Below are 461,373 nucleotides of genomic sequence, written 5' to 3'. Positions count from 1 at the left end.
TGGCTGTCCCTGAGAATGCCGGCAAGACACAGCTGATATTTTTGCCGTATTTTCCGTACCAGAACCGCAAAGCCGCTGGCCTGCAGCTTGTTCAGCTGTGCTTCCGGGATTGGTGCAATGCTGTGAACGATGGCCGGGGCAAAAAAATCAATATCAGACAGCGCCCGCTGCCCGCGTAATTGGCGCATTTCATTGAGCAGGTGCTTCAGCAGGCTGGGAGTATCCCTGCCAGATCTGGAGGTATGGACAAGATAGCCTGGCAGCTGAAGCATCGCCTGAATCAGTACCACCAGCCGTTGCTGACGGTTATTCGCCGGAGTCTCATTCAGGCTATCTAATAACAGCAGAATTTCCCGGGTCAGTAACCGGGCTCCCTTCTGTTTCAATATTTTCAGCGTGCTGTGAATTTGCTGGATTTTGGTACGACAATTCTCCAGAAACACAGCCTCATCTGTGGAATCAGCATACTGTTCAAGGTCCTGACGGGCTTCAGTGAGGGTGCCTTCAATCTCTCCGATAACCCAGTCCAGACCTATGTATTCACGCTGTTCGACCATGCCTGGCTCCCGTTTCCAGCTACCATTCCCGCTGTCGTATGCGCTCTGTTTAACGCTCTGTTTAACAAGAGCGCCCGAGCGGCGGGCATTATGCTTGTTGTCATACTCTCGTCTCTTGCCAAGTCAGTGTCAGGACTCTGAGGTTTCAGGCAGTTTGAAACCCGTAACCGACTGACGCATCTCCATGGCCATACCGGCCAGATCACCGATGGATTGAGCGGTTGCCTTGGTACCTGAGGAGGTTTGAATGGAAATATCCCGGATGGCCACCATGCGGCTGGAGATCTGTGAGGCTGACTGTGCCTGGACTTTTGCGGTTTCAGAAATGTTCCGGATCAGGCCTGACAGGTTGTTGGACACCTGCTCGATCTCTTCCAGTGCCACACCGGCATCCTGGGCCAGACGGGCTCCGTGTACCACTTCAGAGGTGGTTTGTTCCATGGAAATGACCGCTTCGTTGGTGTCAGTCTGGATGGTCGATACCAGCGCTTCGACCTGTTTGGTGGCTGCTGATACCCGTTCTGCCAGACGTTGCACCTCGTCGGCAACCACGGCAAAGCCCCGGCCTGCTTCGCCGGCCATGGACGCCTGGATAGCGGCGTTCAGGGACAGAATGTTGGTCTGGTCGGCGATCTCGTTGATCAGCGAGATAATGTCACCGATTTCCTGAGAGGACTCACCCAGTCGTTTAATACGCTTGGAGGTATCCTGAATCTGTTCACGGATAGTGGTCATGCCATCGATGGTGTTTCGTACCACCAACCCACCGTTAGCCGCGATCTGTACCGAGCGCTCGGCCACATCTGCGGAGTCGGAGGCTCCGCTGGAGACCTTATCAATGGACTCGGCCATCTGGTTCACGGACTGGGTTGTAGCCCCGATTTCCTGAGCCTGGTGGTCGGAAGCTTCGGCCAGCAGTCGGGCGGTTGCCTGTGTTTCCTGGGCAGCTGCGTCAACCTTGACGGCCGTCTGGTTGATGGTGTTAACCAGGGCGCGCAGTTGTTCAATGGAGAAGTTAATGGAATCGGCAATGGCCCCGGTAAAGTCTCGGTAACACTGGCCTTAACCGTCAAGTCACCGTCTGCCAGGTCTGCCATTTCATCCAGAAGTCGCAGAATGGCCTTCTGGTTAGCGGCGTTCTGGGCTCTGGTCGCCTCGCTCTGGGTTTTGGTTTCTTCCAGGCGACGGCGGGTATCCATAATGATGGACATGGCGGTGAGCAGGATAAACAGGAGGGAAAGGCCTCCGGAAGCCATGGTGGCCAGCTGCAGTACCTTCTGTTCCATAGTGGACGTGGACAGGGTATCTGCCAGCACCGATGTTTGCTGCAGCAGCTGTTGTGAATCGGTGAAGATGGTGTCGGAGGCGGCGCGTACCTGGAACAGTTCGGGAGAGGTTTCCAGAATCTCATCAACACTGCCATCGACGAATTCAAACAGGTCGGAGATCTCCATAAGACGGTCAACGGCCTCATCATCAGTCACCTGACTGATGCGCATGGCAAGGTTACCTTCCAGCATGCCCAGCAGTACCCGCCCGAAGAGCTTGGCATCACGGCCAAAGCTGTCAGCCGCCATGATGGAGTCTTCGCCACCTTCCAGAACCTTGGCAACACTCCGGATAATACGCTCTGCCAGCCAGGGCTGGCGCTGAGCCATGGCAATCTGGTCGGAGGGTGCATTGTTATCCAGAAGGATTTCTACCACCTCGTCGTATTCAATTTGCAGTTGGGGAATGGTTTCACTCAGTGTGGTAGCAACTTCGTGCAGAGACAGTACGGTGTCTTGTGCCGCGAGAATACTGTCGGCTTCTACCTTCATTTCAGACCATGAAGAATCCAGGGCTTCAATTTGCTGGGCGGTAGCGCTATCGGATGTGTCAATAAAGGGGATAACAGAAAGGCTGGCACGGTTCAGCTCATCAATATGTTGGCCAAACATCGCTGTTGCTTCTTTCAGCAGCGGAAAGGCTTCTTCTTTACCAGAGGCCGCTTCTGAGGCGTTTTTGGCAATCTGCTGGGAAAGGACCCGAAGCTCACTGGCATTGGTTTCATGGGTGTGCAGCAGCTGGGACTGCTGGTCATTATAGATAAATGCACCTGTCATCACTGACAGGGACAGCACCAGCATGGTGATCGAAGCGATCGTGGCTCTGTTAGCCTTGCTTCCCTGTCCCGTATTCGCTTGATTGCCTTTCATGGTTTATTCCCCGATTTCTGATGTGAAATCAAATCCTGTTTATTCACTGGCGGCCTTTAGAAAACGCTCGTTGGTAACGAGTCCCTCAACACTGAATACGACATAGTGTTGATCTTTGACATAGGAGCCCTGGGTAAATGGATGAATATTTTCCGGAATGGTCGCCGGTATTTCATCTGTGTGGCTGCCGACGGTAAACTGCTGCATACCTTTTACTTCATCAACGATAAGGCCAACGGAAATGTCTTTCTTCTCGATAACAAGTATCCGGTTGTTGTGATTGGGTTGACTGGAAACATAACTGGCCTGGTGACTTTTCAGAAAGTCGCCCAGGCTGACGACGGGTATCAGACGTCCCCGGACATTCGCTAATCCCCTGACCCATCGTTGCACACCGGGCAATGGCGTTGTCTGGGGAACGGGAAGAATCTCAGATATTGAACCAACCTGAACCATATAATGCTGGCCATCCAGCACAAAGCTGACACCCTGCCAATAGCTCAGATCAGTTTGCTCGACCGGGATTTGAGCACTGTACAGGGAAGCACTTTGCTCAAGTGTCTCCAGATAGTCGAACGGATGACTGGAGTTGCTCATAGTACTCCTTTCCTTCATTGTTCCCTTGACAATTGACCGTGACGAATGCGGGATAGCCCTCGTGTCCGAAAGGGTTTTTCGGAGTAGCCAGGCCTGATTCAGGCCGCAGCATCACTCAGGACTTCGTTCAGCGTTTCCAGAAGCAGGGTTTCCTTAATGGGCTTGGTCAGATAGTTTCTGGCTCCCTGGCGCATGCCCCAGACGCGATCCGTTTCCTGATCTTTGGTGGTGACAATAATGACCGGAATGTGTCCAGTGCTGCCATCTTTGGAGAGCTGTCGGGTGGCTTGAAAGCCGTTCAGGCCGGGCATGACGATATCCATTAATACCGCATCAGGCTGCTCTGCCCGGCAGAGGGCGACACCATCGGCACCGTTGTCAGCCGTCATTACGGTATGACCATGTTTCTCGAGCATTGCGCTCAGCTGGTACAGTTCGGTTGGTGAGTCGTCAACAATTAATACCTTAGCCATAAATCCCCCGGTGTTTTGGCCTGAATAAGGGCCGCACCAAACTTGGTTACTTGCTGTTATTTATTTTCTGAACCCTTCCGGGTCTCATTGGCAGAGACGTCGTCAGGGGCTTCCCATTTACGTACGGTTAAACGGCCAGAGCATAGTCAGGGCAGTGTTCCCGAATCGTTGTGAACAGCTCATCACGGCTGAATGGCTTGGTCAGGTAGTAATCTGAACCGGCAATTCGTCCTCTGGCACGGTCGAAGAGACCGTCCTTACTGGAGAGCATGATGACGGGAATCTGTTTAAATGCGTTGTTATTTTTAATCAGCGCACAGGTTTGATAGCCGTCCAGACGAGGCATCATGATATCGACAAAGATGATGTCCGGTTCGGACTCGGCGATTTTTGCCAAGGCGTCAAAGCCATCGGTGGCAGTAACCACCTGGCAACCCGCCTTGGTCAGAAGTGTTTCAGCTGTACGACGAATCGTTTTGCTATCATCGATGATCATGACCTTGAGGTCTGTTCCGCTACCTTGCATGTTTTACCCCTGACAATCCGCAGAAGAAGCGACAATGGTTCGCTGCCATTCTTTTCTTGTTGGTCCGTTCCCAATGGCTTAATTCTGTTTTAACCGGATATCTGGACCGTTTATTATCCTTTTTTATCATAAGTTGGTCATTGCTGACCAGAAACGTAAGGGTTACAAGTCACGATTTTTCCAACCAGCCGTAAAGTCCCGACGGTTCATGGCGATGTATCTAGATAATAAATCTCCGTAGGAAAGAGACAGGGACCTCCATGAACCGTTTTCAATTTCTGCTGATCAGCGTGTTTTCTGGCCTGCTTGGATGGAATGCTGACGTCTCAGCTGAATCTCTGGAAGAAGCACTGGGTCTGGCTCTGCGTTCAAACCCTCAGGCAAAAGTCGCTCTCAGTCGTCTGAAGGCTGAGAGAAAAATATCGATGCAGTCGCTGCCGATTTCTGGCCAACGATTGATCTTGCGGCCGGTATCGGCAAACAGCAAAAGGATACCAGTCCAGATACTGATGGGGACAAGCTCACCCGCAAGGAAGCTTCATTTTCCCTGAAACAGAACCTCTTTGCCGGTTTTAATACCTGGTACAACGTGAAGGGGGCCCGTAAAGGTGCTGAGGCGGAGCACTGGCGACTCTACTCCACACTGGAAGATCTGGCGCTGCAGGTGATCAATGTCTATCTCAAAGTGCTTGAGCGTCGTGACCTGGTGGAACTGGCAGAAGAAAACCTGGACATTCATCACGAAATTTTTGATCAGATTGAGCGTCGTGCCCGTCAGGGGGTGGCCCGAAGCTCTGATTTGATTCAGGTAGAGGGGCGGCGGGCAAGAGCAAATGCCAATCTCATCAGTGCCAGAAATAATCTGATGGATGCTGAAAGTGAGTACCGTGCCCTGGTCGGGCACAGTCCCGGTGATTTGGAGTTTCCCGGCTTTGCACATCTTGATTTGCCAGAAGATTTGCAAAATGCCATCAAAAACAGCAGGCAGGATCACCCCAATGTCAAAGCGGCTGAAATGGATGTTGAATCATCGGAACACGCATACTCTTCCCGTAAGAGCAGTTATCTGCCATCACTGGATGCTGAGTTAGACCAAAGCTGGAGGCGCAATGCCGATGGCCAGCTGGGTGATTATGGTGATACGGTCGCCATGGTGCGGCTTCGTTACAACTTATTCCGGGGCGGCGCTGATCAGGCTCGCTTGCTGGAAAGCGCCCATCAGGCAGAAGAGCGACGCTCCGAGAAAGCCAGGGTCATGAGAAATGTCGAAGAAACAATGCGTATCAGCTGGGCGGCTCTGCAGTTTATTGGCGCACAACGTGAGTATTTATTGCTTCATGAAGATGCCAGCCGGGATACGGTTGCGGCATACCGGGAGCAATTTAACATTGGTAAGCGGACACTGCTGGACTTGCTGGACAGCGAAAATGAATTATTTCAGTCCAGCAACAGTTTAACATCTGCCATCTATCAGGAAACCTATGCCCGTTATCGTGTTCTGGCGGCGGTGGGCAGGCTACTGGAGAATGTGGAATTTTCTATCCCGAAAAGCTGGCATCTGGATGGTTAGAAAACGTCGTATTTTCAAACCAGCCTCTCGGAGGAGGGCCATCCTGAGTGTCAGCAACTATAGCTGTTGGACTGGATCAGCTGCCCATGCTTCCGCTATGGTCTGAAAGTGTGAAATGGGGTGATGTAGACACTGTTTTATGAACACCTGACCTTTCTGATATGTCCTTTCCCCGGTCAATCTGACACCCTTCGATTATACCCAAACAATGATTTAGAAAGAGAAGCTATAAACAGGGCGAAGTGTTTTTGTCTGAATCGTAATATAATACGCTGCTTCCAATTTTATGTGTTTTAGTAAATCAGTGGCTTGCCTGTACTTGGTCGGTAGTTAAGTAGTTGGTTAACATCTTATTATGCTGTCGTCAGTTTTCTGATAAGCCCGAAACGGAATGTTGCTCATGAGCAGAACTGATAACGCAGTACAACGCTTTATCTTTGAAAATACCGATATTCGCGGTGAAATTGTTTCCCTTAACCACAGTTATGTTGATGCCCTGGCTGCCCATAATTATCCCGAGATGGTCAGACGCCTGCTGGGGGAGTTGGTGGCCTCTGCCCTTCTGTTGAGCACAACACTGAAATTTGAGGGGCTGCTTACCCTTCAGGCCAGGGGTGACGGGCCATTAACTTTGCTTATGGTGGAATGTACCGACCAGCGGTCATTCAGAGCGGTGGCGCAATTCAAGGATGATCTTTCTGAGGGAACGCTTCAGGAGCTTCTGGGCAAGGCAAGCCTGTTGATTACCGTGGACCCGGTCAAAGGTAAGCGTTACCAGGGCATTGTTCCCCTGGAAAAGGAAACGCTGTCAGCCAGTCTTGAAGACTATTTTACGCAATCTGTACAGTTGCAGACCCGCCTGTGGCTGGCCTGTGATGGCCAAACCTGTGGCGGTTTTCTGTTGCAGGCTCTGCCTGCCAGTGTCGAGCTTTCCGAGGACATTTCGCGCTGAATCCTGGAAGCGCATGACGGCTCTTGCTGAAACCACGCAAGATGCTGAGCTGCTGGAGCTGGATCATGAAACACTGCTGGTCAGACTGTTTCATGAAGAAACTGTCCGTATTTTTGACAAGGAGCCTGTTCGTTTCGTCTGCACCTGTTCCCAGGAAAGAAGTGCAAAAATCATCAGCACTCTGGATCGCAAAGAAATTGAGTCAATTATTGAAGAAGAAGGTCAGGTGGCGATGGACTGCCAGTTCTGCAATCACCAATATGTCTTTGGTAAAGATGACATCGATTCAATCTTTAACGAAAAACCACAACTTCACTGAAGCTTTCTGATTACTCTCCTTCCGATCCGGTCAGGAATTCCATTGAATTTCTGACCAGTCAGAAAAAATACGACATTGCTCGTCTATATTTTCTTCCAGTCACTGATGATAAATTTGACCCGGGGCAATACTGCTTAGCCGACAAAGGTTTAACGTTTTTACCAGACTCAATTAACCAAGAGGCGTGATGAGGGAGTCTATAACCTGTAATTCCAGAGTTATATTTCAATAATAGATCCAATACCCTATCATAGCACGCCACAAGAATTACCATAATCTAACAACACAAAACGTTAAGTTGAGCATATTGCCTCAGGAGAACTTTGCATGGCCCATGTAAACGTAAAGGAAGCTCTGGCTGCTGTCGGAATCAAGGATGTCCTTGATGTGGTTTACAACCCCTCTTATGAAACGCTGTTTGAAGAGGAGACCCGTCCGGAGCTGGAAGGCTATGAACAGGGGGTGGTTACTGAAATGGGGGCAGTGTCGGTGGATACCGGTATCTTCACTGGCCGTTCTCCGAAGGACAAATACATCGTCAAAGACGATACAACCCGGGATACCATCTGGTGGTCAGACCAGGGTAAAAATGATAACAAGGCAATTACTGAAGAAGTCTGGGCAGATCTTAAATCACTGGTAACCAATCAACTGTCCGGCAAACGTCTGTTCATTATTGACGGTTTCTGTGGCGCGAATCCTGAAACACGCCTGAGCGTGCGCTTTGTGACCGAAGTGGCATGGCAGGCACACTTCGTCAAGAACATGTTTATCCGACCCGGCGAAGATGAGCTGAAGGACTTTGAACCGGACTTTATTGTCATGAACGGTGCCAAATGCACCAACCCGAAATGGCAGGAGCACGGTCTCAACTCGGAAAACTTTGTGGCATTCAACCTGACGGAGCGGATTCAGGTGATTGGTGGTACCTGGTATGGCGGTGAAATGAAGAAAGGGATGTTCTCCATTATGAACTACCTTCTGCCGCTCAGGGGTATAGCGTCCATGCACTGTTCTGCCAATGTGGGTGAGCAGGGTGATACTGCCATTTTCTTTGGCCTGTCCGGAACCGGGAAAACCACTCTCTCTGCCGATCCCAAGCGTGCCTTGATCGGTGATGATGAGCACGGCTGGGATGATGATGGCGTGTTCAACTTTGAAGGTGGCTGTTATGCCAAGACCATTAACCTGAGAGAAGAAAATGAGCCTGAGATTTTCCACGCCATTCGTCGTGATGCGTTGCTGGAAAACGTGAGCGTTGATGCCCAGGGTAACATTGACTTTGATGATGGCTCGAAAACCGAGAATACCCGGGTTTCCTATCCGCTGTATCATATCGATAACATTGTTAAGCCGGTTTCCAAGGCTGGACACGCCAAAAAAGTGATCTTCCTGACTGCCGATGCTTTTGGTGTTTTACCGCCGGTCTCCCGTCTGACCCCTGAGCAGACCAAGTACCACTTCCTCTCCGGTTTTACCGCGAAACTGGCGGGCACTGAGCGTGGTATCACGGAACCAACACCGACGTTCTCCTCTTGCTTCGGTGCTGCCTTCTTGTCACTGCACCCAACCAGGTATGCCGAAGAGCTGGTTAAGAAGATGGAAGCTCACGGCGCGACTGCTTACCTGGTAAATACGGGATGGAATGGTACTGGTAAACGCATCTCCATCAAGGCAACCCGGGCGATCATTGACGCCATTCTGGATGGCTCTATCGATAAGGCCGAAACCAAAACGCTGCCTTTCTTCGGATTGCATGTACCGCAAAGTGTTGCTGGCGTTGATGGCAGTATTCTGAACCCTCAGGACACCTATGAGGACCCGGCAGAATGGGAGCGTAAGGCACACGACCTGGCGGATCGCTTTATCACTAACTTTGTTAAGTTTACCGATAACGAAGAAGGTAAGGCGCTGTTGGCTGCCGGTCCATCACTGGGCTGATTCGTTTCCAGGATGTAATCGGAAAACAGTTCTGTGGGGAGGACGGGGCTGGGAGTCTATTCTCGGATAGCCTCCCGGTCTCCCCGGCTGATATACCCAGTGATATTTTCATCTTCAGGGCTGTTTAAGATTGTCTCTCTCTGGCAGGAATCTTCCAGAGCAGCGCAGTGGATCCTTTCGGTATGAGACACGTTAGATCATTGGCGCAGTGAATTATTAAATAATCACCATCGGGGCTAAATTTGGCCCCTCTAACGCGATGATCCAGGATTATCAGTTCTTCATCTATCCATTCACCATCATCACCCTTGCACCAGAGTTGCACAAAACCCGGCTTGTGATGATCCTGCTGAATGTCTTTGCTGCCATAGGTCAGAAAGCGGTTATCTGTCCCATTAAATTCGGCACCTCTGAGGCCATAGCCATCAGGGATGGTTACAGCATGTTTGATCCACTTGCCATCGTCATTGCGCCAAAGGATGTAGGATTCAGAGCCTGTGGTAAAGTGAAGGGCACAGGCCATACGCCCTGAGAGTGAAAACCGGCTGTCATCGACTCTGCCTTTAAGTTGAACCACCAGCTGTTCCTGCCATTGGCCCTGGCTGTCGAGGCTCTGGATTTTCACCGTGTTATCATTAAGGCTGCTGGTCAGTACACTGTCCTCCTGATGGTTGAAGGCAGCGTTGTCGATGGCTCCCTGATGACGTATCCATGCTTTGTTAATCAGGTTACCTTCCCCGTCATCACCCCAAATGCAAACGTCACTGGTTTGCTTGCCGTAGCTCAGGAGAAAATTCTCGAAGGGGCTGAAGATGGCTTTGTCACTGCCGATGTGCCTGAAGAACTGGCCTTTATCCAAAGTGTCATCATTACGGTTGCAGTTACAGAGTATAAAAGCACCACGATTGAGATAGGCCAGTAATTTACATCCGGAGGGGCTGAAGTCGACATAATTGCAACCCGGAATCGTTTTTTTATCTACCCAGTCACCGTTATTGTCATAACCGGAGATTATAACGTTTTTGGCTATGTCTCTGGTCAGTGCATGCTGCTCATCACTGCTCAGGAGGGCAGCTTTGAGTTTCACGTGGCTATGCATGACCGTTTTCACCTTAAGACAGTTGTTCTCATCGTTAAAGCCCCAGATGGTCGCTGATCTGTTGTTATTGAGGGTCAGTAAATAATTGTTCGTGATCTTGAAGGGCGGTTTATTAAGCTCAGTTTGCATGGCGCAAATGATCTCTAATGGCTGGCGTTGTCGGGTCCACCGGCCGTTACTGTCCAGACGCAGTACGTTGATCTTGAGATTCCTTGGGTCGAAGGTCACAATTTTATCATGCAACGGGCTGAAACTTGCAGTCACTGGCGGATGGTTTTTTTCAAGTGGGTTGTGTGCAAGTGCCGCTACCTCCTCCCAACAGCCATCATTATTCAGCGTGCTCACTTTGACATCGCCATCGTCACAGAGGCTCAGAAGCGTATCTTATGACGGGTTTAGCTGACCAAAAATCTTTTGGGAACCCTCGATCTTCCCGTTCTTCGACCAGTTGCCATCCGGATCTTGTCGCCAGGTTCTCAGACTGTAATCTCTTAAGCTGTCGCAACCAGTGATTAACAGATTCTTACCCGTTGGGCTGATACTGACCTCCTGAATATAACAACCAAAGCTGGCCTTCAGTTTGAATTCAAGGCGATTTGTCCGGCATTGAAAAATGTCACTCTTCCGGGGGGTAACAGAGCCAGGCTCAATACGACTATCGCCCGGTATCATCCCGGTATGGGGCTGTTCATGGGGTTGCGATGCATCGGCCACACTGGCGTCTGGCGAAACATAACTGGTGGAAAAAATCAGCCTGACAATGTTCGGTTTACGATCACCAATATCTGTATCTGTGATGGCTACCCATCCGGGTGGTAAATCCAGTTTCAACCGTTTGAGCGATTGAGTCTGTTTGGATGCAGGGACTTCGGAAATACTTTTGTTAAATTTAGCCACTAACCTGGATACTGGCTCCAGACCGTTAATTAACGCCTGTTGGTCTTCTGCCAAATTCCTTGTGGTGGCGTTACCAGGCGAACCGCTGAAGTGACTCTGTGCTGATGGTTCCATAATAACTCCGGTATATTGCCGCAAAGTGAATTTACAGGACCATTGATCAGTAGCATCCAATGGATATTTGACTCGGGAATATGACTCGTCATGCTGCTGCCTGTCTGAGTCATCAGTATTTGAGCTGTAGATCAGTAAACAGGGAAAAAGTTCCTGCCATAGCCATTTTCCGGTACTGTGAATGTTTGTTTGCATACAAATGGTTCAGTTTCGTTATAATTCCGGGTTTTCTCTGGTCATTAGCGTGTCTTTATGGCTTGAATTTTTCAGGTAAAGATAGACATTGATTACCGGCTGGATGCTGAAATGGTGCTGTTTCTGAGCATTTTCTGGAAACTGTCCTATTGTTTTGATTCCCATGATGAGTGTGTTTTATGCAGAGTATCTCCCAGCGTATAGCTGAAGAGTTGGGTGCCAGACCTGAACAGGTCACCAGTGCTGTACAGCTGCTTGATGATGGCTCTACGGTGCCTTTCATTGCCCGTTATCGAAAAGAGGTCACCGGAGGTCTGGACGATACTCAGCTGAGAACGCTGGAAGAACGTCTTCGTTATCTGCGAGAGCTGGAAGAGCGCCGTGAAGCCATTCTGAAGAGCATTACCGAACAGGATAAGCTGACGCCTGAACTGGAAAAAGATATCCGCTCTGCAGAGACCAAAACCCGTCTTGAAGACCTTTACCTTCCCTACAAGCCCAAACGCCGTACCAAGGCTCAGATTGCCCGTGAGGCGGGTCTGGAGCCTCTGGCCGATCTGCTGTTCGATACCCCGGAAAAAGAGCCTGAGGTGGAAGCAGCGGCGTTTGTTGACGCAGATAAGGGCGTAGAGGATATCAAGGCGGCTCTGGAAGGTGCCCGTTATATCCTGATGGAACGTTTCAGCGAGGATGCCGAGCTGCTGGGGTCAGTTGCGTGAGCTGCTCTGGAATGAAGGTATCCTGAGCAGTCGTGGCGTTGAGGGTAAAGAAGAGGAAGGTGCCAAGTTCCGGGATTACTTTGAACACGATGAGCCACTGAAAACTGCTCCGTCCCATCGGGCGCTGGCCATCTTCCGTGGACGAAATGAAGGGGTATTGCAGGCTAACATCCGCCTCGCCAAAGAGCCGGAAGACCGACGTGAAACCCATCCCTGTGAAAAGCTGGTGGCTGACTTCTGGAAAGTTGAGCATAAAGGTCGGGCGGCGGATGACTGGTTGAAGGATGTGGTGCGCTGGACCTGGCGGGTTAAGCTGCTGTCTCAGTTGGAAACCGAGTTAATGACTCGCATCCGCGAAAACTCTGAAGATGAAGCCATCAAGGTTTTTGCCAAGAACTTGAAAGACTTGCTGCTGGCAGCGCCTGCTGGCCTCAGGCCAACCCTGGGTCTGGATCCCGGTTTGAGAACCGGTGTGAAGGTTGCCGTGGTGGATGGTACGGGTAAATTGGTCGAGCATACGACTATTTATCCCCATGCTCCCCAGAAGAAATGGAAGGAAGCTCTTGGCACTCTGGCCACCCTCTGTCTGACTCATCAGGTTGAGCTGGTCAGTATCGGTAATGGCACGGCATCCCGTGAAACGGACCGCCTGGCTGCTGAACTGATGCGCAGCTATCCAAAACTGGGCCTGACCAAAATTGTGGTCAGCGAAGCCGGTGCGTCCGTGTACTCTGCATCTGAACTGGCCGCCCGTGAATTCCCGGACCTGGATGTTTCTATCCGTGGTGCCGTATCCATCGCCCGTCGTTTACAGGACCCTCTGGCCGAACTGGTGAAGATTGAGCCGAAATCCATCGGGGTGGGCCAGTACCAGCACGATGTCAGCCAGATCAATCTGTCCCGCTCTCTGGAAGCGGTGGTTGAGGACTGTGTAAACGCAGTAGGTGTTGATCTTAATACCGCTTCCAGCGCCCTGCTGGCACGCGTATCGGGCCTTAATCGCACTCTGGCTGACAACATCGTTGCCTATCGCAATGAAAATGGTGCCTTCAGAAGTCGTAAGGATCTGCAAAAGGTGGCCCGTTTTGGTGCTAAAACCTTCGAGCAGGCCGCAGGCTTCCTGAGAGTAATGAATGGTGATAACCCTCTGGACAGTTCTGCCGTTCACCCCGAGGCGTATCCGGTGGTAGAGAAGATTGCCAACCAGTCAAGCCGGGATGTGCGAGCCCTGATCGGGGACTCGGCTTTCTTAAAGGGCCTGAATGCGGCGGACTTTACCGACGAAACCTTTGGTCTGCCCACCGTTACCGACATCATCAGTGAGCTGGATAAGCCCGGTCGTGACCCGCGTCCGGATTTCAAAGCCGCCGAATTCAAGGATGGCATTGAAGATATCCGCGATCTGAAGCTGAATATGGAACTGGAAGGCGTGGTCACCAACGTGACAAACTTTGGTGCGTTTGTGGATGTTGGCGTCCATCAGGATGGTCTGGTGCATATCTCCGCATTGTCTGAAAACTTCGTTAAAGATCCCCGCGAAGTGGTAAAAGCCGGCGATATCGTTAAGGTCAAAGTCATGGAAGTGGACGTTGCACGTAAGCGTATCGGGCTTTCCTTGCGGATGTCGGATAAGGCCGAAGAGCGTGCTGAAGCTCGCCAGCAACCACGGCAAGCCAGAACCGAAAAGCCTGCAGCTCGCAGCAAGCCACAGAAAGCCGGTCAGTCCGGAAATCGTGGTAAAAAGCAGGATTCAGGTGGTACTTTTGCCGACTTGTTTGCCAATGCGAAACAACTTCGCAAGTAAACAAACTCAGAGAAAAAGCCGGTTTTGACAGTGTCTGCAAAGACACTGTTAACGGCGATGTTTGCCTGCCAACGAAAAAAGCCAGACAAGCCTTTGTCTGGTTTTTTTTTAGGGGATTTAGACAATTCAGGCTGGTATTATATGGACGACAGGACGAGGCTGTCGCACAAGCACAGGCTCCTGGACCAAAACGTAATATGCCAGGAATGATTAACCTTCGTTGTTCCGGAAATGCCGTTGATCTGTCTTTTGCGACAACCTCAGGCGGTGGTCAGCTGCTAAGCTGATTACTATTTTATCAGGCTCATTCAGGTTGTCTTGCCCGGTTTGAAGCTGAGTACTTATGAGAGTTCGTTCATGGTGTCGTGGTCGCGGGTACCCGTGTTGCCAATAGGAATCATCTCTCTGAACGAATGTTATAGATAATTATTATTGGATCTGTACCTTGGCTACTGAGTATCAGGATCGTCTGGAGCTTTTCCAGTCCAGTGCTAACCATTCGGTTCTTCATGGCATCTGCCATGGTATTGAGCGTGAAAGTCTCAGGGTTACCTCAGATGCTCGTCTTTCCCGGAAAAATCATCCTGAGAAACTGGGGCGTGCATTAACCCACCCTTATATCACCACTGACTATTCTGAAGCACTGCTTGAGTTCATAACGCCGGTGCACAGCCGCATCAGCGATACGCTCTCCTTTCTTGAGCAGCTGCACCAGTATACCTGCCAGAGTATGGCAGCAGAGTTCCTTTGGGCCGGCAGTATGCCGCCGCTGCTGGAAGGGGATGGCAGTATTCCTATCGCGCAGTATGGGAGTTCCAATATCGGGGTAATGAAAAGTATTTATCGTGAAGGGCTCTGGCATCGCTATGGCAAGCCAATGCAAACCATTGCCGGTATTCACTATAACTTCTCTATGCCAGAAGAGTTCTGGGCCCTGTTACAGCAGTCCTCCGGACAAGAGGAGATCAGCGCTCAGGACTTCAGGTCAGCGGGTTATTTTTCCCTGATCCGGAATTTTCTGCGTTACTCGTGGCTGCTAATGTACCTGTTTGGGGCCTCTCCGGCTGTTAGCCGAAGTTTTTTTGCCGATGGCGGGGTTCAATCAGGCTGCAGGCGCTGGATAAAGACTCGCTTTTTCTTCCTTATGCGACGTCGTTACGTATGAGCGATATGGGGTACAGCAATCACGCCCAGTCTTCCCTGAATATTTGTTACAACACACTGGAAGAGTATGTGGACAGCCTTTCCAGCGCCATTCGCACACCATACCCTCCCTATGAAGCCATTGGTCTGAAGCAAGACGGCAAATACCTGCAACTGAATACCAACCTGTTGCAGATAGAGAATGAGTATTACAGCACCATTCGCCCAAAGCGGATTGCCCGTTCCGGTGAAAAACCAGTGACCGCCCTGCGCAACGAAGGCGTTGAATATGTTGAGGTTCGTTGCCTTGATATCAACCCCTTTGAACCAATGGGACTGAGTGAGCAGGATGCCCATTTTCTGGATGTTTTCCTGGTCTACTGTTCGTTGCAGAACAGCAATCCTATTCATGCCGATGAGTGTGATGAGGTCAGCAATAATTTCAAAACAGCGGTTACAGAAGGCCGCCGCCCGGGTGTCGAGTTAAGACAGCAAGGGCAGCCTGTTCTGCTCCAGAGCTGGGGGCTACAGCTGCTGGATGACATGTCTCCCATTGCTGAGATTCTTGACCAGGCAAACGAATCATCAACGTTTGTTGAGAGCCTGTGTGCGCAAAGAGAAAAACTGAAAGATGCCGCTTTAACCCCTTCTGCGCAGGTGCTTAATGCCCTTGAAGCTGGAGATTCCGGTTATCTTGAGTTGATGATGTCTTTATCGGAAAAGCACTCCAAACGCTTCTCTGAGCATGATCTGAGCGATGAACGAATAGCCTACTTTGAACAGCTAGCCCAGCGCTCTGTTGCTGATCAGCTGGCAACAGAAAACAATGATAGCCGTGACTTTGATACATTCCTGCAGGAATATCAGGCGGCAGAATAGTTCCTGAACCATTGCCTTTAGTCAGTCGCCGGTAGAAAGGACTCTCTGGCGAATGTCTGAGATGAGAGCGTGGCAGTGAGGGTGGTAGAAATTAATAGACAGTACCCGGCTCCATCTTTAAATCAGACTTTGGAAAGTTGCTTTTATCTGGATGAAATCAGGATGCGGCCAGCAGTATCTGAACTAGTATCAGAATCTGGTAATTAAAATAATTTTTTTTAATTAAATGGTTTTTTTTTAGTTGAAAAAGTTGTTGGACTACCATGAAAACTCCCTGAAACCATTGTATTCATAACGTTCCTGCAAAACTTGCAATTTAAATTGTGTTGTGTTTTGAAAAATAAACGCTTGCCGCAAAAAATTCACTGTCATAACCTAGCATCTGAGCTGCCTGACAAAGGCGCTTACGAGGTCCCCATTCACGCAGAAGAGATCTAATTGTTAAAGAGGAACTGTCTATCATGCTGGAGGGTTGCCAAACGGCTAAAGAACGTTGGGGAGGTGTATCAGAAATTATTGATCGCTGGCTCAACGAGCGTCAGGAGCTGATCGTCCTTTACTGCTCCATCAATGGAATGGATCAATTTGATGATGACAAGCGTCCGGTAGTCAGTAAATTAAAGGAACTGTGCCAGATTCTGGTGGATTATGCGTCAGCTGGTCACTTTGAGGTTTACGAGCAGTTGATTCAGGAAGCCCGGGAATTTAATGATGGGGGCGTTGAGCTGGCTCATACGGTGCTGCCAAAGCTTGAAGAGAATACCTCAAGATGTTTGAAATTTAATGACAGTTGTGAATCAATCAGCTCGCTGCAGAAACTCCAGGGCGCTGTATCGGAATTAGGTGAAACGCTGGCAGAACGTTTCAGTCTTGAAGATAAAATGATAGAAACTCTGCATGAATCCCACCGGGAAAGGCTCACGGGATCATGATGTTCAGATCAGATGAGGACAAACTGTATTTAGACCATACAGTCGTTTTGTCCTCATTTCATTGTTAACTGCTTTTGTTCACATCCCTGAGTTCTACCTTGAAAATAATTGCCTCATTAGGTCCGATGATTCCGGGAATACCGCTGGAGCCGTAGGCCAGAGTCGAGGGAATAAAAAGCTCCCAGGTAGAACCTTCAGGCATTTTCTGTATTCCTTCTGTCCAGCCCGCGATAACCCGGTTTAACTGGAAAGTGGCAGGTTGGTTTCGAGTGTATGAGCTTTCGAAAAGGGTTCCGTCTATCCGGCGGCCTTCATAGTGAACGGTGACCTGATCAGTAAGGGATGGCTTGATGCCAGTACCTTTTGTGAGTACCCGGTACTGCAAACCACTGTCCAGCACAACAATGCCTGGTTTTTTGCTGTTTTCTGTCATAAAAAGCTGGCTTTTTTCCAGGCTCTCTTGCGCTGCTGCCTGGTACTGAACCTGTTCAAGGTTGTTCTTTTGCACCTGCGCTAAATCTATAAAGTAGGTGACTTCATCCTGTGACAGCTGTAAAATCTGGTTGCCAAGATTATCCTCTACCCCCTGGATAACGGCGTTAACATTGATCCCATCAAATTGTTTCAGTTGCTCTGCCATAGACACTCCGAGGCTATAGCTTAATTTGTCACTGTCTGTTTCCAGAGCGGCAAATGAACACAGTGAGTAAGAGAACAGGGTAACGCTGGCAAGTGCTTTGAAGATCATATTTACACTCTTTCTGATAAATTTGTATCCTGCGTTTTGGCACAGTCTTTTCAGTACAGGTAACTCTGAGCCCTATCATTTAGTAAATTGGTTTTTTGGCAACCCCGGACGAGGGTTGTGTAATGAAAAAGTGCCTTATTTAAAGTGTTTTTCGAGATAATGAATATGAAAAATAAACGTCCTCTTCTATCTATCTGTTTTAGGAAAATGGAATTTAATTAGAAAAAAACAGAGAGAAAGCTAAAAAAAAATTTGCAGATGACGAATAAGCACTCTATGTTGGAATTAAAACTGGGTATAAATTATTCAGTTTTTATTACGATGTACTAACTACTAGTAGATTGGTTAAATTAAAACGAGGGACGACCCAATGCCTGCAACAAGGAAGACTGCAGCTAAAAAAAGCACTGTCAGGAAGGCTGCTGCTAAAAAAGCTCCTGCTAAAAAAACCACTGCCAGCAAGACCGTTAAAAAGGTCGACATGGTGAAAAAGTGGGAAAAAGAAATCGACGCACTGAAGAAAAAGCTGGAAAAAGCCAAAGAAGCCTTGAAAAAGGCCAAGGCCAGTGCCAAGAAAGCCACTGCTAAAAAAAGCACTGCTAAAAAAGCCACTGCCAAGAAAAAGGTAGCGGTAAAGAAGAAAACTACTGAGAAGAACGCCACCGTCAAAAAGGCGGCAGCCAAGAAAAAGACAGTAACCAAGAAAAAAGTGGCTGTTAAGAAGAAACCAGCGGCCAAGAAGAAAGTAGTAACAAAGAAGAAACCTGCCACTAAAAAGAAAGTAGCTGCCAAGAAAAAGCCAGCAGCCAAAAAGGCAGTTGTGGCTAAGAAGAAGCCTGTAGCTAAAAAGAAAGTGGCCGCTAAGAAAAAGCCAGCAGCCAAAAAAGTAGCTGCCAAGCGGAAGGCTCCAGCCAGAAAAGCAGCTGCAAAAAAGTCCCCCGCTAAGAAAAAGTAATATAGTTGGTAACTCGAAGCTCTAAAGGGGGAATTCTATTCCCCCTTATTATTTTTGTATATTCACTCTTTTCTCCTCTTTAGCCCGGATATTCGATTCCTCTGAGTTACCTGTCCGCATTGAAAGACAGTTGTCATTTAATCTTTCTCAAACCCGATACCTCAGTGAAAGCAGTTACCAGGAACCAACGCAAAACTGTGGCTGGGACAAAGACTCATGATGAAAGTACCTGGGCTGATAGGTTTTGGATCTTTGCCCTGATTTAAAATGAGTCTGATCGATAGCTGTTACGGTAATAGCATTCATACACGCTATTTTCTTGAAATAATTATCGGGAACTAAAATCTGCAAATACAGTCTGAACAGAATAAAACAAAAGGGTATTAACATGATTGATGGAATCAACCCTTTCACGATCCAGACAAGCAGCTCGGAAGCAGAAAAATGTTCTGTCTGCCTTATGGCCTTCGGCAGAGATGTGGCTACTCTCATCACTGGCGTGTGTAAACACACCTTTCACACTGATTGCCTTAAAAATTCTCTCATTGCACAAAAACAATTCGCAAATAGGACTACCTGTCCACTGTGCAGAACGGATTTATCGAGTTTGGCAAAAGCATTAGTCAATTCAGCTACCACGGGCCAAGGGGAGCATGGGCAGGGCAGGCCTGACTCAGTGCCCCGGCGGGATATCAACCAGAATGCTCTTGCTTATGCAGATCACGTAAGGGAGCAACAAAGGGAACGCGCAAGGGAGCGCTACCAAAATGACCCTGCTTATGCACAGTTCCAGAGGAGGCAACAAAGTACATACCAGGCGGCGCGCCGCCAAAGTGATCCTGTTTACGGCGAGCGTGAAAGGGCACGCAAAAGGGAGCTGCAAAGGGCACGTTATCGGAATGATGCCGCTTACGCAGAGCGCGAAAGGGAACGTCAAAGGGAGTATAGGCAGCGTCAAAGGGAGCGTTACCAGAATGACCCTGCTTACGCAGAGCGCCAAAGGGAACGTGAAAGGGAGTATAGGCGGCACCTAAGGGAGCGTCACCAGAATGACCCTGCTTATGTCGAGCACCAAAGGCAACGCCAAAGGGAGCGTGAAAGGGAGTATAGGCAGCGCCAACGGGAGCGCCAACAGAATGACCCTGCTTATGCCGAGCACCAAAGGCAACGCCGCAGGGAGCGTAATAGGGCTCGCATGGAGAGAAACCAGAGAGTCAATCAATTGCAATCGGTTGCAACGGTAAACCCTGTAGCAACAAGGATGCTGGGCATGAATCAAACGAACGAAAGCACTAATTAATCCTTTCCTTGGGAGTTACTATAGATAAATTGAACTGAGATTTGGCTTTTTGTTCAAAGAATTTTTTGCCTTCTCTGAGCTGGCGGTTTATACCGTCACCCAGTCCTTGCTGCTTCGATGATATTCTCTTGCAGGTAGCAGTATGTTTTTTCCGGCGTCACGATAGGCCTCTCCTTTATTATTGGTCTGATCGGTCGTCCATAATTAGACCATGTCAATGATCACATTGAATTCCATCAGCCTTTTAAGGTCTGGCAAGCTCCTTCTGGAGAATGCATCAACAATTATCCATTCCGGTCAGCACGTTGGCCTTGTGGGTGCTAATGGGTGTGGCAAATCAAGCCTGCTTGCGTTGCTTACCGGAGATTTGCAACCAGATAAAGGTGAACTCGCGTTTGATAAGGGCCGTGGACTGGCGCATATGGCTCAGGAAATTGATGTCCTGGACCGAAATGCCGTGGATTATGTATTGGATGGTGATATTGAGCTGCGCCGGATAGAGCAGGCGATTACTGAGGCAGAAGCCGCAGGAAAGCACGAAAAACTGGCCGATCTCCATGAGCAACTGCTAAGTGCCGATGGTTACACAGCCCGTTCCCGGGCAGAACAGTTGTTGCACGGATTGGGCTTTAATCACCAGGTACTGAAAAAAAATGTCCGCGACTTTTCCGGTGGATGGCGGATGCGTCTGAATCTGGCCAAGACCTTGATGTGCCCGTCAGACATTATGTTACTGGATGAACCCACCAACCATTTGGATCTTGATGCCATTGTCTGGCTGGAAAACTTTCTCAAGCGATACCCGGGAACGTTGCTGGTTATTTCCCATGACCGGGATTTCCTCGATGCCATTACGGATCACACACTCCATATAGAACATCAGACACTGTTCCAGTACCGTGGCAACTATTCAGCTTTTGAGCATCTGCGTGCACAGCGACTGCAACAGCAGCAGGCTGCCTTTGAGAAGCAGCAGAAACTGCGGGCTCATATGGAAAAATTTGTTGAACGTTTCAGGGCCAAGGCGACCAAGGCCAAGCAGGCTCAAAGTCGCCTGAAGGCGCTGGCAAGGCTGGAAGATATTTCAGCGGCCCATGTGGATTCACCGTTCTCTTTTGCCTTTCCGGAAGCCGATAAGATGTCTGCACCGTTACTGGTACTGGATACGGCTGAACTCGGTTATGGTGATAAGCCGTTATTAAAACTCAGCATCAATATTCAACCTGGCAGCCGTATCGGGCTACTTGGTGCGAATGGCGCTGGTAAGTCCACCCTGATCAGAACGCTTGCCAGGGAATTGCCACTGATTTCCGGCAAGGTCCATCTGGGAGAGCACTTAAGCATTGGCTACTTCGCCCAGCACCAGCTGGAGAGTCTGGATTTCAATGCCAGCCCTCTGCTTCATCTGCAAAGGCTTTCGCCGGAGGCCAAAGAGCAGACGTTGAGAAACTTTCTTGGCGGGTTTGGTTTTCATGGGGATAAGGCACTGGAGTCGATTCAGGGGTTTTCCGGTGGTGAGAAAGCGAGACTGGCCCTGGCGATCATTGGCTGGCAGAAGCCAAACCTGTTGCTGCTTGATGAGCCAACCAACCATCTTGATCTTGATATGCGTCTGGCCCTGACCATGGCCTTACAGTCATTTGAGGGGGCGGTGATTCTGGTTTCCCATGACCGAAACCTGATTCGCAGCACCACGGACGAGCTTTATCTGGTTCATGATGGCCGCATGGAAGAGTATTCAGGTGATCTGGATGACTACAGCCAATGGCTGGTTCACCTTCGCTCTAAGGAACGTAATGAATCGCGAAGCACCAGAAGCGAAGAGAATGGTGGGGAACTGGTTGGCTCTTCACAACAAAACGCACAACAGAAGAAAGACATACGACGGCAGGAGGCTGAAAGGCGAAAAGCACTAAGGCCGTTGAAGCAAAAAGCGGAGCAACTGGAAAGTCAGCTGGAAGACCTGCAAGCGTCTCTTGAGCAGGTTGAAGAACGGCTCTCTGACCCTTTGATCTACGAAGAAACCGGCAAAGAAAAATTGAAAGAGCTGCTAACCCGGCAAACAGCACTTAAACAGCAGGCCTTGGAAACAGAAGAAGCATGGATGGAAGCCCTGGAGGCCATCGAAAACGCCGAAACCAACGGATAAAATTGTGGGGCAGGAATGCCCCATAATTTTATGCGACAGCTTCCTGCTCGCTGGCTTCTTCCTCTGTTACGATATCCAGCTTACCCAAAAGAGCACTCACACGGTCACCCCATGCGCTGAGTTCCTGCTTAAGCTGGATATTTTCTTCTTCAAGGCGGGTATTAGCAGACCTGAGGTCTTCTACTTCCATTCTTGACAGTTCCAGTTTGTCAATCAGGTTCTGGAGTCTTGATTCAAGCTGGCCTAGGGATTCAATAGACATAACGACATTTGCACCGAGAGGTCTGTGAAAAGTATTTAATAGTTTGCACTATTGCGGAAAGTTACGATAGCACGTTTTTATCGGTTTTGATCACGGTTTTGATCACAAGAGTTCACCGCTATTAAGAATACTTCAGTAAAGCCTGACTATACTAGGTTTAATTCAAGATAATCGTTGAATTTACCGGTAGTTGAATTTATCGGTATCAGAACCATGCATTTTAAAGCAGAGCAATCTGTTGCCTTGTGGGCCCATTCCGAATGAAGTTTCATTGCAGGATAGTCCTTCATAGGAAGACAAGTACCCAGAAGCCTGTCGCTTCGGGAGTTCCAAATGAGCAAGACTTCTCAGCCCTGTGCCAGAATTATTTCAGCCTTGAATGTTGAAGATGAGGCGATTCGGGCTTTCTATATTTCCCTGATCAACAACCAAAGTGTTGATGAATACATTAATGAACGACACCTGCACTTTTGCTCACGACAGGTTGAAGGTTACTTTTTGAGCCATGTCCTGGCGTTGACCGAACTGGCTTTGGAGTTACCTGTCGTCAGGACCTGATGGCCCACCGCCAGGCGCTGGTCAGACATCAATCCCGGATAAGCTGACAAAAAAAAGTGAAGACGATAAACTGCCTGCAATTTCTGCTGCTCTCGTCGTGTGAGAGCGCTCTTTAATGAATAATAAGCCTGAAGCGCCATAGTGAACCACCTTAAGTAAAGTTAAGCGGATTGGGAATTTGCTATGGCCAGGAAAGGGATACAGGAAGTTTATGCCTGAATTGATTCCTGCCGATTCGGTTGGTCTCGTAGCGCCCATTGCGATACCGTTTGATCAGCCCCTGTCGTTGAACTGTGGCGAACAGCTGGACAAGTTTCAGCTAATGGTCGAAACCTATGGTGAGCTGAATCAGTCCCGCTCCAATGGGGTACTGATCTGCCATGCCCTCAGTGGTCACCATCATGCGGCAGGCTATCACAGCATGGCAGATCGCAAGCCCGGCTGGTGGGATAACTTTATTGGCCCGGGAAAACCAATCGATACCCGCCGGTTCTTTGTTGTCGCCCTCAATAATCTGGGGGGATGCCATGGCAGTACGGGGCCGACCAGCATCAATCCCGAAACCGGCAAACCTTATGGGCCAGACTTTCCGGTGGTCACTGTCGCAGACTGGGTTAACAGCCAGGTCATGCTGGCTGACCATCTGGGTATTTCCCAATGGGCTGCGGTGATCGGTGGAAGTCTGGGCGGGATGCAGGCACTGCAATGGAGCATTGCCTATCCCGAAAGACTTCGCCATGCCGTTATCATTGCTTCTGCGGCCAGGCTGTCGGCCCAGAATATTGCCTTTAATGAAGTGGCCCGGCAGGCCATCATGTCCGATGATCAGTTTGCCGGTGGTCGTTACCTGGAAGCGAACAACATTCCCCGCAAGGGTTTGGGGCTTGCCCGCATGGTGGGGCATATCACTTATCTGTCTGATGATGCCATGGGGGCCAGGTTTGGTCGTGAGCTGAAAAATGACGGCTTCAGTTACGATTACAATGTTGAGTTCCAAATAGAAAGTTATCTTCGTTACCAGGGGGAGAGTTTTTCCGGCAGCTTTGATGCCAACACCTATCTGTTAATGACCCGGGCACTGGATTACTTTGATCCGGCCAGTGACTATGACAACAGCCTGCCAGATGCCCTCAGCAGGGCAACCGCCAGATTTTTTCTTGCTTCATTCTCAACCGACTGGCGTTTCTCCCCCGAGCGTTCAAGAGAGATGGTCGATGCACTGATGAAAGTGGATAAGGATGTGACGTATCTTGAAGTGGATGCTCCCCAGGGGCACGATGCTTTTCTGATGGATATTCCCCGCTATGTGCGAGGTTTGTCGGCCTATTTGCATCGGGTAGCGGAGGAGTGCTTATGAGCCGGGGGGATTTTGAGATTATCAGGAACTGGGTTGCCCCGGGCAGCCGGATTCTCGACCTGGCCTGTGGTGATGGACAGCTGTTGCACGAGCTTCAACGAGAGAAGCAGGTCAGTGGCTATGGTCTGGAAATTAATGCCCAGGATATCGAAGCCTGCATTGAGCGGGGGGTAAACGTTATTGAACAGAACCTGGATCGCGGGCTGGGCAACTTCAGGGATGGTAGCTTCGATACCGTGATTATGACCCAGGCACTTCAGGTGATGCACTTCCCACACCTGGTGCTGGAGGAGATGCTCAGGGTTGGACGGGAATGCATTGTCACTTTTCCTAACTTCGGCCACTGGCGCTGTCGCCTCTATCTTGCCGCCTATGGTCGCATGCCGGTCTCAAAGTTTATGCCTTATACCTGGTATGACACCCCCAATATTCACTTTTGTACCTTCAGGGACTTTGAAGCGCTGTGCCGGGAGAAAAATTACCGGGTGTTGGACCGAATGGTGGTGGATCAATCGTATAAAAGCGACCTTGCGGGGCGTGTCTGGCCAAACCTGATGGGTGAAGTGGCCATTTATCACTTGGGAACGATCCTGAAATAGTTTCACATTTTTACAGACGCTCCCCGCTCCCCGCTGCCCGCTACCCGAAAAGCCGAAATTACTTGTGCTTTTGCGGGCAGTGGGTGGCGGGAAGCGGGCAGCGACCCTCTCCAGGACTGTGTAAAATGATGAAGTTATTCTGGAACAAATCAAAAAACCGGAGAATTGCATAATGGCGATGCTGCGCAGTATTACGTCAATGACTCAGCGTTGGATGGCATGTCTGGCCCTGCTGGTGTTGGGCGTTGTCGGGATGGTTAATCCGGTGGCGGCTGACAGCCAGATTCCGGAAGCCCGGGTGATGAATCAGGAACCCATTGAAATGGGCAACTACCGGATCTATTTCAGTGCCTTCAACAGTACATTTGTGCCGCCTGGTATTGCCGAGCAATATAGTCTCCGTCGAGGAAGCCGGTACGGTATTGTCAACATTGCCATTCGTGATGTTTCATCCGATGAACTGGGTACCGCAGTCACCGGCAGGGTCAGTGGCCACACCATGAACCTGCTGACTCAGAAAAGCAGCCTGAAGTTTTCTGAGGTCAAAGAAGGCAGTGCGATTTACTATCTGGCCGATTTTAAGTTTTCAGATGAAGAGCTGCTAAAATTTGCCATAGATGTTAAACCTCAGGGCAGCTCGCGAAGCGAGACACTTCGCTTTGAACAGATTTTTTACCATTAAAATGTCGTCTGTTAGTTCTGTTTGTATGGCAGTTCAGACATTTTAATCAGGGGTCATGTGCAAAATTGTGGGAAACAGTATGAATGAGGGGATTCGCAAGGTGGTGCTTGCCAGTGGTAATCAGGGCAAGCTGGCGGAGTTTCAAAAGATGTTCGAGCCTCTGGGGATTCTGATGCAACCCCAGAGTGAGTTTGGTATCGGTTCAACCTGGCCGGAAGCGGAAGAGACGGGCCTGACCTTTATTGAAAATGCCATTATCAAGGCCCGCTATGCTGCCGGAATATCAGGCCTTCCGGTTATTGCTGATGATTCGGGCCTTGAGGTTGATTATCTCAATGGCGAGCCGGGCATCTACTCTGCCCGTTACGCAGGGCCCGATGCTTCCGCTGCTGATAATAACCAGAAGCTGTTGCATCGATTACAGGGGCTTAAGTCAGCCGAGCGAACCGCACGATTTCACTGTGTGCTGGTTTACCTGCGCCATGAACATGACCCCACGCCGGTTATTGCCCATGGCCAGTGGGAAGGGTATATCATTGAAGAAGCCCTGGGAGAACACGGGTTTGGCTATGACCCCCTGTTTCTGGTGCCCGCAGAGCACTGTACGGCGGCGGAACTGCCTTCAGAGTTAAAGAATCAACTGAGCCATCGAGCCCGGGCATTGCAGCAGTTGGTTGCCCGCCTCAAGGAGAGAAAACACTGAAGCCTGCTTCAGTGCTGTTAACATGCTTAAGCTTCCTCCCCTTAGTCTTTATATTCATGTGCCATGGTGCGTGAAAAAGTGTCCTTATTGTGATTTCAACTCGCACAGGATCACCGGCGATATTCCTGAAGATGCCTACATCAAAGCGTTGCTGCATGATATCGACAACGAATTGGACAGCGTCCAGGGACGCCCGATCCATTCCATTTTTATTGGCGGTGGCACTCCCAGCCTGCTGACGGCAAACGCTTATCAGCAGCTGTTTATCGGCCTTCAGGCACGGGTAGGGTTCTCGGATGATATTGAGATCACCATGGAAGCTAATCCCGGTACCTATGAGCACGATCGCTTTCAGGCGTATCTGGAGGCGGGTGTGAACCGGCTCTCATTAGGTGTGCAAAGCTTTCAGGATGAGAAGCTGGCCGCCCTCGGGCGTATTCATTGTGCCGATGAAGCGCGACAGGCCATTGCCGCAATCACCAGCCATGGCTTCAGCAATATCAATATCGATCTGATGCATGGTTTACCGGAGCAATCTCCGGAGGATGCGCTTTACGATCTGAAGCAGGCCATTGACCTTAAGCCAGCGCATATCTCCTGGTATCAGCTGACCATTGAGCCCAATACGGTTTTCTACACCAAAACACCGGCATTGCCGCCGGATGATACGCTCTGGGATATTCAGGAAGCCGGGCAGGCCCTGTTGGCATCAGCGGGGTTTCAACAGTATGAGATTTCTGCCTACAGTCAGCCCGGGCGTCACTCAAAACATAACCTGAACTACTGGCAGTTTGGTGACTATATCGGTATCGGTGCCGGTGCCCATGGCAAGTTAACCCATGCGTCTACCGGGCTGATTTACCGTAACTGGAAAACCCGCATGCCGGCAGATTACCTGGCTGCCGACAGCTATATTTCCCATGCCTTTGAGGCAGGGCGACGGGAGCTGGAAGCCGATGAGCTGCCCATCGAATTTATGATGAATGTACTGCGACTGCATGAAGGCGTTGATGCACAGCTTTATGGTGAGCGAACGGGACAGACATTAAGCGGTATCCACCAGCAACTGAAACTTGCCCGGCAAAAAGCGTTGCTGGAACCTTTAGCGTCGAGGCTCAAGCCTACTCCTACCGGTCGGCTTTTTCTGAATGATTTGCTGGAATTGTTTGCGTGAGTGATTCGCTGTCAGGTATTGCCGGTTCTGTCGGGCTCGTCTGCTGAAGACATGGAGATATTGATTACTAAGGTGACAAGCTTTTTGCGATCCGATTTTATCTCTTTTGTTGCCTCTATAAACTTATGAACACACTTTTGTACATCATCCCTGAATTTACCAATATCCGCAGGGGGCAGGCTGCCAATATTTTTTGCCTGGTATTGACCGGCCAACATATCCAGGCTGCCTTGACTGCTATTAAAGGCAATAGCTGCGTTCCATGTTGATGTTGCTTTCCAGGAGAGTTGTTTGTACACATCCAGTAAAGCCTTGCGAAGAGATTGAAGACTTTTGCCAACGTTGATTGTCGCGCACTTAATATGTTCCTCCACGACTAATTCTATGGTTGGTGCAATATTTTCAGGTGTGTGCAGAACCTTACAGGTTGAGTGAATAGTTATTCCCGGGGCGTTCGGGCAGTTCGCAGGGAGTTGCCTTTCACAGCTGAGCACAGGCGGTTGAGTCAACGTTGTAGCGGAGGATCTCTGCCAAAAAGGCGCGAGATTTTTTTTAAATGGCTGGCCAATGCCTACCACAAATTCTTTATTGATAGCTCCTTCTTTTACCTTAAATTCAGCTTTTTTTTGGCATATCCTTTGCTCCATCTCCTGCAACTTATTCTCAAAACCACCGGGCTCCGAAGGCTTGGGTCGGGTCGGTAGCTCGCAGTCGCTTATGCTTGCTTTTTGGGAAATGGTTCTGGCGGGGTTTGTTTGGCCTGATGCGGCCAGTAACGTGCGGTTACTGGTATTCAAAAGATTTGGCCGGATCCGTGCCATTTGCGATGACGGTCTGGCCGATTGCTGGTCATACATTGTTTTGCCACGGCCTTTGAAATGGTCGGAGTGAGCCGTGGTTTTTTCCGTCGTTATACTATGTGCCGTTAACTCTCTCGGATTTTTCGTCACGGACTCGTGGTGCCGGGGAGCTGTTGGTAGTTGTTTATCTGACGGAACCTCACTGCACTTTGGCGGTTGATTTGGATGTCGCTGCCCTGGCATTTCCGTGGCAGAAAAATTCGGGATGGGTTGAAACGGGTTTGGACGAAGCGGATCTGCCATTTTATACACCCATTAAGTGAATTTAATGGGTGTATAGATGTCTATTCTATAAGATAGTTTTAGATCGAGTGGCACCTTCTCCTCTACCTGAAATTGAGAACGGCTATAATTTGTCTGCAGGGTTATATATTGCCATCGACGTTTATCTGTTAACGTTACAGGGCAATATGGGGCGGGCCATCTACCGGATGCGCTTGAACAGCAGGTCCCAAACCCCGTGCCCTAATCGATGACCACGCTTTTCAAACTTGGTGAGCGGACGAAAATCCGGTCTTGGCGAATAACCGTTTTCGGCGGCCATGTTCTCAAAGCCTTCTGCTGAGTTCATCACTTCCAGCATCTGTTCGGCATAATTTTCCCAGTCAGTGGCCAGGTGAATAATGCCACCGATGTCCAGCTTGGGACGAATAGACTCAATAAAAGCGGGTTGAATCAGGCGGCGTTTGTGGTGGCGTTTCTTGTGCCATGGGTCTGGGAAGTAAATCTGTACCCGTGACAGGCTACCATCGGGTACACACTGCTTCAGCACTTCAACCGCATCGTCGCAATAGGTTCTCAGGTTGTTGATGCCTGCCAGACGGGCTTCATTAAGCAGGCTGCCGACACCCGGGCGGTGTACTTCAATACCAATGAATTGCTTATCGCTCTCCTGTGTCGCCATGGTGACCAGGGAGTGCCCCATGCCATAGCCAATTTCCAGAACCCGGGGTGCTGCATCCGTAAAGGCATTCAGGAAACCCTCTGTGCCTTGCTCCAGAGTCAGTCCCCAGTCCTGCCAGCACTCATCCCAGCCCCTTTGCTGGCCCGTGGTCATCCTGCCAGCACGGAGCACAAAACTCTTGATTTGACGCTTGTGGAGCGTTTCCTGTTGTGGCTCATCAGCCTCATCGGCCGGTTTTACAGTATCGTTCATGGAGATTTGAGTTGGTAGAAAATGATCGGCGTAAGATACTGCTCGGGGCGTAAAATGCAAATTTTAGCGGCTGTCTATTCTCAGCAGCCTCTCAGATGCGGGAATAATCTCTGGCAGCAAAAAAGGCCAGTATCAACCAGCCAATGATGAATGAAACACCTCCAAGCGGGGTAATTATCCCCAGCCAGCGGATGCCGCTCAAACTCAAGAGATAGAGGCTTCCTGAAAACAGAACAATGCCCACAGCAAAGAGGCCAGCGCTCCACTTCAACTTTGTTGAGTTCGGGTAATTTGTTCCCAGTAAGGCCACAAACACCAGTGCCAGGCTATGGTAGAACTGATAGTCTGCGGCGGTCTGAAAAGTGTCCATTGCCCGCTCAGAGAGAACGCCCTCCAGCGCATGAGCGCCAAAGGCGCTCAGTGCCACGGCAGTCATACCGCTGATGGCTCCAATAAACAGGGCATTCATGACTTATGCAGCCCCGGCAGATGGGTTGCACTGTCAGCCGCTAACAACAGGCCTTCCTGGAAATAGCGTGAGCTGGTTTCAAACTCATCAAGGTGTGCCAGCAGATGGCCCAGTTCGTTATACACATCAACACTTTTCCGGAGCCTGAGGCTGGCTTCAAGATACTCCCGGGCTTTACCCCAGAGTTCATTGCGCAGTGCCAGGCGACCAAGGGCCAGTAACAGTTCAGGGTCATTGGTCCGCTGGTTAAGCAGCGATTCTGCAAACAGCAGTTGCTTTTTCAGGTCTTTACCCGGCGTTTTGCCGTAAAGGCGGATCAATGGCTCGCTGTAGCAGTGATGAAGATTTTCCCGCAGCAGCAGTTCGGTTTTTTCCCCGGCACCCAGTCGTACCAGACAGTCACAGTAGCGATAGAGGATAGCCGGATCCTTCCTCTGACTGTGGCTCAGGTCGGACCAGATATCATCCGCCGGTTTGGTTTTCTCTTCACTGGAGACACGGTTTCGGCCGTAGTTATAAGCCTGCTCGAACAGCGCTTTGAATGCCTGTTGTTCCAGCTGGTGATATTCGTCGTCCTTAATCACTTTTTGCTTGCGCAGCCTGGGCAGCAGTTTTTCCAGTGATTGCCAGTCATTCAGACGGATATAGACCTGCTTGAGCATTTTCAGAATGTAGCCATGACGTGGATACTTCTTGTGCAGATGGGTCAATGTGGCCAGCGCCTGTTCCAGGTGGTTACTGGCCAGTTGCAGTTGTGCCTGGGTGATACCTATCGCCATTTCTGCGCCCGGTGCCTTGCTGTCCGCCTGTCTTAGCCAGTTGGCGCTGGCTTCATGATTTCCTGCTTCATGGGCCGCCCTGGCGGCGGCCAGATAGTTGATTAACGGTGATTCACTGTTTTTCGCCGCCTGCCCAAGGAGTCGCTCCGCCTTTCGCCAGTGCCCTTTGGTAAACTCAGCCAGACCCCGATCAAACAGCTTTCTGGCCCTGGCTTTGCGGGCACCCGTTGACAGTGGGTAGATAACACTGAATGTGCCCAGCAGTAATCGACCCATAATCACCGCCAGCCAGACCAGGCCAAGGGAAATGACAACCAGCAGCAGCAAACCCCAGAGACTGCTTTCAAAGGTCATCTCATCGTAAGCAATCAGCACATAACCATGGTCGTTGACCATGATATTGGCCAGTAAGAAACAGGCAGAAACAATGGTCAGGAACAGTGCAAACCCTTTCATGAAAGTTGCACTCCCTGTTCATCAGGCTGATCCGGCTCTATCAATGGCGAACTGCTTTTCCCATCATCGCCACCGGGTGATGCGGGTGTTGTCTGGTTTTCTTCCGGCTCGGTGGTTGAATCATCGTCTGCTGGTGTGAGAGTTGAGCTGGACTGGTGCTCTTTCAAAGCCTCCAGAGAACGATGAATAGTGGGCATATCGGGGGTTATGGAGAGCCCTTCCAGTTCAGCAAGCTCTGTAGCCAGCTGATTGCTGACATCACCACCGAGCATAAAATAGCGACTCAGCCAGTCGCTGGTTTGTTTGAGACTGTTTTGATAAATCGTCTGTTGTCCGGTAATCAGCGCGAGTTTACTCTGTTCGATCAACATCAGCATCTTCTGACGGATTAACTGCTCCTGTTCCGGTGTCAGCAATACTTCAATGGGTTGCTCTCGCTGGGTATTAATACGGAACAGTCTGGTGAAACGGTGCCAGGTGTCCAGCACTATGGCCTTGATGGTTTCCTGCCAGGTTCTGTCCGCTGGTGGTTTAGTTTCATCAGTGACCATTGATCCGGGGTCCGCGGCACTGGCCACATCGGCAATATGGCCATCATCCAGGATCACAAGACCGGGGATCAAATCCGCAATGGCTTGCAGTCGCAGCCAGATAGCTTCCTGATCCAGCAGGGTGGTCGCTTTCAGAACCGCTATATCTTCTGCCAGGGCCTCTCTGACCGGAAAGAGAGTGTAGTCATCCAGTTGCCCCAGTATCTGCCCGGCACTGGTCATCAGTTCAAGGGCACCGGTAACATCATTGACCGTCAGCAGTCGCTGATTGGCCAGGCGCAGCAGGTATTCGACTTCGGCAATACGCCATTGGTTGCGTGTGGAACCTTCAAGTTCCCGGACTTTGCTGGACAGGGTATCAACCCGGGATAACAGTCTGGCTTCCCGCTGTTGCAGGGCTTGCAACTGTTCTTCGTGTCTTTCTATATCGGTGGCGGTGTTTTGTGCCACCGTGGTCAGCCTGGCCTGTTGTCGTGCAATCTGTGTCTGCAGCTGGTCCATGCCCTCAAGCAGAACCGGCTGGTTCTGTTCCAGTGGCATGGCCCGCCAGCCGATGTAGCCACTGAGGCCAAGGGCGCAGGCGGACAGTAACAGGGCCAAGCCTGCCAGACCTTTACCTGACCCTTTGCTTTGGTGTTTTTTGCTGGCTTGCTGTTCTGAATGGGACTCTTTCGCTGAATGGATGTCGGTTTTCTGCTGAACACCTTCAGGGGTATTATCTGGTAAACGGTCTGTGTTCTGGTCTGTATCGCTCACGCTTGGGCCTTCCGATTGTTCGAGAGGATAGTCTCCCTTGTTTTTCTATCTCTTGCCCGGGCACTTCTTTCAAGGTTCCCGCTCATTGTTCACAAGAGGCAGATTTGGGCCAATGCTTGCAACATCATCTCGTTGCTGGCGCCACCGGTATTGGTTACCTGTTGGAAACCCAGGCTATGGGCCTCCCTGGCAACCCGTTCACTGGGAACAAGCAGCCGGTAGCCAGCTCGATGGGGCATGGGTAAATAGTACCCAAGGTTTGTCAGGGTTTCGCCGCTACCGCAGAGAATGACATTGATTGAATGGCTTTCCAACTTTTTTACCACTGCATTGCGTTCGTAGGTGGGGCAGGAACGCTGGTAAACGTCCAGTGTGTGGACCGTGGCACCGGCATGAGTGAGCTGCTCTTTCAGCACCTCCCGTCCCCCCACTCCCTTGATAATCAGGACCTTCTTGTTCTGAACGTGGTGAAATGCATCCAGGGTAAGAAGGGCCTCACTGTCTACGCCGGTTTCTGAATAGTCAGCCCTGATCGCAAACTGCTCAAGTTCCGTCGCTGTGCTGCTGCCAATGGCAAACCACTGGCAGTGAATTGGTAGCTGTGGCCAGTACCGTTCGATCAGCTCTACGCCCAGGCGGGCGGCCGGACGACTGGTGACAATAATATGGTCAAACTGGTCGAGCATCAGCAGGCAGTCTGTCATTGCCTGTGTTTCTGCCAGCGCATCAATAGCAAGCATGGGCACGGGCCAGGCCTGGCCACCAGTTTTCTTGATGGCATCTGCCAAAGCCTGTGCCTGAGGCTCAGGGCGGGTTACCAATGCGCGAATATGAGACAGTTTCATTATGCAGTTGAACTAATTCTTTATCCAATAAGTCAGAGTTGGTGCTACTCAGACGTCAAGTGCAATCAACCAGACAGAGAATATTATTCATGGAAACAAATGTGCAAGTAACGAATGCAAACACTCGAGTCGAATCGAATTTTACACCAACATCCATCACTGAAATAGTTTTATTAAACGGGCATAGGCTGAGTCACACGGATACAGTTAAAAGTCGAATGTCTGATAATTGTCCAATCTGTCAAGAGGCACTATTCTCGGAAGAAAAAGGCATTATAGAAAGACCTTGCCATCATTTTGAACACCAGGAATGTCTTATCAGGAAAATGACCGCCGACAATCAAGCTACAGCTATAACAATATGTGCTACCTGCAGAAGTGAAAAGCCGCACGATAAAGAAAATATCTTTTATAACAGCGGTACTGAATGGTTGAAGAAAGCTGAGCAAAAATGCGAGAGAAAAGATTGCTTATATGTCCACAAAGGAAATGACAAAGCAGTGGTGCCTGATTGTCCATATCCATATTCAATGTTTCCGGACCATGGAAGTGCGAATGGCTTCCTTCATCAATACGGCAAATTAGTAGACGAACTTATTGTAACGCAACTGGGCTATTCCGGTATTAAAGCCTCTGGATTGCGTGTGGAGAATATAACTGAGGAACAAAAGAATGAAATGGAAAGAAAGTATGGCAAAGAAAATGATTTGAAGAACCTGGTTGAGCAATTTGATGAAAACCACTGGAGAGCAGAAGAGTGTATAACCACCCTGGAACGAACATTTAATCAGGGTTATGAGCATACCATTGACAATACAAAGTCTGTCAGACGTAAAATAAGCTCAGAAAATATGACGGATGAAAGTGAAAATACTATTAGAGATAGAATCCAGGACGCCAAACAAGCCTTATCAAATACGGCGGTCAGTAAATCCCTTATTGATTTGCGCGCTGCGCTTGAGAATGACAGAGAGCAGTCCGGGGGGTGGGGGGTACCTGAAATCACATCAATGATTTCACTGTCAAATCCAAATCCTCATGAGCTGATTCCCGGTTTGGCAGAGTCAACGGATATGGATTTCTCCCTGGTCAGAAACTTTTTTATAGATGGGGTGAATCATCCATTCGAAGTTCGATTGGATTCAAAGATCCTGAATGAATCCAAATCAGTGAATGAGGCTGTTTCAAATATTATTAACTGTGTTCGGTGTGAGCTTGTGATGAGTAAACTCATGAAGAACTATCCGGCCTATTTTGATGATAAAACCAAAGTGTATTTAAAAACGCCATTTGATTACTGGGGTGATAAAATTGAGATTGTTTGCAGGTATAGTAAAGAACAGGCTTATGCCATCAAGTTGAGTGAAGTATTTGATTTTGAAAAAAAGGTATTTAACTTCACAGTATTCCTGGATGCCGTGGATAAATTCAGGAGTTATGGTATTAATCGCCATGATCTCAGAAATGGTCCAAAGCTTCCGGCAAGCCATAGGCCAATGGGTCGGTGCGGTATGGAACGCTCAAACATACCCCGTCAGAGTGGAATTTTTGGTGGCGATTCTGGAGGTTTGGCATCTGAAAGCCCGTCAGTATCCAGGAGCTTCTTTGATGCACCCAGTAGGTTTAGTTTTGGATCTGCGGCACAACAATCAGTACCCCCGTCAAGACCAATGGGCTTATTTGGTACACTCAGTGGGTTGACGTTTGGTCCACCCGGCGGGTCGAAAAATGCAGGGTTTGGATCAGAGCCCTCGTCAGGATCCACGAGCTTGTTTGGTCCACCCGGCGGGTCGAAAAATGCAGGGTTTGGATCAGAGCCCTCGTCAGGATCCACGAGCTTGTTTGGTCCACCTGGCGGGTCGAAAAATGCAGGGTTTGGATCAGAGCCCTCGTCAGGATCCACGAGCTTGTCTGGTCCACCTGGCGGGTCGAAAAATGCAGGGTTTGGATCAGAGCCCTCGTCAGGATCCACGAGCTTGTTTGCTTCACCCGGAGGGTCGAAAAAGGTTGGGTTTGGATCAGAACCCTCGTCAGGATCCACGAGCTTGTTTGGTCCACCCAGCGGGTCGAAAAAGGTTGGGTTTGGATCAGAGCCCTCGTCAGGATCCACGAGCTTGTTTGTTCCACTCGGCGGGTCGAAAAAGGTTGGGTTTGGATCAGAGCCCTCGTCAGGATCCACGAGCTTGTTTGGTCCACCCGGCGGGTCAAAAAATGTTGGGTTTGGATCAGTGCCCTCGTCAGGATCCACGAGCTTGTTTGGCACACCCGGTGGGTCGAAAAATGTTGGATCTGCGGCACAACAATCAGAGCCCCCATCAGGATTCACGGGCTTATTTGGCGCACCCGGCAGGTCAGAAAATGTTGGATCTGCGTCACAATCAATGCCCCCGTCAGGATCCACGGGCTTATTTGGTGCACTCAGTGGGGTGGGAAATTTTGGATGGATGGAGGCACCACAAGTGCCATCCAGTACCGGATTTGTACCAATACCCGCTGGCGTTGAGCCCGGATTTACTGGCTCGGATCCCGCAACAGCATTGACATTTCTTTCTTCTCAGGAAGAAGAGTTTATTGATTTTGACGATATTCTTTAGGTTTTAATCAAGAGTAGTTTTCAACACCAACGCCGTCGGAAGGCGGCTTTAACTGCCCTCCGCAGAGCTCAATCCAGCAAGGATTTTATCCGCCCCCTGTTTCAGCAGTGATTCAGCCACCTGAATACCCGCAGATTCATACTCTTCAGCGGTACAGGTCACTTCACTGCGATAAATGGTCTGGCCATCAGGGCTGCCGACCAGGCCTCTGAGAAATAGACGGTCTCCGTCCAGTTCTGCAAATCCGCCAATCGGGACCTGACAACCACCGTTCAGTCGTCTGTTCATGGCCCGTTCAGCACCCACCCGGATGGCCGTGTGCTCGTCGTGCAAAGGGGCAATCAGTTGTCTGGTTTGCTCGTCATCCTGGCGTAACTCAATACCGACGGCACCCTGTCCGGCCGCTGGCAGGCTCACCGTGGTATCCAGGTAACTGCGAATGCGGTCAGCCATCGCCAGTCGAATCAATCCTGCGGCTGCCAGGATGATAGCGTCATATTGACCGTCATCCAGTTTGGCCAGACGGGTATTCACATTACCCCGCAGAAACTGAATGGTCAGATCAGGACGGGCAGCCAGTATCTGACACTGCCGGCGCAGGCTTGATGTGCCAACAACGGCACCCGGTGGGAGTTCGTCCAGAGAAGCATAGTGATTGGAGACAAAGGCATCCCGTGGGTCTTCCCGCGGGCAGATAACCCCAAGACCAAGCCCTTCGGGAAACTCCATGGGGACATCCTTCATGGAATGCACCGCAATATCGGCACGACCTTCCAGCAGCGCATTTTCCAGCTCTTTGACAAACAGCCCCTTGCCACCAATTTTCGCCAGTGGCGCGTCCAGAATGCGGTCGCCCTGGCTGGTCATTTTGACCAGTTCGACCCGGATATCCGGATGATGGTGTTCCAGCTGCTGTTTGACATATTCCGCCTGCCACAGGGCAAGGGCGCTTTTACGGGTGGCGATACGAACGGTTTTCACAGGATTGATGGCTTCTATTGTTCAAACAGTTGTGAGAGATAATACGACAGACCGGCTTTAAGAGACAGAGGCAGGCTCTGTTGGCCAAGCAGAGCCCGGAAGGGAGGTCAGACGTTACAGGGATTGCATGATTTTTTTGATCAACGGCACATGACGTCGGCTGATGGACAGTGGCTGTGGCACCTCCCTGAGATGGATAAAACAGTGCCCCTTATCATCCCGGGACAGACTTTCAATGGCATCACGGCGCACCAGCGCATTTCGGTGAATTCTGACAAAGTGCTGGCTGTGGTCTTCTTCCAGGGTTTTGAGCGAATCATCAATCAGCACTTCACCCTGGCGATGATGGACCGTCACATATTTATTATCCGCCATAAAGTAGAGCACATCATTCAGGGGAACCAACTCGATACCGCGCAGGGTTTTGGCGGCGATATGGCCCTGCGCCTGATGCTCTGGCAGATGGTCGTTCAGCCAGGCCAGTTGCAGACGATTCACTTTGCTGGCACGTTGTAATGCCTGATGCAAATGGTCCTGACGAATCGGTTTCAGCAGGTAACCCACGGCCTGGGCATCAAACGCTTCCAGGGCATGATTGTCATAGGCGGTGCAGAAAACCACGGCCGGTGGCTGGTCCATGGCGCTGATATACCTGGCAGCCTCCAGCCCGCCCATTACGGGCATACGAATGTCCATCAATACGATATCGGGGTGGTACTGGCTGCACAGATCGATGGCATCCCGTCCATTGCTGGCCTCATGTTCAAGCACCATAAAGTTATCAATCCGGCCAATCAGGTGTCTCAGCCGTTCCCGGGCCAGTGGCTCATCATCAACAATCAGGACATTCATTGTTCAGTGATCGGTTCCCGTCAGTAATTTATCAATGTTCTTATCAAATTTGTAAATCAACAGCGTTGTCCCATTGGCAGGGATAGCGCACCTGCGCCGTGTACCATTTGACCCCGGAATGCTCCCGGATATCCGTAGTCAGGCTGGCTTTGCTGCCATAGAGCATCGCCAGGCGGGAACGGATATTGTTCAGGGCAATCTGATTGCCCTTGGAAATGGTCTCAGTATATGGCATCGGATTTTCTACAGAAATCTGAACCATTTGCTGATCAATGTTGATGCTGATGGTAATGAAGCCACCGGCCTCCAGCGGCTGAATGCCATGGTAAATGGCGTTCTCCACCAAAGGCTGCAAGGTAAAGGGAGGAATAGACAGCCTGTGCGGAAGTTCACCAACCAGCCACTTGACCTCAAGGCGCTCACCCAGCCTTTGCTGCTCGATTCTCAGGTAACTTTCGCTGATCTGTATCTCTTTCTGGATGGGGACGACCGCACTCTTGTTCTGACCGGGATTTTGCAGGCTGGCCCTGAACAGGTCTGACAGGTCTTCCACCGCCTGCTCTGCTTTTTCAGGGTTGACCTGAATCAGGCTGGCAATAATGTTCATGGAATTAAACAGGAAATGCGGGCGCATCGTCGCCTGCAATGAGTCGAGGCGGGCATTGTGGATAACCTGTTGCTGCAAACTGACTTCATACTGAATGTAAAAATAGCGCAGCAGCATGGCCGAGATAATCAGTGCCGCCAGCAGATTGCGGTTGACCTGCTGCCAGTCCGGTGCAAAGTGAACAGGCGACAGCAAGGTCTGAGAGAGCAACGTAAGCAGCAGCGTAATGATCTGTACGCCCAACAGAGAAATCATAACCGACTGCCAGATGGGAAGCCCCTTCAGGAAAGGCCTGGCCAGATAGAGAAAGGCGCTGCTGGAGAGCACAATCCACTGAACAAACAGTGACAGCATGGCCAGTCGTGTCCAGCTGAAGTCGACCTCGCCAGGCAGGGCAAGCACCTGAACCAGGACAAACAACTCAGAAATCAGCACCAGCATAAACACCGACTGACCTGACCCAAGGTCGGGGAGAAAAAGTCATCTTTGTTGTGCCGGGGCTGGATCATCATAGGGCGGCTCTTGTTCTCAATGCTAAGTACTTATTTGAGAACCCGTTTTTATCAGGGGCTGTTTATCTCAGGCGGCCTCTCAGGTAAAAGGCAGTTCATTATTGTTATCGGAAGTCTGTCTATTCTCTTGCCCGGAAGGAGGCTGTGGGCGATGCAATCAAGCCATGACACCGATATAATGCCTCCGCTCACAACGCGCCAATGCCGGAGCGGTATTGATTGTACGTTCGTCTTTAAAAAATGAGAACCGGGTGGGGAAGAGATTAATGTCGGCAAGCCATTCAGCAGATCAGGGTGAAAAGCACAGTAACCACAGCTCTAATCAACAATGGGGTGGGCGTTTCAGCGAAGGTGTCGATGCCTTTGTTGCCCGTTTTACCGCTTCTATTGATTTTGACCGACGCCTTTATCGCCACGATATTCAGGGGTCAATGGCCCATGCCCGGATGCTGCACCGGGCGGGTATTCTGAGCGAAGATGAACTCAATGCCATTATCTCTGGCCTTGAAGGTATTCTTGAGGATATTGAGCAGGACCGTATCGACTGGTCCATTGAGCTTGAAGACATCCACATGAATATCGAGGCTCGCCTGACGGATCGCATTGGCGCTGCCGGCAAAAAACTGCACACCGGGCGCTCCAGAAATGACCAGGTCGCTACCGACATTCGTTTATGGCTGCGTGATGAGATTGACGCCATATCAGCAGAACTCAAGCGCCTGCAGCACGGCCTGCTGGTGGTTGCCGAGCGTGAAGCCGACACCATCATGCCAGGCTTTACCCATCTGCAAACAGCGCAGCCTGTGACCTTCGGTCATCACCTTATGGCCTGGTATGAGATGCTGGTGCGTGACGATGAGCGCCTGCAGGACTGCCGCAAGCGTGTTAATATCAGCCCTCTGGGTGCTGCTGCACTGGCAGGCACCACCTACCCTGTTGATCGGGAATATACGGCTTCTGCCCTTGGTTTTGAGCGCCCTTCCCGCAACTCTCTGGACTCCGTCAGTGACCGGGACTTTGCCATTGAGTTCTGTGCCGCCGGGGCCCTGATCATGACGCATTTGTCACGCATGTCTGAAGAACTGGTGCTGTGGACTTCAGCGCAGTTTAACTTTATTGACCTGCCAGATCGCTTCTGTACCGGCTCTTCCATTATGCCGCAGAAGAAAAACCCCGATGTGCCGGAACTGGTCAGAGGCAAAACCGGCCGGGTCAATGGCCATCTGGTGTCATTGCTGACCTTGATGAAATCACAACCGCTGGCTTACAACAAAGACAATCAGGAAGATAAGGAACCGCTGTTTGATACGGTGGATACCCTCAGGGATTGTCTGCGGGCGTTTGCTGATATGGTGCCGCATATTCAGGCCCGCAAAGAGAACATGCTGGAAGCCGCTCGCCGGGGTTTCAGTACCGCTACCGATCTGGCGGATTACCTGGTGCGCCGTGGCATGCCCTTCAGGAATGCCCATGAAGTGGTGGGTAAGGCCGTGGCCTTTGGTATTCAGGAAGGCCGGGACCTGTCTGAGATGACGCTGGCGGAGCTTCAGGTTTTCTCCGATACGATCGGGCAGGATGTATTTGATGTCCTGACGCTGGAAGGCTCGGTAAGCGCCCGTAATCATCTCGGTGGTACAGCGCCAGAGCAGGTCCGGCAGGCTGTGCTGAATGCCCGTAAAACACTTTAAAGTGTGGCGGTGGCCTTCTATTCCCATGAAAACCCATGGGAATAGATCAACCGCCATGGTTGATATACTTTTGAGCCGTTGTTAAACCCATGAGCTTGTTGTTACACCAGATTGTTCTGCGCCAGGCAGAACGTTCGCCTTCCTCGAAAGCCCTGGGCTGCAAAGACCAGTGGTTTGATTACCAGACCGTTTCCCGACAGATTCGTTCGGTGGCCGCCGGGCTGCAAAAGCTGGGTCTGATGCAACATGAACGGGTGGCAATCTACCTGCCTAAAACGCCGGAAGCGGTCTTCAGCTACTTTGGTGCAACGGCCGCCGGTGGCGTTATGGTGCCCGTCAATCCGGTGCTGAAAGCGCCCCAGGTCTTTCATATTCTCAAAGACTGCAATGTTCGTGTGCTGATGACGAACAAAGCCCGCTATCAGCAGCTGGAAGCTGAAATTCACCAGTGCCATGACCTTATGCAAGTGATTCTGGTTGATGGTGACCTTGCTGATGAGGACCTGGTCAATAATCCCTTGTCTGATAGCGCTTTCGGTCATCGACAATCCGCCAACCCAATGAACTGGGCAAATTTCCTCAAGCCCTGTGCCTGGTGGGAACCGGTGTCGTCCATTGATGCGGATATGGCGGCAATTCTTTATACCTCCGGCAGCACAGGAAAGCCCAAAGGCGTTGTGTTGTCACACCGTAATATGGTCACGGGGGCCAGCAGTGTTGCCCAGTATCTGGGCAATACACCGGAAGACCGCCTGCTCTGTGTTTTGCCCTTCAGTTTTGATTACGGTTTCAGCCAGCTGACAACGGCATTTCTGGTGGGTGCCAGCTGTTATCTACTGGAATACCTTCTCCCCAGGGATGTCATTAAAACGGTGGAGAAACAGCAGATCACCGGGCTAGGCCTGGTTCCGCCACTCTGGGTTCAGATAGCCGATCTGCCCTGGCCACAAGGGGCTGGTGACAGTCTGCGCTACTTTACCAATACCGGTGGTGCCATGCCGACGGCCACCCTGGCCTTACTGCGACAGCGTTTTCGCCATGCCAAACCTTACTTGATGTATGGTTTGACCGAGGCATTTCGCTCCTGCTTTCTTCCTCCTGAACAGATTGATTTACGACCCGGGTCTATGGGGAAAGCCATTCCCAATGCGGATGTGATGGTGATCAATGAGCTGGGTGAGATCTGTGGACCCCATGAACCCGGCGAGCTGGTGCACCGTGGTGCCCTGGTCAGCATGGGCTACTGGAATGATCCGGAGCGAACCGCTGAACGCTTCCGGCCTGCACCCTGTGCCATACCGGGAATTCCGGGCAAAGAGCTGGCCGTCTGGTCCGGTGATATTGTTCGTAAAGACGACAATGGATATATTTATTTTGTCGGTCGTCGTGACGATATGATCAAAACATCCGGTTATCGGGTCAGCCCAACGGAAGTGGAAGAGGTGGTTTATTCATCCGGGCTGGTGGCAGAAGTGGCGGCTATTGGTGTCCCGCACTTCCGTTTGGGGCAGGCCATCGTTCTGGTCGTAGTGAGCAGCAGTGAAATCGATGAACCCTCATTGATCCGCCACTGCCAGCAATGCCTGCCCGCTTATATGGTTCCCATCCGTGTTATCCAGCAAACGACACTTGCCAGAAATCCCAATGGTAAAATTGATCGCAAGCCGCTACTGGAAGCCTACCGGAGGCTGTTTCAGGACGAGGAGGCACCTGTTTCGTGAATGATCTTGGGCAAAAGAAAATGACTAAAGGACATCACCGGCTGGCCAGTCTTCAGTCCAGGGATAATCAGTTACTGATTGCCGGGTATACCGCTGCTGATCTGGTGACGATTGCCGGCTCTTCACCCTGCTACATCTACGACCGGCAGGCCCTGACCCAGAGAGTCGCCCAGTTTCGTCAGCAGATGCCCGCAGAGCTGAAGCTTCACTACGCCATAAAAGCCAACCCGATGCCCGCCGTCGTGGGCCATATGGCACAGTGTGTGGATGGGCTGGATGTTGCTTCCCACCGGGAAATGCTGGTTGCCCTGGGGACCGGTATGGCGGCGGCCAATATCAGTTTTGCCGGGCCGGCCAAGGGAGAACATGAACTGAGAGCCGCCGTTGCGGCGGGTATTACCATCAATATCGAGTCCCCCCTGGAGTTGCAGCGGCTGTACCTCTGTCACCAGCAGCTGGGTATTCGCCCCCGTATCGCATTTCGGGTGAATCCGGACTTTGAGTTAAAGACCTCCGGCATGAAAATGGCCGGCGGCCCCAAACAGTTTGGTATAGATGCTGAACAAATGCCGTCTATTCTGGCGGGGCTTGATTTGGATAAACTGGACTTTCAGGGTTTCCATATTTTTTCTGGCTCGCAGAATCTCAAGGCAGAGTCTCTGATTGAGTGCCATCAGCAAACCTTTGAGCTGGCCGCCAGGCTGGCCGACCTGGTTCGAGCCCCGGTCAGGCATATCAATATCGGTGGCGGCCTGGGCATTCCTTACTTCCCTGGAGAACAGACGCTGACAATGGCAGGTATGGCCGAAAACCTGCAGTACCTTCTGGATCATCGTCCGGATTCGCTCAAGTCATCAGAGGTGGTGATGGAGCTTGGGCGCTGGCTGGTGGGGGAGGCGGGGTATTATATTTGTCAGGTGACGGATAAAAAAGAATCCCGTGGACAGGCCTTCCTGATGACCAATGGCGGACTGCACCATCACCTGTCCAACTCCGGCAACTTTGGTCAGGTCATCCGAAAAAATTACCCGGTAGTTCTGGCCCATTGCCTTGACAGTGGCGAACAGGAAGTGGTCGAGATTGTCGGACCGCTCTGTACGCCTCTGGATGTTGTCGGGGCAAAACTGGCATTGCCAAAAGCGGAGGTGGGAGACTTTATCGTGGTTCTGCAATCGGGTGCTTATGGCGCAACCGCCAGCCCACAGAAGTTTCTCGGGCATCCCGAAGTGGTGGAGTTGTTATTGTGAGCAGAGCCAGGCCGGAATTAATCTGGCCTGGAAATAACCATCAGGCAATTGCCCCAGCTGCATTCACATAGGAAAGAACAGAGCCTACGGTTTCGAACAGTTCCGCGTCCAGATCATCGTCATTGACGGCAATGCCAAAGGTTTCCTCAATTGCGGTAATCAATCCAACCACGGCCATGGAGTCGAACTCCGGAAGGGCTCCCAGCAGTTCAGTCTGTTCATTGAACTCACTGGTATCCAGCTTGAGAAGATCTGCCAAAATGGCGTTCATTTGTTCCAGCTTGGTCATTTATCATCCCGAGGGGTAAAAATCGGCCACTTTAGGCATTTTCCGTCTATGGCGCAACTGTGGTCGTCTGCATGGAATAAACGGAAACTTCTATGTTGTGATAAGGATTAACGTTCGATCTGTGACTCAAGTGCCCGCCAGACAACATCCGGTGTCATCGGTGCAAAAATTCCGGGATTGGTGGCAGGAAACTCGCCGGTTGGACAGTGTTCAAGGGTCAGGTGTTTCTGTCCCGTGCCATAAGCACCGACTTTTACCGGGCTGGTGGGCCCATAGAGCGAGACCGCCGGTGTTTCCAGTGCTGCCGTTAAATGTCCCAGGCCGGTATCAACCGCAACGGCTGCCCGGGCTGCACAAATCACGCCAGCAACCTCAGCCAGTGACAGCTTCGGCAGCACGGTGGCCTGGCCGCTGGCATTGGCAATGCGCTCTGCCCTGGCCTTTTCATGGTCATTACCCCAGGGCAATACGACCTGAAGACCGGCCTGATTCACTTTCTGCGCCAACTCACACCAGTAGTTTTCAGGCCAGTGTTTGGTCGGCCAGGTGGTTCCGTGAACAAACACCACATACGGCTTGTCCTTAATCAGCCCTTTGGGGAATTGGTCTCTGTTCAGCAGAAACTGACCCGGTGTTTTCGGTAATACATAGGCCAGCGATTTGGCAAAGAGCTGGCGAACACGCTCAACGGCATGCTGTTCCAATGGAACCGATTGTGGGAACTGGTAAAAACGGCTGGCAATCGGCTCACGGGCAGACTGTTTATCCAGCCCAAAGCGAGGACCTTTGGCTTTTCTGGCAATGAAAGCGCTTTTTAACAGCCCCTGGGCGTCAATCACGGCATCGTAGTTACTGGCACCCAGGGTTTTTTTGAACTGCTGCCACTCCCCGGATTTCCAGGTTTGCAGCAACGACTTGCGCCAGCGGCGCACAGCGACAGGAATCACCCGGTCAACCGCGGGATGCCAGGCTGGAATCTCGGCAAAACTCTCTTCCACCACCCAGTCAAAACGAAGGCCGGGTATGGCTGATGCTGCATCGGTCAGTGCCGGAAGGGTGTGGATGATATCCCCCATAGAGGAAGTTTTTACCACCAGAACGTGCCTTGGTTCAGTCAACGGGCGTTACCTCCTTCTTCGACCAGCGTTATTTCTGGATGCTGTTCATGGTGACCGTCCTGGTCGGTCGTCAGATGAGCGATGGCAGCCAGAACCTTGTCTGGAGACAGTTGCTTCATGCAGTTCATATGTCCGAGCGGGCACTCCCTTTTGAAACAGGGGCTGCAATCCAGCTTCATAGACAGTGTTTCACTGTTTTTGTTCAGTGGCGGTGTATGATCGGGCGACGTTGATCCGTAAACCGCCACCAGGGGCCGATTCAGGGCTGCCGCTATATGCATCAGGCCAGAGTCATTACTGACCACAGCGCTGGCAAAGGAGAGCAGGTCGATGGCATCCGCCAGCGATGTTTCACCGGCCATGTTATGGCAGTGCTGCTGCAATGCATCAGGCAGGCAGCTTTTTATTTCAGCGGTGACCGCTTGATCTTTGGCTGAGCCAAACAGCCAAACTTGCCATCCCTGTTCAGCAAGGGAGCGTGCCACTTCGGCGTAGTAACCGGTTGGCCACTGCTTGGAGGGGCCAAACTCAGCACCCGGGCACAGTGCCAGAATGGGCCTGTCGGTGTGCAGGTGGTAGCGGCCAGGGACTTTGCTGGCGGTATTACTGTTTACCTGAAGTGCAGGAATCGGCAGAGGCTCCGGTAGTGAAGTACCCTCCGGATAGGCCAGGGCGACAAACCGTTCCACCATCAGTGGGTATTGACTTTTATCCAGCCTGCGAATGTCGTTCAGTAGCCCGTAGCGCATTTCACCGCGCCAGCCAATACGGTGCCTGATGTTGGCCCAGAGGGGCACCAGTGCTGATTTGAACGAGTTGGGTAAGGCGATGGCGTGTGTGTAGCCTTCCGCTCTCAGACTTTTGCCCAGCTGGTAGCGGGCTTTAAGCCCCAGTTTGCCATGACCCAGGGGCATATCAATCCCCCTGCGAACTTCAGGCATACGCTCAATGATCGGCAGGCTCCAGGCGGGAGCGAGTACATCGATGATGGCATCAGGGTGTTGTTGTTTCAGGGCAATAAACAGCGTTTGTGCCATTACCATGTCCCCTACCCATGAGGGACCGACGATCAGATATTTCATCCCGTCTGGACTTCCTTATAGTGAATGGGAGGGAATTATAAGCGCTGTTTACGCAGGTAAAAAGTGACCGGTTAATGAGTAAGGCTCTCCGGGGGTGGAGAGCCTGGATGGGCTGAACTGGTCAACAGTTTGAAAGGGGTGTCTTTACAGCTGTTGCAGCCAGCCGATGGGAGCAAGAAAGCACGCCTTACTGAAAATACTTGTGCAGAGCATCGTCAGTGAAGTCAGTTTTTTGCATTAAGAAAAAAACATCATCCGGGAACTTTTCCATCACTGGATGGATCAATGACGCCAAGTATTTTTTGTACACATTTCCAATGTACTTTTATGCAACATCATCGAGGCCTGTTTATGATTCAGCAACCTATTCAGCAGCCCATTCAACAACCAATTTGTGACAGCGCTTCCCAATGTTCAGGGAATGGCGTCGAATATTCCTGGCTCGGCCATGGCGTTGCGGTTGCTAAAGCATTTGCGAAATCATTGATTCCGATGGAAGATCCTCACTTCAGTATTAATCCCGATAAAGCACTGGAAGGTATTGGGCGACTGGCCACGGCAACTATCGTGCCGTTGAGTCCCATCCTTTTCATAGCGAAAGATATTGCCGATGCCTGGTTCGCCAGCTGTGTGCCCGGGCCTGATGCCAAACCGGAATTACCACAGACATCAAAAGCAACCGGGGAAGAGGCGCAGGAAAAAGAACCCGGCTCGAAAGACGCACCCCTTCAACAGCCATCCGCAGCCCGCTATCAAGGGAGTCAGGGAACCAGAGGACTGCTTGCACTTGGCACGCTGGCCAGCTCTTTTCACTATGCCAATTCGGATGCTATTGCCGATTGTCCACAACCCATAAAGATGCCCATAAAGATTAATGATACGAAAACCCTGGACAAGATTGGTCGAGATCCCTGCTATCCACTGGACGGTACATACCAACAGACTGAGGATATTGTTGTCACTCAAGACTTTCAATCCATTGGCAATAAGACCGATCCATTCACCGGGCAGTACGATGGGCAGTGCCGTACCATCAGCGACCTGCCTGACTGTCTGGTTGACACTCTGAAAGGCCGCATCAGTGAGCTTCAATTGACTGGTGCCAATATAATAAATTCCACGAAGGTGACTGGGGTAGCAGCCTGTGTTGTTGATATTAATGGCACAGTCAGTGGTGTCCGGGCTGAAAATGCTCGTGTTTCCACTTGGGGTTACAGAGCTTACGCGGGCATTGGGGGAGGGGAGGTTAAAGGAACGGTTGCCAACACCACGGCGGTGGACAGCACGGTTGAAACCTCGGGTGAACGTGCATACGCCGGCATCGGGGGGGGGGCTGGTTCACGATGGAGGAATGGTTGCCAACACCACGGCGGTGGACAGCATGGTCAAAACCAACAAGGGTAAATTTGCACATGCCGGCATTGGAGGGGGGTGGGTTTCCGGAATGGTTGCCTACACCACGGCGGTGAACACCACGGTCAAAACCGACAAGGGTCAAACTGCACACGCGGGCATCGGGGGGGGGGGGGGATGGTTGAAGTTGGAGGATCGGTTGCCAACACCACGGCGGTGAACAGCACGGTCGAAACCTTGGGTGAAGGTGCATGCGCAAGCATCGGGGGTGGGGCGGTTTTCGAGCAAGGAACGGTTGCCTGCACCTCGGCGGTGGACAGCACAGTCGAAACCTCGGGTAATTATGCACACGCCGGCATTGGGGTAGGGCAGGTTACCGATGGAGGAAAGGTTGCCAACACCACGGCGGTGAACAGCACGATCGAAACCTCGGGTGAACATGCATTCGCAGGCATCGGAGGGGGGGCGGTTTACGATCAAGGAACGGTTGCCTGCACCACGACGGAGGACAGCACGGTCGAAACCTCGGGTAAAAATGCATACGCCGGCATTGGGGTAGGGTTGGTTACCAATGGAGGAACGGTTGCCAACACCACGGCGGTGGACAGCAAGGTCGAAACCTTTGGTGAACGTGGATACGCTGGCATCGGGGGAGGGCTGGTTTCCAATGGAGGAACGGTTGCCAACACCACGGCGGTGAACAGCACGGTCGAAACCTCGGGTAAATATGCATACGCCGACATCAGAGGAGGGAAGGTTCATGATGGAGTAACGGTTACCGGCACCACGGCGGTGAATAGCTATGTCATCATGAAAAAGGATTTTGGACCTGAACCCAATGAGCAGCTTCTTTGCCAAAAAGCTGACCCACGTGTGTTAACAGCCAATTGCGCTTCGGGAACTGAATTTCCGGATGCGTTGGATTTTTCGTACGGTGATGTTTGCCCGGTAAATGACGCTACAGCGTCAACAACCGCTTCGGCGTCAACGGCCACTACAGAGTCAACAGCGGCGGCGTTAGCAGCCGCCACAGTGTCAGCAGACGCTACAGCATCAACAGCCGCTACGGCGATCATTACCACAGGTACCCTTGTGGCAGCGGTCGGATTGGGGATTGTCGGCTATTCAACCTATGAGTGGATTACCGGTTACCGGCACGGGTTGCGTGGTAAGGAGCTGGCGAAGAAACCCCTGACTCGTGGTAAAGAACTGGCTAGCGCTGCGGTCAACTCGGTATCACAGCGTATTCAGGGAACCAGGGAACGAATGAACAGGCAGAGAGTTCCTACACATAAACCAGACCATGAAATGAGCCAGGTAGTGACTGACAGAGTAACTGAGCTGGACAAACGTTTGTAACTTATTTATTCAGACAGTCCCCTGTATTGGAGCCTTTAAAAAAGGCAACCGTCACTGAACAGTCACCTTTTCCTGGCACCAGAATGTCAGAACGATCAGGCTGTTGCTGACTCTTCCTGTTTTCCCTCTACAGGGTTCATCAATCTGATCAGCTCAGGAGCCTGTCACAAACATATTGCAACCATCGCATTACGCTTCCGGAACCGCTTTCAAAGTAGCCACCAGCAGATCCCAGAACCTGGCAACGCTTTTGATATTTACTTTTTCATCCGGAGAGTGCGGGAAGCGGATGGTAGGGCCAAAGGAGATCATATCCCACTCTGGATACTTGCTGCCCAGCAGGCCACATTCCAGACCGGCATGAACCACTTGTACGCCGGGTTCCTGACCATAAAGCTCCGCATAAACCTGTTTCATAATAGCCAGAATCTGAGAGTCAGCATCTGGTTTCCAACCCGGGTAGCTGTCGGAGAAGATGACTTCGGCACCCAGCATTCGGAACAGACCGGCGACAGCATCACTCAGGGCATCATTACAGCTGCCCACCAGACTTCTTGGCAGGATATGGGCTTTGATCTGGCCTTCATTGATGGTCAGAACCCCCAGGTTTAAAGAGGTTTCTACCACGCCTGCAATGGCGTCACTCATTCTCTGGGCACCATTTGGACAGGCATTCACCGCAGCTACCCAGCGGTTCTGATCCTGCAGAGACATCAGCTCGGCAGCGGGCGCAGCCTCACTCAGAGTCAGTGTCAGGTTGGGCTCCACCACCGCCAATTCGGCAGTCAGCTCATTGCTGCACTGGTCAATAATTTGCTCACATGTCTCCAGTGATGACTCAGGAATGGCAATGACCGCAGACGCTTCACGGGGAATGGCATTGGCCAGGGAACCACCGGTCAGGCTGGCAATACGCACACCTTCTGCCTCCAGACGGTGCAGGACACGGACCAGCAATTTGATGGCATTGCCCCTGCCCAGATGAATATCACACCCGGAATGGCCACCTTTGAGTCCGGCAATGGCCAGGGTTTTGCAGGTCAATCCCTCCTGAACGGCTTCAGTCGTGTAATCCCCGTTAATCTCGATACGGGTACCACCGGCGCAGCCAATGTAGAGTTCGCCCTCATCTTCAGTATCCAGGTTGAGCAGGATCTTGCCGGTCAGAACACCCTGCTGCAGCCCCTGAGCGCCGATCATTCCGGTCTCTTCAGTCGCGGTGAACAGCGCTTCAACAGGGCCATGCTGCAAGTCTTTGGCAGCTAATACGGCCAGTGTTGCCGCCATACCGATGCCGTTATCGGCACCGAGGGTGGTGCCTTCGGCAGTCACCCAGTCACCATCGATATAGGCTTTAATCGGGTCAGTGGGGAAGTCATGAACGGTATCGTTATTTTTCTGAGGCACCATATCCATGTGGCCCTGAAGAATAACACCGGCACGGTTTTCCATACCGGGTGTTGCCTTTTTGCGAATAATGACATTGCCTGCCGCATCGGACTGCCACTCAAGATTGTGCTCTTGGGCAAAGCCAATCAAATGCTCACGAATCTGTTCTTCATGGAACGAAGGGTGAGGTATGTCACATATAGCGGAAAAGTGTTGCCATAGCGCGTTGGGCTGCAGTTCGTGGATAGCGCTCATTTAAGACTCCAGGGCTAATAATAATGACTGCTGTGTCGGAATATTTATTTGCAGTCGTCGTATAGTGAGGGTGCCGGGGGTAAACATCAATGAGGGTTTTCTACCTTTATATCGTGCAAAACAGTGGTCAATGGTGGCAACAGGCAAGCCTACGGGTGAGTCCGCCATTTTGCAGGGAACGATGCTGGAATACAGCTGTCTGAAAAGTGCAACAAACGTTATTGACTGGATATTATTTTGGACGCAATCTCCAGGCCCCAATCGGGTGCTCAACTTGACAGCAACATGAGTGTTGATGATGTAACAGAGCTTCTGGGGGAGGTTTCATTCAATCATCGTGAAACCAGGGTTACGACTGGATTAGTACCTGAGACAACCTCACAAACGGATGTTGCCATGGTTTTGGACTCCTCCCCCCGTGCTGTTCCGGTAGTTGACCGAGCAGTCTCTATGCCGTCTGATGGGGGTTTTGCTTATTCACCGGCCGATACGGGCTTGCGGTTGGAGTATTTGCACAAGCATCCTATTGCAGAAGGGTTAAATAGGGATCCTGACCATTCAGCCCTCATTAAGCAGCTGTGCGATGCCACATCAGATCGTGAAAAATTATCTTTATTTGAACAATTACAAGTATCGGTTGAATGCAAACATGGTTCCAATAAATTGATTGTAATGTGTCTTCTTCGGCATTTATCAAAGTACACTGACCTGGCAAAGGAAGCATTTCGTCTGATCAATAATTGTGATCAGTTTTCAAGCATTAACGGTAATATTGATGAGCGTAGCCTGCTATTTAATGTTGGTATTCTGGACGCTCTCTATAGCCAGTTAACGGACTTGTCAAAGCTATTAAAGGGAGAGCTGTGTACGGAATCGGTTTCACTAATTCATTATACCAATATGATTTTTCCTGAGCCCATGTTTGCTCTTGATGTCATGAACCCTCGTCAACTCTCCGGTTATGGGGAAGATCCGTCTCATCACAAGGAGCAAATAGTTCTAAGGCGTAAATGGGGTCCTGCTGATACTCGTTTAATCAAATTGATAACGATGATTTCTCGTTACCGTGAAACTGAACTCTGTATTTATGCCAGCATTTCTCAAGCCTCAGCAAACTATCTTAACGATTATCTAAGAGTGAATAATATTGACCGATTGTTTCTTCCTATGGCGGGATCCGGTTATTTTTCTAAAAGTATGATGGAAGCAGGCATGCCCTCAACCTGCTTTGATATCAATCCACCGGAAAGAACCTATACCAGGGTAAATAAAGCGGATGTGTTTGTCAGCGTCGACAAGTTTGCCAAAATACTGGCTTCGACTGGTGGTAACATGGACTCATCAGCATTGGTACTTGATGCGCCGCAGCCCGTTTTCATGGATAACGGGCGCTGGGTGGACGCGGCTGAATTTCTTCCCAGGGTCATTAAGTCCTGGTTTGATCGGGGAGGTAAGAATTTGCTGGTCATTTCTGAGGCCAGTGATCAGGAGTTGCTGTTCTCTTCCAAAGCATTAACCAAAATGGGAATAGCCATGATACCGGTGATACCGGGCTTTCCTCCTGAGATATTTCAAAGCCTGGGGGAGCATGTTGGTGTTTGTGGTCTTTATCGGATTGATAAAAGATAAGTGGTTGATAGCCTGCTGCTGTGCTCTCATTGTTTGACGTCCAATAGAGACCGCAAAACTCTGGCGAGACCGACTTTTTCTCCTATTATTCCAGTTGGAATATAAGTCACTGTCAGGGTGTCTCGGTAATGAAACTCTACGACGTTTATGTGCAGAAGTTAGTCAGATGGTCTTCCGCTGTCTTGCTGGCATTCACGGTGTTTGTGGCTGAAGGGGCTTATATCGGCCCCGGATCAGGGGTTAGTTCCATACCTGACTCCGGTGATGGTACGACAACCGTCGCCGCTATCCTGAAGAATCCTCAGGACGACAGGCGGGTCGTCCTCAGGGGTAATCTGGTCCGAAAAGTTAAACATGAGACTTACCTGTTTAACGATGGTACCGGTGAAATCATCGCGGATATTGATGATAACGACTTTCCACCGCAACCGATAACTGCCAATACCACAGTAGAGATTATTGGTGAGGTGGATGTTGATCGGGTATCCGCCGTTGAAATAGATGTAAAGTCTCTGCGAATTATCAGCAAGTAGGGTAGCAATGGTTCAACCACTCAGGGTTCTCTTTGCGTTTGCCACGGACCTGATCAAAATACATGGACTGAAGCTTTTCAGTAACGGGGCCGCGCTTGCCGCAGCCAATCTTGCGCCCATCGTGTTCACAAATAGGCATTACCTCTGCAGCCGTGCCGGTAAAGAATGCTTCACGGGCAATATATACTTCATCACGGGTAATGCGTTTTTCCCGGACTTCCAGCCCAAGCTCCCGGGCAAACCGGATGATGGTGTCCCGGGTAATGCCTTCCAGGCAGGAAGTCAGTTCCGGGGTATAGAGAATGCCATCTTCTTTCACAATAAAGACGTTCTCACCACTGCCTTCCGCCACATAACCCTCGTTATCCAGCAGCAGGGCTTCTTCACAGCCACTGTCCAGTGCTTCCCGCAGCGCCAGCATGGAATTCATGTAATTCCCGTTGGCTTTGGCCTTGCACATGGTGATATTTACATGGTGTCGTGTATAGGAAGAGGTACGAATTTTGATGCCACGCTCAAGCGCTTCCGGCGACATGTAAGAAGGCCAGTTCCAGGCAGCAACCATGGTGTGAACCTGAAGGCCCTCGGCTCTTAACCCCATACCCTCAGAGCCCAGGAAGCACATTGGCCGCAGGTAGGCTTCGTCCAGCCCATTCTCACGAACGACAAGCTTCTGTGCTTCGTTCAGTTCTTCTTTGCTGAAGGGGATTTCCATTCTCAGGATGTGGGCGCTGCGAAACAGGCGGTCGGTGTGTTCCTTCAGACGGAAAATGGCAGGTCCTTCTGGCGTGTTATAGGCTCTGACACCTTCAAAAACCCCCATCCCGTAATGAAGGGTGTGGGTCAGCACATGGGTTTTGGCTTCACGCCAGGGAACTAACTTCCCATCTAACCAGATAACGCCATCACGATCGGCGAAAGACATCGGGAAACTCCAGATCTAAATTATTTTGTTGGTGAAAGAGTCTGAAGTGACTATTGGATCACAACTTTTCTCTGATGCCAAAGAGTGATTGTCCACGGCAGGGGATTGCAAAATTCTCAAGCGTTATCATTTTACCGGAACCAGCTGCACAGGTTTCAGATCTTTTCAGAATATTCTAACGATTAAGCCATTTCTAATTGAACCGATCGAGTAATTTGTGGTCAGAAGTACTTTGCTAGTTCATCAAAAAATTTAAACAGGAGCTATTGCTAATGAACCTGGATAATTCTTTCGGTTACTTACCGGGCGTAGGTGATCCTTCTCGATATGGGGAGGTTGATCATCAGGAACCGGTACTGATTTATGATCGGGATCGGCAGCAAGACCTGTCCGGTAAAGTATTCAGAACAACCAGCGGAGCATTGTTTCGATGTAAACCTGAGAATTTGAAGGAAATTGAGAGCAGAATGTACTGTGGCGAATGTTCGAAGGGTAATAAACATATCATGGAAGGCAGGCCTTTGCATCACAGGGAGATCGTTAACAACGCCATCATTGATGTGCGACCCAAAGACGCATCAATACTCCCATCACTGGAGGGATATACTTTAGCATCTGACCTGCAGTGTTTTATAAAGGCAGATCCTATTAATTACCAGAAGTATGATGAGCATGAAGAACTGACCGCTCTTTCCCGGCGCCTCATAGTATATTGTGCGAAGGACCATAATGGTGATGAATGTCGTCAGGCCGTGGAGTTAAGCTATTTGCCTGACCATTATCATGGCGAACATCATGGATGCTTTCCTCCCCCGGTAGTTGCACCGCAGGGACTCTATCCAACAGAGGATTTGATGACATTTGACAGCCTCCCAGAGAGGGCAGCTGGATCCGAGGATGAACAAAGTATGGTTCAGATGCAGTTAATGTCGGGCATGAAAATACTTGAACATCTGCAAAAGACAAACGAGCAGCTGGTTGAAAAAATCAGTCAACAGAATAAAACGATAGAACAACTTCAAAGAAATGTAGGAAACCTCTCGGTAACCTGCGCTGATAGTAAAATTCAAATAGAGGAATTGCAGGAACAGCGCACGGATGGAACGTTTTTATGGAGAATAGACAACTTCAGAGAAGCCATAGACAAGGCAAGTATCGACATAGAAACATCGTTTGACAGTCCGGTTTTCTATTCGGCACCGGAAGGATACAGGATGAAGGCAACAATATTTCCAAATGGCGATGGTAAGGGAAAAGGCACCCACATCAGTCTGTTTATATCAATTATGAAAGGCATGTATGACGACATTCTGACGTGGCCGTTCGATCAAACTTTATCCTTTGAAATAGTTGGGGAAGGAAAAGAAGTTTTGGGAGTAAATAGAACGGAACCCGACCGGACGATCCCAAGCTTCCAAAAACCGGAGAGCATGAATAGAGCTGTTGGTTGCGATAAATTTATGGCAATCAATGATCTTACACACATGCTTCCGGGTGGCAGTCTATTTATCAGGATCAACGTCGGTGAGAAGGCCAGTGGCAGTTAGCAAAATTGGCTAAAATCCTCACCACCACCATCTTTGGCTTACGCAGGTGCGCACAAAGTCAGGAGCACGTAAAGTGCTCCACGGGGTGGCCATCCACGGGGTGGCCATCCACGGGGTGGCCATCCACATGGCGGCCACCCCGAGAGTTTGCAAATAATCAATTAACCGTTGGTTGATTCCCGCTCATTTCATACAGTCTGCCCAGATAGCCATAACAGCCTGACGCAAATAGTTGTCAGTGGTATCGTCTACTTCAGGCACCTCGTTCTGTAATGCTTTTTGATGAATACAGAACCGGAAGGTTTTATAAGCCTCCCGAAGCTGGTGGGCGTCGTCATGTTTCAACAGGCCAGCAAGCTCCAGTTCTTCAGAGATCCGCACGTTGTCGGTCCACTTCAACAGCGACGGGTACTGGCTGGAGTAGCGCAGAACGGCAAACTGCATCAGAAACTCAATATCAACGATGCCGCCCGGGTCATGTTTTAAATGGAAGACTTCACCGCTATTGACTGAAGAGGATGTTGTCCTCAGGTGTTCCCGCATTTTCTGGCGCATATCCACAACATCATCACGGAGTTTGTTAACATCCCGTTGCTGGCTGAGAATCGCTGATCTGAGGTCTGCAAACTGCTGTGCAAGTGTTGGGTCACCGGCAATCACACGGGCACGAACCAGGGCCTGGTGTTCCCAGGTCCATGCTTCCTCTTTTTGGTATTTCTCAAAGTAAGTGAAGGAGTTGACCAGCAATCCTTTCGAGCCGGATGGGCGCAGTCTCATGTCTGCATCATAAAGAATACCCGAGGGTGTCTGCGTGGTCAGAATATGGATGATTCGCTGGCCCAGGCGGGTATAGAACGTGGTGCTGTCAATGGCCCTGGGGCCATTGGTCTCTTTATTGGTACCGCCACTATGGATGAAGACCAGGTCAAGATCAGAGCCGGGGCCTAACTCAATACCACCCAGCTTGCCGTAACCAACAATAATGAAGCCGGGATCACACAGGTTGCCGTCAGCATCCCGGGGCATGCCATATTTTTCGACCAGGTTGCGCCAGGCAATGGCCAGAACGGCATCAAGAATCACTTCAGCAATCCAGGTCAGGTAGTCACTCTCTTTCATCAACGGCAGGGTGCCGGATACCTGGGCAGCCGTCACCCGTAAGACATGGGCCATTTTGAAGTGGCGCAGAACTTCCATCTGGTTCTCAAGATCATCTTCCGGAATATGGGCGAGCTGTTGGCGCAGCTCGTCGGCCAATGCTTCTTTTTCCGGTGGATTATAGAGGTCGCCAAGATTGAGGAACTCATCGAGAAGTGCTGGGAATCGGGCAATCTGTTCAGCAATCCATGGGCTGGCAATACAGAGTTTGCCAAGGTGCTCCAGGGCGGCAGGGTTCTCGATCAGCAGAACCAGATAAGCGGTTCGACGCAGCACTGCCTCAATCAGCGGAAGAATTCGCAGTAAAAAAGTATCAGGTTCAGTGGCGTTGGCGGCCACTCCCAGCAACAGTGGGATGAACTTATCCAGACGGTCACGGCTCTGCCTTCTGACCCGGGTAATGGCTTTGCCATCTCGCAGGGAAATCAGTCGCTGCCATGAGGCATCGACATTGTTAAAGCCCTCCCGGGCCATCAGCTGCTGTTCTTCTTCCTCGCTCAGTTGGCCAAGCCAGAGAGCTTGCCACTGGTCACTATGAGTATCTTTGGTATTGGTGGTTTCAGGGTCAGCAATAACCGCATCAAAGTGAATGGTGACCCGGTGACGGTGGTCTTCCAGCGTGTCCAGTAATCCAGACCAGTCTTTTTGACCCATGCTGAAGGCGACCCGTACCTGAGCTTCCGGGTTTTTTGGCAGATCCTGAGTCTGCCGGTCGGCAATGGCCTGAATGGCATGTTCAAGGTTACGAAGGAAGGTATAAGCGGCTTTCAGCTCATTGGCCTCGTCAGGCGAAAAATAGTGTTTGCTCTGTAGTATTGATAGAACCGTCAGCAGGTTGCGCTCCTGAAGACTGCGGTCACGCCCGCCATGTATTAACTGGAAAGACTGAATGATGAACTCAATTTCACGAATGCCACCCGGCCCCAGCTTGATATTGCTCTCCATGCCTTTGCGTTTCACTTCCCGGCGGATCAGCTGCTTCATTTCCCGCAGGGCGCTGATGGAGCCAAAATCAATGTAGCGACGATAAACAAAAGGACGCAGCTGGCTGAGCAGCAGCTCGCCTTCGGGCATGTTGCCGGCAACCACCCGGGCCTTGAGCATGGCGTAACGTTCCCAGTCCCGCCCCTGATCCTGATAATACTGCTCCATCGCTGCAAAGCTCATGGCCAGTGCGCCGCTGGAACCATAAGGCCGCAGTCGCATATCTACCCGGAACACAAAACCATCGGCACTCTGACAATCCAGCACCTTGATCAGTCGCTGGCCAAGGCGGATAAAAAACTCCTGATTGGTAATGACCTTTTTGCTGCCACGGGTTTCTCCCTGGCAGGGGTAGGTGAAGATCAGGTCGATGTCTGAAGAGAGGTTAAGGTCTCTGGCTCCCAGTTTGCCCATACCCAGTACTACCATGTTCTGGGGAACCGGCTCTTCCCCCGGGATGTTGCTGCCATAGGGCGTTCCCATGCTCTGGCAGCTGTCCTGGTAAAGCCAGTTGAGTGCGCTGTCAATGCAGGCATCCGCCAGGGCCGACATATCCGCTGTGGTTTCCGGCATGCTGACCCGACGATTCAGGTCGAGCCAGATAATCCGGAGCATTTCCCGGTTGCGGTAAAATCTGAGAGCCTTGATCAGGTCCTGCTCATTGTCAACCGTTGCCAGTGCTGTTTGTAAACGCTCCGGGTGGGTTCGGGCTAAGTCAGGGAGTTTGTCATGGTTTTCCAGGATGCTGGCAAGCCACTCGGGGTGATGAATGCACTGCTGCACGGCAAAGTCACTGCCTGCCCAGCAATGGATCAGCTGATCCATCAGCCCGGGACCCAGTTGATCGTTCTGGTCAGGAAAAAGGCTACCAGGAAAACTAAATGACGGGTTGTTATCCACAAACTGTTGCCAGTGAGCAGTGACCACGTTCCTGATTTCTTCAGGAAGAATTTCCGTAGTAGTGTCAGGTGACCTGCAGGCAGTTAATTGTTGACTGAGTTGTGCCCTGAGTGACTCCATAAACCCGCTCTCTTCTGGTTGCTGGTGCCATTTTATGAGAATGGGATGACTATAGCCATATACCCGTTTTCAACGCTGCCCGGATCAGGCCCTCAAACGTTTTTGGCAGTAGCCTGGGTAAATCTTAAACCGTGCAGGGGGCGTTTTTTGCTGGCCAGGCAACATAGCTGGTAAAAGCCGATTGTATCTCAAAGTCTTCAAGCTTCTTGATTTCCTGCTGATAAACAGGTGCGTAGCCAACCAGTCGATAAAGTGGACTGTCGAAATGCGTTGTGACGGAAACAACTTTATCGCCCCGTTTGAATGCTTTTTTGGCGGCAAATACCGACAGTTCATGGGATTGCCCGAACGCTGTGAATTGTCCCAGTGTCCACCCGCTGGTTAGTTCCAGAATCTCCAGGGGAACCAGTCCAACGGTTGGCATGTTAAAATACTGTTTGATTTCAAATATGTCGTTATGGTGCTCCAGGGCAATAACGTGCTCCAGCAGTTGGATATTTTGAGCCATCGTCAACAGCCTTTCAGGAGTAACCTGTTCCTGAAAAGCGGTGGTGAGCATGGCCTGTTCACCAGCTGAGAGTCCGGCAATTAACGTTGCCATCTGCCGCAGGGTAGAAGAAGCCTGGCCAGTGCCAAGCATTTCCTGAAATGCGAAAGGGCTGGATGGCACGGTGAATGGATTTCTATCATGAATCAGGTATTCATGATCCCCCAATTGCTGAATATCTATTTTTGCGTATGGGCTTTGGTCTAACAGATCGTCCCAAAGGCCATGGGCCACCACGGCTTTCAGTGTTGTTACCGTCAGACCGGCTTCTCTGCTGAGAAATGCCAGTGCCAGTAAATGAGAGTATCTACCATGCAGGAAGTTGCCTGACCAGGTGCTGTCGGTGAAACCTGATTTTTCAATGAGAGAATTGGCGATCTCTGCAGGAACATAGCCAATAAACTCCGGGGCATCTTGCAATTGCAGACCTCCCCGGGCCAGTTCTCCCAGAACATTAGATAATGCGCCCCGGATTTTAGGGGCTGTGGCTTTGACAAAAATTTCCCCTTTCATGCCATCGGGATGAGAATAACGATATTTCTGTGCGTTGCAGACGGTCTCAGCATCCTCTACGGCACTGACTTTGACTTGCTTTTCAATGTTTGCTTTTTGCTCTGTGGTCAGTTCAAGATTAATAAAACCTTCCTTTACCACCAGATAGTCCTGAAGCTGTTTTGCGTCCAGCTCTGCAACCAGCTCTTCAGACAGCAAATGCCTGAGTTTACTGCCGACCAGATCGAAAAAAACACATTGAGCAGGGTAATCGAACAGTTTAAGTTTGCAGAACTTGTATTGATCTTGTTGACAGCTATTGAGTGCTTCTATGTTCTTCTCTTTCATGGTTGTGCCGTGAGAAAGAATCTCGGCAATATGCCGGGCAAGTTGCAAACCGACAATATGTTTTGACTGGTCGGTGAAAAAGGTTCCCGGAAGGAGCAACGATTTAAGGTCAATACGTGATAAGTCCCAAAATACATTGTTATTGCACTTGACAAGAATGGGGCCCGGATCACTGATCGATCGTTCGCCCAGGGGGATCTCTTCCACTGACCTGTAACCGGCACGATGGGCAGAGGTATGACGAACTCCACCAATAGAAATTTCTTTATTATTATGACGTACCGGTTGAGTTACTTTTTTATTAGACTCTAATGCGGATTTAAACATCGGTGTTTCTAACAGTGAAACACTATCCATACTTACACGTTTTATAATCTCATTAATTTAATAGATAGGGCACCTTTGATTATATTTAATTTGAAAAGTTCATAATATTCAGGTTTATTATTTTTAGTGGTCATTTTTGTTTCAGAGGGACGAGCCCGTTTTGTTGTTTGCCAAGTTGATTTCCCGACTTCCTTTTAAGGTGATCTATTTTATTTCCTATTTTTTTTATTTGTTCGCCTTTTATCTCTCCAAATATCGAACAGGAACTGTGCACAAGAATTTGCGACAGGCTTTTCCGGAAAAAAGGGAGGCGTATATTGCTGATGTGGCCAGACAGTTCTACCGGCATCTGTCGGACCTTGCCTTTGAAGTGATCAAGGCCCACAGCATGAGCGCAGAAGCGTTTAAAGAACGCTGTTCAATTGTTGGCGCTGATGCCCTGGAGGCGGCATCCCGGGAAAGGTCCAGGCCAATCATTGTGTTAACCATCCATCAGGGTAATTGGGAGTGGATGCTCCATAGCGTGTCGCAACACCTTGGTGTGCCTATTGATCCGGTTTACAAGCCTTTGCACCACAAAGGCTGGAATCAGTTTATCCATGAGATTCGCAGCCGCTTTCATTCCCGCCCCATTCCGATGAAACAGGCCGGGCGGGACATTCTTAAGGGCAAAAATGGTTTCCGGCTGTTTGTGATGCTGGCCGATCAAACTCCGGCAGAAGGCGAGCGCAGTTACTGGGTCCCTTATCTCAATAAAGAAGCACCTTTTTACCTTGGAGCCGAAAAAATTGCCTTACTGACCCAATACCCGGTCTTTTTTGCCCAGTGTCGACGACTAAAGCGCGGCTATTATGAACTTGAATTTAAAGCGCTGGCTCTGCCCCCTTATGAAAATACCAAAGACGAAAATCACCATCCGATTATTGATGCTTATGTCAGCGCTGCACAGGCCGCTATCTATGAACAGCCGGAAACGTTTCTCTGGAGCCATCGTCGCTGGAAACGAAGCCGGAAAAGTGATGATTAGTACACAGTCCTGCCAGGCTTAGCCCGGATATTTCATAAACTGCCCCGAATCTCGCGCAGGACTTTGTCGCTCTAAGGGATTTTGTGAAGGAGCGCCGTACCGGGGAGTACGGTCGACTGAACAAAACTCCCTTAGAGCGACAAAGGACAAGCGAGAGCGGGAGCACGTTTATGAAATATCCGGGTTAGGTTGTTCTGATTTAAAAGCCCTGTTTGCAGGTCATTATGTGTCTGATGACATCAGTTATTAAACGATACCCAAATTTCTGTTGGCAGACCCTGAGACAGTTCGGGTTTTAGCCAATAAAATCCTGGGTTGATAGATTGTGAGTAAAAGTGTTTGTTTTTGTTGTCTCTGTTGCGAAGTTTTTCTATAAAAATCAATACTTTTTGCAATAAAAATACATGTAAGTACTGGTACTCATTGCGGGAATTGCTTATCTTGTAGTTATATTGCATTTGATCAGTATCAATTTTTTTTTAAAGCTTTGGCTGTTAGACGAAACTTGTTCGTATGCTTGATGTTGCAAGTAATCAACCATTAACAATAACGATCACAAAGTTTGTTTTAGCAGTATCGATCCCGGAGCCGATTTGTATGCATGATATCGACCCAATAGAAACCAGGGAATGGCTGGAAGCACTGGATTCCGTCCTGGAGCAGGAAGGTGAAGACCGTGCTCATTTTCTGCTGACCCGGCTTTCCCAGCATGCTCGTGCCAAAGGTACGCAGCTGCCCTACGCGATTACCACGCCGTATCGCAATACGATACCACCGGAAAAAGAAGCCCGTATGCCCGGCGACCTGTTTATGGAGCGTCGTATTCGCTCCCTGGTCCGCTGGAATGCGCTGGCTATGGTGATGCGCGCCAACAGGAAGGACAGCAGCCTGGGTGGACATATCTCTTCCTTCGCCTCCAGTGCCACTCTGTACGACATCGGGTATAACTACTTTTTCCACGGCCAGGGCAGTGACCGCGAAGGCGATCTGATTTATTACCAGGGGCACGTTGCGCCCGGTATTTACTCCCGGGCTTTTCTGGAAGGTCGTCTGGACGAGGGCCAGCTGGATAATTTCCGTCAGGAAGTGGATGGCAATGGTCTTTCCTCCTACCCTCACCCCAAGTTGATGCCTGAGTTCTGGCAGTTCCCGACCGTATCCATGGGCCTCGGCCCTCTGCAGGCGATCTATCAGGCCCACTTCATGAAGTACCTGATTAACCGTGGCATGTCCCAGGATCAAAACCGTAAGGTCTGGGCATTCCTCGGGGATGGTGAGATGGATGAGCCGGAATCTCTCGGTGCCATCTCCCTGGCCGGTCGTGAGAAGCTGGATAACCTGATTTTCGTGGTCAACTGTAACCTGCAACGTCTGGATGGTCCGGTCCGTGGTAACGGCAAGATCATTCAGGAGCTGGAAGGTATCTTCCGGGGGGCTGGCTGGAACGTTATCAAGGTCGTCTGGGGCCGTCATTGGGATCCGCTGCTGGCCCAGGACAAGCATGGCAAGCTGCAGGAAGTGATGGACAAGGCCGTTGACGGTGATTACCAGAACTGTAAGGCAAAAGGCGGAGCCTGGACCCGTGAGCACTTCTTTGGCCGTGACCCGGAAGCGCTGAAGCTGGTTGAACACCTGTCGGATGATGATATCTGGCGTCTGAACCGTGGTGGCCATGACCCCTACAAAGTCTTCGCTGCCTACCACGAGGCGGTTAACCATAACGGCCAGCCTACCGTCATTCTTGCCAAGACGGTTAAGGGCTACGGTACCGGTACCACCGGTGAAGCGGCCAACGTCAGCCACAACGTCAAGAAGCTGCCGGTTGATGACCTGAAGCACTTCCGTGACCGCTTTGACCTGCCGATCAAAGACGAAGACATTGAGACCCTGCCGTACTTCAAACCCGACGCTGACAGCCCGGAAATGAAGTACATGCGCAAGCGTCGTGAAAAGCTGGGCGGCTTTATTCCCCAACGCCGCGTAGAAACCGACGTTAAGCTGGAAATTCCGGGCCTTGAGGACTTTGCAGCGGTGACCAAAGGCAGTGGCGAACGGGAAATCTCCACCACCATGGCTTACGTCCGCATTCTGGGTGCGCTGGCCAAAGACAAGAGTCTGGGCAAGCACATTGTACCGATCATTCCGGATGAAGCCCGTACCTTTGGCATGGAAGGTATGTTCCGCCAGCTGGGTATTTACTCTGCGGAAGGCCAGAACTATGAGCCGGTAGATTCCGACCAGGTGATGTTCTACAAAGAATCCAGACAGGGGCAGATTCTCGAAGCGGGCATTAACGAAGCGGGTGCCCACGCCGCCTGGATTGCTGCGGCGACCTCCTATAGCAGCAACAACGTGCCGATGATTCCGTTCTACGCGTTCTACTCCATGTTTGGTTTCCAGCGCACTGGCGATCTGGCCTGGGCAGCGGGTGATATCCAGGCCCGTGGCTTCCTGATTGGTGCTACTGCGGGTCGTACCACGCTGAACGGTGAAGGTCTGCAACATCAGGACGGCCACAGCCATATTCTGGCATCCACCGTACCGAACTGCATCAGCTATGACCCAACCTATGGCTATGAGATGGCGGTGATTATCCAGAACGGTCTGCAACGTATGTATGGCGATGGTGACAATGTCTGGTACTACATCACCGCCATGAATGAAAACTACCGTCAGCCAGCGCTGCCGGAAGGCCCTGAAGTAATCGAAGGCATCATCAAGGGGCTTTACAACCTGGAAGAAAATTCCCGTAACCAGGGGCTTAAGGTCCAGCTGATGGGTTGTGGCACGATCCTTGAGGAAGTCCGCGCAGCTGCCGGTATTCTGCGTGATGAGTTCAACGTGGAATCGGATATCTGGAGCGCAACCAGCTTTAACGAGCTGGCCCGGGATGGTCAGAACGCCAGACGTTACAACATGCTGAACCCTGAAGCTGATAAGCAAGTCAGCTGGGTTGAACAGCAGCTGTCTGGCCGTAAAGGTCCGGTTATCGCCGCAACTGACTATATGAGCCAGTACGCCAACCAGATCCGTGAGTTTGTGCCGGCACCCTTTGTTTCGCTGGGTACCGATGGATTTGGTCGCTCTGACACCCGTGAACAGCTGCGTCGTTTCTTCGAGGTAGACCGTTACTTCATCGTGGTGGCTGCCCTGTATGCACTGGTTCAGGATGGTGAGCTGGAAGCGTCCGTGGTCAGCGAGGCCATCAGGAAGTTTGATATTGACCCGTCCAGAGCTAACCCTCTGTATTGCTAAGTCCGGAACTGAAGAGAAGGTATGAGGAATGAGTGACGAAATCATCAAAGTTCCGGATATCGGCAGTGGTGAGGCAGAAGTCATCGAAATCTGCGTCCAGCCCGGTGATACGGTCTCGGCCGAAGACTCCCTGATTGTTCTGGAGTCTGACAAGGCCACCATGGAAGTCCCGGCACCACGGGATGGTGTGGTGACAGAAGTGCTGCTGACTATGGGTGACAATGTCAGCGAAGGTGCTCCGATGATTAAGATGGCTGCAGCAGCATCTGAGGTTGTCGAGCCCATAGCGGACAGTGGGCAGCCGGCAGAAGCCCCCGTGGCGGCAGCCCCGGTGATTGAAGCGGCCGCCGGTGGCTCCCGGACTGAGTCGGTGCATGTACCCGATATCGGTGCTGAAAATGTGCCGGTCATTGAGGTGAGTGTGAAGGTTGGGGACACCGTTGCCCTGGAAGACTCATTGATTGTTCTGGAGTCCGACAAAGCGACCATGGAAGTGCCTTCCCCGGTAGCAGGGGTGGTGACTGCGATTCACGTCAAGGAAGGTGATGCCCTGAGTCAGGGTGATCTGGTGATTGACGTTGAAGTGTCTGGTGGCGCAGCAGCACCGGCTGTCAGCCAGCCAGCGCCTGCAGCCGCTGCACCTGCCACTGTGCCACCGCAGCAGGAGGCTCCATCCCGCGCACCATCAGCACCACCCCCACATGCACAAGCGCACCCTGTGGAACTTGAGCGTACCAATCGCAAATTCCATGCAGGTCCCGCGGTGCGCAAACTGGCCCGTGAGTTCGGTGTTGATCTTGCTGAAGTGACCGGCAGTGGTCCACGTCGTCGCATTGTGAAAGAAGACGTACAGAAGTACGTGAAGATGCGCCTCAGTGAAAAGGCACTTTCAGGTCAAGGTGCTTCTACTGGTTTGGGTATTCCAGCCATGCCAGAGATCGACTTCAGCAAGTGGGGGGACATCGAGAAGGTGGCCCTGAATCGCCTGCGCAAAGTGGCGGCTCAGAACTTCCAGCGTTCCTGGCTGAATGTGCCGCACGTTACCCAGTTTGATGAGTGTGACATTACTGAACTGGAAGCGTTCCGCAAGGCTCAGAAAGCCATGGCCGAGGCCCGTGGTACCAAACTGACACCACTGCCGTTTATTCTGAAAGCCGTTGCTTACGTGTTGAAAGAGCTGCCACAGTTCTGTGCTTCCCTGAGCCCGGATGGTGAAACGCTGATCTACAAGAAGTACATCAACATTGGAGTCGCGGTTGATACCCCAGACGGTTTGCTGGTGCCGGTGATCAGAAACGTCGATCAGAAGAGCCTGTGGGAACTGTCGGTTGAATGTATCGAGCTGGCCGGTAAGGCCCGTGACAAGAAGCTGAAGCCTGATGAAATGCAGGGTGGCTGCTTTACCATCTCCAGCCTGGGTTCTATCGGTGGCACGGCGTTTACTCCGATCGTCAATGCGCCGGAAGTCGCCATTCTTGGTCTGTCCAGGGCCGCCATGAAGCCCGTGTGGAACGGCAGAGACTTTCGATCCAAAGCTGATGTTACCGTTGTCACTGTCTTATGATCACAGAGCCATCAATGGTGCGGATGCAGCACGTTTCACGACAATGCTGGGTGAATTGTTGACCGATATTCGCAAGCTGCTTCTTTGAGACTTTGGTTAATAAAAATCCGGAGGTGATTAATCTCCGGATTCAACATTGTATTTCTTTGAAGTTATGAAGAAGATAAAGAATTTTGGAGTGCTTTCCAGGCATCAAACATAACATCTACGTGTACAGGATCAAAATTTTCCCAAATCTTAACATTACGACTATGTTCTTCTCCAATTGATTCTAATATTCTTTCTCGAATCTTAATGGCGTTTTTTTCATGTTTAACCTTGATTGTTAACGAGGATCTACCTGCCTCAGCGCTTTTAATGTTGAAATCCTCATTCGGTTTAAAATTATTTTTTATTAAAGTACTCACATCAAAAATTTTCAAAGGGTTAGCAGATAAAAGCTCTGAAAACTCATCTATTGTAGAGGGTGTGTGGCCAGTAGATAAATACTTTGAAGAGTTATCTATTGCAGAGGCTGGTAACTTCTCATTTTCTGCTGGTGAAGGCGTTTTCACAGGACTTTGTTCCCGGGAAACACCAGGCTGCTGCGAGGCTGGTTCTGCTTTTTCCAGTACCTTTTGAGAAGCTACAGAGGCTGTAGGGGATTCCATACTGGTTTTCAGGTCTTTTTGTAACTGCCTATTGTCTTGTGGTAACAATCTGGTGTCATAGTCTTTGGTATCTGATAATTCGATGTTATTACCAAGCAGAGGTAAAACTGTATCATATGACGGCACAACTTGAGTGGCTAATCCTTGGTATTCGGACCATTTATTATCAGCTTGGTATTCGGAGCATTTATTATCAGGTGTATTATCTTCGTCATCAGATCCATAAGAATCTTCGTCATCAGATAAGTCATCTATTTTAAAAAATGTCCGATTATAAGAGTTACAGTTTTCAGCGTCTGTGATCATGGGTGGACCATCATGGACCAAAAATTGGCCATCTTTAATGACCAGCTCAAGCAACCGATTACCTTCCCTGTCCACAATGGCAATGTAGCCAGGACAGTTAAAATCAAAGCAAATTGGGTCTGTAAATAATGACCTACCTATATCTACTGCTGCAGTGGCAATGGAACCACGGGCACCCTTTTCATTAATGGATGCCTTGATCTTCTGAACTATGTGCAGTTGATCATCCGACTGTGTACCTAACTTTGATAAATCCTGTGCTTTGGCTATGTTGTGCTTAAAGGTTGAAGATAATATGGTACCAATTAGCTGTTGGTTCTGGTCATTAAAAACAACACTATTAGGCTGTTAAGAGTCTAAAATGCTCATTTTCATGCCCTTCTTGCACTCCAGTAAGCTATTTAATTCATACGATTATCCCAATAAATCGCTTTCAACCCTTAAGCACAACATAGCCCTGTGCTTTTATGGAGGTTCCTAATACCTGATTAATTTTATCCAGTAACTCAGTATTACAACTGTTCGTTATGTCAATTTTGGGTAGTTTTAGCTCAATCTCCATTTCAACATCTTTTAGCTTGTCAATCAGATGATTAATCGTTTCAGAATTCAGGTTGTTAATTGCTGTCGCACTGCTTTTGCGTGGTTTTATCGCCACTAATTTAAGATCTTCTCCATTTGCAGATCGGAATTCTTTGGCAATGGCCGCAAAGTTTCCATCAGTAGCCACGTTAAGAACTTCAGTTTTACACATCATAAGGACGTTATTAATAAAAGTTCCATCTGCACACTGAAATTGACCCTTTTTCGTGTCATCTTCAGAAAATCTTTCATCCCAGTCAATCTGGAAATTCATCACACTGCCTAAAGCCGCTTTAACTTTGTGCCGCTGAGATTCAGTAAGATGACCAAAAACCGTGTCAATTTCTCCTTCGGTCTTATCATGAACAAAAGAATCTATGGTGTCTGCAAGGTTCTTGCCATTGTTATTATTGTCCAGCTTTTTGGTTTTATAATGTTTAGACAGTGACTGTTCATACTGCTCATTATCACAGCAATAGCTAGACCCAATAAAGTTAGTGATACGCATTGACTGATCAGACTCAGGATCGGCACATTTACCGAGTTCTGTATGAATCTTATCTTTCAGATCTTTAGTTAAGGAATCCGGGGAGATGCCAAGAGCCGATGCCACGATGGTGTCGTCTGTCATACTCAACAGAGCCATGCCCAGAGGCTGACGCAGGCTGACACGAGAGAATGCCTTACTTTTATTGCCTTTAATGTCCAGGAGTTCAAGGGATAATTTATCCAACATTGTTTTAACAATATCAGAGGCCGATAAAGTGGCCGGGGACGCTGTGTCTGGCAGATTTGTTCTCTGGAATAACTCTGGTATCTCTGGGCCAGAACGTGTGGCATCCATAGTATTCTCTCCAATGCTTGATAAAAATTATTTAGCGATCACAAACTCGCTGCCTCCATGCTTTTTGGCAAGGGATTGTCTTGTTAATCAGCTGCAAGTGACGGAAAACTGTAATGATTTACAGTATTGATCTGATAAATGGATATTCAGCATTGCCGACCTGGATATTATTAAGACATTTTATGCGGATAATAGTTCCCTGGGCGGTCACAATCTTTGGTCTATTCTCAATCAGACTGCTGTAGCCTGTGGCAGCAACACATACACAGGTGCACCCGGTAGAAGTTGAGCATACCAATCGCAAATTGCATGCAGGGTAAATTGTTGACCGATATCTGCAAGCGGATTCTGTGAGGCTTTGTTAAAAAAAACCGGAGATAATTAATCTCCGGATTGTGCATTGAAATTAAATTCAGAAGTTAAGTTCTCAAACAGTGTTTTACAAGCGATGGATGAAACCACGACTTTAACAGGCTTTTCATCCTGCCAGATTTTAACAGATTCTTCATGTTTTTCTCCAATGGATTGTAATATTTCTTGTTTAATCTTAATGGCATCGTTCAAAGAATTAACCACGATACCCAGGGCTATTTCCCTGGCGGCCATGGCACCTTTAATATCAAGCTTCCCGGTCGGGTTAAATACATGTTGTATTAAAGTACTGACATCAATAGCTTTATGAGGGGCAGCAGATAATTCCTCTAATGTAGAGGCAATAGTGGCTTCAATACTGCTTTTTCCGTCTTTTTGTAACTGCTCATTTTTGGCTGGTGAAAATTCAGATTTAGGAAAATCTTTATTGATTTTACTGGCTTGTGGATGTGTCTCGGTAGAATTCACCCTAACATTTTGAACAAGTTCGTCTTTCCTGAATGTTGACCGGTTATTGAAATACTCTTCATCATCCGAAAAAACATCATCATCCGACAGATAACTATCTTCCTGATCCTGGGGGGGGCATGATCACAGGCGAACCATCAGGCACCAAAAAGCTGTCATCCTTAATGACCATCTCAAGCAACCGATTACCTTTGCTGCCTACAATGGCTATATAGCTGGGGCAGTCAATATTAAAGGTGTTTTCGTCCCCCCTTGAAGCCGCTGTTGCAGCAGTGGCAATTGTGCTGTCAGCACCCTCTTCGTCAACGGATACTTTGATTTTCTGCACCATCCGCAGATTATAAGTGGGTGATGGGTTTAACCTGGACAAATCCGGAGCTGTTATGGATGTTCCCAGGGCATCTGTAATTTTTTCCAGTAGTTCAGTATCACCACCTTGCTTTACTTCTATAACTGGAAGATCCAGCGTAATCTCCGCTTTACTTTCATCCAATTTGCCAATCAGATGGTTAATGGTTTCAGAATCAAGTTTGTTAATCGCTGTCGCACTGGTCTTGTTCGGTGTTATCGCGACCAATTTAAGATCTTCCCCATTTTCCGATCGGAAATCTTTGGCAATCGCAGTAAACACTTTATTGCCAGCATAGTGTAAATCTTCTTTTATACGCATCTTCCTGACGCTTTTCATAGTTCCATCTGCGCACAGAAAAAGGCTCGAAGCCTTACTATTCAGGGGAAAAGCTTCCCTCCAGACACCCCGGATTTCCATCACATTACCTAATACCAATGAAATCTGGCTCCGCTCATATTCAGTAAGATCATCAAACAACTGTTGAATTTTTCCTTTGGTTTTCTCTTTAACAAAAGTATCTGCGGCGTCCGCTACGTTCTCTTTATCAATTTCCAACGTTTGGGTTTGATAACATTCAGACAGTATCCGGTCAAGATACTGATCCGTGGTAATAGAGGCTGTACCAACAAAGTTAGCGGCAGAGATGATCTTGCCAGTTTCATCATAAGGGCGGTCTTTGCTGAATTCACCAAGCTTTTGATGGATTTCCATCTCAAGCTCTTCAGTTAACGAGCCCGGGGGGATTTTCAGGAGCAATTCCTTCTTGGCGTTATCTTTCATACAGGCCAGAACCATGCCCAGAACCGGTGCCAGGCTGGCAGAAGACACTACCCTGCTTTTTTTGTCGGTAATACTCAGGATCGCAAACGATACGGTATCCATCAGTTTTTCAACAATATCAGAGGCCGATAAATCGCTCCGGGAGGATGTGTCCGGGGGAGTTAATGGCTCCAATGGCACTGATCGTGTTGGGCCTGACGATATCGGTCCCATAATATTCTCTCCATTTGATAATTATTAATGAGTGAGAAAACTCGCTGCTTCCATGCTTTTTATCTACTGATGATTGACAGTATCCGGTCACGTATTGCCATCCGCTGTGCCTCTGTTATTAATGCCGCCCGTTCCCATTGTGGCGGTATCTCTGCCCGAAGTTCCGCCAGAAGCTGTTGGGCTTCCGTTTGTTTGTGGGATATACCCTCAAGCCATTGTAACCAACGCAGATCAAGGGTCGCTTCATGCAAATCAAGAAAACGGCGATGAATGTCCAGAACTTCCGGACACCGGCTGGCAGATGGGTAGATATACATAACATCCCCCTCCCGACCATCGATGGGATCAAATGGGTCGGCAGTCGGCATACGGCCATGCCATTGTAAATAGCCCTCAGCACCGGAGCGCCAGAGGTACAGGCCAGCTGCTAACCGAGGGTTGGGCATGTTGTATAGCCAGACCGTGCTGTTTTCCTGCCAATCGTCAATATTTTCTTCGGTCACTTCGGTGCCGTGGTTGATCAGGAGTAGATCCGTTACTTCGGCAAGTTCAGCCTGATGGTCATGGTTCGAATGGCCAGCCGTTTTCAATGGCTGGGCGTTATCGTTTAGCACTCTGGCGGTGTTCTTTATTTGCGAAAAGTGATCTTTGGCTGGCTCGTCAAAAATTGACCAGTAAATGTCAGGGAGATTCTGGTCCTTTGATAACTGTTGCAGCTGTTTTAAGTCCGCTATTGCCTCTGTTTCGCCCTTCTGACTTAACAGGCGTTTCAACGGTGCGTAAGCCAGAATCTTGCCGTCGAAGCCAAAGCGCATTAATTGTTGCAGTTGCTGAATAAACGTCTGTCGTCCGGTCTCGGTGCCGGGTGTTGCCAATGCCGGGGCAACCGTGCTGAAACCGTGGGAAGCCAGCAGGGAAAGATCGCAGGAGGTGGCATTGGCACTCTGTCCTACCAGTGCCTTGAACCACTGATAGTAAGGTGGTGGTTCCAGGTAGAGGCCTACAGGGGTTTCCAGTTCTGGCAGTACGGTCGGAAGTACCCGTACTTTGTAATGCAGCAAGCGCAGTTCACCACCGCTGAACAGCTGAATCATACCAGCGTAGTCGCCAGCACGTGCTTCAGCGGGAACTTCCACCTGAACATAGAGACGTCTGGGCCTTTTGCTGGAGAGGCGAAGGCTTGCCATATCGGCACGGAGATAACTGTCATCCAGTATCAGTGACGTGGCATTGGGCGTTGGTCTTTCATAGCGCCAGTGCCCATAGCGGGTGATGACCGTTAAGGGTTCTCCATCCGGCGATTTGGGCGGGGTAACCACAACGGCGGGTGCAACATCATCCATCGGGCTGGCTATTTCAAAGGTCAGGTTCAGCAGGCTGTTTCTGGCGGCCAGATAAAAAGCGTCATCATCTTTTACCTGCTGGCTGATATCTGCCAGTGACAGTGAGTCTGGCGGGGTGTATGGCTCAGTCGCTACAGGCCATTGATTTAGCAGTCGTTCCTGTCGTTTTTTCTGGGTGGCCTGAGCAAAGGTACCTTTAATAGGTTCCAGAACCAGAGCCGCCAGGTATCTGGCGTCATAGTCACCGGTCAGATCGATAGTCAACATCCCGTTGATGACACCAATGTTTTTGCTAATAAAGTGACTTCGGCGTTCACCAACCAACGCCCACAAGTCCCCATCGATACCGCCTTCTTTTTTCCTGCCAGCCAGATAAACGTCATTGATCCACTGTTCCTGGGTAAACTTCTCATCAACGATGGTGGTGCCATTGGCGATGATTTGCCGGTTAAGAAAATGAGGCAGGTACTCCCACTCTCCCTGGTCCTGTGTCCACAGGCTGAGTTTCCATAATCCATCCGACCAGGGGATCTGCAGGCTGGTAGCCCCGGCAATACCATCCCGAATCAGTGCATCACCGGAAGTACGAACCCGTTCGGTGATTTTGCCTTTCAGGTATGAGCTGTTTTTGCTAATGGATTCAAAGCCGGGGAAAGCCGCGCTGTCGCCTGAGCCAAAATCCAGCGCCAGGGTGTTGTCGGGCAGACTGGCGGCGGAGCTGATATGGATTTTTTCCAGCTCGATGCCCGCCCACATATCGGCACTGAACACAAACAGTTTGGTGTATGGCTGTGTAAAGGGTTGTCCGCCGGATGTTTTCAGCCCTGAGAGGGGCATTACCACGGCAAACGGACCGGGTGAGAGTGTGAACTCCTGGTTGACCCTGGATCGGTAATCTGCGGAGCTTTCATTATCAATCCGCACAATCAGGATTTGTTGGTTGTCTGAGCCATTATTACCGCTGATGATCAGCTCAGACCCATTCTTAAAGTCGGACTGCTGGAAGGTGTGGATAAAGGGGGGGGGGATTCCGCTTCACTCAGCAGTAGTTTTTCATCACTAGCCGAAGAGAAAGGACTGCTGAGGCTTAAAATACAGGCAGCTGATGCAAACCATTGTCTGGTTGTTTTGCCAGTTAACCTTGCTTTCGGCCATATAAACTTTCGAAGCATGTACTCAATGGCCTGTTCCATGATCCTTTCAGCTGCCTCACAGTTGTTTGGGGGTAGCCTTAATATCGACGGAAAGAAGACAGTTTAAAGAATCTGAAATGGAGGGTGAGACACTGACGCTGATGCAGAAGCGCCAGTGGTCAGATTGGCAGAGTCAGGCCAGGGCACCCAGAAAATTCTTCAGGGTAATAATAATGATCACCAGAACCATCAGGGAAAAATCCAGCCCGCCAAGGGGTGGGATCACTTTGCGTATACGGCTGGTGAGTGGCTCGGTAATCTGGAACAGCAGCATCAGTCCCGGGTTATAGCTGTTCGGCGCTACCCAGCTGGCAATGGCGATAATGATCAGACTGAACATATAAATATTCAGAAACTCGATGCCCAGTTTAATCAGGCTGCTGATCAGGACACTGGGGAAAGGAATGGTTGCCGGAGAGAAACCGCCTATCAACAGCAGTACGTAGAGCAGTGCGATCTGAAGTATCAGCGCCAGAACCAGAGAGGCCATGTCCACACCGCCATAACCGGGAATTATCTTGCGGATGGGGTTGAGCAGTGGCGATGTGGCTTTCACGATAGCTTGAGAAATCGGGTTATAAAAGTCGGCTCGAACCAGCTGAAGCAGGAAGCGAATCAACACAGCCATGATATACAAACCGCCCAGGGTCTGGATCAGGAAGCTGAGACTCGAAGAAAGTGCAGACATAGAGTGTATTGGTTACCCTTTGGTCAAAATAATTTAATAATCTTTGCGCATATTACCGCTTTCCATCGCCCTTCAACAGAATCAGTCTTGCAGTGTGTCTGCCAGTTCTATCGACCGGTTGACGGCAGCATTCATCGCCTGTGCCACCAGCTCAGGCAACCCCCTGTTCCTGAAACGTCTTTATGGCCTGTTCCGTGGTTCCGTTGGGAGAGGTAATGCGACGACGAAGCTCGGCGACATCAACATCACTTTCCGTTGCCATCCTGGCAGCCCCCAGGGCCGTTTGCAGGGTCAGCTGTCTTGAGGTTTCTGCATCAAGGCCAAGGCGAACACCGACCTGTTCCATAATTTCCATCAGCAGGAAATAGTAGGCCGGGCCACTGCCGGAAACGGCAATGACCGCATCAATTAACGACTCATGGTCGACCCACCTGGCAATACCAATGGCATTAAAAATATCATCGGTCAGCGCTTTTTGGGCAGTACTGACGTTTGTGTTAGCAAACAAACCGCTGGCACCGCATTGCAGCGCAGAAGGTGTGTTTGGCATGCTGCGCACGATCGAAAGGTGCTCGCCGCCCCAGTTCTGCAGACTTTCCATGGTAATGCCGGCAGCGACGGAGATAACCAGGGCATCCGGTTTTATGGATGGGCTTAAATCGGTCAGAACCGCTTTCATCACCTGTGGCTTCACACAAAGCATAATGATGTCCGCCTGGCTGACGGCCTGGTGGTTATCCACGGTGGTGGCAATATTAAATTTTTCGCGGATATCGGACAATGTTTCTGCCGTTCTGGCGGAAGCAATCAACTGGTAGGTTGGCCAGCCATTATTGATCAGGCCACCGATAATACTGCTGGCCATATTGCCAGCACCGATAAAAGCAATGGTTGATTCATTCATGCGTTGCTGTCCCTTTCAGGCGCTTGATGGGCAGAGGTTCTGGAGCCAAACAGTGCAGTACCAATACGAACCATGGTTGAACCTTCCTGAATTGCTGCCTCAAGATCATCCGTCATGCCCATGGACAGGGTATCCATCGTCAGTGAGAACTCGGTATTCAGGAAATGTAACGCATTGGTCAGTGCCCGGAAAGGCTCGCGCTGTCGGTCAGGGTCGGTTTCCGGGGCGGGAATAGCCATCAGGCCACGCAGCTTCAGGTGGGGTAAACGGGCAATGGAGGGTGCCAGCGCTGGCAGCTCATTCAGGCTGATCCCGGCTTTTGACGCTTCGTCGCTGATGTTCACTTGCAGACAGATATTTAACGGGGGGAGCTCCCGGGGACGTTGATCATTCAGCCTTTGCGCGATTTTCAGCCGGTCAACACTGTGAACCCAGTCAAAGTGACTACTGATATCCCGGGTTTTGTTGGACTGGATGGGACCGATGAAATGCCAGTGGATATCCGCAAGGTCACTGAGCTCATCCATTTTGCCCAGGGCTTCCTGAAGGTAGTTTTCGCCAAAATGCTTTTGACCCAGATGCCATGCTTCACGCACCATAGAGGCAGGTTTGGTTTTGCTGACTGCCAGCAGTTGCACTTGCTCGTTGCGATTGCAGGCTTGCTCAGCTTGATGAATTCGGTCATAAACCCGTTGAAATCGGTTTTGTAATAAGGTCATCAGGTTGTACATTACCGGGTAAATAATAAATTGGCAGGAAAGTTGTCCGGGAAGAGCGCTATTCCCTGACAATCTCATAGTTTACCTGCTTCCTGGTGTAAGGGGGATAATAAATGGATATTACTGAGCTATTGGCGTTCAGCTATAAACAGGGGGCTTCGGATCTGCATCTGTCGGCAGGACTTCCGCCAATTATTCGAATCGACGGTGATGTACGCCGTATCAATCTGCCGCCCATGGAGCAGCAAGAAGTTCATGGTTTGATCTATGACATCATGAACGACAAACAGCGTAAAGATCTGGAAGAGCACCTGGAAGCGGACTTCTCGTTTGAAGTACCGGGCGTTGCCCGTTTCCGCGTCAATGCTTTCAATCAAAACCGGGGAGCGGGGGCGGTGTTCCGGGCTATCCCCAGTAAAGTACTGACCATGGATGATCTGGGCATGGGACAGGTATTTAAAACCATTGCGGATAAACCCCGGGGGTTAGTGCTGGTGACTGGCCCTACCGGCTCTGGCAAGAGCACCACGCTGGCGGCCATGATGGATTACATTAATGACACCAAATATCAGCATATCCTGACCATCGAAGACCCCATTGAATTTATCCACACCCCGAAAAAGTGTCTGGTTAACCAGCGGGAAGTGCATCGGGATACCCATAGCTTCAGCAATGCCCTGCGCTCTGCGTTGCGTGAAGATCCCGATATTATTCTGGTCGGTGAGATGCGTGACCTGGAAACCATCCGACTGGCGATGACCGCTGCGGAAACCGGTCATTTGGTGTTCGGTACGTTGCACACCACCTCGGCGGCAAAAACCATTGACCGTATCGTCGATGTATTTCCGGCGGAAGAGAAGTCCATGGTGCGTTCAATGCTCTCGGAATCACTCCAGGCTGTGATCTCGCAAACACTTTTGAAGAAAAACGGTGGAGGCCGGGTAGCTGCCCATGAGATTATGCTTGGCACGGCAGGTATTCGAAACCTGATTCGCGAAGATAAGGTTGCCCAGATGTACTCGGCCATTCAGACCGGCGGTGGGCTTGGCATGCAAACACTGGATCAGTGCCTGACGAACCTGATGAAAAAGGGACTGATCTCTCGTGATGTGGCCCGTGAAAAGGCCAAGGACCGTGACGCATTCTAATTTCAGATCACCGTTTACCGGGAGTGAACGCCAGGCTGTCTTTTAACGTCAATGTGATAATAAATGGATATTGAAAAATTATTAAAACTGGTTGCCGTAAAAAAAGCATCGGATCTGTTTATCACTGCCGGCTATCCCCCCAGTGTCAAGCTTGACGGACGTTTGATACCTGTCAACAAGACACCGTTGACGGCCACAGAAGCAAATGATTTGGTGCTTGGGGTCATGGATGAGAAGCAGCGCCTGGAGTTTGAGCTGAAGCATGAGTGTAATTTTGCCATTGCCAAAATGGGGATTGGCCGGTTCCGGGTCAGTGCTTTTCAGCAGAGAAACCAGTCAGGGATGGTTTTGCGCCGAATTGAAGAGAAAATACCCGGTTTTGAACAGTTGAAACTTCCGCCTATCCTGAAAGACCTGACCATGGTCAAACGAGGGCTGGTTATCCTGGTGGGCGCTACCGGCACGGGGAAGTCAACAACCCTGGCGGCGATGCTTGGCTATCGTAATGAAAACGACACAGGTCATATCATCAGCATTGAAGACCCCATTGAATTTATCCATCAGCACAAAAGGTGTATTGTAACCCAGCGGGAAGTGGGGATTGATACCAAATCTTATGAAGTGGCACTGAAAAACACCCTGCGTCAGGCTCCTGATGTCATTATGATTGGTGAAATTCGCAGTCAGGATACCATGCAATATGCCCTGAACTTCGCGGAAACCGGCCATCTGTGCCTGGCAACGCTGCATGCCAATAATGCCAACCAGGCATTGGATCGCATTCTTCACTTTTTCCCCCGGAACACCATCACCAGGTCTGGATGGATCTTTCGCTGAATCTGAAGGGCATTGTCGCCCAGCAGCTGGTTCCTTCTCTGGATGGCACAGGGCGGCTTCCGGCCATAGAAGTGTTACTGAATACTCCCCTGGCCCAGGATATGATTCGCAAAGGGGATGTTCATGCACTGAAAGAGTTAATGAAAAAATCCCGGGAGCTGGGCATGCAGACGTTCGATCAGGCATTATTTGATCTCTACAACCTTGGCGAGGTCAGCTATGAAGACGCCATCCGGCATGCTGATTCTGCAAACGACTTGCGTCTGATGATTAAGCTGGGTTCAGAGGTGGATGAGAGTTATCTTACCCAGCGTTCTGGTAAATTGACCTTGCAGATGGAAGAAGCCTAGGAGGCTGACCGAGAATAGACTGCCCTACTGCGGTGGCAGCAAATTGGTCTAAAAATTCCGTTTTGTTCGGCAAATAGCCCCGCTATTCACCTCACAAAACGAAATTTTTATCCTCAATTTTCTGCCATCCTCGCTACGGGCGCTATTCTCGGACAGCCTCCTGAGAAACGCCGACTCTTGATCCCAAGAACCTTGCCCATGCCTTCTTTACACAGGGCAAGTTCCAGGGAGCTGCGAATCACCTGCGCATTGTCGTGCTTCATTAAATCGGACAATATCATTTTCGCACGATCCATACCGATGCGTCTTAACACCCATTTGACTTTTAACAGATTCACGGCACTCATCGACAGCATATCGAAGCCCATGGCCATTAACAGTACCGCTGCAGCAGGGTCACCCGCCATTTCACCGCAGATGCTGACGGTCTTTCCTTCCTGATGGGCATCGTCCGCAACCTTCTGCAAGGCATGCAGTACGGCGGGGTGAAAGGAGTGATAAAGGTCAGATACCCGGGGGTTGTTGCGGTCTACGGCCAGCAGGTATTGAATAAGGTCATTTGATCCGATGGAAAGAAAGTCGACACGTTGTGCCAGGTCCTTGACCATATAAACGGCAGCGGGCACTTCCACCATCACACCCACCGGTGGCATGGAGACTGGCAGGCCTTCAGCAAGCACTTCTGCATGGGCCCGGTGAATCAGGTGTTGCGCTTCCTCGACTTCAAAAATACTGGATACCATCGGCAACATAATCCGGAGATTATCCAGGCCCACGCTGGCTTTCAACATGGCCCGGACCTGCACCAGAAAGATTTCCGGATGATCCAGTGTTACCCGAATCCCCCGCCAGCCAAGGAAAGGATTATCTTCCTTGATGGGGAAATAACTCAGCGACTTATCCCCGCCAATATCCAGGGTTCTCATGGTCACGGGGCGTGGTGCAAAAGCTTCAAGCTGGTGTCGGTAAATCTTTTCCTGTTCGGATTCACTGGGGAAGCGGTCCCGAACCATAAAAGGGACTTCAGTCCGATAAAGACCAACGCCTTCAGCCCCTCTGTCCAGTGAGCGGATGGTATCGGTCATCAGTCCGGTGTTGACCCAGAGCGGAATACGGTAATTATCCGGGGTCTCACAGGGCAGATCTCTGATGGCTTCCAGCCCCTTACTGAACTGATTTTCCTCTTCCAGCACTTCGGTGTAATAATCCAGCAGCTCCTGGGCCGGAGAAGAATAAATCAGGCCAAGATTACCATCCACAATCAGCTTTTTGCCGGACAGCTTATGGAAAGGCAGATCAACCACCCCCATGACGGTAGGCACGCCTAAAGCGCGGGCAAGAATAGCCACATGGGAGTTACTGGAACCTTGCTTGGAAACCAGACCCGCCAGTGACTCCTGTGGCACCTCGCCCAGCATAACCGGAGAAAGCTCCTCACTGATCAGAATAGTATTCGCCGGGTATTCAACCCTCGCATGCTCTCCCTGCTGGAGATGAGAAAGTACTCTGCGCCCCAGGTCCCTGACGTCGGCAGCCCGTTCACGGAGATAATGATCGTCCATCATTTCGAAATTGCGGATATGCTCTTCAATCACCTGTCTCAAGGCACCCTGTGCCCAGGATCCGCCCCGAATCCGCTCTCTTATCTCCTGCCCGAGGGCCCGGTCATCCAGCATTCTCAGATACACATCAAAGAGTGCATGTTCCTCGGCAGGTAAACGGTCAGACAGTCGTTCAGCGGTGTCTTTCATCTCTTTTCGCACCGCAGCCAGCGCATCGTCCAGCAAGGCGAGTTCCAGATCTATATCCTTGCAGGTACGCTCAGGTACTGCACCAAGATCGGCCGGAGGCGTAATCACCACCGCCTCACCAATGGCTACCCCTGTAGCACCGGCACTCCCCTGAAAGCGGGCAATTCGTTTTTTGCGGGTGGGCGTGGAGACATTATTGATCGAGCCGGTTGCCTGGGCATGGGCAATAACCCCTGCCAATTGGGCTGACATGGTGACCAGAAACGCTTCTTCGTGTTCATCAAAACGTCGCTGCTCAACCTGCTGAACCACCAGCACACCCAGCGTATTACGGTGATGGATAATGGGGACACCGAGAAAAGAGGTGAATCGCTCTTCTCCGGTTTCACGGATATAGTGAAATTTCGGGTGAGAAGCGGCATCTTCGAGGTTTATGGGCTCTTCCCGCAGCCCCACCTGCCCAACAAGACCTTCAGAATGAAAGAGAGTCACCTGTCCGACCGCGGAAGGGTTCAAACCCTCTGAAGCCATCAGCGTATAAGAGGTGCTCTCCGAATCGTATAGATAAACCGAGCACACCTCAGTGTTCATGGCACCACGAACCCGCTGCACAATAATCTGCAGTGCCACCTGTAGATCAGAGGCAGAACTGACTTCCTGTACGATATTGCGCAGGGTGTTTAGCATGTCTATCACGTACCCGGTCTGATAATACTTGCTGCAACTACTTTAACAGTACAATAGCAATCCATGGCAAATTATATTGCCTGTTAACACCTTTCCTGTTACTGCAGCCAACAGGTTTAAAGAAATATCCATTGGGTCCGGGAGGCTGAACGGACGCTTGAGTCCGACAGGCTCCTGGCAACCTGTTACCCCCCTCTGGACTGTAACTTCCCAATTCTGGGTACCAACTCTTTCAGTGCCCGCCTGTAGACTTCCCTTTTAAAAGAAACCACCTGACCAAGAGGGTACCAGTAACTCACCCAGCGCCAGCCATCAAATTCCGGAGACCTCGTGTGGTCAACCCGGATACGGTCATCATTGCTCAGCAGCTGCAGCAAAAACCATTTCTGCTTCTGCCCGATGCACAGCGGTTGCTGATCCCGGCGGACGAGTCGTCTCGGTAGACGATAACGTAACCACCCCCGGGTGCAGCCAAGGATTTCAACATCTTCAGGATGAAGACCTATCTCCTCAAACAGCTCTCTGTACATGGCATCTTCCGGCGTCTCCCCATCATTGATACCACCCTGGGGAAATTGCCAGGCATCCTGCCTGATCCGCCGAGCCCACAATAACTGACCGTGATGATTCGCCAGGATAATGCCTACATTTGGCCTGAATCCATCGATGTCAATCACGTTTATGGCTACCTTAGAGCCACCATCCTATGGTACGAATATCCCCCCCACTTCCGGGAACATAATCATAACTCCACACTAAAACGAGGCATGAAGCTGACTGTTCAAAGAACAACAGGATTTAGACGCAATCACTTGTCGGTGGCCACTTAAACTATTACTTATCACGCATTGTTTCACAAACGGATACAACACAGCAAACCTTCAGGGTGAATGGCGATTGGAACTATCAAACTCATTGACATGACGTACCAGGAGGCTGTTCGAAAATATCCGGGATAGACTGCACTACTACACGGATGCAGAATCCAGAGGTAACAAGGGGGCCTTTGTTACAGAGGTCCGTTTCTTCCCGAACAGCCGTTTGTCTTCCATTGATTGTGAGTAAAGCCGGTTATACCAGTCATTTGCTGAACGACTGAATTCAGGGTCCACGTCGTCCTGGAAAGCGCGCATGGCGATGGTTATATACTGGTAGGTCTTGTCGGCTAAAGCTCTTGAGCCATCAAAGCAATTCATATAGTAATGAATAGAGTCCAGATACTCACCTTTTCTGAAAAAGATAAACCCCAGTTGCTTATTTATGGCCATCAAGTACGTGTGGTCACTTGCATATTCAGGCACATACAACTGCTGGAACAGAGTGTCGATGGCCAGATCCAGCTGATTCAACCGGGTTAATGCTATCGCTACATTGAGGTTGAAATGATAATTCAGCTTTTTACACTCCAACGCAAAATTCAAGGCACAAGTCCAGGACGTAAACCAATTAGGATCTCCTGGCTTCAGGCTCGCAGCCAGGGATTCCAGATCTTTCCATCGGGTAATGGCCCATTTCATCTGATCTGGCGGCAGATACTCCGTGTAAGTCGGTGCAGTTCCCAGGAAAGACATGGACGAATAATAGAGTGGAAAGATAAAATTCGAGATCTCTACTTTATTTTTTCTTGTCTTGGGCTGCAGATAATTGAACCAGCAAACAGCATTGGTTACAAATTGCTTGTCATCACACATTCTAATAGTTTGCTTCATTGCGGAATGTATAAATGAGTAGGTATCATTAGGGACATCCATCGTGCCTACAAAACCACGCATAAAATATTTTATGGAAGTGATGTAGCTCTGTTCTTTATAAAATAAGAATCCTAACTGTTTGTTAACACCCAAAAGATATCTCTGATCATTAGACGTAGCCAGCTGATCAAGCAAAATCTCTTTTGCCCGGTTCATATGCTTGAGTCTTGTTAAAGCTTTCGCCACATTCAAATTGTAGTGATAGTCCTCCTCAGAGCACTGCAAGGCAAAATCAAGGGCGTTCTGCCACGCTTTAGCCCATTGTTTGGTCCCGCCTTGATGGGACTTTGCATAATTTGCCAATAAGTCCCAATGGGAAATCAGAATTTTTTTTCTTAAAAAAGCCGGAAGTTGTTGAGAACTGTGTACATCCGCCGCTGATGACTCCAAATCTGCAGCGGTAATTACTCCTTCATTATGATTGGTCGAAGAGACAGGTTTACTTGCATGAGGTGTCTGGGGCGGTGCAAAATCCTGTGTTTGTACAGGGTCAGCACTTGCTTCTGCTGCCGGTGGCCAAAAGTTCGGAATACTGACTGCTCCAGACAGCTCACCGATACTCAGGTTTTCCATCAAATTAACTGGAGCTGATACCACATGATCTCCCGATGGGGTGGGTTTGCTTAAATAACCATCCACCGTTTCAGACCCTGTGTTGGATACCTGCCTTTGCTGCCATAAATGGCTAAAGCTATTATCCACTGGTTGAGCATAAGGCTCTGCAAACGGCTGTGGTATGATGCAGTTAGTTGGCGGAAACACAGAAGAGAGGTTCTCTCTTTGCTGATCCGCCAGACAAGTTTCAACAGGCGTAGATGGGGATAACTCAGTCATCGACGACACATGAGTACGATGGCCTTGCAGGACATTTAAATGACTCGTAGAAGTAGAATAACTGGTTGTTTTCGGAGCTAAACCTCGTCCACTCTCATCAAGCAGGTTATACAGATCTTTCTCAATCCAGTTTGGATCATTACTACTCGCATCAGCCAGATAATTTGTTCCTGCTTCAGGGCGGCAATTTGATACTTGACGTTGGCCAAAAACTGCTGAATCAGTCTGACCAGTGTTAGGGTAATCATAACCATTCATCAGGCCAAATGGCGTACCTGGTAATACACCACTATTTCTTTCCATAACAAAACTCAATTGAAGAAAAACTCTTAGACAGTCTTGGTAATAAAAAATTCAAAAAACTTAATATTCGGAATTGGGTAATTGCTTTTGGGTTGAAAAAGAACCTGTATAATCCCGAAACACTCGGCCTGAATAATAAACCGGAGTAACAATGACCCTGGCAATCTTTGATCTGGACAATACTCTCATTGCTGGCGACAGTGATGCCCTGTGGGGAGAGTTTATGGCCACCAATGGCCTGGTGGATAGTGAACGCTTCAGGGAAGGTAACCACCGTTTTTATAAACAGTATCAACAGGGGGTTATGGACATCCGGGAGTATCTGGATTTTTGCCTTGAACCATTAACACAATACTCCCTGGAAGCGCTTGCAACCTGGCATGGTCAGTTTATGGCACAGGTTATCAGCCCCATCCTGTTGGATAAAGCACTGGCCAGGATAGAACACCACCGCCAGCGTGGTGATTATATTATGATCATCACCGCGACCAATCGCTTTGTGACCAAACCCATTGCTGACCAGTTCAAGGTAGATGCCCTGCTGGCCATTGACCTGGAGATCAGCGACAACCGCTATACTGGCAACGTTACCGGAATCCCCACCTATCAGCAGGGGAAAGTACTCCGCCTGCAGGAATGGCTGAACCAGCACCCTGAGCACTCAATGGCAGGCAGCTACTTCTACAGCGACTCTCAAAATGACCTGCCGCTGTTGAAGAAGGTCGACAACCCTGTCGCTGTCGACCCCGACCCGGAACTCAAAAGCTTTGCAGAAGCCCATGGCTGGCCAGTTATCAGTTTCCGTTAGTGTCTCTTAAAGGCCATTTATTGAACAGTCAACCGGGCAAAAATCGCTTTGATATAGTCCGTCTCCAAAATGCATGGGTGCACAGGATGATCCGGTCCCTGGTGCCCCTGGTCCAGAATCTGCAGGTACGGTCAATATGGCGACTGCCAGCCCGTAGCAAATCGATCATATTATCTCGGTGCAAATGCATACTGAAAACATCCAGCACCCGTTTACCTTTTACATAATGCCGCAGGCGGTCCCGATTGAATCGGTGATCATAAAACCACCCGGTTTTCTGGCCTTCCATCACTGGAACCTGAAAGCTCACGCCATTCTCTTCCAGTACCACCACTTCCGGAACCGCTCCGGAAGCCACCTCAACATATTGCGGCAGGTCTTCCAGCTTGCGGGCATTGCCACGGTTCTTGAACAAAATACCTTTAGGTTTCAGAACCTGGTTTAACGCTGCAACAACATCATCCCGAACCTGCTCCATACCCGCCGTGGATATCTGTGCCACCAGTACCTCATCAAACCGGTCAACCACCAGCCCGGGCAATCCGTCACTATCACCATAAACTAACCGGTAATGATCATTATGACACTGGCAAATATACGGATACCAACACCTTTAATGGAACTTTAGTCTCTACCAAAACCGTCACAGGAGCTGTAGAGATGTCTCATAACCATTCCCATAACAACGAAGAATCATTGAAGACCCTGCTCCAATCATTGATGGACAGCGTCGATAAACGCTCAACGATGGACCTTCTCGAGTCAGCCCACAAAGGTTTTACCCGGGGGGCCAATGACTACGTTGAAGGGGCAACAGGAAAAATATCCCCAGCCGATATTAAAAACCATCTTCGGATTTATCCCCTGGCACAAATGCTGATCAGCATTGTCAAATACCATGAGCTGAACAAGAACACGGATATTATCCGCCAAACAGTTATGGCCTTGCTGGATAGCCTTGATGACAGCTTGCCTTCAGAGTTTGATGGGGCTCAGACACTGGAGTCAACGCTGCACTGAAATCGTTCCGCAATAAGCCAATAAATAAGGGACCTGAGTAATGATTGATCAAAGCGAACTGCAGGAAAAAGGTTACATCATCGTTCCTGACCTGGTGCCCGGGCCGTTACTCCAGCCCGTTATCAGAGCCATTACCGACTTTCTGGAGGTTAATCTGGATGATCCCACAACCTGGTACCGGAAAGACCTGGGCAGTAATGGTATTGTTCCCATTCATCATCATCAGGCATTCTGGGATGTCCGCCAGTATGAGCCTGTCTACCGATTGTATGCTGACCTGTTAAAGACAGACGATCTCTGGGTAAGACTGGATCGAGCCTCCTTCAAACCGCCCTGGCGTTGGGAGCACCCCGATAAGAAAGATGACAGTCAGATCCACCTGGACAGCCATCCGGAAAAAGTGTTCCTGCCAAGATACCAGGGGATCTCTACCTGACAGATACGGCGGAAAATCAGGGGGCATTCTGTTGTGTTCCCAGCCTTTACACCGGGAAACAAACGACACTGGATCGTAATTCTCTACTCTTTACCGATGAAGAGCTGAAAGGCCATGATATTGTCCACCTGGCGGGCAAGGCCGGAACCTTCATTCTCTGGGACTCACGCCTGCCCCATGCCAGCAGCCTGAACCACCATTCAAAGCCACGCCTGACCCAATATATCTCCATGTTCCCGGCGGGTACCGAAGATAACCGGGAAGAGCGTATTCAGCTGTGGCGTGACAAAAGAGCGCCTGAGCGCTGGCGTAACTTTCCGTATCAACAGGACCCGGAACCCGGAGAGCCCGCTAAACTGACGCCCGTTGGAGAGCAGCTTCTGGGTCTTGGATCGACATAGGCATTGTCCCGGAATAACCTCATCATTTTATTCAGCCTGCGAAAAGGTCGCCGCCCGCTTCCCGCCACCCGTTGCCCGCAAAAGCACAAGCGAGAGCGGGAGCACGTTTATGAAATATCCGGGTTAGCCTCTGCAATAAGACGAATGGTCGTTTCTGTCAGCAAACTGACCGAACGCCAGAACTGACTTTTTTCTGCTTGCGATTCAGGCTCACTCTTTTGCAGTTGCAGTAAACTCTCTTGCAGTGCTTTCGGGCATAGCGCAGGACGGCAGGGGGCCTCCAGCCCCGGGTAGTTCTCCCGGTAAAAACGGGGCCAGTCAAACAGTACGCCGGGGTCAGCTTTGCCACGAAAGCCGGCAATATGCTCATGACCAAGCACCCTCTCAGGGTCGCGCAAATCAGGATAGTGTTCCTTGAACCTGGCCATCACCTGCTGCAACGACCGGTACTGTGCTTCGGTAAACGGGAATACATTACCGTTATAATTCACCAGCTCGATGCCAATAGAGCAGTCATTGAACCCCTGAACGCCTTCCCACTCACTAACCCCCGCATGCCAACCGCGATAGACATGGCCATCCAGACAGTCAACCAGTTCATAAATCTCACCATCCGTATCGATCACCAGATGTGCAGACGCACAGGACTCAGGGTTCATAAAAATGTCCAGCGTATCTTTCAGGTCTACCGCTGTATAATGAATTACCAGATAATCCACAGGAATTAACCAGTCATCCCTGTTCACAGTTTTTACCCTGTTCACATTCAGAGTCATAAGCTCGCAGCCAGCCAGATATCAATCAACTTATCATTGTCTGATTATCCAGAGACTGCAAGCGGTCACGATGTAACGATAAAGAAATTTTTGGAGGATAAACCATGGCCAAAGGGCTACTAAAGCATCAGGAGCGACAGAGTGCCCTGAGTATGCTGGGAAAGGACCTGGCACGGCGGGCAAAATCGAAATGTGAACTGTGTGAAGCGTCCGGCGTTCCACTGTCCATTTATGAGGTAGAGCCTGTACCCGGTGAGCCAGATTACGACCACTGTCTGATGCTTTGTGAAACCTGTAAAACGCAACTGGAGCAGCCAAAACGTCTGGAACCCAACCACTGGCGATGCCTGACTAAAAGTATCTGGAGCCAGATACCCGCCGTTCAGGTGGTTTCTCTTCGACTGCTGAGAAAATTATCGGAAAGACAGGACTGGGCTATCGAAGCGCTGGAGCATGCTTACCTTGAGCCTGACATTGAGCAGTGGGCAGACGCCGCAAAAATCTGAAAAGGGAGCAAAAAAAAGAGCCATTTATTAAATGGCTCAGCGTTCTTTAATCTTTTCGCTTTAACATCACCAAAGCTATCTGGCTATCAAGCACTTTTAGCTTTCTTTCGGCTTCTCTGAAGTGTCTATGAATGTCATTGACCTTTTGATCAGCAATTTGTAGCGCGGCTTCTGTATTCTGATCCGGCATCGTAACCACCACAGGAATCGTAACATTGCCTTCACTATCGCCCATGGAGTCGGAATAGTGAAGCAGCCCGTTTTTACGATCTCTTAGCCAGGCTAAAAAGTGGCTTTCAGCAATCGCAACCATGGCATCGGCTCCATAAGTGACTTTTTTGTCACCTTGTAACGTGGGCAGGCTAACATCCTTTTGCCAGTCTAATTTACACCTTTTGTGTTTACCCTCATTAGGTATGACCATGAATATGACTTCCGGACAATCATCTTTTCCCTCCGGTAAAAGTGCCTTTAAAGCACCGTTACTGTATTTACCTTTCAAGCCATCAATAAAGATATCGATCATATCTTGAAAGTTATCCGCTCTCTTTATTTTCGTTGTTACTACATTTCCTGAATGTGGAGTGTTTTGTGAATATCCAGTCAGCACTTCTTCAACTTTGATTCTTTCTCCGTTTTCAACTTTTTCTGATTCCCTGGAACGAACGAAAGAAGTATCAAGCAGACAGTGTTTATCCATTCCAAGAATGATTTTCTCGGACAGATTCCCGTCCTTATCAAAGTACTCAAAATTCTTGCGGATTACACCCTTATGTGCATGATGGTGCTCTTTCGTCAGCTTTAAACTCAGGATGTCATTTTCATTATGATAATATTCAATAGTCTGTCCGATAGTATTCCTGTTGTACTCGTGAGGTTTGGTTTCCCTTTTTATGAGTTTTAAATTTCCAGGAACTTCTTCCTCCTTTATGGCTGTCTTAAAATTTAGTGCTTTTCTGGTAGTTTTTTCTAATTCTTTACGATCATGAGACATCTCAATCAAGGTGACTTTTTGTTTGAGTGACATGGGTACACGCTCTAATTGCGATATACTTTGTAACGGCTCGGCTTCAGTATTCAAATACCCATAGATTTCACTGAGCATCTTGTTAATAAGCTCATTATGTTCCAGTTGTTCTCCAAAGGGTACAAATTTCAAATCCTTAAGATCAGCTTTAGTTATCTGTTGACCTGCAACCAGAGGAGTGCCTTTGAGAACCATACAACCTGTAGATGAATCAGGAAGAGAGATAACCGTAGCGTATAATGAACCATGTTTTGGAACTGCTGATATTGCTAATGAAATTGCCGCTTTTTTATTGTCATTTATTAATTGTGTGCCATCGATAAATTCCGATTCAACCACAAGCCTTACAGGCCCCCCTTTATTGAAAGCAAAATCGATAGCTTCACTCTTCAATTCGATTGCTCCCAGGCTAAAGTGTGATCTGATCTTATCAAGTTCATTATTTGGAATATATTTATCAGTATTGCCACCAGTATTGAATTTCTTCAGTAGTCTAACTAGACTTTCCAGGGATCTGGCATCATCAGATTTCCCTGAATGTTGAAGTGTTTCAATTCTACGCTGGGCATCACTAATCAAGGTGTCCAGCACGCCATCATGTGAAAGACACATAAAGAAGGATGCAAGGCTACAGTTATTGTTTCTTGCTTGAATGCCTGCTGGTCTTACCGTTGCTTCACTTGGATGAGTGTTACGTCCGTCGGTATGAGAGACTGCTTGTTGTGGTAATGGTGGCCTCTCAAGACATTTTGCCAGAACAATACAAAGTGAATCTCTACCACCATAAACGGCTGCATCAATCTCCTTGGTAGTCATTTGGATAGTACCAATATTGCGCCATATCGTTTCCTCGGTAGCGGCATCCATAGAACATACCGCTTTAAGTTGTTGCATTATTTTCGGGATTTGCGCCTCAGTGATTCTGGTATTCTCGGATTGATCAGGCAGCGCTGACGGATCAATCTTTTGATTATTTAAATCAAATACCAGAGAGGGCGTCGGGTCATTCATGCCCAGGGCGACCCAAGGCTCCGCTGCCTGTCTTTGCGGATGGTCCGGCCAATGGGTAGCTTGAGATTCGGCGCGGATAAAATATTCAGTACCACCATGCTCATCTGGTTTAGTGTCTACGAAATGCCATGAATCTGGACTAGATGTACCTGAGCTGTGACCAGATGAAAGAAGACCTACCTCTTCATTCATTGCCTCCCAAATAGCCTCACTTAAGTCGTAACCGCCTTCATCTTTCTCAGAGCACCTGGAGTCAGGGGCAATGGTGTGACGACCTCCAACAGCTTCTATGACTTGATCTCTGGTTGCACGCCCCAAATGTTTAGAGTCAGCTTCCGGTGAGTTCTGAGTAAACCGCTGAGCAGGGCTGTGTGGAACTTCTTTCAGGGCAGCATCTGACCCTGCCGTGGTTACCGGTGCTGTAGACCAGTTGCCCACTCTCGGTATTGGATGCTTTCGCCTTGCTCCACCGGGATCTGGGGCTTTCGGCAAATTCAGGCCTCCTGTCAAAGCGGAAGTGGCAGCAACATTTGCTTCAGCCTGATTGGCCGGAAGTGAGAGCTCGGTGGAAAAAGCTGGGTTTCCTGCTTTTTCTGTGCCGATGGGGGCAAAAGGAAAGCGGAGGAGCCTGAAGCATCAGCCGTTAGCGGAGTCGATGCATGAGCCCCTGGTAAATCAGTCTGGATAAACGGTGGCGTAACGTTCTGCACAGCAGCATGTTGTGAACGGATCTTTGGAGTCGTTTCTTCAGGCTGTCTGGCATGCTTTATCGAATTAGCAGCCGCCCGGCCAATCCTGATGTCAAACAAGAGAGAATTAGTCAGAGCATCATCACTCAGACCCAGGAAAGCATCATCAGATGGATCTGCAACCGGTGTCAGTGGCCGCTCTTGCTCATTTATAGTCGGTGGAATGGGCACACGCTGCCGAGCTTGTGGTTTAAACCGATCTGACCGGGCATCCTGCATTTCTCTTTTAGTTCCCATACCCGATGATTGCCTGGATCGGGTAAGTTCCGGGCGTTTAATTTTTACTTTCGGTGGTTGAGGAGCGTTTGTTACCTCTGATTGTCCCGGTCTATTGGCAGCGGTTTGAGCTTGCAGGTCGTATCTGGGTGAATATTTTTGCCAATTCCCCTCAACTGTTGACTCAGGCTTCTTTGCTCTTGAACCCGTTTCAGAATTGGTCGTCCCGGCAACTGGCATAGTCAGGTATGCTGTGGCCACCTCTTCGAGGGCCCGTTTGTGTTCGATATCTAATTTCGTATCAGGTTTCAACGCCTTTAAATGCTGCATGACTGTTACTGCGTTTTGCAGTGTCGACACAGCCTTAAGAACATCCTGTTCAACTACATCATTCATAAATTGGAGTCTTGGGTAAATTTCTTTATGGAAGATTTCACAACATACCCTGGCAATATCACTCAAAGACTTTGCAGAGGAGTCAGTGGCAGAACTTCGGTTGTGGGGTGGAGATAACTGGGTAACTGCAGCCAGTTGGCTTATTGAATAAGCAGAGGTTTTTGGTGCAAGTCGAGGTCCTGAAATATCGCCGATTACAGAACCGGGCCCCGTGCTGCCTGAAACTCCGTAAGGCCGCGCCAGCAAAGTTGCACAGGGACGACCTGCGAATTGCCGCGAGGGAGCAGGTTGTTCTGTACCATCATTTTTAGCGTGATGTTTATATCTTTCATGAGTACCCGTTTCATGCCTGCGCCTTGCAGATTCAGAGGGACCGACACCAGGAGAAGAACTTGTTGTTCCATAACCTTTATTCCCAACCTTATTATCCATTTTTTACTCCTTAAATACTCTGGAAAGATTTTTTAACCGTATGGGTTTTTAATCAGCTTATGGACTTCCTGTATTCCACCGGGACTTAATGTTTTGCTTACTTCAAGCAGCAGTCATTGCATTCGTTAAGAAATCACATCTTAAGCAGATTAAGTTCGAATGATTTTCTAGTTACTTCTCTTAGATCAATATTGAGGACAATAGTTCATTAAAGAGATAAAAATACCAGGGTAGAAAATTCCCCGATACTATTAAGTTAATGATATTTAATGACTATTTTGGTGTCGGGAGTCAATTGATTCCCGTCTGGACAATTCATTTTAAATCACTGATTTAATAAGATGAGCCAATGAGCTGCAGGGGATTTCACCATTGCGCAGAATATAAACCAAATCAGAAGCTTGCACTCTGAGCCGGGAGAGCTTTATAGTCATTAGCATGAGACAATTATGCAAATATTGCGCTTTCCTGTTATTTCTGCCCGCCAGCTTGATGGCTGAGACAGCAGAGCCTGCCAATCCGGTCAGTGAACTGGATCTGTTTCAGGTTGTCATGCCCATGCTGATGGTGGTCAGCCTGATTTTTGCGTTGGCCTGGCTGGTCAAGCGGCTTAACCCCAAACTGCCGGCCATGGGCAAGGATATTGAGTTATTATCCAGTGCGCCTCTAACGAACCAGTCACGCCTGACTCTGGTTCGGGTGAGTGGCAAAGATCTTCTTATTGGCATCACACCTAACCAAATCACGCTGCTGAAAGATTTTGATGCCCCGGTCGTCGAAAGAAGTCAGACCAAAGGGCAGACGGATCTGGCAGAGCAGTTTAAAAAACTCCTGGGCTCCAAAACGGATGGTGATAAATCCTCTGAGAAAGCGGATGGTTCAGGGGGCCACGATTAACCGCCCCGTTAATCCACTTGTTTTGATCTTCTGGGTTCTCCTGCCTTACTGTTGTGTTCGGTTTGTCCACACCTGCTTATACACAAATAAACTTATTCATAACTGGCAACAGGAGTTATACAGGTAGCGCACAGGTTATCCACATAAACCTGTGCGCAACCTGTCAATGCCTCCTAGCGTTCCATCATTTGTGATATCAACATCATCATCTTCATTTCGGTCAGACAGATCTGCTGTAAGGATTGCCGGTTATCTTCACTGAGATACCCCAGGCATTCATTTTGCTCATCCCGATCGTGCCATTTGCCAGCGGCCATATTATCCGGGTAGTAATGCAGCAGCTTCTCCTGCAAACCCTGGTGTTTTTCCTGCATGACCATCAGCATGCCGATCAGCACGGCAGGCGTGTCTCTCGATATTTCCTGACGCAACTTGATGTAATTAAAGTAGAGCATGATGATCCGCTCAGTACTGTCCCGCAGGCATAACAGGCAGAGGTAGGATTCATCCTCAATGGGCAGCGAATCGGCAGAGGCCACCGCCACTCCTTCCATACTGTCTTCCCGTGCAGACGGTCCACTGAGCCCTTTGACATCGCCATCCATTACCCACGCCATCGTAACCTCCTTCCCTGAGGTAGTGTTTTCTTCAGGTTAATCCAGATAGTGAACAGATTTCCACAGTTTCCCTGATCAACTCCCTGAATGAGCTGTGGATAAATCCTTTTATCCCTTACGGTTACTGGGTAAAACAATGTCTGTTCATTTTTTGTGCAGGTGCAATTTGGTTCACACCTCCTGCAAAATATTTGCAGGAGATTGGCTGATGACCCGGCGAATCCCCAACCATCCGGCAATACCCAGAACAGCGGCACCAAACAGGGGTAACGCACACCAGATAAACCAGGCAGGTTCCCAGCGCAACTGGAAAACCCGGGTATTGAGCAAATAGCTGGCAAGCTCGGTACCGCAGGCCGCCAGTAAACCTGCCAGAATACCGAACAGAACAAACTCGCCGATCTGCATGATCAAGAGCTGACGACGGGTTCCTCCCAGTGAGCGAATCAATGCGCCTTCGTGCAGACGTTCATCAATGCTGGATTCAATCACGGACATCATCACCAGCAACCCTGCCAATAGCAGTGCCGCCAGCATCGCTTCCACAGCAATGGTTGATTGCGCCAGCATCTTCTTTACCTGACTAATCACAGCATCCAGGTCCAGCAAGGTCATGGTGGGAAACTGAGTGACCAAACCATTGAGCAGCAGTTTATCCTCAGCATCCAGATAGAAGCTGTTCAACCAGGTAGCCGGCAGATCCTGTAAAACGGCCTCAGGAAAAATCATGTAAAAATTAGGCCGGAAAGACTCCCACTGGACCGAACGAATACTGCTCACGGTTTCGGTAAACTCATTGCCTGACACCATAAACGTCAGTCGGTCACCCAGATCAATACCCAGGTTTTCAGCAATTTCTGCCTCAATGGAAAGCCCCTCATTGCTGCCGGGTTCCCACCATTCGCCCTGTTCAATCCGGTTACTTTCCGGCAACGTTTCTGACCAGGTCATGTTCAATTCACGGTTCAGGGCGTTATGGTTCTCCTGCTCTTTGGTTACTGCCTCCCTGACGGGCACATCATTAATGCGAACCAGACGACCACGGATAATCGGATAGAGCTGACTGGTATCCACATCATTAATGGTCAGAAACTCGGAGTATGCGTCAACTTCAGACGGTTGGATATTCATGGCAAAGTAGTTTGGCGTCTCGTCCGGCAACTCATTCTGCCAGCGATCAAGCAGATCGGTGCGCAGTAGCAGCACTACCGCCATGGCCATAAAGGTCAGGGTAAATGCCAGAAGCTGGGCCGAGGTCTTGCCTTTACCCTGGATAATCCTGCTGACCCCGGGACGCCAGAACACCGGCAGGGCAGCAAGCCTCTGACGATTGCCCAGGTGAGTCAGCAGCAATTGCACGCCCAGGGAGATCATCATCAGCACTGCCCCCGAAGCCACGGCCAGAATCAGCGCCATCACCACCTCGCCGGTGTGATACCAGAGCAGCAGAAACACCGCCATTAACGACAAGCCATAGACCAGCCAGGAAGCGGCCGGTGCAGGCGACAGTTCACGTCTTAAGACCCTCAGTGGCGAAACGTCCTGTAGCCGTAACAGTGGCGCAAGCCCAAAGCCGGCCAGGGTAATCACCCCGGTGAGCCCACCAATCACCATCGGCATGATACCCGCTGCGGGCAGCCAGGCGGGCAATACCCCCCTGAGCAACTGGACAATCCCTTCCTGAAGCAACCAGCCAATCAAGACGCCGGGAAGCGCCACCAGCACCGCCACAAAAGCCAGCTCCCCAAGCAACAGTCTCAGCACCTGCTGGCGACTGGCTCCCAGGCAACGCATCACCGCACAACTATCAAAACGGCGTTCTGCAAACCGCTGGCTGGCCATGGCCACCGCAACGCCAGCCAGCAGCATCGCGGCCATACTGGCCAGGCCAAGAAACTGCTTCAGCCGCACTACCGAGTTGCGCAGATCACGTCGACTGTCGTCGGCCATCAGCAACTGTTCACTGGTATTCAGACGACTTTTGGACCATGCCTTGAATTGTTCCAGTGAGGAAAGCTCTCCTGCCATCAGCGTTTTCCAGCTGACCCGGCTGCCCGGCTGGATAATGCCGGTGCTTTCCAGGTCTGCCATATTGAACATCAGCCTGGGCGAAAAACTGTAAAAATCGCCTCCCCGGTCCGTTTCCAGGGTGATTGCCCGGGTAATGGTCAGCCAGGTATTCCCCAGCATCACCTGATCGCCGATAGCCACGCCCAGTAAAGGAAAAAGCCTGGGCTCAAGCCAGGCTTCACCCGGGCTGGGTGTATCATTGACGATCTGGTCCGGGGCAAAGGGCTGATCTGACGTACGAATATGTCCGCGCAGTGGATAATTGTTTTCCACAGCCTTGGCAGAGACCATCTGCATTTCATCCCCGGCCATCACCACCGAGGGAAATTCAAGCACTGTGGATAACTTTAAATCCTGCTTTCTGGCTGCTTCGAGAATCTCTGGCTGCACCGGCCCCGGGCTGCGAATCAACATATCCGCACCCAGTACTTCTGCCACCTGTCGTCCAAGAGCCAGTTGCAGACGATCACTGAACAGGGCAATGGCGGTACTGACCGCCACCGCCATCAACAGTGCCGCCACCAGCAGCCAGAGTTCGCCGGAGCGCCAATCCCTGAGCAGGAAGCGCCAGGCGAGTCCGACGGTACTTTTCGGCTTGTGGATAACCTTATTGTGCTTAAGACTTGTGGAGGAACTGTTCACCGTCATACCACCGCCTCCAGACGACCGCCGTGTAATTTCAGTATTCTCTGACACCGTCTGGCGAGGTCCATATCATGGGTAACCAGGATAATGGTGGTACCGCTGGCCTGATTTACTTCAAACAGGAGCTCAATAATGCTTTCACCGGTTTTCTCATCCAGATTGCCGGTGGGCTCATCGGCAAAGAGAATATCCGGTTCCCCGGCAAATGCCCTGGCAATGGCGACCCGCTGCTGCTCACCACCGGACAGTTGTTTCGGGTAATGCTCCAGCCGGTGCTCCAGACCGACACGGGTTAACAGTTTCCTGGCCCGCTCACCGGGGTTATCCACACCCGCCAGCTCAAGGGGCAACATGACGTTTTCCAGTGCCGTCAGGTTGGCAAGTAACTGGAATGACTGAAAAACAAACCCGGTATGCTGCCCGCGCACCGTTGCCCGCTGATCTTCATCCAGATGATCAATGCGTTTTCCGGCCAGGCTGACACTGCCTGCCGTGGGCAAATCCAGCCCTGCCAGAATACCCAGCAGCGTTGACTTGCCTGAGCCGGAGGTCCCTACAATTGCAACGGATTCACCAGACTTGATCTGAAGGTCAAGTCCGGACAAGATGGTGAGTCGGTTATCACGGGCAACCACGGTCTTTTCCAGACCTGAGGCAGTCACCGCCAGTGAATCAGATTCTATCGATGGAGTGGTTTCAGCGGCGGTCTCAGAGGTGAGAGTGTTGCGGGAACCGGAGAGCGCATCATTCATGAGAAAATCCTTATTTCGTCGTCTTTTCACCAGCTCAAGGCTTTCTATTGGCTCAAGGCTTTCTATTAGCTCAAGGCTGTTTACTCTTGTTTTAATGTCCCTTCCGGCCATCAATCTGTCAGCTTCAGAAAAAACACTATTAGTGTATGGCGACAGTCTTAGTGCTGCCTACGGTCTTACGGATATCAATCGGGGTTGGGTGCAATTACTTCAGGAAAAAATCGACAGCCATCAGTACCCCTGGAAAATTGCCAATATCAGTATCAGTGGCGAAACCACCGCTGGAGGCCTGAGCCGATTTCGCAAAACGCTGGCACAGACCGACCCGGACCTGGTGTTACTGCAGCTGGGTGCCAACGATGGTCTGCAGGGAAAGCCGCTGAAAACCATCAAATCCAACCTTGATCAGATGATCGCCCTGACCCGGGAATACAATTCTGACATTATTCTCTTTGAAATGAAGATCCCGCCCAACTATGGACCGGTCTATACCCGACGTTTTACAGAAACTTTTCATGGGCTGGGTAAAAAGTGGGACGTACCTGTGATTCCCTTCTTCCTGGATGGCGTTGCAGGTAATGATTCACTCAATCAACCGGACGGAATTCACCCGACGGAAGCCGCTCAGCCAATCCTGTTAAACAATGTATGGCCTGAGCTGCAACCCAGGTTGCAGCAGTGAATCCTGCAGGTGGTTAAACTAGGAGACTGACCGAGAATAGACTGCCCTACTGCGGTGACAGTAAATTGGTCTAAAAATCCGCTTTTGTTCGGCAAATAGCCCCGCTATTCACCTCACAAAACCGAATTTTTATCCTCAATTTTCTGCCATCCTCGCTACGGGGTCGCCTAGACGGGCGCTATTCTCGGTCAGCCTCCTAGAGGCTTAACCACCTGTCGTACTTTATCGCCCGCAACCATTTCCAGAAATTCATCCCCCAGCCGCTTGCTCTCATTAACCACCCGCTGCCAGTAACGCACCCGTTCGTCATAGGTAAATCGGGCAAAATCATTACGATCGGGTATTTTTCCATAGGGAAGCCGGTCAACAAATGCCTGTGATGGCGACACCAGTACCATATTGTCGGTATTCTGCGGCAACGGCCTGCGATGCTTTAAGGCCTTATCAAACCAGCCGGGAATCATCCTTGAATAAAAGTGTGGATAAAGCACCAGACCATCACCCTGATGAAAGCGCATATCGAAGTGGTAATCGGTAAGCCCGCCATCCCGATAGCAGCCTGCGGGCGCACCAGAGATATTCTTTACACCCTGCATCACCGCAGGAATGGAGCCAGAGGCCATAATGGCATCCACCAGATTAGTTGCCGTTAGTCGTACATGCTCAGTTGGAAGATCATCGGCATGGTAAAAAGCAGGCTTTTCTGAAGTGTCATAGGCTGGATGATAGAAAAGAGTACGGGTAAAAAATGACGACAAATATTTTCTATTAATCAAGTTTCCCGTAGCGGCAAGCCCCAGGCCGGCCAGTTGTAGCGGTTTACGCTCAGAAGCGGTCAGTCCATGGCTTCTCACGGCAATCAGATTAAAACGAAAAACGGGATTATCAAGAATCTGTCCGACACTATCGGAGGAAACGATGGTTTCTACCAACTCTCTGGCTTTACGACTTATTTCAGCAGCATCTGGCTTGCTGGAATAACTGGTGTAAATATAGCCCTGTTCAAAACGCTCATGAGCAGCCAGAGGATCATTCTGGCTGTAACAGCTGAAACGCCAGCTACCGGCAGAGGTGCCAATCAGATCCAGCGGTGATGTTCTGTCGCGGAAGTATTCGCCCAGCAGGGCTTTATCCAGGCCACTGAGCACAAACCACTTGGGACCACCAGAAGCGCCTACCATGACCTTGACACTCTCCTGGGGCAAACCATTGGCACGAATACTGTCTAACGCCTTTGCCCCGGCCTGAATATCGATCAGACTGTCCATACACCGCTCTCCCTGAAAATTATCAACCAGTGTTATCGATTATAAGGATGATGAGTATGCCAGTGTTGGGCAATCTGTTCCCGTGTACATAGCCATACCTGCTCCCTGGATTGTACATAGTCCAGGAAACGGGTCAGGGCTGCCGCTCTCCCCGGTCGTCCAGCCAAACGACAATGAAGGCCTACTGAGAGCATTTTGGGAGCCGTGGCACCTTCTTCATAAAGTACATCAAAAGCGTCTTTCAGATAACTGAAGAACTGATCGCCACTGTTAAAACCCTGGGCGGTGGCAAAGCGCATATCGTTGCAGTCCAGCGTATAGGGAACCACCAGCTGGGGTTTACCAAACCGGGTATCCCAGTAGGGGAGGTCATCGGCATAGCTATCGGCGTGATATAAAAACCCTCCCTCTGCCACCACCAGCTGCTCGGTATTTGGACTGCAACGCCCGGTATACCACCCGGTTGGGCGCTTACCGGTCACTTCGGTGTGCAGACGAATCGCTTCCTGCATATGCCGACGCTCTTCATCAACGTCCATAAACTGATAGTTAATCCAGCGATAACCATGGCTGGCAATCTCCCAACCGGACTCCATCATGGCTCTGACAGCTTGCGGATTACGCGCCATGGCCATGGCGACACCGTACACAGTGACCGGTATCTGCCTCTGTGAGAACAGCCGGTGAAGTCGCCAGAACCCGGCCCTTGAGCCGTACTCATAGATCGACTCCATACTGATATGACGCATGCCCTTATGAGCCGGAGCACCAATGATTTCCGAGAGAAATGCCTCTGATGCCTCATCACCGTGAAGAATACAGTTCTCGCCGCCTTCTTCGTAATTGATAACAAACTGAACTGCTATTCTGCTATTACCCGGCCACTGGGGATCAGGCGTCGTTCTGCCATAACCAACCAGGTCTCTTGGGTAGTCATCTGTCGTTAAAAGAGGGTCGAACGTCATTGGGCTCTCCATTTTTTTATTGCCTGCCTGATGGGTTCTATGGCATAAATGCTCAAAAAATTGACTAAATGGTCAAATAATAAAACCTATTCTATCAGGATAAAGTGCCACAAAGCTCACACAAGTTGGCACTGTCTTTAGACCGTAAAAATAATAACAGCAGGTTCAACACATTAATGAATAACTCTTCTGATGATCTCGCCGCACAGTGGCAGCAGACAAGAATTGATCTGGCAGCCCGTGCGCTGGGTGGGGATGTTCTCGACTGCAGCGATGATTTCTTTGCCGAAAAAGATAACCTGCTATTGGCTAAAGACCCGGTATTTCTACCAGAAAAATATACGGCCTACGGCAAATGGATGGATGGCTGGGAGTCACGCCGCCGTCGCGATGCACCGGGTTTTGATGGCTGTGACTGGGTTATTGTGCGCCTGGCTGCTGTGGGTGAAATCGAAGCGCTGGATATTGATACACGTCACTTTAAAGGTAATGCCCCCGGCGCAGTGCAGCTGGACTACCTGCTTGATAACGCCGATCCCAACGAACAGAGCAACTGGCTGCCGCTGACGGATCGGGTGGACGTACAGCCCGATTGCCGAAACCTGATTACTCTGGATCAGTCTCCGAGAGTAGCCAGCCATATTCGTTTGAGAATTTACCCCGATGGCGGTGTCGCCCGTCTCCGGGTTTATGGCAAGGTGCATCTTGATCAGCGCCATCGCTTACCGGGTGAGCCCCTGGATCTGGCGGCACTGATGAACGGTGGCCGCTCCGTAGCCTGCAGTGACTCATTCTTTGGCCCTATGCAAAACCTGTTACTGCCAGGGCGTGGTGTCGATATGCATAATGGCTGGGAAACCAGACGTCGGCGGCAGGGGGGCAATGACTGGATGATGGTCAAGCTGGCTCTGCCCGGCACTATTCATCGCGTAGAAGTGGATACCTTGCACTTCAAGGGTAACTACCCTGACCGTTGCAGCCTGGAGGCCTGTACCTTTGCCGGGGATAACCCTGAAGATGCAACGGATCCTGTGCAATGGCATACCATTCTTCCGGAACAGAAACTGCATGCTCATCGCAACCATCGGTTCTTGAATGAGTTGCAGAGCACGGAACAACCATACACCCATGTGCGTCTGAATATATTTCCTGATGGGGGGGTATCAAGGCTTCGCGTTCTTGGTTTTGAGAGCGGTTATGAGAGCGGTTTTGAAAGTGGCGTTGAGGGGAGTAGTTCATGACACTGGATGAACTGAACAGTCTCGATATTGATGGTGCCAGACATTTTTTCCGCCAATGCTGTACCAGTGACTACTGGCTGGAATTCATGGCGAACAACCGGCCATACTCCAGTCAAGATGAGCTTTTATCCACAGCGGACACCAGTTGGTCCGCCTGTGGAGAAAAAGACTATCTACAGGCTTTTGCAGGCCACCCGAAGATTGGCGACGTAAACAGCCTGAAAGCAAAATACGCCAATACCCGTGATATGGCCGGTCATGAGCAATCAGGCGCAGCCACTGCCAGTGACGAAACACTCAAGGCATTAGCAGACGGTAACACCGCTTACGAAACCCGTTTTGGCTATATCTTCATTGTCTGCGCCACCGGGAAGTCAGCGGATCAGATGCTGTCTCTGCTGAATGACCGGCTGAATAACCAGCCGGAACATGAACTGGCGATTGCCGCTGCCGAGCAACATAAGATAACCCAGCTACGTCTGAACAAACTGATTGAATGGAGGCAAATGGCATGACCGGTATCAGCACCCATATTCTGGATACCGGTAGTGGCTTACCGGCAGAAGGAGTCCCTGTCTCCCTGTCAAAACAGGCAGGTGATGGCTGGCAGCCAGTGGGCAGTGGCGTCACCAACAATGATGGCCGCATACAGAACCTGGCGACAGATGACCTGAATCTTCCCAAAGGGGTGTATCAGCTGCATTTCGCCATTAAGGATTATTTCCAGAAGCATAAAGTCCAGTGCTTTTACCCGGAAGTTGTGGTGACGTTTGAAGTCAGTGATGACCGTCATCACCATGTTCCACTGCTGTTATCACCCTATGGTTACTCTACCTATCGGGGCAGTTAACACCAGCAGTTGATTCGAATAATAAAAACGAGAACAAGGCTTATGGATAAAGAAATACCAGCCCAGACGCTGAAGGTGGAAATACTGACCCGTGAAGCCTTTGAACCTTTTGGTGATGTCCTCGAAACCCGGGATACACCGTTGGTGATCAATCAGGGGCGCTGTCAGAAATACAGCGACCTGACATCCGTCACCACGGATGATCAAGGTTACACGACAATACATATCTATAAAACAGCCCCGATTAACCACGCTTATCAACTGGATCTGCTGGAACGACACCCACTGGGTAGCCAGACATTTATGCCCCTGGCAGGCCAGCGCTTTCTGGTGGTGGTGGCCCCTGGCTCCAGTGTTGGTGCGACGCCCGATTTGTCATCCATTCGCTGCTTTCTGACCAACGGTAAACAGGGCGTTACCTACCACCCCGGTGTCTGGCATCACCCTTTACTGTCCGTTGATGGCGGAGAAGAGTATCTGGTGATTGATCGTAAGGGACCCGGCGATAACTGTGATGAGGTCCTGATGCCTGGGCAGTTTATTGTGGAGGTGCCACGATGAGTCAATCGGTAGTTTGGCGAGCCTCTGTCCTGCACTTTCTGGAGGATCCAGTGAAACAACAGGGTTCGGAGGACGCGTGGGAGTTTTTCGAAGACGGTGCCCTTCTGGTTGAAGATGGTCTGATAACCCGATGCGGTCCTTCCGATCAGGTCTTTAAGAATCTGCCCGCCGGAACAGAAATCAAAGACCTCATTGGTCGTCTTCTGGTTCCGGGTTTTATCGATACCCACGTACATTATCCACAGCTTGAAGTACTGGCAGGCTGCGGTGTCCAGTTACTGGACTGGCTCAACCAGTACACATTTCCGGCAGAGCAGAAGTTTGCTGATGAGCAGTATGCCAGTGAGATTGCACAGTTCTTTCTGGATCAGTGCCTCAGCCATGGAACCACCACAGCCCTGGTGTTTGGTACCGTGGCACCTCAGTCCGTTGATGCCTTTTTTCAACAAGCCCATCAACGAAATCTGCGTATGATCGCAGGCAAGGTGATGATGGATCGTAATGCCCCTGACTATCTGCTTGATACTCCTCAAAGCAGCTACGAAGACAGTAAAGCATTGATCAACCGGTGGCATAACAAAGGGCGATTGGCGTATGCAGTAACCCCCCGTTTTGCCCCTACCTCATCATCGGAACAGTTGCACATGGCTGGCCGGTTATTGCGGGAACACGATGGTCTTTATCTGCACACCCACCTCTCGGAAAACCCGAAAGAGATTGACTGGGTTCAGGAACTGTTCCCGGACAGCAAACACTATGTGGATGTGTACGATCAGCATGGCTTGCTGGGCCCCCGGTCCGTGTTTGCCCACTCAGTCCACCTGTGTGACCACAGTTGGCAGCGAATGGGCAGTTCCGGCTCGTCCATTGCCTTTTGCCCGGGCTCCAACCTGTTTCTCGGTAGCGGGCTGTTTAATCTGAACCGGGCAAAGGCCCATGGTATCCCCACCGGTCTTGGCACCGATGTGGGTGGGGGAACCAGTCTCTGCCTGCTCAATACCATGAAAGACGCTTATCAGGTATCTCAGTTGCGGGAGGAAACCATCTCGCCGCTTCAAGCTTTTTACCTGGCCACATTGGGAGGTGCCAGGGCACTTCATCTTGACGACAAGATCGGTAGCTTCCGCACAGGCAATGAAGCGGATTTTCTGGTGCTCAATCCGGCGGCTACCCCAATGCTTCAATTCAGAACGGAAAAGACCAAAACACTGGAAGAGTTGCTTGGCGTGTTGATGGTGATGGGTGATGACCGGGTCATTGAAAAAACCATCATCATGGGTCAGGAAGCCTGAAAGCCGGAAGTGCTGACGACACCATTACGTCTATAACAACCGTCGCTCAGCATTTTCAATAATAAAATGAGTATTGAACCATGGAATCCTATCTACAAGAGTGGTTAAACCTGCTGTTTCGCTGGCTGCATGTGACGGCCGGTGTCGCCTGGATTGGCGCATCCTTTTATTTCAACTGGCTGGAAGGACGGTTGGAAGCTGCGCCAGCAAACAAGCAGAAAAAAGGCATCAAAGGTGAGTTGTGGGCGCTGCACGGCGGCGGTATTTATGAAGTAAATAAATATCATCTTGCCCCGGAAAAACTGCCAACAACGTTGCATTGGTTTAAATGGGAGGCTTATGTCACCTGGCTCAGCGGCATGGGTTTACTGGCCATTATTTATTACTGGGGGGCAGAGAGTTATTTACTGGCACCGCAGTCTGCACTGACGCCAGTTCAGGCCATTGCCATCAGTATCGTCAGCCTGCTGACCGCCTGGCTGGTCTATGACCTGTTGTGCAAATCCCCGCTGTTCAAACAGGAAACGCTGTTCAGCCTGGTGCTGTTCTCGCTGGTGGTGTTTGCTGCCTGGGGCTACGCACAACTGTTCAGTGGCCGTGCCGCCTATATTCACGTCGGTGCGCTGATTGGCACCCTGATGGTGGGAAATGTGTTCAGGGTGATTATCCCTTCCCAGAGAAATCTGGTTGCTGCCGCTGAACAGGGGGATAGCAGTTTTGATCCTTCTGGTCTTGGAAAGAGTGCCAGGCATGCCTTGCTGCGCTCTCGCCACAACAACTACTTTACACTGCCGTTGTTGTTTATCATGATCAGTGGCCACTATGCCATGACCTTTGGCAGCCAGTGGAACTGGGCAATTCTGGCGGTTCTGGCTGCGGCTTCAGTGCTGGTTCGTCATTTCTTTAACCGACGCAATCAGGGTGCCATTTTAACCTGGCTATGGCCTGCAGCAGCGGTGTTGATGTTGACTCTGGCCTTTATTATCCGGCCACAAATGGCTGCACAGCAGGCACCGATGGCAGAGCAACCGGCTGTGGAGCAGGGCGATATTGTGGCGCTGGTTACTGCCCGCTGCAGCACCTGTCACTCGGCAACACCGACCGATCCTCTCTTTCAGTCACCGCCCGGTGGTCTGGTTTTCCACGACTATGATTCCATCGCCAACAAGGCTGATAAGATTTATAGCCAGACCGTACAGACTCAGATTATGCCATTGGCCAATCGCACGGGCATGACCGATGAAGAGCGCAATTTACTTGGCCTGTGGTATCAACAAGTGAAGTCTGAGCAGAGTGTTCAGTAACGTGCAGGTTGGTATAAAAGCTAAAAATTTTTGATAAAGTGCTGGCGATAAAACCGAAGTTCATCAATAGACTCACGGATATCTTCCAGCGCAAGGTGAACACCCTTCTTGGAAAACTGCTCCAGTAACTCCGGCTGCCAGCGACGCGCCAGCTCTTTCAGGGTGCTGACATCAATATTCCGATAGTGAAAGTAGTCGTGCAGCTCTGGCATATATTGCCAGAGGAAACGGCGGTCCTGACCGATGCTATTACCGCACATTGGCGAAATGCCCTGGTCAACGTGTTGGCGGAGAAAATCCAGCGTCATCTGCTCAGCCTGCTTTTCACTGATGGTGCTGGCTTTGACCCGGTCAGTCAGGCCTGTGGCTCCATGGGTGTTAACACACCATTCATTCATGGCACCCAGAACGTCGTCACTCTGGTGAACCGCGAGAACCGGACCTTCCTCCAGAATGTTTAACTGGCCATCGGTCACAATTGTTGCGATCTCAAGAATCCGGTCATTGACTGGATCCAGGCCTGTCATTTCCAGGTCGATCCATACGAGATTATCCGATTTAGCCATCCAACACCCGGTCGTCAAAGTTTAGAAAGTCTGAACGGTTTGATAATTACCTGCAAGTCAGGAAAAAACCAACTGATTCAATAGATTATAGAGAGCTTTAGTTCCCTGTCATGTCGCTGAAAAAAGATGGATCAATTTACGGGCAGATAACGAATCAGCTGACATAATAAGTCTACTTCATTCATAATTGCAGCGAAATCAGCTCAATACAAATTTATGATACTTTCCAACCTTACAATTCAGACTCTCTCCCGCACATCATGAGTAAGCGCAAACTAACGCGCAGACAAAGCTGGCGCATTGAGAAAATTCAGGAAGAACGCAAAGCCCGCGCCCAAAAGCGTGAGGATAAAATTACCCTGGAACTTCAGGATGACTCCCTGGGGCCAGAGCAACCAGGGCTGATTATTGCCCACTATGGCGCACAGCTGGATATTGAACCCATTGGCAAACCCGGTGAGACCTATCGCTGCCACCTGAGGGCCAACCTGCCACCACTGGTTACCGGTGACCGTATTGTCTGGAGAGCTTCCAGCAAAGGCGGCATGGGGGTGGTAGTGGCACTTGAGGACCGTGACAGCCTGTTATCCAGACCGGATATGCGAGGACAGCTAAAGCCGGTAGCTGCCAATATTGACTACATTGTTCTGGTCATCGCCCCGGTGCCTGTTCCCCATGCAAACCTGATTGACCGTTATCTGGTGGCTGCGGAAACCGTGGGTATTGAGCCGGTCATCCTGCTCAATAAAACCGATTTGCTGGCAGGTGGAGCGAGTCGTCCATCTGCCAGTAAAGAGCTGGACGATATGCTGATTAACTATGAGCGTATTGGCTATCGCGTACTTAAAGCCTCCACCCGGACGGAAGACGGGCTCAATGAACTCAAGAGCCTGCTGAATGAACACACCAGTGTTTTCGTCGGCCAAAGCGGTGTCGGAAAGTCTTCCCTGGTCAATACACTGCTGCCCGGCGTTGATACCAAGGTCGGCCCGCTGTCCGAAAGCACCGGCAAAGGCACCCATACCACCACGGCAGCCAGGCTATTCCACTTCCTGGCCGGTGGTATGCTGATTGACTCCCCGGGGATTCGTGAATTCGGACTTTGGCACATGGAACCGGAAGACGTGTTGCACGGCTTTAAGGAGTTTCGTCCCTTTATCGGGCACTGCAAGTTCAGGGATTGCAGTCATGAACAGGAGCCGGGTTGCGCTATTCGCCAGGCCCTCCTGAATGGCGATATTCTTCAGGAAAGAATGGACAGCTACCAGAATATTCTGAATTCTCTGGAAAAAGCCTGATACCAGTACATCCCGTTCATCCTGAAGCGTGTCGAAGGAGGGTGCCACCGTACTTCGACAGCTTCAGCGCGAACGGCAGCCGTCGTCAGAAAATAGTGGGCGCAGGTTGGGTGGGCAAATAATAAGCCGTTAAAAAATAAGCTGGGGCAGGTCTTTCTTTTTGAGCACACTCAAGACACGGGTCTGCCCACAAGGTCCTCGCCATGTGGCACAATAGCTTTCCAAAGTTGTGCACAGCCAATCTGCTTCGATGCAAAAACACACTGGAAAAATGGTTCTTTCCTCAAGCTGTCAATTACGTTACCCGTGCCTCTGTACTGTGAATGCCAATTGTCCTGGCGATAGTAAAATTGCACCAGGCTCGCGTTGAGGTTCACGGCCTGCTTGATGATAGAACGCCTTACGGTTTCTGTTTTGGGTTTATCATAAGGGTCTTTCATGACCGTATGCCCCAGAGTAATCACCCGCCCTTGGCGATTAAGAAATAAATAAGCCAGCAAACCATCGGTATCTGTTGTCCCAAAATGTCTTTCTACGTACGCTTTGGCTGATTGATTGCTGGGAATACAAGCCGGCGTAAAGGCCAGATACTGTTTCAATTGCAGAGGCAGAGGCAATGCCGCATATTCGCGTGACACAATTCTTTTTTGGGAGAGTTGCTGTTGAATGGCCCGCCTGCACAGATGTTTCAGGGAGCCAACCGTCAGATGTTCATCTTCGTGCAGGCCATAAAGCTCAGCCACGGTACCTTGCCACGGACAGCCAGTAAATGGACACCTGAGGTAAAATTTGCTGATTTTACGTCCCGTGAAATTATCAACGTTAATCAAATTACAATAACTGATATTTTCTGGCGTATCCGGCTTATTCTCAGCTGAGCAATGGTGACATAATCGATCTGTTGGTAGTGCCAGGGTTCTGTAATGGCTACAGTCCTTGCATAGCAAATGGCCACACATTGTCTGAACTACCTTTCGTGGTATTCCGCCACAATCAACGCAAACGCGATCCTCTGGAAACCGAATGCGCTCGCTGTTTTCCGGCAGCCACTGAGCATTGCTGACAGCGTATCCGCCCCACAACACTCTGTTACTGTCGCTATCTACAACGCCGCCATGGGCACTGCCCATCAGTGGCAGTATCGGGCGGCTGACTACTACATTCGTGTTCATAGGTGCTCCAAACCCTGGCTTCGCCAGTCATGAGAATTGGTCATCTGGCTTCCCGGTTGCCCTGCACAAATACGACACTCTCAAACTACAGGGCGGGCTGGTAGGTGCCTGACGCAGAGGCTTTCCCTGGAAAAGCTACCGCGGAGCATCAATTGCTTCACGAAAACTTTCCAAAGTGTCACACCATCAATATGCGCCAAATCGTCACAAGCGTCCCAATGCACACAATTCCATCGCAAGGATTCAGCTACGGTGTCATTACCTTCACAAGCGGGATCCCATTTTTTCGGGTGGTAGTAAAACTGTATATAGACCGCCTTGCGGTCCAATGCCTGCTCGCGGATAAAGCGCTTTACAGCTCTTTTTTGTCGGCATCAGAGGGATCCTCCACGACCGTAGACCACGTAGCCATCACCCGGTCCTTATTATTGAGCAACAGGCAAACCAGCAAACCAGGGGATGTCACAAAGTACTTTTCTACATAGGCTTTGGCTGAGCGGTTGCTGGGCGTGTAACCCGGTGGCGCATTAGCCAGATACTGCTGTAACCCCTGAGGTAAGCGCAAGACAGCGCAGCATTCGCTTAACAGAATAGTATTATGACCAAAGCGGCGTTGAATGTCCGACCTGCACAGATGTTTAAGTGAAGAGACAGGGGAAGCATTCATCAGATGTTCACTTTCGTGAATGCCGAAAAGTTCAGCCACCGTACCTTGCCACTGACAATTGGTGAATGGACACTTGAGGTAAAATTTATCGATCGCACGTCTTTTGAATGGAAAAGCTTCGATCACGTTGCAAGCATCTATGTGTTCTTGCGTGGCAGGTTTTCCATTAGCTGTGCATATATGACATAAACGACCTGGCGGGGTTGTCAGGGTTCGGTATTCGCTGCAGTCTTCACACAGAAGGGAGACGCAAGCTGTTTGTACTGCGTTGCGCGCCAATCCCTGACAATCAAAGCAAATACTCCTCGGTAATGAATAGAGATACTCTTTATTTTCTTCCGGAAAAGCCTCCACATTGCAAATGTGGTATCCGCCCCACAACACTTTGTTGCTGTAAATATCCGTAACTGGACCACAGGCACTGCCCATCAGCGGCAGTTTTTGGGCGCTGGCTACTGCGTTCATGTTTCCCGATCATCCAAAATCAATGTTGTAATGCAAATGGCCCCGGACAAGTCATGGAAATCACAGGTTCGGAGAGTGATGCTCAAGATCAGCGTCCAGTATAGCCAGCATCTGCTCTGCCTGCCGAAGGGGGGCACAGGTAGGGAGTTGGGGGGGGGCAGGTCTTTCTTTTTGAACACCTTCGAGACTCAAGGCCTGACACCGGTTTTTTCTCTGGAAAAGGCGTAGAAGACAGTCGTACAGTCTTTTTTGATAAGTGTCATTGCGGTTCAAGGATTACCTATACTCAACAGTATCAGATAACACCGCCTGCCGATCATGATCAACTATCAGACCACCGGCCAGCACCCAAGGCTTGGCTTTGAAGTGTGTCAGGGTTTAAACCTGAAAACGTTAACCAGCAGCCAGAGGCTTGGTCTGAAACATGCGCTTTGGCAGCATGGAGTGGTCTTCGCCAGAAAGCAATATATGACCGCCAGTGAGATGGAACAATTTGCACTGGATACTTTCGGCCCCATGATGATAGGTGACAATCGCCAACGTAAGGATTGCCCACCTTTACCTCCTGAGCTGGTCAGCAATCATGTGGCCGTACTTGGCAACCCCCTGGGCCCTGTTGATCGCCCACTGGAGTCAGCGGCATGGCAATGGCATCACGACAAGGATGCGCTTCCCCGACTGGAGGGACTGGCAATGAATGCGCTCTATATCGTGATGCTTCATATACACAAGGTGCCCGGGACCGGGTGCGATGGACAACCTCACACAACGCACTTCCTCGACCAGCTTGAAGCCTGGCGCGCGCTCAGTCCTGAGCGGCAGGCAGAGTTGAGAACAGTAAAACTGATCCACTCGCCACCTTTTCTGACGCCTGATTCATGGACAGCGGAAACACCGTTAAAAACCCACCCCCTGGTTTCTGAACATGAACTGATTGCCAGGGAAGGGCTTTACATGGGATCGAATACGGCAGTACCGGTTGGGCTTGAAAAGGACCCTGAAGCGGCCAGAACATTCTGGCAAGCACTGTTGGATGAAATCCTTGCCAGCTGTGTCATTTACGCTCACCGGTGGCAGGAAGGCGATATTGTTTTCTGGGATAACTCTCAAGTCATGCACCGTGGACAACCCTATGACTCAAGCCATCATCAGCGAGTTGGTCTCAGGTTAGGGGTTGTAGCCCGGGAAGAAACCACTCTGCGACATCGCTAGCGAATTATTGAGGTGGGGAACCTTGCAGCTATAAATCTGTCGAATCCATTAAATGATTAGCTACCGGTAATGAAAAAGTGAATTCAGCATATTTTTCTTTTGCCACTACTGCTGCTGCAAAAATCAACTCCATGGTTTACAGCTCAAAGGCTATGGGTGGAAAACAGCAAACATCAAGGACATTGTGCAAAACGGTAACAACTGCGGAAGAGCCGGTAGAGCCGCGAATAAATAAGCGCAAAGCAATGGATGAAAGGCCCATCATTGCGGATCTCGGCAAGAAAAGTTGTAAAATAACCACTCCTGATCACCATATTGCTGTCAGGCAGAGTCCACAGCTCTCAGAATCAGGGCAAGCAAGTATCTCCAAGAAACCTTCTGATCCCGCTGTCTTACCAGGTCAAAATATACAGAGGGCCTTGGATCAGCCCGTTGAAATAAATGGAAGACAATATACTCGTCAGGAAATTGCCGGGCTGACCGTACCAGAACTTAATCAGATTCTCAAGAAAGAAGAAAATAAAGACGTTTGCAAATTTGTAAGATATTTGCGAAGAACTGAGAAGAATAAAGGTTACTCTGAAAAAAGCAGAGGATTGAAAGTTAGTAAAATGAAATACATTGATAAGCAAATAAAAGTGATGCAAGCAGAAAAGGATAGATTGAAATTAGAGAATAAAAATCTATCCTTGGAAATAAAGGCCATTAATAAAAAATGTAAAGATGTTGGGCGGTTAATTGGCATTAATAAGAATCAAATAATAGGCAGAAAGTAAACAGAGGTCTTTCTTTTTGAGCATGGTAAAGATTTAAGACCTGCTGTTTTTTTTCTAGCTACTTTCAAACAGCCTTTTATTGTTACTACAGAACTACCAAAAAGTTCTAATCATAAAAAACCACCGCCGCCACCGAAGCTACAGTCACCGCCGCCGAAGCTGCAGTCACCGCCACCGAAGCTATAGTCACCGCCGCCACCAGAGTAACAGTCATCGTGACTACTATAAGTATAAGCACTACGGCTGTGATTACTGCTGCTGGTGAGTAAAGCACCTGCAACCAATCCTGTACTCAAGGTGTTTCCCATGGAACGGGAAGCTCCGGAGTAGCCAGTACTTTTGCCTCTGGAGATGGAAGATGTGCTCGGGGGGTGAGCTTTGACATGCGCTCTAATGGTTTGTCTTCGAACCTGAGAGAATTTTTCCGCCGGAGTATTTGGCACATTTGTCGTTGAATTCCGTGTGTAGGGTTCACTTTTTGGTTGGTCAACAGAGGTACAGCTAAAGCAACTCCACAGACCTTTTCTCCTGGTCTTGGGCGCTTGTTTCTCCGGACCTGCACTTACACAATCGGAGCGCACAGGGGCCCCTGAAATGGATTCCATGGAAATCTCCAGTGTTTCAAAGTTAAATAGGTAATGTTTATTTATACGTCCGCGTTATTGCATGATTCCTGATGACAGGGACAACATTTGGCGGAACACCTTGGAGCCTAGTCATGATTCCGGATATGGCAAATTTTCTACTTTATTTTCTTAACCGGGCAGCAGTGATACTGCCCACATTATCATTATCAACATCTTCATCAGCAACACGTTGCGATTCGACAAAATCAGCCCACACAGCAACGTCGTGTTTATTGTACAAACAAACAGGAATTTGCCAGCAGTATTTTTTCAGACTATCAGGCAATGGCAACTGGTCCAGAACTATATACTGATCAGTGGCTGCATATCGTTTGATGATCGACCGGCACAAATGCTTTAATGAGTAAGGGCTATCCACAATATTCTCAATGGACAAAATCTCATTAAAGTTCCTGTCGATAATGCGCAGTGGACTTTCTGCAAAAAACTTTCCTGTCAGTGAGGTTGCCTTGGCAATGCATTGAAACGCACTGGTTTTATCAGGTAATTGTTGAAACAGAATTCTGAGTATTTCATCCTCACCATTGAGGGCGGCGAGGTAAAATAGACGGGAGTCATAACCCATGACTGCCTTGTGCCACCCCCTGTTCAGGATGAACTCTACCTCACTGGAAAGACCACCTGCGATGACCGTCAGCAGCGGAAACCAATGATTGTGATCAAGTGTGAAGACATCCACCTTTTGCCGGATAAGGAACCGGAGAAGATCTGTGTCTCTGGACTCATTGGCATAGTAACAGGCGAGCTGGAAGACAGAGGTGAAGGTTTTGCAGTTTCTTGCATTAATATCCGCACCATATTGTACAAGTCGTTCCGCCACCTGTTTATTCCCTTTGCGGCAGGCGGACATCAGCGGAGTCGAACCATAGGTGTTGACCGCTTCAACATCTGCTCCGGCCACCAACAGTATCTGGGTAACCTCTTCGTTGCCTACTTCAGCAGCCGCATGCAAGGGGCCGAACATCATCGAATCTGTCTTCTCAATATCTGCGCCCGCCGCCAAAAGCATCCCGGTGACCTCTGTGCAGTTCTGGTCGGCAGCCGCTATCAGGGGGGTCCAACTGGCACTGTCGGGCTGGTTCACATCAGCTCTTGCACGAATCAGCTTTCTGACATGCTCGGGCTGATTAAAATAGGCGGCTCTGGTCATTAGTGTAAATCCCTCATCATCCACTGTGTTCAAGTCACCTGACGACAGAGCTTCATCAATTGAACAACATTGGTCTAATATACTGGGCAGAGTATCCGCTCCGTTCAGTTGCCCGTTCAGTTCAGGGGTGAGCGTTTCAGCAGGTTTCACTTTACGCTTGTCCAGTCTGGGCATCGTGCCCACTTCAGGCTGGTTGTCAGCGGTAGGCAATTGACGGTTAGTAATCTGATCTTCTGGATATTGGTCGCTGGACAGACGGTTAGGGGCAACCGGAAGCGAACTCGATAATCTTTCTGCTGGACCCACACTACCTCCCGGGAAATCAGGACAATATGACAGCATCTCTGTTAGAGAGATAAACGTCATGAAAGTTCCTGATCGGGCAGCTAATCGTAATAGCTCATGACGTTTTCGTCATGATGAAAAACTGTTCTTGCAATGTGGGGCGGAAAATATACGACACTGTTTTATTTAATTGGTGTCATTAGATCCTTCATAAGCAACTATATTAAATGCCTTGAAGCGCAGATTGTCGGCCAGTTTGCCTTGGGCTGGATCGGGGTAACTTTTCTGAAGACGCTCCAGAACATGCATAAGGACAATGCGTGATTCGGCATCGAGCTTTGGCTCTATATATTCAAGGACTGCCAGGACATTAATGCGCGTCATTGCTATCAGTGCGCGGGCAGGACCAGCAGCCTGACCGATTGCCAGGTTGAGTTCATCGATCATAATGCTGGTAAGTGACCTGGCGTGGGTCGAGTCACCTGAAGCCAGCACAGGGGAATCGTAATTTAGCAGTGTTGACGGGCCAGAGTCCATCGGGGTGATCAAGTCAACCACATAAATCCAGTATTTCCTTGTTTGCGTTCCTTTTAAACGGAGAATGAGGTTGCAGAAGCAACAGTTTATGCCGTAGAAAACCTCATTGAAGTCGTTGGTTTTAATCGGCTCATACTGATCCGGCAAGAAGCCGCCCTCCTTGGCAGCTTCCTCCAGCCAGTCATAGAGTTGATCTTTGATGCTACTGAAATCCTTTCTGTTAAGCACCAAAAGATCGGTATCCCTTGGCGTGACTGAGCGTTGAATAACAATTGGGGATATTTCGGCTGGTAACAGGTCGCTGCTGGTTGCCAGCTCAAATGCCTCGCTCCCCCAGAGTGACTGAACCTGTAGCTGGTAAGCACGGCTTCCCAAATATGCCACAGACTTATTATCATGATTCAACGCCTGTACCCCCCAGGCTATTTGCTCATGAAAATAATCTCTTGTCGTGAGGGTCTGCGGAGTATCTAACCTGACAGATTGGTTGTTGTTTGCAATAAAGTTTGCCAGAGAGTCAAGGTTTTTTCTGGTTTGTTGTTTAGAGCGGCCATTATTAGTCGGGACTGGATTCGGTTTATGACTGACAGTGGCTTTGGCTAATGATAACTCTTTAGAGATAGTCAGGTCTTTTAAGCCGCCTGCTATGAAAGTAATATTTTTTTGCAATCTTTTCCTATAACCAGCTGAAGCCTGTTCAAATTTGGCAATCGTTGGAAACTCATTTTTGAGAATGTCGACCCGTTTACTGCTAACGGTAACCAGATCATCATTCAAATGCTTAATTTGTTGCAAACTGTGGTATAAAGTAGCGTGAATTGACTCGAACAGAACAATTTTCAGGCACTTATCTTCATTGATGACGTGTTCTCTGATTTTGTTTAAATGACTGAAAGCATCTTTGAAACTGGATTTGATGCTTTGGTTGAGCCTATGAAATTGATCAGTTTTCTCTTTAATCCTGTCAGCATTTGCTTTGATTTTTTCATTCCCTTTCTCTTTGGTCACCTTAAGTGCGGGTGATAAATCACTGGTATGAATGCTGGTAAGGCAGGCTTCCAGATCACTGAATATTGAAGCGCATGCACAAATTTGCTCAATGAGCACTACGCAGAAATAACTGCACCGGGAGAACATTCGCAATAACTCAGTGTGCGGTGATTGTGCACTGTTTGCAAAAATATTGGTTAGCCATTCACAGGATGTTCGGTCCAGTTCTGAGATGTTGGTGCCTGGATTGCAGGCATCGCACTCTTTATTAATGAGCTTTAAAATATCATGATTCTGGAGCAGAGTTCGTGCCAGGAAGGGTTTCAGGTACTCAGAAAGCGATTGTGGATTGTCATTTGTGATTCCATCCCCGGCAGTATATTGCATGATGATTTTTTTGGTCTCATCACAGCTATTCCTGATGGTCATCTCGTGATTATTGGTCAGAGTCTGTATTCTTTGCCTGGCCAGTGATAAGCGATGGTGGAGATTACAGCCTTTTATTGCGTCATCGGGCAATAAGTCAAGATCATGCAACTGGTCTACCCATCGGTTCAGAGTATCCAGTATTTTTTGCAAATACTCGGTTTTCTCTATCGGTATTAACGGTGAATGGTTCTCAGTTTCACCCTCCTTGTGATCAAGAAGGCGATTCAGGTAAATAGAAGCAGCTCTAAGCCCTATGATGAAATAATAGCTAAGGGCATAGCATCTGGATTGTGTATACTCATCAAGTTGACTATGCCAGCTTTCGATGTTAATTCCTGCGGTATTGTTATTTTTAAGTGCTTGAATAACCGGCTCCAGTGAATACTGGCTGTGGAAAACTATTCGAGTGGTTGCTTCACAAGCCTGTTTGGTTTCCTCCCATCGGCCTGATATTGAAGCTGCATGTATTAAATCTGCACAGAATAGATGCTGCCCAATCGTCCGATTGTCAACGCAGACGGGTTGAAATTTGTGATCACCTGATTCTTCCCTGTATCGAACAAATGATTTGAAAAGTTGGTCAGAGGCGGTATGCACGATAGGCTTTTTCCTGTTCAAGTCTTCCCATGCACCTGTAGCAATGGCAGTGAGCATATCGCTGATCCCTTCATTTAGCATGTGAAATTTTTTCTTCGGATCAAAGCCAGGGTGTTCCCAGGATGGCACATGCTTAATTGAGTGGAACTTCCTGATGTCCGGTTTTACTGGTGCCCGAAGGGCGATACCTTTTCTGACATCATCGTTTCTTAGCAATGTCTCCACAACACAACGAACAAAGGATAAATGGCAGACAAGAGATTCACTCAGAAAGCTGATTGATTCCTGGCCCGGAGAATCATCCTTGGGGTACCATTGGCATAGCATTTTGATGAGAACACGATACTGCATGGCCAGGTGCAGCGTTATTTCACTCATATCATCGCTCAGAAACAGCAGTTTGGATAATTTGATATATTGACTTTTGTCAGCGAACTTTTTTGTGTTGTACCAATCAACAAGTCGGTATGCATTGTCTCTGAATACCAGATATTTATCGGCGAGACACCTGAGCGAAATCAGACTATCGTAGATTAAGCTATGGAACTGGTGACGATCGGTATCAAGAAACGTTCTTTCGAGGAATTCCTGATCAAGTTCCGCGCTAAGTTTGGATAATACCTCCTTGAAGTTTCGGACACTTCCTATCGTAATTGTCTGAGGGGACGACGTTATTCTGAAAAGGGGAAGAGTACACACAATGCTGTCATCATCAGGCAGAGGCTTCATGAACACGTCGGAGACAGGGCCGGAGGCTGATGACGGTTGCGGAAGGCTCTGGTCAGAAGCGGAGGTCAATTCAGGTGTATGGTACGTTTGATCTATTGTTCTGGTCGCAGTTTGCCTTTCCGTCAGTGACAAATTACTGGGCTCGGAGTATTCCGGGCCATTGATGTTATCACTACTCACGAAATGAAGTTCTGGTTTGATTACAGAAGCCCCGGCTGTCATTGGGTCTGCGTCCGGGCGGTGCTCAGTGGTGTATCCGTCAGGGGCTGGACGGGGGAAGGGCGGCGGAGTAAATGTCTTTTCGATATTTTGCATAATTATTTTTAAAGAACAGCATATAATAACTGGATATGTTTATTATTCAGACATAATTACTCTGATTTGGTTCCATAGATTTAATTACACTCAAGGAGTTGACTGCTCCAGCCCTATCTATTTTGGTACTAAAGTGCATAAAAGTGGCTTGGGAACTGTCCTCACTAAGACACTGATTTTTTAATTGGCTTCATTAGATCCTTCATAAGCAACCCTATTAAATGCCCTGGAGCGCAGATGGCTGGCCAGTTTGCCTTGGGCTTCATCGGGGTAGCGGTTCTGCAGACGCTCCAGAACATGCATAAGCACAATGCGTGATACGGGGTCGAGCTTTGGCTCTAAATATTCAAGGACTGCCAGGACATTAATGCGCGTTATTGCCATCAGTGAACGGAAAGGGCTGACGCTAGCAGCCTGATTGATTGCCAGATTGAGTTCATCCATCATAATGCTGGTAAGTGGCCTTGCGTGCGTCGAGTCACCTGAAGGCAGCACGGGGGAATCGTAAGTGAGCAGTGGTGACGGGCCTGAGTCCATCGGGGAGATCAAGTCAACCACATAAGCCCAGTCTTTCTGGAAATAACTTCCACTTAAAGAAACAATAAGATTGCAGCAGCAACAGTTTTTGCCGTAGTAAAACTTGTTGTCATCGTCAGGAACAAACAGTTGATATTCCCCTGGCACGTTGTCGTCTATGCCGGCAGCTTTCTTCAGACGGATACAGATTTGCTTTTTGATTTTACTGAATTCCTCCTGGTCAAGCACTAAAAGATCGGTATCCCTTGGCGTGACTGAGCGATTAATAGCATCATCAGATATTTCGGCTGGTAACAGATGGCTGCCGGTCGCCAGCGCAAATGCCTGATTGCCCCAAAGTGACTGAATCTGCGTCTGATAAGCACGGCTCCCCAGATAGACCACAGGCAAACCTTGATGTTGCATCGCCTGCACTTCGCTGGCTATTTGCTTTTGAAAATAATTTCTTTTACTGAGGGTCTCCTGAGTATCTGGCCAGATAGTTATTGCTTTGGCAAAACCTGCCAGAGTATCACTGTGATTGATGACTTGATTATTGCGTTGACCTTTTTTAATCTGGCCTGAATTCGGTTTATGCCTGCCAGTGGTGTTGGCTAATGATAGCTCTTTTGAGTCATTCAGCTCTTTTAAGGACTTTGTTATGAAAGCAATATTTTTATTCAATCTTTTCCCAAAACCAGTGATAGCCTGTTCAAGGTTGATAACAGTTGGAAACTCATTTTTGAGAATGTCGATCCGTTTACTGCTAACGCTAATCAGGGCAGAGTTCAAATGCTGAAGTTGTAATAAACTGTGGTATAAAGTAGCCTGAATTGACTCTGAAAGCACAATTTTCAGGCATTTGTCTAGCCCATTATTATTGAGTTCTCTGATTTTTTTTAAGTGGCTGAAAGCATGTTTGAAAAAGGTTTTGGAACTTTGATTTGACTGGTCAAATCTATTAATTTTCTCTTTGATTCCGGAAGCATTTGCTTTGATTTTATCTTTCCATTTCTCTTTGGCCATCTTAAGTGAACGTGATGCTTCACTTGTATGAATGCTGGTAAGGCAGGTCTCCAGCTCACTGAATATCGAAGCGCAGCCACAAATATGCTCAATGAGCATTGCACAGTTATAACAGCCGTGGAAGAACGTTAGCAATAATTCGGTGTGTGGTGTTGGTTCATCGTCTGCAAAAGTTTTAATCAGGGATTCACAGGACTCTTTGTTCAGTACTGAGATGTTAATGTCTGGATTGAATGCACCGCACTCTTTATTGATGAGCTTTAAAATATCATAATTATGGAGAAGTATTTTTGTCAGCCGGGATTCCAGATATGCAGGAAGCGGTTGCAGATTGTCATTTGTTATCCCATCCGAGGCGCTATGTGGCATGATGGATTTTTGGGCCTCATGAAAGCTCTTCTTGATGGCCATCTCGTGATTTTTGGTCAAAGTCAGCAATCTTAGCCAGGCGAGAGATAAACGGCGGTGGTATTTGCAGTCTTTCATTGCAACACTGGCCAACAAGCCAAGTTCCTGCAACTGGTCTGTCCATGTATCCAGAACATTCAGTATTTGGTTCAGCTCTTCCGTCTTCATTACCTTTATTAGTGGTGACTGGTTCTCCGTGTCATTCTCTTTGTGAGCAAGAAGGGTACTCAGGTAAGTAGAAGCAGCATCAAGCCCAAGGGTAAAATACATGCCAGGGGAGTAGGGGCGGGATTGTGTGTCTTCATTAAAATCATTATGCCAATTCTCAATGTTGATTCCTGCTGTGTTATGTTTAAGTGCCTGAATAACCGGCTCCAGTGAATACTTGCCATGGAAAACTATTCGAGTGGTTTCTTTAAAAGCCTTATCGGCTTCGTCCCATCGTCCTGCCATTAAAGCAGCATGGAATAACTCTGCACAAAATAGATGTTGCTCAATCGTCAGTTGATAAATGCAGGCTGGTTGGAAATTTTTTTGATCATTCCCTTCTTTCCTGTATCGATCAATTGATCTGAAAAGGTATTCAGAGGTGGTTTTCAGGATATCTTGAGGAGCTTCCCTGTTCACGGTTTCCAATGTCCCTGTGGCAATGGCAGTGAGCATATTGCTGATGCCTTCATTCAGGGTGCCGGTACCGTGTGGTTTTATGTCAGGGTGTTCCCGGGGGCGCGCATGTATAACTGTGTGGAAGTTAAGTGGTTCTGTTGGTGCCCGCACGGCGATGTGCTTGTTGAAATCAGCGTATCTTATCAGGCCCTCCACAAGACAACAGATATATGACAAATGGCAAACCAGAGATTCACTCAGAAAGCTGATTGATTGCTGGTGCGGGAAATCAACCCCAGAGGGCCATCGACATAACATTTTGTTGAGATCACGATAGAGCATGCCCAGCCTCAGTATTTCCTTACACATATCATCACTCAGAAACAGCTGTTTGGACAATATGCCGTAGATACTTATGTAGGCCAATTTTAACTTGTTATACCATTCAACAAGTTTGTAGGAACTGTCTCTGAACGCTTGATATTTATCGGCAAGATATTTGAGAGAAACCAGTCTATTGCAGATTAAACTATGGAACTGGTAACAATCCAGGTCCAGAAACTTGCCACCGAGAAATTCCTCATCAAGTTCCATTTTAAAGATGGATAATCTGTCCTTGAAGTTTTGGACATCCCCGGTGGTAATTTCCAGAGGTTTGGGCAGTGTCATGTCGAAATTGGGAAGAGTGCCCATAATGGTGTCATCATCATCAGTCAGAGGCTTCATGAACACGTCAGAGACAAGACAAAAGACGGATGACAGTTCCGGCTGGCTCTGCCCGGCAGCTGAGGTCAGTTCAGGTGTATGATACGTTTTATCGACAGGACTGATCTCCGTCTGTCTTTCAGTCAGTGACAAATTGCCGGGCTGAGAGTATTCCGGGTCATTGATGACACCCGGGGAATGAAGTTCTGGTTTGATTGCAGAAGCCCTGGCAGTGGTTGATGTGTCCGCCAATTCTTCTGAGCCAGTGGTGTCCCCTTCAGGGACAGGCCGGGGGCAAGATGGCGGAGTAAATGTGTTTTCGATATTGTTCATAATTATTATTGAAAGAACGTTATGTAATAATTGGATAAGTTTTATTAATCAGACATAATTAATCCAATTTGGTTCCATGGAATTAATTACGCTCAGGGAATTGGAGGCAAGTCTTTCTTTTTGAACATATTCAAGAACTGATATTGGTTTTTACGTAACACAGGGCCTGCTAATTTTGAACTTTAGTGCATGAAAGTGATCTGGGTTAAAAATAACATTTTTTGACTTAACCCGGCTATTTCATAAACGTGCTCATGATCTCGCTTATGAAATAGCCGGGTTAATGATGATTGCCTGAATACCTTTTTAATCAGATGCTTTTTGTAAAACCTCTTCGGTTGATCGAAGAGGGTCTGTTGGTGGTTGGGGAATCAGATTTTTGTTTTTGGGCATCAAAGATTCAATACCAAACATCGGTTTTCCTGACACCGGTTTTCCAAAATTTGGCACCGATTTTTTCGGATTTTTAGCTATGGCCTCTTTGAGCTCAGGTGTCATCTTCAGCTTCAGCCCGTTGTCTAACAGTTTTGCTGAAGCCCACAGCACGTTGGCGAGACTTTTTGCATCAATATTCTTGAATTCAAGCGGAGGAGAATCTGCTGATCTAACTGATTGCAAGCACTTGCTTTTATCGAAAAAATTTTTTTCCGACTGTAAATGGAGTGGGTGAAAATCAGATGGCGGTATATTGGTAGAAGGCTGTGGAACAACTTTAGCAAATAAATCATTAAACTTTGCTGTGTTATCTTTGTTTGCCTTGATACCTGTGGTTGTTTCAGGCTCTTGTTGTGCTTGCCACTCTGTTTTGGGATAAACTGATGCTGATGTGGGTGAAGTCATAAAAATTACTCATATTATAAATAATTAAATTAATCACCAGAGATTATGTTCATAGCGGTTCCAATGCTTATAAGAATTCCATGGCGCAAACTGAATCTCTTGGGATTCTGATCACTGCTCCAGATAAAAGTTCCATAATGAGGGATAATTTCAGTTTCTTGGTGGGAAAATTTTGCTGCTGTGTATTGAGCACAATGGTGGCAGGGTTGATTAGAGAATCTGTTTCTCGATTTTATGAAAAATGGATTTAAAAGATATAACCTGGGTTGACCCTTAGCACTAAAGAAATTGTCAATAACTGAACGAGATCACACTTTTCATAAAACATTAGAATACTATGATCTCGCCTATTCTGAAGCGCAAATATTATCTCCAGTTCCTTATTAAAGGCTTAACAAAGATTAGTTGCCTGATTACATTTTTAGTTCAGACTCAAATCCCAGCAAATTCCTGATGTTTTCAGCTACAGTGGTGCCTCTACAAGCCTTCTCAAATGTTTCTAATGCTTCTTTATAGGTCTCTCCGCAATAGAGGGAATGAGTGTTTTCTCCACCACTCTTGGTGGGAAATGTTTCACCACAGTACACGACATTATTGTGGGAATCGTATTCAAAAAACGTTTTACACCGGATTGGATTCAATGCCAAGAGGAAAAACGTGCCATCATCAAATTGACCAGCATACATTGAATGTGGGTCGCTTGGTTCAATATATTGATGTGGAAATCGGCGGGCATGATTCAAATCTATAACATTGAAAATATAAACACCTGTAAACTCTTTCACGGTATCTTTACATTCCGAGTACTTCTCTTCGTGCAATAATCCATCGAATGCCAGGGAGTATTTCAACATGTCCTTATAATCAAGGTCATTGTACTGGCGTTCAATTTTTATCATATTCCTGAATTCAAGCGGAGGAGGACCTGATGATGATGTAACTGATTGCATGCACCAGGTTTTCATAAGATAGTCTTTCTCCGACTGTGACTTGAATGGGTGAAAATCAGGTTGTGGTATGTTGGTAGCCTGTGGAACAACTTCTTTAGCCGATAAATTATTAAACTTTGCTGTGGTACCTGTTTTCGCCTTGGCATCCTCGGTTGTTTCAGGCTTTTGTTGTTCTTGCCACGCCATTTTTTGGTAAGTTGATGCTGATATGGGTGAAGTCATAACAAATTACTCTTATTCTAAATAATCAAGTTGATGACAAGGGGTTATGTTCAAAGCGTTTCCAGCGCTCATGAGTATTCCCTGGTGCAAGGTGGAACTCTGTCAACTTTGACCACTAATTCAAATGAAAGTTTCATGATGAGGCATAATTCCGGTTTTTTGTTGGACAAGTTTTGCTGCTGGTAGCTCTTCGCTCAAAGGTATGAGTCATGGTTTTTTTGAATCCCGGACTGCGCTCTGGTGAAATCGGGTGCCTCTGACTTTATCCATTGCTCAAAAGCCTTTAATGATTCATCTACTTTTGTGCTGTCATAATCATTGATATTCCGAAAGTATTTCTTCATTGATAAATTGCACTCATGTTCATTCTTTTTATGTTTGTCCATATTCGCTGAAAAGTCATCCAGCCAATGTTTTCCTTGTTGATTAATGATCAATAGTTTCATGAATTCCACTGTGGTAATAGGGCTAACAGCTATAATTTTTTGCTTCAGGCAGCATTTGGCTATTTCTAATCGACGCACATCTGAGCAACTCTCCCATATTTTTATAAAGTGATTTCTGTATTTTCCCAGGGTATGTCTATCACAAATGTTAGCCTTAAAACAATCTATCATGTCTTGACCTTCATGATCTAATTCAAAACACAACATTGTATTATTTTCTGTGCTCCTGAAACTTTTTTCGGATTTCTGCTCTCCCCCATCGTTTGTGTTGATGCCAAATTCTATGTATTCGTGTTCAAGAGGAAACATGACAAATTCTATAATGTTTACGATTAAAGCCAGAACCTCTTCTTTGGGTGCATGGCTACATACATCTTTTTCAGGGTCAACTAAATCTGACAAATTGCTCAGAAATAACGATGTTGCAAAGCTAAAGCACTTTTGATTTTCATCACGTACTTCTCTAAGGAAGGTGGTTCTGAAGTCAAAGTAAAAATTCCTGACATTTACAATTTTACGTTCATGGAATTTCGGGTTCTTTTTGATAAAATTCGATATAGTTTCAATATTATCCATCCTTATATGAAAAATTTCTTCAACAATAAATTGAAGTCTTTCCGGATGCTTGTTGATGACATTGTCAATCTGTTCAACGAGGATTTTTTTGGTTGTTTCATCCATGGGTGTCCTGCCAGTGACGCGACTCTTAAAAAAAGCTTCCGCCACCACGAGACGACGCAAGTAATGACTTTTTTCCATCACCTCCAGCCATAGTTCCAGATTGAACTGCCCCTGACTGTTGATACATGATTGTGATATAGCCTGGGATAGCTTGGGTATACTGTCTGTTACCGGCTGACTATTTATTAATTCAGCAGGAGTAAATGTTGCGCTTTTTAACACTGATAATGAAAAGCATTCACCTTCAAAAGAGCAACCTTTAAAATAAACCTTTTCAAGACTTGCGTCGTTTAACTGCTCCATAGTGAATTGACAGTGCATGAATTCAGTTCTTTTAAGTTGGGTATCATTCATTGAGCAGCCTCTGAAATCCAACCCTACGAGCCCTGGGCCCAATCTCTCAGCCTGTATTTTCAAACCATCCAACGACTGCAGTTTTCCTTCCAGCAGCTCTGGATTTTGTTGAAGCAGCAACTCTAAACTTTCTTCGCCACAGGCCTTGATGAGCATTTTGATGTTTCCGGGGATCCTGCTGAATAGAGCAGTTAACTCATAGTAACGGGTTGACGGGGAATACTGAAAAAGCGCTTCCAGCGGGCGTCCGTCAGGCCAGTGGCTGTAGCGTCGCTTGAGGGCATGCAACAGATTTAGCCGGTCTTCTGGAGAGCTGACATGCAGCGTATTCAGTTCATCAAACAATGACAAAGGGTAGGCAAAGAAGATCTCGTGATAGGGGGCTTGCATCAATTTCTGATAGTCATCATGCGAGCGCAGAATTATTTTAATATTACGTCGAAAGGCCTCCAAACCGGGGTGGAAACTGTGATAATCAAAATGATGTTCAATGGCACAGAGATCAAGACGGCCGAGCGCCTCAGATTTGATCAGCGCGGACAATAGCCCCCCATAAGTACTACGCCCGATTTTATGCTCGACAGGCTGGATACGGGCAAACACATCACGGGCGTCAACATTAACCTGACGCTTCATATCCTTCGTAGTGGGCTCCAGGCCAATGTCCATCCGTCGCTCAAAGGAACAAAGAGTGCCATCATTTGCCAGGCTGGACGTGAGAGTCTTATTACTGTCCGTGTTGCCAAGAAAACTGACATTGTGACCGGGACAGAACAACCGGGCAGGGTTTTCAGCAATGCCATGTGGCAGCCCCGGAAGGAAATATATCAGCCGTCCTGCACGAATACGAAGCTGCTCCTCATATTTAAGGGGCTGTGTTAGCAGCTCTTCAAGAAACGCTTTTTTTCTGGCGATTACCGAAGCATCCGCGTTAGTATCTGCTGCCACGGCACGGTTCATATCACCGAGGCAGCCATGATAGTTGGCCAGGGCATCCAGCCACCGTTCCTCCAGGTCGCTGGCATCCGGTCGCTGACAATCAATGCCCAGCCCTGCCAACTCAGTGAACAGGGCTTCAACCACTGATTTACCGTGGCCGGGCAAGGTCAGCGCCAGGCTATTTTGCATGGCCCGGGCCTTAGGCAACCACTCGGGTATAAACTCAATATGCCCCTCCTGACTGACCGGTTTCAGTTCCGCCACTCGCACAGGTGAGGCACGCAGGCCGGCATAATCAAGCTGAGTCTTGTTAAAATAACTGACGCTCTGGCCTGTTTGCCTGGCGAAACCGTGACTGAATTCAGCCAATTGTACTTTTGCTTCACTATTTTCAGCGGCCCGCGAACAGACCCGTGCAGGAAAGGTGGGTTCAGGCAGTTGGATTAGGTTCAGGGAGTTCTTGCCAACAGACGGCCTGTCTGCTTCTAAAGACTCCCGGCAGATGGCGACATTGGCTTGCAGGTCTTTTATGGCCTTGTCGATGGCGTCGTGATGAGATGGGTGCCATCGCCCTTTATCCTGGATTAACTGCTGCGCCCATTGGTCACACTCATCGGCCAGGCTAGCCAGGTCGCTGCGCCAGTCCCGGTAACTGACGCTCAGGTCGCCCTGAAGGTAATGGATCCATGTGTTCAGATGGTGCAATCCCCGTTCCAGGGCCAGGTTGTCCGCCAGTCGGTTGCTGGCATCCCGGACCAGCTGGAGAGACATCCGGGTAATCGGCTTGCCGTCCTGATCCAGCCGCTGGGTAAGGCAGATCTGTCCGCCTCGGATATCCTGGCCCTTAACCTGCAGCCAGCCCCCGCGGATACCCGCCGCCGCGATGGCCTGATATTCTGCCATGGATACCCGCTCACCGGCCTCGACGCTGTTGGCAAATCGGGTGGTGAGCCAGGCGATTCGATCATGAATCGTCTGCCGTAACCAGCTACGGTCACCGGGCAGGAAACCGCTGTGTTCGATCTGTTGGTCCAGAGCTTGCCAGTCAACTTCGCGCAGTATTGCTTTCAGGGTCTGCCCCAGCAGCTCATCGTCCAATTGTGACAGGATAGCCACGCAGGGGTTGTGGATAACGTGGGAGTTCATTGCTGGTGCCCGGGGATCCCGCAGTTTTATCAACAGCAACGGCATGGAGGAAAAATCATCCTCTTTGGAGGCGGGTTCTGGTTTATCCGGACACGGATAGCGTGTGGCCATCCCGGCGAACTCCCAGTTCAACATCACCGGCTCCCCTTGCGGGGTCAGTTCAATGTTCTCCCAGGCTTCATTGACCATGGCTTCATTGCCAACGATGGTATTGACCAGTAACAATCTGGCCCACTGATTTGCAGACAGAGATTGCAGAGGGTCTTTCCCACTTTTCAGGTTACCTGGCCAGTCAGCGGGAATTTCACTGACCACATAACTGCAACCCTGTTCCTGATGGGCAAAGGTGACCGGGGCATTAACGCCCAGCAGTCGGGCGAGATTGGCCATTAGTGCCTGATTGCGGGCGCTTTCCACAGAGACTGCCGTTTTGATGTAGTAGCACTGTTGCTGAACGGGATCATTATACAGCTGTCCAATCCTGCTCCCTCCCACGCTCTCGCTCTGCCGGTTCAGCCTGGCCAGGGAAAAGGCGGGTTCTGGCTTCGCCGGGTGACCGGTAAAAGGTGTGATCAGCTTGCTGATGAAATCGGATTGTGTGCCTATGGTAAATAACTGATACTCCAGTGGCGAAGGATGGTGTTCCCACTGCTTTTTCGTGTTAACACACCGGGTAGAGGTTTTGCTGAAAAACTGTCTGGCTGGTTTGGCGCTGTCTAGCAAGTCGATGGCAGCATAGAGATCGCCCTGGCTGGCAATCACCAGGCAGACCTCTCTGGCCAGAGAGCGCCACGCTTCACGGTCTTGGTCATCCTGGCAGTCGGCAAAACACTCCAGCCTGTCCATATAAAAACAAGATCTGACCCGCATAACCTCCAGCGTATCGGCATCATGGAGCAGACTACGCAGTGTCTGTATCTCCTTAGGCAGGTGCTGGCAGGCATCCGGTCGATCCTTGTGGCGAATTGCTTCACCGCACTGCCAGGCCAGGGACTGCTCAATGCCGCAGTTACGCAGGTGCTCTTGCAAATTGTCACCGCTGGTCTTCTCCCATTCAGTGGTGTCTTTTCCATCTCCTTCACGGCCCGAGTCATGGAACAGACAGGCCTTGACCAGTAACGGTACCAGTTGCTCAGGAAAGGACAGGGCTCGGTGATCATGTTGCTGTTTGCGTTGTTGCAGTATCGCCAGCGCCCAGATTGCACTCCGGCAGCTGTGCTGCAGGCCATGAATAGGACGCGCAATGGTCTGGGAGGGTGGTAAAAAACTGGATGGGTGATATTCCTGAAGCAGGGCAGTTTTTACCGGAATCTCAATGGATTTGATCAACGATTGGTTGATTATTGGCAGGCTGGACGTTTCCATTTTGGTGTTATGGCGGACCGATGCGCTTTCAGCAGTGGTCGGTGTCGGCTTTTCATAAGCCGTTAAGCTTATTTTCCGATGAGCGTTGCTAACCGCTAGCTTGGGTATCTTGGGATCGGGTGTGTACTGGTCACTGGAAATAAAGTTTTCGGGCTTATTCGGAAGGACCTCACCTGAGGGGATTAGATTGTCATTAACCTGGACCTTTCTGGTGAACGTCGTGCATTGTCTGTCGTTGTCGTCTGGTAGATTAACTGTATCAAGGATTTGATTATCAGAGGGGTTCAAATTTCTGGCGCTGGCCGAATTAATCATTGAGTCCACCTTTATCGTTCCCGGTCCCATTTTAAGGGGGCTGTCTGAGAATAGACCGATGTTATTCTCGGGCAGCCTCTCAGGGTTTCTGAATTACTCGGCAATAAATTTTTGTAGTTCTTAGCCCGGATATCTCATAAACGTGCTCCTGATCTCGCTTGTCCTTTGCTGCTCGGGGCGACAAAGTCCTCGGCTTTAGCATCCTGCGTCACCCTGGCTACCACATTCATGTGGTCATTCGCGAGATTCGGGACAGTTTATGAAACACCGGGTTTGACCAATCGCTCAATAATTAGTTCCCGTCCAAAAACGCACCGGGCAATCCTCCATGCTCAAATTTGAGGAGAACCCGCAAGATGTTCTGTTTGATTCCGTCAGGCCTGCTTACTTGATGGTTAGGTTAAATGCCTGAAGTTAATGTTATAACTTTTTAATTCTGAACTACGTACGAAAAAAGCCGTAAACACTAATATATTGCAACCATGTATCAGTAACGGGAGTAACTCATGCTGGCAAAAATAACTACTTTCAGAAGCATTAACATCGTCATCAAACGATGGCTGTTACTCATCCTTCTGCCCCTGGCTACCGTTGCTACAGCAACCCAGACGCCAGAAAACAACACAGCTGAAGCTGTCGACAACGAGTCGATCAGTACGTCAGCAGGTCCTGAGGATCTGGCCAGAATCAATCGGGCCGCTGGTGCCATCATGGGTGTCCTGATTGGTGACGCACTGGGGCTGGGGACGCAGTGGTATTATGATATGGACGCCCTGCACAGGGAGCACGGCACCTGGGTTGACCACTACGTTGACCCCAAACCCGACGGTGATCACCGGTTCGCCAATGTCAGCCGGTTTCGCTACGAACAGGGATTACGCGCTGGTGATCTCTCCCAGACAGGCCAGATTTACACCTTGTTGCTGGAGAGCCTGCATGAAAAAAAACAGCTTGTGGGCAATGACTTCTTCCGACGTCTGGATACCTTATACGCCACGCTCAGTGGGGAGGCCTTCTCAGGACGTTATACCGATAGTCTTCACCGGGCCTTACTGAAATATCGAGCCCGGGGTATAGAGTGGGACGACATGCATTCGTTCGTCCCGACCAATGATACATCTGACGGCGCATTGCTGCTCGTTCCCCTTGCTGCCACCATTTCCGACCCCGAGACATTTTGCCCGTGAAGCGGACCAGCTGCTGCAGGTGTTTTACCGGGATCACTTTGTCAGGGGTAACCATATTGTCTTCGGCCTGGTTATCCAGGCGTTGATCAATGGCATCACTGTTGATGAGCTGGAAGATTACCTGAGACCCATGGCTCGCCACCCTGTCATTGCCCCTATTGTTGGTGGCTACGACCGCTTCATAACCCCGGTCAATGGCAGCATCGCCCGCCGTCCGGATCTGGTCAGTATTCCAGAGCCGAAGTACGTCAGTCATCTCTTTGGTATGGACTGTCAGGTCATGCACTTGCTGCCCGCTGCTTACTACCTGATGTATCGGTTCCCGAATGATTTTGAGATGGCTACCCTCTCCGCCAGCAATGGCGGTGGCAATAATATGGCCAGGGCAGCATTGACCGGAGCCATCGCCGGAGCCATAAACGGCATCAGCAATTTACCGCAACGGCTGTTAAAAGAATTACGCAATGGTAATGAGCTGGAAAACCTGGCAAGGGAGGTAGCCAGTCAAAATCACCAGGAGGCTGTCCGAGAATAGTCCTTGAATAAATTACGCATTTCGGAGCCTTTACAAGCCAACTCAAACGTTTCTAATGCTTCTTTATAGGTATTTCCGCAATAGAGGGAATGAGTGTTTTCTCCGCCACTCTGGGCGAGATAGGATCCACCACAGTACCCGACATTATTGTGAGAATCGGCTTTAAAAAGCCTTTCACACTGGGACGGATTCAACGCCAGGAGGAAAAACGTGCCATCGTTAAATTGACCAGCATATATTGAATGTGGATCTTTTGGACCAAGATTTTTAAGGGGGTAAAGCTGGCGGCCATGATTCAAATCAATACCATTGAAAACATAAACACCTGTAAACTCTCTCACTTTATTGTTACATTTCGAGTAATTATCTTCCTGCAATGATCCATCGAGTGACAGGTTGTATTTCAACATGTCCTGATGCATAAAGGTATTTTTCTGGCGTTCAATTTTTATCATATTCCTGAATTCAAGCGGAGAAGAACCTGATGATGATGTAACTGATTGCATGCAAATGCTTTCATCAAAGCAATCTTTTTCGTACTGTGACTTGGATGGGTAAAAATCAGGTGGCGGTGTTTGGGTAGAAGCCTGTGGCACAACTTCTTCAGCCGATAAATTATCAAACATTGCTGTGGTGCCTGACTTTTCTGAGGCACCTGTGTTTGTCTTGGCACCTGTGTTTTCCTTGGCATCCTTGGTTTCTTCAGGATTTTGTTGTTCTTGCCATGCCATTTTTGGGTAAGTTGATGCTGATATGGGTGAAGTCATAAAAATTACTCATATTCTAAATTATCAAGTTGATGACAAGGGATTATGTTCAAAGCGTTTCCAACGCTCATGAACATGAGAATTCATGGTGTAAGGTGAAAGCTATTGACTTTATTTACTCTGACCACTGATTCAAATGAAAGTTTCATGATATTAGGGATATTTCCTGCTTCCAGGTGGAAAGGCCTTACTGCTGTACTTTTTATTAAAATGGCTATTTATAAACGCAGCTACAGCAGTTGAGAGTCAGGTATTTTTCTGAACAGATTCAAGAATCAAGAACTGCCACTGGTTTGCAATTTGTTTATGCTTTGGACGCAGGTTTTGAAAAATTGAACTTTAAGCATAAAAATAAGTCAAATCTATAAAATTGAATCCAACCTTTTAATAACATGATGGTTCGCTTTTCAGGCAATTTGCAATGAACTCATTAACATCAGACGGTGGATTTTACTGGTTCAAGTCCCTGGCAAGAGAGCCAGTGGAACATGACGAAAGATTCAGTATTGGCTCTGCGGTCAGCCCCCTCATGGTATCGGATGAGAGTCAACCCCGAAACACTTATGAGGCAACGCGGCTCCCCGAGCGACTCACAGTTGCTGTTTCTGAATCAATAGCTGTTCCTGAAACAGTTGCTCCTGAGCCAGTTGCTCCTGAAACAGTTGCTCCTGAGGCCATCGCTGTTCAAGAGTCAGTTGCGGTTCAAGAGTCAGTTGCTGCTCCAGACGCTGCTTCCGGTGTTGAGCTCTCTTTGCCCGAAACTTCGCCTGTTGTCAAAAAACCGATTCCCGAACAGCTGCATGATATCTGCCAGCAATGGCTTGCACTAAGCCACCGCTTCCCCAAAGACCTCGGTTTCGAGCAAACCAGCGAACTGGTTGAGGCCTTCAGAGACATATTGCTTAAGCGACTCAGGGGATTGGCATCAGAACCTGCCAAATCCACCAGGGGCTGTCAGCCATCGGGGTGGCCTTCAACGCACCACACCAAACCGGCTGCCCAGAAAAACGCACCTGATGACAGCAGCCAGAGGGATCATCAGCTGGTGGACCATTTCTGGCTAAGTTACCTGAACGCGATAAGCCGACGTATTACCCAGATACGCAGTGATGATGTGCGGGGGAATGGCCAGACTCCGAAAGATCCGGATCCTTTCACCTTTGAGCAGCTGAACCAGAAAAGCTGGGATTTATATACCAGGATCGGTGTGAGCTATCCGGACAACATCCCGCTGATTCTTAAACAGGCCTCCTATCCTCTCAGCCATGGTGGTGACACTTTCGCTATTATTCATAGTGTTGTTTTTAAGGGCGTAGAGGCCAGCAGCAACTTTGTGAGCACCCTGCTTTTTGCCCTGTGTGAATACTATCAGCAACGGCCTTCGCCTAAAGGCTCTGAGCCAGTGATTATCCGGTTATTCGAGCAGCTCGGCTACTGGCAGCAACAAAACGACAAACTGATTGTCCCGAAAGTCAAAACGGCGAGAGGGGAGATTCGCCCCATGAGTATTGTCAAAAGCATGGAGCGGATTATCCCCAAAGAACACCCATTCCAGCAGGCCCTGGCCAGGGTCCAGCTTGACAGCGGCCCAATCGGCATACTGGATAGCAGTGTTACCCGGCAGAAAAAATGCCTGAAGCAAACCATTAAGGCGCTTGCCAGTTCAAAAGCCGCCGATGATCTGGCCAAAGCAAAACAAAGACCATCGCCAGCCAAAACACAGCGAAAGCAAAAAAAAGACAAAAAGACCACCGCCCCCCTCTCCTGCAACCAACCTGCTGGGCCATCGACAGCTACGACATCAGAGGCTGGCAAAAAAAATTCCGGGGAATGTCTGAGTGCATTGGCAGACAACAGCAGCTCGCCAATAACATTTGCCAGGCAATGCAAACAGCTCATTAATGCTGACAACGTCGACCTGCTGAAAAAACTGCTGACAGAGAATCCGCAACTTTTCCACGGATTAAAACAGTCACAGAAAAATAAAATTGACAGTTTTCTGAAAGCAAAGAAACTTCCCAATTTTATGCGGGATAAACACTAAAATACGCTGGTACTGGATAGGGTTGTTCAGGCAGAATTGCCCGACATAGCTATCTATCAGGTTGACATTCGGGCCACCATAAGAGCCTCTAATGCAGAGAGCCACAAACACAGGCCCTGTTATTTAACGCCCTGGACGTAATATGACTGACAATAACAAGCTGCCACTTATCCTTGAACCAGATGTTCTGGAATCCATACTCACTGCTGAAGACCATGCGTCAGTAAAAGAGCGCCTGATTATTATTGATCTTGGTAATCCCCAGCTGTATCAACAGGCTCATGTTCCCGGGGCCATCCATGTGCAACCCCATCAGCTGGTTGCAGGAACGCAACCGGCCCGTGGCAAACTGCCAGCACTCAGTCAACTGGAATTGTTGTTCAGTGAGCTGGGCTTTACCGGCGAAGAGCACTTTATTGTTTACGATGATGAAGGCGGTGGCTGGGCGGGGCGCTTTATCTGGACGCTGGATGTTATTGGTCACCGGAAATATTCGTATCTTAATGGTGGTATCCATGCCTGGTTGAAAGAAGGCCATCCAAGAGAGTCCGCGGCCAACGTGAGAGCTTCCACCGACGTTTCCCTGACGATAGATGACCGTGTTATTGCCAGCTGCGACTTCATCCTTGAAACACTGGCGAGCCCGGAGTTCACTATCTGGGATGCACGCTCTCCAGAAGAATACTGCGGAGAAAAGGTCATGGCACAGAAGGCCGGCCATATTCCCGGAGCCATTAATTTTGAGTGGACCCGGGCCATGGACCCGGAAAAGAACTATCGAATTAAAGAAGGGCTGGTGGCGGAGCTTGATGCTCTTGGTATTAAAAGAGATCAACAAATCATCACCCACTGTCAGGCCCATCACCGTTCAGGGTTTACCTATCTTGTGGCTAAAGCGCTTGGCTTTCAATCGGTCAGAGCCTATGACGGCTCATGGTCTGAATGGGGGAACCTGCCCCATACACCAGTTGCTCAATAAGCAAACACAGCAATCACCGATATAATCACCGAAGGTGCAGGCAGTCATGCCATGAATTACAATGGCTGCCACTTTCCTGTTTTTCGAGAACCATTGTCTTGATTCATTTGAACAACCTTCAGAGCCTGGCATGATCCCTTACAAATAGACGACAGGCTCTTATCAGATACCTATTTTAACTACAGGATATTCCATCACCGTGAAAGAAAAACTGTTTGCAGCTATCCAGTATGTACTACCCCATCACCTGATCTCCAGGGCTGTGTACTATTTTGTGGAATGCCAGATTCCATGGTTCAAAAATGGCCTGATTCGCTGGGCTATCGATCACTACCACGTCAATATGAGTGAAGCGAAACGGGAAGGCGCTGAAGAGTACCGCCACTTCAACGACTTCTTTACCCGGTCATTAAAGGATGGAGCCCGTCCTTTACCAGAAGACCCGAAGATGATTGTCAGCCCGGCCGATGGTGTCATCAGTCAGATAGGCGACATCAAGAACGGCAGAATATTTCAGGCCAAAGGCCACGACTACAGTCTGGTCGAACTGCTCGGTGGTGATCTGGAGCTTGGGCAGGAGTTTATGGGGGGAAAGTTTGCCACCATTTACCTCTCCCCGAAAGACTACCACCGTGTCCATATACCCGCGGCCGGATCCCTGCATAAGATGGTCCATGTGCCCGGACGCCTTTTCTCTGTAAACCAGGGGACCGTTGAGAATATCCCCAATCTCTTTGCCCGGAACGAACGGGTAGTCAGTATTTTTGATACAGAATACGGCCCCATGGCAGTCATCATGGTTGGGGCAATCAATGTTGCCAGTATTGAGACCGTATGGGCCGGTCTGGTGACACCACAAAGGGGGCAGGTTGCTACCACCACCTATGGTGAGGCGAACCAGTCGGTTGAATTAAGCCGTGGTGATGAACTGGGCCGCTTCAAACTGGGGTCTACTGCGATAGTGCTCTTTGGCAAAGACCAGATTGAGTGGCTGGAAAACTGGCAACCAGGCCTGTCGATCAAGATGGGTGAGGCATTGGCCCAGGTCAATAGTGCGCCTGTCATCAATTAGTGCCTTCTCTATAGTGGAGATTTTTATCACATTCAGCCTGGTATTCAGAACCTCCGGGAGCGCAACGAATCCGTGTCAGAAACTCAGTTGCTGAAAGACGTTTGTTCTGCGTCTCTCCACATTCGACCGAATCATCTTCCGGGGAAGGGGCCGTTGTTTCCGGATTGATCAAATCGCTAAGGAAGGCAACTTTTTCGCTGTCAGGCATAGGGCTATGCAGGGTATGGCAAATAACGCCAAGAGTCCCGGTTAAACACTCGACCACTTTATCGGCTAAATACTTTTCATTATCCGTTGTAACACGAGTTTGTATGTCATTTGCGCCATCATCTGGAATTACCTTTATCTGAATGTATCTGGGGTCGACTAACGGTTCAGGAGTGTTATCGAAACTCATTCGGGCCTCGGCAGGCAGCCATTTTGTTCCCAATCATTGAAATATTCAAACACGTCGAACCCGGGCTTAAACACATTGGGTTTGCGCAAATCAAAATAGTCATATTTCATCAGATGAACAATTACCTTGTGATTAGCGATGAAATAAAAACGGTCAAAATGATACTCATCTGCTTCGTCGAGCCCATATTTACCGGGGGAGAGATGGAGAGCGTGTTTCACGTCGTCAGTCGAGAGGCCATCGTCATACATACGTTGTTCTGCTGACTCAGTTAAACGGGCCGCTTTACAGGGTTGGCCGACATAAATTACCGGTAAGGTCTTACATGCTTGTAACTCTTCATTGGTCTCGAGCCGGATTTGATCGGCCAACTCCTTAGGTGATAAAAATAAAGAGTGAGGGCTGGCCATTTTTCGGGGAGGGATTTCCGGCGGTTGTCCTGGCACAACGGGAGATGACATTTGGGATTGAACAGAAACTGTCGCTTGTTGTTTAACGTGTAACTGCTCATTTTTGCCTGGCAAAATCTCAGTTTCTGTCGTTATTTTAGGGGTTTTACTGAGCTGAAGAGGATCGCATGTAGAATTTGCCAGTCTTTTTTGAGCAGTTATTTTAACGTCTCTCCCTGAGAAGCATGAAGGGCTTGATATATCTTCTGAACCTTTTACCTCCGCAGGATTATTATCTGAAGTAGGGGCCTGATGACTCTCTTTCAGAGAGGATGTGCTTGCTCGAATATCCACAACAATTCCACCCAATACGTTGTTTGACTGTTAGTAAGTTCTGGACCAAAAAGCGCAACCAATTGTAAATATGTGAAATTTATCCTGACAAAAAATTAAAACACCTCTGCTTTTTGACAGCCAGAAAATATCAGGAAATGCTAAGAGCAGATGGCTTCAAATGCATCAAAAATCGTAGTGTAGTATGGAGCTCCATTACTTTCCAAATGAAATCTGGTAAGTGAAATAATTTTAAAATCCTGAATTCAGGTATGGATAGAGGCGGTGCTGGTATAAGTTGGAAACACACGATATCCGGTAATGATTATAAACAACCGGACGAGCATGTCAGTGCTTCAGGGAGTGGGCGATACAGGCATGGCACAGTCAGGCAGGCGAACGAAATCTGGGGTCAGGTTTTTCTTTTTGAAAAACAAATGTCGTTTATCATAACTACTGATGTACAAACAAAGACCCGCCCCCACACTTCTTACTTTAATGCACAAAGAAAGACCTGACACCAATTCTGCAGTCTGGTCGAACTGCTGTGGTGATCTGGAGCTTGGGCAGGAATTTATGGGGGGAAAGTTTGCCACCATTTACCTCTCCCCGAAAGACTACCATGGTGAGGCGAGCCAGTCGGTTGAATTAAGCCGTGGTGATGAACTGGGCCGCTTCAAACTGGGATCCACTGCGATTGTGCTCTTTGGCAAAGACCAGATTGAGTGGCTGGAAAACTGGCAACCCGGCCTGTCGATCAAGATGGGGGAGGCCCTGGCCCGGGTCGATGCTCCTGACATCAAATAGTGCCTTCTTTATAGTGGGGATTTTTATCACATAGAGCCTGGTATTCAGAACCTCCGGGAGCGTAACGAATCCGTGTCAGGAACTCAGTTGCTGAAAGACGTGTGTTCTGCCCCCCTCTACATTCGACCAAATCATCCTCCCGGGAAGGTGCCGTCGTTTCCGGATTGATCAAATCGCTAAGGAAGGCAACTTTTTTCGCTGTCAGGCCCAGGGCTATGCAGGGTATGCCAAATAATGCCGAGAGTTTCGGTTAAGCACTCGGCCACTTTATCGGCTAAATACTTTTCATCATCCGTTATAAGCGTATGTCCACCTGCTTCATGACTTTGAATTTCCTCCATCAGAATGTATCTTGGGTCGATTAACGGTTCAGGATAATCAATACTCCTTTCTGCCTTGGCAGGTAACCATTGTTGTTTAGGTTCATTGAAATATTCAAACACGTCGATCCCTGGCTTAAATACAGTGGGTTTAAAAATATTATCCTCGGCATATTTCATAAGATGAACGATTACCTTGTGATTAGCGATGTAATAAAGATGGTCAAAACTCAGTTGAGGTGTTTGATTGAGCGCAGATTTACCAGTGGTGAGATGGAGAGCGTTTTTCACGTCGTCAATAGAGAGGCCATCGTCATACATCCGTTGTTTTGCTGACTCAGTTAAACGGACCGCTCCATTGGGGTAGGCGACATAAAATACCGGTAAGGTTTTACATGCCTTTAACTCTTCATAGGTCTTGAGCCGGATTTGATCGGTCAACTCCTTTGGTGATAACAATAAAGAGTGAGGGCTGGCCATTTTCCGGGCAGGGATTTGTGACGGTTGTCCTGACACAACGGAAGATGACATTGGGGATTGAAAAGAAACTGTCGTATGTTGTTTAACGTGTAACGGCTCGATTTTTCCTGACAAAACGTCAGTTTCTGCCATTGTTTTAGTGATTTTAGTGAGTGTTAGAAGATCGCATGTGGAATCTCTCGGTCTTTTTTGATCAGTTACTTCAACGTCTCTCCCTGAGAAATATGAAGGACTTGATATATTGTCTGAACCTTTTACCTTCGCAGAATTATTATCTGAACCAGGGGCCTGATGATTCTCTGTCGGAGAGGGCGTGCTTGCTCGAATGTCCACAACAATTCCACCAAATGAGTTATTTGATTAATCAGTCAGCTCTGAACCAATCAGTTCCGGAGCAAAAAAGTACAACCAAATGAAAATATTAGTGACTTATCCTGATAAATAATTGAAGCACCTCTACTTTTGTGCAACCATTAAACGTCAGTGAGTGCTAAGTACAGATGGCTTCAAATGCACAAATAAAGACAGTGTAGTATGGAGATTCATTACTTTCCTCATGAAATCTGGGAATTGGAATGATTTAAAATTCTAATTTATTACTAACGTTCACCTTTAAAACAGCTCCACTCATTGCCTTTTCTGACTTAACTAATTATAATCCGCCTCAAATCTGCCGACAAGGCATCAACCAATTAATCTGCTTTTTCAAATTCCAATAAGTAGAAAATAGTATTATTCGAGATTGTATGTGTTGTTATGTCTCTACCTGTTAAGGCAAACTTTCAACTGGTTAATACTGCAACGGATGGCAGTGCTCTGCCATCAATAGAAGATACAAACGGGATTAACTCCAGAAAATATACGGAATATTTATGCCATGGTGAATCTGAAGCAGCCACCCTGGTTTCATCATTTTATCGTAACCTTGGCTTGACTATACGTGTTATTGATGTAAAGAAAATATTGGCTTAAAAAAATTACCGACTTTGCCACATTGAAAGGGAAAACAATGATTGAAAGAGAAAACAATGGAATGCCGGGATGAATCATTATTCGTGGCTTGCTCCTCAGGCCATGTCAGCCTTGATGGTTATTTACTGCATCAGCCATTATTGCAAAAGGTTGATCTGGCCAGCATCACCGGGGGCTGGCATCATCACACCGGTGTCAACCCGTTCTCACGTAAATACGGCCTGTCGGTTGATAACGATAAACGACGGTTACGGATTGAACGGGCACCCGAGCCTTATGTGTGTCTGCGCAAAAGTCTGGATGACCTGGTGCGGCTCGTTATCGCGCAAAAAGCCGGGGTTCAGCCCTGCTTTGCGGAGCATTCCAGGCACAAGGATGGTATCAGAGCACCGGATTGCTGGGACCCGGGTATCGGCTTCGCCGGTGCCTACCGAAAGCTGCACAATGAGCAGGAGCTGCGGCAAGTTCGGTTACCCACCATGACCCTGAAGGAAAAGATTATTGTCGTTGCCGAGGAACTGCCCAGCCTGGAAACAAAATGGCTATCGTCAGCTATCGGCAGGGCTTTTAAGGCAGAGATCAGGCGACTGCAACAGAAGGGCATCTTGCCTGCCATTGGCACGCCGCGACAATATGAGCTGGAACAGATACTCAAACAACCGGACTGTGTCGGCGCTAAGATACTTAAAGAGCGTGAGCTTGCGGTGGTGGCTGATGACCATGAAGGGCGAGTCTTTTACCGAATGGTGCCAAAACGACGCAAAAGGCAACGCGCCGGGCCTGATAATGACGCCGGTCGCCACAATACCGGCCCTGCTCCTAAACGACGGGGGAGTAGTTTTATACAAACGTCCGCTGTAATTATGCCTTGATATATTTCATTATTTGTCAAAAATGCCACAGACGTTACACGAGCGTGTACGTCTGTGGCATTTCCCCGGGTTCATCCTTTCACATGTTGTTATGGTAAATTGCGGCCCTGGCTTAGAATTTTGCACTGAATTGCAACGCACCGCCGTAGGTACTATCCTCGCCCACCATAACTGCCACATTCAGACCAAATAAATCCCATGGCGACAAGCCGACACCGGCTGTCAGTACATTCCCTGAATTATCTTCAAGGTCAGTCCGATAGCCAGCCGAGAGGCGTGCATGCTCCCAGAAGTCCAGAGTAATGCCCAGACTTGCATAGCGACTCTCCTGAACAGCGCCGTAGCCGTCAGTCGAGGTGAGCTGCAGGTCACCCATTACGGACGCGATACCGTAATCCACCCCCACACCAGCCGTTAACTCAGGCTTTACCTTATATTCAGAGGTTGAGTCTTTTGACTTATAGGTTTTGCCAATCAGGTTTTTCGCCGTAAGACCAAAAGACAGTATATTATTCAGTTGATAGGCGGCTCCAAGGTCGATATTGAAGTTACTGTGACTGGACTCTGTATCCAGCAGAGCATCATCATCGAATGCCGCAACGGCCTCACTGTAGTCGATCAATGTTATTTGCTGGTATTTGAGCACTCCACCAATATTCAACTTGCCAGGCAATTCGGTGCTTACTTCATTGGCGACAGCGATACCAACGTCAACAGTCATTACGGCGCTGGCTTCAACCTGAGTTTCCAGATCATCGACCGTTACAGCATTGCTATTACCGTTGGTTATGGCATCTTGTATATCATCCCTGTCGTCAGTGCTAATCTCACCAACGCCTGCCGACATTTTCAGCACACTGTTCACATACAGGCTTGCTGGCATAACACTGTTCGGAATAGCAATAAATCCATTCCCTCCAGCTTCGATGCTCAGGTATTTATTGGCCAGGTTATCTAAAGAGTCCAGAGCCAGTTGCGCCTTTGCCTGATAATTACCCGCCGTGTCACCAAGTGCATTCACGGCATCAGATGCTTTGTCGGCTGTGTCGACCAGATCATCTTTATCCTGTAAAAGCACGCCAAAACCAAGATTCACACCAAGATCATCATCCTGATCAAAGGACGCCAAATGCGCAGGGTTTAGAATATGGTGTGTGTAATCCCCGACAGCCACTCCAGCTCCACCTTGAGCTATTGTTCTGGCATCAAATGCCTGAGCAGCTCCGGAGAGAAAGACGGCTGTGGTCGCAACGGCTATTTTTTAAGTTTCATGAAATGCTCCCTGCTTTGTCAGTTTTATTATTGTCCGTAATTACCAGACTACCACGCCACAAAGAGTATTGGCAGGTTATTGATGGTTGAATGAAAGCAATGGATCCGGCATTGGTCTTTTATAAAAACGACACAGAATTAGTACTCAATCGGTAAAAATAATATTTATATTTCTTTAGTGATCTGGCTTCTGGTAATAGATTCAAAATGTAAATTATTTATTTTTGTATCGCCAATAATAAGATTTTGCAGAATGGCTAGCTCATGCGGTAAATAAGGCGCTGTCAGCCGCAGTGATTGACTGTTCAGCGTATTTTGAGCAATATGTGAACCCATCAGCGGCCAGTACCACGCGATTATTTTTCGTTGCTTGTCTGACAGTACAACTCGCCAAAAAGTTCATAGCAATAACGCTCAGCAGACACTGAAACGCAATGTCTTTATGTTCATGATGTTTGGAAATAGAGAAGTTAACCTGAATCCTGCTGGATAGTATAAAAGGTATATATTGTGAAAGCGTTGAAACTCGGCATTGTGATGGATCCTATTGCCTCCATCAATTACAAAAAAGACAGCTCCCTTGCCATGCTGCTGGCGGCCAGTCATAAAGGCTGGCAGCTGTTTTACATGGAACAGGCCGACCTTTATCAGAAAGAAGGTATTGCCATGGGCAGCGTTAAGCCGTTAACCGTCAATGTTGATCCTGAAAACTGGTTTGCCCTGGACGAGCGCCTGGAGATGCCGCTGGATGCGCTGGATGTCATCCTGATGCGCAAGGACCCACCCTTTGATATGGAATTCATTTACAGCACTTACCTGCTGGAGCAGGCTCAGGCGGCTGGCACTCTGATTGTGAATAACCCCCGCAGTATCCGTGACTGCAACGAAAAAATGTTCGCCACACTGTTTCCACAGTGCACGCCTCCGGTGATGGTTTCCCGCAGTCCAAGGCTGCTGAAAGAGTTTGCGGCCGAACATGGTGATGTGGTGCTGAAGCCGTTGGATGGCATGGGCGGCAGTTCTATTTTCCGGACCCGGCCAGATGATCCGAACTTAAGCGTGATCCTGGAAACCCTGACGGAAATGGGCCAGCGTCAGGCCATGATTCAAAAGTTTATCCCGGATATTAAATCCGGTGACAAGCGCATCCTGATGATCGATGGGGAGCCCGTTCCTTACTGCCTGGCGCGCATTCCTGCTGCCGGCGAACTCCGGGGCAACCTGGCCGCAGGCGGTACCGGTGAAGGACGCCCCCTGAGCGAGCGGGATCTGTGGATTGCCCGTCAGGTAGGGCCAGAGCTGCGCAAGAAAGGCCTGATTTTTGTCGGGCTGGATGTTATTGGCGACTACCTCACAGAAATCAATGTTACCTCACCAACCTGTATCCGTGAGCTGGACAACCAGTTTACACTCAATATCGCCGGTCAGTTGATGGATAAGATCGAGGAAAAACTCAAGGCCAGGCCCTGATCAGACGATTATTCTATAGACTGTTTTTTTCCAGCAGAATCTTGCCTATAGTCTTAAGTCGGTCAGCCTCCCGGGAGCCCTTTGATAGAAGGGCTCATATTGTAGTAATCAGGACGGCTCTGCCATTGGGCTTTACCAGGGAAAGCAGTAATCAGAAAGCTATGACTCAGCCAGCGACCATTTCATCAGCAGCAGTATCGACGGCAGACCGTCTGGGTTTTACCCTTTTTATGGCGGGGGTTCTGCACGTTCTGATCGTGCTGGGCGTAACGTTTAGCTTTAATGACAAGCCTGCCCCGCCGCCAACCCTGGAAGTGACTCTGGCCAGCTATCAAAGCAAAGAGAAACCCAAAGAAGCCGACTACCTGGCCCAGATCAATCAACAGGGCAGCGGTACTCTGGATGAAAAAGCATTGCCCTCCAGTGATCAGCAGGCACAGTTTCAGGAAGACACCATCAAGGAAGTCCAGCCACAGTCACAAACCGCGGCTCAACCAGAGCAAACCGTGACAGAACAAACCCGTATTACCACCAGGGCAAAGAGCCAGCAGCAAGTTTCGACAACCGATGACCGTGAAAAGCAAGAGCCTATTGCCGTTGAAAAAGACAAACCACGCAAGCACATTGACCTGAAAAATGAAATTGCCAGCCTTGAAGCCCAGTTCCATCAGCAGCGCCAGGAGTTTGCCAAACGCCCTCGTATCAAAAGGCTGACCGCGGCCTCAACCCTGCAGGAAGCCGGGGCATTTTACAAAGAGTCCTGGCGGCGGAAGGTTGAGAAGGTAGGCAACATCAACTACCCGGAAAAGGCACGTAAGCAGAAGCTCTATGGCGAGCTGCGCTTGATGGTTGCCATCAACCGGGATGGCACGTTGTCCAATGTTGAGATTCTGGACTCATCAGGCTATCGGGTTCTGGACGATGCTGCAGTGCGCATTGTCAGAATGGCTTCGCCCTTTGCCCCCTTTGACGACACGCTCAAGAGCTATGATATCGTCGAGATCATCCGTACCTGGCGCTTTGAGCCGGGGGATCGACTGTTCAGTCAGTAAAGGCCTGGTGTATTGCGGGAATATATAGGTATCAAGACTTGCCATAAATGCCCTTTACCCTGATACTGCCGCTATGAGCAGTGTCCCTTTCCAGAATTTCAAAAGCCACTTCCTGATTGCCATGCCCGGCATGGCCGACCCTTCTTTTGCTGAAACGCTGACCATTATCTGTGAGCACAGCCCGGAAGGTGCCCTGGGCATTGTGGTGAACCGGCCAAGCACTCTGCCGATGAGCGAGATATTCCGACAGATTGGCATTGATCACCATGAGCAGTCAGGCGTGAGTCAGCATGCGGTATACTCTGGAGGCCCGGTATCCCAGGAGAGGGGTTTTGTGCTGAATTCAGGGGAATCCAGCTGGGATGCCAGCTTGCAGATATGCCCAGGGCTGCAACTGGCGACATCAACCGATGTACTGGTGGCCATGGCAAAAGGCAAAGGCCCGAGGCAGGCACTGGTGGCTCTTGGATATGCAGGCTGGGGCGCGGGTCAGCTGGAAAAGGAAATTTCCGAGAATGTCTGGCTGACCTGTGAGGCCCATCCATCCATTGTTTTCGATACTCCTTACCACCTGAGACTGAGCGCCGCTGCCAGTACACTGGGTGTCAATATCAACCTGATTTCTGATCAGGTTGGCCATGCATAAGTTTCTTTTGAAAAAGCAATGACCGCCAAGAAATTAAGTACCGTACTGGGTTTTGACTTCGGAACCCGTAACATTGGTGTTGCGGCCGGGCAGTTGATTACCCGAACCGCCTCCGCCCTGCCATCGTTAAAAGCAAAAGATGGAATCCCGGACTGGAGCCAGGTTGAAGCCCTGATCATGGAGTGGAAACCCGATGCCATTGTCGTCGGTATTCCATTGAATATGGATGGCTCAGAATCGGATATGTCGCGCCGCGCCAGAAAGTTTGGTAACCGGATTCATGGGCGCTTCAACCTGCCATTTTATCCAGCGGATGAACGACTGACGTCTTTTGAGGCGAAAGAATGGGCCAGCAAGCTTGGCCATAAAGGGCATTACGGATCAAACCCGGTGGATGCCATGGCCGCCCAGATTATCCTGGAAGCCTGGCTGAATGATCCTCTGAATGAACATCTTATGAATCATTAAGACATTGTCTCGTAATAAGTTCCGCATTTGAATGAGGGTTGTTAAGGTCGCTTCCCGCAAAGGCGCAAGTAATCTGTCTTTTACGGGCAGCGCTTATTCCCATATCAGGTTACAGGCACACCAAGCAACTCGACAATGACCGGCTGGGTTGCCAATTGCTGCTGTTTGAATTTATAGAATACTTTGATCTTCGCCAGGGGGCTCTGCTGTGAACTGCTCAGTGGCACTGTCCTTGAGTAATCCTGTACCTCATCACCGTTTCTTTTACCTCGGATGGTTTTTTGCAGGTTGATATGAAATACCTCACCTTTAGCCAGATAGATACGAGCCTGACGCAAGATGATATCGCCATTGGATATATGGAAACGAAGCTTGCTGTAGGACTCTTCCATCTGGGGAAAAATGGTTAAGGTATTTTCACTGACCCTGGCTTTCGCTGAACCAACGGCTATCCAGTTATCGATAGCCAGGGTACTGATCGGCAGTGCCAACAAAGAGAGAAGCAGTAACGGGCAAAAGCGGTTAAGCATAGGAAATCCTTAGTTCAATCGGGCAACTTGCAAGTGATGTACTGGGAGGCTGACCGAGAATAGCGCCCGTCTAGGCGACCCCGTAGCGAGGATGGCAGAAAATTGAGGATAAAAAGTCGGAAATTTTTAGTGAATAGTGGTTCTATTTGCTAAAAATTTCCGACTTTTTAGACCAATTTGCTGCCACCGCAGTAGGGCAGTCTATTCTCTGTCAGCCTCCTAGCTTAGCTGATTCTGCTCCAGTGTGAATTTGAACTGACGCTGTTCACCGGCAGCCCCTTCCGGCAGGTACTCCTGTTCCACCCATTGCAGCTGACGGTGGCGATCAATCATCAATAGGCTGGTATTGCGGGTGCCGTACTCTTTACTGGCAATAAAGCAGCTGGAAATCAGTTTCTCTACCTCTTTGCTGACCCCGGTATCCGGTAATTGTTCCTCCGGTGGTTGATAATTATCGTGCATCAGCTCAATCAGATGTTGGCTACCGGGGGGCATGGACTCTTTGACTGCCCTGGTAAAGCCAGCACGTGCTCTCATAAGCTTTGGCCATGGTGTGTCCAGCAGGTGGTTGCTCAAACCATAGATCCCGGGGGGAAGAGGAGCAATGCTGTGGTCTTTTGCGCGGTTGCTCAAGTAATAAAGGCCGGTTGAATCCATAGTCAGGAGATTGAACCCTGACCATTTATCGCTCTGTTGCTGAACCGCCTGTAAATAGTCAGATGCCGATTGGGAACCTGTGACAAAGTTGGCCACCAGCGCCCCCCTGGAATATAAGCCAGCAGGGCTGGGAACTTCCCTGTAGTTGGTAACGGCAGCAAAGCGGCCATTTTTGTTAATGGCCAGCCAGCTGCCGCCAGCTTCCAGGTCCCGGCCTCCAAAGACATCGGGTGAATCGTTCCAGAAGTCGGTTGCCTGTGTCGGGCGTTGATAAAATTCATCTCGATTGGCCGCCAGAATCAGTGGATACTGGCTATCAGGCTGCCATGAAAAAACTATAAGGCACATGTTGTTGATGATCTTGTGGTGTTATGAAGTCACGCGAGCAATAAATTATCATCCATCCAGCGAAAAAGCACAGGCAAATAATAATGCGTAGACTCAAGGCGGCGGTGGTTCAGGTTTGCTCGGGCCGGGTTGTGGCAAAAAATCTTGCGGATATTGACAGTCAGTTAACGGCTTATCAACAACAGCAAATAGACATTATTGTGTTACCCAAATGCTTTGCCATGCTGGGAGGCCCCCAGGCTGAAGCGGCTCTGCAAGCGGATGAAATCAGGGAATGGATGGCATCAACAGCCAGAACATTGGGTAGCTGGCTGGTGGGCGGTTCAGTACCTGTGCGGGATATCAGTGACGGGCGCAACCATGCCTCATGTCTTGTGTATAGCCCGGCAGGGGATGAAGTCACCTGCTACAACAAAATGCACCTGTTTGATGTCGAGGTATCTGACAGTAAAGGGCGGTATAGAGAATCCGATGATTTTATCCCCGGAGCCGGGCCAGGGCTGGTGGATATTGGTGAGGCAAAGATTGGCCTGTCGATTTGTTATGACCTTCGCTTTCCCGAGTTATTTCGCACTCTGGTGGCGCAGGGGGCAACCATATTAACCGTACCTTCCGCCTTCACAAAAGTAACCGGTGCAGCCCATTGGGAAGTGCTGTTGAGAGCCAGGGCGATTGAAAACCAATGTTATGTGTTGGCAGCCAATCAGGCGGGTAGCCACCCTGATGGCCGACAGACCTATGGCCACAGTATGATCATTTCACCCTGGGGGGATATTCTGGCACAAGCCCCTGCAGAAGGGGCTGCGGTGATTATGGCAGAACTGGATCTGGATGAACTGGCGGGAGTTCGTCGGCGAATGCCTTGCTTAAACCACCGCAGATAGATCGTGCCAAGCACCCTTCGACTCCGCTCAGGGTGAACGTGGTGTACGGGTAATAACGCTTAGCTACACTAGCTCTGCCATTTACACAGCTCCACAAGATCTCTACTGCATAATTTACTGGCAGAACTTTGAAGGTCAATTGCCGGCGAACAGATACTGCCACCTGTAGAAGTATATCCACCGAGAGAGCTACAAGTATCTGCATCCATACTAACGCACACAGATTCATCAATATACTGTCGCCAGGTAAGCCCTTGATTGATACATGCAAAGGTGTTCTTTGCACCGTGGTAAATGATGTTTCCGGCGTGCTCAATTACGCTAATGATTCCGTGATCGACTAATTCGGCCATCTGTTCGGGCAGGGTTTTATCAGTGTAAGTGCAATAAATATCATTGTCATTGTCATTGAAGGGATGTATACCGGTAAAATAGGTGAATTGGTCGGTATTAAGGCATCCTGGAGTAATTAATCGTTCACTTAATGACGACGGTTGAACACTGCTTTGGCTGCTAGCCAAATAATACAGTGCTCCCATAGTGGCTATTGCTGAACCGACAGCCAGCGCAACAACACATGTGCGTTTGGAAAACGCTCTGGTTTTATTTTGTGAGGCGTCATTCTGATCAAACTTTTGCTCGAAGTCAGCCAGCCTTGATGGTCGACTCTGATTGACATCGGCTCGATAATTTAAGTTGTGCATTTCAGGAATCTCATAAAATATTGATATATCTCAGTCATGTAGCGCAGTGGCTTAGAGATAGAGTCAATTTTCAGGAAATAATTCCAGCAGTTCTTAAAAATTGTCAGTGATAAAAGAATATGAAGGGAAGATTGGCTATTAAAGTAGAGTTAAGTCCTGAACTAAGACCAGAGAGGGGGCAATTACATAGAACTAGTACATGGTTTCAATGAGTTTGACGGGTTGTCGTGCCTCCGCACTCTGTTCGCCTGAGCCTGTCGAAGGACCCGTAGGGCCTAAAGGCGGAAACTCCGGACTCTGATAGATCGTGCCAAGCACCCTTCGACTCCGCTCAGGGTGAACGGAGATCGTACACGTCAAACTCATTGAAACCATGTACTAGCTATCCGCAAAAGCACAAGCAGCCTGTCTTTTTCGGGCAGCGGGTGGCGGGAAGCGGGCAGCGCTTACTAAAATGCCAAAGTTATCAAATAACAGCCCCTTAATCAGTCGACGGCTTGTTAGCAATAATCGCCAACGCATCCATCAACCGTTCCTGGGCATTACGTCGGCGCTGACTCCGGACTGGCCGGTTTTTCTCATACTCACCGTCACTTTGCAGCTGCCAGCTGCGGGTGTTATCGGTGAGGTAGTAGTCCAATTCCTTTTTGATGCGTGCGGCCAGTTTCGGGTCTTCAATGGGGAAGCAGGTCTCAATACGCATGTCCAGATTTCGGATCATGGCATCCGCACTGGAACAGTAGACCAGTGCGTCATCGTCGCCATTTTCAAAGTAGTAGATACGGGTGTGCTCAAGAAACCGTCCGACAATGGAGCGTACGCGGATATTTTCTGAAAGCCCTTCGATGCAGGGCCTCAGGCAGCAGATGCCCCGAACGATCAGGTCCACCTCAACACCGGCCTGAGACGCTTTGAACAACGCCTTAATGATATGAGACTCAGTGAGTGAGTTGATTTTGATGATGATCCGGGCCTGTTTTCCCTCTTTGGCGTTACTGGTTTCCTGGTTGATCAGATCAATCAGGCTCTTCTTCAGCGTGAAAGGCGCATGGAACAACTTACGGACACGCACCGCACGCCCCATCCCGGTCAGCTGCTGGAAGATTTTATGAACGTCGTTGGTCAGTATCTTGTCACAGGTCAGCAGGCTGTAATCGGTATAGAGACGGGCATTGCCAGCGTGATAGTTACCGGTGCCAAGGTGAGCATAACGCTGAATATGCCGACCTTCACGACGAACAATCAACATCATTTTGGCATGGGTTTTATAGCCGACGACACCGTATACGACGACGGCCCCTGCTTCCTGCAGGCGACGGGCCAGGGCCAGGTTTTCCTCTTCATCAAACCGCGCACGGATCTCTACCACAACCGTCACCTCTTTACCCTGCCTGGCGGCTTCTACCAGGGCATCCACCATTTCTGAGTGAGCACCGGTGCGGTACAGCGTCTGGCGAATGGCCAGCACATCAGGGTCTTTGGCAGCCTGACGGAGCATATCCACCACCGGGGTGAATGACTCAAAGGGGTGATGGAGCAGGATGTCCTGTTTGGCCACCAGATCCAGCACGTTGTTGCTGTGCTTCCGTTTACTGTGCAGGCCTTTCGGGTAGCCGGGGGTAAACGGCGGGAAGACCAGGTCCGGTTTGTCATTGGTGTCGCAGATGGACATCATGCGAGTCAGGTTGACCGGTCCTCTGACCTGGTAAACGTCTTCATTGGTCAAGCCGAATTCATTGAGTAGAAAATCCACCAGCGGTTGTGGGCAGTTGTCGGCTACCTCCAGTCGTACCGCTTTACCGTAGCGACGGGAGAGCAGTTCGCCCTGCAGTGCCTTGGCCAGGTCTTCAACCTCATCTTCAAGATCCAGGTCACTGTTACGGGTCAGTCGGAACTGATAACAGCCTTTGATATCCATGCCGGGGAACAGGTCGCTGACATGGCGATGGATAATCGAAGAGAGAAATACATAATCATTCTCCCGGCCATCACAGATATCTTCAGGCATTTTGACAATACGCGGCAACGACCGGGGTGCCGGAATAATAGCCATACCCGTATCACGGCCAAAAGCATCTTTGCCTTCCAGGGAGACAATAAAGCAGAGCAGCTTGTTTGCCAGCCTTGGGAACGGGTGGGCAGGGTCCAGCCCGATAGGGCTGATAATGGGCATCACTTCATGGTAGAAGAAGCGCTTGATCCATGTCTGCTGCTTTTCCGTCAGCTCATTGCGGCGCAGAAAGCGAATACCCTCTTTTCTCAGAGAAGGTAACAGGCTTTCATTCAATATCTGGTATTGCAGCTCAACGTATTCTTTGGCCTTCTGGCTGATCTCTTTCAGGACCTGCTGTGGTCCCATGCCATCGAGGCCCACCTGCTCACGGGAGAAGTCGATCTGCTGCATCAGGCCCGCGACCCGGATTTCAAAATATTCATCGAGGTTGGAGCTGAAAATCAGCAGAAACCGGAAGCGCTCCAACAGCGGGTACTCTTCGTTTAACGCCTGCTGCAGCACCCGGAAATTAAACGCCAGATGGCTGAGTTCACGATTAATGTAATAGTCAGGGTTCTGGTAATCACTGACCTTGGGGGGCTTGCTGGCCATTGGCTCGGCAAGCTCAGATGATTGGGCCCGGGGTTCCTGAACATCCGACTGTTGGGGGTTATCCATACGACCTCTTTCTCAGCAAAATAGCACTGGCTTATGATGACCGGTTTCAGTGGCTTTTGTCATGGATCCTGTCAGTGACGTTTGTCAGAGATTCAACCAATGGCCCGGTGAACAGGCGACTCTCGGAGCGGAAGTATTAGGGCAGGGAGAATGTCGCATTATTCATTTTATTCTAACAGAAATAATAAAGACTACTCCCTGCATGAACGTTTACCTGTTTAAGAGTTCATTTTACGGAGCGCTCTCGCAGCATCCTTGGCAAAATAGGTTAGAATGGCATCCGCTCCGGCCCTGCGAAAACACATCAGGGATTCCAGCATCACGGCATCGCCATCAAGCCAGCCATTGTCCGCCGCCGCTTTGTGCATGGCGTATTCGCCACTGACCTGGTAGGCAAAGACCGGTACCTTGAATTCATCCTTAACCCGGCGAACAATATCCAGATAGGGCATGCCTGGTTTGACCATCACCATATCGGCGCCCTCTGCCAGGTCTGCTGCCACCTCGTGGATCGCCTCATCACTATTGGCAAAGTCCATTTGAAAGCTGAACTTATTGCTTTTACCGAGATTACCGGCTGAGTCCACCGCATCCCGGAACGGGCCGTAGTAATTGGAGGCATATTTGGCAGAGTAGGCCAGGATGCGGGTATTGATATGGCCTTCTTCTTCCAGGCGCTGGCGGATGGCACCAATCCGGCCATCCATCATGTCTGATGGGGCAACAATATCTGCGCCTGCTTCTGCATGAGACAGGGCCTGACGGACAAGGGCCTCAACCGTTTCATCATTGACCACATAACCATCTTCATTGGTCAGGCCATCAAGACCGTGGGAAGTAAAGGGATCCAGTGCCACATCGGTAATCACACCCAGCTCCGGGAACCGGCTTTTCAGCGCTCGAACCGCTTTCTGGGCAAGACCTTCCGGGTTCCAGGCTTCTTCCGCCAGCTCGGACTTCTTATCAGCGGGTGTCACTGGAAACAGGGCAATGGCCGGAATGCCCAGCTCCACCAGTTCAGCGGCTTCCTCAAGAAGTAAATCAATACTGAGGCGCTCAACACCGGGCATGGAGGCAACGGATTGGCGCTGCTGATGACCGGCCACAATAAACAGCGGATAAATAAGATTGTCCACGGAAATCTGACTTTCGCGCATCAGACGGCGGGAGAAGTCGTTGTAACGCATCCGTCTTGGGCGGGCAGCAGGAAAAGGGCGATGAATCATACTTCTTTATCCTTTTGAGGTTGTAAGTAGTTGGCCAAATGGAATCGTATATTTCTGGCTAAGTGGGCAGTTGCTATGCAAGGCGCAACGTAGGGAGCATAGCCGTAGCTATGTGACCGGAGTTGCAACGCCGCAGAGTGACTGACAACTTAGTCAGAAATATATGATTTCATTTGGTTAACTACTTAAGGGCCGACTCGCAACGAAGCGTCAACAGGCCAAACAGCCACAGTTTCTAATTTGACAATAATGGCTGGCATTATACGGGAAAAAACGTATGATTTTGCAGGGATTGTCGTATCAAACAGATGTTTGTAGCTCTGGAAGGTGTTATGAATAACAAGAAATGGCTTTTGCTGACAGTGCTGGCCGCAGCAATTGGTGCGTTTTACGCCCTGGACGGTCAGCAATACCTGACCCGTGATTTCTTCCAGGGCCTTTATCGTGATGATCCGGTACTGACGGCTGCCGCGTTCTTTATCATTTACGTGGCGGTGACCGGCCTGTCACTGCCGGGAGCGGCAGTGCTTACGGTGGTGGCGGGGGCCATTTTTGGCCTGTTTCAGGGCGTGTTGCTGGTCTCTTTTGCCAGCACCCTGGGAGCCACTCTGGCTTTTCTGTTTTCCAGAACCTTATTAAGAGACTGGGTAGCACAAAAGTTTTCCGGTTATCTGGAGACCATTAACAACGGCGTGAACAAGGACGGAGCCTTTTATCTGGCAACGCTCCGACTGATTCCGGCGGTGCCTTTCTTTGTGATCAACCTGGTGATGGGGCTGACCTCCATGCGGGTCCTGACCTTCAGCCTGGTCAGTCAGCTGGGAATGCTCCCGGGTACGGCGGTTTTCGTCAATGCCGGTGCCCAGCTTGGCCTGGTGGAGGAGTTGTCTCTTGAAGGGATTTTAACGCCACCATTGATCGCTTCATTTGTGCTTTTGGGTATTTTTCCCTGGATTGCCAGAATGGTGATGGAGTGGTTGAGACGTCGTCGTTTATACCGCAGCCACCAGCGTCCTGCACAGTTTGATAATAACCTGACCGTGATTGGTGCCGGCTCTGCCGGACTGGTCAGCAGCTATATTGCTGCGGCGGTCAAGGCCAAAGTATCACTGATTGAAAAGCATAAAATGGGGGGCGATTGCCTGAATACCGGGTGTGTGCCCAGCAAAGCCCTGATTCGTTCCGCCAAAATGGCCCATTACCTGAAGCGGGCTGATGAGTTCGGTATTGAACATGCGTCCGGGCAGGTTAATTTCTCCAAAGTGATGGAGAGGGTTCAGGGGGTTGTTGGCAAGGTTGAGCCCCACGATTCTGTTGAGCGTTATTCCGGTCTGGGGGTTAACTGTATCAGTGGCTCCGCGCAGCTGATCAGCCCTTGGGAAGTAGAAGTGGACGGTAAAAGAATCACGTCCCGAAATATTGTCATTGCCAGTGGTGGTCGTCCCTATGTGCCACCGCTGCCGGGCCTTGAGCAAATTGAATACTACACATCGGACACCATTTGGGGCTTACGCAATAAGCCCGGCCGGATGCTGGTGATTGGCGGTGGCCCTATTGGCTGTGAACTGACTCAGGCCTTCACCAGGCTGGGGGTTCAGGTTATTCAGGTGGATCACGGAGCCCGGCTGTTGCATCGTGAAGATGACGATGTTTCAAAACTGGTGATGGATCAGTTTATTCAGGATGGCGTCGACCTGAGGCTGAAACACGAAGCCCGTTCTTTCCATAAGTTGCCGGATCCGGACACCGGCGTCGAGCGTCAATTTCTGGCAGCGAAATTTGCCGGTCAGACCGTAGAAATTGACTTTGATATCGCCCTGTTTGCCACGGGCGCCAAGCCAATACGGCAAATCTTGGCCTTGAAGCGCTGGGTATCGAGTTAACTGAGCGGGGAACCATTGAGGTTAATGACTACATGCAGACCCGTTACCCCAATATCTACGCCTGTGGCGATGTCGCGGGACCTTACCAGTTTACCCATACGGCGGCACATCAGGCCTGGTATTGTGCGGTGAATGCCCTGTTTGGCCGCTTCAAAAAGTTCAAAGTGGATTACTCAGTAATTCCCTGGTGTACCTTTACCGATCCGGAAGTGGCCAGAGTGGGTTTGAATGAGCAGGAGGCCCGGGAACAGGGCATTGCCTATGAAGTGACCAGGTACGGTATTGATGATCTGGACCGAGCCATAGCGGATGAAGAAGCACGGGGCTTTGTGAAAGTGCTGACCGTGCCGGGCAAGGATAAGATTCTGGGAGTCACCATTGTTGGTTATCATGCCGGTGAGCTGATTACGGAGTATATCAGTGCCATGAAACACGGTCTGGGCCTTAATAAAATCCTGGGGACTATTCATATCTACCCGACACTGAGCGAAGCCAACAAATACGCTGCGGGTGAGTGGAAAAAAGCCCATGCACCCCAGGGGGTATTGTCGCTGGTGGAAAAATACCACGCATGGATGCGCCATTGACTATCATTAAGGGGTCATTATAAACATAAGGATGTTTAATGAGTGGCCCGGACCCGTCTGATGGTGGCCCGACAGAGGATCCCTCAAAGGATTCTGTAAATAACAGCCCAAGGTTAGCGCCGGCTGCCATCAGCGAAGATAAGAAAATCTTCCAAGAGCTGAAAAAAATCCTCAAGAACCGAAGCGTTATGCTGGCTGAGCCTTCTTCCCGAAAAAGTCTCAAAACCAATAACAAGAGCCTTCTGGCAAGAATAAAAAACTTTCTGCCTACCTCTATCTATAAGATGGTCTCCCGTCTCAAACCCATTGATGAACAGAAAAAGATTGGAACGATGATTGCGCTGGTCCAGCAGAAGAATCAAATGGCCTGGCAGCGTCTGGGAGAAGGCAAGGCTGAGGGTGCCTGTGATCAGGCGTTGCGCAAGCTACAGCTGGATTGTGAGCAGTCGCAGCTCTGGCTGGATCTGCTGGAGGGCCGTGGGCAGTCCAAGGTGACTGAAGAGCGGGCTCGGGTGGTTGACTGTCTCAAGGACTGTGTTGCCGCAAGCGCTGCCAGTGACTTCAGGCAGGCGGATGAAGCTTACGTCGAAGCCGTTCACGATCTCAAGCTATCCATCATTCATGAAAATGATCTGAAAATTGAGCTGCAGGCACCCAAAGCGTCTTCTCCCCTGGCCGGGGAGCTGAGGCAATTTGAGAAAATGCTGGTGGATGAGGCATCAGCCTTGGAAGCCTATCGGCTGTATGGGCAGAATCAACGGTCATGACGGGTTTCTGCTGTTGGTTCGATCAACTTCTTTGCCCAAACGATAAGTTACCTGTTTCCCTTCAGCATTCGTTTTAGTGGTGATTTTCAGGCATAACATGTCAGTCTCATTCCACCATAAGTGAAGATCCTCCGCATCCTTTAGGAGCTTTGTTTTTGCCTGGGCAAATGCTTCGGCAGATTCAAAGTCACCCCTATGACACTCCAGTATTTTTTCCAGGTTGCCAAAAGGAAAAACCGCAGTAGTTACGGTCTCCCTTACATGGTAAGTAGGCTGAGAGTCGGATGAAGAAACAGTGCGATCCGAAATATCCTTTTGTTGCACGTCAGAACTGTCATTTTGGTCTGATCGTTTTGACAGAAAGTTGGAAATATTGTGGGCAATGGCCACCACTCTTCCACAAAACCAACGCACAATGTTAAGCGGCAGTTTTATTGCCGCTTTAACATAATAAGTAATATTTTCAACTGCGTTGTTGATCATTATTTAAATTCCTTAAATTTCAATAAGTTGCCCTCAAATGTCGAAAGACTTTGTCAGGGGGAGATTTATTACGAGAACGCCATGTTTCATTTAGACTGTGTACGGCCAAGTAAGTTCAATATGCCCCTCTGCCAGGACAGGCTGGGAGGCATAAGTGTTCTGTGGGTAATAAAGATTAAGGCTGGGCTTCAGTCGGGTCCGGGATCATAGAATAGGCAGAAGGGCTGGCAATACCACTGGTTTTCAGCACCAGCAGTGACATAACTCCGCTAACTAAAACAAACTGCCAGGTCCAGTCTGGCATCAGATCAATCCATATCCCATTGGATACAACGATGGTTACCCCGGTAAATACAAAGCGTATGGCTTCAATAACGATCAATCCGGTGAATTTTTCCAGCAACCAGCCAATACCGATCAGGTTCAGTGCCAGAACAAATGTCCAGAGTGCATTGAAGCCGTAAGGCGTGTTGTGGCTGATGGCTAAAAATACCGTGGTTGCCAGTACAAGCATGGCAAAGTGGATCAGTGCATAGACTTTCAGGCCCATGCTGACGTCAGGGTTATAGTTCTTGTAGCCGTGAATATCCGGCATCTTCATCGGTGAGGCGATGTCCGCAGGTCGATAGCCTGTGCGTCTGAACCAGAGTGTGAGTTTGTCTTTCCAGCTTTTGGTATTACAGGCATCCCTGCACATCCCGGCATAAAGATGCAGGTTTGCCCACACCGGGTTCCAGCTTCTCAGAGGCGTTAGCGTGCCGTAGCGGATGGGCTCATAGTTTTCATCTTCTTCGATAAATGTGCCAAACAGCCGGTCCCAGATAATAAATGCTCCGCCATAATTTTTATCCAGATACTTCCGGTTTTTGGCATGGTGCACCCGATGGTTTGAGGGGGTAACAAACAGCCGTTCAAACCAGCCAAGCTTTGGAATATGGCGGGTATGCACCCAATATTGATAAAGCAGATTCATCAGGCTTACCGTCAAAAAGACATAAGGTGGGATGCCAAGAATGGCCATGGGCACGTAGAACACCCATGAGAACAGAAAGCCGGTGCTGGTCTGGCGCAGAGCCGTGGTCAGATTGTATTCCTCACTCTGGTGATGCACCGAGTGGGCGGCCCAGAGCAGGTTGACTTCATGGCCTTTGCGATGATTCCAGTAATAGAAGAAATCCTGCAAGACAAACCCAAGGACCCATACCCAGAGGGCGTTGCTATCCAGTGACAAGAGCGCTGCATGATTATAAATAAGGGTATAAATACCCAGTTTGAAAATAACACCCGTGGTGACGTTAAGCATCCCCGTACTCAGGCTGTTTATGGCATCGTTAACTCGATAGTAATCCTTCTTGCGAATGATGGTGGCGATCACTTCAATAAGGATCATCAGCAAGAAGATTGGTATGGCGTACACAATCGGATTCATGGGGCGAGCCTGATTATTGTTGTTGTAGGCCTGTTTTTAACATGAGTCCCAACGAAAAGCATGGTTTTTCATCAATTGAACACGTCTTATGCTACCTGGATTTTAGATTGGAACCAGAATTAGCCTCTTACCGGTAGTTGACCGGTTAGACAACTACAGTTGTCTGAAATTTTAAATTCCCATTTATGAACTTTTCTGTTTTTTTTGGTCAAACAGGTAACCCAAAAAACTCATGTTAGTGTGATTTATGACTCCTTTATCAAACACGTCTGCTGTAGCTACTCCGAAAAATACTTCCTGCAATTCTCAGGTTCCTGCTGCGGGCACTGCTTTTGGAAGGTATCAGGTCTCCATAGTGAATTTGGAGAAGGCGCAAGTCTTGATGGCTTTATATAATTACGCCCGCAACCCGATGGGCAGTTTTTTAGGCAGTGGTAGTTATGGGTCGCACAATCCTACGCCCTTTTATGTTCCCACATCTAACTTCAGTATAGAGAATTCGGAAAAATTGATGTCTCTTGATGAAGCGAGCTCACTGGTTTCTCAAACGCTGGATCTTGGTAATGTCCGCGGTAGAACAATTAGCACTGATATATCTGGAAATGTCATAGATACGTCTCTATACGACAGAAGTAATGGGAAGGGGTGCAATGGCTATTCAAAGCATTACAAAATAACGAGAAAGAAAAAGAGCGTCATTATGTTATATGGCGCTATTTTTCCTGTTACTCACCGTTAAAGAATGCTTTCATCCAAAATCGTCGTAAAGTATTTTTCCCTATAGAGCAGCAGCCGGTTCCTTTTCTTTTCCTGACTGCTGACTTGTCGCCTTGCGTGAGTGAATCGCTTTATTGATCAAGGCAGCAATACCCTTGTCGCCACGTTGGCCGACTACCTGAAGGGGGGTATTCGATCTCCGGCATGTTCCCAGGACGCAGCCAACCTTTGCCTGTTCCGGGTCAGCACCGTGCTCCAGCAGCATCAACACAATACGCCTGAATGGGGCCGAAGCAGCAGCGTAGAGCGGGGTCACTCCGTCTTTGTTGGCGGTATTCACCAGGGCATTGCCAAGCTCGGCTCTTTCTGAATCCGGCATTTTACTGATGACCGCTATTATGTGCTGGACAATCCTGAAAAAACTACCATGTGCAGCAATTAATAGCGGAGTAGCACCATGAGCGTCAGTGGCATTCACCACCTGCCTGGCATCCAAACTCCGTTCGTCCAAGCGGAGCCGAAGAGATCCGCACCCTGAATAAAGACTGTGCCAATCACCCTTCCCCCGCATTTTTACTGGATAAGTTTCAACAGTAACCCCTCTTCCAGAAGCGCCCTTCTTACCAGGGTAAACCCGCCATACCATGGGCTGTCATAAAGCGTTGAGTAAACGACGCTGGTTTCAAGGCTTTCATTGATGGAAACCGTCTGCGTTTTCAGACAGTGTTTGATCACCGGGTGGATAATCGTGGCAGCGGCACAGATCTCACCGGCAAGTACCACTGTGTCCGGTCGCAGCAGGTTGACACTCATGGCTATTGCCCTGCCAAGGTTACCGGCAGCTTCTTTCAGCAGATCATTTGCCAGCTGATCGCCCTCGTTCGCGGCATGACAGATTGCCAGGATATCCGCCTTTTTGGTCTGGCTCTTATTTAACAGACTGGGAACACCCGACGCCAGCAGCTTATGACAGCGCTTTTCTATGGCCGGATTACAGACCAGGGTTTCCAGGCAACCAAAGTTACCGCAGTAACACCGTTCTCCCAGCGGATCGATCTGAATATGGCCAATCTCGCCAACGGCCAGGGTGCTGCCTTCATAGAGCTTATTGTCCAGAATCATACCGGCTCCCACCCCGTTATGGACGCTGACAAAGAGGCTGTTTCTAAATCCACGGCTGACACCAAAGTGGTGCTCGGCCAGCGCCATGGACGAAATAAAGTTGTTGATAAAACAGGGAATCCCCAATGCCTCAGACACCTGCTCTGCCAAAGGGAGATTGCTGACCGAAAGGTGGGGCATGAAAGTAATAATCCCTTTGGCTGAATTGACCAGCCCGGGCGTTGTGATGCCAACACCGGCCAGACAACGAATATACTTCTTATGGGTTTTGAGGAATTTTCTCAGTGAGGCAATCAGCTGTTTGGTAAATTCAACCTGATTCAAAGGCTGAATTGGCTCTGAGTACTCAGCCAGCAGCTTGCCTGACAGGTCACACAACCCCAGGTGGAGTTTGGTTCTGCCTGCCCTTGCCGCAAGAATCTGGATCTGGCCCTGTCGGGGAGCCAGCGATGTGGCCCGACGCCCCCGTTCAGAGGTCTGCTGTTCCTGTTCAACAATCAGGTCGGCTTCCATCAGTTGTCGGGTGATACGGGTCACGCTACCGGCAGCCAGACGACATTGTCTGGCTATCTGGATTCTCGAGATGGAGCCATGCTCAACAATCGCTTGGTAAACAGCAGAAATGTTCCGCTCTTTTACAAAGTCCAGATTGGCAATTACTGTCGTCATTTTTGTAGTTTCAGCTCGCCACCGCTTACCGTGCCCTGCAAGGTAAAGGTGTCATCGAAAATGGCAAGGTTGGCAAACTGCCCAACCGCAATGCTGCCCATCTGACTTGCAACATGGATGGCTTTTGCTGCATTGACGGTAGCCATGCGAATCACCGCCTGAGGCTCAATCCCTGCCCGAATGCTATTGGCGACCGCTGCCATCATAGTGAGTGCGGAGCCGGCCAGGGTACCATCCGCATTGGAGCACTTGCCATCCTGGTGGTAGATGGTTTGTCCGGCGAAGACAAAGGTGGCCATATCCGTACCGGTCGGTGTGGTTGCATCGGTCACCAGCACCAGACGGTCCTGCATCAGACGGTGGGCGATGCGCAGGTTTTCCCAGGACAGGTGCAGACCGTCAGCAATGATACCGGCACCCATGGCATGGCTGTCAAAGATGGCACCTACCACACCAGGCTCGCGGCTGCCCAGGGGGCTCATGGCGTTATGCAGATGAGTGGCAAAGGTTGCCCCCGCCTGTTCTGCCGCTTTAGTCTGCTCACAGGTGGCATTGGTGTGGCCGATGGACACAACAATGCCCGCTTTACTCAGCGTTTCAATGGTGCCTTCAGGGCAGACTTCCGGTGCCAGTGTCACCATGGCAATGACGTCGGCATTGTCACAGAAAAAGTCGATCATTGTGCGGGAGGGCGCACGGATGAAGTCCGGATCATGAATGCCTTTACGCTGAGGATTCAGGTAAGGGCCTTCCAGATGAATGCCGGGTACACGATCCGGATGCCTGGCCATGTATTCACGGGTGACCTTAACCGATTGTCGTATATCCTCATCACTGGTGGTAATCAGCGTAGGCAGAAATGCCGTACAACCTGCGCGGAGGTTAGTCTCGTGCATGATATCCAGTGTATTGATGGCGATATCACTGTTAAAAAGAACACCACCACAGCCGTTTAATTGCAGGTCGATAAAACCAGGGCTTAACGTAAGACCGCCGAGGTCTACTTTTTTCAGGCTATCGGCACCCTGATGATCACCGGCAATATCCTCTGCCTTGCCAATGGCCGAAATTCGGCCATTCTCTATAATGATGGTATCAAACGACGACTGCTCCGGGTCACCGGTTAACGGTTTGCAATTAACCAGTGCGTAACTCTTTTCCGGGCTGATGACCAGATCCGCAGACATATCAAAAGTCCTTGATGTTTTCAGACTCAATATCCTGGAAGTAGCGCAGAGTGCGAACTTTCAGATCCAGGGTGGCAGGGTCATCACAGATCATCATCGCTTTTGGATGAAGCTGCAGGGCTGAGATTGTCCACATATGGTTTACTGACCCTTCAACCGTGGCCTGAACCGCACGGGATTTATCAGAACCAGTGGCCAGAATCATCAGCTCACGGGAGTCCAGAACCGTTCCGACACCCACGGTAAGCGCCAGTTTTGGTACCTGGCTGATGTCCTGATCAAAGAAGCGCGCGTTGGCTTCACGGGTTTTCGTGGTCAGCGTCTTCAGGCGGGTACGGGAGGACAGTGAAGAACCGGGTTCGTTAAATGCGATGTGCCCATCGTGTCCGACACCACCCATAAACAGTTCAATGCCGCCATAATTTTTAATCGCTGTTTCATAACGCAGGCATTCGGCTTCCAGATTTTCTGCGTTACCGTCCAGAAAGTTAATGTTTGCTGCCGGGATATCCACATGATCAAAGAAGTGGCGGTGCATGAACATTCGGTAACATTCCGGGTGATCGGCAGGCAGGCCAACGTATTCGTCCATGTTGAAGGTAACAACATGGGCAAAGCTGACTTCTCCTTCCCTGTGCAGGCGAACCAGTTCCTGATACGTCGGAATGGGTGTGCCGCCGGTTGGCAGGCCAAGAACAAAGGGGCGTTCAGGGGTCGGATTAAATGCCTTGATCCGGCTGACAATGTATCGAGCAGCCCAATAACCAACGGCTGGCTTGTCTTTCAGAGGTATAAAGCGCATGTCGTAAACTCCAGGCTTCGCTAATCTGCTCAGGGTGATGTTATGCATCATAGTCTATTTATTTTTTGATGGAAAATAAAGGCGGTTGGTAATGTGCTCAACAGGTCGAAAATGTCTTTAAGTGATGATCTGAGTCAATGTATTCGCTTTTTTATTTTTCTTTGAAAAATAAATCAGTAAAATTCCGCGCCACACAGAACGAGACACACTCTCACTATAAAGAATTAAATGGTTGATCAATCATGAACATTTTGGGTTACTTGCAGAAACTCGGTAAGGCGCTGATGCAGCCCTTTGCCGGTAAGGTGAAGAAAAGTGCGGCTACTGAAGATCTGAGTGCTACCCAGTCGCGTCAGACTCAGCAAGTAGCGGCGGCTGTTTCTCAGGAAGCAGTGAAAAAAGAAGTGGAAGTAAAAGATACTGCTCTGTTCGCCCGTCAGTGCCTGAAAGTGCTGGGTGGCCACCAGAACGTGACTCAGATTGATGCCTGCGTCACTCGCCTGCGTCTGACGTTGAAAGATACGGCCAGCGTCAGTGATGACCGTATTAAGGGGCTGGGGGCAGCGGCGGTGGTTCGTGTGGGTGACAAGAACCTGCAAATCGTCGTCGGTCTCCAGGCTGAAGTAATTGCTGATGAAATGAAAAAGATCCCGGTGACGGATGATCTTGCCAATGTTGAGGTTTCTGCATGACGCTCTCCCATCAAGATGTTAAAAATGAGGGCAAACCTTGCCAACTGTCTCTGGTTGCGCCTTTGTCCGGAATGCTGTTATCCATCGAGGAGTCCACTGACCCGGTATTTGCTGGTCGACTGATCGGTGACGGTATTGTGATCAACCCAACGGACTCTGTGGTACTGGCACCGTGCGCCGGTACCATCAGTCAGCTCCATGACGCCAGACATGCCGTGGCGATCAAGACAGATTCCGGTGTCGAAGTGTTGATCCATGTGGGCATCGATACGGTTGTTCTGCGTGGTGAAGGCTTTGAGACCAACGTCAAAATAGGCGACAAAGTGTCTGTTGGTCAGCAGCTGCTGTCGTTTGATCCCGAGTTTGTCGGAGCCAGGGCGGCCAGCCTGCAGACTGCGATTATGATCACCACCGGTGAAACCGGTGTGGTGGTAAATCCCCGTACCGAAGTAACAGCGGGGCAGGATAGCGTATTTGCCATCGGGGCTGAGCCTGAAAAGGAGATGTCCACCGAGAGCAAATACAGCCGTCAGGACAGCATTACCCTGACCGACGATTTTGTGCTGATGAACCCACTGGGTCTTCATGCCCGTCCTTCTGCCACTCTGATTCAGATTATCAAAGGCTTCAATTCTGATGTGCTGATTCTGAACAAAGACACTGGCAAAGAGTGCAAGGCCAACAGTCTGACCGCTCTGATGGGGCTGCAGACGGTACTGGGTTCTAACCTGCAAATCACCGTTACCGGCCCTGATGCCAAAGAAGCGATAGCAGCCATCCTGAATGGTTTCCGCAGTGGTTTGGGTGAAGCCGTTGCCGACGTACTGCCGGGCGCTGATGAAGCCATGGCAGAAGAAGCGCCACTGCTTGGACCGGTAGAAGGCTCCGATGGTCGTTTACCCGGCGTTAAAGCGGCACCGGGTATGGCCATTGGCAAGCTGCACCATCTGGTTCATGAACTGCCCAGCTACCCGGAAGAGGGGGTTGGTGTCAGCGATGAACTGGGTCAGCTTGGCTACGGTATCCAGAAAGCCCGGGAGTCCCTGCAGCAGCTGGTGACTAAAATGGCAGCGGATCATGTGGGTGGTCATGCAGAAGTATTTGTTGCCCATCAGCAGTTGCTGGACGACCCGGCGATCAGTGACCGTGCCCGTGAACTGATTGAAGCAGGCAAGAGCGCCATGTGGGCATGGCATCGAAGTTTTCTGGCCGAAGCGGATGAAATGCGCAAGCTGGATAACCCGCTGCTGGCAGCCCGGGCCATCGATGTAGAAGACGTTGGTCTTCGGGTTCTGCGCTACCTGATGGGCGTTGAAGGTGGCACCGATCAGCTGCCGGAAAACACCATCCTCTGTCTGGAAGACATTACGCCTTCGGAAGTGGTGACCCTGGATCGCCAGCGCGTGATTGGTATCGTGACCCTGCACGGCGGCGCGACTTCCCATGCGGCGATTCTGGCCGGTTCCCTGGGTATTCCTTACCTGGTCAACGTACCGGGCAGTGTTCGTCAGTATGAGAACGGTACCGATGTTATCCTGAACACCAACAAGGGTTACATGCTGGTTAATCCTACTCAGGAAGAGATCGACAGAACCGTTGCCCGCCAGGAACGTGCGGCGGCGGAACATGCAGCGGCGTTGCAAGTGGCTGACCAGCCCGCGGTGACTCTGGATGGCCATCATGTTGAGATCGCTGCCAATATCGCCAACCAGGACGATGCGGAAAAAGCGGTCAAAATGGGCGCTGAAGCGGTAGGTCTGCTGCGTTCCGAGTTCCTCTATATGGAACGTGCAACCGAACCCACCATGGATGAGCAGATAAAAGCCTACGAAGGTATTCTGGACGCTATGGGTAAAGACCGTCCGGTCATTATCCGTACTCTGGACGTCGGTGGTGACAAGCCTCTGGCTTATCTGCCCCTGCCAAGAGAGGAGAACCCGTTCCTGGGTGAACGTGGTGTGCGTATCGGTATTAACCGTCCGACCATGCTGCGCAAGCAGGTTCGTGCGATCCTGAAGGCGGCTCATGCCGGTCATGCCCGTATCATGTTCCCGATGATCAGCTCCCTGGATGAATTCCGTGCCGTGAAAAAACTGGTGCTGGAAGAGCAGGAGACGACGGGTGTCACCGTTGAAGTGGGTATTATGATTGAGGTGCCGTCCGCTGCGCTGCTGGCCGATCATTTTGCCAAAGAAGTGGACTTCTTCTCCATCGGTACCAATGACCTGACCCAGTACACCCTGGCCGTTGACCGTGGTCATCCAAAACTGGCGGCACGGGTCGATGGTCTTCACCCGGCAGTATTGCGCCTGATCGATATGACGGTGAAAGCAGCCAACAAAGAAGGCAAGTGGACGGGTATCTGTGGCAGCCTGGCCAGTGACCCGAATGCGGTGCCTATTCTGGTTGGCCTGGGTGTTCAGGAACTGTCCATCAGTGTCCCGGCAATCCCGGTGGTTAAGGCCCGTGTTCGCAGCCTGAACTATAAGCACTGCCAGAGCCTGGCCCGTGAAGCGCTGACTCTGGATTCAGTAGAAGGCGTAAGACGTTTGACTGCCTGATCACTGACGATCATCTTTCTGAAAGCCCCCTGGTTTTGGCCATGGGGCTTTTTTATTGTTGTCTGAAATATGTAGTTTCCCTGTGATGATGCGTAGTTGTACTTTAAATCACATGATCTTGATTCAGGTCATCTGTCGGTTAATTACTGTCCAATTATCATGCCCACCATTTGGTTGGCGGCACTTTTTGTTCACACCTTTATGCCTGCTGGGAAAGCAGAATCTGATAATTGTCTGAGCAGTCGGTGATCACGACCAGTATTTATGATGGGGTGGCGATATCAATGAAAGAAATTGTGGATAAAGTGCTTGCTTCCACGGTGAAGCGAAGAACGTTTATGAAGTGGGGAACCGCTGCGGGCGGTGCGGCAGTGGTTGCTGCGCACACACTGCCGGTGAAAGTTTCTGCGACAGAGGCCAAACCTGCGGTTGCAGAGATCAAGTCAGTGTGGTCTGCCTGTACGGTCAACTGTGGCTCACGCTGTGCACTGCGTCATCAGGTAAAAGACGGTGTGATCATCCATACCGAAACCGATAACACCGGTGACGATACCTATGGTGACCACCAGGTTCGGGCCTGTCTCCGTGGCCGTTCCTTCCGCAAGCGCGTCTACAACCCTGACCGTCTGAAATACCCAATGAAGCGTGTCGGTAAGCGTGGTGAAGGTCGATTTGAGCGCATCAGCTGGGATGAAGCGTTTGACACCATCGCTGATAACCTGAAGCGCATCAAAAAAGAGTATGGCAATGAAGCCATCTATCTCAACTATTGTACTGGTACGCTGGGAGGCACGGTGTCCAAATCCTGGCCGCCAGCCGCCACACCGATCGCCCGTCTGATGAACTGCTGGGGCGGTTATCTTAACCACTATGGTGATTACAGTACGGCCCAGATTGCCGTGAGTTTACCGTATTTGTATGGCGGCAGCTGGGTAGATAATAACTGCACGTCAGATGTTGTGAATACCAGGCTGGTGGTCAATTTTGGCAACAACCCGGCGGAAACCCGTATGAGTGGTGCCGGTATTGTTTATCAGCTGTCCGAAGCGCGACAACGCAGTAAGGCGCGTATGATCACCTTTGATCCGCGCATGACCGATACGGTCCTGGGTGCCAATGATGAGTGGGTTCCGCTGCGACCGGGTACCGATGCCGCACTGGTAGCCGGTATGGCGTGGGTGATGATTACCGAAGACCTGGTGGATAATGAATTCCTGGGCAAGTACACCATCGGCTACGATGAAAACTCACTGCCTGCCAGTGCACCGAAAGGCGCTTCCTGGAAATCCTATATTCTGGGCAAAGGCGATGATGGTGTTGCCAAGACCCCGCAATGGGCAGCAAAAATTACCGGTGTCCCGGCAGACACCATCATCCGTCTGGCCCGTGAAATTGCCATGACCAAACCCTGCAACATTATGCAGGGCTGGGGTCTGCAGCGCACCGCCAATGGTGAGCAGGCCAGTCGGGCGATCTGCATGCTGGCGGTGATGACCGGTAATGTGGGGATTCCCGGTGGTGGTACCGGTGCCCGTGAAGGCAGCTACTCCATGCCCTTTGCGGTCTTTCCGACACTGACCAACCCGGTATCAACGTCCATTCCCATGTTCCTCTGGACCGATGCCATTTACCGTCATGATGAAATGACCGCGCTGACCGCCGGTATTCGTGGTGCCGAAAAACTGACCCAGCCCATCAAGTTCATCTGGAACTATGCGGGTAACTGCATCATCAACCAGCATTCGGACACCAATCGCACCCATGACATCCTTCAGGATGACAGCCAGTGTGAAATGATTGTGGTGATCGACAACCACATGACGCCCAGTGCCCGCTATGCGGATATTCTGCTGCCCGATTTAACCGCGGCTGAACAACCGGATTTCGCCCCTAACGGGTTCTGCGGCAATATGGGTTACACCATTTTCTGTGATACGGCGGTTGAGCCGTTGTATGAATGTCGTTCGGTCTACGACATGTGTACAGGTATTGCCAAACGCCTCGGAGTAGAAGCGCAGTTCACCGAAGGTCGGGACCAGGAAGCCTGGTTGCGTCATATTTATGCAGAATCCCAGAGAATGAACCCGACACTGGTAGACCTGGATTTTGCAGCCTTCCGTGAGCTGGGCATTGTCAAGCAGAAGAACCCCGGTGAACCTCATGTTCAATTCCGCGAGTTCCGGGAAAACCCTGAAAAACATCCACTGGACACCCCCTCCGGTAAAATTGAGATCTATTCTGAGCGCCTGGCGAATATTGCCTCCAGCTGGACACTGGGGGAGAACGATATTATTCGGGCACTGCCTGAGTACGCTTCTTCCTGGGAAGGGCATGAGGCAGACCACGCGCAGCAGTATCCGTTGCAGATGTTTGGTTTCCACTTTAAAGCCCGTACTCACTCCACGTATGGCAACGTCGATGTGCTGCGGGAAACCAACCGCCAGGAAGTGTGGATCAACCCGGTTGATGCCCACAAGCGCAAGATAAAAGACGGTGACATGCTGAAGGTCTGGAATGATCGTGGCGAGATCCGTGTTGCTGCGAAAGTGACTGAGCGCATTATGCCCGGCGTGGTCGCCATGGGGCAGGGTAGCTGGTACGCACCAGACCGCAGTGGCGTGGACCGGGGCGCGTGTATGAATACGCTGACCACCCAGCGCCCATCGCCACTGGCCAAGGGTAATCCCCAGCACAGTAACCTGGTTAACATTGCCAGGGCATAACAGGACAGGAATTAAAGTTCAATGAAACAACTGGGATTTTATGTCGACACGGCCAAGTGTACGGGCTGCAAAACCTGTCAACTGTCGTGCAAAGATGAAAACGACCTGAAAGTCGGCGTGAACTGGCGTCGGGTCTATGAATACGGCGGTGGTAGCTGGCTTCAGAACGAAGACGGCACCTATGCCCAGGATGTGTTTGCCTATTACACCTCCATCAGCTGTAACCACTGTGCCCAGCCAGCCTGTACCAAGGCCTGCCCAACCGGTGCCATGCATAAGCGTGACCAGGACGGCCTGGTGGTGGTTAACGCCGACGTCTGTGTTGGCTGCCGTTACTGTGAAATGGCCTGCCCCTACGGCGCACCGCAGTTTGATGCCGAGAAGAAAGTCATGACCAAGTGTGATGGCTGTTTCGACCGGGTTGAGCAGGGCAAGCAGCCGATCTGTATCGAATCCTGCCCGCTGCGAGCCCTGGATTTTGGTCCGATCGAAGAGCTGCGAGCCAAATACGGCACGGAAGCGGATATCGCGCCACTGCCGGACTCTTCATTGACTGAGCCATCGCTGGTGATGAAGGCGAGCCGTCATGCCAAACCTTCCGGTGACAAGACCGGACGCATTATGAACACTCGGGAGGTATAACCATGCATGAGTTGCCACTGGTATTTTTTACGGTGCTGGCACAGGGCACCGTTGGCCTGTTCCTGGTACTGGCCAGCCTGCTGATGGCGAACAGTGATGCCCTCCGTCAGCAGCTGTTGAATAAACTGCTGCTGGTGGTTCTGGTGCTGCTGGGTATCTCCGGCGCTGCGGCCATGACCCACCTTGGTCAGCCGTTGCGTGCCATAAACGTGATCTTTGGTCTGGAGCACCTGTCGGCACTGAGTGTTGAGATCATCACTACTGCGCTGTTTGGTGGTGCTGTTTTCACTTATGTGGCCATGGTGCACTTCGGTATCCTGGCCAAGTTGCAGAAACTGGTTCTGGCGGGTGCCATGGTATTGGGCGTGCTGTTACTGCTGGCCATTGCCAATGTGTACACCCTGGCCACAGTGCCTGCCTGGAACAGCGGCTGGACCATCTTCCAGTTTGTTATGACCGCTTTTGTGGTGGGTATCCCGGCGGCGGCGCTGATGCTGAGAAGTCAGTCGGCCTCTTTGGGGGCATTCCAGAAAAACACTGATCGTGCGCTGGCCACCCTGGGCTTTATCGCGCTGGGTCTGGTGCTGGTGGGTTACCCGCTGTACCTGTTCTGGCTGGGTCAGGTTGACCTGCCTGCTAACCCGCTGGGCCTGTTTGACTACCACGGTCGTCTGATGCTGGCCCGTCTCGGTTTGTTGTTTGCCGGTCTGGGCGTTTGGGTGATGGCTGCCACTCGTGGTAATAACTCATCGACAGGTCTGGCAGGGGTGAGTACCGTCCTGGTGCTCACGGCGGAACTGTGCGGTCGTATCTTCTTCTATGACCTGCATATGTTTGCCAGTGGCATGTAAATAAGTACAAAGTTCCTCCTTCATAAATGAAAGGAGGAACTTTTCAAAAACTCCGGACGCGTGAACGCACAATAACTATTCCCAGCTTCGTCTGATCAGGCCGTGGTCATAGCTACCCAGAATAGTCAGAAGAAGACGCCCATATTTCACTGGAAGAAACAGGGGCTATTTTTGGAACTAACGTAATAAAAAACACAAAAACCACAAGGCTTTTGCAATATTTACTTTTTCGTCTTTTCTTGGTGTTTTGATTAATTTAGTACTTTCGTATTGTTTTTGTAGGGCAGGGTAGATAATTAATTTACACCTTAAGAACAGTTGTTGAAACTTTTTAGTAAAAATGAAGTCTATTAAAGTGAAATATTTCGATAAACTTTTATAGAGGTAATTTTTATGGATGTATCATGCTCAACTGCTAAAAGTTTTTTCTGTCCCCCCGGTACTGAAGAACCCTACAAATTGTCTGTCATAACATGTGCAGCGGTAGGTGCTATTGGGGGTGGGTTTGGTGCCTGTTCCAGTGTGGTAAAAACTGCCGGTTATCCTTTCGGTTATTTTTGTCTCGGCGCTTTTGGGGGCGGGGCAGCAGGAGCTGGTGCAGGCCTTGCTGTAATGGGTGGAGTCGTTACCTGTTGCCATCTAGCACAACGTGAAATCGCTCTCCAATCTTCCATTGAACCCAAGGTGATCACACAACAGCCCGGTTCGCCCTTGATTATCTCTCATGCTCCCGAAGTAACTGTCGTACCGACAGAAATTCAAGGTGAAGATGGATCAACCAATATCGAAACCGTGTTATGACCCCCACCCCCGGGAATTCCAGCACCATGCACCTTGATCTCTGAGTTTCATGGGTATGGTGGTGGTGGTGACTCGAGTCGGCTGTTATCCCCTGTGGGCGCGCATGGGAGCCGAACTTCGTGAAGTGTTGTTCAGGGGTTTCGACAATCTCATTTACCTACAGGCAGCTGTGCCGACAGATAAATAGCATGAATTATCCGCGGCCTGCTCTTTTAATTCCCCGAGTTTCCGTTGCTCTTAATCCAACAGCCTCCAGGCCACACGAGTGAATCTGATGACATACTGGCAGCCTCTTCGTGGTATTGCGATGCTTGTAGTACTAATGTACATAAAATGCGGTTGCAGCGTAGGGAATTGATTTACAGATTAAGATGATTTGCAGAAACTTTTTAGAAAAAATGAAGTCTAATCAGTGAAAAATCCTGATAAATTTCTAAAAAGGTAAAAAATATGAACTCTTTAGGCCAATGTGCTGCTATTAAGGATTCCTTATGCCACCCAGACACTCACGGTGCATACAAGTTTGGTGCTGGTGCAGGTGGAGCGTTAGGTTATTTGGGAGGTCTGTTTGTGACGAAAGAACCTTGCGGCGTAGCTGTTTTCAGCAGTTTGGGATGCGGGGCAGTAGGAGTTATTTCAGGCCTTTCATATGTGGCTACATTCGTGGCCTGTGTCAACTTAGTTTCTGATTGTACTTTTTGTCCACCTCCCATAGACTCCAGAGTGATCACTAAACAGCCCGAGATGTCCTCGATTATCACTCAGGCTCCTATACTAACTGTCGAATGGACAGAAACTCCGGATGAAAAGGAACCAGTTAATAAAATAGTCGTGTAATGCCCCCGGCAATTGCCTGCACCATGCACACCCGAACTAATCACCATGATCTGTGAGTTTTACAGAGTATGGCGGTGACGGACTCAAGTCGGCTTTTATGCCCTGTGGGTGCGCATGGGAACAGACCCCGTGCCATATCAGACCTTTTGTCCAGTCATTAACGATAAGCCGACAGGCTCCTAGGGTTTCGGTCCAGTTGATTTCCAGTCTTTTTAACTTTTCACACCAATAGATGTGCTCTTGAGATTTCGCCAGATTATCCTGTTGAAGCGAATGAGTTCCTGCCATTCGTGATTTCTCTCTATAACAACTGCCAGCTTTATCATTTGCAACTCACTATTGCATTACTGGACACTGCAATAATACCAATTCCACCTTCTAAATATGATAACGAGCAAGTCATTTTGGACCGCTGGGCAAGGCGGAATGACGAGTAATAGCAGGGCTATTGCGAGGAATTCCAACGAAGATCCAGCGGTTCAAAATGGCTGCGCAGTTCATATTTAGAAGGTGGAGTTGGTATCTGGTCTTTCAGAATTGACTTGGATTCTCAAGATTCATTGCCCGGGTTTGGGCAACAATTACTTTGTGGCCTTCTCTTGGTGTTACGGTGATTGCAGTACTTTCGTATCATAATTACGATTACAGGGTAGGGGAATTAATTTACAGATTAAAAGAAATTGCAGAAACTTTTTAATAGAAATGAAGTCTTAAAAGTGGAATGTTCTGATAAATTTCTAAAAAGGTAACAAATATGAACGCTTTAGGCCCATGTACTGCTACTAAAGATTGCTTTTGCCCCCCGGTGCCCACATTAACTACAAGCATTGTGGTGCTACAGGTGCAGCGATAGGTGGTATTTTTGGCATGCTTTTTTCATGTTGTACAAAATCTATTGAGGTAAGTACTCTCATCTCTTTGGGAAGCGCGGCAGCAGGAGGTGCTTCAGGACTTGCATTAATGGCCGCAGGCACGTGCTGTTGCCAATTGATTTGTAAGGAAGATACCGTTCGTCAACCTTCCATTGGCTCAAGAATAATCACACAACAGCCCGGGATGCCCTCGATTATCTTTCAGGCCCCTGTAATAAATGTTGAATTGACAGAAGTTTCAGGTAAAAAGGAGCCAACCATTAAAACCACCGTGTGATGCCCCCCGGGAATTGCCAGTACCATGCACCTGCAAACTAACCGCCATGCACCATGATCTCAGGATTATACAGGGTATGGCGGTGAGGGACACGAGTCGGCTTTTATGCCCTGTGGATGTACATGGAAACCGACCTTTGGGGAGTGTTGTTCAGGATTTTACGACAATCCCACTTACCCACAGGCAATTAGCGATGGTGAGAATTAACGACAAATGTATTGTGTTATCCACGGCACTTCTGCTCTTCTAATTCCCTGAACTTCTGTTGCTCATAGTCTGACAGCACAAGACCATAGGTTTTTACCACGCGAGTGAATCTGGCAACATACTGGCAGTGGAAAGACTTCGAAGGTGGTAACCACTCAAGGACACCTGATGCCCCTTTCTGGCGGTTGACACTGGCCTGAACGGCAAAAAGATTCACTTCATCATTGGCAAACTGCACCCTTTTTGCCTTCGACCACTGATCAGCCCCACGATCCCAGGCCCATCTCAGAGGCACTAAATGGTCGATATCGACCTGGCGAGCTTCATAAAACGTCTTTCCCGTGTAGACGACAAAATACATTAAAAGGACTATTGAATAAATACCACCTCTTATACGGTACTGGCTCAGGGAATCGTTGGCTTGTTCCCAGTACTGGCCTGCCTGCTCCCGCTGGGCCTGTTTGACTGATATGGTCGTCTGCTCTGGTTCGTCTACAGAGTCAAACTCGGATAAATATAATTTTTTAAGCAGGGACGGTTAAAAGCTATAATGGCGTAGCTGGAAAGAAAATAAAAGCGACGTTTGTTGTATTGCTATATGACCATTTTCTTATTATCAAACATTCGTACATTAAAATACGAGAGTTGAGTAATAAAAATATTTGATCACTATCGAATGAATAACCTACTGTTTAATCCTAATGATAAAAACTTGCATATTTAGTGAGTGTTAAATGAAGCCAATTTCATCAACTCAAGTTACAAGTTTATGCCTGCCAGGTGATGATCAGAAAGTTAAACAAAATCACATACACATTTCTACAGAAGGTTACCGATACACTGTTGGCGGTAACGGCGTTTTTGTAAACACCTTTTGTAAGGCATTTCACGAGCGTAGTTGTAGAAATATCATGGTTCTTCCTCTGCTTGAATTCGTAGAGGATACGGATGTAAAAAAATCAATCACATCTGGCTGTCAGCTTTCTTCTGGTGAATTAATATTGGTTGAAAGGTGCAGTGATATGCCTGAATGTGATGTCTATAGAGTCCAGCCAACAGGGAGGCAGAAAAGGTATTTTGAAAAGCATATTAATTCATACAATATAGAGCAAGAACACAAAGACTCTTTGGCAGAGGATCTTTACTTCAAAGAACAAGGAATTAATGATTCTGATGAAAGATTGAGATCTGGTGCTGCTATATCTCTAAAAATGTGTGTATTTAACCAGATAGCGGCAAAATTTGTCAACGAAGTGCTTTTACCAACAATGGGAAGCGAAAAAGTATATGTTCATGATCATTTTTTTGGAGGATCCCTTCAATACATTAATCACTTCGAAAACGTTAAAAAAGTCAACTGGGTGCATTGCTTAAGTCCCCATACGGGTTTTAGCGACTGTATGGCCAATAAAAAGCCTGTTTATACAACCCAGAGCTATATGAAGATGGATGAGAGCAAGTTCTGCAAGCTACCGGATTATGAAAAGCCTGCAAGAGAGAGGGCAATTAAACATGCTGATGTCATTTTAACAGTATCGAAATATGCCCAATCTTTTCTGACATTTAAACATCCTCTCATATCAAATTTCTTGAGGATTCACAAAAAGGAGATCAGCTCAATCAAAAGCTGCTCAGATTTATCAAAATTTAGCCTGAGTGCCACCGCCAAAAAATACGGGTTAGAAGGAACTCCGGAAAAAAACATCAAATCAAAACTCAGAGACCTGTTCTTTGCTGGAAAATTGCCTTTAAAGCCACCATTAAATAGCAAAGGATGTGTGAACCCAGTCACTAAAAACTTACCAATTGTTTTTTTTATGGGCAGGCCTCATTTTGAAAAAGGGACAGAGCATGTACTGAATATGGTAAAAAAACTGGATTGCCTATTTTTTATTGTTTCTAACGGAACAGAAAAAGATCCATTTATTCAAGCTATTCAGGAAACCAAAGCAGCAAGAAATAACCTCGTTTTACTTACGAAAAATCAAGAGCATAAGCAACTCTTAATGGCTGTTGCGGACTATGCCGTTATTCCTTCTCTGGCTGAGTCCTTAGGCTTGATTGCCGGTGAATGTCATTCTATGGGGCTGCATGTAATCAACTCGGATGTAGGAGGGCTACCTGAGGCGTCACCTCCTTGTGATGAATGCAGAACAGAAGTTCATTCAAATGCGGAGTATGGCCATTACTCAGAAGATACAGATAAAGCATTTCTCCGGGCAGTTAGTGAAAAGTTAAAAGCCGGAAGGCCCAGATCATCTCACATTGTGAGGCATGCCAGTTACTTCCATTCAATGGAGAAATTTACTACTTCAATAGAAAATGCTCTTTCTAATTAATCAGTGCCTGCCTTGGTTATTTTCAGGCAAGGTAACAGGATTGGCTTCGTCATCATACTCTGGTGGCAGCAGCAAAAAGTTCCTTGCAAGTGTGGACTTGGGCATCATTTGGTAAAAAATTTTCCCGTCATGTATGCTCGACTTGACAGAATAGCCGCGCTCACTGAGCAGTCGGGCACCCGGAGAGTCCGGCTGCCGGAGCATCTGCTCCAGTTCAGATTGTTCCAAGGTACCAACAGAGGGCAGGATGGCCTTCTGCTGCAGTCGTATCGTCTCAGTTTCCAGGGCATCCCGGATGTCAGCCGACATAAGTTTTTCCAGCCCGGGTTGGTTCGCCACCACGATCATCTTTTCTGCCAGGGTCATTGCTTCGGGTAACCGGACTTGTCGAAGTTCCCCTTCATTGTGCAGGCGTCGATAAGCACCACCGGACCCGGTATCCGGATCCCAGCAACCAGGCGGTTGGTGATCTGTATGCCGCCGGTGGTGTTTTGCTAAGCAAGGTGAAATACCGGCTTTCTCAGCGATAGCGAACCGGACCAGATCGTTCAGGCACTCACGCAAACACTGATAGGGGTCTGGTGCCTGCTCAATCAGTAATCGTCGTTTATGGTTATCAACCGGGAGATGGTATTGACTGGTGAACGGATTGGGCACCTGGTGATGCCATCCCCCGGTAATGCTGGCCAGATCCCGAAAGCTCAACATGACGGACTGGATCAGCAGGGTGAAGTCCGGGTTGTTGACCACGGACAGCAGTTCAATCTTTTCTGGCTGAAAATAGCCATCATAGATCATTTCACTGGTGTCAATTTCTGCTGAGTCCGGTGTCAGCCTGATCGTCGGAAAGTCCTCCCGTGGTGGTTTGACCCGCAGGATATCCACAGTATCCCCAAAGCGCAGCACCTGACGCAGCAGTAACTCTTCCTCTGTGCATTGGTGGTCAGGAGTAAACGACGGATTTTCAGCACCCATCATTGTGCAGTTTTTGTTTCTCAGGGCGCTGGCCACCAGGGTAACCAGCTGCCCGGGGTACTGTTGCAACCTGGTCATATCACGCTGAAACAGTTCTGCTGCCCGTAGCTCTTCAACATTTTTATGCTCATCTTCAGCGACAGCATCGTGGTAGAGTTCGGCAATGGGTAGTAACTCTTGCAACTCGGGATGCTTCAGCAGTAATTCCCGAAATGGCTTATGAAAGTCGGGCAAAACCTTACTATCCATGAGGAATTCGGTGGCCAGCTGTGTGCGCAGGGCGTGATCCAGTCCGTGCCATTTGCGGTAATAGGGTTTTATGCCCTTCGCCAGGATGGTTTGTGCCCTGTTGGCATGGGGAAACTGGTAATAATACCGACCGACTTTCAGGGTAATTGACTTATAGCGACCATCAGGCAGGATTTCCATGCCCTCAAAGGTTGGCGGTGATGCCAGAAAATTCACCAGCCAGTCCGGCTGCCGTTCTCCTTGTTCCTTTCGCTGGACCACAACGGCAGGCTTACAAGTGTAATATTCCCCCAGAAAAATACTCAGCCTTTGATCAATGGTTCGATTGAGCGTCGCTGTACTCTTTAAATGCTCACGTAACTGTTCATCACTGTATCGCCGGGTTGAAAATCTATTTTCCAGAAATTCTTTAACTGCATGCCCATAAACCGGTTCATTGGTAAAAAAATGATTATAAAACTCCTCGCCAAGCAGTCCAACAGCCTTCCGATGTAGCTCTGAACTGTCCAGCTGCCGGTGATTCAAATGCTCGTGCAATGCAGTCCTCAGGATCGATACTCTATTAGCTATCATATAGTGTTTAGTAACGGGGCCGTCCCCATCATTGCAAAGAAGTTCCCACAGCACCTCGTTACGAATGGTACTGGCTTCACCGTAGGTCAACAGATTCGCCCGGAGAAAATGATTGGTAGATGTTAATATTTCAAGATGATCTGCAAGCTGGGCTGATGTTTGATAACTGAGATAGATTCTTGCGCCGTAAGCGATGAGCAGGCAACACACCAGTGGATTATAGTGGACAGGTGTTGAGTCTTGTACCCTAATAAATAGGGAACAAACAAATTATTATTTAATAACTCCCGGCAGATGAACACTTGTGCGGCAAAGGTGGGTCTGGCCTGTTCGAAAATGTAATCCCAGCTGGACTCGTTATCGTGTATCTCGAAATCATAATATAGCCAGGGAAAGTGTTTATGAAACGGGGTCTGCTCAAGCAAAGCTTCCAGTAATATATTCGGTAAACCCACTTTGCTGTTGACCCCGTCCACCCGGGCTGGAAGTTTGCTTAAGAATGTTGCTGAATCACAGTTCTCGATGGCTGTCAGGATGGCTTTGATGTCAGTGCCAAGCGCCTTGACACTGGCTGATACCGTGCTGACCTGCTCCGGAATATTTTTCAGCAGCTGCAGAAATCGTTCACCACCGGACTGACTCAATAACTGGTAAAGCCTGAGTTCCTGACCAGTGAAGTTGCCGTATTGAGAGAAGGCACGAATGTTTCGCCGCAGCATTAGCGCTTGTGTACGGCTGATTTCCACCGGGGGAGACAACACCCCCTGATAACTGTTGTACAGGCACAGTTTTACTGGCTCACGGAACTCATCACCGGATGTGTTACCTTTATTTTGCTCGAGCGTCAGAATATTGCCCATGACTTCTTCAAGACGGCGGAAAGAAAACTCCCTGGTAAAGTCCAGAAGGTAGCCATAGTGCATGCGGTCAAAATTAATGTGACAGAGAATTTCCGGATATTTGCCTGCTCCTTTAATGATCCGTTCAGACGGTTGGTGCAGTAAATAGCCATTGACACCAAGGTGTCCTGAAGTTAATGGTGATTTGCTAAACAGGGAGTGCTTTCTGTGGTAACTCTCTGCTATTTTCTCTGCCAAAACATGCCAGCTGGTAATTTTCTTGGTGTATGTGAACCTGCAGCACGGTTCCCCCGAGGCATTCGAACAGACATCTTTTTTATAAGCCCAGAGCATATGGCAACCGGGCGCAGGTTTCAGAACCGTAATGACCTGGTCTGGCCTGGTTCCAAATTGATCCGGCCGCCTGGTTTCTATTGCGTATTGGGCACCGGGTGACAATAAACTCACTGGCCTGTATTGATCGCCTGAACCGGCAGCTTGTAATGCATTGACAACACGAACCATCATCCCGCCAAACTGACCGAATGCGGCAACAGGATTGTATTCCTCTTTCTTGCCGCCTGTCGGTGGTGGATGAAATCCTGACGAACCAATGCTTGCTTCCGCCTGAGGTATGGACATATCAAGGGTCTCAATGAATTTAAAATCGTATATCGGACTGCACGGGAGTAAGGCTCCGCCTGAGTGAAATGAGCACAAAATTCAGACACCGAAAATATCGAAAGGTTCCCGGTAATCTGGCAGCCCGGGCAGGTGCCATGGTAAGCACTGCGGCGGAAGTACCGCCGCAGCCATGTCACCGAAGTGGCAGCACAGTTTTGTCCTCAATAATCATGATCAATTACAGGGTGCGCCGTGCTCTGTAGCGTGCTCGAATAAGTTCCTACCCTCTTCAGTAATTGCCTCAAACCCCGCAAAAAATTGATCCAGGTCAATCGGTTGTTTGTTGACCAGCTCGTATTATCAGCACCATTTCACCAGTTCATTATTTGTACAGAGATGCATTTTGTCAGGGGTAACACGACCTGTTTGTGTGCTGGTTTCCGGTTTTAGTGATAACGGTAAAATAAATGAAGAAACTTCTCGATAGTGCGTTGTCGTCTGTCATCAAGCGAAGAACGTTTATCAAGTGGGGGACTGCTGCGGGCAGTGCCGCTGTTGTCGTGGGCAATGCGCTGCCTCTGAAAGCCATGGCAACAGATTCAACGCAGGCAAAAGCCGCTGAAGACAAGGTGACCTGGTCTGCCTGTATGGTGAACTGTGGCAGCCGCTGTCCTCTCCAGGTGCATACCAAAGATGGTGTTATCACCCATGTTGAATCGGATAACCGGGGCGATGACGTATACGGTGATCATCAGATTCGCGCCTGTCTGCGCGGTCGCTCCATCAAGCAACGGGTATACAACCCTGATCGTCTGAAATACCCCATGAAGCGGGTTGGCAAGCGTGGCGAAGGCCGATTTGAGCGCATCAGCTGGGATGAGGCGCTGGATACCATCGCCAGACAGTTGAAGTACACCATCGATACTTACGGTAACGATGCGATCTATTATCAGTATGGCTCCGGAACCCAGGGCTATAAAACCGACGGTCCTTTTGCCTCCAAGCGCCTGCTGAATATGCTCGGTGGCTTTCTGCCTTATTACGGTAACTACAGCTGGGGACAGATTCAACGTGCTCTGCCGTTTACTTATGGCGGTGGACGTCCAGCGGCGTTCGGCAGTTTCACCAGTGAAATCGCCAATGCAGAATTGCTGGTCATGTTTGGTTACAACCCGGCAGAGACCCGCATGAGTGGTGGTGGGGAAATCTACGAGCACATCAACTCGGTGAACAGCAAAAATGTGCGCACCATCATCATTGACCCGCGTTATACCGACACCATGCTGGGCAAAGAGTCTGAGTGGATTCCAATCCGCCCGGGGACCGATGCTGCCCTGGTAGAAGCCATGGCCTGGGTGCTGATCAACGAGAAGATAGTGGATGAAGCATTCCTCGAAAAGTTCTGTGTTGGCTATGATGAAAAAACGCTGCCAGCCAGTGCACCGAAGAATGGCCACTACAAAGCGCACATTCTGGGCCAGGGTGCGGATGGCATCGGGAAAACCCCGGAGTGGGCGGCAAAAATTACCGGTATTCCCGCGAAAAAAATTATTCAGCTGGCCCGGGAAATTGGCAGGGCCAAACCTGCCTACATTATTCAGGGTACCGGTATTCAGCGTCAGGCCAACGGTGAGCAGGCGAGCCGTGCCATCTGCATGCTGCCCATTCTGACCGGCAATATTGGCCTGGCCGGCACCAACACCGGCGAAATGCCAGGCAACTATGGCTTCCCGGTGAAAACCCTACCCATGGGTACCAACCCGATCAAGACGGCGATTCCATTCTTTAAATGGACGGATGCGATTCATCGTCACCATGAAATGACGGATAAGACCGATGCTCTGCAGGGCGGCACGTCACTGAAGAATCCGATCAAATTCATCTGGCAATATGCGGGCAATATCACAGTTAACCAGCACTCTGATATCAACCGGACCAAAGAGATCCTGTCTGATGAGAGCCTGTGTGAGTTTATCCTGGTGTTTGAAAACCATATGACACCTACCGCACGGTTCGCGGATATTCTGCTGCCGGATATCACCACCATTGAAAATTATGAAGTGGCCAGCAACGGCTATGCCTCGGGCAGTCTGGGTGCAGTAATTCCGCTGGTGCCTGCTATTGCCCCGATGTACGAGTGCCGCAGTGCATACGACATCTGTACAGGTATTGCCAAACGCTTTGGTCTGGAAGCGCAGTACACAGAAGGCAAGACCCATGAGCAGTGGGTAGCAGAACTGTACGAACAGATGCGTAAAGAACAGCCTCAGGTGCCAACACTGGCAGACCTGCGTCGTGACGGCCCCTACAAACAGCTGGCACCGAAACATATTCGCATCGCTCTGGAAGGTTTCCGTAAGGATCCTGTGAACAATCCCCTGGGGACCCCATCCGGGAAAATCGAAATTTACTCTGAACAACTGGCGACCATTGCCGCCGAGTGGGAGCTGCCGGAAGGGGATGTGGTGACACCGCTGCCACAGTACGTCACCACCTGGGAAAGCCATCTGGATCCTTTGACTGAGAAGTATCCGCTGCAGCTGATTGGTTTTCACACCAAGGGCCGTGTGCATTCCACATACCACAACGTCGCTTTCCTGCGTGAAGCAGTGACCGATGCCGTGTGGCTGAACCCGGCAGATGCACAGGCCCGGGGAATCAAAGATGGCGACATGCTGAAAGTCTGGAATGACCGTGGCGAGACCTGGGTTCCGGCTAAAGTCAGCCCCCGGATTATGCCGGGTGTTGCTGCCCTGGCCGAAGGTGCCTGGTACGCACCGGGTAAAGACGGTGTTGACCGTGGTGGCTCATTCAACGTGCTGACCACTCAGCGCAGTACGCCGCTGTCCAAGGGTAACCCGATGCACACCAATCTGGTTGAAATTGCCAAGGCATAACAGGATAGGAATAACGTTCGATGAAACAACCCTCAATAAAACAACTGGGATTTTACGTCGACACGGCCAAATGTACGGGCTGCAAAACCTGTCAACTGTCGTGCAAAGATGAGAATGACCTGAAAGTCGGCGTGAACTGGCGTCGGGTCTATGAATACGGCGGCGGTAGCTGGCTTCAGAACGAAGACGGAACCTACGCCCAGGACGTGTTTGCCTATTACACCTCCATCAGCTGTAACCACTGTGCCAAGCCAGCCTGTACCAAGGCCTGCCCAACCGGTGCCATGCATAAGCGTGACCAGGACGGCCTGGTGGTGGTTAACGCCGACGTCTGTGTTGGCTGCCGTTACTGTGAAATGGCCTGCCCCTACGGCGCACCGCAGTTTGATGCCGAGAAGAAAGTCATGACCAAGTGTGACGGCTGTTTCGACCGGGTTGAGCAGGGCAAGCAGCCGATCTGTATCGAATCCTGCCCGCTGCGAGCCCTGGATTTTGGTCCGATCGAAGAACTGCGTGCCAAATACGGCACAGAAGCGGATATCGCGCCACTGCCGGACTCTTCTTTGACTGAGCCATCGCTGGTGATGAAGGCGAGCCGTCATGCCAAACCTTCCGGTGACAAGACCGGACGCATTATGAACACTCGGGAGGTATAACCATGCATGAGTTGCCACTGGTATTTTTTACGGTGCTGGCACAGGGCACCGTTGGCCTGTTCCTGGTACTGGCCTGCCTGCTGATGGCGAACAGTGATGCCAATCGTCAGCAGCTGTTGAATAAACTGCTGATGGTGGTTCTGGTGCTCCTGGGTGTCTCCGGCGCTGCGGCCATGACTCACCTGGGTCAGCCGTTGCGTGCCATGAATGTTATTTTTGGTCTGGAACATCTGTCGGCACTGAGTGTTGAGATCATCACCACTTCGCTGTTTGGTGGTGCTGTTTTCACTTATGTGGCCATGGTGCACTTCGGTATCCTGGCAAAGTTGCAGAAGCTGGTGCTAACGGGAGCCATGGTATTGGGCGTGCTGTTACTGCTAGCCATTGCCAATGTGTACACCCTGGCCACGGTACCCGCCTGGAACAGCGGCTGGACCATCTTCCAGTTTGTTATGACCGCTTTTGTGGTGGGTATCCCGGCGGCGGCGCTGATGCTGAGAAGTCAGTCGGCCTCTTTGGGGGCATTCCAGAAAAACGCTGATCGTGCGCTGGCCACTCTGGGCTTTATCGCGCTGGGTCTGGTGCTGGTGGGGTACCCGCTGTACCTGTTCTGGCTGGGTCAGGTTGACCTGCCTGCCAACCCGCTGGGCCTGTTTGACTACCACGGTCGTCTGATGCTGGCCCGTCTCGGTCTGCTGTTTGCCGGTCTGGGCGTTTGGGTGATGGCTGCCACTCGTGGTAATAACGCAGCGGCAGGTTTGCCAGGGGTGAGTACCGTCCTGATGCTCACGGCTGAACTGTGTGGTCGTACCTTCTTCTATGACCTGCATCTGTCGCCTATGTGATCAATATAATTATGTAAGCGAGTAAGTGCAGTTATAAGCATAATAGCCTGAAAATCCCTATACAGGGCTTTTCAGGTTCTTCTGGTTCTTTTTACCCTCAACTGTTCACCGGTTTTCTCTCCAGAAACTTCGCTTCAGACGTTTCAGGTTGGCCGGTTCCAAACGCTGGTCTTCACCGACAAGGCATTCAGAACCGATGCACACCTTCATTTCTCCGCCCTTGGAGATCACAGAGGGCTGAGGCGCAATGGAGCGACTGTTCAGTATCATTCTTCGACCGTATGAGCCCATATTCTCCATAACGGATACATTCAAAACGCTAGTACCATCCTCAATATTCACGGCATAAAAATAATTGAGCCCGACGCCCGGATTACAGCTGCTAGAGGAAATTTGTGGGACGAAAGAACTAAACAGCAGCATGCCATTGATCAGTGAGGCCCGGCCCAGGATTTTCTCGCCGGGATCTTCCAGTCTCATAAACCAGCCAGCAGCTCCGCTCAAAGAACCCAGTGCCGCATTTTTATCCCACTGGTTACCGTGCTGAATGATGTTGGAGGTCGCATCGAACAGTGACCACTCAGTAATGACCCCACCGTTGGCATACCGGTACGAGGTGGGCTTGTTAAAGATATTGCGGTCACGAATCACATACATGCGATCCTCCACAGTCGTATTCATGGGGCTGGGGCGGGTACCGCTACCTATGGCGATATTGAGATATTCGCGATTGCTGTCAACGGCTACAGTGGGTGCCTCAAAAAACCGCCGGGAACCCTGTTCAGCCACACCAGCCAATTGAGCAATCACACCACCGTTGGCGAAATTCCAGGACCCACTGTTATCGTGATTGATATCAATACGGAACACCTGACCGCCAATATCCACCGCATATAAATAATCAGTCAGGCCATCCTGGTTAATATCAACCAGTGTCAGATCTGCCGGAATACTGTATCCCATTTCCGGGATGCTCAGGTTACCGTCTTGGCCGGCATGCCAAAGCATTTCACCGGAATAGGCATCGACCATATATATTGCCCGGCCTATGTCGTTTTCCTCAATTTCCGCTTGCTGGTCAGCATCTTCGTCATAGCCACCACCAAACAGTAATACGTACCGTTCAGACCCCAGCCACTTGACCTTCGTTAACTGCGCCTTTGACCAGGTTTGCCCCAATTCCGGAAAATCGGGATTCCTGGCTGGATCGTCAGCCATGTTATTGGAATCTAAATCCCCTTTGATAACCCATCTAAGCTTCGGGGTATTCCGGTTAGTGACGTCCAGGGAATAGATATTACTGCCCCCCCTGCGCATGGTCAGGAATAAGTAGGCATGCCCATGACCGTCCGTTATGTTGCCATCGCCGTTCCAGTCCCTGAAAAAGACGGTTATCGGTCCATCCATGCCATATACCTTGGCTCTGCCAGGGTCGGGTTCCGGCGGTGCAGGTGGCCATTCATGCCTGGGTCTGATATCACAAACAGTGTCGCCGACCAAGTGTGGAAAGTTGTAATGCCATTTACAATACTCAGGATGTGCACACCTTGATCTTGACCAATCCCAATCGCATTCATCATCGTTCGTGGGTGTCGGAGGGATAAGACGACAACTATCGCTCAGGGGGCCATCTCCCCCACTCAAACCTGTATTCACAATAACGGGCCGGCACACAGGCACCGGGTACCTGGTAATTCCACACACACTGTGAATCCGAGGATGGCGCACCGGATATCGCCGGGCGAACCGTCCCCTCCCGGTACATTCGCAGGTTGCTCAGCAAATCCCTGGGAATGAACGAGAATGTAGTGTAACCACTGGTATCCACAGCATGGAGAAAACCATCATTGGTGGTAAAAAAAATGGTTTTATCCACATCACCATGCCATCCCCAGGGGTTATAAGTAACAATGACCGGCTGAGTATGAATAGGGTCACCCATACTGAACCGTGACTCTATCAATACACCATCGCCATCGTCGTCATCAACATCATAGCCCCGTGCCCACTGCAGCAGCGACATCTTGTCAAACATACCAGCACCAACGCCCAGAGTACCGTCAGGAAAAGCAACAAAATTAGCTTCGTGGACCTTATTTGAATCGCTTGACAACTCGACATCCCTGTCGCCAGTTAAATTGGTAAACACCGGTCGCTCCGGATCCAACAGCGACGCAGCCCCACCGGCTGTAACGACTTTACCATCCGGGGCAGCGCTCCAGAAACTCTGGGCATTGTCAGAAAAAAAGCCAGTCACCGGATCAATGGCCAGATTCCCGTTGGCATCGTATATCTGATTATCATCCCCCAAACGGTAACGTTTCAGGTTGCCCGTCCAGTCTGGCCCAGAGCTAGGGGCAAAAACGGTGTAGAAAAGCTCATCGGTGGACTCAAGGGAGTTAAACGCATTGACGGGGACGGTCGGTGCAGCAAATGAGGTGGATTCCGCATTGACCCGAACCATAATATCGGCAAACGCCTGACTCAGCTGGTTAGCATCCTCGGCCCGGTAATACTTCCCGTTACCGGCTCTGACGGAATTGGCCAGTACATCTGACGACCATTTATCCATTTCACCAAAGCCAATAACGCTTAAGAAGACGTTCTGGTCCCCATCAAAATGGCTGTTAACATCGTAATTGGCCATATACCAGATAATTTCATTGAGGCATTGGTGACAATCGTGGCGCAAATGACCTGGCATGGTCTTACCTGCGATCATCCGCTCAATGTCAACATCAGCACTTTGATCATACGAAGGTGCGCCATCAGTCAGCAAGATGATATTGTTCTTTTGGCATTCTGAGACAATGGGGGAACGATAACTCCCGCCTTGTTGCCAATTGATGGCACTGAAATCTAATCCCAGGGGGTTAAACCCGAATTTGAAATCCTGCCCCGAAAAATAAAGGTAGGCTTCATACAACGTTTCAGCCATTGGTGAAAAGCCATTGGGCATCAAACGATCAACGGCATCCATAGCTCCCTGTCGGCCAGTGTCAATATCTTCAGATGCGAAAATTACGTAGCCGCCCTCATCATAGTTAAAGCCCATTACACTGATATTGATATTCTGTGCATCACTGATAAAGTCCTTGGCCACTCGCTTGGCTATATCCATGCGGGAGGGGCCAGAATACTGACATCCAAAAAGACCACATACCCCCTCCCTGGCGTGCATGCTCGCCGATGTATCCATAATCAGCATCACATTGGGCTGGGCTCCAGAGGGAAGGTCAGCAACAAACAGATCAATATCATTTGCCGCCAGTTCACAAGATAACATCAGGGAGAGCAGAAAACACGCTGATGTCCTTAACCATCGAGAGATGGTCTGCGAGTATTCTGAATATTCATATTTTGAATGATCGTTGCTAAACATTCCTGACATTTTATTCACTGTTCTGTTTGTTATGCTCACTCGTGCTCTAGTGCAGAAAAGTGTTAATACCCGTACACCCCGTTCATCCTGAGCTTGTCGAAGGATGGTGCCACCGTACTTCGACAAGCTCAGCACGAACGGTTTGGGTATCAACGCTAACCAATGCTCATATCTACGAAGGGTGATACTTTTATCAGGCAATAGCAGGATTGACAGTTCCTTACTCCGGTGCCGAACTCTGCGGAGGTGTGATCAACAGAACCTGCAAGGCTTGAGCCGTATTTTCAATCCAGATCACCAGCGCAGGCTGCTCCGGGGAGTCCCGGGACTCTTGCAAGTCCTCCAGGTCCCGCAAGTCCTGCAAGGTTGCCTTCTGACTGCCAGCGCCCAGTCTGCCCACTTGCAACCGCTGGTCAAAGACCAATCGTTTTGGCAGACAGGTTTCACAGGGGTAGGCCCAGATCAAGCCACTGGTTTCATTGCGAAATTCAACTTCTATCTTGCCGAACTCCTGGTCAACTTGCCTGCCCGATGCGTTGCCATGGACCGCCAGGCATGACAGCCATATTCCTGTCATGGCAGCCAAGAGCCAGTAGCGGCCATGACTGTCATGGTGTTTCCTCAGTAACATAAATCACCCCCATGCTCTGGCTTGACCGGGCACAACTTCATTGATGGCATTGTTCTCTATCTGGTAAATCAGACCAGCACACTGATTCCCCGAGCCCGCTTGTTCCAACTGACGGCAGCAGCCATCATGTACTGACCAATATCGGCAGCCCCACCGGAAACAACACCATTAGCCACCTGCAACCTTGCCACGCCATGCACCGGGGCAGGGGCATTATTTCCTGGCCTGGCCGAACCCTGAACAGATATAGGGTGGCCTGTTTATTCAGCCAGTTGACCCGTTGCTGGTTGTTCCTGAAGTGCAGGGGAGGGTTTATCAATGCGTTCAATACCCCATTGCTCCAGCTTTTCTTTCCATGTTTTTCGAAAATCCGATGAAGTCTTGATCTTTCCCAGTGTCAATAGAGGTTGAGGCATTTCTTTTCTCAGACACTCGCCAACCAGATTCATAAACCATGCGGAGTTTTCAGCGGCTTGTGCAAGGCTGTCAAACCCTTTAAGACTTTCACCAAGGGCGTTCAAGTGCTGAAGGTCATCGAGCATTGATTCCCGCACTTCCTGCTCCCGCGCGTACCGGGAAGCAAACAGTCGTGACTTGATCAATCCACCCGATCGACAGGTTGGCAGTGCAGGCTGATCCAGTATTTCAGTTGCTTCAGTCAGTACCTCCTTTACGGAATAATGGTCTTTAAACCGAACCATAGGGCGCTGGCGCTGATCCGATGGAACGGGAAAACTTTCCCATATTGAAGCTATGTATTCCTGTAGCTTCTGATTCTTGAACTTAAGCGAGTTCTCTTCAGCCACTAGCATTTCCAGACTGAGTTTTTCAAGGTCATCAGCGGTGCTGGCAACACAAAATTCCCGATAATCGGATAACCCCACAGGCTCTTGCCAACAGGAATCAAAACGACAAATCTCTTCAGCAACACGCTTGGTTATTGTGCATTTCTCAACTGCGAGCCCATTCTCCTGGCGCAGTTTCTGAATGTTGCCCGCCAGCTCTTTTTTTAAATTTTCTTCTTTTAGTTTTTTTTCTTCCAATGCTTTATTTCTTAACCGTTCCTCACTATCGGTGCGTTGAAATTGACTGACGCCGGGAGGGCTGTTGTTATCACAAGCCGTCTCAGGCTGCTCTGATGAATCGGCAATCCCCGGGGCTTTCATGTGCACTGACCAGGTTCTTTTGGTCATTGCCGGAGACAACGACAAACCCAAAGGCTCAAGACTTTTTATTAATTCCTTTGCTAATGTTCCACCCGCCCCGTGCCCTTCCAGTAAACTTGCTATTTCTTCTGCAAATTCTTCAAACGTTGGCCGCATGTGTGTCACTGTAACGGAAAGCTCATCCTCAGTGCTTTCCGGCAGTCTGAAGACAAAATATTCCGGGTTTCCTGCCAGATAACCCATAAGATATTGGTAATACTGGCAACCCTTCTGCACATAGGCATTCAGTGCATCTTGATAGTGTCGGGCAAATACAGGGATGTTTTTCCTGTACACACTTTCAGCCGTTTCAGAGTCGAGGTAGTTCTTACTGGCAAGTTTCCTGAGTCTTTGTTCGCCAGCCTCCCGGAGTTGTTGCAATGGCTGTTTCAGTGCTGAAGACCCTGTTATTATGTTGCCCTTGTCTTGTGCCCGCTTCCTGGCAGCTGACACTGCTTTTGCTATCTTGCCCTTAAATAGCCCTGTACCCGGTTTCGATTTCCCACCTGGAATATCCAGCATCGGTGTAGACATATTTGCACTTGATGCCGCCGGCTGACTGAGTGATAGGTTATTCATAAACTCCGGACTCGTGAATGCACAATAATTATTATCAGTTTCGCCTGATCAAACCCTGATCATCGGTAATCAAGATAGTCAGAAAGAAAGAAAACGCCCATATTTTCCCGGCAGACAAACTCTTCAATCAGGTTGATCAGGGTGCATGAAGGTAAGTAGTTAACCAAATGAAATCGTATTTTCTGACTAAGTGGACAGTTACTCCCGGCAACTGCTCCTGCGTTGCTCTAGCTCCTGCATCCATGCAGTCGTGCGGCGTTACAACTACGGTCACATAGCTACGGCTATGCTCCCTACGTTGTGCCTTGCATAGTAACTGACCACTTAGCCAGAAATATACGATTCCATTTGGTTAACTACTTAAACGTAATCATCATTTCAGGCTTAAACGAAACTAAAGAGGCAAAGATAATGAACTTCGACTATTAGAAACTGTCACAAAGTGCGTTGATACAAATTTAAAAACAACGTTAAGAACAACAGTGGAGTCATTTGTGGATTCAGTCAATGCACCAGCTACAGCGACCAAATCAAATTTTCAATGCCCTTTTTGCTTAGAAGATGATTTGGAAGCCCGGTTTAATGATTTTGTCGTGACCCATTGTTGCAAACAACCCTTTCACTTCGATTGCATGGAACAGTGGAAAGCCAATGACTTAAGCATTCAGGGCAGGGAGGCCTGTACGGTTCCCGTCAAACCATGCCAGACTTATTTGAGCTGTATGCATTGCCGACAGAATGCCCTGCCTGTCGTTAATCTGAACACCCTGGCTTATAGCAATAGCCACAGCACCGGTTACTGTTTACCGGATCTTGCTGACTTTCTGAAAAAGCGTACTAACGGTCGGCAGGCAAGCTCAGCCGAAAACGATCAGGGTGGCGCAGAGGGGAGTAATAACAGCACAACAACAATGGCAAGCGGCTCAACGAGCTTGCCAGCAAGCTCAGTTAATGATGCGCGTATCAGGGGCAGTGAAGACCATATTATCCCTGATTTACCGACCCTGGTCAGTCAGGGGTTGAAGCGCCGTCATGAAGATTTGCGTTCTGGAATTGAAGAGCTACTGGCAGTTCAGGCCTGTGTCATTGGCGATCAGGACATGCTTCAGGAGATTGCACAGCAAGCTCCGCATATTTTTAGCACCACTCAGGAAACTGTCCTTTATCAGGGGCCTGTACCTCTGGCTCTGGTGGCTGCTGAACATAATCATGAAACGTGTGTTAAGAAGATGGCCGCTAACCCGGACATGTTTCGACAGTCACTGACGCATGCCCTGGAAGACAATGATGAAAGCACATTGGCAATGCTGATCAGGAGCGATAATTCGAGGCTTGCCGATTTGCACCTGCTCCGGGCAATTGAACGAAAGGACAAGAAAAAGGCGAAATCGCTGTTGGCCGCTGGCGTTGATCCCTGCCCGGTAACCCAAAATGTCATTAAGGATGACCACAGCCCGGCAATGATAAATTTCCTGCTCAGCCTCGGACTCAGTGGTGGCAAGATTGTTCTCATGGCCGCAAAGGCAGGGAAGAGGGTGCTGCTCCGTGATTTTAAGGCATCGTCTGAGTTTCGCAACATCATCAGGGATGGCCATTACGTTGAGGCCATCATCCTTGCTGCACAACAAGAACACCGCGGCGCATTGCGGGAACTGACAGCGTTTGTGACGCTGACAGACGCGCTGTGCGTCTGTGTCCGTGCGCATAATGAACCCGCCATTGCTGCGTTGCTCAAATCAGGGGCGTGTCTGGTGGACGCCATGGTGCTGGCCGTCTCTAAAAGTCAACTGGAACTGTTTGAACAATTACTGGCCAGGAACATAGATGAGGGTGGTCACTACTTAAGGCTTGCTGCACAAAGTGGTGATGAAGGACTGGTACAGGCCCTGCTCAATGCCGGCATTGATGCCAATGGCGGGGATGGTCCGGCTGACACGCCACTGGTTATAGCCACACGCAATAGCCATGCCAGGGTGGTCAGTATGTTGCATGACGCTCTGGGGCCTGACCAACGCGTCCAGATCATTGTCCGGTCGACCAGAGAGGGGACTGAAACGGAATTGCGATCACTGCTGGCTTCCTACCCGGGGGCGGGACAAATGTTCCGTGAGATGCAGCGGGTCATTAGTTATTTGTGTAATCAACCTGGCTACGGTGAACCGGCTATCAGACGGCTGTTAGATAAAATGGATGTCGGTAAAACAGTGATCATTCTTTCTGAAGCCCTTAAGAATAATGATGACAAAATGCTGGCAACGCTACTGGCTGTCGGGGTCGATCCTAATATCACTGATTGCAATGGCTTGCCTTTGCTGCACGCTGCTGCTGACAGAGGAGACCTGCAGATGGTTCAGCTATTGCTGGAGAGGGGGGCAATAGCTGATCTGCTGAATATGGAAGGGAAAACCGCTTTTTCCATTGCTGTCCGAAAAGGCTATAAATCGATCGCTGACCAGCTGATCAAAGCGACAGGTGGCGTAGATATTGAAAGTGAAGTAACCGCAGCGGTTGGTCGGGCAGACGTTGAAATGCTCAGGCCTTTGCTGGGTATAGCGGATCTTGGTGGCACAAAGTTCCGGCAACTGTTCCGTCAGGCTGCTGTGAGCGAACAGCGTCAGGTGGTCAGTGTCTTCGCCACGCAAACAACCTTCAGCGTTGAAATTGCCTTTGCCATGGCGCTTGGCGATAACGAGTTGCAGGTGGTTGATGAATTTCTCAAGGCCGGTATGGATATAAACCGTTGCTGGTCGGCGTCGGGTTTGCTGATAGCGGCAGCACGCAAGGAGGAAGAGAAGGTTAAAATGCTCATGCACAATGGTATTGATCCCGCTAATGACATTAAACTTGCGGCACAAGCCCGGGAAACGGAAGCCCTGTCAGTACTGCTATCGTCTTTTGATGATATTGAAGCAAGAAACAGCCAGGTTAAGGCACTGATTTTCAGTGAGGTGGACAATCCGCCAGTGCTCTCATCGCTGGTGGATGTTGAGCGTGAGTCCGGAGCTGCTGGTCTCAGGACTATCCTGTTGTCGATTTTGGCCATGAGCAAGCAAGTCCGTACTGATCTGGAGAGTGTGCTGACAGTAAAGCAGATCATTTTGGCTGAGGACAGGGACGCGAACAGGGATGCAAACAGAAAGGGGAAGCCGGAAGATTCTCCCGCCCTTAACCGACAGGGAGGCTGGCAGCGGGATCGAGTTGAGGAGCCGCCGGGTCATGGCAATGTGAGGATAAAATCCTGTGATGATGCTATCAACGACCATCAGACTCATCTGGAAAGGAATGAAGCTGTTATCCGGGCATTGATTCGCGCCGGAGCCGATCTTGATATCACCGACGAGACCAGGGGCTATCTCCTCTCTCAGGCGATAGAGGGGAACTGCCATGACAGTGTCCGGTCCATTCTGGCTTTCCTGACACGTTCAGGCCCGACTGCCAACACCCCTGCTGCATCGAGCCAACACTCCGGTGGTTACATCAACAGAGATCTTTCAAGGGTATTGACCGATGCTTTGGTGTTGGCCATTGGCCTGGACCGGCAGCCAATGGTCAAGCTGCTGCTGGACGCGGTGCATGGGATGAAACATGTTGAATGGGATCTCTCCCGGCTCAATGGCAGTAGCGACCTCCTGCTTGGTGTTGCCCAAACGGGAAATACCGATCTGTTGCGAGAACTCTGGCAACTGGGTGTCCGGGTTACCCCGAGTCTGATTCAGATTGTGCAGGATGCAGACGAGAACAAGTTGCAACAGTTTGTCAGGGCCGGGATTAAACTGAACGCTGCGGATGTTGGCGGAGATGTGCATCCGTTGCTGCTGGCCGCCATTCTGTTCGCTGAAAATTGCCTTATACACGTGGTGCGTTCCATTGTCTCGATCACTGACAATGTTGACGACGTTATTTGTGACCAGCAACTAACATTACAAGAATCGGTGCGGTCAAAGCTTTGGCAAATTGTGGCTGAACAGCATGACCGCATAATGAGTGTGCTGGTTCGCGCTGCTGATGGAGGAAATCACCGACTTTTCGAGACACTCGCGGGCAACCAGAAGATGGCGGATCCGCTTGGCCGATGCCTGAGCGATGCGGCACGCCGTGGCCATCGCAAGGTGGTCAGTGAACTGATCAACATTGATGTTGATATCAACTCCGAACCGGAGGTATTTCTGTATGACGTAGCCCTTGAGCATCCCGATATTGCCAAAATGGTGGTGAACTATTGGGCAGGAAAAGCGAACAGAAATCCCCGGGTTATTGTCGAGTCGGCGCTTACTTTGGCAACAGAGAAACTGACGGAGCAGCCCAGGGCTGATCGGCAGCAGACAGAGCAACTTTGTGTCTGTTTAAAGGGCTTGCTGGGAAACACCGTGCCCTCTCAATCGACAGACTATCAAAAGCCCTCTGGCGTAAAAAGGCACTAATCCCCGTACAACCCCAGAGCCTCCCTGGCTCCGGAGGCTGTTGTTGCTGTTGTTATATAGATAGCCAAAGCGGCTTAAGGAACCTCACCCTATTTGTCTGGTTTCCGCAAACGCGTTGGTAACACTTGGGTCACTCTCAATACAGTTCCTGGTAAGCGGACTCTCTGCGAACAAGAGAAAGTTATGCTGATGCCGAGAAAGAAAGCGAAGCTTGAGGTTGAACTTAGGGTAGACATTAAGCGAAGCCCTTTATTGGTAAAGGCTGTAGGGGTGTTTCTGACCTCCCGTATAAGAATTCAGAAACGAGCTCTCTGGGCTGTATGGGTATGTGCAATGAAGTAGAATCGCAATACTTGATTACATACCTGCTCTACAGCCCTTGTTTCACAACAACTTGGCCTTAATGTCTACCCTAAGTGAGGTTGAAGATACGCCAGCTACGCGATGCAATATCTTCTGATGTCCCAATGAAACAACTATTTCCTGTACTGTTTCCGTACATTAAAGGTTTAGGATGAAATTTAGAAAATTTATTGTTTATTTCCCTGTTTATTCTTTTATGACGATTCTTTTGATGCCAAAGGTGTTTCAGCTTCACTGTTTTTTGGAGAACCGGTATCTTCCGGTTCACTCTTTTGTTTAGCTAAAAATGCCTTGAGGTTTTTGTGATATTCACTGAGCGTGGTACCTTTTCCGGCACTGCGTAAACCTTTCCTTTTAATAGACGGTACCTCCAAAGTATTTTTGTTTTTATCATGCAGGATAGAGCATGCTTTTTCAATGATTTCATCAGGGTTGCTATCGTGACCTGGTCTTGTTTCTTTAAGGTGTTGTTCCGAAAAACGTCTAACGCTGTTTCCAAGTTCCTCTATCCCGGAATGAATTTGTTTATGCATTCTTTTTTTTCTATCTTTTTCTAATTTCATGCGCTCCTGATGATTCATGTTTGTTCGTTGTCTTTTTGTTCTTGGCTTTGTAGCCCGGAGCAGTAATTCCATATCATTATCAATTAATCGAGCTGCCAGTTGGAGAATCTTTCCGACAGAACACTCATTGTTGCTAAGTGGTTTAATGCCCATGAACTTACTCACTTCGCTACTTAATTTTGTTACATTGATCTGGTTTCTCTTAACTTCAGGTTCAGAAACAGGCATCGATTCACCCGAAGTACGCATTTTTTTCAGAGGAGGGCCATTCAGGTTTTCCAGAACCTGGCTTGATGAATTTGAAGAACTGGCTTCAGTTGTTTTCTGCTGTGCCTGGTATTGAGCAAAATTTTCTTCAAATGCCTTCTTAATGTGCTTTTCAGTGGTTTCTGTCAGTATTTTATCAGTTTGTTCACAAAGTTGTTTGTTTACTTCCTCCAGCCTGGTTTCTAATAATGGCCTGATTGCTTCTGAAACCGATTTTACAAGAAGGGTTTGCATGCCTGGAATAATTGCTGTTATGGATGATGAAACAACCTGATTTATTTGTTGCTGTAAGACGGGCAGCATAGCTTTGACAGCATGGGTTACTTCACTTTTGATTTGTTCCCGCACTAGTTCCTGCATTACTTCAGGTATGGTAGCTTTGACCGTGCTGGTTATCTCCGTTTTAAGCTGAGGAATGACGGTGTTAGAAATGGCTTGTGCTACGGCTGACAATAGCCGCGGGGATTTTCTTGCAGGGTTGTGGGGATTCACCGTAGCTGCATTGTGGTTACCGATTTCCGGGGTCGGCCTGAAGGTCAAATCGGGGGTCGCTGGTACGCCTAACACTGTAGCATTGAGCTGCGAAACCAGAGGGTGGTTTGGAGGCAGGGGCAGCTTAAGCGAAACCCGGGAAACCTGTCGGGGCAGATTAGCCTCAACAGGTTTTGAGAAATGAGCCAGTCGTTGACTTGGTAAACGGGGAGCCGTTGCTTTTGGAGAGGCGTCGGGCATTAGTCGGGGACGATTGGATTTGATGGATACACCGGACGACAATAAAGGGTCCTGACTATCAGGGCGCAGGCCGGAAACTGGTGGAGATTGCAAAGATGACGCACCTTGATCCGGGCAACTGAATGGATAACCCGGGGAGCATTGTGGATTTGGATTATAGATCCCGGTTGACGTCAACATGGGGGGCGTTTCTTTACAGGGCTGGGGTTGATTTGTGAAGTGCCTGTTATCCGCAGGGGCGGAATGCATTACCGGGTTCATATAGCAGTGTGTTGTCTCTGTTGCGTTGATATTCCTTTGTTGTAATTGAGTAGTGATACTCTGCCCGGGCATCATTGACATTGGTCCAGACTGACACAAACCCGGAGTTGGCGTATTGACAACAAGGGGCTGGGTTGTATCTGTGACTAAAGTACCTTCTCCTCCGTTAAAATTCAAAAAAGAAGGAAAACCATTGCCCATTGATGAAGGAAAATTATACATGCCCTGAAAACTACCCTGAATTTGTAATAGTAACTTAATATTATGACCTTTTGATTAACTATAAGTTCAAAAATGTATTTGCTATGAAAACTGAATGATAAGCACCGCTTCCAGCTCTGGAAGCGGCAGGTTTTGAGGCTCTGAGTAGTTGGTTAACTGCTTAGATTGGTTGATGGGCAGAGCCGGTTTTCACATGGGTAAAATAGAGTGGCAAGCCAACCAGAAACAGACCGCCAAACAGGTTACCCAGTGCGGTTGGCAGTTCATTCCAGATCAGGTACTCCGACACCGTGAAATCACCGCCCATAATCATGGAGAAGGGGAACAGGAACATGTTGACAATGGAATGCTCGAAGCCCATGAAAAAGAACAGCATTATAGGCATCCACATGGCCATCATTTTACTGGTCGCTGATGTGGAGATCATGGCACCAACAACACCCATGGATACCATCCAGTTGCAGAGCATGCCCCGGATAAAAATAGTGATCCAGCCTGAAACACCATGTTCTTTATAACCGACGGTGCGTGACTCACCGATACTGCTGACCTTTTCTGCAATAGCCCCTCCGTCAATGCTATAGCCGTAAGTGAGGATAAAAGACATAAAGAAAGCAACCGTCAGTGCACCCGCAAAGTTGCCAACAAACACCATTCCCCAGTTTCTAAAAACCCGTTGCGCTGTAACACCCGGACGCTTATCCAGATAAGCCAAAGGCACCAGGGTAAATACACCCGTCAATAGATCAAACTTCATCAGGTACAACATAATGAAGCCCACCGGAAACAGCATGGCACCGACCAGCGGTGAACCGGTTTTAATGGTCACGGTGATGGCAAACATTGCCGCCAGTGCCAGGATAGCCCCTGCCATAAATGCACGGATCAGGGTGTCTTTATTGGACATGAACACTTTGGACTCTCCAGAGTCCACCATTTTGGTCACAAACTCGCTGGGTTCTAAGTAAGCCATAAATCCCTTTCCTTGAGGTCAGTTAATAGATATTCCATTGATGCTTACGCAAAGTTAGTGCCAAGGTTTTTTTCAAGGGATAATTCAATAATTTATAGAGAAAAAGTGATGCTGATAAGGCTACATTCTATGTAGGTAAGCCAGAAATTGGGGATATTTGCACTGCAACGATACACACCAGAGCAGATATTCATGCATTCCATAATACACTTATTGGTTTAAACAGGTACCAATACCGTTTGAATTATGATCAGCATTAACCAGTACCATTCTGATACTGTCGTTTTCTTAGCCTGGTCAGGTGGGAGAACACACCATGAATATTGTCGTGTACAGTGGCAATTGTCGTATCCGTTCACTAGCCTGATCGTTCAAGTTAAAAGTGCCTGTGTGCCGTGAAAATGCTGACGGTAACTTCTAATGATGTAAGACAGGAGCGAGCTGACTAATATGACTCCGGCCAATATCACGTCATCCAATCCCGTTTCCTCTCATGACGTTAGCAGCGAAGGTAAGCAGGTGGCTGCCGACGAAGCGGATCTGAAAGTCTGGCAAGAAGGCAGTTCGTCAAAAGCCCGGAAAAATAAAAAAAAGAAGAGGCGCTCAGGTGCTTCTGATAAGCCTTTTTCAGGTGCAGCCCCCTGTGCATCGCGATACCTGGATAACCCGGACTATCCTGCCGTCCAGGAGCAGCAGACCAGGCCCGACAGGGGGCTGAAGTCACGTCATTGCCAGCGCTCAACCAAGACAGCTGCATCGTCTGTTGTTACTGCCAGAGGTCGTGATTCTTCTGATTTTCAGTTAGCTGCCCGACCAGAATTGAGCAAGGCGAAATTGACACCTGCGGAGTTCAGGCCTCGATACAAGACGCCATTGGTTGATATCGGAGCCAATCTCGTCGGACACAGGTTTGGTGACTTGTCCCGGGTTATTGCCAATGCTTCCCGATCAGGCGTCGGTCGCATCATGATAACGGGTACTTCTATTGCTTTAGCAATAGAGGCGCAGAAAGCCGTGGATAAATGGCTGAAGCAATCTCCGCATGCTACCGGGGCCGCTGGAGCCTGTGCGTCTGCCGATTCCTCCCGATGCTCTTTGTATTACACAGTGGGATGCCATCCACACAAAGCCAGGAATTTTAAGCAAGATGGTGGCATACCGGAAATGAAAAAAATAATGGAACGGGGCGGCAGCCACTGTATTGCAGTGGGTGAGTGTGGATTGGACTATGTGCGTGAGTGGTCTCCCAAAAATGTCCAAAGAGATGTGTTCAGGGAGCAGTTGGAGCTTGCGGTACAACTGAAAAAGTCACTGTTTTTGCATGAGCGGGGTGCCCACAAGCAATTCATTGAAATTCTGACAGACTACATACATCAACTGTCTTCTCCAGCCATGGCCTGCGTTCATTGCTTCACCGGTAACAGTGAGCAGCTGCAGGCCTATCTTGATCTGGGCTGTTCCATCGGGATTACCGGTTGGATTGGTAACACGCGTAATAAAGATCTGGTGGGTGCGCTGCGCTCTGTCGGTTGGGAGGCTCTGCGTGACCGGCTGATGGTTGAGACCGATGCACCGTTTTTAAAACCTTATCTGGTTATGCCCCGGCAGCCAGATCAGCACAGGGGGGCTCGTGGCAAAGGACGAAGTGATAATGAACCGGCCAATCTGCCCTATGTGATCCATGCGCTGAGCCAGGTGCTGGGTGTGGATGGAGAAGAGATTGCTGCTGCAACCACAGAAAATGCCCGCCGGATATTCTCACTTGTCGACTGACGTAGCATCGGTAAATAACTGGTTAAAATGATTGAGCAATAATCAATCAATAGGTGCAGGAGTTATTTATGCTTAGTGGAATTATCATTAATAATGATATTGGCCATCAATATAATTTCCGGCCGTTAAACCCTGAAAACCCGGTTCAAGGCGTGAGAGTTACTTGTCTTTTTAATTCAAAACAAGTCGGTAAAGTAGAGCTGAGACCACAAGATATAAAAATTAGCCGACCTAATGTTATTCGTCCCGATTGTTTTTGTGCTGCCTATGGAATTTACAAAGACTTGCAAGACAGAGGCATAAAACCTGACAACATTCCCTTTTATAGAGAAAACTGTTCCTTTTTTTCTATATATGAAGGTGATTTTATTTATTATAAGATCATCAAAGAACTATATATTCCCGCATTATTTTCATCACCGGACTTCGATATAGTCACTTCTCCCGATGGGAAGTATAAGGTTGTCTGGAATAACAAAGACTCACCTTAAACTTGCCAGATGATCAATTGGCCCGATTTATTTCTACAACAGCTGACAACTGGATACGCTGTAAATGTGAGCCAAACCAGGCAAACGAACACAGGGCGAAAAGTGTCACGTATAAATACCGGTTTAATCATTCTGCAAACAGCGTATGTTGGGGCACAATTTTCAAGCCTACAGGCTTCTGATTAAGTCGTGTCCGATATACAGAGAACAGAAGACGAACAGTTGGTATCCCCGGCAAGGCGGGCTTTTTTCCGGCGTTTCGCCCCTGAACCCGAGCAGGTGATCCCCAATAGCCGCTACCCACGGCCGCCATGGGCAGTAGATAACACACTGTTTCTGGCGCTGTGTACCCAGTGTGATCAGTGTATTGAGCAATGCCCAATGCGAGTACTGGGAAAATCCGATGAGCAAGAAGAGATTCTTTCTGGTCGTCCTGTACTGGACCTTTCTTACGGTCGTTGTGACTTTTGTGGACAGTGCGTTGATGCCTGCCCATCGGGAGCCTTGAGCCGTGAACAAGGGACAAAGCGGCAGGTGATTCCCCAGCTTGCTGGCAGTTGCCAGGCAGAACTGGGGATGTACTGTAACCTCTGTGAGGAAACCTGCCCTGAACAGGCAATCAGCTTTGCTGCGGATAACAAGCCGGTGATAGACCTCAGTCTCTGCAGTGGCTGTGGCGAGTGTGCTCTGGACTGTTATAGTCGTGTATTGGTTATGGCCAAAGGCTCCTGGGAGGCTGACCGAGAATAGCGCCCGTAGCGAGGATGGCAGAAAATTGAGGATAAAAAGTCGGAAATTTTTAGTGAATAGTGGTTCTATTTGCTAAAAATTTCCGACTTTTTAGACCAATTTGCTGCCACCGCAGTAGGGCAGTCTATTCTCGGTCAGCCTCCTAGCGCCCCCTCAAAAACAACTTATCCAATTGATCCATAGTGAGCATGGTCCAGGTTGGGCGACCATGGTTGCATTGTCCACTGCGCTCTGTCTGCTCCATATCCCGAAGCAGGGCGTTCATCTCTTCAATGGACAGTTTTCTGTTGGCCCGCACCGACCCATGACAGGCCATGGTAGCCAGTATTTCATTGATATGGGCTTCAATGCGGTCGCTGGTGCCGTGTTGCATCAAGTCTGAGAGTACATCTCTCAATAGCTTCTCAACATCAGCATTCTGCAGCATCACCGGTATCTGACGCACCAGCAGCGTTTCCGGCCCCATCCGCTCCAGGGTCAGTCCCAGACGGAAAAAGTATTCGCTGTTTTCTTCTGCGCAGTCTGCCTCACGTTCACTCACCGATATGGATTTAGGTACCAGCAATGGTTGGGCACGAATCCCCTGCTCCTGATAGGACAGCTTCATGCGCTCATAGGTAATCCGTTCGTGAGCGGCATGCATATCCACCAGAATCATCCCCTGGTCATTTTCCGAGAGAATATATATTCCTTTCAGCTGGGCAATGGCATAGCCAAGAGGCGGTGCCAGAGAGTCATTTTCCGGCAACGGCTGCGCCGACACCTGAGCAGAAAATACGACGCCGGGTTCCTGTACCGCATGGTCACCCACGGCTTTCGCCTGACTGGCAGTTACAGGCTCTGCTGAGGTGGCATAGAGCTGGCTATAGGCTTCTATCTGTCGTTTAACCTGGCCGGGCGATGGTGCTTCTGATAAAGCAGGGCGACGGTCAGGATTACCACTAACGCCGGAGCTTTGATTGGCATAATGCCCGGTACTGCCGGATGCTGTCGGGGCGGTTGCAAGCTGGATGGCTTCCTGCCCCTGAAACTCACCGGCCTCAATACCCGATGCCGTGGGTTGAGGCGGATTGGTCAAAACTGTGGGTGGTAGCTGATCTTCCGGGCGAACTTCACCCAGGGCACGATTTAAAGTACTGAACAGAAAGTTATGAACCGTTCTGCCATCCCGAAACGAACTTCATGTTTGGTAGGATGCACATTGACATCCACCATGGCCGGATCCAACTCCAGGTAGAGGACAAATGTCGGATGACGCCCGCTGTAAAGTACATCACGGTAGGCCTGACGAACTGCGTGAGCCACCAGCTTATCCCGAATAACACGACCATTAACGAAGAAGTACTGCAGATCAGCGCTGGCCCTGGAGAACGTAGGCAGCCCCACCCAGCCATACAGTTTCAGGCCAGAGACGGCAACATCAATAATAACCGCATGTTCAATAAATTTGGGACTGCAAAGTGCCGCTACCCGGCGATCCTTTTCCGCCTGGGTCACTGCGGGACGAAGCTGATGGACACTGCGTTGATTGTGGCGGAGGGTAAAGCCCACATCAAAGCGGGACAGAGCCAGACGCTTAACCACCTCTTCAAGGTGAGAAAATTCGGTCTTTTCAGTACGGAGAAACTTGCGACGGGCCGGCGTATTAAAAAACAGGTCTTTGACTTCTATGGTGGTGCCCACCGGATGCGGTGCGGGCATAACCTGCGCTTCCATATCCCGTCCTTCCACTCTGGCCTGCCAGCCTGACGCCTGTTCTGCCACATTAGACGTCAGGGTGAGTCTGGAAACTGAGCTGACGGAGGCAAGCGCCTCCCCGCGAAATCCGAGGGTAGCCACACCTTCCAGGTCTTCCAGTTCAGATATCTTGCTGGTGGCGTGACGGGAGAGTGCCAGGGCTAACTCATCCCTGGGTATGCCATGACCATCATCACGGATACGGATCAATTTGACACCGCCATTTTCCACTTCAACCGTCAGACGCCTGGCACCGGCATCAATGCTGTTCTCCAGCAGTTCTTTGACGACTGAAGCCGGACGTTCCACCACCTCACCGGCAGCGATCTGGTTAGCCAGTCGGTTATCAAGAAGACGAATGGGTTTCATGGTCAATTATTGGGTCCAATAAGAGTTATCAGGCCAGCTTAATGTAACAATACCGGGAGGAAGTTTCCCCGGTTTTTACCATCGAATATCGAGTTTTTAGCAAGACTATCAGTTAAAGGGGGCTCTTTACATGGTTACTGTTCACTGTTCAGCATGATGTTGGGGGGGGGGGGGGGGGGACACAATGGGATAATGGAAAATAAATGAAAAATAAAAAAATAAAGGACACCCATGTGAACAAAATAAACAAAAAATAAAGGACATCCAAAGACAAGGATACTAAAGGACACCCATGTACTCTAGGGAGGCTAAAAAAAGGGCTCTTCAGGGATAACTGTGGGTAGAAATCAACAAATTTGAAAAAAAAAGCACCAGCGGCTGATTTCAGGTATGTTTTTATTTGCAGACAAAAACAAGAAGAAACGCCGCTGATGCTGATAAAAACTATCCTCAATAAAGTTCATAAACTCAAGTCATTTGTTTATCAGGATGTAAAACTCGGTCTCTATCAAGGCTCTGAAGTATTCAATGTCATCGTGGTCCCACGCAAGAACGGCCATGCTATTTGCTCAGGATGTCAGCAACCAGCTCCGGGCTATGACCGTCTTGCTGAACGTCGTTTCGAGTTTGTCCCTCTCTGGGGAATCAGGGTTTTTCTGCTCTACAAAATGCGTAGGGTTGAATGCAAGACATGTGGCGTAAAGGTTGAGCAGGTTCCATGGGCTGAAGGCAAGAAGGAACTCACCAAAGTTTACATGCAGTTTCTGGCAAACTGGGCTAGAAAGCTCTCCTGGAAGGAGGTCGCCCGTACTTTCAATACCTCGTGGGAGAAGGTCTTCCATGCTGTTGAGTATGTGGTTGAGTGGGGCAAGAAGCATCGTTCACTTGATAATATCAAGGCCATTGGTGTTGATGAGGTGGCGTATCAGATCGGCCATAAATACTTGACTGTTGTCTACCAGATTGATCGCGACTGTACACGGCTACTATGGGTTGGTCAGGAGCGTACCGAAGCTACGATTCGCAGCTTCTTCGCTTTCCTGGGTACACAGCGTAGCCAGCGGTTGGAGTATGTCTGTTCTGATATGTGGCAACCCTACGTAAAAGCGATTGCGGTGTTTGCCAGCCAAGCATTACATATTCTGGATCGCTTTCATATCGTTGCCATGCTGAATAAGGCCATTGATGAAGTCAGGACCACGGAACACAAACAGCTTCAGGCAGATGGTTATGAACCGGTGCTGAAAAAAACACGCTGGTGTCTGCTCAAGCGAAAAGAGAACCTGACCGAGAAAGAAGAGATCAAGCTGAACACAGTGCTTCAGTACAACCTCAAAAGTGTCAGAGCCTATCTTCTCAGAGAAGAGTTCCAAGTGTTCTGGGACTACATTTCACCACACTGGGCAGGAAAATACCTGGACCGGTGGTGTACAAGAGTGATGCGATCAAAGATAGAACCGATGAAGAAAGTTGCTAAAACTGTTCGACGACACAAGCCACTTATCCTGAACTGGTTCAAGGCGAAAAAGGCGTATTCCAGCGGTATCGTTGAGGGTCTGAACACCAAGATAAAACTCACTACGAGAAAATCATACGGTTTCAGAACCTACAGATGTGCGGAAATTGCGTTATATCATGCGCTTGGCAAGTTACCTGAACCGGAAATGACCCACAGATTTTACTGACGAGGCAAAAAAAGAATGACTTAAAGGACCCCCATAAACTACGCGAGAAATAAAGCGGGAAATAAAGGACACCCAAAATTTGACTAATCAGCCATACAGTCTAACTTTCCTCTGGAGCCTCTTAAGGACACATACCCAGTAACCAACAAAAATGACATGACGACTGCCCGAAAAAACCTCATAGATCCAGCCAGTACGCCCTACTACCACTGTATGGCACGCTGCGTTCGCCGTGCTTTCCTATGCGGCAAAGACAATTTCTCAGGCAAAAACTATGAGCATCGCAGGCAGTGGGTGGTTGATCGGTTGAAAGCGCTTTCTGGTATTTTTGCTCTGGAAGTCTGTGCTTATGCGGTTATGACGAATCATTATCATGTGGTGCTCCATATCAATAGTCAGCAAGCCAAAAAATGGGACACCAAGGAAGTCTTACAACACTGGACGCAGCTGTTTTCTGGCCCACACCTGGTTCAGCGTTATCTTGTCGGCGATCAGCTGGGCAAAGCAGAGCTGCTGCGTGTCGAAGAATATGCCCATAAGTACCGCAGTCGTTTAATGGATATCAGCTGGTTCATGCGCTGTCTCAACGAATATTTAGCCCGGCTGGCCAATAAAGAGGATGAGTGCAAAGGACGCTTTTGGGAAGGTCGTTACAAAAGTCAGGCCCTGTTAGATGATGCCGCATTGCTGACTTGCATGGCCTATGTCGACTTAAACCCTATCCGGGCAAAAATTGCTGCAACGTTGGAAACCTCAGAACATACTTCTATAAAAGAACGCATTGAGTCATACGACAGCGCAAACGGAAAAAAACAAAAGGCACACCTGAAACCGTTAAAAGCTCAGGGGCAAAACCCTGAACAGGCGATTCCATACCCACTCAGTAGCTATTTTGAACTGGTTGACTGGTCTGGCCGAATTATCCGCAAAGGCAAGCGTGGTCGTATAACTGACGATGTACCGCCTATCCTTGAGCGCTTTTCACTTTTTTAAAAAATGGGTGTCCTTTTCTTCTTTCTTTCTTCTTCTTTTCTTCTTTTCTTTCTTATCTCCTTTTCATCCCCTAACGAGGCAAAAAACTTTCTCACCGTGCAACTTTTATCATTTTTTTTGTCTAATTAGTAAAACAGGTTTTACAGATCTTTTATAGTCGTCTCCTTAAAGAATCAAAAGTTCAACCAATAAAAATCTCAACCAATAAAAAGACTACTCAAAGTGGCGAACAACAATGAATTACTTTAGTACGAAACCGAAGCAAAGCATTTTTAACAGGACTATCAATATGCACATGATGCACATGTTGAAAATTTTCACACCCGGACCTGTAAGCATGGGTTATCAGCAATTGCCCGATGAAAACGTCTGTGATGCTTCTACAGGGCCTAAAACCAGCAGTTCATCAGTTTCCCTGGCTACCTCCGCACACCATACTCACTCGTTGTCTATTAATCCATCTCAAGATCTGACCTGCCAAACCCCTGTTGGTAATCGTGCGATTGAGCCGGAAACTGAGCCTCTTTGGCCAAATAATTACATCACGAAAGCCGGGACGAAAGCTCATGGCCAAACCGGAAAAAAAACAAAAGCAGACAGTAAACAAGCTACTAAAGACCTCCACAATGCTCTCATTTTCACTAAGAATCCGGAGGATCTGACCAATGACGACATCCTCGCCCTGATTGAAAAAGGAGCAAATATCAACGCGAAAACCAAATACTATGGCAAAGAGACAGCTCTACATTTAGCCGCTTTACATGGCAGTAAAAGAATAATTGAATTGCTTGTTAACAAGGGTGCTGACGTTAACGCCAAAACTTCTTATGGCTGGACAGTCATGCAGTGTGCTCACAAGAAAGGATCCATTACGCCCCTGATCCGCTGTATGGTAAATGCCGGGCTCAAGATTGATGCGAGGTGTGATAATTGCGGTTCAACAATGCTTGCTCATGCAGCCAGGGAAGATCGCTGGGAGCTGGTGGAATTTTTATTGGGTAAAGGTGCCAGGGTTAACGCTGAGATCAATATCAGGGGAACGGCACTCCACCTTGCAGTTCGTCAGGGGCGGCAAGATGTCATTAAGATGTTGGTGAACCATGAGGCAAACATCAACGTCAGGAGTCACCATAAGGGGAAGTCGGTTCTTCACGATGCAGCTCGTCTGGGTCGGCCAGAAATCATTGACCAGTTGATGGGGTATGGGGCAGACATCAGCGCCAGGGATAATAATGGGAAAACAGTTCTTCACGATGCAGCTCGCCAGGATCAGCCAGATATCATTGACCAGTTGATGAATTATGGGGCAGACATCAACGCCAGAGATAATAAGGGGAGGACGCTTCTTCACCTTGTGGCTGCATCAGGCCAGCAGGCCATCCTGGATAAATCGCTTCAGCTTAACGTCGGCGTCAACGCCCGGGATAACAATGGCAGGACGCCACTCTACCTGCTCACTTGCACCAATGGGCAGCCGGATAACATTCAATATTTTATGAACGCCTTGACTAAAAACCAGGCTGACATCAATCATCGGGACAACGATGAGAGACACCCCTCATCTATTTAGTCAAGAGCCTTTGCGATCAGAAAGCCATTAAGCATGTCATTGATACCTTGGTTCTGCTCGGGGCTGATGTTAACGCCAGTGATTCACGCGGGCTTACGCCACTCCACTTTGCTGCTGCCCATGGCAAGCTGGACGTTTTTAACCACCTGCTTGTGAAAGGGGCCAGCATGAATGCCAGGACCAACAACGGCCTGATGGTTCTGGACGTCGCCAGGTCCAATGGCCAAAACACAGCCAAAATGCTGGAGAGCCTTCATAAGGCCAAATTTGATGTTCATGCACCCTGCACCTCTGACGGTGCAACGATGCTTGTTTGTGCCGTACAAAACAGGCAATGGAAACTGGTCGACTCATTGATATCAGATGGGGCTGACATCGATGCATGGAAACATAAAGCAACCCAGGTTACTTCCCTTCACGAAGCGGCTTTAAAGGACCGAAAAGATACTGTGAGTGAGTTGCTAAAGAGAAAGGCTAACCCCGGTTTACCAAGTATACGTGGGCGTTCAGCTATCCATTATGCTGTGATGGACAGAGGTTTTGCAGATTTGCCCACTTCGGAAAATCTGGCACATCGACAAAGCATCCTTGTCGAACTGATTGAAAGCAAAAAAGTGGACATCAATGCCCGGGATGAACGTGGAATAACAGCACTACACATCGCAGCGAGTGGAGGCTATGTAGTAATGATTCGGGAACTATTGATGCGAGGGGCTGATTTCAACATTCTGGATAAAGACAATATGACAGCTTATGACTATTGCAATAGGCAGAAAGCCTGTCTGTTAATGGCAGAACATAATGCTGATGTGCGAGGCGTCGATTTGAGGAAAGCAGAAGCAGCCGACCAGAAACACACTGCAAGCGGGTTTGTGCATAAAGTGAAAGCGTTTTTCAAGTCTGAACGAAATCGCTGAGAAGCCCTTATTTTCAGCGGTGCGGATGATATCAGAATGGTCGAAGTTTAAGCCCGAAGGGGCATTTTCCAGAATAATAACAGTGTTATTACAACTACACAGCAGATGTCGTCATGTTTAATGCAAAGTCAGATGTTATTAGCCACTCTGTTACAGACTCCTGTTCCAGCTGTTTACCTGACACCAGGGAAGCTGACATCGCCAATGATCTAATTCCGGTATCAGGCGTAATAAAAACTCACGTTTTATCTTCAAATCGAAAGTGCAAAATTTCCGGGATTGATTCCACGTTTACTTCTTCTGGCAGCACCGGCCAAAAAATCACTGAAACGTTTACACCGCCACTAAAAAACAGGCGCTTTACCGAACCGCAGCTGACCGTTGATTCCCCGGCTATGCCAAATCGGAAATGGTTAGGTGGAAAAGGGATGTTCCTGACCCTGATGAAGAACGCAGGATTAACTGTCCCGCCATTTCGCTGCATTGAGACAAGCATCGTGCAGAACCTTGAGGCGCTTCCATTCGATGCCAGCCCATTGCTGGCCATGCTGGATGATGGCCATGAGTTTCCCCATACAACGGCCAGTCTGGTGAATATAAGACAGTGGATTACCCAAATGTCTCCAGCAGGCAACCCATTGGGCAAGCCAACAACAAGACAACAGCGCTGGCTCGATGCGCTTTCTTCATTTATTGCTGGCGCGGACTTTTATCAGCAAATAAGCGCTCTACCCATTGCTGACCAAATACGCACTATTCATCAGGATTTATGCACCGACCTGGCTAAGTCCGACAGCCCGATTATCGTGCGCAGCTCCGGCGTGGCTGAGGACTCGTTTGGTAACGCCCAGGCCGGCAAGTACCAATCCCTGGTGCATGACCAGGCGGATATCGTGGCAATCTGTTTGAAAGTGCTCGCTTCTGCTTACCGTTCCGCCGTTTTTTCCCCAACAGCTCCGCAAGGGATGGCAATTATCCTGCAACAGTGCATTCAATGTTGCGTTGGCGGAGTGGGCATGAGTTATCGCCGCATTGATGACGGCACGTTATTGATCGAGTGTGGATCGGGGCAACCGAAGACGGTGGTGTCCGGTCAATACGGTATCACTCCCCATGGTTATGAGATCAAGCGCAACGGCAAGCAATGGGAGGCCACCTTTAACCCCGGTAATTTTGAGTATGGATTCATTTTGCGCGCTAATGAAAATGGGGGCTATGAGGAAGAGTGGGTCAAATTTGAACCTGCTGCTGCCACGGCTGAGTTCATTGGCAAAGATCAACTGAACTGCCTGGTTGAGGGGGGGGAAGACACTGGAAGACGCGTTGTTGTGCCCTGTGGATTTTGAATTTGCCATTGATCCGGAGGGCCATGTCCTTTTTTTGCAAGGGCGGCCGATTACCTGCCTGCCCGGCGGCAGCCATTTTTCCATGGCATCTCCTCCCCGGTCTCTGGATCAGGGCACCGTCATCAGCGACGGTTGTGGCTCAGGGTTGGCGCTGGCCATCAGCGGTCCGGTCCAAGGGAGCAGTCTGCCTGACAATGTCATTCTTTTTTGTGGCCATGGCGGTGACTGGTTACTGGCCCCTGAGGTTCTGGAAAAAACAAAGGGGATTGTCTTCAACAAATGGGCCAATAACGACCATATATCCATCGGCCTGAGGCAGGAGGGCATACCCTGTGTGGGGATTAAGCAGCCTGAATGGTGGCCCGATAATGATGCACCGGAATGGGTAACGCTGGTGTGTGGGAAGTTTCAGAAAGAGTCCGGCGGGTTTTTATTGCCGGGTGATCGGGAACAGGCGTTGTTGAATTTCAGTGGTCAATCGGCCACCCCTGATTATCAAGCCGCACAGGCTGCCCAGCAGGCATACCAGCCTGCAAAGCCGGAAAAAGAACCGTCGGTAGCACGTCTGTTCTCCTGGCTTGTGGAGCAAAACACCAGGCTCCTGGATTTTCTCGGGACTGAGCGACTGATTCATTTATGCCTGTCCAAAACCGGCGCTGTCCAACTGAGCATGCACCCCGAGCGACAAGAGATTGTCCAGGGATGTGTTCAGGAGATCGACAACTTTATGCAAGAGATTGCGGCTTTTCTCTCTGGCTACGAACGGTTTTTAATGCTTGCAGCCGCTGATCCTGATCTTAAGCAGCAATACCAGGAGGAGTTAATCCCCCTTCACGAGCGACTGGCGCTGGTGCAAACAAAGGTTAAACAAACTCTTGCCCAGGTCACAAGGCCATTTCTGCCTGGCAAGGAGTTGCCGGCCTCAGGTTCGGATTTTCAACAATGGCTGGCCCATTGCCAGTTATTAAAAGACCACTTGCAACGGCTTGAAGCAGTCCAACAGGTGCACAACATCGAGAGCGTTCATGAACTGATTCTATGGTTGCACAAATGTTTTCTCACCAGGCTCTGGCCCGTGGCCACCGCTTCAGGGCAGGGTGAAGTGAGCACAATAAGGCGGCCTATCTTTGGAAATATCGATATTGTTGACTTCTCAACGTCTCAGGAAGAACCATTATTCGACGACACTTGCCGTGAGGCACTCAGGCAATTACGGGCCGAAAGGGTGACTGCTCTCAATATGCCAGATTGTACCCGGTTGTCGATTCAGCTTGAGCATCATGCGTGTACCATCGACCTGTTGGAACAAGCCGACGGTGGCAAACAGCGGACTTTTCGGATGTGTTACTCTGAGGCGCTGGCCGATTCATTGCAAGTAACCCTGAGCGGAAAGTTCAAGCGACTGTGGTTTTTGGCGCAAACGCTGTCTCACTATTGGAAAAATAGCGGTTTCAATGCACCGGATATTCATTTTAATGAACAGACAGGCCAGGCCCTCTTTGAACTCACCCATCTGCCTGACAAAAAAGATTTGCAGCACATGTTTGTGGACATTCTGAGTGTATTGCACATTCTGGGCAATATGGATTTTTTGTTGGGGCCATTACATCTGGACGAAAGTAAGACAAACTGGAATATGGCCACAATCAGGGAAAGGCTGAATAATCCCGCTTTCGCTACAACCAATCGATCAGCCCTGGAGCATATCTACTGGTGCTCCGCTTACTCACGCACAAAATCACTGATGAGCCACTGTACCCGGGACAGGGCGATCCGTCACCTGGTTGAAACGGCGCTGATCTTTTCTCAGGCTCCCATCAACTGTATTGAAGAAGCGCTGAACGATCAACTCGATACTCACAGGCAGAAAATACTCTGGCATTGGCTACTTTCTGATCCAGCCAAAGCCAGCCCCATGGTGAACAAATACGTTAACTGGTTAGCTGACGAAACCACGGCCATGCGTCTGGTGTCGCAAAATGGCCATATCCTGAAATACCTTGCTCCTGAACTACGCAATCAGCGGGCAATGGTTTTTACCGCCATCAAAAGCCACACTGGCGCTATTGTCGATGTGCCGGAATCCTTTAAAAACGATATTGAAATTATGTCTTATGCCCTGGCAAATACAGAGGATCCGGAAACCACCATTGCTCTTATTGGGCCAGAGCTATCATCAAAACCTGAACTTCTCCGGCGCTTATTCACCACAGCCGTTGAAAACACATCACAGGCTCTTTCCTGTAATGCGGCAACTGAGTATCTGGAACAACATCCTGGATGCTATGAAGAGCTTCTTCTGTTGGCGCTGAAGTGCAGTGATAAAGATGATTCCTATCGATTATTTCACCACAATTTCAGGAAAAACCTGCTTAACAACCGTCATCTTTATCGGAAACTTGCCTTAAAAGCGCTGGCAAAACCCGGAATAGACGATAGGCTGAAATGTTTTCCGGAATTGAATAATGATCGAGAAGTAGTATTCACGGCGGTTGGCTCAGACCCCTTATCATTAAAACATGCCGGACCTGAACTTCAGGCGGATAAAGAACTGGTCAAAAAAGCGGTCGGGAACGATGGGAGAGTTCTGAAATTTGCCAGTGAAGGGCTTAAGGATGATGAAGACATCGTATTGGCCGCTGTCAAAAATTATGGGGTTGCCCTGCTATACGCCAGTGAACGGTTAAAAGCGGATCCAACAATTGTTAGAGCAGCGCTGAAAAATAACGCGTGGGCGCTACGGTATGCCGACGAACAATTAAAACATGATCCGTACTACGTTCGACTGGCTGTCAGTCATCCTTATCCTTATCTTGATATAGAGCAGTGTGGAGATAAGAAATTACTGACCATTGTCGTATCAAAAGACCCTCTGTTCTTTGGAACACTCGCCAGGCAAAAATGGAGAGACGATGAAGAGTTGGTGCAACTGGCTGTGCAAGGTCACGGTCGTACTCTCAAGTATGCCAGTTGCAGACTACGCAGGCACGAGCCAACTGTCCGGCTGGCAGTTCAACAGGATGGTATGGCACTTGAGCATGCCAGCCCGGAACTGCGAGCCAATAAAGCGCTGGTCAAACTGGCGGTGAAAAATGACGGCATGGCGCTGGAGTTTGCCAGTGACCTGCTTCAGGATTGCCCGGAGGTGGTCAAACTGGCCCTGCACCAAAATCCGTTGGCGCTTCAGTTTGCCAGTGACCATTGCCGCAATGACCCGGAGCTGGTCAACATCGCCTTGCAGTACAATGGTATTACTTTGCAGTATGTTGACCGTTTATTACCAGGCAAACCCGAGATCATTGCGGCAGCGATGAACCATGTCGGGCCTGTTGCGTTAAGGTATTATCAACATTTTCATAATGGCCCGTGTGCCTCTGGCAGTCACGACCCATCCCTCATAGAGTGTTGTCCATAAGCGAATAACTGGTAAAAGTCAGTTGTCCAATACTTCAGTTATTTAACTGACGTAAAAAATATTTTGCTCTGTGCAACTATTATCATGTTTTTTTGTCCAATGGATCAAATTGGTAACTTGCAGCCTAAATTAGCCTTGGTCAACCAATAACAGCCAATAATAATGTAGCGCTATAGCGCGGAAATGAATTAACGCATTTTCAAACAGGAATTATCAATATGAACACTTTCAACGTATTCAGTTCTGAAAGATCGACTTATCAGCAATTCGACAGTGAAACAACATGCGTTGTTTCTAATCAGCCTGCAACTGGCGGTTCAACAGTTTCCCTTGCTCCCTCTGCACAACCTGCTCACACACCGCAAATTGATTCATCTCAAAATCTACCCCGGCAAATGCTTGTTTGTAATCGTGAAGTTGAGATTAAAACCGAGTCTCTTTGCCCAAAAAAATCCGACACGAATGACGGGGTGAAACATCATGAGCGTACCGGCCGTATTACTAAAGCCGAAATAACAAAGGCGACCATAGAGCTTCACCGTGCAATCACCGACACCGAGAACCTGGAGGATCTGACCAATGACGACATCCTTGCCCTGATTGCAAAAGGGGCTGATGTCAACGCCAAAACCAAACTCAGTGGCAAGAAAACCACTCTCCATCTTGCCGCTATACATGGCAATCAGAGAATCATTGAACTGCTTGTTAACGAGGCCAGGGCTGACGTTAACCTCAAAGATGATTATGGCACGACAGTAATGGCGTGTGCATTCCAATATGGCATCAATATTACGCCCCTGATCCCCTGTATGGTAAAAGCCGGATTCGACATTCATGCCGATTGTGGTGGTAAGGGGGCAGGAACCATGCTTGCTCATGCAGCCAGGGAAAAAAACTGGGTGCTGGTGGAGTTTTTATTAACCAATGGTGCCGATCCTAACGACCGGATCAACAAAAATGAAACAGCACTCCACCTTGCGGTTCGTCTGGGTAAGCCGGAAATAATAGACATGCTGATGAAGTATAAGGCAGATATCAACGCTAAGACCAACGATGAAGGGAGGACAGCTCTTCACCTTGTGGCTCAATCTGGCCAACGGGACATCCTGGATAAGCTGCTTCAGCATCACGCAAATGCCAACGCCCTGGACAACGATGAAAGGACACCACTCTACCTGCTGACTTGTGCCGATGGTCAGCTGAAGACCTTTCAGTATTTCATGGATACCCTGATTAACCGTCAGGATGACGTCGACCATCGGGACATCGGTAGGTCAACTCCCCTCAGCATCTTAGTCAACAGCCTTGAACATCAGGATGCCCTCGAGTATGCCATTAATACCTTGGTTCAACACGGGGCCGATGTTGATGCCCAAAATGGAGGCGGCTATGCGCCTCTCCACTTTGCGGCTATAAATGGCAAGTTGGAGGCCTTTAGCCAATTGATTGAAAAGGAGGCCAACATGTACGCCAAAACTAACCGTGGCATGATGGTTCTGGACCTCGCCAGGCGCAATGGCCACCACTTCACAGCAAAAATACTGGAGATTCTGGACAATGCCAAATTTGATGTTAAAGCCCCCTGTGATTCTGCAGGTGGCAGGACAATTGCGTATGCCATACAAAACAGGAAATGGAAGATGGTTGACTCTTTAATAGTTCGTGGGGCTGACATCGATGCATGGAAAAATGAAAAAAGCCAATGCACCCCCCTTCACCACGCGGCTTTAATGGACCAGAAAGATATAGTGAGAGAGCTACTGGAGAGGAGAGCTAAGGCCAATTTACGAAATATAGAGGGGAGTACTGCTCTCCATTATGCCGTGTCGGCCCCCGACTGGGACTATCAGGAAGATTGGACAGTTCGACTGGCTATCCTTGCCGATCTGATTGAAAACGGAGAAGTGGAAATCAATGCTCAGAATAATGGCGGAGCAACAGCGCTCCACATTGCAGCGAGTCAAGGCAGTATAGAAATGATTCGAGAGCTGCTGATGCGAGGGGCTGATTTCAATATTCTGGATGAAAAAAAGATGACAGCTTTTGATTATTGCAATAGGTTTGAATATCTTTTTGGGATTCCCCTTGAAAAGGTTAGCCGGAAAGAAAAAGTGAATGCCTGTAGGTACATGATAGAACATAATGCTGATGTGCGAGGAGCCGATGTGATGAAAGCCAAAGCAGCCGAAGAGAGGGCAGCAAAAGTAGCTGCCATGAAACGCACCTTCAGCGGGTTAGTGCATAAAGTGAAAGGGTTGGCTTTCAAGCCTGAATGAAAGCACTGAGACGTCATTATTCCCAAGGGTATAGAGTATATCTGAACGGTCAGAGTTTAAGACGTAAGCACCATTTTCTTAATAATAACAGTGTTACTATAACTGACCGTCTTGTTACTGATTTATACAAAATTAACTGGTTAATTACTGAAGCTTATTTCTTCGAAGTTTTCTCTTTTTAATATCATGTTTAAAAAATAGCAAACAGCGGATGTTGCCATGTTTAAAGCACAGTCAGAGATTATTAGCCACTCGGTCACAGGCTCTGGTTCCACCTGTTTGCCTGGTGCAGGGGGAGCTGACATTGCCAATGGTGCAATTCCGGCATCAGGCGCTTTAAAAACTCACGCTTTATCTTCAAATCGAAAGTGCAAAATTTCCGGGATTGATTCCACGTTTACTTCTTCTGACAGCACCGGCCAAAAAATCACTGAAACGTTTACACCGCCACTAAAAAACAGGCGCTTTACTGAACCGCAGCTGACCGTTGATTCCCCGACTATTCCAAATCGGAAATTGTTAGGTGGAAAAGGGATGTTCCTGACCCTGATGAAGAACGCAGGATTAACTGTCCCGCCATTTCGCTGCATTGAGACAAGCATCGTGCAGAACCTTGAGGCGCTTCCATTCGATGCCAGCCCATTGCTGGCCATGCTGGATGATGGCCATGAGTTTCCCCATACAACGGCCAGTCTGGTGAATATAAGACAGTGGATTACCCAAATGGCTCCACCAGGCAATCCATCGGGCAAGCCAACAACAAGACAACAGCGCTGGCTCGATGCGCTTTCTTCATTTATTGCTGGTGCGGACTTTTATCAGCAAATAAGCGCTCTGACCATTGCCGACAACATACGGGATATTTACAAGGAGTTGCGCACCGGGCTGACTAAGCCCGATAGTCCGATTATCGTGCGCAGCTCCGGCGTGGCTGAGGACGCCTTTGGTAACGCTCAGGCCGGCAAGTACCAGTCCCTGGTGCATGACCAGGCGGATATCGTGGCAACCTGTCTTAAAGTGCTTGCTTCTGCTTACCGTTCCGCCGTTTTTTCCCCAACAGCCCCGCAAGGGATGGCAATTATCCTGCAACAGTGCATTCAATGTTGCGTTGGCGGGGTCGGCATGAGTTATCGCCGCATTGATGACGGCACGTTATTGATCGAGTGTGGATCGGGGCAGCCCAAAACGGTGGTGTCCGGTCAATACGGTATCACTCCCCATGGTTATGAGATCAAGCGCAACGGCAAGCAATGGGAGGCCACCTTTAAACCCGGCAATCCTGAGTATGGATTCATTTTACGCATCAATGAACAGGGGGGCTATGAGGAAGAGTGGGTCAAATTTGAACCTGCTGCTGCCACGGCTGAGTTCATTGGCAAAGACCAACTGAGCCTTCTGGTTGAGGGAGGGAAGATACTGGAAGACGCGTTGTTGTGCCCAGTGGATTTTGAATTTGCCATTGATTCGGAGGGCCATGTCCTTTTTTTGCAAGGGCGCCCGATTACCTGCCTGCCCGGCGGCAGCCATTTTTCCATGGCATCTCCCCCCCGGTCTCTGGATCAGGGCACCGTCATCAGCGACGGTTGTGGCTCAGGGTTGGCGCTGGCCATCAGCGGTCCGGTCCAAGGGAGCAGTCTGCCTGACAATGTCATTCTTTTTTGTGACCATGGCGGTGACTGGTTACTGGCCCCGGAGGTTCTGGAAAAAACAAAGGGGATTGTCTTCAACAAATGGGCCAATAACGACCATATATCCATCGGCCTGAGGCAGGAGGGCATACCCTGTGTGGGGATTAAGCAGCCTGAATGGTGGCCCGATAATAATGCACCGGAATGGGTAACGCTGGTGTGTGGGCAGTTTCAGAAAGAGTCCGGCGGGTTTTTATTGCCGGGTGATCGGGAACAGGCGTTGTTGAATGTCAGTGACAAATCGGTCACCCCTGATTATCAAGCCGCGCAGGCTGCCCAGCAGGCATACCAGCCTGCGGAGCCGGAAAAAGAACCGTCGGTAGTACGTCTGTTCTCCTGGCTTGTCGAGCAAAACACCAGGCTCCTGGATTTTCTCGGGACTGAGCGACTGATTCATTTATGCCTTTCCAAAACCGGCGCTGTCCAACTGAGCATGCACCCCGAGCGACAAGAGATTGTCCAGGGATGTGTTCAGGAGATCGACAACTTTATGCAAGAGATTGCGGCTTTTCTCTCTGGCTACGAACGCTTTTTAATGCTTGCAGCCGCTGATCCTGGTCTTAAGCAGCAATACCAGAAGGAGTTATTCCCGCTTCGCGAGCAACTGGCGCTGGTGCAAACAAAGGTTAAACAAACCGTTGCCCAGGTCACAAGGCCATTTCTGCCCGGCAAGGAGTTACCGGCCTCAGGTTCGGATTTTCAACAATGGCTGGCCCATTGCCAGTTATTAAAAGAGCACCTGCAACGGCTTGAAGCAGTCCAACAGGTGCACAACATCGAGAGCGTTCATGAACTGATTCTATGGTTGCACAAATGTTTTCTCACCAGGCTCTGGCCCGTGGCCACCGCTTCAGGGCAGGGTGAAGTGAGCACAATAAGGGGACCTTTGCATGACTATATCGATATTGTTGACTTTGCAACGTCTCAGGAACAGCCATTATTCGATAACACATGCCGTGACGCTCTCAGGCAATTCGTGGCCGAAAATGTGACCGTTCTCAATATGCCAGATTGTACCCGGTTGTCGATCCAGCTCGGACATCATGCGTGTACCATCGACCTGCTGGAACAAGCCGACGGTGGCAAACAACGGACCTTTCGGCTGTGTTACTCTGAGGCACTGGCCCATTCATCAAAAGAACAACGACATGGAAAGTTTCAGCGGCTGTGGTTTTTGACCCAGACACTGTCTCAATATCAGAAAAATAGCGGTTTCAATGCCCCGGACATTCATTTCAATGAACAGGCAGGCCAAGTCCTTTTTGAGTTCACCCATCTTCCTGACAAAAAAGATTTGCAGCGGATGTTTGTGGACATCCTGAGTGTATTGTCCAAGCTGGACGATATTGATTTTCTTTTGGGCACATTGAATCTGGACGAAAGTCAAACAAAATGGAATATGGCTGCCATCAGGGAAAGGCTGAATAATCCCGCTTTCTCTGCAACCAATCAATTTGCCCTGGAGCATATTTACTGGTGCTTCGCTTACCTGGAGAACATATCATTGATAAACCGCTGCACCCACGATATGGCACTCAGTCATCTGGTGGAAGCGGCACTGATATTTTCCAAAGCTGGCACCAATGAAATTGACGTCCTGATAAACGGGCAGCTGGCAACATACAAGCAGACATTGCTTTGGCATTGGTTACTTTCTGATCCCGCCAAGGCCAGGCCTCTGGTTAACAAATACGTTAACTGGTTAGCTGACGAGACAATGGCTATGCGTCTGGTGTCGCAAAATGGCCACATCCTCAAACACCTGGCGCCTGAACTACGCAATCAGCGGGCGATGGTTTTTGCCGCCATCAAAAGCCACCCCCAGGCTATTGCCGATGCGCCAGAGTCTTTTAACAACGATATTGAACTCATCGAATATGCCCTGGCAAATACCACAGAAGATCCGGGAAAAATATTTGCCTTTATAGGGGCCGAGCTATCATCAAATCCTGAGCATTTCCGGCGCTTGTTAACCACAGCGGTTGGCAACACGTCACATGCTCTTTGCTGTCATGCAACAACTGAGTATCTGGAACAAGATCCTGAATTCTATAAAGAGCTGCTTCTGCTGGCCAGGGAGCGCAATCATAACGATGATTCCTATGGATTATTTGCCAGGATTTTCAGGAAAAACCTGCTTAATGACCAGCAACTTTATCGGCAACTGGTCTTGAAGTTTTTGGCGCAAACGGATGCCGGCAACCAACTGAAAGATTTTCCGGATTTGAATAATGATCGAGAGGTAGTGTGCACGGCGCTTGGCTCTAACCCTTTAGCATTGCAATATGTCGGGCTTGAATTTCAAGCGGATAAAGCACTGGTCAAAGAAGCTGTCGGGAACATGGGAAGAGTTCTGGAATTTGCCAGTAAAGGACTTAAGGATGATGAAGACATCGTATTGGCAGCGGTCAAAAATAATGGCGATGCTCTGGAATACGCCAGTGAACGGTTAAGGGCTGACCCGACAATTGTTACCGCAGCGCTGAAAAATTCAGGTATAGCGCTATTAGCTGCCAATAAGCAATTCCGTAATGATCCGGATTACGTTTGGTTGGCTGTCAGTGATCATCACCCCTCTTTACGCCCTATTTGCCAATATCTTGATGGGGACCAGTGTAAAAATCATGAATTAATGTCGATTGCGGTGTCAAAAAACCCCGGGAACTTTCCATTCCTCGATGAGAAACTGAGAAATGATGAAGCGTTAGCGCAACTGGCCGTGCAAGGTAATGGTACAGTGCTCAGTTATGCCGGTGAAACGCTGCGTGGCCATGAGGATACTGTCCGTCTGGCCGTTCAACAAAATGGTATGGCACTTGAGTATGCCAGCCCGGAACTGCGAGCCAATAAAGAGCTGGTCAAACTGGCGGTGCAAAATGTCGGCATGGCGTTGGAGTTTGCCAGTGACGCGCTTAAGGATTGTCCGGAAGTGGTCAAACTTGCCCTGGAACAAAATCCGATGGCGCTACAGTTTGCCAGCGACCATTGCCGCAATGATCCGGAGCTGGTCAACATCGCCTTGCAGAACAATGGTAGAGCCCTTCTGTACGTTGGCCCCTCATTACAAAGCAAGCCTGAAATCATTGAGGCAGCAATTGATAATATCGGACCTTTTGTTGTGGCGTGTATTCAACAAAAAATTGATTGATGCCATATTTAGAATTGGTATAACCCGGTTTTCAGCTACATGGCAACTTGAAATAGCGTAGCAGGGACGAAAATGGCGACGGTGGCAGCGATGAGTCATGCTTTGATACAGACGATGATTCAGAATATGGATCAAAAGACTCATAAGCAACAGAAATCGCCAAAATAGAATGTGGCCCCGAATCCACTTCATTCGATGATGCGCCGAGATAGCCTCCCTCAGTCTCAACGATAACCAATTTCTTGTGGTGCGGCCCTGGTTGTTCAGTCACATTCTCTCGCCCAAGTAGCGGCTGTGTCATGACTAATGGGGAATTTTCCGACGGTTTTGGGCAGCATACCTCCGCCAGGCACGCTTTCACAGACCGTGAACACTTGTAGCACCCCTGACACGGATCAGAATTGATAACCTTTTCTGCCGAATTGCGGACGGCCGTAAAAAAATGTCCTTTTTCGGAATTCCCAGCAACGTTCATATTAACCTCTAGAATCCTGCCAGAGCGGAAATTGATATTATTATTTGCAAAGAATATTTGACCGTTAATTTCTGAAAAGATTCCATTAAATAAATTTATTTACTCTGAACTTGTTATCAATACTAATGAATCAAAGTGCAGATCCGGTCGACTCTGCAACTCCCGCTAATTTGTGGCATTTTTCCGGGGTACCTTTGAACAGACTCGGTGATATTTCTACTCATATGTTTGGCATTGATGACTGAAGCGCCAGCATCTGGACGATCATACTCTCAGAGTAATACCAGGTGAGGAAGGAACTTTTCCCGGTTTAGAGCATCAAATGTAGTGGATTGGTCGGAATTACGAACAAAAAAAACTGACTATTTATATGTTTACTATTCATCCCGGTGCTGTGGGTTTTGGGCAAAATTACCATTCGCCAGCCAGTGATCATTCTGTAGTAACTGCTCAAAAAAGGCTGGCAGATTCTACAGACAATCTTCCACAGTTCAGTGAAATACGTAATGTCACGCCCATTACGGATTGTGCCCGTTACCTGAAGCAATCGGCACCGCCGGTTGGCGACGCGTTTCATTTATTCGACTCCGGGGACAAGAAGGATAAATTGATCCGTTTCTATCGGCAAAAGACCGGCAACGGGTTTCTTTTTGTTATCCGGCATCCGGACGACCTGGATCATCACCCATTAAGAAGGCTGCACTATTACCCCGTACCCGGAAGAAAAACCGAACATCCCGGGCTTATTTATCAGTCGTTGCCCATCACTCTGATTTTTGATTGTGACAACCTCAGACCCAGACAGCTGGCCTCTTTGAATGAGCTGTTGGAGAACCCACCCCGGCTGGATGGCAGGCCCATCAGCACGACAGTCAGCCGGGTTGTTCTGGCTAAAACATATTTAATTCACCAGCCTGACGCTCCCGGTCCGGATTTCTGGCGTCGGATATTCGCCTTGAATGGACCTTCTTCAGCACCTTTCAACTCCTCTGGTCCCAACCATGAGGCCGTTGTTCGGTCCGTAAGCCATCGCACCGAGCCGCCAGAGCCCGGGAGTTTGCAGATTCACTGTGCTGGTCAGGATATCTTTGCCCGCCTGTTTGGGAACCTGACCATCAATCGTGCGGGAGAACAGTATTTCCGCAAAGGGATGATCGACAGCCAGCCAGAACCTGTCACCCTCTGTCTGGTGGACCCTCCGGATGCCGGGAGCCGATTCTGGCAGCATTTGTCTGACATTCTTGAGCAAGGCTACTTCATCGCCAATGGTGAACGGGTGAGGCTGCCAGCATCGCTGGTTTTGCAGCAATATCACACCCCGACAGCCCATATCCGGGCATTCAAACAAGCAGTCACCAGCACACCGGTGTTACCCGAAAAAAGCTGTGGGATTATCAATACCCATAATTTCGACGCGATCTTCAGTGATCTGTCCGCACAGGAAAACACGCTGCAACAGACCGATACCTTTCAGAAGATGGCCAGTGAATTTGACCAGCTGTTCATTACCGGTGAGTTGACCGATCAGCAATGGCGGGTCCTGAAACAACGGGCAGAATCACTGCCTGTTCCCCCCAGGTTGGTGACCGGCGCTTTGCCAAGGCCCTCCGGTGAGCGTGCTGTCCGGCTGTATACTGACAATGTTACCCATATTGCCAGCAACGCCCACCGCTATCACCTGGCCAAAGGGCAGCAATGGGAGGAGCTGTGGTTTACCAGCAAACTGAAACTTTGCGGTAAGTTGAGTTTCCGGCTGGGTCATTCCCCCTTATTGCTCAGGCTTCTTGCGGGTGAACCGGTGGTGCTGACCGGGCTGGAACATACCCCGGTCCTGGCAGGGCACCTGGAGTCATTGCTGGCACCTGAGCCCTATCTCTGGATTTACGGCCAGAAAATTGCTCTGCCCAATGGTCAGCTCCATATTGTCTGGCCCGGTCACCGTTTACTGGACCAGAGTTTCTGGTACCAGCGTTGGCAGCAACAGGATGCCGGGGATCGTCAGTCAACCCGCCGTGCCGAACCCGCCCAATCCATTATCGCCGGCCATCCCGGGGCTACGGAGCGATTAAGCCGTCTTCTGAAGAGCATCCGGCTCTTGCCCCTGAGCCCGAACAAAAGCTACCCGGTCATTCCGGTTCAGGCACCTTCTGAGTTCCTGGCACTGCTTGAGGCTCAGCTCCACATTGAACAGCGTCTGGATCGTGCCGAGACTCTGGACCTCTTCCACTGGCGCAAGGCCCTGAATAAGTTACTGGCCCATCCCGTGCGCGGTGATTTTGTTATTTACAGTTTTGTCAAAGCACAGATCAGCGCCCGGTTTCCGGATCACCTGGCAGGGGTTGATCGGGATGGCATTGCTGCCATCCTGGAAACCATGCCTGCCCAGCAGGGCCCACAGGGCCTGTTAGCTAATTTCTGGCCGTTAGCCCGTTATATGACCCCTGCACTGGCCGACTGCCTGCCTGCCACTTTGCAAGAACGCCCTGCCGACGGCTGTATCGTGAGGATGGCTGCCGTGATCAAAGCAATATTCACTGAAGAGGGCCTCAAGGCACATCATTTGTCGGTGCGGGATGGCAACATCCAACCCTGTCACGGCCATCGTCTGCGCCTGCTTTACGATGCCCTGCTGGCCTTTGCCAGAGACAGCCACCACCGGGGGCTCCCGGTGCATCAGCAAGCCATGGTCCTGAACCATCAACTGTCAGCCATTACCCAGTGCCATCCGTCTGAGCCAACCCCGCAGCTACAGCAGCATCTGCACCAGCAGCTGCAGCGCTACTTTCCCGAACAGCTGCTGACAACCTCGTTGTCAACACTGGCCACGGAGTGGCTACAGGCCAGCCATGGTCATAAACAGCAGCAGGCCAGGCGGCTGGAGCAGCTGATTGCCATGCTCGATAAGCATAAAATTATTGAGCTGACCGGTCCGGCGGGCACCGGTAAATCCTGTCTGGCCTTAGCCACCGGGCAGGCAATGCAGAAACTGCAACACGCATCAAAGCATTGGCTTGTGGCTGCCATTGGCGCACAGCTTGGCCAACAGGCAGTGACAACACTGACTCTGGGACCAAACACCACATGGGAGTATCTGTACGGCTCCGTGACCCTGAAGAAAAACTGGTTGGGTCACCTGGCTTCTCATTCGCTACCCGGCCAGCTAACGGATTGGGCCAAAAGTTCCGAACCGGGCCTGCTGGTTATTAATGAAGCGAATCTGGTGCCGCAAGGGCTATTGTCGCCGCTGAGTGGTCTGCTGGAATCGCCGCCCAGGCTCTGCGTCAATGGTCAGACGATCGGGCTGACAGAGAAACACCGGGTATTGCTCACCGGTAATCCAGAGAATTATCCGGGGCGGCATCTGGATCCTGAATTGAAAAGCCGGATTCTGAACCTCTATTACCGGCCACTGCCGCAGTCCATCCTGAAAGAAGCCATCATTGCACCACTTATGCCGGATGGCTGGCCCATGGCAGTGAGATCCACCGCTTCGGCCACCATTCTGTCTCTGCTCGCTGAGTATAAAAAACTGTTATCCAAAGACTACGAGCTGACACCAAGGGATCTGAACGACATCATGGCCCGGTTCAGCATGCTCACTGTTGGTGCAACCTGCCCCGCCAGCAATGAACAGATATTCGCACTGGCTACCGAAGCGTGTCGGCAAAGTCTGGGCGGACGGATCGACCAGGACCGGCGATCAGAGTGGCAAGCGCTCAGAGCTTACTGGTGCAGCGGTGGCCGGGCCGATGATCAGGTGCTTGATCGACACCAGCAGGCTTTCCAGCAGTTTTTCAGCCAATTGACAGAGGTGAATCAAAAGCGACCGAAGCCTTTGGTCATCAATACTCCGGCCACCAGAGACTACATAAAAACCTGTTGGCAATTTCTGCAACTCAGGGAGCCGGGAAGGGTTGCCATGGTGGTGGAAGGGGCTGCCGGGTGGGGTAAGGATGCCCTGTTACTGCTGACCCTGAGCACCTGGCAACAGCAAACCGGTAAAGGCTTTCAGCACCTCAATGGGACACCGGACCGGTTTAACCAGTTTGTGCAGGCTTTTAACCGTGCCTGGCGTCTGGGGGAGGTGCTGGTGGTCAGTGAACTCAATATTATTCCTTCCGGGGCATTGGAAGAGTTTCTCAATGACCGCCTGCCGCTGCCTCACAAGGATGGGTTCAAATTGATTGGTACCGTTAATCCGCCCACCTATCCCGGACGGACGGCATTCCCGCCGTCATTGACCAGTCGATTTACCGGCGTTCATATCCACCATGATACCCGGGATGACTACCGGCTCAGGCTGCAAGCCATGGGGGTATCAGAGGAACTGAGTCGGTGGCTGACCGCTTGCGCCCATGGCATCAATGACAATCTCCGGCAGCAACGCCTTACCCTTGAGCTGACGCTGCCGCAGCTGCTTCAGGTCGCCGATCGATTGACTCGCATCTCTATGGGGCAGTTGCCTAAGTATCTGCGCCGGGAGTGGCGACCCTATCTGGACAGCTGCCAGCCTAAATTTGAATGGCCCTGTATTCCCGGCCAGTCAGCAGAAAAAGAATCTTCCAAAGATTCGGCATCACCGGAGACTTTCAGCCTGGGCCGTCCCCCTGGTGTGTTTAAAGAATATTATGTAACCCGGTTTTTTCCTGGTCAGTGGAGAACTACGCTGTATCGACTAAAGCTGCACACCGTCAGTGTGACAACTGACCAGAATTTAGTGGAAAGCCCATTGCCAGAGCGTCCTGTCGATCAGAGCTTTCTGCTGCCCATGTTAGCCGGGCGCAGCGATCTGAAAAGCGGTGAAACACCCGGTCGCCTGATACTGAGACCGGGCAGCAAATGGCAGCCATTGCCATCACTGACGCCCGCCAACCTTTTAACCGGTCTGCGCACCATTCCGGCAGAGGCACCGCTGGAGCTGGCACAGGACAACCAGACTGGCCAGTACTTTGTTCGTTCCCGGTTAACCGAACCGGTGGCTGTGGATTTTATTATCAAACCCGATCCGAAGTACTTTGAGTCGTTAACGGCGGCCGATCTCATCGAAACGCAACCCCGGCGATGCCCATCCCTGATCAAAGTACATTTGGATCAGGAGGTTTTCAGCCAGCAACCAGGGCACTTTCCGGGCTATCAGAAGTTGCGGGAAATAGGGCAGATAAGGAATCTGTCCGAACGGCTGCTGGTCCTGATCGATTGGTTCAGAGCTTTTTCTTACGACCATAACTTTGTCGAAACTGGCATCAGCCTGGTCAAGCGATTGTTGCAGGAGCAGCAGGGCAGCTGTCGCCACCGTGCATTTCTGTTTCAATTACTCTGTCTTTACTGGGGTATTGAAGCCCGAATAATACAATCGGAATCACATTCGTTTGTTGAGGTCAGATCCCGCAATGGGTGGCGACTTTGCAATTTATCGGGCATCAGCAGGACTGTCAGATACTCATCAGAGCCGAAATGGGAGGATATCTATACATCAGTGCCGACGCCGCCAGTCAAGTCAACTGTCGGACAAGCTACAGGCAGTCATGCCTCCGGCTGGAACCGGCTCCTGTCGCTGGTCATCTCCCTGTGCCAGCAATGGCAATGTTCTAAATTCGCACTGCCTCAAGAGGCCAATAGCCTTGTCAAAGATGCTGTTCTGGAAGAGTTCCGGAAAAATTTCCGCCCTATCCCCATGAGCAGGCACTTATCAGCCCGAAGTTACTATACGTCGTCAGAACACAGACCTCTTATCACCGCATTTGATATTGCCTACCATCTGGCACCGGAACAGTATCTGCTGGCAGCCAGACACGCCATTGACCATTTTGGTACCCTTGCGCCTCCTGAAAGGAAAGCCATTATTGACTGGAGCCACTGTATGCTCATCTGGTCAAAAAATTATCAATCGCCAAAACAGCATGATTTCTGTCGGTGGTCGGAGTTTGCCTGGCAACTGTATCTGCAAAGCCCGAATGACTTTCCCGTCCTTCCTGTGCAAAGCATGCAGGCCGTGACCCGGTTCAATCTTGATCATGATGGTACGGCGCAAAGACTGGACCAGCGCCTGTTCCGGGTAGAGTCCATCGACAGAACCTGGCTGAAAAATGTCAGGGACAGTCCGGAGGCCGACAACTTTTCTCTGCTGTATGACTCGGAAACATTGCCTCAGATGGCTGTTACCGATGTTTATTGGAGCCATTCCTCCCGGGGCAGACCGGATCTTGCCCGACTGATCCGTGGTGAGCCCTGTTTCCCGGAGAAATCAACCAGTTATCTGGAGACCAATACCCTGATGCTGTCCAGTCAGTTTTTGATCGACAGGGCGATGGATGCCCTCAAACTGGCCACCAATCGACAGACCGGGGCACTGTTTCGTGATGAACTCCCTTACCAACCTGACACATTCTTAATTGATTACATTGATCATGCAGAACAGAACCGGCAGTTAATTCGCCTGATCAGCGATCAACGCTCTGCTGAAATATATACCCCGGTGATATGCAAAGACCTGGAAAAATTCCGGGTGTTAATCGTCGGCAACTTCTGTGACCAGGTCACTATCTTTGAAAGTCCGGCAGGGCAAAATTTTAACCTGATCGGCAGTGGGATTTTTTCTCCGGGTATTGCTCTGGATTGCCAGGAGTCACTGAGAAAAATAAAACGCTTAATCAATGAGCCTGATGCCACCACTCTTTTTAACCGCAAATAAGTAGTTAACCAAATCAGGGAGGAACTTTTCCCGTTTTACACCATCTAAGTTGGCTGATGGACCGCAATTACTATCAGAAAAGTATTATTTTCATGTTTCCTGTTCAGCCCAGTGCCTTAGTTAATGTGCACAATGACAATCCGCAACTCGCCAATGACTCTGCTCAAAAAAGTTTGGCAAATTCCGCAGACGATTCTTTACGGCCCGGTAACACCGATAAAAAAACACGAGTAACTGCAGTCTTGTTGGTCAAAAATGAGCAGCTGCATTTTGCCCAACAAGTGTCAGCGGAGAGTGTGCATACCAGCCCAATCCGAAACGTCACGCCCATCACAGATTGCATCAGTCACCTTAAGCAATCGGCATCGCCGGTTGGTGATGCGTTTCATTTTTTTGAATCCATTGATGCAAAGGATGAACTAATCCGTTTCTATCGGCAAAAGACAGACACCGGGTTTCTTTTTATGATCCGGCATCCGAACGACCTGGATCATCACCCGTTAAGAAGGCTGCACTATTATCCAACTCCCGGACAAAAAAACGAGCGTCCCGGGCTTATTTATCAGTCAGTGCCCATCACCCTGATTTTCGATTGTGACAACCTCAGGCCCAGACAGCTGGCCTCATTGAATGAGCTGTTGGAGAATCCACCCCGGCTGGATGGCATCCCCATCAGCACGACAGTCAGCCGGGTTGTTCTGGCCAAAAATGATTTAATATACCAGCCGGATGCTCCCGGACCGGATTTCTGGCGTCGGATATTTGCCCAGGACAGATCCTCTTCAGCAACCTTCAATGTAACCCCAGCCGCTGTGCCATCCTGGTCAGTAAGCCATCGCACGGAGCCGCCAGAGCCCGGGAGTTTGCTGATTCACTGTGCGGGTCAGGATGTCTTTGCCAGCCTGTTTGGCAACCTGGCCATCAACAGTCATGGAGAACAGTATTTTCGCAACGGAGTGATCAGCAGCCAGCCTGACCCTGTGACCATCTGCCTGGTGGACCCGCCGGATGCCAAGAGCCCATTCTGGCAACATTTGTCGGACATTCTTAAGCAAGGCTACTTCATTGCCAATGGTGAACGGGTGGAGCTGCCAGCGTCGCTGGTCTTGCAGCAATATCACACCCCGACCGAGAATATCACGGCATTCAAACAAGCCGTCAACAACACACCGGTGTTACCCGGTAAAACCTGCGGGGTTATCAATACCCACAATTTCGATGCGGTCTTCAGTGACCTGTCCGCACAGGAAAACACCCTGCAAAAGACCGATACCTTTCATAAGATGGCCAGCGAATTTGACCAGCTGCTGGTAAGCGGTGAGCTGACCGATGAACAATGGCTGATCCTGAAACATCGGACGGAATCACTGCCTGTCGCCCCCGGATTGGTGACAGGCACTTTGCCAGAGCCTTCCGGTAATAGCGTTGTCAGGCTGTATACCGGCAGTGTTGCCAATAATGTTGCTGCACATTGTTATCGACTGGCCTCCGGGCAGCAATGGGAGGAGCTCTGGTTTACCAGCAAGCTGAAACTGTCAGGCAAGTTGAGTTTCCAGCTGAGAGAAACCCCCTTATTGACACAACTCCTTAAGGGTAAACCGGTGGTGCTGTCCGGGCTGGAACATACCCCGACCCTGGCAGGGCATCTGGAGTCACTATTGGCACCTGAGCCCTATCTCTGGATTTACGGCCAGAAAAAAGCTCTGCCCAACTGCCAGCTGCATATAGTCTGGCCCCCTGACCGACTGCCTGACCAGGGTCCATGGTTCCAGCGCTGGCAACAGCAGCAGGATACCCGGAGTGATCGCTCAGCAGGCAGTGTAGAGGCTGATAGTGTTGAGCCTGACAGTGTTGAGCCTGAAACAGCTGAGCTCGGTAAAGCTGAGTCCATTTTGGCAGAATCCATTATGGCGGCCCCCGGTTTGATCAAACCTTTTTCGTCCCACCATCCCGATGCAATTGGGCCATTAGGGCGGCTTTTATCTCGCATTCGGACATTGCCCCAGAGCCCGGATAAAAGTTATCCGGTCATTCCGCTTCAGGCACCGGCTGAGTTTCTGAAACTGCTGGAGGCTCAGCTCCCCATTGAACAGCGGCTGGATCGCGCCGGGACTCTGGAGCCCTTTCACTGGCGTAAGGCCCTGAATAAGTTACTGGCCCATCCGGTGCGGGGTAATGTAACCATTTACAGTTTTGTTAAAGCTCAGATCAGTGGGATATTTCCGGATTCCATGGCAGAGGTTGATCGTGATGGCATTGCTGCCATCCTGAACACCCTGCCAGCCCTGGAGCACCCAAAGGATCTGACAGATCATTTCTGGCCATTGGCCCGTTATATGGCACCGGCACTGGGCGAGTATTTGCCCGCTACTTTCGGCAAACCTTCTCTGCGCTGCACCGCGAAGATGGCCGCCATTATCCACTCAATATTCCCTCAACAGGGCATTGAGGCTGATCTTTTGCCGGTACTGGACGACAATATCCATCCCTATTCCGGCCATCGCCTGCGTCTGCTGTACAATGCCCTGCGGGTCTGTGGCAGCCAGAGTATCCCGGTGCATCGGCAAGCCCGGGACTTGAACCAGCAACTGATCGCCATTAGCCAGTGCCATCCGTCTGAGCCACTGGAGCAGCTGCAACAGCCGCTTCAGCGCGCCTTTTCGGAACCGCTGCTGACAACCTCCTTGCAGACACTGGCCGCAGATTGGCTGAAGGCCAGCTGTCACCATCAGCAGCAACAGGGCAAGCGGCTTGAACAGCTCACGACCATGCTCAGGCAGCACAGGATCATTGAGCTCAATGGCCCGGCGGGTACCGGTAAATCCTGCCTGGCCGTCGCCACCGGGCAAGCGTTACAGGAACGGCGGCAGGCATCAATGAACCGGCTTGCCGCTGGCCCACAGCCTGACCAGCACACAGTGAAAACCCTGACCCTGGGACCGAACACCACCTGGGAAGACCTGTACGGTTCGGTCTCCCTGAAACGAGACCGGCAGGGCAATACGGTCTCTCATTCGGTACCCGGCCAGATAACGGATTGGGCCAGGAGAAAACGCCCGGGCCTGCTGGTTATTAATGAAGCCAACCTGGTGCAGCACGGACTATTGTCACCACTGACCGGTTTGCTGCAATCGCCTGCCCAGCTCTGCGTCAATGGCCAGACGTTCGAGTTAACAGATAACCACTGGGTTTTGTTGACCGGTAATCCGGAAAATTATCCGGGGCGGAATCTTGACCCTGAATTGCAACGCCGGATTCTGCGCCTGTATTACCGGCCGCTGCCAGAGTCCATTCTGCAACAGGCCATCATTGAGCCACTTCTGCCGGATACCTGGCCCATGGAGCTGAGGTCCACCGCTTCGGCCACCATCCTTTCACTATTGGCAGAGTACAGAAAACAGGTATCCACAGACTATGAGCTGACGCCAAGGGACCTGAAAGACATCATGGCCCGGTTCCGACTGATCACGGCGGATGCACCCTGTCCCACCAGCCAGGCCCAGATGTTGGCACTGGCTGACGAAGCGTGCGGGCAAAGTCTGGGTGGGCGGATCGATCGGGACCAACGCCCCGAATGGCAAGCGCTCAGGGATTACCGGCACAGTTCCGGTAAGGTGGACCGTTCATTACTGGAGCAGCACCAGCGGGCCTTCACACAGTTTTTCGGACAGTTGGCACAGGTGAACAAAAAGCAATCGACGCCACTGGTCATCGATACTCCGGCCACCAGAGAGTACATAAAAACCTGCTGGCAATTTCTGCAACTCAGGGAACCGGGAAGAGTTGCCATGGTGGTGGAAGGTACTGCCGGGTGGGGTAAGGATGCCCTGTTACTGCTGACCCTGACCACCTGGCAACAGCAAACCGGTAAAGGCTTTCAGCATCTCAATGGGGCACCGGACCAGTTTAACCAATTTGTGCAGGCCTTTAACCGTGCCTGGCATCTGGGTGAGGTGCTGGTGGTCAGTGAGCTCAACATCATTCCTTCCGGGGAGTTGGAAGAGTTTCTTAATGACCGCCTGCCGCTGCCTCACAAGGCCGGGTTCAAATTGATTGGTACCGTTAATCCGCCCACCTATCCCGGACGGACGGCATTCCCGCCATCATTGACCAGTCGATTTACCGGCGTTCATATCCACCATGATACCCGGGATGACTACCGGCTCAGGCTGCAAGCCATGGGGGTATCTGAGGATCTGAGTCGGTGGCTGACCGATTGCGCCAGTGCCCTTAACGATGATTTCCGACAGCAACGCATTCCCCTTGAACTGACGTTGCCGCAGCTGTTGCTGGCGGCCGATCGATTGGACAGAATCCCCATGGGTCGGTGGCATGAGGGTCTGAGCTGGGAGTGGCAACCCTATCTGAAAAACCGTACAAGCACATTCCAGTGGCCCTATATTGTTGTACAGTCATCAAAAAATGGATCTTCCAGAGGTCCGGCCACTGATTCACCGAAGATTTTCAGCCAGGGCACGCCTCATGATGTGTGTATCAACTTCCAGGTAACCCGGTTTTTTCCCCGTCAATGGTGTATCGATCGGTATCGACTGAAGCTGTTCACAGCCGATGTGACCACTGACCAGACGTTAGTTAAAAGCCCGTTACCAATTGATCCCATGGATCAGAGCAATTTTTTGCCCCTGTTAACCGGGCGAACCGATCTGAAAACCGGTGAAACCCCCGGGCGCATGACACTGAAACCGGGCAGCAATTGGCAACGATTGCCATCGCTGACCCCCAACGACCGGTTGACCGGTCTGAGATCCATTCCGAAACATACGCAGCTGGCACGGGATACGCACACCGACCAATACTTTCTTCGTTCCGGACTCACGGAACCGGTGACGGTGGATTTTATTATTAAGCCCGATCTGACTTATTTTCAGCCGTTAACGGCTGATGATCCCATCAACACACAGCCCCTGCGGTGCCCTCCGCTGATCAAAGTACATCTGGATCAGGAGGTGTTCAGCGGGGACCCTACTCACTTTCCGGGATACCGGAAGTTGCGGGAAATAGGGCAGATAGAGAATCTGTCCGAACGGCTACTGGCCCTTGTCGATTGGTTCAGAGCTTTTTCTTACGATCGTACTTTTGAAGAAACCGGCATCACCCTGGTCAAGCAATTGTTGCAGGAGCAACAGGGAACCTGCCGCCATCGTGGGTTTCTGTTTCAATTACTCTGTCTTTACTGGGGTATTGAGGCCCGAATAGTAGAATCGTTCACACACAGTTTTGTTGAGGTCAGATCCCACAATGGTTGGCGACTGTATGATTTGGGGGGTACCGACGCAACCCACAGTTACTCATCAGAGCCGGAATGGCACAATATTTTCAAGTCAGCGCCAGTGGAACCCGTCAATTCGCCTTACGCTCAGGACGGAGCCGCTGATGGCTGGAACGGGATATTGTCACTGGCCGTTTCTCTGCTCCAGCAACACAAGTGTACTCAATCTGAATTACCCCAAGAGGCGATAAAACAAATCCAGGACACCGTTCTGGAAAAGTTCCGGAAAAATTTCCGCCCTATCCCCTTGTTCAGGGGGTTACTATCAGAACGGTCTTACCAAGTATCGCCAAACCGCGAACGTTATGTCTTTGAAATGGATATTGCCTGCAATTGGGTACCGGAACAATATTTGTTGGCGGCCCGACATGCCATTGACCATTTTGCCACCCTGGCCCCCCCGGAAAAAAAAGCCATTATCGATTGGAGCCATTGTATGCTCATCAGGTCAACCGAGAGCCAGTCTCTCAACTGGCGTCTTTTCTGTGAGTGGTCGGAGTTTGCCTGGCAACTGTATTTGCAAAGCCCGAATGATTTTCCCGTCCTGCCTGTGCAAAGCCTGCAGAGCATTATCCGGTTCAATTTTGATCATAATGGCATGGCTCAACAAATAAGCCAGCGCCTGTTCCGGCTTGAGTCCATCGATAAAGTCTATCTGAAAAATGTCCACGACAGTCCGGAGGCCCACCATTTTTCCCTGCTGTACTCCCGGGAAAAATTGCCACAGGTGGCGGCTACCGAAGTTTTTTGGAGTCATGCCTCCCGGGGCAAACCGGATATTGCCCGACTGATCCGTGGTGAGCCCTGTTTCCCGCAAAAATCAACGTACTACCAGGAAACCAATACCCTGATACTGTCCGCCCGGTTTTTGATCAACAAGGCGTTGCTCACCCTCCTTAGAAGCACCAACAAACTGACTGGAGCAACGTTTCATGAGGAGTTCCCTGGGCCCCCGAGTATGGGTATCTCAGGGGATCACATCAATGATGCAGAAAATAACCGACAGTTAATTCGTCTGATCAGCGATAAACGCTCTGCGGAAATATATACCCCGGTGATATGTAACGACCTGAAAAGATTACGGGTCCTGATCGTTGGCAACTTCCGTGACCGGGTAACCATCTTTGAAAGTTCGGCAGGGCAAAATTTCGACCTGATCGGCAGCGGGATTTTTTCTCCGGGTATTGCCCTGGATTGCCGGGAGTCGCTGGGAACCATAAAACGCCTGCTCAATGAACATGATGCAACCATTTTAAGCAGGTATTGATATGAGTCTATTCTCGGTCAGCCTCCTAGGAGGCTGTCCGAGAATAGACTGCCCTACTGCGGTGGCAGCAAATTGGTCTAAAAAGTCGGAATTTTTTAGTAAATAGAACCACTATTAACTAAAAAATTCCGACTTTTTATCCTCAATTTTCTGCCATCCTCGCTACGGGCGCTATTCTCGGACAGCCTCCTAGGTACAAAGGAACTGTTGCCGGTTTACACCATCTAAATTGGCTGACTGACCGCAATTACCATCAGAAAAGTACTATTTTCATGCTTCCTATTCAGCCCGGTGCCGTGGTTAATGTGCACAATGACAATCTGCAACCCGGTGATCATCCTGTTGTAAAAGCACAAAAAAGGCCGGCAAATTCTACAGGCGATCCTCCACAGCTCAGTAAAATCCGTAAAAAAATGCTCATAACTGAGGTTTTGTCCGTCAAAAATGAGCAGGCATATTTAGTCCAACAGGCATTAGCAGATAGTGCGCATACCAGCCCAATCCGAAACGTCACGCCCATCACAGATTGCATCAGTCACCTGAAGCAATCGGCATTGCCGGTTGGTGATGCGTTTCATTTTTTTGAATCCAGTGATGCGAAGGATGAACTGATCCGTTTCTATCGGCAAACGACAGACACCGGGTTTCTTTTTATGATCCGGCATCCGAACGACCTGGATCATCACCCGTTAAGAAGGCTGTACTATTATCCAACTCCCGGACAAAAAAACGAGCGTCCCGGGCTTATTTATCAGTCAGTGCCCATCACCCTGATTTTCGATTGTGACAACCTCAGGCCCAGACAGCTGGCCTCATTGAATGAGCTGTTGGAGAATCCTCCCGGCTGGATGGCATCCCTATCAGCACGACAGTCAGTCGGGTTGTTCTGGCCAAAAACAATTTAATACATCAGCCTGATGCTCCCGGACCAGATTTCTGGCGTCGTGTATTTGCCCGGGACAGATCCTCTTCAGCAACCTTCAATGTCACCCCGGCCGCTGTACCATCCTGGTCAGTAAGCCAGCGCACGGAGCCGCCAGAGCCGGGGAGTTTGCTGATTCACTGTGCGGGTCAGGATGTCTTTGCCAGCCTGTTTGGCAACCTGGCCATCAACAATAATGGAGAACAGTATTTTCGCAACGGAGTGATCAGCAGCCAGCCTGAACCTGTGACCATCTGCCTGGTGGACCCGCCGGATGCCAAGAGCCCATTCTGGCAACATTTGTCGGACATTCTTAAGCAAGGCTACTTCATTGCCAATGGTGAACGGGTAGAGCTGCCAGCGTCGCTGGTTTTGCAGCAATATCACACCCCGACAGCAACTATCACGGCATTCAAACAAGCAATTAACAACACACCGGTGTTACCCGGTAAAACCTGCGGGGTTATCAATACCCATAATTTCAGCGCGGTCTTCAGTGACCTGTCCGCACAGGAAAACACCCTGCAAAAGACCGATACCTTTCATAAGATGGCCAGCGAATTTGACCAGCTGCTGATCAGCGGTGAGCTGACCGATGAACAATGGCTGATCCTGAAATATCGGACGGAATCTCTGCCCGTCGCCCCCGGATTGGTGACAGGCACTTTGCCAGAACCCTCCGGTGACAGTGTTGTCAGGCTGTATACCGGCAGTGTTGCCAATATCGCTGCCAATGTTGTTGCACAATCCGACTGTTATCAACTGGCCACCGGTCAGCAATGGGAGGAGCTCTGGTTTACCAGCAAGCTGAAAATGTCAGGCAAGTTGAGTTTCCAGCTGAGAGAAACCCCGTTATTGACACAACTCCTTAAGGGTAAACCAGTGGTGCTGTCCGGGCTGGAACAGACCCCGACCCTGACAGGACATCTGGAGTCACTACTGGTACCTGAGCCCTATCTATGGATTTACGGCCAGAAAAAAGCCCTGCCCCACTGCCAGCTGCATATAGTCTGGCCCACTGACCGACTGCCTGACCAGAGTCCGTGGTTTCAGCGCTGGCAACAGCAGCAGAATGCCCGGAGTGATCGCTCAGCAGGCAGTGTAGAGGCTGGCAGTGTTGGGGGTGAAAGTGTTGAGCCTGAAATAGCTGAGCTCGGTAAAGCTGAGTCCATTTTGGCAGAATCCATTATGGCCGCCCCCGGTTTGATCCAACCCTTTTCGTCCCGTCATCCCGATGCAATCCGGCCATTAGGCCGTCTTTTGTCCCGCATCCGGACATTGCCCCAGAGCCCAGATAAAAGTTATCCGGTCATTCCGCTTCAGGCACCGGCTGAGTTTCTGAAACTGCTGGAGGCTCAGCTCCCCATTGAACAGCGGCTGGATCGCGCCGGGACTCTGGAGCCCTTTCACTGGCGTAAGGCCCTGAATAAGTTACTGGCCCATCCGGTGCGGGGTAATGTAACCATTTACAGTTTTGTTAAAGCTCAGATCAGTGGGATATTTCCGGATTCCATGGCAGAGGTTGATCGTGATGGCATTGCTGCCATCCTGAACACCCTGCCAGCCCTGGAGCACCCAAAGGATCTGACAGATCATTTCTGGCCATTGGCCCGTTATATGGCACCGGCACTGGGCGAGTATTTGCCCGCTACTTTCGGCAAACCTTCTCTGCGCTGCACCGCGAAGATGGCCGCCATTATCCACTCAATATTCCCTCAACAGGGCATTGAGGCTGATCTTTTGCCGGTACTGGACGACAATATCCATCCCTATTCCGGCCATCGCCTGCGTCTGCTGTACAATGCCCTGCGGGTCTGTGGCAGCCAGAGTATCCCGGTGCATCGGCAAGCCCGGGACTTGAACCAGCAACTGATCGCCATTAGCCAGTGCCATCCGTCTGAGCCACTGGAGCAGCTGCAACAGCCGCTTCAGCGCGCCTTTTCGGAACCGCTGCTGACAACCTCCTTGCAGACACTGGCCGCAGATTGGCTGAAGGCCAGCTGTCACCATCAGCAGCAACAGGGCAAGCGGCTTGAACAGCTCACGACCATGCTCAGACAGCACAGGATCATTGAACTCAATGGCCCGGCGGGTACCGGTAAATCCTGCCTGGCCGTCGCCACCGGGCAAGCGTTACAGGAACGGCGGCAGGCATCAATGAAGCGGCTTGCCGCTGGCCCACAGCCTGACCAGCAGACGGTGAAAACCCTGACCCTGGGGCCGAACACCACCTGGGAAGACCTGTACGGTTCGGTCTCCCTGAAACGAGACCGGCAGGGCAATACGGTCTCTCATTTGGTACCCGGCCAGATAACGGATTGGGCCAGGAGAAGACGCCCGGGCCTGCTGGTTATTAATGAAGCCAACCTGGTGCAGCACGGACTATTGTCACCACTGACCGGTTTGCTGCAATCGTCTCCCCGGCTCTGCGTCAATGGCCAGACCTACGAGCTAACAGATAACCACCGGGTTTTGTTGACCGGTAATCCGGAAAATTATCCGGGGCGGAATCTTGACCCTGAATTGCAACGCCGGATTCTGCGCCTCTATTACCGGCCGCTGCCGGAGTCCATTCTGCAACAAGCCATCATTGAGCCACTTCTGCCGGATACCTGGCCCATGGAGCTGAGGTCCACCACTTCCAACACCATCCTCTCCCTGCTGGCAAAGTACAGAAAACAGGTATCCACAGACTATGAGCTGACGCCAAGGGACCTGAAAGACATCATGGCCCGGTTCCGGCTGATCACGGCGGATGCACCCTGTCCCACCAGCCAGGCCCAGGTGTTGGCACTGGCTGACGAAGCGTGCGGGCAAAGTCTGGGGGGGCGGATCGATCGGGACCAACGCCCCGAATGGCAATCGCTCAGGGATTACTGGCACAGTTCCGGTAAGGTGGAAAGTTCATTACTGGAGCAGCACCAGCGGGCCTTCACACAGTTTTTCGGACAGTTGGTACAGGTGAACAAAAAGCAATCGACGCCACTGGTCATCGATACTCCGGCCACCAGAGAGTACATAAAAACCTGCTGGCAATTTCTGCAACTCAGGGAACCGGGAAGAGTTGCCATGGTGGTGGAAGGGACTGCCGGGTGGGGTAAGGATGCCCTGTTACTGCTGACCCTGACCACCTGGCAACAGCAAACCGGTAAAGGCTTTCAGCATCTCAATGGGACACCGGACCAGTTTAACCAGTTTGTGCAGGCCTTTAACCGTGCCTGGCGTCTGGGTGAGGTATTAGTGGTCAGTGAGCTAAATATCATTCCTTCCGGGGAGTTGGAAGAGTTTCTTAATGACCGCCTGCCGCTGCCGCACAAGGCCGGGTTCAAATTGATTGGTACCGTTAATCCACCCACCTATCCCGGACGGACGGCATTCCCGCCATCATTGACCAGTCGATTTACCGGCGTTCATATCCACCATGATACCCGGGATGACTACCGGCTCAGGCTGCAAGCCATGGGGGTATCAGAGGAACTGAGTCGGTGGCTGACCGATTGCGCCAGTGCCCTTAACGATGATTTCCGACAGCAACGCATTCCCCTTGAACTGACGTTGCCGCAGCTGCTGCAGGCGGCCGATCGATTGGGCAGAATCCCCATGGGTTGGTGGCCTGATGGTCTGAGCTGGGAGTGGGAACCCTATCTGGAAAAAAGTTCAAGGGCATTTAAGTGGCCCTATATTCTTGTACAGTCATCAGAAAAGGGATCTTCCAGAGGTTCGGCCAAAAAATCACCGAAGGCTTTCAGTTTGGGCAGGCCCCCGGGTGCGTCCAGAAAATTTCAGGTTACCCGGTTTTTTCCCGTTAAATGGCATGCCAAGCTGTATCGACTAAAACTGCTCACAGCCGATGTGACCACTGATCAGAATTTAGTTATCGGCCTGTTGCCAGGACACCTCGTGGATCAGAGTAATCTTTTGTCCCTGTTAACCGGGCGAACCGATCTGAAAACCGATGAAACCCCCGGGCGCATGACACTTGAACCGGGCCGCAATTGGCAACGATTGCCATCGCTGACTCCCAACGACCGGTTGACCGGTCTGAGATCCATTCCGCAACAGACCAGGCTGGCACAGGATAGGCACACAGGCCAATACTATCTGCGTTCCGAACTCACGGAACCGGAGACGGTAGATTTTATTATTAAACCCGACCGGACTTACTTTCAGCCGTTAACGGCTGATGATCCCATCAACACTCAGCCCTGGCGATGCCCTCCCCTGATCAAAGTACATCTGGATCAGGAGGTGTTCAGCGGGGATCCTGTTCACTTTCCGGGATACCGGAAGTTGCGGGAAATAGGGCTGATAAGAAATCTGGCTGGACGTCTGCTGGCGCTGGTCGATTGGTTCAGAGCTTTTTCTTACGATCGTACTTTTGACGAAACCGGCATCAGTCTGGTCAAGCAATTGTTGCAGGAGCAGCAGGGAAGCTGCCGCCACCGTGCGTTTCTGTTTCAATTACTCTGTCTTTACTGGGGTATTGAAGCCCGAATAGTAAAATCGAAATCACATGCTTTCGTTGAGGTCAGATCCCGCAATGGGTGGCGACTTTGTGATTTATGGGGCGCTGGCAGCTCCAGTATCAGTTACTCATCAGAGCCGACATGGCACAATCTTTACCAGTCAGCCCCAGTGCAGCCAGTCAATTCATCTTGCGGACAGGACGGAGCCGCTGATGGCTGGAACAGGATATTGTCACTGGCCACTTCTCTGCTCCAGCAATGGAAGTGTGTTAGATCTGAATTACCCCAAGAGGCGATAAAACAAATCGAGGACACCGTTCTGGAAACGTTCCGGAAAAATTTCCGCCCCATCCCCATGGACAGGGGATTATTATCAGATCGAACTTACCCAATATCGCCAGATTGCGAAGGTAATATCAATGCATTCCTGATTGCCTACCATTGGGTGCCGACACAATATTTACAGGCGGCCCGACATGCCATTGACCATTTTTCCACCCTGGCTCCACCGGAAAAAAAAGCCATTATCGACTGGAGCCTCTGTATGCTCATCTGGTCAATCGACTATCAGTCTCCCAAAAAGCATCTTTTCTGTCAGTGGTCGGAGTTTGCCTGGCAACTGTATTTGCAAAGCCCGAATGATTTTCCCGTCCTGCCTGTGCAAAGCCTGCAGACCATTATCCGGTTCAATTTTGATCATAATGGCATGGCTCAACGAATCAGCCAGCGCCTGTTTCGGGTTGAGTCCATCAATAAAATTTATCTGAAAAATGTCTGCAACAGTCTGGGGGTTCGCAATTTTTCGTTGCTGCCCCCCTGGGAACAATTGCCACAGGTGGCGGCTACCGAGGTTTATTGGAGTCATGCCTCCCGGGGCAAACCGGATATTGCCCGACTGATCCGTGGTGAGCCCTGTTTCCCGGAAAAATCAACCTCCTACCAGGAAACCAATACCCTGATATTGGCCGCCCAGTTTTTGATCGACAGGGCGTGGGAGACCCTCCGGCAAAGCACCAATAAACTGACCGGTGCCGCCTTTCTTGAGGAACTCCCTGAGCCCCAGACCAACAAAATTTTAGAGGATCACATCGATGATGCAGAAATTAACCGGCAGTTAAATCGCCTGATCGGCGATCAACGCTCTGCTGAAATATATACCCCGGTGATATGTAACGACCTGCAAAGATTCCGGGTCTTGATCGTTGGCAACTTCCGTGAAAACCGGGGAGTCATCTTTGAAAGTCCGGCAGGGCAAAACTTCAACCTGATCGGCAGTGGGATTTTTTCTCCGGGTATTGCCCTGGATTGCCGGGAGTCGCTGGGAACCATAAAACGCCTGCTCAATGAACATGATGCAACTATTTTAAGCGGGAATTAGCGTATCAAGTTATTCCTATGATCAGGCGCGGCATTGCAGGGAGGAACTTTTGCCGGTTTACATCATCTAACTTGACTGACCGGCCGCAATTACTATCAGAAAAGTACTATTTTCATGCTTCCTATTCAGCCAAGTGATCATTCTGTTGTAACCGCTCAAAAAAGGTTGGCAAGTTCTACAGGCGATCCTTCACAGCCCAGTAAAATCCCTAAAAAAACGCCAGAAACCGGGGTTTTGTCCGTCAAAAATGAGCAGTCATATTTAGTCCAACAGGCATCAGCAGATAGTGCGCATTCCAGCCCAATCCGTAACGTCACGACCATCACAGATTGCATCAGCCACCTGAAGCAATCGGTATCACCGATTGGTGATAAATTTTATTTTTGCGATTCCTTTCGTGGGAATGAAATGAAGGAGGAGTTGATCCGTCTCTTTCGGGAAACGACAGGCACCGGGTTTTTTTTTATTATCCGGCATCCGAACGACCTGGATCATCACCCGTTAAGAAGGCTGCACTATTATCCCGCTCCCGGACAAAAAATCGAGCGTCCCGGGCTTATCTATCAGTCAGTGCCCATCACCCTGGTTTTCGATTGTGACAATCTCAGGCCCAGACAGCTGGCCTCATTGAATGAGCTGTTGGAGAATCCACCCCGGCTGGATGGCCCCCCCATCAGCAAGGCAGTCAGCCGGATTGTTCTGGTTAAGGACGATTTAATATACCAGCCTGACGCTCCCGGACCGGATTTCTGGCGTCGGGTATTTGCCTTGAGGAGAACCGATTTTGAAACCGTCAGAGCCACTAACCCCCGGGCCGTTGTGCCATCCCGGTCGGTAAGCCAGCTCACGGAGCCGCCAGAGCCGGGGAGTTTGCTGATTCACTGTGCGGGTCAGGATGTCTTTGCCAGCCTGTTTGGCAACCTGGCCATCAACAGTCATGGAGAACAGTATTTTCGCAACGGAGTGATCAGCAGCCAGCCAGAACCTGTGACCATCTGCCTGGTGGACCCGCCGGATGCCAAAAGCCCATTCTGGCAACATTTGTCTGATATTTTTGAGCAAGGCTACTTCATCGCTAATGGTGAACGGGTGGAGCTGCCAGCGTCGCTGGTCTTGCAGCAATATCACACCCCGACAGCAAATATTACGGCATTCAAACAAGCAATCAACAACACACCGGTGTTACCCGGTAAAACCTGCGGGGTTATCAATACCCACAATTTCGACGCGGTCTTCAGTGATCTGTCCGCACAGGAAAACACCCTGCAAAAGATCGATACCTTTCATAAGATGGCCAGCGAATTTGACCAGCTGTTGATCAGCGGTGAGCTGACCGATGAACAATGGCTGATCCTGAAACATCGGACGGAATTTCTGCCCGTCGCCCCCGGATTGGTGACAGGCACTTTGCCAGAGCCTTCAGGTAATAGCGTTGTCAGGCTGTATGCCGGCAGTGTTGCCAATAATGTTGCTGCACATTGTTATCGACTGGCCACCGGTCAGCAATGGGAGGAGCTCTGGTTTACCAGCAAGCTGAAAATGTCAGGCAAGTTGAGTTTCCAGCTGAGAGAAACCCCGTTATTGACACAACTCCTTAAGGGTAAACCAGTGGTGCTGTCCGGGCTGGAACATACCCCGACCCTGGCAGGGCATCTGGAGTCACTACTGGCACCTGAGCCCTATCTCTGGATTTACGGCCAGAAAAAAGCCCTGCCCAACTGCCAGCTGCATATAGTCTGGCCCACTGACCGACTGCCTGACCAGGGTCCATGGTTTCAGCGCTGGCAACAGCAGCAGGATGCCCGGAGTGATCGCTCAGCAGGCAGTGTAGAGGCTGACAGTGTTGGGGGTGAAAGTGTTGAGCCTGAAATAGCTGAGCTCGGTAAAGCTGAGTCCATTTTGGCAGAATCCATTATGGCCGCCCCAAAATACCTTTCGTCCCGCCATCCCGATGCAATCGGGCCATTATGCAGTCTTTGGTCGCGCATTCGGACATTGCCCCAGAGCCCGGATAAAAGTTATCCGGTCATTCCGGTTCAGGCACCGGCTGAGTTTCTGAAACTGCTGGAGGCTCAGCTCCCCATTGAACAGCGGCTGGATCGCGCCGGGACTCTGGAGCCCTTCCACTGGCGTAAGGCCCTGAATAAGATACTGGCCCATCCGGTGCGGGGTAATACAACCATTTACAGTTTTGTCAAAGCTCAGATCAGTGGGATATTTCCGGATTCCATGGAAGAGGTTGATCGTGATGGCATTGCTGCCATCCTGAACACCCTGCCTGCCCTGGAGCACCCAAAGGATCTGGCAGATCATTTCTGGCCATTGGCCCGTTATATGGCACCGGCACTGGGCGAGTATTTGCCCGCTACTTTCGGCAAACCTTCTCTGTGCTGCACCGCGAAGATGGCCGCCATTATCCACTCAATATTCCCTCAACAGGGCATTGAGGCTGATCTTTTGCCGGTACTGAACGACAATATCCATCCCTGTTCCGGCCAACGGCTGCGTCTGCTGTACGATGCCCTGCGGGTCTGTGGCAGCCAGAGTATCCCGGTGCATCGGCAAGCCCGGGACTTGAACCAGCAACTGACCGCCATTAGCCAATGCCATCCGTCTGCGCCACTGGAGCAGCTGCAACAGCCGCTTCAGCACGTCTTCCCGGAACCGCTGCTAACAACCTCCTTGCAGACACTGGCCTCAGATTGGCTGCAGGCCAGCTGTCATCATCAGCAGCAACAGGGCAAGCGGCTTGAACAGCTCACGACCATGCTCAGACAGCACAGGATCATTGAACTCAATGGCCCGGCGGGTACCGGTAAATCCTGCCTGGCCGTCGCCACCGGGCAAGCGTTACAGGAACGGCGGCAGGCATCAATGAACCGGCTTGCCGCTGGCCCACAGCCTGACCAGCACAGAGTGAAAACCCTGACCCTGGGACCGAACACCACCTGGGAAGACCTGTACGGTTCGGTCTCCCTGAAACGAGACCGGCAGGGCAATACGGTCTCTCATTTGGTACCCGGGCAGATAACGGATTGGGCCAGGAGAAAACGCCCGGGCCTGCTGGTTATTAATGAAGCCAACCTGGTGCAGCCCGGACTATTGTCACCACTGACCGGTTTGCTGCAATCGCCTCCCCGGCTATGCGTCAATGGCCAGACCTTCGAGTTAACAGATAACCACCGGGTTTTGTTGACCGGTAATCCGGAAAATTATCCGGGGCGGAATCTTGACCCTGAATTGCAACGCCGGATTCTGCGCCTGTATTACCGGCCGCTGCCGGAGTCCATTCTGCAACAAGCCATCATTGAGCCACTTCTGCCGGATACCTGGCCCATGGAGCTGAGGTCCACCACTTCGGATACCATCCTCTCCCTGTTGGCAGAGTACAGAAAACAGGTATCCACAGACTATGAGCTGACGCCAAGGGACCTGAAAGACATCATGGCCCGGTTCCGGCTGATCACGGCGGATGCACCCTGTCCCACCAGCCAGGCCCAGGTGTTGGCTCTGGCTGACGAAGCGTGCGGGCAAAGTCTGGGGGGGCGGATCGATCGGGACCAACGCCCCGAATGGCAAGCGCTCAGGGATTACCGGCACAGTTCCGGTAAGGTAGACCGTTCATTACTGGACCAGCACCAGCGGGCCTTCACACAGTTTTTCGGACAGTTGGCACAGGTGAACAAAAAGCAATCGACGCCACTGGTCATCGATACTCCGGCCACCAGAGAGTACATAAAAACCTGCTGGCAATTTCTGCAACTCAGGGAACCGGGAAGAGTTGCCATGGTGGTGGAAGGGACTGCCGGGTGGGGTAAGGATGCCCTGTTACTGCTGACCCTGACCACCTGGCAACAGCAAACCGGTAAAGGCTTTCAGCATCTCAATGGGACACCGGACCAGTTTAACCAGTTTGTGCAGGCCTTTAACCGCGCCTGGCGTCTGGGTGAGGTATTAGTGGTCAGTGAGCTCAATATCATTCCTTCCGGGCTACTGGAAGAGTTTCTCAATGACCGCCTGCCGCTGCCTCACAAGGATGGGTTCAAATTGATTGGTACCGTTAATCCGCCCACCTATCCCGGACGGACGGCATTCCCGCCATCATTGACCAGTCGATTTACCGGCGTTCATATCCACCATGATACCCGGGATGACTACCGGCTCAGGCTGCAAGCCATGGGGGTATCTGAGGATCTGAGTCGGTGGCTGACCGATTGCGCCAGTGCCCTCAATAATCATTTCCGACAGCGACGCATGCCCCTTGAACTGACGCTGCCGCAGCTGCTCCGGGCGGCTGATCGATTGGGCAAAATCGCCATAGACCAGTGGACTAAACATCTATTACTGGAGTGGTGGCCCTATATGAAGGACTGTAAATACCGCTTTCAGTGGCCTTATACTCTTGGAAAGGGATCTTCCAGAGGTCCGAACACTCATTCACCGGAGAGTTTCAGCCTGGGTTGGCCGCCCCCTGGTGTATCCAAAAACTTTCAGGTAACCCGGTGTTTTCCCGGTAAATGGAATCCCGATCTGTATCGACTGGAGCTGTGCACAGCCGATGTGACCACTGATAAGCAGTTAGTTAAAATCCTGTTGCCTATAAACCCTGTGGAGCAGCGCAATCTTTTGTCCGTGTTAACCGGGCGAACCGATCTGAAAACCGGCGAAACCCCCGGGCGCATGACACTGGAACCGGGCTGCAATTGGCAACCATTGCCATCACTGACCCCCAACGACCGGTTGACCGGTTTGAGATCCATTCCGACACAGACGCAGCTGGCACGGGATACGCACACCGACCAGTACTTTCTTCGTTCCGGACTCACGGAACCAGTGACCGTAGATTTTATTATTAAGCCCGACCTGACTTATTTTCAGCCGTTAACGGCTGATGATCCCATCAACACACAGCCCCAGCGTTGCCCGCCCCTGATCAAAGTACATCTGGATCAGGAGGTGTTCAGCGAATACCCGGCTCCGGGGTACCGGAAGTTGCGGGAAATAGGGCAGATAGAGAATCTGTCCGAACGGCTACTGGCCCTTGTCAATTGGTTCAGGGCATTTTCTTACGGTCGTCCTTTTGACGAAACCGGCATCAGCCTGGTCAAGCAATTGTTGCAGGAACAACAGGGAACCTGCCGCCATCGTGGGTTTCTGTTTCAATTACTCTGTCTTTACTGGGGTATTGAGGCCCGAATAGTACAATCGGACTCACATGCTTTCGTTGAGGTCAGATCCTGCAATGGGTGGCGACTTTGTGATTTAGGGGGCGCTGGCAGCTCCACTTACAGTTATTCATCAGAGCCGGAATGGCACAATATTTTCAAATCAGCGCCAGTGGAACCCGTCAATTCGACTTACGCTCAGGACGGAGCCGCTGATGGCTGGAGCGGAATATTGTCACTGGCCGTTTCTCTGCTCGAGCAACACAAGTGTACTCATTCTGAATTACCCCAAGAGGCTATAAAACATTTCCAGAACATCTTTCTGGAAACGTTCCGGAAAAATTTTCGCCCTATCCCCCTCTGCAGGGATTTATCATCAAGACGATCTAAGCAAGTATCGTCAGATGACGAATTGGATGACATTATCTATGCATTTGAGATTGCCCGCTATTGGGTACCGGAACAGTATTTGTTGGCGGCCCGACATGCCATTGACCATTTTTCCACCCTGGCCCCCCCGGAAAAAAAAGCCATTATCGACTGGAGCCACTATATGCTCATCTGGTCAAACCACTATAAGTCTCCCCTGAATCATCCTTTCTGTGAGTGGTCGGAGTTTGCCTGGCAACTGTATTTGCAAAGCCCGAATGACTTTCCCGTCCTGCCTGTTCAAAGCCTGCAGACCATTATCCGGTTCAATTTTGATCATAATGGCATGGCTCAACGAATAAGCCAGCGCCTGTTCCAGGTTGAGTCCATCGATAAAGTCTTTCTGAAAAATGTCCGCGACAGTCCGGACATCGGCAATTTTCCCCTGCTGTGCTCCCTGGAACAATTGCCAAAGGTGGCGGCTACCGAAGTTTATTGGAGTCATGCCTCACGGGGTAAACCGGATATTGCCCGACTGATCCGTGGTCAGCCCTGTTTCCAGGAAAAATCAACCTATTACCAGGAAACCAATACCCTGATAGTGGCCGCCCAGTATTTGATCGACAGGGCGTGGGACACTCTCCGGCAAAGCACCAATAAACTGACCGGCGCAGCCTTTATTGAGGAACTCCCTAAGCCCCAGATCATGACTTCCCTGAATGATCACACCGATGATGAAGAAAATAACCGGCAGTTAATTCGTCTGATCGGCGATAAACGCTCTGCTGACATATATACCCCGGTAATATGTGAAGACCTGAAAAGATTCCGGGTCTTGATCGTTGGCAATTTCCGCGACCGGGTAACCATCTTTGAAAGTGCGGCAGGGCAAAATTTCAACCTGATCGGCAGTGGGATTTTTACTCCGGGTATTGCCCTGGATTGTAAGGATTCGCTGGGAACCATAAAACGCTTGATCAATGAACATGATGCAACCATTTTAAGCAGATATTAATGGCAATTCAGCCTTCTACGCTTTCTACACTTTCGCCTTGAAGTACTGTCAGCGTGATTAAGAATTGATGACGATAAACTAAAGAATAAGGGAAAAGGGCATGTATAAAGTAGTGAATGCACAGTCAGGGTCACCTGCTCGACCACACTCCGAAATGTTTACCCTGAGAAAAGGAATTAAGAAATAGCACCATTATCGTTTCCTTTTTTCAGTTCACAATCTGAGCAGGAATAACTGTTTAAATAAACTTCCTTCTCTCCGGAAATTTAACGAGATTTAAAATGAATCCTTGTTTTACTAACGAGCAATCTACTAAAAGACCAACGTTGACTCATGACAGTGTAATGAGTCCAAGTACCGATAAGGCTAACTCTGAAACCTCCGCTCATTTATTGCATTTTTCCGGGATACCTTTGAACAAACTCGGTGATATCTCTACTCATCTGAGCTGTGGTGAAATTCAGGAGTTGCAAAAAGAGTGTGGGCAGATCCATCTGTCGGCAGTCACCTCCCGTGACATTAAGGAAAACTGGCCTTTTAAATATCTCTATACCAGACCTGATAAAGCTGAAACCAGGCACGATCCACTCATCACTCACCAAGCGGTATTCTCTGAGGAGATACGTCAGATGATTGAATGCCGTGAGTTTAAACTTGAGCGAAAAGGGGTTGCTCATTTTTTTGATGGTCAGAACATAAAAGCGATGTTCAGCCCCTCGGAACGCCATGTCCTGTTCCAGGACTTCCATGTAGTCCGCGGCTGGAGTTGTGATGACAATGGTGACTGGCGGGAGGACGTTGTACTGGGGGTCAAACCAGATAACACCGCCATCTTCAGCACTTCCGGGCACTATGCGATGGCAGCAGCAGAAGGGTTGTGCAAAGTCTGGAGCTTTGACGGTGGGACCAACTGGCTGGAACAGTTTGAGACCCACAATATCGGCAGGATTAAGAATGTTCAATTTTCCCCCATAGAGCGGGCACTGGCCATCACCAGCAGTGACCATAACGGCCTTGATGCATTGATGATCTGCGTTCGCCATGGCGATAGAGGCTGGATACCGGGATACATGAACAATGGGTTTGAGAATTTGTCTTTTCAATTCAGTCCTTCCGGTAATGATCTACTGATCACTTCCAAACGTGGTGCTGATATTCTGAGCATTGACTACAACGGCCAGGTCAGATGCCAATATTCATATCCGACCAGCGACATGGACGTGAATACTACCTTCAGTCCGACTGGAAATTGTGCTGTTATCCTCACCAAAACGGTGGGTTCAGATGAAAACACACTGACAATCATTGGCCCTGTAGACGACAAGTGGCAAGAGTTGGAATCCCTCAACATGACAATTTATGATGTCAAATTCAGTAACTCAGCACGGCATCTGATGATCCACACCATAGACCATAAAATCAGACTATGGAGTGTGAATGACCAGGGCCGCTGTGTTCAAAAGAAAGAAATTACTGATCAGCCGTCACTTACGGCTACGCAATTCAGTGCATCAGAAGACATCTTCCTGACTCACAATTCTGATAATGGCGTTGTCCAAATCCTGAACTACAAGCGTTCGGGCCAATGGGCAATTTCACACAAAAATACTTATTATTTTTCGCGGCAAGCCTGTTTCAGCGATGACCCGGCATCCAACTGTATTATGATCAGGGAGGGTAATGATGTTCATGTCGTGCATGTTAGCAACGAAGGCCGTTGCCAATTTAAAAAAATCCATTCAGAAGAGAAAATTGATGAGGCAAGCATCAGCCCATCAGGACGCTATGTTCTGACCACTCATGGTGGCCGTGATGGGCTCATAGCCAGGCTCTGGAGTTTTGACAGCGAGGGTAATTCGTTTGCCAAAACCAGGATTAACCGTCCTGCATCGGTCAACAACGGTTTCAAAGTCAATAAAGCCATATTCAGCGCTTCGGAGCAGTTGCTCCGGCTTTACGGCGGTGGTGGTTTTTTTTCTCTGAATACCATTATCTTTTGGGGGTGTGATAATAACGGCTCATGGACCGAGAGAGGCGTTGTGGACAACGCTGTCTGTGACCCATTGACCGATGAACCTGTCCACAGTCACACAATGCTCCAGATATTGGCTGGCGACGAGGAACAGGACGGAGACTTTAAAATCTTCGGCTACGACTGTGATGGCAATTGGAGCCAAAAGGCAAAAAGAAACCACGGTACCACATTCTCTTCAGGCAGTTTCAGCCCCTCGGGACGAATGCTGTTGACCTGTGGTGACAAAAGCGCCAGCATCTGGCAGATCAAACCGGAGAAACAAGTATAAGCAGTCAGTGCCAAAGGGCTGCGCTGGCTTTTTTGCACGCAGCTCTCTGTTTTTTTATGCCTGAAAAACATCATCGGTATTACACCACGGCTTAATCAGGAATCTGCAGCACCTGCCCCACACGAATAGTATTGGCACTGGATAGCCGGTTAGCACGCCTCAGGTCATTCATGCTGATTTCAAACCGATTGGCAATCTCTGACAGCGTATCCCCGGGTTTAATCACATACCGTGATGGCCGGGTGTTAAGGGTGCCCTCCTGTTTCCATTTGGCAACCAGTGTGTCCGGTGGTGGCTTTTTGTAGAACCAGCTTTTCGTACCATTGAAAATAGCTTTCGCCATCGCCTTCTGGTGACTGCGGCTCTTTAGTTTTCTGGCCTCTTCAGGGTTGGTGATAAACCCGGTCTCTATCAGGATGGATGGAATATCCGGAGACTTCAGCACCACAAAGCCGGCCTGTTCCACCTGTTTTTTATGCAAGCGGTTAATCCCACCCATATTGGCCAGAACTTTATTGCCCACTTCCAGGCTGGACGACAGCGTTGAGGTCATGGACAGGTCCAGCAGAACGCCGGCCAGAACATCATCCTTATCCCCCAGGGATATACCGCCTTCTCCGCCAATCTGGTCTGATGCGTTCTCTTTCTGGGCCAGCCAGCGAGCCGTTTCCGATGTGGCACCACGGCGTGAAAGGGCATAAACCGACGCCCCTTTGGCGCGACGATCCTTAAAGCCATCCGCATGGATGGAGATGAACAGATCGGCTTTGTTGTCCCGGGCAATCTGGGTACGACGGCGGAGGTCTATATAATAATCACCCGTGCGCACCAGCACCGGGCGAAACCCCTTCTCTTTACTCAGCAGGGTGGCCAGCTCTTTGGCTATCGCCAGGGTTACCTGTTTCTCATAACCACCGCCGTAGGCAATGGCCCCGGGGTCTTCACCGCCGTGGCCAGCATCTATTGCCACGATAATATCCCGATGACCCGCGGGCTTCTGCCTGACCACTGGCTGTGGTTTTCTGCTCTTATCATCAAACAGATCAACCACCAGGCGGTGGCCATAGGTCGCATTGGGTTTCAGCAGAAAACTTTCGCTGGACACCTTTTCACTGAGATCCAGAACGATACGCAGGTCATTTTTATTACGGGCACCATGGCGGATCTTTAGAATCGGCGTATCTTTCAGCTGCAGGCCACTGAATGAGCCACTGAGCCGGGCACCGTCAACATCAATAACCAGTCGGCTGGGGTTGCTCAGGTGGAATTTATTGTGCTCAACCGCATCGGAAACATCGAACACCAGTCGTGTTTTATCCGGCGACCGCCAGAGTCTGACATTTTTAATCAGCTTATAGACCGCTTCAGCTACCTGAACCTTCAGGGCTGCAAGCCCCACGGCCAGAATACCCAGCTGCCTGACAAAACGACGCCTGCCACCGGAAAATACCGGTTCAACCTCCGTGCCAGAGGTGGCTCTTTTTCGGGTAGGTGTTGCTGCGCGTTGTTTTATCAAAAGCCTGGCCAGAACCCGGCGAACAATCCCTGTTCTCTGACTCATCCGCCCCCCTGAAGTGCTCTTATGGTTTTCAGCGCACGCTTCCCTTTATCAGTCACTGCGACAATCCTTGCTTTCCTGCCGGGCAACTCACTCTGGTCAAACGAATGATAGGCAAAGGTAATGTCCAGATCAGCCTCTGGCAGCTCCCCCTGTCCACGGGTTGGCCACTCAACCAGACACAGCGCCGCTTCGCTGAAATAATCCCGACCACCAATAAATTCCAACTCCTCAGGGTCGGCAAGGCGATAAAGATCAAAGTGGTAAACCTTATGGTTATTGACCTCGTAAGGCTCCACCAGTGTATAGGTCGGGCTTTTTACTGCGCCCTGATGGCCAAGATGCCGAAGGACACCCCGGCAGAACGTGGTTTTACCCGCACCAAGATCACCATGCAGAAAAACAATGCCCCGGTCACCCAGGGCTTCTGCCAGATGCCCCCCCAGCGCCACCATAGCGTCTTCATTTTCTATCAGCAGTTCATATCTGCCTTGCATAAGCTTTTCCACACGGCCAGTTACCAATGTCTGGCTTATCAATAATAAAATTCAATCGTTGTCGAATAACCGGAATCAACTCCGTTGCCCTTAAGCCGGTTTCACCCTGACCGGCAACCACCTCATCGGCAGCAGAAGCATGCAGCCAAGCCGCCATTTGGGCCGCCCTGAAAGGTGTCAGCCCCTGGGCCAGCAGTGCGCCAATAACGCCACTGAGCACATCCCCCATACCGGCCACCGCCATGCCCGGGTTGCCCTCAGAGCACAGCGCGGTGTTCTGGCCATCAAACAGCAGCGTTCCCGCCCCTTTCAGTAGCAGGGCAATCTCTGGCTGCCGGTGCGCTGCACCCTCGCCAGTAAGAGCCGTTAATTGTCGATGACTGTCTACCAGCGCTGCAAATCGATTGTTCTGAATCGTTGGAATATCCAAACCCGATAAACGCGCCAGCTCACCAGGATGAGGGGTGAAAATAATCGGGGACTTTCGTCCATTTAGCAATTGTGGATGATCCGATAACAGGTTCAGGGCATCAGCATCCAGTACCACCGGGCACTCTGCCGCCAGGGCATCCTTGAGCAGCTGCAGCCCCCAGTCATCCCGGCCCAAACCCGGGCCAATAACCATGACACTCTTTCCTTCTGCCAGAGCACCCAGGCCGGACCCGTGCTTTACCGATACCCCCATCACCTCAGGGCAGCGAACAGCCAGCGCCGCAAGGTGTCGCTTGCGGGTAGCCACCGTCACACGGCCAGCACCGCAATAGAGGGTAGACTCAGCGGCCATCATGATCGCCCCCGGCATTCCGTGGTTACCACCGATAAGCAGCACATGCCCAAAATCACCTTTATGGGCGGCACGGCTTCTCGGTGACAGCCAACCACGAAACTGCTCCGGAGTAATTCGTCGACAGTCAGCAGGAACGGTTTGATAGACCGGTTCAGGCACGCCCAGGTCATTAAAGACCAGCTCGCCACAGTATTCTGGTCCCAGCCCTGTCATCAGCCCCTGCTTCAGGCCAATAAAAGAGACGGTAACCCTGGCCTTGACCGCCACTCCCAGCGGAACTCCGGTATCAGCGCAAAGGCCGGACGGGATATCCACAGCACACACCGGACGTTCAAGATGATTCAGGCGTTTGATGGCATCCTGATAGTCGCCCCGCACCTCACCACGAAGCCCGGTACCGAGCATGGCATCCACAACTACATCCGCGCACAGGGACTGGGTGCTGTCGTAAGGTCGAATCACCACGCCAGCATCAGTGCAGGCCTGCCAGGCGGTGAGGGCGTCGCCGTTAAGCTCCGCTGGATTTTTCACCGCCAGTACCGAAACCCTCAGCCCCTGCTCTTTGGCCAGTTTGGCGACCATATAGCCATCGCCACCGTTGTTGCCTGCCCCACACAACACCAGCAGGGTGCCGGCTTCTGGCCAGTAGTGGACAATCGTGGACAGCACGGTGCTGGCCGCCCTGGTCATCAGCTCAAAACCCGGGATGCCGTGCTGGTGGATGGCCACATGATCCAGTTGTCGAACCTGATCGGCAGTGTAGAGAGACTCTGGTAAGCTCTTATTCATAAGCGTGCCCGCGATGATACAATAGAGATTGTATTTTGCATTCAAACTGTGCCAAACAATTTATTCCAAACAATCTATGCCAAAAGAGTTAACCCAATTCAGTGCCTGAACCGTTATCTTCACCACCCACTTTAACCACATTGACGGACTCATCGCCAGCACCGGCCATGGAAAAACTCGTTGGAAAAATTCGCACTTGGGCCAGAGAGCTTGGCTTTCAGGAAATCGGTATTACCGAAGCCAAAATACCGGAAGATGATCTTAAGCATCTGGCAGCCTGGCTGGCGAAAGGGTATCACGGCGATATGGCTTATATGGCCCAGCACGGCGAGCTGAGGGCACATCCGGAGCAACTGCATCCTGGCGCATTAAGGGTGATTTCTGCCCGTATGGATTACCTGCCAGCGGATACCGAAACCGTGAAACTGCTCAACGAACCGGAAAAAGCCTATGTCTCCCGCTATGCCCTGGGCCGGGACTACCATAAGTTGATCCGTAAACGGCTCACCCAGCTGGGCAGGCAGATTGAAGCTGCCGTTGGCGATCATGGCTATCGCGCCTTTGTGGACAGTGCGCCAGTGATGGAGCGCCCATTGGCACAACAGGCCGGACTGGGCTGGGTGGGCAAGCATTCACTGATACTGAACCGTCAGGCTGGCTCCTTTTTCTTTCTTGGTGAGTTGTTCACCAACCTCCCGCTGCCTGTGGATAAGCCTTACGAAAATAATCACTGCGGACGCTGTACCTCCTGTATGGACAAGTGCCCAACCCGGGCCATTGTGGCTCCCTACAAGGTGGATGCCCGCCGCTGTATCTCTTACCTGACCATCGAAAACAAGGGTCCCATTCCTGAAGATCTGCGCCCTCTGATGGGCAATCGTATCTATGGCTGTGATGACTGCCAGCTGGCCTGCCCCTGGAACCGTTTTGCCAGGCCAACCCGGGAGCCGGACTTTCAACCTCGTCACCATCTGGATGACAGTGATCTGGTGGATCTTTTCCACTGGAGTGAAGAACAGTTTCTGGAACGAACCGCTGGCTCGCCTATCCGCAGGGCAGGTTATGAAAGCTGGTTGCGTAATATCGCTGTGGCACTGGGCAATGCTCCGGGCAGTGACGCCATTATTGCCGCTCTGAAAAGTCGTCTGGATTATCCATCAGAGCTGGTTCAGGAGCATGTCACCTGGGCTCTCAAGCAACACGATGTGCAGTGCTGATGCAGGTTGTCCACAGGTGAAGCAAGACTGCCATTGTCCGTTACTGAATCTAACGGGGTTGTTAGTGATCTGTCCCGCCAATCCACTAACCTTGGGACAGTAATCATAGCGACTTTTTTGTGATTTGAATCAGGAAAAAGTCCCTTAGAACAACAACTAACAAGGCAGATGATATCCATGAAATCGACTAAACCTGTTTTTTTTACGCTACTGTTATCCCTGATGACCAGTAATCTGACCCTGGCAGCTGACAATGACACAGTCTGGATATTTGGCTACGGCAGCCTGATGTCTACGCTGGCCCGCACCGCTACCGCAGCAGACGCCGAAGGTGCCGAGTACCTGCCGGTGAAGGTTCATGACATGGCCAGAAAGTGGAATCTCTGGATAGCAAAAGCGTCACAGAGAGCACTGAACATCGAAGTGTCCCCAGGCGATTCCGTTAATGGCTTACTCTTTGGTGTGAAAATCAAAGACCTGCCAGCGTTTGACCTGCGGGAAGGGTCTTACAATCGGGTAAAAATAGCCAAAGACAAAGTATCATTTTATCGGGAGGATCACCGGAATAAGGTTTTCGGAACCGATAATGACGCGGAGATTTATGCCTACCTTCCCAAACCCGAGTTTTACGTTGGCCCGGAAGATACGGAAAAGAAAATCGCCATGTCCTACCTGAATATTGTCCGTTCCGGCTGTGTTGAAGTGGACCAGACCAACAATCTCAATGGCCAGTTCATCATGGACTGTCACCAAACGCTGGGCCTTGAAGAGTATGACGCTTTTCAGGATGAAGACCAGCCCACCTACATAAGACACCCGAAAAAATTGCTGAACAAAGCAGAGCAAAGGGTGGATTTTCTGAAGGGGTATCTGGAAAATGACTGGCCCAATTATCTTGAAATCGTCAGGAAATATTGGGGGTTTTGATAGCTGAGGGTCGCCGCACGTTACCCGCCGCCCGCTTCCCGAAAAAGCCGTAACTGCTTACGCTTTTGCGGGAATCGGGCTGCGGGTAGCGGGTAGCGTCTGTAGGAAGTTATTTCAGGACCATTCCTACACAGGCAAACCAAATCTCGGCAGAGACAATCCCTTATACACCGCCATCAGCCTTAGAATAAGGACAACAGCAGCCGCAATAATTGACGTGTGGTTTATGTTTTGAAGCAATGGCTCCAGCAATATGAACACTGCGCCTCCCGCCATGGCTGCGGATGCATAGATCTCCTGTCTCAATACCATGGGAATCTCGCCGGCCAGCATATCCCGGATGGCACCACCACCACAGCCAGTCAATACCCCCATCATCACCGCGACCATTGGCTCCACACCAAATGACAACGACTTGGTCACGCCGATGACCACAAAGACCGCCAGCCCCAGGGCATCAGAGACCTGAAGAATCCACTTGCTGCGCTCATGCCACTGGCGAACCAGAATGGCAAACAGCGTCGTAGCCAGAATAACCAGCAGGTAGAGCGTATCCTGTATCCAGAATACGGGCGTAGAGGAGAGCAAAACGTCTCGAATAGTTCCGCCCCCAACGGCAGTAACGAAGGCGAGTACCATTGCACCAAACAGGTCCATGTCTTTACGGCAGGCCAGCCAGACACCACTGATCGCAAAAACCACAGTACCAAAAAGGTCGAGAATATAGAGCAGCATTAACGAACCTACGGAGAAAAGGTCATTGGATTATAGATTATAAATTCGTCTTCCACGGCCAGATATAGTCATATACCGGCATTCTTTCCGAATACCGTCTGGCTGCTAGTCTTCTTACTCTTGATGAGGAAACCGCCATGAATAAACCCGATATTTACCGTGGCAGGCTGCCAGCAGAAGAGTACCGCCGCAACTTTGCCGACATCAAGCCTCCCCTCAGTGATTACCAGGCTCATATTGAAGCCAGCCGATGCCTTTACTGCGAAGCGGCACCCTGTATCCCGGCCTGTCCTACCGGTATCAATATTCCCTCTTTTATCCATCGTATCGCCACTGACAATATCGACGGTGCCGCACAGGCCATTCTGGATGCCAATATTCTGGGAGGAAGCTGTGCCCGGGTCTGCCCAACCGAGGTTCTCTGCGAGCAGGCCTGCGTCAGAAATCATGAGCCAGAGTGCCTGCCGGTGAAAATCGGCCTGCTGCAGCGTTATGCCATCGATAACCGCCAGTCAGCTGACCATCCATTTACCCGCCTGCCGGAAACAGGAAAAACCATCGCCGTTGTGGGTGCCGGCCCGGCAGGACTGTCCTGTGCACATGCCTTGGCCAGACAAGGTCACACCATTACCCTGTTTGATGCCCGGGAGAAGCCCGGAGGCCTGAATGAGTTCGGCATTGCCTACTACAAACTGGTGGATAGCTATGCCCGCCAGGAAGTGGACTTCATTTTGGAAATTGGTGGTATTTGTCCGGAGTATGGCTGTCGGCTTGGTCAGAATCTCAGCCTGGATCAATTGCGAGCAGAGTTTGATGCAGTGTTTCTCGGGCTCGGGTTGGGCGGTTGCCACTTCTTAGGCCTTCCGGGTGAAGCAGCAGAAGGCGTTGAGGATGCTCTCCCGGCCATATCCTCCCTTCGTCAGTGCCATGATCTGAGCCAATTGCCTGTTGGCCGACGTATAGTGGTTATTGGCGGGGGCAACACCGCCATTGATATTGCCTGCCAATGCAAACGGCTGGGCGCAGAGGATGTCACCATTGCCTACCGTCGTGGCCCTGAACAGATGTCAGCCACCGGTCATGAACAGGCGTTTGCCCGGGATAATGGTGTTCGCATCCTCACCTGGGTACAGCCTTCAGCCCTGCAGACGGAAGATGGCTGCATCACCGCCATCCAGCTGGAAAAAACCGTGCTCGATACCAGCGGCCAATTACAGGGCACCGGTGAGCTGACTACCTTGCCGGTAGACACACTCTACAAAGCCATTGGCCAGCATTTGCTGGTGGATGCATTTGCCAATACCAGTGACAGCCCGGTGATAAAAGGCAACCGCATAGTAACGGACGACCACTTTCGTACGTCACTGATTAACGTCTGGGCCGGTGGTGACTGCATTGATAAAGGTGAAGACCTGACCGTCCATGCGGTTGAGCATGGAAAACGGGCGGCCCGGGCCATTGATCAATACCTGCAAGGGAGGAAAAGATAATGGCTGATTTAACCAGTAATTTCCTCGGTATTCGCTCCCCCAACCCGTTCTGGCTGGCTTCTGCGCCACCGACGGACAAAGCCTACAATGTCTATCGGGCATTTGAGGCTGGCTGGGGCGGTGCAGTCTGGAAAACCCTGGGTGAAGACCCGGCACCGGTCAATGTCTGTTCCCGTTATTCCTGCCACAGGAATACCCGTGGTGACGTGATCGGGTTTAACAATATCGAACTGATCACCGACCGCCCGCTGCAGGTGAATCTGGACGAGATACGCCAAACCAAAAAAGACTGGCCAGACCGGGCACTGCTGGTCTCGCTGATGGTACCCTGCAAAGAAGAAAGCTGGCAGGCCATCCTTCGCCAGGTAGAGGAGACCGGCTGTGATGGTGTTGAATTGAATTTTGGCTGTCCCCACGGCATGTCGGAACGGGGGATGGGCTCAGCGGTCGGTCAGGTGCCGGACTATATTGAAATGGTTACCCGCTGGTGCAAGCAACACAGCAACCTGCCCGTTGTCGTTAAACTCACCCCCAATATCACCAATATCGTGGTGGCTGCTGAAGCGGCTCAGGCCGGTGGTGCCGATGCCGTCTCGCTGATCAATACCATCAACTCCATTACCGGTATTGATCTGGACCGGATGGTGGGATATCACGCCGTCAACGATCAGTTCACCAGTGGTGGTTATTGTGGCGAAGCGGTGAAACCCATCGCCCTGAATATGGTCGGGCAGATTGCCCGCAGCCCGGACACCGCCGGACTGCCCATCTCAGCCATTGGCGGTATCAGTACCTGGCGGGACGCAGCCGAATTTATGGCGTTAGGGGCGGGCACCGTTCAGGTTTGTACCGCCGCCATGCTGAACGGTTTCAAAATTGTACAGGACATGATTGATGGCCTGTCCCGGTGGATGGACCGCAAACACTATCCGACCCTGGACAGCTTTCAAGGCGCTGCCGTCCCCCAATCTGACCGACTGGCAATACCTGGACCTGAATTACAAGACCATTGCCCACATTGATCAGGACAGCTGTATCCAATGCGGCCGATGCTATGCCGCCTGTGAAGATGCTGCCCACCAGGCCATCGCCATGACCCCGGTCAAACAGTCAACCCGGCACCGATATGAGGTGATTGAGGAAGCCTGCGTGGGGTGCAACCTCTGCCAGATCACCTGTCCGGTGGATAACTGTATTACCATGGTCAGACAGCAAACCGGCAAACCTTACCTGAACTGGACGGAGCATCCGAATAACCAGAGTCAGGAAGGTAACCTATCGACGGAGCAAACCTGATTTTTCAGTGCCGGAGTATGTCATGAATTCACTGGAGTATGCAGTTGTCTGTGGTGACCATGTCATGGTCAAAACCCTGCTGGACAAGGGGGCGGACCCGGATATTCCCGGAAATAACAATGAAACCCCGCTGCACCGGGCAGTTAACGCTGGTCACCATGTTATTGCCAAGACCCTGCTGACCTACGGGGCTGACCCAAACCTCAAGGACATTAGTGGAAGGACAGCCTTGCATTTTGCCGCTCTCGAAGGTCACCATGCTATGGTCGAGCCCCTGCTGGCCATTGGGGCTGACCCGAACCTAAAGGATGGGACTGGACGGAAAGCCTTGACATCTGGACTTAACAGTGATTACCCGGATGTATACAGAACCCTGTTACCTGTAACCCATCAGCCGGACTGGAACAGCCTGTTACCGAAACTTGTCTATGAAGGATGGAAAGATCAAGTTGAAGCGGCACTGGCCAACGGGGCTGACCCGAATATTCCCGATTTTTACCACAAAACCCTGCTGCACAGGGCAGCCGAGGATGGTCACTTTGATATTGTCAAGACTCTGCTGGTCAACGGGGCTGACCCGAAATTCAAAGACTGGAATGGACGGACAGCCTGTCAATGTGCAATGACAGAAGCCATAAAAGAAGCCATCCAGCATTTCATGTCTGTACCTCACTCTCTCCAATTCTACTGCCGGGCCAGCATCCGGGGTCGGCTGGTCAAGTGTCTGCCCGACAACGGACTACCAATGAAGGAGGCGGTCAGGTTTCTGCCGCTTAATCCTCCAGCAATGCAGTATGTCGATCGCCTGCTGTCACTGTAGGGCGAGTCGGAGCTGCTCCGGGAGGCTGGCCGGAAATAGACTGCCCTACACGGCAACTGCTCCTGCGTAGCTCTGGCTCCTGCATCCATGCAGTCGTGCGGTTGCAATCAATTGGTCTAAAAATTTGCTTTTGTTCAGCAAATCCTATCTAAACTGGACACAGCACCCGAATAGCAAGGGTCAGGAAGGTAACCTATCGACGGATCAAACCTGAATTTCTATTGAGGGAGTACGTCACATTATCAACATTCTGGCTGAAGCAGCTGAAGATGGTGCCCTTGCCAGGGTCGAAACCCTTCTGGCCAACGGGGCTGATCCGAACAATTACCTATATGCCTGTTACACCCCGCTGCAGCATGCCGCTAAGGAGGGTCACCATGCTATTGTCAAGATCCTGCTGGCCTACCGGGCTGACCCGAACCTCACCCGGGGTTTGATGTCAGCCTTACACTTTGCCGTTGAATATGGTCATCTTGATGTATACAAAACCCTGCTACCTGTTACCCATCAGCTGGACTGGAACAGACTGTTACAGGGCTTTTCCTTTCATGGATGGGAGGATCAAGTTGAAGTGGCATTGGCCAAAGGAGCTGACCCGAACACTCTTGTAGATGGCCACGCCCCGCTGCACGGGGCAGCTGCCGCTGGTCACCTTGCTATTGTCGTGGTCCTGCTGGCTAACGGAGCTGCCCCGAACATTCTCGGAAATGGCAATTACACCGCGCTGCACAGGGCAGCCATCGCTGGTCACTCTGCTATTGTCGAGACCCTGCTGGCCTCCGGGGCTGACCCGAACCTCAAGTGCATGAATGGGTTGACAGCCTTGCAATCTGCTGTTGACTGCGGTCATCTCGAGGTGTACAAAACCCTGTTACCTAAAGCCCATCAGCTGGACTGGAACAGCCTGTTGCAGAAATTTTCCATTCATGGATGGGCGGATCAAGTTGAAGTGGCGCTGGTCAAGGGGGCTGACCCGAACAGGCCCGGAGTTGTCAACTACACCCCGCTGCACCGGGCAGCTGATGCGGGTCACCTTGCTATTGTCGAGACCCTGCTGGCCAGCGGAGCTGACCCGAATATGCCCGGAAAGGGCGGTCATACCCCGCTGCACCAGGCAGTCAATGCCTGCCTCGTTGCTTGCAAAGATCGCAATGCGATTGTCGAGACACTTCTGGTAAACGGGGCTGATCCGAACCTCAGGGATAAGCATGGTCGGGCCGCCTGGCAACATGGAACGCCTGCAACAAAAAACATCATCCAGAATTTTATTTCTGTCCCTCGTTTGCCGTCTCTCAAATCGCGCTGCCGGAGCAGCATCCGGGGCCGATTGATCAAACACCTGGATCGCAACAAGCTGCCAATGAAGCAGGCGGTCAAGTCGCTGCCGCTGCCGTATTCGGTAACGCAGTACATCTACCTGCCGCTGTCACGGTAGAGCGAGCCGGAGCTACCCTGGCAGGCCATAGGTGTGCCATATCTCCGATTCCTGCGGTTTACCTGAACGCCTGCACAGCTAAAAGGCAGCGACAAAAATTCCAGTGCCACGATTCATATTGCTCAGTGCTACAACTCACATCTTCGTTCTCACGGGCACCGAACAGAACCAGGGCATTGGGTTGTTATCCAACCGGCAACTGCCGGACCAAGGTAATGTTGTCCGGCGACATGTCTGCCCCCCAGGCCATCACCTCCACGCCAGCAGCAACCGCCTTTTGCAGTTCTTCTGCATAAACCGGATCAATCGCCTGTGCCGCCGCCACATGGTCAATACCGGTATGCTGAACGCAGAAAAACAACACGGATCGATGGCCATCAGCAACCATCTGGGTGAGTTCTCGCAGATGTTTGGTGCCCCGGCTGGTGACGGCATCCGGGAACAGGCCAAGCCCATTCCCCATTGCCAGCGTGACACTTTTAACTTCCACATAACAGTTAGGCAGGCCCTCCTGTTGCAGCAGCAGATCAATTCTGCTCTTTTCTTCACCATAACGAACTTCACGGCGGACGCTCTGGTAGCCGGACAGCTCTGACACCTGGCCAGACCGCACAAGCTCCTCAACCAGGGCATTGGCTCGTCCGGTATTCAGCCCTGCCAGGGTGAGGCGTTCTTCGCCGTTAAACGCCACCGGAATTTCCGCCTGTTCCCAGGTACAGGGGTATTTACGCCGGGGATTTCCTGAGTCGGAATACCATACCCGATACCCCGGGTAGAGGCAGTTTTTCATGGAGCCGGTATTCGGGCAATGCAGGGTAATCTGTGAGCCATCAGCCAGCTCAACATCGGCCATGAAACGTTTGTATCTTTTTATCAGGCGGGCCTCAGATAGCCTATTATCGTATTTCATCAGGGGTGCTCATTACTTAATTTCATTAATTTACGTATTGAAATTCTAAAATAGCATCCTAAGATGCCGATTCATCATACCTGACCCTACAGGACTGACAGGCTCTCTGAATCCATTGGGTAGCAGATTCGGAGAATATTATCAGTTGACCTGAGTACAGGTTTTGGTCAATGTCAGAAAGCGGATGACATTTTTTTATGGCGTCTTGCCATGGGTTTTGGTAGTTTCTCCGCTTCTTTAAGGAAGGCAAGAGGCAAGTGCCAGGAGCTTTTGTTCTCGCCAGGCACCCGTGGTGTTGACCTTGGCTTTCAGGGAGCCGGTTTACCGGCAGTAACAGAGGGATCGCAGAGGCTGCTTTCAACAGGCAGAACGCGAGCGCCTCTAAATGGAGAGATCCAGGATTCTTGCTCATTTGAGAGATCCCCTGGCTCATGAATAGAAGGTGGTGAGGCTGTAATCATGTCAGCACAGAAAAACGCGGATACAGGCAATCTGCTCAAATCGTATACCCCCTACCAGGAAAAGGATGGGGAAGAATACATGAACGAGCAACAGATCGCTCACTTCACCAGGATCCTGCAAAACTGGAAGCAGGAGCTGATGGAAGAAGTGGATCGTACAGTGAACCATATGCAGGATGAGGCCGCGAACTTCCCTGATCCGGCGGACCGCGCCAGTCAGGAAGAAGAGTTCAGCCTTGAACTGAGAACCCGTGACCGTGAGCGTAAACTGATCAAGAAAATCAACGATACGCTGTCCCGGATCGAAGAAGACGATTACGGTTTCTGCGACAGCTGTGGCGTAGAAATCGGCATTCGTCGCCTGGAAGCCCGCCCCACTGCTACGTTGTGTATCGACTGTAAGACACTGGCCGAGATCAAGGAAAGACAGCTGGGTAACTGATGTACCCGGATGATGAATCAGACTATGGTACGTTAGTACCATAGTCTGATTCATTGTCGACCGGTTCTTTATAGTTAAGGAACTGTCCTGAAATCACTTCGACATTTCTACAGACGCTACCCGAAAAGCCGGAACCGTTTGTGCTTTTGCCGGTGGCGGCCAGCGACCTTTTCCCCGACTGAGTAAAATGATGAAGTTATTCCGGGACAAATCCTGACGGCACTCACTCAAGACCACTTGCCTGATTGATCATCACTTCCTATGGGCGACACACTGAGCACCCCCTCCTACGTTGGACGTTTTGCGCCGTCTCCTTCCGGCCCTCTGCACTTTGGCTCTCTGGTTGCGGCACTGGCCAGTTATCTGGATGCTCAGGCCCATCAGGGAAAATGGCTCGTGCGCATGGAAGACATTGACCCGCCAAGAGAACAGCCCAAAGCGGCCGACCTGATTCTCAAGGCGCTGGACGTTTATGGCCTGCATTGGGATGACAGCGTGCTGTTTCAGAGTGATCGCAGCGAAGCCTATGACCAGGCCCTGGACACTCTGCTCCGTACCGAGAGACTTTACCCCTGTACCTGCACCCGCAAGAAACTGGCCGGTTTGAACGGTGTGTACCCCGGTTACTGTCGCCATCATCGTGGCATCCCAAACCAGCCCCATAGCCTCAGGCTGTTGTGCCATGACGATATCATGCAATTTCAGGATCGTATTCAGGGCGATCAGCGGTTTGATTTAAGCGCCCTTGGTGATTTTATTCTCAAGCGCAAAGATGGGCTATACGCCTACCAACTGGCCGTTTGCGTTGATGATCACTTTCAGGGGGTTACCCATATTGTCAGGGGGGTAGACATTCTGGATTCAACCCCGAGACAGCTCTATCTGCAAAGCCAGCTACAGTATCCGCACCCGGTCTATGCCCATGTTCCGGTGATTACCCGGAACCCCGGCCATAAACTCAGCAAGCAAAACCATGCGCCCGCCATACCACTGGACAACCCCCGTCCACTGATGATCAAGGCATTGTCGGCATTTGGCCTGAAACCAGAGCCAGACCTGTTGATGAACTCTGTTGAAGAGATCCTGTCCTGGGGAATAAAAAACTGGACCATGAGCAACATGGCGGGAAAAAAAGAGATTTTGCAGAACTCTCTGGACGACCGTTGACGTTTTGCGGCAATTCCAGCGAAACGGGGAGTCTGAGCTCAGACAGTCGCCATAAACCCGAAGGACGGGCAATGAAACGTCAACAGACCCCGGGCAAGCCTACCGTTATCCTGTCGAACATGTTATATATGGTTGAATAAATCCTGTCCAGAGGCCTTCAGGCACCTGGAAATGGGCCACAACAAAAAGATGTGTTCAAGGAGCGAATATGTCGATAGTCTTTAAAACAGCTCTGGCTGCTGCTCTGTCATTTTTCGCCGTAAACCTGACGGCAAATACCCTGACTTTTTCCTCTTTGAGTGGTACTTCCAGCAGGCCTGCGGCAGAGAACCCTGACTTCTGTGATGCCGCGAGACGAACCCGGGAACAGCTTATACGTCAAGAACCGTCTATAACGATGAAGTCCCCCATTCACACACAAGGTGTATCATCCTGCTTTACACCGGACGAAAACCTGATCTTTGTTGCCACACTGGAAGCTCAAAGGGTGCTCGGACCCAATGCCCCCTGGTATACAGAACTCAGCCAGGATGTAAAAAGCCGCGTAACCGAAGCCTGCGGCATCATGGGCTTTGAGAACAGTAAAGTCAGCCGCGCCTACGACTACTGTCTGGAAACCCGACAGGAAGAGCTGTTGAGTCCCTACGTAGAAAAATTTGCCAAAGAGTCCAGTAAATATCTCCGTAAACGTCAGCAGGTGGCGGACAGCCTGGTGGTTCGTTGTGATGCCTCGTTAAGTGTAAAACGCAGCCGCCTCCCCAAAGGCATGCGTTTCCCGGTGGCATGGTACAACTCGGACAGCCAATCCGTACCCAGCTGGTTACTGGAACAAAAGCTGGATGATGACCAGTGGCTGGAACAGATAGGCAAATTAAAAATTGATAATATTATGGTCGATGTTCTGGGTAGCGATTGTCCCGGTGAAATGATTTACTGGGTCACTTACGATGCGCCTGGACTGTAAACCTGCAATAGTCTCAGACTCTGTTGGCGCAAACCTTCATACACCGGCAGACCTGAGACGTGCACTGGTGCTCAAGTAAGTTGTCAGGAGCCCGAACATTGAATACCTTCAGCGCCGTTACAACACCTCCGGAAATATACACCCCTGCCGATGCCCGCCTGCTTTTATGGCCGCAGATCATCCCCGAACCCACAGGATGTCAGTTGTACTCAGAGCTGCACTCGACACTGCCCTGGCAGCAGGAACAGATAACCATTTACGGTAAAACCCTGCCGGTGCCCAGACTCCAGGTTTGGATGGGGGATCCTGATGCACACTATCAATATTCAGGTCTGGCGCTTTCTCCACAGCCATGGAGTCAGCCCGTTATCGCTATTAAACAATGGGTCGAAACAATCTGTTGCCATCGCTTTAACTCGGTATTAATCAACCTTTATCGCAGTGGACAGGACAGCAATGGCTGGCACAGTGACGATGAGCCGGAATTAGGCGAAAACCCGGTGATTGCCTCATTCAATCTGGGCGCGACACGACGATTCCGGCTGCGCCACAAATACCGAAAAGACATCCAGCCTTACACTTTTGACCTGACCTCAGGCTCCCTGTTGTTAATGGCCGGAACTACCCAAAAATACTGGCAGCACTGCCTGACAAAAACAGCAAGACCAGTAGAGCCGAGGATCAACTTGACCTTTCGTCGTGTGATTACACGTCTCCCCGACGAACAACGGGCAAAAAACGGATAGCAAGATAATCACCGCAAAAGCAAGACATTAGCCTCAATCTTACTCCAAGGTTGAAAGTGAACTTATTTCCACTGCAATAATCAAAGAACAACAGTAAAAATATTTAATAAAAGGAATTTAATTAATTATTTCAGCTGGTTAGTTACACATTCAGTTTGCAAAAAGGTTTACCACAATGGCTAATACGTCCCAGACTTATATAACCGAAAACCCTCAGGATCCAAGTTTCTGGCTAATGCCTGTCACGGGCTCACCGGAGCACCCTGTGCCAGCAACTGGTACTTTTCACTCACGAGAGACCTTGATAAGACCATTGGAACTGCAGGAATTGAAGGTTCGGGGATTTTCACAACAGGAAATTGAGGCTGCAGAGAAAACATTGCGAGAAAGAAACACCACCCCCAGCTATAACGCCATATCCCACTTTCTGTCTTCAGAGTCTGGCACTGATGCTTCCCCTCTCTATCACCAATTCCGTGAAGCCATTAACCAGACATCAGGCGTACAGGGTAAAATCCGTCTGGCGGATGAGTTGAGAAAATATTCGGATATGTTAAAAAATCAGGCCAAAAACAATCGTGACCAACACTACGCCTCCCTGTGGCCCGATAGAGATAAAATTAAAACCATCGTTGGGGGATGGCCTCCTCCGCTCGTAAAGCAAGCTGAATATATCAAAACTCACTGGCCAGAACTGGTAGTAAAAGGCGATATGGTGTTTAACTTCGGTTCGACATCAGAAGTTTGTTTCAACGACTATGGAGGCTACAGTAAGACCCCATCACCGTTAGGGTATCTGGCCTTTTTCCGCCTGATCAAAGACATCTGGTTCGACGCCTTAATGAGTAAAAATCTATGCACCGTGAATAGAGTTAGCCATCTGCTTATTTCCTTTACCAAGGCGATATCCGACAATACCATAGAACGTAAAGGTGGTAGTCGAAAAGAACAATTTGACAATGTCATTCAACGGGAGCTGGAAAAAGGCATCTCATCGACTTACGATATTGGCGCTTTTGCTTTTCTGCTGGTAACCAATCCACCATTATGGCAGGGCCATAAGAATGAAACATTAAAATTGCTGATCAGTAGAGCTTTTAACAATAAGGAAGAACAACTGGCTCCCCTGTATTCTCAGTGGCAGGATCCGGACAAGCAGGATCAGGCTTGCAAAACTGTCGAGTCCAAGGTAATCCCCAAGATCACCATTGCTTCGCTTTATCTGGACAGCATTTATGACTACCTGATGAAATATAAATTAAAGGGTTTTCTGACTAGAGGAACACTAGAAGAAATAGCCAACGGAAGATACTTCGATAGCACCACTAATCAGTTAGCAAACCCCATTAAAATGCCTGACTGGAAGACATTACCGCCTATTCCTGGAATAAAAGAAACGCTGTCTCAATTTTATGCCAACCCCTGTCATCAAAAACTTTTTTTAGGAACAGAAGAATTCAAGGCATACCAGCAAGAACAAAGGCAACTGAAAGCCAGGCAACGGTTCACTGATGCCATTACAAATACCACCAGGCAGATTAAAAAAAAGAAGGCAGAGTTGATTAAGAAGCAATTCAAAGAGCAGGGATTTGCCGCCAGAAAGGATAGTCTGGGCAACATCAGCTACGGAGAGGCCTATTATAAAAAACGTAAAGAATACATTAATTACCTTAAGGTGCAAAAACTGGCCGTTGAACAACAAATTGGCGTTCCTGTTCCCTTTAAAGCAACTGCTGCACAACTGGACCTGGTACTTGCTGCCTTTAAAAAATTACCCACTGCCGAGCAACGGTATTGGCAAATGAGCCCTGCCTACGCACAAAGTACAGCCATTCCAGACCTATTGGGTGATTTAACACTGACTGAAGATTCAGGACCTGAAGACATGTTGGCCCATGAGCACGAAAAGCTGCTGGAACAACAAAGCAAATTTATTACTTGCCGCTGCTCAGAGTGTACCATTTGCGAAGCGACCCGTTATCTCTGCGAATGTCGGAATGGTTTGAAGCAGAGAGTTACCAAAAGAGAGAACAAAAACAGAGAATTTATGCTGAAACAAAATATTATTAAAAACATTGAGGCCTGTTATTCAAAAAACTACTCTACAGAAGGCACCCTCGTGCCTGAGAAAGATAAGCAGACAGCACTGCCTGCAACACAGACACCAAACCGAAATAAGAGAAAGCGCACACAACTCTCTGGTGATTGTAAGAAAGTCTCCCCTTCCGGTTCTTTCGCTAAAGTGTCTCGCTATGAGCACACGCTCAACGATGAAAGCCAGTGTAAGAAAGAACACCGTCCGGCTTGTATGATTGACAGGCTCCATCGCGAGCTGGTTAACGAAGTATTAAATAAAAAATTTAAAGTCCCTGAAACAGTCAAAAAACGTCAGCGACTTTCACCAAAACCTGCCGGGCAACGAAAATACGATAAAGTGTTGAGTCAACTTTATAAACATCATAAACATGATACTGACAAACCGCTATACAAGATGAGCACGACTGAAATCCTTGAGTGGTTTGCTAAAAACCCGAAACAGGCAGAGGCTGCCATTAACTATTTGCAGGGCAAGCCACAGTTGGTCAAGTCTCTGTTTACACCAGGCACTCTGAAGTTTGCAACGCCCAAGACACTGGCGGCTATTCCCTGCCAGGTGATCTACCACGATATTGAATCATTTAATAAACACCTCAATGCCCTGGCAACCAAAAAGAAGAATAATTTTATTCCTCTGGATAATAAAAAAGTGAAGGGTTTTTACCTTCATAAGACATTCTGTCTTGCCTGTCGTACAAATTTTGGCCAGAGGCGTGAGCTGCAGGCTCATTTACAAGCAACGCATCAGGCCACCATGGATAAAACGTTTGCCGATATCCGGGCAATGGGGTATAGGTCGATAGATGAACCTGACACGCTGGACTCACCTGTCGAAAATATGGAAAAAATCCCCTTCCATCAACAGTCACAGGAATTTTCAGCCCTCTTCGAGCATGAGCGTGTCTAATACATGGTTTCAATGAGTTTGACGGGTTGTCGTGCCTCCGCACTCCGTTCGTCCTGAGCTTGTCGAAGGACCCATAGGGCCTAAAGGCGGAAACTCCGGACTCTGATAGATCGTGCCAAGCACCCTTCGACTCCGCTCAGGGTGAACGGAGATCGTACACGTCAAACTCATTGAAACCATGTACTAGGAGCCTGACCGAGAATAGACTGCCAGTAATCTTTTGCGGTTTACCCATATAACCATTACCATGTCCGTCCAACGGCAAAACTGCACAGACGTAATATGTATATCTACCGCCTGGTTCTGCTTCTGGTGATCGGTATTTACCTTTTTCTCCAGCCATCATGGGCTGGTGGATTACGTTTGGTGAACAGTGGTATCAGCCCTGGATACTCTGGTTCATCCTGATTGTCGCGGGCTTTACCCTTCAGATCAGGGGTAACAGCGATGAGCTTTGAACTGAAGTATATCGTTCTGGCCAGTGTTGCCTATCTGGCGGTTCTTTTTCTCTGTGCCTGGGCGACGGATCGAGGCATCATCCCGCGCAGAGTGGTTCATCACCCGGCAACCTATGTTCTGTCCCTGGGCATCTATGCCAGTAGCTGGGCCTACTATGGCAGTATCGGGGTTGCCTACGACGATGGTTATGTTTTTCTCGGTTTTTACTTTGGCCTGAGCGGTGCATTTTTATTAGCACCTGTCCTGCTGGTGCCAATATTAAGAATAACCTCCACCTATCAACTCAGTTCTCTGGCCGATGTGCTGGCCTTCCGTTTCCGAAGCCCCGTGGCGGGTACGCTAAGTACACTGCTGCTGCTGTTTATCACCTTTCCCCTGCTGGCTCTGCAGATACAGGCCGTGGCAGACGGCGTTTATCTGCTGAGCGATGACACCTCTCCGGAAATGCTGGCCTTCGGTTTTTGTATTATGGTCACGTTACTGACCATGATGTTTGGTACCCGACACCTGGCCAGCCGCCACCAGCATGATGGTCTGGTGGTGGCAATTGCCTTTGAGTCGCTGCTGAAACTGCTGATTATGGCGCTGCTGGGCGGCGTCGTCATCGTCGAAGTGTTTGGTGGTTTTTCCGGATTAAACCACTGGCTTGAAGCCAACTCTGAGGTCATCATCGGGATGAACTCTCATCTGGAAGATGGCCCCTGGCGAACAACGCTGTTGATGTTTTTTGCCTCTGCCGTGGTTATGCCCCACATGTTTCACATGACCTTTGCCGAAAACCGCGACATAAAAATGCTATTCACTGCCAGCTGGGGCCTGCCATTCTTTTTATTACTGTTGAGTATTTCCACCCCTCTGATTCTCTGGGCGGGTCTCAAAATCGGCAGCCCTTATCCGCCTGAGTACTTTCCACTGGCTATTGGCCATGCCGTGGATAGTGAATGGTTGACCATCATCGCCTATATCGGTGGGCTTTCGGCGGCCAGTGGCCTGTTTATGGTGACCTCACTGTCACTGTCTTCCATGCTGTTGAATCACGTCATCCTGCCGCTTTATCAGACCCTTTATCAGTCCGGAGAGTCGGCCCAGGTCCAGATGAATATCTACCGCTGGCTGACCAATGTAAAACGTCTGATTATCGCCACCCTGATCCTCGCCTGTTATGGCTTTTACCGGCTGCTGCATAACGAGGTGGACATGTACAGCCTGAGCATCGTCGCCTATGTGGGAGCCCTGCAACTGTTGCCTGGTACTCTGTCTACGCTCTATTGGGGCCGGGCAAACCATAAGGGGCTGATTCTCGGTATTCTCTCTGGAACCACAGTCTGGTTCTTTACCCTGATGCTGCCTTTAACCATGGGACTTGAGATTTTCCCAATCCGCAGCGTCAACTTTGGCACCATCACTAACGATGGCTGGTATATTGCTGCCGTCTCATCACTGGTGGTGAATGTGCTGGTGTTTTACCTGGTCTCCAGCTTTACCAGGATGCCTGATGAAGAGCGCAGTGCAGCGGCCGCCTGCCTGGTTCGTGAAGTACGTCAGCAGCCCTACAAAATCCCCAAGGCCCGCTCTTCCTACGAATTTCAGGAGGTGCTCAGTGCCCCTCTGGGGCCGGTAGCGGCGCAGACGGAAATCAATAAAGCCCTGACCGATCTCAATATGAGACCGGACGACAACCGTCCGCACTCCCTGAGACGACTCAGGGAGCGTATTGAGAATAATCTGTCCGGGCTTATGGGACCCACCATTGCCCATGACATCGTCGACTCCTTTTTGCCACTGGATGTTGATAATGATTACGTCCCCAAAGATATCCATTTTATGGAATCCCGGCTGGAAGCGTATCACTCAAAACTGACCGGTTTGGCTGGTGAGCTTGATAGCCTGAGACGTTATCACCGGGACACATTGAACAGCCTGCCCATGGCCGTCTGCTCCATTGACGCTGCCATGGAGAGCACGTCGGTTGATCATCCTGAATCATCGAACAACACCGGCGAAGTGATGCTCTGGAATCAGGCCATGGCAGAATTGACCGGCATTCCTGCCGGTGCTGTTCTGGGGATGCCCCTGAAGACCATTCCTGCTCCCTGGAACCAGGTCCTCAATGATTTTATGCAACTCCCCGACAATCACCTGAACAAGCACTGTGTTGAAATGGAGGGCAGCACCCGCTATTTCAGCCTGCACAAAGCCGCAGTTCAGGCACCGGTTTCCGGTACCGGTGGTAATCAGGTCATGTTGCTGGAGGACCAGACAGAAACCCAAATGCTGGAAGAACAGCTCTTTCACAGTGAACGACTGGCGTCTATCGGGCAGCTGGCCGCCGGTGTTGCCCATGAAATTGGCAACCCGATTACCGGTATAGACTGCCTTGCCCAGGAGATGAGCGCACTATCATCGGACCGGATATACAACAGAGTTCCCGGCAAATACTGGAACAAACCCAAAGGGTCAGCCGCATTGTGCAAACACTGGTGTCTTATGCTCACTCTGGTCAGAAAGGGGGAGAGCAAAACGGGCACAACGGTGATTCTCCATCGGTAGCCGAACCCGTAGAGGTATTCAGAACCATCCAGGAAGCCATCAGTCTGTTGCAATTGAGCCATAAGAACAGCAATATCGTATTCCGTAATCTGTGCATCGATGGTCTCTGCGTCAGCGGTAACAGCCAAAAATTACAACAGGTGTTTATCAATCTGCTGAAAAATGCCGCCGATGCCTCAGAGGAAGGCACTGGCACGGTGGAGAGTGTTGTTTCCGTCAGCACCACAGCCAACCAGCACACGGTCACCCTTCGTTTTGAAGATCAGGGGCATGGCATTCCCAAAGCCATTCAGGAAAGGCTGTTTGAGCCATTTTTCACCACCAAAGAAGCGGGTAAGGGAACGGGCCTGGGTCTGGCTCTGACCTGGAATATTATCGAGGAACATTTTGGCAGTATTCAGGTGGTGAGCCCTTTGGATCCACTCACAGGGCGGGGGACCTGCTTCATCATTTCGCTTCCACGCTACGAGTCTGACTCAGTGAAGACGGTAGACACAGGGGAGCAGCCGTTGGAATTTCAGGGGGACATGGCATGAGTCAGGAGCAGATACTGATTGTCGAGGACGAAGAAATTATCAGGTCGTCGCTGCGTCGTCTGCTTGAACGACAGGGATATTGTATTACCGAGGCAGGCTCTGTTCACGAAGCGCAAGACTGCCTGACACAACAGTCTTTTTCGCTGATCATCAGCGATTTGAGGCTTCCCGGTAAGCCCGGTACTGAAATGATCAACCTGGCCAATGGCATCCCGGTACTGATTATGACCAGCTATGCCAGCCTGAACTCGGCAGTCTCAACCATGAAGCAGGGGGCCGTGGATTATATTGCCAAGCCCTTTGATCATGCAGAGATGATTCAGCGCGTGGCTGAAGCTATTGAAAAGCAGGCTGTTCAGAGTACCGACAGCGATGCGGAACAGGGCAACAATGAAGCGATATGCTCCGGCGATGGCTTTAATGACATTCTGGGACAGTGTGATGCCATGCAGCTATTGTTCCGGCAAATACAGAAGGTGGCCCCAACCGATGCCACAGTATTGATTCAGGGTGAATCAGGCACCGGTAAAGAGCTGGTTGCCAGGGCCATCCATGAAAACAGTAAACGCGCCAATGGCCCGATGATTTCTGTCAACTGTGCCGCTATTCCGGAAACACTGATTGAATCAGAACTGTTTGGCCATGAAAAAGGGGCATTTACCGGGGCTACCGCCGCCAGAACCGGTCTGATCGAAGCAGCCAATGGTGGCACACTGTTTCTTGATGAAATTGGTGAGCTGCCACTGGAAGCCCAGGCCAGGCTACTTCGAGTGCTTCAGGAAGGTGAAATTCGTCGTGTCGGTTCAGTACAGTCCCAGTCGGTTGATGTGCGACTGATTGCCGCTACTCACCGGAATCTCCGTCAGCTCTCTGCACAGAATGAGTTTCGTGAAGACCTCTACTATCGACTGAAAGTGGTGGAACTGCGCATTCCGCCACTCAGGGAGAGAGGCAGTGATATCCTGATGCTGGCGGAAAAACTGCTGGCCAAAACCTGTGGCAAAATGGGGCTGGACGTCTTCTCAATGGCTCCCGAAACCATGGCGGCCATTTCCCAGTATCAGTGGCCCGGGAATGTTCGCGAAATGGAACATGCCATCGAACGGGGTGTCATTCTTTCTGAAGACAATATCATCACTCCGGAAAACCTGGATATTGACGTTCGTGTGAAGCAGACCCTGTTTCGTCAGGATGCCGAAGAACTTCAGGATGGTCTGACTCTGGAAGACTACTTCCAGCGTTTTGTTCTTGAGCACCAGGATCAGATGACCGAAACCGATCTTGCGCAGAAACTGGGTATCAGTAGAAAAACACTCTGGGAGCGGCGCCAGCGCCTGGGTATTCCGAGAAAGAAAACAGCGGCGACATAAGTAGCTAACCATATGAAATCATACATTTCTGACTCCTTGTTCAGGTACTCTGCTTCGTTACAACTCCGGTCACATAGCTACGGCTATGCTCCCTCCGTTGTGCCTCGCATAGCACCTGCCCAAGTAGCCAGAAATATATGATTCCATATGGCCAGCTACTTAGTGCATGGTTTCAATGCAATTGATGGGTTCTTTCTATCAATGCCTCCCAAGCTCCGTTCGTCCTGAGCGGAGATTGTACACATCAAACTCATCGAAATGATGTACTGGATTAGTCATGTGTGACAAATAGATTAATTGTACTTTAGTACCGTTAACGAGGTGCTATTTTTCACCCCTTTTAACCCGAAAAAGATAAATGAATACATTTTATGGAATCTTTTCATAAATAAGAGGTCTTATATAAGTACGAATAATAATATCAATTCCTGTTTGACGGGATTCAGGAGGTTTATATGCGCTTTGATGATGGTTCCAAAATAGTAGGTTTCTTCTCGAATGTCTGGAAAGAAGCAAGTGATAATGATGCCCAACCTGATCAGTGTCAGAACTGTTTAAATTTTGGTTATAGATTGGTCAAAACGTGTGTAGTGGCGGTTTTCTGCCCAAAACCATCGGAAGATGACCCGGCAGACTTGACAACGCCGTTACTGCCTAAAGCCGATCAAGGTGTTGTGGCTAAACAACCAGATCGGAACGATATGTCAGAATCGGGTCCAGATTCGGACCTATATTTTGTGGGGAGGTATGAAGCTGAGGCCCAAGGGACTGTCCCTTTCGAGTCTTTTGGGGGTGGTGCGTCCGAACCCTGGGAAAATCACGAGTCTTTGTTGTGTGGTTCGACCGAACCCGAGGAAAATCACGAGCCTTTGCCGGGTGATTCGCCCGAACCCGGTAAAAATTACCAGTCTTTGGTGGCTGAATCGCCCAAACCCGAGGAAAATAACGAGTCTTTGGTGGCTGAATCCCCCAAACCCGAGGAAGATAACGAGTCTTTGGTGGCTGATTCGCCCAAACCCGAGGAAAAGTACGAGCCTTTGGTGGATGAATCGCCCAAACTCAAGGTAGATTACGATACTTTGGTGGTTAATTTGTCCCAACCCGATGTAAACGTCACTAACGAGCAGTTAGGGGTGAAAGAATAAAAAGGATTTACACATGGTCATTGTCTGCAGCCATTAGTCCAGTGTCAGGGCGACAAAAAGCTGATTTCAAATTGAATAAGATGTCTTTGGCTTATTAACTTGAAAAAGTTCAAACACTAAAGTCGAATCCTTGTCAGTTCAACTTCAAAGGATTTTGAAGTTGAACTGTTCCAGACATCAGGCGGGCTGTCCGCTTAAGTCTGCGTCACTTTCACTGGCTGATTTGATCTTGGATTCATCCCACATTACAAAGTAGATAAGCGCGCATATAAACAGTGCCGCAGCAGGCAAGAGGAACATTAGTGCATCGATGCCGAGCAATACTGAGGCTGGCTGTGTTTCCTGTTCTGCCTGATAGCCAATAAAAGATAACCCCGTACCCGCGATGAAACCTGCCAGTGCCTGCCCCATCTTACGGGCAAATGAATAGCTGGAATAGATGACGCCTTCCTGACGCTGACCAGATAAGTAAGAGTTGTAGTCAATACTGTCAGATACATTTGCCCAGATCAGCAAATTAGGAAGTAGCATCAGTGGAATGCCCACAAAGAGCCACAGGAACATGACATAAATTGAGTCAGGCAGTAAAAAGCAAACGGTAGCGGTAATACCGGCTGACAGAAATCCGGTAATCATAATTTTTCGGGTACCGAACTTTAAGGCGAGCTTTCCGATAAACGATGAAATGAGAAGGATAGCAAGAACACTGACCGCTGAGCTTAAGGATATGAACCATAGTTGGCCATCCAGGTTCTCAGTCAGGAAATAGTAGGTAATGGCACTCTGGGCCATAAATGCTGCCAGCATAAATGCGGAAGATATACTCACACAGAGAAATAATGAGTTTTTCCGCAGAGAGGCGACACCCTGAAAAATGTTAATGTTTTCGGTTGAAGGCTCATGTCGTATATATTCAGCTGTATACCGGTAGGACATAAGATAGGCGATCATGGCAAAAGTGCTGACGAAGACAGCAGAGTACAAATAACCTTTGGCAAAGTCATCGGCAAAAATCGACAGGAAAAGTGGTACGGCAATGTTTCCTACGACATTGCCAGCCATACTACCGACGCCTCTGGCAGCGGAAAGAGAGGCCCGCTCACCTTTATCATTGGTCATCACCGTCGCCAGTGAACCATAGGGAATATTGATAAAGGTATATGCCATGCCCCAGACAATGTAGGTGGCGTAAGCCCAAATCAGTTTTTGTGGGTCACTCAGGCCCTGTGGTGCCCAAAACACAAAAATGGCTGCCACCGCAACAGGCCAGCTGCCTTTTATCAAAAAGCCGCGAAACTTGTCCCCGGTATGCTTGCGGGTGAAGAGTTTGTCACAGAGAGCACCCATGATCGGATCATTCACCGCATCCCAGATTCTGGCAACGAGAAACAGCGTCCCCGCTGCAGCGGCAGTAATACCCAATACATCCGTATAATAAGCCAGCAAGAAAGTGGACATCATACCGAAGGTCAGTGTGTTGCCCAGGTCCCCCATGGCATAGCCAACTCGATTGAGTTTGGTAATGGTCTTCATTGTGTCGCCTTTTTTTAATTGTTTTTGTTCTATAGATTTTTTCGGCTTGCCTTAAGAGCTCGAGTTCAGAGTTTGTAATGTACGACAGTGCGCTACAATGAGCAAATAAGGGGCTCTTACCGTGGAGCTGATAAATGTCAATAAATGAATAAAGCGGCAGCATTTTCAGAAAGATTTCTGGCAGATTTTCAATTTTTTACCATCATGGAGTGTTGATTATCTGCCTTTGAGTCATGAATTAAAATATGCGATTGTCCTGTACCGTTTTCTCCCTGGTTCAGATACGGATCGGGTATTGCGTTGGTGTTTCAGCCAACCGTCAATCGCTGGATTAACTTGGACACTTTTTCTATGCAATTTCAGGTGAAAAAAATTGTGAAGAGGGTGGGGTATGGATCCTGCATTATTGGCTAGTAGATTAAACTCGTTATCTATTACGAGTACCACAGACCAAAGTAAAGTGGGTACAGAGGAACCATCAGACAACGGTAATCCAAAAATAATGGATGCCAGGGCAGTTAAAAATAAATTACCGCTGAAAGAAGAAGATATTTATTCTCAGGTATTAAATATTCAAGGTATCAGTGATCGATTAATTCAGTACCTTGGACTGGATGACCTTCGTCGATTAGGTGCTTCAATAATAAGCAGTTCAGAGTGTAAGCCTTTATTTTTCAGCGCTAGAGAGGAGGTGAGAAATATTGTGTTTACTCCGGTGGAAATTGATGGTTCGCTCTGGGAGGGTAATTATGCATGGTATTCTTTTTTAGTTGATGATGGTTCCTGGGAAACACGGGGGACGCCGCAGCCCGGTATGGTCGAATACACAACTGAGTGCAGGGAGATTGACAAAGTCTTCTCATACCAGGAGGGTGAAAATGAAGGAGAAAACTGGATCATGTTTGGCGAACTAAAGGATGGTAGTGTTTATAAGTTTGAGGGGGGGTGTGATTATACCGGATTTGGTTGTATAGGTGGCGGGGAGCTGATATTGGCACCTGGCTGGAGAAATTTGTTTGATCATGTTACTGCTTATGACATTAGCAGTTTTATCGATAATTTGAACCAGGGCTCAGTAGAATTAAAACAAGCCTTGAATGATATTTCTGATTCTAAAGACCTGAATGAAGTATTAGCGCAATTGTTTTCCGATAAAATTATCCCAGACTGTTTGCAACTAAGGTAGAATGGTCTGGCTTTTGAAAAAATGAAATATCGGGTCTCCCTGCATTGTAAAAAAAGACCTTCCCTATAGAATCACATTTTTATTATTTTCAGGTACACATTCTCCTATGTCCGCGCATGAGGAAAAGCGGCTCCCTCCCGCTGTATTTTTGATGGGTCCTACCGCTTCAGGCAAAACTGACCTTGCGGTAGCACTCAGCAAAGAGCTGCCTTTTGAGATCATCAGTGTTGACTCGGCACTTATTTATAAAGGGATGGATATTGGCACTGCCAAGCCGGAACCTGAGGTTCTGGTGGCAGCGCCTCATCACCTGATCGACATTCTTGATCCGGCGGAATCTTATTCAGCCGCCGATTTTCGACGGGATGCCCTGGCGTTGATGGCCGATATCACCGCCCGTGGGAGAATACCTCTGCTGGTTGGTGGTACGATGATGTACTTTAAGGTGCTCAGGGACGGTATGGCGACCATGCCCGCTGCCGATGCCGGGGTTCGTCAACGGCTGCTGGATAGCGCAAGGGATCGGGGTTGGGCATCTTTGCACCAGCAGCTCTCAGGCGTTGATCCGGAAGCAGCACTGAGAATAAAACCCTCGGATACCCAGCGCTTGCAGCGCGCCCTGGAGGTTTATGAGCTGACTGGTAAACCGCTGTCTCAATGGCACAGGGAGCAGAAGGAACAATGTTTACCCTATGGCATTGTCAGCCTGGCGATGGCTCCAAAAGACCGTTCTGTGCTCCATGAACGCATTGCACTGCGTTTCAGAATGATGCTCGAGAACGGTTTTCTGGAGGAAGCAACCCGGCTTTATCAGCGTGGGGACCTGAATGTTACCATGCCTTCTGTCCGTTCCGTTGGTTATCGTCAGGCCTGGTCTTACCTTGTTGGGGAACTAAGCTACGATGAGATGGTCGAAAGAGGTATTATTGCGACCCGACAACTGGCTAAAAGGCAGTTAACCTGGCTCAGAAGCTGGCCTGATATTCACTGGCTTGATACGTTTTCCAACAACCTGCCGGGTGATGCCTTGAAAGTTTTGGAGGGTGCCCTTAAATAGCATCGGTATAATTCATAGTCATGAGGTAAAGTGCATAGCCCTGAGGAATGCCAAGGGTGTAAATGTAACTTTCTTCCATAAACCATTGGCTGTTTAGACTTATTGCTTAATAAAGTAGTACCTTAGAACCTCTAATTGTTCCGGCAGGACTGGTTGGAGTAGCTAGTATTACTTATTGAGTGCGGTGTTGGGTTAGCTTAATGTGAGTCGGCATTTCATAGGCTGTACATATATTGAACAATGAGTACTGGCACAGCCGGTCCAGCGGATAGTCCTCCCCAAAGTGAAACAAGGCTATTCAAAAACCCGAGAATTAAAAGGAGTACAGAAATGTCAAAAGGGCATTCTCTACAAGACCCTTACCTGAATGTGCTGCGTAAAGAACGCGTGCCGGTTTCTATCTACCTGGTTAATGGTATTAAGCTTCAGGGGCAGATTGAGTCTTTCGATCAGTTCGTTATTCTTCTCAAGAATACGGTGAGCCAGATGGTTTACAAGCACGCCGTATCAACTGTCGTTCCCAGCCGTCCGGTTCGTTTGCCGATGCAGGGTACTGATCAGCCTGAGAATGAGTAATTCTGTTGATGCATCTTGAAGGCACCTGAGGTGCCTTCAGGTGTTTATATTTATTTTAAAAATGAGCCATGTGGCGCAGTCTTGTTTTCAGGTTGTCTGTTAGCTGGTTCTCAGCTCGTGCGGTTCGTGGCTGTTTAGGAGATCTATTTGTTTTTTGACCGCCATGAGGGTGGTGAAACCGCAGTTCTTGTTCATCTGGAATTGAACGATGAGCGTGAGCGGGAAGACCCCCAGGAATTTATGGAGCTGGTACGCTCCGCTGGCGTTGAGTCTGCCGCATTTATTACCGCAGGCTGCAAACATCCCAATCCCCGTTTCTTTGTCGGTCCCGGCAAAGTTGAAGAAATCCGTCAGCTGGTTGTCCTGCACGATGTCGATGTTGTGCTGTTTAATCATGCCCTCTCTCCGAGCCAGGAACGTAATCTGGAAAAAGAGCTGAAATGCCGGGTTATTGATCGTACCGGACTGATTCTGGATATTTTTGCCCAGCGTGCCAGAACCTTTGAAGGTAAACTTCAGGTTGAGCTGGCTCAGTTGCAACACATGAGCACACGACTGGTTCGCGGCTGGACTCACCTTGAACGGCAAAAGGGCGGTATCGGCCTGAGAGGACCGGGTGAAACCCAGCTGGAAACTGACCGTCGTCTTCTCAGGGCGCGCATCAAAAGCATTAGCCGTCGTTTGGAAAAGGTGCGCAGGCAGCGGGAGCAGGGGCGACGTTCCAGACAGCGGGCAGAGGTTCCCCAGGTATCACTGGTCGGTTATACGAACGCTGGCAAGTCGACACTGTTTAACCGCGTGACCGAGTCGGTGGTTTATGCGGCTGACCAATTGTTTGCCACCCTTGACCCAACACTGCGGCGAATTGATTTGCCAGATATCGGGCCTGTCGTTCTTGCGGATACGGTGGGTTTCATACGTCACCTGCCTCATAAGCTGGTGGAGGCATTTCGGGCAACCCTTGAGGAAACCCGTCAGGCTGATCTTCTGCTGCATGTTATTGACAGCCATGATCCGGAGCGTCTGGAAAACATGGATCAGGTTCATTCGGTACTGAAAGAGATCAATGCGGATGAAGTGCCACAGTTGGAGGTCTATAACAAAATTGACCTGTTACAGGGGGTAGAGCCGAAAATCCAGCGCAATGATGAAGGGCGTCCTGTGCGGGTCTGGGTTTCCGCAGTGACCGGAGAGGGTGCTGATCTGCTGCAGGACGCCATCAAAGAGTTGCTTTCTGATGATATGCTGCAGGGACAGTTAACCCTGAAACCTGCCCAGGGACGTATCCGTGCCCGTCTTTATCAGCTTGGTGCTATTCAATCCGAAGCCTACTCCGATAGTGGTGATGTGGTTCTGGATATTCGCCTGCCAAAGTCTGACTTTGAGCGCCTTTCCAAGCAGGAAGGTCTGAGTGAGAGTTGCTTTAATTCCATGCTGTAAGCTCTTGCGGTTTGTGCGTATTGGCTCAGGTCAATACGTACGATGTCTTTTATCTTCAATATTACCTTCTCGCTGTCTCTGCTGGCTTTGTGCCAGTAACAGTATGTACTGTTTATGCAGTCAAAAAGTGTGGTCGCAGATGATAAAAAGCGTTCCTGGCTGGACAGAATATTTCATCAGGACAGATGGATGAAATTTGGGCGAAACAGCTCTGATTTGGTGTTTGTAAAGAAAATCCGTTGCGGTCTTTACCAATTCGGCTTGCGCTATTCGCTATCCAAACTCTACAATCTGGCTCAGGAACTATCTTTACCGGGTACGTCTTATTGAGTGCCTGTAAAGGCTGGTCAGGATTCCGGACGGTACGGATACATTGCATTTTTTACGCTCCTGTGTTGCAGTGAAGGGCGAAGTGGAAGTTGATGACTGCTCTGGAAATTTATCCTGCGACGTCATGTCATACCTGGGACTCTCAAGGTCTGTAGGTAACTATGGTATGCACATCCTCTGATGGACCGGCAATGGATTTAATCGCCTGTTGTCCCCAGTAACAGGGATGCTCAAACCAAAATTCAATCTGATGCTGACTCTACGGAGACATATATGGCCTGGAACGAGCCGGGTGGAAACAACCAGGATCCATGGGGCGGTGGTAACAAAGGCGATAAGCAAGGACCACCGGACCTGGACGATGCTTTTCGCAAATTTCAGGAAAAACTGAATTCCATGTTTGGGGGTGGCCGCAAAGGCGGTGGTGGCTCCGGTGGTGGTGCTCAGGCAGGCTCCTCTTCCGGCATTTTTATTGGCATCCTGATACTCGCTGTTGCAGCCTACATCTGGAATGCGGTCTATACCGTTGATGAAAAAGAGCAGGCCGTCATCCTGCGCTTTGGTGAGTATGCAGAGACGGTTGGCCCAGGCCTGCATATGTACTTCCCTCCCATTGAAACCAAGTTTCAGGAACGGGTGACTGAACTTCGGACCTATAACCTCTTGCAGCAAATGTTGACCGAAGACGAGAACATCGTCGAGGTGGCCATGTCGGTTCAGTACAACATTGATGATATCAAGCACTATGTTCTCAACGTTGCCAAGCCGCTGGTGAGTCTGGAAGAGGCGACACAGAGTGCGTTGCGTCATGTTGTCGGTGGCTCCGAAATGTATCAGGTGTTGACCGAAGGTCGTGAGGTGATGGGTATCGAAGTGCGTGATCGCCTTCAGGCTTACCTGGACAGCTACGGTACCGGCCTTAATGTGGCCAAGGTAAACATCGAGAGCGCCCATCCTCCCAAAGAAGTGCAGGCAGCGTTTGATGACGTTATCCGCGCCCGTGAGGATGAAGAAAGGGCCAAGAACAAGGCTCAGGTGTATGCCAACAAGATCATTCCGGAAGCCCGTGGTCAGGCTCAGCGTATTATTGAGAGTGCCAACGGTTACCGTGATGAGGTAGTAGCCAAGGCAGAGGGTGAAGCGGATCGTTTCGTGAAACTGTTGGGTGAGTACCAACAGGCACCTGAAGTAACCCGCGAGCGTCTGTATATTGAGGCGATTGAAGACGTGTTCAGTAAATCCAGCAAGGTACTGGTGGATGTTGAAGGTGGCAATAACATGATGTATCTGCCGCTGGATAAACTGACACAGTCCCATGGTAGCAGCAAAGTGCCATCCAGACAGTTATCTGCCCAGGAATTAAACGAGATTACCACCCGGGTGACAGAAGAATTGAATAAACGCGTCAATAGCTCGCGAGTCAGTGGGGGGAGGGTAAGTCGATGAGTCAGAAAGCCTTCACTGGACTGATTATTTCTCTGGTTGTTGTAATACTGGCGTGGGGAAGTTTATTCGTTATCTCCGAACGGGAGAGGGCGGTGCAACTTCGTTTTGGTCAGGTAGTACGTGACAGTATTCCTCCGGGCCTGCATGTGAAAATCCCGCTGGTTGACAAGGTTAAGGTGTTTGATGGCCGTCTGCAGACTCTGGATGTGCCATCCGAGCGTTTCCTGACCCTTGAGCAGAAGGCCGTGATTGTGGATTCCTACATCAAGTGGCGCATTCACAACGTCTACGACTTCTACCGCGCAACGGCAGGCGATGTATTCCGTGCCAGTAACCTGCTTGCCCAGCGTGCTGAGTCCAGCATGCGGAACCAGTTTGGTAGCCTCACTCTGAACGAAGTGGTGTCCGGCCAGCGTGACGAGATGATGGAAGAACTGACCACAACGCTGAATGAAGTTGCCCAGGATGAGCTGGGGGTCAGTGTTATGGATGTACGTATCAAGCGGATTGACCTGCCTCCCCAGGTCAGTGACTCGGTATTTGAGCGGATGTCATCCGAGCGTGAGAAAGAGGCCCAGGACTATCGTTCCCGTGGTCAGGAGATGGCAGAAGGTATCATGGCGAATGCCGACCGTGAAAAGCAGGTGGTTCTGGCCGATGCCTACCGTCAATCTGAAATGATTCGCGGTGACGGGGATGCCAGGTCAGCTGAGATTTATGCCAAAGCGTATCAGCAGGATCGGGAATTCTATGCCTTCTATCGTAGCCTTCAGGCTTACAAAGAGAGCTTCGGAGAGTCCGGTAACGTCATGCTGATAGAACCAAAAGGTGATTTCTTCCGCTACTTTAATCACGATAAGCAAGGCAAATAATGAACTCTTGCTGCCAGCGCTAAAAAACCGTGGTAATATTATCAAAACCGGGCCTCGCCCGGTTTTTTCGTGTGTGGGCAGGTAGCGAAGAAAAAACTTCCACAGTAACAATAAGAGAGGCTGTTATGACCGTCGCTGATCGCTGGCTGCTGCCTGATGGGATTGAGGAAATTCTTCCCGGCAGAGCCCGTTGTGCTGAAAAGTTAAGGCGCGACATACTCGACCTGTTTGACCGCTGGGGTTACCAACTGGTGATTCCTCCCCATCTGGAATTTATCGAGTCACTGACGGCAGGTGTCGGTCATGACCTGGATCTGCAAACCTTCAAGGTAACCGATCAGCTGACCGGTAGAACCATGGGATTAAGGGCAGATACCACACCGGCGGTGGCCAGAATTGATGCCCATACCCTGAAAGTGGATGGGCCGGTAAGACTTTGTTATTCAGGCAGTGTCTTTCATACCCGCCCCGCTTCCCTCGGGGCTTCAAGGTCACCCATCCAGATCGGTGCAGAGCTGTATGGTCACTCTGGCGTGGCAAGTGACCTGGAAGTGATTTCCCTGATGCTGGAAACCCTGGCTCAGGTGGAAGCCGATTCAGTCAGTCTGGATCTCGGGCATGTGCAGATTTACCGTTTGCTGGCATCTCAGGCCGGACTGTCGGGTGATCAAGAGCTGGCGCTTTTTGATGCCTTGCAGCGCAAGGCGATCTCTGAAGTTGAACAGCTGGTCAATCAGTGGGATATCAGCGCAGGGTCTGCCCGAATGCTGACAAGCCTGCCCAATCTGGCCGGTGGTCCGGAAATACTGGAACGGGCCAGGGGTGAGCTGGCTGATGGTCCTGAGGGCGTTGCCACTGCTCTGGATGAACTCGGGTTGATTGCCAGAGAGATTACCAGTCTTTATCCGGGTGCTGACTTCTATTTCGACCTGGGCGAACTCAGGGGCTACAACTATCATACAGGTGTCGTTTTTGCGGCTTATCTGCCCGGTCAGGGGCAGGCAATCGCCAAAGGTGGGCGCTATGATGGGATCGGTGAAGCCTTCGGCCGATCACGCCCTGCGACCGGTTTCAGCACTGACCTCAAGACGCTTATGGAGCTTAAGGCGTTGCTGGAGCTGAAAACAGAAAGTACAGATGACTGTACCGAAGGCAAGACTATTTTTGCGCCTGTTGATGCGGATGCTGCCCTGGTGCAGTGCCTGCGTCGGCAGGGGGAACGGGTAGTTCGCCAGCTGCCCGGGCAAGCGACAGAAGCAGCGGGCATGGGTTGCAACCATCAGCTGATCTGCCGTGACGGCGAATGGTTGGTTGAACCGTTATAAATTGCATTGAAACTAAGAGACCGATTCCATGGGTAAGACTGTTGTCGTACTTGGCACCCAGTGGGGTGATGAAGGTAAAGGCAAGATTGTCGACCTGCTGACCGAGCAGGCGGAAGCTGTTGTTCGCTTCCAGGGCGGCCATAATGCCGGACACACCCTTGTTATTAATGGTGAGAAAACCGTTCTGCACCTGATTCCTTCCGGAATCCTGCGCGAAGATGTGGTTTGTTACATCGGTAACGGTGTTGTGCTGTCTCCTGAAGCGTTACTGAAAGAGATGAAGCAGTTGGAAGAAACCGGTGTTCCTGTGCGCGAGCGCCTGAAACTCAGCCCTGCCTGTCCTCTGATTCTGCCTTACCATGTGGCGCTGGATCAGGCCCGTGAGCTGGCCCGTGGCGAAGCCAAAATCGGTACGACGGGTCGTGGTATCGGTCCTGCCTACGAAGACAAGGTAGCTCGCCGGGGTTTACGTGTTGCTGATCTGCTGCACCCTGAACGTTTTGCCAGAAAGCTGAAAGAAGTGATGGACTATCACAACTTTGCCCTGCAGCACTACTACAAGACAGAAGCCGTAGATTACCAGACCGTTCTGGATGACACGCTGGCCATGGCCAGGGAACTGATTCCGATGATTGATCGGGTTTCAGACCGTCTGCATGAGCATCATGGGCGTGGTGACCACATTCTGTTTGAAGGTGCCCAGGGTTCTCTGCTGGATATCGACCACGGCACTTACCCGTTTGTCACCTCATCCAACACCACTGCAGGTGGTACCTCTACGGGGACTGGTTTTGGTCCGCTGTACCTGGATTATGTCCTGGGTATTACCAAGGCTTACACCACCCGTGTGGGTTCGGGCCCCTTCCCGACAGAGCTGGATGACGAAAATGGCCGCCATCTGGCCAAAGTCGGTAATGAGTTTGGTGCTACGACCGGTCGTCCACGCCGTTGTGGCTGGTTTGATGCCGTAGCCCTGAGACAGGCTATTCAGATCAACTCGGTCAGTGGCCTCTGTCTGACCAAACTGGATGTGCTTGACGGCCTGGAAACAATCCGCATTTGCGTGGATTACAAGAATGCTGATGGTGAGTTCATTACCACGCCTGTTGATGTTGAAGAGTACGAGTCGGTTCAGCCTGTCTATGAAGAGATGCCGGGCTGGAGTGAGTCGACATTTGGTGCGAAGAGCCTTGATGAGCTGCCTGCCAACGCGCTGGCTTATATCAAGCGTCTTGAAGAAGTCACCGGTGCACCGATTGATATTATTTCCACCGGACCGGACCGTGTAGAAACTATCGTTCTGCGTCAGCCGTTTGCCTGATCATCAGGATTGGCCTCTGTGACAAAATCGCCGGTTTATCATCGGATAAACCGGCGGGTGATATTGTCAGTAGTTATGGTTTTGACATCAATTTTTTAAGCGCTTGGTGTGCCGAGATAAATCGGCAAGATGTTAAGGGTGAAAGTCCCTGTGGGGTAAGACTGGCGGGTCGCCCCAGCCTCGAGTCATGCGCCGTATATCGTAAGGTATCCGGTGAAGCGTTGACAGGGGAGCCTGTAGGCTAAGTATTGAGCTGCGAAATCCAATAATCCGAGGTGCTGATGTTGTTAAGCGATGCAGAAAGCAATATTGCAGGTTGCACTACACCGCAAGTGACCTGTGGGCCTCGCGCAGTCGGAGACCTTGTGCATGCAGGTACGCATCTTGTGCGGAACTCGGGAGATCCTGCTGGTTTCTCCTGTTTAGCCATAGGAGACGCAGTAGGGAAGGTTAATAGCCATACGCCTATTGTCGTCGGCAGGAAGTCGGACAAGCCCATAGTACCTGAGAAGCGCCGAACAAAGCAGAGAGATCTGTGGCGGAGGTTGTGGAGGAAAGGGGTTTGACCAAGAGGAATATCCAACAGGATGTCCGTGACCCGACTCAGCGCGGGAATAGCACTATGTCCAATCTGTTGGGTATACGTCAGGCTGCGGCAAAGGATCGTCGTTTACAGTTCACGGCCTTGTTTCACCATATTACACCTTATCTGTTGAAAGACTGTTTCTTTCAATTGAAACGGAGGTCGGCAGCGGGGGTAGATGGTGTTACATGGCAAACCTATCAGCGGGATTTGGATAACCGGCTGGCATCCTTCACGAACGATTACATAAAGGAAGCTATCGCCCCCGAGCGGCCAGAAGGATAATGATTCCGAAGGCTGACGGTGGTGAGCGTCCGATCAGTGTATTCTGTCTGGAAGATAAGATAGTCCAGCAGGCAGTAGTCAAGGTATTGGAGGGGATTTACGAGAATGATTTCCGTGGTTTTTCTTACGGTTACCGACCTTTGAAAAGCCAACATGATGCATTGGATGCTCTGACGGTGGGAATCAAACGTAATCCGGTGAACTGGGTGCTGGATCTGGATATTCGGAAATTCTTCGAACAGGTCGAACATGAGTGGCTGATCATGTTTTTAGAGCATCGGGTGAGGGACAAGCGCATTATCCGCTTGATAAGACAGTGGATACAAGTAGGGCACTACGACGGGGATGGTCGTCGTGTTCGAAGCGTAAGAGGGATGCCACAGGGATCGGTGATATCGCCGCTATTATCAAATATTTATTTGCACTACGTGTTTGACCTTTGGGTTGACCAATGGCGAAAGCGGGAAGCCTCTGGACGAATGATTGTGGTTCGCTTTGCGGATGACAGTGTGCTGGGCTTTCAGCGTGAGCATGATGCAAAGGTCTTCCTGAGTGAGCTTGGTAAAAGACTTGGGCAGTTTGGTTTGTCCTTGCATGAGGATAAAACCCGATTGATACGCTTTGGTCGCTTTGCCAAAGTTGACTTGAAGAAAAGGGAGCAGGGAAAGCCGGAGACGTTTACGTTTCTTGGATTTACTCATATCTGCGGTATTAGTCGAAGCAGTGGAAACTTCAACATTGTCAGACGAACCAGCAAAGAGCGAATGCGAGCGACATTGAGCAAGATCAAAGACTATCTCCTGAAACACAGGCATGACCCCGTGCCGGAGCAGTTGAAGTGGTTGAGACGTGTACTGCAAGGTCACATGAACTACTTTTCGGTGCCTGGCAATGGACTGAGAATCAATGCCTTCAGGACAGCAGTGCAAAAGATTTGGTACAAAGCCTTGAAGCGGCGCAGCCAGAGAAGCAGACTGAACTGGAAGAAGTTTGGTGCCTTCATCAACACTGTGTTGCCCAAAGTAAAAGTTCTTCATCCATGGCCGGAGCAACGGTTTGACGTTAAATACTCGAGGTAGGAGCCGTATGCGCTAGCAGTGCAAGTACGGATCTGCGCAGGGGGTGGCGGGTGACCGCCATTCCTACTGTGACCAAAGTCACCTGCAATAACTGAGTCATAACTCGGTGGTGGACTTGGGTAAAGACAATGATAATCGGGCGGGGCTTCATAAGATGTGGTCATAAATATGTCCATAATTTTATTGTTTAGTTGATCGCAGTTAAGATGTTGAAAATCAGCAGGGGATGGGTCATGCCTGTCCTGATGCCCGATAGCAAACAGTGTGAGAAATTGCTGTTTGAACAACTCATTTTCGCTGGCCAAAAGTTGGTTGCGAAAGGTGCCAGAGTTGGCAATTTTGTCCCTCAGAGCGTTGAGTAAAATATCAAAACGCTGGTTTAATTTGCGAAAACATCCTTTGTAGTACTTGTCCATAAAAATAATCAGCAGGTTTTCAGCGGCTCCTGTGCCGATGGGTAAGCCGGGGTCCAGATTCAGAGTCTGGTCTGTAAGCAGATGCTCAGTCAGGCCGAAGTTATCAAACATCAGGGTCTGGCCAATAAAATTTACGTGGATGTAAGGACTTTGTGGATGTGGATAAAAACTCTGATTATCTACTTTGCTGGATAGAGCGAACGCACCCGTTTGGTAAAAGAGATCTCCGTGTTCACATCGACTCGGTTGTGACTGGCAAGCATTTTACAGATGACTTCCCTGTTGATATTGCCAGGGTTGCTGTTGATTAATTCCTTTGGCGTAAAACGCAGATAATGGCCCCCGGTATCTCCAAGCCTGATGGTGACTTCAGGGCGAATAAAAATATTATTAAGCAATATACTCACTATTTCCGGTGTCAGTTTTTCTGTAACATGATACTGGCGACGGCGTCCCCGCGCATCAAACATTCTTCTTGGGGGGATCAGAAATTCTCACCCGCCAACGCATAATTCGGGTAGGCCCCAAACTCAAGCAATAACTCCAATGCTTCTGCCTTGCCGTTTGCCGCCGCTTTGGCAGCCGCATCTTCCAGCCCTATCCCAACAGAGTTGCCGTTGGCTAAAGTGTGCTGGCGAACCAGGCGCCTGATCAGTGGCACATCACCGGTTGTTGCAGCCCGTAACAATGTCGATTCACGACTCTTGAATTTCAGAGAAATCAAATTGATGGCTTGATGGCAACGGAGGGTGAGCTTCTGACGAGAAGTCCGCCGGGTTGCCCGATACGGTGGTGCATCAGTGGCATTCGGCGATTGATTGCCAGTCTGGATGGGGGCAGGGCTGCTACTGTGTATCATGCTTCTGACTCTTCTGACTTCGTTGAATTTATGATGTTTCGGGATTGGCACTTGCAAACCCTGAGTTCCAGCAATCAATGAATTGGACTTACCTGCCAGTCAATAAGTTCCCGGCCTCAAGCAGTTTTTCTGTTGATCTGTCCGGGGGAAATATCATTTGCCTTCAGGGATCCGGCTGGCATTACACTGTCTCCGCCGGCTATGTTTGTTTTAAAGGTTGATAGGTCTAAACTGTCGTGATCCCCTGCAATGGGAGGCTACGTTATGAAGCCCCAACAGTTTCAAGACCTTCTTAATGCTGTGCCGTTATTAAGCAGCCAGCAGCGAAATACTCTTATCAATGCTCTATCAGAGCAAAATTCTCCTTCCGATATTGCAAAGTCTATTGAGGATAGTTTTGTACGGGCTCCAAAATGTCCTCATTGTGGATCTGAAGCCCTTCAGCGCTGGGGGAAAAGGAACAAACGCCAACGATTTCGGTGCAAGGTTTGCCGAAAAACACTGAACGCTTTTTCCAAAACACCTTTGGCCCGTTTAAGACGCCCTGAAGCATGGCCGAAATATCTTGAGGGAATGACCCACTCTTTAACGCTTCGCCCGGCTGCCAAGCAATGCGGAGTTTCGTTAAATACATCATTCCGTTGGCGGCATCGTTTTTTACAGGTCATTGAGCATGATCAGGCACCAGAACTCAGTGGTATTGCCGAACTCGATGAAACTTTTTTTCGTGAATCTTTTAAAGGTCAAAAAAAAGGCCTGCCAAGACCCGTGAGGAAACGAGGTAGTGATAAAAAGACAGACTGTCGAAAAATACCAGTCATGGTAGCTAGTTCTCGTCCAAAAACACAACCAATTGAAAACTGTAGATTTTATTCTGAAAAATTAAGTGGAGCCCTACTGCTATCTGGCGACTAAACTTCCCAAGACCAAGAAACATAAGGGATTGCCAAAAACAGAGGGCTCCAAATGCGCAAAAAACGCAATTTGCAGTGTAGTATGGAACTCCATTACGTACCTCATGAAATCTGCTCCCAGCTTTCCGGTATCTCGCAATGGCTTGATGCCCATCCACAGTTCAATGACTGGATTTATGAGGACTTAAGTTCTGGTGATAAACAGAACACTGGGCGGAACGGACTATCAGCAGAATCCGTTCTTCGTGCGGCACTTCTGAAACAGTATTTGAATTGTGATTATGACTACTTGTCGTTTGTTTTGATGGACTCCATGCTCTTTCGAGACTTTTGTCGCCTCGAACCAAACCAGCGCCCCAGTCGCTCCAGTTTGCATGGGCTCATCAGCCTTCTTACTGCATCTACATGGGAGCGGATTAATAACTGTCAGCTAATGACCGCTAAAGATCAGGGTATTGAAAAAGGGCGTACTGTGGCTATTGACAGCACAGTCACCGAATCGGATATCAAACCTCCCTGCGACAGTGATCTTTTAGCCAGTTCCGTTAAAGAAATTTGTCGTCTGCTGGAACGGGGACAAACACTGACAGCGACACCGCTTTATGAATATACCCATCACAACCGAGCCGTAAAAGATGCGGCCAGAAAATGCATCTACTCTGGTAAAGAAGAGCGGCAACAGCATTATAAAAAACTGCTGCAGTTGACCCGAAAATCCCGGAAGGTGCTTATCGAAGCCACTGTCAAGCTTGCAGACGCCCGTCAGCAGGGGCAGTGTCTCCTGGCTGATGATGCCGACAAGTGGCAGGCCGATGTGGATCACCTGTTACCCCTGGTGGATGTAATAGTCTCCCAGACAGAGCGCAGGGTCTTTAAGGGTGAAAAGGTGCCAGCCCAGGAGAAAGTGGTTAGCCTGTATGAACCCCACACGGATATCATCGTAAAAGACAGGCGACAAGTGCAGTACGGCCATAAACTGAACCTGGTTCAGGGAAAAAGTCGATTGATCCTGGACCTGGTTATTGAGGAAGGTAACCCAGCGGATTCGGACCGATTCATTCCGATGATGGAAAGACAAAAAGAAATTTATGGTCGTGTACCTCGCCAGACAAGCGGTGACGGCTATGTTGTGCTTAAAGGTTGAAGATAATATGGTACCAATTAGCTGTTGGTTCTGGTCATTAAAAACAACACTATTAGGCTGTTAAGAGTCTAAAATGCTCATTTTCATGCCCTTCTTGCACTCCAGTAAGCTATTTAATTCATACGATTATCCCAATAAATCGCTTTCAACCCTTAAGCACAACATAGCCAGCGGTGACGGTGGATACGCGTGTCGAGTAAATTTGGAAAAAGCCAAGGCTATGGGAATCAGCGATGTGGCTTTTAATAAGAAGCGCGGACTTGAAGTCGAAGAGATGACTAAAAGTCAGTATGTGTATAAAACGCTCTTTCGCTTCCGGGCAGGTATTGAAGCGGGAATTTCGTGGCTAAAGAGATGTTTTGGGCTATCACGTTGCCACTGCAAGGGTTCTGAGCGTTTTGACTCTCATTGTTGGTTATCGGTGGTCTGTTACAACCTGGTGATTCTGGCCAGGCACCCGGCACCATCCTGATAGCCACCTCCACGCTACATCAAAGTACCTTTCCAGCATGGTGGGAGGATGTTTTCTGCCTGCTTTTTGCGTTTTTCTCCAATATCCGTCCCAGATTAGAGAAAAAAAAGGAGGTTTTTTTCTGGATCGCTGGAATTTCAGGAAATATTAAAACGTACGTATAGTCCGATTATGATTGGCTGATGCGTTTTTGGACGAGAACTAGCTAGAGACCGAGGAAGTCAGACGGTTGATGGTGTATTGAAAAATGAGAGCGCTGATGAACTCTGTCGCCATTTAAATGGTCGGATAAATATTGAAACTGTCGTATGTGCCGATGCCAGTCTTGCACATGAAAAGCTTGCGAGAGCGTTAGGATTTACTTTTAAGGAGCTGGTGTCATCCTCTGGAATACGGGTGATAGAAGGTGTTTTTCACTTACAGCATGTGAATGCATACCACAGCCACCTGAAGCAGTGGATTACAGGGATTTTTCACGGAGTTGCGACAAAATATCTATCACACTATCTGGGATGGAGAAGGGCTTTAACTGGCATCAATGCTCTAACATCTGATCGACTGGCCAATAAAATTTTAGAATTTCTTCACTTCAACCCTTAAACGCAACATAGCTGTCTCCGCCGGTTGTTTCGGCATAACACTGAGATCAGCTATTCTTTTGTTATGCTCTCTTTTCACTTTCTCCCTTTGCATTAATAGTCTGATGCATGTACTAATACAGAATGGATTCAATGTTGACTTCTCCCCCCTCCATGGCCTTTGAAGAAAGATATCATGATTGTAGATTTTCATTTTCACCAGGCAGCCCCAGGCTGCCATACGCCCTAAAAGAGGTGCAATAAGCCCATGTCAAAAGGGTGGAAAAGCCAGGATAGTCAGGCATCTCTCGAAGCAGAGCGCTATGAAAACCCGATCCCCAGTCGTCTGTACATCATGGAATACCTTGAGCAACGCGGGGCTCCGGTCAGCCATCGGGCGTTATGTCGTGCACTGGGTATAAACGACGAAGAACAGCAGGAAGCGCTGATGTTCCGCCTTAAGGCGATGATCCGCGATGGTCAGCTGCTGCAAAATCGCAAGAATGCCTTTGCCCTGATCAGTAAGCTGAATCTTATTAAAGGGGTTGTTCAGGGCAATAAAGAAGGATTTGGCTTTTTAATGCCGGATGGTGGTGGTGAAGATCTCTACCTTTCCCCCCGTGAGATGCGTCAGCTGTTTGATGGTGACCGTGCGGTTGTGCGTGAATCAGGTGTCGATCATCGTGGCCGCAGGGAAGGCCAGCTGGTTGAGGTGATTGAGAGAAATACGACACAGGTTGTCGGTCGCTACTATACCGAGTCTGGTGCGGCCTTTATGGTGCCTGAAAACCCCCGTATCAGCCGGGAGATTATTGTTCAGCCGGGCCCGCTGATGCCCACGGAGGGACAATATATTCTGCTGGAAATTACCCGGCAGCCCGGCCGTCGCAACATGCCTATGGGCATAGTTAAGGAAATTCTCGGTGGCCGAGCCGATGCCGGTATGGAGGTCGAGGTTGCTGTTCGCACCCATAATATTCCCCATGACTGGCCGGAAGCGGTGGAAAAACAGTGCCAGGGTTTTACCACTGAGGTCGCAGAGTCGGACAAAAATTGCCGGGTCGATTTACGGGCAACGCCGTTTGTCACTATTGATGGGGAAGATGCCCGTGATTTTGATGATGCGGTTTATTGTGAGTCAAAAAAAGGCGGCGGCTGGCGTCTGTTTGTTGCGATTGCCGATGTTTCCCACTATGTAAAACCGGGCTCGGCCCTGGATAAGGAAGCGGTTAACCGGGGGACTTCGGTTTACTTCCCGGGGCATGTGATTCCCATGTTGCCGGAGGTGCTGTCCAATGGTTTGTGCTCCCTGAACCCCGAAGTAGATCGCCTGGCAATGGTCTGTGAAATGACCATCAGTGGCAAAGGCAAGATTTCCGGCTACAAATTCTATGAGAGCGTTATCCGCTCCCATGCGCGGCTGACGTATACCAAAGTCTGGGATATGTTGTCCCTCGGTGATGAGGGCCGGGAGCTACGGAAGCAGTACCAGCCATTAGTGCCACACCTTGAGCATCTGTACTCGCTCTACAAGACCTTGGTATCGGTACGGGCAGAACGTGGCACGATTGACTTTGATACGGTGGAGACCCAGATTATTTTTGGTCGCCACCGCAAGATTGAGCAGATTGTCCCCAGGGAGCGTAATGACGCCCACAAGTTGATTGAAGAGTGTATGCTGTGCGCCAATGTGTGTGCGGCAAAGTTCCTGGAAAAGCACAAACTCCCGGGGCTTTACCGTGTGCACGAAGGGCCGACGCTGGAGAAGAAGCTTAACCTGAACAGCTTTATTGGCAGTCTGGGGCTGGCACTTCCCTCAGGCAAAATCACCCCCCGTGATATTCAGGCATTGTTGCTTAGGGTGAAAGATCGTCCTGATTACCATGTGATTCAGACCGTGGTTCTTCGCTCAATGAGTCAGGCAGTCTACAGTGGTGATAATCAGGGGCATTTTGGCCTGGCCTTCAAGGCTTATGCACACTTTACCTCGCCCATCCGCCGTTACCCTGACCTGCTGGTACACAGGGCGATTCGTCATATTATCCGCTCAGAGAGCCCCTCCCGGCATGTGCTTCGTGTGGGGGCCAGCCCCATACCTGAAAAGCGCATCTACCCCTATAACGTCGGCGATATTCAGGCACTGGGAGAGCACTGTTCCACCACAGAGCGGCGGGCTGATCTGGCAACCCGCGATGCCATGGGCTGGCTGAAGTGCGACTATATGCAGCAGCATATTGGTCAGACCTTCAGCGGTATTGTCTCTTCAGTGACCGGATTCGGGTTGTTTGTTGAGCTGAAAGATGTCTATGTCGAGGGATTGGTTCATGTGACCAGCCTGCCGGATGACTATTATATTTACGACAATGTTCATCATTGCATGCGCGGTGAACGCACCGGTCGCCGGTTTGGTCTGGGCGATGAGTTGGAGGTGATGGTCAGTAAGGTGAATCTGGACGATAAGAAGATCGACTTTGAACTGCTGTCAGCACTTAGCAGGCCGGGAAGAAGAAAATCATCCGGTAAGTCTGGTTCGGCGAAAAAATCCCGTTCATCCGCAAGCGCGGCACTTGGCAGTCGATTCAAGTCGGCAGCGGCCAAGGAAAAACTGCTCAGAGAAGCCAGGGCTGCTGAAGAGGCGGCTAAAAAAGGGAAAGGTACTTCGTCAGCTAAGGGCACATCATCCAATAAGGGCTCTGCCGAAGACGGTAAGCCATCTGGCCGTAAGACGAAAGGCAGGAAATCCGCCAAAACAACCGGTAAAAAGGGCAAGCCAACCGCTTCCGGCAAAAAGAAGACTACCGGTAAGAAAAAAGCCAGTAGCGCCCGAAAGTCTGATTCAGCCAAAGCCTCAAAGCCAACGGGTAAACAGCCTCGTAAACGGAAGATCAGTCAATAAGGCTTCGCACCACGGGGATTATCAAGCATTGCTGCCTGGCTCCTTGGGGTACTCCGGGAGCCTGTTTGCTTTATCGATATGACTTTTAAAATCAGGCCGCTTCACAGCGGCCTTTTTGTTTTCGCGTTGATAAGAGTTTTTTATTTAACGATCACTTTTCGGGCAAGGAAAACACCTTAGCGGCAGAATTGGTTAAATATCTTAGTGTTCATAGGGAACTAAAACCAAATATAAATATCTATTAGCCGTAACAAACATAAATTAAATTTAAACGGAGGGTTTTGATATGGACCATATTGGCACTTTTAATCCAACAATGGACCTTGGTTCAATAAAAGACAAATACACCAGTTCAGAATGTAAACATTCTTCTGGTCGTTCAGGCATTCGGGAGTGCGTGGAAAGTTCTAACCAAAAAAATTATATCTCCTGCGAAAAACAATTTTCTGATAATGAGATAAAAAGTATTCCATTGCAGGATCGTTTAGTAGCTGTTTCGAAAAAAACTATTAAATTTCTTTGTCAGGCTACTTTGACGCTTACTCTCCCGGTTGCTCCCTCGGCCTTAGCCGGGTTTGCTTTCGGGGCTACCGGGTCTGCTGCTGTCGGGGTTGATGGTGCCGGGTTTGCTGCTTGTGCTGAGCTTGCTGCCGGGCCTGCCTTGATTGCCTTAGCTGGATTTGCTATTGGGGCCTTCTGGGGTTCTGTTCAGGGTGAAAGGGCTACCAGCGATGTTGGTACTGGTGTTGCCAAAGGTGTTGCGACAGGTGTTGCTACCAGTGTCTGTATGGGGTCTGTCGGGGCTGCTAGTCTTGTTACCTCGTCTGCTATCGGGTCTACTGTCGAGGCTGTTGGTAATTATTTCTTTAAAAAAGACGATTAAAATGTTTGGCCGAGCTATTTTTACGCATACTCGGCCAGCCTGCTCGGTCGAGGTTGATGCAGTATATAGCTAACTGGAAATGAGTCCGGTAGCGCATAGGTCATGCTTATTCTGGCCGTTCTCGTTAACATATCAGTGTTAAAACATCAGCAATAACTCCTGTCCTTCCAGTTTTGCTAAAATCCCCCATTTTATGGCCTGTAAAGGCTTTCATATGAGAAATCAATGAGCAATGACGTAGTATTTGGCCTGCATGCAGTGCAGAGCCTGTTTGAACGGTCGCCCGAAAGAATACTGGAGCTTCAGATTCAGAAAGGTCGTACGGATAAGCGAATCAATGCCCTGGTTGACCAGGCCAGAGAACAGGGCGTTTCCGTGCGATTTGTTGAACGCAGCCGTCTTGATGCCAAAGCGGAGGGTGTGCATCAGGGTATTATGGCCAGAGTCTCTGCCGCCCGGGTTTACCGGGAAGAAGACCTGGAGGATATTCTTGATGGGCTGAATGAACCACCATTTCTCCTGATTCTGGATGGCGTTACGGACCCTCACAATCTGGGGGCCTGCCTGCGTACTGCCGATGCGGCAGGTGTACATGCGGTGATTGTGCCCAGGGATAAGTCTGCCAGTCTCAATGCCACAGCAACCAAAGTGGCCTGTGGTGCAGCAGACAATGTACCTCTGATTCAGGTGACCAACCTGGCACGGAGTATGGAATGGCTCAAGGAGCGAGGTATCTGGATGATTGGTACCGCAGGCGAGAGTTCTGGCAATATTTATCAGTCGGATTTAACCGGTCCTCTGGCTCTGGTCATGGGCGCAGAAGGTAAAGGAATGCGTCGCCTGACCAGAGACCTGTGTGATTCGCTGATTTTTATTCCAATGGCCGGTTCTGTCAGTAGCCTCAATGTGTCGGTTGCTACCGGGGTGTGTTTATTTGAGGCGGTTCGACAGCGACGATGATTGTCACCACACTGCCTCCCCGGAGTTTCAGTGAAACTCTCTTGTGGATAAATTACCTATTCACCAGGCCAGTTCAAAAAGACTGGCTTTGGGGCAGTGGCTTATCAAATTGTCGTTCCAGGAGCCTGTCGGACTTAAGCGTCCGTAGCGAGGATTGCGAGAAATTGAGGATAAAAATTGCTGCTTCTGAGGAGAATAGCGGGGCTATTTGACGAAGAAGCAGGAATTTTTAGACCAATTTATCGCAACCGCAGTAGGACAGACTTAAGTCCGACAGGCTCCTGAGAGGCTGACCAAGAATAGACAGCCCTACGCGGCAACTGCTCCTGCGTTGCTCTATTTTTTTTCTGTCGCAATTGTAAACTGGTAGAAAAGGTCGATAGCCTGGGCAATGCCGCTAACGGCCTGAAGGTAAAGTCGCGGCATTAGTTCGTAGCGCACCTTAACTTCAGCGATAGAGTCAAAAACACCTGCGCCATATTGCACCCGCAGGCCGGGCGCAATCGTCCCGCCAATGGTGACCCGGGTGTCATCACCGCTGCCCTGGGTGTCGAGCGTGACATCCGATAGGCCAATTTTTTCACCAATGGAAGTCACTACGCCGCCAAACTGACTGACACCGAAACCGATCAGCATGGATTGCACTGCCGAACTGTCACCATCTTCGAGTCCCCGCCCTCTGAGCAGGTAAGACCACTGTTCCTGCTGTGGCATGGATGGATCCGAATAAATAGAAAACTCCGGCCGGGAGGGGCGCCGCTCACCTGCATGCCTACTGATACATCGTCTTCTATGCTGTCGGGGTTGCGAATAGCGTTCACCGACAGGTATGGGCTGGATAGCGGGCCGGAGAAAATAATATGCCCCTCTTTAATCAGCAGATCCTGACCGAATTGATGATAGCGGCCGTTGGTCAGTTGAATAGAGCCATTGGCAGTCATTGGTTTTTCGGGCTGCAGATCCAGCAGCAGTTGGCCGCCAAGGTCTGATTTCAGCCCATAGGCGTCTATCTTGATGTCTTTGCCTAAAATCACATTCACATCCATGGAGAAGGGCGGACTTGCATGCAACAGTGCTTTTCTGGTTCCCGGAGTGATAATCACCACATCGTCAGAGGGGGTGACGGCCTGTCTGGGCAGTTGTTTGATGTTCGCTCTTGCCCAGGGAATGGTGATGTTCCCGGTCAGGGTTTGCGCGGCTCCAATGGTCAGCCTTAAATCGGGGGAGGCTTTCAGCTGGAGGATACCCGGCATTCTGGCTCCCAGGTTTTGCCCTGTTATATCGATAACACCGGAAGGGGGCATCTGTTGCCAGTCAAGATGACCTGACAGCTTCATTTCACCGTCGTCTATTTTCATGCTGCCACTGACTTCACCTTTATTGCCATCCACATTCAGCTCAGTGATCAGGTGGCTTACTTTGACCATTTCCTGTTTCGCGGCCAGCTGTCCTGCACGGAGTTTCAGATTGCCAAACAGCAAGGGATCTTTCAGGGTTCCACCCATGCGTGTGTCAGCGGATAAAATACCATCAATATGACTGATATCCGGAATCAGTGGTTGCAGAAAGTACAGGCGCATATCCTGCAGTCTGGCTTGTCCACTCAGGGGCTGGTCACTGTGCATGTTGTTGATGGCCAGATGGATGTGGGCGTCCCCCAGCTGTTTTGAGTCAAAGTCAAACTCTGCCTGCAGATCATCCTCATTCAGATTAATCACGGTGGAGAGTGTTTGATAGTTCACTGATAAAGGATGATCGGAGTTGCTGGTGATTTCACCCGGCGTCGTCTGGATTTGGATATGAGCTATGGGCTGACCGCTTTCCCACTGGATATCGCCACTGCCCGAAAGTACGGCCTGCCAGTTAAGGTTGCCTGGCAGAAGTGGTTTCAGGGTTGACAGGTTAAAGTCTGATAGCCGAAACCGTGTTGTTCCACGGTTGGCTGAAAAGTGTGATGCATCAATACAGAGCCGTGCCTGTTTGGCAAACCAGCATTGATCCGTCAGTTTTACTTCTTTATTGGTGGCATTCAGCCCGATGGTAACAGGCTGCTCCAGAGACCAGGCGTCCACAGGTGTGATTACCCTGGCACTGGCTAACTGCCCCTGCCATTTGCCACGGCTGTTATCATGGTGCCAAGCTCCGTTAATCTGTAACTCTCCGGATACCGGCTCGCCCTGAGTTTTCAGGGATATTTGATGATTCCGTTCATTGCCACTGGCATTTAGCAGCACGTTTTTCAGCTGAATATTGCCACTGTTGAGAGAGTCCGCCTTAACGGTGGTTTTACCTTCCAGTAAGGTGGCTCTGGTCAATTCGCCGTTCACTTGTAACCGGTTGATACTGGTCTGTTCAACCTCTAGGGATGGGCTATCAAAGCTGAATAAAAGCTTTGGATGTTTATCGCTCCCTGATAGCTGAACGCTGCCTTGTAACGAGCCTTTCAGCTCCGGGGTGATCCTGTCCAGAGAGTTGGCATCGAGTTTGGCGCTTAGGGATAGCTGTTCTGCGATTTGTCCACTGATGTTCAGGCGGTTCTCGCCAAACGCTGCATAAAAGCTGTGAATATTCACGTTGAAGGGTAAAGCGGCCATGGGCCTGACCTGGTTGTCGGATGCCAGTTTTCCGGTCAACTCAAGAGGGGTATTCAGTAATGAGCCATTGATCGTCAGTTCCGGAATGCTGAGCTGCCATAAACTATCGGTCATCGTAAATTGAGTGGTTACTTTGCCGCTCAGCGTGCCGGGAAGTTCCCTTAGCCATACTTCTGGCTGTAGTTTTGACAGCAGAATGTGACCTTGCCAATGAATGCCATCTTGCCAGTTAACTGTTCCGGTCAGTTCCAAGGGGTTTTCGGAAAGATTGTTTTCATCAACAGGGCTAAGTGACAGTGTTTCAATATCCAGCTGCTGCAAACTGCCAGAGGCATCCAAACGCAGCTGAGTTGCTGGTTGCTCAGCAACTTTAATGGATGTGTTCAGTGAGAGCTGGTACTGATTCAGATTGCCTGTGATCCTGGCTAAGCCATTGTCGGATGAAACCCCGGATGCACTTTCTTGCAGCGGCCATTGGAATTCGTGCCATTTCAGGGCAACGCTCAGCGGGAAGTTGGGGGCAAGAGGGCCAATATTTCCTTCCAGCAATGAATTGATGGAGCCCTGTGTGGCAAGCCGCAGTTGTAGTTGACCAAGATTGCCCGAGGCTTCCAGTGCTAGCTTATCCCCTTTCATGGCTGCCAGCTCAGGAATATTGAAATTATCCAGAATAGTGGTTTTCAGGTTCAGGTTTAACGGATAGTTTTCAGCTAGCTGTATCTCGCCATTTAAATGAATATTGGCCCTGGTTTGTTCTGCCTTAAGTGTCAGATTGGTGATATGGGTCGCTTGCCAGTTGAAACTCAGCGCCAGCGCTTTAAGGGTTTCATCAATATCACCCTGCTGGTAGCGGGCATTGGTTAGTGTGAAATTTTTCAGGCTGACCGGGATTGGGAGTGATACTTCCGGCAGTGTGATGGTTGAGAGATCGATACCTGCCGACGTTGGTTTGTTGGGGGTTAAAGCCTTTGGAGTGGACGTTGTGCTGTCCTGGTCTTTTAACACAATCTGAAGGTTATCTGCCCGAACCTCAGGGATAAACAGCTGACTATTCTGTAGACGGGCATTTGCGGTAAAGGTTTCCAGGGACACCGTGGTTCCTGAAAAGGTGACTTCAAAATCCTGGATATGGATCTGACTGATCAGAATATCCAGGGGAATATCGACGGTTGCATTGGTAGAGGGCGGTGCTGAAGATACGGTTTCTTCGGCTACGGGCTGAATCTCAAGGTTGCCGCCTTTAACTTCCAACAGTTGTACCGGCAGCTGCCTGGTTAACACTTTTCCAAGCTGCCACTTCAGCGTTATATCATCAGCCTGAAACTGGATCCGGCTATCTTGCCAGCGGAGATTCTGAATATGCCAGCCCGTCATCAACTGGCCTTCTGTCAGCTCCCCATCAAGCGCCGGAAACGCATTGTTCAGTTGGTACCAGAGCAGGGTGTTGCCGGTGTGGGTAAACAGCAGCAGTGAGATCAGGGTAAGCAGGAAGACGGCTGTGACTGATAGACACCGCTTGATCAGAGATACTTTTTTCACTGGGCGTTGATCTTGCGCTGCCGGGGCAGACCCGGTCTGTTCAGAGTTATGGTTTGGGGCGCTGCTCATAAATCCGGCCCCATGGAAAAGTGGATGCGCCAGGGAGAGCCGGGCTCACTGATCGCAAAGGCAAAATCCAGTTTTAACGGACCCAAAGGCGTCACCCAGCGGATGCCCGGCCCAGCCCCGGTTTGCCATTCAACCTGACCTTTTTTGTAGGAGTTGGTTGCGGTTCCGCTGTCAACAAACAAGGCGACCCGCCAGTTTTCAGCAATTTCATAGTCATATTCAATACTGGCTACCGAAAGGTACTGGCCGCCAACCAGCTGGCCGTTGCTGTCCCTTGGGGACAGACTGTCATAGCTGTAGCCACGGACCGTCTGGTCACCACCGGTAAAGAAGCGAATGGATGGTGGGATATTCTGAATGTCGTCCACCCAGATGGCACCCTGCTCAATTCGGCTGATCAATCGGTGATGCTTGAAGAACGTGGTCAGCCATTTGGCCCGGCCCCACACTTTGATAAAGTCCGCATCAGATTGCCAGGCTTGGGCAGAGGTTTCGATTTTCAGATTGTAGAGGTGTCCGGAGCGGGGATCCGTTGGGTTGCCAACCACTTTCCGGCGGTCAAATGACATGCCGGGTATTAGCAACAGGTTACTGCTGTTCTGCTGCCCCTGGGTGTAGTTCTCATAATCTACCCGGATAAAAAAGTCCTGGTCCCAGTTACCCGGTCGCTTTTTCCACTTATTAACAGAAGCGGAAATAAGCTGACTGTCGGTATCCTGAACCGACGTTCTCTGGTAACCGCTGTCCAGGCTGTAGTATTCCAGCAGAGGGTTGCCGTAGGGGATTTTATAGCGCCCACTCAGCTCCTGCCCTGTTTTGGATACTCTGATATCGCTGGTGAAACTGTGTCCTTTTTCATCCAGCCATGGGTTATCGACACTCAGGGATACCCTCGGACCTTCGTCTGTAGAGAAACCGATACCAGTCTCCAGCTCCCAGGCTGATTTGGGTATCACGCTGACAAAAATCGGAACTTCACCATCAACCGCCTGGTCCTTGAGAGGGCGGACCTCAATGGATTTGAAGTATCCGGTGGCAGAAAAGTCCATGTTCAACTGGCTGAGCTGTTCAGAGCGATACGGTTGCCCCGGCTCAAAATTGATCATGGTGTTCAGCAACTCACGGGTAGCTTCGCTCACCAGGTCGTGATAAATAACCGGTCCGAACCGGTATCGTCTGCCAGATTCCATGGTCAGGGTAATGTCAGCCCAATGTTTGGCCGGGTAGACTTTGATCTGGTGTTCACTCAGGTCTGCATCAAAATAACCGCGGGTCAGGGCCAGTTTATTGAGCCCTGTTTTCAGCGACTCATATTCACCATCATTCAGGACATCGCCCGTTTTTAACCGGCTCTGACTGATTAACCGGGTAAATGCCCGGTCTTGCCGGGCATCACCCTCCAGATTGATTTGCAGGGACTGGACAATCACTGGCTGACCCGGATTGATAGTAATGGTGAGCTGACTGGCAGCTTTTTTGCTGTGAAAGTCAATGGTGGGCTGGTAATAGCCCAGGGCCATCAGGGATTTTTGCAGGGCCTCCCGGATTTCATGCCGGTATTCATCCAGTTGTTCGGGTTTGATGGCAGGCAGGTTATCAAGGTAGAGCATCGCATTTTGCAGTAATGCCTGGTCGAGCCCATCGATTTTATAGGTCAGAGGTTTTGTCGCCCAGGCCGATGCAGAAAAACACAGCATGAGCAGCAGCCACAGGCCGATTCGCCGTTTCGGTGTATAAATAAGTGCTGTGCTTTCGTGATCGGCCATAATTCAATGATAGTGGGTACGCATTCCCGGCAATAAAAACGGTAAATTGGAGCGGTCTCTGGAATCTATATCGACCTTTAGAACATGACGCTCATCGTTGAATGGCTTTGCCGCACAGTCATTTGAGCAGCCATCCTTTGCATAACTTATTGTTTCATATTGCCCTTTTAATGCGTTAAATCAGTGTTAGCCAAATGGGATGGGTATGTTACCAGCTTTTGCTGATTACCGTGGACTTCCTGTTTATTTACACCAAATCTGCCCGAATACCTGGCGGATTGATGGTTTAATGACAGACCTGAAGTGGTAAATCACCACGTCGATACCGGATATTACCAGCCCGGCTCTCTTGCAACCAACGCAACAAATCTCTAGAATTCCCGCTCTTTGTATGCTCCGGCCAATCTGTCCGGCGTATATTTCATTCTCAGTGGGGCTTTTCTGGTCAAGAGTCGATCAAGAGGGTTCTCCATTGTGAATGTAATAACCGGTGAGCGCCTGCGCTCACACTCTCCTTGCCTTACTGCTTTATAGAATCTTTTCGACGGTTGTCGGAGGTAAAAATTGCAGGAGGCTATTTAACCCGTAAGGAGCAAATAATGCGTCATTACGAAATCGTTTTCCTGGTCCACCCTGACCAGAGCGAGCAAGTACCTGCCATGGTTGAGCGCTACACTCGCGCGATCACCGAAAATGGTGGCAAGGTACACCGTCTTGAAGACTGGGGCCGTCGTCAGCTGGCTTACCCAATCAACAAGATCCACAAGGCTCACTACGTTCTGATGAACATTGAGTGTGGTAACGAAACTCTGGATGAGCTGACGGAAAACTTCCGCTACAACGACGCGGTTATCCGTAACATGGTCATTCGTCGTGATGAAGCCATCACTGAAGCTTCTATCATGCTGCAGTCTGAAGAAAAGCGTGATCGTCGTGACGATCGTCGTGAAGACCGCCGTGAAGAACGTGCCTCTGAAGAAGCCGTTGAAGACGAAGTAGAAGAGTCTGAAGAGTAAGACCTGACGCTCAGTCGTTCACGACTGCTAAGGTTCCTGCTTTAACCTGCTCTTTACCATACCAGCATAAATTCAAGGAGGCGTTGCCATGGCACGTTTTTTCCGTCGCAGAAAGTTCTGCCGTTTTACCGCTGAAGGCGTGAAAGAGATCGATTACAAAGATCTGAACACCCTGAAAGCTTATGTTTCTGAAACCGGCAAGATCGTTCCTAGCCGTATCACCGGTACCAAGGCTCGTTACCAGCGTCAGCTGGCAACAGCGATCAAACGCGCTCGTTACGTGGCCCTGCTGCCATACACCGATCGTCACTGATTTATTCATAGGGTATAGCTGATGCGTGGACTGGCGGAACTGGTAATGCGTGGCCCGAAACAGGCAATGATCCTGGCCACTGTGTTTGCCTGTATTCCCATGCTGTTCTGGGTGAGCGCAGCCATCATTTCACTGGTAGTGCTACGTCGTGGTACCAGTGAAGGGCTGAAAATACTCACCTGGGCGGTGCTGCCGGGTATTGCCTGGGCAGCCATGGGACAGTTCTCCACGATCATCGGTTTGACAACTACCGTGGCTTTGGCCCTGGTATTACGCCAAACGGTTTCCTGGCAAAAAACACTACTGGCGCTGCTGCCAGCCGGAGCTTTCATCGCTCTGGTCATGGCGCAGCTGGCTCCACAGCAAATCGCCCTGATCAGCGAACTGGTCATGACACTGGTGCGTGACTACGTTCAGCAGGCAGGGCAGAGTACGGACGACTTAGTAGCGAGCATTGGGCCGTTGGTAGAATACGGGGTTATCGGTGTGATTACCTGGTTTAACCTGGTGATCTGCATCCTCGGGTTGGTGCTGGCCAGATCCTGGCAGGCACAGCTTTTTAACCCGGGTGGATTCCGTGAAGAGTTTCACCAGATCCGCCTGCCGTTCCCGGTGGCCATGGGGCTTCTGGCATTTACCCTGGTGGGAGCAACCTTTGTTCCTTACCTGCTGGTGCTGGTTCCTGCAGCAACGCTGCCATTGCTGGTGGCGGGGCTTGCCATGATCCACGGCCTGGTGGGGATGCGACAACTGGGCAGCTTCTGGTTGGTAGGGTTTTACATCCTGTTGATTTTTGTCACGCAACTGGCGTACCCAGTCATTGTTTTAACTGCATGTCTGGACAGTCTTTTTGATTTTCGCGCCCGCGCGAATAACCGACTGCATCAGGGATGACAGGTACTAGATAGAGGCTAGCGAAATGGAAGTAATCCTGCTCGAAAAAATTGCCAAGCTTGGTAAGCTGGGCGACAAGGTCACCGTTAAGAACGGTTATGGCCGTAACTTTCTGATTCCTTTTGGTAAGGCTCTGCCTGCCACTGAAGCGAATCTGGCGACTTTCGAAGCTCGTCGTGCCGAGCTTGAGAGCGCAGCTAACGAACAACTGAGCAGTGCTCAGAAGCGCGCTGCAGAAATGGCTGAAATCGAACTGACCCTGACCGCCAAAGCAGGCGACGAAGGCAAACTGTTCGGTTCTATCGGTCCTCGTGACCTGGCGGAAGCCATCACTTCTGCCGGTGTTGCTGTTGCCAAGAGCGAAATCCGTCTGCCAGAAGGCCCAATCCGTGCTGTTGGTGAGTACGACGTTGGCATCCAGCTGCATTCTGATGTTGCGGCAACGATCAAGGTGTTCATCGAAGCTGAATAATCAGTTTGGTTAACAGATAGATTAAAAACCGGAACTCTAACGGGTCTCCGGTTTTTTTTAACCCGGTTTATGGCAATTCATCGGTTGTTTTTCCTTTCTACCAAGAGAAGAGCTTGACCTGAGATTAACCGTCGAGCGTTGCAATAAGTTGCTCAAAAAATTCTGGACAGTGAGTCCTTATCTCTTTCACGTCCAGTGCTGCTGATGTTAACGGATGGATGGGGTGTCTATTAACCCATTTAAACAGCAGGTCATGCTCAAAATAGACGGTCTGTGGCCCACCCTGGTTCTGCTTTTTGTCGATTGCTGCCGGCCATGAAATTAAATTTCCGCCAATGGGGCAATGATAGGCTGATGACTCGTTATCTCCCGACTCGCTCAGAAGGTCTTTTGCCAACCTCAATTGCCCGGACCACTCAACAAGTTCTTTCATCCTTTGTGGTGATGGGGATTCTCCGGCTGCCAGAAGGTAACGGATGAGGTTCCAGCCAGGATCACAGGAGACAGGAATGTGATCTGTCGTGTTATTGTGCCTCTATCAAAGAATAAAGCGCTTGCTGAAAAATTGATCTCGCTGGTCTCGAAAGAAGCTGCAAAGATTCCGGATTTTCGACCAAAAAACAACCATGCGAAAATCTCTCTGCATGATGCCGTCATGTGCGGTCTTGCTGTCATGCATCTGAAATATCCATCGTTGCTTAAGTTTGACCAGGACTGCCTGAATGATGCTGATAAGCTCCATAACCTGAAATCCCTTTATGGTGTTGAGCAAGTTCCCAGTGATTCGCGCCTTCGTGAACTGCTTGACCCCATTGAGACCCGCTATTTTCGGAAGTTTTTTACCATTTTGTAGATGCCTCAAAAAACGACTGTGAGCAAACAGCTCTCAAAAGACTTCTGGCGAACATTGCCAGAGAGCACCCGCACCTGAAACTGGTGCTCAACTTTGACGATTTATACTCCGATGGACCCACGATAAAGCTGGTTAAATCCTATAACTACAGCTTCATCATGGTTGCGAAGGACACCAGTCACCTATCACTTTATGAAGCAGTGGATGAGCTGGACATAGCGAACAAAGTTGTTCGCCATGGGTATACCGACGAAGATGGCTATCGACACTGGTTCCGGTTTGTCAATGGAGTTCCCATCAATAAGTCTCATAAAGAGATATTGGTCAACTACCTTGAGTACGTAGAAATCAGTCCCAAAGGAAAGAAATACACCAACACCTGGGTTACTGATATTTACATTACCCTTGAAAACGTGACCAAAGTCATGCGAGGAGCACGCGCCAAGTGGAAAATTGAGAACGAAACGTTTAACACACTGAAAACACAAGGGTACAACCTGGAACACAATTACGGGCACGGAGAGATGCATCTGGCGACAAACTTTGCCAGCTTGACATTTACCGCTTTTCTCATTGATCAGATAGAGCAGCTTGCCTGCCCTCTTTTCCAAAAAGCGTTGTCGGTATCGAAATCAAAAAAATCGCTCTGGCATGGGATAAGGGGGCTGTTTGACTGGTTTATTATCGACTCATGGACGGAACTGTTAACAGCAATAACTGTGGGTAAGAGTATCAGCCTGAAAACGCTTATGGTGGATACAACTGAGCCTCTCAATATTCTTGTGTTTTCAGTGTTCTGTGTGTCTACAAAGTAATCAGGAACTCTGTCTTCATACGGAGTGGGGTATTTCATCCGTAAATCTTATGCTTGAATAATACAATGTTATACGACTTAAGACATATGATTGTCGGGAATTGCTGACTATGTTGGCACAGGGAGACAGGAACAGTGCAAGACCATAGCGAACCTGACCAATGACATGAGAACGAGTTTCTGAGAGTCCTGAACTGCGACCAGAGGGTGGCAGTCTCTAAACCAAAAATTTCAGCAGACGTCTACTGCACCGATGAATTTAGCGTCAACTCACTGCATAACCGACAATTTCAACAGTCACATAACAATATTTGTCTATATTATTCCTGATGGTGTTTCTGATTGAATAGCATAGTTCTTTTTCTCCGAAATATTGCTGGAGCAAATGATGGACAAAGATTTTTATACACATGCCGTGTCTGTTTTCTTGGGGTTTTTTGCAATTATGAATCCAATAGCAAATACAGCAGCTTTTAATGGTTTGGTAGGAAACAGTGACAGTAGTGAGAGATTTAAAATTGCAGCAAAATCTCTCATAATAACTTTCGGTATAGTTTTACTTTTTTCCGTTTTAGGTAAAGGTATTTTTCATGTTTTCGGAATTACACTTCCAGCATTAAGAATTTCGGGAGGCATTCTTGTTTTTCTTGTTGGTTACCACATGCTGAATGGTAACGCTTCAAGTTTACAGTCCAGTCATAAAAGTAATCTCGAAAATATTGCAGTTTCACCTTTAGCAGTACCTTTGCTTGCAGGGCCGGGAACCATTGCAACAGCTATGAATTATTCTGCATCTGGTGAGTTAACCAGAGTTTTGATGACCATTTCCATTTTTGCTCTTTTGTGCCTGATCACTTTCTTTTGCTTTATATTCAGCTCCAGGATAATGGCACTGATTGGAAAAGGTGGGCTTGATATTGTTACGCGATTAATGGGATTAATTTTGACAGTCATTGGTGTTCAAATGTTGATAGCGGGTGTTTTGGAAATTGTAAGCCATCTGACGTAATGTCTAAATTACAGAGTTTTTGACAGTAGCTATATTGCTTAAAGGTTGAAAATAAATTACTAAACTTCGTTAGCCAGACGCATTGTAGTGCTAGAGAAGCTTAGACCCACAAAGCCGTTTAAAGAAAACACAGCACTGAGAGGGACTGACGGCTTTTTCAACGACTATCATGTCATTGGCTAGCAATAAACTCCAGCAGACACCTGTGGCACCACTGAAGTTGCATTAACTGTTTACAAAAATCTCTCGCAAATATGCAATATGCTGAGCTTCTATACGTTTCAACGGACTTTCATTATCTCTATGATTTAGAACTGCATCTTCGTATGAATCGATGCCTGTAAACAGTTTGGTTACTTCATACAAATTGAGTGAAAATGATTTTTGCCATTAAGAAATTTTGAATCTTTCCGAATTGGAGTGGTCTAATCGTACTGCCGGTAAAATCCCATAGAGTGCGAGATTGGTACTATGCAGCCGACGTATAATGATAGGAGTTGGTATTTTGATAAAAGTAACCCTATACACAAGGGAGATATTGGAAAATTAAGTAAACGCTCTTTTCGAGTGATGAAAAGAGTATCTCCTTATCCATTGAAACTTACCTACATACCTGTTTCTGATAAAGTGCGAAGACCTCTCTCCTTAAGTCTGGAAAGTGGCAAAAGTTCAACAACCAAGGCGCTTATTAAAGTACTTTCGGCCAGTCAGGTTGACTGGGGTAAAGCGTTAAAACTATTGCAAAGAGGAGGTGATCCTTTTGTCTATAGAGGAAGTGCTTTCAGGCCCAATGTGTTATTTAAGCTTATTGTTGATATTACCAATACGCCAAAAATTGAAGCAAAAAAAAATTTAAATTCAAAAGAGCGGGAAGAGTTCATTGCAGTGCTTCTGAAAAGAGAAGGAGTTGAATCTACATTGCTGGAATTTGATGCGACACCTTTTGTAAATACGCCATTTACTGCAGCAATTGCAGCCAGAGATAAAACTTTATCAAGAGCTTTATTAAATTATCTCAAAGAAAAAAGCCATGAATTATTGATTACACCAAATCAAAAAATAATGTCAGGACAGTTTGGAAAAAATACCCCCCTGGTATTAGCAATTAAAACAAACAATGAAGAGCTGGCTTTGGATTTATTACCTTTTTATACCAATGAGTTACTGCGCCAGCGCATAACATGGGCAAACAGTAATGCTCTTGAACTGGCTCATTTAGCAAGATTCAATCGTCTGCTTCCCGTCATGGTGGCAACAGCTCAGGGTCTTACAATGGATGAAGCTGCTCATTTTCAATCATTGTATGATGGATGTCCGCGTGGGAAGAATATATGGCATGATTTATATGAATCAGATATGTTCCTTAATGATGAAGGGGATTTTATTGAGGATAGAGAGAGAGTTTCAAATCCTGTCCTCTACCATACTTCACAATATATTCATAAGTCTGTTTAACATGACTGGTGAGGTAGTCATGAAAATTTTATTTTTCTATTGCATTTTTTATCGGATTATCTCAATCATTTCTCACCTTGTTTACCGCGTATAGTTGTACCAACAGAGTCTATTCAACCATGCCAACGTCTGATACAGTAGCGTCAAGTGATGCCTTGAAATATTGATCGTAAGTGTTAATTACTAGATGCTTGACTTTTGATTGTTAAATCAGATGAAAGCTCTCGATGGGGAAAAACAGGTTTTCTATAAACAGTGAGTTGGAGAAGTATTCACATGTCTCTCGATGAAATTAAGAGCAAAATGCACAGCGGTAAAATATATTTTGCAGATGATCAAGCCCTTGTTGACGAGCAAGCGCAATGTCTGGAAACTCTTTATGATTATAATCATACCCGGCCTTCTGAAAGCAAAAAGAGAGAGCAAATTCTTTTGAGTTTTTTTGCTGAAATGGGAGAGAACTGCTACATCGAGCCACCATTAAGAGCAAACTGGGGTAAGCATACTCATTTTGGAAAGCACGTTTATGCAAACTTCAATTTAACGCTTGTTGATGATACGTATATTTATATTGGTGATCATGTCATGATTGCTCCTAATGTTACCATTGCCACTGCCGGGCATCCGATTGAGCCGGGACTGCGGAAAAAAGCAGGTCAATTTAATATACCAGTAACCATCAAAAATAATGTTTGGATCGGTGCAAACTCTGTAGTCTTGCCGGGGGTTACCATTGGTGAAAACTCAGTCATCGGGGCCGGAAGCGTTGTAACCAAAGATATTCCTGCAAATGTTGTTGCGGTGGGAAATCCTTGCCGGGTATTACGAGAAATCGGTCAAAAAGATAAAGAGTTTTATTACAAAGACTTAAGGTTTGGTTCAGAAGTCGGGCAGTAAAAATCCGAAAAACTGTTTCAATAGCCTTAAGTCCGACAGTCTCCTGGTCTGCAAGCCATGGGGAAAATTGCATAACATCTGTTGTGTATCTGACGTTGTGTCCGGGATGCCTTCGGCGTCCCGTAACCCAGGTGTTATGTTTTTACCCAACTCATTAAATATTTAATTCAATAATGAAAGCCGTCATACTCACTACAATATCCCTCCTGGCTTTTGCCGGAAACTCCATTCTTTGCAGAATGGCTTTGGGTGAACAAGAAATAGATGCTGCAAGCTTTACTTCTATTCGTCTCTTGTCCGGTATCATTTCTCTGGTTGTACTCTATAAATTACTCAACCCCGGTGACAAAAAAATTGCAAAAGGCAGCTGGTATGCTTCCATCATGTTGTTTATTTATGCCGTTACCTTCTCCTATGCATACGTTATTTTAGATACCGGAATTGGCGCACTAATCCTGTTTACCTCGGTGCAAATCACTATGATTCTGGCCAATTTTATTTCAGGAGTAAAAGTTCGCTTCATTGAATGGATCGGTATCACTACCGCTTTTTCTGGCTTCATCTATTTGGTGGCACCAACCTTATCCACACCTTCCCTGAATGGTTTTATTCTGATGGCAGTCTCTGGCATTGCATGGGGGATGTATACGTTAGCGGGTAAAGAATCCACCAATCCGTTGAGTGATACAATGTGTAACTTTATTAGAACGTTGCCTTTCCTTATCGCCCTGACAGTTCTTACTATTGAATCCTCACACCTTTCCCTGAAAGGAATTATTCTTGCAGTTTTGGTCGGCGCTCTGACTTCAGGCATTGGTTATACCCTGTGGTACATGGCATTAGGCAGACTTTCAGCAGTACAAGCTGCTGTTGTGCAACTTCTGGTGCCTGTAATGGCCGCAGCAGGCGGCACATTATTTATTGATGAGGCTGTATCCATGCGATTGGTTCTATCCTCAATTATTATACTTGGTGGGATATTCACGGTGATATCCGGTAAACAATACGTTGGGAAGCCTGTGCAAACAAAAAAATAACACAAACGAGCATCTCCGGAGTCATGAGTAAAAATGATAGCACTGGGCATTCAGCAGTTCGCCCCCAAATCAGGCGTGATCTGCCAGAAAGTGAGGACCTCTTTCCCGTTGTGATATACCCTGGTTTGTAAAGAGCGGCTGCAGGAGCTGAACTCAAAATCTCTGATCTGTCCTTCTGGCCGCCATCGGTTTTTTTCCTGCCAGGTTCCGTCGCTGCTCAACCCAAGAAGCAACAGGCTGCCGTCGTCGGTTCGTGCGGCAATCAGGCAGCCTTGCCGGTTAAAGCGCGCCTCCAGGATAGACAGTTTAATAGGTTGCTTGCACCATTGGCCGCTATCTTTGTACTGATATATATCCGTACTCTCTGACTCGCTTCTGCACACCAGCGCATTGCCCCGGGGGCTGGCCTTCAGGAGGGTGCTGGAATTCAGTGCGTGTGCCCACTCCCACTGTCCTGACTCACCACGGTACCAGATACTGGCTCTTAGTTCATTGTCGTCTATGCTCAGCGACGATGCTGTCATCATAAAACACAGCAGCCGTGAGTTCATGGAAAACTTCATGTCTGGCAGGTCCCGCAGCACTTGCCCTGCTCCCTCAATATAAGCCTGATCCTCCATAACCGGCGAACAGCCGTCGTCGTCCAGGCTCCAGATGTCGAAGCCATTGATAGTGGCAACAACCAGCAGTTTGCCATCAGGGCTAAAATCAACGCTGAGCAAAAAACAGCGGTGTGGGTCACTGTGTGTTTTGGTAATGGTCACCTTGTGAGACCAGCGTTGGTTATGGTCAAGCCCGGCAACTTTGACATAAAACTCTTTTTCTTCACCCGGAATCGCCTCATCGTATATCCCGAGGTCATCAGACCATGCGGCAAAATGGCGACTATCCGGGCTGAATGCCATATCAAACTCCATATTGTCAAACAGTCGGTCATTGTCCAACGCCGCCCGACTGGCGGCAGCAGCATCGCAGCTCAGCCCAAAGTCAATTTTGTTGCTACATGACCATAAGCCATCGTCACCCCGGGTTATGAAAGAGACCTCAGCTCCGTCGAACAGGGCAAGATACTGGCTATCAGGACTAAAACGAATTTCATGGTTATCACCCCAGCTTAAAGCATTATTATGCCGCCAGTTGCCATCGGTCCCGCAACACAGGATGGCCCCTCCCGATCTGCGGTCAATGCACACCAGCGATTTGCCATCGTCGGATACGATCATTTCATTTATACGACGGCGAGCCCAGCTGTGATAAATATCGGCTCCAGTCATTTGCTGAACCTCGGACCAGTTACCGGAATCACTGCGCCTGACAACAGACAGCAAGTATTCGTGAGCACTACCACCGCGGTCGGGCACGGAAGGCAGACCGGACGACCGGCGAGAGGGGAGAAACAGAATATTGCCCCCGGGCTGGTTGTGCATGTTTATTCCCGTCGTGTAATCCATCGAATACTCCCGATGCCAGCTGCCACTGTTGTCCGGAGCCCAGATATGCATGGCTCTGGCCCGGCTGTCTTCATTGATCAGGCAGTTGTGGTTAGTGTTCAGGAAAAAAGCCGACACAATCGGCAGGAACTCCATACGCCCGGAAGCTTTCAGAGTGACTGATGGCGCATGAATCACCTGTTGACAGAAATGGTTGGTGTAATAGGCACAAAGCGCTTCTGGTCTGCACTGGACAGGGTAACAGGGACTGAAAACGGTGGGCACCGTCCTGAGGTGGTGCAGCAGTTGCTGATTACCGGTGGCCATCGCCTGATAAAAGTGCTGCTCTGCCTTTGGCAAGGATAAAAAGTACTGGTAGTACTTGTGGAGCTGGCTGACCGACATGCCACATTTATCATGCAAAACGGTACGTACCCTGCGGGACAACAACTCCAGGTTAGCCAGATCTTGAATCGATAGATAACTTAACAGGCTAGCCAGTGAATCACCCGACAATGCGCCAATAAACCGGCCAAAGCCACTGGCCGAAAACTCCATGGGACTTTGTACTTCCTGATGGACATCGCTGGTTTTGACGTGTTTGGCGATGCAATACATAGACAGACCTTCCGGCGACAACAGGAGCGTTCAGGATAGTAGAGTCTGCTGAGAATTAAACCGAAAAGAGCGCCTGTAGCGATTAAGGAGGAATCTCCTTTTATTGGTACTTCCCTGGAACTGTACCTTCGGAAGTCGGGGTGGTAGTCAACTGACGTTTTCCGGATTGTGTTGCAATCCTTGTCTTCAAGATCAACATATTGATCTTTGGGGAAACCAGGCAGGACATCTTCCTGCCAGGAATCGTCGGGTTTTATATGGCCAGGTTACTTCTCAGGTATGTCACGGCTTAACGTCACTGGATTAATGGTCACCTCAGAAATGTTCAGTATAGGGGCGAAGATCCATTTCCAGTGTCCAGGCACTACGGTGTTGCTTGTGAAGATGCCAATAGGCCCGGGCAATTTCATCAACCTGCAACATACGGTCAGTGCCTCTGTTACCTTTGAGCATCGGTAGTAATTCGACTGTTCGATCGCCATCAATAATGCCATCCACGATGACTGATGCGACATGAATGCCCCTGGGACCAAATTCACGGGCAAGGCTTTGTGCCAGCATTCGCAGGCCCGCTTTCGCCGACGCGAAAGGGGCAAAGTTTGCCTTTCCTCTCAGTGAGCCGCTGGCTCCGGTAAAAAATAGGCTTCCTCCACCATGTTCCAGCATCCTGGGCAAGGCGGCCTGTGCCAGATAAAAGGCAGAGAGCGTATGCACTTGCCAATGCTCGATAAAACGCTCAGCCGGTGTCTCAAGGAATGGAGAGGGTGTGTTCTCTCCCGCGTTTTGCACGGCGATTTGCAGTGGAGCCAGCTTTTCGGCCTCGGTAATAAAACGTGCCACATCTTCCGGTTTGGTAGCGTCGCCAACGGCGCAGGCAACCTGCAAACCTTCCTGACTGAGCTGCTCTATGGTTGTTTTCAGCTTTGCTTCTGTTCTACCTGCAATGAGAACCGGGTGGCCTTCTTTGGCAAAACGACGGGCGATGGCTGCTCCCAGCCCTTTGTAAGCACCAACGCCCAGGATCAGTGCGCTACCCTTGGAAATCTGGTTGGTCATGGATGTGCCTTCTGTTCAGAGTCTGTCGTTTAGGCTGCTTTCAGGCAATATTGTAACGTGGAGCCGGTTTGGCATTGGCCAACTTAAGCGACAGATTTCGGCGGTCGGCTTCCCAGCGGTCCCAGGCTTCGCCTTCGTGCAAACCGGGGATGGTGACTAACTCGCCGCTGTCCAGGCCAGCCAGGGCAGCATCTACTGCATCTTCTGCTGACATGGTAATGGCTGACTCTTTTTGTGCCGAATAGCCTGCCACATCCCAGAACTCAGTGGCGGTTGCACCGGGAAGTACTGACTGGATTCGTACGCCTTGAGCCGCCAGATCATTTTGCAGCGAATGACCAAAGGCAATCACGTAGGCTTTGGAAGCGCTATAAACGCCGTTCAGGATCTCTGCTGCGATACCAACAACGGAGGCAATATTGATAATGGTACCAGCGCCGCGCTCAGCAAAAGCTGGAGCCACCGTGTAACTCAGGCGTGTTAAAGCAGTAATGTTCAGTCCGATCATCGCCTCCATCTTGTCGATATCGGCATTCAGGGAAGAAGCGACTGAGCCCACGCCAGCATTGTTGATCAACATGGTGATGCTGCTATCGTCACGAAGTACCGCTTCTACCCTGGCAAGGTCACTGGCATTGTTCAGGTCTGCAGGCAATACGGTAACCTTTCTGCCAGTTTCTCCACGGATAGTTTCTGCTACCCCCTGCAACCGCTGCTCATTGCGTGCCACAAGAATCAAGTCATAACCGCGTTTGGCGAGGCGGTCGGCATAAATAGCGCCAATACCTGTTGATGCACCGGTTACTAACGCTGTTCCCAATGTACTCATGACTTATCACCTGTGTTTATTTGATTTGTTAGACAATGTAAGTATATCTTGATCTGAAGTGTCTTAAAAGTCATATATGCGTCAATTAAAGACGTATTGGGAGTGATATGCGACGTATCAGTTTTTTACTTTATCCGGGCTACTCTGTCATGGCCCTGGCCGCCACGTCGGTTTTTGAGACTGCCAACCAGGTCAAAAGAGCGATGCTATACGACGTCGAGTTTATTTCTCTCAATGGCGGCCCGGTAAACACATCATCTGGTATGAGCGTGCATAGTGGCAGCCTGCACCAACACGGGGGCGATACTCTCATCGTGGGAGGCGGTGAGCATCCGCATCCCACACCCAGCCAATTAATAGAATTTATCCGGGATGCACCTGAACGCTATCGCCGTATCGTAGCGATTTGTACGGGGACTTTTTTATTGGCAGAAGCCGGGCTACTTAATGGTCGTCAGGTTACCACGCACTGGCACAGTGCCGCTGAGCTGGGCCGACAATATCCTCAGATCAAGGTTGATGCAGACAAAATATTCGTTAAAGACGGGGCGTTTTGGACGTCGGCCGGAATGACGGCAGGTATCGATTTGTCGTTACAACTGCTGGAAGATGATCATGGCGTTGAACTGGCAAAAAATGTCGCTCGTAAACTCGTGGTTTACCATCGTCGTACAGGCGGCCAATCGCAATATTCTAACTTGCTGGAAATGTCCCCCGAATCGGATCGCATGCAGAAAGTGATCTCCTATATCCGTGAAAATTTGCCCAAAGATCTGAATGTAGAAATGTTAGCCGCTGTTGCTCACCTGAGCCCACGGCAGTTCAGTCGCAGTTTTTATCAGGAAACCGGCCAAACACCGGCTAAGGCTGTACAAAGCATCCGTGTTGAAACCGCACGCTCAATACTCGAACAAAGCCAGCATTCCATAGAAGAGGTGGCAAGACAAACCGGCTTTAGTGATCGTAATCATATGCGAAGAGCTTTCTTACGCACCTTTGGACTGCCACCACAAGCCTTGCGAAGCCAAAAGCCGTGACATCCGTTGTTAAACAATTGGAGTGTATCGCAGCAGTTGACCTTGATGGATGCTATTCGGAGCAGGAAAACAACATTGGTGTATAAAGGATTGCCAATGATGACGCGGTTTTGCTCGCTGAGCCGTCATTGTTGACTGTTATCGTATCTGACTAACCTGTTAGTGATTTATGGCAAGGCAAATTGTTAACTGGTAATCCAATTCCTAATAAAGCTCATGGAGGTAGCGTATTATGGACGCTGTAATTGTTCCTGTCAGTCTTGATCAAACAATAAACCCTATCCCTTCCACTCGTGAGGCAACGGTCAGAGCTGTAAAATGCTTTGGTCGAACTCTATGCAAGATGGCCATCGTCGTTCCTTATGTTTTGTATCACGCCTTTAGCATAGGCACTGAACACATATTTGGTGCCGGTGGCGCTGTTGTCGGTGCCGTAAGAGGTGGCACTGTCAAGCTGGCCAGAGCGGCAGGAGCAAAGCTTGGCCTGTGCGAGAGGTCAACAAAGCCTCTGAAGGAATACATCATCAAAGACTTCCATCGGGGTGCTAATATTGGCTGGCTTCCCGGTCAAATCATTGGAGCAGCTGTGGTGGCGTCCAATTTACTGCTGCTTGCGCACCCCATCACACTTGGTGTTTGTGGCGCTGTTTTTGGCACATACGCCATTGCAGAAGGAGTCCTTGCCTACAGGGAAATCAAAGCCACTGGACACTCGGATACGGAAGAATTTTCCAAAAATCTATTGAAAGGTACCCGTCAACAGGTCAGAAATTTTCATGATTTCCTTTATGGTGAACTGGATGAGGGTACTTTCAACCCTAACGATATAATTCACTAAAAAATAGTCGTTTAATGAACGCAGTTGATTCCCTGCGCTAATGCAGTTAATTCCTGCAGCAGGGACAATAATAAAATTAATGGAGGTAGTATAAAATGGATTCTGTAACCGTTCCTGTCGTTCCTAATGCAACAACAACACCCATCCCTTCAACTGGAGAGGCATTGGTAAGATCTGCAAAATGCTTTGGTCGAGTTGTATGCAAGTTGTTTATAGCTGTTCCCTACGTTTTATTTGAGTCCTTAAGCATAAGTACTGAGATCATATGTGGTGTCGGTGGTGCTGCTGTCGGTGCCGTAAGAGGTGGCTCTGTCAAGCTGGCCAGAGCGGCAGGAGCAAAGCTGGGCCTGTGCGAGAAGTCAACAAAGCCCCTGAAGGAATACGTCATCAAAGATTTCCACCGGGGTACTAATCTTGGCTGGCTTCCTGGTCAAATCGTTGGTGCGGCTGGGGTCGTAGCCTCTTTACCGGTGCTGGTAAACCCAACCATGTTGATTGCTGAGGGTATTAATTTTGGATTTTTAGGCCTGGCAACCACTGGATTTGCCTACGATGAAATAAAACGAAATGGGCATTCATGTGCTGAAGATCTTTCCAAAACTATGTTGAGCGATCTTCGCCATCAGTTTAGAGAGTTGCATGATTTCCTCTATGGTGACAAACAGCCTTGACAGTCTGCTCAGGGCTGCTGAGTTTTCCCTAAATTGGTTTGCCGAGGTCAGCCTTTCTGCCAGTGAGTTGAACGATTATTGTTGACTCCGGCAGGAATTTCAGTATGATTCGCCCTCGTTGACGCAGCGCGCTCGTAGCTCAGCTGGATAGAGTACCTGGCTACGAACCAGGCGGTCGGAGGTTCGAATCCTCCCGAGCGCGCCATATCAGAAAAGCCCATCTTGATGATGGGCTTTTTTTTGTCCGCAAAAAAGTAGCTGTTAAACTTCTGTCGTGTTGTTACGCAAGGGGTTACCAGAAGGCTGGCTCTGCCACTGACAAAAAACAGGTTTGTGACAAAGGGGTTAATCCCCGCAGAAGAGTTGCGCAAGACTTACTCTTGGAAGCAGTGACGTTGACGATGTAGTTAAACCCGGATAATTCTGATTATCGTAGTTTTTTAGTAATGTTAAAATATTCCCCATCTTTTTTTTGAGCGGCCTTTAGTTTCTCCTTGGCAGTGATCAGGGCTTGCTGGCAGGGCTCGTTGTTCAGCTGGGCAGCGAGTTTCAATGGGGTCAATCCTGGAGTCATGGTAGCCTTGATATTAGCCCCGCCATTGAGCAGGGTTTCCAAGCTGTCTACGCTGTTATTGTAGGCAGCCATGTGCAAAGCGGTGGCTCCTGAAGTCCTCGCAGCGTTGATATTAGCTCCGCTATTGAGCAGGGTTTGCAAGCAGGCTATGTTGTTCTTCCAGACAGCGGCGTGCAAAGGGGTGGAACCATCCGAAATCGGAGAGAAGTTGGGATCCGCCCCTTCATTGAGCAGGGCTTGCAGGATGTCGTTCTTGTTCTCCTGGGCAGCAAGGTACAAAGGGGTAGCGCCATTAGGCAGGGCGGCGTTGACATCTGCACCAGCATTAATCAAGGTTTGCACGCAGGTGAGATGCCCCTTTTTGGCAGCGATGTGCAGTAAATAATAAGTCATTCCTAAAATTTCAGAACTGTACTTCTTTTGAGCAATGGTTTTATCCTGCGTCAACAATTCTTGTAACGTCTCCACGTCTCCAGTTCTGCAGGCTTGAAATGGCAGATCTGCGCAATAGGGAGAGTCTTCATGAAGCAAGGCACCCGATTCTCGTACCACCGGTAACGGAAATTGCCGACAATTCGGACACGACGAGCGAGAGGTTATAGGTATTGCACGCATAGCTTTAGCGAAACAGTCCAAATGATAGCGATGCTTACACTCAGTCACGATGACGGGAGATACTTGACGCCCATAGTAGGGTTCGGCGCAGATGGGACATTCATCTTCATATGCTCTTTCCTCCAAGAGCATATCTCCTAAATACTGGCAAAGTTCGGATTGGGCTGCTGAAGAATTCATAGGTCAGTCTATTCCTATAGTGCGTTTGTAATTAGGTTACAAAAAACCGGAAAAGTTCAAACTTTCGTGTAGAAATAGAAAAACTGCTATCCTCGCTACGGGGTCGCCTGGACGGGCACTATTCTCGGTCAGCCTCCTGGTTGAGAATGCCCTCAAGCAGCCATTAAGGGACTTTCTGTTTCCGGGAAGCTGTGGGAGTGATGACTGCCTGTTTATGGCCGGGTTATCAGGCGCTGGCTGCGTTCATCATCAGGCCTGACTGCGCAGTGCTGCCCAGCTGCTCTTCAGTTTGCTGAGCCAGGTAAAGATCGCGATAGTGTCCTTCCTGTTGCAGCAGCTGTTCATGGGTGCCGCGCTGAACAATCTTGCCTTTATCCATCACCAGAATCTGGTCGGCATCCTGAATGGTGGACAGGCGGTGAGCCACGGCAATGGTGGTCCGGTTTTCCCGCAGAGTAATCAGCGCCTCTTTAATATGGTGCTCTGTCTCACCATCGATATTGGCGGTGGCTTCATCCAGCAGCAGAATTTTCGGATTCTGGGCAATGGTCCTGGCAAACGACAATAGCTGTCTTTCACCGGTGGACAGTGCTTTGCCTCCGGGTCCGGGCTTATGTTCATAGCCTTCTTCCAGCCCCCGGATAAACGGGTCTGCATGCACTTTTCTGGCCGCTGCCTGAATGTGTTCATCGGTGATCTGGCGATGGTTCAGGCTGATATTTTCGGCCATTGTGCCACTGAAAATATAAGGCTCCTGGAATACCAGACCCAACCCCTGGCGCAATGTGTCTTCCGGCAGGGTGGACAAAGGCTGGTTATCGATCAGAATCTGGCCTTCCTGGTGTTGATAGAAGCGCATCAACAGGTTGATCACCGAGCTTTTACCACTGCCACTGTGACCCACAATGGCAACAAACTGCCCCGGCTCGACGGTGAAGCTGACATTATCCAGCGCCAGATTTTTCGAGTCATAAGACAGTGTTACGTTATTGAACGCCAGTTTTCCGCTATGAATCTCCGGGCTCTGACCATTGCCCTGACCATAGTGAGTGTCTTCTGTCTTTTCGTTCAATACCTGGAACAGTCTTTCCGAGGCTACCAGAGATTGCTGCAGGCTGCTCATCTGCATGGTGATCTGCCGGAAAGGTTCAAAGAATCGCCCAAGGTAATTGATAAAGGCGTAGAGCGTACCCACTTCGACCAGAGAAAACCCGGACCGGTAGCCAAACCAGCCCACCACAACCGCCAGGGCAATACCATTGAGCAGGTGCGTGAAAGGCATCAGCAGCAGGCTGTCGATATTGATGTTCTTTTGCTTGAGCTGGCTCCACTGTTCATTGTCCCGGTCAAACTGCTGTTGCAGATGCGCTTCCTGTCCCATGGCCTGGATAATACGCATGCCATTGAGGGATTCGTTGACACGGGTATTGATGTTGGCCAGCTGGCTGCGAACTCCGTGAATGACGGGGTGGCTGATTTTCTGGTAGAGGTGAATCGCCAGCAGCATGACCGGAATCAGCAGCGCCGTCATCAACATCAGTCGGATATCCAGCAGAGCCATGGCAATAAAGATACCCACCACCCGGAAAAAGGCCTGCAGAATCGCCGGAATCACGCCCACAAACATCTGGCGCAGCACTTCCGAGTCATTGGTAATACGGGACACCAGACGGCCGGTTGGTTCGCTGTCAAAATAGTGCATGGGCAGCTTCAGCACATGGGCGAATAGCATCCGTCGAATGTCGTGCACCACCTTCAGGGCATTTTCCTGAAACATCACATTTTGTATGTATTGTAGAATGGCCGAACCCAGATAAGTACCAAACAGGGCTGCACCCATGATGGCAAGGCCCATATATTCATGAAGGGCATCATTCACTCCGGGGGCGATATGTTCATCCAGAATGATCTTCATCAGCCACGGTGCCAGCATTTCCAGGCTGGTGGCCAGCAGCAGGATCAGAAAGGCACCCAGAAACGGCCATTGATAGGGTTTGGCATAGCGAACCAGCCTGGCCAGTCCCCGGTAGCCTGATGTTTTTTTCTCGTCGTTGGCGATCACTGCATTATTCCTCAGGCAACATCGGACCGTTTGTTCACGGCATCGGGCTTCACTTCCAGGGGGTGCAGCAGGGCTCTTGCCTGCTGTCGGAAGATTTTTGCATACCAGTGTTCGGTCGTATTCTGTTCAGGCTGGCCGGTGGCTTCTTTAGCTTTAGAGAGCAGTTGTTCATGGTTGCCCTGCTCGATAATACGACCACGATCCAGTACCAGAATATGGTCTGCCTTAATCAGCTCGGGTAGCCGCTGAGTGACCAGAATGATGGTTTTCTTACCTTTCATGGCCATCAGGTTTTTCAGAATACGGGCTTCGGTTTTCATATCCAGGGCACTGAAGGCATCGTCCAGCAGCAGTATTTCACTGTCAGCCAGCAGGGCCCTGGCCAGAGCCAGACGTTGTTTCTGGCCTCCGGACAGGTTGATGCCGTTCTCACCCAGCAGGGTGTTGTAGCCATCCTTAAAGCCCATGATTTCGTCATCGATAGCCGCCAGTCTGGCGGCCTGTTCGACGGCCTGCTGGCTGGCATCCGGTGTGGAGAAGCGAATGTTGTCGGTGATGGTGCCAGAGAACAGCATGGGCTCCTGGGGGACCCAGGCCAGTTTTTTCCGCAGGGATTCCACACTCAGCTGTGGCAGCGGAATATTGCCCATTTGGATGGCGGAGCCCTCGGGCAGATCAAATTCACGCAGGATCAGCCGGAGCAGGGTACTTTTACCGCTGCCGGTACGACCGGTAATCCCGATAAATGCGCCTGCGGGTATCTCGGCAGAGATACCCTGCAGTACCGGCTTCTGGTCGGCAACGGAGTCATAACCAAATGACCGGATATTTATCGAAAGACTTGTGTCGTCCGGAGCCTGTCGTGCATCCGGTGCATTACTCACTTTGGGCTGGCGGGACAGCAGTTTTTCCAGACGCCCCCAGGAGGCACTGCCGCGCTGGAAGACATTGAACTGCCAGCCAAATTGCAGCATGGGGCCGAGCATCTGGCTAAGGTAAAGGGTGAAACTGGTTAACAGGCCCACCGTCATCTGTCCATGGCTGATCAGCCAGGCACCACCCACCAGGGCCAGTACAAAAGAGAGACCAAAAAACAGGCTGATACTCGGGCCAAACAGGGCATCGACCCTGGCAACGCTGCTGTTCGCTGCCACCGCCTCCATGGACAGCTGTTCAAAACGCCGGGTTTGCCGTTCAGTCAACTGGTGTGCTTTGACCGCACGTATACCGGTGATGGATTCACGGGTCTCTTCGTTCAGACTGGAAAAAGCAGCCTGAGAGCGACCAAAGCGTGAGTACAAGGCCACACCGTAGCGCTTGGTCGCCCAGACCAGTACCGGGAAAGGCAGCATCGCCAGCAGGGTCAGTTGACCACTGACGAGGAATATCATGGCGAACAGGACCGTAAAGCCGGCGATCAGGGAGTCCACCAGGGTCATGATCCCGACCCCAACGCTCTCCTCAACCGCATTGAGGTCATTGGTGGCATGGGCCATCAGGTCACCGGTGGTATGGTGCTGATAAAACTCCGGAGAGAGCCGGGTGAAATGGGCAAACAACCGGCTGCGCTGCTGACGGATCAGCTCAATGGAAGCGCCGTACAGTTTGGCTCGCCAGATATATCGGAAGCCATAGACGACGATACCCGTAATCAGTATCCCGGCAACATAACCGGCCAGTTCGCGGTTGGTAAGGCTGTTGTCTTTGATACTGTCAATCACATGGCCAATCAGCCAGGGTGGCAACAGGTTCAGGACAGAGACAATCTGCAGACAGATAAAGGCCAGCAGGTATTGCTGCCAGTAGTCCTTCAGAATAAACCGGAGTTTCCAGAGTAGTTTCAATGAACGGCCTTTTTGGGTGCTGGGCGTTTAACACTTTTCATATCGCTTTCTGCGTTGCCTGCTGCGACTGCTTGTTCAGGAAGATATTGGCATGCCGGGAAAGAAAGCGCGATGAATTTAATTTAGTTCTATTGTGCTAATTTATAACCGACCATTGAACTGAAAATGATTCTTATCGTCAACGAGGTGATTACCGAATTCGGTGTTCGGAGTACGCGGCAGTGAGGTGGCCAGGGGAAGTAATAGGAGAATAGTTGCTGAAAGTTACCGCCTGAAATACAAAGCTTGACGTAAGTAAGCGGCAGGTGGTTGCGGGTAATGCACCTGCCGGAAAAGTCTCGTCCGGGGACTATCGAAAAAACAAGGTCAGCACACCTACACGACCTCAACCGCGAAATACGTCAATGTCGCGGGAGTAATGTTCTTTTGCGACTTGACCGCTGATTGTGTTTCCGGATTTCTTCCGACACATAATACGCCGGTGCGGCAACAAACGGTGATATCGGCGTTTTGCCGGGCACATCATCACTGAGTTTTCTGACTATGGCAAGACGACTTTGTAAAATCTTGTTATAACGTGCTTTTTCTTCAGCTGCGGTCCCCGCCAGGCACGATTGTTTGTGGGCATCAGGATCGACGTAGTAGTCCATCAATAACTCCTGTCCGGCCGCAATACCCTTGACGGCAATAGAGACGGGGATCGTAAAAGTGCCAAAATCGGTTGTGATAGCGATAAACTCCACAGAAGTATTGACATCTTCGGTCCTGTTGGCGGAATTAACAAAGTGAAAAGGCGTATAACGCTCGTTGTCCGGCAAAATGGCGACCAGACTAAAGGGGTCGTTAGTCGCCCCTTCCTGAGTGTATTTCGACAGCGTGCGTTGCGTTTGCTCTTTACCTCTGAGACCGGCCATCATGGTTCGGAGGTAACTCATGAAATCTGGCATATCGTCAGTAAACTTCTGATGCAAATATTCAAGTTTCCAATTGTGATTTTTTTTAGCCCACGATGGTTGGTTGAGTACATACCCGATACCCGAATAGATCCCGAGCAACTCTCCTTCTGGTATTTTTGCTCTGGTAAATACGCCGTAATTTTTTTCTGGCCCGTCAGGGCCGGTAAAACCATAATCAACCAGACGGTGTTCAAACCGCGCCAGAAAGTCTTGCCGGGCCTCAGCCTCTGACATGCGCAGCTGATCAATGACCCAATCCTGAATACCTGCATACTGCCCAATAGTGGGAGTCAGCAGACGATGGGCAAAAGGGGATAGCCAGACGTATGGCTGGTAGGTGTGCCCGCAAGGGAGGTCAGAATCGTCACAGACCACAGTCTTGCCAGTCGGTTTACTGAGCGGGTCGGGTCGATAACTGCCAGCGGTGATAACCTTAATACCGCAATGGGGTAACGGCTCATTCCGGGCTGACAAAACTTCTGTTTCTGTTATTACCCGGGCGATTAAGCCGGTGTCTGGTGGTGTGTCCGCATCATCTGCTGGTCGCTCCCCGGTAACGCTATGTTCGCTACCATGCCCCGGGTGGGCGAGTCCGGGTAAACGACTGTGAGCAGCAACGACGTTACGGGCGTAGGCCACACCCTGGGGCTGGCTATCCTCTGGTTTAGCGGTGTTGGATGACTGTCCTTCCACAAAACTGGCCATCCCTTGAGATGATAAGGCATTGGGCTGCATAATTGGTCACTTGAAGCTGACAAGAGTGTTGGATCAGACACATTATTTGCCCGAAAATTCCATGCCCCGGCACTGATGTTTTTTGCGACTTGCCCGCCGACCGTTTTTCCGAATTTCTTCTGACACATAATAAACAGGTGCGGCAACAAACGGTGATATAGGCGTTTCGCCCGGCACCGCGCTATTGACCAGACAGGCCATGCCAAACTGGTTCTGCAGATTACTGTTATGAATCGCCCTTTCCTCAGCGGCGCTCAACGTCAGTATCACTTGTTGTTCGGCATCAGGATCAACACAGTAATCCAACAATAGCTCCTGCCCGGCAGCAACTCCCCTGGTGGCAATACAGACGGGGACCGTGAAATTGCCAGAACCGGAATAGATCCCAAGCAACTCCCCTTCTTCTACCGGCGTGCTGGCAAATACACCGTAATTTTTTTCTGGCCCACCAGAGCTGTCAGGACAGGTAAAACCATAATCAACCAGCCGGTGTTCAAACCGTGCCAGAAAGTCTTGCCGGGCCTCGGCCTCTGACATCCGCAGCTGGTCAATGACCCAACGCTGAATACCTGCATGCTGCCCAATAGTGGGAGCCAGCAGACGATGGGCCCAACGGGATATCCAGAAATATGGCTGGTAGGTATGCCCACAAGGGAGGTCAGAATCGTCACAGATCACCGGCTTGCCAATGGGTTTACTGGCCATAGCGGATGGATAACTGCCAGCGGTGACAACCTTAATGCCGTAATCAGGGAGCAACTCATTCCGGACAGATAACGCCTCGGTTTCTGTTATTACCCGGGCGATTAAGCTGGTGTCTGGCGGTGTTTCCGCATCATCTGCGGGCCGCTCTCCGGTAACGGCATGTTCGCTGCCACGTCCCGGGTGGGCGAGACGGGGTAAATGACCGTGAGCAGCAATGACGTTACGGGCGTAGGCCACACCCTGGTGCGGGCTATCCTCTGGTTTACCAGTATTGGATGACTGCCCTTCCACAAAACTGGCCATCCCTTGAGACGATAAGGTATTGGGCTGCATAATTGGTCGCTTGATGCTGACAAGAGTGTTGGGTCAGACACAATATTCGCCCGAAAATTCAATATCCGGGTTAACCTTTGCGAAAGCGTCCGAGCAGAAAGTCTTTAAGCATGACCCAGTCACCCAGAAGACTGTAAACAGGGTATTTAAAGGTGGCGGGTTTGTTGTGCTCAAAAAAGAAATGCCCGACCCAGGCACAGGCATAACCGAAAATCAGGGCCAGAATGATTAATGGGTAATTTCCGGTAATCAGTGCACAGGCCAGGATCACCAGCGCACCTGAACTGCCAATATAGTGCAGTGCACGACAGGTGGGGTGACTGTGCTCTTTCAGATAGAAGGGATAGAACTCTGAAAAGCGTTTGAACCCGGTGTCTTCCGAGGCTTCTTTGGCCATATTGTTCATCACTGTCACTCATTATTTTTATTATTGGGGTCACCAATATAAAGTGAAATAGGCAGGCTTACTACCAGTCTGACCTGAATGTTGATGTTATTGCTTTTGATCAGGAAAAAGAATCAATATGCATAATAAACAACAGCTGTTTATCATTGGCTAATAACATTATTAATATTTTGGTAAGTTGCCTGTGGCTAAGTTATTCACTATTTTCTGGCGGTTTTTCCTGCTGGGCTGGACCAGCTTTGGCGGCCCGGCTGCCCATATCGGATATTTTCGTAATACCTTCGTTGAAAAACGCCAGTGGTTGACCGATGTTGAATATGCTCAACTGATTGCTCTCAGTCAGTTCCTGCCGGGCCCCGGTTCCAGCCAGATCGGCTTTGCCCTGGGCTACCGGAAGGCAGGATTGCCCGGCGGCATTGCAGCGTTTGCCGGTTTTACCTTACCGTCTTTTGCGATTCTGCTGGCGGTAGCCATGAGCAGTCAGCTGTTTCTGACTGCTGACTGGTACCAGGGGATGATTGCCGGTTTGAAACTGCTGGCCGTTGTTGTGGTGGCGGATGCCACTGTGCAGATGTTCCGGTCTTTCTGTAAAAGTCAGTTGACTATTAGTCTGTGTATTTTCAGTGCCGCCCTGTTGCTGGTGTTTCCTGGCATTCTGATTCAGATGGCTATTCTGATTGCAGCCGCTCTGATTGGTTATCGCTGGTTGCAGGGCAAGGACGAAAGCCAGGTCAGGTGCCGCTTTGTGTTCTGGCCACTTATTCTGTTTACCGTTTTGCTGTTTGGCCTGCCTTTGCTGGCTGATTATTCCCCTCTGGCAGCCGTGGTCAGTGACTTCTATCAGGCGGGCAGTATGGTGTTTGGCGGTGGCCATGTGGTTCTGCCATTGCTGCAGAGCACAACGGCAGGCATGATCAGCACCGATACCTTCCTGACTGGCTATGCCGCAGCCCAGGCGGTACCTGGCCCGATGTTTACCCTGGCTACGTACCTCGGATATTTTGCTTCCGGGTCGACTCCGGTTCTGGGAGCGATTGCCGCGACGCTGGCTATTTTCCTGCCCGGTTTTCTGCTGGTGATTGGTGTCCTTCCTGCCTGGCAGGCTCTGGCCGCACGGGCCCGGATTGCCGGGGCGATTGCCGGTATTAACGCTGCTGTTGCCGGGCTGCTGCTGTCGGCACTTTACTCGCCGGTATTTACCTCTGCGGTGCATTCGGCAATGGCGATGGCTCTGGTTCTGATTGGCTGTTTCCTGCTGCGTGCATTGAAGATTTCTGTTTTCTGGCTGGTGGTGCTATTTATTGGCGTTGGTGTGTTGGCCCTTTAAACCACCGTATAAGTAGCTGGCCATATGGAATCGAATATTTCTGGCTACTTGGGCTGGTACTATGCGAGGCACAACGGAGGGAGCATAGCCGTAGCTATGTGACCGGAGTTGTAACGAAGCACGACTGCATGGATGCAGGAGCTAGAGCAACGCAGGAGCAGTTGCCGGGAGTGCCAGCACAAGGAGTCAGAAATATATGATTTCATATGGTTAGCTACTTATGTAGTTACATTTAATCCAATTCACTTTGTTGGTATTTACAGTCCGGTGGAAAGACGATAAAGGCGTGACATTGTTCAATCTTCTCCTCATTGGTTATATCCAACAATGTCAGGTTCTCATCACACATGTTGTTCTTATCAGTTATGATGATTCCTTTAATCTGATAGCCATCTTTATGGAAATATTTGTTTGCTTTTATTCTTGCAAATTGAGTACCAGAGGGCGTTATATTGCCAATTTGGTATCCTTCAGGACTTTCAATCCTCCAGTGCCCTGGTAAATTTTTGGAATCTGTATCTACCTTGTACATCGCCTCCATTGAATTCAGGTGTTTGGTTGACAATACCATTTCAAGAACCCGGATATTTTCGGTTATCTGTTGCAGCTTAGCCAATGTTAACGTGTCCTCCATCCCCATACGCCGGGTAAGTGTTTGCAGTAAATCACCCTGTGCTTCGACAGGGTGAATTGAAATCACTTTGGCTATGTCTTCCAGGTTGACCGAGAGCTGCCCGGTGGTGAGTAATTGCTGATGCTTAAAGGGTGAAGTCGCAAAGTTAGCGACAGCTGCCCTTTGGTTAACACGTAAAAATGGTAAGTCCGCAAATGCAGGCTCTATATCAATGAGATTGTATGGGTTTTGATCGAGAATGATGGACCAGAAATGCTTATCTACGATGGTTTTCAACAGGGTCTGATCCAGGTTAGCGAGATTGGCCAGGCAGGTGAGGGCCAATGGGTGAGAATATTTGCCGTGTAAAAAATTACCGGCCCAGTTGCTGTCAAGAAAACCGTGCTGTCTGGCAATAGCGTTGGCAATGACCGGCGGAATAAAACCAATAAAAATGGGCGCTGAGCCCGGGCGTAAATCACTACCGCTGTCGGCACAGACTTTGTTCATGGCCTTGCGAACGATGCCCTGCATTTGTTCCCGTTGGAAAAAGCGCTGTTCATGGTTCGTGCCATTATTGCCAGCAAGGAAAGAGTAGGTATTGAGATGTTGCGACATATTCAGGGCGAGCAGGCGTTTGGGAGTGTCGAGTTCATCGCTCAGGATAGATTCCCAGCGAATAGCAGCAGGAAATTTCTGGACATAGTAACGATCCGCTACGGTGCCAATGGGTTTTGAGATATTTTGCGCTTGAAGTAATGCTTCTATCTCAGCACCGACCCTGGCAAGTACCGGTATTTGAGTACTGAACTCTATCATCGAACGGCAACACCTGGTAAGCGCTATCAGTTTCTCAGGAGTGTCAACATCATTGAATATGTGTTCAGCAATATATTGGACGACAAAGTTTCGTACATTATCGATATCCTGGCATAGCGCAGGACTGAGAAATGCTTCCGGTAAAATCAGGGCGCTCTCACTGAAGGCAGAGTAATTGATGCCATTTTCATTAAACAGGCGACACAGGGCCGGTGGAAACAGGCGTTCTTTTTCCCCGGCAGTTAACTGGTCGCCAGCCATGAACGCTAAAAAGTCCTGCGCATAAATCAGTGTGGTGAGTTGGTGATCGGACCCAAATGCCATCAGATTATTCGGGTGGAAAATTTTATTGTGCTCACCGGGATCCGTCTGTGGAATTCGGCAGATTGGGCAGGATTCGGCAATATTTTTTGTTGCTTTGCCATCAACAAGCCCAAAGTACTCCTCATTTTCACTGGCCACAGGAAACGATAATTGTCTGGTAGAGCTTTCTGGCAGATGTGATGCATTCTGCGCGCGAAAGACATCCAGCCAGACGTTGTCACCTGCACGCTCTGCTTGCTTCAAAAGCCCGCTTTCTTCAATAAGGCTACCTGTGAAGCCCACCATAAACTGGTCTGACGTTGGCCGGGAAACCAGATATTGGCCGGTTTGACTGGCTATAGCGGATTGGAGGTCAGGGCGGTTAAGGTCATTAAACAGTATCCAGGTGAGCTTTGATGTTTCTTCGGTATTCAGTGATTTGATTTTTTCGACCGTGTCGGCATTGTTCAGATAATGAATCAGTTCAGTAGCATCCTTGTTAATCAATTCATTCGCTTTTTCCACAATGCAAGCAAATAACTGGTCAGAATTGTTGGTTGGCAAGGGGACGGCAATGCTTTTAATGTTCTTGTATTCTCTGATTTTTTTTGGTTGATTTGCAGGCTGGTACTCAATATCGGGATGGTTGACAGACAGACCGCCGCTAACCTGTTTTTCTGTTTCACTGTTCGCTTTCAGTACATCTTTAAAATGAACAAGGGGAGGAAATGGGGCCAATTTTGAATGGATCATATCGATACTCAGCAACAGTTTGAATTATTGTGCAATATATGACCCCTCGAAAAGGGAATAGTTCCAATACCGGGAGCGCTTCAGGTTCCACCAGGTAAAGGCACTGAGTGCCAGATATGAAACCTTCTGAGTGGCGATATGACATCCCAGATCAGTCGGCTTTCATCTGGTTTGATCTGTCCACGTCGATTGCATGGGTAGCTGGTATTAAAAATCATTGACAGTCGATTTGCCTGATGAAACAGAGGCACAACCCCATCCGGTGTAAACTCATCACTGACAACGATAACTACATAGTTTTTTTTCTGAATATCCAGATCTTCAAGGCTGCATATGTCAAGATTAACACCCACCTTCCAGTGAGGTGAAAGTTGCTTGCTATCAGAGGGTTTGCATATAGAAATCATTGTTTTCTTCAGTTTGCCGGACAGCCATGCGCCAAAACGGGGGGTTCTTCCTGCTTCGACAATAACGACTGATACACTCTCCTGAGTCTTTCTATCAGCGTATTTATCAGGCAATATTTCTTTTGCAATTCCCTCAATATGAATGGCTCGGGATAACCAGCTAATCATATTGTTTTTCCTGAATAACCAGGGGCTGCTAAATACATCTTCAGGCATTGGGTGTCGGGAAGAACGTAGTGATATTTGCCAGTGATTGATAAAATGATCAATATGTTCAATAGTGTCGTCATACTCTGAATATATATTGGCAGTATCCACTTTAATATGCTGAACATTTTTTTCTGCGTATAGCGGATGGACTTCATTCACCTCTTCAATGCCAATACATTGATCTTTCTGCAATGGTCGAGTCGGAATGAGAGGAAAGGATTTGGAACACCATACCCGCACAGTGCCACGGGTGGATGACATATCTCCGGCGTCAAATTCAAAATCAAAGGGGACGTTATGAATGTTGTTCTGTCTGGAAGTAAACCCGCAGCATGGAATGGTAATCAATGAGAGCCGTTTGCAAGTCTTGACTGGCAGGCATGCCTGATCCGTTGAAACATGAGCATGCATCATTAAAACAACCACATGATATTCTGACAGATCATATGCTTCCGATAGATTGACCTCTTCTACAGGCTTGGCGATCAGCGTCAGGTTGTCAGGCAGTACTGATTTGGGTGTTTGTAATACCGGGTCAATGGACAGTACTGGCCAGTCAGTATTTAAAGCTATCCATGCCCCCAGTTTTGGTTTTGGACCCGCACCCACATCTAAAGCGATCAATTTATCATCAGGGCTGTGGGGAATGTGTTTTTTCAGAGTATCCCAGATGGTTAAAATTGTACTGATTTCTTTTAATGACTCCCATTGTAATAAGTCCATGGAAATAAATCGTGCTGCCTGTGCATGTTTGATAAATCTTTGGAAAATAGACTTTGAGAGTGTTTTTGCCCAGTCATATTGAGTGTGTTTTTCGGCTGTTATCGGTTTAATTGTTGAATTGTCAGCTTGATTATCCGGTGCAGGCAATGTGGAAGGCAGTGTGCCCGGGGGTTGAAAGTATTGTGCAGATGCAAGCATGGTTTTTTATTTCGTCGTTGTTCCGGTGAAACAATAAATGAGTAATCAGAATAGTAGGTTAATTTCATGACATCAGCCGGAAACCCAACTATAAGGTAAATATCCTGTCCGGAGGTCAAAATATGCCTGTTTCACCGTCTGCGACCTCTTCATCGTCAGCCTTTGCGGAGCACCCAGAAAAAGCGGACGTTCAACCAGCAGAAAAGCCGGTTCCGGTCTTGTCCTGGGGATACCGGCTGACCACACTGACGGCCTGGGCAGGCAACAGCATGTTATTACCTGCCTTGATGAATACGCCAATCACCACCTCCCTGGCCAGGCCATTGATGCAGTCACAATACGATGGAAAACGGCCTGAGCTGCACCTTATGTTGTCGTCACGGGGGTGGCTGCCTGCCCTGGGCCGCACCGGCATTCGTTATCTCATCGCTGACACCGCCCGTTTGGCCAGTGAGCAGGCCATCAGCAGGCTGGCGAACATCAGTGAGACTGATACTCCTTCAACAAAACAGCCACAGGAAAAGTTAAACCTGCTGGTGGATGCAGCCTCGTCGGCCATGATGACCTGCGCCAGTCAGCCCATGACCTCCATGCAGGTCTACCGACAGGTCCGGCAGAATGGATCAGCGGTGGGGCCTCAGCATTTCCTGCAAGGGTTGCTGGCACACCCTGTACGTGGCAGTGCCAGCAATTTTCTCAGTACTTTCCTGATGTTTAGTCTGGACCGCAATGATCGCCACCTGATTGCCCGTCATCAGGCCGGAGAGATATCCCTGGCACAAATGACGGTGATCCAGACAAGTCTTGGCGGAGTGGTCGGGGTGCTGAATAATTTTCTGAAAACCCACGCAAACGCCCGGGCACTGGGCTTGTCCCATAAAGATATTTTCCAGAAAATCATGGTCAAACAGACGCCTTCGGTATTGGCGGCCCAGGTGCTTTATGCCTGGGTGCTGGGCGGGGTTGCCAATAAACTCTGGGCATCCTCTATCGCTGCGCTGCAAGGCCTGGACAAGTCAGTGCGTGATCGCATCCTGATGGAACCATCGTGGCCAGCAACCAGTGACCACTTGGATGATTGAAGCGACATTTTGCGATCAGTCACGTTTTGTCAGGAAGGCCGATGAAAACAGAGCCACTCCCGCCGACTGATCGGGTCCAGTGTGATCAGATATCCCCGCAGCAGGGCTTGCATTCAGGGCAATTTAAACACTGGCAGGTCAATAATACCGGTGGTCAAACCGTTCTACACAGGCAGTCTGCAGCAATTGCTCAAGCAACATCTTTTTTACGCAGTCTGGCAGAGCGAATTATATTCAGGCCGTTGACCCACCTGATTACTTATGGAGAGTTTCTGTCAACCAGAAAGCAGAAAATTGAGCAATCAAAATCAGAGCCGCAGAGAAGATTTCCGTTTTTACTTAATAACCTGAGGTTACTATCAACCCGGTTTGATGGTGCGGATAGGGCAAGACTTTATGATTTCAGTAAAGGCTGTTGCTTCGGTCTTGCATCAAGCTACGCGCTATATGAGCAGATGGGGTTTCCGGAGGAGTATGATGAACTTCTGGGCACTGTAAGCCAGGACCCGGCACTGGGCTGGGTATTCTGGAGTAAACACTACGCCCATCTGGCTGATGCAATTGTAGATGCTCAGCAGATGTTTAAAGACGATCCTGCGACGCAAGACCATCAGACACTTTTGTTATTAAAACTGCGGCCTTTTTGTGAATCACTGCTGGCTTTTCATGCGCCGCAAAACACCACGTTGCACACAGTAGTGCCTGATCAAAATACAGAGCAGACGGCGCAATGGATTGCCTCCGCTGTTGATAGCAATACTCCGATATTACACTCAACTCCCGCATACCCGATTGGGCTTACCGAACCCGGTTTGTGCCTATTATTAAACAAGATTGCAAAAACGACTCCGGCACAGGGCAGCCGCCTTTTTCATCTCAATACCGGCAGGCATCTCCTATCTCTGAAGGTGACTCCTGAAGGATTTGAAATCAGGGATCAAAACACGCTTAACTTTAAGAAGTTTGTTACGAAGGAACGGGACTTTATCGCCGCTAGAGTCCTGGTCGATACTTTAAACACCAGACAACGCTTGTTCTTTGACTTAGCCGATCCCGACGAGTCAATGGATACCCTGTTTGCCATTAAGGAATTTACAAACGCTTCACCAGTCAAGAGCCATTCAGTTCACAGGAGTCTTGAAACCCTGTTAGCGGAAATTCCGGAGTCTAATCTTTTGTCCGTAAATCATCGTGATCATAAATACAATCCGTTGCTACTGGCGCTTACATTTCAATCCGACAAAGCGGCTGAAACAGCCTTGGCTAAAGCCATGGAGACCGCCGACAGGGAACCAGAGGTTTTCGATCAGCAAGATCCCTTTGGTCAGACAGCCCTGGCCCTGGCTATCATCAAGAATTATAAAAATGTCGTGGATAAGCTGTTAGATCAACCGGGCATTCGCACCAATCTACCCAGACAAGATGGTGCAATACCATTACACAATGCCTGTTATTATGGTCACGCTGACATAGTGGAAAAATTACTCGCTCGGGCTGATGTCCAAATCAATCATAAAACGAACGAGGGCGAAACCCCGATACAGATGGCGATCAAAGCCGGGCATATTGATGTTGTTAAACGTCTTCTTGAACACGGTGCTGATATTGAACAGTCTTCAATAGCGTTAGCCCCTGAAGCGTGTCATGGTGAAATTAAGGAGCTGGTAGAGGCAGAGCTGATAAAACGTGAGTTTTAGCCAGCAGACAAGACACAAAAATAATGATGGTTACATTGCTTTGATGTTGGCATGTAAGAACGGACACAAGGAGATAGTCGAGCTTCTGATCAGCCAGGGGGCAGATCTAAAACCTCCCGGGCAGCAGATGATGCCACCCCGCTGCACATCGCAGCCGAGAAGGGCAATGCCTACTGCCAGCAGGTCCTGATCAATGCCTTGGCAAGAAAGGGAACAACAGAAAGTTATTGTGTTGTCCAGTTAACACCAGGTCTCACGATCACTATGCCGGTCATGGGTCTCTGGCTCAAAGCCACTCCTCGAACTCTGCCAGCATATTGTCCCTGACCACCTGTTGCCAGCCATCCGCTGTGGTTTTGCCCCGTAATTCCAGCAGACTGGTGCGTGCTATCTGGGCGATTAATTCATTTTGCAGTTGGGGATCTTTGACCGTGTTGCCAAACAGCTGTGGGAATTTTTCGCTGACCAGCGACTTGATGGTGCGATAGCTGCTGAGTATGTCGTTAATACCCTTAGTGGTAAACCGGTGCAGCCCGGCCACGGTCGGTATGGACTCGGTGCCGGTTGCCATCAGGTTGGCCTGTTCGCTGGCGCTGGTCCGGTGCGGCAGCAACTGCACCACCAGTTGACCAAGATAGTCGGCATTGTCCTGGTTTTGCTCAATCCCTTCGCGGATGATTCGTTCGGTAATTTTCTGCTGGTTGAGCGCTTCACCAAAGGCTTCCACCCTGGTGTCGTGCAGGTGGGTAAACAGTTGCCAGGCTCTCTGGCTTAGCCTGAAGCTCTGCCAGTCAGGTGTCCGGGTGCCAATTTCGCCAGAGTTGGCGGCAGCCAGGCTGCGGGCATCGGCCTGTAATTGCCGCAGCGGTTCGGAACAAGAGTCCTGACCCAGGTGATCCGGCTGTTTGTCCAGCAATACCAGCAGCTCCAGTTGTTCAGACAGTGGCCGCTTCATAAAGCCGGAATGGGCTTTATCATAGTTGCCGCTGGCCAGCTCTCTGGTCAGGGGAATGGTCTTTGCTGGCAGATGGTCCATCGGGTTTGTGGCGTTCAGTCGTTGTCCAATCTGCCTGGTATCTGCCGCAGCCGTGAGCCGTGGAGGCAATGCCGGGCGGCCACTGACTTTGGCGGCCAGCAGATTGGTCAGTATCAGGGTGCTGGCAACCGGGTAGTTCAGGATGGCGTTGCTGCTTTGTTGGAGATTGCCGGTAATCTCCGGTGGTGCACTGCCCTGCTGTGACAACGGATTCAGATAGCCAGCCAGCTGACCCAGAGTTTGCACAGCGCCTGCCAGCATGCCCTTATGCTGGCTTGCCCCTGAGATGGCGGGCTGCCCGGAGAGGTCCCGGCGCTTTCTGGGGTGACTCTGGTTCTTGCTGCTTGCGGGTTGTGGATTTACCGGGTTTGGCAGCGCAGCACGATAGCCATCCGGATCTTTGATTACATCCATAAAGGTAGAAGGCAGATAAAGTACATTCTGACCGTCTTCACCGGGAGCTCCTTCATCGGCACCATGACCATGGTTGCGCAGATAGGCTTTTTGCTGGTCATCAATGAATAGCTCTTTCTCCTGGCGCAAGACCGTGTCCAGTAACGGATGATTGTCCGGTTTGGCCGACAGATCACCATCGCCCTGTTGGCTGGACGTGGTATTCATGGCTGCTGACCAGAGGCTCTCTCGTGCCTGTAACACCGGACTGTCAGTACCTGACTCTGTTTCAGCCTGTTGCAGTTGGCTGTGCTGATCCCGACCCTCCAGCGACAGCGTGAGGTCGGTAATGAACAGGTCAAAGTCTTCAGGTTCTGATGCAACCGGCTGTTGCAAGAGTACCTTAAGCAGGTGGGTTGGAACCGGTGGTTTTCTGCCCGTGCGATCATCGGTGCCGTTCGCCAGTTGTCGTATGTTATCCGGACTCAGTGTCTGCTTATCGCTATAGCCTGTAGCATAAAACAGCTGTAGACGAACATCGTGAAGTGTGGCGTACATGCTGGTAAATGTATCGGTCAACTGGCTACGGATAAGCGCTTTGCCGTTAATGATTGGCTGGGTATCATCACCGGTGAGTGACGACAGGGTGTTCATGGACTGGTCGCCAGATTGGAATATACGACGAAAACTTTCACTGAACAGGTTGTTGAGGCGGTTCAGGGTATCACCCAGGATAATACGTTTCTTGATACTTCCGGGGTTTGTGTCCGCAGCCGCCAACTGGCTTACCTGTGTCAGTGCCTGTTGGTAGGCCCCGGCGATGCCCTGGTTGAATCGTGACTGGTTGAGCCGGGCCTTGTCCGCGAACTGTTTGATGGTGGCTGTTGTCAATCGATAATTCCGGGTGTTGCTGATATGGCCTGTATCTGGCTGCCCAAGGCTCACCGTGGTGTTGCCCGGCTGTACACTATCGGTCGCTGGTTTTGCCCGGCTGAAGATGCCTGGCCTGTTGCGGGCTTTTTGAGGCGGCCTGAGCGGTAGCTATCTGGGTCGCGAATAACATCAAGGAAGGTAGATGGCAGAAAGAGTACATCCCGGCCCGCCTCTGCCCGGGTGACCTCACCGGGGAGTCGGCCCCTGTGGTCCAGGTGGATTTGCTGGAGGCCATCAATAAACAGCCCTTTTTCCCGCTGCAGAATATCGGTTAGCACCCGTTGATTGTGGGCTCTGTGCGGGTCGGCAATCAGCGTCCGGCTGATCTCGGCCCGGGTAAACTTCGTGGCTGCTGCCCACAGCTGTTCCTGCTGGCGGACCACTGGGCTGGAGGTTGCCGATTCAGTCTCTGTCTGGTGCAACTGCCGGATTTTGTCCTGACTTTCCAGTAACAGGCCCATATCCCCGATAAATCGGTCGAAGCTGTCCGGGGATTGTGACGGTGGTTGTTGTTTGATGGCTTTGGCCAGATTGTCTCCAGCCAAAGCGTTCCTGTCATGGTTGTCAGTTGCCTCCGGTTGACTGCTGTCTCCTCCGGTAAGCCGTTTGGTCTCAGTCCATTTGCTGTCGATATAGTTGGCGTCAACAAACAGCTGCAGGCGAAGATTATCCATGGCCGTGTACATATTCTGAAAGCTGGAGATCAGGGTACTGGTAACTCCGACACTGGCTGACAGGGTTGACCGGTCATCATCCGTTGCTATTAAGCGTATTGACTGGCTGGCATTATGGGCTAATTGAAAAATATCAAGAAAGTGGTCGCTGAACTGTCCCTTGAAGCTGTTGAGTCCGTCACCCAGCGCGATCCGTTTCTGAATGCTGTGTTGCTGTTGATTAGCAGTGGGTAATTGCTGGATGTGTGTCAGTGTCTGGTTGCGGGTTGCCTCAATCTCCTCGTTGAACAGCCGGGTGATGGCTTTGGCGCTGTCGGTGAGAGACCGGGTGATGTTTGCCAGCTGTTTATCCACAGCGGGCTGTACTAACGTGACGTTGCCAGTGGTCGTGGTCACTGCCATTGAGCTGCCTGACAGTTCAGTAGCTGATGGCGTGATGGCGGTACCGGAGCTGATGGTTGAGGTCTGTGGTACCTGCAAGGTAGACGACGGCTTGACAGGGGTTATGGTCGTGTAGGTTTCCGGCCGCTGACTGCTTGGCCCGACGGATGCAGGTGCCTGCTGGTTTAGACAGACAGCAAATTTGTTCTCCAGCAGACTGAGCTGCTTGCGCAACTGGAACAACTTTTCTTCACTCCTGATCAGTTGCTGCACCTCTGAGTTGGACGCTATCTGACGGGACTTGAATTTGCCCTTTGCTGATTGACCGGAGGCACTGTCAACAGGGGTAAAAGTCACCGCAGGTTGATAGGCAGATGTCGTTGATGGGGCTGGATGATTCATAGTGGTTAACCCTGAAATTGCTTGAATGACTGATTTTTCAGCTGGCTTCAGCCGGGTCGTTACGAAAGTCGGCAAACTCCCTGATCATTTGACTTGTCACTGTCTGTTGCCACTGACCGGTTGTTTTGCCCTTGAGTTCCTGCAAACTGGTCCTTGCTAGGAGGCTGTCCGAGAATAGCGCCCGTAGCGAGGATGGCAGAAAATTGAGGATAAAAAGTCGGAAATTTTTAGTGAATAGTGGTTCTATTTACTAAAAATTTCCGACTTTTTAGACCAATTTGCTGCCACCGCAGTAGGGCAGTCTATTCTCGGACAGCCTCCTAGGAGCCTGTCCGAGAATAGCCTGATTAGGTAAAATCAGGCACGCTCAGACTACTCAAAGCACCACTGAAACGGATGTCATCCCCAAAATTCAAAGACAGCCCTGCTGAATTTAATCAGCACCTCATGTTCCCCACGAACATTTTCGACCTGTTACCACCTGATCACGACTGCTTTGTGTTTGAGGATATCTTCAGACACATCGACACTTCAGAAGTAGAGAAGCAGTATCACCACCTTGGCCAGAATGCCTATCATCCACGACTGATCATATCGATCCTGATCTACGCATACAGCCATGGTGTTTTCAGCTCCAGAGAGATTGAACGACGCTGTAACCAGGATCTGGCTTTCATGTATATCGCCAAACAGCTCTGCCCAAACTTCCGGGTACTGAGCGATTTCCGTAAAGACCAATCTGCTTTCTTTCATAGCAGTTTCAAGCAGAGCGTGCTGCTCGCCCGGGAGCTGAAGATGGCTTCCCTGGGTCACATTGCTCTGGATGGCTCCAAATTCAAAGCCAATACATCAAAGCACAAGGCCATGAGTTATGGGCGACTGAAAGCCAAAGAAGCAGAGCTAATGGCCGAGGTTGAAGCCCTGATAAAAAAGGCTGAAACCAGTGACAAAGAAGAAGATCAGGCATACCGGCAGGAGACCGGATACGGCATCCCGGAAGATCTGAAGTTCAAACAGGAACGGCTGGAAAAAATCCAGAAGGCCAAAAAAGCCCTTGAAGAACGAGAGTTGGCACTGAATCCTGATAAACCAATAGACGACAAAAAACAAATCAGTTTTGCCGATCCCGATGCCCGGATAATGGGTAAGAACAGCACTGGTTATCAGTATTGTTATAACTCCCAGATCAGCGTTGACAGCGATAACCAGATCATCGTTGGCCAGCACGTCAGTCAACATGCCAATGATAAACAGGAAGTAAAGCCAGCGTTGGCCGACATTGCAGAAGCTACTGACAATGCGGTGATCGACAAGATGAGTAAGGACAACGGCTATTATTCCGGCCCAAACCTGCAGGCAGATGACGAAGCGGGCATTGATGCCTATGTGGCTACTGATCGTAGGGAAAAACCATCGAAAGAGCTGCTGGAAAACTCAGACAGGAAGTTCGTCAAAGCCGATTTTATTTATAGCGAAGCAGACGACAGTTTTACCTGTCCTGCTGGTAAACAGCTTATTTATAACTCGGCCAGCACAGCCAAAACGAAGAGCTATCGTGTCAGTAAAGACACCTGCAGGGACTGCCCGTTCCGGAGCCGGTGTAGTGGTACGAACAAGGATCCGGGCAAGGTAAGAGGAAGGGCAAAAAACGTAAAATCTGATCAAAAAACGCCTGATTTTCGATTATTTTTTGATCAGATCCAAAAAAGGACGGATGAGCCTGCGTTAAAATTCTTATTCTCGGACAGGCTCCTAGCCTGTGCATTGGTTGAGATGGTCGTTGAGGTTGGGAGAGCCATTCCATCGACTATAGGAGGTATTGGGGGCTATTATTTGCCCATTTTCTGGTGAAGCAGTTGCACGCATATGAATTTCATAGTCGATGGTTTCTGCGTTTGGACCGTTAAGCTCAAACTTATCATCGCCATCACCCTTGGCCCTTAGTGTGAAACTTCCGCCTCCCTGGCTGAATACACAAAATTGACGGTAGCCACTGTCAGCATCGTTATCTCCATCACTGGTAAGGGGAATGTCCTCAAGGCCGGAAATTTTGAACAGTGGCGGGATTACAAGTTCAAGATCGAAGCGGGTAGTCGCTTCATTCGGTATAATAGTCATCTCCCAGCCTCTCAAATTCATGGCAGCCCGATAGGTTCCTGGTAGCGCACTTTCCAGCGCAGCAGCCATCACGGTAACACGCAACTGAGCATCCACCAGACGACCAGTGCCCGGGTTAAAGGGCCCTTTATTACCGCCATCCACAAGATTTGCAGAGTTGCCTCCCTGAGTAAATACAACACTTTCGAGCTTCACATTTTCATCATCAACATCGTTGCCGTTCCATCTAAAACCAAAACCGGATGCACTCAGGGAATATGGAACAAAAGTTAAACAAAATGGCCCGGCAAAGCAGGACTGGAGCCTAAAGGCAATCTGGCCCTCCAAATCACCCCCATTCCAAGTTCCCAGATTGGCTGAGTAGGCATTTTGTTCAAAAAGAAAGAGAGCCATCCCCTGTAAAGGTATAAGGGCTAAAAACAGGCATAAAAAAATACGCATACAATCCCGAAATACTGCCAGGCATTGATGATGTCCACAAATACCGACTTATCTTCTTCGCCAAAAGCCGCTGCATGATCTGTCTTTGCGACAGCCTCAGTTGCATAACAGCTGCCACTGAATGCTGCGCCAGAAAGTATCTGTAAAATTTACGCGGAAAGATCCGAAGAAAAGAACCGGTGATTTGCTCTGTTAAAGTGCTTCACGCAACAAACGTGCCTTTCGATTTTATCTCAAGAATGCCTGACCAATAAGAATTTTTTCAGGATGTGTTCGAATTTTTGCTGGCTGTGTCCGGGGGAGAATCTCGAGAGCAGAGGGATGAGCCTGATATTCATATCAGCCTTCTCAGGAAGCCTCAACGGTGAGATAAAGCGTGCCTTTATATACTCCGGCTGGCTTACCATTGACCGAGTTATCCTGCACCACTATCCTCACTTTAGTATTGTTACCACCATTGCAGTTCAAAGAACTGCTGCTGCCCGTTGCATCCAGCCATACTCCGGGATTGACGGTATTCAGGTTGGACCCATTGCGGGATAAACGAACCCGATAGGGAATGGTGTTACTGCCATTAGAAAGAAGAAAGGGGGCATTTGCTTCTGCACCACCGCTGGCTTTTATACGATAATCACCGCCCCCTGAAACAAACACGCAAAAGGGCTCTTCCTGCCGGTAGCGATTATTGCCCCGGCCGGTCAGCACCATATCATCCAACCCGCTGATTTTAACCAGGGTCGGCAGGTTTACCGTGAAATTAACATCTGAATGGTAGCCCGTTGGGCCCTGGCCAATATCAACCGAAAAGCGGCCGCTGTAACTGCCGGGCTGCACGCTTTGCAGTGCGGAAGATTGCAGCTCAAAGCGAACCCATGCTTGAGAAAATGGCTGATCATCACAGGAGGTGGCACCTTGCTGATCCGAAGTCAGATTTGTCGGACCGGGCTCTTCCCAAACGGAAGCACCACTTACCGGGGCACCACCACGCCATTGAAAAGCAACCGGCAAGGTATTATCACCATTTGTTAAGACAAAATCGTCATCGGCCGCATCGCCATCCACCTGAACATCAAATGGTAAGCGACTCCGGTCGTTGATATCATCATTACCAAAGGGCCTTGTATAGGAAAGAATACAGTACTGCTGTTCACCGTAAATCACGGTAGTGTTATTGATAACCTCTTCGCTCTGAATTGTGATTTCCTGGTTTTCCAGTCCAATTACGTCAGTGCAGCGTACACCGGTTCCGCCAAACAGGGCGCATTCCAACCCTGCAACGGAGTGAGGTACCCATAGAGAGAGAACAACAGGGGGGAGGCGCTTCACAGCGATCGAGAAAACATCATACAACATAACCGATACTACCAGTGCCACCACTTCACTCGCATGGAAGGAAAAGATAGCCAAGCCTTATTTTATTACTTTAACGTCTGACGGATATGACTGATTCTATGGTAAACCAGTTGTATCACATCAGTAGTGTGCTGCATTATTCCTCAAAAATCCATTCTGCCTACTGCTTATTGGCTGACCTCTTCCCGTTTGGTGATCGCCAGCTGCCCCTCCAGCAGTGGTGCGCACTGGGCGTCAGCAAGATCGATGGTGCCCATCTGCAAAACATAACCGGCATCCAGTGGTTTAACCGGTAGCTGACAGAGCCAGCCATTGTGCAGCTCTACCTGCAGGTTGCCCACATCGGAACGGGTTTCCAGCTGGAACATACCGATATCATCGGTACTGCCGGGGAACAGGCCACCGTTAATGCGGGCTCCTTCCAATGGCTGACCGTTAAACAGCAGTCGTCCAAACAGCAGTTGCAGGGGAATGGCCTCGTAATCCAGAGTCACCACATTGCCAGGGTAGAGTGTCACGGTTTTTTCCCGCTCATCAAAGCTGTACAGAGTCTCCCCGGCCGGGCTCAGGCTGACCCGGTATTGCTCGTAGGGTGACAGGGCAATAATGGATGGGGAACCGGCAATGGCATAACCACGACGCTGGCCGTTTACCTTGACGTCAAATACATCACCGGAGCGGCCATCCAGATTCACCACCAGGGCGCTCTCGGCACGCTCTTCACCACCCAGGGCAAACACTTTACCATCGGTCAGGAAGCTGGTGCTCATACTGCCACCCCAGGAGGTGATACTGCTGTCACTGCTCCTGGTATGGCTGGCACTGAAGCTGGCCCGGCCATAATGGTTGGCGTACTGCACGCTGCTATCCAAACGTTCATCACCGGTGCCGCCTTCAAGGCCGGCATTAAACCGCAGATCACCATCCAGCAGATCGCCATCATCCCAGGAGGTAGAAATCCGCAGTCGTTCAGAACGGTCAGTTACCCCATCGCGCTTGCTGATCTCAGCCCGTGGTGTGGCCCGGAAGTCCCAGTGGTCATCGCGATAACGGAAACTGAAACTGACCAGGCCAATTCTGGTATCGCTGGATTTTCCCAGGCTCAGGGTCATATCGCCATCGTAATCAAAGGTGCGGAACAGGGTACGGCGATAGTCCAGGCTGTGAGTACGGGTCGGGTCCAGCGGGTCATTACTGTCGTCAAAGCCCTGGTTCAGGCTGTAACGGTAGCCCAGGCTGCCATCGAACAGGGGCATGGAAGCGGAAAGCGAGTGCTGCTCAAAGGCGTTACCAAACAGGCCGGGGATGTTATTGCCATCATCAACATCATCAGTCAGTGACTTATTGTGCCATAAACGACGATAGTTGCCTGAAAGGGATAAGTCTCCCAGATTCAGACGACTGTTGACGGTAAAACCCTTGCTGCCATTATCCGCCAGCATCAGCGATGGTGAGATCTCATAACGGTAGCCAAAGTGGTAAAGCCCGAACTCCATCAGGGCATCATCATTATTGATGGCCACCGCACCTGTGGCGGCCAGAGTATCAAGCACCCGACGGCTGGCTCCAGCGCGGGTCAGCCATTGTTCCGTCAGCTCTGGCAGGGCTTTATCCACTTGACGGTTCACCACCCGGCCGGTTTCCATAAAGAACAGCCATTCGCCGCTGGGTGGAATCTGACTTTGTTTGGCAAAGAAGCGGGTTTCCGTGGTGATCAGATTGCCGCTTTCATCGAGAATACGAATGTCAATATCGTAAGCGCCACTGGGAAAGCTGCTGGTATCCAGCTGCTGGGAACCTGCTTCGAAGAACTCGCTGTCGATCAGTCGGTCATCCTTGCGCACTTCCACCCGACCACGGGTGGGCAGGAACACGGTCACCGGCATACCACCGGAGAAGTCCAGGTCTTCCCGGGTATTGTTGGAACTGTTAATACGCAGGCCGACCATCGGCTGGTCAGAGGTCAGGTTGAAACCAAAACCGCTGGTGGATAACAGACCAGCGTTGTATTCAATCCCTTCAAAGTCCCGCTGGCCGTACAGCTGATTGACAGAGAAGTGGCTGGTATCGGCATAGTCCCAGCTCCAGTAGAGGCTGTTCTCCTCCCAGGCGGCCATGGTCAGGCCATTGAGGGTATAGCTGTTATCGCTGCCCTCGGCTGTGGAGCCGGAAACCGCCGCAGAAAAGTTCTGCATCAGGGCAAAGCCCGCATCGGAAGGGGGCAGGTATTTGCGCACATCGGCGGCGCGGGTCAGCATAAAACGACGATTGATGAATATATCCACACGGAAGCGGGACTCATCAAAGATGACCCCGGCCACCGGCGTTTCCAGAATACCGCAGTTTTGTGATGAATCATTCAGGCACACCCGATCACTATGGCTGTTCAGTTCGCCGGTCAGGGTGCTGACAATCAGGGTAGGGTCATTCAGATTACCGATCTGGCGCACCAGCTCGGTGGGGTTGGGCAGTTCAATAATGCCGGGGCTGAACGAGGCCAGCTGGGAACCGATATAGCGGTTGCCGAAATAGATATCCACCAGGGATTGCTGGGTGCTGCTGAGATCTTCAAACCCGGCGGGTGGGTTGGTGGCAGCAAGAAAAACAGGGGCGTTGGCAAATGCCATGTGACTGACAGCGCACATGGAGAATGCGTAAAGCAAGTTAACGATGCACTTCCAACGACGCATAATGGGCGATTTTATCCTGATTGTTTAACCATAAATATGCTGAAAATGGCTCCAATTTTTTCAGCCCTACATATCTGGCAGGCGCACAGAGACATCAGGGTTTATATTCTCGCCCCCACTCTCTGGGTGGGAACGTGGCCAGCGAACCGGCCTACCGTTGTTTTAAGAATCAAGATCTAATAAGTCCGGTCTCTGTGACCCTGATTTCCGTTACTCAGTTTGGACTCACAGTCAAAAATACTTGGGCAGTGTAAGTACCGGATGGAGCACCGTCAGGGTCGATAGTAACTTTGACATTTGCATTTGGTGCAGAGCAGGTGTCAATAGCAGGATTTGGCTGATCAAACAGGTTTCCCGCATTAAGAGATCCAACTTGTGCGCTTATAGCACCATTATCAATCAGAGTGTTGTAGGAACCTGTGCTCGAATTAGAGTCTTTGAATTCAACTTTATAGACCAGAGCGTCAGCAGGAACGCCATTAGATAGCGTCAAGCTACTGCCAGTGGCGATTATGTCGTATTGTCCATCAGTGGAAGATGTTGCATCATTTGTAAAGATACAAAGGTCTTTGTTACTAGACTGGAGAGTTGAATCATCACCGTTAGTATCAAAAGTGAAATCTTCCAGACCCCAAATTCGAACCCCACTGGCGTGAACAAGAGTTATATCAAAGTCACCATTTGAATTGGCCCCTAAAGAACCTTGATTAGCAGCCATAACGCCAACAGACCCCAACAACCCCGCAGAAACTGCTGTTGCCAGAGCCAATGTCTTTAATGTTTTCATTATTTTTCTCCCTTGCAGTCATCAACTGCCATTTGCCTGTGTTTAAGTTCTTATATGGCATTATCCGGTTAGTGAATGGAAAACAGGAAGTGTTAATGGTGGATAGTTGTCAGGGCAAACCCAACTTATTACTCTCAACCATTACAATTCACAATTTCCACAAATCCAGTCACAAAACTTCTCGAATCTACATTTACTAATATTTATTATCTGACTAAAGCCTTTTATTGTAGGGCATCCATTCACATTGTAGTTATTTGGTCAGTCACTATTTTTAAATCTGATTTTTAAATATTACAGGGAAATACTCAAGTATTTTGTGGTCTGTATCACAGTAAAACGTGTTGCACTTCGGTTTTCATGGGTGCGGTGTGTGCTAATTATTATGTTCTGATGAGGGGGATAGCTTTTGGGAGGCGGTCAGCGAACCCAATCCAACTAATGCCCTCTAACCCCCAGATGCTCTATCATTGCCACTCTGTCACCATTCGGATCTCCCCATGCTTGATGTTGTCCTCTACCAGCCGGAAATCCCCCCCAATACCGGTAATATCATCCGTCTCTGTGCCAATACCGGCTTTCGTCTGCATTTGATAGAACCCCTGGGCTTTGAGCTGGATGATCAGCGATTGAAACGGGCGGGTCTGGATTACCATGAGTTTGCCGAGCTGAAGATTCATCCGGACTACTCAAGTTTTCTGGAAACCGTCAAACCGGGCCGGGTGCTGGCTCTGAGCACCAAGGGAACCAGTAATTACAGCTGCTGCACCTTTCGAGAAGGGGATGCCCTGCTGTTTGGCCCGGAAACCCGTGGCCTGCCTGCAGAGATTCTAGACTCTTTGCCGAAAGAGCAGGTACTGAGATTACCCATGCTCCCGGACAGCCGTAGCCTGAACCTGTCCAATACCGTGGCGGTGATGGTTTATGAAGCCTGGCGGCAGATGGGGTTTGTTGGTGGGCGGTAAGCGTTGTTAAACCACAAAGACACCAAGGCACAAAGGAAAAGCTTGTCACTGTTACTTTGTAGCCTTACTGCCATATTGTACGCAATAAAAAGGCACAAAAGACTTCGTGTCTTTGTGCCTTTGTGGTTAAAAGCTTTTAAAAAAAAGCTATTTCTTAATTAACCGCTTCCGGCTGCTGCTTGGCAGACTGCTGTTCGCGGGCCTGCATATACAGCGCGTCGAAGTTTACTGGTGCCAGCATAAGCGGAGGGAAGCTGCCGCGCAGTACCAGGTTGTCGATGGCTTCGCGGGCATAGGGGAACAGGATGTTCGGGCAGAAGGCACCCAGGGTACGGTGCAGTTCTTCTTCATCCAGACCTTTGGCCAGGAAGACGCCTGCCTGATGTACTTCAGTCACGAAAGCGGTTTCCTTCTTATCTGAAGGGTTGTTGCCGGAACCGTTTTCCACGGTTACCGTCAGGGACAGAACCACTTCGTACAGACCTTCTTCAAGAGGGCGGTTGCTGGTGCTCAGGTCCAGTTTGACTTCTGGCTGCCACTGCTTCTGAAAGATCTCAGGGGCCTTTGGTGATTCAAAGGAGATGTCTTTCGTGTAGATTCGCTGCAACGCAAACTGCGGAGCCTGCTGTTGTTGAGAAGCCTGCTGATGATTTTCAGCCATTGTCATTTCCTTACTTTTGATGAGCTAATGATGAGCCAAGCGAATATCGCATTTTGGTAATGATCGTGCAGATTGTCCAACCAGAGCCTATTTTCGGACCACTGGCAGGTTGTCAGAGGCCCAGGTGGACATACCACCCTGTAGTCTGACCACATTGGCAAAGCCCTCGGTTTTCAGGGTTTTGCCAACACTGCCGCTGTGCTGCCCCATGGCATCCACCACAATAATGGTCTTTTCGCGGTATTTCTCCAGTTCACCGGCACGCTCCCTGATTTTTGTATAAGGAACGTTGATGGCGTTGACGATATGACCTTTGGCAAAATCTGCCTTTTCCCGAACGTCGATCACCACGCCCTGGTCCTGGTTGACCATCTGGGTCAGCTGGGCGGTGGAAACGCTCTGCCCACCCTTGCGCATTTCAGTAAAGGCCAAAGCGCTGGCCAGCGCCACCAGTGCACCAACGTGCAGGGGATGGTTAATGATAAACTCGATGAATTGTTCCATGCCGACAAGCTGTCAATCTATAAATTGAAAAGTGGCAAGTATACTGATCCCGTCTCAGGAAAGTAAGGGAATGACGACGGAAAAAAGTGCTGGCCGACTTTTTGTGCGCCTTTTGGTATGTACGGTGCGTTAGTACAAAAAGCTATCGCCAACTAAAATGACTCCATAAACGCTGTCGGTGATATTTGTGCGGAAAGTTTCAGAAAATTGCAGAGGCTTCCAGAGGATATCGCCGGTTGACGTCCCCTGGTGTGAGAGTTTGCGCTGTTCACTCAAGAGCAGGCATTGCACTGGAAACCGGCGGCAAAGCAGGTAGAATGCCAACCATTCCACTCACCATAAGGTTGGTTCAAGAGATCGCGCTGATAAGTCAGACATTCAGCCTCTGCACCAGCCTTCCCGTTCGCCAAGGTTAAGACCCATGACTGATAAGCGCACACCTACCGCCCTGATCATCCTTGATGGTTACGGCTACCGTGAAGAAAAAGACAGCAACGCCATTCTGGCCGCCAAAACGCCGGTAATGGATCGTCTGTGGCAAGAGAACCCGCACAGCTTCGTTTCCGGTTCCGGAATGGACGTTGGCCTGCCCGATGGCCAGATGGGTAACAGTGAAGTTGGCCATATGAACCTGGGTGCAGGCCGCGTGGTTTACCAGGAACTGACCCGCATTACCAAAGCCATCCGGGACGGTGACTTCTATGAAAATGAGGTGATTACCAGCGTTGTCGATAAAGCCATTCATGCCGGTAAAGCCGTTCATATTATGGGGCTGGTATCTCCGGGTGGTGTTCACAGTCACGAAGACCATATCCATGCCATGGTTGAACTGGCTGACCGTCGTGGCGCTAAAGAAGTCTATGTTCATGCCTTCCTGGATGGCCGTGACACACCGCCGCGCAGCGCTGAATCGTCCCTGGCAAGGCTGGATGCCATGTTGCAGGAAAAAGGCATTGGCCGTGTTGCCAGCCTGATTGGCCGTTACTACGCCATGGACCGTGACAACCGCTGGGATCGTGTCCAGCAGGCTTATGATCTGATCACCGATGGCAAGGCCGGGTTCACTGCCGCAACCGCAGTTGAAGGCTTGCAAGCCGCTTATGAGCGTGACGAGAACGACGAGTTTGTTAAAGCCACCGTGCTTGGTGCTGAAGCAGCCCGGCTGAACGATGGTGACGCACTGGTATTTATGAATTTCCGTGCTGACCGTGCCCGTGAAATCACCCGTGCCTTTGTTGATCAGGACTTTGATGGCTTCCAGCGCAGCCGTGTGGCCGATCTGGCCGGTTTTGTGATGCTGACGCAGTACTCTGCGGACATCAATGCTCCCTGTGCCTTCCCGCCCAGCGAACTGGTGAACACGCTGGGTGAATACATGGAGAAACTGGGCAAAACACAGCTCCGTATTGCGGAAACCGAGAAGTACGCGCACGTGACCTTTTTCTTCAGCGGCGGTCGTGAAGAGCCGTTTGATGGCGAGAAGCGAGTGCTGGTGGCCTCACCAAAAGTCGCTACCTACGACCTGCAGCCAGAGATGAGTGCCCCGGAAGTCACCGATCGTCTGATTCAGGAAATCCGCAGTCGCGAACACGACCTGATCATCTGTAACTACGCAAACTGCGACATGGTTGGCCATACCGGTGATTTCAATGCAGCGGTCAAAGCGGTCGAAGCAGTAGACGCGAGCATTGGCCGTGTGCTGGAAGCCCTGGAAGAAGTCGGTGGTCAGTGCCTGATTACCGCAGACCATGGTAATGCCGAACAGATGGAAGACCCGACCACCGGTCAGGCTCACACTGCCCACACCTGTGAGCTGGTGCCACTGGTGTATGCTGGGCCGCAAAGCATTCAGCTGAAGGATGGTATTTTGTCTGACCTGGCACCCAGCCTGTTGGCGCTGATGGGTTTGGAGCAGCCTGCCGAGATGTCAGGAAAGTCCCTGCTGATTAATTAAGCTGCTCTGTTTTTTCGATTGGAGTCTGAAGATAAGTGACAGGCTTATCTTCAGATGTTGTCGGATACCACAGGTTAAATGCCTTCACGCCGGTTTCTGTGAGGATGGCGATGGCTTTGATGATATTGGTGATAGGGGCGACCAGAGTCAGGTTCTCCCACCGAAGAATGCCTTTGTGCCGATACTGGCTGTGTATGCCAGTTTCGATTGAGTTTTACAGTGGATGAGGTGTGCAGCACTTGCAAAGCTGGTTGATCAGGGAGAGATGCCAGTAACAGATCATCAACAAAGGGAATCTCGGTAAAACCCTGCGCCAGTAAAGCATTCGGACAGAATTTAAGTAATTCTTCCGTAGTAGCCTCAAAGGTTGTCTGTTTATATTGAGTCACTTCTCTATAACAAACTGATCTTGTCGGCTGGGGCGGACATGAAGGGCTGTCATCCTTTGGCTGTGCAGTGGCCTGATGCATGAAAGAAGTAGGTTGGGCTGATGCGCACGGCAGACCGTTTGCGGTCTTGGTGGTCTTTGAGGCAGGTGAAAATGGTGGTTGTTGAGGCCTGTCTGGCATTGATTTCTGCGAAAGTTGGTCGGGCGCTGGATAGCTGCCTGACTGACCAAAATAGGAATTAAAATTATTCATCGATAGTGTACCTTTAAATCTTTTATCAGGTTATTTCGGTCTCACGATTTTTACAAAGTACCATAATAGATGAATATTTATTTTTAGTTTGATTTTAAATTCGAAAAGAAACATTTATTTCATTTGCAGTGGTTATCGAAGAACCGATGAGTTGTTCAGATCCCTGTCGGTAAAGACAGGAATCTGAAAGACCCTGATCGATCAGGAAACAATATCCAACAGTTCCACTTCAAAAACCAGCGTCGTGTATGGACCGATGGCACCACCGGCTCCACGCTCACCATAAGCCAGGTGATAAGGAACAAACAGCTTCCACTTGGAACCTGTGCTCATCATTTGCAGCGCTTCTGTCCAGCCGGCAATCACACCGGATACCGGAAATTCTGCAGGTTCTCCCCGTTGCACGGAGCTGTCGAATACGGTTCCGTCAATCAGTGTGCCATGGTAATGGGTTCTTACCGTGCTGGCACGGGTTGGTTTTTCGCCATCGCCTTCGGCCATTATTTCAAACTGCAGGCCGGATTCCGTGACCTGAACACCTTCACGTTTGGCATTTTCCGCCAGGAACTGCTCACCTTCGGCAGCAAGCACCCGAGCCTTTTCCGCTTCTTCTGCCTGCAGGCGTGTCTGCATTTCAGTAAAGGCTGCATGCAGGTCTTCGTGGGCAACAGCGCTTTCGACACCGTTCAGGGCATCTGCAAGGCCAGCCAGAACCGCATCAATCGATAAGCCCGCGATGGGGTTGGAGGCCAGCTGATCACCCATCTGGCGACCAATACCGTAGCTGACCCGCTCTTCCATGGTTTGGTAAATATCAGACATTAATTATCAACTTCTTCAGGAATTAAGCGTGGGAGTATATCACGATTAGCAGGCTATCCATTGATATCTGATGGCCAGCAATACATAAATGCCTACAATATGAGCAGATTTGGTTAATGGCTAATGTGTGCATATTTTTGGGTTAAACCCATTTTCAGGCGATGGAATTGGCAGGCTCAATCATCGCGATCAGTGTTTTGATAAAATCCTTCCCCTTGATCTGGTAATTTTTCACAGGCGGACTGGTCAATAGCAAGTCGTTAACCCTGTGCGCAAAATCATGACAGCGAACATGATTACGCAATTTCATTTGCAGATTCTCCGTCAGTGCATGAAGGCGTTGTTGTTCATAAAGCAGGTTCGTCAGGTCGTCCGGTTCTTTGGGGGGGGGCCGCAGAGGGCAGGGCGATGAACTGTCTGGCTTTATTCAGGGTCAGCAGGGAGCGCATAAACAAGCCATAAATACGCTCATTGGTGCTTTCAGGATGATTAAAAAGAATGGTGCGTGGTATGTGAAATACCGGGCCTTGCTGCAATTGTTCGGTCAGTGGATCAAGGTTATCAGCGAGGTATTCCAGCGTATTGTTCAGTAATTTGATCTCTTCATTAAACGGCAAACACCATACCGGCCGATCAACGCCGGCAACCTGGATGGCCGCTGCCTTGGCATAGGTTACTCTGTCATCAATATTAACCTGGAGCCCCATTGCTTTCATGCCCAGATCACCGTCTTTCAAATCAATATTGTAGGCATATGGCAGTTTAATCGCCCGACACCCCGGGACTCGCCAGATGACGACACCCTGGGGAATGTCTGAATCCTTGTCGGTATTCAGTGCCCGCAGTTTTTCAACGAGCGTTTCGGCAGACACTTTTGTCGTGCAGATAATGTCAATATCATTAAATGATAAGCAGCGGTTCTGTAAAAAACGTGCGTATGAGCCAGTAATCAGGATGGGTGGATTGGTATGAGAGTGGTTGATTTCCTGGATAATCGCCAGAGCTTTCAGCGTGAGCCCATTTAACTGCGGAACCTGATTGTCAGAACACTCCGGTCTACCTGTTGCTGGCCGCTCTGTTGAACCGTGCTGTAGAGTTTGAGCCGCATTGACGGTAACTGCGGCAGACGTATTTTCTGCTTTTTTGAGGTATTCCTGAAGCTGAACAGGGTGTGGGGCTGCCCCGTCGGGATTGACGGCGGATGGCGCTGGTGAGGCAGGGTTTGCATACCCGCGCCGGTTATAATTGGTCCGCCCCGGGGCAATGGCATGTTCCTGTCTGATCAGTAACTCATCCATCAGGTTGGCTGCGGAACTGTATTGTACAAACCAGCAGCCCAGGGCATGGCGCAGGTTGCTTCCCCGGGGAAAACTCTGAAGGGACTCCAAAACCTCATTCTTATGGACTTGTCGTCCATTAACCGGCCGTCCGGTGATATAGCAGTGTGCCAGGAAGAAAAAATGCAGGCGTGAGTTCTGAAATGAGCACCTCAGTGTTGTGATGGATTGCAATACCTGTTCTGCTGACACGCTCCGATGATCAATGGTCAGTTCATACTGCATCGCCATGAACTTCAATACACATTTCAGCCGCTTCGGGAGATCTTTAGCCGGTGCGCTGTTTAAGATTTGCCAGGCCGTTTGCATGATCTCCTGATCTTCGTTGACTTCATCGTACCACTGAGGTTGTTTCAACCTCTGCATCAGGTATTCAGCTTGCCTTGAAGAATGATTCCCGGAGGCTTTATCAAATGCTGCCAATACCGTCTGGTTATCCACGGTGTTGCCATTCACTTCACTGGCATGCAATGCCAGCTGAGCATAAAAAATTGCTCTTTCGAGCAACCAGTTGCCCCGTTCATAGGCCTTGATCACCGCATCCTGGCTGACCTTCCGGCCATTCAGCAGCAGGCCTCTCAGGCAACATTGTTCCTTGAAGCGTACTAACCCCAGATTTCCTTCCGGACTCTTCGGGAAGGCCCTGGCCACTGCATCCGGCGTGACCGGCTGGCCATTCAACAGCAGGCCTCTCAGGCAACATTTTTCCTTAAAGCGCGCCATCCCCAGTTGGCCTTCTGAAGTATTCGGAAAATCCCTGATTACCGCATCTGGAGTGACCGGTTGGCCATTCAATTCGATTCCCCTCAGGCAACACTCCTCCCTGAAGTGCGCTATCCCCAGTTTGCCTTCCGGACTATTTGGGAAACCCTTGACCACCTCATCCGGTGTGACCCGCTGACCTTTCAACCTCAGCCCCGTCAGACAACATTGCAGCTTGAAGTGCGCTACGGATATTTTACTCTCAGGATTATCCGGGAAAGCCTGAACGACACTATCCGGTGTGATCTGCTGGCCATTCAACAGCAGGCCACTCAGGCAACATTTTTCCTTAAAGTGTGCTACGCCCAGTTTGCCCTCCTGACTATCCGGAAAATACTTAATCACGTCATCCACCGTAAGCTGCTGGCCATTAACCGACATTCCCCTCAGACAGCATTCCGCCTTGAAGCGTGCCAGAGCCAGCCTTGCTTCAGAGGACTCATAACCCTTAATCACTGCATCGGTTGTCACCGGTTGGCCATTCAACAATAGCCCCTTCAGACAACAATGTTCTTGAAAGTGCGCTATCTCCAGCATTGCTTTAGTGGCCTGAAAATCTTTAATCACTGCGTCTGGTGTAACCCGCTGGCCGTTCAACTTCAGGCCCTTCAGGCAACATTGTTCCTTAAAGCATGCTATTCCCAGTCTACCTTCCGGATTATCCGGGAAATCCTTGACGACTGCCTCCGGTGTGACCTTCTGGCCATTCAAGGTCAGGCCCATCAGGCAACATCGTTCCTTAAAGCGGGCGATCTCCAGCGTTGCCCTGACTGCCCGAAGATCCTTAACCACTGCATCCGCAGTGACCGGCTGCCCGTTCAACGGCAGGTTGCTCAGGCAACATGACTCCTTAAAGCGCGCTAACGACAGTTTGCCTTCCCGGCTATCCGGGAAATCCTTAACCACCGCATCGGCTGTAACAGGTTGGCCATACAACGGCATTTTCCTCAGAAAACATTCCTGCTTGAAGCGCGCTATCGCCAGTTTGCCTTCCGGACTGCCCGGGAAATCCTTAACCACCGCATCCGTTGAGACCTGTTGGCCATTCACCGGTAGTGCCTTCAGGCAGCATTGCGCCCTGAAGTACGCTGCCCCCATTTTGCCTTCCGGATTATTCGGGAAATCCTTGATCACCGCATCCGGTGTGACCTGTCGGTCATTCAACAGCCAGCCATTCAGGCAGCACATCGCTTTGAAGCGTGCCTGCTCCAGTGCTGCCCTGGCCATCTGAAAACTCTGGATTATCGCATCGGGTGTGACTGGCTGGCCATTTAATGGCAGGTTCTTCAGAAAACATTGCTCCATAAAGTAAGCCAGTTCCAATTTTGCCCCGGCCATTTGAAAATCCTTAACGACTACATCTGCGGTGATCGGCTGGCCATTCACCGGCAGGCGGTTCAGGTAGCATTGCGACTTAAAGCGCGCCAGCTCCAGTATTGCCCCGGAGGCATGAAAATCCTGAATCACCGCGTCCGTTGTGACCGGCTGGCCATTCACCATCAGGTCTCTCAGGCAGCATTCTGCCTTGAAGCGCGCTATCTCCAGCATTGCCTTGATGGTCTGAAAGTCACTAATCACTGCATCTGCTGTGACCGGCTGGCCATGCAATGGCAGCTTCCTCAGGCAGCATTCCTCTTTGAAGCGAGCTATCCCCAATTTGCCTTCATGGCTATCAGGAAAAGCCCTGACCACCAGATCCGGTGTGACTGGCTGGCCATTCAATAGCAGGCCTTTCAGGCAGCATCGCTCTTTAAAACGCGCCAGCTCCAGCGTTGCGCTGGCTGCCTGGTAATCCCTGGCTACCGCATCCGTTGTGACCGGCCGCCCGTTTAACATCAGGCCCTTCTGGCAACATTGTTCCTTAAAGCGGGCCAGCTCCAGTGTCGCCCCGGCTGCGTGATAATCCTGAACCACAGCTTCTACTGTGACCGGCTGGCGATTCAACGACAGACCGTTCAGGAAACATCGCTCCTTCAGGCGCCCTATCTCCCGCATTGCTCTGGCTGCCTGATATTCCTTGACTACATCATCCTGTAACACTGGTTTGCCATTCAACATCAGACCCTTCTGCCAACACAGTTCCTTAAAACGTGCCAGCTCCAGTGTTGCGTTGGCTCCCTGATAATCCTTGATCACCGCATCCGGTGTTACTTGCCGACCATGCAATGCCAGGCCCAGCAGGCAACATTCCGCTTTGAAGCGCGCCAGCTCAAGCATTGCCTGGATTGCCTGGAGATCCTTAACCACCGCCTCCGGTGTCACCTTCTGGCCAAGTAACAACAGGCCCTTCAGGCAACACTCTGCCTTAAAGCGTGCTATCGCTAATTTGCCCTTATTGTTTCGACCCGGTTTTCGGTTGAATTCTTGGATGACCCGATCCGGCGTCACTTTTTTATTGCCAGCCAACACATTCTCCAGGCAGAGTCTTTGCAGAAAAAAGCCACTTCTGATCGACGTTGTATCATTGCCAAAGGCGGTAAGCACTTCAGCCACAGTAATTACACGTCTTGGTAACTGTTTATTTTGCCAAAAGGCTTCTTCCAGTTGCCTGGCATAATCCGGGGTGGAGGCTTTGCCTTTACCTTTATAAGACTGACGGTTTGCGAACACTTTTACCTGCGACACTTTTACCAGCGACACTTCTACCATTAAATGTACTTCTACCGTTAAATGTACTTCTGCTGCGATCAGGAGGCCTGCCTGAACCGGCTTCGCTGTTACCGGCAGAGACGCGCTGGGCATAGGTTGGTACCGTTGTTTTCAGAATAAAACCCTGAACAATCAGACTTTAAATAACGCCTTTGACCACAAAATGATTATTAGGTTCATCAGCCAACCTGTAAAAGCGCCATAAATGCTTTGTTGCCAAACTCAACATCTAAAAACTGCACGACGCTGGCTGGCAATGACCTCACCACGCGATCTGACCTGCCACCATGGCTGAGAGAAAGAAAATCATGGAGCAGATTGAGCATATTGCTGTTGGTCAGTGATGAACTGATTCTTTTGCAGGATGCAAGCCTGGATGGACTGATTGACTTATGTTCCAGCCAATATCTCTCTTCAACCGTTTCGATACAGACAGAAAAAGCGATGAGTAAGTCTGCTTCCTGCATGGGATTAATCTCAACGGGACCCTGCAAATTTTCAGATGGCAAGGAGTTGCCTAAAATCTGTTTGCCAAGGTCTTGAACTTTTTTCCCAAGAGGTTCAGGACAGACGAGAAAGTTCCAGTATTCAATGAGGGATTGCTTGACCTCATGGTAAGGTGCCAGACGCTCAATCCCTGTTATTCCCCGATTGTGCAAAAATAATAAAAGATGGAGATAAACATAAACCGGCTCTCCAACGACTCCACCGAACTTTGCACCTAAACCTTCGATATGCTGCTTTCTGTTGTCAATAAGCTGAGAAAGCGAAGGAAGCTTGCCACGTCGGGCCTCGGAAAAGATATTTTTCAGTACAGGAATACGAACATGATGTTTGTAATAACGTTCTATTTGATGAAAATCGGTTCCCGTAATTCTTTGCAGCTGAGCGATCTGACCAACCAGCGAACTCATATGACTTGGCAATGCAACCGCTGACACTCTGCTTGATGGAAAAACCTGATGTACTTCATAGGAACCAATCGTCCTTTCCGGTGCAGAAGCACTCATCCGGCTCTCTGCAAGACCGACTTCTGGTTGAGAACTGTTCCGGGAAGAGTCAACTAATGGAGGTTCTGACATCCGTTTTGCACCAGGAACCCGGTGCCCGACAGACGAGTGATAATGAGTATCCATGATATTTAAGTTTCAATTGCCAGGGTTGTTGTCTTAAATTCCTTGCTCCCATGTAAATCCTTATCAACAGTGCCTATTCTAGCCGACTCTGCTGTTTGACAAGTTCGCTGTCAGGATTGGTAAATGACCGGGCTTCATTGATAGCACCTGAAACAGGAAAGGACCAGGAACCATGTCTTTAGCAGTACTGACCAATATTTTCATCATGGTAGCGTTGCTCTATCTGCTCTACCGTTTCCAGAAACACTGCCTGCCGTTCAGCTGGCAAGTATTTATCGCCCTGGGTATGGGCGTGGGTTACGGAGCCTGTTTACAGCTTTTTTATGGTTACCCTTCTGAGACCCTGACCGAGTCCATCAACTGGTTCAATATTGTTGGCAACGGCTATGTCAGTCTGTTGAAGATGATTATTGTACCCCTGGTCATGGTCTCTGTGATCTCGGCTATCCTGAAGCTGAAAGGTGCTGGCACCCTTGGCAGGATCAGTGGCTGGATTCTGACATTGCTGATGGTCACCGTGTCTATTGCGGCCGCCATTGGTATTATTTCCGCCCTGGGTTTTGGTTTGAGTGCCGAGTCCATTACCTCCGGTGTGCGTGAAGCGGCTCGCGGGGAGCAGCTGCTAAACACGGTGACCAGCATAGAAAACCTGTCCATTCCCTCCATGCTGATCAGCCTGATCCCTGCTAACCCGTTTATGGATATGACCGGAGCCCGCAGCACTTCCATTATCGGCGTGGTGATTTTCTCTGCTTTTATCGGTGTCGCGGTGCTGAGTCTCCATTCTGAGCAGCCCGAAGAGCCCCGCCACTTTGAGCGAACCGTTAACGCTGTCCACGCCATTGTTATGCGTATCATGACGATGGTATTGAATCTGACCCCCTTCGGTATTCTGGCCTTAATGACCAAAGTGGTGGCAGGCAGTAACGTCACCGACATACTGCAACTGCTTCAGTTTGTGATTGCCTCTTATGCAGCGCTGCTTGCCGTGCTGGTGGTTCACCTGATTATGATAACCATGGTGGGTGCCAACCCCATCCGGTTCATCAGGAAAACCCTGCCGGTACTGATCTTTGCCTTTACCTCCCGGAGCAGTGCGGGCACCATGCCGCTGACCATTCAGACTTTGACGAAGGGCCTCGGGGTTTCCGCAGGCGTGGCCAACTTTGCCGCATCTTTCGGTACCACGATTGGGCAGAATGGTTGTGCGGGCATTTATCCGGCCATGCTGGCGGTGATGATAGCCCCCACCGTGGGTATTGACCCAACCAGCCTCAGCTTTATTGACACTCTGATCGTGACCATCGCTATCGGCTCGTTTGGCGTGGCCGGTGTGGGTGGTGGCGCAACCTTTGCGGCACTGATTGTGCTCTCGGCTCTTGGCCTTCCTGTTGAACTGGCGGGTCTGTTAATTTCCATTGAGCCGGTGATTGATATGGGCCGGACTGTCGTCAATGTCAGTGGTGCCATTACCACCGGCTTTGTCAGTGGTCGAGCCATGGGCGAGGTGGATATGGACACCTTCAACCGCACGGCTTCCCTTGAACTGAATCAGTGAATGCGGTGGATTTTTTTCCGGGAATCAATCCGGTAACTCCGCCGGGTTATCCGGATGATTTGCCAATATCTTATTCAATGTTGACTTTATGCTATTCAGTGGCCTGCTGACATAACCATTGCCACTATCAAACATGTGTAACGTCCTCTCTTCAAAGGTATTACCTTCTATTGCTCTTGGCAGGGCATCGATGGATTTTTTGTATTCACTGATAATGCCCCGTCCTTCTTTCTCTATAGTTTCAATCAGGAAGATGAGCTGCTCTATAACGTCCAAATGCCCGGGGTCGACAAGGGAGTAGTTAACCTCGGGACATAACTCGCCATCGATCCTCTTTTTTGAATCGTATTCAGCCAGACCAGAAGACTCAAACTCTTTCGCGAGCAACCGAACCGCCACGTTATAATTTGTGCAGGCCTTTAATAAATCAAAATTTCCTTTATCCTTTTGCATAATCGTATAGTCAGCTATTTTTCTGTGAATCTCCCGCTTTCCTGACGTGTATTTTTCTGTTTTTATCATATTCATCAGTCTCGATACCAAATTGCGGAAATAAAAAATAATCCCGTGATGGCAATCTTGAGGCAGTGGTGAGTTGCCTTTCTGATTGATGCTGTTGATAGATGCTTTATCAATCTTTTTAAAAGAGAGTGATTCATAGATTTCAACACGACTTATGGATTTTTTAACTGTCCCGCGAAGGCATTGGTCAATATGCCTCTCGATATTGATCAGCATATCCCCGGATTCACAAATACGCTCGAAGGCACTCATATTATTTTCGATCCAGAGAACAAATTTTGGACTCAATTGAATGCCTGAACCGGAAAAAAGATTCTTGCGATGACCATCAGCATCGACCCAGGCCATCCAAAAGGCAAAGTTCTTCAACATAAAAATTTCAATATACGTCCTCAACGATGGGTTAAACTCATACTTATTTTTATACCAGTCAGGTGCTTTGTCCGGATCATAAGTAATAAACTTGTTAATTATTACCTCGGATACGGAGCTACTACATGGACGACGGATCTTTTTCGCTATCTCACGGATCACCTGACCATTGGTAAATCGATAGGTCTTCTGGTCAGATTTTAAGAGACTGTTCGTGGTGGAATCCCGAGACATGCTATCAGAGGTCAAAGAGTAGTGAGACTTTCTGTCAGCAGAGGACCTTCTATCAAGAGAAGACGTTGTTCCTATGGAGCCTGAACCGCAGAAGGATCTGTCGCTGATGCTTGTATCCGAAGTAAAATTTCCACCGCCAATGTCTTCTGCCCCATTCACTGATGACTGGTTCGTGGGTAAACTCTGAAATCGGATGCTGAAAGATTTCCTGTTATCCTCGTCGTCCAGAGAGGTGAAATTCAAGGCAGGTTGAATCTTTACGACTATCCTGCCCTTTTTTAGGGAAATTTTATTCTCAGGCAGACTACCAGTGAATGTTACCACTTCCTCTATACGGCTAACCTCATAGGGGCCCAGAGATCCGGAACTTGCTGCGTCAGCATTCGTTTGAGTTGATTTATGAACAGGAGTTTGTCCTGAGAGATCCACCAATTCAGTTTGATTGATGACCGCATCCATAAATGATTTGCTTCTCCTTGAGCAGCAGGAACCAACCCGGTTAATCTGTCAGGCTGACTGAATGATTTTTCAATACGGTAGTCAATGTTGACTTTATGTCCTGTAATGGCTTACTGGCATTACCATTATCAGACATATTTAACACCCTTGCCGCAAAGCTCTTACCTTTTACCGCTCTTGGCAGGGTGTCAATACAGGTTTCGTAGTCACTGAGAATGGCTCTGCCTTCTTCTTCCAGGGCCTCAATCAGGACACGTAATTGCTTTATCACATTCAGGTCTTCGGGTTCGAACTCGACGTCCAACGGTTCATCTGCCCTCCTTTCTGAATCGTATTGAGCCAAAGCAGTCAGTTCATATTCTCTCTTGATCAGTCGAACCGCTAAATTAAAGTTTACGCAGGCATTTAATAAATCAAAATTCCCTCTCTTTTTTCCAGAATCGTATGGTCGGCTATTTTCCTGGCAATCGCTGCCTCGTCTCTATTGTATTTTTTCGATTGTATTGCAGACTCTAATTTCGAGATCAAGTTGCTGAAATAGAAAAAAATGGCAGAAGAGCAATCAGATAACAGTTGTGCATCTCCACTTCGACTTTTGTTTTTGATGGATTCTTTATTACTTTGTTTAAAAGACAGCGTTTCATAAAGCGTAACACGATCTATGGGATTGGTTCTGGTTGACCCACGAAAGCATCGGTCAACCTGGCTTTCGACACTGGTAAGCAGATTCGCAGCTTCACAAAGACACTCGAAGATACTGGTGTTATTTTCAAACCGGAATACAAATTTTGAACTCAACGGATAACTCGAAAGGTCAGCCGGGCCTGTAAAAAGATTCATGCCTTTACCATTCGCATCACACCAGCCCATGCCATTGGCAGCACTTTTCAAAATGAAACTTTCAACATTAGTGATCAAAGACCTTATATGAACGTATTTACTTTTGTACCAGGGAGGTACGCTGCTCGGATCATAAGTGATCAGCCTGCTAAATATCATCCTGGATACAGAGGCTTTACGCGGACCCGGGACACTTATCATGTCAGCGATCTCGCAAATCTTATGGCCATGTCTGAATAGAACGTTACTGGCAGAATTCAAAGAACTGCTGTTAGAGTCCATAGAATAGCAAGACTCTCTAGGAGAAGCGTTTTTATCAAGAGAAGACGATGTTACTGTCAAGGCTGAACCGGGAACAAACCCTTCAGAGACGCTCGTATCCGAAGATATCGAATCTTCTCTCATGGCTGGCAGGACCGGTTGCCTGATAACCCTCTGAACATGAGCTGCTGAAGGGCTATCAATACCGGAATCTCCAGAACTGTGAGATCCGGAAGCAGTATTCACTGGTGTTGACTCACTGTTGTCCACATTGGCAGATTCAACATAGTAATCCCAGTCAAAGTCTTCTCTGCCATCCGCTTCTGCTTCTGTCAGGTTTGCGGATGTCTGATTCACGGGTAAGCTGCGAAATCTGATGCTGAAAGATGTGCCATTGGCCTCTTCGTTCTGGGCGGTAACATTCAACGTCGGATAAATCTTCACGACGACTCTGCCCTTTCTACCGTAATTTCCTTATCAGGCAGACAGCCGGTAAACATTACCACTTCATCAATATCTATACGACTGACGTCATAAGGCCCCAAGGATCCGGACGCTTCTGCTTCAGGCTCCGTTTGAGTTGATTTGTGAACGGGTGTTTGACCAGAAAGGCCGGGTAATTCAGTGTAATTGACAACCGTATCCATAATGATCTGCTTCACTCTGACTGTCAGCATTCAAGTGGATTTTCGACTTTAAAGCATAACGTCTGCCGGATAATCTGCATATATTCTTTGTTTTTTTTGTTAAATCGGGTTGGTCAACCCGATAGCAGGAAAATTTCCCAAATCACCCAGCAGCAACCGGGACATGGCCTGAAAGTTCTTTCCAGTTGTTCTGGGATAAAGTGGGTGCCAGATTGGTAAACCCCAAAACTGCGCAACCATCAACGGGAAGTAACAGGTGAACAGTCCCTTCATTGACACAGATCAATATCTGCATACCCGAAAATAAAAGACACTATTCGTACAAACCGCAATGGATCTGATACTGTGACTAAAAACAATACAGCCTTTAAACGATCTTCACCCGGTGCGCTCTATTGGCTCTCCCTGTTTGCGGGGCCAATGGTCTTACTGCTCACGCTGGTCATACCACCACCTGCCGGTATGGAGCAACCGGCCTGGTATATGGTGGGTGTGGCAACCATGATGGCGATCTGGTGGGTATCGGAGGTAGTGCCCATCCCTGTGACCTCATTGCTGCCAATGATATTGGTGCCACTGCTGGGCATCGCCAGCATCAAGGAAGTGACGGCACCCTATGCGCACCCAACCATCTATCTGTTCTTTGGCGGTTTTATGCTGGGCATGGCTATGGAGCGCTGGAATCTCCATAAACGGATTGCCCTGCATATCATGCTGAAAACTGGAGTACGGCCTGACCGCCAGATTGCCGGCTTTATGATTGCCACGGCCTTTTTGAGTATGTGGGTGTCCAATACCGCCACCAGTGTGATGATGCTGCCGATTGGTCTGTCCGTTGCCTCCATGGTAAGCGGCAACAATGAAGGTGAAAACAGTGCATTTGCCAAAGCGTTACTGCTGGCCATCGCCTACAGTGCCAGTATTGGTGGACTGGCAACCTTGATCGGTACCCCTCCCAATGCCCTGCTGGCCGCCTTCCTGTCTGAAAACTACAACATGGAAATTGGCTTTGCCCAGTGGATGATGGTGGGCCTGCCCATGAGCCTGTTGATGTTGTTGATTGCCTGGGTCTGGCTGACCCGCTTTGGTTTCAAACTGTCCACCGAAGAGAACCCTGAAGCCAGAACGGTATTCCGTGAGCAGCTGAAAGTACTGGGCCCAATGAGTCGTGGCGAAATAACGGTTGCCATTATCTTTGCCATCACCGCCATTTCCTGGATTACGAGACCTTACCTGAAGGCGTTTATTCCCGGTCTTTCTGACACCATTATTGCCATTGCCGCGACCATCAGCCTGTTCATCATTCCGGTGAAGCACGATAAGCGTGTTTATGTCATGTCCTGGGAAAAGGCTCGGGAAATCCCCTGGGGTGTTCTGCTGCTGTTTGGTGGTGGTCTGACTTTGGCAGCGCAGATCAAAAATACCGGTCTGGCCGGCTGGGTGGCCGAAGCCATGACGATTGCCAATGGTCTGCCGGTGCTGCTGGTCGTTGCCTTCGTGGTGACCGTTATCACCTTCCTGACCGAACTGACCAGCAACACCGCAACGGCTGCCGGCTTCCTGCCATTGATGGGTGCCCTGGGTGTGACCCTGGGCATTGATCCGGTGATGCTGGCAGCACCGGCGGCCCTTGCCTGCAGCTTTGCCTTTATGATGCCCGTAGCAACTCCGCCAAACGCCGTGGTGTTTGGCTCAGGAAAACTGGCAATAACCGATATGATGAAAGCTGGCTTTGCCCTGAATATTATGGGTATTTTGCTGGTGACACTGGTGGGTTATTTTCTGATTGGTGCCAGCCTGGCCTGAATCGACTGTCGGATTTAGCACAGACCCGCCGTTTAATTCCGACAAAATCCAATTAGGCTGTCTGGGAATAGACAGCCGCTGCTGCGGTAACAGTAAATTCCGGACAGCCTCCAAGTGAACGGCTTTCAATCCGAGTTGTCCAATGCTTGAAGTCAGTTACTTTTTTGCAAGGAACGACAGCAATGCAAGCATCAGCCTCCCAAAGCAGTGACTCGAAAGCAGCTCATGGTTTACCATTGCCCACATCGGAAGCAGCCCAGTCAAATCGCCCCAAAAGTATTGACGCTCCGTGCTGGCGTGGCTTTTCGACCAGGGTTGAGGATATCGCAGAAAATGCCCGGTTTCTCAACCAGGTCGTAGCGACAACTCGCAATGAAGTGGCAGGAAGCAGTCATCTCGTCACGGACTTTAGCATACATTATCCCAGTCTGAGGCCAGTCGATCTGGTAAGGATGACACTGCATCGCGGTCCTTTTGTTACCGGGCAAGTGAAAAAAATGCATTTGGGCTACCAGTGTTTACAGGGAATATTTCGACAAAACCATGATCTATCCAACATCAGAACTAGCGATATATATTTCAAGTTCTCTTCAAAAAACGGTTTTGGTGATTGTGGTCCCCAAGTTTATCAGTGCCGGAAAAACTTGTTAAAAGCAGGTGTTCCCGCTGATATTATCTGGGCGCTCCATTTTGCTAACAGACGCAACAGTGATACTCCACATGATGGGCATTGTATGCTGCTAATTGCCGATAACCAGTCTATGGAGCGGTTGTTTGATCAAATGAATACCGTTACCGCTAAATACGGTGTTGAACATAAAAATCGACCTGAAATTGCCATGGATGTTGCGGATTTTTTTTTCTTGTTACAGGAAAAACTACCAAGTTTGATTTTTGTCGATCCTTTTAATGATCGGATCATTCCAAGTAATGGGTTAAATACTACCCCTGTAGAAATTTTTCTCACATTTGGGTTACGCGGAGACTACTCTGTTTCTTTTACAGGGAGTAATGATTACCCCCCGATTTCCGATGATGAGCTTGAATTTTTTGAGCGGAAAATCAAGGGTGATAAGAAAGCGGTAAAAGCTATGCAGGATATTAAAACGGTAGTACATAATATTAAGTTAATCGGTTTAATCGACGCCTCAGAGATTGCTTTACGACTTAAACAAAAGATAACCGTCAGTATCGGCAAGTCAGAATTTGGCCTCGCTTTTCGTCAATGCGCTTATTATAAAGCCAACAGCGTATTCGATTACTTGTATGATCATGCAGGCGAGCTGGATTTTGATCTTGATTCATCCGGAAATTCTGGCAATACTGCGCTGGATTACGCCAAAAAAGCGGGTAATTCCCATGCCATGGCCCGATTGGAAACATTAAAAACTGCCTGTTCCGGATCAACCTGAATCAAATGAATTCTTGCATTCAGTCGTCTTTCTTCTTCGCCCTTGGGTGAGCCTTATCATACACCGTGGCCAGATGCTGAAAATCCAGATGGGTATAGATTTGGGTGGTGGAGATATCGCTGTGCCCCAGCAGTTCCTGAATTGAGCGCAGGTCACCGCTGGATTCCAGCAGGTGGCTGGCAAACGAATGCCTCAGCATGTGGGGATGAACCCCCACCGGCATGCCCGCTTCCCGGGCAAACTCCCTGATACGATTCTGAATCTGTCGGGTACTGATGCGCCTGCCCAGCTTTGACAGAAACAGGGCGCTACCACTCTCACCCCGAACCAACTGTTCCCGAAAAGTGAGCCAGTGTTGAATTGCCTGCCGGGCTTTGCTGCCCACCGGGATCATCCGCTCTTTGCTGCGTTTCCCAAGCACTTTCACCTGGGAAAACCCATTGGAAAAGCTGTCCAGGTTCAGTGCCGCCAGCTCGGCCAGACGCAAACCTGACGAGTAGAAGAGCTCCAGGATGGCCAGATCACGACACTTCAGCGGATCACCCTCCGCCTGACCACACGGGTCATCCAACAGGTGATTGACCTGGTCGGCATCCAGCGTCACCGGCAGCGGTCGGCCGGTTTTCGGTGCCCGAAGCCGTTGCGCCGGGTTACTGGTTACCTCACCCCGGGTTAACAGGTAGTGATAAAAACGACGAAGTGATGAGATCAACCGCTGCAGGCTGCGACTGGATAACCCCTCTTCGTGCCAGAGTCCCAGCCATTGCTTTAACTGCTTCTCGGTAATCGTTGCCCACCCCTGAATATCACTGGCGGTAGCCTGCTGCATCACACGGGCAAGATCACGTTGATAGGCCGACAGCGTATGGGGTGAGTGCTGCTTTTCATAGCGGAGGTAATCCAGAAAAGCCGCTATTGATGGCTGCAGGCTGTTATTAACCGGAGAATCGGAAGAAGAGTGATTCATGAATGCAGCTGTCGAGCCAGAATTCGACTCAGGATATCGCCCAGGTAACTGATAAACAGGGTGCCCATGCTGGCCTTGAAATGCTGTTTATCCTGACTGCCCAACGCCAGAACCCCAAGCTGCTGTGGTTCACTGAGGGCATAGTTCAGGGGGGCAATGGCCACCGAGCCAACATGCTCGGCCTGCTCCTGAAACAGGAAGTCCAGCTCGGCCTGAGTCACCTGGCCACAAATGGCTTTGCCACTGGTCATGATGGAACCCAGGGCTTCCATCACCACGTCGGTATGTTCAATCCTGACGGGCAGGTTCATCGGCTGGTCACTGAACAGAATCAGCGAATGGAATTCAATACCAAACTCATGGTTAAGGCTGTCACCGATCACTTCCACCAGTTGTTCCAGATCCCTGCTCTCCAGCAGGGCCAATACCAACAGCCGCATACGCTCAAACAGCTTTTCATTGGTTTTGGCATTGTCCGCCAGGCGGACCAGCTGGTGTCGGTAATCCAGGGCCCGTTCCCGCAACAATGCGACCTGACGCTCAACCAGCGAGATCGCATCCCCACGCTGATGGGGCAGGGTCAGATCCAGCAGCAGATCGTCACGGCCCACAAAAAAATCGGGATGCTCTTTCAGAAAGTTGGCAACCTGCCTGGGTTTCAGAGCTTTCGGCTGATCCGGCGCTTGCTGTTCCCTGTCTGATTCGACAATCTGTTCGGTCATGGTCTCTGGCCCTTAGCGGATTTATAGCCGGGTGTATCCTTCATAAACCCGGGTTGCTGCGCCTGTCATCATAACCGGACTGCCCTCTCCCGGCCAATAAATAGACAGGCTACCACCGGGCAAGTTCACTTTAACGGTATCGCCCAGCAAACCTTGCAGGCGTCCTGCCACCACAGCGGCACAGGCACCGGTGCCACAGGCGAGGGTTTCACCAACGCCGCGCTCAAATACCCGCAGGTTAATTTCATCGGTACTGAGGACCTGCATAAATCCGGCGTTACATTTCCGGGGGAAATCCGGATGGGCTTCAATCATCGGCCCCCAGGTGTCCACGGGAGCCCTGTGCACATCATCCACCCGATAAACGCAGTGGGGATTGCCCATGGATACGGCAGAAACCTTCGATAACCTGGCCATCAACCGTCAGGGGATAGGTCACTGAACGCTGCTGCGCATTAAACGGCACCTGTTCAGGGTCCAGCCTCGGCATCCCCATATCCACGCAAACCTCGCCATTGCTCTGAATCGTCAGCTCAATGTTGCCCCCGGCGGTTTGTACCCGGATCCGGTCTCTGCCGATCAGCTTTTTGTCCCGAACAAAACGGGCGAAACAACGGGCCCCATTGCCACACTGCTCCACTTCACTGCCATCGGCATTAAAGATGCGGTAGCGAAAGTCCATATCAGGATTGGTCGGGGGCTCAACCAGCAGCAACTGGTCAAAGCCGATCCCAAACCGCCGGTCCGCCAGGCGGCGGATTTTTTCCGGCGGCAGGCGCAGGTTCTGGGACACCATATCGACCACCATAAAGTCGTTACCCAGCCCATGCATTTTGGTGAAATGTAGCAACATATAGTTCATTCTTTCCTGATACTTTACGACGGCAGCAGGCTTTCTGAGGCAAACTGCTCGGCAACGGTTTCCCGACGACGGATCACATAAGATTGAGTACCATCAACCATGATTTCGGCGGCTCGATTGCGGGTATTGTAGTTGGAACTCATAACAAAACCGTAGGCACCCGCCGAATACACCGCCAGCAGATCACCTTCCCGGATGGCCAGATTCCGTGCTTTGCCCAGAAAGTCGCCACTTTCACAAACAGGCCCGACAATATCATACACCTGAGTATCCACATCCGCGTGCTGCGCCGTATTGGCAATAGTATGCCAGGCACTGTAGATGGACGGTCTCAACAAGTCATTCATTGCACCATCCACAATGGCAAAATGCTTCTGCTCAGTTGCCTTGATCAACTCAACGCGGGTCAGCAGGATACCCGCCTGGGCAGCAATAGACCGACCCGGCTCCACCACCAGCATCACATCGCCATAGCCCCGCTCAACAAGGCGCTGTTTGACCGACACCAGATAATCCGCAGGTGAGGGAATCGTCTCATCCTGATACTGAACCCCCAGGCCACCGCCAATATCCAGATGCTGCAAATGAATCCCCTGCGCCTGCAACTGATCCATTAATAGCAGCAGACGATCCAGCGCATCCAGGAAAGGCTCGGTGGTGGTCAGCTGGGAACCGATATGGCAATCAACACCCACCACCTCAATATGGCTCAATTCAGCAGCCCGGGCATAAACCGCAGGAGCCCGGTTAATATCAATGCCGAACTTATTATCTTTCAGGCCAGTGGAGATATAGGGGTGAGTCCGGGCATCCACATCCGGGTTGACCCGCAGGGAGATGCGGGCCACTTGATTCATCGCCAGTGCTTCTTCCTGAATATGCTCCAGCTCCTGTTCTGATTCAATATTGAAGCAGTGGACACCCACTTCCAGCGCCCGGCGAATTTCATGACGCTGCTTGGCCACTCCGGAAAACACCACCCTGGCGGGATCACCGCCTGCCGCGAGCACCCGTTCCAGCTCCCCGACCGAGACAATATCAAAGCCAGCCCCCAACCGGGCCAGAACATTCAGCACCGCCAGGTTGCTGTTCGCTTTTACCGCATAACAAATCAAGTGGGGGGTGTCAGCCATGGCCTGATAATAGGCCTGATAGCTGGCTTCCAGGGCTCGTCTGGAGTAGACATATAAAGGCGTACCATACTGGCGGGCCAGCTGTTGCACCGGAATCTCTTCGGCAAACAACTGGCTACCGGCCGCTGGTTCAGCGGGCTGAAACGTAAACCACTCCATAAGGTGACTGTTCCCCATTTCACTTATTTATTGATGTAATTAGCCAGAACTGCTCTTTATTCAACGACTGTTTCTTCCAGAGCTGCCGATGCATCAGCCAGAGATGATGCTGGTTGATAAAGGTCACCCTTTTGACCACAGCCTGTGAGCAGCAGCACGAAAAACGCAGCAGCGGCCAGAGCGGAAGTTTTCAGCCGATGGTCAGCAGTGAACAATCTCATAATCTGATCCTTAATTCTGAATAGGCCACAGTATAACTGTCTAATTAGCGATGGCTCTAGCCCGAATATTCCATAATTGAGGCAACTCGGCATGCGGTGGCAGCGCTCTCTTTTCATGGAAGGCTCTATCAGCAACGCCGGAAGCAGGCTAAAATTCCCCCATTCAGATTAAATTGCACCGAGACAGGAATGAAAGAGCGTCAATATAATGAACTTCTGGATGGCCTGATGCTGGCCATTGAAGACGCCATAGACGATGCCGAACTGGACATTGACTATGAAACATCAGCAGGCATTCTCACGTTAACCTGTGAAGACAACAGCAAAATTATTCTCAGCCGCCAGACCCCGCTGCTACAGCTATGGATGGCCGCCCGCAGTGGTGGATTCCATTTTGACTACGATGAAGAGCAGGGGGACTGGCTGCTCGATGGCCGGGGGGACACCTTTCTCGCGGTGCTTAATCGTTGCCTTACCGAACAAACAGGCGACGTTGTTCAGTTATCTATTTAGCGTTCTGCTTTCCGGGATTTGCTCCGGAATAAGTTCCGTGTTTATCTGAAGCATTAGTTAATGCCGCTGCCCGCTGCCCGCTTCCCGCAAAACTACAAGTCGCCCGTCTTTTTCGGGCAGCGGGCAGCGCTGAAACTTCATATTTATTGTCAAAATTCCCATGGCACGACATTCATGGCCTATACTCCAGCCGGTTTGTGACAGTCTCCTCTGGTATTGGTTCTTTACCATCAGGACAAGATTAGAGAACCGGAACCATCATCATCTGCTCATCTGTCTTACTAAACTCAATACCCCAGGCTGTCACCTACTCCCGGTCAATATCATCCTGATAGGCTCTGGGACGGATCAATACAATAATAAAAGCCTTCTGCTTCACTGGGTGATGACTCAGAAGCTGCGATAGAGGGTTGCAGGAGATTGCTGGAGACAACACTGAAGCTCTTAAAAAAACATCAGTAGCATCGGGAGATCATCACTATGAGTAACCTGTACAAAACGGACTTTTATCAGTGGACCCGTCAGCAAATTGATTTACTGAAAAAAAACAAGTTTCGGGCTCTGGACCTGGAGAACCTGATTGAGGAGGTAGACGACCTTGGCCAGGAAAAGGTCAACACGCTGGAAAATCATCTGACCCGGATCCTGGTGCTTCTGCTTAAATGGCATATTCGCACCTTCAAAGAAGACCTGCATGCCTTGAGTCGCTGGTACCGCAGCTGGTTTATGGTGATTGATTACAGCCTGGCAAAAGAACGGGCAATAGTTAAACGACTGTTGATGAAAAACCCCAGCTTGTATGAACTGTTGGATGAAAGCCTGCTGGAATGTTATCCCATTGCTTGCCGGGATGCTTCCCGGGAGTTGGAAATACCGGAGGATGAGTTTCCGGATACCAATCCGTGGACCATGGAGCAGATTATGACCGATGGGTTTCCGCCGGGGCCGGAGTAGGTTTTGAAAGCATGGTGAACACCAGGATTCACCCCATTGTGTGGCTATGCGATCCAGTAATTATGCTGCCACTGTCAACTTAACGCCCAGTGCTTTTAAAAGACGGTGGACAGTATCCCACTTTGGCTGCACTTTGCCATTAAATGTCTTATACAGGCTTTCCCGATTTAATCCGGTTTGCCTGGCCATTTCTGCAACTCCTTTATGCTTGACCACATCGCCAAGGGCAATAATAAAGACTTGTGGATCTTCATCAAGATAGGCTTCGGTGAGATAGTCCGCAATCTCATCATCTTGCAACATCGCAACAGGATTGAAAGGTTTCAGTTTCAGACTCATCACTCAATCCTCCAATTGATCCAATAGTGATTTCGCTTTTTTAATGTCTCTACTTTGGCTGGATTTATCGCCACCACAAAGAAGAATAACCAGCTGGCGGTTACGGATCGTGAAATATAAACGATAACCTTTGCCAATAAACACCCGCATCTCACTGATACCACCACCAATCATCCTGGTGTCGCCCAAATTCCCAGCCCTGGCTCTGGTAATACGCAGGGCAATAGCTTTGGCTGCGGTACGGTCTTTGAGCTGGCGATACCAGTCATCGAATATTTCTGTGGACACGACGTTATATTTCATTTCTACAAAGTAGCTCACAGGCTACATTGTGACAAGTAACCAGGTTGTCCAGAATTTTATGATGAACACCAGGGTTAGCCCGCCAGTCTCGTTCCAGAGTTGCCGGGCAGAACCGGGTCAGTGCTGCCTGAGCCGGTCAACAATCCACGTTTTAATCAGCGCCTGACGGCTGATGCCGATTGCGCTGGCTTCTTTATCCAGCTCATTGACAACCCATGCAGGGAAGTCAATGTTGACCCTTTTGGCTGCAAGGTTGGGCCGTTGAGGATGGTCGGTGTCGAAGAATTCCAGTACGTCTTCGCCATCGTCGAATTTTTTATCAATATCACTGGCTTTCATAAAGGTTCACCTCATTTTTTCTGGATCGGCGTACTGAGATAATTCTGAGACAGTCTCTCCGTTGTGTCGCTATGGCGGTCCAGTGTTTAGTTGTTATTTGACCGATAAAGAGTAATCGGTCCTCATCGGTCTTTACCTTCGATTGCAGGCAGATCAGTCTATCATCCTCCCATAAGGTGGCTGCCTGCACAAAGTCGATGCCATGCTTATCCTTGTTGGCAAGACTTTTTTCTTCATCGTATTCAAACTGGGTATTACCCATTTTTAATACCATATTATTGTATAAAAAGGATAAATATAACCCATAAATCTCAATTAACAAGCCAGTACATGGTTTCAATGAGTTTGACGGTTTGTCGTGCCTCCGCACTTCGTTCGTCCTGAGCCTGTCTCCGAGTAGAAGAGGTCGTTACCGACCTCAACCCTCACAGATCCGGACGAGCCCAATTAAGGCATCCGGTTCCTCATAGTTACTGCTTCACTAATTGATGCCCATGGTAGTACTGATGCAGGATTCTTGGCGGTGTCAGGGGGAAGCGTTTCAGGAACTGGGAGAATTGTTCCCACGGAATATAACTTGTCCGTGATCGGCGGCCCAGCCACTTATGCCAGATTCTTTGTACACGACGGTGTACTGCTTTCAGGGCTTTGTAGTTTCCCGTTATGCCGAAGTACGCAAAGTGTCCCCGTAATTTCCGGTTCAATTTGTCGTACTGTTCTTTCAATGAGTCATGTTTATGCTTACGACAATATTCATTGAATGACTTCAGCGCTTTGGCTACTCGCCCTTTGGCTGTTTTCCGGAATATTGCAAACCCACCTTTCCGGGTTTTACCCCAGTAATGTGTGAACCCAAGGAAGTCAAAGCTGATCGGAAGTCCACAACGCTTATTTTCTCTCCGGTGCTGAACCCGAAAGTCAATTCTTTGCGTCTTTTCCGGGTGCAGTGTCAAGCCATATACGCTAAAACGCTCAGGCAGTACCCTCTCTATTCGACGACAATCGTCAGGGTTTTGAAACACCATGACAAAATCATCGGCATAGCGGGTCAGACTACACCTTCCCTGAATTCTTGGCTGTACAGTTTGAATAAACCAGTCATCCAGTACATAGTGCAGGTAGATATTGGCTAGCAGTGGTGAAATAACACCACCCTGAGGGGTTCCCATTGTCGGGTAGCAGAGCTGCCCTGACTCAAGTATACCGACCTTCAGCCATTTATCGATCAGTTTTCGTACCACACCATCAATTACTCTTCTGGCAAGAAACTGCCTTAACTGATTGTGGTCAATCGTATCGAAATACTTTTGGATGTCCACATCCAGTACCCACTGACCTCCATCTCGCATTATGTGGCTACGTAGACTTTGTAAGGCATGATGCGCTGACTTGCCTTTGCGGAACCCAAACGAGCAGTTATAGAAATCTTGCTCGTAAATAGGCTCCAATAACATCGCCACCGCTCTCTGGGCAACCTTGTCCTCGAAGGTCGGTATGCCCAAAGATCGTTTCTGACCTTTCCCTTTTGGAATATAAACGCGTCGTAACGCAGGGGCCCGATATTGACCGGATTTCAGTCGATCCAGCAGATTAAGGAGATTACTCTCCAGCTGTCGCTCATACATCTCGGCCGTTTGATTATCTACGCCTGTCGCACCATCCTTGCGGGTCAGATGATAGGCCTGTAAAAGCCAGTTGTAGTCCATGTATTGATTTAGCGAGGTGAAAGCCATGGCTTGGTTGTCTCTGGCCAGTTTGGCTATCCGTCTCTGTTTCGTTGACACAAACATAAGGTTTCAATGTACCTCTTGTGTTTCCCACAAACGGTTCAATAACTATGATGTCCCCTTTCCTCGTCCGGGTCCTCCTGAGCAGAGTTCCCCGTTGTCATCAGTACTATGGGACACTAAGACTTCCAGCACCTACTATCCGGTCACTTATGGATTCGCTTCCAGACTCCTGAGTGTTGCTTCATGTTTTGTCTCATCAGGCCTGAAGCGAAGCCTGACGACACTGGGTTCTGTTCAGCCATAGAACCAATGGCCAGTTAACTCAGGTCAGCACTGGATCTCGCAGGTTCCTGAGAAATCCATCCTGTACCTTTGCCCCGGTCTCGGACTCCGGTCGGACTGATTATGTCTCACCAATTCGACATTTCAGTGCTGACCCCATACCCTTCAGAATGAAGCCTCCAACAAGGTGTCCATTTCGGAGCTCAATCCCGCGGCTTTAGTACCCGCTGTTTACGCTTCACAACCAGGATTACCCCTGACTATGCAAAACTCACTTCCGGCTGATGGTTAGTCTCTACCGGGTGGGAGTCGAACCCACTGGATTTCAACGAATGATTTCAGTTCATAGAACCTCCCACATTCTCAGGCTTAGCCTGTCGCGAGAAGGGCGGAAACTCCGGACTCTGATAGATCGTGCCAGGCACCCTTCGACTCCGCTCAGGGTGAACGGAGATTCTACACATCAAATTCATTGAAATGATTTACCAGAATAGCGTCTTCGGATAGGTTGGGTAGCGTTCCTACAGAGGACCGAGGTACTGTGCGTGACGGTTGGTTCAGTGCTTAAGAGCAAAGATCAGCACAACAGCTGCTGGCGCGGTCCTCCAGTCCCTTGAATTGGAGAGGCATTTTTAACGTTAACGTTTCGCCCGGAATAACCTGAACTTTTGGGCGCAGTGGTCTATAATCAGACCATTAATAGACCGAAAAAAGAGAGAATCCATGGAAACACAAACATTAAGCTACCTGAAACAGAATGCTGCCAAACTGGATGTGGAGGACGGCCCATTACGCATTACCCAGCATGGTTTACCGGTATATCGAATATATTCTGAAAAGGAAGCCTCAATGCGAGATGAGGCCATTGCTCTGCTCAAGCTTGCCAATCGTGCTGAGAGAGATATTCGAAACGGGAACACCATGTCGCCGGAAGAGGCTCTCAAGAGGTTGCGGAATGAGTAAGCCTGTCACCGTCGAAATCACTGAAACCGGCTTTCTGACCTTGAGCTTGCTCAAAGGGTATATGAGCGCATTTTATAGTGGGGATGACTTGAACCAGTTGTTGACTGAGCTGATTGAGACATCGACAGCGCTGATTCAGGATGTTGCCATAAGGCCTGTTTGCCCGGAGCTGGCTCTGGTCGGAATTCACGACTACCGTCAGTTAAATCTAATGAAACACTATAAAGTGTTATACCGATTCGATGATCAATCCGGTAAGGGTTACGTCATTGCATTTATGAGACAAAAACAGAGTGCAGAAAAGTTGCTGGTCGACCTGGCTTTGATGTAATGCCCACCATTGCTTTTTATAGCAAGTATTAGCAGCCGAATCACAAGGATAAAGAGTCATGGCTACCACCAATATCTGGCAGCAGTTTAAATCACTCATTCCCGAAGGGGGGGCGAACCGTTGTCACCATCACCAGCAATAACGGCGACGGAACCAGCAGCGCAACCTTGAGGGATGGAACGAGTATTAGGGTTCAGGGAGAAACGGTCGTACCAGGTAATAAGGCACTAGTAGAAGATAGGGTGGTCAAAGTAGAAGTGCCAGGGCTGGCGGTTTATGAGGCTGAGATATAAAGATAGCCACTTGGAAGGCAAAGACAGCCACCACTACTGCCACCTAAACCATAAATATTTTTTTATCAAAAATTTAAGCCTTGTAACAACCCCATATAATCAATTGATTTTTAAGGGATTAATTACAAGGCTCAAAGTTTAAAAAAGCAAGGTTATACTTCGGTATTAGAAGTAGTAGCGAGCTTGCAGGATGATCTTGTCATCAACATCAACTGTTTCGCCGTCAACAACTTTGGTGCTCTTTTCAAACTGGTAAGTACCGGACAGCTGAACTGGGCCCTGGGTGTAAACAACAGCTACTGGGAAGTACTTAACTTCTTGTTCCAAATCTACACCGTTACGCTCGCCTTCCAGCTGGTTGTAACCACCTTCAACTTTGAACATATCGTTCAGCTGGTAACTGGCGTACAGTTCGATACCGGTAGCGTCGTGAGCACGGACATTTCGAGTAACGCCCGCAGCAGTTTCGGAGAACAGAGTACGGTTTTCCAAATCTGCAAAAGTCAAAGCAGCGTAGATCTTGTCGGTTTCAAACTTAACACCAACTACTGCAGACTTGGCTTTGTAATCTGTTGCTGCTTCAACATCGGCTTGGTTGTATGCAGCACCGATACTTAAGCCCATTGGCAGCTCGTAGCTGGCAGCAATACCGTAAGAGCTGTCGCGATTGTTTCCAGCAAAGTCTCCCTCACCCAACTGAACTTGCGCAGAGATATTCAGACCCATGATGCTGTGATTGTACTGAAGTACGTCATCTGCACGAGCAGTACCCAGAACATGGCCATCTGCACCGTAGTAACCGGAAGCTTCACCACCAGTGGTAGCAAAACTATCAGTCCAGCCAGCAACCTTACCGTAAGAAGACCAGGCCTTACCAAAAGTCACAGAACCAAACTGGTCGTTTTTAACACCAACATAACCCAAACGGTTGTTGAATACTTCACCATTGGTTTTAGTGACGTCAAAGCCCCACTCAGCTCTGGCAAATGCGGTAGTGTCTTGAGTCAGTTTGTGCTCGAAGCCAAAGTTAATACGGCTGCTATCGCCTGCTGTGTCACCATTGTCCTGGTCAACATAACGCATACCAACGTGACCACCGATGGTCACTTTGTCAGTACCATTGTCAAAAACAGTAACAGCCATCGCCTGGCCAGCCATCATGGAAGCAACAACAGCTGCAAGAATTCTCTTCTGCATGGAGCTTACTCCTGAAATTGTGTGTGATGTATGTGCTTTTTTCTATCGCCTTTCTTCTTATGCATAGCCAGGGAAAAGCCCCGAACCGATGCGGGCGACTTAATTTGGACGCAATTATTCAAGAGTTTTTGTGCTGATGGCACATTACATAATCGAATTTGCTTATGATTTTTTTTACTGCCGGTGGGGTGAAAATCGAACAATATATGATGTTAGTTAAGCAAGGATAAGGGCATAGGCCTTGATGTATAAGAGGGTAAAATAAACCAGTAAAAAGATAGTGAGTTAAAACAATCAAACAACCGGGTAGGTGAATGCCGAGATAAGGGCTAAAATACGGCATTCCCGGTTAATAGAAATTTACATTCCATTGATGTGCATCAACGCTGAAATAATCAAAGCCAATGCGCAACATGTTATCGGTTAATGGACAGCTACCAGCCAAACAACTTCAGGTTTCTGGCCGGACGAAAGTTGGTTGAGAGAACAGCATGTTGATTCGGGTTGTACCTGACCTCGGCATGCAGTTTCTGGTCACGGAGCAGGGCCGGAATATTTCTCACATAGAGGTTATGGTAATACACCTCTTTCAATGTCTTGATCATTCGGTGGCTAAAGTCCCCCTGGCTGCTCCAGGCGATAATACCGGGGCTTGGTAAAAAAGCATCGGCTGCGGTCTCTCTGTCGCGACTGGCGGATACCACCATCATATAGGCAGGAATGTCCCTGTCTCTGCCTGTATCAATTTCCTCGATAATATCCGGATGCAGCGAGTTATAGACATACCGATAGGGCAGGTCAAACATGGTGCCGGAGTGGCAGGTGTCAACGAAGATCAGCAGCCTTGTGCTGTTGTGAAAGCGTTTGAAGGCATGGTGCAGTTCATCATCGGAAATAACATCGCGACCACAGACCAGCAGCTCATCCATATGGTCTAACTCATCACCGCTGGTATCCGGTCTGCGGGTACCGTGTCCGCTGAAACTGATGATTATGCGATGTGGCCCGGCTTCACTGTGGGTTTGCTCTGCCAGGCGTTCAATTTCCGCGAGGACGATGGATTTTTTGAGTGGGCCAGATCGATCAGTTTGTACCTTCAGGGAGGTTGTCGGGATGCCCTTGCTGGTGGAGGCCCAGTTAAAAAAGTTCCAGGCATCATTACGGCAACCACCTAATGTTGGTACTTCCGGAATCTGATCGTAGTTTTGCCCGGTAAACAGTCCCTTGATCAGATGCATATTTTCAAACTCAAAATAAAAGTCAGTGTCCAGTGGACACTGGTTGTCATAACAAACGGTCTGATCATCAGGCAAATCTGAATTGAAAGAACAGTAGGCGTTGAGTGGCGATAGCAGTATTAATGACAGGCAGATAAGCTGCGTGATCGTGCTGAAAACAGACTGCTGAATTCGGGCTATACAGAAAGTGAGCATGGTATGCCTCATGCTTGAAAGCTTGGGAAGTGATGACTGTCGGGTAAAGGTACCCCGGAGGCTGAACGAAGATAGATGCTTATTGAAATATAGTGGTAAATCGCAGAAAAAAAACAACGGGTCATGCTTGCAAGCTGAACAGCTTTCCTTATAATCAGCGGCGTCTGGTGAGGGATGAAGTTCTTTCCTGATTCAGATGTTGATGGTGGGCGTAGCTCAGTTGGCAGAGCTCCGGATTGTGATTCCGGCGGTCGAGGGTTCGAGCCCCTTCGCCCACCCCATCTTCCCACCCTTGCAAACCTTCCAATTCTCACTCCCACGATTGTTGATCCCTCAGCATCTTTATAAATATGTCGTATTTTGCCTGGTAAAAATCAGCCAGCTGCAGGTCCGGTTCTATCCGTTCGTGATAGCGACTCATGGCTCTCATGGCCTCCTCAATACTGTCGTAGATACCCGCGGCCACCGACCCGGTGATGGCTCCGGACAGCAGCATATTCTCTCTCTCTTCCGAAATGGCAGCAGGAATATTGAGTATGTTGATATGTTCAGTGAGCAGTCGTTGGTTCTTTGCCAATCCCCCGGTGGGGATCAACAGTTCAATGTGATACCCGGCTTTTGTTAACTTCTCTAACTGATAGCGTGCATCCAGGGCCAGGGCCTGAATACTGGCAAGGTACAGCACAGCAAGCGACTGGTGACTTTTATCCAGGGTAAGGCCGGTGATCATTCCCCGCTGTGGTTGATCCACTTCAGGCGCATCAAAGTAAGGGAGCATATGCAGGTGCGCGGTCAGTTTGCTGACACTGTCAGCGTATTCCGATCGATCATTATCCGCCAGCTCATAGAGAATCTGATTAAGGTATTCATGAACCCCGACCCCCAGACTCACAGCGATATCATAGATTGAGCTGTAAGCCGGGTGTGAGGTAATGATGTGATCAATAAAGGCACCTGCCGCCGTTTGCCGGGCGTATATCAACGAGTAACCTTCCAGCACCGAAGGGTAGGGGCCATCTGCTCCATCGCAGGTCAACCTATCCCTGCTGAACGCGACGTAGTTGGATGAAGTTCCACCGATAAAACTGACTCTTCTGGTAATACAGTCCAGTGGTTGCTGACGGTCCGGGTGATTGCTGGCCAGTATCGTGGCGAGGGTGCCGCCATAGGCATCAACGATACCTGTGGCAACCGGGGTTCCCTGTTTGAGGTTCAGTTGGTCAGCGGCACTTTGGCACAGGCCATCCCCGATGGCTGCACCAATCTCAAGGGATTCACCCTTGAATCGTCCCTCAATATCAATATTCAGCTGGGCAGCAGCCTTTTGGGTAAAGATATGACTGGTCGAATCAGGGGTTCTGGTCAGGCAGGCCGTTAGCTTCCAGGTGACATAATCATAGAGGTCGAGGATGCAGGTGGCGGCTTGCCAGGTTGTCGGCGCACACTGGAAGAGCCAGAGTAGTTTACAGCAGTTACTCCTGGCGTTGATGCCAGGGTCCGCATGGCCAAATAGTCCCGGGTGTTCTCTGGCAATATAGGCAGCCTGTTGACTGGCGCGGCTGTCCATCCAGCCAAAAGTGTCAGCACGATTGCTCCCGGGCAGGTGAACAGGTTGCATCTGCTGGTCCAGCAGAACCAGGGAGTAGGTGGTATCAATACCGATCCCGATAATATCTTCCTGATTCAGCGGGTGTTCAGCGATTAATCGGTTAACGCCGGTGACCAGGGCCTCCCAGATATTCTCGGAACAGAACTCCATGGTACTTGCTGTTTTCCAGATCAGCAGTGGCTCTTCGTTATGGGCCAGGACATGCCCTTCCAGAGAAACAAAAGCGCTGCGCAAACTGTGGGTGCCAACATCGATACTGAGCAAAACAGGTCGCATCTGTGATAATGTCCTTGAAACAGTGACTCGGGTAAGAATAGCTCCGTTCCTGCATTTGGACAGGGGTGTTTTAAGGTGGGTAAATTCATGCGCATGAGCAGGATAATCGGGCATCGGGGGCTGGCAGGAGAGGCTCCGGAAAATACCCTGGCAGGCATCAGGCAGGCTGCTGAGCGCGGGCTGAAGTGGGTCGAGGTGGATGTTACTCTGTCAGGTGATGGTACTCTTGTGCTTTTTCATGACCGGCGACTGAACCGTACCACCAATAAAAAAGGTCGCTTGAAGACGTTAACCTGCTCTGATCTGGCAACAATCGATGCCGGAAGCTGGTTCTCCGGGCAGTTTTCGGGTGAGCCGATTCCTCAGCTTGGGGCGGCGCTTAAGCTCATAAAAGAACTTGGGCTTGGGCTGAACCTTGAGCTGAAAACCAATGGCTGTTCAGAGTCGAGGTTGGTAGAAGCGGTAGTAAAGGCCCTGGCCGAGGTTGAGTTGCCAAACGATCGGCTATTGGTTTCCAGCTTTAATTATGCGGCACTTGTCCGTTTTTCAGATTGTTCTGATATTCCGGTTGGCTGTTTGTTTGAGCGATTGCCAATGAACTGGCACAAGCAAGCATTACGGGTCAACGCGGTATCCATCCACCTCAACAGTAAGCGAACGGCAAAACGACATATTTCGCGGGTGAAGTCCAAAGGCTATGAACTGTATTGCTACACCGTTAACTCTCCGGCGGTTGCCAGACAGCTGATGGATGATGGCGTTGATGGTGTTTTTTCTGATTACCCTTTGGCAGATCACTAAAAGCATGGGGGTGAAGTCCCGGCGGTGACCGAAAAAATCACGACGTAAAAAGAGCAGGCTGGGTCAGCCTGCTCATGGTCAACCTTAAAGCTCGTCCACTTCTCTCAGATATTTGAACAGCTTTCGCGCCGCTGCCGGGGGGTTATCCTGAGACGCTTCTTTCTGGGCATTACGAACCAGCTGGCGGATATGCTGGTGGTCAGCTTCCGGGTAGTGCTCCAGGTATTCAGTTAATGCCGTGTGACTGTCATCATCACGAATCAGCTGGTCACGCCACCGCTCCAATTGATGAAACCGGCGGTTGTACTCTTCACTGGAGGAATCCAGCTGGTTAAGCAGCTCCATGATCGGCTCAATGTCCTGGTCTGCCATCAGTTTGCCAATAAAGCCCAGATGGCGCTTTCTGGCATTGTTGCTTTTGATGCGCTTGCTCTCATCCAACGCTGCACGCAGGCGATCATTCAGTGGCAACTTATCCAGCAGTGCCGGTTTCAGTTCCATCAGTCGGGCACCAATGTTCTTAAGCTCATCCATGTCTCGCTTCAGCTCAGATTTGCTGACATAGATGATTTCTTCGGTTTCTTCATCGTCCCAGGCTTCCTGGATACGACGGCTCTTTTTACTCATAGAGAATGGCCATTGGCGGGAATCTGCCTGATGTTATTTATCAGAAAGCAGTTCCATGGATGGAAAATGGATTCCCGGTATTTTACTTCAGAATGCTTTTCAATTGGGATGTTTTTCCGCAGCTCCTGTTGTTGTTTTGCTGCGGGACTGATGCATCATCTGGCAAATCACGCAGAAATATCTGCCAGAACGTTAAGCACCCTGTCGATCTCTTCCGGCGTATGGTAGTGGACAAAGCCTATCCGCAGTAACCCATCCCGCTCCTGAAGTTTGAGCCGGTCAAGCAGATCCAGTGCATAGAAATGGCCGGACCAGGTATAGATACCGTGCCGGGCCAGCAATTGTGCCAGCCTGGCTGAGGATTGTTGGTGGTGGGCCAGGGCAAAGGTGGGGGTTCGGTCAGCCGTGGTGGCCGAGCCGTACAAGGTGAACCCGGTCATGTGTTTGAGACCATCCAGAAACCGTTGCGACAACTGTTGCTCGTGTTCCTCAATCCAGCGGGCCGACGTCTGCAATCCCTTGCGGTCATGGTCAGAACCGGTGAGCCAGCCATGGTATTGAATGCAGGCCAGCAATCCGGCAATCGCGGTAAAGTTCTGTGTCCCTGTCTCCCAGCACCAGGGTGGCTGGTCATTTGCCGCCCGGACTTTATAGGGCTTCAGGCTGCCCAGCAGTTCTGGCCGACCATACGTCACCCCCAGGTAAGGGCCGCAGAACTTGTAGGCTGAACAGGTCAGGAAATCGGCATTCAGGGCCTGCACATCCGGTAACCGGTGGGCGGTGTAGTGAACGGCATCAACATGGACCAGGGCATTCACGGAGTGTGCAGCCCTGATCAGTTCTGCTGCCGGGGTGATGCTGCCGGTCACGTTAGAGGCCAGGGTAAACGCCACCAGTCGTGTTCTGTTGGACAGCAGGTGCTCAAGCTCCGTGACGCAGAGGTTTTGACTGGTGGTAAAATCCATCGTCCGGACTGTGCATCCCCGTTCCTCTGCCGCCAGCACCCAGGGGGTGATATTGGCGTCATGGTCCAGCGATGAAACAACAATCTCATCACCCTTGTGCCAGGTTCTGGCGATGGCTCTGCTCAGCGCCAGGGTCAGGGAGGTCATATTGGCACCGAAGGCAATGCTGTCAGCAGGGGCATTTAATAACTGCCCCACAGCCTCCCTTGCCCGTTCCAGCAGTGTCATGGTTTCTTCGCTGGTGGCAAAAAAACCACCCAGGTTAGCGGAACCCGATTGCTGGTAATCGGACATGGCACTGATCACCGATACCGGAACCTGAGTACCTCCCGGCGCATCAGAATAGACGGCCCGCTGGTTTCCCTCTAGCCGCTCAAGGGCTGGAAATTGCTCTCGGATACGCTGGAGGCTGGTTGAGGTATGCTGTTTTTCCACTGTTCATCCTCCAGGGTTACCGTAATAACGAAAACATCCCGATGCCCGGAGACTTCGCCACTGCTGACCTGAAGCGCAGAGGTGTAGTGATAGACCCGCCGGTCATTACAGTAAACAATATCCCCGGGCAACAGCGTAGCACTATAGGCAGGTTTTTGTTCCGGATGATAAAAAATTCCAGTCTCTGCCCCCTCGACGTTTTTGCGGTCAGTGCAGATGATGGCGATCAGGTCGAAGCCATCCTGGTGAATGCCTTCCGGCACTGGCAAGCCGTGATCATCACCGGAGCAGGTGATCCGGATTTGATGCACACCATAAACGGTACGTACCGGGTCAAGACCGAAAAAACCGTTTACCTGTCTGAACAGGGATTGAAATTCCGGCAGCTCCGTCAGGGCCGGTTCAATTTCAGCAAATTCCCGCAGAATGTCGCCACTGAGATAATTGACCGAACGGGACTGGACAAAGTCATCGTGGGGTAATCTTTCCAGGCGATCTGCTGGCCCGGTAAAGCGGGAGTAGCGGCGAAAACGGTAGTGACCGCTGACATAACGGTCAGCGGCAAGATTGGCAAAAAAAGGCGCAAAAGCGTTCAGGTCAAGATCGGTCAGCCGCTGATGTGAAAAGGTAAAATCAGGTGAAATAACAGCCATGGTCACCCTCCTGCCATTACTGATGCTGTTCTACGGTGTCTGCAACATAATAGACGACATAATCGCTAACTGTTCATATCCGCTACGCAGCGTGCCTGGTGAAGCTGGACAAGCATTTTTTTACCGGTTTGGCATCAGCTGCCATTGCCTGGTCATTGCATGAATCACCAGTTAGTTTAGATAAATTAGTGCACAAGGCTCTCTGCGCAAGTCTGAATCTTATGAACCTGCTTTTAGGGCAAATCCCGAATAAGTCAGCGGCTGGTATAAATAGTTCTTCAGGGAATACGGCAGCTGCAGGCAGTCAGAGCCTGATGACAGGACTTTTGCCAAGGGCACCCGGTTCTCTACCAGCCTTGAACGAATGCAGGTTCGGGCGCAGGCCATTAGCGTCATCGGTTGATAAGCAGGAATGTAATTGTGCAGGGCATCAACAACGCCTCTGGCTGCAGCAATGTCCAGTGCGGTGTTACCAGATTCATTGGGAATATTGGCATGGGCACCATTGGCCAGCAGACTGCCAACGATCTCCGGCCGGTTTTTCTGAAGCGCCAGATGCAGTGGGGTATTGCCTGAGCTGCCGGGTTTATTGGGATTGGCTCCATTGGCCAGCAAGCTATTGGCCATACTGTTCATTCTATAATGGAGAGCCCAGTTAAGTGGAGTCTGACCCCACTTGTCAGGAATATCTGGATTGGCACCTGCTTGCAGTAACGTGTTAACGCCCGCAATTTTGCAGTGAAGTATCGCATAGAGCAGCGGAGTCTGGCCCGAGAAGTCAAGGGCGTTGATATAGGCACCTCTGTCAAGCAGGTAATTCAGGAACTTGGTGATCGCTGTCTCGTTTATATTAAGAAGGGCCATATGCAGTGCTGTGTGACCACAAATGTTACTGGCGTTCAGGTCAGCTCCCCTGTCCAGCAACAAATTGAGGGCCTTATAGTTGCCCAGTCCTGCCGCTTGCAGCAAAAGCGTACTTTGATCTCCCAACAAAGCGGGGACAGGAAGGTTCGGATCTGCACCGCGATCCAGCAGCGTCTTGACAATACCTTCACCGTCCAGTCTGTGAATGGCAATATACAGAGGGGTAGATCCACCCACAGAGCAAATATTGGGGTCAGTGCCCTGGTCCAGCAACCAGTTGACGGTGGCCAGGTCATTACGCAGGACCGCTGATATCATCAGCTCTGCAAAATCGGCCGTTGTTGCCGATAACTGCCTGCTGGCTGAAGCAGCCACAGCAGATTCTGAATGATTGACCTCTGTCGTGTTATCAGGCAGCGGGAGATCGACATCAGAGGTGGATTCCACGCTGGCATCGGCTACCATTTCCTGCGAATGGTCATGCTCCGTCCTGACGCTTGAGAACATTGTCCTATTCCCGCTCAAGATATAAAAAACAGCAAATCGCTTAAAGAAAATAGTGCACAAGGCTCAGTGTGCAAGCCTTGATAAAGATGGCTGATTAGACTCTGAATCTGCAATTGAGCATCTATCTGATGCATTATTAACTTCACAGCGGCACAATAGTTGAAAACCTCCGTAGGCATAAACACAACAGATCAGGTGCAATCATGGGCGAACCTTCCAATGCAGTGCTGGATCCACGAAGTGAAGAGACCAGGCTGAAAACACTGGCCGGTGATATTCTGGCAGAGGCCGCCAGACAGGGAGCGGATGCCTGTGAGGTGGGCATCAGCATGGATGCCGGCCTGTCGGCCAGCGTCCGTATGGGCGATGTTGAAACGGTTGAGTTTAACCGTGACCAGGGGCTGGGCATTACCGTCTATCTGGGTAAACGAAAAGGCTCTGCCAGTACTTCTGACAGCAGCCCAAAGGCCATCCGTGAAACGGTAAAAGCCGCCTGCGATATTGCCCGTTACGCGTCCGAAGACCCTTATGCGGGTTTGGCTGACCCCGTGTTAATGGCTGATGGTGATGCGTTGCCGGATCTTGACCTGTATCACCCCTGGGGAATCGATGCCGGGCAGGCGATTGATCTGGCCATGCAATGTGAAGATGCTGGACGTGCGTTCAGTAATAAAATTGTCAATTCCGACGGTGCCAGTGTCTCCAGTCATCAGGGTTGCCGTGTCTATGGCAACAGCAATGGGTTTATTGGCAGCTATGTGTCCAGTCGCCACAGCCTGAGTGCGGTGTTGATTGGCATGCAGGGTGACGAGATGCAGCGGGATTACTGGTATACCGTAAGCCGTAATGCCAACGAGCTGGAAACAGCGGTCGCGGTTGGCAAGACCGCGGCGGAACGCACGGTGCGCCGACTGGGAGCGCGAAAAGTTGGCACTGCCGAGGTGCCGGTACTGTTTGCACCGGAGGTGGCTTCAGGTCTTATTGCCCATTTTCTCGGGGCGATCAGTGGTGGCAGCCTTTATCGACAGGCCTCTTTCCTGTTGGATCATCTGGGTAAGCCGGTGTTTCCAGAATGGATGCGTATCCACGAGCAACCATTGCTGAAAAACATGCTGGGATCCGCCAGCTTCGATAATGATGGGCTGGCGACCTATGCCAAGGACTTTATTACGGACGGTGTGCTGCAGCATTATATTTTAAGCACCTACTCTGCCCGCAAACTGGGGATGGACAGTACCGCCAATGCCGGTGGTGTTAATAACCTGTTTGTACAAAGCAATGCAGGCGATCTTGATGCGCTGCTGAAACAGATGGGAACCGGGCTGCTGGTTACCGAACTGATGGGGCAGGGGGTTAATACCGTTACCGGTGATTATTCTCGTGGTGCCGGTGGCTTCTGGGTCGACAATGGCGAAATTCAGTTCCCGGTGTCAGAAGTGACGATTGCCGGCAACCTGAAAGATATCTACCGGAACATTGTTGCCGTGGGTAATGATGTCGACAGGCGTGGGAATATCCAGACCGGTTCAATTCTGATCAGCAGTATGAAGCTGGCGGGTGAGTGATTGTTAAAAAGAAGGGAACCACAAAGGCACAAAGACACAAAGGTGTTTTGGGCTTTTGTGGTTCAATGTTTAAAAGCTATTCTCGGACAGCCTTCCAAGGCAAGAGTAGTAAGAGCTTTGCTCTTACTACTCTTTTGCTCTTCTTTGTGCCTTTGTGGTCCAAAACGCTACCCATAGAAAACAGTGGCCAGCCCAAGGAATGAGAGGAACCCCACCACATCGGAAATCGTGGTCAGGATAATACTGCCAGCAAGGGCCGGATCAATATTTAATGATTTCAGTAAAACCGGCAGCATTGCACCGGTGACCACGGCAACACTCAGGTTGATCACCATGGCGCAGGCGATCACCAGGGAAATAATCGGGTCATCAAACCAGAACCAGGCGATGGCGGCCACCAGGGTTGCCCACAACAACCCGTTGAGAAATCCGGCAACCAGCTCCCGGCTTAGCAGCCAGCGGAGGTTGGTCTTACTGATTTGCCCTAGCGCCATACCCCGGATCACCAGGGTCAGGGCCTGACTGCCGGCATTACCTCCCATCCCTGCAACAATCGGCATCAGCACCGCCAGGGCCACCACTTTATCGATGGTTTCCTGAAACAGACCAATGACCGAGGCGGCAATAAAGGCGGTAATCAGGTTGAAGCCCAGCCAGACCGCCCGGCGTCGTGCAGTTCGCAGGGCCGGGGCGAAGGTGTCTTCATCGTCATCCAGACCGGCCATACTCATCATGGAGTGTTCGGCCTCTTCCCGGATCACGTCCACTACATCATCGATGGTGATCCGGCCAAGCAGTTTGCCATTGTCGTTCACCACCGGGGCGGAGAGCAGATCCTGCCGTTCGAACAGCTGGGCTACCTGGGTATCCTGCATATCCGCAGGAATTGGATCCAGGTCGGTTAACATCACTTGTCTGACGGTAGCGCCCGGTTCGGTCGTCAGGAGCAAGGTCAGGGGCAGGCGGCCGATGTATTCATCCCGGCGATTGACCACCAACAGGCTGTCTGTGCCATCCGGAATGCCTTCATGACGGCGCAGGTAACGAAGAACAACATCAACGGTGTTATTGGGGCGCACCGTAATGGTGTCGGTGTTCATCAAGCCACCGGCGGAATCCTCCGGATAGGCCAGAACCGCCTCAACCCGCTGGCGGTCCTGACTGTTCATGGAGTCCAGCACCTGTCGGGTGATGGTATCTGGCAGTTGTTGCAGCAGGTCGGCAATGTCGTCAACATCCTGACCTTGAGTAATAGCTTTCAGTTCGGCAATGTTCATCTGGTCAAGGAAGAACTGGCGAACGTCTTCGCTCAGTTCCTGCAGCACGTCGCCTTCCTGTTCACGGTCAATCAACCGCCACAACAGGCTGCGTAACTTTGGTGGGGAGGACTCCAGCAAGTGTGCGGTATCAGCCGGGGGCAAGGTGTTCAACATAGTGCGCAATTCTGCAGAGACACCGTGCTCAAGAGCATCATTAAGTTTTTTCAGCTCGGCTTCACCGATGCTCAATTGCAGTTGCTGCGCCATTGTTGTCTGCCTGAAATGATCTGCCTGAATGATTTGCCTGAATGATCTGCATGAACAGTTTCTGCGCATCCGGTAAAAGGCCGGATGGTCAGGGAAAATGAAAGATGGTCTCTATGGTAATTGCAGTGGCTACTCCCCGCAAAGGGGGAGTCTGTTATTCTTCTTCACCAAAGCGGTCATCAATCAGCTCGCACAGGGCAAGGCAGGCGGCCTCTTCATCATGGCCGTCACAAAGGAGCTCAAGCTCCGAACCCTGTCCTGCCGCCAGCATCATAACCGCCATGATACTCTTGCCATCCACCTTGCGCCCATTGAATCCGATTTCAATCTCACTGGCAAACGCCGATGACGTAGAAACAAACTTGGATGCCGCCCGGGCGTGCAAGCCCAGTTTGTTAATGATTTTTTTTCGATAGGTAATCATTATTCGTGAAGCTCTCTGTGTCTAACCTGAACCCGATCCAGCTTACTGGTAAACAGGGTGCCCAGTGTTTTACCAATATAGACTGAGCGGTGCTGCCCTCCAGTGCAACCGATGGCAATCGTCATATAACTGCGCTGGGCTGACTCAAAGCGCGGGAGCCATTTTTCGATAAAGGCACTGATATCCTCCACCATTTCGACCACCAGGGGATCATCCTTCAGAAAATCGATAACCGGTTGGTCCAGACCTGTGTATGTTCTCAGGGATTCGTCCCAGAAAGGGTTGGGCAGGCAGCGAACATCAAAGATAAAGTCGGCGTCTGAAGGAATGCCGTTTTTAAAGCCGAAGGATTGAAAAAGAACCGTCACACCGCTTTTGTGATCAGCGCAGAACTCCTGTTTGATCATGTCCCTCATCTGATGAACAGAGAGCGATGTGGTGTCGATTTTCAGGTCTGCCTCAATCAGCACCGGCGTAAGCAGCTTTTTTTCTAACGCGATGGCTTCTCTGAGCGATGTCTGGTCATTACTGAGCGGGTGCTTTCTGCGTGTGGCACTGTAACGGCTGACCAGCTTTTCGCTGTCGGTGTCCAGGTACAGTACCTGACAATGGATGCCTTTGTTCCGAAGGGACTTCAGCAGATCAGGAAAGTTATCCAGAGTTCCGGGCAGGTTTCTGATATCAATGCTGACGGCCATCCTGGGTGGAGTTGAATGATGGCCTTTCAGGGTATCCGGCAATTGGTTCAGCATACTGGCCGGAAGATTGTCGACACAATAAAAACCCTCATCCTCAAGGGTGTGCAGAGCTGAACTTTTTCCAGAACCGGAGCGCCCGCTGATGATGATAAGTTTCATAGCTGTTCCTTTATGCTTCTGAGCGTGTAAGTAGCTAACCATATGAAATCATATATTTCTGACTCCTTGTGCTGGCACTCTGCTTCGTTACAACTCCGGTCACATAGCTACGGCTATGCTCCCTCCGTTGTGCCTCGCATAGTACCAGCCCAAGTAGCCAGAAATATTCGATTCCATATGGCCAGCTACTTAGGTATTGAAAGCTGACCCTTCTTCTATTAAAGCAACTTTTGATCAAGAAGCCTACCGGATACCGTTGACCTGAGGTGGAAAAAGCAAATCGATGGCCAGGGTATCCGGAGTTGCTGGCAATCCTGTTAATCAAAATGGGTTTAATGGCTGACAGCATCTGGTTGCGGGATTCTATCAGGGGGCAGGATATTGGCCAGGCTGTTTGTTTTTTCTGATTCTAATAAATGCATAAAACTCTGTTAGTGCTTCTGACAATGCTGTCATTCATTTAATGGGAGCATCATCCTAGAATTCAAATCATAAAGATAATCCGTGAGAGAGGTTAATTAAATAAACTCTCTTAATTATATGAAACAACCCTGTTTTGTTAAAGGAGTAACATCATGGACGCACCACTTACTAAACCACAATTTCTCGCAATTACTTATCAACCATTAGTTAAAAAAACTTCTCAACCAGGATTAGTTGAAACTACTGGACATCCATTAGCTGAAAAAACTTCTAAACCAGTTCCAGTTCCGGGTCCGCATGAGAAAGATCAGGTACCTGAGGATTTTGGCAGGTTCTATAACCGCATGGTAAGGCCACTGGAAAGAAAGTTTGAAGATGCTCAGCCAAAACCAATATTTGTTATTGGCGGTCGGAATAAAGCCGAAGATAAACTGGCCAAAAGCCATTTGGCCTACCTTCAGCGTAAGGCTGATGCTATGCAGAATATCAAACCGGTTATCGATTCTGTTGTCCAGACAGAACAGGAAAGCCCCATAGAAAGCGACACCAATCCCAGGGTGGAGGTCATGCAGGACGAGCCGGCTTTGGAACCTGTTCCTCAGACAAATTCGGAAAGCTCTGAAGACAGCTCCTGTGGCTTCTTCAAAAAGCTGAAGCACTGGGCAATTAAAGTTGTCAAAGTTGTTTACAAATATACCGGTCTGAAATTTATTGTTGAGGCAAGCAAAGGTAAGGATAAATCTGAATCTGTTGCTGACACCGTCATAAGCCAGGATGAAGCTGAAGTGGTGGCGGATGTTGTCAAAAGCAAGCGTGATCCTAAACCTGTTGCTGATTGTGTCAAAACAGTGCTTGAAGCCAAAATAGATATGTATAAAGCCAAAGAGCTGGCCAGCAAGCCTGACAGGGCTAGAATGCTTGTGAACCTTAAAGCTAAACAACTCTATCGAGGTGTTGTTGCGCCGATTAACCCACGTACCGCAGAGAGCTCGCCTTTCTACGGGCAGAAGGGATACGATCTGACCGGTCTTCACAGTGCAAGTACTGTCTTTGCTGAAGAAAGAGATAAAAAAGCCTTGGAGAACATTGCTGAAATTGAAAAGAAACGAGCTGACGTTGAAACCAGAAAAGCAAAAGAACATTTTGACAGGGAAAAAAAGGTTACATATAGAAATAAAGCAGAAAGGCCTGAGTTAAAGTATGGCAAAGATGGGCTTGCCTACTACTATACACGAAAGCAAGATTCTGCTGAAGTGCAGAAGGCCAAAGAGGCTAAGGACATCAAAATGGCCGAGGGTCAAAAGCGACACGACTCTCAAAGCCCAGCGTCCGAAACCCCGATTGTTCCATCAACTGTTTTGCCCAAAGTCACTACAAAAGACCCAAAGGCCGACAGGTATGCAGCAATTCGTGAGTATGATAAAAAACGTAAGGTTCAACGGTAATTGGCTAAAACCTTGTAAGAAGCAATGCATTTTGTCGGGGACTCATAGAAGTCTGTTAACAACAAAAGATAAAAGCATTGTTATAAGTTGAACCTTTCAGGCCATCATTACCTATGATGGCCTTTTTTTGTCACGTTATTCACTGTTCACTCATGGTACGATAGAGCATTGTCGTATTTGTTGCCGAGCGTATTTTCTGAAGGGTCAGGGCAGAGTGAAATCGCCCGGCCAGCGCCCTTAAAATTTCAAGATGTTCCTGGTTTTCGCCTTCTGGCACGATCAGCGCGAATACCAGGTCAACGGGCTCACGGTCCACCGCATCAAAATCAACCGGTTCCGCCAGTCGTATAAAAAGACCGATCGGCTCCGGGCAGGCTTTACAGCGACAGTGGGGAATAGCCACGCCATCACCCAGCCCGGTAGTGCCAAGACGCTCTCGGGCAACCAGCGCTTCAAACAGTTCTTTGGCATTGATTTTCGGGGGCTTCGCTGCTGATGCGTTCAGCGATAAATTCCAGGATTTTCTTTTTGCTGGCCCCGTGCACCCCGTCAAGGGTGCGCTCGGGGGTTAGGATGCGATGAATAATCATGCTGAATAAGAATGGCAACCTGATAAATCAAAGGGCATGGCCACTGGCACCCTGTTGCCTGTCCAGGGCTTTCTCTTTTCGCTTAACCAGCTGCCGATCCAACTTGTCCGAGAGCAGGTCAATGGCTGCGTACATGTCTTCGTGCTCGGCGGTGGCATTAATCTCGGCCCCGCGGGTATGCAAAACGGCTTCTGCTTTCTGCACCAGCTTTTCGACACTCAGGGTCACCTGTACATTGGTGATATGGTCAAAATGTGAACCAAGACGCTCCAGTCTTTTGATCACATAGTCGTGCAGAGCTTCTGTTACCTCGACATGATGCCCACTGATGTTGACTTGCATGTAACGCTCTCCTGAATCCCATTATCCAGATAATCACCAGTCCGCGGGATTTTTCGTACTGGCTGAGTTCGATTCTATCACTGTCGGTGCAGCTTGGAATGCCCTGAGACAAAAAAAACTGCTTTTTGAGCGGTGTATCAACTAGGGCACTAACTGCTTACGTTCATTGGATGGCGGAATATTCATGGACTCACGGTATTTGGCAATGGTGCGCCTTGCTACCTTGATGCCCTGATCCCCCAGAATCGCCGCAATTTTATTGTCACTGAGGGGTTTGCGCGGTGTCTCTTCAGCAATAAGTTTGCGGATATGGGCCCGAATGGCCGTGGAGGAACACTCCCCCCCTTCCGTGGTGCTGACATGGCTGGAAAAAAAGTACTTCAGCTCGTAAACACCCCGGGGGGTATGCATGTACTTCTGAGTCGTTACCCGGGATATCGTCGACTCATGCATCCCCACCGCCTCGGCAATATCCGCCAGCACCAGGGGTTTCATGGCTTCATCCCCTTTTTCCAGGAACTCCTGCTGATAGGCAATAATCTGGCTTGCCACTTTCATCAATGTTTCATTGCGGCTTTGCAGGTTTTTCAAAAACCAGCGGGCTTCTTGCAGATGGTTCTTCATGAACACATTGTCGCGGCTGTTATTGGCTCTCTGAACCATGGACGCATAATTATTATTAATGCGCAGTTTGGGCAGGGCGTCGGAATTCAGTTCCACCGTCCAGCGTTCCCTGATTTTCCGGACGGATATATCCGGTACCACATATTCGGCTTCTGTCTGATCAATGGTGCTGCCGGGTTTTGGGTGGAAGCTCTGAATCAGGCTGAGGGCTTCTCGCAGCTGGTCTTCTTTCAGTTTGGCATGACGCATGATGCTGGCATAATCACGGGTGCCAAGGGACTCAAGGTAACGGGTGAGCAGCTTTTCCGCATTGTTGAAATGGGGTGTTGAGGGCGGCAGCTGACGAAGTTGAACCAACAGACACTCTCTAAGGTCAATACTGCCACAACCCACCGGATCGAATTGTTGTACCCGGTGTTGCAGCACATGGATCTCTTCAATCTCCAGATCGTCCAGTTGGGATTGAAGAGAGACAAACAGGTCATCCAGCGTGCAGGTTAAATAGCCATCCGGATTAACTGCTTCGATGATCGCCAGACCAATCAGCCGGTCCCGGTCGCTCATGGGCAGCATATCCAGTTGCCATTCCAGGTGATCCTGAAGTGACTCCACAGCGGAGGATTTTGCCAGGGGGTCATAATCATCGTCACCGCTGCTGGCCGGCAGGCTGGAATACACGTCGTCCCAGGCGGAGTCCACGGGCAGTTCATTGGGAATGCTGTCTGACCATTCCGCCATCTCCTGAGGCTCAGGTTCTGAGGCTTTTTCGCTCAGATCAACGAGTTCTTCCTGTCCTTCACTGCTGGCGGTGTCCTCTGTCTGGCTATCCTCGGACTCCAGCATGGGGTTGGACTCCAGGGCCTCCTGAATCTCCTGCTGAAGATCCAGGGTCGATAGCTGTAGCAGCCGGATGGCCTGTTGCAGCTGCGGCGTCATGGTCAGCTGCTGGCCCATCTTGAGCTGTAAGGAAGGCTTCATAGGCAACCGTATACCTTTACTTCGTTTTCCGTGGAGGCTGCAGAGGCTTACTCTCCATGTGCGGCTGATTATAAACCCATAGACGTTTCTGAAACCATAGCTTTAGCAAAAAATGTGCAAAGATTGAATACGATGAAATTACGTGTGTTTTTGTGTGGGTTGTAAGCGCTTTCCGTCTTTAAAGTTCGGTCATAACGACTGTCAGAATGGTTAAAAAGAACTACCCGATCATTATTTGACATTGGTCATTTACAACCAATAGCTCAAGAAATAACCTGCGCGCAATTTAGCCATTTTCAGGATTCCCCTGTGGATATACTCATTGTCATACCCGTAGTTGCACTGGTTATCTACGCCATCGTGAAGAACTACAGTGCATCGGCTTCGCTGGCTATTGCCGGTATTGTCCTGCTAAGTGCCGCCGCGGTGATGGGGATAAAAGATATTCTGCCAGCGGCCAAGGCCACCGGTTTTATCCCCTTTGACCTGTTTCAACTGATGAACACGGTATTCAGCTTCCGCATGGCCAGCCTGGGTCTGACCATCATGGCCTGTGGTGGTTTTGCCAGCTATATGTCCCATATCGGTGCCTCAGAAGCGCTGGTTCGACTGGCCGTCAAGCCCATCAGCCGTTTTCGCTCACCTTATATGGTACTGGCGCTGTGTTATCTGCTCAGTGTTGTGCTGCAAATGTTCGTCACCTCGGCAACGGGCCTCGGTCTGCTGTTGATGGTGACGCTGTATCCGGTGCTGAGAAATATCGGTTTAAGCCCGGCTTCAGCGGTTGCCGTGATTGCTTCTCCGGCGGCATTTGAAATCGGTGTCACCCAGGTGAATGCCAATTTTGCCGCCAGCCAGTCCGGACTGGAAATTACCGAATACTTCCTGGATTATCAGGCCTGGATCACCTTCCCCATGGCGCTGGTGGCGGCGGCCCTGCACTTTGTCTGGCAGCGTCGGTGCGATCTGAAAGATGGCTACAGGGTTGCCGAGCATGTGGGTGAGGGCATCGAACCTACAGACGGTGACCAGAAAGACCCGGCCCCGGCATTCTATGCGCTGCTGCCCATGATTCCTTTCTTCCTGTTGTTGATCTTTTCCAAAATGATGGTGTCGTCTATCAAAATGAACCTGGTCATGGCCATGCTGATCAGCGTATTTGTCGGCATGCTCTGTGAAGTGATCCGTACCCGGAAAATGAAACAGTCCCTTGATGGCTTTGATCAATTCCTCAATGGTATGGGCGCTGTTTTTGGTCCGGTGGTAGGTCTGATAATCGGTGCTGAAATTTTTGCCACAGGGTTAAAGCATATTGGTGCCATTGACTCCCTGCTCGGTTCTGCCCAGGGGCTGGGTATCGGTGCTGCCGGTATGACGCTGTTTATGGCCACGCTGATTGCTGTTGCGGCCATTATGATGGGCTCTGGCAATGCGGCCTTCCTGTCATTTGCCACCCTGGCACCAGAGGTTGCCAAAAGCTTTGGTGTGCCTGCGGTGGCCATGCTGCTGCCCATGAACTTTGCCGCTTCCATGGGCCGTTCCATGTCCCCCATCTCGGCGGTCATTATTGCCTGTGCCGGTATTGCCAAAATCTCACCGTTTGAAGTGGTGAAAAGAACCTCGGTACCGATGATTGGTGCGTTTGTGGTTGGTATGGCGTTGCATCTGATTTTGTTTGTCTGATCCTTTTCTCCCCCGCCTGGCGGGGGCGTTTTTTTAATATGATCCTGCGTTGTTCTCGGACAGGGTCCTGGTACCCGAACATCCCGCTCAGTGCAGCATGGGTATCAACGCTTTTACGCGAAAAATAGGAAAAAAAATAGGACACCCACAAATTCAATCACTAATGACAAATTTATGGATGTCTTTTTCTCCTTCACTTTTCTCCTTCACTTTTCTCCTTCACTTTTCTCCTTCATTCTGACCCCGATTTCCCTTGGCAATGACATGCCTCATCAGGCTTGCTAGACTTCACCGACACATATGTGGAAGTTGAAGAGGGTATTAGCATGGAGCGTCAAGATCATTTGCAATACATAGAAATCAACCCAGAAAAACGGTTTGGTAAGCCCTGCATAAAGGGGACAAGAATAACAGTTACCGACATTCTGGAGATGATGGCCGAGGGTATGAGCCAGAATGAAATTCTTGAAAATCATCCCAACCTGGGCGCAGAGCACATTAAGGCAGCTTTGTTGTATGCAGCCAGTACGGTCAAGGGTGCAGCATGATGCTGCTACTTGATGAAAACCTCTCCCCACGACTGATTGCACGAATAGATCTCACTTTTCCGGGTAGCCTGCATGTTATTCATGCCGGGCTGGACAATTCACCAGATAATGAACTGTGGTGTTATGCGAAAGACAATGGTTTCGCCATTGTCAGCAAGGACAAGGATTTTTTGTCGATGCTGGAAAAGCGCGGCCACCCACCAAAAGTGATACATTTGTCACTGGGCAATGTCAGGCTGACAGTTGTTGAAAACACGTTGATAGAGAACAAACAGGAAATCTATGCACTTCTGCAAGGCTCAAGCAAAGGGCTGCTTGTTTTATGAGTGCAATTGACCGCATAGAAGGTTGAGAGGGTTGATTGTTCCCAAAAAGAAGTATCAAGATTCAAGACTTGACCCCGATTTTCTAACCGCCCTAACCTATCAAAACAGGATCAATTTAAGGAAAAGCCAATGCCTACCACCTATGAGACAAAAACAGATGAGCGGGGCAACCTGTGCCTGCCATCCAATATAAAACTACCGCAAGACTGTCGTATCCTTGTTACGGTTCTTGATGAACCGCCCAAGTCGCAACAGGCCAATGATGAAGCGTTGCTGAGTGAGCAAGTACTATCAGAAGACTGGGATAAACCAGAAGAGGATGAGGCATGGTCAACCTTGGGCAGGGAGTAATTGTTCCGGTTAAATTTCCCTTTTCAGATCTGACTCGAACAAAGCGAAGACCGGCATTGGTTCTGGCTTATGCTGGCAAGGGTGACTGGGTATTGTGCCAAATCACCAGTAAAGCCTACGGTGATCAAAACGCAGTGGTTATCCAAAAAGAAGATTTCGCCCAAGGTGGATTATCGCTAACCAGCTACGCCAGACCAGGTAAATTATTCACAGCAAATGATACCCTGCTCGAACCCCCGGTAGGAAAATTAACCAAAGAGAAACACCAAAAAATAATTGACGGGATAATAGCCATTTTAAAAAAATAGCGTTGATAAAATGAAAACAGGGAAGAATAGGACACCCACAAATTCAATCATCAATGACGAATTTATGGGTGCCCTTTTCTCCTTCAAAGAAAGACTTGACCCGATTTCTTTGGAGGATGTCAAGAGCCTGGCCTCACCTCCACCAACGAACCAGAAAGATACTTATGGATAATACTGGAAACCAATGTCTGATAAGGGATGCCTTCACGCAGAGCCCGGGACTGGATGGCCAGCAAATCACGGTGGGAGATACGGATGTTGATGCGCTTATCCTTTTTAAAAGTCCCAGCAGCAACACTCTCCAGCTCTGCTTTGCGTTCCGGAGTCAGCGTGGACTGATAGTCACCTGCTTCCAGGGCATCAAGTAGTGACTGTTCTTCTCGATCCAACGTATTTTTTTTGTCATGAATCACCCTCCAGATAATCTCGGGTAAACTGTCGGCTCGGTATCAGGGTCTTCAGGAAGACCTCCTTTTCGTTCTCGACGTAGGGTACCAGCCAGGCATAGCCCATCACGTTAACAACAAACACCCGCTGGTGCGGGTAGTCAACAACGTTAGGATGGGCAATATCATCCAGAAGGTCGCCGTTTTGAATATGAAAGATAACTTCTTCAAATGATTTACCGCACTGATCAATTAGCTGTTGGTTCTTCTCGGCATTCCAGTTAAAGCTTTTCACAGAGCCAGTATAATGAATGTGTGCACTTTGTCATCAAATATTATCCAGTAGCCCCGTATCCAGTACATCATCAATCTTGTCCTCAGTGTCGCCCAGGCAATAAACACAGAGCAAGATTATGCAACGTCAAGAATCAAGAACCCGATTTTTGACCCCGATCATCGACCCTGCTGAGCATGGGGTGATTGAATATATCGACAGCGTCCTCAAAGGCAATGCCGTGTTTGTGAATATTTGCCTGATTTATTCCCCAAATATTCATCTATAATACTCGACTCTCAAGTTTCTAATGCACAAGTGTTTGATATTCCGGTAAACGATACTTGAGTGAAGCAGTTGGCATCATTCTCCCCAGCTCCCTGCCCGCCATATGCTTGCTGGATATTCTCACTGGCCGGTAGTCTTCCAGAGACTCCGTCAGCTTCTTGAACTGCTCCTGAGGATTTTCTGAATCCACAACTGTCCGGATGATATCCAGCAACGCATCGATTCTGAGCTTCTCGACCAGACAGCCAACGGTAAGCGCAGGCTGCTTGTGTTCCAAGCGGGCAGATTGTTCAGGATGAAGGAGCAACATATGGTCACACAGCACGCTCAGGATCACGCCACGCTCAGACCCTTCAATGCCTTGCTGCAAGGCTCTGTTGCACCAGCCTTCATGAAGTTTCCAGTCCTCAAAGAACACCTCGATCAACCACCTCAGCGTGTGAAGCCGGGCAATATCATCATGACGCCAGGAAACATCCGTGGCGGCCAGATAGCGATAGTCGTCCTCTCCCTCGTATTTCAAAGCAATAATAAATCGCTTCTGCCCATGGGCTTTGACCTTGAGACGGGCAGACAATACCGTCACCTTTTGCTCCTTTCCTCCTCGTATGACCAGAGTTTTTTTAACGCCAGGCCCGAGATAACTGTCAAAATAGGTCTTCAGATTAACTTCTTTGTTTTTGTAGATCACCGTCTGGTTCCAACGGAGCTGGCTAACAACCTGTGTTCCCGAGAAGACTGAGGAAGCTCCATCCATAAAATGGGCATCACCATAGAGAGCGTCCGCCAGGATGCCGGTGACGTTTATATCAGGAAAGTGGCGTTGGAAGGCCTGAATCAAATCCAGCGCCAGTAGCTGTTTTGTTGGGTACTCACTGTTGGGCTTTGGCTTGGGAGGTCGATCCTTTGGAGGAACTCCCTGTTTTTTCAACAAGTCTCTTTTCTTCCGCCATTCGGTCATCTTCGGGTCAGGCATATAGAACCGGAAGTCAATGGGAATGGTCACCAGCGGGGTTTGTAAAACCAGAAAGACCAGCTCCTGACCGTTGACATAACCACTGGTCTTCTTCTCCCTAATCTTGTGGGTCTTGCCTATCTTTTTGGTTCGTTTGCATCGTGAGCGCCCGGTGTCGTCAATAAGAAGATTTCCCTCTGATAAACCATAGCGGCCAATAATGACGAGAACACTGATGCGTAGCAGTAGATGCCAGACAATTTCGGATCGGTAAAACATCCACCATAAGGCGGCTGATGTGTATTGGCCAAGGCTTCGACGTTCCATGGTTGCCCAACAGAGCTTCTGCGTCAGAATCATTGCCGAAATGACAAATGCCAGAAAATAGCGTTGCTTGGTAGTCAGTCGCTGAGCTTGCGGAGCACGGCGTAAGGCTTGATCGAGATGATCAATAAATTGAGTAGCGCAGGGAAGAATACGTATAACCATGGTCACATGAATGTTGCCAATACATTACTTTGCAACCAAGCTTGGTACAGCAGGCCTCCTGTTGCCACGATGAAGACTCTGCGCAGCTAAAGTCCGAGTAGCGGCAGTGAGACCTGCTCAAATTTGACCCAATAGTCAGACTAAAACTTTAGAGTCGAGTAATAGGTACACACTTTCGGACACAAAATTATTATCCACAAGGAACAAACCATGGGCATTGATACAACACCAGCAGTTTTCGGCATAAGGGAGCTCAGAGAAAGATCCAAGGAACTTAGTGATGTTGCCCAGTCGGGCAAATTAGCCGTATTTACCCGTTACGGGGCACCTCTTATGATCGGCGTGCCGGTCACCAATACCCTGCTGGAAAAAGGGGTCCACACCAGTCTTGCAATCAGTTTGTATGAAGCGGGCGTATTAACACTGGCAAAATCAGCCCAACTCGCCGACCTATGCCTGGAAGACTTTATGAAGCTGGTATCAAGCCTTGACATTCCCATTGCTGATTACCAGCCCGGCGATCTGGAAAAGGAGTTAAAGCACTTTGACTAAAATCATCGTTGCTGATGCCAGCCCACTGATCGCCCTGGGCCAGACGCCAGTTCTTAATCATCTGAAACAACTGAATCTGATATTAATGGCTCCCGCCACTGTACTCAATGAGTGCAAAGTACCCGGAAAACCAGCCTGCCACGCCATTGAAAGTACTGTCCATTGCGGCACCATAAAGCCCATCGCACCAGCCAGACAATCACCCTTTGCTGCAACAATTACAAGCCCTACTGGATAACGGTGAAGCGCAAGCCATTATTGCCGCCATGCAGCTCAACGCCTGCATCATGATTGACGAGAAAAAAGGGCGCAGAGAGTCCTGCAAAAGAGGCCTCAAAGTCATCGGCAGTTTGACATTATTGCTTCAAGCCAGAAGACAAAATCTCATAGGGTCACTCAAACCTATCACTGATGGCCTCCGGCAGAATGGCATTCGATATTCAGACTCAGTCATTCATGAATTACTGGAGCTTGAGGCAACATTATTAAAGGCCCGCTGACCGTGATCCGTAAAAGCTTTTATCTTGTCTTTCACGGACAACGGACAGCGGACAGCGGAACACGGTCAACGGCTTTCAGGATAGTTCACCCAAAAACCGTTGAATCTTTATTGGGCTATTGAAGCTAACATCAAGAATCAGGACCTGACCCCGATTTTCCGATTTTCGTTGCCACGGCTTGGTAGATAAAAAGTGGGTGTCCTTTTCTGTTTTTTTTCTTTTCTTCGGTCATGAACAACCAACTATGCTGAGTGCCGGACCCTGTGGGATGGCTATTAACTGGCGGGTTTTATTTTTTGTACATACAATAAATCCATGAAGTACGAGTATGATGCTGACAAAGACGCCACCAACCAAGCCAAGCATGGCCTGTCGCTGTCTGAGGCTGAGCACCTGGAATGGGACACGCTCTGGGCATGGCAAGACCGTCGCTATAACTATGAAGAGCAAAGGATGGCAGGCCTGGCGTACCTTGGGTTGCGTTTGTGTTGTGTCGTCTACACCGATCGCGGGGATGTTCGCCGGATCATTAGCCTGAGAAAAGCCAACAAACGGGAGATGAAGCGCTATGCCAAAGCTTAAGCCGGGCACTATATGGCCCACCGATGAAGAAGACGCCGCCATCAATGCCGGGATCGCGGCCGACCCGGACACCTTTGAGATCACTGATGAGATGTTTGAGCAAAAGCGAGCCTCAGGTCGACCCAAGGCGGAGGAGACCAAGGAACGCATTACCATACGATTGTCGCCTGAAGTGATTGCGTATTTCCGTGCCACAGGCAAGGGATGGCAGACCCGTATGGACGATGCATTAAAGGAGTATGTAGCTACCCGGCATTCCTGATCTGTGTCCAACAGGCTGTTGGACAAATTCCCTGGGGGCATAATTTACGTGTGCGTGTGGAGGGGGTCATGAAGTCGTTTCAAGATTCAAGACCTGACACCGATTTTGACACCGATTTTTTCTCCGGAGGTAAATTTATGGGTGTCCTATTTTTTTCCGTTTAACACCCGCGATTCAACGGTTCTGGTGAGTTTCCATATATTTTCTCAGCAAATTGTTTATTCGGGTCTGATATCCCTGCCCCTGCCCCTTGAACCATTCCAGAACGTCGGCATCCAGTCGAATAGTCACTGGTTTTTTCACCGGTAGGTGCAGCTCGGCCTGTTGGAAAAAATTATCGTCCAGTTCAGGTATATCAGAAGTGTCGATGTCCTCGTCACTCATGGCATTGAGGCGCTCCCAGTCAGTACCGGATGTTTTCTTCATAGTGTTGAACCTCTTTCCTGGTGGCTTTTCGGGCTGAGATGATCCGTAATACATCATCCACTCGTTCGGTGTAGACCACTACGCCGGTGAGGTGGTGAATACGGCCAATGGCTACCCAGCGTTCTTCGCCATAATCGGCCCGATCATCGACCCTGCTGAGCATGGGGTGATTGAATATATCGACAGCGTCCTCAAAGGCAATGCCGTGTTTGTGAATATTTGCCTTATTCTTGTCTTCATTCCATTCACATTGCATGGTGATTTCGGTATTTACATTTGTACATACACTCAGAGGTTAGCACTTACTTTGAACAAATGAAACCAAAGACCAAGCCTGTCACATCAGGATAATAACTTCTTTACGTTTTTATAAAACCGGGGGCAAGTCTTGGTTCTTGAATAATGTCAATGCTCATTCGTTCATGGATCAAGACTTAATGGAATGGTCCGCCCCGCTCCCAAACCGGCTTCAAATGAGCCATGATAGAATGAGTTGTGCGAACATCATTCAAAATAAGAAACGGAGCGAACCATGGGCAAGCATAACAAACCAGGAGTTAGCCAAAAAGGTCAGGTTGCTTTTCTCGGAATTGATCTGAGCAAAAAAAGTTTCCAGCTGCACGGTGTTGATGCCAAAGGTAAAGTGACCATCAAAAAGAAACTCAACCGTAAGGCGCTTTTACCTTTTATTGCTAACTTGCCTGAATGTGTTATCGGCATTGAAGCCTGCGGCGGTTCGCACTACTGGTGTCGTAAGTTTACCGAACTGGGGCATGACGTTAACATTATGGCCCCCCAGTTTGTGAAGCCATATGTAAAGTCAAACAAGAATGACGCTGCTGATGCAGAAGCCATATGTGAAGCAATGCAGCGTCCCAATATGCGCTTTGTACCCACTAAAACTATTGAACAGCAGGACATTCAGAGCCTGCATAGAATACGCAGTCAGGCAGTGGCCAGAAGAACAGCGCTGGGTAACCAGATCAGGGGTTTATTAATGGAGTACGGAGTCATTATTCCTAAGAGGCTGTTTTAAAACTACTTAAACCTTCGTAGCATTATGCGAATCATGCATATATAAACGAAGGCTTCTGAACTCCTTGGCAGCTGTTCATAGTCTTTAGATAAACGTCTGGATCCTTCAAACCAGCCAAAGGTTCTCTCCACAACCCAGCGCCTGGCTTGAACGACAAACTTTCCCCGTGGGCGTTTTGTGATTTCAAGTTCCCTTTTGGGTTTGAAGCGATAAAACCACTCTTCAAGGTAACCCCGGTAGCCACAATCAGCCCAGACTTTCCGGATGTTTTTAAAGTATTTCTTAAGGTGAGCCAGTATGAATTGACCTGCAAAACTATCACTAAATGCGGCTGCGTGTACCCATACCACCAGAATCAGGCCAAGAGTATCAACAGCTATATGACGTTTTCTGCCTTTTATTTTCTTCCCGCCATCATAGCCTCGATCCCCCCCTTTTACCGAGGTTTTCACGGATTGGGAGTCAATGCTTGCTGCTGTTGGTTGTGGCTCTTTGCCCGCCTGAATTCGCACCTGGTCACGAAGAGCATCATGCACCTTCTTCCATGTGCCATCTTGTTTCCAGATTCGAAAATAGGTGTAGACAGTACTCCATGGTGGAAAGTCAGAAGGCAGCATTCGCCACTGACAGCCTGTTTTAGTGAGATAGAATATGGCATTCAATATCAGACGATAACTCCAGTCGCGTGGTCGCCCATTTTTTGGAGTATCATAGCCAGGGTCAGGGAATAGAGGCTTGAGGATTGCCCACTCGTCATTGGTCAGGTCGGATGGATACATAATTATCCTCCTTAAACTAATCAGATACTGTAGTTATAGACGACGTTGAGTTTTTTATCCTGAGTTAATGGTCAGTAACTTTTACAACAGTCTCTAAGGGAATATCCTTTGTTCGTAAACAGATTCCTCTGATTCTGGAAGATGCAGAAAACGGTTTAACAGTGCTGTTCCGTGAACTCCTCAGTGAGCTATATGATGACATGGAGCATCTGGATAAGCGGATAGCAAAGCTTGAGAAAAAGCTCGAAACTATTGCGGCCAATAATGAAGCCTGTCAGCTTTTACTAACCATACCCGGCATTGGGTTACTCAGTGCTACTGCTCTGTTCGCGGCGATTGGAGATATATCGGCATTTAAAAATGGCCGGGAAATGGCGGCCTGGCTGGGCCTCGTACCAAAGCAGCAGTCTACCGGTGGAGTGCCTACCTTGCTGGGTATCAGTAAGCGGGGAGACACCTACCTGAGAACCCTGATGATACACGGTGGCAGAACTGTTGTCAGGGTAGCCGACAAACACGACGATCGACGTAATAATTGGATTCAAGAGCTTGATAAGCGTCGTGGCAAGAATATATCAGCAGTGGCTGTTGCCAATAAAAACGCTCGCATTGCCTGGGCTGTGTTGACCAAGAAAGAGCCGTACAAGGCAGCAGCATGAATATAGGCATTAAACTATTAAACATTTGTCGTTAGACAAGAAAAGCAAAAGCGGTTAATCAGTGTAAGAAGCCTGCAACGAGTTGCGTGGATAAAGTTCAAATGATGGCATAAAAGGTAAGACCTGCACTCCCTTGAACCTGACCGGGGTCAGGGCCCATAAAGGCCGAAGACTTGATGAGGTGGGAGTGAGCGGATTCCATCAGGGCCAGAGGCATTGAGACCTCACCCCAAAGGCCGGATATATGGAAGCATTACTCTTTAACGTCATGATGGAAAACTTTTCCTTGCAATGCGGGGCGGACCATATATGACCCTGATTTATTGATGGCCTCCGGCAGAATGACATTCGATATTCAGACTCAGTCATTCATGAATTACTGGAGCTTGAGGCAACATTATTAAAGGCCCGCTGACCGAGATCCGTAAAAGCTTTTATCTTGGTACGCCCGGCATGGGCATGAACTGATGGGGTGAAAGTCCCCTGTGGGAGAACCTACATCTGACTGGCGGTAAAGACGCCTGCTGATGACAACCACTAGCTTAAGGCAAGTGCAGTCCCGCGAGGGGCTGTGCGGAGGCAGTCTGAGTGCAAAGGTGCGAGCCGACGTACAGAAATCGCATACAAGGCTGAGTCTCTGGGCGAGTGAGCCAAGGATCACAAAGCCCTCTGGTTCGTGAGACACGGTAAATGCGGCGGTTGTGCACTGAAAGTCCATGTTCTTATCCGGGGAGATCTGTTCAACATGCGATTGGTAAGTTCCCAGTTCTCAGCCACTGGTTACAACAGGCTCGGCGAACAGTGACTCATCATCCTGTTCGAGCAAACCCGATGGCAACCAATAGCGCCAGCAGAGGCAACTCCGCGTGGTGATTGGACAGAAGTCAGCAGAGGCCATAGTAGCTGTACGACAAAAGTCATTAATGGACGGGAAGTCGTCAGCGAAGGGCCGAACATCGATGACAAAGAGGAGACTGATTCCCTCAGGGCGATGCAGCCGTCCGGCGACTCACCGTACCTGGCGACAGAATCTTTGACCAGCTTTGAACCATGATCTACTAAATTGCGTACTTGAACCGGCTAATCTGGCAAGCGCATGGAAACAGGTCAGAAGCAACAAGGGTGCTCCGGGTATCGATGGAGTCACCATTGAAGCTTATCCAGACTTTGCCAAACAGCATTGGCCTTCAGTGCGTCAAGCCTTATTGGACGGAACCTATCAGCCGTCACCCGTGCGCCGGCATGTAATAGAAAAGCCGGACGGCGGTGAACGCTTGCTGGGAATCCCAACCGTGATCGACAGGGTCATACAGCAGGCCATTGTGCAGGTGCTGACGCCTGTCTTTGACCCGGGATTTTCCCCAAACAGCTTTGGCTACCGACCGGGACGGTCAGCACACGACGGAGTTCGTCAGGTTAAGCAGTTGATCAACGGGGGGCTACATTACGCCGTTGACGTTGATCTGAGTAAATTCTTTGATACGGTTAATCACGACGTTTTGATGTCGAGGGTCTCCCGTAAGGTCCGCGACAAACGCCTTCTGAAACTGATTGGTCGCTACCTGCGCTCCGGAGTCATGATTGAGGGCAATGTCTACCCGACCAGGGTTGGCATGCCACAGGGTGGGCCTTTATCACCCTTGCTGTCTAATGTGGTCCTCGACGAACTCGACAAGGAGCTTGAATATCGGGGTCATTGCTTTGCAAGATACTGTGATGATTTTGTGATTCTCGTCAAAAGTCAGCGTGCAGGGGATCGGGTGATGCACAGCATTACCCAATTCATTGAACGCAAATTGAAACTGAAGATTAACTCCCGGAAAAGTAAAGTTGTGAAAGCAACAGAAAGCGAATTCCTGAGTTTCACCTTCACAGGGAAGAAAGTTCGCTGGGCCCAGAAGTGTCTGGACCGATTCAAATACCGGATACTCAAGTTGACCAGTCGTCGCTGGGGTGTCTCAATGCAACATCGGTTACGCAAACTGGCGCAATATATCCGGGGTTGGATGGGGTATTTTCGGTTATCGGAATATTACCGACCAATTCCCCTGCTGGATCAATGGATACGTCGGCGAATCCGTTGCTGTTTTCTGAAGCAATGGCGCAAGCCGAAAACCCGTTTTAAGCATCTGGTCAGGTTAGGCGTTGATAAAGTGAACGCCGCCAAGATCGCAGCCAGCAGCAAAGGGTATTACCGTCTGAGTAAAACTTATGCGGTACAACAGGCACTGAATAACAATTACCTCGCGAAAATTGGGCTTGTTTCATTGAAAGACTTATGGATCAGGTTTCACCATCATCGTTGAACCGCCCGGTGCGGACCCGCATGCCGGGTGCTGTGGGGAGGGCTGGAGAAAGACCAGCCCTTACCCGATTCTTTTACGGACAGCGGAACACGGTCAACGGCTTTCAGGATACTTCATCCAAAAACCGTTGAATCTTGATTTGACTATTGAAGCTAACATCAAGAATCAGGACCTGACCCTGATTTTTCCTGATTTTCAATTTTTGCCCCCGATTTTGATCTGGATCAAATATGACCCCGATATTTTTGATCTTTTGTCGTTTTTGACCCCGACTTTTTGCGGACTCTTGTCTTTGTTTTTAATGGGTTTTTATGCCTTTTCGGGGTGGGTTGATAATGAGCGAAAAAACGCTTGCGCGATTTACGTATATGTTGAAAAATGCAGTCAAAGGGCGCAGGGCTGGTTGTTGGAGGTGGCTGTTAAAGCAAACAGTCTGTCCTCGTAGTAAAGCCAGCCGGTGGCTTGCAGGCAGTGAGTGATTGGCGGTAGGGTTTCGCCCTTTTCTGTTCACAAATTGCCACTAATTAAACGACGATATACGTTTGATGATAACAATAGGTAACTTGCAGCTAACCATTGCAAGGGGGCGTCACATGAATAAATTTAAGATATTGGCTTTGGCAGCAGCAGTTTCTGCGGGGTTGTTGGGGTCTGCTGGGGTGATGGCGGCTAATCAGGGAGATCTTGATACAACGTCCAAGGGTGACTTTTACATCAATTATGTCAAAGGTGAAAATGCCAGAATTTGGGGACTTGAAGACTTGGCGATGGATGATACTCATCTCACGGGAGCGGAAAAGACTCAGGAAATATGCATATATTCTAACAAGAACAATACATCCAATGCCTATGAATTGACTTTGGAAAGTGCTAATTCATTTGTGCTTAAAGACCAAAGTGAGACTCCCGAATCTAACATAGCTTATAATATCAAGGTTGACGGTATTGGTATTGGTGTTGGCTCATTAGATTCAACTGATAATAACGGTACCACAGATACGTACACTGATAATTTGAATGCTGGAGCCATCTCGTCTCAGCCAAATCCAGGGTTAGAATGTTCGGCAAGTGCACGTAATGCGAAAATTTCTGTATGGTTTGGTTCAGCGCCTAATGTAGCAACAGGCTATTTCACTGATCTGATAACCATGACAGTTGCACCACAGTAAAACTGAAAAAATCTGGGAAAAACCGGGGTCAAGTCTTTCTTCTTGACAGATAAACAACCACCCCCACCCCCAACAACCACAACCCCCAACACCGGCAACCCCCCAGGTTGCCGTTTTTTAACCCTCAGGTAATGAGGTAGTAACGAAGTACCCACCCGGTACAACTCAATAACCTGTGGCAGATTCACCATTATGCGTCGTTGGCAGTATTACTTTACCGAGTTTCTAACGGTCTCCATCACCTTAGTCACTCCCCTTGCGTTGGCCGACACCCCGGTATTCCTTGCTGCCACCAACCCACCCCCCGGCTTTGAAGAACTCAGCGCCACCCAAAGCTCACTGGTGGATATCTATTTCGGCAACCGCTACATCGGCTCGCAACTGGCGGCGTTCAGCCCCGGTATCATTGAACTGCCCGACCCAGCATCCCTGGTGCGCCAAATTGGCGACCTGAGTGAAACCACCCTGATCACCAGCGCCCTGAGCGGTGAGCTGGACAGCCACGGCGAGCTGGTCTGCCCACCCAACAGCACACAAAACTGCGGCCTGCTGGAAACCTCTGTAGCCGGAGTAGTTTTCGACGAATCCCGCTTCCGTGTTGATATATTCGTCAACCGTCGTTTTATGCAGACCCGCGCCGCCGAGGTGCGTAAATATCTGCCACCTTCGGATGCCGGGTTTTCCATGATGCAAAACCTCTCGGCAGCCGTCAGCGGCTCCACCGGCAGCGACAACAGCTACACCATCAACGGCCTGACCACCGCCGCCTGGCGGGAGAACAGCCTGTACTGGAGCTGGGACTACTCCGACAGCAACCGGTTCTCAGTCAACCAGATCTATGGCCAACGGGACTTTGAGGGGGTGGAGTACAACGTCGGCCTGCTCTCCACCAGTGGCTTTGGCCTGAACTTCACCGGCGACCAGCCGGTGCTTGGGCTGCGCATCAATAGCTCCAACAATACCCGGGAAGACCTGGACTTCTCCGGCGGCATGCCGGTGACGGTATTTTTGCCCACCCGGGGCCGGGTGGAGGTGCGCCGGGATGACCGACTGATCGACAGCGCCTTTTTCGAGGCTGGCTCCCAGCAGCTGGACACCAGCAGCTTTCCCAGTGGTGCTTACGATATTGAGATTCGTATTCTCGATGAGAGCGGCAACCTGCTCTCCAGCGAAACCCGTTTCTTTGCCAAACAGAGCCAGATTCCACCAGTAGGCGAATGGCTGTTCTTTATGGAGTCGGGTCGGGTGCTTGATCGCACCAGCGACCGGGCACTGCCCGAGGTCACCGACCAGTGGCTGAACCGGGTCGGCGTCAGTCGCCGCCTGCACGATACCGTAGCGGCCACGGCCGCCATAGCGGTGAGCAGCGACGATGCCCTGTCGGAATTCGGGCTGTTCCACTTCGGCCCCCTTTATGACATTGAGCCGTCGCTGATGCTCGGGGATAACGGCACTGCAGGTCTGAGTGTCAACGGTCGTTTGACCCTGGGGGATCTCTCCCTCTCCGGCAACTTCCGCCGGGTATGGCGCGACCAACCCAGGGTTGAACCTGACGACGGTGTCAGCCTGCTCGGCAACGCCTTTGAGCAGCACGCTTTTTCCACCGGCATGCCCCTGTTCGATGGCAGCCTGAACTATCGCTACAGCATGAACCAGGGCTATGACGACGATAACAGCGCCCAGGACCCGACCCGCACCCACAGTCTGGGCTATCGCCGTACCCTGTTCCGCACCTTTGATTATGATGCGGATATCAGCTTCAGCCTGAGCAAATCCGGTGATGATCAGATTGGGCTGGTCAACATCAGCTTCCGCTACCGCACCGACCACTGGAACTTTAACGCCACGCCACGGGCAGAAGTGACCCGCCGGGATGGGGAGAGTGATTCCAGCCAGCGTCTGCGCCTGTCCACCTCCTGGGAGGACCGCGAGCTGCTGGCCAGTGACCTGCGGTTTGATGCCGGGGTGGAAGGCGGCACCGGTAACGAGCGTATCGACGGCAGCGTGCAGTACGCCAACCACTATGGCCGGGCCAGCTTCAGTGCCAGCCACAGCCGTATTGAAGGTAGCGGCACCACCAACTGGGGTGGCAGCATGAGCACCAGCTTCCTGACCGACGGTGAGGTGTTCGCCCTGGGCGGCGAAGACCGCTCCGAAAGCGCCCTGGTGGTTAATCTTGAAGGTCGCGCCGGTGATGTCTTCGATGTGCGGGTAAACGGCCAGCGTCGTGGTTATGCGGTGGCCGGTTCACCGTCGATTATTGGTCTCTCGCCCTATGATCAGTACCGGGTCACCCTCAGCCCGGCCGGTGAAACCCTCTACAGTTTTGATGAACGGGAAAAGGTGGCCACCCTCTACCCCGGCAATGTGGTGACGCTGGATTATCAGGCGATACCATTGCAACTGCTGTTTGGACGACTATTGTTTAATGGTCGGCCGCTGACAGACGCTCGTATCAATGGCGGTTTGCTGCCCGGTAGCACCGACGATATTGGTATGTTCCAACTGGAAGCACGCTCTGATGTGGGCACCTTGCAGGTGGAGATGGACAACGGCTGGCTCTGCCCACTGCCGGTGCAGACAATGGACGAGGGCTATGTGTTACAAATGGGGACCATTGATCTGGCCGATGCCGAGTGTACGACGGTGTTGGAGGGGCAGTTGGCGGTGAGTAAGCGAGGAGCTGGTGAGTTAAGGTAGTTATGACAGCAGTAATCAAAAATTGGGTTTGTTGGGTAAGCTGTGTTTTGTTTTTGGGTTTGTTGGGTCCGTTGGAGGTCAGTGCTTTGCAGTGTGTGCCAGCCAACCCAGACAACAATAACCCGCAACCTTCAACGGGAGTGTCCGTTTGTGAGGGAGGAGGAGGGCCGCTACTTGATCAGCCCCTTTCAGCAATGACTGTATCATATCCGAGTAATGGTTCGTTTACTGTAACAAAAGAATTCCAAATACGTTCTTGCGGTCGTTTTGGTTGTGCACGACCAGCCTATTTTAACGTGCGCAGTGCTGGAGTCACACTCAACAATGCTACCTCAGAAATACCTCTCACCGTTTCTATCGAGCAGACAGAATTCGAAAAGAGTGTGGATTTCCCGGTAGATAACGCATGTAATTCTGATAATTGTGACTTTCGGGGTGCTGGGACTGGGGAGGGGGCTGCGAATCCGCAATTATTGCGTTGTGAAGAGTGCCTTGACTTTAAACTCACTATAGGAGCTAACCTGAATGACCTGATCAAAGAAGGTAAGCTGACGCAGTCAGGCAAGCATTCTGGCACATTGACTTTTATCATAGATCAAGCGCCCAGCACAGCAGGCATTACTGCAGGTGATGCCAATGTTGATTGGCCTGTTAATCTTTATATAGAGCTTGATATACCGGATTTTATTCAGATCAGTGGCCTTGGAGATATGACGCTGAACAGCAGCGATGGAACGGGAACTCAACGGTTCTGTGTATATACTACTGTTGCTCAAACTTTTTCTTTAATGCCTGCTAGCAAGAATGGTGAACCGGACCAGGGAGGGCTATGGTCCGATTTTCGCTTATCTAATGAGGCTGAAAATTATCTTAGATATTCAATGAATATTGATGACGGAACCAAAAATTATTCTTTTTTCTGGGGCTCGTATAATGGTTCTCTCCCTCCTGTACACACCGGATGGAAGCCGTCGAACGTGCTTGATTGCAGTGCTGGTAAAAATATGGAGTTGACTATTTCCATTTATGATGACATAGATGCTGCTCCTGCTGGTGTTTACAGTGATACTATGGAAATCACTGTTTATCCTGAATGATTCCCGTCTAACCAGAAAGAAACGCTGGGGCAGGTCTTGTAATACCCGTCGCCCCTTCACTAACCCGGAAATGGCAAAAACCGGGGCTAGGTCTCGAATGAGTTCAAATGTCAGACTTGCCGGAAAAGTGGCATGTCGTATGTTGATCTGCGTCATCCGCAAAGGAAATAATATTTGTCCATTGTCGGTTATCTGATATTTTAGCCGAATAATCTGCGGGTTTTGATTTTGCATCGCAATATTTGATGAATAATGTTTTGGTGGTGCTATGGATGCACAGGTTACTGAAAGTCTATTCCCCTCGATTATCCCGGCAGAAACTAACCCTCTGGAGCCCATTCCCCTCGCCGAATTAACCCGGCAGATGTGGCAGACCTTTGAGCGGATGGGGTTTAATGGCTTCCTGTATTACGGCATTCTGGATGAAATACCGTCTCCGGACTGGCGGTTTTTTTCCAACCAGCCCATGCAGCAGCATGAACACCGTTATATCGGTACGATGCGCATAGAGACCCTGGCTAACTACCATCAGCAAACCGGTGGTGATGAGCGCATCCGACAACAGATTTTTTCTGCCCAACGGTTGTTTCAGCGTGAGCCTTTAGACCACCGTATTCAGCAACAACGAAAAATACTGGATTTTTTTACTGCCCTGGATATTCACTCGCAACTGTTTGTGCCGGTTTATGGCCTGGCCGGCAGAGGCTGGCACGCTCAGTATATGTTGAACAGCCCGCTGTCTGACCAGGAGCTGGCCAGCTGGCTGAAGGATTACCAGGTATCGTTGTACAACGCCTGCTTCTATTTTCATACCCTGTTAATGCGTGACTACAGTTACCTGTTTAATCCCTGGCTGAACGATAGGGTCAGTGACCGGGCGCTGGATGTGCTGACGCTGACGGCTAACGGCCTGGGCAGCAAAGAGGTTGCCAGCAAAATCAACCTCAGTGAGAAAGGGGTGAACTATCACCTGAACTATTTGCGCGAGTGGCTGGGTGCTGAAAACCGGGTGCATCTGGTGGCTCTGGCCAAAGATATGCGTATTATCTGATGCTATTCTCGGACAGGCTCCTGGCATTAATGACATAGAAGATAAAATTGACCAGGATCAATAACCGGACATATCTGGCATTTTTGCCAGTTAACTTTGCCTGACTCATCTCCCATTATCGAATCACAGAGCGCAATTTTCTGGCGCTGTGGGTGTGTCGTGCTGCATGAATGCTTTGCTGATCAGCTGGAACCTGAGCAAAAAAATAATGTGTTTTTTCTAAAGGCATTTGGCAGGATCAGCCTTTTTTACTATCAAGTTCCATATAACCAGCTTTACCCGGATATTTCATAAACTGTCCCGAATCTCGCGCAGGACTTTGTCGCTCTAAGGGATTTTGTGAGGGAGCGCCGTACCGGGGAGTACGGTCGACTGAGCAAAACTCCCTTAGAGCGGCAAAGGACAAGCGAGATTGGGAGCACGTTTATGAAATATCCGGGTTATATAACATACCAGTGGAAATGAGTTATGTTTAAAAAAACAATGATGGCTGCTTTTGTTTCACTTGCGCTTCAGGCTAATGCTGCAGATACCGCTGTAGAAGTGGGGATGTCTACCCTGGGGGCCGGTATTACCGGCTCCTATCGGCTAATGGACTCTATGGTGCTGAGGGGGCAGTATAATTATTTCACTTTTGGCACCGATTTCGAGGAAGATGAAATCGAGTACGATGCTGACCTGGAGCTTTCATCTTTTGGGGTAATGGCTGACTGGTATATGTTTGACAACAGTGGTTTCAGGCTTACCGCAGGCGCTTATTACAATGGTAATGCCCTTGAAGGTGAGGGCAAGCCAAAGAACGGGAATAACTTTGAGATTGGTGGCACTCCTTATGCGCTTGATCGGCTGGATGCAGATGTTGAATTCAACAGCTTTGCACCCTATCTCGGCATGGGCTGGACATCAGGCTCTGCGGGGACAGCCGGTTTTATCTTCAGCGCTGATCTTGGCGTGCTTTATCAAGGCTCAGGGGATGTCTCCCTGAAAGCATCCGGAGCAGCAACTGGTTTACCGGGCTTCAATGAAGATTTAAAAGAAGAAGAACAAAAGCTGGAAGATGAGTTAAGTGGTTATAAAGTATACCCGGTAGCCTCTATTTCAATGGGTTATCGTTTTTAGTATCCCGTCATTCAGAAGTTGCAGCCCACCACCCGTGGCCTGACAGTTACCTTTCTCAAAAGGGCTCTGTCAGGCCAGGTGCTGCTGGTGTCAGTTCCGGGAGACTTTGTTATTTCAATGAGATTGACTTGTACCATCTCCGTTTATCCTGAGCGGAGTCGAAGGGTGTCTGGCACGATCTATCATGGGCCGGAGTTTACGCCCATCGACAGGCTCAGGACGAACGGAGATGGTACGCATCAAACTCACCGAAATGATGTACTGGCTGCGGCTGGGAACACAGAGTTACAAGCTGAACTGGTGCCCAAGATAAACGTCACGAACCGTCTGGTTGGACAGTACCGTATGGCTGTCGCCTTCTGCGATGATATGCCCTTCGCTGACGATATAGGCCTTCTCACAGATATCCAGTGTTTCCCGGACGTTATGGTCGGTGATCAGTACCCCGATACCCCGGTTTTGCAAATGACGGATGATGGACTTGATATCGCCAACGGAGATCGGGTCAACGCCGGCAAAAGGTTCGTCCAGCAGAATAAAGGTCGGGTCAGTGGCCAGTGCCCTGGCAATCTCTGCCCGTCTTCTTTCACCGCCGGATAGTGCCATGCCGGCACTGTCACGAATATGGCCAATATTGAACTCATCCAGCAGCGACTCCATTTTTTCGGCGCGCTGCTGTTTATTGAGGTCTTTCCTGGTTTCCAGAATGGCCAGGATATTGTCCCGCACGGACAGACGACGAAATATAGAGGCTTCCTGGGGGAGGTAACCGATACCGGCACGGGCTCTGTGGTGCATGGCCTGAAAGGTCAGGTCCTGCTGATCAATGCTGACTTTGCCGCCATTGGCTTTTACCAGCCCGACAATCATATAAAAACAGGTGGTCTTTCCTGCACCATTAGGGCCCAGCAGGCCAACGATTTGACCACTGTTAACCTGTAGAGAGACATCTTTCACCACCTCTCTGCCTTTGTAGCTTTTGCTAAGATGTTCTGCCTTGAGGGTTGCCATCCGGTTGTCTGTTAACCTGAGTGTGAAAACAAAGTGTGTTGTTTAGAGCGCTGCCCGCTGCCCGAAAAAGATAAGACTAATGCTTTTACGGGCGGCGGGTAGCGGGCAGCGTTCGATTATTTCGTGCTGGCCGCTTTTTCCTGACGGGGTTGAATGACCATCTGTACCCGGCCATTGTCTCCCTGACTGGGCGTGCCTTTGGCATTGACGGTCTGCAGGGTCAGGTTGTAGTCAATCTGTTCGCCGGTAAAGGTGTCTCCCTTTTGCGAGAGCTGGGCATTTTTGATCAGTTCAATCTGGTCACTCTCCACATCGTAGCGAATGGTGTTGCCCCAGGCCTGAACCATTCCCTGTTCACCGGGTTGCAGCTCTTCATAGTAAGCCCTGGCCTTATTGCCCCGGGCAATGACCCTGGTCAACTCCCGATCCCGGGTGTAGATGGTAATAACATCACCGGTGATGCGTGTGGTGCCCTGGGTCATGACCACATCACCACGATACACAGACACCCCTTTTTTATTATCAATGTCAGCCGTGTCTGAATCGATCTGGATGGGCTGCTGGCGATCAGCGGGTAAGGCCATGGCCATAAATGGGACAAATAACAGCCCGACAAGCCATTGTTTGTTCAGGAGTGCTTTTGCTTTTGGTCGTCGTGTCATGGGTTATCGTTTCCCTGACAGGGAGATATCAATGATTGTGTGAATGATCAGCTTACTCAGTCTCATAGACTCCCCGTACTCTGGACTTTAATTGAATCTTTCCCTGCTGGTACCAGGCGGTCATCCCAATGGCTCGGGTCTCTCCGATGTCGCTGGTGATCAGCACAGGACGATCGGTATCGGCAATTTCCTTATCCGTCGCAATGGTCAGGAAATCGGTGTCCATTCTGAGTTTTTGCTCATAGCCCTGTTGCCTGACGGACGGGCTGCTCTGGATAACCACGACATTATCCCACAGTTCAATATCTTTGCCACCGGGCAGTAATTTTCCGTTATCTGACGTTGACACAGTGAGTTGTCCACTGTCACTGAGGTTCGTCAGAGTAGGTTGTTGCAGGAGTGTGTTGTCATTGTGGGGGTAATGGGTAATGCTGTCCGACTGCAACTGGTATTGCAGCGCTCCGGTAGCGTCGTACTCCTTAACCAGGGCGTCCACCAGAAAGTAGTCGGCATCCTGGCGGATGATTTCCGAGGGGCTGGCACTGACCGTTACTATTGCACCGTCGTAGGTCCAATAGCCAGCGGCCAGCAGTAGCAGGATTGCAGCGATAATAAGATGATTGCGAGAGGTCATCCGGGTTCCGAAACTGATAGCCTTGGGCTGATAAATAGCCTTGAGCCTGATAAATACCTTGAGCCTGATAAAAAGCGTTTAAACCACGCCCGCTTTCAGCAAGTCATGCATATTAATGGCACCAACAGCATGTCGCTCATGGTCAACACAGATAAGCGCATTGATTTTGCGATCATCCATAATTCTCAGTGCTTCAGCGGCAAGAATATCAGGGGTAATGGTGGTGCACTTGATGGTCATTACCTCGTCGATGGTCGTGTTGTGCGGGTCAACTCCGTGATCCAGTGCACGACGAAGATCACCGTCGGTAAAGACACCAACGACCACGTTGTGGTCATCAATAATGGAGGTCATGCCGAGACCTTTTCGGGTCATTTCCAGCAGCGCTTCACCCAGGCGTGTACCTTTTTTCACCGTCGGGATTCGATTGCCGTCATGCATGATATCCTGCACTTTCAGTAGCAGCCTGCGACCCAGGGCGCCGCCGGGGTGGGAAAATGCAAAGTCTTCTGCGGTAAAGCCTCGGGCTTCCAGCAGCGCAATGGCGAGCGCGTCACCCATAACCAGTTGAGTGGTGGTGCTGGATGTGGGTGCCAGGTCCAGTGGGCAGGCCTCTTTATCAACCCCTGTGTTCAGGTTTACTTCAGCGGCTTGCGCCAGTGTTGACGCGGGTTTGCCGGTCATGCTGATCAGCGCAGCCCCCATTCGTTTGAACAGCGGCAGCAAGGTGATGACTTCGCCGGTTTCACCGGAGTTGGAAATAGCCAGCACCACATCGTCTGCGGTGATCATGCCCATGTCACCATGGCTGGCTTCGCCGGGATGGACATAAAACGCCGGTGTACCGGTACTGGCCAGGGTGGCACTGATTTTACGGGCGATATGTCCTGACTTTCCCATCCCCACCACGACAATTCGGCCCCGGCATTCCAGCATTAACCGGCAGGCATTGCTGAAGTCTTCACCAACACGAGGCAGCAACGCTTCAATCGCATCCTTTTCGATCTGGATGGTACGACGACCAATTTCAATAAAATTCTGGTCAGAGGTCATTTCAGTAAAGCCTTTGCAGGAGCTGTCAGGATGTTGTGGCAAAGCATAACCTTTCAGACTCCGGGATAAAATAGTTCAGGGGGAGGAGCGTTCAGCTCCGGTTTAAACCGTTTGTACGTACAGCCATGTGCCATAGCAGGCATACCCTGCCAGAAAGATAATACCTGCAAAACGTCCCAGCGTTTTGGGTTTTTTACCGACGATGGCCATGGCCGCCAGCAGAACGGTAAATGCCAGCATCACGGTATAATCTCGGGAGAAAACGGATTCACTGATGGCTCCGGGACGGACCAGTCCGGGCATTGACAGAACGGCCAGCAGGTTGAAGATGTTTGAGCCCACCACATTGCCCAGGGCAATATCATGGTGGCCACGCAGGGCGCTGGCTACCGATGCAGCCAGCTCCGGCAGGCTGGTGCCAATGGCGACCACCGTCAAACCAACGATCAGCTCACTGACACCCAGCCAAGTGGCGATTTCCGTTGCCCCCCAAACCAGAATCTGGGCGCTGACCAGCAGCAGTACCAGTCCGCCCACCAGTTCCAGGTACGCTTTGGCTGAAGGCAGCTCTTCGATCTCTTCAATCTCTGCCAGAGGTTCTTCCGGGTGGGATTTTTGCCAGGTCACCATCAGATAAAGGGTAACGAACAGGCCACTGAGCAGCACCAGGCTTTCTATCAGCCCAAGGTAGTTGTTGGCAAGGCAGGCACCGGCAATCACCGTGACCAGTAACAGCCAGGGTATTTCCCGTTTGGCCAGTGCTGTTTTGACCGGCAGTGGTGCGATAAGCGCGGTTAGTCCAAGCACCAGCCCCATATTGGCAATATTGGAACCAATGGCGTTGCCAACCGCGATATCGTTGTGCCCCTGGAGAGAAGACATCAGCGATACCAGAATTTCTGGCGCAGATGTGCCGATGGAAACAACGGTCAAGCCGATCAGCATGGGGGATATACCCCAGTTTTTTGCCGTAGCGGCAGCTCCGCCAACAAAGCGGTCTGCACTCCAGGTAAGTAGTATGAAGCCAACAACAATGGCGGCTATGGCATAAATGGCAGGACTCATTCCGGGGGAGTTCTCAAGAATTCATATAAAGGAGAGAAGTGTAGGGAAAATCAGGCAGACAATGCAACTGTATTACCCTCTGAATTGATCCTGTCAGCAGAAAATTCCTCCGATATAATTTGTCTGTAGTTGTCTGGCATACGGTTTCAAGGTAATTGATGTACTGGAAGGTGCAATTAAAGTGTGAAACAGGTCATAATATTGGAACTGGAAGACTTTTACATTCTGTCTGTTGCAGGGATCTGCGAACCCAATGATGAATTCCATCTCTTCAGGTGAACAACACAGCAACGAAAACCGCACCGATAATTTTGTCGAGATTCGGGGTTTGACCTTTTATCGAGGTTCCCGGGCGATCTTCAAAAATATCGACATGGATATACCCCGTGGCAAAGTGGTGGGTATTATGGGGCCTTCAGGCACCGGCAAGACCACCCTGCTGCGGTTGATTGGCCGTCAGCTGCTACCCGACCGGGGCTCGATTGTGGTGGATGGTCAGGATCTGGCTGATCTGACGAGAGATCAGTTATTTGTTCAGCGTCGTAAAATGGGCATGCTGTTCCAGAGCGGGGCTCTGTTTACCGATTTGTCTGTTTTTGAGAATGTCGCCTTCCCCCTGCGCATTCACAGCCAGCTATCGGAAACCATGATCCGTGATATCGTACTGATGAAGCTCCATGCGGTGGGGCTGCGCGGTGCATGGTCATTAATGCCCAGTGAGTTATCCGGCGGTATGAGTCGGCGCGTTGCCCTGGCCAGGGCCATTGCCCTGGACCCTGAAATGGTGATGTACGATGAACCCTTTGTCGGACAGGATCCGATTGCCATGGGCGTGCTGGTGGAGCTGGTTCGTAAGCTGAACCAGGCGCTGGGCATCACCAGTATTATTGTTTCCCATGATCTTCATGAAACGGCCAGCATCGCGGATGTACTCTACCTGATCGCCGATGGTGAAGTGATTGGTTCCGGCAGCCCTGAGGAGATGTTGAGCTCAACGGATGCCAGGGTCTGCCAGTTTATGCAGGGGCTGCCCGACGGGCCTGTTCCTTTTCACTTTCCTGCAGATGATTATCAAAGCGACTTACTGTCTCCGGGGGTATAAATGAAACTTGATGTTCTGGACCGGCTGGCTCAGCTTGGTCAGTCAGGTCTTGGTCATGTGGAGTCCCTGGGGCGGTCCGGTATTTTTCTGTTTCTGGCGATTTTTTCCCGGGCGGGGTTCTCTGGACGTGGCGCGCTGCTGATCAGGCAGCTCTATAACGTTGGTTTTCTGTCGTTAATCATTGTATCGGTTTCCGGTCTCTTTATTGGCATGGTTCTTGGTTTGCAGGGCTACAGTATTCTGATTCGCTATGGCTCAGAGGGGTCTGTTGGTCAGCTGGTGGCCCTGAGCCTGGTGCGTGAGTTGGGGCCGGTGGTGACGGCACTGCTGTTTGCCGGGCGTGCCGGTTCTGCCCTGACCGCTGAAATCGGGCTGATGAAAGCGACCGAGCAGCTGTCCAGTATGGAAATGATCGGTGTTGATCCGTTAAAACGGGTCATTGCCCCACGTTTCTGGGCGGGGGTGATCTCTATGCCGCTGCTGGCGGCGATCTTCAGCCTGGTGGGGATTCTTGGTGGCGTCATTGTGGGCGTTGACTGGCTGGGGATTTATGAAGGTTCATTCTGGAGTGGCATGCAACAGTCGGTTGATTTTGTCGATGATGTGGGCAATGGCCTGGTGAAAAGCCTGGTGTTCGGGATTGTGGTGACCTGGATCGCTGTCTTCCAGGGGTACGATGCCGTTCCCACTTCAGAAGGCATCAGTCGTGCAACTACGAGAACGGTGGTTTATTCTTCACTGGCTGTTCTCGGATTGGATTTCATTTTGACCGCAGTGATGTTTGGTGAGCTTTAAGGAGAGAGCATAAAATGCGGATACGAACGTTAGAAATCAGTGTCGGTGCCTTTATGCTGGCGGGCATGTTGGCATTGGTGCTGCTGGCGGTAAAGGTCAGTGGCCTGTCCCTGAAAACCGGCGGTGAAACCTATGAGCTGAATGCTTACTTCGATAACATCGGAGCCCTGAAACCCCGTTCCAAGATATCCATGGCTGGTGTCACCATTGGCAAAGTGCAAAGCGTTGAGCTGGATAAAGTGACGTACATGGCCAGGGTGGTTATGGATATTGATCAGCAAATCGATAATATACCTATCGATAGCACGGCATCGATTGTCACCGCAGGGCTATTGGGTGAGCAGTACATTAGTATCAGCATTGGTGGTGACGAGGCGTTTTTGCAAGATGGTGAGCGTTTTGAAGACACTCAGTCAGCGCTGATTATCGAGGAGCTGATCGGTAAGTTTCTTCTGGGTACGGTCAATAAAAGCGAGTAACGAAAGGTCAACAAGCCCGGAGAAGCGTTCTCTGGCTAGCGGATGGAATGGATGATGAAAGGTAATCGACACGTGGTGGCTTTCCTGGTGGCGCTGTTGTTTCAGTGGTCTTCAGTGGTCATCGCTGCAGAGCAGGTCATTGAGTCACCTCAGAAGGAAGTGGAAAAAATTACCAGGGAGCTGCTGGCAACCTTTGCAAACAATATTCATCACTATAAAAAGGATGATGCTGCCTTTATTGCCGAGGTTGATCGCCAGCTATCACCTTCCGTGGCCTTCGACGCCATTGCCCGGGGGGTGATGGGCAAATACTCCCGCCGGGCTAAAAGCGGACAAATTGAACAGTTTTCCAGGACGTTTAAAGACAGTCTGATCAGCTTCTATGGCAAGGCCCTGCTGAGGCTAGATGATACCCGGTTGACCATTGAGAAAGTTGATGCGGTACCGGATAACGTCTTAAATGCCTACCGGTCAGGCAAGGCACGGCTGGTTCCCGTGGATATGACGGTGAAAACGTCCTCCGGTACTGTGGCCATCTCTTATTCCATGGTTTATCAGGATGAGCGCTGGAAACTCAGGAATATCATTGTGGATGGTATCAATATTGGCATTCAGTTCCGTAATCAGTTTGCCGAAGCCATGAGCAAGTACAATGATCTCCAGTATGTGGTGGATCACTGGCCGGAAATCATGCAGGGTGAAGCAACGGAGAACAACGCTGCGGGCAAGCAGTCATGACCCTGGCAGTGGCAGCACCTGGCCGGTTTACCCTGAATGGTGTGGTTAATTTCACCACCTCCGCCGTTGTTGAAGAGCAGGGTGCCCGTTTGCTACTGACCTCTGGCGGTGACGACTGGGAAATTGACCTGAGCGGTATCTCCCAGGCCGATAGTTCTGCTTTATCGGTCTTTCTCTCCTGGATCCGGCTGGCAAAAAAACAGCAAACGTCCATCGAATTTGTTGGCATGCCTCATGAACTGGAGGCACTGGCTGAAGTCTGTGGTATTCAGCCATTGTTGAATAATGTGAACGGCCCGGAAAACTGACGCAGCTTGTGGTTGATCCTGTTTTGGGGCTATTCATGGAACCCCCTCTCGGATATCATTGGCCGGTTTTACTGTTCCCTTTAAATACCTGATTGTTATTCCCTGAGAGGTTGGATCATGCAAGCCGAAGAGGTCAAGGCGCTTCTGGAGAAGGAGATTGCGGGCTCACAAGTGATTGTTGAGGGCGAGGGGTGTGACTTTCGTCTGACCGTAATCAGTGACCAGTTTGAGGCGAAGAGACCGGTTCAGCGTCAGCAGATGATCTATTCTCACCTGAATCCATTCATCACCAGTGGTGCGATTCACGCTGTATCGATGGTGGCTTTGACTACCGCAGAGCGTGCCAGACAGCTGGGTAACCAGGACTAAGTGAGAAACCATGGATAAACTGATTATCACCGGTGGTGTGCGCCTGGATGGAGAGATTCGGGTCTCTGGTGCCAAGAACTCTGCCCTGCCGATTCTGGCTGCGACCCTGCTGGCTGACTCCCCGGTTACCGTATGTAATCTGCCCCATTTGCATGACATTACCACCATGTGTGAGCTGTTTGGCTGTATGGGGGTTGAGCTGCTGGTGGATGAAAAGATGAACGTGGAAGTTCATGCCAGCACCATCAAGCAGCTCGTGGCACCTTATGAGCTGGTGAAGACCATGCGGGCTTCTATCCTCGTACTGGGTCCTCTGCTGGCCAGATTTGGTTATGCCGAAGTCTCCCTGCCCGGTGGCTGCGCTATTGGTAGCCGTCCGGTTGATCTGCATATCAGCGGCATGCAGGCCATGGGCGCAGATATTGTTGTGGAAGACGGCTATATCAAAGCCAGCGTCAAGGATCGCCTGAAAGGTGCACACATACTGATGGACACCGTAACGGTCACCGGTACGGAAAACATCCTGATGGCTGCGGTACTGGCCGATGGCGAAACCATTATTGAAAATGCGGCCCGTGAGCCTGAAGTGGTGGATCTGGCCGAGTGCCTGATTACCATGGGTGCGAAGATTGAAGGCCATGGTACGGGTATGATCCGGGTTCAGGGCGTAGAGCGCCTGAATGGCTGCACCTACTCGGTCCTGCCAGACCGTATTGAAACCGGCACTTACCTGATTGCTGCCGCAGCAACCGGTGGCCGGGTCCGCCTGAAAGACACCCAGCCTGATATTCTCGATGCGATTCTGTTCAAGCTTCGGGAAGCCGGTGCTGCAGTAGAATGGGGCGATGACTGGATTGAACTGGATATGAAGGGCAAGCGTCCCAAGGCCGTTGACCTGAAAACGGCACCTTATCCAGCGATGCCCACCGATATTCAGGCTCAGTTCACCGCATTGAATACCATCGCTGAAGGCACTGGCCGGATTACCGAAACCGTGTTTGAAAATCGCTTCATGCATGTTCAGGAAATGAAACGCATGGGCGCAGATGTCGATGTGGAAGGTAACACCGTTATCGTCAAAGGTGTTGAGCAGCTCAAGGCAGCGCCGGTTATGGCGACCGACCTGCGGGCTTCAGCCAGTCTGGTTATTGCTGGCCTGGTCGCTGAAGGTGATACCGTGGTAGAACGTATTTACCATATTGACCGTGGTTACGAGTGCATTGAAGAGAAACTTCAGCAACTTGGTGCCAAAATTCGTCGCGTTCCTGCCTGATTTACACTTCTTTTCTCCTTTCTTACCCTGACTTTCGGCTTTTTGGTCAAAAGTCAGGGAACTTTTCTCCCTTTTACCACTCAAATAAAACGATAGTCTCAATTTTGTTATTGATGACTTGACGACCGTCAAAGACTTTTGCATCCATCAGAGAATAAAGCTTTGTCAATTCATTGGTTTTGCTGACTCATTAAATATCACGTAATGAAGGCTCTCTCAAATACAAGAATATGCCTGGCAGTAGAATGGAGTTTAATTAAATGGAATTAACGGAGTTTACTGCTAATAGCCCGGTCATCCCGGAGGTAGGACCCCGGTCTCCATCGATCAGAACGAGCGGAGATAGGGTTTCTGTTCGGCCTGATTTTGGTGCAGCAAATCATGTGAATATGGAGGGCGCTGCACCGGGTGTTCCTGCACAGACAGCAATGGTTGACAGAAGCTCAATCAGTCAAGTGTCAGGGCGTTCTTTACTGGCTTCCAGCGCCAATCAAAGCGAGGGCACTGCTGATGATGCAGATGAAAGTACTTATCTACTGGCAGTACCCCAGAGTCAGAATTTAACGGCAAGCCAACAGACTACTGCCTATTCCTCTATGGGGCAGACAACAGCAACCGGTGTTCCAGCCTCCGGTAGCCCGGATGAGGACGCACCTCAAGTTCGCCATATTTACCATGATATCGTTTTTTGTTTTTATCAAAACCTCCGTAAAGCCTGTGGCCTGGGCATTGAGTTAGGTTTGAGAAAGGTTGGCATTAATCCGGATGCCCAGCCAATCGTTGCTGCTGGTCGCACCGGTTGCTCTGTGGGTGGCAGTCATGATAACGGTTATGTGAATATCGAGATTGTCCGTCCTCCCGCAAAGCCCCGCAAGAAGATGAGTGACAGGCTGGTCAAGGCGGCAGGTTTAACGCCGGAAAAAATGCTGGAAAAGCCTGAGGCTCTGAATGCTCTGGTGGAAAATCTGACGGAAGTGATTCAGGGCGAGCTGAAAAAGGCCAGCCCCTGGCCAGAAAACGTTGCCGGTGGAGTGGCTGGAAATGCGGTTGATCCCGGGGGTGATGAAGGCTGGGTCAGTGATGTTACCCGATCAATTGCCACCATTCTGGTACACCTGACTCATGAGGCCTTTCTGGATAAAGTAACCCTGGCGGATAGCGACGCTGGGAAAAAGGAAATATCGGACACTCTGACCCGGTTAATCGTGAGCATACTGGGTTTAACCGGGCATCCGTCGGCACACAACAATGCAATTGGCATTGATTCCATGTTAAGTAACGGCATTGTTACTGTATCGCAGTCGGGTAATCAACTGTTTAATGAAAAAATGACAGCCATCAAGGCTGACTCTTTAAAGGGGATTATCAACCAGGCACTGGTCAGCATGATGGCTGAAGGCGTTGAGTTCACCGATAAGAATGTTGATGAGCTGCTATCCAGAATGACGGCCATCATTATTGATACCCTGATGAATATTCGCGCTGATACTGTGCGCATATTCAATGACTGGCAGCAACGTAAACCGGATGAAATTGACAGGATTCAAAATAGAATTGCCAGTAGCGCAGCAAAAACATTAACAACCGTTGTACAAAAACACAGCCATATTGTTGTGCAGAAATTCAGCTCTGCTGCGGATGGTATTTCTAAAATGGCTGGTAAAATAGCGGGTCTATGGAAGTCCAAATCCAATCAGCCTGAACCAGAGCCGGTTAAATACACCGAAAAGAAAATCAAACAGCTGATCAATAAGAAAATAGAAGAAGCTGTTCGGGTATTTCAAAATGAACAGAAGTTTAAAGATAAGCTGAAGCCGTTAATAGAAGAGAATCTGAAAAAAATTGCGCCAGATATTAAACGTACTATCAGAAAACTAAAGAGAGAAACGCAAGACTGTAAAAAGAATAGCGGGGGATGTGCAAGACCTGGTGACCAGAATCACCGCTGCATTTGCAGACGATAGCCAGCAAACTGAACAGGGAGAGGATGCTGCCGCTGTACAAGACCCGCACACATCTGGCGATTCAGCAGCGAGCGATCAATCAGGCAGGGCTGCTACCTCATATTCTGCTGAAGGAACGACAGAACCTCGTGTCGGGCAAAGCCGTGTTATTGATCAGTTGATTGCTCAACAAGGTAGCAGGGTGGTAGATGAGGCAATAGCCCTGCTGACCGGCGAACTCCGGAAAAATCTGGATACGGTTATAGCGAGTGTAGAGCCGGGCATTGAGAAAGTGATGGAACAGGCCGTCAATCAAGGCGCTGCTTTTATTGCTGAGCGAAATGGCACAGAACTCCCGGCAGATCGTGGGCTGGCAGAGACTCTCCCCGGATTCCGGGCAGCCATGACACCGGTTTTAACGACATTGGCTGTTGATATATTGAGCCATAAGCTCGAGTCTGAGGCGTGGGAAAAAGCACTTCGTGACAAAGGGCGTGAAGCGATCGGTCAGACGAATCGCCCGTCAGATTCTCAGGAAGACTCCGCAAACACCATCGATGCGGCATTGAAAACAGCGGAGGCTGTTGCTCTACAGCAATTAACGGACCCGTTAAAGTCTGTGATCGATACCCTGCCCCTGGACAGTCTTCAGAAACTGGCTTTCGACGTTATCCTGCAAAGCGCCGGGGATGGAACCGTCTGGCTTGATGATCTGGTAAGAGATCTGTTTAACCGGAAAATGGGGGACGAATCCATTGTTCTGGCAGTTATAGATACAATTTCAGAGGAAACGGTCAAGCTGCAGCACCAGCTGATAAGTGCTGCTATGCACTGGATAAGGCAACGAGCAAAGGAGTGGGGGGCGAAATACCAGGTCAATCAATGTATGGACTGGTTGGCAACATGGATAGCGGAAAACAAAGAACAGATAGACCTGGATGCTCGAGAGTATGTAAAAACATTGCTGGTTCAGGCAACCCCGGAGTTGGAAGATGCTATCCATGAACGATTAGAGAGCCTGCATTCTGCGTTGGCAAGTAGCAGGATTGATGCGGCGGCTACTTTTCAGCGGATAGCGGAGGAGTTGGAGCCAGGGGAAAAGTCCGGCCATTTGACCGGCAAGGGTGTGAAGAAAACAACAGCGGGCCATCAAAATCAGCAGGATCACTGGCAGGATGCGCGTCAGGCCGTTGCTGATCAGTTGGGTAACCTGGCTGATGAAACCATCGACCTGGTCATTAAACAGAGTGGTCAGTTGGAGGCGGTCAAGCCGATTCTGGCGGGCAGTATTCGTGAGGTTATGAACCTTGTCGTCAAAGAAGGGGCGCTGTTTACCGCGAGGCACAACGGTGAACAATGTGACGACGTGCATGCCTTAAAGGGCGGCACGGCGCTGACCGAACAATTACCGGCGTTTCTGACCACAGCCACGGTTGAATTAATGGTTGAACTGCTGAGTGACCGGTTGCAATCCGGAGACTGGAAAACAGCAGCCGTTACCGAGATCACTGCCGGGGAGGAAACCGCAGACTCAGGCAAGATGATAGCCCGCGAAATAGACCGAATGCTGGGTGAAGGGCTTGCCGAGATGGTCAACGCGGTGGCCGATCAGGTGGAATCACTTCTGCAAAAACACCCATACATTACTGCCGAAGCCGTGCTTGGGGAATTGACCCGGCAAGGGATACACGATGGTGCCGTCTGGGTGGGTGAGCTGGTGAGCGGCCTGTTTGACGGTGATGCCCGGGTCGTGTCCAGGGTAGTTGATAAGTTAACCGAACAGGCAGAGTCGCTGGTGCAGACCCTGGCAACTCACGTGCTTGGCTGGTTATCAACTGTGGATCAGGCAACGGGGCCGCAAAACCTGGAAGTCGTAAAGGAGATTCTGGTTCGCCGTGGGAATACTCTGGTAGAACCACTGCTGACCGGCGTGACGGGCGAGGCAGCGGCGTTCGGAAACCAGGCATCAGAATCCACCGCGCTCAGAAATGCCGTTATGCCGTTCATACAGGACCAGGTTCAGAAAGGTCACGTACTGGAACGGCTGGCCGCTTACGGAGTCGATGCGCTGGTAAACAGCATCAACAAGCATAAGGACGACCTTGCAGGGGATGTAAAAGCACTGACCCGTGCAAGCATGGACAAAGCCCTGCCGGAACTGGAACAGCTTCTCCATAGACGGTTGCAAGCCCTGAGTACTGCGATGGAAAAGAGGCCAGACGATACGCACGGTGTTGTGGCTGACCTGCGCCAGGCGGCAAAAACGCAGAATCCAGAGGAAAAGCCCGGCAGCGATAATAAGAATAAAAAAACGACAGCGGACCATCAAAATCAACAGGATCATTGGCATGATGCGCGTCAGGCCGTTGCAGAACAGCTGGGTAACCTGGCTGATGAAACCATCGACCTGGTCATTAAACAAAGTGGTCAGTTGGAGGCGGTCAAGCCGATTTTGGCGGGCAGTATCCGTGAGGTTATGGATCTTGTCGTCAAAGAAGGGGCACTGTTTGTCGCGAGGCAGAACGGTGAACAATGCGACGACGTAAATGCCTTAGAGGGCGGCACGGCGCTGACCGAACAATTACCGGCGTTTTTGACCACAGCCGCGGTTGAATTAATGGTTGAACTGCTGAGTGACCGGCTGCAATCCGGAGACTGGAAAACAGCAACGGTTACCGAGATCACCGCCGGGGAGGAAACGGCAGACTCAGGCAAGATGATAGCCCGCGAAATAGACCGAATGCTGGGTGAAGGGCTTGCCGATATGGTCAACGTGGTGGCCGATCAGGTGGAATCACTTCTGCAAAAACACCCATACATTACTGCCGAAGCGGTGCTTGGGGAATTGACCCAGCAAGGGATGCACGACGGTGCTGCATGGGTAGGTGAGCTGGTGCACGGTCTGTTTGCCGGTGATGCCCTGGTCGTGTCCAGGGTAGTTGATAAGTTAACCGAACAGGCAGAGTCGCTGGTGCAGACCCTGGCGACTCACGGGCTTGGCTGGTTATCAACCGTGGATCAGGCAACGGGGCAGCAGAACCTGGAAGTCGTAAAGGAGATTCTGGTTCGCCGTGGGAATACTCTGGTAGAACCACTGCTGACCGGCGTGACGGGCGAAGCAGCGGCACTCGGAAATCAGGCATCAGAATCCACCGCGCTCAGAAACGCCGTAATGCCTTTCGTACAGGACCAGGTCCAGAAAGGTCAGGTACTGGAACGGTTGGCCGCTTATGGCATAGATGCGCTGGTAAACAGTGTCAGCAAGCATAAGGACGACCTGGCAGGGGATGTAAAAGCACTGACCCGTGCAAGCATGGACAAAGCCCTGCCGGAACTGGAACAGCTTCTCCATAGACGGTTGCAAGCCCTGAGTACTGCGATGGAAAAGGGGACAGAAGATACGCACGGCGTTGTGGCTGACCTGCGCCAGGCGGCGAAAGCTCAGAAGCCAGAGGAAAAGCCCGGCAGCGATAATAAGCAAACGACAGCGGACCATCAAAATCAACAGGATCACTGGCATGATGCCCGTCAGGCCGTTGCTGATCAGTTGGGTAATCTGGCTGATGAAGCCGTCGACCTGGTCATTAAACAAAGTGGTCAGTTGGAGGCGGTCAAGCCGATTCTGGCGGGTAGTATCCGTGAGGTTATGGATCTTGTCGTCAAAGAAGGGGCACTGTTTGCCGCGAGGCATAACGGTGAACAATGTGACGACGTGAATGCCTTAGAGGGCGGCACAGCACTGACTGCACAATTACCGGCGTTTCTGACCACAGCCACGGTTGAATTAATGGTTGAACTGCTGAGTGATCGTTTGCAATCCGGAGACTGGAAAACAGCAACGGTTACCGAGATCACTGCCGGGGAGGAAACAGCAGACTCAGCCAGGATGATAGCCCGCAAAATAGACCGAATGCTGGGCGAAGGGCTTGCCGAGATGGTCAACGCGGTGGCCGATCAGGTGGAATCACTTCTGCAAAAACACCCATACATTACTGCCGAAGCGGTGCTTGGGGAATTGACCCGGCAAGGGATACACGACGGTGCTGCATGGGTAGGTGAGCTGGTGAATGGCCTGTTTGCCGGTGATGCCCGGTTCGTGTCCCGGGTAGTTGATAAGTTAACCGAACAGGCAGAGTCGCTGGTGCAGACCCTGGCGACTCACGGGCTTGGCTGGTTATCAACCGTGGATCAGGCAACGGGACAGCAGAACCTGGAAGTCGTAAAGGAGATTCTGGTTCGCCGTGGGAATGCTCTGGTTGAACCACTGCTGACCGGCGTGACGGGCGAGGCAGCGGCACTCGGAAATCAGGCATCAGAATCCACCGCGCTCAGAAACGCCGTGATGCCGTTCGTACAGGACCAGGTTCAGAAAGGTCAGGTACTGGAACGGCTGGCTGCTTACGGAGTCGATGCGCTGGTAAACAGTGTCAGCAAGCATAAGGACAACCTTGCAGAGGATGTAAAAGCACTGACCCGGGCAAGCATGGATAAAGCCCTACCGGAACTGGAACAGCTTCTCCATAGACGATTGCAAGCCCTGAGTACTGCGATGGAAAAGAGGGCAGACGATACGCACGGCGTTGTGGCTGACCTGCGGCAGGCGGCGAAAGCTCAGAAGCCAGAGGAAAAGCCCGGTAGCGGTAATAAGCAAACGACAACTGACCATCAAAATGAACGGGATCACTGGCATGATGCCCGTCAGGCCGTTGCAGAGCAGCTGGGAAATCTGGCTGATGAAGCCGTCGACCTGGCCATTACACAGGGTGGTCAGTTGGAAGCGGTCAAGCCGATCCTTGAGGATAGTATTCGTGAGGTTATGAACCTTGTCGTCAAAGAAGGGGCGCTGTTTACCGCGAGGCAGAACGGTGAACAATGCGACGACGTAAATGCCTTAGAGGGCGGCACGGCGCTGACCGAACAATTACCGGCGTTTCTGACCACAGCCACGGTTGAATTAATGGTTGAAATGCTGAGTGACCGATTGCAATCCGGAGACTGGAAAACAGCAGCCGTTACCGAGATCACTGCCGGGGAGGAAACAGCAGACTCAGCCAAGATGATAGCCCGCGAAATAGACCGAATGCTGGGCGAAGGGCTTGCCGACATGGTCAACGCAGTGGCCGATCAGGTGGAATCACTTCTGCAAAAACACCCATACATTACTGCCGAAGCCGTGCTTGGGGAATTGACCCGGCAAGGGATACACGACGGTGCCATCTGGGTAGGTGAGCTGGTGAACGGCCTGTTTGCCGGTGATGTCCGGGTTGTGTCCAGGGTAGTTGATAAGTTAACCGAACAGGCGGAGTCGCTGGTGCAGACCCTGGCGACTCACGGGCTTGGCTGGTTATCAACCGTGGATCAGGCAACGGGGCAACAGAACCTGGAAGTCGTAAAGGAGATCCTGGTTCGCCGTGGAAATACTCTGGTAGAACCACTGCTGACCGGCGTGACGGGCGAGGCAGCGGCGCTCGGAAACCAGGCATCAGAATCCACCGCGCTCAGAAACGCCGTAATGCCGTTCGTACAGGACCAGGTTCAGAAAGGTCACGTACTGGAACGGCTGGCCGCTTACGGAGTCGATGCGCTGGTAAACAGTGTCAGCAAGCATAAGGACAACCTTGCAGAGGATGTAAAAGCACTGACCCGGGCAAGCATGGACAAAGCCCTGCCGGAACTGGAACAGCTTCTCCATAGACGGTTGCAAGCCCTGAGTACTGCGATGGAAAAGAGGGCAGACGATACGCACGGTGTTGTGGCTGACCTGCGCCTGGCGGCGAAAGCTCAGAAGCCAGAGGAAAAGCCCGGCAGCGATAATAAGCAAACGACAGCAGACCATCAAAATCAACAGGATCACTGGCATGATGCCCGTCAGGCCGTTGCTGATCAGTTGGGTAATCTGGCTGATGAAGCCGTCGACCTGGTCATTAAACAAAGTGGTCAGTTGGAGGCGGTCAAGCCGATTCTGGCGGGCAGTATCCGTGAGGTTATGGATCTTGTCGTCAAAGAAGGGGCACTGTTTGCCGCGAGGCATAACGGTGAACAATGTGACGACGTGAATGCCTTAGAGGGCGGCACAGCACTGATCGAACAATTACCGGCGTTTCTGACCACAGCCACGGTTGAATTAATGGTTGAACTGCTGAGTGACCGTTTGCAATCCGGAGACTGGAAAACAGCAACTGTTACCGAGATCACCGCCGGGGAGGAAACTGCCGACTCAGGCAAGATGATAGCCCGCGAAGTTGACCGAATGCTGGGCGAAGGGCTTGCTGAGATGGTCAACGCAGTGGCCGATCAGGTGGAATCACTTCTGCAAAAACACCCATACATTACTGCCGAAGCTGTGCTTGGGGAATTGACCCGGCAAGGGATACACGACGGTGCTGCATGGGTAGGTGAGCTGGTGAACGGCCTGTTCGACGGTGATGCCCGGGTCGTGTCCAGGGTAGTTGATAAGTTAACCGAACAGGCAGAGTCTCTGGTGCAGACCTTGGCAACTCACGGGCTTGGCTGGTTGTCAACCGTGGATCAGGCAACGGGGCAACAGAATCTGGAAGTCGTAAAGGAGATCCTGGTTCGCCGTGGAAATACCCTGGTAGAACCGCTGCTGACCGGCGTGACGGGCGAAGCAGCCGCACTTGGAAATCAGGTATCAGAATCCACCGCGCTCAGAAACGCCGTAATGCCATTCGTACAGGACCAGGTTCAGAAAGGTCACGTCTTGGAACGGCTTGCCACTTACGGAGTGGATGCGCTGGTAAACAGTGTCAGCCAGCATAAAGACGACCTTGCAGGGGATGTAAAAGCACTGACCCGGGCAAGCATCAAAAAAGCCGTACCGGAACTTGAAGGGCTCCTGCACACAAGGCTGCAAGCACTGGCCGACGCAATGAAAAAGGTGCCAGAGAATAAGCGCGATGTAGTGACTGACTTGCGCCTGGCAGCGAAAGCACAGAAACCAGAGGAAAAACCCCAAGGTGCTACTGTCGCCATTGTGAAGAAAACGACTGTGGACCATCAAAATCAGCAGGACCACTGGCATGATGCCCGTCAGGCCGCAGCAGAGCAGGCCAGCGAAATGGTCGGTGATTTAATCAAGCTGACCATCGATGAAACAAAACAACTGGAAGTGGCCAGGTCTATTCTGTCTGACAGCTTTGGCAAGGTTATCAAGGTCGCCGTTCAAGAAGGTGCCGGGTTTGTTGCCAAACACCATGGCATGCTGTCTGGCAACCACCAGAGCAACGGTGTAGTGCTGTCCGGGGATAGCATCGCTAAACTGACCGGCCTCGTATCACCATTCCTTACGACAAACGTTGTCGAAAGTATCACCGAAAAGCTGTTGTCTGCTGCCTGGCAACAACAAACTGTGAGTGACGTAAAGAAGGCAGCTGAACAAGCACTGGTACCGGCTAGCCCGGATAAAGTGCATTTGCCCGCTTCGACACAGAAGCCGCAAACTGTCGGGCAGGTAGCTTCGGGTCAACGTACGACTATTGGCACCGAAGTTGATGACATGCTGAAAACAGGCCTGGCCGAGATGCTGCACAGCGGTGCAGACCAGTTGGAAGCGATTCTGGAAGGTCTGCCTTACGACAGTGTGAAAGCAATGGCCAGTGACCTGGCATTGCAGGGGATCGCTGATGGCACCAGATGGCTGGACATACTGACAGCCGGTCTGTTTGCTGATAATGAGGTGATCGTCCCCAGGGTGATTGATGCCATTACCGAGCAGGCGGTGGTGACCCAGCAGGCGGCCATTGACGGTGTGCTTGGCTGGCTGGCTAAAGAAGATACCACGACAGAACAGCAGCCGAACCGGCAGAAACTGCTGGAAATTCTTGTGCACAGATTGAATGGTCTGGTGGTACCGGCAGTGACGGGTACCTCCAGCCTGGTTGCAGAGAGCCTGGAGCAGACATCACAGTCCCTGGCTCTCAGGGATGCAGTGCTTCCTTTCCTGCAGAATCAACTTAACAGGGGGCAGGTACTGGAACAACTGGCCGGTTACGGTGTGGATCAACTGTCAGGCTGGGTACGTCAGCATAGAACGGTGCTCCGGCATGATGTGGAAGTCCATGTTCGGGCAATGATGCAACAGGCGGCCCCGGAGCTGGAATCCATCCTGCATGATCGGCTGGCGACTCTGCGCTCTGCGGTCAACGATAGTCAGCAGGATAAGGGGAATGTAGTCGCTACCCTGCGCAGGGCTGCTGAAACAATAGCACCTGCTCAAGGGGTGAACACAGCCACTGAGAAAGACGGCCACTCTCGTCAGTCTAAAGTGATGGATGACCTGATACCTGACCTGAGCAAGGGCATTACGGAAGTGATTACTCAAGGCGCTGATATCTTCCGTCGTAAGGCATGGGCAGACAATCTGCGGTTGAAATCCGGGAACGGTGCAGATCGTTCCAAAATGTCTATTTTCCCAATCGTTCTTCCCCATGTTCAGCGAATGGTTAAGGAAGCGGTGAGTGCCGGGACTGAATACGGTATCGGGACGCTTGCAGAACCATCCGATGGCAATGCGGCTGGCATTACCGAAGCCGTCAACCTCCATGTGCAAAGTCTTACGGCTAATTATTTAGGCCAGGCGGTTGCCGATGCGATTGAGGGTATGGCTAATGCCGTTTATAACAATGCAGACGGCATCCAGAGCGCAATTGAGGCGCTTTTGAAGAATGTGAATGTCGGAGCTACAGCACCAATGGACCTGGAGGCATTATTAATGCCGCATATTGATGGTGCTATTGATAAGGCCCTGGATCATGGCCAGGGTTTTATCCGTGAAAGTATGGAAAAATGGATCAAAGTCAATGCCCTGGCAGCGACACCGGAGCTGCATAAAGCCATTGATAAAATGTTAACGCATATGATGGCTAATGGGGGGGAATGGATTATCCGTCATCAACAAGGGGTTGAGTTAGAGGTTATCGAGCCAATAAAGAAGGCGATGGCCGAAACACTCAGGCAGGCTCAGGCGGATATTATTCAAAATATTGCTCTCTGGTTGAGTAACGACGCTAATTTACACCATTTCGTTGGAGTATTTACCGACCAGATTCGCACAACGGTTACCCGGGTTGTTGTCGATGCTGTGGCCAAGCAGGTTGCTGGAAAAGAGGGAGAGACAGAATGTAAACGTGCAGTTGATGATATGACGCCTTATCTGACCCCTATTATTGATCAGGTGTTGACCCGGGCTATGACTTACACGGGTAACTGGTGTTCTGGTTGGGTCCGGGATCACGGTGCCGACATCTCATCTCTGGTGAATCCCCTGATTGATAAAACCGTGGAGGAGGTTATGCCTTCCGTACGTCAGGCGGTTCAGGATAAAGCATTACTGCTGGCACGAAATAAAGCACAGGATATTGACTTCAATAGGCTGGCTGCAGAACTGGCGGCAGCTTTTGCCCACCGCTTTGATCCGGGTAAGATTACGTCTGGCGTTCTGCAGGTTCAACCAAAAAGCTGTGTGGCCAGGGAGCTCCCGAAAATTTTATGTTTCCTGATGCAGACGACGGAAACCTATGAGAGTTTGGGCGGAAATCTCAATGAACCGGTGAAGATTGACCGGGTCATCATTGATGGTCGGGTGTTTAAGAATATTCAGGCTTACCTGACGAAAATGAAGGATGGCTCTATTCAGATTCGCAAAATGGATCTGATATTTGAGAATGAAAATCAGGTTGATGTTGATATCGAAGTGACCGGAGTCTCCATTTCCTATCAATTACCGGAAAAAAGCAAGTTGTACAAAGCCGCTCTATTAGCAGCTGCCCCTGCGATGAGCCCTGCCGATTTAGCCAGGAGTCTGCTGGAGACATTTACACCAGATCATATTGATTTCAATGTTGATCAAATTACGGGTGAGTTTCACGACAATATTCTGGACGGCCCCGGAGAAGATATTCTCAGTTTTGGCCTAAGCAACCTGAAACTCTCTCTTAACATACATAAATATGCTCCAAGACCTTACATCGATATCAGTGTTGGGCCGCAGGATGGACATCCAGCCATTGAGTCAGTAAAAGTGAATTTGGCAGGCCATGGCCTGGTTGATCATGTCGAGGCAGATATTCACCTTGACCGACATCGCAATGGCTACGCTGATGTAACAACACTGCTGAAGCCCGACCGGTTGAGTCGTTTTGCCGGGTGGCTGATTGGCGGGCCTATTAAAGTCGATGCCAAAGTGGCTATCAACAATACCACAGGAACTCTGGATGATATTGAATCAATCCGTGTTCATGCCGGTCGTTTCGGTAAGGTATGTAAAGCCATGTTTAAAAATACGCTTAAGGCCTACAATCCCGGACTCACTTTGGCAGATGATGGCAAGGCGGTTATCAAGTTAAAATTAATGCTATTCTCTGAAGAAAGGTCAAACCCGATTACCCGCTGGTTAGCCAAAACGGCCAATCGCATTCTGCAATTTTTCACCGTACCTGTTGAAATACCGATGTCGTTCAAAGGCGCGCCCTATACACCTGCCTTGGAAGGTGAAAGGGGAATTGGGTCATTTAATGCCCTGCGATTTATTAATGGCTTATTTAACCCCTGTCCTTTGTCCATTCACAGTGATACCCATGAAGAGCTGCTGAGTGCGTTGCGGACGGTATCGATCAATGAAAATCCAAAATATCATCTTATCCTGCTTGGTAAGGTTATTGATCAGGTGGTCAAGGAATTCCGGCTGGGTAATGCTCCGTCACACTCCATTCTGGCCAGGAAGATTCCATTGGAAAGTCTGGTTTTGCTGGTTAATCGTGTGAAGGGAAAGGCAACTGGACCGCAGGATCTGTCCCGTTTGTTATTCCTGGTTGCCAACCTGGTGGAAGCGCTTCCGGAAAGAGCGGTGCAACTGGTGAACAGATCCGGAGTTACCCCTGAATCAGCCGGACAGCCCTACCTGTTGCATCTGATCTCTACCACACCCACCAGCTCCTGGCTGGCTAACCCGGAGGATGGCAAAGTGCTGGAGCCGATTTACCAGAGTTATCAATTCCAGCGCTTGCAGGAATTCTGGCAGAACAGTCAGAGTAACCCTGATGGCAGTATCTACAGTCCCGGTACTGAAAAACAGCCCGAACAAAAGTTTACTGAAGAGGTGGTAGGGACGGTACGTCAGCTGGTCGGTGACATGGATGTGCCTGATGACATCCGGTTGATGATGGCCCGGGACTTTGATTTTGCCAATAAAATGTTCGGAACAGGGGCTCCTGTAAAGCAGGATTTGCCGGTCAATTCCCGGGCAAATCCGTTGCCGCACTCTTCCCTGGGTGTATTGCCTGTTGGTCGTATAAAAGAGATGGACAGGTCAAAACGTCGGCTTAATGCCCCGGCAGACCCGAAGCATTGGGAGGGCTTTCCGGCCCTGGGAGGCTGACCGAGTAGATAAATAGCGAGTATGCTTCCAGGCAGAGCTGGCCCATGTAAACAACACATGCCAGCTTTGTAATAGTGCCTTTCTACGTACCTTTCCCTATATCTATGTTATTATCCAGACCAATGATACTCTCTGGAAAAAGGGTACCTGTAAATAACAATTCATTAATTCTTAACTGTGCAGTTCTTCTACCTTCACCATTTTAACAACGCATGATAAGTAAGGAAGCCTGAGAGAAGTATGTCGAGCCAGATCACTATCGCGCTGTCCAAGGGGCGCATCCTGAAAGAGACTCTCCCTCTATTGAAAACTGCGGGTATTGAGCCTGCGGAGGATCCGGATAAAAGTCGCAAACTGGTGATTGGTACCACGCATCCCCATGTAAACCTGCTGATTGTCCGTGCCAGCGATGTGCCAACCTATGTTGAATACGGTGCCGCCGATATGGGCGTTGCTGGCAAGGATGTGCTGATGGAACACGGCTCCTCTGAGTTATATGAACCGCTGGACTTGAACATTGCCCGGTGCAAATTGATGACTGCGGGGAAGGTTGGCGCAGCACCATCTTCTGGACGACTTAAGGTGGCGACGAAATTTGTCAATATTGCCAAGCAGTACTACGCCTCTCAGGGGATTCAGGCGGATATCATTAAACTCTATGGTTCCATGGAACTGGCTCCGCTGGTTGGCCTGGCGGATATCATTATTGATGTGGTGGATACCGGAAACACCCTGCGGGCCAATGGCCTGGAGCCTCAGGAGCTGATTGCTGAAATCAGTTCCAGAATGGTGGTCAACAGGGCATCCATGAAAGTGAAGTACAAGATGATTGGTCAGCTACTGGATCAACTGTCCAGAACCATTGCAAAAACCAATGCAGTGGAGGAGCCAGCATGACGTCGGCAGTGGTAACCCCGGTTCAGCTGGATTTCAACAGTCCGGCGTTTTCAGCCCAGCTTGATGCCCTGTTAGCCTGGGAGTCTGTTTCAAACGACAGTGTCCAGCAACAGGTGAAAGAAATTATTACTCAGGTGCGCAGCCAGAAAGATCAGGCTGTGATGGCCTGTACCTGTCGTTTTGATCGACGTCAGGTCTCCAGTATGGATGAGCTGACTCTCGATGCTGAGCGTTTGCACCAGGCGCTCAACAGCATTCAGCCTGAGCAGCGGGCAGCGCTGGAAACCGCCGCAAAGCGGATTCGTGACTACCATCAGCATCAACAGCAAAGCTCCTGGAATTACCGTGAGAGCGACGGCACATTGCTTGGCCAGCAGGTGACCCCGATGGATCGGGTGGGACTCTACGTGCCCGGTGGCCGTGCATCCTATCCTTCATCGGTACTAATGAATGCCATACCAGCCTCGGTTGCCGGGGTGCCTGAGGTGGTGATGGTGGTTCCCGCGCCAGACGGTGAGCTGAATGAGCTGGTACTGGCGGCGGCTGCTGTTGCCGGGGTCAGTCGTGTATTTACCATCGGTGGTGCCCAGGCGGTGGCGGCACTGGCCTATGGCACGGAAACGATCCCGAAGGTGGACAAGATTGTCGGTCCCGGCAATATTTATGTCGCTACCGCCAAGCGGGAAGTGTTTGGTCAGGTGGGTATCGATATGATTGCCGGCCCGTCAGAAATACTGGTGGTTTGTGATGGCCACAGTAACCCCGACTGGATCGCCATGGACCTGTTCTCCCAGGCGGAACACGATGAAGATGCCCAGGCAATTCTGATCTCACCGGACCGGGCTTTTCTGGCGCAGGTGCAGGAGAGCATGAACCGACTGCTGCCAACCATGGAACGGCAGGATATTATCGCAGCGTCGCTTAATAAGCGCGGTGCCCTGATTGCCGTACCTGACTTGGCGGCGGCCTGTGAACTGATAAATCGCATCGCACCGGAACACCTTGAGCTATCCATTGAAGAGCCCGAAAACTGGCTGCCAGAGATACGCCATGCCGGTGCTATTTTTATGGGCCGATATACGGCAGAAGCCCTGGGTGATTACTGTGCAGGCCCGAACCATGTATTGCCCACATCAGGAACCGCACGCTTCTCTTCACCTTTGGGGGTGTATGACTTTCAGAAACGCTCTTCAGTTATTCAGTGTTCTGCTGAAGGCGCGTCGGAAATGGGGAAAGTGGCTTCTGTTCTGGCCAGGGGGGAATCGCTGACGGCACATGCTCGTTCTGCGGAGTATCGTATTAACCAGGAGGCTGTCCGAGAATAGACTGCCCTACACGGCAACTGCTCTAGGAGGCTGACCGAGAATAGACTACCCTACTGCGGTGGCAGCAAATTGGTCTAAAAATCCGCTTTTGTTCGGCAAATAGCTCCGCTATTCACCTCACAAAACCGAATTTTTATACTCGGTTTTCTGCCGCCCTCGCTACGGGGTCGCCAAGCCCGGATATTTCATAGGTGAATATGCTCGTGATGATGACAAAGACGGTATTTATCAAACCCCTTTACCTTGGCTTTTTTGAGTTTTTGCATAATATTGGCCGAAGAGGCAAAAGCCTGCTTCAGCCCTTAGTCAACTTGCTGGTTACACAGTCTGGAATTCGAAAAGAGCCTCAAAGAATTTTACAGGATTCAGGTATCCATTTAACATTATTGAGTAATGCTTTATCAAGATAATTTAAACACCAAGGGTTATACCTTTTCAGAGAGTTTTTATCTTCATAAATGCGTATGATTTCTGGAAGATCGTCAATTGTTGCTTTTGGGTTCAGATTATTAACAACGGGATCTGAATCTTCTTTCATTGTTTTTAACTCTTCGAAAGATTCATCAAAGATTTGCTCAAAAATAAATCTTGCTTCCTGTGGAGAGATATCCTTCAGGTAATCTTTGTGATGAACAGTACAATGAGTGTCCATTCCTGCCGCCTCATATTTTGGTTTTAATTTTCGAAAGATTGACTGTTCAATTGAATTCATTTTCCCGGAATTAGCGGACTTTTTTTCCAGATTCCCGTAGAAATGATCGACAATCCAAGGGGGAGTACAGAGTAAAAAACCAATCATATCAGAACTGCAAGGTGTTTCTTTTAATGTTGGGATAGATTGAAAAGCAGTAGTAAAGAAGTTTTTCTTCAGTTCGTTTACTTTGAATTTTGGTTTCCCGAAAGCCATAATGTTGGCAGCTCCTTGACCATGACAATCTGATGTCAGTACTGCATAAACATTCATATGTTTGGAAAGTAATTCCCTGAAGTCTCGGTGTGTAATAAGTTGTTCATAGCCAATAAAAAGAGTTTGTTTATCTATGGGCCGGTAAAATTTTTTTGTCATGTAGATTGATGGCAAATCTGGTAGGGCCCTGGCAGCCTGTACAGAACTTGATGCAGCTATGTCCCCTGCTGTATTACATGTTCTGTGAGTAATGGGATTGTTGGTTTCACTCTCCTTTTGCGAAACTTGATTATCAGTATTATCAATTTTTTGATTTTTGCTTTCCTGGTGGGGATTGTAAGTGATTTTTGAAGCATCACCATTATTTACACTGTGCATAGTCTGAAACCACGATTTTTGAAAAAAACACAAGACCCATTTCGTTTAATGGTTCTTGACCTTTTGTTTTAATTCTGACCTTTTTTCTAAAATTTAGTTCCCAGAAATGGCGTACTAGAGTATTCGGCTTCCCGATGGAGCCGAACGTTTTTCAGAAGAGCTTCATAGCCATCAACAGAGCACCGTGCATGGCATCACCCTGTGGCAAGGTGGCAATGGCAGCAACATCTTCTGGCAGCCAGGGCATAACGAACTCACTCAGCCCTCCAACCAGTGCACACTGGCTAGCGCCGCGCTGATGAAGTGCCCGGATCATCATGGCGGCATCTTCAGCGCTTTCCCGAATCAACTGTTCCGCCAGCTGATCGCCCTTGCTCAAATGTTCAATCACCAGCGGTCCGTACGATCCGTAGTCTCTGGGGAGTGCGCTGTCCTGCCAGGCAACGGCCTGTTCAGGACGGTGGTCAAACGTTGCCATGATGGCCCGGCTTAACGGTGTCTGTTCTTTCATGCCTTCGTGGGCCAGCAGGGAGTAACGAATCGCCGCGAGGCCCAGGCTGGCACCACTGCCATGATCCGAGATTGGAAAGCCCCAGCCGCCCAGGGTTTTCATCTCACCATCAATCAGGCTGGCACCACAGGAGCCAGTGCCCAGGATCAGGATCGCGCCATCCCTGCCATTAAAGGCACCCATGCAGGCGGCGAATGCGTCGGTTTCCAGGAAAATACCGGCAAACGGAAAGCCCCACCCGAGGACAAGGTCTCGTTCTTTCTGCTGATTGACACCGGCCAGGCCAAGACCGGCATACATACGTCCGAAGTCGTTCTCTTCCAGGCCCGCTTGAGCCATCGCTGCACGGGTGGCCTGCATGATGGCGTTGCAGGCTGAATCAAGCCCGGTCCGCGGATTTGCGCTGCCTGAGAATCCTTCCCCCAGGATATTGCCGTCAAGATCGGCGATACGTGCCCGGCATGAAGTGCCACCGCCGTCTACCCCCAGAAAGAGCGGCTGTTTGTGGTCAGTTGTGTTTAGGGCTCTGTTCGTTAAGAGTGCGGATGCCATATTTGTTCCTGCGGGCAACGGTGATCGAATAGGGTAACACCTATACCTATTATTTCATTATCGGCATCGAGAACTGAGCACCTTCGCGGATACCGGCAGAAGGCCAGCGTTGAGTAATGGTCTTGCGCCTGGTGTAAAAACGCACGGAGTCAGGGCCGTAAGCATGCAAGTCACCAAACAGCGAGCGCTTCCAGCCACCAAAGCTGTGGTAAGCAACGGGTACTGGTAGCGGTATGTTAATGCCGACCATGCCCACCTGGATGTGATCAGAGAAGTAACGGGCTGCTTCGCCGTCGCGGGTAAAAATACAGGTACCGTTGCCGTATTCGTGGGCATCGATCAAGTCCATCGCTTCTTGCATCGTATTAACGCGGACAACTTGCAGTACCGGCCCAAAGATTTCTTCCTGGTAGCTGGTCATTGCCGGTGTTACCCGGTCAATCAGGGTGCCACCAACAAAGAAGCCATCGGGGTAACCATCGACTTTCGGGGTGCGGCCATCAACGACGATGCTTGCCCCCTGGTTTTCGGCATGACTGATGTAGCTGATCACCTTGTCGCGATGAGCACCGGTAATAACCGGGCCAAAGTCGTTGCTGCTATCGGTGCAGGCACCAACTTTCAGGCCTTTCATGGCCTCAGCCATTTTTGCCACTAATGCATCGGCGGCCTGATCACCAACCGCTACTGCCACGGATAGCGCCATACAGCGCTGACCAGAGGAGCCAAAGGCGGCACCGAGTAACTGGTTTACGGCGTTATCCATATCGGCATCTGGCATCACAATGGCGTGGTTTTTGGCAGCGCCAAGCGCCTGGCATCGCTTGCCATTGTTATTGGCGGTTTGGTAGATGTATTCGGCAATGGGGGTTGAGCCAACAAAACTGACCGCTTTAATACGTTCGTCGTTTAGTAAAGTGTCCACCGCAACTTTATCACCGTTCACCACATTCAGAACGGCGTCAGGTAATCCCGCCTGCTGTAATAGTTCAGCGATCAGCATGGTGGCACCGGGATCACGCTCAGACGGTTTTAGAACAAAGCAGTTGCCACAGGCAATGGCCATTGGGAACATCCACAGTGGCACCATAACCGGGAAGTTAAACGGGGTGATACCCGCGACCACGCCCAGTGGCTGGAATTCACTCCACGAGTCGATATTCGGGCCAACGTTTTTGCTGTGTTCGCCCTTTAATAATTCAGGGATACCACAGGCGTATTCGACGTTTTCAATACCCCGTTGTAATTCACCCGCAGCGTCGTGTGAAATTTTGCCGTGCTCCTGACCAATAAGCTGGCAAATTTTGTCGGCGTTTTGCTCAAGTAATTCTTTGAACTTGAACATGACACGGGCGCGTTTTATTGCCGGGGTATTGCGCCATGCTGGATAAGCGGCTTCAGCCCTGGTGATCGCTTCTTCAACGGTAGCGACAGAAGCCAGTGCGACTTGTTTTTCTGCCTGGCCTGTTGCGGGGTTATACACTGCCTGGGTGCGTTCATTATCGTAGACCATTTCACCGTTGATAAAATGACCAATGGTATTCATTGATGTCCTCCCGGGGCTGATATTTTTAGCACTCAGGCACAGTTGATTCATGAGTGCTTGAGCATTGTGCTAATCCCATAGTGCCTGGTACATGCTCACGAGTTCTTCTGCGCTTGGTACTCTTGGGTTATTGCCCGGTGAGCCTGAGGCCAGGGCTTGTTCTGCCATTGTCGGGCAAACGGAGAAAAATTCCTTTTTATCGATACCGAATTGCGCAGGCGTTGGTACGGATAACTCTTCATTGAGGGCTTTGAGTTCCGTTAATAATTTTTTATTGGCTTGCTGGTCACTGTCCTGTGGCGCAGCGATGCCCATAGCCCGGGCACAATCCGCGTAGCGCCCCGGGGCAGCAGGAATGGAATATTCCGTGACATCCGGTAATAACATGGCATTCGATAAACCGTGCGGCACGTGGAAAAAAGCGCCAATAGGGCGGCTCATGCCGTGTACCAGGGCAACCGATGCGTTAGAGAAGGCGACACCTGCCAGGGTCGAGCCCAGCATCATGAGTTCCCGGGCCTGTTGATCTTCACCGTTGTGGTAAACCTTGCGCAGGTTTGGCGCAATGAGCTTCATCGCGGCAATGGCCTGCGTATCGCTGTAAGCATTGGCTTTTTTACTGACGTAAGCTTCAATGGCGTGGGTCAGGGCATCAATACCGGTATCTGCGGTGGTTCGGGCTGGTACGCTGATGGTCAGTGTATAGTCCACCAGTGCGGCAGCAGGCATAAAGCCGGTGCCAATACAGAGCATTTTTTCGTCGTTGGTCTCGTCGGTAATAATGGTGACACGGGTTGCTTCTGAGCCGGTACCGGCGGTGGTTGGAATCGCGATAAGAGGTACGCCGGGTTCGTTGACAATACGCGGGAAACGGTAATCTTTCATGTCACCGCCGTATTGAGCGAGCATGGCAATGGCTTTGGCGCTATCGATAGAACTGCCACCACCTAAAGCAATCATGCCGTCATAATCACCTGCCCTGGCCATGTCCACCCCGGCTTGAATGGAGGCAACGGTGGGCTCGGGCACGGTGTCTGAGAAAACATCAAACGTTATATGTTGCTGTTCCAGTACTTTTGTGATGTTAGCGACATAGCCTAATTTAACCATCATGTGATCAGTGACAATCAGGGCGCGGGAGCAGCCCATGCTGGCTAAAATATCAGCGACTGCCAAACTCGCATGTTCACCAACTTGCAGAATACGCGGCAGAATGATCTGTGAAGACATGTGGTTTTCCTTATTCGTCTGCACTAAACATTTTGATTAGTCGCCAGACACTCCGCTGTTTCCTGCTTACTGCGCTTGAGCGCATAGCTTTGACCGTATTCCGGTGGCAGTGGAGTATCACCAGGGGTGACTGAGTATGGCATGTCAATATTGGGTTCCTCGCGAAAAGCCTTATACAAGCCCCAGGTAGTCAGCGCCAGCACAATTGAATAGGGCAGTGCTGCAACAATAGAGGCGGTTTGTAACGCTTTTAAGCCTCCGGCAATTAATAATACACCGGCAACCGCACCAATGAGTAAGCCCCAGAACATCCGCAACTTGGGTGGAGGTTTTTGTTCTCCCATAGATACTAACGTACAGATAACCAGGGTTGCCGAGTCAGCAGAAGTGATAAAGTAAGTCACTAGCATGACTATGCAGATAATGGCACCGATTCCGACAACAACCGTACCCAGGTCCATTAACTCCATGGTGACAAATAAAGCCGTGGTAATGTCTTTATTAATGGCCTCTGTGACCCCGCCTGAACCAAAGAGTTCAATAAAAATAGCCGTATTACCAAACGCAGTGATCCAAAAGGTTGCCAGTAACGTTGGGGCGATCAAGACACCCAGAATAAACTCTTTGACGGTTCGGCCTTTAGAGATACGGGCAATAAAAATGCCGACGAAGGGTGCCCAGGCGATCCACCAGCCCCAATAAAACAGGGTCCAACAACTCTGCCATTGGCTTTTGGGATCCGGGTCAACCCAAAAACCGAGCCCGACGGCATGTGTCATGTAATCACCCAGGTTAGTGACAAAGGCACCCAGTAAATAAGCAGTTGGCCCCAGAACAATAAAGAAAGTGAGCATTAATGCGGTAAGGCGCATGTTTAATTCGCTGACTTTTTTCAGGCCTTTGTCCAGGCCTCTTAACGTTGAGAGCGTTGCCAATCCGGTAATGAGCGTAATGATGATCACCTGGTTGGCCGGGCTGATATTGATACCAGACAGATAGCTAATACCTGCGTTCATCTGCTGTGCGCCAAGTCCTAACGAGGTGGCGATACCAAATACAGTACCGAAAACCGCCAGCAAGTCTGCCATGTGACCAATCGGGCCGTATATTTTGTTGCCAAAGGTCGGGTACAAGCCAGAACGGATCGATAATGGCAGACCTTTGCGGTAGGTGAAATAAGCTAATGCCATACCCGTAATCGCAAATAGTGCCCAACCGTGTAAGCCCCAGTGAAAGATACTGAAGCGCATCGCTACCTGTGCGGCGGCCACGGTTTTTGCCTGGCCTTCGGCAATAAAAGGGTTGCTTTGCAAGTGGTAAATCGGCTCGGCAATACTCCAGAACAGGATGCCGATACCAATACCCGCACTGAACAGCATCGAGAACCAGGAAAAGAAGCCGTATTCGGGTTTGTCGTGGTCATGGCCTAACTTAATGCGGCCAAAGCGACTGAACGCTGTGTATATGGCCAGGAGTAAAAAGAAGCTCATCAGGAGAGTGTAATACCAGGCCATACTGGTGGCGATAAAGCGCTTGGCGGCTTCATAGAGACTATTAGCGTATGCCGGGGCAATGATCGTAAAAAGGACAAAGGCGACAATGACGATCGCCGAGCCTCTGCTCATCACGGGATGGGTATTGGCGAAAATACCGGTTCCTGACTTCGGGCTGTTCATAGTATCGCTCCGCTCGGTAAACCTGGACGCACGGGTAAGTACTCAAAAACGCCTGCACTGACTGGCGCAAGGGTTATTGTGCAGGGGTAAGGTCGGGTCATCCGGAACACTGAGCCGTTCTTTCCTGACTGCCTTTGAATGGTCTTAACCTTAATTTCCATCGCCTGATCGGAGCTGGGCTCCCGACCGTAACGGGTGGATCCCTCGGGAATGTCTTCATGCGCAATCACCTCTTCAGCACAAACAGGAGGGCATGGTGGTTGGGAGCGTTATCGAGTTGTTCAATCCGGGCCTGTTGCCGGGCAACCGCTCATGCAGCTGAACATTCTGGTCCTGCCATTGAGCAATATACTCAGGCAGGCTGGATGGTAAGTCTTCGGGAAGTGATATAAACATAGAGGTCAGGTTAGACGACAGGAAGTAATATTTCCTCATGTACCTGTTTTTGCGTACTAGCGACTTTTACGACATGGTATGATTTTCAGCAGCTTTCGGTTTGAAGACAATCAATAAAACTTATGGCAAAGGTATAAAATAATTTGTACGTGCTGCTTATTAAGTTATGTAATATTAAGTAGCTAACCATATGAAATCATATATTTCTGACTCCTTGTTCAGGCACTCTGCTTCGTTACAACTCCGGTCACATAGCTACGGCTATGCTCCCTCCGTTGTGCCTCGCATAGCACCTGCCCAAGTAGCCAGAAATATGTGATTCCATATGGCCAGCTACTTAAAAACAAAGCTAAAAATCTTGAAATAATAATTAAACATTTGTTTAAGTCGTTAACTTCCCTTTGATCTGGCCAGTTTGCAAGATGATTTCAAATGCTCAGGCACTTATACGGTGTTCTTATGAAAAAACGACTGCCGCCCTTAAACTGGATCAGGGCGTTTGAGGCCTCTGCCCGGCACTTGAGTTTTACTCATGCGGCTAACGAGCTAAACCTGACTCAGGCTGCCGTGAGCCAGCAGGTCAAGGGGCTGGAGAGCCAGTTGGGTTGTTTATTGTTTCGCCGGTTACCAAGGGGACTGGAGCTGACCGATGCCGGGGCCGCCTACCTGCCCGCTGTCCACGATTCTGTTGAACGCCTGACCGTTGCCACGGAAGAGATCTTTGGCCATGGTCGAACGAGCCTGCTGACCATTAAAGTGAATATGGTGTTTTTTATTAAGTGGTTAGCGCCGAGGCTGAAAAATTTTAGAAGGCAATACCCGGGTACTAACCTGCGTTTGACCAGCAATATCTGGGTGAATGAAGTTGAGCGGGAAAACAGCCTGGACAGCGATCTGGAAATTCGTTACGGCAAGGGCCATTGGCAGGGGATGACCAGCGACCGGTTAACCTGGGATGAGCTCTTTCCTGTGTGCAGTCCCGACTATCTGGCAAAATACCCGATTGACGAAGACACCTTTGATCTCTCTGAGCATATGTTGCTGCACGTGATGGGCTATGAAGAAGGTTGGGGACACTGGCTCAGTCAGGCCAATTATAAAGATATGAAGACCAGCCAGGGCTTTTATATGGACACGCTGGTATCGGCATTGGAGTTGGCGGTATTGGGGGAGGGTATTGCGCTTGGTCGCACCAGCCTGGTAAAGGATCTTATTGATTCAGGTAAGTTGGTTACCCCGTTTAAAACTAAAATTGCAACCGATGAAGCTTTTTATCTCGTTTACCCCAATTCTCATGTTAAACATCAGGATATCGAGGCATTTCGTACCTGGTTGCTCAGTGAAGTTCAACCAGGCTAGCCGCTATAAAAAAATTAAGATCAAAGACAATGTTTTTATTGCTGGTCACTTTTTGTCAAGCGTTTACTATGTCGGTGTTTAATAAATTTGAAGGGTAACTACTCAGTTTTCCAATGGGCTAATTAATTAATAACGACTTTTATGATAAACAAAATTATTACTTTTCACGTTTTTACGCTGGAGATTGAAAGTCAGAACTACTAATTAAATAGAGTGAGAAAACACATTGAGTATGAAAGCAAATCTACCATTAATCGGTATTCGGGTTATCGATTTTGGCCAGCAAATAGCCGGGCCTGCAGTCGCCATGATTCTGGCTGACCTGGGGGCAACGGTGATTCATATTGATCCGCCAACCGGACCACAATGGCAGAGTCCTGCCAATGCTGTTTTGAATCGGAACAAAACCACGGTAACTATTGATCTGAAATCCGATCAGGGTCTGGTACAGGCGTTAACCTTAATTGATCACGCTGATATTGTTTTGGAAAGTTTTCGTCCCGGTGTCTTAAAGCGTCTGGGAATTGATTTTGCGCAGTTGCGGCAAGCACGTCCTGAGCTGATCACAATTTCCATGCCGGGCTACGCCAGTAATGATCAATTGCGCCGTCAGTGGAAAGCAACAGAGGCTATTGTTGCCGCTAACTCTGGTGCTTTCACCGATATGGGCTTTAACCGGGTGTTGATGGGCGTGGATCCCAGTTTTTCTCCTTTGTCATTGTGCTCAGCCTATGCGACAACGCTGGCGGCCAGCTCGGTGGTGATGGCACTGTTCGCCCGGGAAAAACTCGGTGTTGGTGATCATATTGAAGTGCCGATTGTCGCAGCCTTAATGGAAGGGTTGTCGTACAACTCCATCGTTATTGAAGATTTGCCCAAACGCTACCTGACCATGCGCGAGCATGAAATCAGCCATCGCAAGGAAAACAATCTGCCGATGGATGTTAGCTACGACGATTTACAAGAGTACCTGGATCCCTTTTATCGCACTTACCAATGCAAAGACGGTCGCTTTTTCTACGTCGTTTGTCCATCCCATCGCAATCATGCCAAACGCTGTTTACAGGTGACGGGCTTATATGATGAGTTGTTGGCCGAAGGCTTACCTGAGGTGCACAATCTGCATTTACCGGTTGATGAGTGGGATGACGAAACCTCCATTGGCGTTTATCCACTGCCCAAGAAGTGGGCTGATATTATTTCAGCCAAAATGAAGCAGGTGTTTTTAACCAAAACGTCAGAAGAGTGGGGAGTTATCTTTGGTGAAGGGCAAATTCCGGGGGCACCGCATCGCACCACTCAGGAATGGGTGAACAGTGACCACTGTGCACAGGCGGGATTGATCGTTGAAGTGGATGATCCTGAATACGGAATGATGAAACAACCGGGGCCTATGGTCTGGCTGGAAGAATCGGCTGAACAAATGTTACAGCCAAGGGCCAGAGTCACGGTTGATTTTGAGGCAGCACTGGCTGAGCTTTCAGAGGTTAAAGCAACGTCCCGGCCCACTGGAGCGGCAACGGACAACCGCCAGGCCTGGCTGGCAGGGGTGAAAATACTCGACTTAACCAATGTCATTGCCGGCCCCCATTCTGCCGCCTTTTTAAGTCGCTTTGGTGCCGAAGTGATCAAATTGGATCCGGTGACACCGTTGTATGATCCACTGATTGGCACCGTGTACAGTTTTCAGGCCAATATTGGCAAAAAGAGTGCGTTGGTTGATATCAATACTGAGCAGGGACGGGATATTTTTCACCAGCTAGTTAGATCCGTTGACCTGGTGTTAATTAATGCCCCCGAGCGTCAGATAGTGCCTCTGGGCCTGGACGAAGCCAGCTTACAGGCCGTTAATCCGGGCGTGTTATTCTGTCGTTTAGACTGCCTGGGAGGACCAACCCGTGGACCCAAAACAGACTACATAGGCTACGACGACATTATTCAGGCAAATAGCGGCATTATGAGCCGTTTTGGTGGACCACAAACGCCAGAAGAACACGCGCACCTGGGCACTTTGGATGTTAATTGTGGTTTTGTGGGCGGTTTGGGGATGGCCTTAAGCCTTTATCACAAAATGCACACCGGGCGGCACAGCCGGGCGTGTACTTCGTTATCTGCGGCAACCAATCTGGCACAAATTAAATTTGCCTACGATTATCAGGGGCGTGCTCCGTTTGATGAAGCATCCGGGCGAGAAGCCCTGGGCAATCACGATTTATCGCATTTTTACACAACGAAAGACGGCAATTTATTTATTGATGCCAGCGAGCAGGAGTTGATCAAGCTTGAACGTGTTCCGGGCCTTGCTGGCATTAGTGAAGCAAAAAATAAGAAGGCCTTTTTGACCGAAGTTCTCTCCCGGGAAAGTGCCGATCATTGGGCGCAGGCGCTGCGGGAACAGGATATTGCCGCGGTGCGCTCAGTGGGGATCGCCGAGCTACGGGAGCGTTACACCCGCCCTGCCGATGGCAAAGTGGGAATTGACCTTGGCAGTTATGCGTTTTCCAGCTACCGCGATCACCCCAGTGGACACGCAGTGACTATTATTGATCACTACTCAATCAGGCCTTCACGGGCACAGATTATTGCGCAAACACCAACCGAGCGATTAGGCCGTTCGACTACTGAGATTGTTGCGGGTCTTGGCTATACCGATGAACAAATTGCCACCATGCTAAACGACAAAGTTATCGGTACTGGCTGGGGGAAAGAGTACTTGCCGAGTTGAGCATGAACGCTTGCCCGGTATTGTCACCAGAACAAAACACAGGCAACAGGCTTGCACAACGGGCCTTTTGAACTAGCCTCTATTCGTCATTTGTCTCTTAAAATGATGAAACGCCAGATTCAGGATCGAAAAGGCAGGTATCAACCTCCCCCTTTGGGATTTTCCAGCGACGGACAGACATGAGCCCAGATATCAGACAGTGTTTATTACCTTGGGATGATACTGATAATCCGGAGGAAGGGACCGGGAGTTCCAATGCACAGCCATCGCCTGCTATCCAGCAACCTGTTGCCAGCGCAGAAAATAGTTCAGATCGTGGGGTGGCTTCCCCAGGCAACGGGAGCTTACGTCTACTAACTTCTGATGTCGATTTGCGGGGCTTGGGCGATCAACTGGCAGCGGCAATCAGGAAGCAAGATCTGGCCGCCGTCAACGACCTGCTGAACCTGGTGCAGGATCTGGGGATTGACCCCAATCTCTGCGACCGGCAAGGCTACTACCCGCTTTATTGGGCCAGTCGCTGGGGCAGCGCTGACAGAATTCTCAAGACCCTGCTGGACAGGGGGGCGAACCCCAATCTTTGCAACATTGATCCGTGGAGTGGAAAAAAGAACATACCTCTGCTTTGTGCAGCCGAAAGCGGCAGTTATGAGGTCAGCAAGGTCTTGCTGGAATACGGAGCTGATCCGCAAGCCCGTGACGGCTCTGATTGGACGGCGCTGCACCGGGCCACATGGAAATTCGGCAAACAGAGCATCATGCTCATGAAGTGCCTGCTGGATCACGGTGCTGATATTAATGCCCGTAATCGTATGGGACGCACCCCGCTGTTCAATGCCGTCATTCGTGACGCTCTTCCGGCCGTTAACATCCTGCTGAGCGAAGGTGCCGATCCCAATATTCCTGATAATTACGATCGTACCGCGCTAGACAGTGCAGTCTTAGGCATGAGCACCAATATGGTTGACGACTTGCTGGCTCATGGTGCCAATCCTGATACGCCCGGCGGCAGCGACAGCGATGGGAGGAGCAACGCACTGTGCATGGCATTACGTAAGCAATACAGAGACGACATTGTGGATATGCTCTTTGCTTACGGTGCCAATCCCAACAGGGCGAGCAAAGAGGGCGATACCCCGCTGCATGTGGCGATAGAGAAAAGCAACGCAACCGGTGTTGACAAGCTGCTGGCCCACGGTGCCAATCCCAATATTCGCAACCAGTCAGGCCAGACCGCCCTGGAGGCGGCCCTCGTTACAGAGTCACCTCCGCGCATCATTGATGCCCTGCGTGAGCCCTTTAAACCGGTGTCGCTGCAGTTTTGTGCCCGACGCTGTATTCGTGCAACCCTGATGCGGACCCGGATGACCCCGAAAAAAAGACGGATAAAACCGCTGTCAAAAGAATCTCAACACCTGCTGTTAGCAGATCCTTTGACCAAATCAGTGTCTAACCCACTGACTTTGGCAGAAATGGACTCAAGCATCAGACAATGTTCACCTGACGCTGCCAATCCGGAGCAAACGGCTGTGGATCGCCATTTTGCCAGCGCAAAAAATATTTCAGCACATGGGGTGGCTTCCCCAGGCAACGGGAGTATGCATCTATCGACGTCTGATCTTGATTTGGTTGATCAACTGGTAGCAGCAACCAGTAATGGTGACCGGAAAACCGTGGACAACCTGCTGGACCTGCTGGAGGAGCGGGGGATTGACCCCAATCTCTGTGACCGGCAAGGCCACCACCCGCTCTATGGTATCAGTGACCGATTCAACAGAGTGGCAAATGTCATCAAGACCCTGCTTACCAGGGGGGTTGACCCCAATTTCGCCACTTTCGACCCATTGACTAATAGAGCGTACATACCTCTGCTTCTGGCCGCTGAAAATGGCAGTTATTTGATCAGCAAGGCTTTGCTGGATCACGGAGCTGACCTGCAAGCCCATGACTGTGGGTGGACGGTGCTGCACTTTGCCGCACGGCGGTTTAGCGAACAGAAAGTCATGCTCCTGAAGTGCCTGCTGGATAACGGTGCCGATATTAATGCCCGTAATCATGATGGGCACACACCGCTGTGCATTGCGGCCCTTGGTAAGGAACTGCTGAACGTTAACATCCTGCTGGGCGAAGGTGCCGATCCTAATATTCCTGATAAAGACGGTAAAACCGCACTGGACTATGCAGTCTTTAACAGGTGCGGCAACATGGTCGACGACTTGCTGGCCCATGGTGCCAATCCTGATATTCGCAACCCGTCAGGCCAGACCGCCCTGGAGGCTGCCCTCGCTACAGGAGCACCTGTGCACATCATTGACGCCCTGCGTGGGCCCTTTACACCCGGGGCGACGAAAGTTTGTGCCCGAAACTGTATGCCTGCAACCCGGGTGCAGCCACAGCTGACTCTGAAAAAAACTCGGGCAAAACCGCTGTCACTGGTAACTCAACGTTTGCCGTTGCCCAATACGTTGAAAAAATTTGTTTCTAACCCACTGACGTTTTAACGAAATGTTCTCAAGCATCAGACAATATTCATCTTCCCGGGAAGACAATGCCAATTGGGAGGAAACGGCCGAGGGTTCCCACGCACCGCCAGTACCTTCTCTCCAGCAACCCGTTGCCAGTGCAGAAAATAGTGCAGCACGTGGGGGTGCTTCCCCGGGCAATGGGAGCATGCATCCATCGACGTCTGGTCTCGATTTGGTTGATTTGGGCAATCAACTGGTAGCAGCAACCAGGGAGGGTGACCGCAAAGCCGTAGACAACCTGCTGAATCTGCTGGAGGAGCGGGGGATTGACCCTAATCTCTGCGACCAGCAAGGCCACCACCCGCTCTATTGGATCAGTTACCAATACAGCGGAGTGTCAAATGTCCTCAAGACCCTGTTGACCAGGGGGATTGACCCCAATTTCTCCACTATCGACCGGTTGTCTAATAAAAATTGCATACCTCTGCTTCTGGCTGCCGAACAGGGCAGTTATGAGATCAGCAAGGCCTTGCTGGACCACGGAGCGGATCCGCAAGTCCGTGACGGCGCTAATTGGACGGCGCTGCACTTTGCCGCACGGCATGTAAGCGAACAGAGCGTCATGCTCGTGAAGTGTCTGCTGGATCACGGTATCGATATTAATGCCCGTAATAATGTTGGGTACACCCCGCTGTGCATTGCTGTCCTTCGCAGGGAACTTCTGACCGTTAACATCCTGCTGGGCGAAGGAGCCGATCCCAATATTCCTGATATAGATGGTAAAACCGCGCTGGACCATGCAGTCTTTAACAGGTGCGCTAACATTGTCGACGACTTGCTGGCTCATGGTGCCAATCCTGATACGCCCGGCAGTATTCACAGCTACGGGGTGAGCAACTCACTTTGCGTGGCATTAAGCAGGCAATACACAGACGACATTGTGGATATGCTCCTTGAATACGGCGCCAACCCTGACAAGGCGAGCAAAAAGGGCTATACCCCGCTGCATCTGGCGATAAAGAAAAGCAACTCAACCTGTGTTGACATGCTGCTGGCCCATGGTGCCAATCCCAATATTCGCAATTCGTCTGGCCAGACCGCCCTGGAGTTTGCCTTGGTAAAAGGTTCACCTCCTCGCATCATTGATACCCTGCGTGAGCCCTTTAAACCCTTGTCGCTGCAGATTTGTACCCGAAACTGTATTCGTGCAACCCTGCTGCGGCCCCGGATGATCCTGAAAAAAACCTGGGCAAAACCGCGGTCAATAAAATCTCAACGCCTGTCGTTGTCAGATCCTTTGACAAAATTTGTGTCCAACCCGCTGGCTCTTAACGAAACGTACGCAAACATCAGACCCTGTTTATCCCGGGATGACACGGCCGATTCGGCGGCAACGGCCGAGGGTTGGCACGCACAGCCAGCACCTTCTCTCCAGCAACCCGTTGCCAGCGAAGGAAATATTTCAGCACGTGCGGTGGCTTCCCCGGGTAACGGGAACATACATCCATCGACGTCTGACCTCGATTTGGGTGATCAACTGGCAGTAGCAATCAGGAAAGGAAAGAAAGGTGATCTGTCAGCCCTCTACGATCTGCTGAACCTGCTGGAGGAGCAGGGAATCAATCCCAATCTCTGTGACCAGCAAGGCCGCTACCCGCTTTTCTGGTTCAGGGACTCCTACAGAGTGCACGAATGTCTCAAGACACTGCTGGACAGAGGGATTGACCCCAATGTCGCCACTATCGATCCGTTGACGAATGAAGAGTTCATACCTCTGCTTATGGCTGCCAAAAAAGGCAGTTATGATGTCTGCAAGGCCTTGCTGGATCACGAGGCTGATCCGCAAGTCCATGACCTCGCTCATTGGACGGCGCTGCACTGGGCCGGATCGGAACCAGACAATCAGACCGTCATGCTCCTGAAGTGCCTGCTGGATCACGGTGCCGATATTAATGCCCGTAATAGTATGGGACACACCCCGCTGTGCAATGCTGTCATTGGTGGCGTATGTTCACTTTTGACCGTTAACATCCTACTGGGCGAAGGTGCCGATCCCAATATTCCTGATAACGGCGGTAGTACCGCGCTGGATCATGCAGTCTTTAACGGGCGCACCAACATGGTTGACGATTTGCTGGCTCATGGTGCCAATCCCGACAAGGCGAGCCAAAAGGGCGAAACCCCGCTGCATCTGGCGATAAAGAAAAGCAACTCAACCTGTGTTGACATGCTGCTGGCCCATGGTGCCAATCCTGATATTCGCAACCCGTCAGGCCAGACCGCCCTGGAGGCTGCCCTCGCTACAGGGGCACCTGTGCACATCATTGATGCCCTGCGTGAGCCTTTTAAACCCGGGGTGACGAAAGTTTGTGCCCGAAACTGTATGCGTGCAACCCAGGTGCAGCCACAAATGACTCTGAAAAAAAACCGGGCAAAACCGCTGTCACTGGTAACTCAACGTTTGCCGTTGCCAATTACGTTGAAAAAATTTGTGTCCAACCCACTGACGTTTTAACGAAATGTTCTCAAGCATCAGACAATGTTCATCTTCCCGGGATGACACTGGCAATCCGGAGGAAACGGCCGAGGGTTTCCACGCTCAGCCAGTACCTTCTCTCCAGCAACCCGTTGCCAGTGCAGAAAATATTTCAGCACGAGCGGTGACATCCCCAGGCAACGGGAGCTTACATCCACTGACGTCTGATGTCGATTTGCGGGGCTTGGGCAATCAACTGGCCGCGGCAATCCTGAAACAAGACCTGCCAACCGTCAACAACCTGCTGAACCTGGTGCAGGATCTGGGGATTGACCCCAATCTCTGCGACCGGCAAGGCCTCTACCCACTCTATTGGGCCAGTGGCGTGGGCAAAGCTAACAGAATTCTCAAGACCCTGCTGGACAGGGGGGCGAACCCCAATCTCTGCAACATTGATCGGTGGAATAGAAAAGAGAACATACCTCTACTTTGTGCCGCCGATTGCGGCAGTTATGAGGTCAGCAAGGTCTTGCTGGAATACGGAGCTGATCCGCAAGCCCGTGACGGTTCTAATTGGACGGCGCTGCACTGGGCCACATGGGAATACAAGATACAAAGTGTCATGCTCCTGAAGTGCCTGCTGGATTACGGTGCTGATATTAATGCCCGTAGTCGTATGGGACGCACCCCGCTGAGCACTGCCATCGTTCGCGGCGAACTTCCGATCGTTAACACCCTGCTGAGCGAAGGTGCCGATCCCAATATTCCTGATAATGATGGTAGTACCGCGCTAGACTATGCAGTCTTTAAAGGGTACACCAACATGGTCGACGACTTGCTGGCTCACGGTGCCAATCCTGATACGCCCGGCGACATCCACAGCTTCGGGTGGAGCAACGCACTGTGCATAGCATTAAGTAAGCAATACACAGACGACATTGTGGATATGCTCCTTGCTTACGGTGCCAATCCCAACAAGGCGAGCAAAAAGGGCGATACCCCGCTGCATCTGGCGATAGAGAAAAGCAACTCAATCTGTGTTGACATGCTGCTGGCCCATGGAGCCAATCCCAATATTCTCAACCAGTCAGGCCAGACCGCCCTGGAGTTTGCCGCATTTGCAGGGTCACCTCCTCGCATCATTGATGCCCTGCGTGAGCCCTTTAAACCCGTGTCGCTGCAGATTTGTACCCGAAACTGTATTCGTGCAACCCTGATGCGGCCACAGATGACCCCGAAAAAAACTCGGGCAAAACCGCTGTCAATAAAATCTCAACGCCTGTCGTTGTCAGATCCTTTGACAAAATTTGTGTCCAACCCGCTGACTCTTAACAAAACGTACTCAAACATCAGACAATGTTTATCTCCCCGGGATGACACGGCCAATCCGGAGGCAACGGCCGAGGGTTGGCACGCACAGCCAGTACCTTCTCTCCAGCAGCCCGTTGCCAGCGCAGGAAATATTTCAGCACGTGCGGTGGCTTCCCCGGGTAACGGGAACATACATCCATCGACGTCTGATCTCGATTTGGGTGATTTGGGCGATCAACTGGCTGCAGCAATCAGGAAAGATGATCTGTCAGTTCTCAACGACCTGCTGAACCTGCTGGAGGAGCAGGGAATCGATCCCAATCTCTGCGACCAGCAAGGCCGCTACCCGCTTTTCTGGTTCAGGGACTCATACAGAGTGCACAAATGTCTCAAGACACTGCTGGACAGAGGGATTGACCCCAATGTCTCCACTATCGATCCATTGACTAATGAAGAGTTCATACCTCTGCTTCTGGCTGCCAAAAAAGGCAGTTATGAGGTCAGCAAGGCCTTGCTGGATCACGGGGCTGATCCGCAAGTCCATGACCTCGCTAATTGGACGGCGCTGCACTGGGCCACAGCGAAACCAGACCGTCAGACCGTCATGCTCCTGAAGTGCCTGCTGGATCACGGTGCCGATATTAATGCCCGTAATGGTATGGGGCGCACCCCGCTGTGCAATGCTGTCGTTCGTGACGAATTTTCACTTTCACTTTCGACCGTTAACACCCTACTGGGCGAAGGTGCCGATCCCAATATTCCTGATAATGACGGTAGTACCGCGCTGGACCATGCAGTCTTTAACGAGCGCACCAACATGGTTGACGATTTGCTGGCTCACGGTGCCAATCCTGATACGCCCGGTGACACCTCCAGCTGCGGGTGGAGTAACTCACTTTGCATGGCATTAAGTAAGCAAGATACAGACATTGTGGATATGCTCCTTGCTTACGGTGCCAATCCCAACAAGGCGAGCAAAAAGGGCGATACCCCGCTGCATCTGGCGATAGAGAAAAGCAACGCAACCTGTGTTGACACGCTGCTGGCCCATGGTGCCAATCCCAATATTCGCAACCAGTCAGGCCAGACCACCCTGGAGGTTGCCATAGTTACAGGTTCACCTTCTCGCATCATTGATACCCTGCGTGAGCCCTTTAAACCCAGGTCGCTGAAGGTTTGTGCCCGAAACTGTATTCGTGCAACTCTGATGCGGCCACAGATGACCCCGAAAAAAACTCGGGCAAAACCGCTGTCAATAGCATCTCAACGCCTGCCGTTGCCAGATTCTTTGACAAAATTTGTGTCCAACCCATTGACTCTTTAACGAAATGTTCTCAAGCATCAGACAATGTCTGTATCCCTGGATAGTAAATGATCGTCCGGAGGAAACAGCCGGGAATTTACCTGCAAAGCCTTTGCTGTCTCTGCAGCAGCCGGACACCTCAGCAGACAACAATCCAGGATTTGCCGCAGCTTCGCCAAGTGACCGAAGATTAACGCTTTCGGCGGACGACAGACTGGCATCAGTGGTCAGACATGGTGACCCGCCAGCCATCAACAACCAGCTGCTGGATGCTGCCTGGCATGGCAATTATGTTGCCGTCAAAGCCCTGCTGCACCGGGGAGCAGACCCGAAAACCTGTGACAGCGGCCACTTTACTGCGTTGCATTTTGCTACAAGGAACAGCAACGATCAGAGTGCGCTGCTCCTGAATTGCCTGCTGAATCACGGTGCCGACCTTAATGCCGTGACTGCACTGAACCGTACCCCGCTGCAATGTGCCGTTATCTGTGGCAATCTTTCGGCCGTAAGTACTCTGTTGGAGCACGGTGCTGACCCCGATATTCCAGACCAGTTCGGTTTTACCCCACTTAATAAAGCGGCGGAACAAGGGGCGTGCAAAATAGTTGACCAGTTGCTGGCTCACAGTGCCAACCCCGACACGTTTGGCGTCTGGACCTTGAACCCACTTTACAAGGCAGTATCCAAACAACACACCGATATTGTCCATACCCTGTTGAATCACGGTGCCAACCCCGATCCCGACCTGTGCAACAGCTCTGGCCGAACCACGTTGAACTGTCTGGTAGAAAATCTGCGTCCTGTTGCTGAAGTCAGGCTGATGCTGGCTAACGGTGCGAACCCCAATACTTGCAGCAATTCTGGCCAGACCACGCTGAATTTTGTGGTCAACAGAGATGATGGCTGCGCTGTCCAGCTGCTCAAGCTGTTACTGGCTAACGGCGCTGACCCCAATGCCCGTGGTGAAGATGGCGATACCCCGCTGCATCTGGGGATAGCAAATCAAAGCCCGGAATTGGTCAGGATTCTGGTGGATAATGGTGCCGATCCCGGTGTGCGTAACCAGCTGGGCTGGACAGCTCTGAAAAGTGCTGAAGCTGGAAGAGCTGACCCCGAAATCATCGATTCCCTGCGTAATCATATACCCGTTTATCAGCCCGGATCGCTGCAAGCCTGTGCCCGAACCTGTATTCGTCAACGCCTGGTGCAAAATCGGATATTGTTGGCAGAAGTGCTGTCAACAGACTCTGACTGTCTGCCACTGAAGGATTCCTTAAAAGCGTTTGTCTACCACCCGCTGCAAATTTAACCGGTGTTTTTCAAGGATGATGTTTGAACTTTTGCCTGAATTGGAAGTCTGATACTTAAACAGCTAACTGGATTGTTGGCGTAGAACGAATCCTTTTAACGGTTCCCAATCAGGGAGATATTATTATGAACGCAAGCAGTGGCAGCATGCCAACCATTTCCCTTGGTACAACACATGATGAATTTCTCAAGCTCATCGGTAATTCTTCATTAAATCCAAAAGATATCAGGTCATTTGTTTTGAAAGGCGTCGGTAAAACTCGCACCCTGACTGTCTTCATGCAAAAAGACCTCTATTTAACACACGCAGATAAAACCCCAAACATATCCCAGATTAAAAGTTTTTCGCGTGATGGAAAATTGGTCAAGATTACAGGTTGTGACTGCTACGTCCACCTCTTTTCTGTTCATAATCCCAGAAAGGAAGCGGAATCAGTAGCAAGTAAGCTTGGCTCAAAAGCAGGAGCAGCCTTCCAGGCAGAAGCATCCAAAGCATCAAAAGGTCATTATGCCGTTATCACAACCTTTTACCCAGTCACTCAAGGTGAGGGATATAAATCAAAAGACCCTTCTGTGCCATTAAAACCGGGTTTTAAGCAGCAACGCCTGGAATATGTTTTTTGCTCCGAACACTGGGATCGCCCCCTTGAAGTGATTAGCAATTCAACGCTTGAGATCCGTACCAGAAGATTGGGTTCGAGTGATGTGAATTACAAAACACTGGATAGTAAGAATCCTGTGTATTCCCATGGGATTAACCTGACATCGTATTATAAGGCTATCTATTCCAAAAAAGACCAGACCAAGCCCCAATCCGGGGCTCAGGGATGCTGGGGAATGCAAAACGTTGACCCTTTTTCAAACGATGGCCCCGTTGGTCAGGATGTTCGCCCCTCTGGCGATATGGCTAATTTCATGGGTGGCTCGAATTTTCATAATAATTAGCATTCAGTTAACAATAGTTGGCCTTGTCGTTGCCTGTGCGGTTAACTCAATCGCTTCGCCATCCCTCAACACCTGCATGGTCATCTGTTGGCCCGGTGGAATACGGGCCACCATATTCATTACCTTGCGGCCATCCCGGGTGCTCTGGCCATTGATGCCGGTAAGAATATCGCCACGTCGCAAACCCGCACGGTCGGCAGGACCATCTTCATAAACCCCGGTAATCAAAATCCCAACTTTTGTGCTGACACCGTAGGCTTCTGCCAGTGCCGAGTTCAGTGGCTGTGACTCAATACCCAGCCAGCCCCGAATCACCCGGCCATATTTAATGATGGAATCCATAACAAAGCGGGCCATATTGGAGGGAATGACAAAGCCAACCCCTTCACTGCCCCCACCACGGGAAAACAATAGCGTACTGATGCCAATCAGATCACCATAGGCATTGACCAGGGCACCACCGGAGTTGCCGATATTGATGGCGGCATCGGTCTGGATAAAGTCTTCGTAGGTATTCAGTTGCAGGTCATTCCGGCCGGTGGCGCTGATAATGCCCATGGTCACCGTCTGTCCCAGTCCGAATGGGTTGCCAATGGCCAGCACCACATCGCCAATTTCTGCGCTGCCAGAGTCCACCAGGTCCAGGTAAGGCAAATCCTTCAGGTTGACTTTCAACACGGCAAGATCGCTTTCCGGGTCGGTGCCAATAATGCGGGCTTTGACCTCCCGGCCATCGCGCAGGGTAATCATCAGCCTGGCTGCATTTTGAATCACATGGTGGTTGGTCAGGATATAACCTTCAGGATCAACAATAACGCCAGAACCTTCCGGGGTGCTGCGGGCATGGGTTCTCTGGGGCAGGGGCAGGTTGCTGTCACCACGCTGTGACAGGCTGTTGGTAGAGATACTGACCACAGCCGGTGCGGCCTTTTTCACGGCATCACTGTAGGAAACCTGCCCGGTGACATTGAATACTCTGGAGGATTGTTCAATAAAACGGTTGCGGGTTTTTTCGGAAATACCACCGAACTCAGGCTTGATCAGCAGTATTGTGATCGCGGTGAATAGCCCGATCAGGATGGGTAAGCCCACCGACTTAAGCAGTTTTTTCATTCGCAGCCCATGGGAATTGCCGTTATGTGATTATAATGAGACCAACAAAATACGATTCTTAATATACAGCGATGTAAGGATGGAGAGAACCGATGGTGCCGACATCACAAGATATGACCTTAAAAGAAATGGTGGCATTACTGGATCAGGAGTTACAGCCTGGTCTGTTTAAAGATTACTGCCCAAATGGTATTCAGGTCGATGCCAGCCCGGCAGCGGACTCGCCAATAAAGAAAATAGTCACGGGGGTCACCGCCTGTCAGGCACTGATTGACCGCGCCATTGAACTAAAGGCCGATGCCATTCTGGTTCATCATGGCTATTTCTGGCGTGGTGAAGACGCGGTGATTACCGGCAGCAAACGTCGGCGCATCGAAACGCTGCTGGCCAACCATATCAGCCTGGTGGCCTATCATTTGCCACTGGATGCCCATCCGGTGTTGGGCAATAACGCAGAGCTTGCCCGCTTGATGGGGTGGGATGTTGTGGGTGGCATGGAGCCGGGAGCCAAATTGTCGGTGGGTAACTGGGGCACAACAGGGCGAAAACTGTCGCTGGACGAGTTGAGCCAGGAAATTTCCGGCAAGCTGGGACGTGATCCACTGGTGATTGCCGGAGGAAGCCACCCCATAAAAACCATTGCCTGGTGTACCGGGGCCGCTCAAAGCATGATTGATAAGGCCCTGAACCTGGGGGTGGATGCTTTTGTCAGCGGTGAGATTTCGGAGTCAACGGTGCATTTTGCCAGGGAAAATGGCATTCACTATATCAGCGCCGGCCATCATGCTACCGAGCGTTATGGGGTTCAGGCACTGGCTCGCTGGCTGCATGAGGAAACGGGCATTGAGCATGAGTTTGTTGATATCGATTCTCCGGTATAAATTTTCTTGCATTAATGTTGTGCCGTGTTGTTAGAAAAAACAGGTGGCTTGTTCTTCTTTGATTACAGTTGAATAGCACATTCATTAATTATTAAAACGCCGTTGAAATTGTTGCTGTAAGTCAATCTGTATAAAAAATAACTCTCGTACACTTGTCCTCGCTTTTTTCTGCCTCGCTGTTAAGCCTGAGTGGCCACAGCACGAGGCAGTTTTGTCTTGTCGTTTTGGACAGCACTGTCGTGTTGTTGGGGGGTAATTATGATCTGGCTACAGTTGGCCATTGTGATTCTGTGCATCCTGGTGGGTGCACGTATCGGGGGGATTGGTCTTGGTTTGATGGGTGGTGTGGGTCTTGCCATTCTCTCTTTCGTTTTCGGTATTCAGCCGACGTCTCCACCTATCGACGTTATGTTGATGATTCTGGCGGTGGTTTCTGCCGCTGCCTGTATGCAGGCAGCCGGTGGTATGGATTACCTGGTAAAGCTGGCGGAACGTATTCTCAGAAAAAATCCAAAGCGTATTACCTTTATTGCGCCGGCAGTCACTTACTTCTTCACCATGTTTGCCGGTACTGGTCACGTTGCTTACTCTGTGCTGCCCGTGATTGCCGAAGTGGCCCGCCGTACCGGTGTGCGCCCGGAGCGTCCTATGTCCATGGCGGTCATTGCCTCTCAGGTGGGTATTGTTGCCAGCCCGATTGCCGCAGCCACCGTTGCCATGCTGACCATTATGTCAACAAAGTATGACATTACCCTGGGACAAATTCTGGGCACAACCATTCCGGCAACCATGGTTGGCCTGTTCCTGGCCGCCCTGGTGACCAATAAGCTGGGTAAAGAGCTGAAGGATGACCCTGAATATCAGCGTCGTATGCAAGACCCGGAGTTTCGCCGCAAGATGGAAGAAACCACCACGGTTTCTGCAGTTGAACTGAAGCCTGGTGCGAAAATCTCCGTTCTGCTGTTCCTGTTTGGTGCCGTTCTGGTGGTTCTGATGGGGGCAATTCCCGGGTTACGTCCTCAGTTCAATGGTTCTGCCATGTCCATGGCGCACACCATTGAAATCATTATGCTGGCGGTATCGGCACTGATTGTATGGCTGGGTAAAGCGGATGTTGCTGAAGCCAGCCGTGGTGATGTATTCCTGGCGGGTATGCGGGCAATTATTGCTATCTTCGGTATTGCCTGGCTGGGCGACAGCTTCTTTGGTGCCCACGATGCGCTGCTGAAAGGCAGTATCTCTGATCTGGTACAAAGTGCTCCATGGGCATTTGCCATCGCCTTGTTTATTCTGTCGGTGATGGTGAACAGTCAGGGTGCCACCACCTCGACACTGATGCCTCTGGGTGTGGCGCTTGGTTTGCCCGTGGCATCCCTGGTCGCCATGTTCCCGGCGGTGAACGGTTACTTCTTTGTACCTAACTACGGTCCGATCATTGCCTCTATCGACTTTGACAGCACTGGCACGACCCGCATTGGCAAGTATGTGTTTAACCACAGTTTTATGCTGCCAGGTCTGATGTCGATTGTGTTCTCTGTGATCGCCGGTTTTGTGTTCAGCAGCATTGTGCTGTAAAGACAATGGCACATAGATAGAGCGGAGTTTAATGGCCTGCTGACGTTTTGTTGCAGGCCCGGCGTATCCGGGTACCCTGATACGCCGAAGCCTCTTTGAGTATTGATTTTGGGTTTAGCGTTTAGCTGACGGGTTCGCCACTGAATTCAGGGAGAATCAGCAAGCGATATATTTATATATAAAAACAATATAAATTTTGAATTTATTATTCTATTTTAACTGATAGTATTTCACTTAGAGCACAACAATAACTTCGCTTTAGGTCGAAATGCATGTCGGATCAAGACTTCAATCATCTAAAACAGCTGGAAGCGGAAAGCATCCATATCATCCGGGAAGTGGCTGCTGAGTTTGAAAACCCTGTCATGCTTTACTCTATTGGGAAAGATTCTGCCGTGATGCTGCATCTGGCCATGAAAGCGTTTTACCCGGGTAAACCGCCCTTTCCTTTATTACACGTAGATACCACCTGGAAATTCCGGGAAATGATTGAGTTCCGGGATCAGCTGGCACAAAGACTGGGCCTTGAGCTGCTGGTCCATACCAATCCGGAAGGTCTGGCCCAGGGCGTCGGGCCATTTACCCATGGCAGCGCAAAACATACCGATGTGATGAAAACCCAGGCACTCAAGCAGGCATTGGATAAATACGGCTTTGATGCTGCTTTTGGTGGTGCCCGTCGGGATGAAGAAAAATCCAGGGCGAAAGAGCGGGTTTACTCTTTTCGCGACAAAAACCATCGCTGGGATCCGGAAAACCAGAGACCGGAACTTTGGAATATCTACAATAGCCAGGTTGAGAAGGGCGAGAGTATTCGCGTGTTCCCTCTGTCAAACTGGACGGAACTCGATATCTGGCAGTATATCCATCTGGAAAAGATCCCTATTGTGCCACTGTATCTTGCCAAAGAACGCCCGGTGGTGGAACGTGATGGCAACCTGATTATGGTGGACGATGAGCGGATGCCGCTGCAACCGGGTGAACAACCCCAGTTACGAAAAGTACGCTTCAGAACCCTGGGATGCTACCCGCTGACCGGTGCCGTAGAATCTGAAGCCGATACACTGACCGAAGTGATTCAGGAGATGCTCCTGACCAGAACCTCTGAGCGACAGGGCCGGGTGATCGACCATGACAGTGCCGGCTCCATGGAAAAGAAAAAGCAGGAAGGGTATTTCTGATGTCACACCAATCTGAACTTATTGCCACCGATATCGAAGAGTACCTGAACCGTCATGAACAGAAAGAGATGCTGCGTTTTCTCACCTGTGGCAGTGTTGATGATGGTAAAAGCACCCTGATTGGCCGTCTTTTACACGACACCAGCATGATTTATGAAGATCAGCTGGCTGCTGTAGAAAACGACAGTAAACGAGTAGGTACCCAGGGGGAAAAACTGGATCTGGCGCTGCTGGTTGATGGTCTGCAGGCAGAACGTGAGCAGGGCATTACCATTGATGTGGCCTACCGCTATTTTTCCACCGAAAAACGTAAGTACATTATTGCCGATACGCCCGGGCATGAGCAGTACACCCGAAATATGGCCACCGGTGCTTCCACCTGTGATCTGGCGATTATTTTGATTGATGCCCGTCAGGGTGTGCTGACCCAGACCCGGCGGCATACCTACATAGCCAGCTTGCTGGGCATAAAGCATATTGTCGTAGCCATCAATAAGATGGATCTGGTGGATTTCAGCAAGGCTCGGTTTGAAGAGATTCGTAACCAGTACCTTGATTTTGCAGAACCATTGCAATTGGGTGATATCCAGTTTGTGCCTATGTCGGCGCTGGAAGGCGACAATGTGGTACACCGCAGCGAACGGATGTCCTGGTATCGTGACAGTACGCTGATGGACGTGTTGGAAAATGTCGAGATCGCCCGGGACCGTAACCTGGATGACTTCCGCTTCCCGGTTCAATATGTCAATCGCCCTAACCTGGATTTTCGTGGTTTTTCAGGAACGCTGGCTTCAGGCAAGATCAAGCCCGGCGATCAGATCAAGGTACTACCCTCGGGGCAGGTGAGCACCATTGCCCGCATTGTGACCTGGGATGGTGATCTGCCAGAAGCCCATGCGGGTCAGGCGGTTACCCTGACCCTGACCGATGAAATTGATATCAGCCGTGGTGATATGCTGGTGCGCCGGGACAGCAGTGTTCAGGTGTCTGCTGACCTGGATGTGGATCTGGTGTGGATGGCGGAACAGCCCATGAGCCCGGGCAGGCAGTATCAGATCAAGTTTTCTGCCGGCAAGGTTCCGGGCAGTTTTGCCGGGGTTGATCACCGGGTTGATGTGAACTCCCTTGCCCATCACCCGGCAGGGCAGTTGGCTCTGAATGAAATTGGCCTGTGCCAGCTCAGGCTGACCAGGGCGGTGCCTGTGGACAGCTACCAGCGTAACCGCCAGACCGGTGCCTTTATTGTTATTGACCGGCTCAGTAACGCCACGGTGGCTGCCGGAATGGTACGGGGAGTGAGTGAGCGTACTCAGCAGGATTCGCTCGCCAGAGTGCATCGGCAACAGCGTCTGGGTCAGAAAGGCGGTGTGTTTAAAGTTGCCGGGCAGCACGCCAAAATTATTGAACGACAGCTGTTTGATCGTGGGTTTTATCCATTGGTGATTGGCAGTGATGATGAACAGTGGTCTGCCAAGGCGGATGCGTTACTCAAGGCTGAAGTGGCCGTCTTGATTACCTCGGAAGATGAGGTGGCGGATAATGCTTCTGTAGACTCGGTGGTGGATACCATTGTGGCCTCTCTGACTCTTCCATAAACCTTTCCTCAGGCCTCTCTTCATCTGACAGAGGGGCCTATCAAAATCGACTGTGTGAGAACGGTAACAAACCTATTGAAACCATGCATTAGTACATGGTTTCAATGATTTTGACGGATTTTCGTGCCTCCGTTCTCCGTTCTCCGTTCGTCCTGAGCCTGTCTCCGAGTAGAAGAGGTCGTTACCG

The 461,373-nt window shown here is 50.0% G+C and carries 351 protein-coding genes, 2 tRNA genes and 14 pseudogenes (1 of these 367 running past the window's edge); 204 read left to right on the top strand and 163 right to left on the bottom strand.

Annotation, left to right across the window (positions count from 1 at the left end; genetic code table 11):
• From O3276_RS12525 to pilG, 5 genes and pseudogenes are all read right to left on the bottom strand, one after another.
• Nucleotides 1–557, bottom strand: partial view of a hybrid sensor histidine kinase/response regulator gene (locus O3276_RS12525; RefSeq protein WP_269671647.1) — the 5' portion only. The gene continues 5,797 nt to the left of window position 1, outside the view; 557 of the gene's 6,354 nt are visible here — the first part of the coding sequence; it begins with the start codon at nt 555–557; the stop codon falls past the left edge of the window.
• Nucleotides 558–686: 129 nt separating this feature from the next.
• Nucleotides 687–2,662 (bottom strand): annotated as a pseudogene (locus tag O3276_RS12520) (methyl-accepting chemotaxis protein).
• A gap of 132 nt (nt 2,663–2,794) precedes the next feature.
• Nucleotides 2,795–3,352: a chemotaxis protein CheW gene (locus O3276_RS12515; RefSeq protein WP_269671646.1), complete on the bottom strand. Its 558-nt coding sequence runs from the start codon at nt 3,350–3,352 to the stop codon at nt 2,795–2,797.
• A 98-nt stretch (nt 3,353–3,450) separates the two neighbouring features.
• Nucleotides 3,451–3,825 carry a twitching motility response regulator PilH gene (pilH, locus tag O3276_RS12510; RefSeq protein ID WP_101745267.1) on the bottom strand — a complete coding sequence of 125 codons (375 nt, stop codon included), beginning with the start codon at nt 3,823–3,825 and terminating at the stop codon, nt 3,451–3,453.
• 127 nt (nt 3,826–3,952) lie between these two features.
• Nucleotides 3,953–4,351, bottom strand: coding sequence for a twitching motility response regulator PilG (gene pilG / locus O3276_RS12505; RefSeq protein WP_101745268.1), 399 nt, complete (start codon nt 4,349–4,351; stop codon nt 3,953–3,955).
• A gap of 260 nt (nt 4,352–4,611) precedes the next feature.
• Here pilG and O3276_RS12500 point away from each other — a divergent pair, with 260 nt between their 5' ends.
• The 5 genes from O3276_RS12500 (at nt 4,612) to pckA (ending at nt 9,133) form a co-directional block, all read left to right on the top strand.
• Complete coding sequence (locus O3276_RS12500) at nt 4,612–4,902, top strand: hypothetical protein (protein ID WP_269671645.1); 291 nt, start codon at nt 4,612–4,614, stop codon at nt 4,900–4,902.
• Entirely contained in the window at nt 4,806–5,921 is a 1,116-nt protein-coding gene (locus O3276_RS12495; protein WP_332328262.1) for a TolC family outer membrane protein, read from the top strand. The genes O3276_RS12500 and O3276_RS12495 overlap by 97 nt, the downstream gene beginning before the upstream one ends.
• Before the next feature lie 400 nt (nt 5,922–6,321).
• Nucleotides 6,322–6,873: an Hsp33 family molecular chaperone HslO gene (hslO, locus tag O3276_RS12490; RefSeq protein WP_269671644.1), complete on the top strand. Its 552-nt coding sequence runs from the start codon at nt 6,322–6,324 to the stop codon at nt 6,871–6,873.
• 13 nt (nt 6,874–6,886) lie between these two features.
• Nucleotides 6,887–7,192: an Hsp33 family molecular chaperone HslO gene (locus O3276_RS12485; protein ID WP_269671643.1), complete on the top strand. Its 306-nt coding sequence runs from the start codon at nt 6,887–6,889 to the stop codon at nt 7,190–7,192.
• Nucleotides 7,193–7,519: 327 nt separating this feature from the next.
• Entirely contained in the window at nt 7,520–9,133 is a 1,614-nt protein-coding gene (gene pckA / locus O3276_RS12480; protein WP_269671642.1) for a phosphoenolpyruvate carboxykinase (ATP), read from the top strand.
• 124 nt (nt 9,134–9,257) lie between these two features.
• On the opposite strand, the gene O3276_RS12475 is transcribed toward pckA, so the two are convergent.
• Together O3276_RS12475 and O3276_RS12470 are read right to left on the bottom strand one after the other, a co-directional pair.
• A complete protein-coding gene (locus O3276_RS12475) occupies nt 9,258–10,577 on the bottom strand; it encodes a WD40 repeat domain-containing protein (RefSeq protein WP_269671641.1) in 1,320 nt (439 codons plus the stop codon).
• Between the two features lie 39 nt (nt 10,578–10,616).
• A complete protein-coding gene (locus tag O3276_RS12470; protein WP_269671640.1) occupies nt 10,617–11,243 on the bottom strand; it encodes a hypothetical protein in 627 nt (208 codons plus the stop codon).
• Nucleotides 11,244–11,617: 374 nt separating this feature from the next.
• On the opposite strand from O3276_RS12470, the pseudogene O3276_RS12465 reads away from it, so the two are divergent.
• From O3276_RS12465 to rsd, 4 genes and pseudogenes are all read left to right on the top strand, one after another.
• A pseudogene (locus O3276_RS12465) lies at nt 11,618–13,961 on the top strand (Tex family protein).
• A 445-nt stretch (nt 13,962–14,406) separates the two neighbouring features.
• The gene (locus O3276_RS12460) at nt 14,407–15,126 is read left to right on the top strand and encodes a glutamate--cysteine ligase family protein (protein WP_269675911.1); all 720 of its coding nucleotides are present in this window, start codon (nt 14,407–14,409) and stop codon (nt 15,124–15,126) included.
• The gene (locus O3276_RS12455) at nt 15,063–15,983 is read left to right on the top strand and encodes a hypothetical protein (protein WP_332328261.1); all 921 of its coding nucleotides are present in this window, start codon (nt 15,063–15,065) and stop codon (nt 15,981–15,983) included. The genes O3276_RS12460 and O3276_RS12455 overlap by 64 nt, the downstream gene beginning before the upstream one ends.
• A gap of 461 nt (nt 15,984–16,444) precedes the next feature.
• On the top strand, nt 16,445–16,915 hold the full coding sequence (rsd, locus tag O3276_RS12450) for a sigma D regulator (protein WP_101745275.1): 471 nt from the start codon (nt 16,445–16,447) through the stop codon (nt 16,913–16,915).
• 64 nt (nt 16,916–16,979) lie between these two features.
• On the opposite strand, the gene O3276_RS12445 is transcribed toward rsd, so the two are convergent.
• A complete protein-coding gene (locus O3276_RS12445; RefSeq protein ID WP_269675910.1) occupies nt 16,980–17,663 on the bottom strand; it encodes a BamJ family beta-barrel-assembly machinery protein in 684 nt (227 codons plus the stop codon).
• 370 nt (nt 17,664–18,033) lie between these two features.
• On the opposite strand from O3276_RS12445, the gene O3276_RS12440 reads away from it, so the two are divergent.
• From O3276_RS12440 to O3276_RS12430, 4 genes and pseudogenes are all read left to right on the top strand, one after another.
• Complete coding sequence (locus tag O3276_RS12440; RefSeq protein WP_269675909.1) at nt 18,034–18,618, top strand: hypothetical protein; 585 nt, start codon at nt 18,034–18,036, stop codon at nt 18,616–18,618.
• A gap of 388 nt (nt 18,619–19,006) precedes the next feature.
• Nucleotides 19,007–19,198, top strand: a pseudogene (locus tag O3276_RS25760) (RING finger domain-containing protein); the annotation flags it as partial.
• 27 nt (nt 19,199–19,225) lie between these two features.
• The gene (locus O3276_RS12435) at nt 19,226–19,918 is read left to right on the top strand and encodes a hypothetical protein (protein WP_269675908.1); all 693 of its coding nucleotides are present in this window, start codon (nt 19,226–19,228) and stop codon (nt 19,916–19,918) included.
• A 217-nt stretch (nt 19,919–20,135) separates the two neighbouring features.
• Nucleotides 20,136–22,067, top strand: a complete 1,932-nt coding sequence (locus tag O3276_RS12430; RefSeq protein ID WP_269675907.1) for an ATP-binding cassette domain-containing protein — start codon at nt 20,136–20,138, stop codon at nt 22,065–22,067.
• Nucleotides 22,068–22,095: 28 nt separating this feature from the next.
• On the opposite strand, the gene O3276_RS12425 is transcribed toward O3276_RS12430, so the two are convergent.
• The gene (locus O3276_RS12425) at nt 22,096–22,329 is read right to left on the bottom strand and encodes a cell division protein ZapB (protein ID WP_101745279.1); all 234 of its coding nucleotides are present in this window, start codon (nt 22,327–22,329) and stop codon (nt 22,096–22,098) included.
• A 333-nt stretch (nt 22,330–22,662) separates the two neighbouring features.
• Here O3276_RS12425 and O3276_RS12420 point away from each other — a divergent pair, with 333 nt between their 5' ends.
• From O3276_RS12420 to hemW, 6 genes are all read left to right on the top strand, one after another.
• A complete protein-coding gene (locus O3276_RS12420; protein WP_101745280.1) occupies nt 22,663–22,887 on the top strand; it encodes a hypothetical protein in 225 nt (74 codons plus the stop codon).
• A gap of 211 nt (nt 22,888–23,098) precedes the next feature.
• Nucleotides 23,099–24,244, top strand: coding sequence for a homoserine O-succinyltransferase MetX (gene metX / locus O3276_RS12415; RefSeq protein ID WP_269675906.1), 1,146 nt, complete (start codon nt 23,099–23,101; stop codon nt 24,242–24,244).
• Nucleotides 24,241–24,843 (top strand): methionine biosynthesis protein MetW, encoded by a 603-nt coding sequence (metW, locus tag O3276_RS12410; protein ID WP_269675905.1) that lies wholly within the window; start codon nt 24,241–24,243, stop codon nt 24,841–24,843. The genes metX and metW overlap by 4 nt, the downstream gene beginning before the upstream one ends.
• A gap of 172 nt (nt 24,844–25,015) precedes the next feature.
• Nucleotides 25,016–25,525 (top strand): DUF4426 domain-containing protein, encoded by a 510-nt coding sequence (locus O3276_RS12405; protein ID WP_269675904.1) that lies wholly within the window; start codon nt 25,016–25,018, stop codon nt 25,523–25,525.
• A 79-nt stretch (nt 25,526–25,604) separates the two neighbouring features.
• Nucleotides 25,605–26,228, top strand: a complete 624-nt coding sequence (gene rdgB / locus O3276_RS12400; protein ID WP_269675903.1) for an RdgB/HAM1 family non-canonical purine NTP pyrophosphatase — start codon at nt 25,605–25,607, stop codon at nt 26,226–26,228.
• A 22-nt stretch (nt 26,229–26,250) separates the two neighbouring features.
• Nucleotides 26,251–27,402, top strand: a complete 1,152-nt coding sequence (gene hemW / locus O3276_RS12395; protein ID WP_269675902.1) for a radical SAM family heme chaperone HemW — start codon at nt 26,251–26,253, stop codon at nt 27,400–27,402.
• Nucleotides 27,403–27,413: 11 nt separating this feature from the next.
• Here hemW and O3276_RS12390 read toward each other — a convergent pair whose 3' ends face one another.
• The 6 genes from O3276_RS12390 to O3276_RS12365 form a co-directional block, all read right to left on the bottom strand.
• Nucleotides 27,414–28,058, bottom strand: coding sequence for a hypothetical protein (locus tag O3276_RS12390; protein ID WP_269675901.1), 645 nt, complete (start codon nt 28,056–28,058; stop codon nt 27,414–27,416).
• Between the two features lie 628 nt (nt 28,059–28,686).
• Nucleotides 28,687–29,418 carry a tRNA (guanosine(46)-N7)-methyltransferase TrmB gene (trmB, locus tag O3276_RS12385; RefSeq protein ID WP_269675900.1) on the bottom strand — a complete coding sequence of 244 codons (732 nt, stop codon included), beginning with the start codon at nt 29,416–29,418 and terminating at the stop codon, nt 28,687–28,689.
• Nucleotides 29,419–29,509: 91 nt separating this feature from the next.
• Complete coding sequence (locus tag O3276_RS12380; protein WP_269675899.1) at nt 29,510–29,887, bottom strand: DUF423 domain-containing protein; 378 nt, start codon at nt 29,885–29,887, stop codon at nt 29,510–29,512.
• Nucleotides 29,884–31,122, bottom strand: a complete 1,239-nt coding sequence (locus O3276_RS12375; RefSeq protein ID WP_269675898.1) for a heme biosynthesis HemY N-terminal domain-containing protein — start codon at nt 31,120–31,122, stop codon at nt 29,884–29,886. Before O3276_RS12375 ends, O3276_RS12380 begins: the two co-directional genes overlap by 4 nt.
• Complete coding sequence (locus O3276_RS12370; protein ID WP_269675897.1) at nt 31,119–32,429, bottom strand: uroporphyrinogen-III C-methyltransferase; 1,311 nt, start codon at nt 32,427–32,429, stop codon at nt 31,119–31,121. Before O3276_RS12370 ends, O3276_RS12375 begins: the two co-directional genes overlap by 4 nt.
• Nucleotides 32,430–32,518: 89 nt before the next feature.
• Nucleotides 32,519–33,274 (bottom strand): uroporphyrinogen-III synthase, encoded by a 756-nt coding sequence (locus tag O3276_RS12365; RefSeq protein WP_269675896.1) that lies wholly within the window; start codon nt 33,272–33,274, stop codon nt 32,519–32,521.
• A 218-nt stretch (nt 33,275–33,492) separates the two neighbouring features.
• Here O3276_RS12365 and O3276_RS12360 point away from each other — a divergent pair, with 218 nt between their 5' ends.
• Entirely contained in the window at nt 33,493–35,868 is a 2,376-nt protein-coding gene (locus tag O3276_RS12360) for a hypothetical protein (protein WP_269675895.1), read from the top strand.
• A gap of 48 nt (nt 35,869–35,916) precedes the next feature.
• On the opposite strand, the gene hemC is transcribed toward O3276_RS12360, so the two are convergent.
• The 3 genes from hemC to O3276_RS12345 all read right to left on the bottom strand — a co-directional run bounded on the left by hemC (nt 35,917) and on the right by O3276_RS12345 (nt 38,749).
• Entirely contained in the window at nt 35,917–36,849 is a 933-nt protein-coding gene (gene hemC, locus O3276_RS12355; RefSeq protein WP_269675894.1) for a hydroxymethylbilane synthase, read from the bottom strand.
• A 114-nt stretch (nt 36,850–36,963) separates the two neighbouring features.
• Entirely contained in the window at nt 36,964–37,701 is a 738-nt protein-coding gene (locus O3276_RS12350; RefSeq protein WP_269675893.1) for a LytR/AlgR family response regulator transcription factor, read from the bottom strand.
• Nucleotides 37,702–37,744: 43 nt separating this feature from the next.
• A complete protein-coding gene (locus O3276_RS12345) occupies nt 37,745–38,749 on the bottom strand; it encodes a sensor histidine kinase (RefSeq protein WP_269675892.1) in 1,005 nt (334 codons plus the stop codon).
• Between the two features lie 337 nt (nt 38,750–39,086).
• On the opposite strand from O3276_RS12345, the gene argH reads away from it, so the two are divergent.
• The 3 genes from argH to O3276_RS12330 all read left to right on the top strand — a co-directional run bounded on the left by argH (nt 39,087) and on the right by O3276_RS12330 (nt 43,476).
• A complete protein-coding gene (gene argH, locus O3276_RS12340) occupies nt 39,087–40,508 on the top strand; it encodes an argininosuccinate lyase (RefSeq protein ID WP_269675891.1) in 1,422 nt (473 codons plus the stop codon).
• Nucleotides 40,509–40,597: 89 nt separating this feature from the next.
• Complete coding sequence (locus O3276_RS12335) at nt 40,598–42,229, top strand: acyl-CoA ligase (AMP-forming), exosortase A system-associated (protein ID WP_269675890.1); 1,632 nt, start codon at nt 40,598–40,600, stop codon at nt 42,227–42,229.
• 20 nt (nt 42,230–42,249) lie between these two features.
• Nucleotides 42,250–43,476, top strand: coding sequence for a pyridoxal-dependent decarboxylase, exosortase A system-associated (locus O3276_RS12330; protein WP_269675889.1), 1,227 nt, complete (start codon nt 42,250–42,252; stop codon nt 43,474–43,476).
• A gap of 40 nt (nt 43,477–43,516) precedes the next feature.
• Here the strand turns inward: O3276_RS12330 and O3276_RS12325 are convergent, their stop codons facing one another.
• The 3 genes from O3276_RS12325 to waaF form a co-directional block, all read right to left on the bottom strand.
• Entirely contained in the window at nt 43,517–43,765 is a 249-nt protein-coding gene (locus tag O3276_RS12325) for an acyl carrier protein (protein ID WP_269675888.1), read from the bottom strand.
• Nucleotides 43,766–43,872: 107 nt separating this feature from the next.
• On the bottom strand, nt 43,873–44,883 hold the full coding sequence (waaC, locus tag O3276_RS12320) for a lipopolysaccharide heptosyltransferase I (protein ID WP_269675887.1): 1,011 nt from the start codon (nt 44,881–44,883) through the stop codon (nt 43,873–43,875).
• Nucleotides 44,880–45,965: a lipopolysaccharide heptosyltransferase II gene (gene waaF / locus O3276_RS12315; RefSeq protein WP_269675886.1), complete on the bottom strand. Its 1,086-nt coding sequence runs from the start codon at nt 45,963–45,965 to the stop codon at nt 44,880–44,882. Before waaF ends, waaC begins: the two co-directional genes overlap by 4 nt.
• Nucleotides 45,966–46,316: 351 nt before the next feature.
• Between waaF and O3276_RS12310 the strand changes: the two genes are divergently transcribed.
• Genes O3276_RS12310 through O3276_RS12300 form a run of 3 tightly spaced genes read left to right on the top strand, consistent with a single transcriptional unit; the run spans nt 46,317 to nt 48,677 of the window.
• Nucleotides 46,317–47,369, top strand: a complete 1,053-nt coding sequence (locus O3276_RS12310) for a hypothetical protein (protein WP_269675885.1) — start codon at nt 46,317–46,319, stop codon at nt 47,367–47,369.
• Nucleotides 47,347–47,538 carry a hypothetical protein gene (locus O3276_RS12305; protein ID WP_269675884.1) on the top strand — a complete coding sequence of 64 codons (192 nt, stop codon included), beginning with the start codon at nt 47,347–47,349 and terminating at the stop codon, nt 47,536–47,538. Before O3276_RS12310 ends, O3276_RS12305 begins: the two co-directional genes overlap by 23 nt.
• Complete coding sequence (locus tag O3276_RS12300) at nt 47,496–48,677, top strand: hypothetical protein (protein WP_269675883.1); 1,182 nt, start codon at nt 47,496–47,498, stop codon at nt 48,675–48,677. Before O3276_RS12305 ends, O3276_RS12300 begins: the two co-directional genes overlap by 43 nt.
• A 189-nt stretch (nt 48,678–48,866) precedes the next feature.
• Here O3276_RS12300 and O3276_RS12295 read toward each other — a convergent pair whose 3' ends face one another.
• Together O3276_RS12295 and O3276_RS12290 are read right to left on the bottom strand one after the other, a co-directional pair.
• A complete protein-coding gene (locus O3276_RS12295; RefSeq protein ID WP_269675882.1) occupies nt 48,867–50,321 on the bottom strand; it encodes an aminoacyl-histidine dipeptidase in 1,455 nt (484 codons plus the stop codon).
• Nucleotides 50,322–50,489, bottom strand: a complete 168-nt coding sequence (locus O3276_RS12290) for a hypothetical protein (protein WP_269675881.1) — start codon at nt 50,487–50,489, stop codon at nt 50,322–50,324.
• 117 nt (nt 50,490–50,606) lie between these two features.
• On the opposite strand from O3276_RS12290, the gene O3276_RS12285 reads away from it, so the two are divergent.
• Both O3276_RS12285 and O3276_RS12280 read left to right on the top strand, forming a co-directional pair.
• The gene (locus O3276_RS12285) at nt 50,607–51,950 is read left to right on the top strand and encodes a hypothetical protein (protein ID WP_269675880.1); all 1,344 of its coding nucleotides are present in this window, start codon (nt 50,607–50,609) and stop codon (nt 51,948–51,950) included.
• Between the two features lie 128 nt (nt 51,951–52,078).
• Nucleotides 52,079–52,483, top strand: a complete 405-nt coding sequence (locus O3276_RS12280; RefSeq protein WP_269675879.1) for a NirD/YgiW/YdeI family stress tolerance protein — start codon at nt 52,079–52,081, stop codon at nt 52,481–52,483.
• Here the strand turns inward: O3276_RS12280 and O3276_RS12275 are convergent.
• A complete protein-coding gene (locus O3276_RS12275) occupies nt 52,473–53,408 on the bottom strand; it encodes a branched-chain amino acid transaminase (RefSeq protein WP_269675878.1) in 936 nt (311 codons plus the stop codon). The two genes, O3276_RS12280 and O3276_RS12275, sit on opposite strands and share 11 nt — an antisense overlap.
• A gap of 272 nt (nt 53,409–53,680) precedes the next feature.
• On the opposite strand from O3276_RS12275, the gene O3276_RS12270 reads away from it, so the two are divergent.
• On the top strand, nt 53,681–54,955 hold the full coding sequence (locus O3276_RS12270) for an MATH domain-containing protein (protein WP_269675877.1): 1,275 nt from the start codon (nt 53,681–53,683) through the stop codon (nt 54,953–54,955).
• Nucleotides 54,956–55,138: 183 nt separating this feature from the next.
• On the opposite strand, the gene glnE is transcribed toward O3276_RS12270, so the two are convergent.
• Together glnE and O3276_RS12260 are read right to left on the bottom strand one after the other, a co-directional pair.
• The gene (glnE, locus tag O3276_RS12265; RefSeq protein ID WP_269675876.1) at nt 55,139–58,117 is read right to left on the bottom strand and encodes a bifunctional [glutamate--ammonia ligase]-adenylyl-L-tyrosine phosphorylase/[glutamate--ammonia-ligase] adenylyltransferase; all 2,979 of its coding nucleotides are present in this window, start codon (nt 58,115–58,117) and stop codon (nt 55,139–55,141) included.
• 124 nt (nt 58,118–58,241) lie between these two features.
• Complete coding sequence (locus O3276_RS12260) at nt 58,242–59,861, bottom strand: hypothetical protein (protein ID WP_269675875.1); 1,620 nt, start codon at nt 59,859–59,861, stop codon at nt 58,242–58,244.
• 106 nt (nt 59,862–59,967) lie between these two features.
• On the opposite strand from O3276_RS12260, the gene O3276_RS12255 reads away from it, so the two are divergent.
• The 4 genes from O3276_RS12255 to O3276_RS12240 all read left to right on the top strand — a co-directional run bounded on the left by O3276_RS12255 (nt 59,968) and on the right by O3276_RS12240 (nt 65,765).
• Nucleotides 59,968–60,858, top strand: coding sequence for a lysophospholipid acyltransferase family protein (locus O3276_RS12255; protein WP_332328232.1), 891 nt, complete (start codon nt 59,968–59,970; stop codon nt 60,856–60,858).
• 597 nt (nt 60,859–61,455) lie between these two features.
• Nucleotides 61,456–64,113, top strand: a complete 2,658-nt coding sequence (gene aceE / locus O3276_RS12250; protein ID WP_269675874.1) for a pyruvate dehydrogenase (acetyl-transferring), homodimeric type — start codon at nt 61,456–61,458, stop codon at nt 64,111–64,113.
• Between the two features lie 28 nt (nt 64,114–64,141).
• The gene (locus O3276_RS12245; RefSeq protein WP_269675873.1) at nt 64,142–65,677 is read left to right on the top strand and encodes a dihydrolipoyllysine-residue acetyltransferase; all 1,536 of its coding nucleotides are present in this window, start codon (nt 64,142–64,144) and stop codon (nt 65,675–65,677) included.
• Nucleotides 65,652–65,765: a 2-oxo acid dehydrogenase subunit E2 gene (locus O3276_RS12240; RefSeq protein WP_269675872.1), complete on the top strand. Its 114-nt coding sequence runs from the start codon at nt 65,652–65,654 to the stop codon at nt 65,763–65,765. Before O3276_RS12245 ends, O3276_RS12240 begins: the two co-directional genes overlap by 26 nt.
• Before the next feature lie 64 nt (nt 65,766–65,829).
• On the opposite strand, the gene O3276_RS12235 is transcribed toward O3276_RS12240, so the two are convergent.
• The 8 genes from O3276_RS12235 to O3276_RS12200 form a co-directional block, all read right to left on the bottom strand.
• On the bottom strand, nt 65,830–66,687 hold the full coding sequence (locus O3276_RS12235) for a hypothetical protein (RefSeq protein ID WP_269675871.1): 858 nt from the start codon (nt 66,685–66,687) through the stop codon (nt 65,830–65,832).
• Nucleotides 66,688–67,066: 379 nt separating this feature from the next.
• Nucleotides 67,067–68,059 carry a serpin family protein gene (locus O3276_RS12230; protein ID WP_269675870.1) on the bottom strand — a complete coding sequence of 331 codons (993 nt, stop codon included), beginning with the start codon at nt 68,057–68,059 and terminating at the stop codon, nt 67,067–67,069.
• Nucleotides 68,060–68,440: 381 nt separating this feature from the next.
• Nucleotides 68,441–68,899: a dynein light chain family protein gene (locus O3276_RS12225; protein ID WP_269675869.1), complete on the bottom strand. Its 459-nt coding sequence runs from the start codon at nt 68,897–68,899 to the stop codon at nt 68,441–68,443.
• 94 nt (nt 68,900–68,993) lie between these two features.
• Entirely contained in the window at nt 68,994–70,244 is a 1,251-nt protein-coding gene (locus tag O3276_RS12220) for a serpin family protein (protein WP_269675868.1), read from the bottom strand.
• A gap of 59 nt (nt 70,245–70,303) precedes the next feature.
• Nucleotides 70,304–72,511 carry a glycoside hydrolase domain-containing protein gene (locus O3276_RS12215; protein ID WP_269675867.1) on the bottom strand — a complete coding sequence of 736 codons (2,208 nt, stop codon included), beginning with the start codon at nt 72,509–72,511 and terminating at the stop codon, nt 70,304–70,306.
• Nucleotides 72,512–72,913: 402 nt separating this feature from the next.
• Nucleotides 72,914–73,468, bottom strand: a complete 555-nt coding sequence (locus tag O3276_RS12210; protein ID WP_269675866.1) for a YggT family protein — start codon at nt 73,466–73,468, stop codon at nt 72,914–72,916.
• Between the two features lie 151 nt (nt 73,469–73,619).
• Nucleotides 73,620–74,372, bottom strand: coding sequence for a pyrroline-5-carboxylate reductase (gene proC, locus O3276_RS12205; RefSeq protein WP_269675865.1), 753 nt, complete (start codon nt 74,370–74,372; stop codon nt 73,620–73,622).
• Nucleotides 74,369–75,103, bottom strand: coding sequence for a YggS family pyridoxal phosphate-dependent enzyme (locus O3276_RS12200; protein WP_269675976.1), 735 nt, complete (start codon nt 75,101–75,103; stop codon nt 74,369–74,371). The genes proC and O3276_RS12200 overlap by 4 nt, the downstream gene beginning before the upstream one ends.
• A 101-nt stretch (nt 75,104–75,204) precedes the next feature.
• Here O3276_RS12200 and O3276_RS12195 point away from each other — a divergent pair, with 101 nt between their 5' ends.
• Nucleotides 75,205–76,239, top strand: a complete 1,035-nt coding sequence (locus O3276_RS12195) for a type IV pilus twitching motility protein PilT (RefSeq protein ID WP_163370308.1) — start codon at nt 75,205–75,207, stop codon at nt 76,237–76,239.
• 63 nt (nt 76,240–76,302) lie between these two features.
• A pseudogene (locus O3276_RS12190) lies at nt 76,303–77,426 on the top strand (PilT/PilU family type 4a pilus ATPase).
• A 113-nt stretch (nt 77,427–77,539) separates the two neighbouring features.
• Here O3276_RS12190 and ptsP (O3276_RS12185) read toward each other — a convergent pair.
• The 3 genes from ptsP (O3276_RS12185) to O3276_RS12175 all read right to left on the bottom strand — a co-directional run bounded on the left by ptsP (O3276_RS12185) (nt 77,540) and on the right by O3276_RS12175 (nt 82,752).
• Nucleotides 77,540–79,864: a phosphoenolpyruvate--protein phosphotransferase gene (gene ptsP / locus O3276_RS12185; RefSeq protein WP_269675864.1), complete on the bottom strand. Its 2,325-nt coding sequence runs from the start codon at nt 79,862–79,864 to the stop codon at nt 77,540–77,542.
• A 185-nt stretch (nt 79,865–80,049) separates the two neighbouring features.
• Nucleotides 80,050–80,541 (bottom strand): RNA pyrophosphohydrolase, encoded by a 492-nt coding sequence (gene rppH, locus O3276_RS12180; protein WP_101744739.1) that lies wholly within the window; start codon nt 80,539–80,541, stop codon nt 80,050–80,052.
• A gap of 291 nt (nt 80,542–80,832) precedes the next feature.
• Entirely contained in the window at nt 80,833–82,752 is a 1,920-nt protein-coding gene (locus tag O3276_RS12175) for a hypothetical protein (RefSeq protein ID WP_269675863.1), read from the bottom strand.
• Nucleotides 82,753–82,903: 151 nt separating this feature from the next.
• On the opposite strand from O3276_RS12175, the gene O3276_RS12170 reads away from it, so the two are divergent.
• Nucleotides 82,904–83,560, top strand: coding sequence for a histidinol-phosphatase (locus tag O3276_RS12170; RefSeq protein ID WP_269675862.1), 657 nt, complete (start codon nt 82,904–82,906; stop codon nt 83,558–83,560).
• A gap of 28 nt (nt 83,561–83,588) precedes the next feature.
• On the opposite strand, the gene O3276_RS12165 is transcribed toward O3276_RS12170, so the two are convergent.
• Nucleotides 83,589–84,101: a class I SAM-dependent rRNA methyltransferase gene (locus O3276_RS12165; RefSeq protein WP_269675861.1), complete on the bottom strand. Its 513-nt coding sequence runs from the start codon at nt 84,099–84,101 to the stop codon at nt 83,589–83,591.
• Between the two features lie 119 nt (nt 84,102–84,220).
• Here O3276_RS12165 and O3276_RS12160 point away from each other — a divergent pair, with 119 nt between their 5' ends.
• The 4 genes and pseudogenes from O3276_RS12160 to O3276_RS12150 all read left to right on the top strand — a co-directional run bounded on the left by O3276_RS12160 (nt 84,221) and on the right by O3276_RS12150 (nt 85,417).
• Nucleotides 84,221–84,580, top strand: a complete 360-nt coding sequence (locus tag O3276_RS12160) for a hypothetical protein (protein WP_269675860.1) — start codon at nt 84,221–84,223, stop codon at nt 84,578–84,580.
• Between the two features lie 40 nt (nt 84,581–84,620).
• Nucleotides 84,621–85,016 (top strand): hypothetical protein, encoded by a 396-nt coding sequence (locus O3276_RS12155; protein WP_269675859.1) that lies wholly within the window; start codon nt 84,621–84,623, stop codon nt 85,014–85,016.
• Nucleotides 84,995–85,168 (top strand): annotated as a pseudogene (locus tag O3276_RS25755) (hypothetical protein); the annotation flags it as partial. The gene O3276_RS12155 and the pseudogene O3276_RS25755, both read left to right, overlap by 22 nt.
• A 78-nt stretch (nt 85,169–85,246) precedes the next feature.
• Nucleotides 85,247–85,417: a hypothetical protein gene (locus O3276_RS12150; RefSeq protein WP_269675858.1), complete on the top strand. Its 171-nt coding sequence runs from the start codon at nt 85,247–85,249 to the stop codon at nt 85,415–85,417.
• A 107-nt stretch (nt 85,418–85,524) separates the two neighbouring features.
• Here O3276_RS12150 and O3276_RS12145 read toward each other — a convergent pair whose 3' ends face one another.
• Nucleotides 85,525–86,193, bottom strand: a complete 669-nt coding sequence (locus O3276_RS12145; RefSeq protein WP_269675857.1) for an N-acetylmuramoyl-L-alanine amidase — start codon at nt 86,191–86,193, stop codon at nt 85,525–85,527.
• A gap of 104 nt (nt 86,194–86,297) precedes the next feature.
• Here O3276_RS12145 and O3276_RS12140 point away from each other — a divergent pair, with 104 nt between their 5' ends.
• The gene (locus tag O3276_RS12140; RefSeq protein ID WP_101748037.1) at nt 86,298–86,699 is read left to right on the top strand and encodes a phnA protein; all 402 of its coding nucleotides are present in this window, start codon (nt 86,298–86,300) and stop codon (nt 86,697–86,699) included.
• Between the two features lie 46 nt (nt 86,700–86,745).
• Here the strand turns inward: O3276_RS12140 and O3276_RS12135 are convergent, their stop codons facing one another.
• The 3 genes from O3276_RS12135 to O3276_RS12125 form a co-directional block, all read right to left on the bottom strand.
• Nucleotides 86,746–89,229: a hypothetical protein gene (locus tag O3276_RS12135; RefSeq protein ID WP_269675856.1), complete on the bottom strand. Its 2,484-nt coding sequence runs from the start codon at nt 89,227–89,229 to the stop codon at nt 86,746–86,748.
• 14 nt (nt 89,230–89,243) lie between these two features.
• Entirely contained in the window at nt 89,244–90,098 is an 855-nt protein-coding gene (locus O3276_RS12130; protein ID WP_269675855.1) for a hypothetical protein, read from the bottom strand.
• 194 nt (nt 90,099–90,292) lie between these two features.
• The gene (locus tag O3276_RS12125; RefSeq protein WP_269675854.1) at nt 90,293–90,502 is read right to left on the bottom strand and encodes a hypothetical protein; all 210 of its coding nucleotides are present in this window, start codon (nt 90,500–90,502) and stop codon (nt 90,293–90,295) included.
• A gap of 520 nt (nt 90,503–91,022) precedes the next feature.
• Between O3276_RS12125 and fliO the strand changes: the two genes are divergently transcribed.
• Nucleotides 91,023–91,427: a flagellar biosynthetic protein FliO gene (fliO, locus tag O3276_RS12120; RefSeq protein ID WP_269675853.1), complete on the top strand. Its 405-nt coding sequence runs from the start codon at nt 91,023–91,025 to the stop codon at nt 91,425–91,427.
• Between the two features lie 173 nt (nt 91,428–91,600).
• Here the strand turns inward: fliO and O3276_RS12115 are convergent, their stop codons facing one another.
• The 3 genes from O3276_RS12115 to O3276_RS12105 form a co-directional block, all read right to left on the bottom strand.
• Entirely contained in the window at nt 91,601–92,044 is a 444-nt protein-coding gene (locus O3276_RS12115; protein ID WP_269675852.1) for a hypothetical protein, read from the bottom strand.
• A 171-nt stretch (nt 92,045–92,215) separates the two neighbouring features.
• Nucleotides 92,216–94,762, bottom strand: coding sequence for an ABC transporter permease (locus tag O3276_RS12110; RefSeq protein WP_269675851.1), 2,547 nt, complete (start codon nt 94,760–94,762; stop codon nt 92,216–92,218).
• Nucleotides 94,759–95,511: an ABC transporter ATP-binding protein gene (locus O3276_RS12105; RefSeq protein ID WP_269675975.1), complete on the bottom strand. Its 753-nt coding sequence runs from the start codon at nt 95,509–95,511 to the stop codon at nt 94,759–94,761. The genes O3276_RS12110 and O3276_RS12105 overlap by 4 nt, the downstream gene beginning before the upstream one ends.
• A 94-nt stretch (nt 95,512–95,605) precedes the next feature.
• Between O3276_RS12105 and O3276_RS12100 the strand changes: the two genes are divergently transcribed.
• On the top strand, nt 95,606–96,193 hold the full coding sequence (locus O3276_RS12100) for an arylesterase (RefSeq protein WP_269675850.1): 588 nt from the start codon (nt 95,606–95,608) through the stop codon (nt 96,191–96,193).
• A gap of 188 nt (nt 96,194–96,381) precedes the next feature.
• Here the strand turns inward: O3276_RS12100 and O3276_RS12095 are convergent, their stop codons facing one another.
• Nucleotides 96,382–97,461, bottom strand: coding sequence for a patatin-like phospholipase family protein (locus tag O3276_RS12095; RefSeq protein WP_269675849.1), 1,080 nt, complete (start codon nt 97,459–97,461; stop codon nt 96,382–96,384).
• A 32-nt stretch (nt 97,462–97,493) separates the two neighbouring features.
• On the bottom strand, nt 97,494–98,426 hold the full coding sequence (puuE, locus tag O3276_RS12090; RefSeq protein ID WP_269675848.1) for an allantoinase PuuE: 933 nt from the start codon (nt 98,424–98,426) through the stop codon (nt 97,494–97,496).
• A gap of 176 nt (nt 98,427–98,602) precedes the next feature.
• On the opposite strand from puuE, the gene alc reads away from it, so the two are divergent.
• The 6 genes from alc to O3276_RS12060 all read left to right on the top strand — a co-directional run bounded on the left by alc (nt 98,603) and on the right by O3276_RS12060 (nt 103,674).
• Nucleotides 98,603–99,667 carry an allantoicase gene (gene alc / locus O3276_RS12085; RefSeq protein WP_269675847.1) on the top strand — a complete coding sequence of 355 codons (1,065 nt, stop codon included), beginning with the start codon at nt 98,603–98,605 and terminating at the stop codon, nt 99,665–99,667.
• Complete coding sequence (uraD, locus tag O3276_RS12080) at nt 99,664–100,182, top strand: 2-oxo-4-hydroxy-4-carboxy-5-ureidoimidazoline decarboxylase (protein ID WP_269675846.1); 519 nt, start codon at nt 99,664–99,666, stop codon at nt 100,180–100,182. Before alc ends, uraD begins: the two co-directional genes overlap by 4 nt.
• Nucleotides 100,179–100,517 carry a hydroxyisourate hydrolase gene (gene uraH, locus O3276_RS12075; protein ID WP_269675845.1) on the top strand — a complete coding sequence of 113 codons (339 nt, stop codon included), beginning with the start codon at nt 100,179–100,181 and terminating at the stop codon, nt 100,515–100,517. Before uraD ends, uraH begins: the two co-directional genes overlap by 4 nt.
• 42 nt (nt 100,518–100,559) lie before the next feature.
• Entirely contained in the window at nt 100,560–101,078 is a 519-nt protein-coding gene (locus O3276_RS12070; protein WP_269675844.1) for an ureidoglycolate lyase, read from the top strand.
• Nucleotides 101,075–102,370 (top strand): guanine deaminase, encoded by a 1,296-nt coding sequence (guaD, locus tag O3276_RS12065; protein ID WP_269675843.1) that lies wholly within the window; start codon nt 101,075–101,077, stop codon nt 102,368–102,370. Before O3276_RS12070 ends, guaD begins: the two co-directional genes overlap by 4 nt.
• Before the next feature lie 80 nt (nt 102,371–102,450).
• Nucleotides 102,451–103,674: a urate hydroxylase PuuD gene (locus O3276_RS12060; RefSeq protein ID WP_269675842.1), complete on the top strand. Its 1,224-nt coding sequence runs from the start codon at nt 102,451–102,453 to the stop codon at nt 103,672–103,674.
• Between the two features lie 20 nt (nt 103,675–103,694).
• On the opposite strand, the gene orn is transcribed toward O3276_RS12060, so the two are convergent.
• On the bottom strand, nt 103,695–104,240 hold the full coding sequence (gene orn, locus O3276_RS12055) for an oligoribonuclease (protein WP_269675841.1): 546 nt from the start codon (nt 104,238–104,240) through the stop codon (nt 103,695–103,697).
• A 260-nt stretch (nt 104,241–104,500) separates the two neighbouring features.
• On the opposite strand from orn, the gene rsgA reads away from it, so the two are divergent.
• Complete coding sequence (gene rsgA, locus O3276_RS12050) at nt 104,501–105,538, top strand: small ribosomal subunit biogenesis GTPase RsgA (protein ID WP_269675840.1); 1,038 nt, start codon at nt 104,501–104,503, stop codon at nt 105,536–105,538.
• 170 nt (nt 105,539–105,708) lie between these two features.
• On the opposite strand, the gene O3276_RS12045 is transcribed toward rsgA, so the two are convergent.
• Entirely contained in the window at nt 105,709–106,281 is a 573-nt protein-coding gene (locus O3276_RS12045; protein ID WP_269675839.1) for a hypothetical protein, read from the bottom strand.
• 204 nt (nt 106,282–106,485) lie between these two features.
• On the opposite strand from O3276_RS12045, the gene O3276_RS12040 reads away from it, so the two are divergent.
• Complete coding sequence (locus O3276_RS12040; RefSeq protein WP_269675838.1) at nt 106,486–106,743, top strand: hypothetical protein; 258 nt, start codon at nt 106,486–106,488, stop codon at nt 106,741–106,743.
• 319 nt (nt 106,744–107,062) lie between these two features.
• Here O3276_RS12040 and O3276_RS12035 read toward each other — a convergent pair whose 3' ends face one another.
• Nucleotides 107,063–107,842 (bottom strand): hypothetical protein, encoded by a 780-nt coding sequence (locus tag O3276_RS12035; protein ID WP_269675837.1) that lies wholly within the window; start codon nt 107,840–107,842, stop codon nt 107,063–107,065.
• A gap of 318 nt (nt 107,843–108,160) precedes the next feature.
• On the opposite strand from O3276_RS12035, the gene O3276_RS12030 reads away from it, so the two are divergent.
• Together O3276_RS12030 and O3276_RS12025 are read left to right on the top strand one after the other, a co-directional pair.
• Nucleotides 108,161–109,054, top strand: a complete 894-nt coding sequence (locus O3276_RS12030) for a TauD/TfdA dioxygenase family protein (RefSeq protein WP_269675836.1) — start codon at nt 108,161–108,163, stop codon at nt 109,052–109,054.
• A gap of 77 nt (nt 109,055–109,131) precedes the next feature.
• Nucleotides 109,132–109,830 carry a hypothetical protein gene (locus O3276_RS12025; protein ID WP_269675835.1) on the top strand — a complete coding sequence of 233 codons (699 nt, stop codon included), beginning with the start codon at nt 109,132–109,134 and terminating at the stop codon, nt 109,828–109,830.
• Between the two features lie 747 nt (nt 109,831–110,577).
• Here the strand turns inward: O3276_RS12025 and O3276_RS12020 are convergent.
• From O3276_RS12020 to O3276_RS11995, 6 genes are all read right to left on the bottom strand, one after another.
• Complete coding sequence (locus tag O3276_RS12020) at nt 110,578–111,933, bottom strand: ankyrin repeat and SOCS box protein (protein ID WP_269675834.1); 1,356 nt, start codon at nt 111,931–111,933, stop codon at nt 110,578–110,580.
• A gap of 165 nt (nt 111,934–112,098) precedes the next feature.
• Nucleotides 112,099–113,457 carry a hypothetical protein gene (locus tag O3276_RS12015; protein WP_269675833.1) on the bottom strand — a complete coding sequence of 453 codons (1,359 nt, stop codon included), beginning with the start codon at nt 113,455–113,457 and terminating at the stop codon, nt 112,099–112,101.
• A 2,232-nt stretch (nt 113,458–115,689) separates the two neighbouring features.
• Nucleotides 115,690–117,570 carry a hypothetical protein gene (locus O3276_RS12010; RefSeq protein ID WP_269675832.1) on the bottom strand — a complete coding sequence of 627 codons (1,881 nt, stop codon included), beginning with the start codon at nt 117,568–117,570 and terminating at the stop codon, nt 115,690–115,692.
• Nucleotides 117,571–119,409: 1,839 nt separating this feature from the next.
• The gene (locus O3276_RS12005; protein ID WP_269675831.1) at nt 119,410–119,943 is read right to left on the bottom strand and encodes a hypothetical protein; all 534 of its coding nucleotides are present in this window, start codon (nt 119,941–119,943) and stop codon (nt 119,410–119,412) included.
• A 413-nt stretch (nt 119,944–120,356) separates the two neighbouring features.
• Entirely contained in the window at nt 120,357–121,115 is a 759-nt protein-coding gene (locus tag O3276_RS12000) for a hypothetical protein (RefSeq protein WP_269675830.1), read from the bottom strand.
• 194 nt (nt 121,116–121,309) lie between these two features.
• Complete coding sequence (locus tag O3276_RS11995; RefSeq protein WP_269675829.1) at nt 121,310–126,361, bottom strand: SidE phosphodiesterase domain-containing protein; 5,052 nt, start codon at nt 126,359–126,361, stop codon at nt 121,310–121,312.
• A gap of 506 nt (nt 126,362–126,867) precedes the next feature.
• On the opposite strand from O3276_RS11995, the gene O3276_RS11990 reads away from it, so the two are divergent.
• Complete coding sequence (locus O3276_RS11990; RefSeq protein ID WP_269675828.1) at nt 126,868–127,548, top strand: ADP-ribosylglycohydrolase family protein; 681 nt, start codon at nt 126,868–126,870, stop codon at nt 127,546–127,548.
• On the top strand, nt 127,508–128,083 hold the full coding sequence (locus tag O3276_RS11985) for an ADP-ribosylglycohydrolase family protein (protein ID WP_269675827.1): 576 nt from the start codon (nt 127,508–127,510) through the stop codon (nt 128,081–128,083). Before O3276_RS11990 ends, O3276_RS11985 begins: the two co-directional genes overlap by 41 nt.
• Here the strand turns inward: O3276_RS11985 and O3276_RS11980 are convergent.
• Nucleotides 128,059–128,850, bottom strand: coding sequence for a hypothetical protein (locus O3276_RS11980; protein WP_269675826.1), 792 nt, complete (start codon nt 128,848–128,850; stop codon nt 128,059–128,061). The two genes, O3276_RS11985 and O3276_RS11980, sit on opposite strands and share 25 nt — an antisense overlap.
• A gap of 421 nt (nt 128,851–129,271) precedes the next feature.
• On the opposite strand from O3276_RS11980, the gene O3276_RS11975 reads away from it, so the two are divergent.
• From O3276_RS11975 to asd, 3 genes are all read left to right on the top strand, one after another.
• Nucleotides 129,272–130,894 carry a hypothetical protein gene (locus O3276_RS11975; RefSeq protein WP_269675825.1) on the top strand — a complete coding sequence of 541 codons (1,623 nt, stop codon included), beginning with the start codon at nt 129,272–129,274 and terminating at the stop codon, nt 130,892–130,894.
• A gap of 142 nt (nt 130,895–131,036) precedes the next feature.
• On the top strand, nt 131,037–131,873 hold the full coding sequence (locus tag O3276_RS11970; protein WP_269675824.1) for a sulfurtransferase: 837 nt from the start codon (nt 131,037–131,039) through the stop codon (nt 131,871–131,873).
• A gap of 199 nt (nt 131,874–132,072) precedes the next feature.
• A complete protein-coding gene (asd, locus tag O3276_RS11965) occupies nt 132,073–132,945 on the top strand; it encodes an archaetidylserine decarboxylase (protein ID WP_269675823.1) in 873 nt (290 codons plus the stop codon).
• On the opposite strand, the gene O3276_RS11960 is transcribed toward asd, so the two are convergent.
• Together O3276_RS11960 and O3276_RS11955 are read right to left on the bottom strand one after the other, a co-directional pair.
• Nucleotides 132,938–133,342 carry a hypothetical protein gene (locus O3276_RS11960; RefSeq protein ID WP_269675822.1) on the bottom strand — a complete coding sequence of 135 codons (405 nt, stop codon included), beginning with the start codon at nt 133,340–133,342 and terminating at the stop codon, nt 132,938–132,940. The genes asd and O3276_RS11960 overlap by 8 nt on opposite strands.
• Nucleotides 133,339–134,085: a hypothetical protein gene (locus O3276_RS11955; protein WP_269675821.1), complete on the bottom strand. Its 747-nt coding sequence runs from the start codon at nt 134,083–134,085 to the stop codon at nt 133,339–133,341. The genes O3276_RS11960 and O3276_RS11955 overlap by 4 nt, the downstream gene beginning before the upstream one ends.
• A gap of 438 nt (nt 134,086–134,523) precedes the next feature.
• On the opposite strand from O3276_RS11955, the gene O3276_RS11950 reads away from it, so the two are divergent.
• Nucleotides 134,524–134,871 carry a phosphatidylserine decarboxylase gene (locus O3276_RS11950; RefSeq protein WP_332328226.1) on the top strand — a complete coding sequence of 116 codons (348 nt, stop codon included), beginning with the start codon at nt 134,524–134,526 and terminating at the stop codon, nt 134,869–134,871.
• Nucleotides 134,872–135,047: 176 nt separating this feature from the next.
• Here the strand turns inward: O3276_RS11950 and O3276_RS11945 are convergent, their stop codons facing one another.
• Entirely contained in the window at nt 135,048–136,004 is a 957-nt protein-coding gene (locus tag O3276_RS11945) for a hypothetical protein (protein WP_269675820.1), read from the bottom strand.
• Nucleotides 136,005–136,427: 423 nt separating this feature from the next.
• Between O3276_RS11945 and O3276_RS11940 the strand changes: the two genes are divergently transcribed.
• Both O3276_RS11940 and O3276_RS11935 read left to right on the top strand, forming a co-directional pair.
• A complete protein-coding gene (locus O3276_RS11940) occupies nt 136,428–136,643 on the top strand; it encodes a hypothetical protein (protein ID WP_269675819.1) in 216 nt (71 codons plus the stop codon).
• A gap of 41 nt (nt 136,644–136,684) precedes the next feature.
• Complete coding sequence (locus O3276_RS11935) at nt 136,685–137,515, top strand: hypothetical protein (protein ID WP_269675818.1); 831 nt, start codon at nt 136,685–136,687, stop codon at nt 137,513–137,515.
• A gap of 112 nt (nt 137,516–137,627) precedes the next feature.
• On the opposite strand, the gene traF is transcribed toward O3276_RS11935, so the two are convergent.
• Complete coding sequence (traF, locus tag O3276_RS11930) at nt 137,628–138,689, bottom strand: conjugal transfer protein TraF (protein WP_269675817.1); 1,062 nt, start codon at nt 138,687–138,689, stop codon at nt 137,628–137,630.
• A gap of 635 nt (nt 138,690–139,324) precedes the next feature.
• Here traF and gshB point away from each other — a divergent pair.
• From gshB to ruvX, 4 genes are all read left to right on the top strand, one after another.
• Nucleotides 139,325–140,257: a glutathione synthase gene (gene gshB, locus O3276_RS11925; RefSeq protein ID WP_442876600.1), complete on the top strand. Its 933-nt coding sequence runs from the start codon at nt 139,325–139,327 to the stop codon at nt 140,255–140,257.
• A 161-nt stretch (nt 140,258–140,418) separates the two neighbouring features.
• Entirely contained in the window at nt 140,419–141,309 is an 891-nt protein-coding gene (locus O3276_RS11920; RefSeq protein WP_269675815.1) for an energy transducer TonB, read from the top strand.
• Nucleotides 141,310–141,382: 73 nt separating this feature from the next.
• Entirely contained in the window at nt 141,383–141,955 is a 573-nt protein-coding gene (locus tag O3276_RS11915; protein ID WP_209200659.1) for a YqgE/AlgH family protein, read from the top strand.
• Nucleotides 141,956–141,973: 18 nt separating this feature from the next.
• Entirely contained in the window at nt 141,974–142,423 is a 450-nt protein-coding gene (gene ruvX, locus O3276_RS11910) for a Holliday junction resolvase RuvX (RefSeq protein ID WP_269675814.1), read from the top strand.
• A 104-nt stretch (nt 142,424–142,527) separates the two neighbouring features.
• Here ruvX and O3276_RS11905 read toward each other — a convergent pair whose 3' ends face one another.
• The gene (locus O3276_RS11905) at nt 142,528–142,953 is read right to left on the bottom strand and encodes a DUF2541 family protein (protein WP_101748126.1); all 426 of its coding nucleotides are present in this window, start codon (nt 142,951–142,953) and stop codon (nt 142,528–142,530) included.
• 219 nt (nt 142,954–143,172) lie between these two features.
• Nucleotides 143,173–143,958 carry an NRDE family protein gene (locus O3276_RS11900; RefSeq protein WP_269675813.1) on the bottom strand — a complete coding sequence of 262 codons (786 nt, stop codon included), beginning with the start codon at nt 143,956–143,958 and terminating at the stop codon, nt 143,173–143,175.
• Between the two features lie 83 nt (nt 143,959–144,041).
• Between O3276_RS11900 and O3276_RS11895 the strand changes: the two genes are divergently transcribed.
• Nucleotides 144,042–144,842, top strand: a complete 801-nt coding sequence (locus O3276_RS11895; RefSeq protein ID WP_269675812.1) for a carbon-nitrogen hydrolase family protein — start codon at nt 144,042–144,044, stop codon at nt 144,840–144,842.
• A 68-nt stretch (nt 144,843–144,910) separates the two neighbouring features.
• On the opposite strand, the gene O3276_RS11890 is transcribed toward O3276_RS11895, so the two are convergent.
• From O3276_RS11890 to hemB, 3 genes are all read right to left on the bottom strand, one after another.
• Nucleotides 144,911–145,546, bottom strand: coding sequence for a hypothetical protein (locus tag O3276_RS11890; protein ID WP_269675811.1), 636 nt, complete (start codon nt 145,544–145,546; stop codon nt 144,911–144,913).
• A gap of 481 nt (nt 145,547–146,027) precedes the next feature.
• Nucleotides 146,028–148,217 carry a polyphosphate kinase 1 gene (ppk1, locus tag O3276_RS11885; protein WP_269675810.1) on the bottom strand — a complete coding sequence of 730 codons (2,190 nt, stop codon included), beginning with the start codon at nt 148,215–148,217 and terminating at the stop codon, nt 146,028–146,030.
• A 218-nt stretch (nt 148,218–148,435) separates the two neighbouring features.
• Nucleotides 148,436–149,443: a porphobilinogen synthase gene (hemB, locus tag O3276_RS11880; RefSeq protein ID WP_269675809.1), complete on the bottom strand. Its 1,008-nt coding sequence runs from the start codon at nt 149,441–149,443 to the stop codon at nt 148,436–148,438.
• 308 nt (nt 149,444–149,751) lie between these two features.
• Here hemB and O3276_RS11875 point away from each other — a divergent pair.
• The 3 genes and pseudogenes from O3276_RS11875 to O3276_RS11870 form a co-directional block, all read left to right on the top strand.
• Nucleotides 149,752–151,382 (top strand): annotated as a pseudogene (locus O3276_RS11875) (FAD-dependent oxidoreductase); the annotation flags it as partial.
• A complete protein-coding gene (locus O3276_RS25750; RefSeq protein WP_442876599.1) occupies nt 151,359–151,913 on the top strand; it encodes an oxidoreductase dimerization domain-containing protein in 555 nt (184 codons plus the stop codon). The pseudogene O3276_RS11875 and the gene O3276_RS25750, both read left to right, overlap by 24 nt.
• Nucleotides 151,914–151,951: 38 nt before the next feature.
• Entirely contained in the window at nt 151,952–152,680 is a 729-nt protein-coding gene (locus O3276_RS11870) for a hypothetical protein (protein WP_269675808.1), read from the top strand.
• Here O3276_RS11870 and O3276_RS11865 read toward each other — a convergent pair.
• Both O3276_RS11865 and O3276_RS11860 read right to left on the bottom strand, forming a co-directional pair.
• Complete coding sequence (locus O3276_RS11865; RefSeq protein WP_269675807.1) at nt 152,675–153,163, bottom strand: hypothetical protein; 489 nt, start codon at nt 153,161–153,163, stop codon at nt 152,675–152,677. The genes O3276_RS11870 and O3276_RS11865 overlap by 6 nt on opposite strands.
• Before the next feature lie 175 nt (nt 153,164–153,338).
• Nucleotides 153,339–154,592: a sterol desaturase family protein gene (locus O3276_RS11860; protein WP_269675806.1), complete on the bottom strand. Its 1,254-nt coding sequence runs from the start codon at nt 154,590–154,592 to the stop codon at nt 153,339–153,341.
• Between the two features lie 247 nt (nt 154,593–154,839).
• Here O3276_RS11860 and O3276_RS11855 point away from each other — a divergent pair, with 247 nt between their 5' ends.
• Nucleotides 154,840–155,331 carry a hypothetical protein gene (locus O3276_RS11855; RefSeq protein WP_269675805.1) on the top strand — a complete coding sequence of 164 codons (492 nt, stop codon included), beginning with the start codon at nt 154,840–154,842 and terminating at the stop codon, nt 155,329–155,331.
• Between the two features lie 39 nt (nt 155,332–155,370).
• Here the strand turns inward: O3276_RS11855 and O3276_RS11850 are convergent, their stop codons facing one another.
• The 4 genes from O3276_RS11850 to nagB form a co-directional block, all read right to left on the bottom strand.
• Nucleotides 155,371–155,805 carry an ankyrin repeat domain-containing protein gene (locus O3276_RS11850; RefSeq protein ID WP_269675804.1) on the bottom strand — a complete coding sequence of 145 codons (435 nt, stop codon included), beginning with the start codon at nt 155,803–155,805 and terminating at the stop codon, nt 155,371–155,373.
• Nucleotides 155,806–155,882: 77 nt separating this feature from the next.
• Nucleotides 155,883–157,100, bottom strand: a complete 1,218-nt coding sequence (locus O3276_RS11845; RefSeq protein WP_269675803.1) for an ROK family transcriptional regulator — start codon at nt 157,098–157,100, stop codon at nt 155,883–155,885.
• A complete protein-coding gene (nagA, locus tag O3276_RS11840; RefSeq protein WP_269675802.1) occupies nt 157,097–158,287 on the bottom strand; it encodes an N-acetylglucosamine-6-phosphate deacetylase in 1,191 nt (396 codons plus the stop codon). Before nagA ends, O3276_RS11845 begins: the two co-directional genes overlap by 4 nt.
• 1 nt (nt 158,288) lies before the next feature.
• Nucleotides 158,289–159,089 carry a glucosamine-6-phosphate deaminase gene (gene nagB / locus O3276_RS11835; protein ID WP_269675801.1) on the bottom strand — a complete coding sequence of 267 codons (801 nt, stop codon included), beginning with the start codon at nt 159,087–159,089 and terminating at the stop codon, nt 158,289–158,291.
• Nucleotides 159,090–159,331: 242 nt separating this feature from the next.
• Here nagB and O3276_RS11830 point away from each other — a divergent pair, with 242 nt between their 5' ends.
• The 6 genes from O3276_RS11830 to O3276_RS11805 all read left to right on the top strand — a co-directional run bounded on the left by O3276_RS11830 (nt 159,332) and on the right by O3276_RS11805 (nt 167,359).
• Nucleotides 159,332–159,781 carry a glucose PTS transporter subunit EIIB gene (locus O3276_RS11830; protein WP_269675800.1) on the top strand — a complete coding sequence of 150 codons (450 nt, stop codon included), beginning with the start codon at nt 159,332–159,334 and terminating at the stop codon, nt 159,779–159,781.
• Entirely contained in the window at nt 159,778–162,342 is a 2,565-nt protein-coding gene (gene ptsP, locus O3276_RS11825) for a phosphoenolpyruvate--protein phosphotransferase (protein WP_269675799.1), read from the top strand. Before O3276_RS11830 ends, ptsP (O3276_RS11825) begins: the two co-directional genes overlap by 4 nt.
• 284 nt (nt 162,343–162,626) lie before the next feature.
• The gene (locus O3276_RS11820; RefSeq protein WP_269675798.1) at nt 162,627–165,065 is read left to right on the top strand and encodes a DMSO/selenate family reductase complex A subunit; all 2,439 of its coding nucleotides are present in this window, start codon (nt 162,627–162,629) and stop codon (nt 165,063–165,065) included.
• A gap of 21 nt (nt 165,066–165,086) precedes the next feature.
• Entirely contained in the window at nt 165,087–165,707 is a 621-nt protein-coding gene (locus O3276_RS11815; protein ID WP_269675797.1) for a DMSO/selenate family reductase complex B subunit, read from the top strand.
• A 2-nt stretch (nt 165,708–165,709) separates the two neighbouring features.
• Nucleotides 165,710–166,558 carry a dimethyl sulfoxide reductase anchor subunit family protein gene (locus O3276_RS11810; RefSeq protein ID WP_269675796.1) on the top strand — a complete coding sequence of 283 codons (849 nt, stop codon included), beginning with the start codon at nt 165,710–165,712 and terminating at the stop codon, nt 166,556–166,558.
• A 393-nt stretch (nt 166,559–166,951) separates the two neighbouring features.
• On the top strand, nt 166,952–167,359 hold the full coding sequence (locus O3276_RS11805) for a hypothetical protein (RefSeq protein ID WP_269675795.1): 408 nt from the start codon (nt 166,952–166,954) through the stop codon (nt 167,357–167,359).
• A 2,209-nt stretch (nt 167,360–169,568) separates the two neighbouring features.
• On the opposite strand, the gene O3276_RS11800 is transcribed toward O3276_RS11805, so the two are convergent.
• A complete protein-coding gene (locus tag O3276_RS11800) occupies nt 169,569–169,913 on the bottom strand; it encodes an HNH endonuclease family protein (protein ID WP_269675794.1) in 345 nt (114 codons plus the stop codon).
• A gap of 373 nt (nt 169,914–170,286) precedes the next feature.
• Between O3276_RS11800 and O3276_RS11795 the strand changes: the two genes are divergently transcribed.
• The gene (locus O3276_RS11795) at nt 170,287–171,891 is read left to right on the top strand and encodes a glycosyltransferase (RefSeq protein WP_269675793.1); all 1,605 of its coding nucleotides are present in this window, start codon (nt 170,287–170,289) and stop codon (nt 171,889–171,891) included.
• On the opposite strand, the gene O3276_RS11790 is transcribed toward O3276_RS11795, so the two are convergent.
• Nucleotides 171,892–173,778: a hypothetical protein gene (locus tag O3276_RS11790; protein WP_269675792.1), complete on the bottom strand. Its 1,887-nt coding sequence runs from the start codon at nt 173,776–173,778 to the stop codon at nt 171,892–171,894. It lies immediately after the preceding gene.
• A gap of 32 nt (nt 173,779–173,810) precedes the next feature.
• Nucleotides 173,811–175,169, bottom strand: coding sequence for a hypothetical protein (locus O3276_RS11785; RefSeq protein WP_269675791.1), 1,359 nt, complete (start codon nt 175,167–175,169; stop codon nt 173,811–173,813).
• A gap of 449 nt (nt 175,170–175,618) precedes the next feature.
• Between O3276_RS11785 and O3276_RS11780 the strand changes: the two genes are divergently transcribed.
• Genes O3276_RS11780 through O3276_RS11770 form a run of 3 tightly spaced genes read left to right on the top strand, consistent with a single transcriptional unit; the run spans nt 175,619 to nt 179,549 of the window.
• Nucleotides 175,619–178,048, top strand: coding sequence for a DMSO/selenate family reductase complex A subunit (locus tag O3276_RS11780; RefSeq protein WP_269675790.1), 2,430 nt, complete (start codon nt 175,619–175,621; stop codon nt 178,046–178,048).
• 20 nt (nt 178,049–178,068) lie between these two features.
• Nucleotides 178,069–178,704: a DMSO/selenate family reductase complex B subunit gene (locus O3276_RS11775; RefSeq protein ID WP_269675789.1), complete on the top strand. Its 636-nt coding sequence runs from the start codon at nt 178,069–178,071 to the stop codon at nt 178,702–178,704.
• A gap of 2 nt (nt 178,705–178,706) precedes the next feature.
• Complete coding sequence (locus O3276_RS11770; protein ID WP_269675788.1) at nt 178,707–179,549, top strand: dimethyl sulfoxide reductase anchor subunit family protein; 843 nt, start codon at nt 178,707–178,709, stop codon at nt 179,547–179,549.
• Between the two features lie 105 nt (nt 179,550–179,654).
• On the opposite strand, the gene O3276_RS11765 is transcribed toward O3276_RS11770, so the two are convergent.
• From O3276_RS11765 to O3276_RS11745, 5 genes are all read right to left on the bottom strand, one after another.
• Nucleotides 179,655–181,205, bottom strand: a complete 1,551-nt coding sequence (locus tag O3276_RS11765) for a pilus assembly protein (RefSeq protein WP_269675787.1) — start codon at nt 181,203–181,205, stop codon at nt 179,655–179,657.
• Nucleotides 181,162–182,835, bottom strand: coding sequence for a VWA domain-containing protein (locus O3276_RS11760; protein WP_269675786.1), 1,674 nt, complete (start codon nt 182,833–182,835; stop codon nt 181,162–181,164). The genes O3276_RS11765 and O3276_RS11760 overlap by 44 nt, the downstream gene beginning before the upstream one ends.
• A gap of 316 nt (nt 182,836–183,151) precedes the next feature.
• Entirely contained in the window at nt 183,152–183,562 is a 411-nt protein-coding gene (locus O3276_RS11755) for a hypothetical protein (protein ID WP_269675785.1), read from the bottom strand.
• 68 nt (nt 183,563–183,630) lie between these two features.
• The gene (locus O3276_RS11750; protein WP_269675784.1) at nt 183,631–183,753 is read right to left on the bottom strand and encodes a hypothetical protein; all 123 of its coding nucleotides are present in this window, start codon (nt 183,751–183,753) and stop codon (nt 183,631–183,633) included.
• A 69-nt stretch (nt 183,754–183,822) separates the two neighbouring features.
• Nucleotides 183,823–185,301 carry a hypothetical protein gene (locus O3276_RS11745; protein ID WP_269675783.1) on the bottom strand — a complete coding sequence of 493 codons (1,479 nt, stop codon included), beginning with the start codon at nt 185,299–185,301 and terminating at the stop codon, nt 183,823–183,825.
• A gap of 539 nt (nt 185,302–185,840) precedes the next feature.
• Here O3276_RS11745 and O3276_RS11740 point away from each other — a divergent pair.
• Nucleotides 185,841–189,767 carry an ankyrin repeat domain-containing protein gene (locus O3276_RS11740; protein ID WP_269675782.1) on the top strand — a complete coding sequence of 1,309 codons (3,927 nt, stop codon included), beginning with the start codon at nt 185,841–185,843 and terminating at the stop codon, nt 189,765–189,767.
• 557 nt (nt 189,768–190,324) lie between these two features.
• Here the strand turns inward: O3276_RS11740 and O3276_RS11735 are convergent.
• Nucleotides 190,325–192,175: a hypothetical protein gene (locus O3276_RS11735; RefSeq protein WP_269675781.1), complete on the bottom strand. Its 1,851-nt coding sequence runs from the start codon at nt 192,173–192,175 to the stop codon at nt 190,325–190,327.
• Between the two features lie 160 nt (nt 192,176–192,335).
• Complete coding sequence (locus O3276_RS11730) at nt 192,336–193,148, bottom strand: formate/nitrite transporter family protein (RefSeq protein WP_269675780.1); 813 nt, start codon at nt 193,146–193,148, stop codon at nt 192,336–192,338.
• Nucleotides 193,149–193,598: 450 nt separating this feature from the next.
• On the opposite strand from O3276_RS11730, the gene O3276_RS11725 reads away from it, so the two are divergent.
• The 3 genes from O3276_RS11725 (at nt 193,599) to napF (ending at nt 196,162) form a co-directional block, all read left to right on the top strand.
• The gene (locus tag O3276_RS11725; RefSeq protein ID WP_269675779.1) at nt 193,599–194,921 is read left to right on the top strand and encodes a TatD family hydrolase; all 1,323 of its coding nucleotides are present in this window, start codon (nt 193,599–193,601) and stop codon (nt 194,919–194,921) included.
• A gap of 68 nt (nt 194,922–194,989) precedes the next feature.
• Nucleotides 194,990–195,412: a hypothetical protein gene (locus tag O3276_RS11720; protein ID WP_269675778.1), complete on the top strand. Its 423-nt coding sequence runs from the start codon at nt 194,990–194,992 to the stop codon at nt 195,410–195,412.
• Nucleotides 195,413–195,601: 189 nt separating this feature from the next.
• Nucleotides 195,602–196,162, top strand: coding sequence for a ferredoxin-type protein NapF (gene napF / locus O3276_RS11715; RefSeq protein WP_269675777.1), 561 nt, complete (start codon nt 195,602–195,604; stop codon nt 196,160–196,162).
• A 142-nt stretch (nt 196,163–196,304) separates the two neighbouring features.
• On the opposite strand, the pseudogene mutL reads toward napF, so the two are convergent.
• A pseudogene (mutL, locus tag O3276_RS11710) lies at nt 196,305–198,268 on the bottom strand (DNA mismatch repair endonuclease MutL).
• A gap of 431 nt (nt 198,269–198,699) precedes the next feature.
• On the opposite strand from mutL, the gene O3276_RS11705 reads away from it, so the two are divergent.
• The 14 genes from O3276_RS11705 to O3276_RS11640 all read left to right on the top strand — a co-directional run bounded on the left by O3276_RS11705 (nt 198,700) and on the right by O3276_RS11640 (nt 244,647).
• Nucleotides 198,700–199,953: an ISL3 family transposase gene (locus tag O3276_RS11705; protein WP_269671896.1), complete on the top strand. Its 1,254-nt coding sequence runs from the start codon at nt 198,700–198,702 to the stop codon at nt 199,951–199,953.
• A gap of 156 nt (nt 199,954–200,109) precedes the next feature.
• A complete protein-coding gene (locus O3276_RS11700; RefSeq protein WP_269675776.1) occupies nt 200,110–200,946 on the top strand; it encodes a transposase in 837 nt (278 codons plus the stop codon).
• A gap of 337 nt (nt 200,947–201,283) precedes the next feature.
• Nucleotides 201,284–202,516, top strand: a complete 1,233-nt coding sequence (locus O3276_RS11695) for an ankyrin repeat domain-containing protein (RefSeq protein ID WP_269675775.1) — start codon at nt 201,284–201,286, stop codon at nt 202,514–202,516.
• Between the two features lie 47 nt (nt 202,517–202,563).
• Nucleotides 202,564–203,433, top strand: a complete 870-nt coding sequence (locus O3276_RS11690; protein WP_332328220.1) for an ankyrin repeat domain-containing protein — start codon at nt 202,564–202,566, stop codon at nt 203,431–203,433.
• A 428-nt stretch (nt 203,434–203,861) separates the two neighbouring features.
• Nucleotides 203,862–204,779, top strand: a complete 918-nt coding sequence (locus O3276_RS11685; protein ID WP_332328219.1) for a PEP/pyruvate-binding domain-containing protein — start codon at nt 203,862–203,864, stop codon at nt 204,777–204,779.
• Entirely contained in the window at nt 204,769–208,194 is a 3,426-nt protein-coding gene (locus O3276_RS11680) for a DUF4116 domain-containing protein (RefSeq protein WP_269675774.1), read from the top strand. Before O3276_RS11685 ends, O3276_RS11680 begins: the two co-directional genes overlap by 11 nt.
• A 218-nt stretch (nt 208,195–208,412) precedes the next feature.
• Nucleotides 208,413–210,470 (top strand): ankyrin repeat domain-containing protein, encoded by a 2,058-nt coding sequence (locus O3276_RS11675; protein WP_269675773.1) that lies wholly within the window; start codon nt 208,413–208,415, stop codon nt 210,468–210,470.
• A gap of 219 nt (nt 210,471–210,689) precedes the next feature.
• The gene (locus tag O3276_RS11670; protein WP_269675772.1) at nt 210,690–215,306 is read left to right on the top strand and encodes a DUF4116 domain-containing protein; all 4,617 of its coding nucleotides are present in this window, start codon (nt 210,690–210,692) and stop codon (nt 215,304–215,306) included.
• 845 nt (nt 215,307–216,151) lie between these two features.
• Complete coding sequence (locus O3276_RS11665; RefSeq protein ID WP_269675771.1) at nt 216,152–222,472, top strand: transglutaminase-like domain-containing protein; 6,321 nt, start codon at nt 216,152–216,154, stop codon at nt 222,470–222,472.
• A 296-nt stretch (nt 222,473–222,768) separates the two neighbouring features.
• Nucleotides 222,769–229,029, top strand: coding sequence for a transglutaminase domain-containing protein (locus O3276_RS11660; RefSeq protein ID WP_269675770.1), 6,261 nt, complete (start codon nt 222,769–222,771; stop codon nt 229,027–229,029).
• A 272-nt stretch (nt 229,030–229,301) separates the two neighbouring features.
• Complete coding sequence (locus tag O3276_RS11655) at nt 229,302–229,934, top strand: hypothetical protein (protein ID WP_269675769.1); 633 nt, start codon at nt 229,302–229,304, stop codon at nt 229,932–229,934.
• A gap of 146 nt (nt 229,935–230,080) precedes the next feature.
• Nucleotides 230,081–235,795, top strand: coding sequence for an AAA family ATPase (locus O3276_RS11650; RefSeq protein WP_269675768.1), 5,715 nt, complete (start codon nt 230,081–230,083; stop codon nt 235,793–235,795).
• A 408-nt stretch (nt 235,796–236,203) separates the two neighbouring features.
• A complete protein-coding gene (locus O3276_RS11645) occupies nt 236,204–242,344 on the top strand; it encodes an AAA family ATPase (RefSeq protein ID WP_269675767.1) in 6,141 nt (2,046 codons plus the stop codon).
• A 344-nt stretch (nt 242,345–242,688) separates the two neighbouring features.
• Nucleotides 242,689–244,647 carry a WD40 repeat domain-containing protein gene (locus tag O3276_RS11640; RefSeq protein ID WP_269675766.1) on the top strand — a complete coding sequence of 653 codons (1,959 nt, stop codon included), beginning with the start codon at nt 242,689–242,691 and terminating at the stop codon, nt 244,645–244,647.
• A gap of 91 nt (nt 244,648–244,738) precedes the next feature.
• On the opposite strand, the gene O3276_RS11635 is transcribed toward O3276_RS11640, so the two are convergent.
• The 3 genes from O3276_RS11635 to O3276_RS11625 are packed head-to-tail and all read right to left on the bottom strand — an operon-like array spanning nt 244,739 to nt 248,278.
• Complete coding sequence (locus tag O3276_RS11635; RefSeq protein WP_269675765.1) at nt 244,739–246,208, bottom strand: N-acetylmuramoyl-L-alanine amidase; 1,470 nt, start codon at nt 246,206–246,208, stop codon at nt 244,739–244,741.
• Complete coding sequence (gene tsaE, locus O3276_RS11630) at nt 246,205–246,702, bottom strand: tRNA (adenosine(37)-N6)-threonylcarbamoyltransferase complex ATPase subunit type 1 TsaE (RefSeq protein WP_269675764.1); 498 nt, start codon at nt 246,700–246,702, stop codon at nt 246,205–246,207. The genes O3276_RS11635 and tsaE overlap by 4 nt, the downstream gene beginning before the upstream one ends.
• Nucleotides 246,686–248,278, bottom strand: coding sequence for an NAD(P)H-hydrate dehydratase (locus tag O3276_RS11625; protein WP_269675763.1), 1,593 nt, complete (start codon nt 248,276–248,278; stop codon nt 246,686–246,688). The genes tsaE and O3276_RS11625 overlap by 17 nt, the downstream gene beginning before the upstream one ends.
• 167 nt (nt 248,279–248,445) lie before the next feature.
• On the opposite strand from O3276_RS11625, the gene queG reads away from it, so the two are divergent.
• Nucleotides 248,446–249,495, top strand: a complete 1,050-nt coding sequence (gene queG, locus O3276_RS11620; protein WP_269675972.1) for a tRNA epoxyqueuosine(34) reductase QueG — start codon at nt 248,446–248,448, stop codon at nt 249,493–249,495.
• Between the two features lie 177 nt (nt 249,496–249,672).
• Entirely contained in the window at nt 249,673–250,422 is a 750-nt protein-coding gene (locus O3276_RS11615) for a gamma-glutamylcyclotransferase family protein (protein WP_269675762.1), read from the top strand.
• Between the two features lie 126 nt (nt 250,423–250,548).
• On the opposite strand, the gene O3276_RS11610 is transcribed toward O3276_RS11615, so the two are convergent.
• Complete coding sequence (locus O3276_RS11610; RefSeq protein WP_269675761.1) at nt 250,549–251,157, bottom strand: trimeric intracellular cation channel family protein; 609 nt, start codon at nt 251,155–251,157, stop codon at nt 250,549–250,551.
• 137 nt (nt 251,158–251,294) lie between these two features.
• Between O3276_RS11610 and O3276_RS11605 the strand changes: the two genes are divergently transcribed.
• The 4 genes and pseudogenes from O3276_RS11605 to O3276_RS11590 all read left to right on the top strand — a co-directional run bounded on the left by O3276_RS11605 (nt 251,295) and on the right by O3276_RS11590 (nt 256,198).
• Entirely contained in the window at nt 251,295–252,647 is a 1,353-nt protein-coding gene (locus tag O3276_RS11605; protein WP_269675760.1) for an NAD(P)-dependent oxidoreductase, read from the top strand.
• A pseudogene (preA, locus tag O3276_RS11600) lies at nt 252,647–253,943 on the top strand (NAD-dependent dihydropyrimidine dehydrogenase subunit PreA). The gene O3276_RS11605 and the pseudogene preA overlap by 1 nt, the downstream one beginning before the upstream one ends.
• A 22-nt stretch (nt 253,944–253,965) precedes the next feature.
• The gene (locus O3276_RS11595; RefSeq protein ID WP_269675759.1) at nt 253,966–254,763 is read left to right on the top strand and encodes an ankyrin repeat and SOCS box protein; all 798 of its coding nucleotides are present in this window, start codon (nt 253,966–253,968) and stop codon (nt 254,761–254,763) included.
• Between the two features lie 214 nt (nt 254,764–254,977).
• A complete protein-coding gene (locus O3276_RS11590; RefSeq protein WP_332328257.1) occupies nt 254,978–256,198 on the top strand; it encodes an ankyrin repeat domain-containing protein in 1,221 nt (406 codons plus the stop codon).
• Nucleotides 256,199–256,382: 184 nt separating this feature from the next.
• On the opposite strand, the gene sfsA is transcribed toward O3276_RS11590, so the two are convergent.
• Nucleotides 256,383–257,108, bottom strand: a complete 726-nt coding sequence (sfsA, locus tag O3276_RS11585) for a DNA/RNA nuclease SfsA (protein WP_269675758.1) — start codon at nt 257,106–257,108, stop codon at nt 256,383–256,385.
• 459 nt (nt 257,109–257,567) lie between these two features.
• Here sfsA and dksA point away from each other — a divergent pair, with 459 nt between their 5' ends.
• The 9 genes from dksA to O3276_RS11540 all read left to right on the top strand — a co-directional run bounded on the left by dksA (nt 257,568) and on the right by O3276_RS11540 (nt 269,952).
• Entirely contained in the window at nt 257,568–258,011 is a 444-nt protein-coding gene (gene dksA, locus O3276_RS11580; RefSeq protein ID WP_101745459.1) for an RNA polymerase-binding protein DksA, read from the top strand.
• A gap of 261 nt (nt 258,012–258,272) precedes the next feature.
• Nucleotides 258,273–259,178, top strand: coding sequence for a tRNA glutamyl-Q(34) synthetase GluQRS (gluQRS, locus tag O3276_RS11575; RefSeq protein WP_269675757.1), 906 nt, complete (start codon nt 258,273–258,275; stop codon nt 259,176–259,178).
• A 208-nt stretch (nt 259,179–259,386) separates the two neighbouring features.
• On the top strand, nt 259,387–260,142 hold the full coding sequence (locus O3276_RS11570) for a hypothetical protein (protein WP_269675756.1): 756 nt from the start codon (nt 259,387–259,389) through the stop codon (nt 260,140–260,142).
• A gap of 98 nt (nt 260,143–260,240) precedes the next feature.
• On the top strand, nt 260,241–260,888 hold the full coding sequence (locus O3276_RS11565) for an alpha-ketoglutarate-dependent dioxygenase AlkB family protein (protein ID WP_269675755.1): 648 nt from the start codon (nt 260,241–260,243) through the stop codon (nt 260,886–260,888).
• A gap of 175 nt (nt 260,889–261,063) precedes the next feature.
• Nucleotides 261,064–263,892, top strand: a complete 2,829-nt coding sequence (locus O3276_RS11560; protein WP_269675754.1) for a hypothetical protein — start codon at nt 261,064–261,066, stop codon at nt 263,890–263,892.
• A 447-nt stretch (nt 263,893–264,339) separates the two neighbouring features.
• On the top strand, nt 264,340–266,901 hold the full coding sequence (locus tag O3276_RS11555) for an ATPase (RefSeq protein WP_269675753.1): 2,562 nt from the start codon (nt 264,340–264,342) through the stop codon (nt 266,899–266,901).
• A complete protein-coding gene (locus tag O3276_RS11550) occupies nt 266,832–267,437 on the top strand; it encodes a sensor histidine kinase (RefSeq protein ID WP_269675752.1) in 606 nt (201 codons plus the stop codon). Before O3276_RS11555 ends, O3276_RS11550 begins: the two co-directional genes overlap by 70 nt.
• Nucleotides 267,434–268,807: a sigma-54-dependent transcriptional regulator gene (locus O3276_RS11545; RefSeq protein WP_269675751.1), complete on the top strand. Its 1,374-nt coding sequence runs from the start codon at nt 267,434–267,436 to the stop codon at nt 268,805–268,807. The genes O3276_RS11550 and O3276_RS11545 overlap by 4 nt, the downstream gene beginning before the upstream one ends.
• Nucleotides 268,808–269,262: 455 nt before the next feature.
• Complete coding sequence (locus tag O3276_RS11540; RefSeq protein WP_269675750.1) at nt 269,263–269,952, top strand: hypothetical protein; 690 nt, start codon at nt 269,263–269,265, stop codon at nt 269,950–269,952.
• A 177-nt stretch (nt 269,953–270,129) separates the two neighbouring features.
• Here O3276_RS11540 and O3276_RS11535 read toward each other — a convergent pair whose 3' ends face one another.
• Nucleotides 270,130–271,485, bottom strand: a complete 1,356-nt coding sequence (locus tag O3276_RS11535; protein ID WP_269675749.1) for an MFS transporter — start codon at nt 271,483–271,485, stop codon at nt 270,130–270,132.
• Nucleotides 271,486–271,876: 391 nt separating this feature from the next.
• On the opposite strand from O3276_RS11535, the gene O3276_RS11530 reads away from it, so the two are divergent.
• From O3276_RS11530 to O3276_RS11485, 10 genes are all read left to right on the top strand, one after another.
• Complete coding sequence (locus tag O3276_RS11530; protein WP_269675748.1) at nt 271,877–272,671, top strand: hypothetical protein; 795 nt, start codon at nt 271,877–271,879, stop codon at nt 272,669–272,671.
• Nucleotides 272,672–272,822: 151 nt separating this feature from the next.
• Complete coding sequence (gene miaA, locus O3276_RS11525) at nt 272,823–273,728, top strand: tRNA (adenosine(37)-N6)-dimethylallyltransferase MiaA (protein ID WP_269675747.1); 906 nt, start codon at nt 272,823–272,825, stop codon at nt 273,726–273,728.
• Between the two features lie 330 nt (nt 273,729–274,058).
• Complete coding sequence (gene hfq, locus O3276_RS11520) at nt 274,059–274,304, top strand: RNA chaperone Hfq (RefSeq protein ID WP_101745449.1); 246 nt, start codon at nt 274,059–274,061, stop codon at nt 274,302–274,304.
• Nucleotides 274,305–274,451: 147 nt separating this feature from the next.
• Entirely contained in the window at nt 274,452–275,744 is a 1,293-nt protein-coding gene (hflX, locus tag O3276_RS11515) for a ribosome rescue GTPase HflX (RefSeq protein ID WP_269675746.1), read from the top strand.
• Nucleotides 275,745–276,347: 603 nt separating this feature from the next.
• A complete protein-coding gene (gene hflK, locus O3276_RS11510) occupies nt 276,348–277,520 on the top strand; it encodes an FtsH protease activity modulator HflK (protein WP_269675745.1) in 1,173 nt (390 codons plus the stop codon).
• Nucleotides 277,517–278,392 (top strand): protease modulator HflC, encoded by an 876-nt coding sequence (gene hflC, locus O3276_RS11505; RefSeq protein ID WP_269675744.1) that lies wholly within the window; start codon nt 277,517–277,519, stop codon nt 278,390–278,392. The genes hflK and hflC overlap by 4 nt, the downstream gene beginning before the upstream one ends.
• Nucleotides 278,393–278,517: 125 nt before the next feature.
• Entirely contained in the window at nt 278,518–279,717 is a 1,200-nt protein-coding gene (locus O3276_RS11500) for an ATP phosphoribosyltransferase regulatory subunit (RefSeq protein ID WP_269675743.1), read from the top strand.
• Nucleotides 279,718–279,745: 28 nt separating this feature from the next.
• The gene (locus O3276_RS11495; protein ID WP_269675742.1) at nt 279,746–281,038 is read left to right on the top strand and encodes an adenylosuccinate synthase; all 1,293 of its coding nucleotides are present in this window, start codon (nt 279,746–279,748) and stop codon (nt 281,036–281,038) included.
• A gap of 562 nt (nt 281,039–281,600) precedes the next feature.
• Nucleotides 281,601–281,906 carry a hypothetical protein gene (locus O3276_RS11490; RefSeq protein WP_269675741.1) on the top strand — a complete coding sequence of 102 codons (306 nt, stop codon included), beginning with the start codon at nt 281,601–281,603 and terminating at the stop codon, nt 281,904–281,906.
• Complete coding sequence (locus O3276_RS11485) at nt 281,906–282,985, top strand: reverse transcriptase domain-containing protein (RefSeq protein ID WP_269675010.1); 1,080 nt, start codon at nt 281,906–281,908, stop codon at nt 282,983–282,985. Before O3276_RS11490 ends, O3276_RS11485 begins: the two co-directional genes overlap by 1 nt.
• Before the next feature lie 595 nt (nt 282,986–283,580).
• Here the strand turns inward: O3276_RS11485 and O3276_RS11480 are convergent.
• Nucleotides 283,581–283,799, bottom strand: coding sequence for a hypothetical protein (locus O3276_RS11480; RefSeq protein WP_269675740.1), 219 nt, complete (start codon nt 283,797–283,799; stop codon nt 283,581–283,583).
• 86 nt (nt 283,800–283,885) lie between these two features.
• Nucleotides 283,886–284,260 (bottom strand): hypothetical protein, encoded by a 375-nt coding sequence (locus tag O3276_RS11475; RefSeq protein ID WP_269675739.1) that lies wholly within the window; start codon nt 284,258–284,260, stop codon nt 283,886–283,888.
• Between the two features lie 264 nt (nt 284,261–284,524).
• On the opposite strand from O3276_RS11475, the pseudogene O3276_RS11470 reads away from it, so the two are divergent.
• The 7 genes and pseudogenes from O3276_RS11470 to rlmB all read left to right on the top strand — a co-directional run.
• Nucleotides 284,525–285,097, top strand: a pseudogene (locus O3276_RS11470) (IS1595 family transposase); the annotation flags it as partial.
• A gap of 885 nt (nt 285,098–285,982) precedes the next feature.
• Nucleotides 285,983–286,297: pseudogene (locus tag O3276_RS25745) on the top strand (ISNCY family transposase); the annotation flags it as partial.
• Nucleotides 286,298–286,391: 94 nt separating this feature from the next.
• A complete protein-coding gene (locus O3276_RS11460; RefSeq protein ID WP_332328213.1) occupies nt 286,392–286,790 on the top strand; it encodes a transposase in 399 nt (132 codons plus the stop codon).
• Between the two features lie 201 nt (nt 286,791–286,991).
• Nucleotides 286,992–287,390, top strand: a pseudogene (locus tag O3276_RS11455) (IS1595 family transposase); the annotation flags it as partial.
• Nucleotides 287,391–287,636: 246 nt separating this feature from the next.
• Nucleotides 287,637–290,264: a ribonuclease R gene (gene rnr / locus O3276_RS11450; RefSeq protein ID WP_269675736.1), complete on the top strand. Its 2,628-nt coding sequence runs from the start codon at nt 287,637–287,639 to the stop codon at nt 290,262–290,264.
• Nucleotides 290,265–290,550: 286 nt separating this feature from the next.
• Nucleotides 290,551–291,147, top strand: coding sequence for a hypothetical protein (locus O3276_RS11445; RefSeq protein ID WP_269675735.1), 597 nt, complete (start codon nt 290,551–290,553; stop codon nt 291,145–291,147).
• A gap of 225 nt (nt 291,148–291,372) precedes the next feature.
• Nucleotides 291,373–292,107 (top strand): 23S rRNA (guanosine(2251)-2'-O)-methyltransferase RlmB, encoded by a 735-nt coding sequence (gene rlmB / locus O3276_RS11440; protein WP_269675734.1) that lies wholly within the window; start codon nt 291,373–291,375, stop codon nt 292,105–292,107.
• 336 nt (nt 292,108–292,443) lie between these two features.
• Here the strand turns inward: rlmB and tamB are convergent.
• Nucleotides 292,444–296,309: pseudogene (gene tamB, locus O3276_RS11430) on the bottom strand (autotransporter assembly complex protein TamB).
• Nucleotides 296,306–298,075: an autotransporter assembly complex protein TamA gene (gene tamA / locus O3276_RS11425; protein WP_269675731.1), complete on the bottom strand. Its 1,770-nt coding sequence runs from the start codon at nt 298,073–298,075 to the stop codon at nt 296,306–296,308. Before tamA ends, tamB begins: the two are co-directional and overlap by 4 nt.
• Nucleotides 298,076–298,674: 599 nt before the next feature.
• Here tamA and rpsF point away from each other — a divergent pair.
• The 4 genes from rpsF (at nt 298,675) to rplI (ending at nt 300,770) form a co-directional block, all read left to right on the top strand.
• On the top strand, nt 298,675–299,091 hold the full coding sequence (rpsF, locus tag O3276_RS11420) for a 30S ribosomal protein S6 (protein WP_101745436.1): 417 nt from the start codon (nt 298,675–298,677) through the stop codon (nt 299,089–299,091).
• An 88-nt stretch (nt 299,092–299,179) separates the two neighbouring features.
• A complete protein-coding gene (rpsR, locus tag O3276_RS11415; protein ID WP_020584246.1) occupies nt 299,180–299,404 on the top strand; it encodes a 30S ribosomal protein S18 in 225 nt (74 codons plus the stop codon).
• 21 nt (nt 299,405–299,425) lie between these two features.
• The gene (locus O3276_RS11410; protein ID WP_269675730.1) at nt 299,426–300,298 is read left to right on the top strand and encodes a hypothetical protein; all 873 of its coding nucleotides are present in this window, start codon (nt 299,426–299,428) and stop codon (nt 300,296–300,298) included.
• Between the two features lie 25 nt (nt 300,299–300,323).
• Nucleotides 300,324–300,770 carry a 50S ribosomal protein L9 gene (rplI, locus tag O3276_RS11405; RefSeq protein WP_101745434.1) on the top strand — a complete coding sequence of 149 codons (447 nt, stop codon included), beginning with the start codon at nt 300,324–300,326 and terminating at the stop codon, nt 300,768–300,770.
• A 124-nt stretch (nt 300,771–300,894) separates the two neighbouring features.
• On the opposite strand, the gene O3276_RS11400 is transcribed toward rplI, so the two are convergent.
• The gene (locus tag O3276_RS11400; protein WP_269675729.1) at nt 300,895–301,203 is read right to left on the bottom strand and encodes a hypothetical protein; all 309 of its coding nucleotides are present in this window, start codon (nt 301,201–301,203) and stop codon (nt 300,895–300,897) included.
• A gap of 78 nt (nt 301,204–301,281) precedes the next feature.
• Between O3276_RS11400 and O3276_RS11395 the strand changes: the two genes are divergently transcribed.
• The 6 genes from O3276_RS11395 (at nt 301,282) to O3276_RS11370 (ending at nt 306,835) form a co-directional block, all read left to right on the top strand.
• A complete protein-coding gene (locus O3276_RS11395; protein WP_269675728.1) occupies nt 301,282–301,623 on the top strand; it encodes a hypothetical protein in 342 nt (113 codons plus the stop codon).
• A 158-nt stretch (nt 301,624–301,781) separates the two neighbouring features.
• Nucleotides 301,782–302,438: a hypothetical protein gene (locus O3276_RS11390; protein ID WP_269675727.1), complete on the top strand. Its 657-nt coding sequence runs from the start codon at nt 301,782–301,784 to the stop codon at nt 302,436–302,438.
• A 384-nt stretch (nt 302,439–302,822) separates the two neighbouring features.
• Nucleotides 302,823–303,446, top strand: a complete 624-nt coding sequence (locus tag O3276_RS11385; protein ID WP_269675726.1) for a MarC family protein — start codon at nt 302,823–302,825, stop codon at nt 303,444–303,446.
• A 471-nt stretch (nt 303,447–303,917) separates the two neighbouring features.
• A complete protein-coding gene (locus O3276_RS11380) occupies nt 303,918–304,901 on the top strand; it encodes a hypothetical protein (RefSeq protein WP_269675725.1) in 984 nt (327 codons plus the stop codon).
• A 276-nt stretch (nt 304,902–305,177) separates the two neighbouring features.
• Entirely contained in the window at nt 305,178–305,798 is a 621-nt protein-coding gene (locus O3276_RS11375) for a sugar O-acetyltransferase (RefSeq protein WP_269675724.1), read from the top strand.
• Nucleotides 305,799–305,971: 173 nt separating this feature from the next.
• The gene (locus O3276_RS11370; RefSeq protein WP_269675723.1) at nt 305,972–306,835 is read left to right on the top strand and encodes a DMT family transporter; all 864 of its coding nucleotides are present in this window, start codon (nt 305,972–305,974) and stop codon (nt 306,833–306,835) included.
• 50 nt (nt 306,836–306,885) lie between these two features.
• On the opposite strand, the gene O3276_RS11365 is transcribed toward O3276_RS11370, so the two are convergent.
• The 3 genes from O3276_RS11365 to O3276_RS11355 all read right to left on the bottom strand — a co-directional run bounded on the left by O3276_RS11365 (nt 306,886) and on the right by O3276_RS11355 (nt 310,768).
• A complete protein-coding gene (locus O3276_RS11365) occupies nt 306,886–308,883 on the bottom strand; it encodes a WD40 repeat domain-containing protein (protein ID WP_269675722.1) in 1,998 nt (665 codons plus the stop codon).
• Between the two features lie 315 nt (nt 308,884–309,198).
• The gene (locus O3276_RS11360) at nt 309,199–309,939 is read right to left on the bottom strand and encodes an SDR family NAD(P)-dependent oxidoreductase (RefSeq protein WP_269675721.1); all 741 of its coding nucleotides are present in this window, start codon (nt 309,937–309,939) and stop codon (nt 309,199–309,201) included.
• 40 nt (nt 309,940–309,979) lie between these two features.
• Nucleotides 309,980–310,768 carry an SDR family NAD(P)-dependent oxidoreductase gene (locus O3276_RS11355; RefSeq protein ID WP_269675720.1) on the bottom strand — a complete coding sequence of 263 codons (789 nt, stop codon included), beginning with the start codon at nt 310,766–310,768 and terminating at the stop codon, nt 309,980–309,982.
• Nucleotides 310,769–310,875: 107 nt separating this feature from the next.
• Between O3276_RS11355 and O3276_RS11350 the strand changes: the two genes are divergently transcribed.
• From O3276_RS11350 to O3276_RS11335, 4 genes are all read left to right on the top strand, one after another.
• Nucleotides 310,876–311,805, top strand: a complete 930-nt coding sequence (locus O3276_RS11350; RefSeq protein ID WP_269675719.1) for a GlxA family transcriptional regulator — start codon at nt 310,876–310,878, stop codon at nt 311,803–311,805.
• 232 nt (nt 311,806–312,037) lie between these two features.
• On the top strand, nt 312,038–312,643 hold the full coding sequence (locus tag O3276_RS11345) for a hypothetical protein (protein ID WP_269675718.1): 606 nt from the start codon (nt 312,038–312,040) through the stop codon (nt 312,641–312,643).
• A 95-nt stretch (nt 312,644–312,738) separates the two neighbouring features.
• Nucleotides 312,739–313,314 (top strand): hypothetical protein, encoded by a 576-nt coding sequence (locus O3276_RS11340; RefSeq protein WP_269675717.1) that lies wholly within the window; start codon nt 312,739–312,741, stop codon nt 313,312–313,314.
• Nucleotides 313,315–313,442: 128 nt separating this feature from the next.
• A tRNA-Arg gene (locus tag O3276_RS11335) sits at nt 313,443–313,519 on the top strand.
• Between the two features lie 222 nt (nt 313,520–313,741).
• On the opposite strand, the gene O3276_RS11330 is transcribed toward O3276_RS11335, so the two are convergent.
• The 6 genes from O3276_RS11330 to O3276_RS11305 form a co-directional block, all read right to left on the bottom strand.
• On the bottom strand, nt 313,742–314,635 hold the full coding sequence (locus O3276_RS11330; RefSeq protein WP_442876598.1) for an ankyrin repeat domain-containing protein: 894 nt from the start codon (nt 314,633–314,635) through the stop codon (nt 313,742–313,744).
• 274 nt (nt 314,636–314,909) lie between these two features.
• Nucleotides 314,910–316,745: an ABC transporter ATP-binding protein gene (locus tag O3276_RS11325; RefSeq protein ID WP_269675715.1), complete on the bottom strand. Its 1,836-nt coding sequence runs from the start codon at nt 316,743–316,745 to the stop codon at nt 314,910–314,912.
• Nucleotides 316,746–316,756: 11 nt separating this feature from the next.
• Nucleotides 316,757–318,589: an ABC transporter transmembrane domain-containing protein gene (locus tag O3276_RS11320; RefSeq protein WP_269675714.1), complete on the bottom strand. Its 1,833-nt coding sequence runs from the start codon at nt 318,587–318,589 to the stop codon at nt 316,757–316,759.
• A gap of 401 nt (nt 318,590–318,990) precedes the next feature.
• Nucleotides 318,991–320,280, bottom strand: coding sequence for a hypothetical protein (locus O3276_RS11315; protein ID WP_269675713.1), 1,290 nt, complete (start codon nt 320,278–320,280; stop codon nt 318,991–318,993).
• A 42-nt stretch (nt 320,281–320,322) separates the two neighbouring features.
• Complete coding sequence (locus O3276_RS11310) at nt 320,323–321,318, bottom strand: SET domain-containing protein (RefSeq protein ID WP_269675712.1); 996 nt, start codon at nt 321,316–321,318, stop codon at nt 320,323–320,325.
• A 70-nt stretch (nt 321,319–321,388) separates the two neighbouring features.
• Complete coding sequence (locus O3276_RS11305; RefSeq protein ID WP_332328211.1) at nt 321,389–321,724, bottom strand: Mpo1-like protein; 336 nt, start codon at nt 321,722–321,724, stop codon at nt 321,389–321,391.
• 184 nt (nt 321,725–321,908) lie between these two features.
• Between O3276_RS11305 and chrA the strand changes: the two genes are divergently transcribed.
• Nucleotides 321,909–323,051: a chromate efflux transporter gene (gene chrA, locus O3276_RS11300; protein ID WP_269675711.1), complete on the top strand. Its 1,143-nt coding sequence runs from the start codon at nt 321,909–321,911 to the stop codon at nt 323,049–323,051.
• A gap of 232 nt (nt 323,052–323,283) precedes the next feature.
• Here the strand turns inward: chrA and O3276_RS11295 are convergent, their stop codons facing one another.
• Nucleotides 323,284–325,539: an alpha-protein kinase family protein gene (locus O3276_RS11295; protein WP_269675710.1), complete on the bottom strand. Its 2,256-nt coding sequence runs from the start codon at nt 325,537–325,539 to the stop codon at nt 323,284–323,286.
• An 80-nt stretch (nt 325,540–325,619) separates the two neighbouring features.
• Entirely contained in the window at nt 325,620–327,077 is a 1,458-nt protein-coding gene (locus tag O3276_RS11290) for a hypothetical protein (RefSeq protein ID WP_269675709.1), read from the bottom strand.
• Nucleotides 327,078–327,199: 122 nt separating this feature from the next.
• Here O3276_RS11290 and O3276_RS11285 point away from each other — a divergent pair, with 122 nt between their 5' ends.
• From O3276_RS11285 to O3276_RS25740, 3 genes are read left to right on the top strand one after another with little or no spacing between them, the layout of a single operon-like run.
• Nucleotides 327,200–328,159, top strand: coding sequence for a hypothetical protein (locus O3276_RS11285; RefSeq protein ID WP_269675708.1), 960 nt, complete (start codon nt 327,200–327,202; stop codon nt 328,157–328,159).
• A gap of 41 nt (nt 328,160–328,200) precedes the next feature.
• Nucleotides 328,201–329,856, top strand: coding sequence for an ankyrin repeat domain-containing protein (locus tag O3276_RS11280; protein ID WP_269675707.1), 1,656 nt, complete (start codon nt 328,201–328,203; stop codon nt 329,854–329,856).
• A complete protein-coding gene (locus tag O3276_RS25740; protein WP_442876582.1) occupies nt 329,846–330,046 on the top strand; it encodes an ankyrin repeat domain-containing protein in 201 nt (66 codons plus the stop codon). Before O3276_RS11280 ends, O3276_RS25740 begins: the two co-directional genes overlap by 11 nt.
• Nucleotides 330,047–330,142: 96 nt before the next feature.
• Here the strand turns inward: O3276_RS25740 and O3276_RS11275 are convergent, their stop codons facing one another.
• Entirely contained in the window at nt 330,143–332,230 is a 2,088-nt protein-coding gene (locus O3276_RS11275; protein WP_269675706.1) for a hypothetical protein, read from the bottom strand.
• Nucleotides 332,227–333,675 carry a hypothetical protein gene (locus O3276_RS11270; RefSeq protein ID WP_269675705.1) on the bottom strand — a complete coding sequence of 483 codons (1,449 nt, stop codon included), beginning with the start codon at nt 333,673–333,675 and terminating at the stop codon, nt 332,227–332,229. Before O3276_RS11270 ends, O3276_RS11275 begins: the two co-directional genes overlap by 4 nt.
• A 396-nt stretch (nt 333,676–334,071) precedes the next feature.
• Between O3276_RS11270 and O3276_RS11265 the strand changes: the two genes are divergently transcribed.
• Complete coding sequence (locus O3276_RS11265) at nt 334,072–335,526, top strand: IS1182 family transposase (RefSeq protein WP_269675704.1); 1,455 nt, start codon at nt 334,072–334,074, stop codon at nt 335,524–335,526.
• Here the strand turns inward: O3276_RS11265 and O3276_RS11260 are convergent.
• From O3276_RS11260 to O3276_RS11245, 4 genes are all read right to left on the bottom strand, one after another.
• Entirely contained in the window at nt 335,428–336,234 is an 807-nt protein-coding gene (locus tag O3276_RS11260) for a hypothetical protein (RefSeq protein ID WP_269675703.1), read from the bottom strand. The two genes, O3276_RS11265 and O3276_RS11260, sit on opposite strands and share 99 nt — an antisense overlap.
• Nucleotides 336,235–336,582: 348 nt before the next feature.
• Nucleotides 336,583–337,641 carry a hypothetical protein gene (locus tag O3276_RS11255; RefSeq protein WP_269675702.1) on the bottom strand — a complete coding sequence of 353 codons (1,059 nt, stop codon included), beginning with the start codon at nt 337,639–337,641 and terminating at the stop codon, nt 336,583–336,585.
• Nucleotides 337,642–337,754: 113 nt separating this feature from the next.
• Nucleotides 337,755–340,277, bottom strand: coding sequence for a TcfC E-set like domain-containing protein (locus O3276_RS11250; RefSeq protein ID WP_269675701.1), 2,523 nt, complete (start codon nt 340,275–340,277; stop codon nt 337,755–337,757).
• 214 nt (nt 340,278–340,491) lie between these two features.
• Nucleotides 340,492–341,064, bottom strand: a complete 573-nt coding sequence (locus O3276_RS11245; protein ID WP_269675700.1) for a hypothetical protein — start codon at nt 341,062–341,064, stop codon at nt 340,492–340,494.
• A gap of 500 nt (nt 341,065–341,564) precedes the next feature.
• On the opposite strand from O3276_RS11245, the gene trmL reads away from it, so the two are divergent.
• Entirely contained in the window at nt 341,565–342,029 is a 465-nt protein-coding gene (gene trmL / locus O3276_RS11240; protein ID WP_269675699.1) for a tRNA (uridine(34)/cytosine(34)/5-carboxymethylaminomethyluridine(34)-2'-O)-methyltransferase TrmL, read from the top strand.
• Between the two features lie 154 nt (nt 342,030–342,183).
• Here the strand turns inward: trmL and secB are convergent, their stop codons facing one another.
• Both secB and O3276_RS11230 read right to left on the bottom strand, forming a co-directional pair.
• Nucleotides 342,184–342,690 (bottom strand): protein-export chaperone SecB, encoded by a 507-nt coding sequence (gene secB / locus O3276_RS11235; protein WP_241693370.1) that lies wholly within the window; start codon nt 342,688–342,690, stop codon nt 342,184–342,186.
• Nucleotides 342,691–342,777: 87 nt separating this feature from the next.
• Nucleotides 342,778–343,194: a rhodanese-like domain-containing protein gene (locus O3276_RS11230; RefSeq protein ID WP_269675698.1), complete on the bottom strand. Its 417-nt coding sequence runs from the start codon at nt 343,192–343,194 to the stop codon at nt 342,778–342,780.
• Nucleotides 343,195–343,615: 421 nt separating this feature from the next.
• Here O3276_RS11230 and gpmM point away from each other — a divergent pair, with 421 nt between their 5' ends.
• Entirely contained in the window at nt 343,616–345,148 is a 1,533-nt protein-coding gene (gene gpmM / locus O3276_RS11225) for a 2,3-bisphosphoglycerate-independent phosphoglycerate mutase (protein WP_269675697.1), read from the top strand.
• Between the two features lie 74 nt (nt 345,149–345,222).
• Here gpmM and O3276_RS11220 read toward each other — a convergent pair whose 3' ends face one another.
• The 5 genes from O3276_RS11220 to O3276_RS11200 all read right to left on the bottom strand — a co-directional run bounded on the left by O3276_RS11220 (nt 345,223) and on the right by O3276_RS11200 (nt 352,441).
• On the bottom strand, nt 345,223–345,789 hold the full coding sequence (locus O3276_RS11220; RefSeq protein ID WP_269675696.1) for a hypothetical protein: 567 nt from the start codon (nt 345,787–345,789) through the stop codon (nt 345,223–345,225).
• Nucleotides 345,790–345,990: 201 nt separating this feature from the next.
• Nucleotides 345,991–346,611 (bottom strand): BamJ family beta-barrel-assembly machinery protein, encoded by a 621-nt coding sequence (locus O3276_RS11215; protein ID WP_269675695.1) that lies wholly within the window; start codon nt 346,609–346,611, stop codon nt 345,991–345,993.
• A 154-nt stretch (nt 346,612–346,765) separates the two neighbouring features.
• Entirely contained in the window at nt 346,766–346,921 is a 156-nt protein-coding gene (locus O3276_RS11210; RefSeq protein WP_269675694.1) for a hypothetical protein, read from the bottom strand.
• 37 nt (nt 346,922–346,958) lie between these two features.
• Nucleotides 346,959–351,452 (bottom strand): hypothetical protein, encoded by a 4,494-nt coding sequence (locus O3276_RS11205; protein WP_269675693.1) that lies wholly within the window; start codon nt 351,450–351,452, stop codon nt 346,959–346,961.
• Nucleotides 351,453–351,538: 86 nt separating this feature from the next.
• Nucleotides 351,539–352,441, bottom strand: a complete 903-nt coding sequence (locus O3276_RS11200; RefSeq protein ID WP_269675692.1) for a hypothetical protein — start codon at nt 352,439–352,441, stop codon at nt 351,539–351,541.
• A gap of 226 nt (nt 352,442–352,667) precedes the next feature.
• Here O3276_RS11200 and O3276_RS11195 point away from each other — a divergent pair, with 226 nt between their 5' ends.
• Nucleotides 352,668–354,053: an L-cystine transporter gene (locus O3276_RS11195; RefSeq protein ID WP_269675691.1), complete on the top strand. Its 1,386-nt coding sequence runs from the start codon at nt 352,668–352,670 to the stop codon at nt 354,051–354,053.
• 24 nt (nt 354,054–354,077) lie between these two features.
• Here O3276_RS11195 and O3276_RS11190 read toward each other — a convergent pair whose 3' ends face one another.
• The 4 genes from O3276_RS11190 to O3276_RS11175 all read right to left on the bottom strand — a co-directional run bounded on the left by O3276_RS11190 (nt 354,078) and on the right by O3276_RS11175 (nt 357,388).
• Nucleotides 354,078–355,640 carry a hypothetical protein gene (locus O3276_RS11190; protein WP_269675690.1) on the bottom strand — a complete coding sequence of 521 codons (1,563 nt, stop codon included), beginning with the start codon at nt 355,638–355,640 and terminating at the stop codon, nt 354,078–354,080.
• 40 nt (nt 355,641–355,680) lie between these two features.
• Entirely contained in the window at nt 355,681–355,944 is a 264-nt protein-coding gene (locus O3276_RS11185; RefSeq protein ID WP_269675689.1) for a hypothetical protein, read from the bottom strand.
• 101 nt (nt 355,945–356,045) lie between these two features.
• A complete protein-coding gene (locus O3276_RS11180) occupies nt 356,046–357,098 on the bottom strand; it encodes a hypothetical protein (protein ID WP_269675688.1) in 1,053 nt (350 codons plus the stop codon).
• Between the two features lie 83 nt (nt 357,099–357,181).
• The gene (locus O3276_RS11175; protein WP_269675687.1) at nt 357,182–357,388 is read right to left on the bottom strand and encodes a hypothetical protein; all 207 of its coding nucleotides are present in this window, start codon (nt 357,386–357,388) and stop codon (nt 357,182–357,184) included.
• Between the two features lie 345 nt (nt 357,389–357,733).
• Between O3276_RS11175 and O3276_RS11170 the strand changes: the two genes are divergently transcribed.
• Complete coding sequence (locus tag O3276_RS11170; RefSeq protein ID WP_269675686.1) at nt 357,734–359,194, top strand: SLC13 family permease; 1,461 nt, start codon at nt 357,734–357,736, stop codon at nt 359,192–359,194.
• A gap of 182 nt (nt 359,195–359,376) precedes the next feature.
• Nucleotides 359,377–360,606: a hypothetical protein gene (locus O3276_RS11165; protein ID WP_269675685.1), complete on the top strand. Its 1,230-nt coding sequence runs from the start codon at nt 359,377–359,379 to the stop codon at nt 360,604–360,606.
• A gap of 19 nt (nt 360,607–360,625) precedes the next feature.
• Here the strand turns inward: O3276_RS11165 and xerC are convergent, their stop codons facing one another.
• The 5 genes and pseudogenes from xerC to lptM all read right to left on the bottom strand — a co-directional run bounded on the left by xerC (nt 360,626) and on the right by lptM (nt 364,670).
• Nucleotides 360,626–361,573, bottom strand: coding sequence for a tyrosine recombinase XerC (xerC, locus tag O3276_RS11160; protein WP_269675684.1), 948 nt, complete (start codon nt 361,571–361,573; stop codon nt 360,626–360,628).
• Complete coding sequence (locus O3276_RS11155; protein ID WP_269675683.1) at nt 361,570–362,295, bottom strand: DUF484 family protein; 726 nt, start codon at nt 362,293–362,295, stop codon at nt 361,570–361,572. Before O3276_RS11155 ends, xerC begins: the two co-directional genes overlap by 4 nt.
• Nucleotides 362,296–362,316: 21 nt before the next feature.
• Nucleotides 362,317–363,148, bottom strand: a pseudogene (gene dapF / locus O3276_RS11150) (diaminopimelate epimerase).
• 23 nt (nt 363,149–363,171) lie between these two features.
• Nucleotides 363,172–364,449, bottom strand: coding sequence for a diaminopimelate decarboxylase (gene lysA / locus O3276_RS11145; RefSeq protein ID WP_269675682.1), 1,278 nt, complete (start codon nt 364,447–364,449; stop codon nt 363,172–363,174).
• 56 nt (nt 364,450–364,505) lie between these two features.
• Nucleotides 364,506–364,670: an LPS translocon maturation chaperone LptM gene (gene lptM, locus O3276_RS11140; RefSeq protein ID WP_269675681.1), complete on the bottom strand. Its 165-nt coding sequence runs from the start codon at nt 364,668–364,670 to the stop codon at nt 364,506–364,508.
• A 189-nt stretch (nt 364,671–364,859) separates the two neighbouring features.
• Here lptM and cyaY point away from each other — a divergent pair, with 189 nt between their 5' ends.
• Both cyaY and O3276_RS11130 read left to right on the top strand, forming a co-directional pair.
• Complete coding sequence (cyaY, locus tag O3276_RS11135; protein ID WP_269675680.1) at nt 364,860–365,183, top strand: iron donor protein CyaY; 324 nt, start codon at nt 364,860–364,862, stop codon at nt 365,181–365,183.
• A 480-nt stretch (nt 365,184–365,663) separates the two neighbouring features.
• Complete coding sequence (locus O3276_RS11130) at nt 365,664–366,137, top strand: DUF29 domain-containing protein (RefSeq protein ID WP_269675679.1); 474 nt, start codon at nt 365,664–365,666, stop codon at nt 366,135–366,137.
• 60 nt (nt 366,138–366,197) lie between these two features.
• Here O3276_RS11130 and O3276_RS11125 read toward each other — a convergent pair whose 3' ends face one another.
• From O3276_RS11125 to ltrA (O3276_RS11105), 5 genes are all read right to left on the bottom strand, one after another.
• On the bottom strand, nt 366,198–366,476 hold the full coding sequence (locus O3276_RS11125) for an addiction module antidote protein (RefSeq protein WP_269675678.1): 279 nt from the start codon (nt 366,474–366,476) through the stop codon (nt 366,198–366,200).
• A gap of 3 nt (nt 366,477–366,479) precedes the next feature.
• Nucleotides 366,480–366,764: a type II toxin-antitoxin system RelE/ParE family toxin gene (locus O3276_RS11120; RefSeq protein WP_241693369.1), complete on the bottom strand. Its 285-nt coding sequence runs from the start codon at nt 366,762–366,764 to the stop codon at nt 366,480–366,482.
• A 132-nt stretch (nt 366,765–366,896) separates the two neighbouring features.
• A complete protein-coding gene (gene brnA / locus O3276_RS11115; RefSeq protein ID WP_101748923.1) occupies nt 366,897–367,118 on the bottom strand; it encodes a type II toxin-antitoxin system BrnA family antitoxin in 222 nt (73 codons plus the stop codon).
• Complete coding sequence (locus tag O3276_RS11110) at nt 367,105–367,380, bottom strand: BrnT family toxin (RefSeq protein ID WP_269675677.1); 276 nt, start codon at nt 367,378–367,380, stop codon at nt 367,105–367,107. Before O3276_RS11110 ends, brnA begins: the two co-directional genes overlap by 14 nt.
• A gap of 208 nt (nt 367,381–367,588) precedes the next feature.
• Complete coding sequence (gene ltrA / locus O3276_RS11105) at nt 367,589–368,908, bottom strand: group II intron reverse transcriptase/maturase (protein ID WP_269675676.1); 1,320 nt, start codon at nt 368,906–368,908, stop codon at nt 367,589–367,591.
• 945 nt (nt 368,909–369,853) lie between these two features.
• On the opposite strand from ltrA (O3276_RS11105), the gene O3276_RS11100 reads away from it, so the two are divergent.
• Both O3276_RS11100 and O3276_RS11095 read left to right on the top strand, forming a co-directional pair.
• Nucleotides 369,854–370,093, top strand: a complete 240-nt coding sequence (locus tag O3276_RS11100) for a type II toxin-antitoxin system Phd/YefM family antitoxin (protein ID WP_252023919.1) — start codon at nt 369,854–369,856, stop codon at nt 370,091–370,093.
• Nucleotides 370,086–370,424, top strand: a complete 339-nt coding sequence (locus tag O3276_RS11095; RefSeq protein ID WP_269675675.1) for a hypothetical protein — start codon at nt 370,086–370,088, stop codon at nt 370,422–370,424. Before O3276_RS11100 ends, O3276_RS11095 begins: the two co-directional genes overlap by 8 nt.
• Before the next feature lie 458 nt (nt 370,425–370,882).
• On the opposite strand, the gene O3276_RS11090 is transcribed toward O3276_RS11095, so the two are convergent.
• Together O3276_RS11090 and O3276_RS11085 are read right to left on the bottom strand one after the other, a co-directional pair.
• The gene (locus O3276_RS11090) at nt 370,883–371,914 is read right to left on the bottom strand and encodes a porin (protein ID WP_269675674.1); all 1,032 of its coding nucleotides are present in this window, start codon (nt 371,912–371,914) and stop codon (nt 370,883–370,885) included.
• A 434-nt stretch (nt 371,915–372,348) separates the two neighbouring features.
• On the bottom strand, nt 372,349–373,347 hold the full coding sequence (locus tag O3276_RS11085) for a caspase family protein (protein ID WP_269675673.1): 999 nt from the start codon (nt 373,345–373,347) through the stop codon (nt 372,349–372,351).
• Nucleotides 373,348–373,552: 205 nt separating this feature from the next.
• Between O3276_RS11085 and O3276_RS11080 the strand changes: the two genes are divergently transcribed.
• A tRNA-His gene (locus O3276_RS11080) sits at nt 373,553–373,628 on the top strand.
• A 29-nt stretch (nt 373,629–373,657) separates the two neighbouring features.
• Here the strand turns inward: O3276_RS11080 and O3276_RS11075 are convergent.
• Entirely contained in the window at nt 373,658–375,232 is a 1,575-nt protein-coding gene (locus tag O3276_RS11075) for an FGGY-family carbohydrate kinase (RefSeq protein ID WP_269675672.1), read from the bottom strand.
• Between the two features lie 93 nt (nt 375,233–375,325).
• Here O3276_RS11075 and O3276_RS11070 point away from each other — a divergent pair, with 93 nt between their 5' ends.
• Complete coding sequence (locus tag O3276_RS11070; RefSeq protein WP_269675671.1) at nt 375,326–376,033, top strand: glycerophosphodiester phosphodiesterase family protein; 708 nt, start codon at nt 375,326–375,328, stop codon at nt 376,031–376,033.
• Between the two features lie 84 nt (nt 376,034–376,117).
• On the opposite strand, the gene yjgA is transcribed toward O3276_RS11070, so the two are convergent.
• The 4 genes from yjgA to O3276_RS11050 all read right to left on the bottom strand — a co-directional run bounded on the left by yjgA (nt 376,118) and on the right by O3276_RS11050 (nt 380,084).
• Nucleotides 376,118–376,660: a ribosome biogenesis factor YjgA gene (gene yjgA / locus O3276_RS11065; protein WP_269675670.1), complete on the bottom strand. Its 543-nt coding sequence runs from the start codon at nt 376,658–376,660 to the stop codon at nt 376,118–376,120.
• A 167-nt stretch (nt 376,661–376,827) separates the two neighbouring features.
• Nucleotides 376,828–378,060 (bottom strand): cysteine desulfurase-like protein, encoded by a 1,233-nt coding sequence (locus tag O3276_RS11060; protein ID WP_269675669.1) that lies wholly within the window; start codon nt 378,058–378,060, stop codon nt 376,828–376,830.
• Entirely contained in the window at nt 377,991–378,713 is a 723-nt protein-coding gene (locus O3276_RS11055) for a 2OG-Fe dioxygenase family protein (protein WP_269675668.1), read from the bottom strand. The genes O3276_RS11060 and O3276_RS11055 overlap by 70 nt, the downstream gene beginning before the upstream one ends.
• Before the next feature lie 219 nt (nt 378,714–378,932).
• The gene (locus O3276_RS11050) at nt 378,933–380,084 is read right to left on the bottom strand and encodes an ankyrin repeat and SOCS box protein (RefSeq protein WP_269675667.1); all 1,152 of its coding nucleotides are present in this window, start codon (nt 380,082–380,084) and stop codon (nt 378,933–378,935) included.
• 203 nt (nt 380,085–380,287) lie between these two features.
• On the opposite strand from O3276_RS11050, the gene pmbA reads away from it, so the two are divergent.
• Nucleotides 380,288–381,649: a metalloprotease PmbA gene (gene pmbA / locus O3276_RS11045; protein WP_269675666.1), complete on the top strand. Its 1,362-nt coding sequence runs from the start codon at nt 380,288–380,290 to the stop codon at nt 381,647–381,649.
• Between the two features lie 167 nt (nt 381,650–381,816).
• Here pmbA and mgtE read toward each other — a convergent pair whose 3' ends face one another.
• The 3 genes from mgtE to rapZ all read right to left on the bottom strand — a co-directional run bounded on the left by mgtE (nt 381,817) and on the right by rapZ (nt 384,456).
• Nucleotides 381,817–383,175 carry a magnesium transporter gene (gene mgtE / locus O3276_RS11040; RefSeq protein WP_269675665.1) on the bottom strand — a complete coding sequence of 453 codons (1,359 nt, stop codon included), beginning with the start codon at nt 383,173–383,175 and terminating at the stop codon, nt 381,817–381,819.
• Between the two features lie 154 nt (nt 383,176–383,329).
• Nucleotides 383,330–383,599, bottom strand: coding sequence for an HPr family phosphocarrier protein (locus O3276_RS11035; protein ID WP_101748935.1), 270 nt, complete (start codon nt 383,597–383,599; stop codon nt 383,330–383,332).
• Entirely contained in the window at nt 383,599–384,456 is an 858-nt protein-coding gene (gene rapZ / locus O3276_RS11030; protein ID WP_101748936.1) for an RNase adapter RapZ, read from the bottom strand. Before rapZ ends, O3276_RS11035 begins: the two co-directional genes overlap by 1 nt.
• Nucleotides 384,457–385,031: 575 nt before the next feature.
• On the opposite strand from rapZ, the gene O3276_RS11025 reads away from it, so the two are divergent.
• Complete coding sequence (locus tag O3276_RS11025; RefSeq protein WP_269675664.1) at nt 385,032–386,324, top strand: hypothetical protein; 1,293 nt, start codon at nt 385,032–385,034, stop codon at nt 386,322–386,324.
• A 139-nt stretch (nt 386,325–386,463) separates the two neighbouring features.
• Here the strand turns inward: O3276_RS11025 and O3276_RS11020 are convergent, their stop codons facing one another.
• The 3 genes from O3276_RS11020 to O3276_RS11010 form a co-directional block, all read right to left on the bottom strand.
• Nucleotides 386,464–386,877, bottom strand: a complete 414-nt coding sequence (locus O3276_RS11020; protein ID WP_269675663.1) for a PTS sugar transporter subunit IIA — start codon at nt 386,875–386,877, stop codon at nt 386,464–386,466.
• 64 nt (nt 386,878–386,941) lie between these two features.
• Nucleotides 386,942–387,256 carry a ribosome hibernation-promoting factor, HPF/YfiA family gene (gene hpf / locus O3276_RS11015; RefSeq protein WP_101748939.1) on the bottom strand — a complete coding sequence of 105 codons (315 nt, stop codon included), beginning with the start codon at nt 387,254–387,256 and terminating at the stop codon, nt 386,942–386,944.
• A 141-nt stretch (nt 387,257–387,397) separates the two neighbouring features.
• Nucleotides 387,398–388,858, bottom strand: coding sequence for an RNA polymerase factor sigma-54 (locus O3276_RS11010; protein WP_269675662.1), 1,461 nt, complete (start codon nt 388,856–388,858; stop codon nt 387,398–387,400).
• Between the two features lie 309 nt (nt 388,859–389,167).
• Between O3276_RS11010 and dcuC the strand changes: the two genes are divergently transcribed.
• The 5 genes from dcuC (at nt 389,168) to O3276_RS10985 (ending at nt 392,074) form a co-directional block, all read left to right on the top strand.
• Nucleotides 389,168–390,541: a C4-dicarboxylate transporter DcuC gene (gene dcuC / locus O3276_RS11005; protein WP_269675661.1), complete on the top strand. Its 1,374-nt coding sequence runs from the start codon at nt 389,168–389,170 to the stop codon at nt 390,539–390,541.
• 302 nt (nt 390,542–390,843) lie between these two features.
• Nucleotides 390,844–391,089, top strand: coding sequence for a DUF433 domain-containing protein (locus O3276_RS11000; protein ID WP_269675660.1), 246 nt, complete (start codon nt 390,844–390,846; stop codon nt 391,087–391,089).
• Nucleotides 391,086–391,415 carry a DUF5615 family PIN-like protein gene (locus O3276_RS10995; RefSeq protein WP_269675659.1) on the top strand — a complete coding sequence of 110 codons (330 nt, stop codon included), beginning with the start codon at nt 391,086–391,088 and terminating at the stop codon, nt 391,413–391,415. The genes O3276_RS11000 and O3276_RS10995 overlap by 4 nt, the downstream gene beginning before the upstream one ends.
• Nucleotides 391,416–391,544: 129 nt before the next feature.
• Complete coding sequence (locus O3276_RS10990) at nt 391,545–391,766, top strand: hypothetical protein (RefSeq protein ID WP_269675658.1); 222 nt, start codon at nt 391,545–391,547, stop codon at nt 391,764–391,766.
• Nucleotides 391,742–392,074, top strand: a complete 333-nt coding sequence (locus O3276_RS10985) for a type II toxin-antitoxin system PemK/MazF family toxin (protein WP_269675657.1) — start codon at nt 391,742–391,744, stop codon at nt 392,072–392,074. The genes O3276_RS10990 and O3276_RS10985 overlap by 25 nt, the downstream gene beginning before the upstream one ends.
• A 119-nt stretch (nt 392,075–392,193) precedes the next feature.
• On the opposite strand, the gene O3276_RS10980 is transcribed toward O3276_RS10985, so the two are convergent.
• On the bottom strand, nt 392,194–392,487 hold the full coding sequence (locus O3276_RS10980; RefSeq protein WP_269675656.1) for an antitoxin: 294 nt from the start codon (nt 392,485–392,487) through the stop codon (nt 392,194–392,196).
• On the bottom strand, nt 392,477–392,755 hold the full coding sequence (locus O3276_RS10975; RefSeq protein ID WP_269675655.1) for a hypothetical protein: 279 nt from the start codon (nt 392,753–392,755) through the stop codon (nt 392,477–392,479). Before O3276_RS10975 ends, O3276_RS10980 begins: the two co-directional genes overlap by 11 nt.
• A 118-nt stretch (nt 392,756–392,873) precedes the next feature.
• Here O3276_RS10975 and O3276_RS10970 point away from each other — a divergent pair, with 118 nt between their 5' ends.
• Nucleotides 392,874–393,023 (top strand): hypothetical protein, encoded by a 150-nt coding sequence (locus O3276_RS10970; protein ID WP_269675654.1) that lies wholly within the window; start codon nt 392,874–392,876, stop codon nt 393,021–393,023.
• Between the two features lie 18 nt (nt 393,024–393,041).
• On the opposite strand, the gene O3276_RS10965 is transcribed toward O3276_RS10970, so the two are convergent.
• Entirely contained in the window at nt 393,042–394,466 is a 1,425-nt protein-coding gene (locus O3276_RS10965; protein ID WP_269672517.1) for a transposase, read from the bottom strand.
• A gap of 210 nt (nt 394,467–394,676) precedes the next feature.
• On the opposite strand from O3276_RS10965, the gene O3276_RS10960 reads away from it, so the two are divergent.
• The 5 genes from O3276_RS10960 to O3276_RS10940 all read left to right on the top strand — a co-directional run bounded on the left by O3276_RS10960 (nt 394,677) and on the right by O3276_RS10940 (nt 396,362).
• Nucleotides 394,677–395,018 (top strand): UPF0175 family protein, encoded by a 342-nt coding sequence (locus O3276_RS10960; protein WP_269675653.1) that lies wholly within the window; start codon nt 394,677–394,679, stop codon nt 395,016–395,018.
• Nucleotides 395,011–395,256: a PIN domain-containing protein gene (locus O3276_RS10955; RefSeq protein ID WP_269675652.1), complete on the top strand. Its 246-nt coding sequence runs from the start codon at nt 395,011–395,013 to the stop codon at nt 395,254–395,256. The genes O3276_RS10960 and O3276_RS10955 overlap by 8 nt, the downstream gene beginning before the upstream one ends.
• Nucleotides 395,225–395,518, top strand: coding sequence for a PIN domain-containing protein (locus O3276_RS10950; protein ID WP_269675651.1), 294 nt, complete (start codon nt 395,225–395,227; stop codon nt 395,516–395,518). Before O3276_RS10955 ends, O3276_RS10950 begins: the two co-directional genes overlap by 32 nt.
• 315 nt (nt 395,519–395,833) lie before the next feature.
• Nucleotides 395,834–396,100, top strand: a complete 267-nt coding sequence (locus O3276_RS10945; protein WP_269675650.1) for a BrnT family toxin — start codon at nt 395,834–395,836, stop codon at nt 396,098–396,100.
• Nucleotides 396,087–396,362: a BrnA antitoxin family protein gene (locus tag O3276_RS10940; protein ID WP_269675649.1), complete on the top strand. Its 276-nt coding sequence runs from the start codon at nt 396,087–396,089 to the stop codon at nt 396,360–396,362. Before O3276_RS10945 ends, O3276_RS10940 begins: the two co-directional genes overlap by 14 nt.
• A 174-nt stretch (nt 396,363–396,536) precedes the next feature.
• Here the strand turns inward: O3276_RS10940 and O3276_RS10935 are convergent, their stop codons facing one another.
• Nucleotides 396,537–396,788 carry a BrnA antitoxin family protein gene (locus O3276_RS10935; RefSeq protein WP_257266113.1) on the bottom strand — a complete coding sequence of 84 codons (252 nt, stop codon included), beginning with the start codon at nt 396,786–396,788 and terminating at the stop codon, nt 396,537–396,539.
• Nucleotides 396,766–397,044, bottom strand: a complete 279-nt coding sequence (locus tag O3276_RS10930) for a BrnT family toxin (RefSeq protein WP_269675648.1) — start codon at nt 397,042–397,044, stop codon at nt 396,766–396,768. Before O3276_RS10930 ends, O3276_RS10935 begins: the two co-directional genes overlap by 23 nt.
• Nucleotides 397,045–397,320: 276 nt before the next feature.
• Here O3276_RS10930 and O3276_RS10925 point away from each other — a divergent pair.
• A pseudogene (locus O3276_RS10925) lies at nt 397,321–397,812 on the top strand (IS110 family transposase); the annotation flags it as partial.
• A gap of 14 nt (nt 397,813–397,826) precedes the next feature.
• On the opposite strand, the gene O3276_RS10920 reads toward O3276_RS10925, so the two are convergent.
• Entirely contained in the window at nt 397,827–398,603 is a 777-nt protein-coding gene (locus O3276_RS10920) for an IS5 family transposase (RefSeq protein WP_269671653.1), read from the bottom strand.
• A 101-nt stretch (nt 398,604–398,704) separates the two neighbouring features.
• Between O3276_RS10920 and O3276_RS10915 the strand changes: the two genes are divergently transcribed.
• From O3276_RS10915 to O3276_RS10900, 4 genes are all read left to right on the top strand, one after another.
• Complete coding sequence (locus O3276_RS10915) at nt 398,705–399,262, top strand: IS110 family RNA-guided transposase (protein ID WP_269675968.1); 558 nt, start codon at nt 398,705–398,707, stop codon at nt 399,260–399,262.
• Between the two features lie 1,043 nt (nt 399,263–400,305).
• Nucleotides 400,306–401,568 (top strand): group II intron reverse transcriptase/maturase, encoded by a 1,263-nt coding sequence (ltrA, locus tag O3276_RS10910; RefSeq protein ID WP_269673511.1) that lies wholly within the window; start codon nt 400,306–400,308, stop codon nt 401,566–401,568.
• 139 nt (nt 401,569–401,707) lie between these two features.
• Nucleotides 401,708–402,013: a hypothetical protein gene (locus tag O3276_RS10905; RefSeq protein WP_269675647.1), complete on the top strand. Its 306-nt coding sequence runs from the start codon at nt 401,708–401,710 to the stop codon at nt 402,011–402,013.
• Nucleotides 402,014–402,161: 148 nt separating this feature from the next.
• Nucleotides 402,162–402,737: a hypothetical protein gene (locus O3276_RS10900; RefSeq protein WP_269675646.1), complete on the top strand. Its 576-nt coding sequence runs from the start codon at nt 402,162–402,164 to the stop codon at nt 402,735–402,737.
• Between the two features lie 336 nt (nt 402,738–403,073).
• On the opposite strand, the gene O3276_RS10895 is transcribed toward O3276_RS10900, so the two are convergent.
• Complete coding sequence (locus O3276_RS10895) at nt 403,074–403,274, bottom strand: hypothetical protein (protein WP_269675645.1); 201 nt, start codon at nt 403,272–403,274, stop codon at nt 403,074–403,076.
• A gap of 108 nt (nt 403,275–403,382) precedes the next feature.
• Here O3276_RS10895 and O3276_RS10890 point away from each other — a divergent pair, with 108 nt between their 5' ends.
• From O3276_RS10890 to O3276_RS10875, 4 genes are all read left to right on the top strand, one after another.
• Nucleotides 403,383–405,437 carry a TcfC E-set like domain-containing protein gene (locus O3276_RS10890; protein WP_269675644.1) on the top strand — a complete coding sequence of 685 codons (2,055 nt, stop codon included), beginning with the start codon at nt 403,383–403,385 and terminating at the stop codon, nt 405,435–405,437.
• 2 nt (nt 405,438–405,439) lie between these two features.
• Entirely contained in the window at nt 405,440–406,534 is a 1,095-nt protein-coding gene (locus O3276_RS10885; RefSeq protein ID WP_269675643.1) for a hypothetical protein, read from the top strand.
• A 268-nt stretch (nt 406,535–406,802) separates the two neighbouring features.
• Entirely contained in the window at nt 406,803–407,585 is a 783-nt protein-coding gene (locus tag O3276_RS10880) for a helix-turn-helix transcriptional regulator (RefSeq protein ID WP_269675642.1), read from the top strand.
• A gap of 468 nt (nt 407,586–408,053) precedes the next feature.
• Nucleotides 408,054–408,704, top strand: a complete 651-nt coding sequence (locus O3276_RS10875; RefSeq protein ID WP_269675641.1) for a hypothetical protein — start codon at nt 408,054–408,056, stop codon at nt 408,702–408,704.
• Nucleotides 408,705–408,989: 285 nt separating this feature from the next.
• Here O3276_RS10875 and lptB read toward each other — a convergent pair whose 3' ends face one another.
• The 5 genes from lptB to O3276_RS10850 form a co-directional block, all read right to left on the bottom strand.
• Nucleotides 408,990–409,715 carry an LPS export ABC transporter ATP-binding protein gene (gene lptB / locus O3276_RS10870; protein ID WP_269675640.1) on the bottom strand — a complete coding sequence of 242 codons (726 nt, stop codon included), beginning with the start codon at nt 409,713–409,715 and terminating at the stop codon, nt 408,990–408,992.
• Nucleotides 409,716–409,831: 116 nt separating this feature from the next.
• Entirely contained in the window at nt 409,832–410,377 is a 546-nt protein-coding gene (gene lptA, locus O3276_RS10865) for a lipopolysaccharide transport periplasmic protein LptA (RefSeq protein WP_269675639.1), read from the bottom strand.
• Between the two features lie 52 nt (nt 410,378–410,429).
• The gene (gene lptC, locus O3276_RS10860; protein ID WP_269675638.1) at nt 410,430–411,011 is read right to left on the bottom strand and encodes an LPS export ABC transporter periplasmic protein LptC; all 582 of its coding nucleotides are present in this window, start codon (nt 411,009–411,011) and stop codon (nt 410,430–410,432) included.
• 78 nt (nt 411,012–411,089) lie between these two features.
• Entirely contained in the window at nt 411,090–412,064 is a 975-nt protein-coding gene (locus tag O3276_RS10855) for a KpsF/GutQ family sugar-phosphate isomerase (protein ID WP_269675967.1), read from the bottom strand.
• Between the two features lie 102 nt (nt 412,065–412,166).
• Nucleotides 412,167–413,129, bottom strand: coding sequence for a calcium/sodium antiporter (locus O3276_RS10850; RefSeq protein WP_269675637.1), 963 nt, complete (start codon nt 413,127–413,129; stop codon nt 412,167–412,169).
• A 253-nt stretch (nt 413,130–413,382) separates the two neighbouring features.
• Between O3276_RS10850 and O3276_RS10845 the strand changes: the two genes are divergently transcribed.
• From O3276_RS10845 to hisD, 11 genes are all read left to right on the top strand, one after another.
• Nucleotides 413,383–414,231 carry an ATP-binding cassette domain-containing protein gene (locus O3276_RS10845; RefSeq protein ID WP_101745736.1) on the top strand — a complete coding sequence of 283 codons (849 nt, stop codon included), beginning with the start codon at nt 413,383–413,385 and terminating at the stop codon, nt 414,229–414,231.
• Nucleotides 414,232–415,026, top strand: coding sequence for a lipid asymmetry maintenance ABC transporter permease subunit MlaE (mlaE, locus tag O3276_RS10840; protein ID WP_269675636.1), 795 nt, complete (start codon nt 414,232–414,234; stop codon nt 415,024–415,026). It begins immediately after the preceding gene.
• A gap of 14 nt (nt 415,027–415,040) precedes the next feature.
• A complete protein-coding gene (gene mlaD / locus O3276_RS10835; RefSeq protein WP_269675635.1) occupies nt 415,041–415,505 on the top strand; it encodes an outer membrane lipid asymmetry maintenance protein MlaD in 465 nt (154 codons plus the stop codon).
• A gap of 51 nt (nt 415,506–415,556) precedes the next feature.
• Nucleotides 415,557–416,243: an MlaC/ttg2D family ABC transporter substrate-binding protein gene (locus tag O3276_RS10830; RefSeq protein ID WP_269675634.1), complete on the top strand. Its 687-nt coding sequence runs from the start codon at nt 415,557–415,559 to the stop codon at nt 416,241–416,243.
• Nucleotides 416,240–416,551, top strand: coding sequence for an STAS domain-containing protein (locus O3276_RS10825; RefSeq protein WP_269675633.1), 312 nt, complete (start codon nt 416,240–416,242; stop codon nt 416,549–416,551). The genes O3276_RS10830 and O3276_RS10825 overlap by 4 nt, the downstream gene beginning before the upstream one ends.
• A 117-nt stretch (nt 416,552–416,668) precedes the next feature.
• On the top strand, nt 416,669–416,920 hold the full coding sequence (locus O3276_RS10820) for a BolA family protein (RefSeq protein WP_163370989.1): 252 nt from the start codon (nt 416,669–416,671) through the stop codon (nt 416,918–416,920).
• A 10-nt stretch (nt 416,921–416,930) separates the two neighbouring features.
• Complete coding sequence (gene murA / locus O3276_RS10815; RefSeq protein ID WP_269675632.1) at nt 416,931–418,193, top strand: UDP-N-acetylglucosamine 1-carboxyvinyltransferase; 1,263 nt, start codon at nt 416,931–416,933, stop codon at nt 418,191–418,193.
• 383 nt (nt 418,194–418,576) lie between these two features.
• A complete protein-coding gene (locus O3276_RS10810) occupies nt 418,577–420,157 on the top strand; it encodes a hypothetical protein (RefSeq protein ID WP_269675631.1) in 1,581 nt (526 codons plus the stop codon).
• Nucleotides 420,123–431,531 (top strand): hypothetical protein, encoded by an 11,409-nt coding sequence (locus tag O3276_RS10805; protein ID WP_269675630.1) that lies wholly within the window; start codon nt 420,123–420,125, stop codon nt 431,529–431,531. Before O3276_RS10810 ends, O3276_RS10805 begins: the two co-directional genes overlap by 35 nt.
• A 240-nt stretch (nt 431,532–431,771) precedes the next feature.
• Nucleotides 431,772–432,428, top strand: a complete 657-nt coding sequence (gene hisG, locus O3276_RS10800) for an ATP phosphoribosyltransferase (RefSeq protein WP_269675629.1) — start codon at nt 431,772–431,774, stop codon at nt 432,426–432,428.
• Nucleotides 432,425–433,753 (top strand): histidinol dehydrogenase, encoded by a 1,329-nt coding sequence (hisD, locus tag O3276_RS10795; protein WP_269675628.1) that lies wholly within the window; start codon nt 432,425–432,427, stop codon nt 433,751–433,753. The genes hisG and hisD overlap by 4 nt, the downstream gene beginning before the upstream one ends.
• 346 nt (nt 433,754–434,099) lie before the next feature.
• Here hisD and O3276_RS10790 read toward each other — a convergent pair whose 3' ends face one another.
• From O3276_RS10790 to O3276_RS10770, 5 genes are all read right to left on the bottom strand, one after another.
• Nucleotides 434,100–435,038, bottom strand: coding sequence for a hypothetical protein (locus tag O3276_RS10790; RefSeq protein WP_269675627.1), 939 nt, complete (start codon nt 435,036–435,038; stop codon nt 434,100–434,102).
• 151 nt (nt 435,039–435,189) lie between these two features.
• A complete protein-coding gene (locus O3276_RS10785) occupies nt 435,190–436,101 on the bottom strand; it encodes a glucosamine kinase nucleotide-binding domain-containing protein (protein WP_269675626.1) in 912 nt (303 codons plus the stop codon).
• Between the two features lie 49 nt (nt 436,102–436,150).
• Nucleotides 436,151–437,647: a CoA-acylating methylmalonate-semialdehyde dehydrogenase gene (locus O3276_RS10780; protein WP_269675625.1), complete on the bottom strand. Its 1,497-nt coding sequence runs from the start codon at nt 437,645–437,647 to the stop codon at nt 436,151–436,153.
• 69 nt (nt 437,648–437,716) lie between these two features.
• Nucleotides 437,717–438,877 (bottom strand): iron-containing alcohol dehydrogenase, encoded by a 1,161-nt coding sequence (locus O3276_RS10775; protein ID WP_269675624.1) that lies wholly within the window; start codon nt 438,875–438,877, stop codon nt 437,717–437,719.
• A gap of 23 nt (nt 438,878–438,900) precedes the next feature.
• Entirely contained in the window at nt 438,901–440,553 is a 1,653-nt protein-coding gene (locus O3276_RS10770) for a BCCT family transporter (protein ID WP_269675623.1), read from the bottom strand.
• An 855-nt stretch (nt 440,554–441,408) separates the two neighbouring features.
• Between O3276_RS10770 and gcvA the strand changes: the two genes are divergently transcribed.
• The 7 genes from gcvA to O3276_RS10735 all read left to right on the top strand — a co-directional run bounded on the left by gcvA (nt 441,409) and on the right by O3276_RS10735 (nt 454,841).
• Nucleotides 441,409–442,308 carry a transcriptional regulator GcvA gene (gcvA, locus tag O3276_RS10765; RefSeq protein ID WP_269675622.1) on the top strand — a complete coding sequence of 300 codons (900 nt, stop codon included), beginning with the start codon at nt 441,409–441,411 and terminating at the stop codon, nt 442,306–442,308.
• A 232-nt stretch (nt 442,309–442,540) separates the two neighbouring features.
• Entirely contained in the window at nt 442,541–445,033 is a 2,493-nt protein-coding gene (locus O3276_RS10760) for a CoA transferase (protein ID WP_269675966.1), read from the top strand.
• Between the two features lie 179 nt (nt 445,034–445,212).
• Entirely contained in the window at nt 445,213–447,534 is a 2,322-nt protein-coding gene (locus O3276_RS10755; protein ID WP_269675621.1) for an ankyrin repeat domain-containing protein, read from the top strand.
• 4 nt (nt 447,535–447,538) lie between these two features.
• Entirely contained in the window at nt 447,539–450,013 is a 2,475-nt protein-coding gene (locus tag O3276_RS10750; RefSeq protein ID WP_269675620.1) for an ankyrin repeat domain-containing protein, read from the top strand.
• Nucleotides 450,014–450,017: 4 nt separating this feature from the next.
• Entirely contained in the window at nt 450,018–452,609 is a 2,592-nt protein-coding gene (locus O3276_RS10745; RefSeq protein WP_269675619.1) for an ankyrin repeat domain-containing protein, read from the top strand.
• 4 nt (nt 452,610–452,613) lie between these two features.
• Complete coding sequence (locus O3276_RS10740) at nt 452,614–453,897, top strand: ankyrin repeat domain-containing protein (protein WP_269675618.1); 1,284 nt, start codon at nt 452,614–452,616, stop codon at nt 453,895–453,897.
• 125 nt (nt 453,898–454,022) lie between these two features.
• Nucleotides 454,023–454,841 carry a hypothetical protein gene (locus tag O3276_RS10735; RefSeq protein WP_269675617.1) on the top strand — a complete coding sequence of 273 codons (819 nt, stop codon included), beginning with the start codon at nt 454,023–454,025 and terminating at the stop codon, nt 454,839–454,841.
• Between the two features lie 3 nt (nt 454,842–454,844).
• On the opposite strand, the gene O3276_RS10730 is transcribed toward O3276_RS10735, so the two are convergent.
• Nucleotides 454,845–455,954 carry a S1C family serine protease gene (locus O3276_RS10730; protein WP_269675616.1) on the bottom strand — a complete coding sequence of 370 codons (1,110 nt, stop codon included), beginning with the start codon at nt 455,952–455,954 and terminating at the stop codon, nt 454,845–454,847.
• Nucleotides 455,955–456,046: 92 nt separating this feature from the next.
• Here O3276_RS10730 and O3276_RS10725 point away from each other — a divergent pair, with 92 nt between their 5' ends.
• The 4 genes from O3276_RS10725 (at nt 456,047) to cysN (ending at nt 461,186) form a co-directional block, all read left to right on the top strand.
• The gene (locus tag O3276_RS10725) at nt 456,047–456,835 is read left to right on the top strand and encodes a Nif3-like dinuclear metal center hexameric protein (RefSeq protein WP_269675615.1); all 789 of its coding nucleotides are present in this window, start codon (nt 456,047–456,049) and stop codon (nt 456,833–456,835) included.
• Nucleotides 456,836–457,093: 258 nt separating this feature from the next.
• Nucleotides 457,094–458,410, top strand: a complete 1,317-nt coding sequence (locus O3276_RS10720) for an anaerobic C4-dicarboxylate transporter family protein (protein WP_269675614.1) — start codon at nt 457,094–457,096, stop codon at nt 458,408–458,410.
• Nucleotides 458,411–458,682: 272 nt separating this feature from the next.
• On the top strand, nt 458,683–459,591 hold the full coding sequence (gene cysD / locus O3276_RS10715; protein ID WP_269675613.1) for a sulfate adenylyltransferase subunit CysD: 909 nt from the start codon (nt 458,683–458,685) through the stop codon (nt 459,589–459,591).
• A complete protein-coding gene (cysN, locus tag O3276_RS10710) occupies nt 459,591–461,186 on the top strand; it encodes a sulfate adenylyltransferase subunit CysN (protein ID WP_269675612.1) in 1,596 nt (531 codons plus the stop codon). Before cysD ends, cysN begins: the two co-directional genes overlap by 1 nt.
• Nucleotides 461,187–461,373 lie beyond the last annotated feature (187 nt).

Origin of the sequence: Endozoicomonas sp. GU-1, from assembly GCF_027366395.1 — a bacterium.
Taxonomy (GTDB): domain Bacteria; phylum Pseudomonadota; class Gammaproteobacteria; order Pseudomonadales; family Endozoicomonadaceae; genus Endozoicomonas.
This window is presented reverse-complemented; position numbering and strand designations above follow the sequence as displayed.

Bases quoted from the DNA above. Each gene is read 5' to 3' on its own strand.
- gcvA (WP_269675622.1), top strand. From the start codon at position 441,409: ATGAAAAAACGACTGCCGCCCTTAAACTGGATCAGGGCGTTTGAGGCC.
- O3276_RS11705 (WP_269671896.1), top strand. From the start codon at position 198,700: ATGCTGATAAAAACTATCCTCAATAAAGTTCATAAACTCAAGTCATTT.
- O3276_RS11725 (WP_269675779.1), top strand. From the start codon at position 193,599: ATGACTCCGGCCAATATCACGTCATCCAATCCCGTTTCCTCTCATGAC.
- O3276_RS11360 (WP_269675721.1), bottom strand. From the start codon at position 309,939: ATGACCAACCAGATTTCCAAGGGTAGCGCACTGATCCTGGGCGTTGGT.
- O3276_RS11175 (WP_269675687.1), bottom strand. From the start codon at position 357,388: ATGGATACGGTTGTCAATTACACTGAATTACCCGGCCTTTCTGGTCAA.
- O3276_RS11810 (WP_269675796.1), top strand. From the start codon at position 165,710: ATGCATGAGTTGCCACTGGTATTTTTTACGGTGCTGGCACAGGGCACC.
- O3276_RS12365 (WP_269675896.1), bottom strand. From the start codon at position 33,274: ATGAAACTGTCTCATATTCGCGCATTGGTAACCCGCCCTGAGCCTCAG.
- O3276_RS11310 (WP_269675712.1), bottom strand. From the start codon at position 321,318: ATGCAGCCCAATACCTTATCGTCTCAAGGGATGGCCAGTTTTGTGGAA.
- O3276_RS12230 (WP_269675870.1), bottom strand. From the start codon at position 68,059: ATGGATGCCACACGTTCTGGCCCAGAGATACCAGAGTTATTCCAGAGA.
- O3276_RS11800 (WP_269675794.1), bottom strand. From the start codon at position 169,913: ATGTATTTTGTCGTCTACACGGGAAAGACGTTTTATGAAGCTCGCCAG.
- O3276_RS11720 (WP_269675778.1), top strand. From the start codon at position 194,990: ATGCTTAGTGGAATTATCATTAATAATGATATTGGCCATCAATATAAT.
- O3276_RS10960 (WP_269675653.1), top strand. From the start codon at position 394,677: ATGGGCATTGATACAACACCAGCAGTTTTCGGCATAAGGGAGCTCAGA.
- O3276_RS11855 (WP_269675805.1), top strand. From the start codon at position 154,840: ATGACTCCTTTATCAAACACGTCTGCTGTAGCTACTCCGAAAAATACT.
- O3276_RS11595 (WP_269675759.1), top strand. From the start codon at position 253,966: ATGAATTCACTGGAGTATGCAGTTGTCTGTGGTGACCATGTCATGGTC.
- O3276_RS10780 (WP_269675625.1), bottom strand. From the start codon at position 437,647: ATGAATACCATTGGTCATTTTATCAACGGTGAAATGGTCTACGATAAT.
- O3276_RS11195 (WP_269675691.1), top strand. From the start codon at position 352,668: ATGTCTTTAGCAGTACTGACCAATATTTTCATCATGGTAGCGTTGCTC.
- pmbA (WP_269675666.1), top strand. From the start codon at position 380,288: ATGGGCGAACCTTCCAATGCAGTGCTGGATCCACGAAGTGAAGAGACC.
- O3276_RS12175 (WP_269675863.1), bottom strand. From the start codon at position 82,752: ATGGAAAGAAATAGTGGTGTATTACCAGGTACGCCATTTGGCCTGATG.
- O3276_RS11350 (WP_269675719.1), top strand. From the start codon at position 310,876: ATGCGACGTATCAGTTTTTTACTTTATCCGGGCTACTCTGTCATGGCC.
- O3276_RS10725 (WP_269675615.1), top strand. From the start codon at position 456,047: ATGGTGCCGACATCACAAGATATGACCTTAAAAGAAATGGTGGCATTA.
- O3276_RS11315 (WP_269675713.1), bottom strand. From the start codon at position 320,280: ATGCAGCCCAATGCCTTATCATCTCAAGGGATGGCCAGTTTTGTGGAA.
- O3276_RS12380 (WP_269675899.1), bottom strand. From the start codon at position 29,887: ATGAATGCCCTGTTTATTGGAGCCATCAGCGGTATGACTGCCGTGGCA.
- O3276_RS11355 (WP_269675720.1), bottom strand. From the start codon at position 310,768: ATGAGTACATTGGGAACAGCGTTAGTAACCGGTGCATCAACAGGTATT.
- hisD (WP_269675628.1), top strand. From the start codon at position 432,425: ATGACGTCGGCAGTGGTAACCCCGGTTCAGCTGGATTTCAACAGTCCG.
- O3276_RS11950 (WP_332328226.1), top strand. From the start codon at position 134,524: ATGTACAAACAAAGACCCGCCCCCACACTTCTTACTTTAATGCACAAA.
- O3276_RS11290 (WP_269675709.1), bottom strand. From the start codon at position 327,077: ATGCTTGCATCTGCACAATACTTTCAACCCCCGGGCACACTGCCTTCC.
- O3276_RS10730 (WP_269675616.1), bottom strand. From the start codon at position 455,954: ATGAAAAAACTGCTTAAGTCGGTGGGCTTACCCATCCTGATCGGGCTA.
- O3276_RS10850 (WP_269675637.1), bottom strand. From the start codon at position 413,129: ATGAGTCCTGCCATTTATGCCATAGCCGCCATTGTTGTTGGCTTCATA.
- rpsR (WP_020584246.1), top strand. From the start codon at position 299,180: ATGGCACGTTTTTTCCGTCGCAGAAAGTTCTGCCGTTTTACCGCTGAA.
- lptC (WP_269675638.1), bottom strand. From the start codon at position 411,011: ATGACCTCTCGCAATCATCTTATTATCGCTGCAATCCTGCTACTGCTG.
- O3276_RS11805 (WP_269675795.1), top strand. From the start codon at position 166,952: ATGGATGTATCATGCTCAACTGCTAAAAGTTTTTTCTGTCCCCCCGGT.
- O3276_RS11165 (WP_269675685.1), top strand. From the start codon at position 359,377: ATGCAAGCATCAGCCTCCCAAAGCAGTGACTCGAAAGCAGCTCATGGT.
- O3276_RS10935 (WP_257266113.1), bottom strand. From the start codon at position 396,788: ATGAAGAAAACATCCGGTACTGACTGGGAGCGCCTCAATGCCATGAGT.
- O3276_RS11210 (WP_269675694.1), bottom strand. From the start codon at position 346,921: ATGAAATTGCGTAATCATGTTCGCTGTCATGATTTTGCGCACAGGGTT.
- metW (WP_269675905.1), top strand. From the start codon at position 24,241: ATGAGCCGGGGGGATTTTGAGATTATCAGGAACTGGGTTGCCCCGGGC.
- O3276_RS11485 (WP_269675010.1), top strand. From the start codon at position 281,906: ATGATTCCGAAGGCTGACGGTGGTGAGCGTCCGATCAGTGTATTCTGT.
- O3276_RS10830 (WP_269675634.1), top strand. From the start codon at position 415,557: ATGATGAAAGGTAATCGACACGTGGTGGCTTTCCTGGTGGCGCTGTTG.
- hemB (WP_269675809.1), bottom strand. From the start codon at position 149,443: ATGATTCATCGCCCTTTTCCTGCTGCCCGCCCAAGACGGATGCGTTAC.
- O3276_RS11010 (WP_269675662.1), bottom strand. From the start codon at position 388,858: ATGAAGCCTTCCTTACAGCTCAAGATGGGCCAGCAGCTGACCATGACG.
- argH (WP_269675891.1), top strand. From the start codon at position 39,087: ATGTCGGCAAGCCATTCAGCAGATCAGGGTGAAAAGCACAGTAACCAC.
- O3276_RS11640 (WP_269675766.1), top strand. From the start codon at position 242,689: ATGAGTCCAAGTACCGATAAGGCTAACTCTGAAACCTCCGCTCATTTA.
- O3276_RS11655 (WP_269675769.1), top strand. From the start codon at position 229,302: ATGCTTCCTATTCAGCCCGGTGCCGTGGTTAATGTGCACAATGACAAT.
- pckA (WP_269671642.1), top strand. From the start codon at position 7,520: ATGGCCCATGTAAACGTAAAGGAAGCTCTGGCTGCTGTCGGAATCAAG.
- O3276_RS10940 (WP_269675649.1), top strand. From the start codon at position 396,087: ATGCCAAAGCTTAAGCCGGGCACTATATGGCCCACCGATGAAGAAGAC.
- hpf (WP_101748939.1), bottom strand. From the start codon at position 387,256: ATGCAAGTCAACATCAGTGGGCATCATGTCGAGGTAACAGAAGCTCTG.
- O3276_RS11820 (WP_269675798.1), top strand. From the start codon at position 162,627: ATGAAAGAAATTGTGGATAAAGTGCTTGCTTCCACGGTGAAGCGAAGA.
- cysN (WP_269675612.1), top strand. From the start codon at position 459,591: ATGTCACACCAATCTGAACTTATTGCCACCGATATCGAAGAGTACCTG.
- O3276_RS12070 (WP_269675844.1), top strand. From the start codon at position 100,560: ATGGATAAAGAAATACCAGCCCAGACGCTGAAGGTGGAAATACTGACC.
- O3276_RS10750 (WP_269675620.1), top strand. From the start codon at position 447,539: ATGTTCTCAAGCATCAGACAATATTCATCTTCCCGGGAAGACAATGCC.
- rsd (WP_101745275.1), top strand. From the start codon at position 16,445: ATGCTGGAGGGTTGCCAAACGGCTAAAGAACGTTGGGGAGGTGTATCA.
- O3276_RS11055 (WP_269675668.1), bottom strand. From the start codon at position 378,713: ATGGCTGTTATTTCACCTGATTTTACCTTTTCACATCAGCGGCTGACC.
- O3276_RS11265 (WP_269675704.1), top strand. From the start codon at position 334,072: ATGTCATCCCCAAAATTCAAAGACAGCCCTGCTGAATTTAATCAGCAC.
- O3276_RS12350 (WP_269675893.1), bottom strand. From the start codon at position 37,701: ATGAATGTCCTGATTGTTGATGATGAGCCACTGGCCCGGGAACGGCTG.
- O3276_RS12140 (WP_101748037.1), top strand. From the start codon at position 86,298: ATGGCCAAAGGGCTACTAAAGCATCAGGAGCGACAGAGTGCCCTGAGT.
- O3276_RS12300 (WP_269675883.1), top strand. From the start codon at position 47,496: ATGGTTGAAGTTGGAGGATCGGTTGCCAACACCACGGCGGTGAACAGC.
- O3276_RS10770 (WP_269675623.1), bottom strand. From the start codon at position 440,553: ATGAACAGCCCGAAGTCAGGAACCGGTATTTTCGCCAATACCCATCCC.
- O3276_RS11530 (WP_269675748.1), top strand. From the start codon at position 271,877: ATGGATCCTGCATTATTGGCTAGTAGATTAAACTCGTTATCTATTACG.
- pilH (WP_101745267.1), bottom strand. From the start codon at position 3,825: ATGGCTAAGGTATTAATTGTTGACGACTCACCAACCGAACTGTACCAG.
- O3276_RS11745 (WP_269675783.1), bottom strand. From the start codon at position 185,301: ATGTCTACACCGATGCTGGATATTCCAGGTGGGAAATCGAAACCGGGT.
- trmB (WP_269675900.1), bottom strand. From the start codon at position 29,418: ATGAACGATACTGTAAAACCGGCCGATGAGGCTGATGAGCCACAACAG.
- O3276_RS10735 (WP_269675617.1), top strand. From the start codon at position 454,023: ATGAACGCAAGCAGTGGCAGCATGCCAACCATTTCCCTTGGTACAACA.
- sfsA (WP_269675758.1), bottom strand. From the start codon at position 257,108: ATGAAATACGATAATAGGCTATCTGAGGCCCGCCTGATAAAAAGATAC.
- pilG (WP_101745268.1), bottom strand. From the start codon at position 4,351: ATGCAAGGTAGCGGAACAGACCTCAAGGTCATGATCATCGATGATAGC.
- O3276_RS11250 (WP_269675701.1), bottom strand. From the start codon at position 340,277: ATGCGTCGTTGGAAGTGCATCGTTAACTTGCTTTACGCATTCTCCATG.
- O3276_RS11645 (WP_269675767.1), top strand. From the start codon at position 236,204: ATGAAGGAGGAGTTGATCCGTCTCTTTCGGGAAACGACAGGCACCGGG.
- O3276_RS11410 (WP_269675730.1), top strand. From the start codon at position 299,426: ATGCGTGGACTGGCGGAACTGGTAATGCGTGGCCCGAAACAGGCAATG.
- puuE (WP_269675848.1), bottom strand. From the start codon at position 98,426: ATGACGTTCGACCCTCTTTTAACGACAGATGACTACCCAAGAGACCTG.
- O3276_RS12290 (WP_269675881.1), bottom strand. From the start codon at position 50,489: ATGGCGGACTCACCCGTAGGCTTGCCTGTTGCCACCATTGACCACTGT.
- O3276_RS11905 (WP_101748126.1), bottom strand. From the start codon at position 142,953: ATGCTTAACCGCTTTTGCCCGTTACTGCTTCTCTCTTTGTTGGCACTG.
- O3276_RS11665 (WP_269675771.1), top strand. From the start codon at position 216,152: ATGTTTACTATTCATCCCGGTGCTGTGGGTTTTGGGCAAAATTACCAT.
- uraH (WP_269675845.1), top strand. From the start codon at position 100,179: ATGACCGGTATCAGCACCCATATTCTGGATACCGGTAGTGGCTTACCG.
- O3276_RS11865 (WP_269675807.1), bottom strand. From the start codon at position 153,163: ATGATCAACAACGCAGTTGAAAATATTACTTATTATGTTAAAGCGGCA.
- nagA (WP_269675802.1), bottom strand. From the start codon at position 158,287: ATGTCTGCGGATCTGGTCATCAGCCCGGAAAAGAGTTACGCACTGGTT.
- hfq (WP_101745449.1), top strand. From the start codon at position 274,059: ATGTCAAAAGGGCATTCTCTACAAGACCCTTACCTGAATGTGCTGCGT.
- waaF (WP_269675886.1), bottom strand. From the start codon at position 45,965: ATGAAATATCTGATCGTCGGTCCCTCATGGGTAGGGGACATGGTAATG.
- O3276_RS11770 (WP_269675788.1), top strand. From the start codon at position 178,707: ATGCATGAGTTGCCACTGGTATTTTTTACGGTGCTGGCACAGGGCACC.
- O3276_RS11675 (WP_269675773.1), top strand. From the start codon at position 208,413: ATGAACACTTTCAACGTATTCAGTTCTGAAAGATCGACTTATCAGCAA.
- O3276_RS11130 (WP_269675679.1), top strand. From the start codon at position 365,664: ATGAGTAACCTGTACAAAACGGACTTTTATCAGTGGACCCGTCAGCAA.
- O3276_RS11535 (WP_269675749.1), bottom strand. From the start codon at position 271,485: ATGAAGACCATTACCAAACTCAATCGAGTTGGCTATGCCATGGGGGAC.
- O3276_RS11735 (WP_269675781.1), bottom strand. From the start codon at position 192,175: ATGTATAATTTTCCTTCATCAATGGGCAATGGTTTTCCTTCTTTTTTG.
- mlaE (WP_269675636.1), top strand. From the start codon at position 414,232: ATGAAACTTGATGTTCTGGACCGGCTGGCTCAGCTTGGTCAGTCAGGT.
- O3276_RS11400 (WP_269675729.1), bottom strand. From the start codon at position 301,203: ATGAAAGAACTTGTTGAGTGGTCCGGGCAATTGAGGTTGGCAAAAGAC.
- O3276_RS12125 (WP_269675854.1), bottom strand. From the start codon at position 90,502: ATGGAACAACAAGTTCTTCTCCTGGTGTCGGTCCCTCTGAATCTGCAA.
- O3276_RS11475 (WP_269675739.1), bottom strand. From the start codon at position 284,260: ATGATACACAGTAGCAGCCCTGCCCCCATCCAGACTGGCAATCAATCG.
- O3276_RS11220 (WP_269675696.1), bottom strand. From the start codon at position 345,789: ATGAATAATTTTAATTCCTATTTTGGTCAGTCAGGCAGCTATCCAGCG.
- O3276_RS11050 (WP_269675667.1), bottom strand. From the start codon at position 380,084: ATGTTCTCAAGCGTCAGGACGGAGCATGACCATTCGCAGGAAATGGTA.
- orn (WP_269675841.1), bottom strand. From the start codon at position 104,240: ATGGCTAAATCGGATAATCTCGTATGGATCGACCTGGAAATGACAGGC.
- O3276_RS11780 (WP_269675790.1), top strand. From the start codon at position 175,619: ATGAAGAAACTTCTCGATAGTGCGTTGTCGTCTGTCATCAAGCGAAGA.
- O3276_RS12325 (WP_269675888.1), bottom strand. From the start codon at position 43,765: ATGACCAAGCTGGAACAAATGAACGCCATTTTGGCAGATCTTCTCAAG.
- O3276_RS12245 (WP_269675873.1), top strand. From the start codon at position 64,142: ATGAGTGACGAAATCATCAAAGTTCCGGATATCGGCAGTGGTGAGGCA.
- O3276_RS12335 (WP_269675890.1), top strand. From the start codon at position 40,598: ATGAGCTTGTTGTTACACCAGATTGTTCTGCGCCAGGCAGAACGTTCG.
- O3276_RS11460 (WP_332328213.1), top strand. From the start codon at position 286,392: ATGCTCATTTTCATGCCCTTCTTGCACTCCAGTAAGCTATTTAATTCA.
- O3276_RS11260 (WP_269675703.1), bottom strand. From the start codon at position 336,234: ATGCGTATTTTTTTATGCCTGTTTTTAGCCCTTATACCTTTACAGGGG.
- hemW (WP_269675902.1), top strand. From the start codon at position 26,251: ATGCTTAAGCTTCCTCCCCTTAGTCTTTATATTCATGTGCCATGGTGC.
- O3276_RS12515 (WP_269671646.1), bottom strand. From the start codon at position 3,352: ATGAGCAACTCCAGTCATCCGTTCGACTATCTGGAGACACTTGAGCAA.
- O3276_RS11270 (WP_269675705.1), bottom strand. From the start codon at position 333,675: ATGAATCATCCAGCCCCATCAACGACATCTGCCTATCAACCTGCGGTG.
- O3276_RS11975 (WP_269675825.1), top strand. From the start codon at position 129,272: ATGAACTCATTAACATCAGACGGTGGATTTTACTGGTTCAAGTCCCTG.
- O3276_RS11330 (WP_442876598.1), bottom strand. From the start codon at position 314,635: ATGCTCTTGGAGGAAAGAGCATATGAAGATGAATGTCCCATCTGCGCC.
- trmL (WP_269675699.1), top strand. From the start codon at position 341,565: ATGCTTGATGTTGTCCTCTACCAGCCGGAAATCCCCCCCAATACCGGT.
- O3276_RS10920 (WP_269671653.1), bottom strand. From the start codon at position 398,603: ATGTATCCATCCGACCTGACCAATGACGAGTGGGCAATCCTCAAGCCT.
- O3276_RS12260 (WP_269675875.1), bottom strand. From the start codon at position 59,861: ATGGATAGTGTTTCACTGTTAGAAACACCGATGTTTAAATCCGCATTA.
- O3276_RS11230 (WP_269675698.1), bottom strand. From the start codon at position 343,194: ATGGAACAATTCATCGAGTTTATCATTAACCATCCCCTGCACGTTGGT.
- proC (WP_269675865.1), bottom strand. From the start codon at position 74,372: ATGAATGAATCAACCATTGCTTTTATCGGTGCTGGCAATATGGCCAGC.
- O3276_RS11895 (WP_269675812.1), top strand. From the start codon at position 144,042: ATGCGTAGACTCAAGGCGGCGGTGGTTCAGGTTTGCTCGGGCCGGGTT.
- ppk1 (WP_269675810.1), bottom strand. From the start codon at position 148,217: ATGGATAACCCCCAACAGTCGGATGTTCAGGAACCCCGGGCCCAATCA.
- O3276_RS11990 (WP_269675828.1), top strand. From the start codon at position 126,868: ATGCTGGCAAAAATAACTACTTTCAGAAGCATTAACATCGTCATCAAA.
- hflK (WP_269675745.1), top strand. From the start codon at position 276,348: ATGGCCTGGAACGAGCCGGGTGGAAACAACCAGGATCCATGGGGCGGT.
- O3276_RS12295 (WP_269675882.1), bottom strand. From the start codon at position 50,321: ATGAGCGCTATCCACGAACTGCAGCCCAACGCGCTATGGCAACACTTT.
- O3276_RS11605 (WP_269675760.1), top strand. From the start codon at position 251,295: ATGAATAAACCCGATATTTACCGTGGCAGGCTGCCAGCAGAAGAGTAC.
- O3276_RS12145 (WP_269675857.1), bottom strand. From the start codon at position 86,193: ATGACTCTGAATGTGAACAGGGTAAAAACTGTGAACAGGGATGACTGG.
- O3276_RS12105 (WP_269675975.1), bottom strand. From the start codon at position 95,511: ATGAATGATGCGCTCTCCGGTTCCCGCAACACTCTCACCTCTGAGACC.
- O3276_RS12030 (WP_269675836.1), top strand. From the start codon at position 108,161: ATGATCAACTATCAGACCACCGGCCAGCACCCAAGGCTTGGCTTTGAA.
- O3276_RS12130 (WP_269675855.1), bottom strand. From the start codon at position 90,098: ATGAATGATGTAGTTGAACAGGATGTTCTTAAGGCTGTGTCGACACTG.
- O3276_RS12150 (WP_269675858.1), top strand. From the start codon at position 85,247: ATGTTCCCGGCGGGTACCGAAGATAACCGGGAAGAGCGTATTCAGCTG.
- O3276_RS12005 (WP_269675831.1), bottom strand. From the start codon at position 119,943: ATGACTTCACCCACATCAGCATCAGTTTATCCCAAAACAGAGTGGCAA.
- O3276_RS12210 (WP_269675866.1), bottom strand. From the start codon at position 73,468: ATGTCTGCACTTTCTTCGAGTCTCAGCTTCCTGATCCAGACCCTGGGC.
- O3276_RS11670 (WP_269675772.1), top strand. From the start codon at position 210,690: ATGTTTAAAGCACAGTCAGAGATTATTAGCCACTCGGTCACAGGCTCT.
- O3276_RS11385 (WP_269675726.1), top strand. From the start codon at position 302,823: ATGATGGACAAAGATTTTTATACACATGCCGTGTCTGTTTTCTTGGGG.
- O3276_RS11980 (WP_269675826.1), bottom strand. From the start codon at position 128,850: ATGACTTCACCCATATCAGCATCAACTTACCCAAAAATGGCATGGCAA.
- O3276_RS12270 (WP_269675877.1), top strand. From the start codon at position 53,681: ATGAACCTGGATAATTCTTTCGGTTACTTACCGGGCGTAGGTGATCCT.
- gluQRS (WP_269675757.1), top strand. From the start codon at position 258,273: ATGGGCGACACACTGAGCACCCCCTCCTACGTTGGACGTTTTGCGCCG.
- O3276_RS10755 (WP_269675621.1), top strand. From the start codon at position 445,213: ATGAGCCCAGATATCAGACAGTGTTTATTACCTTGGGATGATACTGAT.
- O3276_RS11390 (WP_269675727.1), top strand. From the start codon at position 301,782: ATGGTTGCGAAGGACACCAGTCACCTATCACTTTATGAAGCAGTGGAT.
- O3276_RS11110 (WP_269675677.1), bottom strand. From the start codon at position 367,380: ATGGGTAATACCCAGTTTGAATACGATGAAGAAAAAAGTCTTGCCAAC.
- O3276_RS12280 (WP_269675879.1), top strand. From the start codon at position 52,079: ATGAAACTCTACGACGTTTATGTGCAGAAGTTAGTCAGATGGTCTTCC.
- O3276_RS11915 (WP_209200659.1), top strand. From the start codon at position 141,383: ATGAGCAGTGTCCCTTTCCAGAATTTCAAAAGCCACTTCCTGATTGCC.
- xerC (WP_269675684.1), bottom strand. From the start codon at position 361,573: ATGAATCACTCTTCTTCCGATTCTCCGGTTAATAACAGCCTGCAGCCA.
- lptA (WP_269675639.1), bottom strand. From the start codon at position 410,377: ATGACACGACGACCAAAAGCAAAAGCACTCCTGAACAAACAATGGCTT.
- O3276_RS11870 (WP_269675808.1), top strand. From the start codon at position 151,952: ATGAGTGGCCCGGACCCGTCTGATGGTGGCCCGACAGAGGATCCCTCA.
- ptsP (WP_269675799.1), top strand. From the start codon at position 159,778: ATGACGCTCTCCCATCAAGATGTTAAAAATGAGGGCAAACCTTGCCAA.
- O3276_RS11890 (WP_269675811.1), bottom strand. From the start codon at position 145,546: ATGCACAACTTAAATTATCGAGCCGATGTCAATCAGAGTCGACCATCA.
- O3276_RS11345 (WP_269675718.1), top strand. From the start codon at position 312,038: ATGGACGCTGTAATTGTTCCTGTCAGTCTTGATCAAACAATAAACCCT.
- O3276_RS12345 (WP_269675892.1), bottom strand. From the start codon at position 38,749: ATGCTGGTGCTGATTTCTGAGTTGTTTGTCCTGGTTCAGGTGCTTGCC.
- O3276_RS11200 (WP_269675692.1), bottom strand. From the start codon at position 352,441: ATGTCAGAACCTCCATTAGTTGACTCTTCCCGGAACAGTTCTCAACCA.
- O3276_RS11245 (WP_269675700.1), bottom strand. From the start codon at position 341,064: ATGAAAACATTAAAGACATTGGCTCTGGCAACAGCAGTTTCTGCGGGG.
- O3276_RS12200 (WP_269675976.1), bottom strand. From the start codon at position 75,103: ATGTACAACCTGATGACCTTATTACAAAACCGATTTCAACGGGTTTAT.
- O3276_RS12405 (WP_269675904.1), top strand. From the start codon at position 25,016: ATGGCGATGCTGCGCAGTATTACGTCAATGACTCAGCGTTGGATGGCA.
- glnE (WP_269675876.1), bottom strand. From the start codon at position 58,117: ATGGAGTCACTCAGGGCACAACTCAGTCAACAATTAACTGCCTGCAGG.
- rnr (WP_269675736.1), top strand. From the start codon at position 287,637: ATGTCAAAAGGGTGGAAAAGCCAGGATAGTCAGGCATCTCTCGAAGCA.
- ltrA (WP_269675676.1), bottom strand. From the start codon at position 368,908: ATGTTTGTGTCAACGAAACAGAGACGGATAGCCAAACTGGCCAGAGAC.
- lptB (WP_269675640.1), bottom strand. From the start codon at position 409,715: ATGGCAACCCTCAAGGCAGAACATCTTAGCAAAAGCTACAAAGGCAGA.
- O3276_RS12375 (WP_269675898.1), bottom strand. From the start codon at position 31,122: ATGAAAGGGTTTGCACTGTTCCTGACCATTGTTTCTGCCTGTTTCTTA.
- O3276_RS11555 (WP_269675753.1), top strand. From the start codon at position 264,340: ATGAGCTTTGAACTGAAGTATATCGTTCTGGCCAGTGTTGCCTATCTG.
- O3276_RS10985 (WP_269675657.1), top strand. From the start codon at position 391,742: ATGGTCAACCTTGGGCAGGGAGTAATTGTTCCGGTTAAATTTCCCTTT.
- lptM (WP_269675681.1), bottom strand. From the start codon at position 364,670: ATGAGATTGTTCACTGCTGACCATCGGCTGAAAACTTCCGCTCTGGCC.
- guaD (WP_269675843.1), top strand. From the start codon at position 101,075: ATGAGTCAATCGGTAGTTTGGCGAGCCTCTGTCCTGCACTTTCTGGAG.
- O3276_RS10990 (WP_269675658.1), top strand. From the start codon at position 391,545: ATGCCTACCACCTATGAGACAAAAACAGATGAGCGGGGCAACCTGTGC.
- O3276_RS12195 (WP_163370308.1), top strand. From the start codon at position 75,205: ATGGATATTACTGAGCTATTGGCGTTCAGCTATAAACAGGGGGCTTCG.
- O3276_RS11610 (WP_269675761.1), bottom strand. From the start codon at position 251,157: ATGCTGCTCTATATTCTCGACCTTTTTGGTACTGTGGTTTTTGCGATC.
- O3276_RS12470 (WP_269671640.1), bottom strand. From the start codon at position 11,243: ATGGAACCATCAGCACAGAGTCACTTCAGCGGTTCGCCTGGTAACGCC.
- O3276_RS11635 (WP_269675765.1), bottom strand. From the start codon at position 246,208: ATGAGTCAGAGAACAGGGATTGTTCGCCGGGTTCTGGCCAGGCTTTTG.
- O3276_RS11035 (WP_101748935.1), bottom strand. From the start codon at position 383,599: ATGATTACCTATCGAAAAAAAATCATTAACAAACTGGGCTTGCACGCC.
- O3276_RS12360 (WP_269675895.1), top strand. From the start codon at position 33,493: ATGTCTGATAATTGTCCAATCTGTCAAGAGGCACTATTCTCGGAAGAA.
- rapZ (WP_101748936.1), bottom strand. From the start codon at position 384,456: ATGAAACTTATCATCATCAGCGGGCGCTCCGGTTCTGGAAAAAGTTCA.
- O3276_RS11495 (WP_269675742.1), top strand. From the start codon at position 279,746: ATGGGTAAGACTGTTGTCGTACTTGGCACCCAGTGGGGTGATGAAGGT.
- O3276_RS11815 (WP_269675797.1), top strand. From the start codon at position 165,087: ATGAAACAACTGGGATTTTATGTCGACACGGCCAAGTGTACGGGCTGC.
- O3276_RS11025 (WP_269675664.1), top strand. From the start codon at position 385,032: ATGGACGCACCACTTACTAAACCACAATTTCTCGCAATTACTTATCAA.
- O3276_RS11445 (WP_269675735.1), top strand. From the start codon at position 290,551: ATGGACCATATTGGCACTTTTAATCCAACAATGGACCTTGGTTCAATA.
- O3276_RS12240 (WP_269675872.1), top strand. From the start codon at position 65,652: ATGTTACCGTTGTCACTGTCTTATGATCACAGAGCCATCAATGGTGCG.
- O3276_RS10945 (WP_269675650.1), top strand. From the start codon at position 395,834: ATGAAGTACGAGTATGATGCTGACAAAGACGCCACCAACCAAGCCAAG.
- O3276_RS11500 (WP_269675743.1), top strand. From the start codon at position 278,518: ATGACCGTCGCTGATCGCTGGCTGCTGCCTGATGGGATTGAGGAAATT.
- O3276_RS11365 (WP_269675722.1), bottom strand. From the start codon at position 308,883: ATGTATTGCATCGCCAAACACGTCAAAACCAGCGATGTCCATCAGGAA.
- O3276_RS10820 (WP_163370989.1), top strand. From the start codon at position 416,669: ATGCAAGCCGAAGAGGTCAAGGCGCTTCTGGAGAAGGAGATTGCGGGC.
- O3276_RS12485 (WP_269671643.1), top strand. From the start codon at position 6,887: ATGACGGCTCTTGCTGAAACCACGCAAGATGCTGAGCTGCTGGAGCTG.
- O3276_RS11775 (WP_269675789.1), top strand. From the start codon at position 178,069: ATGAAACAACCCTCAATAAAACAACTGGGATTTTACGTCGACACGGCC.
- O3276_RS12285 (WP_269675880.1), top strand. From the start codon at position 50,607: ATGAGTGTTGATGATGTAACAGAGCTTCTGGGGGAGGTTTCATTCAAT.
- lysA (WP_269675682.1), bottom strand. From the start codon at position 364,449: ATGGAGTGGTTTACGTTTCAGCCCGCTGAACCAGCGGCCGGTAGCCAG.
- O3276_RS12500 (WP_269671645.1), top strand. From the start codon at position 4,612: ATGAACCGTTTTCAATTTCTGCTGATCAGCGTGTTTTCTGGCCTGCTT.
- O3276_RS12095 (WP_269675849.1), bottom strand. From the start codon at position 97,461: ATGGACAGTCTGATCGATATTCAGGCCGGGGCAAAGGCGTTAGACAGT.
- O3276_RS10845 (WP_101745736.1), top strand. From the start codon at position 413,383: ATGATGAATTCCATCTCTTCAGGTGAACAACACAGCAACGAAAACCGC.
- O3276_RS12445 (WP_269675910.1), bottom strand. From the start codon at position 17,663: ATGATCTTCAAAGCACTTGCCAGCGTTACCCTGTTCTCTTACTCACTG.
- rlmB (WP_269675734.1), top strand. From the start codon at position 291,373: ATGAGCAATGACGTAGTATTTGGCCTGCATGCAGTGCAGAGCCTGTTT.
- O3276_RS10900 (WP_269675646.1), top strand. From the start codon at position 402,162: ATGAATAAATTTAAGATATTGGCTTTGGCAGCAGCAGTTTCTGCGGGG.
- O3276_RS12305 (WP_269675884.1), top strand. From the start codon at position 47,347: ATGGTCAAAACCAACAAGGGTAAATTTGCACATGCCGGCATTGGAGGG.
- O3276_RS12220 (WP_269675868.1), bottom strand. From the start codon at position 70,244: ATGGGACCGATATCGTCAGGCCCAACACGATCAGTGCCATTGGAGCCA.
- O3276_RS11900 (WP_269675813.1), bottom strand. From the start codon at position 143,958: ATGTGCCTTATAGTTTTTTCATGGCAGCCTGATAGCCAGTATCCACTG.
- O3276_RS11795 (WP_269675793.1), top strand. From the start codon at position 170,287: ATGAAGCCAATTTCATCAACTCAAGTTACAAGTTTATGCCTGCCAGGT.
- O3276_RS12155 (WP_269675859.1), top strand. From the start codon at position 84,621: ATGATTGATCAAAGCGAACTGCAGGAAAAAGGTTACATCATCGTTCCT.
- O3276_RS12275 (WP_269675878.1), bottom strand. From the start codon at position 53,408: ATGTCTTTCGCCGATCGTGATGGCGTTATCTGGTTAGATGGGAAGTTA.
- cysD (WP_269675613.1), top strand. From the start codon at position 458,683: ATGTCGGATCAAGACTTCAATCATCTAAAACAGCTGGAAGCGGAAAGC.
- miaA (WP_269675747.1), top strand. From the start codon at position 272,823: ATGGGTCCTACCGCTTCAGGCAAAACTGACCTTGCGGTAGCACTCAGC.
- O3276_RS11700 (WP_269675776.1), top strand. From the start codon at position 200,110: ATGACGACTGCCCGAAAAAACCTCATAGATCCAGCCAGTACGCCCTAC.
- O3276_RS10875 (WP_269675641.1), top strand. From the start codon at position 408,054: ATGTTTAAAAAAACAATGATGGCTGCTTTTGTTTCACTTGCGCTTCAG.
- O3276_RS12440 (WP_269675909.1), top strand. From the start codon at position 18,034: ATGCCTGCAACAAGGAAGACTGCAGCTAAAAAAAGCACTGTCAGGAAG.
- brnA (WP_101748923.1), bottom strand. From the start codon at position 367,118: ATGAAAGCCAGTGATATTGATAAAAAATTCGACGATGGCGAAGACGTA.
- alc (WP_269675847.1), top strand. From the start codon at position 98,603: ATGAATAACTCTTCTGATGATCTCGCCGCACAGTGGCAGCAGACAAGA.
- O3276_RS11760 (WP_269675786.1), bottom strand. From the start codon at position 182,835: ATGTTATCTTGTGAACTGGCGGCAAATGATATTGATCTGTTTGTTGCT.
- O3276_RS11845 (WP_269675803.1), bottom strand. From the start codon at position 157,100: ATGACGACAGTAATTGCCAATCTGGACTTTGTAAAAGAGCGGAACATT.
- O3276_RS11940 (WP_269675819.1), top strand. From the start codon at position 136,428: ATGTCTCTACCTGTTAAGGCAAACTTTCAACTGGTTAATACTGCAACG.
- O3276_RS12115 (WP_269675852.1), bottom strand. From the start codon at position 92,044: ATGGCGTGGGTAATGGATGGCGATGTCAAAGGGCTCAGTGGACCGTCT.
- gpmM (WP_269675697.1), top strand. From the start codon at position 343,616: ATGACTGATAAGCGCACACCTACCGCCCTGATCATCCTTGATGGTTAC.
- rplI (WP_101745434.1), top strand. From the start codon at position 300,324: ATGGAAGTAATCCTGCTCGAAAAAATTGCCAAGCTTGGTAAGCTGGGC.
- hisG (WP_269675629.1), top strand. From the start codon at position 431,772: ATGTCGAGCCAGATCACTATCGCGCTGTCCAAGGGGCGCATCCTGAAA.
- O3276_RS11280 (WP_269675707.1), top strand. From the start codon at position 328,201: ATGAAAACAGAGCCACTCCCGCCGACTGATCGGGTCCAGTGTGATCAG.
- O3276_RS11125 (WP_269675678.1), bottom strand. From the start codon at position 366,476: ATGAGTCTGAAACTGAAACCTTTCAATCCTGTTGCGATGTTGCAAGAT.
- rsgA (WP_269675840.1), top strand. From the start codon at position 104,501: ATGAGTAAGCGCAAACTAACGCGCAGACAAAGCTGGCGCATTGAGAAA.
- murA (WP_269675632.1), top strand. From the start codon at position 416,931: ATGGATAAACTGATTATCACCGGTGGTGTGCGCCTGGATGGAGAGATT.
- O3276_RS11615 (WP_269675762.1), top strand. From the start codon at position 249,673: ATGAAATCGACTAAACCTGTTTTTTTTACGCTACTGTTATCCCTGATG.
- O3276_RS10885 (WP_269675643.1), top strand. From the start codon at position 405,440: ATGACAGCAGTAATCAAAAATTGGGTTTGTTGGGTAAGCTGTGTTTTG.
- O3276_RS12035 (WP_269675837.1), bottom strand. From the start codon at position 107,842: ATGAACGCAGTAGCCAGCGCCCAAAAACTGCCGCTGATGGGCAGTGCC.
- O3276_RS10740 (WP_269675618.1), top strand. From the start codon at position 452,614: ATGTTCTCAAGCATCAGACAATGTCTGTATCCCTGGATAGTAAATGAT.
- O3276_RS12100 (WP_269675850.1), top strand. From the start codon at position 95,606: ATGTCCCTTCCGGCCATCAATCTGTCAGCTTCAGAAAAAACACTATTA.
- O3276_RS11755 (WP_269675785.1), bottom strand. From the start codon at position 183,562: ATGTTACTGAGGAAACACCATGACAGTCATGGCCGCTACTGGCTCTTG.
- secB (WP_241693370.1), bottom strand. From the start codon at position 342,690: ATGGCTGAAAATCATCAGCAGGCTTCTCAACAACAGCAGGCTCCGCAG.
- O3276_RS11215 (WP_269675695.1), bottom strand. From the start codon at position 346,611: ATGTCTGATATTTACCAAACCATGGAAGAGCGGGTCAGCTACGGTATT.
- O3276_RS11545 (WP_269675751.1), top strand. From the start codon at position 267,434: ATGAGTCAGGAGCAGATACTGATTGTCGAGGACGAAGAAATTATCAGG.
- O3276_RS12330 (WP_269675889.1), top strand. From the start codon at position 42,250: ATGACTAAAGGACATCACCGGCTGGCCAGTCTTCAGTCCAGGGATAAT.
- O3276_RS11090 (WP_269675674.1), bottom strand. From the start codon at position 371,914: ATGCAGAAGAGAATTCTTGCAGCTGTTGTTGCTTCCATGATGGCTGGC.
- O3276_RS11075 (WP_269675672.1), bottom strand. From the start codon at position 375,232: ATGCGACCTGTTTTGCTCAGTATCGATGTTGGCACCCACAGTTTGCGC.
- O3276_RS12430 (WP_269675907.1), top strand. From the start codon at position 20,136: ATGATCACATTGAATTCCATCAGCCTTTTAAGGTCTGGCAAGCTCCTT.
- metX (WP_269675906.1), top strand. From the start codon at position 23,099: ATGCCTGAATTGATTCCTGCCGATTCGGTTGGTCTCGTAGCGCCCATT.
- O3276_RS11085 (WP_269675673.1), bottom strand. From the start codon at position 373,347: ATGCTCACTTTCTGTATAGCCCGAATTCAGCAGTCTGTTTTCAGCACG.
- O3276_RS12000 (WP_269675830.1), bottom strand. From the start codon at position 121,115: ATGACTTCACCCATATCAGCATCAACTTACCAAAAAATGGCGTGGCAA.
- ruvX (WP_269675814.1), top strand. From the start codon at position 141,974: ATGACCGCCAAGAAATTAAGTACCGTACTGGGTTTTGACTTCGGAACC.
- O3276_RS11340 (WP_269675717.1), top strand. From the start codon at position 312,739: ATGGATTCTGTAACCGTTCCTGTCGTTCCTAATGCAACAACAACACCC.
- O3276_RS11830 (WP_269675800.1), top strand. From the start codon at position 159,332: ATGAACATTTTGGGTTACTTGCAGAAACTCGGTAAGGCGCTGATGCAG.
- O3276_RS11860 (WP_269675806.1), bottom strand. From the start codon at position 154,592: ATGAATCCGATTGTGTACGCCATACCAATCTTCTTGCTGATGATCCTT.
- O3276_RS10790 (WP_269675627.1), bottom strand. From the start codon at position 435,038: ATGCACAGTGTAAATAATGGTGATGCTTCAAAAATCACTTACAATCCC.
- mlaD (WP_269675635.1), top strand. From the start codon at position 415,041: ATGCGGATACGAACGTTAGAAATCAGTGTCGGTGCCTTTATGCTGGCG.
- O3276_RS10760 (WP_269675966.1), top strand. From the start codon at position 442,541: ATGAAAGCAAATCTACCATTAATCGGTATTCGGGTTATCGATTTTGGC.
- O3276_RS10825 (WP_269675633.1), top strand. From the start codon at position 416,240: ATGACCCTGGCAGTGGCAGCACCTGGCCGGTTTACCCTGAATGGTGTG.
- O3276_RS10855 (WP_269675967.1), bottom strand. From the start codon at position 412,064: ATGACCTCTGACCAGAATTTTATTGAAATTGGTCGTCGTACCATCCAG.
- aceE (WP_269675874.1), top strand. From the start codon at position 61,456: ATGCATGATATCGACCCAATAGAAACCAGGGAATGGCTGGAAGCACTG.
- O3276_RS12170 (WP_269675862.1), top strand. From the start codon at position 82,904: ATGACCCTGGCAATCTTTGATCTGGACAATACTCTCATTGCTGGCGAC.
- O3276_RS10930 (WP_269675648.1), bottom strand. From the start codon at position 397,044: ATGCAATGTGAATGGAATGAAGACAAGAATAAGGCAAATATTCACAAA.
- O3276_RS11095 (WP_269675675.1), top strand. From the start codon at position 370,086: ATGAGTAAGCCTGTCACCGTCGAAATCACTGAAACCGGCTTTCTGACC.
- nagB (WP_269675801.1), bottom strand. From the start codon at position 159,089: ATGCGCTTTATACCTCTGAAAGACAAGCCAGCCGTTGGTTATTGGGCT.
- mgtE (WP_269675665.1), bottom strand. From the start codon at position 383,175: ATGGCGCAGCAACTGCAATTGAGCATCGGTGAAGCCGAGCTGAAAAAA.
- O3276_RS11190 (WP_269675690.1), bottom strand. From the start codon at position 355,640: ATGGATGCGGTCATCAATCAAACTGAATTGGTGGATCTCTCAGGACAA.
- O3276_RS11295 (WP_269675710.1), bottom strand. From the start codon at position 325,539: ATGATCCATTCAAAATTGGCCCCATTTCCTCCCCTTGTTCATTTTAAA.
- gshB (WP_442876600.1), top strand. From the start codon at position 139,325: ATGGATCCTATTGCCTCCATCAATTACAAAAAAGACAGCTCCCTTGCC.
- O3276_RS10880 (WP_269675642.1), top strand. From the start codon at position 406,803: ATGGATGCACAGGTTACTGAAAGTCTATTCCCCTCGATTATCCCGGCA.
- O3276_RS11995 (WP_269675829.1), bottom strand. From the start codon at position 126,361: ATGATTAATTCGGCCAGCGCCAGAAATTTGAACCCCTCTGATAATCAA.
- O3276_RS11730 (WP_269675780.1), bottom strand. From the start codon at position 193,148: ATGGCTTACTTAGAACCCAGCGAGTTTGTGACCAAAATGGTGGACTCT.
- cyaY (WP_269675680.1), top strand. From the start codon at position 364,860: ATGAAAGAGCGTCAATATAATGAACTTCTGGATGGCCTGATGCTGGCC.
- O3276_RS11960 (WP_269675822.1), bottom strand. From the start codon at position 133,342: ATGAGTTTCGATAACACTCCTGAACCGTTAGTCGACCCCAGATACATT.
- hflC (WP_269675744.1), top strand. From the start codon at position 277,517: ATGAGTCAGAAAGCCTTCACTGGACTGATTATTTCTCTGGTTGTTGTA.
- O3276_RS12425 (WP_101745279.1), bottom strand. From the start codon at position 22,329: ATGTCTATTGAATCCCTAGGCCAGCTTGAATCAAGACTCCAGAACCTG.
- rpsF (WP_101745436.1), top strand. From the start codon at position 298,675: ATGCGTCATTACGAAATCGTTTTCCTGGTCCACCCTGACCAGAGCGAG.
- O3276_RS11370 (WP_269675723.1), top strand. From the start codon at position 305,972: ATGAAAGCCGTCATACTCACTACAATATCCCTCCTGGCTTTTGCCGGA.
- O3276_RS11625 (WP_269675763.1), bottom strand. From the start codon at position 248,278: ATGAATAAGAGCTTACCAGAGTCTCTCTACACTGCCGATCAGGTTCGA.
- O3276_RS11285 (WP_269675708.1), top strand. From the start codon at position 327,200: ATGCCTGTTTCACCGTCTGCGACCTCTTCATCGTCAGCCTTTGCGGAG.
- queG (WP_269675972.1), top strand. From the start codon at position 248,446: ATGGAAAAACTCGTTGGAAAAATTCGCACTTGGGCCAGAGAGCTTGGC.
- O3276_RS25750 (WP_442876599.1), top strand. From the start codon at position 151,359: ATGCAGACCCGTTACCCCAATATCTACGCCTGTGGCGATGTCGCGGGA.
- rdgB (WP_269675903.1), top strand. From the start codon at position 25,605: ATGAATGAGGGGATTCGCAAGGTGGTGCTTGCCAGTGGTAATCAGGGC.
- yjgA (WP_269675670.1), bottom strand. From the start codon at position 376,660: ATGAGTAAAAAGAGCCGTCGTATCCAGGAAGCCTGGGACGATGAAGAA.
- O3276_RS10785 (WP_269675626.1), bottom strand. From the start codon at position 436,101: ATGGCATCCGCACTCTTAACGAACAGAGCCCTAAACACAACTGACCAC.
- hslO (WP_269671644.1), top strand. From the start codon at position 6,322: ATGAGCAGAACTGATAACGCAGTACAACGCTTTATCTTTGAAAATACC.
- O3276_RS11305 (WP_332328211.1), bottom strand. From the start codon at position 321,724: ATGAACAATATGGCCAAAGAAGCCTCGGAAGACACCGGGTTCAAACGC.
- O3276_RS12420 (WP_101745280.1), top strand. From the start codon at position 22,663: ATGAGCAAGACTTCTCAGCCCTGTGCCAGAATTATTTCAGCCTTGAAT.
- O3276_RS11685 (WP_332328219.1), top strand. From the start codon at position 203,862: ATGTTCCTGACCCTGATGAAGAACGCAGGATTAACTGTCCCGCCATTT.
- O3276_RS12160 (WP_269675860.1), top strand. From the start codon at position 84,221: ATGTCTCATAACCATTCCCATAACAACGAAGAATCATTGAAGACCCTG.
- O3276_RS10720 (WP_269675614.1), top strand. From the start codon at position 457,094: ATGATCTGGCTACAGTTGGCCATTGTGATTCTGTGCATCCTGGTGGGT.
- O3276_RS11100 (WP_252023919.1), top strand. From the start codon at position 369,854: ATGGAAACACAAACATTAAGCTACCTGAAACAGAATGCTGCCAAACTG.
- O3276_RS11560 (WP_269675754.1), top strand. From the start codon at position 261,064: ATGGCTAATACGTCCCAGACTTATATAACCGAAAACCCTCAGGATCCA.
- O3276_RS11785 (WP_269675791.1), bottom strand. From the start codon at position 175,169: ATGTCCATACCTCAGGCGGAAGCAAGCATTGGTTCGTCAGGATTTCAT.
- tamA (WP_269675731.1), bottom strand. From the start codon at position 298,075: ATGGCCGATCACGAAAGCACAGCACTTATTTATACACCGAAACGGCGA.
- O3276_RS11205 (WP_269675693.1), bottom strand. From the start codon at position 351,452: ATGCCCAGCGCGTCTCTGCCGGTAACAGCGAAGCCGGTTCAGGCAGGC.
- ptsP (WP_269675864.1), bottom strand. From the start codon at position 79,864: ATGCTAAACACCCTGCGCAATATCGTACAGGAAGTCAGTTCTGCCTCT.
- O3276_RS10775 (WP_269675624.1), bottom strand. From the start codon at position 438,877: ATGTCTTCACAGATCATTCTGCCGCGTATTCTGCAAGTTGGTGAACAT.
- O3276_RS10995 (WP_269675659.1), top strand. From the start codon at position 391,086: ATGATGCTGCTACTTGATGAAAACCTCTCCCCACGACTGATTGCACGA.
- fliO (WP_269675853.1), top strand. From the start codon at position 91,023: ATGGCTGAGACAGCAGAGCCTGCCAATCCGGTCAGTGAACTGGATCTG.
- uraD (WP_269675846.1), top strand. From the start codon at position 99,664: ATGACACTGGATGAACTGAACAGTCTCGATATTGATGGTGCCAGACAT.
- O3276_RS11540 (WP_269675750.1), top strand. From the start codon at position 269,263: ATGCGCTTTGATGATGGTTCCAAAATAGTAGGTTTCTTCTCGAATGTC.
- O3276_RS10965 (WP_269672517.1), bottom strand. From the start codon at position 394,466: ATGGTTATACGTATTCTTCCCTGCGCTACTCAATTTATTGATCATCTC.
- O3276_RS11920 (WP_269675815.1), top strand. From the start codon at position 140,419: ATGACTCAGCCAGCGACCATTTCATCAGCAGCAGTATCGACGGCAGAC.
- O3276_RS12110 (WP_269675851.1), bottom strand. From the start codon at position 94,762: ATGACGGTGAACAGTTCCTCCACAAGTCTTAAGCACAATAAGGTTATC.
- O3276_RS11695 (WP_269675775.1), top strand. From the start codon at position 201,284: ATGGGTTATCAGCAATTGCCCGATGAAAACGTCTGTGATGCTTCTACA.
- O3276_RS12040 (WP_269675838.1), top strand. From the start codon at position 106,486: ATGGCCACACATTGTCTGAACTACCTTTCGTGGTATTCCGCCACAATC.
- O3276_RS10745 (WP_269675619.1), top strand. From the start codon at position 450,018: ATGTTCTCAAGCATCAGACAATGTTCATCTTCCCGGGATGACACTGGC.
- O3276_RS12060 (WP_269675842.1), top strand. From the start codon at position 102,451: ATGGAATCCTATCTACAAGAGTGGTTAAACCTGCTGTTTCGCTGGCTG.
- tsaE (WP_269675764.1), bottom strand. From the start codon at position 246,702: ATGCAAGGCAGATATGAACTGCTGATAGAAAATGAAGACGCTATGGTG.
- O3276_RS11070 (WP_269675671.1), top strand. From the start codon at position 375,326: ATGAGCAGGATAATCGGGCATCGGGGGCTGGCAGGAGAGGCTCCGGAA.
- dksA (WP_101745459.1), top strand. From the start codon at position 257,568: ATGTCAGCACAGAAAAACGCGGATACAGGCAATCTGCTCAAATCGTAT.
- O3276_RS10970 (WP_269675654.1), top strand. From the start codon at position 392,874: ATGCAACGTCAAGAATCAAGAACCCGATTTTTGACCCCGATCATCGAC.
- O3276_RS12310 (WP_269675885.1), top strand. From the start codon at position 46,317: ATGATTCAGCAACCTATTCAGCAGCCCATTCAACAACCAATTTGTGAC.
- O3276_RS11155 (WP_269675683.1), bottom strand. From the start codon at position 362,295: ATGACCGAACAGATTGTCGAATCAGACAGGGAACAGCAAGCGCCGGAT.
- O3276_RS11380 (WP_269675725.1), top strand. From the start codon at position 303,918: ATGCAGCCGACGTATAATGATAGGAGTTGGTATTTTGATAAAAGTAAC.
- O3276_RS11970 (WP_269675824.1), top strand. From the start codon at position 131,037: ATGACTGACAATAACAAGCTGCCACTTATCCTTGAACCAGATGTTCTG.
- O3276_RS11375 (WP_269675724.1), top strand. From the start codon at position 305,178: ATGTCTCTCGATGAAATTAAGAGCAAAATGCACAGCGGTAAAATATAT.
- O3276_RS11570 (WP_269675756.1), top strand. From the start codon at position 259,387: ATGTCGATAGTCTTTAAAACAGCTCTGGCTGCTGCTCTGTCATTTTTC.